Below are 461,373 nucleotides of genomic sequence, written 5' to 3' on the forward strand. Positions count from 1 at the left end.
TCCGGGAGCTCTCCGTCGACCGTCACCGTGTTCCAGTGCCGCTTGTTCATGTGCCACCCGGGGACGATCAGCCCCTCGTGCTCCCCGCGCAGACGCACCGCGTCGTCCGGGTCGCACTTGAGGTTCACCGTCAGGGGCCGCGCGTCCAGGGTCGTCAGGGCGAACAGCTTGCCGCCGACCTTGAAGACCGAGATCTCCGGCCGGAAGGGGAAGTCCTCCACCGCCGCGTTGAAGGAGAGGCACAAGGCGCGCAGTTCCTGAGGGGTCACTCCGTCACTCCGGTTTCGTCTCGTCCTGCGGCCGGTCCGCCGCTTCCAGCGGCTCCACCAGCACCGTGACGATCTTGTTCCGGCGGCCGGCCGCGGCCTCCGCCGTCAGCCGCAGCGCGCGCCCGTCCGGCAGGTCGACCACGCTCGACGCCCCGGCGATGGGCACCCGCCCCAGCGCCTTGGCGAGCAGCCCGCCGACGGTCTCCACGTCCTCGTCGTCGTACTCCTCGAGGCCGTACAGCTCGCCGAGGTCGGTGATGTCGAGGCGGGCGGTGACCCGGTGACGGTCGTCGCCGAGTTCCTCCACCGGCGGGAGTTCACGGTCGTACTCGTCCGTGATCTCGCCGACGATCTCCTCGAGGATGTCCTCGATGGTGACGATGCCGGCCGTGCCGCCGTACTCGTCGATGACGACGGCGACGTGGTTGCGGTCCTGCTGCATCTCCCGCAGCAGGTCACCGGCGTTCTTGGTGTCGGGCACGAAGGCGGCGGGCCGCATCGCCGTCGACACCAGCTCGCCCTCGGCGTCCCGGTTGATGTGCGTCTTGCGGACCAGGTCCTTCAGATACACGATGCCGACGATGTCGTCCTCGTTCTCCCCGGTCACCGGTATGCGGGAGAAACCGGAGCGCAGGGCGAGGGTCAGCGCCTGGCGGATGGTCTTGTACCGCTCGATGACGACGAGGTCGGTCCTCGGGACCATGACCTCGCGTACGAGGGTGTCGCCGAGTTCGAAGACGGAGTGCACCATGCGGCGCTCGTCGTCCTCGATCAGGGACTCCTTCTCGGCGAGGTCGACCAGCGCGCGCAGCTCCGCCTCGGAGGCGAAGGGGCCCCGGCGGAAGCCCTTGCCGGGGGTCAGCGCGTTGCCGATGAGGATCAGCAGCGACGGGATCGGGCCCATGATCCGCGCCAGCGGGAGCAGCACGTACGCGGCCGCCGTCGCGGTGTTCAGCGGGTGCTGGCGGCCGATGGTGCGCGGAGAGACGCCGACGGCGACGTACGAGACGAGGACCATCACGCCGATCGCCGCGAACAGGGCCCCGGTGGTGCCGTCGATCTCCTGGAGGCAGGCGTAGGTGACCAGCGCGGCGGCCGCCATCTCGCAGGCGACGCGGACCAGCAGCGCCACGTTCAGATAGCGGGTGGGGTCGGCGGCGATCTGCGCGAGCTTGGCGCTGCCCCGCCGGCCGGAACGTACGGCCTCCTCGGCGCGGAAGCTGGAGACGCGCGCGAGGCCCGCCTCCGCGCAGGCGGCGAGCCAGGCGACGACGACCAGGGCGATCGCGCCGGCGACGAGGGTGGGGCTCATGAGACGGTCGGGGCCGGGGACGGGCCGGTCAGGCCCTTCTCCGCACGCCAGCCGTCGACGATGGCGGCCTGGAGACCGAACATCTCGGCCTTCTCGTCGGGCTCCTCGTGGTCGTACCCCAGCAGGTGCAGCACCCCGTGGACGGTGAGCAGTTGGAGCTCCTCGTCCATGGAGTGCTGCGTCGGCGCCTCGGTGCCCTGCCGGGCGGCGACCTCGGGGCACAGCACGATGTCGCCGAGGAGGCCCTGCGGGGGCTCGTCGTCGTCCTTCGACGGCGGCCGCAGCTCGTCCATCGGGAAGGACATGACGTCCGTCGGCCCCGGCAGGTCCATCCACTGGATGTGCAGCTGCTCCATGGCATCGGTGTCCACGACGATCACCGAGAGCTCGGAGAGCGGGTGGATGCGCATCCGCGCGAGCGCGTAGCGGGCGATGTCGAGGATCGCCTGCTCGTCGACCTCGGTTCCGGACTCGTTGTTGACGTCGATCGACATGGTGCTGGCTTGTCTACTTCCGCTTGTTACGGCCGCCCTTGTGGGTGCCGTTCTCCGTACCGTTCTCGCTGTCGTACTGCTCGTACGCGTCGACGATACGGCCGACGAGCTTGTGCCGGACGACGTCCTGGGACGACAGGCGGGAGAAGTGGACGTCGTCGAGCCCCTCCAGGATGTCCTGGACCTGCCGCAGACCCGACTTCGTGCCGTTCGGCAGGTCGACCTGGGTCACGTCACCCGTGATCACGATCTTCGAGTCGAAGCCGAGCCGGGTGAGGAACATCTTCATCTGCTCGGGGCTCGTGTTCTGGGCCTCGTCCAGGATGATGAAGGCGTCGTTCAGGGTACGGCCCCGCATGTAGGCCAGCGGCGCGACCTCGATCGTGCCCGAGGCCATCAGCTTCGGGATCGAGTCCGGGTCCAGCATGTCGTGCAGCGCGTCGTACAGCGGGCGCAGGTAGGGGTCGATCTTCTCGTACAGCGTGCCCGGGAGGAAGCCGAGCCGCTCCCCCGCCTCGACCGCCGGGCGGGTCAGGATGATGCGGTTGACCTGCTTGGACTGGAGGGCCTGGACCGCCTTGGCCATGGCCAGGTAGGTCTTGCCGGTACCGGCCGGGCCGATGCCGAAGACGATCGTGTGCTTGTCGATCGCGTCGACGTACCGCTTCTGGTTGAGGGTCTTGGGTCTGATGGTGCGACCGCGCGAGGACAGGATGTTCTGGGTCAGAACCTCGGCCGGGGTCTCCTGGCCGTCACTCGTCCCGTTCTCACTCGCCCGCAGCATGGCGATCGAGCGTTCCACTGCGTCCTCCGTCATCGGCTGTCCGGTGCGGAGCACCAGCATCATCTCGTCGAACAGGCGCTGGACGAGAGCGACTTCCCGTGGGTCGCCGACCGCGCTGATCTCATTGCCCCGGACATGGATGTCGGCCGCCGGGAAGGCCGTCTCTATCACGCGCAGGAGGGAGTCTCCGGATCCCAGCACCGTCACCATGGGGTGCTGGGCGGGAACGGTGAACTGTGCTCTCGCCTTGCCCTGCGCGGGCGTGTGAGCTGTGGGTGTCTGAGTCATAGGCCGGCCCGAGGGCCTCTACGTCCTCCCGGATGCGTCTCGCCTGCCACGAGGGCGGCCTGGCGAGTTCAAGGGTACGCCAGGGGACTGACAACGCCGTAGGGCTTTTCCGGGTCGGGTGACGCGTCCGGCGGCGGGTCGGGTGACGGGTCGGGCAACGCGTCCGGCGACTACGCCGAGCGGCCGAAGCCGATCGTCGGCACCGCTCTGCGCAGCGGCCACGGGGTGGCCTCCTCCGCCGCCGGGAGCAGCGTCGGGAGCAGGGCGTCCAGGAACGCGTACCGCAGGAGCGCCTCGGGGTCCTGGCTCTCGACCGACTGGACCCTGCGCCACCACGCCGCGATCTCGGACCAGCCGGGGGCGGAGAGCGAGCCGCCGAACTCCTGCACGGAGAGGGCCGCGGTGAGGCCGGCGAAGGCGAGGCGGTCGGCGAGCGGCCAGTCGGCCAGCGTGCCGGTGACGAAGCCGGCCACGAAGACGTCCCCCGCGCCGGTGGGGTCGAGGGCCTCGACGGCGATGGCCGGGACCTCGGCGGACTCGCCGGTGCGCCGGTCCACGGCGTAGGCGCCCTCCGCACCGAGGGTCACGACCGCGAGCGGTACGTGCTCGGTGAGGGCGTGGGCGGCGGCGCGGGGACAGGTGGCGCCGGTGTAGCGCATGGCCTCCTCCGCGTTCGGCAGGAAGGCCTCGCAGTGCGCCAGGTCGGTGAGGCCGGCCAGGTCCCAGGCACCGGTGTCGTCCCAGCCGACGTCGGCGAAGATGCGGGTGCCGCGACCGGCGGCCCGCTCGATCCAGGGGGCGGGCCTGCCGGGGGTGAGGGAGGCGACGGCGGCGCGGGCGTGCGGCGGGTGCTCAGGCGCCTCTTCCTGCGTCAGCACGGCCTCGACGGGCGGTTCGTGGCCGTGGGAGACCATGGTCCGCTCGCCCTCGTAGGCCATGGAGACGGTGACCGGCGAGTGCCAGCCGGGGACGGAGCGCGAGGCGCTGAGGTCGATGCCCTCGCCCTGTTCGAGGGCGTCCCAGCAGTACTCGCCGTAGTGGTCGTCCCCGAAGGCCGCCGCGAGGGAGGTGCGCAGGCCGAGCCGGGCGAGTGCGGTGGCCATGTTGGCGACGCCGCCGGGGCTCGAGCCCATTCCGCGCGCCCAGGACTCGGTCCCGCGCACCGGGGCGGAGTCGAGCCCGGTGAAGATGATGTCGAGGAAGACGGTGCCGGTGAGGTAGACGTCCCACGGCGGATCGTCGGGGGCGCGCCGGGCTGCCAGAGGGTCGACCCGGGCAGCCCTGCAGATCTGGCCGGCCTTGCCGGTCTGGCGGTGGTGTCCCTCTCCGGTGGACGCGTTGGACGCGGTCACGGTGCGCTCCCTGACGTGGTGCCGATCTGGCCAGTGTGCACCACGCCACCGACAGGACGCTGTCTGTCACACGCGAGCCGGGAAGAACCGTCCCTCGGTACGCAGCAGGTGCGGGAGGTACGGAGGCACCGGGGTACTGAGACTCGGAGATCGCCTCAGCCGCCGCGGGCAGCGCCTTCGGGCCACACCACGTCCACCGGCAGGCTCGCCGCCCGCGCTTCGAGGACGGTGTCGGCGGTGCCGCCGCCCCGGCCGGTGGGCGGTTCGCCGTTCCACACGGCGACGAGCCGGTCGGCGCGTTCGATCAGTACGGTGTTGGCGGCCTCGTACGCCTGACGGCCGGCCTTCTCCCGGGGGAGGACGAGTACCTCCGCGGCGGCTGCGAGCAGGCGGTCGAAGAGGGGTGCGTCGGCGGGCCCGACCTGGCTCAGCCGGTAGTCCCGCGACGGGACGACGACCGTCAGGCGTCCACCGGCCGCGAGGACGGCCTCGGCGAACAGCAGGTCGGCGCCCCTGGCGAGGCAGGAGACGCCGATGAGCCGGCCGTCGTGCGCGTACCGCCCGAGGAGGTCGTCCAGGGCCGAGCGGACCAGAGGGAGGCTGTCCTCGGTCAGGTCCATGTGCCCGGTCACCGCGATGGTCGTCACGTCACGCGTCCCCTTCGCCTCGCCGACCGGTTCGCACCGGACGGCGGCCGGGCCGCGGCGGTCGGGCGCGGATCGTACCGCGCGCCCCGCCGGGTCCGTGACCGCCGCCCGGCGCCGTTCCGTCAGGCCGTGGCCGGGCCCGGGGGCATCGCGCGGGCGGCACCCGGGGTCGCCTCGGGGGCCGGGGACGCCTGGGCGGCCGGGGACTTCGCCGGGCGGGTGCGGACGCGGTCGTTGCGGCCGCCTCCCCGGACCAGCAGAACGCTGAGCGCGGCCAGGAAGCCGACGACCGTCAGGCCCACCAGCCCGCCCTTCGTCGACCCCGTCGTGTCCTCGATGATCCCGAAGGCGGTCGGGGCGACGAAGCCGCCCAGGTTGCCGATGGAGTTGACCAGCGCGATGCCGGGGGCGGCGGCGCGGGCGTCGAGGTAGCTCTGCGGGATGGTCCAGAAGATCGGTGAGGCCGGCTTGAAGCCCATCGCCGCCAGGCACAGCGCGCCCAGGCCCGCCCACGGCGACACGAAGACGGCGAGGAGCGTGCCGCAGCCGCCGAGCACCAGCAACCCGACCAGGATGGGACGCCGTTTGCCGATCCGGTCCGAGATCCGGCCGCTGACGTAGACCGCCACGATGGCGCACAGCCACGGCACCGAGGTCAGCAACCCGACCTGGAAGGCGCTCAGTCCGCCGATGTCTTCCACGATCGACGGCAGCCAGAAGGTGACCGCGTACAGGGCGACGTTGATCGCGAAGTAGATCCACAGGAAGAGCAGGATCTGCGGGTCGGCGAGGAGCTTCCAGCGGGAGACCCGGACGTGGGCGGTGCCGCGCGCCTCCTGCTCCGCCTCGATCACCTCGACGAGCCCCGCCTTCTCCTCCTGGGTCAGCCATGTCGCCTCCTCCACACCGGAGTCGAGGAAGCGGTAGACGACGAAGCCGAGGACGACGGAGAAGACGCCTTCGACGAAGAACATCCACTGCCAGCCGGAGTGGCCCCAGACGCCGTGCATCTCGAGCAGCGCGCCCGAGATCGGTCCGACGACGACCGTCGCCGTTCCCGAACCCATCAGGAAGATCGAGGTGGCGCGGCCCCGGTGGGAGTCGGGCAGCCAGCGGGAGAAGTAGTAGATGACGGCCGGGAAGAACCCGGCCTCCGCGACGCCGAGGAGGAATCGCAGGGCGTAGAACATGCCCGCGCTGTCGACGAACGCCATCGCCGTGGCGACGACACCCCAGCTGATCATGATCCGGGTGAGCCAGACCTTGGCGCCGAAGCGCTCCATCAGCATGTTGGAGGGCACTTCGAAGAGGGCGTAGGCGATGAAGAAGATGCCGGCGCCGAGTCCGAAGGCCGCGGCGGACAGGCCCACGTCGGCGCGGAGTTCGTCCTGCGCGAAGCCCAGGTTGACGCGGTCCATGTAGTTCGCGACGAACATCACGAAGAACAGCGGGACCACTCTGCGGAAGATCTTGTGGATGGCGGACCGGACGGCCGGGGAGTGGGATTCGGGGACTGCTGCTGACACGAGCGGCTCCGATCGTGGGCAGGGGAAGGGGAGTTGCCGGTGCGGGGCCACCGGCACGGAGTCACCAGCGGGGGACGGCCGGGGTGACCCAGTCGGGGTCGGCCAGGCGCATGGCCGCCGCGTCGTCGCGCTCGCGCAGGGCGCCGTCGTCGTCGAGCCAGCGCCGGTGCAGGAACAGGAGCTTGTCCCGGTCGAGTTCGACGCCGAGGCCGGGCGCGTCCGACACGGTGACCTTGCCGTCGTCGAAGGTGAGGCGTTCGGTGAGGACGTCCTCCGACTGCCAGGGGTAGTGGGAGTCGCAGGCGTGGTGGAGGTTCGCCACGGTGGACGCCACGTGGGTCATGGCGGCCAGCGAGATGCCTAGGTGGGTGTTGGAGTGCATGGAGATGCCGACGCCGAACGTCCGGCAGATCTCGGCGAGTTGCCGGGTGTTGCGCAGTCCGCCCCAGTAGTGGTGGTCGGAGAGGACGACCTGGACGGCGTCGCGGGTGAACGCCTCCTTGATCTCGGCGAACGTCGTCACGCACATGTTGGTGGCGAGCGGCACGTCGGTCTTCGCGGCCACCTCGGCCATGGCCGGGGTACCGAGGGCCGGGTCCTCCAGGTATTCGAGGATGCCGCCGATCTCCTCGGCCACCTTGAGTGAGGTCCCAACGGACCAGGCGCCGTTGGGGTCGAGGCGCAAGGGATGGCCGGGGAACGCCTCGGCCAGCGCCCGTACGGCGGCGATCTCCTCGTCCGGCGGGAAGACGCCGCCCTTGAGCTTGAAGGAGGTGAAGCCGTAGCGCTCCTTGAAGCGCCGGGCCTGCTCGACCACCCCGGCCGGGTCGACGGCGGCGCCCCAGTCGTCCTTCTCCGCGGGGACGCCCTCGGGGTGGTCGGCCCACTTGTAGAAGAGGTAGGCGCTGTATTCGACCGCGTCGCGCACCTTGCCGCCGAGCAGGGTGTGCACGGGCAGGCCGAGCGCCTTGCCGAGGGCGTCGAGGCAGGCGACCTCGAAGGCGGAGACGACGGACAGCCGCAGCTTGTCGGCGGTCTGGACGCCGCGCAGCCCGCCGACGTCCACCTGCCCGGAGACCCGGGAGCTGTCGACGGCCACCTCGTCGGCGATGGTGAACAGGCCGTTCAGGTCGCTCACCGGGCGGCCGCGCAGCTTCTCGGCGAACGGGCGGGCCAGTTCGAGGTACTTGGTGTCGCCGTACGTCTCGCCGACGCCCGTGACCCCGTCCGCCGTCTCGACCTCCACGATCAGCCGGGGCGTGTACGGCTGGTGCACGCCCTGGGTGTTGAGCAGCGGCGGGTCGGCGACCAGGATCGGGGTCAGGCGGACGTCGGTGATCGTGAGGTTCACAGCGCGGCTCCTACGAGGTCGAGGCCGGCGCCCAGGAGGGCCCTGAGCTCGGCGAGGTCGGTGGGCGAGGGGTCGGTGAGCGGGGCGCGGACGGGTCCGACGGGGCGGCCGCGCAACCGGGCCGCCGCCTTGACCAACGACACGGCGTATCCCGGTACCCGGTCGCGGAGTTCGACGAGCGGGACGTAGAAGTCGCGCAGCAGCCGGTCCACGGATTTGTCGTCGCCGTCGCGCAGCGCGGTGAAGAAGGCGTTGGCGATCTCGGGGGCGAAGGCGTGGACGGCGGAGGAGTAGGCGGGGACGCCGACGGTGGCGTAGGCGCGGGCCTGGATCTCGGCGGTGGCGGCGCCGTTGAAGAAGAGGAAGCCGTCGGGGGCGGCGAGGGTGAGCCGCTGGAGGCGGTCGAGGTCGCTGTGCCCGTCCTTGAGGCCGATGACGCCCGGGATGGCGGCGACCCGCCGCAGCGCGGCGGCGGTGAAGGTTACCTGGCCGCGCTGGTAGGCGATGAGGGGCAGCCGGGTGCGGGCGGCGAGCTGCTCCAGCTGGGCGACGAGGCCGTCCTGCGGGGCGGCCACGAGGTAGTGCGGCAGGACGAGGAGGGCGTCGGCGCCGGCCTCCTCCGCGATGCGTGCGAACCGGGCGGCCTGGGCCCAGCCGTAGCCGACCCCGGCGACGACGGGCAGGCGGCCGCCCGCCTCCTCGACGGCGATCGTGACCACCCGGCGGTACTCGTCCTCGTCGAGGGAGAAGAACTCTCCGGTGCCGCAGGCGGGGAAGACGGCGCCGGGTGCGGTCGCGATCTGCGCCGCGACATGCGCGCGGAAGCCGTGGGGGTCGAGGGAGCCGTCGTCGTGGAAGCTCGTGAGCGGGAACGACAGCACTCCCTGTGCCATGCCGTCCCGCAGGCGTCGGACCGTTTCCCTGTCGAGGCTCACCCTCGGTCATCTCCCTATGTAGACGTCATCTATGTATGAAGATGGAGGTTAGATACGCGAACGCCGACCGTCAATGGGTCGCGCTCCCCGACCCGCACACCCTTACGATCGGCACATGTCGGAGACAGGCGGCGTCCGCGAGGTGAAGTCCGCGGCGCGCACGGTCGAGCTGCTGGAACTGCTCGCGGCGCGCGGCGACCGGCCGGCGCGGCTCCAGGAGCTGGCGGACGAGCTGGGGGTACCGCGCAGCTCGATGTACGCGCTGCTCCAGACCCTGATCAGCCGGGGCTGGGTACGCACGGACGTGACCGGCTCCCTCTACGGCATCGGCATCCACGCCCTGCTGACCGGCACCAGCTATCTCGACTCCGACCCGCGCGTGCGGCTGGTGCGGCCCTACCTCGACGAGGCGTCCGAGGCGCTGGGCGAGACGATCCACCTGGGCCGGCTGGACGGCCGGGGCGTGGCGTATCTGGCGACGCGCGAGTCGCACGAGTACCTGCGCACGATCAGCCGGGTCGGGCGGCGGCTCCCGGCGCACGTCGGCGCGCTCGGCAAGGCACTGCTTGCGCAGCGGCCGGACAGTGAGCTGCCCGAGGGGCCGTACGAGGCGCTCACCCCGCACTCCCGCACGAGCCGGCAGGCGCTGCTCGACGATCTCGCCGGGGTGCGGGCGCGCGGGTACTCCGTGGACCGCGAGGAGGGCGTCCTCGGCATCGTCGGGTTCGGGTTCGCGCTGCGCTACGACACCCCCGCGCAGGACGCGGTCAGCTGCTCGGTGCCGGTGGCCCGGCTGACGCCGGAGCACGAAGAGCGGATCGTCGCGGTGATGCGGGAGATCAGGGCGAAGATCGAGGCGACGGCACCGGGTTCCGGCGGCGCCGCCGACTGGCGTTAGCGACCGCCGCTACCCGCTCTCCCCCGCCCCAAACGCATGGTGATCCACATCACCCACCCTGCCCTTCATCTCGCACCGCGTGCTTGATACAAATTGCCCGCGCGTTCCTGTCCGTCGACGGTCGGCGCCCCACCCCTCTTTCTGAGCCGTCCCTTTCGCATGCCCTGGAACGCCCGTGTTCGCCCCACGCACCACCCTGCCCTGGCCCGTCGTCGCCCTGTTCACGGCCGGGTACCTCGCCCCCTATCTGCTGCCGACCGTGGTCGGCCGACTGGACGCCGGTCTGCCGCTGTCCGCCACCGAGGCCGGAGCCGTCGGCAGTGCGCTGCTGCTCGGTTCGGCCGCCGCCGGGTTCCTGCTCGCCTCACGCGTGGAGCGGATCGGGGCACGGCCCCTCGCCCGGATCGGACTGACCCTCGCCGTGCTCGGCTACGGCGGTGCCGCCCTCGCCGGTGAGGTGACCGCCGTCATCGCGGGCGCGGTCCTCGGCGGCGTCGGCTCCGGCACGGTCACCACGGTCGCCGCCACCCGGATCGCCGCCCATCCCGACCCGCACCGCGTCTCCACGGCGGGCCTGCTCGGGGTCTCCGCGCTCGCGGGCGCCGTCTACCTGACGGTGCCGCACCTGGGCACGGGGCACGGTCAGCCGCTGGCCGCGATCGCCCTCACCGCGCTCGCCGTATGGCCGCTGACGGGGCGTCTGCCCGGCCGGGCGGCCCCCGTCCGGACCCGCCGCGAGGACCGGCCGCGGCTGCCCCGGATGCGGGCCGGACTCGTCCTGGCCGCCGCCATGCCCTGCTGGTCGCTGGTCCAGAACTCGCTCTGGGGCGTCAGCGGACGCATCGGCCTGACCCAGGCGCATCTCACCGAGGCCGGTGTCGGTGTCGTCTTCGCGGTGGCGCTGGGAGCCGGGCTCACGGGTGTGCTGGGCGCGGGGGCGCTCGGGACGCGGCTCGGGCGGGCGGTGCCCATCGGCGCCGGGACCGTCCTGATCGCCGGCTGTGTCGTCGCCAGCGCCTCCGCGACCGGGCCGGTGAGCTTCGCGGCCGGCGAGATCGCCTGGAACACGCTCTACCCGATCGTGCTGTCGTACCTGATCGGACTGGCCGCCTCGCTCGACCCGCGCGGCCGCTGGGCGGTGCTCGTCGGGTCGGCGTCCTCGCTGGGGACGGCGGCGGGGCCGCTGACCGGGAGCGTGCTGTCGGCGTGGGCCGGGTTCCCGGTGATGGGCCTGCTGCTGGGGGCCGGGCTGCTCGTCGTCGCGGTGCCGATGACCGCCGTCGCCCTGCGCACGGGCGGCGGCCCGCAGGTCGCGGGCTCGGTCCGGCGGCGGGGCGGCACCCTGGAGCCGCAGGTGGTGGAGATCCCGGTGGAGGGCTCGGCGATACCCGTACGGGACGCGTACGGCACGGCCGGACCCCGGCGGGCGGGTGCCGCGCCGGGGGCCGGTGCCTGAGGCCGCCCGACCGGCCTGTCGTCGCCCGCTACCCGGCTCGCGCCGTCCTCGCCCGCCGGTGGACGTACCAGCCGGCCGCGGTGAGCAGCAGTGCCAGGCCGGCCACCGTGCCGACGGTGGCGCCGGTGGAGGCGAGGCTGCCGCCGGAGGTGGCGCCGGTCGCCGAGGTGCCCGTACCGCCCGCGCTGCCGGTGCTGCCCGTGCCGGAGCCGGACGTCGTGCCGCCGGACGTGCCCGAGGTCGAACCGCCGTCCGTGCCGCCGGTGGTGGTGTCGTCGTCGGTGTCCACCGGGTCCTGGCCGACGAACGCGACCGGGACCTTCACGTCCTGGGAGCGGTCGCCGGAGAGGGTGTGGTCGGCACGGGTGGCCAGGACGCACTTCGCCTTGAAGCAGTCGGTGAACTCGTCCTTCGCGTCCACGGTGAGTTCGACCGAGAAGGTGCCGCCGGTGCCGTACGGGGTCGCCAGCTCCTCGCCGTAGTCCGGCGGGTCGGAGGAGATCCATGCCGAGCTGTGCGAACCGCCGGTCATGTCGACGCCGCCGACGCACGGGGTCGGCAGCTCGCCGTCGCCGTTGTCGACGCACAGGGCGACGTAGACGCCCTTGTCGACGTCGTAGCCGGAGCCGGTGACCTTCACGACCTGGCCCTCGGTGGCGAGGTCGTTGACCGGGGTGACGGTGAGCTTCTGGCCCTCGGCACCGGTGCCGGTCTTCGTGCCGGACGGGCCGGAGGGGGTCTCGCCACCGCCGGTGGTACCGCCGTCGCCGCTCGCCTGCGTGACGGTCAGCGTGATCGGTGACGTGCGGGTGGTTCCCACCGCGTTGGCGAACTCGGCACGGTACTCGTAGCCGTCCTGGCCCGCCTTCGCGGTGAAGGTGTACGCGTTCTTCGTCACGCCCTCGATCTTCGACCAGGTCTGACCGCCGTCGGGGCTGACGCTCCAGCTCACGGTGGGCTCGGGGATGCCCTCGGCCGCCGCGACGAAGGTGACCTCGTCACCGGGGGCGACGGACTGGTCGGTGGGCGACTGGACGACCTTGGGCGACATCCGGACGTCGAACCTGAGGACCTTGCTCTCGGCCGCTTTGGTGACGTAGACCGACGTGGCGCCGGGGGCCACGGCGACGCCCGCGTAGGTGCCGACCCGGACGCTGCCCGGCAGGGTGACCGCGGCGGCGGCCGGCTCGAAGGTCGCGCTGTCGAGGATCTCCAGCGAACCGGCGTTGTCCGTGGTGCCGTCGGCGAGGTCCTCGCGCAGCACGAACGCCCGCCCGGTGACCTTGTCGAAGGCCACCGCCATGGCCCGGTCCGCGCCGGTCAGGGTGGTCAGCGGCTTGGCGTCCCGGTCGTAGACGAGCACGGACGTCCCGTTGCCGACCCAGACGTTGCCGGTCGCCGGGTCCGGCTCGACGAAGGTGAGGACGTCGGGGGTGAGTTCGGCCGTGCCGGTGACCTCGAAGGTGCCGGTGTCGACGCGGCGCAGCACGGCCTTGCCGTCGGCGGTGCCGAGGGACCAGGCGGCGCCGTGGGCGGCGTCCACGCCGAGCTCGCCGCCGCCTTCCAGGGCGACGGTGTCCTTCACGGTTCCGGTGGCGATCTCGACGCGGCGCAGCTCGGGTCCGGCCGCGATCAGGACGGTGGAGGTGTCGGCGTCCTGGCCGACGCCGGTGTAGGTCGCGCCGTTGGCCCAGATGCCCTGCGCGGCCGTATCGCCGTTCTTGGCGGTGCCTATGCCGCGCAGCGGGTAGTGGAAGACGACGCCGTCGCCGGGGAGCGGGGCGATGATCCGGCGGACCACGCGGGCGGCCATGGCGCCGTTCGGGCCGGGGGCCTGCGCGATGTGGCCCAGCGCGGTGCCGTTCCCCGCGTCCAGGACGTACAGGCCCTGTTCGGCCACGGTCGAGGTGTCGGGGATGTTGTCGGCACCGACGTACAGCTTTCCGGAGTCGGGGTGCAGCAGCAGGTCCAGGGGGCGGCCGGCGTTGGTGCCGGTGAACTCGCCGGCCTTCGCCTCCACATAGCCGACGGTGCCCGCCGGGACGTCCACGCCGTCTCCGCCGCCGTCTCCGTCGCCCGGGTCCTGGCCCTCGAAGGAGAGCGGGATGCGGACGTCCTGGGAGCGGTTGCCGGAGCCGTTGTGGTCGACCCGGGTGACGACCGAGCAGGCGACCTGGAGGCAGTCGAGGCCCGCGTCCTTGGCCTTGACCTTCAGGTCGACGTCGAAGGTGCCGCCTTCGCCCCACCGGACGGCGACCGTGCCCGCGCCCTCGTCGGAGGCGCCCTCGGGGATGATCCAGATCGAGGAGCCGCTGCCGCCCTCCTGGTCGGCGCCGCCGAGGCAGGGGGTGGGAACGCGGTTGTCGCCGTTGTCCTTGCACACGGCGACGTAGATGCCGAGGGCGTCGTCGTAGCCGGAACCGGTGACGCGCAGGGTCTCGCCGTCCGGGTCGAGGCCCGCGGAAGCGGAGACGGTGAGCTTCTGGCCGTCCTTGCCGAGCGCCGTCTTCGGGGTGTCGGAGGCCTCGGCGGGTGAGCCGAAGGTGACGGCCAGGGCTCCGGCAGCCACCAGGGCGGCGGCTCCCAGCAGCGCCGCGGGACGCCTGAGCCGGGGTCCGGTCGTACCGCCGTGCCGCTGCCGACCGGTTCTGTCGTCTGTCATGAAGGGTTCCTAGGGTGACGGATGGTCACTGGAAGGTGGGACGAGCCGGACGGCCGGAACGGGCCGGCCGGGTGGCCGGCCCGTTCGACGGCCCGGGTGACCGGCCCGGGTGACCGGCCCGGGTGACCGGCCCGGGTGACCGGCCCGGGTGACCGGTCGGGGCCACGAACGCCTACTGGAAGGTGACCGGGACGTGCACGTCGTACTTGCGGTCGTTGGTGTCGAAGTGGTCGGCGCGCGTGACGACGGCACACTCGACGTCCTGACCGCAGACGCTGCCGTCCTCGAGGGTGGCCTGGACGTAGATCTGCACGCTGAAGGTGCCGCCGGTGCCGAACTTGGAGCTGTTGGCGAACAGGCCGCCGAAGACGTTGTTGATCCAGTGCGAGGCGCCGGTGGAGCCGGACTCGTCCTGGCCGCCGAGGCACGGGGTGGGCTTGTTCACGCCCGCGGCGCCGTCCACGACACACAGGCCGACGTAGATGCCCTGGCCGGTGTTGTAGCCGGAGCCGGTGACGGTGATGACCTGGCCGGCCGCGGACGCGGTGTCGGGGGCCGTCAGCGACAGGTTGTAGGTGGTGCTGCCGTCCACGACGCTGCGGGTCGAGGTGGCGGCCGAGGCGGAGGTGGCCAGGCCCAGGGTGAGGGCGGCGGAGGCGGCGACGGCGAGGCCGGCGCGGGCGACGGTGCGGGTGGCGGGGACTCTCATGACGGAAGCCTCTCTTGTCCGATCCTGCGGACGGTGCCACAGGAGGAAACTTAAGTAAGGCGAACCTAAGTACGATCTCCGGTCGTTTGTCAACGGACGGCAAAAAGTCCCAACTGACCTGCGGTTTCAGTGATTTCTGGCATGCCGAGGAGCGGGCCGACCGGCCCGCTCCTCGCTGCGACTGCAAACGGCGTAACACGCCGGTCAGTTCGGGGCTCCGACCCCGAACCGGGCGCTCAGCGCGCCCCGTTCACCGCCCACGACTGTCAGCTCGACCGTGTGCTCGCCCTCGAAGGCGGTGGCGTACACCGGGAAACTCCGCGCGACCCCGCCCCGCGCGTCGGCCACCGCCTGGTAGCGCGTGTCCCCGTCGATGGAGACCAGCACGACCGCGCCGGGCGTGAACCCCGCGCCGCTGACCGTCTGTTCCGCGCCCGCGGTGAGCATGGCACGGGCCACGGCGACGGTGGGTTTCTCCTGCCAGCCGGCCCGCGGTTCCGCCGCGGCGCCCGGGGACGCCTGTGGCGACCCGGCACCCTCCGGGGCCGCGGCCCCGGTCTCGCCGACCTCCTCCGCCTCGCCCGTCCCTCCCGTCCCCGCCGTCACCCCGAGGACGCCGAGCCCGTCCCCCGCCGTGAACTCCGCCCCGCTCCAGGAGGACAGCAGCGCCGCCCCCTCCGCGGTCAGGGACGCCCGCAGCCCGGTCCAGGTCACCGAGGTCGCCCGTACGACGGCGTCGGCGCCGGCCGTCGCGACCTCGGCCAGGGCCAGCTCGCGCGCCCGCCCGTCGACGACCGTACGGCCGTACAGGGCTCCCCCGTCACCGGCGAGCCGCAGCCGCAGCCCGGCGAGAACGAGCGGCTGCGCCGCCGGGCCCTCGAAGCGGGCCGCGCCGCCCAACTCCAGTTCGACGGAGCCGCTTTCGGGGTCGACGGCACCACCGAGAGCCGGGAACGAGGCGCGGTCCGCGCTCGCCCGTACGGCAGGCCGCGTGACGCCGAGCGACACGCCCCGGCCGGCCAGTCCGGAGCCGCCCGTGGCCCAGCTCGCGGAGCCACCGGCCACCTCGCGCGGCAGCGCCTCCCCCTCTGCCCGGACCTGCGCGGCCGCCGCGGCCGGAAAGCACAGCGTGAACAGGGCACCGGCCGCCAGGGCCGCGGCACCGGGTCTCATCGCCATCTTCGTTCGTCCCTCCCGTACATGAGGTGGTGTCAGCTCGGGTTCGGGGCACTTCCGGCACGGCGTCGGCGCGCCCAGAACCAGACGCCGGTCCCGGCGCCGACCAGTCCGGCGGCGGTGAGCCCGACGGGCAGCGCGAGGTCGGACCCGGTACTGGCCATCGACCCGTCGGCAGCCTCGTCGGCCGCCTTGGTGGTGCCGGAACCCCCGGTCGTGCCGGACCCGGCCGTCGCGCCCGCGCTCGGCGTCGCCGACGCACCGGAACCGCCCGTCGCCCCCGACGCCCCGAACGTCACCGGGATCCGGACCGTCTGGGTCTGGTCGCCGCCCCGGGTGTGGTCGTTGCGGGTGATGACGGCGCAGGTCACCCCGGCAGCGGTGCAGTCGGTGTTGGTGTCCTTGGCACGCACCTTGAGCCGCACGCCGAACGTGCCCTTGTGCGCGCTGCCGCCGTACGGTTTCGCCAACCCCTCGCCGTAGGACGGCGGGTTGGAGGAGACCCACACGGAGGCGCCCGACTCGCCGGACATGTCGACGCCGCCGACGCAGGGCGTGGGGGTCTTGCCGGCGCCGTTGTCGACGCAGAAGGCGACGTAGATGCCCTTCTCGGTGTTGTAGCCGGAGCCGGTCACGGTGACCGTCTCGCCCGCCGGATCGAGGCCGGACGACTTGGACACCGTGAGTTTCTGACCCTCGGGACCGGTCGCCGATCCGCCCGCCGCCACGGCCGGTGACGCCGCCGGGAGCAGGAGGGCGGACGCCGAGGCGACCGTCAGGAAACAGCCAACTCCGTGGCCGCGCAGGCCACTTGCCGAGATCATGGAACACCCCCACCACATTCAACTAAGGGAAGGCTAACCTAAACTATTCCTCAACTGTGCACCAGCGGAGCGGAAAGGAATGGCCATGCGCGTAGCCGGGAGACGCCGGTCCGGAAGATGCCTCGCCACCCTCGGGCTGGCCCTCGCCGTACTGACGGGGGCCTGCGCGGGAAGCGGCGCGGGGAGCGGGAACACGGGAGACCCGGACACGACACCCACGTCCGCGAGCGCGCGGGCCGCCGCCGCGCAGAAGCAGCTCGCGAAGAACTCGCTCGTCCCCCTCGAAGGACCGCCCCCCACCCCGAAGTTGCCGGTCACCGTCGGCTCCTCGGACGGACGCCGGGTCACCGTGACGGACGCCTCGCGCATCCTGCCGCTCAACGGGGGCGTGGCGGAGATCGTGTTCACGCTCGGGCTCGGCGACCGGGTCGTCGGCCGGGACATCACGGCCACCTTCGCGGAGGCCAAGAAGCTCCCCCAGGTCACCAAGGCGCACGACGTGAGCGCCGAGAGTGTGCTGTCGCTGCGGCCGACGGTGGTACTGGCCGACACGGACACCGGGCCCGAGGAGGCGGTCGAGCAGATCCGGGACGCCGGGATCCCGGTCGTCGTACTCGATCCGGCGACGAAACTCTCCGACGTCACCACCCGCACCACGCGCATCGCCCAGGCCCTGGGCGTCCCGGCCGCCGGGAAGGCACTCGACGCGCGCATGAGCGCCGAACTCGCCGCGGCCCGCGCGGGCGTGCCCGAGGGCAGCACGCCCAAGGTCGCCTTCCTCTACCTGCGCGGCAGTGCGGCCGTCTATCTGATCGGCGGCAAGGGATCCGGCGCCGACTCGCTGCTGGCCGCGGCGGGCGCGGTGGACGCGGGCACGGCTGCCGGGCTGGACAAGCCCTTCACCCCCATCACCACCGAGGCGCTCGCCCAGGCCCAGCCGGACGTCATCCTGATGATGACCAAGGGCCTGGAGTCGGTCGGCGGCCTCGACGGCCTCCTCCAGATCCCCGGCATCGCCCAGACCCCGGCGGGCATGAACCGCAGGGTCGTCGACCTCGAGGACGGCGTGCTGCTGAGCTTCGGCCCCCGCACCCCCCTGGTCATCGACATCCTGGTCGACCGCATCCACCGGGCCTGAACGGCAATCGGCTGGAACGTGCAGGCCCTGACCAGGAAGGTCCTAGAACGTGTAGGCGTCGACCTCCGCGAGATACCGCGCCCGCCGCTCCTCGTCGTCCTCCAGGAAGGAGGCGACGAAGGAGTTGCGGGCCAGCTCGCGCAGCCGCTCCTCGCCCAGACCCAGGGCGGCGCCCACGGCGTCGAAGTTGTCGCCGGCGTACCCGCCGAAGTAGGCCGGGTCGTCGGAGTTGACCGTGCACAGCAGCCCGGCGTCGAGCATGGCGGGCAGCGGGTGGTCGGCGAGGACGTCGACGGTGCGCAGCCGCACATTGGACAGCGGGCACAGCGTCAGCGGGATCCGCTCCCGCACCAGCCGCTCGACGAGGGCCGGGTCCTCCATGCACCGGAGCCCGTGGTCGACGCGCTCCACGCCGAGCACGTCCAGGGCCTCGGTGATGTACTCCGGCGGCCCCTCCTCACCGGCGTGCGCGACGCGCCGCAGTCCCAGGGCGGCCGCCGCCTCGTACACCTCGCGGAACTTCACCGGCGGATGCCCGACCTCGGCGGAGTCGAGGCCCACACCGGTGATCCGGTCGAGGTACGGCCGCGCCGCCTCCAGGGTCTCCAGCGCCGACTCGGCGGACTCGTCGCGCAGGAAGCACAGGATCAGACGGGTCGAGACGCCGTGCTCGGCCTCACTGCCGCCCAGCGCGCGCCACAGCCCGTCCACGACCGTGCCCATGCTCACCCCGCGGGCGAGGTGGGCCTGCGGGTCGAAGAAGATCTCCGCGTGCCGCACGCCCTGCGCGGCGGCCCGCGCGAGGTAGGCGTTCGCGAGGTCCTCGAAGTCGCGCTCGGTGCGCAGGACCGCCATGAGCTCGTAGTACAGGTTCAGGAAGGACTGGAGGTCCTCGAACTGATACGCCTTGCGGAGCTCGTCCGTGTCGGCGTACGGCAGCGCGACCCCGTTGCGGGCGGCCAGCTCGAAAGCCAGCTCGGGCTCCAGGGTTCCTTCGATGTGCAGGTGCAGTTCAGCTTTGGGGAGGGGCATCAAAGCATCGTACGACCGTTTTACCGCCGTTTCGGAACCGGCACTCGCAGCAGGTCGTGCGCCACGGTCAGCTCGCCCTCGAACCCGGCCGCCCGCGCCTGCCGCTCGAACTCCTCCGGCTCCGCGTAGCGCTGGCTGAAGTGGGTGAGGACGAGATGCCGCACCCCGGCGTCACGGGCCACCCGGGCGGCCTGACCGGCGGTCAGATGACCGTGGTCGACGGCGAGTTGCTCGTCCTCGTCGAGGAAGGTCGACTCGATGACGAGCAGGTCGGCGCCGTCGGCGAGCGCGTGCACGCCCTCGCACAGCCGGGTGTCCATGATGAACGCGAACCGCTGTCCGGTCCGCACCTCGCTGACGTCGTCCAGCGACACCCCGCCGATCGCACCCTCCCGCTGGATCCGGCCGACGTCCGGCCCCTTGATGCCGTGCGCTGCCAGCTGCTCGGGCAGCATGCGGCGACCGTCGGGCTCGACGATCCGGTAGCCGTAGGACTCGACGGGGTGGGAGAGCCTGGCGGCTTCGAGGCGGTAGGACGCGCTGGTGGCGAGTACGCCGTCCGCGTCGACCGGGGCCTCGGTGATGCCGACGGTCTCGCGGTAGGCGGTGGAGTAGCGCAGCCGGTCGAAGAAGTGCTGCCCGGAACGCGGGTAGTGCGCGGTGACCGGGTGCGGGACCTTGTCCAGGTTGATGCGCTGGATGACACCGGCGAGACCGAGGGAGTGGTCGCCGTGGAAATGCGTGACGCAGATCCGGTTGAGGTCGTGCGCGGCGACCCCGGCGCGCAGCATCTGCCGCTGGGTGCCCTCGCCCGGGTCGAAGAGGACACCCTCCCCGTCCCAGCGCAGCAGGTAGCCGTTGTGGTTGCGATGCCGGGTGGGAACCTGGCTGGCGGTGCCGAGAACCACCAGTTCACGTACGGACACGGCGGCCTATCCGGGAGGCCAGTGCAGGCCACGGCCGCCGACGACGTGCGCGTGGGCGTGCCAGACGGTCTGGCCGGCGCCGGCGCCGGTGTTGAAGACGACGCGGTAGCTCTCCAGCTTGTCCTCGTCCGCGACCGCCTGCGTCTCGCGCAGCACGTCGGCGGCGAGCTCCGGCGCGCCGGCGGCCAGCGCGGCGGCGTCCCGGTAGTGCGCCTTCGGGATCACCAGGACGTGGGTGGGCGCCTGCGGGTTGATGTCCCGGAAGGCGATGGTCGTGTCGGTCTCCCGCACGATCGTCGCCGGGATGTTCCCCGCGACGATCTTGCAGAACAGACAGTCGTCCTGCGGTTCCCCTGCCATGCGGGTTCCTCCTCAGACGGTTGATCAGTACGGGGGCATGGTAGCGGTGAGGGTACGTTGTTCCAGCCCGTCCGGGGGTCCCCCTCTGGGGGAGCTTGAGGGCGAGGCTGTTCAGGCCGAAGCGGGGGTCCGGGGGCGGCAGCCCCCGGAGACGGTCACGACGACGCCGGGTGGGCTATGACCCGGGGAGCAGCGGAGGCGTCTTCGCCGGGGTCTCCCGCAGAGCGGCCAGCGCCAGCGAGACCGCCTCGTCCAGCTGGACATCCCGCTCCGCCGCGTAGTCCTGAGGAGCGCAGACCACCTCGACGTCCGGGTCGACGCCGTGGTTCTCCACGCCCCACTCGTACCCCTCCAGCCAGAACGCGTACTTGGGCTGCGTGACGAGCGTCCCGTCGACCAACCGGTACCGGCTGTCGATCCCGATCGTCCCGCCCCACGTGCGCGTGCCCACCACCGGCCCGATCCCGAGCGCCTTGATCGCCGCGTTGACGATGTCCCCGTCGGACCCGGAGAACTCGTTGGCGACGGCGACGACGGGCCCCCGGGGCGCGTCCTCCGGATAGCTGGACGCCCGCATCCCGCGCGGCAGGTCCCAGCCGACGATGCGCCGGGCGAGCTTCTCGACGACCAGCTGCGAGGTGTGCCCGCCCCGGTTCTCCCGGACGTCCACGATCAGCCCCTCCCGCGCCACCTCCACCCGCAGGTCACGGTGGATCTGGGCCCACCCGGGCGCCTGCATGTCGGGCACGTGCAGATACCCCAGCCGCCCGCCGGAGGCCTCGTGCACGTACGCCCGCCGGTCCGAGACCCACGCGTGGTAGCGCAGCGCCTCCTCGTCCGCGACGGGGACGACGACGGCATGCCTCGGCTCGCCCCCGCCGGACGGCGAGATCGTCAGCTCGACGACCTTGCCCGCGGTGCCGACGAGCAGCGGTCCGGGCCCGGCGACCGGGTCCACCGGCTGCCCGCCGACGGCGACGACGGCGTCACCGGCCCGCACCGCGACGCCGGGCGCGGCGAGCGGGGAGCGCGCGTCGGGGTCGGAGGTCTCCGAGGGCAGGACCCGGTCGATGCGCCAACTGCCGTCCTCATGGCGGGAGATGTCGGCGCCCAGCAGGCCCTGCCGGGCGCCGCCGCCGTGGCCGCCGCGCGGCATGACGTAGGCGTGCGAGGTGCCGAGTTCGCCGTGCACCTCCCACAGCAGGTCGACGAGGTCGTCGTGGGTGGCGACCCGTTCCAGCAGGGGCCGGTAGCGGTCCAGGACGCCGTCCCAGTCGACGCCGCCCAGGTCGGGGCGCCAGAAGTTGTCCCGCATGATCCGGCCGGTCTCGTCGTACATCTGCCGCCACTCGGCGGCCGGGTCGACGGTGCGGCGGATCCGGCCGAGGTCGACGGTGATGTTGCTGTCGCTGTCCTCGTCACCGGAGGCGCGCCGGTCGCTCGGGACGACCTTGAGCTTGCCGTCGGTCCACAGCAGCAGCCGCTTGCCGTCGCCGCTGACCTCGAAGCCGTCGGCGTCGGCGGCGAGGTGCTCGATGCGCTGCTGGGCTAGGTCGTAGCGCTCCAGTTCGGTGTGCGGGTCGGGGTCGTCCGGGGTGGCTCGGGAGGCGCCGAGGACACCGCGCACGGGGTGCCGCAGCCACAGCACGCCGTCCTTCGCCGCGGCGAGCCCGGAGTACCGGCCGGCCTCCACCGGGAAGGGGACTATCCGGTCGGCGAGGCCCTCGAGGTCGATACGGGTGGTCGGGGTGCCCTCGCTGTCGGGGGTCTCGTCCTTGTCTGGGGCCTCGAAGGACCTGCCGTGCCGCTGCGGGCCGAAGGGGGACGGGGTCGTCGCCGCGAGGGTGATGAGGTGCGGGCGGGCCCCGGCTACGAAGGAGAGGTCGAAGACGTGCTCGTCGTAGACCGGGTCGAAGGCGCGCGCGGAGAGGAACGCGAGGTGCTTGCCGTCGAGGGTGAATGCGGGCGCGTAGTCCCGGAAGCGCAGGGGGGTCGCCTCGGTGACCGACAGGTCGGTGACGTTGGCGAGCTTGAGCTGGCTGAGCGGGCGCGGCCCGGGGTGCGACCAGGCCAGCCAGGCCGAGTCGGGCGAGAAGACCAGGTCGGACACCTCGCCGTCGGGGCTGCTGTCGACCTCGCGGACCTCACCGGTCTCCCGCTCGACGAGCAGCAGCCGGCCGTCGTGCGCGGCGACGGCGGCCCGGCTGCCGTCGGGCGCCATGGCGAGCTCCAGGACCCGTCCGAGCCGTCCGGCGGCGAGCCGGCGCGGAGTGGCGCCGGGGACCGTGCCGGTGGCCGGGGCGAACTCCAGCGCGTCCTCGCCCTCGGCGTCGGTCACCCACACGACCCACTCCTCGCCCTCCGTGCGGAAGGTGCGCGGCAGCCGGGCCCGGACGCCGGGTTCGGCGGCGAGCGCACGGGCGGGTCCGGAACGGTGGGTCACCCAGTGGACGGCGCCGCGCACCTCCACGGCGCTGCCCCGCGCGGTGTGGTCGGGCGCTGCCCCGCCCAGCCAGCGGGAGGCGGCGACGGGATACGGGCGGCGGTCGGTGCGCTGCCCGCCGAGACGGATGTCGAGCCGGCGCGGTTCGGCCCCGTCGAGGTCGTCGAGCAGCCACAGCTCGCCCGCGGACATGTACACGACCCGGGTACCGTCACCGGCGGCGTGCCGGGCGTAGAAGCCTTCGAGCGGGGTGTGCCGCCGCAGGTCCGACCCGTCGGCGAGGGAGGAGTACAGGGCCCCCGTGCCTTCGTGATCCGACAGGAACGCGAGGCGCTCCCCCGCCCACACGGGGTGTTCGATGTTGCCGTCCAGCTCCTCGTGCAGCCGGACGAACTCCCCGTCGCCCTCCCGGTCGATCCACAACTTGCCCGCCGTACCGCCCCGGTAGCGCTTCCAGTGGGCGGCCTCGCGCCCCATCGGCGCGGACAGCACCACGGTGTGCGGGCCGTGCGCGACCGTGCCGACCGGCCCGTACGGCAGGGTCGTCGCCGGTCCGCCGTCGATCGGGACGGCGCGGGCCCAGCTGCGGCGCAGGGTCGCCTGGTCGTGGGTGCTGACGGCGAGGACCCGGCCGTCCGGGGTCCAGCCCCGCACTCGGGTCTGCCAGCTCCCCCAGTACGTCAGCCGGGTCGACGGGCCGCCGTCCACGGGGGCGATGTGCACCTCGGGGGCGCCGTCGCGGGTGGAGGTCCAGGCCACGGTGGTGCCGTCGGGCGAGATACGCGGCAGGGTGACCGGCACGTTGTCGGCGCTGACCCGCCAGGCGCGGCCGCCGTCGAGGGGGGCCAGCCACACGTCGTCCTCGGCGGCGAAGGCCACCGACTCGCCGTGCAGATGGGGGTATCGGAGGTATGCGGCAGGCGTCGCGGGCTGTGTCACCGAATCACTGTATGCACCGGCGGGACCGCAGGTCAGGGGTTTCGATCACTTCTTTCCGCCGCCGCCCGCGCCGCCGCCCGCGCCTCCGTCCCCGTCCCCGTCCCCGTCCCCCCGCACGGTCTCGGTGACCGTGACGGTCACGGTGACCGTCGGCCGCCCGCCGGGCCGGTCGGATCCGGACGGCGCGACCGGCGACGGGGTCGCGGACTTGCAGTCGCCGAGACCGCTCACCCGGAACAGCTGCTTCTTCCCGACGACGGCGGTGAGATCCCCGCGCACACAGGCCCCGTCGACCGCACGCGCGACCTGCCCCTCGACCGTGATGTCCCGCCCGTCGGCGGTCTTCCCCTGACAGTCCACGGCGGCGACGGTCCCCGCCTTCTCCTGGCCCTCGTACCGAGCCGTGCAGGTCAGCCAGCGCACGTCCACGTCCCGCCGCTGGATCTCGGCCGTCGCGGCCTCGTCGGTGGTGTACGCCACGGACATGCTGCTCAGCCCGCCCGGCTCGCACGCCACGGCGCCCACCGCCGCCAAGGCCACCGACGGGAGAAGCCAAATGCGCCTCAATGCCCCCATGGACGGCAGCGTGCCACTCGGGCGGGCGGTGCGGTAGCCCGTATGCGGTCACGTTCCGCGCGGGTCCTACGGTGGACGCATGAGCGACCAACGCCGCCGGAGAACCCTCGTCGTGGACGAGACGACCACCTATGTGTGGACGGTCCGCCACCGGCACGGGGACGGGGAACCCTGCCAGGAGGTCCTCACCCTCCACCGGGACGGCGTGCGCACCCACCTCGTCTTCCGGGACGGTGAAGGGCGTTACGTGGGCAGCGTCGCCTACGGACACAGCGGCGGGGTGGGCGACCGCCGCCATCACCTCAACCTCCACGAACCCGGTGTGGTGCGCGCCTTCGTCGACGAGGCCGTCAAGCGGGAACTGCTGCCCCTGGACGGCGAGTTGGACGGCTGGGAGCTGTTCACCGCCGTCGCGCTCAGCCGCGCAGCAGCAGCCACTCCTGAAGTTCCACCAGATTGCCCTCCGGGTCCTTGAGGTGGGCCACGCGCATCCGGTCGGCCATCGGGGCGGGGCCGTGGATCAGGGCGGCGCCGCGGGCGGTGATCCGCTCGCACATGGCGTCCAGGTCGTCGACGCGCAGGGCCACCAGGGAGCGGTGACCGTTCGCCGTGTCGCCCAGCTCGCCCAGCACCTCGGCCATCATCTTCCGGTCCTGGATGGCTATCCCGGTCGAACCGGTGGCGGGCGAGAACTTCTCGTACGGCCCCCGCTCGGCCCCCGACTGCGGCTTGAGGCCGAGGACGTCGGCGTAGAAGCGGTAGCAGGCGGCGAAGTCGGTGACCAGCAGCCTTACCTGGACGAATTCCACGATGTCCTCCCGGAGGACGGGCGGGGTCAGGACCAGCGACCGGTCCTGCCCAGGATCAGGGACGCGGCCGCCGTGCCGGCGGTCGAGGTGCGCAGGACGCTCCGCCCGAGCCGGTACGCCTTGGCGCCCGCCTCCGCGAAGAGCGCCAACTCGTCCGGCGAGACGCCCCCTTCGGGGCCCACGACGAGCACGATCTCGCCCGTGCCGGGCAGTGCGGCGGTGGCCAGGGGCTCGCTGCCGTAGTCACGGTCCTCATGCAGGACGGCGGCGAAGTCGGCGCGGGCGAGCACCTCCGCCACCTGCCGGGACGTCGACGCGTCGGCGATCTCGGGGAAGCGGACCCGACGGGACTGCTTGCCGGCCTCGCGGGCGGTGGCCCGCCACTTGGCGAGGGCCTTCGCGCCGCGCTCGCCCTTCCACTGGGTGATGCAGCGCGCGGCGGCCCACGGCACGATCGCGTCGACGCCGGTCTCGGTCATCGTCTCGACGGCCAGCTCGCCCCGGTCGCCCTTCGGCAGCGCCTGGACGACGGTGATCCGGGGCGCCTCGGCGGGCTCCTCGACCACCTCCCCCAGGCTCACCACCAGCCGGTCCCTGCCCTCGGCGGCGACGACCTCGCCCCGCGCCCAGCGCCCGGCGCCGTCGGTGAGAACGACCTCCTCGCCGGTCCGCAGCCGCTTCACGGAGACGGCGTGCCGGCCCTCGGGACCGTCCAGTACGAACTCGGACCGGGAGGCCGGGAGTTCGTCGACGACGAAGACGGGCGCCGTCACGAGGCACCGCCCTCGCGGGCCTGGAACTCCGACAACGCTGTCCGCGCCTCGGCGATTTCGGACACCAGGACCTCCACCAGCTGCCCGGCGGGCAGCTCGCGGGCCAGCCGGTGTCCCTGTCCCGCCCACAGCGCCATGCCCTGCGCGTCGCCCGCCTTGGCGGCCGCCTTGCGCAGCGGCGAGGTGAGGTGGTGGACCTCCGGGTAGGCGGCGGGCGCGTACGGGCCGTGCTCGCGCAGGAAGCGGTTGACCAGGCCGCGGGCCGGGCGGCCGGAGAAGGCACGGGTCAGCTCGGTGCGTACGAAGAGGGGGTTGGTCAGCGCCTGCTTGTGCACGGCGTGCGCGCCGGACTCGGGCGTGACGAGGAACGCGGTCCCCAGCTGGGCCGCGTCGGCACCGGCCGCGAGGGCCGCGGCGATCTGGCTGCCGCGCATGAGCCCGCCCGCGGCGACGATCGGCAGGTTCACGGACTCGCGGACCTGGGCGATCAGCGCGAGCAGCCCGATGCCGGAGCGGTCGTTCTCCGGGTTGTCCTTGTGGGTGCCCTGGTGGCCGCCGGCCTCCACACCCTGCACGATCACCGCGTCCGCGCCGGCCCGCTCCACCGCGCGGGCCTCCGCGGCGGTGGTCGCCGTGACCAGGGTGAACGTTCCCGCGCGCCGCAGGGAGTCGAGCACCTCGGCGCTCGGGATGCCGAAGTGGAACGAGACCACCGCCACCGGGTTGTCCAGCAGCACCGCGAGCTTGGCGTCGTAGCCGTCGTCGCGGCCGCTCTCCGGGTCGCCCAGCTCGGTCTCGTACCAGGCGGCCTCGCCGGCCAGCTGGTGGGCGTAGACCTCGACGGCGCCCGTCTCCGCGTACTCCGGCTGCGGCATGAAGAGGTTCACGCCGAAGGGGCGGGCGGTGAGGCTCCGCAGCTGCTTGATCTCCTGGTACACGCCGTCGGCCGTCTTGTACCCGGCGGCCAGGAACCCGAGCCCGCCGGCCTCGCACACGGCGGCGGCGAGCCGCGGGAGGGAGACACCGCCCGCCATGGGGGCCTGCACGATCGGATACGGGAAGAGATCGGTCAGTGCGGAGGACATGACGGCATGTTGTCACGTCCTCCGAACAAGTCCGAATCGACCCTTCCCATTGACACGTGCTGTCACGTGCCGGCAGATCCAGCCCGTCCGGCGATTGAGGACGAGGCCCGTTCAGGGCCGATACGGGAGTCTGGGGGCGCAGCCCCCAGGGACGGGAAAGGGAAGGGGCGGCGGGGGCGAGAAAGCCCCCGCACACCCACCGTCACCGCCCGTTGAACGCGTCCTTCAGCCGGGAGAACAACCCCTGCTGCCCGGGCTGGAACTGCCCGGTGGGCCGCTCCTCGCCGCGCAGCTTGGCCAGCTCCCGCAGCACCCGCTCCTGCTCGGGGTCGAGCTTGCTCGGCGTCTGCACCTCGACATGCACGATGAGGTCACCACGCCCCCCGCCCCGCAGATGCGTGACACCCCGGCCGTGCAGGGGGATCGACTGGCCGGACTGGGTACCGGGCCGGATGTCGACCTCCTCCAGCCCGTCCAGCGTCTCCAGCGGCACCTTGGTGCCGAGCGCCGCCGCCGTCATCGGCAGGGTCACCGTGCAGTGCAGGTCGTCGCCGCGCCGCTGGAACTGCGCGTGCGGCAGCTCGTGGATCTCCACGTACAGGTCGCCGGCGGGGCCGCCGCCGGGGCCGACCTCGCCCTCGCCCGCGAGCTGGATCCGGGTGCCGTTGTCGACACCGGCCGGGATCTTCACCGTCAGGGTGCGGCGCGAGCGCACGCGCCCGTCGCCCGCGCACTCCGGGCACGGGGTCGGCACGACGGTGCCGAAGCCCTGGCACTGCGGACACGGCCGCGAGGTCATGACCTGCCCGAGGAACGACCGCGTCACCTGCGACACCTCGCCGCGGCCGCGGCACATGTCACACGTCTGCGCGCTGGTGCCGGGGGCCGCGCCCTCGCCACTGCACGTCGTGCAGACGATCGCCGTGTCGACCTGGAGGTCCTTGGTCGTGCCGAAGGCCGCCTCCTCGAGGTCGATCTCCAGCCGGATCATCGCGTCCTGGCCGCGCCGGGTGCGCGAGCGCGGACCGCGCTGCGACGCCGTACCGAAGAACGCGTCCATGATGTCCGAGAAGTTCCCGAAGCCGCCGGCGCCGAAGCCGCCCGCGCCTCCGCCGCCCGACTGCGACAGCGGGTCGCCGCCGAGGTCGTAGACCTGCTTCTTCTGCGGGTCCGACAACACCTCGTAGGCGGCGTTGATCTCCTTGAACCGCTCCTGGGTCTTCGGGTCCGGGTTGACGTCCGGGTGCAGCTCGCGCGCGAGCCGCCGGAAGGCCTTCTTGATCTCTTCCTGCGACGCATCGCGGCGCACGCCGAGAACGGCGTAGTAGTCCGTGGCCACCTACGACTCCGCCAGGATCTGTCCGACGTACCGTGCCACCGCTCGTACCGCTCCCATCGTTCCCGGGTAATCCATGCGGGTCGGTCCGACCACGCCCAGCTTGGCGACTGCCTCGCCGCCCGAACCGTAGCCGACCGACACCACCGAAGTGGAGTTGAGTCCCTCATAGGCGTTCTCGTGACCGATGCGTACGGTCATGCCCGAATCCCCCGCCTCGCCAAGGAGCTTGAGGAGCACGACCTGCTCCTCCAGTGCCTCCAGGACGGGCCGGATGGTGAGGGGAAAGTCATGTCCGAAGCGGGTGAGATTGGCGGTTCCGCCGATCATCAGCCGCTCCTCGTTCTCCTCGACGAGCGTCTCCAGCAGGGTGGAGAGCACCGTCGTGACCGTGCCGCGGTCCTCGGTCTCGAACGCGTCCGGCAGATCCTCCACCAGATGCGGCACGTCCGCGAACCGCCGGCCCGCGACCCGGCTGTTGAGCCGCGCGCGCAGATCCGCCAGCGAGGCCTCCCCGAAGGGTGCCGGGCAGTCCACCATCCGCTGCTCGACCCGCCCGGTGTCCGTGATCAGCACGAGCATCAGGCGTGCGGGCGCGAGCGAGAGAAGCTCCACGTGCCGCACGGTCGAGCGGGTCAGCGACGGGTACTGCACCACGGCGACCTGCCGGGTGAGCTGCGCGAGCAGCCGTACGGTCCGGGCCACCACGTCGTCGAGGTCGACGGCGCCGTCGAGGAAGTTCTGGATGGCCCGCCGCTCGGGACCGGTCATCGGCTTGACGCCGGCCAGCTTGTCGACGAACAGCCGGTAGCCCTTGTCCGTGGGGATCCGCCCGGCACTGGTGTGCGGCTGGGCGATGTACCCCTCGTCCTCCAGGGCGGCCATGTCGTTGCGGACCGTCGCCGGGGACACGCCGAGGCTGTGACGCTCGGTGAGCGCCTTCGACCCCACGGGTTCCTCGGTGCCGACGTAGTCCTGGACGATGGCGCGCAGCACCTGGAGCCTGCGTTCACTCAGCATCGCGCGCACACCTCCAGCAGTCGTCCCCAGTAGTCCCCTGGGAGCCCCGTCTGGCACTCTTCACATCCGAGTGCCAGCGTTCCCCGGCCCAGTGTACGGCTGTGGGGTACACCCGGGGCAAGGTCGGCCCCCGGCGCAGCGTCGTAGGGCTAGCGTCGCGGTATGACGGTGACTTGGGAAGAGCTGGGGTGGGAGCGGGTCGCGGCCGGGGTGGGACGGGTACGGCTGCCGGGCTGGGACTGCACCGCGGGGCTGGTCGTCGGGGCGGGCGCGGTACTGATGATCGACGCGGGATCGAGCCTGGCCGAGGGGGCGCGGCTGCGGACGTGGGCCGAGGAACTCACCGGCTCCCGTGTGACCCATCTCGCGCTCACCCACCCCCACTTCGACCATGTGTTCGGGGCTGCGGCGTTCGCGGGCGCGGAGGTCTTCGGAGCGGTGGGGGTGGACACCGTGCCGGCCGAGGAGCTGCGGGCGGACGCGGTGCGCAACGGTCTCGACGAGACGGCGGCGACGGAGGCCGCGGACGCGCTCGTCCGGCCCCGGCACCTCGTCTCCGGCGAGTGGACCCTCGACCTGGGCGGCGGCCGGCAGGTCCTGCTGGCGAACCTCGGCCCCGGTCACACCGCCCATGATCTGGCGGTCCTGGTCCCCGGCAGCCCCGGGACGGTGTTCTGCGGCGACCTGGTCGAGGAGTCCGGCGCGCCCCAGGCCGGCCCCGACGCCGTACCGTCCCGCTGGCCCGCCGCCCTCGACCGCCTCCTCGAACTCGGCGGCGAGAACGCGCTGTACGTGCCCGGCCACGGGGCGGTGGTGGACGCGGCGTTCGTACGGGCGCAACGCGACGCGCTGGCGGCCCGTTTCGGCGTGTCGCGCTGATCGTGTGTCCCTCGGCCCGGCGCTTCTCCTATCGTCATCCGAATGCGCCAGTACTCCGCCGACCTGACCCCTCCCTGGAAGCGGCCGAAACCGGTCCCCGAGGTCCCGGCGGAGGCCGGGCTGGTGGTGGAGGAGCCCGGCACCGGGTTCTGCGGGGCGGTGATCCGCTGCGAGGCGGGCACGGTGACCCTGGAGGACCGCTTCGGCAAGCACCGGGTGTTCCCGCTGGAGCCGCGCGGCTTCCTGCTGGAGGGCAGGGTCGTGACCCTCGTACGGCCTCCGTCCGGCGGTCCCGTACGTCCCACCCGTACCGCCTCCGGTTCGGTCGCCGTCCCCGGGGCACGCGCGCGTGTGGCCCGCGCCGGCCGTATCTACGTCGAGGGCCGGCACGACGCCGAGCTGGTCGAGAAGGTGTGGGGCGACGATCTGCGCGTCGAGGGCGTGGTCGTGGAGTACCTGGAGGGCGTGGACGACCTGCCGGCGATCGTCGCCGAGTTCGCGCCGGGTCCCGACGCGAAGCTGGGCGTCCTGGTGGACCACCTCGTCCCCGGCACGAAGGAGTGGCGCATCGCGCGGTCGGTCACGAGCGAGCACGCCCTGGTCGTCGGCCACCCGTACATCGACATCTGGGAGGCCGTGAAGCCGTCGGCCGTCGGCATCGAGGCCTGGCCCCGGGTACCGCACGGCCAGGACTGGAAGACGGGCGTGTGCCGGGCCCTGGGCTGGCCGGAGAACACCGGGGCGGTCTGGCAGGCGATCCTGAAGCGGGTGGGCTCCTACAAGGACCTCGAACCGGAACTGCTGGGCCGGGTCGAGGAACTGATCGACTTCGTGACCGCGCCCTGAGCCTCCGGGCTCCGGGCTCCGGGCTCCGGGCTCCGGGCTCCGGGCTCCGGGCTCCGGGGTCAGTCCACCAGGTCCCGTACCACCGCGTCGGCCAGCAGCCGCCCGCGCAGGGTGAGCACGGCACGCCCGTCGTCGTAGGGGCCGCTGTCGAGCAGTCCGTCCGCCAGGGCCCGGCGTGACGCCGCGAGCCCCTCCGGCCGCAGCAGGGCCAGCGGTACGCCCTCCCGCAGCCGCAGCTCCAGCAGGATCCGCTCCACCCGGCGGTCCTCTTCCGGCAGCAGCTCCCGTCCGGCCCCCGGCGACCGTCCGGCCGCCAGCGCCGCCGCGTACGCCCCGGGGTGCTTCACGTTCCACCAGCGGACGCCGCCCACGTGCGAGTGCGCGCCCGGGCCCGCGCCCCACCAGTCGGCGCCGCGCCAGTACAGCTCGTTGTGCAGGCAGCGGGCCGCCTCGGAGGTGGCCCAGTTGGACACCTCGTACCACTCGTAGCCCGCCGCGGCGAGAGTCTCCTCGGCGATCAGGTACCGGTCGGCGTGGACGTCGTCGTCGGTCATCGGGACCTCGCCCCGGCGGATCCGGCGGGCGAGCTGGGTGCCCTCCTCGACGATCAGGGCGTACGCCGAGACGTGGTCGGGGCCGGCGCCCAGAGCGGCGTCGAGCGAGGCCCGCCAGTCGTCGTCCGACTCGCCCGGGGTGCCGTAGATCAGGTCCAGGTTGACGTGGTCGAAGCCCGCCGCCCGGGCCTCCGCCACACAGCGCTCGGGCCTGCCGGGGGTGTGCGTGCGGTCGAGCACCTTCAGCACATGCTGCCGGGCGCTCTGCATGCCGAAGGAGATCCGGTTGAAGCCACCCTCGCGGAGAGTGGCCAGATAGGCGGGGTCGACGGACTCCGGGTTCGCCTCGGTCGTCACCTCCGCGTCCGCCGCCAGCCCGAACTCGTCACGGATCGCGCCCAGCATCCGCACCAGGTCGGAGGCGGCCAGCAGGGTCGGCGTACCGCCGCCGACGAAGACCGTGCGGACCTCGCGCGGGTCGTCGCCGAGCACCTTGCGGGCCAGCCGCACCTCGTCGATCAGGGTGTCGGCGTAGTTGTCTCGGGAGGCGAGCACTCCGCCGGTGCCGCGCAGCTCGGTGGCGGTGTAGGTGTTGAAGTCGCAGTAGCCGCAGCGGGTCGCGCAGTACGGGACGTGCAGATAGAACCCGAGGGGGCGGTCGGCGGCGCCGGCGAGCGCGTGCGCGGGGAGCGCGCCGTCGTCGGGAACCGGCTCACCGTCGGGAAGTGCGGAAGGCATGCAGCCCATTGTCCCGTACGTCCACCCCATCCCGGATGCCCCGCCGACCCGGACCACACCCACCGGACCCGCACACCGGCCGCCGGGCCGGTGCCGGATACCGGGCGAGCGCCGGATACGGGGCCGGTGCCGGACACCGGTGGGCGGTCAGCCCAGCGGCTCCGCGCCCAGTGGCCGTCCCGCTCGTGTGCCCGGCAGGATGTACGCCACCGCCGAGCCCCGCCTCGGCGAATCCGCTCAGCTCGTCCTGGGTCGCCATCCGGCGCGCACCCGTGCGAGCAGCGCGGGGTCCCGCATGAACGCGAGGAACAGCAGGCCCTGGTCGCCCCCTGCCCGCCACCATCACCTTCACGCCCGGGCCTCGCCACCGCCGTACCCGGCCTCGCCTCTGCCGCGACGCCTGGCCCCGCCACCGCCACGCCTGGCCGGCCCCGCCACCATCGCCGACCGCCCGCCCGGCTCCGGCCCCGCCGCGCGCCGCCCCCGCGTACGAGCACGAGCGGCGGCTACTCCGCCTGAAGTACCAGCAGCGCCAGGTCGTCCTCCGGCGGCTGGTCGCCGAACTCGTGCACCAGCCGCCGGATCCGCTCCGCGATCAGCTCCGCGTCGAGTCCGACGCAGCCCGCCAGCGCCGCGGCGAGACCGTCCTCGTCGTCGAACTGCCGCAGGCCCGAGCGCCGTTCCGTGACGCCGTCGGTGACGCACAGCAGGCTGTCGCCGGGCCGCAGCTCCAGACTGTCGCTGGTGTACGTGACGTCCTCGATGACTCCGAGCAGGGTCTGCGGTCGCCCGCCCGTGGCGACCGAACCGTCCGGGCCGAGCAGCAGCGGCAGCGGGTGCCCGGCGGAGGCGAGGGTGCAGCGGACCCCGCCCTCGAAGGGGGCCAGCTCGCCGTAGAGCAGCGACAGGAAGCGGGTCTGCGGGCCGTCCCCCGGCCCGGCGGGGCCGACGAAGGCGCGGGCGGCGGCGTCGGCGGCCTCGGTCGCGTCGTCGAGGAGGAGCTGGTTGAGCCGGTCCAGGACGTCGGCCACGCCATAGCCCTCGCGGGCCAGCAGCCGCAGCCAGGGCCGGGCCAGGCCGATGACGACGGCCGCCTCGGGCCCCTTGCCCTGCACATCGCCCACCGCGAAGCACCAGCGGCCGTCGCCCGCCGGGAACAGGTCGTAGAAGTCGCCGCTCGGCCCGCCCTGCTCGCGCGGCTCGTAGACGAGGGCGCTGCGCACCCCCGGGATCTCGGCGACCGCGCCGGGCAGCAGCCCCCGTTGCAGGACGGCGCTGATGGTGGCCTGGCGGGCGTACTGACGGGCCGCTCCGATGGCGAGCGCCACCCGGCGGCCGAGATCCTCGACGAGCCCGGTGACCTCGTCGACGAAGGCCGGCAGCCCGGCCTGCCCGATGACCAGGGTGCCGAGCGGCCGGCCGCCGGCGATCAGCCGGTAGGCGAGGGCCGTGCCCTGCGGGCCGAGCGCCGCGCCGGGCCACGGAAAGGGCTCGGGCCCGGAACGGGGGCCGCCGTCGGGCGGACACGGCGGATCCTTCTCCAGGGCCCGGCGCAGCTCCTCGACGCGGTTCTCGCAGCCGTGCCAGACCCGGGCCAGCCGTGGTCCGGGCCCGCCGGCCCACTCACCGCGCCCGCTCACCTCGTCCTCGAGCCACACCGCGCACCAGTCGGCGAGCCGCGGCACGAGCAGCTGGCCGGTCAGCGCGGCCACCAGATCCTCGTCGAGCTGCCCGGCGAGCAGATCGGACGCCTCGGCGAGAAAGGAGAGGGCACCGCGGTTGAGCCAGTCCCGGTCCCGCGAACCGACCGGCTGCGGGACCGGGGCCAGGGCTTCGAGGAGACCGGGGCCGGTGTCGAGCGGGCGGTCCGGGTGGGCGGTGAGGCCGGCGTGACTGAAGCAACCCAGGTGCCCCGCGTGGCCGGGGATGTCGTGCTCGGGGCCGGGATACGGCTGGTCGGCACGGCCGGGCCGGTCGGCGTCGTGGGACCCGGCGGCCGTCGGCAGCAGCCGGGCCCAGACCGTCTTCGTCCCCCTGCGGTACGTCACCCCCCAGGCGTCGGCGAGCGCGGCGACCAGGCGCAGGCCGCGGCCGTACTCCGGCGTCCCGTACGACGTTTCGGCGGTGCCGTCGCGCGGGGCGCGGGAGGGGTGGTGGTCGGAGACCTCGACGACGACCGCGCGGCAGCCACCGGGACGCCCGGGGTGTTCGGGATCCTCCTCCAGCCGGCACGCCAGCTCGACGTCGGTGCCGGCGTGCACGACGGCGTTCGTGACCAGCTCACTGACGACGAGGGTGGTGTCCTCCGCGAGGCGCTCTCCGGGTTCCCCGACCTCCCCGACCTCTCCGGTCTGCCCGGTCTGCCCGGCCCCCTTCGCACCGAGCAGGCCGAGACCGGCCCACTCCGCCAGCGCGGCGCGCACCAGTTGGCGGGCGGCGCCGGGCGCGAGGGGGCTGCCGTTCAGGGTCGCGCGGGTGTGCGGGAGCGTGACCGAGTGCGTACTCGGGTGCGCGGGCGCGCCCTGGGCACGGGACGTGGTCTCCCGTTGCGTCGGAATGGCCCCCATGCGCAGCTCCCCGGGCGGTCGGATGCCCACAGGGTGACAGACCGGTCCCGGCCATGAGCGCTGGGTTACCGAAGTGGGCCGTCCTGAGCGAGAACCGTGCCACGCAGCTGTCCGCATGTGCTCGATGAAGCACGGTTGAGGGGCGGAATCCGAGCATTCGGACTCCGCCCCGGCCGCGCGCCGACGCGCTGTGCCCCGCGCCGTCGCGCCCCCGCGCTCGCGTGCTACGCCTCGCGCGATCCGGCGTACATCTCGTCGATGAGGTGCTTGTACTCCCGCTCCACGACGGGCCGCTTCAGCTTCAGGCTGGGCGTGATCTCGCCGTGCTCGACGTCCAGGTCCCGGGGCAGCAGCCGGAACTTCTTGATGGTCTGCCAGCGCTGGAGTCCCTCGTTGAGCTGCTTGACGTAGCCGTCGATGAGCTCCACGGTGACGGGCGAGGCGACGACGTCCGCGTACGACTTTCCGGCCAGCCCGTTGTCCTTCGCCCAGTCGAGGAGCGACGGCTCGTCGAGGGCGATGAGCGCCGTGCAGAAGTTCCGGTCGGCGCCGTGCACGAGGATGTTGGAGACGTACGGGCAGACCGCCTTGAACTGTCCCTCGACCTCGGCGGGCGCGATGTACTTGCCGCCGGACGTCTTGATGAGGTCCTTCTTGCGGTCCGTGATGCGCAGGTACCCGTCGGGCGACAGCTCGCCGATGTCGCCGGTGTGGAACCAGCCGTCGGCCTCCAGGACCTCGGCGGTCTTCTCCGGGAGCCCGTGGTAGCCCTCCATGATGCCGGGGCCGCGCAGCAGGATCTCGCCGTCGTCGGCGATCCGCACCTCCGTGCCGGGCAGCGGCTTGCCGACCGTGCCGGTGCGGTAGGCCTCACCGGGGTTGACGAAGGAGGCCGCGGAGGACTCCGTCAGGCCGTAGCCCTCGAGGATGTGGATGCCGGCGCCGGCGAAGAAGTAGCCGATCTCCGGGGCGAGCGCCGCCGACCCGGAGACACACGCGCGCAGGTTGCCGCCGAAGGCCTCGCGGATCTTGGCGTAGACGAGCGCGTCGGCGACCTTGTGCTTGGCCCCGAGCGCGAAGGGGACGGCGGCGGTGCCGGTGCGCCGGAAGTTGTCCTGGGCGGCCTTGGCGTACTCGCGGGAGACCTCGGCGGCCCACTGGAAGATCTTGAACTTGGCCCCGCCGCCCGCACGGGCCTTGGCGGCGACCCCGTTGTACACCTTCTCGAAGATGCGCGGCACGGCGGCCATGTACGTCGGCTGGACGATCGGCAGGTTCTCGATGATCTTGTCCACGCGGCCGTCGACGGCGGTGACGTGCCCGACCTCGATCTGGCCGGAGGTGAGGACCTTGCCGAAGACGTGCGCGAGCGGCAGCCACAGGTACTGCACGTCGTCGGGGCCGACCAGACCGGTCGCGGCGATGGCCTTCGCCATGTACGACCAGTTGTCGTGCGGCAGCCGGACACCCTTGGGCCGGCCGGTGGTGCCGGAGGTGTAGATCAGGGTGGCGAGCTGGTCCTTCGTGATCGCGCCGACCCGCTCCTTGATCAGCTCGGCTTCCTTCTCCAGCCGGGCGGCGCCGCGCTTCTCCAGCTCGTCGAGGGTGAGGATCCAGTCGGCGGTCTCCACACCGGCCGGGTCGATCACGACCACATGGGTGAGGGCGGGCAGCTCGGCGCGCTTCTCGACCGCCTTGGCGAGCTGGGCCGCGTCCTCGGCGATCAGCACCTTGGACTCGGAGTCCGCGAGGATGAACGCGGACTCGTCGGCGTTGGTCTGCGGGTAGACGGTGGTCGTGGCGGCCCCGGCGCACATGATGCCGAGGTCGGCGAGGATCCACTCGAGCCGGGTCGAGGCGGCCAGCGCGACGCGCTCCTCGGCCCGCACGCCCAGCTCGATCAGGCCGGCCGCGATCGCGTAGACGCGTTCGGCGGCCTGCGCCCAGTTCAGCGACTTCCAGTCGTCAGGGCCCTCGCCGGACGCGGCCGGTACCGGGTACCGGTACGCCTCGGCGTCGGGCGTGGCCGCCACGCGCTCCAGGAAGAGGCCCGCGACGGACGGCGGACGGTTCTCGATCAGTGTCTGTGTGTCGCTCACGACATCCTCCGGGCCCGCGACGATGCGGCTGGCTCATTGCGGCGTCGTTCGACGCGGCGGTTGTTGACAGCGCGGTTGTTGACGGCGGCTGTTGTTTAACTCACGAGTAACTACCGAGCAGGGATCAGAGTAGAGGGCGACTGGCCAGCACGTAAGGGGCTCCGGGCAGTCACTTTCTCCTGAATACAGCCACAGGGCCCGCCGCGCTGTCGCGCGACGGGCCCTGAAAACCTGCGTGGATCGTGACTATTTCTTGCCCTTGCCCGATCCCGGGTTGTCGTCACTGCTCAGAACGGCGATGAAGGCCTCCTGCGGAACCTCCACGGAACCCACCATCTTCATCCGCTTCTTGCCCTCCTTCTGCTTCTCCAGCAGCTTCCGCTTACGGGAGATGTCACCGCCGTAGCACTTGGCGAGGACGTCCTTGCGGATGGCGCGGATGGTCTCGCGGGCGATGACCCGGGAGCCGATGGCCGCCTGGATGGGCACCTCGAAGGCCTGCCGCGGGATGAGCTCGCGCAGCTTGGCGACGAGCCGCACGCCGTACGCGTACGCCGCGTCCTTGTGCGTGACCGCCGAGAAGGCGTCCACCTTGTCGCCGTGCAGCAGGATGTCGACCTTGACCAGGCTGGAGGCCTGCTCGCCGGTGGGCTCGTAGTCCAGCGAGGCGTAGCCGCGCGTCTTGGACTTCAGCTGGTCGAAGAAGTCGAAGACGATCTCCGCGAGCGGGAGCGTGTAGCGGATCTCGACCCGGTCCTCGGAGAGGTAGTCCATGCCGAGCAGGGTGCCGCGCCGGGTCTGGCACAGCTCCATGATCGAGCCGATGAACTCGGAGGGCGCGAGGATCGTGGCGCGTACGACGGGCTCGTACACGTCGTCGATCTTCCCCTCGGGGAACTCGCTCGGGTTGGTGACGGTGTGCTCGGAACCGTCCTCCATGACGACGCGGTAGACCACGTTCGGCGCGGTGGCGATGAGGTCGAGCCCGAACTCGCGCTCCAGCCGCTCGCGGATCACGTCGAGGTGCAGCAGGCCCAGGAAGCCGACGCGGAAACCGAAGCCGAGGGCGGCGGAGGTCTCCGGCTCGTACACCAGCGCGGCGTCGTTGAGCTGGAGCTTGTCGAGGGCGTCGCGCAGCTCGGGGTAGTCGGAGCCGTCCAGCGGATACAGGCCCGAGAAGACCATCGGCTTCGGGTCCTTGTAACCGCCGAGCGCCTCGGTGGCCCCCTTGTGCAGGGTGGTGATCGTGTCACCGACCTTGGACTGGCGGACGTCCTTCACACCGGTGATCAGATAGCCGACCTCACCGACACCGAGGCCGTCGGCCGACTTCATCTCGGGGGCCGAGACGCCGATCTCCAGCAGCTCGTGCGTCGCGCCGGTGGACATCATGCGGATCCGCTCACGCTTGTTGAGCTGACCGTCGATGACACGCACGTACGTCACGACACCGCGGTAGGAGTCGTACACCGAGTCGAAGATCATGGCGCGCGCGGGGGCGTCCTGGACGCCGACCGGTGCGGGCACATCGGCCACGACACGGTCCAGCAGCGCCTCGACGCCCAGACCGGTCTTGGCGGAGACCTTGAGCACGTCCGCGGGGTCGCAGCCGATGAGGTTGGCGAGCTCCTCGGAGAACTTCTCGGGCTGGGCGGCCGGCAGGTCGATCTTGTTCAGTACGGGGATGATCTTGAGGTCGTTCTCCATCGCCAGGTAGAGGTTGGCGAGAGTCTGGGCCTCGATGCCCTGGGCGGCGTCGACCAGGAGGACGGTCCCCTCACAGGCGGCCAGCGACCGGGACACCTCGTACGTGAAGTCCACGTGCCCGGGGGTGTCGATCATGTTGAGGATGTGGGTCTTGCCCGGATCCTCGGTCGGGGCCCAGGGCAGTCGGACCGCCTGGGACTTGATCGTGATGCCGCGCTCACGCTCGATGTCCATGCGGTCGAGGTACTGAGCACGCATCTGGCGCTGATCGACCACTCCGGTCAGCTGGAGCATGCGGTCGGCGAGCGTGGACTTGCCGTGGTCGATGTGCGCGATGATGCAGAAATTGCGGATCAGAGCCGGGTCGGTACGGCTCGGCTCGGGCACATTGTTAGGGGTCGCGGGCACGCAGGGTCCTGTCTCTTGAGGCGCCTTGTGCCTCGGGTCGGATCGATACGTAGGCTCCATGGTCCCACGGGTGGCGACCGGGGACCGGTTTGGGCCACTCGGGGAGCCACTGGTAGTCTGGGCAGCTGTGTCTCTTGCCCTCTCAGCACGAGGCACATCTCCTCGGAGAACTTCTCGGACAACACTTCTCGGGGAACTTCGAGGCATCTCGGAAACTCATCGGTACGGGACCCGTACGGGCCCGTGCCTGAACCTGAAAAGGCTCATTCGTGGCGAACATCAAGTCCCAGATCAAGCGGATCAAGACCAACGAGAAGGCTCGGCTGCGCAACAAGGCCGTCAAGTCCTCCCTGAAGACCGCGATCCGCAAGGCCCGTGAGGCTGCTGCCGCGGGTGACGTCGAGAAGGCCACCGAGTACCAGCGCGCTGCCGCGCGTCAGCTCGACAAGGCCGTCTCGAAGGGCGTCATCCACAAGAACCAGGCCGCCAACAAGAAGTCGGCGCTTGCTTCCAAGGTCGAGACCCTCAAGGGCTGAATCCCTCAGATCTGATCGCCGGAAGGACCAGGGCGGGCCCTCTCTCATCCGCCCCCGACCGGCACCCAACGGATCGCGCACGGCCTGCGTTCGCCACGCGGGCGCGATCCAGCAGCTTGAAGCATGAACCGAAGGCCCCCGCGGCTCGCCCTTCCCCAGGGCGGGTGCGGGGGCCTTCGGTCTGCCGGGGCGCCCCCGGAACAGGGGCCGGGCAGGGGCCGGGATCATCAGAGGTGACCGGAGTGACCGGGGTGGCCGGAGTGACCGGGGCTGCCTGGCCGGAGCGGCACGGGCGACACGGGTGGCAGAGCCCGTCAGGACCAGAAGTCGTTGCTCGTGTCGATGTCCTCGACGCACTCGTCGAGATCGCTGATCTTGTCACCGACGATCCGGAAGACGATGCCCCCGTCGTCGTCCATGTGCTTGCCGTTGCGGTCGGCGGTGATCCGGTGCAGGGAGACGGCGTGCCCCCGGCCGTCGACGAGTACGGTGCGCAGGTCGACGCGCAACGATCCGCCCGTCTCCGAGAACAGCCTGCCGTACATGTCCATGACCGCGTCGAGGCCCTTGAAGTCCCCGGAGAGCATGTGGGAACCGGGCACGTGGTGCGTACAGTCCCCCGTCATCATCCCGCGCAGGGTGTCCATGTCTCCGCGGGTGAAGGCCTCGTATCCCTTGCGGACGAGTGCCGCGTGCGGGTGTTCAGCCATGTCGATCGCCACCTTTCCCATGCGCCGGCGATGTGCGGCTGGTACCCCCGATTCTCCTCCCCGGCAGGCGAACGGCTACTGGATCACCCCGCCGGCTCCCGGGATGTACTGCTACCCCCGTCCCCCGGACCGCGCCGCCCGCGCGACCGCCACGACGGCCTTCTCGAGGGCGTACTCGGGGTCGTCGCCGCCGCCCTTCACTCCCGCGTCCGCCTCGGCGACGGCCCGCAGCGCGACGGACACTCCGTCCGGCGTCCAGCCCCGCATCTGCTGGCGCACCCGGTCGATCTTCCAGGGCGGCATGCCCAGCTCCCGTGCTAGATCCGCCGGCCGGCCGCCCCGCGCCGAGGACAGCTTGCCGATGGCCCGCACTCCCTGGGCCAGCGCACTGGTGATCAGCACCGGCGCGACCCCGGTCGCCAGCGACCAGCGCAGCGCCTCCAGCGCCTCGGCGGCCCGCCCCTCCACCGCCCGGTCGGCGACGGTGAAGCTCGAGGCCTCGGCCCGCCCGGTGTAGTACCGCCCGACGACGGCCTCGTCGATGGTCCCCTCGACATCGGCCACCAGCTGGGACACGGCCGAGGCCAGCTCCCGCAGATCGCTGCCGATGGCGTCGACGAGCGACTGGCACGCCTCGGGCGTGGCCGACCTCCCGGTGGCCCGGAACTCCTGCCGCACGAAGGCCAGCCGGTCCGCCGGCTTGGTCATCTTCGGACAGGCCACCTCCCGCGCCCCCGCCTTGCGCGCGGCGTCCAGCAGCCCCTTGCCCTTGACTCCGCCGGCGTGCAGCAGCACCAGCGTGATCTCCTCGGCGGGCGACCCCAGATACGCCTTGACGTCCTTGACCGTGTCGGCGGAGAGGTCATGCGCGTTGCGTACGACCACGACCTTGCGTTCCGCGAAGAGCGAGGGGCTGGTCAGCTCGGCGAGCGTGCCGGGCTGCACCTGGTCCGGGGTCAGGTCGCGCACGTCCGTGTCGGCGTCGGCGGCCCTGGCGGCGGCCACCACCTCCTGCACGGCACGGTCGAGCAGGAGGTCCTCCTGGCCCACGGCAAGCGTCACCGGGGCGAGAGGGTCGTCATTCGCAGTCTTCCTGGCCATCACCGAAAGCATCCCACGAGCCACTGACAACCCGACCCCCACCGCCGAGGCACCGCCGAGCCGCTGACGAGGCACCGCCGAGCCACTGACGGGTCACGCTCACGGCTCCTCCCGCCAGCCCTCCCACTCCCCCGCGAACTCGTCCAGCGCCGCCGCGTCCAGGCGTTCCTCCTCGTCCCGCAGCAGGACGAGCCACTGCGCGTCCTCCGCGTCGTCCTCCCCCGCCAACGCGTCCCGGACGACCCTCGGCTCCTCGCGCACCCCGAACCGGTCCCCGAGCGCCTGGGCCACCTCCTCCGCGGCATCGCGATCGGGCAGCACCAGCACATGTCTCACATCACTCACCGCACCATCTTCCGGCACGCTCAGGAGACAGTCCCCAACCGGTCACCCCGGACGGTCGCACCAGCCTTCGGCCGAGAGACTCGCCGCCCTCAGTCCCGCGCCACCCGCAGCTCCCCGTCCGTACCGGTGGCGACCGCCAGCGCCCCGTCCCGGTCCGTCCGCAGCACCGCCGCCCCTCCCGCGCGCAGCGCCGCGACCGTGCTGGGCGCGGGATGCCCGTACGGGTTGCCCGTGCCGCACGAGATCAACGCCAGCCGTGGCGCCACGGCGCGTATGAGGTCGGGGTCCTGGTAGGCCGAGCCGTGATGGGCCACCTTGAGCACGTCCACCCCACGCACCAGCGGTGCCGCCGACGATCGCGACAACGCCTGCTGGGCCGGGGGTTCGAGGTCGCCGAGCAGCAGCATCCGCAGCCCGGCCGCCCGCACGAGCAACGTCACGCTCGCGTCGTTCGGTCCGTCCGGACGCGGCGCCGGATGCGGTGGCGGCCAGAGCACCTCCCAGTCGAGAGCACCGACCCGCCGCCGCTCCCCCGCCGCGGCCCGCACCACCGGCACGTCCCTCGCCTCCGCCTCTCTCCGTACGAACTCCACCTGGTCCACGGGCTCCTCGAACCCCGTCGTCTCGATCGCCCCCACCGCCCGGCCCCGCAGCACCCCCGGCAGCCCGGCCACGTGATCCGCGTGGAAGTGGGTCAGCACGACGAGCGGCACCCGGGTGATCCCGAGCTTGCGCAGACACCGGTCGACCAATGCCGGATCCGGCCCGGCGTCCACCACCACGCCGGCGCCCCCGCCCGCCGCCAGGACGGTCGCGTCCCCCTGTCCCACGTCGCACATCGCGAGCCGCCAGCCCGGTGGTGGCCAGCCCGTGAGCACCCGGGTCAGCGGCGGCGGTTGCACCACCACGAGCAGGAGCAGCACCCCGCAGACCGCGCACAGCCACGGATACCGCGACAGCCGCCGCCCGAGCAGCACCACCACGCCCGCGACCAGGGCGAGCAGGAACGCCCCACCCCAGCTCCCCGGCCAGTCCACTCCCCCGCCGGGCAGCGCCGCCCCGGTCCGCGCCACACCCGCGATCCACCCGGCCGGCCAACTCGCGCACCACGCCAGCGCCTCGGCCAACGGCATCGCCACGGGAGCAGTCGCCAGCACCGCGAAGCCCAGTACCGTCGCCGGCGCGACCGCGAACTCCACCAGGAGATTGCAGGGCACCGCCACCAGACTCACCCGCGCCGACAGCACCGCCACGACCGGCGCGCACAGCGCCTGCGCGGCTCCCGCGGCCGCCACCGCCTCAGCGAGCCGCGGGGGCACCCGGCGCCGTCGCAGCGCGGCACTCCAGCGTGGCGCCAGCGTCAACAGGGCCCCGGTGGCCAGGACGGACAGCAGGAACCCGTAACTCCGGGCCAGCCACGGGTCGTACAGCACCAGCAGCAGCACCGCCGTGGCCAGTGCGGGGATCAGGGACCGACGGCGGCCGGTCGCCAGCGCGAGCAGCACGATCGCTCCGCAGGCGGCGGCGCGCAGCACGCTCGGGTCGGGCCGGCACACCACCACGAAGGCGAGGGTGAGCGCGCCGCCGAGCAGCGCGGTCGCCCGGAGCGGGACGCCGAGGCGAGGTGCCAGACCGCGCCGCTCGACGTGCTGGGCCAGCCCGGGCGGACCGAGGAGCAGCGCGAGGACGATCGTGAGGTTGCTCCCGGAAACGGCCAGGGTGTGGGCCAGATCCGTCGCCTTGAACGCCTCGTCCAGTTCGGGCGTGATCCGCGAGGTGTCCCCGACGACCAGTCCCGGCAACAGTGCCCTCGCGTCCGCCGGAAGCCCGTCGGTGGCCGCCCGCAGCCCCGCCCGCAGCCGCCCGGCCGACTGCTGCACGCCCGACGGTTCCCTCACGACCGACGGCACCGCCCTGCCCCGCACCCGCAGCACGGCCGCGAACCGTTCCCCGCCGGCCAGCGCGGGCACCAGCCGCCCGGTCACCCGCACCCGTGTGGACGGCAACAGCCCCAGCCACGAAACCCCGGACCGCGCCCCGGACCACATCCCGGGTCCCCGCACACCGCCGGCACCAGCCCGGCCGGCAGCCCCCTCGGGAACCCCGCCGTACGCCTGACGACCAGGCTCATGAAGGCCGGGCGCCAAACCGCCGGGCACCGGATCGCTGCCGGGGGCCGGGCGGCCAGGCGTCAGACCGCCGGGCATCGGACGGCCCGGCGTCTCGCGGCTCCCGGGGTGCGCCCGTGCCCCACCCTCGCCCCAGCGCGAGCCGACGTCCACCACCACCAGCACCGGGGTCCGCGTCGCCACGGCCGTCCGGGGCGCCCTCTCGACGCTGCGCACCTCGGCGTTGATCAGGACGGAGTCCGGGGTCACGTGGTCCCCTCTGACCCGGGGCCGGGTGAGTCGTGGGTCGGAGGTGATCTCGACCTCGGCGGTGACGGTCGCGTACTCCCGCGCCAACTCCGGCACCGGCCCCCGGCGCAGATCGGCCCCGTGCAACCCGGCCGACGCGGCAGCCGCACCCACGCAGAGCAACGAAGCCGCGACGGTGACCCGAGGCCCCATACGCCTGGCGGCAACAGGTCCTGCAACGGCCCCGGCAACGGGACCCACACCACGCCCCGCCCCACACCGGCTCACGATCAGAAGTGCACCGGCGGCCAGGAGGCAGACGGCCACGACGCCCCCCACCACTCCCGGAGACGCGTCCAACGTCAGCGCCGCCGTCGCCCAGGCCGCCAGCGCGGGTGGTACGAGCCGTAGATCCACCGGCCCTTCCTGACGCGGATGGGCGTCGCCCAGCCGCTTCCCGGAGGCCGCGTGCACGGCTCGGCGGGCAGCGGAGGTCTCCGCACGGGCAGTCGGTCCTGGACCTGCGCGGCCGGGTCCGGCCCGAACGCCGAAGGCCTCGGTGTCTTCGCGCCTCATGGCCGCACGAGATTCCGCAGGTCGGCGAAGCGTCGCTCGCCGATGCCGTTGACCTCGCGCAGTTCGTCCACCGATCGGAAACCGCCGTGCTGCGCCCGGTAGTCGATGATGTGCTGCGCCAGCACGGGGCCGACGCCCGGCAGCGTGTCGAACTGGTCCACGGTGGCCGTGTTGAGGGAGAGGGGCGCCGGGGGCCCGGCTCCCGTGCCGGCACCGGTGGAACCCGCCGCCGCCGGCCCCGCTCCCGTCCCGGCGGCTCCGGTCTGCGGGGCAGGGGCGCCGACGACGACCTGCTCCCCGTCCACGAGAAAACGCGCGCGGTTGAGACCGTCGGTGTCGGCGCCCGGTCGCACACCACCGGCCGCGCCCAGTGCGTCGACCACCCGTGAACCGGCCGGGAGACGGTGGATGCCGGGCTTCCTCACCTTGCCGCTGACGTCCACCACGATCTCGGCCCCGGCCGCGCTGCCGGCGACCGGCGGGCCTGCGGAAGGGGCGGGCCCAGCAGCCGAGTTCAGCTCTCCCGCCTCGTAGGGCGCGGCGGCTCGCACCACCTCCGGTGCCCGCACCGGCTGAGCCCGACCGACCCAGAAGTGCTGCACGGCAAAGGCAGCCGCGACGACGAGCAGCACCGAGAGCGCGAGCACACTCCTGCGTTCCAGTCCACAGCGCGCCAGCAGCCACACCGGCATCCGCTCCCGCAGAGCAAGTCCCACCCGCTCCTGCCACGGCCCCACGACACGAGGAGCACGCCCCTTACGCATCTCATCGCCGTCGATGCCGATGCCGGGGTCGAGGGCGGTGTCGATGTCGGTGTCGGTGTGCTGTACGCCCTCGCCGTCGGGCACATCCACCTGCGGCGCACCCGACCTCTTCAGAACACCCGGGGCAACCGGCACCCCCACCGCCACCGCCACTGCCCCGCCCGCCGACTCCGACGCACCAACCAGGACAGCACCCCCACGCTCCCCGTCATCCCCACCGCCTCCACCCGGCGGCCCCATCCCCATCTCTCCTTGTTCCCGGGGCCGTTCGGCGAAGAGCACGTTCGCCCGGAGGCGGATCTCCTCCGCCGAGGCGTGCCGGGGTCCGGTCCGGCCGCCGCCGGGGGGACGGAGACGGTGGGAGCGGCCGTCGGAGCCGGGGCTCCGGCCGGGGCCGCTGGTCGCGTTCGGGCTGCGTGGACGTGATCGAAGTGCCATGCGACGAGGATCGGACACTTCGCCGCACCGCGATGATCTTGCTCAATTTCCGGGGATGAACGCCCAGTTGTGGATAACTCCACCACTCACACGAGTGAGCCGAGCCTTCAGCGCGGCGAGACCACGACGCCCAGCAGCCCCGGCCCGGTGTGCGCCCCGATCACCGCGCCGACCTCGCTCACATGCAGGTCGGAGAGTCCGGGCACGCGGGACCGCAGACGGTCGGCGAGCGCGGACGCCCGGTCGGGAGCGGCGAGATGGTGCACGGCGATGTCGACCGACCCGCTTCCCGCCCGCTCCGCCCCGAGTTCCTCCAGGCGGGCGATCGCCTTCGACGCCGTCCGTACCTTCTCCAGGAGATCGATGCGCCCCCCGCTCAGCTGGAGCAGCGGCTTCACCGCGAGCGCGGAGCCCAACAGGGCCTGGGCGGCGCCGATCCGGCCGCCGCGGCGCAGGTACTCCAGGGTGTCGACGTAGAAATAGGCGGAGGTGCCGGCGGCCCGTTTCTCCGCCGCGGTGACGGCCTCGTCGACCGTGCCGCCCGCCTCGGCCACCTCGGCCGCCGCGAGCGCGCAGAAGCCGAGCGCCATCGCGACCATGCCGGTGTCCACCACCCGTACCGGTACCGGCGCCTCACGCGCCGCGACCACCGCCGCGTCGTAGGTGCCGGACAGTTCGGCGGAGAGGTGCAGAGAGACGATGCCGGTGGCCCCGGACTCGGCGATCCTGCGATACGTCTCGGCGAAGAGCTGGGGGCTGGGACGCGAGGTGGTGACGGAACGTCGCTTCTGCAGGGCCTGGGCGAGGGAACGGGTGGAGATCTCGTTGCCCTCTTCAAGAGCCTGGTCGCCGAGGACGACGGTCAGGGGCACCGAGGTGATGCCGTGACGCTCCATCGTCCGCTGCGGCAAGTAGGCCGTTGAATCCGTGACGATCGCGACATGGCGGGACATGACCTGGAGGTTACCTGGCGTAGCCCCCGTGCGGCAGCCCGGCCCCTCGCAGCTGGACCGCCCTTGACCGAATCCGGTACCACGCCTGACGGCACCTGATCCGGGACCCCGTCACCTGACGAACCGGGGCCGCGGAGGGCAGGAATCCGGCCCGGGCCTCAGGTGGTGCTCTCGGGGCGCGGCTTCTTCTGCCACGGGTAGGCGGGGCGCGGTCCCGGTGGGGTGATGGCGGGCCGGGTCGGCTCCTGCGCGGCGCGCGCGCCGGGTGTCTCCGGCCAGGTCTGTCCTTCCGCCGCGCTGTCGGCGGCCGGCGCCTCGGGCCACGGGGGCGGCGGCGTCTGCGTGGAGGAGTCCGACGTGGTCCAGTGCCGAAGAGCACCGGACTCGACGTCGATCTGGGCGCTGAGGGAGTCGAGGTCGTCGTCCGCGAAACGGCGGGCCCGGTCGCGGGCCGCCCAGCGCAGCGAGTCCGCCGATCCCGCGACGCGCTCGGTGCGCTCCCGCAGTGAGGGCAGCCGCGCGGCGAGCGCCGCCCGGTCCGGTTCCGATTCCAGGCGCTTGAGCTCGCTGTCCAGTTCGTGTCCGTGCGCGCTGAGCCGGTGGAACAGGGCGAGGGACTCCTTGAGGGACTCGTCCTCGGTGACGCCCGCGTGCAGCACGTCCTGGGTCGCCCGCATCGAGGTGCGCAGCTTGAGCCTCAGCTGGGCGATCTCGCCGGCCGGTCCGAACTGGGCGAAGGACTTGGCCCGCAGAGTGTGGTCCTCGACCGTGCGCCGGGCCTGGTCGATGGTGCGGTCGACGCCCCGCTTGGCGGCTCCGATCACCTTCACCGTGGCGTAGGCGCCGAGCACCACAAAGAGCACGAAGAGCAGGGCGACTACTGCGATCACTGCTTCCACGAGCTCCTCCTCCGGCCTGCCACGACACATCCGGCGCCGCACAGGGCACGCCGCACTTCAAACGGTAAACGAGACGGGCAGGCTCGGAGTTCCAGAAGAACCCCGAACCTGCCCGTAGGGGACTACCCGGAGCCGCACCCACCGGCCCGCGACACCCGGCCCCGCCGTGCGTACGGCCCGGTCGCCCACAGCCCGGTCATGCGCAATCCGGTGATGCGCACAACCCGGTCATGATCGTCCGTGCAGCCCGCTCATGCGTACCGCCCCGTCACGTTCAAGCTCGCACCTGCGCTCACGCTCACGCTCACGCCGGAACGATGTTCACCAGCTTCGGCGCCCGCACGATGACCTTGCGGATACCGGCCCCGCCCAGCGCCTTCACGACACCCTCGTCGGCCAGCGCCACCTTCTCCAGCTCCTCGTCGGAGATCGCCGGGGACACTTCCAGGCGCGCCTTGACCTTGCCCTTGATCTGCACGACGCAGGTCACGCTCTCGTCCACGACGTACGCGGGGTCGGCGACCGGCAGGTCCCGGTGGACGACCGAGTCGGTGTGGCCCAGCCGGCGCCACAGCTCCTCGGCGATGTGCGGGGCCAGCGGGGCGACCAGCAGCACCAGGGCCTCGGCGACGGAACGCGGCACCGCGCCGCCCGCCTTGGTCAGGTGGTTGTTCAGCTCGGTGATCTTGGCGATGGCGGTGTTGAAGCGCAGGCCCTCCAGGTCCTGGCGCACTCCGTCGATCGCCTTGTGCAGGGCCCGCAGGGTGTCCTCGTCGGGCTCGGCCTCGGCGACGCTCAGCTCGCCGGTGGTCTCGTCGACGACGTTGCGCCACAGCCGCTGCAGCAGGCGGTACTGGCCCACCACCGCGCGCGTGTCCCACGGCCGCGACACGTCCAGCGGGCCCATCGCCATCTCGTACAGGCGCAGGGTGTCGGCGCCGTACTCGACGCAGATCTCGTCCGGAGTGACCGCGTTCTTCAGGGACTTGCCCATCTTGCCCAGCAGGCGGCTGACCTTCTCGCCCTGGTAGAAGTACGCGCCGTCGCGCTCCTCCACCTCGGCGGCAGGCACCGGGAAGCCGCGGCTGTCGCGGTAGACGTAGGCCTGGATCATGCCCTGGTTGAACAGCTTGTGGAACGGCTCCGCGGAGGAGACGTGTCCCAGGTCGAACAGGACCTTGGACCAGAAACGCGCGTACAGCAGGTGCAGCACGGCGTGCTCGGCGCCACCGACGTACAGGTCGACACCGCCGTGCGGCTGACCCTCGCGGGGTCCCATCCAGTACTGCTCGATCTCCGGGTCGACCAGCTTCTCGCTGTTGTGCGGGTCCAGGTAGCGCAGCTCGTACCAGCAGGAACCGGCCCAGTTGGGCATGGTGTTGGTCTCGCGGCGGTACCGGCGCGGACCGTTGCCGTCGCCCAGGTCCAGGGTGACGTTCACCCAGTCCTCGTTGCGCGACAGCGGCGTCTCCGGGGAGGTGTTCGCGTCGTCCGGGTCGAAGGTGCGAGGCGAGTAGTCCTCGACCTCCGGCAGCTCCAGGGGCAGCATCGACTCGGGCAGCGAGTGGGCGACGCCGTCCTCGTCGTAGACGATCGGGAAGGGCTCGCCCCAGTAGCGCTGACGGCTGAACAGCCAGTCGCGCAGGCGGAAGTTGACGGTGCCCTCGCCGATGCCCTTGCGGGACAGCCACTCGGTGATGCGGGCCTTGGCGTCGACGACACCCAGGCCGTCCAGCGAGATCTCCTCGTTGGACGAGGCGATGATCTTCGCGTCGTACGACCCGAAGGCGTTCTCCCACGTCGACGTGTCGGTTCCCCGGCCGTCGGTCGGCTCGACGATGCAGTGGATCGGCAGCTCGAAGGCGCGCGCGAACTCGAAGTCGCGCTGGTCGCCCGCCGGGACGGCCATGATCGCGCCGGTGCCGTAGCCCATCAGCACGTAGTCGGCGATGAAGACGGGGACCTGCTCGCCGTTGACCGGGTTGGTGGCGTACACGCCGGTGAAGACGCCGGTCTTGTCCTTGGCTTCGGCCTGGCGCTCGACGTCGGACTTCGACGCGGCCTGCGCCCGGTACGCGGCGACGGCCTCGGCCGGGGTCGCGTGGCCGCCGGTCCAGACGTCGTGCGTGCCCTCGGGCCAGGCGTCCGGGGTGAACTTGTCGACCAGCGGGTGCTCGGGCGCCAGGACCATGTAGGTCGCGCCGAACAGGGTGTCCGGGCGCGTGGTGAAGACCGTGATGCGCTCGCCGTCCACGGGGAAGTCGACGCGGGCGCCCTCGGAGCGGCCGATCCAGTTGCGCTGCTGGAGCTTGATCGCCTCGGGCCAGTCCAGGGCGTCCAGGTCGTCCAGCAGACGGTCCGCGTAGGCGGTGATGCGCATGTTCCACTGGCGCAGCTTGGCCTTGAAGACGGGGAAGTTGCCGCGCTCGGAACGGCCGTCGGCGGTGACCTCCTCGTTGGCCAGCACGGTGCCCAGACCGGGGCACCAGTTGACCGGGGCGTCGGAGGCGTAGGCCAGGCGGTACTCGCTCAGGACGTCGGCGCGCTCGGTGGCGGTCAGCTCGTTCCACGCGCGCGTGTGGCCCGGTACGCCGCGCTCACCGGACTCGAACTGGGCGACCAGTTCGGCGATCGGACGGGCCTTGTCCGCCTCACCGTCGTACCAGGAGTTGAAGATCTGCAGGAAGATCCACTGGGTCCACTTGTAGTAGTCCGGGTCGATCGTGGCGAACGACCGGCGCTTGTCGTGGCCCAGACCCAGCCGGCGCAGCTGGGACTTCATGTTGTTGATCGCCGCTTCGGTGGTGATCCGAGGGTGCTCGCCCGTCTGCACGGCGTGCTGCTCGGCGGGCAGGCCGAAGGCGTCGAAGCCCAGGGTGTGCAGGACGTTGTGGCCGGTCATGCGCTGGAAGCGTGCGAAGACGTCGGTCGCGATGTAGCCGAGAGGGTGGCCGACGTGCAGGCCCGCACCGGAGGGGTACGGGAACATGTCCATGATGAACTTCTTGGGCCGGGCCACCAGCTCGGGGTCACCGGCCAGGTCGCCCTTCGGGTTCGGCGCGGCGTACGTACCCTCGGCGTCCCAGAAGTCCTGCCAGCGTGCCTCGATCTCGGCGGCCATGGCAGCCGTGTAGCGGTGCGGCGCGGCCTCCGCCGGTGCAGCGGCGGCAGCGGGGTTCGTCTCGCTCATGGTCCTCAAAGCTCCATCGATCGTCTCTGCCAGCGGGTTGTCGTCCAGGAAACGAAAAATCCCCTCGCACAGGAGGGGACGCCGCGCCGATTCCGAACCGTCCGTTCACCGGCGGTCGGGACTGATCAGCGCGGCTCGCTAAGCAGAAGGCGTACAGCACGCATGGCGTTAGGGTACCGCAGGCCTTGAGCAAGCCGCGACGCTCGTACGTATGCATGGTCGCGACAACGTTGCTGCGACCAGAATGGCGAGGCCGGAACTGAATCAAGGTCAAGGGTTACTTCGCGTAACAGTAGCTAAGGGACATCACAACAGCCACATTGTCGTTTGATAACAGCGCAATAACTCAAACCTCGTACCCATCGGTATGGAGCCACTTAGAGTTCGGCAGCGGGACCGCTTTCCCGAAACTGCTCGGAGTTGCCCCCATGAACCCTCGTCCTAGTAACAGCTCGCTTCCCAAGCCCGGCCGGTCGGCCTATGGGGTGGCGACGGCTGTCGTCCTGGTCCTCATACCCGTGGTCGTGCTGGTCGGCGGCGACCAGTTCCAGGCATTCCTGAACTTCGGTGCGGGCGTGCTGTCACTGGTATGCCTCACCTGCTCGGTCATCTGGGGCCTCGTCGCCCAGGACCGGCTCATCCTCAACACACGTCAGCGGATCATCGCGCAGGCCATCCACCGCGTGACCGCCGTGGGCTCCATCGCCTTCCTCGTCGTCCACATCTCCGTCAAGCTGGTACTGCAGCACACCGTCCTGATCGCCGCACTGATCCCGTTCAGCCTCGGCATCAAGGGCACCGCCGGACTCATCGGCCTCGGCTCCCTGGCCGCCCTGCTCATGATCTTCGTCGGCATCACCGGCGCACTGCGCAACCGGTTCGCCGCACCCGCCGAGGTGGCCGCCCGCTGGCGCGCGATGCACATGCTGGCCTACCCGGCGCTGTGCGCGGCCCTGATCCACGGCCTGTTCGCAGGGCGCGCGGCCAAGCCGTTCTTCATGGTCTCGTACGAGCTGTGCCTGGCCGGCGTCATGGCCGCCCTCGCCCTGCGTTCCGCCCCGCGCCCGTTCAAGCGCAAGGTCGCCGACCGGATCGCCGCGTTCCTCGGCACCCAGGAACGCTCGGCGATGGACGGCCTGGACGCGTCACGCGCGCGCCGGTCGGAGACCGGATCGTCCGCGCTGCCAGGCTACGAGGGCCGCTCCGGCCGCTCACCGCTGACCGACACGATGAGCTCCACCCGGATGTCCCCGCCGTCGTCGCCGCTGTACGACACTCCCGCGCCCGCCGCCCCGGAGCCGGCGAACGGCTTCGCGGCCGCCTATCGCGCCGTCAACACACCGCAGCGGGGCCAGCAGCAGCCCTACGCGGCCGACCAGACGGCGCGGATGAACCTGCCGTTCGACATCCAGGCCACCGAGGCCATCCCGCGGGTCGACAACGGCGGCAGCACTTCGGGCAGCTGGCCGGTCCCGTCCCCGCCGCCGGTCGGCGAGGCGCCCCCGTCGGCCTACGACCCGCTCCAGGACACGGGATTCAACATCCCGGTCTACGACAATTCGGGCACCGCCGGGTACGGCGGACGTGACGTGTACGACACCGGTGAGACGAATCCCCCTTTCGGGACGTACAACCAGAACGACACGTACAACAGCGGTCCCGCCAATGAACCATCCCCTGGCTCGTCGTTCGACGCACCGGGTTCGGGCGAACCTTGGAACACGCCTTCCGGAGGCTATAGGTGAACGAGGCCCTGCCCGACGTCCCAGAAGTCCGCGTGGTCGGGCTTCCGCAGCTCACGTCGGGCTTCGACCTTGTCGAAAGACTTGATCTACCCATGCACCTGAAGGTGCACGGGCCGCTCGAACCCCTGGGCGGAGAGGCACTCGCGAAGCTCTCCGAGAACATCAACCTGAAGGGCCGCGGCGGCGCGGGCTTCCCCTTCCACAAGAAGCTGCGCTCGGTCGCCGAGGCGGCGATCAAGCGCGGTGTACGGCCGGTCGTCGTCGTCAACGGCAGCGAGGACGAACCGGCCTGCCGCAAGGACACGGTGCTCATCAACCGTGCCCCGCACCTCATCCTGGACGGCGCGCTGCTGGTCGCGGAGGCGCTGGGTGCCCGCACGCTCGTGGTGGGGGTCACCCGCGAATCCACCCAGCGCTCCATGGAGGCCGCGCTCGCCGAGCGCGGCCTCAGCAACGGCCGTAGATCGGCGCTGAAGGCATTCGTCCAGCGCAACCCGATCCGCATGGTCACCGGCGCCGCCGCGTCACTGATCCGCTCCATCGACGGCGGCCCGCCGATCCCGCCCGGCCGCAAGGTCAGCGCCTCGCAGAACGGCGTCGGCGGCGCGCCGACCCTGCTCTCCAATGCCGAGACGTTCGCCCAGCTGGCCATCGCCGCCCGCATCGGCCCGGAGCGCTACGGCAACACCGGCCTGTACGACGAGCCGGGCACCGTCATGCTGACGGTCTCCGGCGCGGTCGCCCGCCCGATGGTGATCGAGGTGCCCACGGGCGTGCCGCTGCGCTACGTCCTTCAGCTCGCCGGCGCCCCGCCGGTGCCCCAGGGCGTGCTGACCGGCGGCTACCACGGCAAGTGGATCGACGCCGCGACGGTCAACGAGGCGATCGTCTCCCGCAACTCCCTCGACGCGGTGGGCGGAGCGCTCGGCGCCGGCGCGATCCTCCCGATCAGCCAGGACACCTGCCCGCTGGGCGAGTCGCTGCGCGTGGCCCAGTGGCTGGCCGACGAGAGCGCGGGACAGTGCGGTCCCTGCTACCTCGGCCTGCCGGCCGCCGCGCGCGGCATGGAGGACATCATCAACGGCGGCGGTCCGGCCGCCCTGGAGGCGCTCAAGCAGGTCGCCAAGAACGTCAAGCGGCGTGGTGCGTGCTCGCACCCGGACGGCTCCGCAATGTTCCTGGAGTCGACCATCAAGGCGTTCACCGACGACCTGGCCGCGCATGTCCTCGGCAACGGGTGCGGACGCCCCGTGGAGGGCGTTCTGCCGCTCTTCGAGGCCGGCATGGCCCCGGCGGCCATCACGAGCGGCAACCCGCCGGAGGACAGCGGCTCGAGCCGTCAGAAGATCTTCGTCGACTGGACGCTGTGCCGCGGGCACGGCCTGTGCGCCGACATCCTCCCGGAGGTCTTCCAGCTCGGCGCCGACGGCTTCCCGACGGTGGCACAGGCGAAGGTGCCGCAGAACGCGGAGGCGAAGGCGCTGCGCGCGGTGCGCCGCTGCCCGGCCCTCGCCCTGCGCGTCGAGGAGGACACGCGCGCGCAGGCGCCCGCCCGCAACCTCCCGGTCCTCTCCCAGGGCCGCGGCCGCCGCGCCCTCGGCCGCTGAGCGCAGGCCGACGACGGTCGGCGGACGACAGACGACAAGGGGCCGCCTCACAAGAGGCGGCCCCGAAGCGTCGGTCCTGACGGAATGTCCGAAGAGGGAATGCCGGACGCCGTCCGAACGCAAAAAGATCCCGCCGGATCGCATCCGATCCGGCGGGATCTGCTGTGGAGCTAAGGAGAATTGAACTCCTGACCTCCTGCATGCCATGCAGGCGCTCTACCAACTGAGCTATAGCCCCTCGTGGCCAAGCGGCGAGGCCGCGTACTGACCGTGTCGCCCGGTTTCCCCGGCGGCGACGCCAACATTACCGGCCCGGGGCGTGGACCACCAAATCGTTTCCGCCCTGTCCGGTTTCAACCGGTATGCGGGTCAAGCGGTGACGAACGAGTAGAACCGCTTGAGCGTGCAGTGCTCCTCGAGGAGCCGTCCGTAGATCGGCTCGCCCTCCAGCTCACGGTACGTCTCGATCGGGTCGCCTTTTATGATCAGCGCCCGCGCGCATTCCTCGCACCAGTACTGGTAGTCGGGGTTGACCGGCTCCATGTCACGGACGATCGGGGTGCCGCTGCCGCACCAGTCGCACTTCCGCCTGTGTGCACCCATCGATCAGCTCCAGCTGTGGCCGCAGGCCGTGCACACGTAGGAAATCCCGCCGTTGTCACCAAGAACCTGGGCCACATGACCGGAACCGCAGGAGGGGCAGCTGAGCCGGGTGGCCTTGTCCGGTGTCACCGCCGCTTCGGAGAGGTCACCGACCTCTCCGAGGATGCTCGCAGGCATCGCTACTCCCTCCCGTCGGGCCGCGCTCCCTTCCGGCCGTTTGATTCTGCCACGGCCAGGCCGATACGGTCAGCGACGCCTCAGTACCAGTCCGGACACGGCACCCAGGGCAGCTGTCGTAGCGAGCGCGAACATGCATGTGAGAAGCGCTTCCGAAGAGGTATACGCCTCTGGGGCCCCAAGTGACTCAAGCCGCTCGAAGAACAGTGTGCCGAAGGCCGCGACACCGATCAGCTGCCCGAGCTGGGTGACCGTGGCGAGCAGTCCGCTGGCGTCCGCCGCGTCCTCGGGCCGCAGCGCCGCCAGCGCCCCGGTGAGCGTCGGGCTGAAGGCGAGGGCGAGCCCGACACCCACGCCGGCGTACGCAGCGTACAGCCAGGCACCGCCGTGGTCGCCGCCCCGGAAGGCCAGCCCCACTCCCAGCACGGACAGCGCGGTGAGCGTGAACCCGGCCGGGGCCAGGGACCGTTGCCAGGACGCGGGCCACCTGCGCCAGGTCAGTCCGACCAGCCCGAAGACCACGGCGGTCGGCGCGAAGGTGAGGCCGGCGCGCAGCGCGCTGTAACCGAGGCCGCCCTGGACGTGAAGGGTCAGCACGAACAGGAACCCCCCGTTGACCGCCATGACGGCCAGCACGCGCACGACGGCGAGACCCATCCCCGGGTGACGCAGCACACGCGGCGCGATCAGCGGGGCGCCGCCCCGCCGGGCGAGCCGGGCCTCGTAGCCACGGAACAGCACCAGCGCGAGGACGCCGACGGCCAGCGACACCCAGGCCCACAGCGGCCAGTCCTCTTCCTGTCCGAGCACGAGCGGCACCGTGATCAGTGACACTGCGGCGCCCAGAAGCACGAGGCCGGGCCAGTCCATTCCGCGCGCCCCTTCCCGCGCCCCCGCGCCCGCTCCCGCGCGTCCCGCTCCCCCACCACGGGGCAGGACGCGCCTGCCGGCGACCAGCAGGACCAGACCCACCGGCACGTTCACGAGGAACACCGGACGCCAGCCGGTGCCCAGCAGATCGGCGGCGACCAGAACGCCGCCCACCACCTGCCCGGCCGCCGCACCGACGGCGAGGACCGCCGCGTAGACGCCCAGTGCCCGCACCCGGGCCTCGCCGGTGAACGTGCGCTGGATCAGGCTGAGCACCTGCGGGATCATCACCGCCGACCCGGCCCCCTGCACCAGCCGGAACACGATCAGTTCGGTACTGCCCTGAGCCAGCCCGCAGGCCAGCGAGGCGGTCGTGAAGAGAGCGAGCCCGACGAGGTGGACGCGGCCGTGCCCGAACCGGTCGCCGAGGCGCGCGCCGGTGATCAGCAGCACCGAGTACGTGATGGCGTATCCGGCGACGACCAGTTGGAGGTCCGCGCCGGAGGCGTTCAGGTCGGAACCGATCGTGGGGGCCGCGACGTTCACGATGAAGACGTCGAGCAGTGCCATGAACTGCGCTGCGAGCACGACCGCCAGGAGCTGCCGAGGCCGATTGTCAGTGCCAGGGTCTTTACTGGCAGCAGGACTTGATGCGGGTGGAACGGGCGCGGGGACCGGGCTCGTCCGGGGTGTCGTCGTCATGCCGTCGAGCGTGACGAGGATCCGGTACGGGTGCCGAGAGCCCGCTGATGCTGGTACTGACGGCACCTGGCAGGGGACGGACGGGGGAGCGACCATGGGGGACGTGGCGATGGGGGACGTGACGACGGTGACGCGAACAGGCACGGAGACAGAGCCGGGACCGGCACCGAGGCCAGCGCCGGGGTCGTCGCATCGACGCCGACCCGAGCTGGCCGCGTTCCTGCGCAGCAGGCGGGCCCGGGTGACACCGGGTGACGTCGGGATGCCACCCGGGCTGCGGCGCCGCACTCCGGGACTGCGGCGCGAGGAGGTCGCGCAGCTCTCGGGCGTGGGCGTGACCTGGTACACCTGGCTGGAGCAGGGCCGGCCGATCAACGCCTCCGCGCAGGTCCTGGACGCCGTGGCGCGCACCCTGCGGCTCGATCCGCCGGAGCGGGAGCATCTGTACCACCTCGCGGAGGTGCCCTACGCGTACATGCCGGAAGCCCTGGTGCAGAGCGTGGGTCCGGAGATCCAGGGCATCATCGACGCCCTGGCGCCCCGACCGGCGGTGGTCTACAACTCGCGCTACGACATCCTGGCCACCAACCCCGTCTACCAAGACCTGTTCATCACGCCGGTGGACGACTGCGCGCCGGGGCCGAACAACGCGCTGTGGCGGCTGTTCACGGTCCGGGAGCAGGACTGCCCGCTGCTGTTCCGGGACAAGGAGCTGCCGGTGATGGTGGCGACCCTGCGGGCGTCGTACGGGCTGCACGCCGGTGAGCCCGGCTGGGAGGACTTCATACGCCGGCTGTCGCAGGCGAGCCCGCTGTTCACGCGGCTGTGGGAGTCCGGTGACGTGGCGGAGCCCGGCCGCCGTGTGAAGGTCTTCCGGCACGAGGCGGTGGGCGAGCTGCGGATGACGTCGATGTCCCTGTCGATCAACGGGATGCCGGAGTGCCGGATCGTCGTGTACACGCCGAACGACGAGGAGACGGAGCGCCGTACGGCCATGTTGCGGAACGGAGCAACGAAAAATCCCGCCCCCTGAGGGGACGGGATCTTCGTGAACAGATCTCAACCGGTCGCTACCGATCTTTGACAACTCAACAGAGTGTCGACCGACAGACCAGGTGATCCGTGGAGCTAAGGAGAATTGAACTCCTGACCTCCTGCATGCCATGCAGGCGCTCTACCAACTGAGCTATAGCCCCTTGTGTTCTTCCCGCTCGGCGGGCGAACAAGAAGAACTTTAGCCTGCGACCTGCCGGAAAGTGAAATCCGGGTCCCGGCGGCCGCACGGCGCTCAGTCGTCGTCGCCGAGCACCGGCTCGGGCAGGGTGCCGGCGTTGTGCTCGAGCAGACGCCAGCCCCGAGCGCCCTCACCGAGGACGGACCAGCAGCAGTTGGAGAGACCGCCGAGGGCCTCCCAGTGGTGGGCGTCCAGGCCGAGGAGTCGGCCGATGGTGGTACGGATGGTGCCGCCGTGACTGACCACGACGAGCGTGCCGTCCTCGGGCAGCTTCTCGGCGTGCCGCAGCACCACGGGAGCGGCACGGTCGGCGACCTCCGACTCCAGTTCGCCGCCGCCTCGACGGACCGGCTCACCGCGCTTCCACGCGGCGTACTCGTCGCCGTGGCCGGCGATGATCTCGTCGTGCGTCAGCCCCTGCCAGAGGCCTGCGTACGTCTCACGCAGGGCCTCGTCGTGGGTCACCTCGAGGCCGGTGAGGGCGACGAGCTCGGCGGCCGTGTTCGCGGCCCGCGACAGGTCCGAGGAGACGATCGCGTCGGGCTGGAGGGAGGCGAGCAGCCGGGCGGCGCGGCGGGCCTGGGCCACACCGGTCTCCGTCAGCTCCACGTCCGTCGTGCCCTGGAAGCGGCGCTCCACGTTCCAGGCGGTCTGGCCGTGCCGCCACAGGATGACCCTGCGGCCACGGCCCGGCTTACGGTCGGTGGCGGTCTCCGCGGCAGCACTCACCGCAGCTCCCCGAACCCGGCCGTGTCGTCCTCCTCGGTTTCGGCCTGCAGCTTGGCGTGCTCCTGGGCCTTGCCGCGGGTCGCCTTGGCGTCGGCGGGCAGATCCAGCTCGGGGCAGTCCTTCCAGAGCCGCTCCAGAGCGTAGAAGACGCGCTCCTCGCTGTGCTGGACGTGGACGACGATGTCGACGTAGTCGAGCAGGATCCAGCGCGCGTCGCGATCGCCCTCACGGCGTACCGGCTTGGCGCCGAGCTCCTTGTTGAGGCGCTCCTCGATCTCGTCGACGATCGACTTGACCTGGCGGTCGTTGGGCGCGGAGGCCAACAGGAAGGCGTCCGTGATCGACAGCACGTCGCTGACGTCGTACGCGATGATGTCGTGCGCGAGCTTGTCGGCAGCCGCCTGGGCGGCGGTCTGGATGAGCTCGATGGAGCGGTCGGTGGCGGTCACTACGTGGCTTTCCGTCGGCGGACACTTGTCCTCAAGGGTCTCACGGTCCGCCGACGGCACCCCACGTGATGGAGGGATCACCCGCGCGGGGGCCGCTTCGGCCGGCTCCCGCGCGTGCTCTCAGTCGGCCGACCCCGCCGAGGAGGGCTGGTAGTCCTCGCCCAGGACGACCGCGACGTCGGCGTTCGCGGAGACCGTGCCCTTCTTCACCGCGTCGGCGTCGAGTCCCAGGGTCTTGGCGACCTCGGTGGCGTTCTCCTTGCCCGCGGCGTCGGCGTAGAGCACCTGGGAGGTGGCCTTCGTCTTCGACGGGGTGCCGGCCTCCGAGAAGGTGAAACCGCCGTTCAGGAGCACCACGCGCGCGTCCTCGGTGTTGGACTTGGTGCCACTGGCGTTCTGGACGGAGACGCTGACGGCGGCGTCCTTGTCGGGGCTCTTCGCGGCGCCGCCGAGGACGTCCTTGACGACGCTCGCGCTGGCCTCCGCGTTGAGGGTGCCGTCGGTCTGCACGGGCAGCAGCGCGGTCTTGTAGTCGCCGCCCTTGGCGAGGTCCGCGAGCTTGGCGAGGAAGGTGCCGAGGTCCTTGTCGGTCAGCGAGGGGTCGAGGATCTGCGCCAGGGTCTGGACGGTGACGGTGGCGCCCTGCGCGTCGGACGACACCTTGCGCAGCACGCCCTGCATGACCTGGCCGAACCGCTCCAGCTGGGCGTTCTGGGCCTCGCCCGGGGCGCGGTAGGTGGCGTAGGCGACGGCCGTCTTGCCGCTGAGGGTCTGCTTCTCGCCCTTGTTGACGAGGGGCGCCCCGCCCTTCTTGGCGGCCGGGTCGGGCACGGTGACGTCGGTGTCGACGTCGATGTTGCCGACGAGGTCGACGAGGTTCTGCAGGTAGGGCGTGTCGAGCCGCCAGGTGCCCTCGATGTCGGTGCCGAGGACGGTGTCCAGCGCGTCGCGCGTACCGGCCGAGCCGTCGTCGTCGACGGACTTGGCGAGGGTCGTCGTGGTGCCGTCCTCGTCCGTGACGACGAGGGAGTTGGGCAGCAGGACCGTGGCGGCCTGCTTGGTGGTGGTGTTGTCGACGAGCAGCACCGTGGAGGTGCCGCCGCCGGTGGTGTTGTGCAGGTGGACGACGACCACGTCACGCTTCTGTGCCTCGGTGGCGGTCGTGGTGCCGGCGCCGGAGTCCGAGGACGACGACAGGCCGGGCAGTTTCCCGGCGTACCAGAGGTAGCCCACTCCGCCGACGGCGACCAGCGCCAGGACCACGGCGAGGGCGACGAGTCGGCTGCGGGCGCGGCGCTTGGCCTCCTCGCGGCGCTCGGTGCGGTTCTCGGTGAAGTTCAGCCAGTCGATGACGTCCTCGGAGTCGCCGTCGGGCTCCTCCACGAACGCGAACTGCTCGGTCTTGTAATCCCGTTGGGGCTCCCCGGGAGCTTCGGACGCGCCGCGCCCGGCCGCCGCCGCACCGGGCCGTCCGTCGGCGTCGATGCCGGTTCCGGCCTCGGCCTCCGCCCCGGTCTCGACCGGACGGCCCTGCTGCGGGATGTAGGCGGTCTGCTCGGCGGCGCGGGGCTGTTCGACGCGGGGCTGCTGCCCGCTGGTGGCGGTCTGCCCGTAGGGGTCGTACGGGGCCTGCGTCACGGTGCCGTAGGGGTCGTAGCCGACGGGAGCCTGGCGGCCGGTGTCGTACGGGTCGTACGCGGGCGTGGCCGGCTGCTGCCCGGTGTCGTACGGGTCGTAGGCAGGCGTCTGCTGCTGCCCGCCCGTGGCGTAGGGGTCGTAGCCGTACCCCTGCTGCCCCTGGGGCTGCTGCGTCTGCTGCCCGTACGGGTCGTAGGACTGCTGCGGAACCTGCTGCGCCGGGACCTGTCGGTAGACGGGCTGCCCGAACTCGTCGTAGCCGACGAGCTCGTACTGGTCGCCCCCGTACCCCGCGTCGTATCGGTCGTTCACCGGTACCCCTCTCGGCTCACTCGCCGCGGTACAGCTCGCGCTTGTCGATGTAGCGCACGACCCCGTCCGGCACCAGATACCAGACGGGGTCGCCCTTGGCGACTCTCGCACGGCAGTCTGTGGAGGAGATGGCGAGCGCGGGCACCTCGACGAGCGAGACACCGCCTTCGGGCAGACCGGGATCCGTCAGGTTGTGTCCCGGCCGGGTGACGCCGATGAAGTGCGAGAGGGAGAACAGTTCCTCGCTGTCCCGCCAGGTCAGGATCTGACCCAGGGCGTCGGCGCCGGTGATGAAGAACAGGTCGCTCTCGGGGTTGAGGGCCCGGAGGTCGCGCAGGGTGTCCACGGTGTACGTGGGGCCACCGCGGTCGATGTCGATACGGCTCACCGAGAACTGCGGGTTCTCTGCGGTCGCGATGACCGTCATCAGGTAGCGGTCCTCGGCCGGGGAGACACTGCGATGGCTCTTCTGCCACGGCTGGCCGGTCGGGACGAACACGACCTCGTCCAGGCGGAACTGCGCGGCGACCTCACTGGCCGCCACGAGGTGTCCGTGGTGGATCGGATCGAACGTTCCGCCCATGACGCCGAGACGGCGCTTTCCCGGGCTCGACGGGCCGGTAGGCATGTCCTGCTCTCCCATGCGTGCAGACCCTACCGGCCCGGTCCCGGCGCCCCGGCCGGCGGATGCCCGGAGCGCCCCGCTATGCCGGACTGCCCGTCGGTGAACACGTCGTGGCTCAGCGGTCGCGGTTGAAGCGGGTGGTGATCCACAGCAGGAGCATCAGGATGAGGAAAGCCGCGCCGCCGGTGATGTACGGGCTGAGGCTCTCGTGGTTGCCACCGTGCTCCTCGCCCTCGGCGGCGAGGGTGACCAGCTGGGCAGCGGTGCTGTGAAGGCTCATCTTCGGCAGGACCTATCCGGTGGGCGGGATAAAGATGTCGGCCCATGGTAAGCGGGCGCCCGCGCGGCGATCACGCCGACTCCGCCATCGGGAACCTTCCCGGCGGCTCAGTCGTCCTTCCGCTTGTAGCCCCGCAGCAGGAACCACGCGGTGAGCACACAGCCCAGGATCATCACGACCAGTACGACGCGGAGCAGATTCCCCGCCCCCTGCTGCTGAGCGGCGCCGGCGGCTTCGGTGAGCCAGGCGGCTGCGGGGTGGTGCTCCATGGGGCGGGACTCCTTCGGTGTAGTGCCCGTCCACGGTAACTCCGCCTAGGCTGGGATCCGCTTCGGGGGCGCAAAGGGCCGCACAAGGGTCCGTAAAGGGTCAGGCAGAGGCCACACAGCAGGTAGCGGCCACACAGACGCACATGGGGGAAGACATGTCCGACGACGGCCACGAGCAGAACGGCACGGGCCACGAGAGCGTGCCCAGCAGGCAGCGCAGGCGCTTCCCGGGAATCTCCTCCCGTGCGTACGAGCACCCGGCAGACCGCTCCGCCCTGGTGGCGCTGCGCAAGCTGAGCGGCTTCGACACCGTGTTCAAGGCGCTCAGCGGGCTGTTGCCCGAGCGGAGCCTGCGGCTGATGTTCCTGTCCGACTCGGTGCGGGTCTCCGACCAGCAGTTCGCGCACCTCAACGACATGCTGCGGGACGCCTGTTACATCCTGGACCTGGAGAAGGTCCCGCCGATGTACGTCACCCAGGACCCGCAGCCCAACGCGATGTGCATCGGTCTGGACGAGCCGATCATCGTGGTCACCACCGGGCTCGTCGAGCTGCTCGACGAGGAGGAGATGCGCGCGGTCGTCGGCCACGAGGTGGGCCACGCCCTGTCCGGGCACGCCGTGTACCGCACGATCCTGCTGTTCCTGACGAGCCTGGCGATCCGGATCGCGTGGATCCCGCTGGGCAACCTCGCGATCATGGCGATCGTCACGGCGCTGCGCGAGTGGTTCCGCAAGTCGGAGCTGTCCGCCGACCGGGCGGGTCTTCTCGTCGGCCAGGACCTGAAGGCCTCGATGCGCGGCCTGATGAAGATCGCCGGCGGCAATCACCTGCACGAGATGAACGTGGACGCGTTCCTGCAGCAGGCCGAGGAGTACGAGGCGGGCGGCGACCTGCGCGACTCCGTGCTGAAGATCCTCAACGTGCTGCCCCGCACGCACCCCTTCACCACCGTGCGCGCGGCCGAGCTGAAGAAGTGGGCCGAGTCCCGCGACCACCAGCGGATCATGGACGGCCACTACCCGCGGCGCACCGAGGACAAGGACACCTCGGTCACGGACTCCTTCCGCGAGTCCGCGAGCCACTACGCGACGAGCGTCAAGAGCTCCAAGGACCCGCTGATGAAGCTGGTCAGCGACATCGCGGGCGGGGCGGGCGACCTGGGCGGCCGGGTGCGGCGCGGCTTCGGCGGGTTCGCGGGCTCGGCTCCGGCGGAGGACCAGCCGCCGAGGAACGGCTCGGCGGGATCGGACGACTCGGACGGAGCGGACGGGCCCACGGACACGCCTCCGCGCGCCGACAACTGATCCGCAGCACGGTCCTGAGCGGACTCACACCTTCGGCTGTGCGCTCGTCGCGAGCGATCCGCACAGGGCCGTCGCGCCGCCCGTCGCGTAGGGGTCCGTGCCGGCCGGGCCGCCCGTCTTCGCGGTCTGGCCGGCCAGCAGCGGACGCAGGTGGTTCGTGGAGTCCTCGGCGCAGGACAGCGGGCCGGCCTGGACGTAGGACACGATCAGCTGGACCTGGTGGGTGCGCAGGTCGGTGCGGTCGAAGCGGAAGTGCAGCTCGCGGCGGACGGTGAAGAGGGAGGCCGAGGTGTCGACGCCCGCGCCGGCCGGCCGCAGCGCGTACACGAAGGTGTGGTCCGCGGTGACCTCGAGGGTCGCGGAGTCGGTCTCGGCGGCCTGGAGCGTGCCCTGGACGCGGATCTTGCTGTCGGCCAGCTGGGCCTGGGCGGGGTCGAAGCGGACCAGCCAGCCGGTCGGCGCGTGCCGGCCGTCGGCGGCCGGGTGGCTGAAGCTCTCGTCGAACTGGTCGAGCTGCTCGGCGGCGACCAGGGCCCGCACGGGCCGCACCTGCTGCCGGGTGAGCACCTCCGGATAGAGGGAGGAGTGCACGATGTACTCCTTGGCCGCGGTCAGGGCGGTGACGACCTGGCTGTCGGAGAAGTGCGCGGTGCGCCGCGAGGCGGGCAGCGGGATCCCCTCGGCGCCGATCCGGAACTGCGCGGCAGGACTGTGCGCGAACAGCGAATCGGGGTCGGCGGCGCCGGGCACGACACCCTGCGGGGAGAGCGGGATGACGGTCATCCGCAGGGGCTCGACGGACCGACGGGCCACGGAGCTCTGGTAGGGGTTGCGCACGCCCATGTAGATGGCGGTCCCGAAGGCGACGGCGATCAGCATGACCAGGATCAGTACCTGCCGCGACAGGCCCCGGCGCCGGGGCGGCCGGCGGCGGACGGCGGGCGCGTGGTCGGCCATGCGCTCCTGCGCGGAGTACTCCTGGATGCGGGCAGCACGGACGAACGATTCGTCGAAGACGACGGATCGGTACTCGTCCTCTCCACCTCCGGGAGTGCCCTCGGGTGTCCCCTCCGGTGGGTCTCCAGGCCCGGCCATACTTTCAGAGTAGGTCGCACGGACCCCAGGTAAACGCCCTGCCGCACGACAACTTCTGACAGACGCTCAGGGCGTGCGCGGAACCGCCGAGACAGGTGGCTGGGAGTAGTCGGCGGACGCCGAGGGAGGCGGCACGCTCCCCTGTTCGAGACCGGTCGTGGCGGGCGAGGGCAGCTGGTCCCGGCTGCCCGACGAGGCGCCCCGGTAGACCGCGGCGAAGGCCAGCGCGACCATGCCGACGCCCATGACGAGGGCGAGCATCCAGGCGACGGGGCGATGCCAGCGGACCTGCCTGCCGTACGCCCCCGGGGCGCCGTAGCGGCGTTCCCACGCTTCGGGGAGGTCGGCGTCGTCCAGCTCGTCGAGATCGGGATCATGGCCGAAATCGCCGGGTCCGTCGGGACCGTAGGCATCGTCGTAGTGGTCGCCTCTGGCGCGGGCCCTGCGGGCCTCGGCCTCGGAGGCCTCGGCTCTCGCCTCCGCGGCGGCCAGGAGGCGCTCCACGGCGGTCGGCTCGTGCACCACGGCCGCCTTGACGAACGCCTCGTCGAAGACCACGGAGGCGAACTCTTCGTCCGACACCCCGCGGTCGTGGTCGTCGTCGGGCTCCCAGCCGTCAGGGAACGGCGTACCCCCCACGTCCTCCGGCACAAATCCAGAGTAGACCTGGGGGGTCAATTTGGGCAGTCGGTAGGGAAATTCATCCGCCGGATGAGACACCTCTCACGACAGCCCCGAAGGGCGTTTCAGCGCCGTACGTGCCCGTCGCCCGTGACGATGTACTTGGTGCTGGTCAGCTCCGGGAGGCCCATCGGGCCCCGGGCGTGCAGCTTCTGGGTGGAGATGCCGATCTCCGCACCGAAGCCGAACTGGCCGCCGTCGGTGAAGCGGGTGGAGGCGTTCACGGCCACCGTGGTGGAGTCCACCAACTGGGTGAAGCGACGGGCGGCCTGCTGCGAGGTGGTGACGATGGCCTCGGTGTGGCCGGAGGTCCACAGCCGGATGTGCTCGACGGCCCGGTCCAGCGAGTCGACGACGGCGGCGGCGATGTCGTAGGAGAGGTATTCCGTCTCCCAGTCCTCGGGCGTGGCCTCGACCACGGTCGCCTTGGAGTCCTTGGCATAGGCCAGCACGCGCTCGTCGGCGTGCACGGTCACGCCCGCCTCCGCGAGGGCGTCGAGGGCGCGCGGCAGGAACCGGGGGGCGATGTCCTGGTGGACCAGGAGGGTCTCGGCGGCGTTGCAGACGCTGACCCGGTGCGCCTTGGAGTTGATCAGGATGTCGATCGCCATGTCGAGGTCGGCGTGGGCGTCGACGTAGACGTGGCAGTTGCCGGTGCCGGTCTCGATGACCGGGACGGTGGACTCCGTGACCACGGTCCGGATGAGCGAGGCGCCGCCGCGCGGGATGAGGACGTCGACCAGGCCGCGGGCCCGCATCAGCTCGCGTACGCTGTCGCGGCCCTCGCCGGGCACCAGCTGTACGGCGTCGGCGGGCAGCCCGGCACCGCCCACGGCGTCGCGGATCACCCGGACGAGGGCGGTGTTCGACTCGTAGGCGGAGGACGAGCCGCGCAGCAGGACCGCGTTGCCGGCCTTCAGGCAGAGGGCGGCGGCGTCCACGGTGACGTTCGGGCGGGCCTCGTAGATGATGCCGACGACGCCGAGCGGGACGCGGACCTGGCGCAGGTCGATGCCGTTGGGGAGGGTGGAACCGCGGACGACCTCACCGACCGGGTCGGGCAGCGCGACGACGTCCCGGACGTCCGCGGCGATGGCCCGCACCCGCTCCGGGGTGAGGGTCAGCCGGTCCACGATCGCCTCGCTGGTGCCCGCCTCCCGGGCCTTGGCGATGTCCCTCGCATTGGCCTCGACGATTTCGCTCGTACGGACCTCCAGCGCGTCCGCGATGGCGAGCAGCGCGTCGTCCTTGGCGGCCCGGGGCAGCGGCGCGAGGTCGGCGGCGGCCGCCTTGGCACGGTAGGCGGCGCGGGTGACCGGGGACATGGAGTCGTACGGCGAGAGCGTGGTCATAAGGGAAGGGTAGTGCGCCGCGCGGGCCGGTCCACCGTTCGTTCCACACCCCGAGATGTGCCGCCGGAACACACCGGGGCCCGTCGGCGAGAGGCTCAGTACGGGTGGACGCCGACCGGGGTCGCCGGGGCCGGTCCGTAGCCCTCCGCGATGCGCTGGTGGTAGGTCTGGCGGTCGATGACCTCCAGGCCGACGATCTCCCAGGGCGGCAGCCCGGCGGTCTGGCGGTGCTCTCCCCACAGCCGCAGGGCGACGGCGGCCGCGTCGTGCAGGTCGCGGGCCTCCTCCCAGTACCGGATCTCGGCGTGGTCGCCCGCGTACCTGCTGGTCAGGAGGAAGGGATGGTCGTGGGCGAGCTGTTCGAGGGCCCGCCGGACCTCCTTCAGCGGGGCCTCCTCACCGGAGACGCTGAGGGTGACATGCCACAGCCGCGGGAGGTCCACGGGCTGTCCGCCCTTCGACTCGGCGCCCTCCTGGGCCAGGTACCGGTCGCCCGCCGCCACGCTGGTCAGGGCGCGCTCCTCACCCGGCGCGCGCGCGGGCGCGGGCGCGGGACTCGCGGTGCGTGACGACACCGGACCGGCCGCACGCGGCGCCGCCGAACCGGTTTCGCCGGTACTCCCACGGGTCGCTGCCACCCCAGGGCGCACTCGTCTCACGACGGCCTCCTTTACGCAGCGCTCGTGCGGAATCTGTCCCTGGAACAAAGTTGAGCAGGCCGCACGGCTCCGCGGGGCGGTTTCACGGAACGTCCCCCACCGGTACGGACCGTTCGAGCGGGTTTACGGGTGCAGGATCACCAGGTCGTCCCGGTGGACGACCTCTCGCTCGTACTCCGCGCCCAGCTCACGCGCCAGTTCCCTGGTCGACCGCCCGATCAGCTGGGGGATCTCCTTGGCGTCGAAGTTGACGAGACCGCGGGCCACCGCGCGGCCCCGGGTGTCGCGCAGTTCGACGGGGTCACCCGCGCTGAACTCGCCCTCGACGGCGGCGATCCCGGCCGGCAGCAGCGAGGTGCGCCGCTCGACGACCGCGCGCACCGCCCCGTCGTCCAGCGTCAGCGAGCCCTGCGGGGTGGAGGCGTGCTGGAGCCACAGCAGCCGGTCGGCGGAACGCTTGCCGGTGGAGTGGAAGTAGGTGCCGGTGTCCCCGCCGGTGAAGGCGTCGGCGGCGTGGACGGCGCTGGTGAGGACCACCGGGATGCCGGCGGCGGCCGCGATCCGGGCGGCCTCGACCTTGGTGACCATGCCGCCGGTGCCGACGCCCGCCTTGCCGGTGCTGCCGATCTCGACGTGCGCGAGGTCCTCGGGGCGCCGCACCTCGGCGATCCGGGAGGTGCCGGGCCTGCCGGGGTCGCCGTCGTACACGCCGTCGACGTCGGACAGGAGGATCAGCAGGTCGGCGTGGACCAGGTGGGCGACGAGGGCGGCGAGCCGGTCGTTGTCGCCGAAGCGGATCTCGTCGGTGGCGACGGTGTCGTTCTCGTTGACGATCGGGAACGCGCCCATCGCGAGCAGCTCGTCGAGGGTGCGGGAGGCGTTGCGGTGGTGGGCCCGTCGGCTCATGTCGTCGCTGGTCAGCAGCACCTGTCCGACACGGACGCCGTAGCGGGCGAAGGAGGCGGTGTAGCGGGCGACGAGCAGGCCCTGGCCGACGCTCGCGGCGGCCTGCTGGCGGGCGAGGTCCCGGGGGCGGCGGCGCAGGCCCAGCGGGGCGAGGCCGGCGGCGATGGCACCCGAGGAGACGAGCACGATCTCCTTCTCTCCCCCGCTGCGGCTCTTGGCGAGGACGTCGACGAGCGCGTCGACCCGGTCGGCGTCGAGCCCGCCGGAGGCGGTGGTCAGCGACGAGGAGCCGACCTTGACGACGATCCTGCGGGCCTCGCTCACGGCCTGCCTTGCCCCTGCCACCTTGTTCTTCGCCCCTCGCGTAGGTCGACGGCTGCCCGCCTGGCAATCTACGCGAACAGGGGCGGAGGCCGCGCAGGAGTTTCACCTCGCGGACAGCGCGCTGCCGTAACCGTTCGCTCACGCTTTGCGTACGGCAAAAAGGTTGTACTGGTTCCCCATGTAATTTGAAGAGAACACAAATTTATTTTGAAGTTTGTGTCACCTACAGTTCGCCCTGTGAAGCGCATACTCCTGAGATCGGGGAAGAGCCCCTTCGACGTCGTCCCCGTCGAGGAAGCCCTCCACCGCGACGTGATCGCCACCAACTCCGGCAACCTGATCTTCAGTGATGCCGCCCACAAGATCCTCACCACGCCGGACTCCGAGGTCTTCTCGAACGGCATGCGCACGGACGTGAGCGCGGCGGCCCGCATCAACGAGGAGTACGACGCCTTCGTCGTGCCCCTCGCCAACGCCTTCCGGCCGACCTTCGAGCAGCCGCTCCAGCGGCTGACCAGGCTCATCGGGAAGCTGAAGATCCCGGTCGTCGTGATGGGTGTCGGCGCGCAGACCGGTGTGACCTACGACCCGGCGCGGCTGAAGCCCATGGAGGCCAGCGTGCGCGCCTTCTGCTCGGCGGTGCTGGAGCACAGCGCCTCCATAGGCGTGCGGGGCGAGTTCACCGAGCAGTACCTGAACGACATGGGCTTCCGGGACGTCGAGGTCATCGGCTGCCCGTCGATGTTCATGCACGGCGACCGGCTGCCCGTCGAGAAGAAGACGCCGACGCTGACCGCGGAGTCGCGGATCGGCATCAACGGTTCGCACACCGCGGTGCGCGGCGGCGGTCTGCACAAGGTCATCACCCGTACCCACGAGCGCTACCCGAACCTGCGCTACATAGGCCAGAACCTCACCGACGCCAAGCAGCTGCACTGGCGGGACGTGGACTCCCCGGCCGGCCGGATCACCGAGATGCCGACCCACCCCGACCACCCGATGTACCGGGAGGACAAGGCCCGGGTCTACATCGACCCGATCACCTGGATCGACGATCTGCGGGACTTCGACTACTCGTTCGGCTCACGCATCCACGGCAACATCGCGGCGCTGCTGGCGGGCACGCCCGCGACCGTGCTGGCCTTCGACTCGCGCACGCTGGAGCTGTGCCGCTACTTCGAGATACCGCACCGGCTGCTCAGCGAGGTGCCCGCGGACCTCGACCCGGCCGACCTCTACGAGGAGGCCGACTTCAGCGGGCTCACCGGCAACCACAAGGAGCGCTTCGACCGGTTCACCGCGTTCCTGGACAAGAACGGGCTGCCGAACACCTTCACCCACGGCGACGGCGGCGTGGCCTTCGAGAAGAAGCTGCGCTCGCTGTCCTTCCCGCCGGGCGTGCGCCCCTGGAACGACGCCGACCTCGCCTCGCTGGCCGGCCGGTTCGGCTGGCTCCAGCAGCGCATCACCGAACTGGACACCCACAACGCCCAGTTGAAGCGGGACCTGGCGAAGAACCGGCCCGGCGCGAAGGCCGCGGCCAAGGCCGCCGCGGTCATCCCCGCCCCGTCGATCTACCGTCGCGCGAAGCGTGCCGTGGGCGGCCCGCTGCGTCGCGCGCTGAAGCCGAGCAAGTAGGCCCCACCGAGCACGACCGGGCGACGCGGCACCACCGCCGGGCGGAACCACGGCCGGACGGCACCACGGCACGGCGGCACCGCACGCGGGCTCACGCCGCCGCCGTGCCGCCCGGTCGCATCGGGCGCCGGAGTCGGCGAAGCCTGCGGCGGACCTTGCGGACGAAGCCGCGGAGGAAGGTCTCGGCCCGGTCCTTGCGCCAGCCGGGGAAGTCCTTCGCCTCGCGCGGCTCGGCCAGGTAGATCCGGTCGGGCAGGCCGGCCGTGCGGGAGCCGTAGTGCGGGTAGGCCAGGTAGAGCTGGGTGTTGCGCTTCTTCAGGACCGGGACCGGCTCGCTCTTGGCCTTGATGAACTCGAGGACGTCCACGAGGAGTTCGGAGCGCTGCCGGGCCACCAGCTCCAGGCGCAGCCGCTCGTGGACCCGGAGTCGCTGGGCGACGCCCTCGTTCCAGTAGGCGTCCATCAGCGGCTTGGCCAGCTCCATCTTGGTGCGCCGGATCTCCTCGTCGTTCCTGAGGAAGACGGGCCCGAACTGCGGCAGCACGGTGACCAGGAAGGGGCGGACCATGAGCACGTCCCGCTTGGCGCCGGGCGGGACGAGGCGCTCCAGCAGGCCCATCAGGGCGCGCGCGGAGTCGAAGCGCAGGGTGTAACTCCCGCTCTTCGTCACATGCTTGCCGTCGGTGCGGCCCACCAGGTAGTAGCAGGTGTAGTCGGCGACCACGGAGACGCCGTCGGCCCGCAGATAGGCCTCCATCGTGAACAGGGCGTCCTCGCCCGTCCACAGCGACTCGTCGAAGCGCATGCCGTGGCGCTCCAGGAACTCCCGACGGAACAGCTTCTGCGCGCTGAGCGTGAACTTGATGTTGGAGGAGTAGACGTCCGTACGGTCGAGGGTCTCGCCCCACATCGACCTCGGCGGCTTGCGGTTTATGCCCTCGACGCGGCCGAGGACCACGTCCGTGCCGTTGCGGTCGGCCATGGCCACCATGCGCTCCAGGGCCTCGGCGCCGAGCCGGTCGTCGGCGTCGAGGAAGAAGACGTAGCGCCCGGTGGCCTTGGAGAGGCCGACGTTGCGCGGGCCGCTGGGGCCGCCGGAGTTCTCCTGGCGGATCACGGTGACGGCCATGGGCACGCGGGCGGCGAACTCCTCCAGGTACTCCCCGGTGCCGTCCCGGGAGCCGTCGTCCACCGCGATGACCTCCAGGCGCGCCGCGTCCAGGGTCTGTGCCTCGACCGATGCCAGGCACTCGACCAGGTACGGCATCGCTTCGTACGCCCCGATGACCACCGTGACGTCAGGCTGCGCAGTGGTCACTTTTCCCTCTCATCACGCACCGGTTCCCCCGCATGAACACTTTGGATACCCGGTAGACGATGGATGAACGGGGTGGGTTGCCTGGGTTTCGGTACGTGTCCCACATCACAGAACGCAACTGAGGCCGGGCCCCCGGAGAGTTCTCTCCGGGGGCCCGGCCTCAGGAAATACGGGCGTCAGCCGGCCGTAACACCCTTGGCATCCTTGGGCAGTTCGGTGGCGTCGTCCGGCGCGGCGCCGACCGCGTTGTCCGCCGCGGCGGCGTGCGACTCCTGGCCGACGTTGCGCGCCTCGGCCTTCAGCGCCAGATCGGTGATCGCGGTGTCGAACTGTTCGAGCGAGGTGGGCTCGTCGGGTCCGAGCAGGTACTCCTTGAGTTCCTTGCGGTCCTTGGCCAGCGGATCGGCGGCCGGGTTGCCGACCGCGTCGAGCAGCTGGTCCAGCTCGGCGGCGCTGTTGGTGAGGATCACCGCCGCGCGCACGGCGGTGTTCTGCCGCCTGAACTCCTCGGCGCCCAGCTCCGCGGAGTCCGCGACCGCATACGGCTTGCCGCTCGCGATGAAGTCGGAGACCACGCTGGAGATGTCCGAGACCATCGCCTCGGAGGCGTTGAAGCAGTCGTACAGGCGGGGTCCGGCGCCGGTGATCACCCGGTGCTCGAAGGAGGGGAAGGAGCGCCAGTAGGCCTCGTTCCACTCGGCGCGCAGCCGGGCGGCCTCCTGGTGCTTGCGGACGTCGACGATGCCGTCACGGCTCGTCACGGCCTCGTCGGCGCGCTCGTCGAACGCGAGGGAGAGGCCGTCCAGCCGGGCCTTGAGGCGGGTCAGTTCCGCCTTGGCCTTGGCCTCGGACGCCGGGTCCGCGGTGAAGCGGGGGTCGCTCGCGCGCTGGGCGGCGGCCTTCTTGATCAGGGCGGTGATCCGCCGGTGCGCGGCGCCCGCCTTGGCGCTGCGGGTGCCGGTGAAGGGGTGCGGCTTGTACAGGACGCGGACCGGGGGATCGGCCGCGACCAGCTTCTTCACGATGTTCTCGCCGGCCAGCAGGAGCGAGGTGTTGCCCGGGTTGTCATCCCAGCCCTCCCAGGTGGGCGCGTACAGGACCGTCGCCATACGACCCGCGGGCGTGCCCTGCGAGGTCCTGATCGGCGCCAGCTGCGGACGGCCGACCTCCACGATGTCCTCGTCGCGGATGCCGACGTCGGCGATGGCGTAGCGGTCGCGGCCCGCGCGGCCGGCGGTCCACACCTCGTCGTAGACCTTGCTGAACGGGTTGACGCTGGCGAGCTTGTCGCTGTCGCCGTGGCCGATGAAGACGTGCTTCATGGTCGGCACCCGCAGCAGGTGGATGTTCTTGCCGACGTTCGCGCAGTACAACGCGACCCGCACCATGGACAGGTCCATGTTCATCAGGTGCACCCCCCCGGGCACGCAGACGACAGGGACCGAGGTGGGCGCCATCTTCTCCAGGACGGTGCGCTCACGCAGGATGACCAGGGGCCGGGACTCCATCTGCTCCATGGTCTCCAGCCACATGTTGACCTGGTAGGCGGAGTCGTCGGAGCCGGAGAAGTACAGCACCGTCTGCGGCCGGTACTCGCGCAGCCAGGCGCTGACCGTGCCGAGCACCTTGTCGGCCTTCGGCGGCAGCCGCTTCGCCCGCAGGTGCGGCACCAGCACCAGCACGTACAGCGCGCCCAGGCCCAGGGTGACGCCGATGCCGGCGAAGCCCGCGGCCTCGGAGTCGGTGACCGCGCTGACGAGGAGACCCACGACGGCCGCGAGGTCGAGGTGGAGCATCTTCACGGTGGCGCGGCTCAGCAGCCGGCGCGGCGGCGCGTCCGGGATGCGCAGCCTGGAGGCCAGGTCGACGTTCCTGGTCACGACCGGCATCTGACGGCGCTTGCCGATCAGGGTGATCAGCGCGCCGTGCGGGGCCTGGAGACCGAAGAACACCGTGAAGCACGCGATCGCCGCGTAGAAGACCGGCTCCTGGGAGAGGTCGAGTCTCGCCAGCAGCAGGATCAGCAGCAGCTCGCGGACCAGGAACCGGGTGGACAGACCGGCCCGCACCTTGCCCAGGAGGGCGATGAGGCGACTGCCTTTGCGGTGGAGGTAAAGGTCCGCCAGGTACGTCACGGCGGCCGCGACGGCGAAGGCGGGGGCGCTCGGAACGAGCGCGGCCGCCATGAGGCCGGGGTAGCCCAGCATCATGAGGACCGCCGCGGCCAGTTCGGCCGCGCTGCCCACCCGGGCTACGCGAATAGCGGTGGATATCACGGAGAAACCTGCTCTGGGAGGGGGCCGGTCAGAGGTACTAAAAGTCCGGAAAATCCTTTGTGAAGGTTTCGGGAGTTTTACGGCTCAGGCCTCTGTGAATTCTCCGTAAACAGGGAGTCACAGAGGCCTGAAAAATCGATGGCTATTTCCGCTGGATTATGCCATGCCATCCTGTCGGTCGAGCACTCCGGCCAGGGCCGCCTCGAAGCCCGACGCCCGGCCGGCGGCCGCCGTCGGGTCCTGCTGGCGGACGTCGATCACATGCCCGGTGAGCTCGGAGAGCAGCACGTCGAGTGAGGTGCGGGCGACGGCCTCGGAGGAGAGCAGGCTGCCCGAAGGCTCCTGTCCGAAGGCCTTGGTACGCATGGGTGTGGCCGTCCGTTCCGGGTTGACGCAATTCACCCGGATGCCGTCACCGGCCCACTCGTCGGAGAGCGCCTGGGTTAGGTTCACCATGGCCGCCTTGGTCGAGGAGTACAGGCTGTACTCGGCACGTCCCCGGGTGTAACTGCTGGAGGTGTACAGCAGCAGCTGACCCTTCGTTTCCGCCAGGTACTTGTACGCCGAACGTGCGATCTGCACCGGTGCCAGGTAGTTGACTTTCAGCGCTTCCTCGATGGTCGCGTTGTCGGTCTCGGCCAGCTTGCCGATGCGCAGGACGCCCGCCGTGTTGACGACGTAGTCGATGCGCCCGGTCTCGCTGTACGCCTTGGACAGGGCGTCGTCGACCTCCTCCGGGTTCTCCACGTGCGTGCCGGTGGTGGAGCGGCCCAGAGCGTAGACCGTGGCGCCGTAGCCCTCGGCGAGCTCGGCGATGTCCTTGCCGATGCCGTAGGAACCGCCGAAGACGACCACGGTCTTGCCGGTGAGGAGCTCGCGGTAGACCTCCTCGCCGTTCTGCTCGGGGGTGGCGGAGGAGGCCAGCTGGAAGAGCTTGTCGGCGATGAAGACGTCGACGGGCTGGGTCACCTTCATGTTGTACTCGTCACCCGCCACGACGTGGATCGGCACGTCGGGCAGGTAGCGCAGCACGACGGTGCAGTCGTCGGTGGCCTGGAAGTTGGGGTCGCCCGCCGCCACCTCGTAGGCCCGGCGGATGGTGGACAGCTTGAACGCCTGCGGGGTCTGACCGCGGCGCAGCCGGGAGCGGTCCGGGATCTCGGTGATGAACTCGCCGTCCTCGCCGTGCGTGCGCGTGACGATGATGGTGTCCGCGGACGGGATGGCGACGTCGACCGCCTGGTAGCGCTCCAGCGCCGTGACGCAGTCGTCGATGACCCGCTGCGAGAGCAGGGGGCGCACGGCGTCGTGGAAGAGGACGTTGAGGTCCTCGCCGTCGGCCAGCCCCTCGCCCAGGGCCGCGATGGCGCGCTCGGTGGTCTCGTTCCGCGTGGAGCCGCCCTCGATGATCTTCCGGACCTTCTTGAAACCGGCCTTGGACACGATCTTCTCGATGTCCGGCACATAGCCCGGTGCCATGAGCACGATGATCTCGTCGACCGAGTCGGCCTTCTCGAAGGTGGTCAGGGTGTGCTCGATGACTGCCTTGCCGGCGATCTTCAGCAGCTGCTTGGGGATCGACAGACCCACCCGCTGACCGGTGCCACCGGCCAGGATCACTGCGGTGGTACGGGGCTTGGCTATGTGCTGGGACACAGAGGACCTACCTTGGGGCGACAGGGAACGGGGAAATGGTCCCACTTGCGGTAACCGCGATGCAAGGTGAGCGCCGTTCGCTGCAAATGTGCACGCAACCCGGCATTCACCTTGCGTCGCCGGTGATTGATTGGACACCGGCGCGGCTTCCCATGGATGGTCCCTGGAAATCCTGTGAGTTACTCCACAAGGAGTATCTCATTGCCGAGAGTGACGGAGCGCCACGGACACGAGTGGCGCCGGACGGCGTCAGTGCCGCCGCAACCGCTTGAGGCAACGGTGCCCGAGAACCCGCACGAGCTCCTTCGACGAGGTCTGGTGCACCGCGCGCGCCGAACCCCCACCGGGGGCCGCGGCCACCGCGGCGAGTGCCCCGTACAGGGCCTGAGCGGCCACCTCGGGAGCGATCCTGGCCTCCCCCGCCCCTTGCCCGGCGGGCTCGGGCACAGCGGACGGAGCGGACAGCAGGGCCGGGTCACCTATCACCCGCACCCCCGTCGACTTGATCCGGTCGGCCATCTCGGCGCCGATCCCGGCGGCCGCCCGGACCGCCCAGTCGGGTGTGGAGATCCTCACGTCCTGTGAGGTGGGACTGCACGTGTTCTTCATATGCATGACCGCGCCGTTACGAACCAGCAGGGAATAGAGCTCGTCAGGGAGACCATTACCGCGGAATTCCTTGTTGAGGTTGCGCAGCATTTCGGTCTCGGCGAGGGTGAGAGATCGATTCGCCGTGTCCGGAACGGGCTGAAGGAGATTGACGGGCAGTCCGAGCAGTCCCTCGAAGACGCGCATGAGCCCGCCCCGGTCCCGGTCGTCCACCACGACGACCGTGAGCCGGTCGGCCCCGACCACCCGCACCCACCGCTCCACCAGCCGGTCGTGCCGGTGCCGGCGCCAGAAGCTGGGGTTGGGCTTCTCGTAGGGGGCCTTGCGGAGCATGTGCTCCAGCCACTCCTCGTAGCCCATGCGCAGGCCGTTCTGCACGTACTGCTGCCACTGCGAGGGCATGATCCGCACCAGCGGGCGCAGGGTGACCAGCACCTGCACCGGCTCCCCGCCGAGCTGCTCGACGATCCGCTCGGCGGTCGCGTCGTCCGGGGCGTCGGCGAAGAACTCGCTGCTGATCACGCAGGTGTGGCGGCCGGTGGCGTGCACCTGGTCCACGAGCCGCGTCCAGTGCCGTTCGGTGGGCGCGGTGTCGCCGATCATCCCGGTCCGCGAGCAGGCCGCCAGCACGGCCTGCATGGGGTGTCTGCTCTGCGCCGGGTATGCGACGCCGTACGCCGGCAGCTTCTCCTTCGCCGCGAAGAGGGCGCCCTGGATCGAGGTGGTCCCGGTCTTGTGCGGCCCTATGTGCAGCAGGCGGGTACCGGCGGGCAGCGGGGTGGGATTCCCGGGGGCCGGGGCGCCGTCGCTCGTACGGTCCGAGGGGTTCGTACAGTCCGTCTCCATGGTCAGAAGACGGTAAGAGGGGTTCCTTAGGGGACGCTGAGAGGAGCCTGGGGCACAGATGAGTCCCGGGCGCCGGTCAGGGTTTCTCCCCCTCGGGGTCTTCACACCCGCCGCACTCCGCTCCTGCCGTCCGCCACCCGCAGCCTCGCGAGCGTACGGGCGGTCGCCTTCGGCTCGAGGACCGTGTCGACGACGCGCACGGTCGCGTCGACGGCGTCGGCCCGGATGTCGAAGAGGTGATAGCCGCGGTGGGCGTCGATCAGCTTCCAGTGCGGGTTGTCGGCCTTCAGCGGGTCCCACTGGGCGTGGAAGGCGGCCTGGTCCTGGTCGCCGTTGCTGGAGACGGAGGTGCCGACGAACTCGGCGCCGACGACGGCGGAGCCCGGGTCGGCGAAGTCCTTCTTCAGGTCGCTGATCATGGTCAGGTGCCGGTCGCCGCTGAGGACGACCGGGTTGCGGACCGAGGCGAACTCCTGGAGGAGGGCGTTGCGTTCGACCTGGTAGCCGTCCCAGGCGTCGTAGTACCACTGCTTGCCGGGGCCGGCCAGCAGATCGGTCTCCGCCAGCATGATCTGCGAGGCGACGAGGTTCCAGCGGGCGCCCGAGCCGTGCAGCGAGTCGAGCAGCCACTGCTTCTGCTCGGCGCCGAGCATGGTGCGCGCGGGGTCCTGGGCGCCCGCCTGACCGGTGGCCTGGTCGGTGCGGTACTGCCGGGTGTCCAGCACGTTCAGCCGGGCCAGCCGGCCGAACTGGAAGCGGCGGTGCATACGGATGTGCGGCCCGTCGGGGATCGCGGTGGCCCGGACCGGCATGTGCTCGTAGTACGCCTGGTAGGCCGCGGTCAGCCGGGCCACGAAGGCGCCGTGGGTCTGCTGGGCAGGATCCTGCGGGATCTCCCCGGCGTAGTCGTTGTCGACCTCGTGGTCGTCGAAGGTGACCACCCAGGGCGCGTGGGCGTGCATGCGCTTCAGGTCGGGGTCGGAGCGGTACTGGGCGTACCGGTTGCGGTACTGCGTGAGCGAGTACGGCTCGCCGCTCCCCTCGTGCCGCCGTACGGCCGTGGCCGAGGGGCCCGACTCGTAGATGTAGTCACCGACGAAGAGGACGAGGTCCGGGTCCTGCGCGAGCATGTCGGCGTACGGCGTGAAGTAGCCGTGCTGCCAGTTCTGGCAGGAGGCGAGCGCGATGCGCAGCGGGCCGCCGGAACCGAGGAGGCCGGGCGCGGTGCGGGTGCGGCCCACGGGCGAGAGCTGACCGCCGGCCCTGAAGCGGTACCAGTACACGCTGCCCGGACGGAGCCCTCGCACATCGACGTGAACGCTGTGCCCGTACGCGGACAGTGCCTGGGCGGTGCCCTTGCGGACGGAGCCGGCGAAGCGCGGGTCGGGCGATATCTCCCACTGCACGGGGACCGTCCGGTCGGGCATGCCGCCGCCGTTCAGCGGGTCCGGGGCGAGCCGGGTCCACAGGACGATGCCGTCGGGCAGGGGGTCTCCGGAGGCGACGCCCAGGCTGAACAGTCCGGCGGGCAGGGGCGCTTCGGCCGCGCGGGCGGTGGCGGGCCGCCACAGCTGGGCGGAGGCGGCGGCACCGACCACGGCGGCACCCGCGGTCAGGAAACGACGACGGTCGGCAGCCATCCGTTGAACTCCCTTGCCTCGCCAGGCCTCTTGGGCGCCAGGTCTTCGGGAGACCGGGCCCTGGGGACCCTCGGCCCCTTTGGACACAGCGAGGCTGTCATGCGATGCGGGTCAGCCTGCTGAACTCAGGAATTCGCGTGCATGACAAGTGGGGAGACAACGAGAGACCCGTGGCGGCCGGCCGACGAACGGCCGGCCACCACGGGTCCGGAGGACGAGGGCCGGAAGGCCCGGTGAGGCTAGAAGGGCTCGAAGCCCTCGAACTCCTGGGTCGCCTCGTCTCGTTCGGCCTGCTTGTCCCGGCGGCGCTGGGTCGCGGGACGCGGCTCCTCGAAGCGGTGGTCCTCACCCCGTCGGCCGAGCATCTCGGCGCCGGCCGTCACGGACGGCTCCCAGTCGAAGACGACCGCGTTGTCCTCGGGGCCGATGGCGACGCCGTCGCCGCCCCGGGCGCCCGCCTTCATCAACGCGGCCTCCACACCGAGGCGGTTGAGCCGGTCGGCGAGGTAGCCGACGGCCTCGTCGTTGTTGAAGTCGGTCTGCCGCACCCAGCGTTCGGGCTTCTCGCCCCGGACGCGGAACAGGCCGTCCTCCTCCAGCGTGACGGTGAAGCCGGTGTCGTCGACCGCCTTCGGACGGATGACGATCCGGGTCGCCTCCTCCTTCGGCCTGGCCGCGCGCGCGGCGCCCACCATCTCGGCGACGGCGAAGGACAGCTCCTTGAGGCCCATGTGGGCGACCGCGGACACCTCGAAGACGCGGTAGCCGCGCGCCTCCAGATCCGGCCGGACCATCTCGGCCAGGTCCTTGCCGTCCGGTACGTCGATCTTGTTCAGCACCACGAGCCGCGGCCGGTTGCCGAGGCCGCCGTACTGCTTGAGCTCCTCCTCGATCATGTCGAGGTCGGAGAGCGGGTCACGCTCGGACTCCAGGGTCGCCGTGTCCAGCACGTGCACGAGGACGCTGCACCGCTCGACGTGGCGCAGGAACTCCAGACCCAGGCCCTTGCCCTGGCTGGCGCCCGGGATCAGGCCCGGCACGTCGGCGATCGTGTAGACCGTGGAGCCGGCCGTCACCACGCCCAGGTTCGGGACCAGGGTCGTGAACGGGTAGTCCGCGATCTTCGGCTTGGCGGCGGACAGGACGGAGATCAGCGACGACTTGCCCGCGCTCGGGTAGCCGACGAGGGCCACGTCCGCGACCGTCTTCAGCTCCAGGACGATGTCCTGGAGGTCACCGGGCTCGCCGAGCAGCGCGAAGCCCGGCGCCTTGCGGCGGGCCGAGGCCAGCGCCGCGTTGCCGAGGCCGCCGCGGCCGCCCTGGGCGGCGACGAACGAGGTGCCGTGGCCGACCAGGTCCGCCAGCACGTTGCCGGCCTTGTCCTGGATCACGGTGCCGTCCGGGACCGGCAGGATCAGGTCCTGGCCGTCCTTGCCGGAGCGGTTGCCGCCCTCGCCGGGCTTGCCGTTGGTGGCGCTGCGGTGGGGCTTGTGGTGGTAGTCGAGGAGCGTGGTGACCGACTGGTCGACGACCAGGATCACATCGCCGCCACGGCCGCCGTTGCCCCCGTCGGGGCCACCGAGCGGCTTGAACTTCTCACGGTGGACGGAGGCACAGCCGTGGCCTCCGTTACCCGCGGCGACATGGAGTTCGACGCGGTCCACGAAGGTGGTCATGGTAGGTGCCTCCAGCACTGCGAAAACGTTCGGGTTTCTTACTGCCTAACACGCGAAAGGCGGACCCGCCTTCCCACACGGGAAGTGAGGTCCGCCTCGCGAAAGCTTCCGATCAGGCGACCGGAACGATGTTCACGACCTTGCGGCCACGGTGGGTACCGAACTCCACCGCACCGGCGTTCAGCGCGAACAGCGTGTCGTCGCCGCCACGGCCGACGCCCGCACCGGGGTGGAAGTGCGTGCCACGCTGGCGGACCAGGATCTCACCCGCGTTGACGACCTGACCGCCGAAGCGCTTCACGCCGAGCCGCTGGGCATTGGAGTCGCGACCGTTCCGGGTGGACGATGCGCCCTTCTTGTGTGCCATGTCTCCTCAGTCCCTTACTTCGCAGCCGCGGGGATCTCAGTGACCTTGATCGCCGTGTACTGCTGGCGGTGGCCCTGACGACGGCGGTAACCGGTCTTGTTCTTGTAGCGAAGGATGTCGATCTTGACGCCCTTGTGGTGGTCCACGACCTCGGCCTGGACCTTGATGCCGGCCAGCACCCACGGGTCGCTGGTCACAGCGTCGCCGTCGACAACGAGCAGGGTCGAGAGCTCGACCGTGTCGCCAACCTTGGCAGTGGAAATCTTGTCAACCTCAACGATGTCGCCGACAGCAACCTTGTGCTGGCGACCACCGCTGCGCACGATGGCGTACACGCGGATCTCACTCTCTCGCTCTGGGACGGCATCCCCGCAGTCCAGCCGCCCGGGAACGAACACGGACGGCCTCTCCCGGCCACCTAGGTACCGGTACCCGGGAGGAAGAGGGTTTACGGAGATGTGGCACGTCAACCGACACGCCGAGGGACAAGGCTACGGGGCCCGGCTTGAGGGGTCAAACCGGGCCCCGTGCCCTCAGGGCAACATGTTCAGCCGGGAAGCTGCAGCTTCTCCGCCTTCACGCCCCTGATCAGGTTCTCCAGTGCCTCGTCCGAGGGTCCCAGTCGGAACACCCAGGCAGCCAGAAGGTACAGAACCCCGTCTTCGTCGATCGCCAGGAAGAACTCCGTCCCGACCTCCCCGAGGGGGAGGAACCGGCGGCCGAAACGCTCCGACAGGTCCTCGAACCTGCCCTCCTCGCCCACGGCCAGTTCCGGATCGATCTCGAACGGCTCCCGGGCGCAGCTGACACCCGGCCCGCTGACGTCGACCGACAGGCCACCGAACTCCGCCAGGAACCCTTCGGCGGCCTCATGCCAGGACAGACCGGGAAGCAGCTCCTTCCAGGACTGGATGTCGGCCCGTCGACCGGGAAACCAGCCGGAGTGACGCAGCACGTCCTCCGCTTCGGATGAAAATCTCGGCATGTTCCCCATCATGTCAAGAACTCGATGTCGAAGTGCTCGACGAGCACCTTGCAGCTGTCGCACGGACCGATGCCCACTTGGAAGTTCTTGTTGGTTCTGGCCCGTCCCCGCACGGCGGCCGCCGAGGCTCCCGTGGGATCCTGGCCGGAGTTCAAGGCCTGCGTGAGGCACTCCACCAAGCCGCATCCACCATGGTTGTTGCCCCGAGCGTCGGCGGGAATGCTGTCGAGGACCGACTGCACCTGAGGATGCACGGCTCGATCCCCGACGCCTCCGTCGCTGTGCGCCAGCAGCGGCTTCTGATCGCCGATCTGCAGTGCCTCGATCACCTCGGGCCGCTTGCTGTTGGACATGTCCGCGACGCGATCCGCCTCGGCCATCACGGCGTCGACCGGATCGCCTTCGGTACCGCAGTTGTGCACCAGCAGCGGAGTCGCCCCCGCGTGCACGTAGTACGTGTGCACATCCTCGACCGTCAGGTCGTGCGTGCGCTGACGCTCGTCGAAGGCTCGGACGGCCGTGAGTTCGACCGTGCCGCCGTTCGCCGCGTGCAGGCGCATGCCCGGCTTCAGGTCGCCGGCCTCGATCCAGGCCTGTGCGGACTCGGACCAGAAGGGGTGGGTCGTGGTGGAGACCAGGGACTCGGTCGCACTCGACCCGCCCTTGATCGTCAGGTCGACGAAGTGCTTGTCGTCCTCGGTGACGATCGTGCCGACGACCTCGCGGACCGTCGTACCGCCCGTCTTCGGGTCGGTAGCAGCGATCTTGTCGCCGAGCTTCACCTTCTCGATCGGCTTGGTCTTGCCGTTGGCGAGCAGGACCTTGGTGCCGGGCAGGAAGCTGTGCTTCCCGTTGACCGGGCAGGAACCGCTCTCCTCGTTCTTCTTCCGTTTCTTGAGGGCCTCGGCCGCCCGCTTCTTGGCGTCCTTGAGTTTGTCCCCGGCCTTGACCAGCCCCGCTTGGGCCTTGCTCACCGCCTTGCCGGCGTTCCACAGGCCCTTGACGCCGCCGATGAGATCGCCGACCAGGCCGGCGACCCGCTTGGCGAGCTTGATGCCCTTGGCCCAGTTCCACGGGGCGCCGTACTTGGCGAGGATCTTGCCCGCCAGGCCGCCCGCGAAGCTGCCTGCGACGTTGAGCAGCGTCTCGCCGCAGGCTCCGACGTCACCGGTGGAGATGCAGTCCAGGGCCGCGTCCACACCGAGGATGTCACGCGCGATCTTGACCAGGGCCTTGCCCGCGGACTTGATGCGCTGCTTGGCCGCGGACTGCTGTCCCTGGGCCTGCGAGACGTTACGGGAAGCCTGGTCGTAGTCCGACTGGGCCTGCTCCTCCTCGGTCTTCGGGAAGTACGGCTGGCCCCCTCTGCACTCGATCAGCCCCTCCCGGCATTCCGGGATGATCATGCCGCTGGGGTCGGCGTGCGTGACCGGCGAGTTGTTCGCGTACGCGTAGCCGTTGATCTGCTGTGGCTGCGTGTAGTCGATGACCGGGTCGGACGAGATGAACTTGCCGATCGTGGAGTCGTACTCCCGTGCGCCCAGGTGGGTCAGACCGGTCGAGGCGTCGATCGTCCCGCCGACATAGCCCTTCTCGCCGGGCCAGACCCCGACCTTCACGCCGCGATCCACACCGTAGGGGTCGAAGCGGCGCTGGGAGATCGCGCCGGTCGCGGCGTCGATCGCCAGTTCGCCCGTGCCGTGGTGGTCGGCGGCCGTGAAGGACACCTTCGCGGCGCTGCGGACCGCGACGGTCTGGCCGACGAACTCGTAGTAGCGGGTGGCCTCCTTCTTGGTGCCGTCGGTCGACAGCTTCAGCTCGGTACCGGGCAGGTAGACGGTCGTGCCTGAGGGGTCCTTGCGCACCAGGCGGTTGCCGGAACCGTCGTAGACGTAGCTCGTCTTCGAACCGTTCGCCTCGGTGACCTCGGTCGGCTTGCCCTGGATGTTCCACTCCAGGGACTGCGCATTGCCGCCGATGGTGCGCTTGGTGGTGTTGCCGGCGTCGTCGTACTCGTAGGTCGACTGCCGGGCGCCGGTCGGGGTCTGCTCGGTGACCTTGGTGACCTGGTGGGGTCCGTCGCCGAGGGTGCCCGCGCCGCCGTACTCGTAGCTGCGGGTGATGTTGTTCGCCGCGTTCAGCGAGGTGTCGTGGTTGATCTCGGAGGTGCGGTTGCCGATGGCGTCGGTCTCGTACGACTTCCAGTACGGGGACGGGCCGCCCAGCGCGCTCGAACCGGCGGCGGAGTCACAGGCCGTCGGTCCGGTGCCGTCCACCGGGGTGGTGGAGCCACGGGTTCCGGAACCGGCCGCGGTCGTCGCGGTGGCCGCCGGCGTCCACGCGTCCTGCAGTCGCTGACGGCTGTCGTACGCGAAACACTGCATGTCCGGCGAAGCGGAGTTCGCGGTGTCCGCGATCGACAGAACGTTGCCGGCCTGGTCGTAGGAGTACCGCGAGTCCTTCGCCGGGGCCGTCGCGCCGTAGACGTCGACCACCGAGCGGGTCAGCCGGTCGGTGCCCTTCTCGTAGTTGTAGGTCTGCCAGACCTTCTTGCCGCTGCCGGTGCTCAGCTCCAGCTGCTGCACAAGGCTCTTGCCGGAGTAGACAGTGTTGGTGACGTACGAGGTGCTGCCCGTCATCGTCGTCGGACGTTGGAGGCTGTCGTACCCGTAGGTGAGTACCTCCGCCGGCAGATCGCCCATGGCCGGCAGGCCCGTGCTCTGCACGGTGCCGTCGCGGTTGTACGCGGCGCTGAACACATAGGTGCCTGCCAGGGATCCCTGGGACGCGGGAACCTGATAGGCGGTCTTCAGCGGGCGGTAGAACTCGTCCATGGACTGGACGGCGCTGGCGAAGTAGTCCGTCGGTGAGAGGTAGCTGAAGTAGCCGTAGGCCTGCCCCAGCCAGCCCGCCTTGTCGTACCGGGTCTCGGTGAGTTTGGTGCCGGTGCCGGAGTCGCCCTGCCAGGTCGTCAGGACCCGGCTGAGGCTGTCGTAGACCGTGGTCACCTTCTGCCCACGGGCGTCGTACGTGACGCTCGGCCGGTCCAGCTCGTCGTACTCGGTGCGCGAGGTGCCCGTGTCCGGGTCGATCGACTTGGTCTTGCGACCCAGCTGGTCGTACTCGTAACGCCACACGTTGCCCTTGGCGTCCGTGACGGTCTCCAGGTTGCCCGCCACGTTGTACGTGTACTTCGTCGAGTCGTAGGGCACGCCCGCGGCCGGTGACGCGCCGCGGTAGCTACGGATCTCGCTGACGTTGCCCTGGCCGTTGGTGACCGTGGTGGTGGGCACGCCGCCGGTCGGCGGGTCGACGCTGGTCAGCTCACCGTTGTACGTGGTCGTGGTCCGCCATTGCTCAGCGCCGGAGACAGCGAAGATCTGCGCGGTCGGCCGGCCCAGGCCGTCGTACTCCATCAGGCTCTGCTGGCCGACCTGGCCATTACTGACGAGGAGCAACTCGTCCGAGGCGGCCGCAGCCGCGTTGTACGTGGCATTGGTCTTTCTGACGTTGCCCGTGCCGTCGTACCAGGTGTCGGCGACCATGCGGGTGCCGTCCGCGCCCTCGGTCTGGATCTGGCGCGGCCTGAGCATGCTGTCGTAGAGCTGGTACTCGGCGCCGTAGCTTCCGTCGTTCTCGATCTTCTCCGTCTTGATCGAGGTGACCTTGTCCTTGCGGACGTTGTACGAGTACTTGATGCTCGGCGTCTGGCTCGGCGCCCGGTCCGCCAGCCACACCGAGGTCAGCCGGCCCAGTGCGTCGTAGGCGAGGTCGGTCCGCTGGCCGTTGGGGTCGGTCTGACCGGCCGACATACCCCATGCCTGGGCGTAGTCGGTGATCGTGTTGTGGCCCAGCGCGTTGGTGACGGTCGTCTTCGACAGCAGGCCGTTGGTCTCGGTGTAGACGGTCTTCGTCTGCTCCGTCGTCGCTACCTGCTTGGCGTCCTTCTGTGTCAGCGGGCGGCCGAAGGCGTCGTAGGTCGTGACGCCGGTGACCTGGTACGTCGCCGTGGTGCCGTTGTGCGACGTCATCCGCTCGGTCTTCGTCGCGTCGCCCTTGGTCGGGGTCGCTCCGAAGGCGCCGCCGTCATAGGAGGTGCGCTCGTCCGCCAGGACCTGCGTCTTGCGGTCGGGCGTCGTCGCGCACTTCACGGACACGGACTCGCTGCGCGCGGGCAGCGCCAGGAAGTTCTTCGCCGTGTTGTCCGCGTACGTGGTACGCGTGCAGGTGTCGTCCTTGGTGGTGGAGATGTCGCCCTGGTCATCGACCGTCAGCACGCGGCCGGTGCCGTTGGACGTGTCGTAGGTGGTGGTGGACTTCGTCTCCAGCCAGGTCCCGTCCGACTGCAGGTTGAAGCCACGTCCCGTCTGGGAGCGCACGATCACCGCATGGGTGGTGCCCCAGCTCGGGGTCTGGGTGGCCGTGTAGTGCTTCCAGGGAGTCTGGATGGACTTGGAGACCAGTTTGGCGCCGTCGTAGGTGGCGACTTCCAGCTGGTGCCCCGTGAACTCCTCCTCGTCGGTGTACGAGGCTCCCGTGGAGTCCTTGACGCTCACCGAACGGGTGTTGCCGTCGGCGTCCTTGTCGCCGTCCATGCCCTGCATGAACGTGTAGTCGACGCGGGTCTTCTGCACGTCGGCGGTGCCGCTGGTGACCTTGACCTTGCCGTAGCCCTGCCAGCCGCCCCAGGTGAGGTACTTGGCGTCGGTGATGCCGTCCGGCTTCGCCTTACGCCAGGCCGCGTCGCCCTGGTAGTCGTAGCGGGTGACCATGCCGTCGCTGCCGCCGGTGCGGTCGGTCTCGATGACCGCCGAGACCACGTACTTGTGGAACCAGTCCGTGATCGGGTCGACGTAACCCGGCGGGGCCCACTTCACCGGATAGCAGCGCTTCGTCGACTCGCCCGGCTTCGGCAGCGAGGCCTTCGCACAGTCGGCCGGCGCGTAGGTGACGTCGAGCTGGGCGCCGGTCTCGCTGAGGACCATCGAGAGGCGGAAGCGGTAGAACGGGGCGATGTTGTCGCCGATCGCGTCGACACGGTTGGCGAGTTGCTCGCCGAACAGGTCCACGGAGGGCAGCTTGATCGCCGTACCGACGCGGCCCTCGTGCTCGATCTTCGACAGCCACAGCGTCTTGGAGTCGTCACCGTTGTCGGTGAACAGGTGCGTCAGCGTCCAGGCGTCCACGTCCTGGTAGGTCGTGGCGTCCTTGCGCATCTGCGTCACTACCGACGTCAGACGCTTGGTGGTGAAGAACGTCGCGACGGGCGAGGTGCATTTGGTGGCGGACTTGCACTCCTGGTCGACCGGGACATCCGGCCAGTGGGAGGCGTTCGCCTTGGTGCGCTTGCTCTCCGCACAGTCGAAGTCGGAGGTCACCAGGCAGCGTTCGGTGGTGTTGAACACGATCCGGGCCGGGGCCTTCGCCGCGTAGACCTGGGTGTCGCGCTGGCCGTAGTCGATGCGCTTCAGGTAGCCGCCGCGGTGGTACGCGGTGCCGTTGACGTCCGTCTTGCCGTTGAGCGCGTAGTAGTTGGTCTCGCGGTCGTAGAAGTAGGACATCACGTTGCCGTGCGTGTCCTTGACGTAGTCCAGGCTCCAGCGCCACGCCTGCTGGCAGTGGGCGCTGGTGAAGGTGGCGTTGTAGCAGGGCTCGCCGGAGTCGTCACCGAAGACCGGGGCGGTCCAGGTGGAGTTGGTCTCCTCGTTGCCCGTGGCCCAGCCCGGCAGACGGTTCTGGCCGAAGTAGTACTCGGTGCCGTCCGAGGTGGTGATGCGCCAGTACTCGCCGTCGTTGTCGCCGTTGGTGGCGCCCGTCAGCTTCTCGACCTTGCTGCCGTCGTCGGACGACATGTGCCACTTGCCGGTGGTGTCGTCCTTGACCAGCTCGCCGGCCGAGCCGTTGAGCATGACCGTGGCGTTCTCGAACGCCCAGCACTGCTCGGCCGAGCTGTCGTGACCGTCCTCGGAGCACGGCTTGTAGCGCCGCTCGATGTAGCCGGGGTCGTAGGAGAAGCCCTCGCCGATCCAGGAACCCTGGTTGTTGGTGGCCGAGGTGCGGCCGTCCGCCGACTGGGAGGAGTAGCCGAGCCCCACGGTGGGCGTCAGGCCGCCCGGGGTCGGAACCGATCGGAAGGGATAGTTCCAGTTGAACGCGCCGGACGAGGTGGCGACGCTCCAGCTCGCGGACGGGGCCAGGGCCGTCGCCTTGTACGTGCCCTGCGCGCTGGAGGGACCTGCGGCGACCGCGACAAGGGACGTCGCGGTGCCCGCCATCGTGGAGACGCCCTCGGCGGCGGCCGGGGCGGCCGTCACGTCGGCGGAGACGGTGCCCGACTTCACGTCGTTCACCGTCGGCAGCGCCTTCGGCTGCTCGGGGCAGGCCTTGCTGCCCGGAACGGCGACCGCGGCACACGCCGGAAGCTGGACCAGCCGGAGGCGGGAGGCGTAGGAGCCGCCGAAGCCCTCGGCGAACTCCGAGTAGTCGACCGTGAGGCGGACCTTGGCGGCCGCCTCCTCGCCGTCGGCACGCTCCACGCCGAGGAGGACGCCGGCGCCGAGCTGCCCGGCGCGCTTCGGGTCGAGGACGTCGACGCGCACCTTCTCGGCGGCCTCGGACGCCGCGACGCCCTTCGCGGCCTTGGACGCCTTGAGCGCCTTGCCGACCTTGACCGGCAGGCCGCCGGCCTCGGTCGAACCGGCCGCGCCGACGGTCACCTCGGTGCCGCCCTGCTTCGGCCACACCGCCTTGTCGAGTCCCTTGACCGCCGCCTCGCGCGCCGGGTCGGAGGGGCGGGACTTCGCTTTCGCGTCGGATCCCTTGGCGGGATCCCCGTCGTCCTGGACGCCGGGGCGGCTGGTGCGGCCCCGGTCGCCGTCGTCGAGCGCCAATGCCTGGACCGACGACGCGGACAGCGCGAGCGTGAGCCCGAGCACCGTCGCGACGACCGTCTGTCTGGGCATGCGGCGGCTCAGTGAGCGGCCACGGAAAAACATTCGGCTACTTCCTGGTCGAAGGAGAACGTCGTGGGAGGACGTCGTGGGAGAACGTCATGAAAGAAAGGGGAAAGAGGGGCACCGGACAGGTGTGCCGGGCCCACGAAGGACCCGGCACACCTCAGCTGTGACGGTCCGTCACATATCGCTGACGGCGGTCAGCGCCGCCATCTGCTGCACCGCGATGTGGTCGGCTGCGCCGCTGTAGACGCGCACCTCGTCGATCGCGCCGGCGAAGTACTCGCTCGCCCCGCGCAGTGAACGGCCCACCTGCAGGCCGCCGGTGGCGGACCACAGGGTGTCGTCGGTGCCGTAGGCGCCGGCGACGAGCTGGCCTTCCACGTACAGGCGGATCGAGTTGGCGAAGGCGTCGTAGACCACCGCCAGGTGCTGACCGGAACCGCCGGTGTCGGGGAGTTCCTGGTCGTCGGTGAAGGTGACGACCGCGGGAGCGGCCACGTCCGACTTCGCGACGGCCAGTTCCCACTGCTGGGTGGTGGCCGAGTAGCGGACCTGGACGCGGTTGGCGTTGGCGCCCGGCAGGGACAGCACCGTCTGCGACTTCTCCGGGTCCAGCGCGGTGAGCTGGGCGCGGGCGGTCACGGTGAAGCTGGTGTTGCCGGTGACCGGGGCGGTGGCGGTGGACGCGTAGTCCCCGTCGCCGTCGAGGACCAGGTTGCCGTCGCCGACCAGGGCGGCCGTGTCGAACAGCGGGTCGGCCGGGCGGTAGATGGAGGCGTTGCCCGCCAGGGTCAGCGCCTGGCCGCCGCCCGTCTCGGCGGAGGCGCCGCCGCTGGCGTCGTCGAGCTGCCAGTAGCCCTTGCGTGCCGGCTTCACCGTCAGCAGCTCGGAGACCTCGGCCGCCGAGACGACACGGTCGAACACGCGGACCTCGGCGAGGTCACCGGTGAAGTTGTCGCGGTACCCGCTCTTGGCGGTGGCCCGGCCGATCTGCAGCGGACCGTACGACTTCCAGGTGGAGCGCCGGCCGGCGGAGGCCTTGAGGTCCTTGTTGATGTAGAGCTGCAGCTGCGGCCCGGTGCTCTTCTGCGCGTCGTAGACGCCGGTCAGCAGCACCCACTGGTCCTTGACGACGGAAATGCCGGTGGAGACGGCCTTCCACTCGCCGAGCGAGTCCACGTCGTTGACCGGGACGGAGAACTTCCAGGTCTGCGCGGACGCGTCGTAGCCGAGGCTGAAGCCGGGCTCGCCGGTGCCGTCCTGGCTGATCACCGTCATGTTCCTGTCCAGCGCCGTGGGCCGGACCCAGGCGCTGACGCTGAAGCTCTTGGCGGAGTCGAGCACGGTCTCGTTGGCGTCGAGGTAGGACTCGGCGGTGCCGTCGAAGTGGGCGGCCTTGTCGGCCTTGCCGCCGGGGCCGTCCACGCCGAAGGTGACGGCGCTGCCCGGGGTCGCCGAGTACTCGCCGCTCTCGTCGTGGGCCTCGCCGCCGACCTCGTCGGCGAGGTTCCACTGGCCGACGACCGGCCGACCCTCGGCGACCAGGAAGTCGTAGGAGTTGCTGGAGGCGTGCGTCGCCTTGTCGATGGCGATCACTTCGAGCACGTGCCGCCCGGCCCGGGTCGGCACCCACTGCGCGGTGACGGAGCCGCCGCCGGTGGCCGGGGTGAGGGTGGTCAGCGCGGCGCCGTCGAAGGAGTACTGGTACTTGACGACGTCGCCGTCCGGGATGGAGTCGTTCGGGTTGGGCGAGAAGGTGAAGGTGCCGTAGGTGCCCACGCCGTCGTGGTAGACGGTGTCGGACGGGTACTGCTTGGACAGCACGTTCGGCTTGCCCGGCCAGGTCTTGTCGTAGATGAACTCACAGCGCTGGGCGGGGTCTCCGTCCGAGCTCCACGGGCCGTTGCCGTCACCGTCGTTGGCGCGTGCGCTCCAGTAGATGACGGTGTTCTGCGGGATCGACGACTTGACGGTGTGCTCGAACTTGGTGTTCGCCGTCGGAGAGAGCGCGTCCTTCGTGATGTAGGTGTACGAGCCCGGGGTGGTCCCGCCCCACTCGATCTTGAACTCGACCTTCACCTTGTCGGTCTGGCCGTTGCCGTGGTCGGGGTCGCTCGCGATGGCGCGCAGCTTCGGCGGGGTGTCGACGTAGGGACGGTTCGCGCCCCACCTGCACACGCCGCCGGGGTCCGTGGACATGTCGGACGTCTTGATCTGGCGCGGCAGGTTGTTGTACGAGACGGACAGGTAGGCGTTGCCGCAGATCCGCTTCCACTCGGCGAAGCGGGACTCGTCGGCCGCGCGCAGGCCCAGCGTCATCGAGTTCCAGCCGCCGGCCGCGGCCGTCTTGATCTCACTGGTCAGCTCACCGGACCCGCCGCTCTCGAAGTGCAGGTTGGCCTGGCTGGAGCAGGACGTCGGGGAGATCGCCTTGTCGACGGTCTGGAGATGGTCGTCCCAGTCGTCCGAGGTGTTGGACCAGTTGCTGGACGACGTGAGCGAGTAGTTCTGGCCGCCGATCCGGTAGAGCTGGATGGGCTCGGCGGTCGGGGAGGCACTGTAGATGTGCTCGACCCGGGCGGAGAACGTCGCGCCCAGGATCTGCTTCCCCTTGTAGAAGGACAACGGCATCGTGAACATCACGCGCCGGGTGCCGACGCCGTTGCAGGAGACCGGGTTGTAGTCGGTCGGGCACTTGCCCACGCCCGCGCTGCCCGAGTACTTCCAGTCCTGCTCGCTCGGCATGCCGGACATGACGCCGGTCCACGAGGTGCGCGAAGTGGTGCGCTGGATCGGGTCGATGACGACCGGGAAGACCGTGCCGGAGCCCTTGAGGAGCTTCTGATCGGGCACGAGACGCAGCTTGCCCTTGCCGACCTCCACGCCCAGCGGGGCGACACGTCCGCCGCCGCCGGGGCCTTCGAGGGCAGGCTCGACGGCGGCCTCGGGGCCAGGGGCGGCCGGGGCGCTGGTCGAAGTGGCGGCAGTGGCGGCGGCGGTCTCGCCCGCGCCGGCCACGGCGGCCGACGCGGCCTTCAGCGCCTTCGCTACAGCCTTCGGCCCCTGCTTCCTGGTGGCGGCCTCCTGCACGGCGGCCGAGTCCCACATCGACGGCTTGCCCGCCTGGAACACCGTGCCACCCACCGCCGCGTCCTCCGCGAGGATGGCTCCGGTTGCGTCCTCGGTGACCTTCAGGCCGTCGGTCGCCATGCCCAGATCGAGCTGCGTCAGCCTCGGATCGGCCGCGGCCTGCGGCGTCTTGACGACGATCAGGTGGCCGAAGCCGTCGGCCTCGGCGCGCACCGTCAGGTCGACGCCGGGCAGGGCGTCCACATAGGTGGCGGTCTCCCCCTCGACCTGCGGCGCGGGCAGCTTGCCGTACGGCCAGGTCAGGGCGAACTCACGCCCCGCACGCTGCATCGTCACGAACGGTCTGCCCGCCTGGCCGGCCGAGAAGCTCAGGTCGACGGTGGCGGCCTTGGGCCCCCAGCTGCCGTCGGCCCGCTTCACCAGCGTGGCGTCGACCTTGACCCACTTGCCGCCCTGCACCGTGCGCACCGGCTCGGTGTATTCACGGGCGGTGAACGTGCCGTCGGGCTCGGCGAAGATCTCGCGGCGCTCGGTGCGAAGGCCCACGACCTCGGTCTTCTTGCCGCTGTCCTTCGCGGCGGCCATGGCCTGCTGCTCGGTCACCATCGGCCGGTCGGCGGCGACCGTCGTCTGGTCGGGGCCACCGCCTCCGCCCGGTAGCACCGCCAGGCCGCCGGCCACCACCGTCGCGGTGACGGCGGCCGCGACGGCGCTGCGCAGCATTACGCCACGCCGTATCGGTCTCTGTGTGTCTGCGGACACGCGTCCACTCTCCCGTTGCGTCAGGACTGTTGCGTCAAAGGGGGTGCCACCGGTGGTGATGCAGCCCGTCGGCCGTCTGGCACGGCCGTTCCCCGCGCGGGTGTCCGCGCGGGGGTCTGCGCCGGTCGTCGCCGTGCCCGAGGTGCGGGCGCGACGAACCGGCCATGGGGCGCGATCAGTTGACGACGGCCCCGAAGGCGACGCCGGTCGCGGGGATGCCACCCTCGCCCGGCTTGATCGTCTGGGTCGCGGCGCCGCCGGAGACGACGTTCCACGGGAATCCGTAGACCGCGCGGGTCTCCGCCGGGCCGTAGGGCACGCCGACGTACAGCAGCGAGGGCGTGGCGGCCAGGGAGATGCCGGCGAGCATGCGCGGCGCGGCGGCCGGCCCGACGCCGTAGCCGGGGTCGAGCCACTGGTCGGAGGCGCCGGGCGCGCCGACCAGGGGGACGATCTGGACGCCGCCCTTCTCCGCGTGCTCCTCGGCCGACTCCTCACCGGGCACGCCGATCGCGAGCCGGGTGGTGGTGGCCGTGGAGGTGGCGTTCGGGGAGGTGTTGACGGCGGCGAGCCGCTTGCCGAAGAAGTCGCCGGCCTCGGCCTCCTGGTCCACGTCGGCCGTGTTCTGGTCGATCCACGCGGTCTCGGTGAAGGTGCCGTTGGCCGCGAGCTTGAAGACCTGGACGGCGCCGGCGTCGACGGTCGTCGACAGGTCCTCGCCGGGGACGCCCACGACGAGCAGCGATTCGGTGGTGGAGGTGGCGCCGGAGGCCCGGTACGGGACCATGGCGAGCGCGGTGCCGAACTGGTCGCCGACCTCCTCCGCTCCGGAGATCACGTCCTGGTCCTGGCCAAGCCCGCCGAGCGGTTTCGGCGAGTTGGAGGTGAGCGCGTGGCTGAAGTAGGCCACGCCGCCCGCGAAGGTCGTGGTGCCGAGCGCCTCGCCGGGGGTGCCGACCGCGAAGTGGGTCGGGGTCGCGGCGAGCGCGGAGCCGAACCGGTCGTCCTGTTCAGCGACTCCGGCCACCGCGCCGGCGGTGTCCGTGTCCTGGTGGACGAAGGCGACCGTCTGGGCGGTGCCGCCGATGTAGTAGAAGCCGCCCGCGTCCTCGACGGCGCCGATCGACTCTCCGGGGTTCCCGATCAGCAGGTAGGGCGTACCGGCCGAGGTCTTGCCGGCGGCCAACGAGTAGCCGACCCAGTCGTCGGTCTCCGGTCCGCCGCCCAGCGGCTTGTCGCCGCCCTGGAGGAACTCCTTGACCGCCTTGGTGCCGCCGTTGAGCCCGCTCGTGGAGCCATAGACGACCTGCACCAGCCCGGAGTCGGGCACGGTGCCGAGATCCTCGTAGGGCGCTCCGACGACCAGGTCGCTGCACCCGTCGAGGTCGGCGTCGTAGACGGCCAGCGCGTCTCCGTAGCGGTCGCCGGCCTCGGGCGCGCCCGGAATGTTCTCGGGAGCCTGCGAGACGGTGAGCACACCCTTGCCGCCGCCGTAGACGACGTGCACCTCACCGGCCTTGGCCACCCCGTCGACGGTGGCTTCCGGGTCGGCGACCGCCGTGTCCCTGATCCCGTCGCCGTTGAAGTCCGACTCGACCCCCGAGGGACAGGCGACGGCGGCCGCGGCCGGTGTTCCACCGCCCCCGCCGATGCCCCAGACCAGCAGCGCCCCCGCCAGGACCGCGACGGAGGCGTGCCGCCGTGCCCTGCCCATAGTTGACTTCTTCATCACGCAGATGCCCCGTAGTTAAAGAGAAGCTAAAGAAAAGTCAAGGAATCGTCCCCCTGAGTGACAGGTGCATGCAATACCCGCCTTCTCCTCGGATGCATGACATGAATCACAGGAAACACATGCCACATTCACAAGCCTTGGCATATGCCACGACCGGCCCACAGTCCAGGCGCGCCACGAAGGAACCCCCACGGAGAGGCGAACATCCAGCTCCGGGTCGAAGGGGGTCCGGATGTGAACGGGTGGCCCCGGAAGGGCGGCCGGTCACGTTCCCATCACGAAAGCCCCTGCCCTCCCGCTGAATCTTCCGCGACACCCCGATATGCCCAACTCCCCCTTCGACCTCCATCAGTTGAACTTCTCCTGGCCGTCACAGAAACCCACAGTTTTCACATACGATCCACACACCGCTGATCAGTGCCATTCATCGATCAGGGCTGATCAACACCCTTGGGGGGGGACCAGAGTCATGGCTGGAAAGAGGCGTGCCGAAATCGGCCGGAGACGGTTCATACGGCTGGCCGGAGGTGGCGCCGCGGGAGTGGCGGTCGTGGGGGGCGGTGCCGTCACCGCGATGGCCACCGGTGTCTTCGAGTCGCCCACGCCGCCCGATCCGTTCGCCAACATGCCGCGGTCGATCGCGCTGAGCCTGCCGTCCGGCTCGGGCACGGAGTCCATACCCGTGCCGCCGCTGCCGGACCCGCTGGAGGGCGGCAGCGTCAGCGCGCCGAGCCCCGGCACGCGCATCCCGTACACGGGCGGCACACCCACCGAGACGGACGTCCCGACCACCCTGCCGTTCGAGTTCAAGAAGGCCGGCTACCAGATCGCTCCCGATCTGCCGGAGGCCATGCGGCCGTGGCGCAACCGGGCCACCACCTGGGCCAACGCCAACCTCTCGTCGGGCGACTACCACCTGAACTCCGACGGCGTGTACATGAAGTTCACGTCCGACGGGAAGTCCTACGACCACCCCGTCGGGCAGATCCAGTTCGGCCTCGGCTGCATCACCAGCTACCGCGTGGAGACCGACCCGACCCGCAAGGCCGTGTTCCTCAAGCGCGCCAAGGCCCAGGCCGACCGGCTGATCGCCAAGCGGGTCGAGACCCGCGGCGCCTGGTACTTCCCGTACCCGTTCGACTTCACCCACGCCGAGCACAGCGGTGTCGTCTACAAGGCGCCCTGGTACTCCGGCATGGCCCAGGGCGAGGCGATCAGCCTCTTCGCCCAGCTCGCCGCTCTGGAGGACGGGCTCAGCGCGGACGACCGCGCCCTGTACCGGTCGGCCGCCGACGGCGCCTTCGCCTCGCTGCTGCGCGCCGACAACACGAACCCGTGGGTGGTGAACAAGGACAAGGCGGGCTACCTCTGGATCCAGGAGTACCCGTTCAAGGCGGCCGGCACGGGCGACTACACGTACAACGGCATGATCTTCGCCATGTTCGGCGTCTGGGACTACTTCCAGCTGACCGGCAACGAACTCGCCGCCCAGCTGTACGACGGCGCGTGCACGACGATCGCCCGGTACTTCACCCTGCTGCGCAACCCGCGCTGGTTCTCCTACTACTGCCAGACGCATCGGATTCCGGCGAACACCTATCACCACCACCACATCACGCTCTGGCAGCAGCTGAACTGGCAGACGAACAGCTCGGTCTTCGCCCACCAGCTGGACATGCTGATCGAGGACGTCCCGCCGGGCGTGAAGACCGGCTCGGTGATCGCCATCGCCGCCGGCACGCACACCCTGTACAAGCTGGACACCAAGGCCGACGGCAGCTGGATCAAGGCCAAGGCCGACAAGATCCTCAGCTCCAAGAAGGTCGTCTTCGCCCGGGCCACCCAGGCGCCGATCGACATGCGGCGACGCATCCAGGGCGCGGGCGTCTGGTACCGGATCAGCGCCGGAGCGTACAAGGGCTACTGGATCGGGGAGGCCTACCCGAAGGCGTTCCTGCGCGGTGAACACGTCACGGTCGCCTACCGGGTGCCGCGCACGCTCACCATCGCCGCGAACGCCTCCGTCGAGGCGATCAGCTTCGGCACCAACGGTGTGGCCGGCACGCTCAAGACGCTGAAGTACTCCTCGTCGCACACCCTCCAGTTCGACCGCAGGGCCATCGTGAACGGCCGGTCGATGGTGCGGGTCACCTCGGAGGAACTCGCCGGGTACTGGATTCCGGGCAACCAGGTCACCACCGACGGACACTGAGCGAACGCGCCTGTCCGGGCAGGGGCCGCCCTCGTCGGAGGCGCGGCCCCTGCCCGTATGCTCGCCAGGCGTAGCCAGACACCGGAAGGCGGAGAAGTGAACTACAGGGTCCAGCCCAGCGCCCAGGTCGACGCGGGTGCCGAGATCGGCGCCGGGAGCAGCGTGTGGGACCTCGCCCAGATCCGGGAGGGCGCGCGGCTCGGCGAGGGCTGCGTGGTCGGCCGTGGGGCGTACGTCGGTTCCGGTGTCCGCATGGGCGACAACTGCAAGCTCCAGAACTACGCGCTGGTCTACGAGCCGGCCGAGCTCGGCGACGGCGTCTTCATCGGCCCCGCCGTCGTCCTCACCAACGACCACAACCCGCGCTCCGTGGATCCCGAGGGCAAGCAGAAGCGCGGCGGCGACTGGGAGGCCGTCGGCGTGCGCATCGCCGACGGGGCGTCCATCGGGGCGCGCGCGGTGTGTGTCGCGCCACTCACGATCGGCCGCTGGGCGATGGTCGCTGCGGGCGCCGTCGTCACCAAGGACGTGCCGGACTTCGCGCTGGTCGTGGGCGTCCCGGCCCGCCGGGTCGGCTGGGTCGGGCGGGCCGGCGTCCGGCTGGTGGAGCGGGACGGGGAGCCCGGGGTGTGGGAGTGCCCGCAGACCGGCTCCCGCTACGACGAGAAGGACGGCACGCTGGTCGAGCGCACCGCGTAGCGACCCGTCCGCGTTGACCCGATTTACGTACCCGTGAACGCAAGGTTCACGAAATCGTTATGCGAGTGGGCCGAAGCCCGAAAGCCGTGTTCTGACCACGGCTTGGACGGACATGGACAGGACACGGCAGGACCCGCTCCCCCGGCAGGGCAACCCACTGCGGATCCGGCGCGTCCAACCCTTTGCCTACCATTTCCCTTGCTCGCCCTCCCCACCTGCCCGCCCCCAGAAGAAGAGTGCTCTGTGAAAGTCATCAGCATCGTCGGCGCCCGTCCCCAATTGGTGAAGCTCGCCCCCATCGCGGCCGCCTTCGCCGAAACCGAGCACGAGCACGTCATCGTGCACACCGGGCAGCACTACGACGCCGACCTCTCGGACGTCTTCTTCTCCGGACTCGGCATCCCGGATCCCGATGTCCACCTCGGGGTCGGCTCGGGCAGCCACGGCGTGCAGACCGGCGCCGTCCTCTCCGCGCTCGACCCGGTCCTCGACCGTGAGCAGCCCGACTGGGTGCTCGTCTACGGCGACACCAACTCCACCATCGCCGGCGCGCTGTCGGCCGTGAAGATGCACCTGCCCGTGGCACACCTGGAGGCGGGCCTGCGCTCCTTCAACCGGCGGATGCCGGAGGAGCACAACCGCGTCCTCACCGACCACAGTGCCGACCTGCTGCTCGCGCCCACCGAGGAGGCCATGCGCCACCTCGCGAACGAGGGCCTCGCCGACCGCGCCCGACTGGCCGGCGACGTGATGGTCGACATCTGCCTGCGCATCCGCGACCAGGTCCGCGCCGGCGAGTTCCCGGCGCCGGAGCTGCCCGAGGGCATCGACCCGGCGCAGCCCTTCCTGCTGGCGACCCTGCACCGCCCGGACAACACCGACGACCCCGAGCGGCTCGCCGCGATCGTCGACTCGCTCGCCAAGCTGCCGGTGCCGGTGGCGCTCGCCGCCCACCCGCGGCTGGTCGCCCGCGCCCACGAGCACGGCATCGACCTGGCCCAGGGCAACCTGCACGTCGGCCGCCCGCTGCCGTACGCGAGCCTGGTCGCCGCCGTGCTGGCCTCCGTGGGTGTGGTGACGGACTCCGGCGGCCTCCAGAAGGAGGCGTTCCTGCTGGAGCGCATCTGCACCACGATCCGCCCGGAGACCGAGTGGGTGGAAACCGTCAACACGGGCTGGAACGTCCTTGTACCCGACCCGCACACGCTGTCGCCCCAGGAATGGGCCGAGACCGTGACCCGCACCGTGCCGACCGACGACCCCGGCATCCCGTACGGCGACGGCCGCGCGGCGCACAACGTCGTCCGTCTCATGGAGGAATGGAAGGGGGGCAGCCGGCCCGCCTGACATGAGGAACGGAACAGGGGAGCGTGGCCGTCCGCCTGCGGACGGCCACATGTGACCCACAGTCCGTGCATGTCAGCGTGCTAGCGTCAACCGCTATGTCATCGTCTCCCCCGTCCGGGCCGCCTGCGGAAGGCAAGCGACCGCACGTCATCTATCTCGCCATCGGGTTCCCCCCGGCCGCCAAGAGCTCCACGTACCGGATGCGCGAGACCGCCAACCAGTTCGTGAAGGTCGGCTGGGACGTCACGGTCGTCAACATCGCCCGGGAGTCCTGGGAACTCGACTCGGGCATCGACCTCTCCCTGCTGGACCAGGTCGACCCCCGGGTGAAGATCGTCGAGCTGCCGCTGGCGCGCGAGGATCTCGAGACGGACATCCGCCTCTTCGACGAGGCGCGTGCCCTCGACCCCAACGGCTGGGTCGCCAAGCTCCGCAAGCGCCAGACCGAGAACTTCCCGGAGCCCAACTTCGGTGAGTGGCGCGACGACCTCGAGCAGGCCGTGCTGCGCATCCACCGGGAGAACCCGGCGGACCTGCTGCTCGCCAGCTGCGTGCCGTACGTGAACCTCGCCGCGGCCTGGAAGCTGTGGGAGGAAGCGAAGGTGCCGTACGCGGTGGACTTCCGCGACGGCTGGTCCATCGACGTCATCGACGGCGTCGAGGCCTTCGCCCGCGACTCCGCCGAGGGCGTCTGGGAACAGAAGATCCTGGACCACGCGGTGTCGCTGTGGGTCGTCAACGACCCCATCGCCGAGCACTACCGGCGGCGCTACCCCGACTTCGCCGACCGCGTGCACGTCGTCCGCAACGGCTACGACGCGGACAGCTCGCCGGGCCGGGCGCACAACCCCGACGCCGAGTCGGGTCTCGTCTTCGGCTACCTCGGCACGGTCAACTTCACCGTCCCGCACCTGGAGACGGTGCTGAACGCCTGGCGCGCCGCCCGCGCCAAGGAGCCGCTGCTGGCGAACGCGCGCTTCGAGCTGCGCGGCCATCTCGGCAACGGCGCCACCCGCGGTGCGAACCGACACGCCGAGGTCTTCAAGGAGGCCGAGGCCGACGGCGTCGTCTTCGGCGGTCCCGCAGCCAAGGCCGAGGTCTCCTCGATCTACGCCAGCTGGGACGCCATGGTGCTGATCCTCATCGGCGGCCGATTCGTCACCTCCGGCAAGGTGTACGAGTACATGGCGACCGGCCTGCCGATCGTGTCGGCGCACGCCGTCGAGCACGACGCCTCGAACGTGCTGAGGGGCCACCCGCTGTGGACCGGCGCCCCCGGCATCGACGAGGCTGGCCTGACCGAGTCCTTCATCAAGGCCGCCCACATGGCGGTGGAGACCACCGACGAGGAGCACGCCGACGCGATGGCCCACGCCGACCAGTTCACTCGTGAGGCGCTGATGTCCGTCGCCGTCAAGAACCTTGTCGAGGAGCTCGCCAAGTGACCGAAGTCCTGCTCGTGGCGTCCGTCCGGCCGAATTTCGGCGTGCTCGCCGACACGGTGCGCAAGTTCAACGCCCAGGGCGCGCGCGTGCACCTGGCGGGCATGTTCCACCTGGAGGCCGAGGGCGTCCCGGAGGAACTCGCCCAGGTCGAGCTGGCCGGTGCGCACCAGCTGCCTCGCACCCTCAAGCACCGCAGCCAGGCCGTGCGCCGCCGGCTCGGCAAGGCCCCGCGCGGCCTGCGCAACTGGACGCAGGTGCGGAGCGACTCGTGGCTGCGCTCCCACGGCCGCAAGGCCGACGTGCTCGTCGCCCTGGACGTGGCCGCCGTGTACACGGTGTGGCGACTCGCCGAGTACAACCGCACCGCCGCGGCCAGGTTCGGGCTGGCGCCCGCGCTGAAGGCCGTCGAGGAACTCAGGGCACAGGGCGGCACCACGGCCCGCCACTCCACCGTCCTGCCGCCGCTGAGCGCCGTCGCCCGTGATGTGAAGCGCTCGGTCGACCGGCTGCCCGCGCAGCTGGTCCGCACCGTGACCCCGCGGCCCGTGATGCGTTCCGGCGTCGGCGCCCGCCTGTGGCGCTCGGCCGTGACCGCGCCCGGCATGCCCATAAAGGTGCGCGCCGCGACCTCGCGGTACGTCGCCGAGGGCATGCAGTGGGCGGGCCGCACCAGCGGTGCGGCGCTCACCCTCGCGGACGCCGCCTCGAAGATCCCGGACCTCCAGCTGCGGGCGGACCTCTACAACGAGGGCGTCATGCAGGAGCTGAAGAAGGGCATCAGCCCCCGCTTCCTGGGCAAGGCGGTCGCGGCCCAGCTCGCGAACGCCGACGCGCTCTTCGCGAAGGGCAGGACCGACGAGGCGGCCGAGGCGCTCAACCGCACCCTGTTCCTGCACTTCCACCGGGTGCTGCACATCGACCAGTTGTCGTCGCCGCTGGCGAAGGACGCCGAGGGCTTCGTCGCCCCGCTGCACCGCTCCAAGGCGTTCCAGGCACTGAGCCGCCCCCGCGGCCGCAAGGTGCCCGCCGCGCCCGCCCCCACCGACCGCCCGCTGCGGCTGCTGGTGACGACGAGCGCCAACGACAACTTCCTGCACCTGATCAAGGAGCACTTCGCCGACCACCCGGGCGTCGAGCTGCGCTACCTCGACCTGGCCGCGAACAAGCACCTGAAGCGGATCTCCTGGGCCGCCCCGCGCATGCTCAAGGACCGGCTCGCGGGCGACACGAGCGACTACCAGGAAGAGGTGGAGCGCCTGATGCGCCCGCACCTCGACTGGGCCGACACCGTGTTCCTGGAGTGGGCGGCCGGTCCGGCCGGCATGCTCACCACGATCGACCCGGGCGACACCCGGATCGTCGTGCGCCTGCACAGCTACGAGGCGTTCACCCGCTGGCCGCACATGACGGACTTCTCCCGGATCGACGACCTCGTCTTCGTCGCCCCGCACGTGAAGGACCTGACGGCCTCGCTGGTGCCGACGCTGCGCGGCGAGCATGCCCCGCGGTTCCACCTCATCGACAACGCCATGGACCTGTCGGGCTTCAACCGCACGAAGCCGGCCGAGGCCCGCTTCAACCTCGGTCTGGTCGGCATCAGCCAGGTCGCCAAGGACCCGAAGTGGGCCCTGGACGTCCTGGAGCGGGTCCGCAGGCACGACGAGCGCTACCGGCTGCTCCTGGTCGGCGGCGACATGGACCCGAAGACCAGCCAGGCCACCAAGGACTACCTGGCCGAGTTCGAGGAGCTGCTGGCCCCGCTGGAGGAGTCCGGCGCGGTGGTCCGGCTCGGCCCGACGGACGACGTCCCGTCGAAGCTCGTCGAGATCGGCACGATCATCAGCTCCTCCGTGCGCGAGGGCTGCCACGTCGGTCTGATGGAGGGCGCGGCCAGCGGTGCCGTCCCCGTCGCCCGCGACTGGCCGTTCTACGCGGGCAAGCCCAACAGCGCCCGCACCCTCTACCCCGAGGGCTGGGTCGTGGCCTCCCCCGCCGAGGCGGCCGAGCGGATCCTGAAGATCACGGCCACGGAGGAGTCCTGGCGCGCGGCAGGCAAGCTCGCCACCGAGCACGCGCTGACCGTGTGGGACTGGCCCGTGGTGCAGAAGCACTTCGAGAAGCTGCTCCTCGAAGAGGGCTGACCGGCTCTCTTCGCCGTATGAGTGAGGGCCCCCGGGATCTTCCCGGGGGCCCTCACTCATGCGCCTGCTCGTGCGCTCACGGGTGCCGCAGCCGCCATCCCGCCCACGCCGACTCCACCATCTCCCGCACGCCACGCTCAGCGCTCCAGCCGAGCTCCTGGTGGATGAGGTCGGCGGAGGCCACGACCCGGGCCGGGTCGCCCGGACGGCGGGCGGACACGTCGGGCCCGGCCTCCGCGCGGCCGGTGACGTCCTGGATGACGCCGATCATCTCGGCGACCGAGACACCCTCGCCGCGGCCGATGTTGAGGACCAGCCTGGCCTCGGGATCGGCGGCCAGCCGTCGGGCGGCCGCGACATGCGCGGCGGCGATGTCCTCGACGTGGATGTAGTCGCGGACGCAGGTCCCGTCGGGCGTCGGATAGTCGTCACCGAAGATCCGCGGCGCCTCACCCGCCTCGAGCCGCTCGAAGACCATCGGGACGAGGTTGTAGACCCCGTCGTCACCCAGCTCGGGCGTGGCCGCGCCCGCCACGTTGAAGTAGCGCAGCGAGGCGGTGGCCATCCCGTGCCGGGCGCCGACCGCCCCGACCAGCCACTCGCCGGCGAGCTTGGTCTCGCCGTAGGGGTTGATCGGCGCGCACGGCGTCTTCTCGGTGACGAGGTCGACGTCGGGCATGCCGTACACGGCGGCGGACGAGGAGAACAGGAACCGGCCGACGCCCGCGGCGACGGCCGCGTCCAGCAGGACCCGCATGCCCTCGACGTTCTCGCGGTAGTAGTACAGCGGCCGGTCCACGGACTCGCCCACCTGCTTCTTGCCCGCGATGTGCACGATGCCGGTGATGCCGTGCTCGCGCAGCACCCGCTCGACGGTGTCGCCGTCGAGCACCGTGCCGACCTCCAGCACCACACCGTCCGGGAGCCGCTCGGCCCGGCCCGTGCTCAGGTCGTCGAGGACGACGACCGGCTCACCGGCGTCCGTCATCGCCTTCACGACATGCGAGCCGATGAAACCGGCACCGCCCGTGATCAGCCAGGACATGGGAAAACCTTCCTGCACCAGGGCCCCGCCCCAGACACGGGACGGGGCCATGAGGTTGTTCTCGTACGAGCGTCAGCCGCCGATGACGACGCGGCGGACGCCCTTCCAGGCCTCCGGGTCCGTCGTACGGCGACCGTCGACCAGGACCGTGACGTCCGGCAGGTCGGCCGGGGTCAGCGTGCGGTACTCGGCGTGGTCGGCCTGGAGGATCGCCGCGGTGACCTTCTCGCCCGCGTGCGGGGTGAGACCGTGGGCGGCGAGCTCCTCGTCCGTGTACATCGGGTCCGAGACGAACGGCACCGCGCCCCGCGCCTTGAGGGCCTCGACGGTCGGGAACACGCCGGAGAAGGCGGTCTCCTTCACGCCACCGCGGTAGGCGGCGCCCAGCACCAGCACGTTCACGCCGGTCAGGTCGCCGTAGGCGGCGGCCAGCAGGTCGACGGCGTAGTCGGGCATCGCGGCGTTCGCCTCACGGGCGGAGCGCACGACGGTCGCGGCCGGGTCGTTCCACAGGTACATCCGCGGGTAGATCGGGATGCAGTGACCGCCGACGGCGATGCCCGGCTGGTGGATGTGGCTGTAGGGCTGCGAGTTGCAGGCCTCGATGACCTTCTTGACGTCGATGCCGTTGCTGTCGGCGAAGCGCGCGAACTGGTTCGCCAGGCCGATGTTGACGTCCCGGTAGGTCGTCTCGGCGAGCTTGGCCAGCTCGGAGGCCTCGGCGGTGCCCAGGTCCCACACGCCGTTCGGCTGGGGCAGGTCGGCGCGCTCGTCGAAGTCCAGGACCTGCTCGTAGAACTCCACACCACGGGCGCTCGACGCCTCGTCGATGCCACCGACCAGCTTGGGGTAGCGGCGCAGGTCGGCGAAGACCCGGCCGGTCAGCACGCGCTCCGGGGAGAAGACCAGGTGGAAGTCCTCGCCCGCGGTCAGCCCCGAGCCCTCGGCCAGCATCGGCGCCCAGCGGGTGCGGGTGGTGCCGACCGGCAGCGTGGTCTCGTAGCTGACGAGCGTGCCGGGCTTGAGGCCCTGGGCGATCGCCTTCGTCGCGGAGTCCATCCAGCCGAAGTCCGGGGTGCCCTCGGCGTCCACGAACAGCGGGACGACCACGACGACGGCCTCGGACTCGGCGACGGCGGACGCGGTGTCCGTGGTCGCGCTCAGCAGCCCGGCGTCGACGGCCTGCTTCAGCTTGACGTCGAGGTCGTGCTCGCCGGGGAACGGCTCGACGCCGGCGTTGACCAGCTCGACGACCTTCTCGTTGACGTCCGCGCCGATGACCCGGTGGCCCTTGGAGGCGAACTGCACGGCCAGCGGCAGGCCGATCTTGCCGAGTGCTACTACACAGATGTTCATGGAGGGTCGCTACTTCCTTTTGGAACCGGTCGGCTTCTTGGAGCCGTTCGGCTTGGACTTCTTGGCGCCGACCGCCCGCTTCAGGCGGCCGGCCCCGGACTTCAGTTTCCGCACGAGTCTCTCGAGCCCCCGGCGGAGCACCGTGATCTTAGGCGGGTACATCTGGGCCGTGTCGATCACTACACGCCCCTTGTCGTTCACCACGGCCGACGCCCGGTAGGGGTCCCCCTCCCGGCCCCACTGGCGCGCCAGCGGCATGGGCAGGTCCTTGCCCCGTACGGGAATCTCGTACGTCGAACCGGCCACGTCCAGGTATACCCGCACGCCCCGCTTCGCGGTGACGTACGCCAGCGGGACCCGGGCGTGCAGCACGGTGGCCGCGCCGTCCTCGGAAGGCTCGAGCGTGACCTCGCCCACCGGCGCCGGCAGCACGTGGTCCGCCTTCAGCCGGCGCGCGCCGGGCTTGTCGGCCGACTTGGGCATGGCCTTGTCGGCGAGCCGCAGCACCGCGCCGTCGACATCCCCGAGCACCGGCACCCGCACGGACAGCGTGTACGTGAGCGCCTCGCCCTGCTGCTCCCAGGCGGAGGCGAGCAGCTCGGTGCCCTGGGCGAGACGGCCCGGCACCGACTCCCCGACCAGCTCGTAGACGCGGTCGGCCAGGCCGATGCGCGGGTCGCGGAAACCGGCGTACCGGGCGTAGGCGCGCTCACCCTCGAGAACGAACGGCGGCGCCCCGTGCTCCTTCTCCGAGCTGATCGCCTCGGCGAGCTCGTCGATCGCGCCGACCCGGGCCAGGGCTATGCGCACCCTGCGCTTGACGTCCATCGCGTCACGGATGCCGTCGGTGAAGTAGACGTCGGCGAGCCGCGCGATGCCCGCGCAGATCTGCCGCTGGAGTTCGCGGTCCAGGCCCGGGAAGTCGTCCTGGACGAGCTTGGCGAGCTCCCAGGTGAAGTGCCGGCGCAGCAGGGCGTCCCGCTCGGGGCCCGCCTCGACGAGACCGGCCGTGAAGTCCATGATCTCGGCGGCGGCCCGCAGCCGCGCCAGGTGGTCGGCACGGTAGGTGATGTTGCTGGCGTCGCCGCGCTTGACCGCGTAGTAGCAGGTGTAGTCGGCCACCACCGAGATCTTCTTCGCGCGGACGCACGCCTCGATGGTGAACGGCTGGTCGCTGCCCACGGGCAGGTGCTCGGGGAAGCGCAGCTTGTACTTCTCGACCAGGTCCCGGCGGAACAGCTTGGTGTTGGCCAGCGTGAAGGGCAGCGCGGAGTGGTACAGGCTGACGTCCGGGTCGTTCTGCTTGTACAGCGCCTGGTGCACGTAACGGCCGTTGGTGCCGACCATCTTGCCGACCACGACGTCGGAGCCGTGCTTGTCGGCGCAGTCCACCATCCGCTCCAGCGCCTCCTCGCCGAGGTAGTCGTCGGAGCCGATGAAGTACACGTAACGGCCGGTGGCCACGTCCAGCGCCCGGTTGCTGGGCGCGGCCGGGCCGCCGGAGTTCGGCTGGTGGAGCACCTTGACGGTGTCCGGGTACAGCGCCGCGAACCGGTCCAGCTCGGGGCCGCTGTCGTCGGTGGAGCCGTCGTCCACGGCGACGATCTCCAGGCGCTCACGGCCGATGCTCTGCCCGACGAGGGAGTTCAGGCACTCCGTCAGGTAGGGCATCGTGTTGTAGACGGCAACGATGACGCTGACGTCAGGCGCAGCAGACATGCTCCGACTCCTGGTCTCCGACAGCCGACGGCCGGCTGGGTCCTGCGGGGAAAGTCTCACAGAACATAGGAGTCCTGCCGAGCACGCACCGTTCCCCCGATGTGTGATGCTCAGCTGCCATCTGCGGCCAGGTCCTCCGGCTGAAGGGACACGCTGCGGTCGGTGTTCGCCGATTCGAGGACCGCGGCCGCCACCTCGACGGTACGCATGCCCTGGCGCAGGGTGCAGATGTCGGCGGGCTTGCCGAGTACCGCGTCCCGGAACAGCTCGTGCTCGACGAGCAGCGGCTCGCGCTTCGGGATGGCGTACCGGATCATGTCGCCCTCGGACACCCCGCGGAACGCCCGCAGGGCCTCCCACTCGGTGGTCACGGCGGCGTTGGAGTGGAACGTCAGGTCGGCGGTCAGGGTGTCGGCGATGAAGCAGCCGCGCTCACCGGTGACCGAGGTGAACCGCTCCTTGAGCGGGCTCAGCCAGTTCACCAGGTGGTTGACCATGGTGCCGTCGTCGAGACGCCCCACCGCGGAGACCATGTCCTCGTGCTCACGGCCGCTCTTGGAGACGGTGTGCGCGGCGATGGACACGTACTGGCGTCCGGTCACCCAGCCGGTGAGGTCGATGTCGTGGGTGGCGAGGTCCTTGACGACACCGACGTCCGCGATGCGGTGCGGGAAGGGGCCCTGGCGGCGGGTGACGACCTGGTAGACGTCACCGAGCTCACCGGCCTCCAGGCGGGCGCGCAGCGACATCAGCGCAGGGTTGCAGCGCTCGATGTGACCCACGCCGGCCACCAGGCCGCGCGACTCGAAGGCCTCGACGAGACGACGGGCGCCCTCGACGGTGTCGGCGACCGGCTTCTCGACCAGCGCGCACACGCCGGCCTCGGCGAGCGCCAGGCCGACCGGCTCGTGCAGGGCGGTGGGGCAGGCCACGACGGCGTAGTCCACGCCGAGCGCGATGAGCTCCTCGACGGTGTTCAGGATCGGCGCGCCCTGGGCGGCACCGAACTTGTCGCCCATCGGGTCGACGACGCCGACGAGGTCGACGCCCTCCAGACCCGACAGGACGCGGGCGTGGTGACGCCCCATGGAACCGAGGCCGACGAGTCCCGCTCGCAGCGACTTCCCGGTACTCACAGTTGCTCCCCCAGAGCATTGACGGCGGTGACGATGCGCTCCAGGTCCTGGGCGGACAGGGCCGGGTGCACGGGCAGGGACACGACCTGGGCGGCCGCACGGTCCGTTTCGGGCAGGTCCCAGTCACGGCCCGCCTTCTGGTCCGGCTCCCAGTACGGCTTCAGCCGGTGGATGGGAGTCGGGTAGTACACGGCGTTGCCGATGCCGGCCTCGGTCAGCTTGGCCATGGCGGCGTCGCGGTCGCCCAGGACGCGCACCGTGTACTGGTGGTAGATGTGCCGGGCGCCCTCGGCGACCTTCGGCGTGATCACGTTCGGCGCGGTGATGTGCTCGGTGAGGTACGCGGCGTTGGCGATGCGCTGCTCGGTCCAGCCGTCCAGCTTGCCGCGCTGGACGCGGCCGATGGCGGCGGACACGTCCGTCATGCGCACGTTGGCGCCGACGATCTCGTTGGCGTAGCGCTTCTCCATGCCCTGGTTGCGCAGCAGGCGCAGGGTGCGGGCGGTCTCCGCGTCGCCGGTGGAGATCATGCCGCCCTCGAGGCTGTGCATGTTCTTCGTCGGGTAGAAGCTGAAGGTGCCCGCGGCACCGAAGGCGCCGACCGGGGTGCCGTTCAGCGCGGCCGCGTGGGCCTGGCAGGCGTCCTCGATCACGGCGAGCCCGTGCTGCTCGGCGATCGCCATGATCTTGTCCATGGCGGCCGGGTGACCGTACAGGTGCACCGGCATGATCGCGGCGGTGCGCGGCGACAGGGCGGCCTCGACGGCGGCCGGGTCGAGGCAGTACGTCTCCGGGTCGATGTCGACGAAGACCACGTCGGCGCCGACCAGCCGCACCGCGTTGGCGGAGGCGGCGAAGGAGAACGACGGCACGATGACCTCGTCGCCCGGGCCGAGACCGAGGGCGAGGAGCGACAGGTGCAGCGCGGAGGTACCGGAGTTGACCGCGACGCAGTGACGCCCGTCGACGAGCTCCGAGAACTCCTCCTCGAAGGCGGCCACTTCGGGTCCCTGGACGACCATGCCGCTGCGCAGTACGCGCACCGCGGCCTCGATCTCCTCCTCGCCGATCACGGGCTTGGCGGCCGGTACGAACTCATGGGCGTCGGTCATCGACATCCCCTCCTCTACGGCGACCTCTAAGCCGCACCACGTCTTGCATGGTCGGGAAGAGACCGTGTCGATGCTCAGCACGGCCGCATCCCTGGTGTTGTCCGCCGATGCCGGTGAGCGGGGCGGACGGGTTGTACACAGGACCCCGCCCCCCTGAGGGCTCCTTGCGGGAAGTCAGCCGTGTCCGGTTGGAAGACCGGATGTGCTCATCGGCCGGGGTCACGGTGTGCATATCTTTGGCCACCGGGACCACAGTGCACGTTACCAGCACGCGGACAGCGATTTTCCCCAGGGTTACCACAGTGAAACTCACGGAGAGCGTGCACTCCATCACAAGCGAGACATAGAGTAACTCGCCGCTGAACGCAATGCGACGCGGGCACCCGGAGGATACCGGGTGCCCGCGTGACGCTCAGCCAGACTCAGCCGCAATCACGAAGAGTCAGACGGAGTCGCAAAGGAACCGGAGTCACTCCTCCGTCGAGGCCGAGACCGTCGGCTGGCCCTGCTGGGCCGCCGCCGTGGTCTTCGACACCGTCTTCGCGGCCTTCTTCGCCGTCGTCTTCTTCGCGACGGTCTTCTTCGCGGCCGTCTTCTTCACCGCCGCCGTCTTCTTGGTGGCGGCCTTCTTCGCCGTGGCCTTCTTCGCCGTCTTGCGCGCGGCCGCCTTCTTCGCCGGAGCGGCCTCCGGCTCCTCGGCGGGCACCTCGGTCTCCTCGGCGGCGGTCTCCACGACCGACGGCACGACCACGACGGCCGTCTCCTCGGACGCGGTCGGCGCGGTGGCCTTGCGCACGGCACGGCGCCGCGGGCGGGCCGGGGCCGCGCTCTCGACGACGGGCTCGGCGACCTGCTCCGCCTCGGGCTGCTCCACCGGAGCGGCCTCGACGGCCGGGGCCGGCGCGACCGACGGCTCGGCGACCGTCAGCACGGCGGCCTCTGCCCCGGCGGGCGAACCGGCCGGCGCGGACACCTTGCGGGTGGCGCGACGACGGGTACGGCCCTTGGGCGCGGCCTCGTCGACGGGGGCCTCGGCGACCGCGGCCTCGACGACCGGGTCCTCGACGGCGACCGGCTCGGCCTGCGCGGTGACCGCCTCGGCCGGCTGCACCGGACGTTCGGCCTCCGCCTCGGCGGTGACGTCCTGCGCGGTGGGCGCCTCGACGGCAGCCTCGGCGGGCTCCTCCGTGGCGCTCTCCTCGAAGCCGCCCGCCCTGCGCGACGCGCCACCCCTCGGCGCACCCGCCGGAGCGGACGCCCGACGGCTCGCCCGACGGCGGCCCCGGCCTCGCGTGGCAGAGGCCTCCGCCTCGGCGATGCTGCTGTACAGCTCCTCGTCCGGCGCGAACTCGGGGGCGGCGAGCGCGACCGGCTCGGCCACCTCGGCGGCGACCTCGGCCTCGCTCTCCGTCTCCTGCCCGGCGCCCACCAGCGACTCGGCGACGTCGACCGTCACCGTGTCGTGCTCGTGGTCGTGACCCTGTCCGTCGCCACCGCGGCCGCGCTTCTTGCGCTTGCCGCCGCCACCGACCGCGGTCGGCTGCTCCATGTGGACGATGACCCCGCGCCCGTTGCAGTGCACACAGGTCTCGGAGAACGACTCCAGCAGTCCCTGGCCGACCCGCTTACGGGTCATCTGCACGAGCCCCAGCGAGGTCACTTCCGCGACCTGGTGCTTCGTACGGTCGCGGCCCAGGCACTCCAGCAGGCGTCGCAGCACCAGGTCCCGGTTGGACTCCAGCACCATGTCGATGAAGTCGATCACGATGATGCCGCCGAGGTCGCGCAGCCGCAGCTGGCGCACGATCTCCTCGGCCGCCTCCAGGTTGTTCCTGGTGACCGTCTCCTCGAGGTTGCCGCCCTGACCGGTGAACTTGCCGGTGTTGACGTCGACGACGACCATCGCCTCGGTCCGGTCGATCACCAGCGAACCGCCGCTGGGCAGCCAGACCTTGCGGTCCAGCGCCTTGGCGAGCTGCTCGTCGATCCGGTACGTCGCGAAGACGTCGACCTCGGAGGTCCACCTGTTCAGGCGGTCGGCCAGGTCGGGCGCGACGTGCGAGACGTACCCGTGGATGGTCGACCAGGCCTCGTCACCGCTGACGATGACCTTGGAGAAGTCCTCGTTGAAGATGTCGCGCACGACCCGGACGGTCATGTCCGGCTCGCCGTACAGCAGCGTCGGCGCGTTGCCGCCGTTCTTCGCCTTCTTCTGGATGTCCTCCCACTGCCCCTGCAGCCGCTCGACATCGCGGCGCAGCTCGTCCTCGCTCGCGCCCTCGGCGGCGGTGCGCACGATGACGCCCGCGTCCTCGGGGACGATCTTCTTGAGGATCGTCTTCAGCCGGGCCCGCTCGGTGTCGGGCAGCTTGCGGCTGATGCCGGTCATCGAGCCCTCGGGCACGTACACGAGGTAGCGGCCCGGGAGGGAGACCTGGCTGGTCAGGCGGGCGCCCTTGTGGCCGATCGGGTCCTTCGTCACCTGGACGAGGACCGACTGACCCGACTTGAGGGCGGCCTCGATGCGGCGCGGCCCGTTGGCCATGCCGAGCGCCTCGAAGTTGACCTCACCGGCGTAGAGCACCGCGTTGCGGCCCTTGCCGATGTCGATGAAGGCGGCCTCCATCGACGGCAGCACGTTCTGGACCTTGCCCAGGTAGACGTTGCCGACGTACGAGGTGGCCTGCTCCTTGTTGACGTAGTGCTCGACGAGCACGTTGTCTTCCAGGACGCCGATCTGGGTGCGCTCGCCGCTCTGGCGGACGACCATCACCCGCTCGACGGCCTCGCGGCGGGCCAGGAACTCGGCCTCGGTGATGATCGGCACCCGTCGGCGGCCCTGCTCACGGCCTTCCCGACGGCGCTGCTTCTTGGCCTCGAGGCGGGTCGAGCCCTTGATGGACTGCACCTCGTCGGACGGCTCGGAGGGCTTGCGCGGCTCACGGACCTTGACGACCGTGCGCTCCGGGTCCCCGTCGGCCTGCTCGGCTTCGGGAGAGGAGTCACCGGCACGACGACGCCGGCGACGGCGACGACGGCTGCCGGCGGTGGAGCCACCGGCGTCCTCCTCGGCGTCCTCCGCGTCCTCGTCCTCCTGCTCGGCGGTGTCCTCGGCGTCCTGCGCGGCCTGCTCGGCGGCGAAGTCGTCGGACTCGGCCTCCCCGGAGTCCCCCTCGCCGTCGGCGGCATCGCCACGACGGCGGCGACGGCCACCACGACGGCGACGGCGACGCGACCCGGTCTCCTCGGTGTCGTCGTCACTGTCGACGACGTCCTCGGCCTCGTCGGCCTCGTCCGGCTCGGTCTCCGACTCGTCCGCGGCGGGGGCCGCGACGGGCGCGGCGGCCTCGGCGGTGCGGCCGGTCTCGGCCTCGTCGCCGAAACCGGCGGCGCGGCGACGACGGCGACGACGCGACCCGGTCGGCTCCTCCGGAGCCTCCTGAGTGACCTCGGCCTCTTCGGGCTCCTCGGCCTCCGGCACCTCGGTCCCGGCGGCGGCGGCCTCGGCCGCGGCCCGCTGCAGGGTCTGGAACTGCGGCTCGGCGAACACGGGCGCCTGGAACACGGCGACCGCGGGCCGCGCCGGACGACGCGGCGCGTCGGCCTCCGCGCTCTCCTGCGAGGGCGCGGAGAAGCCTCCGGCGGCCCGGCGGACCACACGACGGCGCCCACGACGGGAACCGGTGTCCTCGTCGGCCTGAGCGGACTGCGCGGCCTGAGCGGTCTCGGCGGCGGGCGTGGCCTCGGCCGGGGCGGCAGGCGCCTCGGGAGCCTTCGCCTCTTCGACGGGGGCGACGGCCGGCTCGGCAACCTCGGCCTCGGCGGCGGGCGCGGTCACCCGACGCGTGGCGCGACGGCGGGTACGGGGGGCGGGCTCGGCGGGCGCCTCGTCCGCCACGGCCGGAGCCTCTGCCTCGGCGGCGACGGCGGGCGTCTCGGCCTCCGGCGCCCCGGCGGGCGCGGTCGCCCGACGGGTGGCCCGGCGCCGCGTACGGGGCGCGGCCTCGGCGGGCGCCTCGTCCGCCACCTGCGCGACAGGCTCGGACTCGGGTTCGGCGGCGGGTTCGGCGGCGGGCTCGACGACCTCGGCCGGAGCTTCGGAGGGCGTCGCCACGCGACGCGTCGCCCGGCGACGGCTGCGGCGAGGAGCGGCGTCCTCGGCGGCGGCCTCCTCGGCGGGGGCTTCCTCGACGGCGGGCGCGCTCACCTCGGCGGCCACGGGCAGAACGGTCTCGGCGGCCTCGGCGGCGGCCGGAGCCCCGGCGGGCGCGGAGGCACGGCGGGTGGCCCGGCGCCGGGTACGCGGTGCGGCCTCGGCGGCTTCCTCGGCCTTGGTGTCGGCCGTGCCGTCGGTCTGAGCGGCCTCGGTGACCTCGTCTTCGAGGTCCTCCTCGGCCAACTGCTCGGCGGATTCCACGGCCGGTATGGCCGGCGTGGTGATCTCGGCCGAGGTGTCGGCGCCGGCGACCGGCGGACCCGCCGGTCGGGAAGCGGCACGACGCCGACGACGCGGCGGCAGGGTGTCGCTGGGGCTGTTCGCTTCGGAGTCCGTGGCGGACTCTGCGGATTCGGTTGGCTCGAGCATGCGGGCGTTTCTCCCGTCAGGCTCCCGGGCGCCGCGCCTGGTCCGGCGTCGATCACGAGGGATCGATCGCCGTTGACGTCCGCGGCTCGCGCGATGCGCGGTGCCGCCGTCCGGGGCGCGGGCGCCGCACGGGAGCTCTCTGTGTCCTGTCTCGCCGGTTCCGTACGCCGAATGCGTACGGCCTGGCGAAAGTCTTCTGGTCGGTTGCCGCCCGACCCAGGTGGCTCCCGAGTACGAGGGCGGCGCTACGACGTCCGTCCCTTCGCGGAACTTCCCTACGCGGGCGCCTTCGCGGCGGCAGCGGGTTCGGCCGTTGTGGGGGCCTGAGCTGCCTCGCGGTCGGGCGCGAGCGGGTCGGTCACCGTGCCGGTCTCTTCATCGAACAGCCCCTGCGCCAGCCTGGTCACCGCAGCGGGGACCGGCGGCGCCAGGTCGGCCACGGCGCGAAGACCGGACAGGACGTCGTCGGGTCGTACGGCAGGCGTCACGTGCCGAACAACCAGCCGCAGTATCGCACAGGGCTGGTCCGTCGGCCTATCAGCAGGTTCACTGTGCGTCTCAAGTTGTACGACGGCGGCGCGGGCGTCGAAGGTTCGGACGCCGTTCTTGGCCATCCGCTGGACCTCGACGGCGTCGGCCTTGTTGAAGGCCTCCACCGCGCGATCGGCGTCGGCCGGGTCCACCCCGTCCAGTCGCAGCTCCCATACGGAGGCCGTCAGCCGGTCGGCGAGCCCCGAGGTCCGGGCCTCGACCGCGTCGACGACGTCGAGCCCGGTGGGGAGCGACTCGTCGAGGAGGATTCTCAGCTTCTCCGGGTCACGCGCCGCGGTGAGCGCGATCTCCAGATACTCCGCCTCACTGCCCGTGCCGGTGGGTGCGGCATTGGCGTACGACACCTTCGGATGCGGCGTGAACCCCGCCGAGTACGCCATCGGCACCTCGGCACGGCGCAGCGCACGCTCGAAGGCGCGCTGGAAGTCACGGTGGCTGGTGAACCGGAGGCGGCCGCGCTTGGTGTAGCGCAGTCGGATGCGCTGCACCGCGGGTGCGGGCGGCGGGCCTTCGGGCTGTCGCTTGCCCAGTGTCGTTCAGTCCTTCGTGAGAGCGGTCGTACTCCTACCAAGAGTACGTGTCTCGGCCCCCGATGGTTCCCGTCGGCCGACCGCCTCCCGCTCCCGCGACTCCCCGAAGAGCATCCGGCGCACGTCCGCGCGGGCCTGCCGGGCGGTCTCCCGGGCGGAGGCCAGGGTCTGCCGGGTGGCCCGGCCCACGCTGCGCGCGGCGCGGGCGGCGGGACGCAGCACGGCGTCGCGGACGACATGCCCGACCGGCGTGAGGACGGTCCGGTACACCCAGCGCACGGGCTCCACGAAGATCCACCGGAAGAGGGTCCCGAGGAACCGTCCGACGGCCCGCGAGATCCGTCCGGCGATCCGCCAGGCGTGCCCGAGGGCCTCCCCCACCTCCCGCGCGACGACCGCCAGGAAACGGCCGACGGGGGCGAGCACCCAGCGCCACAGCGCGAGGACCGGCAGCACGACCAGGAGCCGGGCGGTCCAGTACAGGACCAGGCCGATCCCGGTGACGAGCAGCGTCAGGAGCTGCCACACCCCTCGTGCGCACCAGGTGATCGCCCGCCCGACCGGCGCGAGGATCCACCGGTGGACCCAGCCGGCCGGAACGACGACGAGGTACCGCACCAGCCACGCCACGACGGTGTACGCCCCGACGCCGACGGCGGCGAGAACGGCCCCGATCCCCTGCAGCAGCCACCGGCCCGCGTGCCCGATCGGCGTCAGAACGCGCGCGTACACCCACGCCAGCCCGGCCCCGATCCCGCGCGCCAGCCACGCGATGCCGTGCCCGACCGGAGTCAGGACGTACCGGTAGGACCACACCACCGGCACCACGAGCAACACCTTGACGAGCCATCCGAGCGCCCTGCCCACCGGGACGACGGCATACCGCCACAGCCCGATCAACGGCCAGACGAACAGCGCCTTCCCGAGCCACAGCAGGGCCCGTCCCAGCGGCCGGAGCACCGTGTCCCGGAGCAGCCGCGCCACGACGACGAGCGCGTCCCACACCATCCGCACCGGCACGACCAGCACGAGCACGACGATCCGCACGGGCAGCCGGATCGCCACCACGAGGCACCCCTCGGGCGCCCGCACGGGCGGCTGCGCGGGCTGTCCGGCGGGCTGTCCGGCGCGCGGTTTCTCCAGGTCCATAACGACGTAGACGCTACAACCACCCCGGTGGATGCGCTGTTGAGGGTGCGTCAGGGGCGGGTTACTTCTTCCGGGGCCGTGCCGCCTTCCCCGCCCGGGACGCCATCGGACGGCGTTCCGGGCCGGCCGGCCGGGCGACGGCCTGGACGTGGGGCGCGGAGAACCCGCGGTTGGTCTCCGTCTGGTGGCGGACGGCATCGGGCAGGTCCGGCATCTCCAACAGCGTGTCGCACGCCCGGACGGCGGCCTGGTGGTCGCCGACCCAGTAGGCGCAGATGGAGAACTCGAAGAGCAGACCCCACCGGTACACCCAGGACCTGGTGAACAGCAGGTCGTCGGGCTCGCTCCTGCCGACGACCGCGCCGAGCAGGGCGTACGCGGTGTGGTAGCGGCCCTTGAGGCGCAGCCGCGAGGCCAGTTCGTAGACGGCTTCGAGGCGGGCCGGGCGGGACTCCCAGGCGCGGGAGAACGCGTTCATGGCTCCGGGCCAGTCGTCCGCCTTCTCCGCCCGCAGGACCCCGGCCTCCAGCAGCGCGCAGTAGACCTCCTCGCCCCAGCCGCCGAGCTCGGCACGCCGCTCGTACAGTGCGATCGCCTCGTCCACATGGCCCAGGTCGCGTTCGGTGTTGGCGAGGTAGAAGACCGTGCGCGCGTTGGTGGGGTCACGCTCCAACTCGCCCCGCAGCAGGCGCGCGTCGCGCTCGAACTTGTCGCTGCGGCAGCCACCGTCCGCATGGTCCTCGATGACGAGCGCCTCCAGGTTCTCCTGCTGGTCGGGGCCGTCGGTGCACGGGTACTCGTGGGTGACGCCTTCGTAGCGCCAGGCCCGGTCGCCCCGCATGAGGTGCTTGAAGCGGTGCTGGGTGCCGGGGGTGTCGTAGCGCAGCATGTACGAGCCCGCCGTCAGCCGGGGCAGCGGGGCGTCCTGGCGCATGACGTGGTCGGCGTCGAGAGTGAGCAGGTAGTCGGCCTTGCCGCGGGCGTGCTGGATGTTCAGCGTCCGGTTGTGCCCGAAGTCGACCCAGGGCTCCTCGTGGAGCTCGCCCGGAATGCCGTCGAGCACCTTGCGGATCAGATCTTGTGTGCCGTCGGTCGAACCGGTGTCGGAGATCACCCAGTAGTCGATGAGGGGCCGTACGGACTCCAGGCAACGTTCGATCACGCGCGACTCGTCCTTGACGATCATGCACAGGCACAGGGTCTGGTTCGTCATGGGCGTCAAGGTGACACAAATCCGCCTTCCAGCCGCCCGCTCCACGCGAGGAATACCCCATCAGCACGCATCTATTAGTCCGATACGTCGATAAAAAATATCTTTTGCACCTTGTTCATCGCAGGAACCGGCTCGCTCAGGTCAAGCTCACCCTCAGGTTCGGGGAGCGCCCCGGCCGCTCGACGCAAGGAGCACTTGAATGCGCCCTGAGTTCGGACCGTACTCACTCCTCGGGCCGGTGGCCCGACACCGATGCAAGCGGGCCGGCATGGTGGCCTCGCTCGCCGTGATCCTCGCGGCCGGCGTGATCAGCCCGGCCGCGGCGGCGGCCCGCAGCGTCACCGACCGAGTACAGGCGGAGCTCCCCTCCGCGGGTGGCAAGTGCAAGCCGGGCCACCACAAGCCGGATCACCACAAGCCGAGGGCGATCGAGGCCGGCGGCAGGGACAAGTGCAAGGGCCCGACGGGTCCCACCGGCCCCAAGGGTCCGAAGGGCCCCAAGGGCGACCACGGAGCCACCGGCGCGACCGGCCCCACAGGACCGACGGGCGCCACGGGAGCCACCGGGGCGACGGGCACCCATGGCCGGCAGGGCGTGACCGGTGCCACCGGCGCGACGGGAGCCACGGGCACGGCGGGCGTCGACGGCATCGACGGCATCGACGGCGCGACCGGAGCCACCGGCGCCGCAGGGAACGACGGCGCGACCGGAGCCACCGGCGCCGCGGGCAACGACGGCGCGACGGGCCCCACGGGTGCCACCGGCACGACCGGCGCGACCGGACCCTGTTCCGACATCGACGCCTCGCAGGACGCCGACGGCTTCGAGCTGAGGGTCGCGCTCACCGGCGGAGTGACGTACGCGGGCATCCACGACCTCCGCGGCACTGCGCCCCGCCCCTTCGTGTGGACGGACCTCAGCACCCACCCCAACTACCCGGCGGGCGGCCTTGACCCCGACGGACGCGACGTGGGCTTCGTCTGCGGAGCCGCCGTCAACGGGCACAACGCCAACGCCGGGAACCCCGTGAAGTTCGACGTCATGACCACCACCGGCCAGGTCTGGGAAACCACCTGCGTCGCGGTCGGCGTGACCAACCCGGCCACTTTGAACTGCAACGACGCCAACGGTCTGCCCAACCCCTGGACCAAGGTGACCCTCCAGCCGCTCGCCGGCGCCGTCAACGGCGGCTCGTGACGGACCCGCACCGCGCTGGAAGCGATGCCCGGAGGTCCGCCGACCGACCTCCGGGCATGTGTCGCGAGACCCGCAGGGCCGCCGCGAATCCTCAGTGGCTGTGCGCCGCGCTCCCCGCCGGCTGCTTCACCGTCAGGGGCAGCAGCTTCTTGCCGGTCGGGCCGATCTGGATGTGGGTGTCCATCGCCGGGCACACCCCGCAGTCGAAGCAGGGCGTCCAGCGGCAGTCCTCGACCTCCGTCTCGTCGAGGGCGTCCTGCCAGTCCTCCCAGAGCCAGTCCTTGTCGAGGCCCGAGTCCAGGTGGTCCCAGGGCAGGACCTCCTCGTAGGACTTCTCGCGGGTCGTGTACCAGTCGACGTCCACGCCGAAGGCGGGCAGCGTCTTGTCCGCGCAGGCCATCCAGCGGTCGTAGGAGAAGTGCTCGCGCCAGCCGTCGAAGCGGCCGCCGTCCTCGTAGACGGCGCGGATGACGGCGCCGATACGGCGGTCGCCGCGCGAGAGGAGGCCCTCGACGATGCCCGGCTTGCCGTCGTGGTAGCGGAAGCCGATCGAGCGGCCGTACTTCTTGTCGCCCCGGATCTTGTCCCGGAGCTTCGTGAGACGCGCGTCGGTCTCCTCGGCGGAGAGCTGCGGCGCCCACTGGAACGGGGTGTGCGGCTTCGGCACGAACCCGCCGATCGAGACCGTGCAGCGGATGTCGTTCTGGCCGGAGACCTTGCGGCCCTCGGCGATCACCTTCATCGCCATGTCGGCGATCTGGAGGACGTCCTCGTCCGTCTCCGTCGGCAGACCACACATGAAGTACAGCTTCACCTGACGCCAGCCGTTGCCGTACGCGGTGGAGACCGTCCGGATCAGGTCCTCTTCGGAGACCATCTTGTTGATGACCTTGCGCATGCGCTCCGAGCCGCCCTCGGGGGCGAAGGTCAGGCCGGACCGGCGGCCGTTGCGGGTCAGCTCGTTCGCCAGGTCCACGTTGAAGGCGTCCACGCGGGTGGAGGGGAGGGACAGGCCGATCTTGTCCTCCTCGTAGCGGTCCGCGAGGCCCTTCGCGACCTCGCCGATCTCGCTGTGGTCGGCGCTGGACAGCGAGAGCAGGCCGACCTCCTCGAACCCGGTCGCCTTCAGCCCCTTCTCGACCATGTCGCCGATACCGGTGATCGACCGCTCGCGCACCGGGCGCGTGATCATGCCGGCCTGGCAGAAACGGCAGCCGCGGGTGCAGCCGCGGAAGATCTCCACCGACATGCGCTCGTGCACCGTCTCGGCGAGCGGGACCAGCGGCTGCTTGGGGTAGGGCCACTCGTCCAGGTCCATGACCGTGTGCTTCGACACGCGCCACGGAACGCCCGACTTGTTCGGCACCACACGGGCGATCCGGCCGTCGGGGAGGTACTCGACGTCGTAGAACCGCGGGATGTACACCGCGCCCGTCTTCGCGAGACGGAAGAGGACCTCATCGCGGCCGCCCGGCCGGCCCTCCGCCTTCCACTCGCGGATGATCTTCGTCATGTCCAGCACGGCCTGCTCACCGTCGCCGATGACCGCCGCGTCGATGAAGTCGGCGATCGGCTCGGGGTTGAAGGCCGCGTGGCCGCCCGCCAGCACGATCGGGTCGTCGAGACCGCGGTCCTTGGACTCCAGCGGGATACCCGCGAGATCCAGCGCCGTGAGCATGTTCGTGTAGCCCAGCTCCGTGGAGAAGGACAGTCCGAACACGTCGAATGCCTTCACCGGACGGTGGCCGTCCACGGTGAACTGCGGGACCGCGTGCTCCCGCATCAGCGCCTCCAGGTCCGGCCACACGCTGTACGTGCGCTCGGCCAGGACCCCCTCCTGCTCGTTCAGCACCTCGTAGAGGATCATGACGCCCTGGTTGGGCAGCCCGACCTCGTAGGCGTCCGGGTACATGAGCGCCCAGCGGACGTCGCAGGACTCCCAGGGCTTGACGGTGGAGTTGAGCTCGCCGCCCACGTACTGGATCGGCTTCTGCACATGCGGGAGCAAGGCTTCTAGCTGCGGGAAGACCGACTCGACAGACATCGCGGCATTACCTTCGTGAGCTGACGGGGACAGGGGTGACCATCAAGCGTAACCCGCTCGGAGGACTCCCCCGTCCGCGAAGCTCCCGGCGCTAAACCTCCATCGACCCGCTGGTCTTCTTCCACTCCGCCGGCAGGGCCTCCTCGACCCGCTCCGCACGCCGCTCCTCACGGGCGTACAGCACGCCGTACGTGAAGGCGCTCTCCCCCGCCGCGTGCGCCACGGCGGACAGCTCCCGCAGGGTGGTGCGAGCCATGACGCTGTCCTGGTGGTCGCCGAGCAGGCTCTGCAGCGACTTCATGGACTTGACGAGCGTCTTGGCCGTGCCGCCGAGGGCCGGGCCGGCCGTCTCGGCCGCGTACCTCGTCCGCTTGGCCTTCTTGCGGGCCTCGTGCAGCGCGAGATCGCGGTCGGCGCCGGGCTCCTGTTCCATGGCCTCCTCGACCAGCGCGGACACCTTCCCGAAGTCCTTGCGTACAGCCTTGGCGAGCACCTTGTCCGGCTTCCTGCCGGCCGCCGCGAGCGTCGGCGGGTCGGTGACCACGGCGTCCAGGCTGTCGAGGAGCGTCAGATAGCGCTGGGAGTCGAGTACGCCGAGCAGCCGGCGGCGGGACCCGTGTTCCCCGGCCTTGGCCCAGGTGCGCAGCCGGTCGTGGATCGGGCCGGAGACCAGGGTGGACGGCAGGTCGGCGAGGGCCGTGTCCAGCCGTTCGGCCAGCACCTCGTGGTCGCGGCCCACACCCAGCTCCCCGGCCAGCCATTTCAGTTCGGCGGCGATCGGGTCGGTGACCTCCCGGTCGAGGACCTTGCCGAAGGTGCGGAACGTGCTGCGCAGCCGGCGGGTGGCGACCCGCATGTCGTGGATCGACTCCTCCGCGTCCCGGCGCACGGCCGGGTCCAGCTCGACGATCGCGTCCCGCTGGGCACGGACGTACGCCAGGACGTGGTCACCGGCGGTGACGGGCTCGGCGGGGCCCTTGTCCTTCGGCCGCGGATGCCCGCCCTTCGTCTCCGCCAGGGCCCGCGCCAGCTTCGACGCCGACTTCGACGGCCGTACACCCGCCTTGCGCAGCCGCTTCTCCACCTTGTCGAGCAGGACCGGATCGCCGCCGTCGGCGAGCTCCACCTCGATCTCGGTCCACTGGGCGCTGCCCTCGCCGCCGAACTGCCGGTCCGCGCGTACGGCGTCCACGCTCGCCTCGGCGAGCAGGCGGCCCTGCGCGTCGACGAGTTCACGGATGTCCCGGCTGGAGCGCAGCCGCACCACGGGCACGAGCTGTCCCTCACGGATGCGGGAGCGGACCAGCCCGGCGAGCTCGTCGGGCACGGCGTCGGAGAGCGGGGCCCGGATCTCGTCCCGGACGCCCGGTCCCACCGGCAGCTTCAGGTGCCAGCCGGCGTCGGAGCCCCCGGTGCGGCGACGCAGGGTGATCGAGGCCGAGGCCAGGCGCAGGTCGGACGTGTCGTAATAGGTCGCGTCCAGCTCGGTGACGCCCTTGTCGAGGACGGACGCGACCCCGGCGACACCGGTCAGGTCGGGCAGCCCGCTCTCATCGGATTCGTACTTGCGCTCGATCTCGCGTTTCGTCTCCGTCATGAATCGAACCTAGTCGGAGTCGGGCCCGAACGGCAGTGTGCACCGGACCCGAATCACGACCCGACCAGGGGAAAACAGAAGGTCTGGCGCTTTCTCGTGCCCCTTACGCCGACATGGGCCGTTGCACCCGGATGGACTGGAGCAGCCCCAACGCCACCCAGACCGCGAACATCGACGTGCCGCCGTAGGAGACGAACGGCAGCGGCAGACCCGTCACCGGCATGATCCCCAGGGTCATCCCGATGTTCTCGAAGGACTGGAAGGCGAACCAGGCCACGATGCCCGCGGCGACGATCGTGCCGTACAGCTCCGTGGTCTCACGAGCTATGCGGCTGGCACGCCAGAGGATCACCCCGAGCAGGACGATGATCAGGCCCGCGCCCATGAAGCCCAGTTCCTCGCCCGCGACGGTGAAGACGAAGTCCGTCTGCTGTTCCGGGACGAACTGGCCCGTCGTCTGTGAGCCGTGGAACAGCCCGGCGCCGGTGAGGCCGCCGGAGCCGATCGCGATCCGCGCCTGGTTGGTGTTGTAGCCGACACCCGCGGGATCGAGGCTGGGGTTGGCGAAGGCGGCGAAGCGGGCGATCTGGTAGTCGTCCAGGATGTGCAGCTGCCAGACGGCGATCGCGCCGGCCGCACCCGCGCCGATCAGTCCGAAGACCCAGCGGTTGGAGGCGCCGGAGGCCAGCAGCACGCCCAGCACGATCATCACCATGACCATGACCGACCCGAGGTCGGGCATCAGCATCACGATCAGCATGGGGACGGCCGCGAGCCCGAGGGCCTGGAGCACCGTGCGGTGGTCGGGGTAGAGCTTGTCGCCGGCGTCGACCCGGGCCGCGAGCAGCATCGCCATGCCCAGGATGATGGTGATCTTCACGAACTCCGAGGGCTGGAGCGAGAAACCGCCGCCGACCACGATCCAGGAGTGCGCCCCGTTGACCGTCGAGCCCAGCGGCGTCAGCACCGCCAGGATCCCCATGAGCGAGAGGCCGTAGAGGACCGGCACCGCGTTGCGCAGAGTGCGGTGGCCGAGCCAGATCGTGCCGATCATCAGGCAGATGCCGATGCCGGTGTTCATCAGGTGCCGGACGAAGAAGTAGTACGGGTCGCCCTGGTTGATCTCGGTGCGGTTGCGGGTCGCCGAGTAGACCAGGAGCGAGCCGATCAGTGACAGGGCGATCGCCGACATCAGTATCGGCCAGTCCAGCCGCCGGGCCAGCGAGTCACGGGCGAAGACCCGGTTCCAGCCGGCCCGCTCGGGCCCGTATCCGGAGACGGAGAAACCGTTCGCGCCGGTCATGTGCACATCCTCCGGCTTCCCCTCTTCCGCCGTCGCCTGCGGGTGTCGCGGTTGGTGCTCGTGTTCTGCTGCACGGTGGCCCCCGGCTGCGTCTCGTCCGGCTCCGGCGCGCCCTCCTGGCTGACGCGCTGTTCCTTCGCCGGGTCCTTGGAGACCTTCGGGGCCTTGATCGTGCCGTCCGCCTGGACCTTCGGCAGGGTGGTCTGCGGGGTGGGCAGCAGGGCGTTCTTCTTGTCGATCTTGCCGTCGTCGGCGACGCCGTACATCGCGTTGTAGATGTGCCGCACGGCCTCACCGGAGGCGCCCGAACCGGTACCGGCCTGCGCGATCGTCATCACGACCGTGTAGTCCTTGCTGTACGTGGCGAGCCAGGACGTCGTCTGCTTGCCGTAGACCTCCGCGGTACCGGTCTTGGCGTGCAGCGGGATCTCCTCCTGCGGCCAGCCGCCGAACTTCCAGGCGGCGGTACCGCGCGTGACCACGCCCTCCAGCGCGGCGTCCATGCCCTTGATCGTCGCCTTGTCGACCGGCAGCTTGCCCTGGACCTTGGGCTTGATCTCCTGGACGGTCTTGCCGTCGGCGCTGACGATCGCCTTGCCGATGGTCGGGGTGTACATCGTGCCGCCGTTGGCGAGCGCCCCGTAGATCACGGCCTCCTGGATCGGGGTGACGAGGGTGTCGCCCTGACCGATGGAGTAGTTGATCGAGTCGCCCTCGCGCATCTTGTTGCCCTCGAGGCAGTTCTCGTACGCGATCTTCTCGACGTAACTGCCGTCCTTCTTGCCGTACTTGCACCAGGAGTCCTTGTTGGCCTTCCAGTAGGACTCCTTCCACTGACGGTCCGGGACCCGGCCGGTGACCTCGTTGGGCAGGTCGATGCCGGTCTCCTTGCCGAGACCGAACTGGTGGGCGGCCTTGTAGAAGTAGTCCTTGGGCTCACCCTTGGCCGGGTTGATGCCGCCGTCCTTCTTCCACTCCCGGTCCGCGAGACCGTAGAAGACGGTGTCGCAGGAGACCTCCAGGGCCCGGCCGAGCGAGATCGGGCCGAAGCTCTCGCCCTCGAAGTTCTTGAAGACCTGGCCACCCACCGAGTACGAGCTGGTGCACGGGTAGCCGCCGTCCCACTCGTAGCCCGCCTCGACCGCGGCGGCCGTGGAGACCACCTTGAAGGTCGAACCGGGCGCGGACTGACCCTGTATGGCCCGGTTCAGCAGCGGGTAGTCGGAGTTCTTCCCGGTGAGCTTCTTGTAGTCCTTGGCGGAGATGCCGCCGACCCAGACGTTGGGGTCGTAGGCCGGCGCGGACGCCATCGCGACGACACGGCCGGTCTTGGCCTCCATCACCACGACCGCCCCGGAGTCGGCCTTGTAGTTCTCGCCGGTGATCTTGTCGAACTGGGTGCGGGCGATCTTCATCGCGTTGTTCAGCTCGTACTCGGCGACCCGCTGGACGCGGGCGTCGATGCTGGTGACGAGGTTGGAGCCGGGCTGGGCCGCGTCCGCCTCGGCCTGGCCGATGACACGGCCGAGGTTGTCCACCTCGTAGCGGGTGACGCCGGCCTTGCCACGCAGCATCTTGTCGTACTGGCGCTCCAGGCCGCTGCGGCCGACCTGGTCGGAGCGCAGATAGGGCGAGTCGCTGTCCTGGGCCTTGGTGATCTCGTCGTCCGTCACCGGGGAGAGGTAACCGAGGACCTGGGCCGTGTTGGCGTTCCCGGGGGCCGCGTAGCGGCGCACGGCCTCGGGCTCGGCGGTGATGCCGGGGAAGTCCTCGGCGCGCTCGCGGATCTGGAGGGCCTGCTTGGCGGTGGCCTCGTCGGTGATCGGGATCGGCTGGTAGGGCGAGCCGTTCCAGCAGGGCTGGGGCGTCTTCGCGTCGCACAGCCGGACCTTCTGCGCGACCTCCTCGGCGCTCATGCCGAGGACACCCGCGAGCTTGGCCAGGACCGCCTTGCCGTCGTCCTTCTGCTTCAGCAGGTCGGTGCGGGAGGCGGAGACCACGAGCCGCGTCTCGTTGTCGGCGAGGGCCACCCCGCGCGCGTCCAGGATCGAGCCGCGCACGGCGGGCTCGACGACCTGCTGGACGTGGTTGCCGGAGGCCTCCTTGGCGTACTCCGCGCCTTCCCGGATCTGGAGGTACCACAGGCGGCCGCCGAGGGTGCCGAGCAGGGAGAGGACGAGGATCTGGATCACGACGAGCCTGATCTGGACCCGTGGGGTCCGACCGGTCTCGGGAATGTTGGTCACTGCGGTGCCTCCCCCTCTCCGTACGCGGATTCGGTGCGCGATCGTGTGCGCGCGGACGAATGATGAACGATCAGCCTGTGAGGCCGCGTTCCGTCAGAACCTCCCCGTTCGGGTGATCCATCCCCTGGCGCGCTCCGCGCGCCGGCGCCCGCGCTCACAGCCGCTTGACCCCCTTGATCCGGCCGGCGCGCGCCCCGCGTGAGCGGGCCGCCTTCAGCTTCAGTCCGTTGCGCTGCCCGCCGATCCTGAGACCCGTCCCGGAGGAGAGCCAGCCGGACGAGATGTTGGGGCTCTTGGCGGCGGAGTTGGTGTCCGCGAGGGGATCGTTGTCGGCGCGCCGCGCCAGGAACATGACCACGGGGACGACGAACGGGGCCAGCAGCAGGTCGTACAGGCCGGCCGTGAACAGCAGCCCGGTGAGGCCGACATGGCGGGCGGCCGTGTCACCGACGAGGGCGCCCACCCCGGCGTACAGCAGGGTGGAGCCGATCGCGGCGCCGACGACCACGACCATCGGGCCGGTGGCCGACTTGATCTGCCCGCTCTCGGGCTTGATGAGCCCGGCGAGGTAGCCGATCACGCACAGCACGAGGGCGTACCGCCCGGCCGCGTGGTCGGCGGGCGGCGCGAGGTCGGCGAGCAGACCGGCGCCGAAGCCGATGAGGGCGCCGCCGACATGGCCGTAGACCATGGCCAGGCCCAGCACGGTGAGCAGGAGGAGGTCGGGGACGGCGCCGGGGAGGTGGAGGCGGGCGAGGACGCTCACCTGGACCACCAGGGCGACGACGACCAGCGGGACGGAGAGCAGGATCCGGTTGACGCGCATGGGGTTGTCAGCTCCTACTGCTGCTGGCCGTCTACGGGTGCGTTCGCGTTCGGAGTGACCGTGACGGTCACCGTCGGCGTGGGGACCGGTTTGGGCTTCGAGGGGAGCACAGTGTCGCGCGGATCCTTCTTCGGGGCCTCGACGACCACACCCACGATGTCGAGCTTGGTGAAGCTGACGTACGGCGTGACGTAGAGGGTGCGGGTGAGGTCGCCGCCGGAGGGGTCGACACGGGAGACGACGCCGACGGGGACGCCGGGCACGAAGGGCTTGTCGGCCTGCGAGCCGAAGGTGACCAGCCGGTCGCCCTTCTTCACCTCGGCCTTGCCGTTGAGGAGTTCGACGCGCAGCGGCCGGTCGCCCTGTCCGGAGGCGAAGCCGAGCTCGTCGGACGCCTCCATCCGGGTGCCGACGGTGAAGTCGGGGTCGCTGGCCAGGAGGACGGTCGCGGTGTCGGGCCCCACGGTGGTGACCCGCCCGACCAGGCCGTCCCCGTTGAGGACCGTCATGTCGCGCGTGACGCCGTCGTTCGCGCCGACGTCGATGGTGATGGTCCAGGAGAAGCCCTGGGCCGCTCCTATGGCGATGACCTCGGCGCCCTTGATGCCGTACTGGCCGGTGCCGGCGATCTTCAGCATCTTGTCGAGCTGCGCCAGCCGGCTGCGGTTGCGGTCGTCGCTGCCGAGCTTCGCCTTGAGAGCCGCGTTCTCCTTCTCCAGGTCGGTGAGCCGGTCATGGCGTTCACCGGAGTCCCGGACGGCGGAGACGGCGTTGCCGACGGGATCCACCGCCGACGACACGCCGTTCTCGATCGGACCGAAGGCCGCGGCCGCGGCCTGCCGGGCACCGTCGACCGGGGAATCCTCCCCACCCCGGATGTCCACCGTGATCAGCGCGAACGCTACGGCGATCAGCAGCACCAGGAGCAGCCGGCTCTCTCGTGTGTCCCTCACGTGCGGCGGCCGTGCCCTTCCTCGAGAAAAAACCAAGAACAGGAATCAGGAAGCAGGATCTGGAATTGGGGTAGCCCCGGGCCAAGATGACCAAGGGCGCTTTGTGGGAGCTTATGCCTCAATATCAACGATCCGCCGCACGAGAGGAGATCATCCCGTACGGCGGAATCGAAGCGTTACGTCATCTGCGGGGCGCGGCGTCCAGAACCTGCTGGAGCGCCTCGAACTCCTCGACGCACTTCCCGGAGCCGAGCGCCACGCTGTCCAGCGGGTCCTCGGCGATGTGGATGGGCATGCCGGTCTCCCGGCGCAGCCGCTCGTCCAGACCGCGCAGCAGGGCTCCGCCGCCGGTCAGAACGATTCCTCGGTCCATGATGTCGCCGGACAGCTCCGGCGGGCACTTGTCGAGGGTGGTCTTCACGGCGTCGACGATCGCGTTGACCGGTTCCTCGATCGCCTTGCGCACCTCGGCGGCCGAGATGACCACGGTCTTGGGCAGCCCGGACACGAGGTCCCGGCCTCGGATTTCGGTGTGCTGGTCGTCGTCGAGGTCGTAGGCCGAACCGATCGTGATCTTGATCTGTTCGGCCGTCCGCTCACCGAGGAGGAGGCTGTACTCCTTCTTGATGTGCTGGATGATCGCGTTGTCCAGTTCATCGCCCGCGACGCGGATGGACTGGGCGGTGACGATGCCGCCGAGCGAGATGACCGCGACCTCCGTGGTACCGCCGCCGATGTCCACCACCATGTTGCCCGTGGCCTCGTGGACCGGCAGGCCGGAGCCGATGGCAGCGGCCATGGGCTCCTCGATGATGTGCACCTGACGGGCGCCGGCCTGGGTCGACGCCTCGATGACGGCGCGGCGCTCGACGCCCGTGATGCCCGAGGGCACACAGACGACGACCCGCGGACGAGCCAGATACCGCCGCTTGTGGATCTTCAGGATGAAGTAGCGGAGCATCCGCTCGGTGATCTCGAAGTCGGCGATCACGCCGTCCTTCAGCGGACGCACGGCAACGATGTTGCCGGGCGTGCGCCCGATCATCTTCTTCGCTTCGGCGCCGACCGCGAGGATGCCACCGGTGTTGGTGTTGATCGCGACGACGGACGGCTCGTTGAGTACGATCCCGCGACCCCTGACGTACACCAGCGTGTTGGCGGTCCCGAGGTCGACAGCCATGTCACGGCCGATGAACGACATTGAGTTCCCCATCAGGATTCGACTGGCCTTCCATGAGCTTTGAGGGCTTATCAGGTCGGCGAGGTGGGTGCTGTGACGTGAAGGCTTCCATCGTAAACGCGCCTGCACGAACACTGCGGAGCGGTCTCCGCCATTGTTTGCAGATGCTGTGAGGGTTCGCTTCTGGAGACGGGCGTTCGGGGACTCACGTTCCCTCGATCGCCCGCTCCAGCCGCTCCGGCCGCCGTCGGGTCAGGCTCGGCCGGGGAAGAAGATCTTCACCTCGCGCTCGGCGGACTCCTCGGAGTCGGAGGCGTGGATCAGGTTCTCGCGGACGATCACACCGTAGTCGCCGCGGATGGAGCCGGGGGCCGCGGCGATCGGGTCGGTCGGACCCGCGAGGGCGCGCACGCCTTCGATGACCCGGTCGCCCTCGACGATCAGAGCGACGACCGGACCGGAGGCCATGAACTCCACCAGCGGCTCGTAGAAGGGCTTGCCCTTGTGCTCGCCGTAGTGCTGCTCCAGCGTCTCCTGGTCCAGGGTCCGCAGCTCCAGCGCAGTGATCTGCCAGCCGGCCTTGCGCTCGATACGGCTGATGATCTCGCCGGTCAGGCCACGACGGACGGCGTCGGGCTTGAGCAGGACGAGGGTGCGCTGGCTCACGAGGTGACTCCTTCTACTGCCGGTGTGTTTCTCATGCCGGTGTGTGCGGTGGGATGAGGTTACAGGGCGTGTCCTGCCACCTGTTACGCAGCGTCAGCGGTATCCGCAGAGGCTGCCGCGGCCTGTGCGGCGAAGCGCGCCTTCGCCTCGTCGACCTTCCGCCCGAAGTGCACGGACGCCCACCACAGGGCCCCGAAGAGCACCCCCAGGAAGAACATGATCGGGACGAAGAAGCCGGACGCGACGAGGGCGATCTGGAGCGCCCAGCCGAGGGCGACGCCCCCGGGCCGGGTGACCATGCCGCACAGCAGCACACTGAAGAACATGGCGATGCCGCACACCGTCCACACCGTGGCGGTGGACAGGTCGGCGTCCTTCATGGCGACCAGACCGGCGAAGCCGATGACGAAGAACTCGCCGATCAGGGTCGAGGAGCAGAGCGTACGCATGGTGGGACCTCAGCCCTTTCCTAGGAGCAGCCGGGCCTCGCCGACCGTGATGACGGAACCGGTGACCAGCACCGCGCCGCCCGCGAACTCGCCCTCCTCCTCGGCGAGCGTGACCGCCGCCTCCAGAGCGTCGGGCAGCCTCGGCTCGACCTGGACGCGGTCGTCGCCGAACACCTCGACGGCGATCGCGGCCAGTTCGTCGGCGTCCATCGCGCGATGGCTGGAGTTCTGGGTGACGACGACCTCCGCGAAGATCGGCTCGAAGGCCTCCAGGAGCCCCCGCACGTTCTTGTCGCCGCTGGCCCCGACCACACCGATCAGCCGGCTGAAGTCGAAGGCCTCGCCGACGGCCTCGGCGGTGGCCCGCGCGCCGGCCGGGTTGTGGGCGGCGTCGAGGACCACGGTCGGGGAGCGCCGTACGACTTCGAGGCGGCCCGGCGAGGAGACGGCCGCGAAGGCCTTGCGGACCGTGTCGATGTCGAGCGGCTCGGGACGCTGGGAGCCGACGCCGAAGAACGCCTCGACGGCGGCGAGCGCGACGGCCGCGTTGTGCGCCTGGTAGGGGCCGTGCAGGGGCAGGTACACCTCGGGGTACTCGCCGCCCAGGCCGCGCAGCGTCACCATTTGTCCGCCGACGGCGACCTGGCGGGCGACGACCCCGAACTCCAGCCCTTCCCGGGCCACGGTCGCGTCGACCTCGACGGCCTTCTTCAGCAGCACCTGGGCCGCGTCGACGGGCTGCTGGGCCAGGATGACGGTGGCGTCCTGCTTGATGATCCCGCCCTTCTCGGCGGCGATCTCGGCGGTCGTCTCCCCGAGCCGGTCGGTGTGGTCCAGGTCGATGGGCGTCACGACGGCGACATCACCGTCGATCACGTTGGTCGCGTCCCACGAGCCGCCCATCCCCACCTCCACGACGGCGACGTCGACCGGCGCGTCCGAGAAGGCGGCGTACGCCATGCCGGTGAGCACCTCGAAGAAGGACAGCCGGTACTCCTGCATGCCGTCGACCATCTCGACGTACGCCTTGATGTCGTCGTACGTCTCGATGAACCGCTCGGCGGAGATCGGCGCGCCGTCCAGGCTGATCCGCTCGGTGATCGACTGGACGTGCGGGGAGGTGTACCGGCCCGTGCGCAGGTCGAAGGCGCCCAGCAGGGCCTCGACCATGCGGGCGGTGGAGGTCTTGCCGTTGGTCCCGGTGATGTGGATCGAGGGGTACGACCGCTGCGGGTCCCCCAGCACGTCCATCAGCGCGGCGATGCGGTCGACCGAGGGCTCCAGCTTGGTCTCGCCCCAGCGGGTGGCCAGCTCCGCCTCGACCTCGCGCAGGGCCTTGTCGACCTCGGGGTCCTCGGGACGCGTGGGCACATCGGCCTGCGGCGCGCCGCCCTGGGTGCGGAGGGTGCGGCTGCCGGCTTCGATGACCGCGAGATCGGGGTCGCGGTCGGTCTCCTCCGCGATGATCTCGTCGAAGGGATCGAGGGGGTCGGGCAGGTCGTCTTGGTTGCCGTTCGGGGGGAGCTCGCTCACGGGGCCAGTCTACGGACGGCCGGTGACAGACGTGGGCGAAGGCCCCCGGAACCGAAACGGTCCCGGGGGCCTTCGTCGTCAGGCGTCGTCTGGCGTCGTCAGAGCGCCCCACGGTGCCTAGGCCTGCGGCAGGCGCTCCAGCTGGGTCTGGATGCGGGCGATGTCCTCGTCCGCCTTGGCGAGGCGGCCACGGATCTTCTCGACCACGTTGTCCGGGGCCTTCGCCAGGAACGCCTCGTTGCCGAGCTTGGCGTTGGCCTGGGCCTTCTCCTTCTCGGCGGCCGCCAGATCCTTGGCCAGGCGCTTGCGCTCCGCGACCACGTCGATCGTGCCGGACAGGTCCAGCGCGACCGTGGCGCCCGCGACCGGCAGAGTCGCCGTCGCCGAGAAGGCGTCGCCCTCCGGCTGGAGGCGGAGGAGCTGGCGGATGGCGGTCTCGTGCGGGGCGAGCGCGGTGCCGTCGAGGGTCAGGCGGGCCGGAACCCGCTGGCCGGGCTGGAGGCCCTGGTCGGCACGGAAGCGGCGGACCTCGGTGATCACCGACTGAAGGCTCTCGATCTCCTTCTCGGCGGCCGCGTCCCGGAAGCCGCTGTCCTCGGGCCACTCGGCGATGACGACGGACTCGCCACCGGTGAGGGTGGTCCACAGCGTCTCGGTGACGAACGGGACCACCGGGTGCAGCAGCTTGAGGGTGACGTCCAGGACCTCGCCCAGGACGCGGCCGGAGACCTTCGCGGGCTCACCGCCGGCCATGAACGTCGTCTTGGACAGCTCGACGTACCAGTCGAAGACCTCGTCCCAGGCGAAGTGGAACAGCGCGTCGGAGAGCTTCGCGAACTGGTAGTCCTCGTAGAGCGCGTCCACTTCGGCGACGACCGAGTTGAGACGGGAGAGGATCCAGCGGTCGGTCGCCGACATCTGCGACGCGTCCGGCAGCGGGCCGTCGACCGTGGCGCCGTTCATCAGCGCGAAGCGCGTCGCGTTCCAGATCTTGTTGGCGAAGTTGCGCGATCCCTGGACCCAGTCCTCGCCGATCGGGACGTCGACCCCGGGGTTGGCGCCACGGGCCAGGGTGAACCGGAGCGCGTCGGAGCCGTACTTGTCCATCCAGTCCAGCGGGTTGACCGCGTTCCCGAAGGACTTCGACATCTTCTTGCCGAACTGGTCGCGGACCATGCCGTGCAGGGCGATGGTGTGGAACGGCGGGGTGCCGTCCATCGCGTACAGGCCGAACATCATCATCCGGGCGACCCAGAAGAAGAGGATGTCGTAGCCGGTGACCAGGACGGAGTTCGGGTAGAACTTCGCGAGCGACTCGGTCTGTTCGGGCCAGCCGAGCGTGGAGAACGGCCACAGGCCGGAGGAGAACCAGGTGTCGAGGACGTCGGTGTCCTGACGCCAGCCCTCGCCGGTCGGCGCCTCGTCGTCGGGTCCGACGCAGACGACCTCGCCGTTCGGCCCGTACCAGACCGGGATGCGGTGACCCCACCACAGCTGCCGCGAGATGCACCAGTCGTGGAGGTTGTCGACCCAGTCGAAGTAGCGCTTCTCCATCTCCTGGGGGTGGATCTTGACGCGGCCGTCACGGACGGCGTCACCGGCGGCCTTCGCCAGCGGGCCGACCTTGACCCACCACTGCATGGACAGGCGCGGCTCGATGGTGGTCTTGCAGCGCGAGCAGTGGCCGACGGAGTGGGCGTACGGCCGCTTCTCGGCGACGATCCGGCCCTCGGCGCGCAGGGCGGCGACGATGGCGGAGCGGGCCTCGAGCCGGTCCAGACCCTGGAAGGGGCCGTGGGCCGTGATGACGGCGTGCTCGTCCATGATGGTCAGGGACGGCAGGTCGTGGCGCTGGCCGATCTCGAAGTCGTTCGGGTCGTGGGCCGGGGTCACCTTGACCGCGCCGGTGCCGAACGCCGGGTCGACGTGCGTGTCGGCGACGACCGGGATGGACCGGTCGGTCAGCGGCAGGCGGATCTCCTTGCCGACCAGGTGCCGGTAGCGCTCGTCGTCGGGGTGGACCGCGACGGCCGTGTCGCCGAGCATCGTCTCGGCGCGGGTCGTGGCGACGACGATGGTGTCGTCCCCCTCGCCGTACTTCATGGAGACGAGCTCGCCGTCGTCGTCCTGGTACTCGACCTCGATGTCGGAGATCGCGGTGAGACAGCGCGGACACCAGTTGATGATGCGCTCGGCGCGGTAGATGAGCTCGTCGTCGTAGAGCCGCTTGAAGATGGTCTGGACGGCCTGGGAGAGGCCCTCGTCCATGGTGAAGCGCTCGCGCGACCACGCGACGCCGTCTCCCAGGCGGCGCATCTGGCCGCTGATCTGGCCGCCGGACTCGCCCTTCCACTGCCAGACGCGCTCGACGAACGCCTCCCGGCCGAGGTCATGGCGGGACTTGCCCTCCTTGCCCAGCTCGCGCTCGACGACGTTCTGCGTGGCGATGCCGGCGTGGTCCATGCCGGGCTGCCACAGCGTCTCGAAGCCCTGCATGCGCTTGCGGCGGGTGAGGGCGTCGATGAGCGTGTGCTCGAAGGCGTGCCCGAGGTGCAGGCTGCCCGTGACGTTCGGCGGGGGGATGACGACGGTGTACGGAGGCTTCTCGCTCTTCGCGTCGGCCTCGAAGTACCCCCGCTCCACCCAGCGCTCGTACAGCGGCCCCTCTACATCGGCCGGCGCGTACTGGGTCGGCAGTTCGGTGTGGGGCGCTGATGGCTGCTGCTGAGCGTTCTCGGTCACGCGCCCAGTTTAGGGGTGTCACGGCGCCGTCCCGAAACGTGTTTGCTCTGTAACGGTAGGGGCCCCGCTGCCGTGCGGGTGTTGGCTTTGAGCCAGGATGTGAAAATCACATAAGCATCTGGAGGGGAACCCAGAAATGAGTCACAACCAGCCGGGCCCGTACGGCGGGCCGCCCCAGCAGCCCGGACCGTACGGCCAGCAAGGCCCGTACGGCCAGCCGCCGCAGGCGCCTCAGCCCGGCTACGGCTACCCCCAGCAGCCCCCCGCCCCGCAGCCCGGCTACGGCTACCCGCAGCAGCCCCCGCAGGGCGTCCCCCCGCAGACCCCGCCCTACGGCCAGCAGCCGCCGCCCTATGGCCAGCCCCCCTACGGCCAGCAGCCGCAGTACGGCTTCCCGCAGCCCCCGGCCCCGAGCGGCGGCGGCAAGAAGGCCGGCATCATCATCGGCGCGATCGCGGTCGTCGCCGCGATCGGCGTGGGCGCGTACTTCGTGATCGGCGGAGGCGGCGGTGGCCTCGAGGACGACGGCGCACACACGCTGAACACCCCGGCGACCGTGATCACCGAGTACAAGCAGGTCGGCAAGGGCGGCGAGAGCAGCGACTCGGACACCACCAAGTATCTGACGGCCAGCGGCGTCAAGGGCGGCAAGGCCGTCGTCGGGCAGTGGTCGACGGCGGACTTCGGTGACTACGACCCGCAGAACCCCGACTCCTCCGACCTGCCCAGCGAGGCGGAGCTGCTCACCGCCAAGGGCATCACGCTGGTGGGCGGATACGGCGAGATCGCGGACCCCGAGGCGGCCCTGGACAAGTACTTCGTCGCCATCCAGAAGGAACTCGAGGACAGCAACTCCTCCAGCTCGTCGAGCAGTACCGAGGGCAAGACCGAGCTGATCGGCCAGCCCGAGGAGGCCGACATCGACGGCGCGCTCATGAAGTGCCAGTCGGCGAAGAGCACCAACTCGCTGACCAAGAAGGAGTCGACCGACTGGTTCTGCGTCTGGTCCGACTACAGCACGATCGCCATGGTGTCCCCGGGCGACAACACGAAGAGCATCACCAAGGACGCGGCGATCGACATCACCACGAAGCTGCGTGACGAGGTCCGCGTCAAGGCCTGACGCCCTGGACCGCTGACGCGACGACGAAGGGGCCCCGGTCGGTCGACCGGGGCCCCTTCGTCGTACGGGTGCGGATCAGGCGGTCTTCTGCTCGCCCGGGCCGCGACCGCCGCGCGCGTCGCGCGGGATCAGGGTCGGGTTGACGTTGGAGAGGACCACGTCCGCCGTGATGACCACGCGGGCCACGTCCTTGCGGGACGGGACCTCGTACATGACCGCCTGGAGGACTTCCTCCATGATCGCGCGCAGGCCGCGGGCGCCGGTCTGGCGGAGGATGGCCTGGTCGGCGATGGCCTCCAGGGCCTCCCGCTCGAAGTCCAGCTCCACACCGTCGAGTTCGAAGAGCCGCTGGTACTGCTTCACCAGCGCGTTGCGCGGCTCGATCAGGATCTGCAGGAGCGCCTCGCGGTCCAGGTTGTGGACCGAGGTGATGACCGGGAGACGGCCGATGAACTCCGGGATCATGCCGAACTTGACCAGGTCCTCCGGCATGACGGCCTCGAACTGGTCCTTGGACTCCAGCTCGCGCTTGGAGCGGATCGTCGCGCCGAACCCGATGCCCTTGGCGCCGGCCCGGGTCTCGATGATCTTCTCCAGGCCCGAGAAGGCACCGCCCACGATGAACAGCACGTTCGTCGTGTCGATCTGGATGAACTCCTGGTGCGGGTGCTTGCGGCCGCCCTGCGGCGGGACCGAGGCGGTGGTGCCCTCCAGGATCTTCAGCAGGGCCTGCTGCACGCCCTCGCCCGACACGTCACGGGTGATGGAGGGGTTCTCGCTCTTCCGCGCGACCTTGTCGATCTCATCGATGTAGATGATCCCGGTCTCGGCCTTCTTGACGTCGTAGTCCGCGGCCTGGATCAGCTTCAGCAGGATGTTCTCGACGTCCTCGCCGACGTAGCCCGCCTCGGTCAGCGCCGTGGCGTCGGCGATCGCGAACGGGACGTTCAGCATGCGCGCCAGGGTCTGGGCCAGGAGGGTCTTGCCCGAGCCGGTGGGGCCGAGCAGGAGGATGTTGGACTTCGCCAACTCGATGGCGTCCTCGCGGCTTTGGCCGCCGCCGTTCTCACCGGCCTGGACGCGCTTGTAGTGGTTGTACACCGCTACCGACAGGGCCTTCTTGGCGGGCTCCTGGCCCACCACGTAGCCCTCGAGGAACTCGTAGATCTCGCGCGGCTTCGGGAGTTCCTCCCAGCGGACCTCGCTCGTCTCCGCGAGTTCTTCCTCGATGATCTCGTTGCAGAGATCGATGCACTCGTCGCAGATGTACACACCGGGCCCTGCGATGAGCTTCTTGACCTGCTTCTGGCTCTTGCCGCAGAACGAGCACTTGAGCAGATCGCCGCCGTCACCGATGCGTGCCACGGTGTGCTTCCCCTTCGCCTGGGAGACGACTGGACGCTTACGAATCCAGCGGCTCCTGGTGCTGCCTTATTCCGACGGTACCTTGCCTGGCCCCCCGTTCGGGCCCCCCTTGGCACGGTTCACTGTGACGTGGACCGTGTCACACCGCCCCGAGGGGGCTCGAACGGGACGACCCCGTGCGTCAAACGAGCGAGTTGTTGTTCAGCTTGCGGGTGGAGATGATCTGGTCGATCAGGCCGTACGCCAGCGCGTCCTCGGCCGTGAGGATCTTGTCGCGCTCGATGTCCTCGCGGATCTTCTCGATCGGCGTGGTCGAGTGCTTGGCCAGCATGTCCTCCAGCTGCGCGCGCATCCGGAGGATCTCGTTGGCGGCGATCTCCAGGTCGGAGACCTGACCGCGGCCCGTCTCGCTGTACGGCTGGTGGATCAGCACGCGCGCGTTCGGCAGCGCCATGCGCTTGCCCGGCGTACCGGCGGCCAGCAGGATCGCGGCGGCGGAGGCCGCCTGACCCATGCAGACCGTCTGGATGTCGGGCTTCACGAACTGCATCGTGTCGTAGATCGCGGTCAGCGCCGTGAAGGAGCCGCCCGGACTGTTGATGTAGACCGAGATGTCCCGGTCCGGGTCCATCGACTCCAGGCACAGCAGCTGCGCCATGACGTCGTTGGCGGAGGCGTCGTCGATCTGCACGCCGAGGAAGATCACGCGCTCCTCGAAGAGCTTCGCGTACGGGTCGTACTCGCGGACGCCCTGCGAGGTGCGCTCGACGAAGCGCGGGATGACGTAGCGGGATTCGGCGCGAGGGCCGGTGTATTCGGCCTCGGTGCGGGCGTAGATGCCGCTGCCGGGGAAGTCGTTCACGGTGTCTCCTGGAAAGAGGACTGGGGCGGTGGGCTGGAGGGGCTGGATGGGGCACTGACGGCTTCCGAGGCCTTCGGCGACCCGGGAGGCCTCGCGGGACCCTGAGGGACTCCGAGGGCCACCCAGGGGCTTCCTCGGGACTCCTGGAGCTGCGGAGGCCGCCTAGGAGGCTTCCCGGAAGTCCAGGAGTCCCGAAGGACCTCCGAGGGGCTCCGGACCTCCGGGGCCCCTGGTCGGCCCCGGGGGCTCTCGGAACTCCGGGGGCCTTCGAGGGCTTTCGGAACTCCGCAGGGATCCGGGGGGCTCCCGGAGACTCCGGAAGGGGCTCAGGGAGTCAGGGGGCTCCGCGGAGCGCCCTGCGTGTCCCTGCTGCCGTCAGTGGCCCTCAGGCCGCCCCGGTGCCGCCGCCGCCCGGCATGCCGGCGGCCGTCGGGATGACGTCGTCGATGAGGCCGTACTCCTTGGCCTCGAACGCGTCGAACCAGCGGTCGCGGTCCGAGTCGCGGGTGACCTGCTCGACCGTCTGGCCGGTGTGCTGGGAGGTCAGCTCGGCCATGCGCTTCTTGGTGTGCAGCAGCCGCTCGGCGTGGATCTTGATGTCCGAGGCCGAGCCCGCCAGGCCCGCGGAGGGCTGGTGGATCAGGATCTCGGCGTTCGGCAGCGCGAAGCGCTTGCCGGGCGTGCCCGCGCTGAGCAGGAACTGACCCATGGACGCCGCGAGACCCATGGCGATGGTCACCACGTCGTTCTTGATGAACTGCATCGTGTCGTAGATCGCCATGCCGGCCGTGATCGAACCGCCGGGGCTGTTGATGTACAGGTAGATGTCCTTGTCCGGATCGGCGGCAAGGAGCAGCAGCTGTGCGGTGATCTTGTTGGCGATGTCGTCGTCGACCGCCTGGCCGAGGAAGATGATCCGCTCGCCGAGCAGCCGGTTGTAGACCTGGTCGCCGAGGCCACCACCGATGGGGTCGCCGGCGGCTGTGGGCATCAGATTCGTCACGTATCCACCTGCTCGTCTTACGACGGCGCCGGGCCGTCTCACGTGTACTGCCGGGGGCAACGGAGAGTCCCCTGCCCTCGTACTCATGGACCCTAACGCGCGGGTCCCTTCGGGGAATCCCGGAGAGGAGGGTGTTCGCCGGGGGCGTAGACGTGGGGGTCTCGTCCGTGGGCGGCCACGGGCCGTCCGCGGACGGTCGCACCCCGCAGCGGGACCGCGCCTTCGCCGCCGCGAGGACCGCACCTGCGCTGCCCGGGCCCCCGCGCGGAGCGGCACCCCGGCACCCGGCCCGCGCCCCTGGGCGGTCTGTCGCCTCGGGCGGGCCGCCCGGCCTGCGGCCGGTTGTGCCCTGCGGCAGCCCACGGCGGCTCTGCGCCCGCCCACGCCCCCCATGCCTCCCCTGCCCACCCGCGCCGGCCCTGCCGTCCTATGACAGAGGGACCCCGGAGCGAATACCGCTCCGGGGTCCCTCATGTCTGCGTCAGAGGTGACGCGAGGCCGCTCAGGCCTCGGTGTTCTCCTCGGAGGTCGTCGCCTCGGCGGCGCCCTCCTCGGCCTCTTCCTCGTCGTCCAGGTCGATGACCTCGCCGTTGGTGTCCTTCACCGTGGCGGACTCGACGACCGTGGCCAGAGCCTTGCCGCGGGCGACCTCGCCGACCAGGAGCGGAACCTGGCCGCCCTCGACGACCGCCTGGGCGAACTGGTCGGGGGACATGCCCGAGGAGGCGGCACGGCGCATGAGGTGCTCGGTGAGCTCCTCCTGGTTGACGTTCAGCTTCTCGCGCTTGACGAGCTCGTCGAGCACGAACTGGGTCTTGATGCCCTTGACCGCGGCCTCACGGGTCTCGGTCTCGAACTCCTCGGCGGTCTTGCCCTGGATCTCCAGGTACTTGTCGAGGTCCAGGCCCATCTGGCCGAGCTGGTGGTGCTCCAGGTTGTGCTTGCGGGTGTTGACCTCGTCCTCGAGCAGCTTCTCGGGGACGGGCACCTCGACGAGCTCCAGCAGCTTCTCCAGGACGCGCTCCTGGGCCTGCGTGGCCTGGTCGTACTGCTTCGTGTTCTCGAGGCGCTTGCGGCTGTCCGCCTTGAGCTCCTCGAGGGTGTCGAACTCGGAGGCGAGCTGCGCGAACTCGTCGTCCAGCTCGGGGAGCTCGCGGGCGGCGACCTGGGTGACCTTGACGGTGACCTCGGCCTCCTTGCCGGCCGCCGAGCCGCCCTTGAGCTCGGAGGTGAAGGTGGCCTCGCCACCGGCCTCCAGGCCCTTCACGGCCTCGTCGATGCCTTCCAGCAGCTCGCCCGAGCCGATGGTGTAGGAGACGCCGCTGGCGACGCCGTCCTCGAGGACCTCGCCGTCGACCTTGGCCTCCAGGTCGACGGTCACGACGTCGCCGTCCTCGGCGGCACGCTCGACCGGGGAGGTCGAGGCGAAGCGCTCACGGAGCTGCTCGACCGCCTTGTCGATGTCCTCCTCGGACACCTCGACGGCGTCGACCTCGACCTCGATGGAGGAGAAGTCCTCGGGGAGCTCGAGGGAGGGACGGATGTCGACCTCGGCGGTGAAGTTCAGCGTCTCGCCGTCCTTCAGCTCCGTGATGTCGACCTCGGGCTGGCCGAGGACGTCGATCTCGGCCTCGTTGACCGCCTCCGTGTAGAACTTCGGCAGCGCGTCGTTGACGGCCTCCTCCAGCACGGCGCCACGGCCGAAGCGCTGGTCGATCACCCGGGCGGGGATCTTGCCCTTGCGGAAGCCCTTCACCGTGACCTGCTGGTTGATCTTCTTGTACGCCGCGTCGAGGCTGTCCTTGAGCTCCTCGAAGGGCACCTCGATGCTGAGCCGAACCCGAGTCGGGTTCAGGGTCTCCACGGCGCTCTTCACGGTTCGGTCTCCTTGGGGGCTGACTTCTTGGTTTCTGCAGGAGCCAGACCGGCTCCCGCGGATTCGCCGCCCGGAGGACCTACCAGAGGATGAGGCACACGGGCGTGCAGCTTGCATAGTAACGGCAGCGGCGACACGCCCCAAAGGCGATCAAGCGAGGTGACCGCGCAGATGGCCGCTGACGGCCGGTGATGGCCGTTCGGTGGTCACCGATGGCCGGGTCGGTGGCCGGTGATGGCCGTACCGGGCGGTTCGGTGGCCGCTCACGGCCGGTCGTCGGTCGGGGTGGCGGGATTTGAACCCACGGCCTTCCGCTCCCAAAGCGGACGCGCTACCAAGCTGCGCCACACCCCGTCTGGTGCGACACGTAGGGTACATGCCCGCAGGCCGCCTGACCGCCGCTTTTGCCCAGCCTCGGGGCGCGCCGCGGCGGGCCCGGGAAACGGGGTGTGCACGGCAGGGTGCCGACCCGCTACGATGCCTGCAGTGCCGCGGTCGCTGACCTGCGGCGCGTCGTGTGCGGGCGTAGCTCAATGGTAGAGCACTAGTCTTCCAAACTAGCTACGCGGGTTCGATTCCCGTCGCCCGCTCTGTACGGCCCGGGCCGGGTCGGAGATCACTTCTCCGACCCGGCCCTCGTCATGTCCGGGCACCCGCCCGGACACGCGGGGGCGGGCCTCAGAAGCTGATCGAGTTGATGGTGTCCGCGAGGGAGTCGAGGAAGCGGTTGATCGACGGGGCCATGCCGGTCGAGGCGAGGAAGAAGCCGAACAGGATCGCGACTATCGCCGGCCCCGCCTTGATCGACCCTCCCCGGATGAGCACCACCAGGATGATCGCCAACAGCAGCACCACTGACAGTGAAATGGCCACAACTGATCACACACCCTCGGTCGGTCCGCACTCCCGAGACCATCGTGCCACCAACGGGGCCTCCCTATGCGGCCCGTGACACATCATCGCGCGGGCCCGTCCGGCCGGGGGCGCGCCGCACAGCAATTCGAGCGCGTACCCGCACAGGGAATTGGGGCAGTTCGTTGCCGTGTCCACACAACGCCTGCGCAGGTAATTCGAATTATGGCCGCAGCCCGATCAACTACAGGTGCACAACCGGCGTTATGCACCTTTTAGTCGGGATGAATCGTGACATCAAGGCCGGATGCGTACGGCGACCACCACCCCCCGGGGCCAATGCGGCAGGCAATCCGGAGGGCAATAACAAGGAATGACCTGGGGCGTTTTACGAATACGCGCGCGCGACGCTAGGGTGCCTCAAATGTTCCACGCCGCCTCGTCTCTCGTTCCGAGCTCCCGCTCGCCCCAGAACCAGAACGACCAGCACGACCAGTCCAGGGACAGATCCGTCGGACGACCGTCCCCGCGGCCCGCCGCGAAGCGCGACGCGTTCTTCGACAACGCGAAGTACCTGGCGATCGTGCTGGTGGCCATGGGACACGCCTGGGAGCCGCTGAAGGGCGACAGCCGGGTGCTCACGGCGGCGTACGTGCTGGTGTACACCTTCCACATGCCGGCCTTCATCGTCATCTCCGGCTTCTTCTCCCGCAGTTTCGACGGCAGCCCCGGCAAGCTCAAGCGGCTGGTGACGGGCATCGTCGTGCCGTACGTCGTCTTCGAGACGGCCTACCCGCTCCTGAAGACGTACGTCGACGGCTCACCCCAGGACATCAGTCTGCTCGACCCGTACTACCTGACCTGGTTCCTGTGCGCACTGTTCATCTGGCGGCTGACCACGCCCGTCTGGAAGCTGGTCCGGTATCCGCTGCCGCTCGCGCTGGGCATCGCCATGCTGGCGTCCGCCACCCCGAACATCGGTGGCGATCTGGACCTCCCGCGCGTCCTTCAGTTCCTGCCGTTCTTCGTGCTGGGACTGATCCTCAAGCCGGAGCACTTCGCGCTGGTGCGCCGGCGCTCGTTCCGGATCGCGGCGGTGCCGGTGTTCGCCTTCTCGCTGGCCTTCGCCTGGTGGGCGGTGCCGCGGATGAACAGCGGATGGCTCTACCACCGCAACTCCGCGCAGGAGCTGGGCGTCCCGTGGTGGGTCGGCCCCGTCATGCAGCTCGCCCTGTTCGGCTGCTCCGTGCTGCTGACCGCCTGCTTCCTCTCCTGGGTGCCGGGTCGCACGATGTGGTTCACGGCGCTCGGCGCGGGCACGCTCTACGGCTATCTGACGCACGGCCTGCTGCTCAAGACCGCCGACTACCGCGGCTGGTTCGACCACCCCGCGCTGCACCGCCCGCTCGGGGAGATCGCCGTCACGGTCGCCGCGGCCGCAGCCGTCACCCTGTTGTGCACCGCGCCCGTGCGGCGGGTGCTGCGGTGCGTGATGGAACCGAAGATGGACTGGGCCTTCAAGCGGGACGCCGCCGAGCTCGCCCGCGAGCGTGAAAAGGCCGAGAAGGCCGAGACGGCCGAGCAGCGGCGGAAGCCCGGCGTGCGGGGACAGCAGGAGCAGCCGGCGGACGTCGCGGGTTAGTCGCGGGTCAGACGCTCTCGTCCCGCCGGGCCGTGAGACCGAGGAGCGCGCGCATCCGTGCGTACTTCTCGGCCAGTCGCGCCCGGGTCGGTGCGTCCAGGACCGCGAGCCGCACCGGGTCCGCGTTGTGCGCCAGGTCCGCCTCCTTCACCAGCAACGCGCCCGGCGTGGCCAGGATGCGCCCCGCGTACGCCTCCGGCGTCTCCCCCGCCCGTTTGGTGACCGCCAGGACGACGGCCTTCGTACGGTCGCTCAGCGCCGCCTCGTCCAGCCAGGTCTCGGACAGGGCGTCGTCCTCGACGGCGTCGTGCAGCCAGGCGGCCGCGATCTGATCGGCGTCGCCGCCCCGCGCCCGTACGCCCTCGGCGACCGCCTGGAGGTGCTCGGCGTAGGGCCGGCCCGCCTTGTCGGTCTGTCCCTGGTGGGCGGCACGTGCGAGGCTCTCGACCTCGGACAGGGTGAGCATCGTGGGTGGCCCCCTCGGGCTCGGGGTGTCGGGAGTCCCGGCGGAGTTCAGGACGGTTCGGGAGAGCTCAGGACGGTTCGGGCAGGTTCAGGACGGTTCGGGAGAGCTCAGGCCAGGGGGGCCGACTGGGACGTCGGGCCCTCGCGGCAGACCAGCAGCAGGGCGCGGTCGTCGTTGACGTCCTTCGCCACCGCCTCGATCAGGTGCCAGGCGGCGCCCTGGAAGCCGCCGGCCACGTACCGGTCGGCCTCGCCGGTGAGGCGGTCGATGCCCTCGACGATGTCCCGGTCGGAGGTCTCCACCAGGCCGTCGGTGAAGAGCATCAGCACATCGCCGGGGCGCAGTGAACCCTTCACGGGGTCGAACTGGGCGCCGTCGTACACCCCGAGGAGGGGGCCCTCGGCGGCCTTCTCCTCCCAGCGGCCACTGCCCGCGCTGAGCTGGAGGCCCGGCGGATGGCCGGCCGAGTAGAGCTCGTAGTCGCCGGAGTCGAGGTCGAGGACCAGGTGGATGGAGGTCGCGAAGCCCTCGTCCCAGTCCTGGCGGAGCAGATAGCCGTTGGCGGCCGGGAGGAAGGCGTGCGGTGGCAGTGAGCCCAGCAGGCCGCCGAAGGCGCCCGACAGCAGCAGCGCTCGTGAACCGGCGTCCATCCCCTTGCCGGAGACGTCCGTGAGGACGACCTCCATGGTGCGGCCGCCGTTCGTCCGCGCGGCGACGACGAAGTCACCGGAGAACGACTGGCCCCCTGCCGGCCGCAGCGCCATCTCGCGGTGCCAGCCGTGCGGCAGGCTCGGCAGCTTGCTCTGCACCCGGATGCGTTCACGCAGGTCGAAGAGCATGGTGCCGCCGCGCCGCCAGGGCACGCCGACCCGGCTGCGGAACTGGGCGATGAGCAGTCCGAAGAAACCGCATGCTGCGACGACCAGGACCACGCCGGGGGTGACTCTGGACGGGCCCTCCGTGTACGGGCCCAGTTGCACCGACTCCACGATGAGGGCCGTGGCCGCCGCGGCGTACAGGCCGAGCAGGCTCGACGGGCGCAGCAGCAGTCCGCCGGCGACGATCGGCAGGACGAGGGCGGCCGGTGAGCACCACACCGAGTTGGCGAGTGTGGTGACGGCGATCAGCGGGACCGTGAGCAGCAGGAACGCCAGTGCGATCCAGTCCGAACCGTCGCCGCGGAAGTAGTCCACGGCGCTTCTGCGCAGGCCGGTGCGGACCCGGTGCATCAAGTGCTTCAACCGGGCCGTCAACGTCTCGGCTTCCGCGCGCCGCTGCCGTCCTACTGCCATTAGTTCGGGACCCTATCCATCGAACCCGCCGCTTGGCACGGGAGGTCCCACTTGTCCCCCCTCCGAGGCTCAACTTCACAGTGAACTTCACGGAAAGCGCTCGCGCCCCGAGGAGGGAGAAATTGGCTGGCTCGTCCCGCATTGGACTGCTAGGCATGAGTCCATGACGAGTGAGGCGACGGGCCGTGCGACCTCTTCCGCGGCCGAGCGCCGGGAAAAGCGGAAGGTGCGGGAGATGCGGGAGTCGCGGGAACCACGAGTGCTGCGCCGGGACGAATGGGACGAGTGGTACGACACCCTGCTCCGCGCCTTCGGCGGGATCGGGGAGTCGACCGAGGAACGGGAGCTGTTCAGGTCGCTCACCTCGTACGAGCGCTCCCTGGGCGTGTGGGACGGCGACCAGTGCGTGGCCACGGCGGGGGCGTACGACTTCCGGCTGACCGTACCGGGCGGGGCCTCGGTGCCGGCGGCGGGCGTGACGATGGTCGGCGTGAGCGCGACCCACCGGCGGCGCGGGGTGCTGACGTCGATGATGCGGCGGCAACTGGACGACGTGCGGGCGTGGGGCGAGCCGCTCGCGATCCTCACCGCCTCCGAACCGGACATCTACGGACGGTTCGGGTACGCCGCGGCGACCTTCGGACTGCACGCCGAGATCGACACCAGTCGGGTACGGCTGTCCGTCCCGGCCGGCACGGACGACGTACGGCTGCGGTACGTCGACCCCGGCGCGGAGCTCGAGGTGTGCGAGGCGGTGTACGCGCGGACCGTGCCCGCCCGGGCCGGGATGCTCGCGCGTCGGCCCGGCTGGGAGCGGCTGGGGCTGCTCGATCCGGCGAGCGAGCGGGGCGGGGCGTCGCCGCTGCAGTGCGTGCTCGCCGAGCGGGACGGGGAGGTCACCGGGTACGTCCGCTTCCGGGTGCGGTCCGAGTGGCGGGACAGCGGGCACAACGGGCAGGTCCGGCTCCAGGACCTGGTGGGGGTCGATCCGGTGTCGGAGGCGGCACTGTGGCGGTTCCTGTTCGGGATCGACCTCACGACCTCGCTGAAGGTGCGGGGGCGGCCGATGGACGAGGCGTGGCAGCATCTCGTCTCCGACATCCGGCGGTGCGAGCTGAGGGTGCGGGACTCGTTGTACGTGCGGCCGGTGGACGTGGGCGCGGCGCTCGAGGCGCGGACGTATCAGGCGCCGGTGGACGTGGTGTTGGAGGTCGAGGACGCCTTCTGCCCCTGGAACTCGGGGCGTTGGCGGCTGTCGGGAGACGCCAAGGGCGCGGTGTGCGGGCGCACCTCCGACGCCGCCGATCTCGCGCTGTCCGTACGGGAGTTGGGGGCTGCGTATCTCGGAGGCGTCAGCCTGGCCTCGCTGGCGGGGGCCGGGCGGGTGCGGGAGCTACGGCAGGGCGCGCTGGCGGAGGCCTCTGTCGGCTTCGGGGCGGCCACCGCCCCTTGGCTGCCGCACGGGTTCTGACGGGTCTGCTTCCGACGGGGCCGCGCGGTCGGTTCTGCGGCAGGTCGGGTGCCGGCGGTCAGTTCTTCTGGCAGGTCGGGCACCAGAAGAGGTTGCGGGCGGCGAGGTCGGCGGTGCGGACGGCGTCGCCGCAGAGGTGGCACGGCTGGTGGGTACGGCGGTAGACGTACACCTCGCCGCCGTGGTCGTCGACGCGCGGCGGGCGGCCCATCGCTTCCGGGGTGTGCTGCGGACGCACCGTGTCGATGCGGTTGTTGCGGACGCCCTCGCGCATCAGGGCGACCAGATCGGCCCAGATCGCGTCCCACTCGGTGGGGGTGATGTCCCTGCCCGCGCGGTACGGGTCGATGCGGTGCCGGAAGAGGACCTCGGCCCGGTAGACGTTGCCGACGCCGGAGATGACCTTCTGGTCCATGAGGAGGGCGGCGATCGTCGTACGGCTGCGGGAGACGCGGGTGTACGCGGCCCGGGGGTCGGCGTCGACGCGGAGGGGGTCGGCGCCGAGGCGGGCGTGTATCGCCTGCTTCTCGCCGCCCGTGATCAGGGCGCAGGTGGTGGGGCCTCGGAGGTCCACGTAGGAGGTGGGGTCGGCGAGGCGGAGACGGACGGTGTCCGTGGGCGGCGGGGCGGGCGCCGGGCCGAAGGTGACCTTGCCGAAGAGGCCCAGGTGGATGTGGATCCACCGGTCGCCGGTGAAGCCGAGGAAGAGGTGTTTGCCGTGGGCCTCGGTGCGGGTGAGGGGGGTGCCGGTGAGGAGGGCGGCGGCGTCGGCGAACTTGCCCTGGGGGCTGGTCACTTGGAGGGGGTGGTGGGTGAAGCGGGCGTAGTCCTGCGCCAGTCGGTGAATCGTGTGCCCTTCCGGCACCGGGGTCTCCTTCTCTTTCCCACCCGCCCACCCGACTGTGTCAGGTGAGAGGGTCACCCTCGCCGGGGCTCCGCCCCGACCCCTCGCTCGCCCACCCACCCGACGCGGTCAGGTGACAGGTGGAGGCCCGGGGCTCCGCCCCGAACCCCGCGGGGGCTCCGCCCCCTGCACCCCCAGCAGGGCTTCGCCCCTGCACCCCCGGCGGCGCATCGCCTCTCCGCTCCCGGCTGGGCTCCGCCCCTCCGTCACCGCGGGACTTCGCTCTCCGCCCCCGACGGAGCCTTGCCCCTCCATCACGATGGGGCTTGCCCCTCCAGCACGGCGGGGCTTCGCTCTCCGCCCCGGCGGGGCTTCGCCCTCCATCACGGCTGGGCTTCACTCTCCGCCCCGGCGGAGTCTCGCCTCTCCGCCCCCGGCGGGGCTTAGCCTCCCCGCCCTCGGGGCCTCGCTGAGGCTTCGGCCCGGCGAGGCCTCGCCCCGGCTTACTGCTGCGGGTGGTGGGGCGGGATTGCCGGGAGGTCGCCGGTGGTCTCGTACGACGACAGCATGTCGATGCGACGGATGTGGCGTTCGTCCTCGGAGAACGGGGTGGCGAGGAAGGTCTCGACGAACTTCGTCGCCTCGTCCTGGGTGTGCATGCGGGAGCCGACCGCGACGACGTTGGCGTTGTTGTGCTGGCGGCCGAGGGACGCGGTCTCCTCGCTCCAGGCCAGGGCGGCACGGACGCCCTTCACCTTGTTCGCCGCGATCTGCTCGCCGTTGCCGGAGCCACCGATCACGACGCCGAGGGACTCGGGGTCCGCGGCCGTCCGCTCCGCGGCGCGGAGGCAGAAGGGCGGGTAGTCGTCCTGGGCGTCGTAGATGTGGGGCCCGCAGTCGACCGGGTCGTGACCCGCCGCCTTGAGCCATTCGACGAGGTGGTTCTTGAGTTCGAAGCCGGCATGGTCCGAGCCGAGATACACGCGCATGGGATGAGTGTGACACGAGTGTTGCGGGGTAGCAGCGCCGGGTGCCGCGTCCGAAACCCCTGAGCAATCCCATAGAAGCTCAGGAAAACCTCAAGTAACGATCTGGAATCAAAGGTTCCCGAATTCATTCGCCTCGGATTCACTGGACCGGCTCGTACGCCCCCCACGCACGACGCACCTGATTCCCCTCACGCGGCGCAAAGGAAAACCATCCTCATGACTTCGCAGCCGACCCTCACCAAGGCCGACCACGGCCCCGGAGGTTCCGGAGAACCCGGAAACGGATCCGGGTCCGGACTTCAGGCAGGGCTCAAGAACCGGCACCTTTCGATGATCGCCATCGGCGGGGTCATCGGAGCCGGATTGTTCGTCGGTTCCAGTTCCGGCATCGCCACCGCCGGGCCCGGCATTCTGCTGTCGTACGCTCTCGTCGGCACGCTCGTGGTGCTGGTGATGCGGATGCTCGGCGAGATGTCCGCGGCCAATCCGACCTCCGGTTCGTTCTCCGCGCACGCCGACCGGGCGCTCGGCCGCTGGGCCGGTTTCTCCATCGGCTGGCTGTACTGGTTCTTCTGGGTCGTCGTGCTCGCGGTGGAGGCCACCGCCGGGGCCAAGATCCTCGAAGGTTGGATGCCCGGCGTACCGCAGTGGGGGTGGGCGCTCATCGTGATGGTGGTGCTGACCGCCACCAACCTCGTCTCCGTCGGGTCCTACGGCGAGTTCGAGTTCTGGTTCGCCGGGATCAAGGTCGTCGCGATCGGCGCCTTCATCATCGTCGGCGGGCTTGCCGTCTTCGGCGTGCTGCCCGGTGTCGACAGCGACAAGGCGGGGCTCGGAAACCTCACCGACCACGGCGGCTTCCTGCCCAACGGACCCGGCGCCATCCTCACCGGTGTGCTGCTCGTGGTCTTCTCCTTCATGGGCAGCGAGATCGCCACCCTCGCGGCCGGCGAGTCCGAGAACCCACAGCGGGCCGTGACGAAGTCCACGAACAGCATCATCTGGCGAATCGGCGTCTTCTACCTCGGTTCGATCTTCGTCGTCGTCACGCTGCTGCCCTGGGACGACGCGTCCATCAAGGAGCAGGGCTCCTACGTGGCCGCCCTCGACTCCCTCGGGATCGCGCACGCCGGTCAGATCATGAACTTCATCGTGCTGACATCGGTGCTGTCCTGTCTCAACTCCGGCCTCTACACGGCCTCCCGCATGGCCTTCTCGCTCGGCGAGCGGGGTGACGCGCCGAAGATCTTCGCCCGGACGACGAGCCGTGGTGTTCCGCTCGCCGCGATCGTCGCCTCGGTGACGTTCGGGTTCGTCGCCGTCTTCTTCAACTACAAGTTCCCGGACTCCGTCTTCCTCTTCCTCGTGAACTCCAGCGGCGCCGTGGCCCTGTTCGTCTGGCTCGTGATCTGCTTCTCGCAGCTGCGGATGCGGAAGATCATCCAGGCCGAGTCGCCGGAGAAGCTGGTCGTGAAGATGTGGCTGTACCCGTATCTGACCTGGGCGACGGCCGCGCTGATCGTCTTCGTGCTCGGTTACATGCTGACCGACACCGAGGGGGAGAGCAGCGGGCGGACGACCGTGCTGCTGTCGCTGCTCGTCGCCGCCCTCGTGGTCGCCGTCGCCTTCCTGAAGGAGGGCCGGGTCAAGGCCAGGGCCAAGGCCGGGGCTGCTGCCCCTGCCCCCACCTCTGACTCTGTCACTGGCGCCGGCACTGGCGCCGGCACTGGCACTGGCACTGCCGGGCGCGAAGTCGAGTAGCTCCGCTCGGAGGCCGATGAAAGGGGTCCGCTTCGGCGGGCCCCTTTTCCGTGAGCCCTCCGTTGGGCTCCCTTCCCCTCTCCCACCTCGTCCTCTACTCCCACCTCGTCGTCATCGTCATCGTCGTCGTCACATCACGGTGAAGCTGTCCTTGACCTTCTCGTACGTCTTCAGGGCCGCCGCCTCGGCCGCGGGCTGGTACCAGGTGTTGATCTGGTACGACTTCCCGCTCTCGTTGAAGCCCAGGAGCCGGGCGTGCCAGGGGGTGCCCTGGAGCGTGAAGGTGTACTCCCAGACGACCGCCGGCCGGCCACGGAACGTCGTCTCCTCGAGGCGGATCTTGCTGTAGTCCCGGCCCTGGTGGGCGTTCCGTTCGGAGGTCCGCCAGGTGTCCATCAGGTCGCCACGGGCCAGGGAGGACTTGGCGACGAGCTCCTGGCCGCCGTCGGGTGACGTGTAGTGCACCTCCGCTCCCGTCTTCACATCGCGCCGCCAGCCCTTGGGCGTCGCCCACGCGAAGCCTCCGGCCTCCTGGTGCGTGCCCGGGGGCAGGCTCGGGGGCCTGAACGTTCCCTCGACGGTGGGCGACGCCGAGGGGCTCGACCCGGAGCCGGAACCGGATCCTGAACCGGTGCCGGAGCTCGAGCCGGCGACCGGGGACGACATGGGCGAGGAGCCGTCTGCCTGCTTGTCGCCGTCGTGCGAGCCGGGGGCCGACGCCAGCACGATCGCGAGGACCGTGGCCACGACGACGACACCGACGGCGGCGACCGCGCCGGTCCGGCGCCCCGTCCAGCCGCCCGTACGCTCCGCCCGCCCCGCACGGCGTCCGGCGTCTCCGCGCGAACGGCGTCCGCCGTCACCGGAAGTGGCCGGGACGGCGGGGCCGGGCAGCTCACCGCCGGGTGGCAGGCCCGCTCGGCGGGTCGGCGACGAGTGCGGAGCCGGGTGCGGTGCCGGGTTGCGTTCCGTCACCGCTCGGGAGCGGGCGAGTGAGATGCCGGAGCGCGGGGGTGGGGTTCCCGGCGGGCTGGGGGACGGAGGTTCGGAGCCCGACTCCGAGCGCATCTCCGAGGCCGCTTCGCTGGAGGCGTCGGCGGAGGCACCGATGGAGGCACCGGCGGAAGCATTGGCGACATCAGGGGGGTCGTCGGGCGAGCCGGGTGAATGTGGCGAGTGGGGCGCCTTGACCGGGTTCAGGAGTACGCGGGTCGGCGATTCCCGCGGCGGCAACTCCCCCACGTCCGAGAACGGTTCCGGCCCCCGACCCCCTGTTGGCCCCTTGGCCTCCGCGATCCCCTCGGCCTCCGCGATCCCGTCAGTCCCCGCGATCCCCTCCGCAGTGTCGGCATCGCCGGTCTCCGCTCCCTCCTCTGCCGCCTCCCCTCCCTCCACCTCCGCGACTCGCGTCGGTGTCGGCGGCGGGAACGTTATGGGCTCGAGGGCGGATTCCAGGTCGGTGAGGGTGGGGCGGGCTGTGGGTTCCTTTGCCAGGAGGGCGGTGAGGATGTCGTGCAACGGGCCCGCGTCGGACGGGAGTCGGGGTTCCTCGTAGAGGACCGCGTGCAGGGTCGCCAGGGTGGTGTCCCGGGAGAAGGGGGAGTGGCCGGCCAGGGCGGCGCAGAGCGTCGCGCCCAGGGACCACACGTCGGAGGGCGGGCCCTGCGGGTGACCCGAGATGCGCTCGGGGGCCATGTAGTCCGGGGAGCCGACCAGCATGCCGACCATGGTCAACGCCTTCGTGTCCTGGATGGCGGCGATGCCGAAGTCGGTGAGGACGATCCGTCGGACGCCGGTCCCCCCGTTGCCCGCCGCGCTGCACATGCCTTCCACCAGCACGTTGCCCGGTTTGATGTCGCGGTGCAGCACTCCCCTCGCGTGCACCTGGCGCAGTGCCGTGACCAGGCCCAGGCCGATCCGGGCGGTTTCGTGCGGGCCCAGTGGGCCCTCCTCGGCCATGATCCGTTCGAGGGAGCGGCCGGCCACCAACTCCATGACGATCCAAAGGCGTTCGCCCTCGTCGACGACGTCGTAGACGCGCACCACGTTGGGATGGTCGATGCGGGCGGTGGCCCTGGCCTCGCGCAGGGTGCGTTCGCGGCGGGTCCGGGTGTCCTCCGAGTCGAGGCCGTCGATACGCATTTCCTTCACCGCGACCTGCCGGTCGAGCACCTCGTCGGTGGCTCGCCACACGCGCCCCATTCCCCCCTGGCCGATACTCTCGACCAGCCGATAGCGCCCCGTCACCAGCAACCCGGAGAAACCGCCACTCCCGGAATTCCCCGTGTTCCCCGCACCCCCCGCGTTCCCCGTATTCTCCGGATTCTCTGTGTTTCCCGCATTTCCCGGCAATCCGCTGCACCCCCTCCATTGCCCGGCCCCGGAACACAATAGTCACACTTACTGCCTTACCAGCATAGTGCGGAGAAATCTTGTGGTACCTCTTCCAGTACTGCGAATTCAGGCGCAGCCAAGGGGGGCGAACATGAGTTCTCGTCGTGCGACGACCGTCGCCGGATCGCTGGTCGTGACAACTTTCTCGGCGGTGTTGATCCTTTCCTTCCCTGCCGGGGCGGACGATCAGGGGCCGGGAAGCAGCAAGGGGGGAAAGCCCGTCGACGAGGCGCCCGCGGGCGTGAAGACGACGACGACACTGCCGGAGCGGATCTCGGTCGACAACAGTTCCAGGAAAACGGCGATCACCGCCACGGTGAAGAACGAGGGGACCAAGGACAGCGGACAGATACGGCTTTTGGTCGTCGGCTTCGACGGCCTTGCGGTCAAAAGCGTTCAGGGGTGTGACGCCATCGCGGAGAAAGATCTTCCAGAAGGATCCAACAGCGGTTTCTCCTGCCCCATCGACAATCTCGCGGCCGGGGCCTCGAAGTCGTACGCCGTCGACGCGACCTTCGACCTGAGCAAGACCGGGAAGATCTGTCTGCCCGTCCAGACCGCCGACGGGAAGAAGACGTTCTGGCAGCAGGGCCCGGTGCCGTTCGGCACGACGAACCCGTCGCCGAACGCGCCCGCCACCCCACTGCTCCTCGGCACCGACAACACGCCGGTGGGTCCCGGCGGCGACGAACTGCCCAAGACCGGTGTCGGACGGGACGTGTTGCCGCTCGGCGCGGCGGGAGCCGCGCTGCTCGCGGCGGGCGCGGCCGGACTGTGGTGGTCCCAGCGGCGGCCGGAGCAGCGGGAGAGCTGACCTGGCCCCACGCGAAAGGGGTTCGCCGGGTCGGGTCGCGTGACGCGACCCGACCCGGCGAACCCCTTCGTCATCGCCTGAGGGCGGTTACTCCTTGACGAGCTTCCAGGCGGTCGGGAGCAGGCCCATCGCCAGGGCCGCCTTGACGGCGTCGCCGATCAGGAACGGCGTGAGGCCGGCCGCGATCGCGGCGGAGGCGCTCATGTCGGCGGCGTAGGCCAGGTACGGGACGCCGACGAGGTAGATGATCGCCTCGCCCAGCAGCATCGTGCCGGCCATGCGCAGCACGGAGCGGTCGGCGCCCCGGCGGGCCAGGGCGCCCACGGCGGCGGTCGCAAGGATCATGCCGAGGATGTAGCCGAAGGAGACGGAGACGCCCGAACTGCCGTTCGCGAACCACGGCACACCGGCGAGACCGGCCACCGCGTAGACGGCGAGGGAGGAGACCCCGCGGCGGACGCCGAGCGTGGTGCCGACGAGCAGCGCGGCGAAGGTCTGGCCGGTCACCGGGACCGGGGAACCGGGGACCGGAACCGCGATCTGGGCCGCGAGGCCGGTCAGCGCGGCACCGCCGAGCACGAGCGCGATGTCCCGGACACGGGAAGCGGGGAGGAGGTCGGCGAGGACCTTTCCGGGACGAGCGGGGGTGACGGCGGCGGTGCTCATGGGGACTCCGCGAGATCGGGACGGACGGGACACGGCGACGCTATCCCAGGGCGGTCGAGGCGATCACCGTCCGCGGTCGACAAACGGTCGAACCGGAGGTTGGTGGGCTCCTGACAAAGGTTGGGGGTTACACGCGGTACGAGGTGACCCTGGTCACTGAGGTGGAGTGGTCCGGGATACGAGGGTGCCCCGAGCGGTCTCTGTAGGGTTTCGCCAATCGCACGGCGGGCCGTCTCGCCCGTCGGTCGCCATCTGGGCAGGGCCGAGCCCCTTTGCTAGCTTCGAGCCATGGTTGCCCAGGCCCTGAACTTCTCGTCGCGTCGCCATGTCGACCTGCGACGCGTGAGCGCGGCCGCCTGTCGCCCTCCGGTGTGAGGCGGGCGGAGCCGATCATCCGGCGCGCCGCGCTCCACAGACGGCGCAGTGTCGGACCGGCTCCCGACTTCCGAGGAAGTTCCCCATGCCCCGTACCGCGGCTCCTCCCGCCCCGCCCTCTCCCGTCACCCGGGTCGCCGACAGCGACCGGCGGCGTACCAGTGCCAGTGTGATCCTGCGGTCCGTGCTGGAGCACGGGCCGGTCGCGCGCTCCACGATCGCCCGGCTCACCGGGCTGTCCCCCGCTTCCGTCACCGATCACTGTGCCCGGCTCACCGGGCTCGGGCTGCTTCGGGAGGCGGCGGTGCCCCGGCGCAGCAACGGGGTGGGCAGGCCGCACGTTCCCGTGGATCTGGACGACTCGCGGTTCGTGGTGGGCGGGGTCCATGTGGCGGTGCCTTACACGACCGTGTCGCTGCTGGATCTGCGCGGCCGGGTGGTGGCACGGCGGGAGTTGAAGCATCGGGGCCGGCTCGAACCGTCCGGGGTGCTGGCGCGGGCCGCCGACGGGCTCGGCGCGCTGCTGGCGGAGGCCCCCGGCTGCCGGGCCCTCGGGGTGGGGGTCGCCGTGGGCGGCTGGGTGGATCGCGATTCGGGGACCGTCGTCGAGCATCCGCTGCTGGGGTGGCGGGACGTGCCGGTGCGGGAGACGGTCGGCGCGCACACCGGGCTGCCGGTCCAGGTGGACGGACACGCCCGCGCGTTGGTCAACGCGGAGCGGCTGTTCGGGCAGGCGCGCGGCGACCTGAGCGTGCTCCATCTGTTCGTCGGCAACGTGGTCGACGCGGCGTTCGCCACGAACGACGAGGTGCACCACGGGCCGCGCTCGCAGGCGGGCGCCATCGCGCATCTGCCGTTGGCCGGTGGCACGGAGTCCTGCGCGTGCGGCCGGGTCGGCTGCCTCCAGGTGGAGCTGAGCGAGCGGACGTTGTGCCGGCGGGCCCGGCAGGCCGGGGTGATCGACGGGGTGAACCCGATGCACGTGGTCGCCGCGGCGGACGCCGGGAACCCGGTGGCCGTACGGCTGTTGCGGGAGCGGGCGCGGATGGTGGGCCGGGCCGCCGGGCTGCTGCTGGACGTGCTCAATCCGGAGCGGGTCGTCGTCACCGAGGTGGGCGTGCTGTTCCGGGAGGACTGCCTCGCCGCGCTGCGGGACGAGGTCGGGGCGGGGCGATCCGCCGCCGTGTCGCCGAGCAGCTTCCCCGACTCCGTGCTGGCCGTGGCGGGCGGGGCGGTGGCGCTGGACGTGCTCTACCGGGATCCGCTGGCCTCGCCCTGGCCTCGTCCCGCGGGCGTCCCACCTGAGCCGAGTTAATTCAGAAACTCCGAATGTTGACAGGCCCCACACGTGGACAGGAACATCTTTCTCATGAGCTGTCGCACCTTCTGTTGCTGACGCCCCGGCGCGCCGGGAGCGCGCCCTTCTCCTGCCTTTAGCCGCAGGATTCGTTTCGGTCTTGTTGCAGATTCCTTGCGGATCTCCTGCGGATTTCTTGTGGATTCCTCTCGATTCCCGCAGGCCCTTGCGGCCTCTGCCACACCCGCTTTCCTCCGCCGGCTTCCGCCTGCCTTGTCTCCGTTTTCCCCTGGGGGTTCTCCCGTGCCTGTTTCCCGTACGCCCGGTGTCGACCGGCGTCTCTTCCTCGCCTCCCTGCTGGGCGCCGCCGCCGGTGTCGCCGGGCTCAGCGGCTGCGCCGAGAGCAGTGCCGCCACCGGTGGCGAGGGCGCCTCCACGGCCCCGCTCGCCGACAAGGTGCCCGCCGGCACGAGCCTGAAGATCGCCTCCTTCCAGGGCGCGCAGCAGTTGCAGCTGAAGCTGGCCAAGCTGCCCGAACTGCCCTTCGCGGTGTCGAGCTGGCTGAACATCGGGGCCGGTCCCGACGTCATCAACGCCTTCCGCGCGAAGTCCCTGGACGTCGCCAACAACGCGGGCATTCCGCCGATCCAGGCGCATTACCAGGGCTTCGACGCGAAAATCGTCGCGATCAACATCACCCGCAAGCCGAACTACGTCTTCGCCACCAAGCCGGGCAGCGACATCGAGTCCGTCGACGACTTCCGCGGAAAGAAGCTGGCGTTCTCGCAGGGGCAGGCGCAGGGCGTCGTCCTGCTGCGGGCGCTGAAGAAGGCCGGCCTCAAGTACGACGACGTGAAGCTGGTCCCGCTGACCAGCAACCAGTTCCTCACCGCGCTTCAGTCGGGCCAGGTGGACATCGCCCCGCTCGGCAACACCCAGTCGCCCGCCTACCTCAAGCAGTACGAGTCCAAGGGCGCCCGCATCATCACCACCGACGTCGTCGACCTGCTCAGCCTGCTGTGGGCGCCGGTGTCCGTGCTGAACGACAAGGCGAAGGCCGCCGCCGTCGCCGCGTACATCCCGCAGTGGGCGCAGGGCCTGGTGTGGAGCTACGAGAACCCGGACGTCTGGAACGAGGAGTTCTACGTCAAGACGCAGAACCTGACCCTCGACCAGGCCAAGTCGATCACCGCGCTCGCCAACAAGCCTCTGTTCCCGCCGAGTTGGGACGAGGCCATCAAGTGGGAACAGGAGACCGCGGACCTCCTCGCGGAGGGCGGCTTCGTGAAGAAGTTCGACGTCTCCTCGCTGTTCGACCACCGCTTCGAGGGCATCGCCGCCAAGTCCGTGGCAGCCGAGTACCGGAGTTGACCGCCATGACCACCAGCGCAAGCACGAGCACGACCACCAACGACACGACCACGACCACGGTCCCCGCCGTCGCCGTCGCCGCCGACGACGGGTCTCGGGTCCGCCGCCGACAACGACGCCGCGGCCTGGCTCCCGGCAAACCGTGGCCCGCCTCCCGGCTCGTCGGACCCCTGCTGCTCATCGTCCTGTGGGCCGCCGCCTCGGCCGCCGGGCAGCTGGACACCGGGGCGATCCCCGCACCCTGGACGGTGCTGAGGACCGGCGTGAACCTGTGGACCGACGGGACGCTCACCACCGACGTCCTCACCTCGCTGGAGCGCGCCGCCTACGGCTTCTCGATCGGCCTGACCGCCGGGGTGACACTCGCGCTGGCCTCGGGGCTGACCCGGTCCGGGGAGGCCCTGATCGACGGGACGGTGCAGCTCAACCGGGCGATCCCGACCCTCGGTCTGATCCCGCTGTTCATCCTCTGGCTGGGCATCGGCGAGACCTTCAAGATCGCGATCATCGCCATCGTCGTCTACATCCCGATCTACCTCAACACGCATGCCGCGCTGTCCGGCATCGACCACCGGTTCGTCGAACTCGCCGAGGTGCAGGGCCTGTCGAAGGTCCAGTTCATCCGGCAGATCGTGATCCCCGGCGCCCTGCCCGGATTCTTCGTGGGACTCCGGCTCGGGGTGACCGGCTCCTGGCTGGGACTGGTGGTCCTGGAGCAGATCAACGCCACCAGCGGCCTCGGTTACATGATGTTCCAGGCCCAGAACTACGGCCAGTCGGACGTCATCCTCGTCGGCCTCCTCATCTACGGCGTCTTCGGTCTCCTCTCCGACACCGCGGTCCGTCTCATCGAACGGAGGGTGCTGTCGTGGCGCCGCACACTGAGCAGCTGACCCGCTCCGCCGCCGTCCAACTGCGCGGCCTGACACGGTCGTTCGAGGCCCGCACGGTCCTCGACGGCATCGATCTCGACATCCCCGCCGGCCAGTTCGTGGCCCTCCTCGGGCACAGCGGGTCCGGCAAGAGCACCCTGCTGCGGGCGGTCGCCCACCTCGACCACGAGGTCGTCGGCAGCGGGCAGCTCACGGCCCCGGAGCGGGTGTCGGTGGTCTTCCAGGACTCCCGGCTGCTGCCCTGGCGGCGGGTGCTGGACAACGTACTGCTGGGTCTTGACGGCAAGGAGGCGGAGCAGAAGGGCCGCGAGGCCCTCGCCGAGGTGGGCCTGAAGGGCCGCGAGCGGGCCTGGCCCAACGAGCTGTCCGGCGGTGAGGCACAGCGAGCCGCACTGGCCCGCTCACTGGTCCGCGAACCCGAACTCCTCCTCGCGGACGAGCCGTTCGGGGCGCTGGACGCCCTCACCCGGATCAAGATGCACACCCTGCTGCGCGAGCTGTGGGAGCGCCACCGGCCTTCCGTGCTGCTCGTCACCCACGACGTGGACGAGGCGATCGTGCTCGCCGACCGGGTCCTCGTCCTCGACCACGGCCGTATCGGCCTCGACCTGACCATCGACCGCCCGCACCCGCGCTCGTACCGGGACCCGCTGCTCGGCGAGTACCGCGAACGGCTGCTCGCCGCCCTGGGCGTCACGGAGGACCACAAGTGACCACGGCTCACCCCGGACGACAGCTCCACCTGAACGCGTTCCTGATGAACACCGGCCACCACGAGGCGTCCTGGCGACTCCCGGAGAGCGACCCGTACGCCCACGTGGAGCTGGACCACTACGTCCACCTGGCCCGGATCGCCGAACGCGGCACCTTCGACTCCCTGTTCCTCGCCGACGGCCCGCAGCTCTGGGGCACCATCGCCCAACGCCCGGCCGGCGCCCTGGAACCGCTCACGCTGCTGACCGCGCTGGCGACGGCCACCCGGCACATCGGCCTCATCGCCACCGCCTCCACCTCCTACAACTCCCCCTACAACCTGGCCCGTAAGTTCGCCTCGCTCGACATCATCAGCGGCGGCCGGGCGGGCTGGAACATCGTCACCACCGCCGGCGCCGAGGCCGCCCGCAACTTCGGTCTGGACGCCGAGCCCGCTCACGCCGAGCGCTACGCCCGGGCCGGCGAGTTCCTCGACGTGGCCCTGAAGCTCTGGGACAGCTGGGAGGACGACGCGATCCTCGCCGACAAGGCGGCCGGAGTCTGGGGCGACGACGCGAAGGTCCACCCGCCCCGGCACCGGGGGACGTACTTCAGCGTCGAAGGCGCCCTCAACGTCCCGCGGTCCCCGCAGGGTTACCCGCTGCTGGTGCAGGCCGGGTCGAGCGAGGACGGCAAGGCGTTCGCGGCCCGGTACGCGGAGGCGGTGTTCACCGCCCAGCAGACGCTCGCCGACGCGCAGGCCTTCTACGCCGACCTCAAGTCCCGTACCCGGCAGGCCGGCCGGGATCCCGAGCACATCAAGGTGCTGCCCGGGATCGTCCCGGTGATCGGCTCGACGGAGGCCGAGGCACGCGGATACGAGCAGGTCCTGGAGGACCACATCGTGCACACGCACGGCGTCCAGCGGCTGGAGCAGCTGCTCCAGCTGGAGCCGGGCACTCTGGAGCTGGACGCCGAGCTGCCCGCCGATCTGCCGCCGGAGAGCGCGATCGAGGGCGCCAAGAGCCGCTACACGCTCGTGGTGGAGCTGGCCCGGCGCGAGCGCCTCACCGTGCGGCAGCTGATCGGGCGGCTCGGCGGCGGGCGCGGGCACCTCACCTTCGCGGGCACGCCCGAGCAGGTCGCCGACGCGATCGAGAGCTGGTTCACCCAGGGCGCCGCCGACGGGTTCAACATCATGCCCGCGGTGCTGCCCTCGGGTCTGGACGCCTTCGTGGACCACGTGGTGCCGATCCTGCGCGCCCGCGGCCTGCTGCGCACGGAGTACGGCCCGCGCACGACGCTGCGGGAGAGGTACGGCCTCCCGCGCCCCGCCAACCAGTACGTGAACGCTCCCGCACCCGTCCTCGTCTGACCCTCGCCCGAAAGGAACCTCCCATGAGCATCGAGATCCGCAAGGTCACCGCGCACATCGGCGCCCAGGTCTCCGGCGTCGACATCGCGAAGCCCCTCGACGAGGAGACCTCCACCGCCCTGCGCGAGGCGCTCAACGTCCACAAGGCCCTGGTCTTCGACGACGTGAACCTGGACGACGCGGGCCAGCAGGCCTTCGTCCGTCACTTCGGCGACCTCACCACCGCCCACCCGACCGTGCCGGCGATCGACGGCTCCCCGAACGTGCTGCCGGTCGACAGCGAGCGCGGCCGCGCCGCCAACCACTGGCACACGGACGTCACCTTCGTCCTCAACCCGCCGCAGGCCAGCACCCTGCGCAGCCTGGTCCTCCCGCCGTACGGCGGCGAGACCCTGATCACCAGCTCGGCGGCGGCCTACCGTCAGCTGCCGGAGCCGCTCCGGCAGCTCGCCGACACCCTGTGGGCCGAGCACACCAACGACTACGACTACGCGGTGCCGGAGGAGACGGTCGACGAGGCGCAGGCCGCCGCGCGCGCCCAGTTCACCTCGATCAAGTACCGCACGGTCCACCCGGTGGTCCGCGTGCACCCGCTGACCGGGGAGCGCGGACTGTTCATCGGCGGGTTCGCGCAGCGCATCGTGGGCCTGTCGCCGGCCGAGTCCCGCAAGATCCTCGACCTGCTCCAGTCGTACGTCACCCGGCCGGAGAACATCCTGCGCCACCGCTGGTCGGAGAACCAGCTGGTCCTGTTCGACAACCGGATCACCCAGCACTACGCGGTCGACAACTACGACGGCCGGCCCCGCCGGCTGCACCGCGTGACGGTCGCGGGTGACATCCCGGTCGGCATCGACGGCAAGGAGAGCTACTCGATCGAGGGCGACGCCGCGCACTACACCTCCGTAGCGGCCTAGACACACCGCGTATCCGGTCCGTCCGGATGGTGGGCAGCCCCTCCGCCGGCGCGGAGGGGCTGCCCAGACTGTGGGCGTTTTTGCCCATCTCACGCATTGGACGAGCCGCGCCCATGCCCAGCAGCACCACCGTCGGGACTCCACCGGAGCCGGACGTCACCCTGTCCCACGGCCTCAAACAGCGCCATCTGTCGATGATCGCCCTCGGTGGCGTCATCGGCGCCGGTCTCTTCGTCGGCTCGGGCGCGGGCATCGCCGCCGCCGGTCCGTCGATCGTCCTCGCCTACGCCCTCTCCGGCCTGCTCGTGATGCTGGTGATGCGGATGCTGGGCGAGATGTCGGCCGCGTATCCCTCGTCGGGCTCGTTCTCCGCGCACGCCGAGCGGGCCTTCGGTCCCTGGGCGGGCTTCACCGTGGGGTGGGCCTTCTGGGTCCTGCTGTGCACGGCCGTCGGCCTGGAGGGCATCGGCGCCGCGAAGATCGTCACGGGCTGGCTGCCGGGCACACCCGAGTGGGCCTGGGTGGCGCTGTTCATGCTCCTGTTCTGCGGCGCGAACCTGGCCGCCGTGAAGAACTTCGGCGAGTTCGAGTTCTGGTTCGCGGCCCTGAAGGTCGGCGCGATCACCCTGTTCCTGGTGCTGGGTGTGCTGGCCGTCGCCGGTGTCCTGCCGGGCACGGACTCCCCGGGGACCTCCCATCTGGGCGAACTCCTCCCGCACGGCAGTCAGGGCCTGGTCGTCGGCCTGCTCGCGTCCGTCTTCGCGTACGGCGGCCTGGAGACGGTCACCATCGCCGCCGCCGAGTCGGAGGACCCGGTCCGGGGCGTGGCGAGCGCGGTCCGTACGGCGATGTGGCGCATCGCGCTGTTCTACGTCGGCTCCATGGCGGTCATCGTCACGCTCGTCCCCTGGGACGCGAAGGCGGTCGTCGAGCAGGGCCCCTACGTCGCCGCTCTCGACCGTCTCGGCATCCCGGGGGCCGGCCAGGTCATGAACGTGGTGGTGCTGGCCGCGCTGCTCAGCGCCATGAACGCCAACGTCTACGGCTCCTCGCGCATCGCGTACTCGCTGGTGGAGCGGGGCCACGGCCCGAAGGAGCTGGGCCGGGTGTCGGGCGGCGCGCCCCGGGTCGCGGTGCTCGTCTCCTGCGTCTTCGGCTTCGGCTGCGTGCTGCTCAGCTACTGGCGTCCGGACGACGTGTTCCCCTGGCTGCTGAACATGATCGGTGCGGTGATCCTGGTCGTCTGGATCTTCATCGCGTGCTCCCAGCTGCGGCTGCGCGGGCGTCTGGAGCGGGAGGCGCCCGAGCGGCTGGTCGTCCGGATGTGGGCGTTCCCGGTGCTCACCTGGGTCGCGCTGGCGGGGATGGCGGCGATCTTCGTCCTGATGGCGCGGGAGCCCGGCACCCGGGTGCAGCTGTACTGGTCGGGCGGGATGACGGCTTTCCTGGCGGCCGTCGGGTACGCCTGGCAGCGTCAGCGGGAGCACGGGCGGGCCACGGACTGACCTGCCCACCCCTCACCCTCTCCCCATCGGCCCATCGGCCCTCACGCGAAAGACGCGTGGGGGCCTTTTCGTTGCCGCCACGCCCGACGCGCTTGCCCGAATCCCCCTTCTTGTTGCTAGCCTGCACTTGCAAGTAACTTGCAATAAGAGGTTCGAGGGGACCCCGCATGCCCGTCTACACGCTGCCCGAACTGCCCTACGACTACTCCGCGCTCGCACCCGTGATCAGCCCGGAGATCATCGAGCTGCACCACGACAAGCACCACGCGGCCTATGTGAAGGGCGCCAACGACACGCTGGAGCAGCTGGCGGAGGCGCGGGACAAGGAGCAGTGGGCGGCCCTGAACGGCCTGGAGAAGAATCTGGCCTTCCACCTCTCCGGCCACATCCTGCACAGCATCTACTGGGCCAACATGACCGGTGACGGCGGCGGTGAGCCCCTCGCTGCGGACGGCGTCGGCGACCTCGCGGACGCGATCACCGAGTCCTTCGGCTCGTTCGCCGGCTTCAAGGCCCAGCTGACCAAGGCGTCCGCGACGACGCAGGGTTCCGGCTGGGGCGTCCTCGCCTACGAGCCGCTCAGCGGCCGGCTCATCGTCGAGCAGGTCTACGACCACCAGGGCAACGTCGGCCAGGGTTCCGTGCCGATCCTCGTCTTCGACGCCTGGGAGCACGCCTTCTACCTCCAGTACAAGAACCAGAAGGTCGACTTCATCGAGGCCATGTGGGCCGTCGTGAACTGGCAGGACGTGGCCCGGCGCCTCGACGCCGCGAAGTCCCGCGCGGACGTGCTGCTGCTCGCCCCCTGAGGCAGCGGTGAAGCGTCCTGCCTCGTGATCGTCTTCTCACCCTTCACGACGGCAGGCGGAGTGAAGGACCGGCCCCGCGAGGACATGACTCGCGGGGCCGGTCCCGTGCACGCCGTTCCCGTACGCCCGGGCGGGGGCTTCCCCCAGGGCGGTGTTCCGGGTGACAGTGGCCCGCATGGGTCTTCCGAAGAGGCGTTGCCCCAACTGCGGTGACACCGAACAGCACTTCCGGCACCTGCACGGCGCCGAGCGGGCCTTCGCCCTGACGCAGACGCAGGTGCTGGTGCACCGGGCGGATCTCGACAAGTACCGGCGCTGCACCCGCGAAGGCTGTGTGCGGGTGCAGTCCTACTTCAACTGGCGGTCCGGCTTCGATCTTCCGGAGGAGTTCCGGACGCCGCCGCAGACGGCCGCCTAGGAGATCCCCCGGCCCCGTCGGGGGTTCTCCCCACCCTCCGGGTCCACCGATCGGTGGACGGGAAGTTCAACCGGGCACCTCTGTCCGTCAACTGCCCCGGCCGGACAGGCTTTTGGGCATGAAATCACTCACTGTGCGCATGGCGCGTTCCAGCGCGCGGCACCCCTGGCGGGCGATCGTCGGCTGGCTTCTCTTCGTGGTGCTGTGCCTGGCGGCCGGCAGTGCCGTCGGGATGGACAGCGCGAGGACGGCCGACTACCGGGTCGGCGAGGCCGGCCGGGCCGAGGCCATGGCGGCCGAGGGACATCTGGAACGCAGGTCCGCCGAGCAGGTGCTGATCTCCGCGCGGTCGGGCGCCCTCGGCGCCGAGGCGGCCCGCGCCGCCGTGGACGACCTCACCACCCGGATGGAGCGGCTGCCCGAGGTCGCCGAGGTGGCCGCGCCGGTCCGCTCCGCCGACGGCCGGATCCTCATGGTCGAGGTGGCTCTGCGGGGCGAGGAGCGGGACGCCAAGGACAAGGTCGACGCGCTCACCGCGCAGACCACGGCCGTCCAGCGGGCCCACCCGGAGCTGCTGCTCCAGGAGACCGGCAGCCCCTCCATCAGCAAGGGCGTCGACGAACAGCGCGGTGACGACCTCGCGCTCTCCGAGAAGATCACCCTGCCGGTCACGCTGCTGACCCTGCTGGTCGTGTTCGGCTCGCTCACCATGGCCGCCGTGCCGCTGCTGCTCGCGCTGTCGTCGATCGCGGCGGCCGTCGGCCTGTCGATGGTGGCCTCGCACGTCTCCCCGGACACCGGGGTCGGCACGAACGTCATCCTGATGATCGGCCTCGCCGTCGGCGTCGACTACACGCTCTTCTATCTGAAGCGGGAACGCGAGGAGCGGGCCCGCTCCGGGGGGCGGCTGAGCTCGCAGGCCCTGGTCGAGCTGGCGGCCGCCACCTCGGGCCGGGCGGTGATGGTCTCCGGGTTCGCGGTCGTCGCCTCCACCGCCACGCTGTACCTGGCCTCGGACGTCATCTTCTCCTCGCTCGCCACCGGCACCGTGGTGGTCGTCCTGGTCGCGATGGCCAGCTCCCTGACGGCGCTCCCCGCGCTGCTGACGGTGCTGGGGAAGCGGGCGGAGCGCAGGGCCGCGCGCCGGGCGGAGCGGGGCAGGCCCGTCCGCCGTCCCCGCGGCGGAAGCGGCGGGAGGGGCGGAAGCGGCGAGAGGGAGAGGCGTGAGAGCGGCGGCCGGGTCTGGACCGCGCTGCTGCGCCCCGCCGCCCGGCACCCCCTCGCCACCCTCGGTGTCTCCGTCCTCGCCCTGCTCGCCCTCGTCGTCCCGCTGGCAGGCCTGCACATCACGGAGATGAGCCGGGACACCCACTCCCGCGAGATCCCCGCCATGCGGGTGTACGACCGGCTGAACGAGGCGTTCCCGCAGCACCGGGTCACCCACCAGGTGGTCGTGCGCGCCGAGGCAGCACGGGCCGCCGAGGTCGCCGAGGCACTGGACGCACTGGCCCGGCTCTCGGACGCCGACCCCCTGTTCACCGGCGCACCCCGGCTCCGCACCTCCGCGGACCACCGCGTCAGCACCCTCGAACTGCGCGTGCCGTACCTCGGCGACTCCGACCAGGCCTACGACTCGCTCGACCACCTGCGCCACGACTACCTGCCCGCCACCGTCGGCCGGATCGCCGGCGCCGAGTACGGCGTCAGCGGTGACGTGGCCCGGTACACCGACTATCCGGCGCACCAGAACGGCAGACTGCCGCTCGTCCTCGCGGCGTTGCTGCTGGTGACCTTCCTGATGACGCTGTACGCGTTCCGTTCCGTCGTCCTCGGGCTGATCGGCGTGGTGCTGAACCTGCTGTCGGCGGCGGCCGCGCTCGGGCTGCTGGTCCTCGTCTTCCAGCACACCTGGGCCGAGGGGCTGCTGGACTTCCGCTCCACCGGCTCGATCGGGTCGCGCGTCCCGCTGTTCCTGTTCGTGATCCTCTTCGGACTCTCCATGGACTACCAGGTGTTCGTCGTCAGCAGGATCCGGGAGGCCGTGCTCGCGGGCACCCCGACCCGGCAGGCGGTGCTCGACGGGGTCCGCCGGTCGGCGAGCGTGGTGACCAGCGCGGCGGTCGTGATGACGACGGTGTTCGTGAGCTTCGTCTTCCTCCACATCATCGAGATGAAGCAGATCGGGTTCGTGCTCGCGGCGGCCGTCCTGCTGGACGCCTTCGTCGTACGCGTCCTGATCCTGCCGTCGGCGATGCTGCTGCTGGGCGAGTGGAGCTGGTGGCCGGCGCGGCCGGACCGGGGGACGGCGGGGCCGCGGGCCCAAGTGCCTCCCGGGCGCCCGGTGGTCGACGTACGTTGATCGGTATGACCGCTCTCGCCGGGCCCTCCGCCGACGCCTTCTGGGCCGCCTCCCTGCGCCGCTGGAACGCGGTGTGCTGGGTGCTGTTCGCGGCGATGGCCGTCGGGATCGCCGCCCTGGGCCGGCCAGGCGGGGGCATGTACGAGGCGCTCGCGCTGCTGGGCAGCGTGGTGCTGTGCTACGCGATCCTCGACCGCTTCCCGGACAACCCCGTGGTGCGGCCGCACGGCTATCTCACGGTGCTGGTGCTCGCGCTCGGCGGGCTGGCGTATCTGCGGACCAGCTACGCGGCGCTGTTCATGGTGACGCTGCCCCACTACTGGATGTTCGGGCGGACCCCGAGGATCTCGATGGTGTTCCTGGGGCTCGCCACCGCCTCGACACTGCTGGGCAGCTGGCTTCTGCAGGGCTGGTCGGCGGAGTTCCTCGGCGAGACGGCCGTGTCCACCCTCATCGTCGTCGCGGTGGGGGTGCTGATCGGGCTGTGGGCGCACTCGGTGGTCGCGCAGAGCACCGAACGGGCGCGGCTCATCGAGGAGTTGGAGCGGACCCAGGCGCAGCTCTCCGCGGCGCACCAGCGGCAGGGCGCGGCCGACGAACGGGAGCGGCTGGCGCGCGAGATCCACGACACCCTCGCGCAGGGCTTCGCGTCGATCGTGGTGCTGGCGGAGGCGGCCCGGGCCGGGATGGCGGCCGATCCGGGGCGCAGCGCCCAGCAGTTGCGGTCGATCGAGTCGACGGCCCGCGAGAACCTGGCGGAGGCACGGGAGTTGGTGGGCTCGGGCGGGCAGGCGGGCGCCGCGGTGGCGGCCTCCGCGGCGCCGGCGCTACGGCGGGTCCTGGACCGTTTCGTCGAGGACACCGGGCTCACCGTGGCCGCCGACCTGGCGGACCTCGACTGCGACCAGCGGACCCGTATCGCGCTGCTGCGCTGCACCCAGGAGTCCCTGGCCAATGTGCGCAAGCACGCCCGGGCCTCCACGGTCGGGGTGGTGCTGGCCCGGCGGCCCTACGGGGTGGAGCTGGAGATCACCGACGACGGCGCCGGGTTCGTGGTGGAGGAGTCGAGGGGCTTCGGACTGGACGGGATGCGCAAGCGGGTGTCGGAACTGGGCGGACGGCTGACGGTGACCAGCTCGGTCGGGGACGGGACGCGGATCCTGGCGTCGATCCCCCTGGCCCAGGGCACGGAGGGAACGGCATGAGCGAGGTGACGGCGCTGCGGGTCGTCGTGGTCGACGACCACACCGTGATGCGGGCCGGGGTGGTGGCCCTGCTGGCCGGTGAGGACGGCATCGAGATCGTCGGAGAGGCGGGCGACGGCCGTGCCGCCCTCGACCTCGTCGAGCGGCACGACCCCGACGTGGCTCTGGTCGATCTGCGGATGCCGGTACTCGACGGGGTCACCACGACGACCGAGATCGTCGCCCGCCATCCGCGCACCCGGGTGCTGATCCTGACGACGTACGACACGGACGCGGACATCGAGCGCGGGGTGGAGGCCGGCGCCATCGGCTATCTGCTGAAGGACACCACGCGCGAGCAGCTCGTCGACGCGATCCGTGCGGCGGCGCGCGGGGAGACGGTGCTCGCGCCCCGGGTGGCGGAAAAGCTGGTGGCCCGGCTGCGGCGCCCGGTCCAGGAGGCGCTGACCGCCCGGGAGACGGACGTCCTCGGCGCGGTCGCCGACGGGCTGACCAACGCCGAGATCGGCCGGCGTCTCGTGATCTCGGAGGCGACCGTCAAGACCCATCTGCTGCGCCTGTTCGCCAAGCTCGACGTGAACGACCGGACCCGGGCGGTGGTGGTGGCCATGGAGCGGGGGCTGTTGCGCCGGCCATGACTCAGGGCTTGCGGCCCACGCCGCCCTGACTCAGGGCTTGCGACCCACGCCGCCGTGCTGGCCGATCGGCAGCGGAGGCGTTCCGTCCGGGCGCCACATCGGGACGGACACCACGCCCGGTGGCACCAGTTCGAGCCCTTCGAAGTAGCCCTCGATCTGCTCGATTGGACGCAGGAAGTACGGGACGGCCCCCGTCTCGTTGTAGGCGTCCTGGGCCTGCTCGTAGGCGAGGTCGGTGCCACGGGAGCCGTCGTTGACGCAGAGGAAGCTGCCCGAGGGCAGGCCGGCCAGCAGGGCGCGGACGAGGTCGCGGGCGCGGTCGTAGCCGTCGACGTGGCCGAGGATGCCGCTGAGGATCAGGGCGGTGGGGCGGGTGAGGTCGAGGGTCCGGCTCGCCGCTTCGAGGATGCGCGCGGGCTCGAAGAGGTTCAGGTCCTCGTAGGCGGTGACGCCCTCGGGGGTGGAGGTGAGCAGGGCGCGGGCGTGGGCGAGGACCAGGGGGTCGTTGTCGACGTAGACGATCCGCGACTCGGGGGCGAGGCGCTGGGCGACCTCGTGGGTGTTGTCGACGGTGGGCAGCCCGGTGCCGACGTCCAGGAACTGGCGGATGCCCGCCTCCTCGACCAGGTAACGGATGCTGCGGCCGAGGAAGGCCCGGCTGCTGCGGGCGATGGTGACGATGCCGGGGAAGACGGCGGTGTAGGCGTCGCCGGCCTCCTCGTCCACCGGGTAGTTGTCCTTGCCGCCCAGCCAGTAGTTCCAGATGCGGGCCGAGTGCGGTACCGAGGTGTCGATCTCCGTCATGGGTCCATGGTGCCCCGCGAGTGATGCTCGCGGGGCACCACTGCCGTCACAGGTTGCTGAAGTCCGGGCCCTTGGTCCGGGAGCGCTTGATCTCGTAGAAGCCGGGGACCGAGGCGACGGCGAGGGTGCCGTCCCAGAGGCGGGCGGCTTCCTCGCCCTTCGGCGCGGGGGTGACCACGGGACCGAAGAAGGCGATCTGCTCACCGTCGGGGCCGGGAACGGCGATGACGGGGGTGCCGACGTCCTGGCCGACCTTCCCGATGCCCTCCTTGTGGGAGGCGCGCAGCTGGGCGTCGAACTCGAAGTCCGACTGCTCGGCGTACTCGATCAGGGACGCGGGCAGACCGACGTCCTTGAGCGCGCCGGCGATGGCCTCCACGGTCGGGCCCTCGCCGTTGTTGTGGATGCGGGTGCCGAGCGCGGTGTAAAGGGGGCCGAGGACGTCGGCGCCGTGCAGCTGCCAGGCGGCGGTGACCACGCGCACCGGCTGCCAGGCCTTGACCGCGAGCATCTCGCGGTACTCCTCGGGCAGCTCGTCGAGCTTGTTCTCGTTGAGGACGGCGAGGCTCATGATGTGCCAGCGGACCTCGATGTCACGGACCTTCTCCACTTCCAGCACCCACCGGGAGGTCATCCAGGCCCACGGGCAGAGCGGGTCGAACCAGAAGTCGACGGGGGTCTTCTCCGACATGTCTCTCCTCGAGCAATCCTCATGAGATAAGCCTTTCCCCCCTGAACACCGGCGTCCGTGCCGCACATTCCCTGCTGACCCGCGTCAGGGGCGCGTGGCAGGATCACTCCTGTCCGAAAGCCCATGCTCAAGCACTGAGGGAGTACCGCCGTGCCCGGTGAGAACCTGTCCCGCGACGAGGCCCGGGAGCGGGCCGCCCTGCTGTCCGTCGACGGGTACGACGTGTCCCTCGACATCCGGTCGGCGGTCGGCGACCGGACCGGGGACGAGCCTCGCACCTTCCGGTCGGTCACCACGATCCGCTTCCGCAGCAGCGAGCCCGGCGCGTCGAGCTTCGTGGACCTGATCGCGCCGAGTGTGACGTCCGTCTCCCTCAACGGCCGCGACCTCGACCCCGGTGAGGTCTTCGACGGCGCCCGGATCCTGCTGGAGGACCTTGCCGCGGAGAACGAGCTGGTCGTCGACGCCCGGTGCGCCTACTCCCGCACCGGCGAGGGCCTGCACCGCTTCGTCGACCCGGAGGACGGCGAGGTGTACCTGTACACCCAGTACGAGCCGGCCGACGCCCGCCGGGTCTTCGCGGGCTTCGAGCAGCCCGACCTCAAGGCCCCGTTCCGCTTCGAGGTGCGGGCGCCCGAGGAGTGGGTGGTGTGGAGCAACGGCGTCGGCGAGCGCACCGACGGGGTGTGGCGCTTCGCGGAGACGAAGCCGATCTCGACGTACATCACCTGTGTCGTGGCCGGCCCGTACCACTATGTGACGGACACGTACACGCGCGACCTGGGTGACGGTACGACGCTGGAGATCCCCCTCGGCGCGATGTGCCGCAAGGGTCTGGCGCCCCACTTCGACTCCGCGGACGTCTTCCTCGTCACCAAGCAGGGTCTGGACTTCTTCCACGACCACTTCGACTACCCGTACCCGTTCGGCAAGTACGACCAGGCGTTCGTGCCCGAGTACAACCTCGGCGCGATGGAGAACCCGGGTCTGGTGACCTTCCGCGAGGAGTACATCTTCCGGGGCAAGGTGACGCAGGCGTCGTACGAGGCGCGGGCGAACGTCATCCTGCACGAGATGGCGCACATGTGGTTCGGCGACCTGGTCACCATGGTGTGGTGGGACGACCTGTGGCTGAAGGAGTCCTTCGCCGACTTCATGGGCACGTTCGCGAACGTCGGCGCGACCCGCTTCACCGACGCCTGGATCACCTTCGCCAACCGCCGCAAGGCGTGGGCCTACCGCGCGGACCAGCTGCCCTCCACCCACCCGATCACCGCCGACATCCGCGACCTCCAGGACGCGAAGCTGAACTTCGACGGCATCACGTACGCCAAGGGCGCCTCGGTGCTGAAGCAACTGGTGGCGTACGTCGGCCAGGACGCGTTCCTCGAGGGCGCGCGGCGCTACTTCAAGCGGCACGCGTACGGCAACACGCGCCTCGGTGACCTGCTGTCGGTGCTCGCCGAGACCAGCGGCCGGGACATGGGCGGCTGGGCGCGGTCCTGGCTCCAGACGGCGGGCGTGAACTCGCTGACCCCGCAGGTGCTGCTGGACCCGCAGGGCCGGATCGACGAGCTGGCGGTGGTCCAGGAGGCCGCCGAGGCGTACCCCGAACTGCGGCCGCACCGGGTGGCGATCGGCCTGTACCGCCGCGAGGACGGACACCTCGTGCGGTACGCGCGCGCCGAGACGGACGTCGACGGTCCGCGGACGGTCGTGACGGAGCTGGCGGGCGCCGAGGCCCCGGAGCTGGTGCTGGTCAACGACGACGACCTGACGTACTGCAAGATCCGCTTCGACGAGACCTCGCTGGCCACGCTGCGCGAGCACCTGGGTTCGATGACCGACCCGCTGGCCCGCGCCCTGTGCTGGTCGGCGCTGTGGAACCTGACCCGGGACGCGCTGCTGCCCGCGGCCGACTTCGTGGACCTGGTGACGCGGTTCGGGCACCACGAGTCCGACATCGGCGTCCTGCAGATGCTGCACGCGTGGGCGGAGTCGGCGCTGGTCCACTACGCGCCGCGGTCCTGGCGGCGGACGGGCGAGGAGCTGCTGGCCGACACCGCGCTGCGGAATCTGCGGGCGGCGGGGCCGGGCAGCGAGCACCAGCTGGCCTGGGCGCGCTTCTTCGCGACGGTGGCCTCCTCCGACTCCGACTTCGAGCTGCTCCGGGGCCTGCTGGACGGCACGGCGAAGATCGACGGCCTGGAGGTGGACCAGGAGCTGCGCTGGGTGTTCGTGGAGCCGCTGGTCGCGCACGGGTACGCCGACGAGAAGGCGCTGGCGGCCGAACTGGCCCGTGACGACACGGCGTCCGGCAAGCGGCATCAGGTCCGCTGCCTCGCGGCCCGCCCGTCGGCGGCGGTGAAGGCGCAGGCGTGGGCGCAGCTGGTGGAGTCGGACTCGCTGTCCAACGCGCTGGTGGAGGCGACGATCGCGGGATTCGACCGGCCCTCGCAGCGCGAACTGCTCGTGCCGTACGCGGAGAAGTACTTCGCGTCGATCGAGCGGATCTGGGCCGAGCGGTCGATCCAGATCGCGATGACCGTCGTCAAGGGCCTGTTCCCGTCGCTCCAGGACTCCCCCCGGACGCTGGAGGCGACGGACGCGTGGCTCGCGGCGCACGAGTCGGCCGCCCCGGCGCTGCGCCGGCTGGTGCTGGAGGCGCGCGACGACCTGGCGCGGTCGCTGCGGGCACAGGCGGCCGGCGCGCAGGCCTGAACCGACCGAGCGCTCCGGCCTTGAGCTTTGGCCATGAATTCCGCTGACGGTCACCGTTACGGAATTCAGGCAATCCGACCCGTAACCCCTGGCTCCTTCATTCGGGACCAGGGGTTTTCGGCGCCTCATCGGCATCCGAACACCCGTCCTTTAGGGCGAGCTTGTCCGGATTTGTCGACGGGCGTGTAACAGCGGTTAGGAGACCGGCCGGACGCGGAATCCCCGTTGCATGAACCACCACAACACCCCGCTCCCCCAGGTTCCCTCGGCGTCCCCCCGCCCCGTCCGCCACCTGTCGGACGTACAGCGCCGCGTCACGACGGCGGGCCGGCTCCGCTCGCAGGGCGTCGCCGTGGCCGACGCCAACGAGCAGTGCCGTCCCGGCGGCCCCTGGCAGCAGCTCCTCCCCGGCGTGTACCTGCTCCACCCGGGCCCGCCGACCAGCGAGGAGCGCCTGCACGCGGTGCTGATGTACGCGGGCCGCGACACGGCGACGCCGCCGCCCGCGGTGCCGACCCAACCGGGCGCCGGCGACCCGCACCGGCCGGTGTACAAGGAGGCGATGATCACCGGGCTGGCGGCCCTGAACCTGCACGGGCTCTCGTCCGCTCCCCCGCTGCTGTCCCTGGAGCACATCGACGTCCTGGTCCCGCGGCTGCGCCGGCTGCGCTCGACGGGCTGCGCCCACGTCGTCCGTACGGGCTCGCTGCCGACCCCCGAGCAGGCCACGGGAGTTCCGGTGGCGCCGGTGCCCCGCGCGCTGGCCGACGCGGTGGCCCGGCTGACGGACGCGGGAGTGGTGCAGCGGCTGCTGTCGGAGGCGGTACGCGGGGGCCACTGCGAACCGGCTTCGGTGGTGCGGGAGTTGAACAACGCCAAGCTGCTGGGCCGCCCGCACGTGGTGGACGCGGTGGACTCGCTGCTCGCGGAGGGACGCGCGTTCGCTGAGGACCGGCTGTACACGATGGTGCGCGACTACGGCCTTCCCGACCCGGTGTGGAACGTGGACCTGCGCCTGCCGGGCGGACCCCACCTGGGCGGTCTGGACGCGTACTGGCCGGAGCAGGCGGTGGCGGTCGAACTGGACACCCGGGCGCCGCGGCAGGACGAGGACGCCCTCTGGTCGGAATACGCCCGCAAGCGCGAGCATCTGGAGCGGCTCGGCATCACGGTCGTCTACATCACGCCGAAGAAGCTGAGGAACGCGATGGAACAGCAGGCGGCGGTGGTCCGCACGGCGTTGATGGCGTCGGGCGACAGGGACCCGGCCGCGTATGTCGTGGTACTGCCCCGGTAGGGACGGACCGGGGCGGGCCAGGAGGGGAGAGGAGGGGCCGCCGGGTGTGACCCGGCGGCCCCTCCTCATGCCGTCACGCCGTCATGCCGTCCCGCCGCGCGCAGCGGGCAGCCGGTGCCGACGCGGTCGGCGAGTTCGGCGCGGAGGGCGGCGAGTTCGGCCATGCGGGCGTCGACGACCTGGATCTTCTGCTCGAAGAGGGCGGAGAGGGCGTCCGCGGAGTCGGGAGCCTCGCGCAGTTCCTCGCCGTGCCGGGCGATCTCCGCGAGGGTGAACCCCAGGGTCTGCGCGGTACGGACGTAGGCCAGCCACTCCACGGTCTCCGGCGCGAAGTCGCGGTACCCGTTGGACAGTCGGCGGCCCTCGACGAGGCCGACCCGCTCGTAGAAGCGGATGGTGTCCCGGGTGGTGCCGGTGCGGGCAGCCAGCTCTCCGATTCTCATGCGGGAGCCTCCGTCAGGTAGCGGTCCGACGCTTGACCTTGGAGCGTAGTCCAGTGTCTAGCGTCGGCCGCATGACCACTTCCGCACCTCTCCTCGATCCCGACCGCCCTTCCCGTCTCCGTGTCGTCCGCGCGAGCGCCTGGTACGACCTCGTCGTCACGGCCGGCTTCGCGACGCCGTGGACGTACGCCCTGGTCCATGACGTGCTGTCGTCGTGGAGCCGGGCGTGGGGGCTGGGCACGTTCCCGCAGACCGACCCGATCCAGACGCTGTTCGCGAATCTGATGGGGTCGGTCGTGATCGTCTGGGCCGTTCTGCGCCTGGCCGCACCGCTGCCGGTGCACGGACTGCTCGACGGCCTCGCCCGCGCCCTGTTCACGGCGTGGATGGCGTACGCGCTGGCCCAGGGCGCCCCCGGGGTGCTGTGGCCGTTCCTCTGCGTGGAGGCGGCCTGGGGCGTGGCGCAGTTGCTGCCGTGGCTGCGGTCGATGCCGCGGCCACGGCCGGGAGGACGCCCCGCTCCCGGCCGGGACGCGGCCCTCAGCCGTCCACCGAAGAGGTGACGATCACCTGCGGCCGCCCTTCCGCAGGAGCAGCTCCGTGTTGCGGTCCTTCGCGTCGCCGGCCAGCCGTGCCCCGTCGAAGCGGGCGTTCGCGGACAGCTCCCGGTAGAGGGCCGCAAGGCCGGTCTGGGAGAGGTCGGTGTGGTCCGTGCGGTGGGGGGCGGACGACTCGATGAGGGTGGTGTGGATCGAGAGGGTGCCGTCCCTGTTGTCCACCAGCTCGACGACCCGTGCGAGCTGCGGGAACTCCACATGGGAGGCCGTGGAGATCTCCCAGAAGGTGCCGCCCTCGGCGGATCCCTCGCCGGAACCCCTGTGCGGGGTGATGTCGTTGCGGTGGATGTGGCCGTTGATCCAGGCCAGGACGTTGGGGTGGCGGCCGAGCAACGCGGTCAGCTCGGCTCCGTCGTGGCGGCGCTCGGCCGGGCGGGCCGGGTCGGGACGGGTGTTGGCCATGCTCTTGCCGGTGTGGTGGCTGAAGACGACGGCGTACGCGTCCCGGTGGGCCCGCAGGGTCGCGTCCAGCCAGTTCAGCTGTGCCGTGCCGATGGAGCCCTCGAAGTGGCCGCCGGGGTCGGTGGTGTCGAGGCTGACGCCGATCACGCCGTCGGCGATCGGGAAGGTGTAGTACTGCGTGCCCGCGTCCAGGTTCGCGGCCGTGTAGCCGTGGCCGACCGGTCCGCCCACGCCCTTGTGGGCCGGGTCCAGATGGGCCCTGAGGTGGTCGGCGGGGGTGTAGGGGGCCCGTCGTTCGTCCGGGGTGACCGAGCGTGCCTTGCGGGCGTGCGACTTCAGCAGGTCGCGGATGACCTCGCCCCTGGGGTCCTTGTCCCCGCTGATGCTCTGCTGGAGTCTCGCGGCCTCGACGGTGCTCAGCTCCATCAGTTTGCGGCCGCCCACCGCGTACTCGGCGAGGTACGGGTCGCCGTGCGCGTAGCAGCCCAGCGGCATCGCGTCGTGGTTGCCGACGGTGGAGTACCAGGGCAGGTTCAGGCCGGGGCTGCGCACCTCGCGGATCGCGGCCGCGAGGAAGCCGTCCAGGTGCGGGAAGCCACGTTGTTTGTAGGCGTCACGGGTGGTGGAGCCGGGCTGCCAGTACAGGGGCACGCCGCTGTTCTGGACGCCCTCGTAGTGGCGCGGGTCGCCGGAGTTGGGGGTGATGCGGCCGCCGCTCATCACCTTCAGGTACCACTCCAGCTCGGTGTGGGCGTTGTTGTCGGTGTTGTCGCCGGTGGTGATGACGAAGTCCAGCGGGGCGCCGGTGACGGGAGAGGTCCTGAGGGCGTTGACCCGCTCCACCAGCGCGACCGCGCCCTGCACGGTGAGCGCCTCCTGGGGACGCCACGCGATCTCGTTCGCCGCCCGCAGGTACTCCAGGCGCAGCGGGTGCTGGCTGTCGATCAGGTGCAGGTCGGTGAGCTGGACGAAGGCGGCGAGGGTCGTCCGGCGGCCCGCCCGGCCCGTCACGGGCGCGGCCAGGTCGCCGCGGACGACGCGCCGCCAGCCCGCGGCGCTGCCGAGGCGCCGGTACCCGGAGCCGGCTCGCGGGGCGGCGACGGAGGCGAGGGTGGTGCCCTTGGTGTAGGGGGCGGAGGGCACGGCGGGCACGGCGGGAGCCTGCGCGGCCTCCCTGGCCGGGGCGGCGGGCGCCGGTGCGGCGGCCGGTGGCCCCGCGGGGGCCGCCTCGCTGTCGGTGGGACGCAGGGCGTAGCCGACGCCCGCGGAGACGGAGACGGCCGCGGTGGCGGCGAGGACGGTACGACGGTCGACCCCCAGCACGGAGGACGTGACAGAGCGTGTGCGCGGCATGGCGCGATCTCCCCGAGTACGAACGCGTCGACGATGGGCGCGGGCGGTCGCGGCAGCGAACGTCCCGCTCCCTCGGATGCTCGGCACCGGGAGTGGCCTGCGCGTGAACGCCTTCGCAACGGCCAACGCCGATCGCCTACGTGGATCTCGGGGGCCCCGATCGGACCGGGGCGGACCTCGGCTGCTCCGCGCACCGCCCGGAGCCGGTCACTCCGCGTTCATCTCACGGGGTATCGCGCACGGGTGTCGCGCACGGGGTTCGGCTCATGCTCCGGGGCCGGCCGACGGAGGCGCGAACACCCGTCCGCCCACCGGCCGTTCGCGCCACAGCTTCAGCGCGATGTCGACCAGCCCGACCCGGGTGAGGGCGGGGACCGTGTCCAGGTCGTGCCAGGCGGCCAGGTCGGTGGAGCCGTTCACCTCGTTGCGCAGTTCGCCTCCGACGACCCGGCCCTCGTAGACGACCCGGACGCCGTGGTGGTCCACGGAGCCGCGCAGTCCCGCGCGGCGGAAGGTGCGGTGGGAGGAGTCGATGCCGAGCAGGCCGGTCACCTCGACGCGGTAGCCGGTCTCCTCGTCCAGTTCGCGCACGACGGTGTCGAGGGGGTCTTCGCCGTGCTCCATGCCACCGCCGGGCAGCACCCACTCGGGGGTGCCGTCGGCGGCCGGCGAGCGGGCGAGCAGGAGCTGTCCGTCACGGACGCAGACGGCATAGGCGGCCACCCTCAACTTCTTGCGCATGGGGGGACGTTAGCCGGTCGGGTCCGGGTTCGCAGGGGAGTATTCCGGCGCGGACCAGCGCAGCGGCAGCGCGGCGGGGGTGTCGACCGCCTCCGTGACGGTGAAGAGGACCGTACGTTCGCCGTCGGGGGCGAACCGGGTGCGGGCCTCGCCCGTGAGCTGGAGGGTGCGACCCGTCGTCCAGTCGAGGAACAGCAGGCCGGCGCGGGGGTCCGTGGCGAGGTTGCCCAGGGTGAGGAACATGGAGTTGCCGGGGTGGTCGCGCCAGGAGAGTGTGCGCGGTGAAGTCACGTGCACGAAGCCGGGGTTGCCGCCTCGGTGGCTGAGTTCGGCGCCGGCGCCGTCGGGCTGGAGGGTGGCGAGGAAGAAGGTGTCGGCGGCGGCCAGGAAGTCCCGCTGCTCTGCGGTCAGTTCGGCGCCGCGGAGCGGGCTGCCGGGCGTGCGGTCGACCGTCTCGTAGGTCTCCCTGCGCTGTATGTACTTGGGGCAGTTGGCGAACACCCGGTCGGTGTCGACGGCGAAACCGCGCGGGGTGGGCACCAGTCGGCCGTTCAGCCGCATACGGCGACGGGTGCGCGGATCGAGGACGATCGTGCCCACCGGGGTCCCGGGGGTGGCCAGTGCCGTCGCGAGGGGGTCGGCCGGCGAGGACCCGCCCGCACCGCTCGACGCCCGGATGCCGGTGGCGACCGAGATCCGGCGGGGTCCGGTGGCCCGGACGAAGCCGGGGGCGCCCGTGACCGCCGACGCCCAGACCCGGCCGTCGACCGGGTCGGCGGCGCCCAGCACCAGCAGCGGCTGGAGCTCCAGGAAGGCGGCGACGACCGGCCTGATGCCCTCGCCGATCGCCCGGCCCAGGTGATCGGCGAGGTCACGGACCCCGACACGGTCCTGAACCGCACGCGAGCCGGCGTGGTAGACGCCCATGAGTCGCTCGACCTCCTCGGCTCCGGCGGACCCCTCGGACAGTCCGCGAGCAGCCCACGAGTAATAACCTCTTACATTCAATTTAAAGGTTAGACTCACTCATGCCAACCGGTCACCTACTCTTGAGCGGTTAGCACGGAAGGAGCCCCCCATGTCCGCCACCACCCCCGCCCCCGACCCCCGCCCTCTCACCGGCGAGCCCCTCGCGCTCGACCTGCTCAACACGCGGTGGGTGCGGGACGGCGCCGTGCAGGATCTGCTGCGGGACCCGGAAGGGCTCGCCGTGTGGCTCGCCGCGAACGGGCTGGACGGGCGGTTCGCGGCCGACGCGGCGACCCTGCGGCACACCCTCCGGGCGCGTGACGCGATCGAGGCCGCGGTGGACGGCCCGGCGGACACCGTCGGCGTCGACGCCGTGCTCGGACACGGGCGGATCCGGCCCACCCTCACCGCCGAAGGGCCCGGCGAGCGGGCCGAGTTCGGGGACGACACCTGGGGGCCAGGCTGGCTGGCCGCCCGGAACTACCTGGAGTTGCTCTCCACCGCCCCCGACCGGATCCGCCGCTGCGCGCACGAGGCCTGCGTGCTGCACTTCTTCGACACCTCACGCAACGGCACCCGCCGCTGGTGCTCCATGGCGGCCTGCGGCAACCGCGCGAAGGCCTCCCGGCACTACGCCCGCGCCAAGGACGCCTGACCCCGCCGATCCGCCCGCGGGCCGGCCCGGCCGAAATCCGCACAACCGGCGGACAGCCCTCGCACAGGGGGCTCGTAGAGGGTTTTCCCCATACATCCATATCGATTCGGTCAACTCTCCCCAAACAGCTGCCCCTTAGGTAAAGCTTTGCGGTCATCCGGGACCGCATTCCGGACGACCGTGATCAGGAAGGAACGGCCTGGTCACGTGGTGCTCGTTCCTTTACCTACAAGGGATGCCGATGACCCTCACCCCCCAGCGTGAACCGATATCGGGCGCAAGACGTGTGGCCCGGATAGCCGTGGCCGCGGGCCTCGTGGCCGCGCTGTCCACGGCCGGTCCGATACCCATGGCCTTCTCGGCCGACTCCGGCCAGGCCCCGGCCGCGGCCGACCCGGGCGCGAAGTCCGCCCACGACAAGCTCGGCTCCGACGACGCCGACCTCCTCGCCGAGGCCAAGGCCGCCGGCGACAAGAACGTCACGCTGATGGTCGCGACCGCCCCCGGCCAGACCGAGCAGGTCGCCAAGGAGCTGGACGCGGTCAAGGGCGGCTCCGTGGGCCAGTCCTACGACAAGGTCGGCTACGTCCGCGCCACCGTCCCGACGGGCAAGGCCGACTCGGCGATCGCCGCCGCGGTCAAGCTGTCCTCGGTGCACGCCATCGACCTGCGGCAGGACATCGCCCTCGACGACCCGACGCCGAGCGCGGACACCGCGAAGGGCGCCGGCTCCGCCGCGAAGACGAAGACCTACGCCGCGCCGGACAAGAAGACCCCCGCCGAGAACCCGTACAACCCGTCCTTCGAGACGGGCGCCGTCGACTTCGTGAAGAAGAACCCGAAGGCGGACGGCCGCGGTGTCACCATCGGCATCCTCGACTCCGGTGTGGACCTGGCGCACCCCGCGCTCCAGAAGACCACCACCGGCGAGCGCAAGATCGTCGACTGGGTGACGGCGACCGACCCGATCATCGACAGCGACGCCTCCTGGCGCGCGATGACGACCTCCGTGTCCGGGCCCAGCTTCACCTTCGGCGGCCGGACCTGGACGGCGAAGGCCGGTTCCTACCAGGTCAACCTCTTCCGAGAGTCCGCCACCGCGGGCGGTGACGCCAAGGGCGACGTCAACCGCGACGGCGACACCACCGACGTGTGGGGCGTCCTGTACGACGCGGCCGCCGGCACGGTCACCGTCGACGTGAACAACAACGGCGACTTCACCGACGACACCGCGATGAAGCCGTACAAGGACGGCTACCAGATCGGGTACTTCGGCACCGACAACCCGGCGACCGACGTCGCCGAGCGCCAGCCGTTCGTCGTGCAGATCCGCAAGGACGTGCCGATGGACCCGTACGGCGGCGACTGGGTCGGCAAGAAGGCCGACTTCGCCAACATCGGTCTCATCGCCAGCGAGCACGGCACGCACGTCGCCGGCATCACCGCCGCGAACGGACTGTTCGGCGGCAAGATGAACGGCGCCGCGCCCGGCGCGAAGATCGTCTCCTCCCGCGCCTGCGTCTTCGGCCCGGGCTGCACCAACGTCGCTCTCACCGAGGGCATGATCGACCTGGTCGCCAACCGCGGTGTCGACATCGTCAACATGTCGATCGGCGGTCTGCCGGGTCTGAACGACGGCAACAACGCGCGCGCCGAGCTGTACACGCGCCTCATCGACACCTACGGCGTCCAGCTGGTCATCTCGGCCGGCAACGAGGGCCCCGGCGCCAACACCATCGGCGACCCCGGTCTGGCCGACAAGGTGATCTCGGTCGGCGCGGCCATCTCCAAGGAGACCTGGGCCGCCAACTACGGCTCGCAGGTGACGAAGAAGTACGCGCTGCTGCCCTTCTCCTCGCGCGGCCCGCGTGAGGACGGCGGCTTCACGCCGACGCTCGTCGCCCCCGGCGCCGCGATCAACACCACGCAGACCTGGCTCGAGGGTGCCCCGGTCGCCGAGGCGGGCTACCCGCTGCCGGCCGGCTACTCCATGCTCCAGGGCACCTCGATGGCCTCCCCGCAGGCCGCGGGCGCCTCGGCGCTGCTGATCTCGGCCGCCAAGCAGCAGAAGGTCGCGCTCACCCCGGCGATCCTGCGCACGGCACTGACCTCGACCGCCGACCACATCAAGGGTCTTCAGGCGTACGAGGAGGGCGCGGGCGCCATCAACATCGTGGACGCCTGGAAGTCCATCAGGAAGGGCGCCACCGCCCACGACTACGCCGTCAAGGCGCCGGTCGACACCGCGCTCGACTTCGCGCTGAAGACGCCGGGCTTCGGCACCGGCATCTACGACCGCGAGGGCGGCCTGAAGGCCGGCCAGAAGAAGACGTACGACGTCACCATCACCCGTACGTCCGGCGCCGACAAGGCGATCCGCCACGAGCTGCACCTCGAGAACAACGCGGCCGGCACCTTCAAGATCCTCGGCTCGGACGAGGTGAAGCTGTCGCTGAACAAGCCGGTCACCGTCAAGATCCAGGCGCAGCCGAAGGCCGCGGGCATCGCCAGCGCGATCCTCGAGGTCGACGACCCGAAGACCGAGGGCCTCGACAAGCAGATCCTCAACACGGTCGTCGTCTCGACGCCGGTGAACTACACGTTCCACGCGTCGAGCTCCGTGCAGCGCAACAGCTCGCAGTCCTACTTCCTGACCGTGCCCGAGGGCGCGCAGTCGCTGGAGGTCGCGATCAGCGGGCTGAAGGACAAGAGCCAGACCCGGTTCATCTCGATCCACCCGTACGGTGTCGCGGTCGAGGACAGCTCCACGATCTACTGCTACAACAACTACCTCGACGGCAACGGCTGCAAGCCCGACGCCCGTTCGTACCAGAACCCGCAGCCCGGGGTCTGGGAGATCGAGGTCGAGTCGCGCCGCACCTCGCCGCTGCTCGACAACCCGTACAAGCTGGACGCCACCGTCTACGGCGCGGCCTTCGACCCGGCGACCGTGACCGTGCCCGAGGCGAAGGTCGGCACCCCGGCCCCCGTCTCCTGGAAGGTCAAGAACAACTTCGCCGCCATCGACGGCAAGCTGGCCGGCGGCCCGCTCGGCTCGTCCAAGGCGGCCCGCCCGACCATCGCGAACGGCGCGACCGAGACCACCACGGTCGAGGTCCCGGCCGGCGCCAAGTCGCTGGACGTCTCCATCGGCAACGTCTCCGACGCCTCCGCCGACCTGGACCTGACGGTCTACGACGCGGCCGGCAACCAGGTCGCCCAGCAGGCCGACGGCGACTCGGAGGAGGCGGTCTCCATCCCGTCGCCCGCCGCCGGCACGTACACCATCGAGGTCGCGGGCTACTCGGTCCCGGCCGGCACGACGGCGTACGACTACCTGGACGTGTTCTTCTCGTCCTCGCTCGGCACCGTCGACGTCGACGAGTCGACGCCGGTGAAGCTCGGCACGGGCGCCTCGGCGTCGGTCTCCGCGACCGTCACCGCCGCGGCCGCCGCGCCCGAGGGCCGGGCCTTCTTCGGCCAGGTCCAGCTGGTGAACGCGCGGGGCACCGTCGCGGGCATCGGCAACGTGGCCATCGAGAAGGTCACTCCGTAACCGATATCTGTACCGGTACAGGTACCGGTACAGATCGAACGGTCGACCCGTAGCGGTCGAACAGGGGCGGGCGTCCACCAGGGCGCCCGCCCTTCGCCGTGTCACGGCGCGCCCCGCCTATTCGCAGGTGACGCCGTCCGCCTCGGGCAGGGCCCGGGTGAGCGCCTCTCGTTCGGGGGCGATGTCGGGCTCGCCGACCGCCCAGACGTCGGGGGTGGTGGACCCCTTCGACAGGGCGACCAGGACGTGGTCGCCCTCGCGCAGCAGCGGGTCCATGTCCGACTCCATCACGAAGTCGACCTCGGGCCCGCTCCCGGCCGGCCGGTAGGCGTGGGTGACGTGCAGGGTGACCCGCTCCCGGGTGGTGCCCGCCACCCGGGCGACGGCCGTCACGTCCCCCTCGACGACGAGCCGGGCGCAGGCCAGATAGCCGGGGTCGCCGAGGAGGCCCGCGCCGTCGCCCGCCGACGCGTCGGCCTTCTCGTCGGACCCGGCCGCACTGTCGGCGCTCTTGTCCGACTCGACGTCGGCCACTCCCTGGCCGATCTGGACGACCACCCATCCACCCCCGAGGACCAGCGCACCGGCGGCGGCCACACCGGCCAGCCGCAGGGCGAGGGGACGGGCCCGGCGCGGTGGGCGAAGCTGCCGCACCGGGGCGGTCTCCGGGACCCGCGCCGGCTCCGTCAGGACGTCCGCGAGGACGCCGAGCTGCTCGCGCAGGAGCGCCACGTCGGCGGTAGCCGAGCGGTGGGCGGCCAGGTAGGCGGAGTCGGCGCGGGCTTCCTCGGAGAGGCCGGAGAGCGGCACGCCGAGGACGGCGGCCATCAACGCGTCCATACCGTCCTCACCCTCCTGCCCGTCCCGGCCCTCGTCGTGAGTCTCGTACCGGTTCTCGTCGTGGTTCTCGCCGTGCGGTTCGTATCCGTGTCCGTGCTGTCCGTGCTGTCCGTGCTGTCCGTGCTGTCCGTGGTCTCCGGGTTTTCCGGGTAGGGCGGTCACGTCACACCACCTCGTCTTCGTGCAGGCGGGCACGCAGGGCCCGGACCGCCGTGTGCAGGCGGCTCTTGACCGTGCCCTCCGGGACGCCCAGTTCCACGGCGATCGAGCGCACCGGCAGGTCGGCGTAGAAACGCAGGACGACGACCTGGCGCTGGGCGTCGGGCAGGTCGTCCAGCCCCTGCGCGACGGCGAGGGAGAGCACGCTGGTGTCCTCGCCGGACGGGTGCTCGTGCTGGCGCAGCGAGGCCAGCCGCTCCCCCAGACGCTCCTGGCGGCGCTTGGCACGGTGCCAGTCCATGGCGAGGTTGGAGGCGACGACGGCCGCCCACGCGGAGACGTCACGTGGCGTCTCGTACCCCTTCGCCGCGCGCTCCAGGAGCCGCAGGCGGACCTGCTGTACCCCGTCCGGCAGGTCCGCCTGCGGTACCCCGCCCAGCGCGAGCACCGCCCGCACCCGGCGTTCCTGCGCGGCGTCCAGCGGATCGCCCTGTCCGGCCCCGTCCCCCTGGGCGCGCCGGGCCTTTCTGCGCAGCACAGCCACCCCTCTCTACCGCGTTTCCTCTACGACGCCGTGGCGCGCGAAAACGTTCGGCTCGACCGTGAGGAATCCTCGGGAGGCATACGTCACACCGGCGGGTGTCCCAGTCCTCGGGCATGGTGGGCAAAGAATTGGACAGGTGGGCCGGGGTCGGCCGCATGATGGAAAAGTCCGTACAGAGCCGTGAACAGAGAAGGAGTCGCCGTGAGGGTCGGAATCGTCGGAGCCACCGGTCAGGTCGGCACGGTCATGCGCAGGATCCTCAAGGAGCGTGACTTCCCCGTCACGGAGCTGCGTCTGTTCGCCTCGGCCCGTTCGGCGGGGACGGTCCTGGACGGCGTGACGGTGGAGGACGCGGCGACGGCCGACTACGCGGACCTCGACATCGTCCTGTTCTCCGCCGGTGGCGCGACCTCGCGGGCGCTGGCCGAGAAGGTCGCCGCGCAGGGCCCGGTCGTGATCGACAACTCCTCGGCGTGGCGCAAGGACCCCGAGGTGCCCCTGGTCGTCTCCGAGGTGAACCCGCACGCGATCGTGGACCGGCCCAAGGGCATCATCGCCAACCCGAACTGCACGACGATGGCCGCGATGCCGGTCCTGAAGCCGCTGCACGCGGAGGCCGGTCTGGAGGCGCTGGTCGTCGCGACGTACCAGGCGGTGTCCGGCTCGGGCCTCGCGGGCGTGGCGGAGCTGCACGGGCAGGCGCAGAAGGTCGTGCCCGACGCGGACCGGCTGACCCACGACGGCGAAGCGGTCGAGTTCCCCGAGCCGCAGGTCTACAAGCGCCCCATCGCCTTCAACGTGATCCCGCTCGCGGGCTCGATCGTCGAGGACGGCCTGAACGAGACCGACGAGGAGCAGAAGCTCCGCAACGAGTCCCGCAAGATCCTGGAGATCCCCGGGCTGAAGGTCTCCGGCACCTGTGTGCGCGTCCCGGTCTTCTCCGGCCACTCCCTCCAGGTCAACGCCCGTTTCGCGCGTCCGATCAGCGCCGAGCGCGCGACGGAGCTGCTGGGCGGCGCCCCGGGCGTGGCCCTCAGCGACATCCCGACCCCGCTCCAGGCCGCCGGCAAGGACCCGTCGTTCGTGGGCCGCATCCGGGAGGACGAGACCGTGGAGCACGGCCTCGCCCTGTTCATCTCCAACGACAACCTCCGCAAGGGCGCGGCACTGAACGCCGTACAGATCGCGGAGCTGGTGGCGGCCGAGCTCAGGTCCGCCTGACCTCGTAGAGGAAGCAGCCGTACTCGACGGCCCGGACGTGCACGAACGCCACGTCCGGGTCGTCGAACGCGTTCCGGAACGCCGCGTCGAGCCCGCCGACTCCGACGAGCGCGCCGCCCAGGATGCGGCCCTCGGCCGAGTACCGCCGCACGGTGCGGTGCGCCTGGGCGAAGGGGTGGTCGTCCCCGGCGAACCCCGCGCAGCCGTCGGCGTGGACGAACACGGGCCCCTGCTCGTCATAGGCCCCGGGATCGACCCCCGCCCCGGCCGCCCAGCGCCGCAGCGGCGCGTACGAGACGAGCGCGATCCGCTCCCCCGTGGCACTGCGCCGCAGACAGCACCGCAGCGGGGCGCCGCCCTCCTCGTCGGTGAAGGGTTCCGTCCGCCGTCCGGCGTCGTCGACGACCCGGAGCTCGTCGAGCACGCCGACCGGGATGGCCCGTGGCGCGCAGGCCAGGTCGTTCGCTGTGAAGGTCATACCTCCACCCTGTCGCCGGGCGGCCGCCGAGACCGGCGGCTTCCGGACATCACGCTCGAGAGCGGTCCCGGCAACGTTCGTCGACCGGACCGTCACCTCGGCAGACGGGCGGACGGCCGCCCATAAGGTCGTCGCCCCAGGCAGCCGTCCCGTGGAAGGATGACGCAACCGACACATATCCGAGGAGATGACCGCGTGCCTGGCACAAACCTGACTCGCGAAGAGGCGCAGCAGCGGGCGAAGCTGCTCACCGTTGACTCGTACGAGATCGATCTCGACCTCTCCGGTGCGCAGGAGGGAGGGACCTACCGGTCCGTCACGACGGTGCGCTTCGACGTCGCGGAGGGGGACGCGGAGTCCTTCATCGACCTGGTGGCGCCCACCCTCCACGAGGTCACGCTGAACGGGGACACCCTCGACGCCGCGGGGCTCTTCAAGGACTCGAGGATCGCGCTGCCGGGCCTGCTGCAGGGCCGCAACGTCCTGCGGGTCGTCGCGGAGTGCGCGTACACCAACACCGGTGAGGGTCTGCACCGGTTCGTCGACCCGGTCGACGAGCAGGCCTATCTGTACACGCAGTTCGAGGTGCCGGACGCCCGCCGTGTCTTCGCCTCCTTCGAGCAGCCGGACCTCAAGGCCACCTTCCGGTTCACCGTGAAGGCGCCGACCGGCTGGACCGTCATCTCCAACTCCCCGACGCCCGAGCCCAAGGACGACGTCTGGGCCTTCGAGCCGACCCCGCGGATCTCCAGCTACATCACCGCGCTCATCGTGGGGCCGTACCACAGCGTCCACAGCGTGTACGAGAAGGACGGACAGTCGGTGCCCCTCGGCATCTACTGCCGGCCCTCCCTCGCCGAGCACCTCGACTCGGACGCGATCTTCGAGGTCACGCGGCAGGGCTTCGAGTGGTTCCAGGAGAAGTTCGACTACGCGTACCCGTTCAAGAAGTACGACCAGCTGTTCGTGCCGGAGTTCAACGCGGGCGCGATGGAGAACGCGGGCGCGGTCACCATCCGGGACCAGTACGTGTTCCGGTCGAAGGTGACCGACGCGGCGTACGAGCTGCGCGCGGAGACGATTCTGCACGAGCTGGCCCACATGTGGTTCGGCGACCTGGTCACCATGGAGTGGTGGAACGACCTGTGGCTGAACGAGTCGTTCGCCACGTACACCTCCATCGCCTGCCAGGCGTACTACCCGCAGTCGCGCTGGCCGCACTCGTGGACCACGTTCGCCAACTCCATGAAGACCTGGGCGTACCGGCAGGACCAGCTGCCGTCCACCCACCCGATCATGGCCGAGATCCGCGACCTGGACGACGTCCTCGTCAACTTCGACGGCATCACCTACGCCAAGGGCGCGTCCGTCCTGAAGCAGCTCGTGGCGTACGTCGGCATGGACGAGTTCTTCGCGGGCGTGCAGGCCTACTTCAAGCGCCACGCGTACGGCAACACGCGCCTGTCCGACCTGCTCGGCGCGCTGGAGGAGACCTCCGGCCGTGATCTCGGCACCTGGTCGCAGAAGTGGCTCCAGACCGCCGGCATCAACATCCTCCGTCCCGAGATCGAGACGGACGCCGAGGGTGTCATCACGTCCTTCGCGATCCGCCAGGAGGCCCCGGCGCTCCCGGCCGGCGCCAAGGGCGAGCCGACCCTGCGCCCGCACCGCATCGCCGTCGGCCTGTACGAACTCGACGACGACAGCGGCAAGCTGGTGCGGGACGAGCGCGTCGAGCTGGACATCGACGGCGAGCTGACGGCCGTACCGCAGCTGGTCGGCAAGCGCCGTCCGGACGTCGTCCTGCTCAACGACGACGACCTGTCGTACGCCAAGGTCCGCCTCGACGAGCAGTCGCTCGCCTTCGTCACCGAGCACCTCGGCGACTTCGAGTCGTCCCTGCCGCGCGCCCTGTGCTGGGCGTCCGCCTGGGACATGACCCGGGACGGCGAGCTGCCCACCCGCGACTACCTGTCCCTGGTGCTGTCCGGCATCGGCAAGGAGTCCGACATCGGGGTGGTCCAGTCGCTGCACCGCCAGGTCAAGCTCGCCATCGACCTGTACGCCGCGCCGGCCACCCGCGAGGCCCTGCTCACCCGCTGGACGGACGCCACGCTGGCGCATCTGCGGTCCTCCGCGGCGGGCAGCGACCACCAGCTGGCGTGGGCGCGCGCGTTCGCGGCCACCGCCCGTACGCCGGAGCAGATCGACCTCCTGGAGTCGCTGCTCGACGGAGGCCAGACCATCGAGGGCCTGGCCGTCGACACCGAGCTGCGCTGGGCGTTCGTGCAGCGGCTGGTGGCCGTGGGGACCTTCGACGAGGCGGACATCGCCGCCGAGTACGAGCGGGACAAGACGGCCGCCGGTGAGCGGCACGCGGCGACCGCGCGGGCCGCCCGGCCCACCCCGGAGGCCAAGGCGGAGGCGTGGGCGTCGGTCGTGGACTCCGACGAGCTGCCGAACGCCGTGCAGGAGGCGGTCATCGGCGGCTTCGTCCAGACCGACCAGCGTGAGCTGCTCGCGCCGTACACGGACCGGTACTTCGAGGTCGTCAAGAGCATCTGGGACTCCCGTTCGCACGAGATCGCCCAGCAGATCGCGGTCGGCCTCTACCCGGCGGTCCAGGTCTCCCGCGAGACCCTGGACAAGACGGACGCCTGGCTGGCCTCGGCCGAGCCGAACGCGGCTCTGCGCCGCCTCGTCTCCGAGGCCCGCGCGGGCGTGGAGCGCGCGCTGAAGGCCCAGGCGGCCGACGCGCAGTAGTCCTTCCTGGCAGCCCTACGCGGCGGAGGGCGCCCGATGTCTCATCGGGCGCCCTCCGCCGTGCCCGAGCCGCGTCGCGCCCTCTGCCGTGCCCGAGCCGCGTCGCGCTCACCGCCGGAGCGCCGGACCTGTCACGTCCGGCCGGTCCCGGTCCCGATCCCTGTCCCGGTCCCGGTCCCGGTCCTGGTCCCGGTCCTGGTCCCGATCCACGCGAGCCTTCCCCCCGCCAGCGGGCCCGGACGTGCGTACGACCGTCCCGCCGCCGGCCCTCAGCTGGCCCGCCACCGTCGCGCCGAACGCCAGCGCCATGCCCGTCAGCTGGAGCGGCGTCAGCGCCTGGCCGAGGGCGGCCCAGCCGACGACGGCCGCGGTCAGCGGGGAGAGCGGGCCCAGGAAGGTGACCTGGGTGGCGGTGAGCCGGCCGATGCCGCGGAACCAGAGCCAGTACGAGACCGCCGTGTTCGCCAGGGCCAGGTAGAGGTAGCCGCCGACCGCGCGGCCGTCCAGGGCGGGCGGGGCGCCCTCGACGAGGAAGGCGAGCGGGGCGATCAGCAGGCCGCCCGCGGTGAGCTGCCAGCCGGCGAGGGCGAGCGGGCCGACGCCGTCCGGGCGGCCCCACCGCTTGGTGAGGACCGTACCGGCCGACATCGAGGCGGTGGAGGCGAGCGCCGCGAGGACGCCGAGCGGGTCCAGCGCCCCGGCCGCCTTCAGCACCACCAGGCTGACGCCGAACGCGGCCACGACCCCGGCCAGCACCGTCCGGGCGGTCGGCCGCTGCCCCAGCAGCAGCGCCGAGAGACCGACGACGAACAGCGGTCCGACCGAGCCGACGACCGCCGCCATGCCGCCGGGCAGCCGGTAGGCGGAGAGGAAGAGGAGCGGGAAGAAGGCACCGATGTTCAGCGCGCCGAGTATCGCGGCCTTCCCCCACCAGACACCGCGCGGCAGGACCCGACCGAGGGCGAGCAGCAGCAGCCCGGCGGGCAGAGCCCGCATCAGGCCGGTGAACAGCGGGCGGTCGGCGGGGAGGAACTCGGTGGTGACGGCGTAGGTGGTGCCCCAGGAGACCGGGGCGAGAGCGGTGAGCAGGACGGTCGAGGACCTCTTCATGGAATTAGCTTAGCGCTAAGCGACTTAGCGTCAAGCGGCTTAGCGGAGATCGGCTTAGCAGCGAGCGGCTTAGCAACGAGCTACTTTCTCGTGGGTGACCGGAATCGGGGGGATACTCGTCCCATGAGCAGCCCGCAGCCCCCGCGCAAGGATCCCGTCGACGCGATCATCGAGCAGTGGGCGACGGTCCGGCCCGACCTCGACACCGGCGCCATGGAGGTCTTCGGCCGGATCTCCCGGCTCGCGCGCGCGATGAGCGACCGGATGGAGAAGGCGTACGCGACACTCGGCATCGGACGGGGCGAGTTCGACGTACTCGCCACCCTCCGCCGCTCCGGCGAGCCCTACACCCTCTCGCCCCGCCAGCTGTCGGCGACGCTCATGCTCACCACCGGCGGCATGACCGGCCGCCTCGACAAACTGGAACGGGCCGCACTGCTGCGCCGCTCCCCCGACCCGCACGACCGCCGGGGCCTCCAGGTGACGCTGACCGAGAAGGGGCTCGATCTGGTCGACCGGGCGGTCGGCGCGGGTCTCGCCGCCCAGACCGAGGCCCTGGACGCCGCCCTGGACGCCGAGCGGGCCGGTCAACTGGCCGACCTGCTGCGGGAGTTGCTGTTGACGACGGAGACGTCGAGGAGCTGAGTCCGGCACTGCGGCCAGGCACTGCGACCGGGCACTCGACGAGCCGACCGGGAGTCGGCCAGGGATCCGGCCCGAAAGCCGACCGGGGAGTCGACCCGGGAGCCGACCGGAGCCGGCCGGGGCCGGTCAGTCGCCGAAGGGCCAGGTGTAGCCGAGCTCTTCGGCGCGCTGGCGGGTGCCGCCGCTGACCCGGCTGTAGTTCTTCGGATCCTCCTCGGCCAGCCGGCGCAGGGCGGCGGCGGCCTGCGCCTCGGGCGGGGTGCCGTCGTCCGGGACGGTCCAGCGGAACACGAGCGGATCACCTTCCGGGCACCCCGCGCCGAGCCCCGGCTGGTACCAGAAGTGCACCTGGGCGGTGTCCGGCTCCTCGTGGCCGGTGCTGATCCAGCCCCGGCGCGCGTCCCAGCGGCTCAGCAGCTCCGGTCGTTCGACCAGCCCCGCCTTGATCAGCCGGGCCACGGTGCGGGCCGGCCAGGCCCAGGCCCGGTCCGCCTCCGCGCGGGCGATCTCCGCGTCGTAGGCGGTGGCGTCGAACCGCAGGACCGGGAGTCCGGGCGCGGGACCGCTGCTGCCCGGCGGGGGCGGCCGCCGCCAGTCCTCCCACACGACCCGGTCGCCGTCGCGGCGGATGGTGACGTGGAGCGCGCCGCAGCACCCCTCGCTGCACCAGGCCTCCGCCAGCCGCACCCTGCGGGGCTCCGGGCCGGCCCGCAGCAGACCCTCGTCGAGGAGCTCCTCCGGACTGTGCGCGGGCCCGTGTGCGAAGACCGCCGGGACGAGGGGCCGCCCGTCGACGAGGATGCGGGTCTCGACGGGCGCCCGGTCCACGGGATCTCCGGCCACGATCTCGACGCACAGCCCGCTGTCGGGCACGGCAGGACGCGTGAACGGCCGCCGTCCGGTACGCCGGATCCAGCCGGCCCGGAGCCGCCGGGCCACGTCGGCCGGGCCCTGCGGGTCTAGGTCGGCCGGGCCCTGCGGGTCGAGGTCGGCAGTGGCGGGGGCGGTAGCGGTGGCGGTGGCGGTCCAGGAAGGCTCCGCCAGCAGCCGGTCGAGGGATCCGAGGAGCCTCTCGCGGCAGCCGGAGGGCCAGTCCAGCAGCGCTCCGGAGCCACTGCTCAGATCGAGGGCGAGCGAGAGGAGCGTGGCGTGCTGTTCGACGGTCGGCGGCAGGAGGCCGGCCCGGGTGACAACGGTTTCGTACACGGCGGGTGCCTCGCGGTAGGTGAGAAGTTCGGTCGTGTTGTCGCTCGCGCACCCCATCCGGACGAGCAGCCGGGCCGCCCGGGCGAGCAGGGCCGGGTCGGCGGGATGCTCGGCGAGCAGGTCGGGCAACCGGGCGGCTTCCGCGATACGGCGGGCGGTCGTGGCGCCGAGGAAACGGGGTTCGGCGCGGAAGGCCACCAGCTCCGAGCGGACGGCCCGGTCGTCCCCCGTCCCCAACGCGTGGACGAGGGGCCGCAGTTCGCCGCGACTGACGGAGGTCACGAGCCACAGGACGGCGGCGGACCGACGGTCGAGGGCGTCGAGGGCCTGGACGGCCGGCCCCGTGAGCGACCGGAGCAGGCCGAGGGTGGAGAGATACGGGACGTCCTCGGGCTCGCCGAGGCGGGTGAGAAGGGCGAGGCCAGCGGTGACGGCGGGCACGGTACTGCCGGTCCGGGTCAGTTGCCTGGCCAGTGCGCGCGCGGTGGCGTGCTCGTCGGCCGGCAGCGGCAGGGCGGCGACGGCCGACCGGATCAGATTCCGGTGGCGGCCCCGGACGCCGAGTTCGGCGAAGCGACGGTGCAGGGTGGCCGGATCATCCGGCAGCGGGTTCAGTGCCTCCCGGACGGCACCCGCCATCTCCCTGCGGGACAACCGCGTCTCAGGGGGCTCAGAAGCAGCGGGATCCGAAGGACGGGGCTCCGAAAGGCGGGGCTCCGAAAGGCGGGGCTCCGAAAGGAGGTCGGCGGGAGAGTCGGTGCCGAGGTCGGCGGGGAGGTCGAACCCGCGGCCGGGCGGGAGCCCGTCCGGCGACCCCTGCCGCAGACGCCGTACCTGGTCGTACAGGGCGGGCGGCGGCACAGCCGGGGCGCTCACCGAGCGGTGTGGAACTCGATTCGGTAGGTCATGCGCAGGAGCCTGTCAGCCCGGCCCACGGCCTGTCGACGGAATTACCGGCGCCGCTGCGCACGGATGCTCTCCGGCGCACTCTCAGCCGACGTGCGTCGCGAGCGCGGCCTCCACGGCGTCCGGCTCGGCGGTGTCGGACGCCCAGGCGGCATAGCCGTCGGGACGCACGAGGAGTGCCGTACGGCGGTCGCTCGCCCAGTGCGCCACGGCGAGCCGGTCCTTGCGGGCGCCGACGCCCCGGTCGCCGCACGCCTGCGGGATGATCAGGACGAAGCGGCCGCCCCGCAGTTCCTCGTAGAGGCGGCCGCCGTCGGCGAGGGCGACGTCCGGGACGCGGGTGCCGGTGAGCCGGTGGGCGCCCCGGGGAGCGGGGTAGCGGTAGCCGATGCCCGTGAGCCGGCCGACGGCCCTGCGGCGGGCGGGAGCCGCGGCGCCGAGGAAGCCGGTCACCGCGGCACGCAGGGCCAGCGTCCAGGGGCGCTTGGCCATGGCGAGGCGGACGATGCCACCGCTGCTGCGCAGAACGGACCTGCCGACGGGGTGGCGTTCGGCCTGATAGGTGTCGAGGAGGTCGGCGGGCGCGTGACCGTTGACCACCTGGGCGAGCTTCCAGCTCAGGTTGGCCGCGTCCTGGAGCCCGGTGTTCATGCCCTGGCCGCCGGCCGGGGTGTGCACGTGCGCGGCGTCGCCGGCCAGGAACACACGGCCGACGCGGTAGGCGGGCGCCTGACGTTCGTCGCTGTGGAAGCGGGACATCCAGCGGGCGTCGTACATCCCGAAGTCACGGCCGAGGGCGAGCCGGGTGACCTCCTTGACCTCGTCGAGGTCGAGCGGCTCGCTGTCGGGGACGTCACGGGCGCGGTTCCAGCCGATCAGCCGGTAGTAGCCGTCGCCGAACGGCGCGAGGAAGGCGAAGGCGTCGCCGACGGCGTTGACGGTGAGCAGCGTCCCGGGCTCCTCCGCGAGCCTGACGTCCGCGAGTACGACGGAGCGGATGACGGAGCGGCCCGGGAAGGGCAGTCCGATCGCGTCCCGCACGACACTGCGCATGCCGTCGGTGCCCACGACGTACGCGGCGCGCAGTTCTTCCCCCGGCACCACACCGGTCGCGGTCGCGGCGGCGCCGGTGGCGGCGGTATCGGTGGCGGCGACGGCGGTATCGGTGGCGGCGGTGCGGACCTGCACGGTCACGCCGTCCGCGTCCTGGCTCAGGCCGGTCACCTCGGTCTCGTACCGGAACTCCACGCCCGCCTCGACGGCGCGCCGCCGCAGCGCCTTCTCCACCTCGTACTGCGGGAGGACGAGGAGGTGGTTGAAGCGGGAGGGGAGCGTGTCGAGGGCGACGGTGAGGCGGCCGAAGAGGCGGAGCCGGTCGAGAGGCCGCCCGGCCTGCTCGAGTTCGTCGGCGAGTCCACGGGCGTCGAGCTGTTCGAGGGTGCGGGCGTGCAGCACGAAGGCGCGGGAGAGGTTGCTGACGCGGTGAGGGCGCTTCTCGACGAGGGTGACCGGGACACCGGCGGTGGCGAGGTCACCGGCCAGTAGCAGCCCGGTGGGGCCGGACCCGACGACGATCACGGGACGGGGAGTGGTGCCGGTGGTGCCAGTGGTGCCAGTGGTGCCAGTGGTGCCGGTCATCGTGGCCTCCTGGGTGCCAACACTTGTTGGCCAACGACTGTCGACGTATCAGTCAACGCTTGTTGGTCAACACTTGTTGGCAAACATAGAGCCGTAGCGAAGTGAATGTCAACGCTTGTTGGCCTACGCACGTTGGCCTACGCTTGTTGGCATGCCAGACAGCAAGCCCCCCGGCTCCCCCCGCCGCTCCGACGCCACCCGCACCGCCATCCTCGACGCCGCCCGCGAACGCTTCGCCGCCGACGGCTACGAGCGGGCGACCATCCGCGCCATCGCGCGGGACGCGAGCATCGACCCGTCGATGGTGATGCGCTACTACGGCAGCAAGGAGGGCCTCTTCGCGGCGGCCGTCGCCGTGGACCTGAAGCTGCCCGACCTCACCGCGCTTCCCCGTGAGGAGATCGGCCGGGCCCTCGTGACCCACTTCCTCGACATGTGGGAGGAGAACGAGGTGCTCACCGCGCTGCTCCGGGTCGGCGTGACCAACGAGGCCGGGGCCGAGCGGATGCAGGGCATCTTCCGCGACCAGCTCCTGCCGGTGGCCCGTACGGTCTGCCCCGACCCCGAGCAGGTCCCGGCCCGGGCGGCGCTCTGCTCGACCCAGTTGCTCGGGCTCGCCCTCACCCGCTACGTCCTGCGCTTCCCTCCCGTCGTGACGCTGCCCCGGGAGGAGGCCGTGGCGTGGCTGGCGCCCACGGTGCAGCGGTATCTGACGGCACCCCACCCCTAAGGCCCGGCCGGCCGGGCCCAGGTCCCGGCCGCGAGGGGCGCGGGCCCGCAAACGCGTCGAGGGCGTCGGCTTCCTCCGCGTACGGCATGCGCGTACGCGGAGGGAGTCGACGCCCTCGGGCCCGAATCCGGGCCGGGAGTCAGGGGGCCGGCGAGCTAGGCCTTGGCCTTCGCCCGGCCCTTGACGGTGATGTTGGAGCTGGTGGTGTCGTCCCTGTCCTTCGACTTGTCCAGGACCCACACCAGGCCGGCGATGAGCAGGAACAGCGCGATGGGGGCCACCACATAGAGGCCCAGCGTCTCGCCGACGCTCAGACCCGGGCCGGGGTCGTCACCGTCGTCGCGGGTCAGCGCGAGCGCGGGGGACGACATGAGCAGCATCATCAGCGTCGTACCGGCAGCCAGGGCGCCGGCGCGCAGGGCGTTCTTCTTGTCCACGGTGCCAAGTTAGCGAACGGTGTCGGGGAGCGCGCGCCCGGGGTGCCGTATGAGGCGCGGGGCGCTCGTACGGCCGCCCGCGGGACTGCCGCCGCCGCACCCCGGTCGCACCCCCGTCGCGGCTCCGTTGCGCTCCGTCGCGGCCTCGAAAGGCCCCGTCCGCCGCACCCTCGGGCTCCCGCTCAGGCTTGGGCGGTGGGGCCGCTGCCAGCCGGGTCGTGCTCTTCCTCTTCCCTCAACACCTCGATCAGCGCCCGCAGCCTCGGCGAGGCCGCCAACTCCTCCAGGGTCACCGGGCGGCCCGTCGCGTCCGCGATCGGCAGCCGCCAGTTCGGATACTGGTCCCAGGTGCCGGGGAGGTTCTGCGGGCGGCGGTCGCCGACGCCGTCCGGGAGCCAGACGCCGATCATGCGGGCGGGGGTGCGCAGCAGGAAGCGGTGGACGGCCTGGACCTCGGCCTCCTCGGAGGAGCGGTCGCTGCCGCCGCCGACGCCGGCCAGCAGTCCGAGGCGGGTGAGCAGGCCCAGCCACTCCGCCGTGTCGTTGGCCGCCTCGGCGCGCTCCTCCTCCACGGGCCGGGTCAACAGGCCGAGCCGGTCCCGGAGTTCGACGTGCTCGCCGGTGAGCCGGGCGGCAGTGGAGGGCAGGTCGTGCGTGGTGGCGGTGGCCAGACAGTCGTCGCGCCAGCGGTCGGGCGGCAGAGGGCGCCCGTCGCCGTCCCAGTCCCGTTCGAACCACAGCACGGAGGTACCCAGCACCCCCCGTTCGCGCAGCGTCTCGCGTACGCCCGGCTCGACGGTGCCGAGATCCTCGCCGATCACCACCGAACCGGCCAGGGAGGCCTCCAGGACCAGGACGGCGAGCATGGCCTCCGCGTCGTAGCGGACGTAGGCGCCCTCGGTCGGCGGCTCGCCCTGCGGGACCCACCAGAGGCGGAACAGGCCCATGACGTGGTCGATGCGCAGGGCGCCGGCGTACCGGAAGAGAGCCTTGAGGAGCCGCCGGTAGGGGGCGTAGCCGGAGGCGGCCAGCCGGTCGGGGCGCCAGGGCGGCAGGCCCCAGTCCTGGCCACGCGCGTTGAAGGCGTCCGGCGGTGCGCCCACCGACATGCCGGCGGCGAAGTACTCCTGCTGCGCCCACGCGTCGGCGCCCTCGGGGTGCACGCCGACCGCCAGGTCGTGCACGATCCCGACCGGCATGCCCGCCTCGCGGGCGGCACGCTGGGCGGCGGTGAGCTGAGTATCGGTGAGCCAGGCGAGGCGGGAGTGGAAGTCGACGCGGTCCATCAACTCGCCGCGGGCGCGGGTGGTCTCGGCGGAGCGCGGGTCCCGGAGTCCGGCCGGCCACCGCCGCCACTGCGACCCGTGCACCTCGGCGAGCGCGCACCAGGTGGCGTGGTCCTCCAGGGCCTGGCCCTGCTCGGCGAGGAAGTCGCAGTAGGCGGCGCGCCGGCCGGGCCCGAGCGGCACCCGGGCGACCAGCTCCAGCGCCTCCCGCTTCAGCTCCCACACGGCGTCCCGGTCGATCAACTCGCCCTTTTCCAGGACGGCTTCGCGCAGGCGCCCGGCGCGCTCGAGCAACCCGGCCCGCGGATCGTCGTCGTCCCGGACGTACGCGAACTCGGGGACGTCCTCGACCCGCAGATGCACCGGGTCCGGAAAGCGGCGCGAGGAGGGCCGGTACGGGGAGGGGTCGGTCGGGGTGCCGGGCACGGCCGCGTGCAAGGGGTTGACCTGCACGAACCCGGCGCCGAGCGCCCGCCCCGCCCAGGAGGTCAGCTCGCCCAGGTCGCCGAGGTCGCCCATGCCCCAGGAGCGCCCGGAGAGGAGGGAGTACAGCTGGACGAGGAGCCCGTACGAACGTCCCGCGGGCGTGGGCAGACGGGGCGGGGCGACGACGAGATGGGCGCGGCCGGTCCGCCCGTCGGGCGCGGTGACCGTCAGCTGATGCACCCCGAGCGGGACTTGGTCGACGGAGTCGCGGCACTCGCCCTGCTCGGTCTCCACCCGCAGGGCGGTGCCCTCGGGGAGGGCGGCGAGCGCTTCGCAGGGGCTCCCGCGCCAGCACACCACCGTCGGCGGAAGCAGCCGCTCGCGCAGCTCCCGTTCCCGGGCGGCGAGCGCGGCGCGTACGGCCTTCGGGGTGCCCGCGTCGACGCCGAGGGCGGCCAGCGCGCGGGTGACGGCACCGGCCGAGGCCGTGACCGTGCGGTCCGGGGAGGGCTGGTAGGAGGTGGCGACGCCGTGCAGCGCGGCGAGCCGGGCGAGCTCCTCTCCGGGGGGCACGGTCATCTAGGGCCTCGTGGAGTCGGAGTCCGCGACGGCGAGCGGCGGCTCGCTGGTCAGGGGCTCGGCGTCGGGCAACGGAGGTTCGCTGGTCAGCGGGGGTTCGGCGCAGGTCCCCTCGGCGCTGTAGGTACCGAGGTAGGGGTCCTGGAGCTCGACGGGGGTGGCGGCGGACGGCTCCGCCAGGCGTTTGGAGCGGGCCGGTGCGATCACGGTGGCCTCCTCATCAGTACGGCATCGGATACCCCAGCCCTACCCAGCGGACGCGGGGACAGACGTCCTCACGTCATTACACGCCGCCATCCCCTCCCGCGGCCCGCGCCGACACGGCGGACCGGCGCGTCGAAACGACGACGCCCCGACTGCGCACGACGAACAAGCCCGCCACGCGGGAGCCGACCTCACCCCCTCCAGCCCTCCGAGCGCCCTCCGACCTCCTCCGAGCGCCCCCAGGCCGCCCCGGATCGCCTTCCGGCCGCCCTCCGTCGGCCCCCGGGTCGCCTCCGAGCGCCCCTAGGTGTCGCCCTTCACCCGCCCTGAGTCCGCCCCGACCACCCCTGAGTCGCTCCCCAACCGCCCCGAGTCCGCCTCCGACAGCCCTCAGGTCGCCCTCAAGCGCGCAGAGCGGCGTCGAGATCGCGCATGAGCTCTCCCACGCGTCCACCCCCGGGAGGCGCGGACGGCAGCCGGCCGAGCACCGCGGTGACCGCCGGCGGCGCGTGATGACACGCCCATTCCAGGGTCCCCGCACCGGCAGTGGGGCTCCTCACCGCGGCCGGGTCCGCCATGGTGCCAGACCGGCCCGCCTCCACTGCCGAGTGCCCCGCTGCCAGCTCCTCCGCTCGCGCCGCGTGTGCCGCCGCACCGAGAACGTGCTTCACCTGATGCGCGTTCGCCAGGGGATGCAGATACGCGGAGGCGGCCGCATGGCTCGCCGCTCGTGCCGCGTCGGCCGCGGCGGCCGAGGCGGCTGGATCAGGTGAGGCGGCTTCCTGCGCCGCCCGGTACGCCGCCCACGCGCTCTGCCGCAGGGCGCCCGTGCGCCGGCCGCCCCCGGCGAAGGCCTCCGCCGCTTCGACGGCGTCGCGAGGGCGCGGGTCCGCGGGAAGGCTCTGTTCGAATATCGGGAGCGCTCTGCGCGCGCAGCGGGCCGCGTAGCCCGCGATCTCACGCAGTTCGTGTTCGTTCAGCTCGATCTTGTCCGACTCGGTGGGCACGGCCCCATCCTGCCTCCGCCCGAACCCCGCCCACCAGACCGTACGGCTCAGACCGGCGCCCACCGCATCGGTCCTGCGCAAACCGGCGCCCTCCGAAGCAGCGCCCTCCGGACCAGCACCGTCCGGACCAGCCCGTTCAGGCCGGAGCCGCGCCCTGCGCGACGACGATTCGGCTCCGGGGGCACAGGGGACCCCCGGAGCCGGTCACGCCCGGCTCGGAGGCCGTGGTGACGCGGTGCGAGGACGCGGGCGACGCAATACGAAGACCCGGATCGTCAGGCGGAGATGCCGTCGATCCGGGCCAGAGCGTCGTCCGCGCCGTACGGCTGCAAGTACGGCAGCCAGCGCGGGTCCCTATGCCCGGTGCCGATGATGCGCCAGGCGAGTCCGGAAGGTGGAGCGGGTTTGTGGCGCAGCCGCCAGCCGATCTCGACGAGATGCCGGTCGGCCTTGACGTGGTTGCAGCGACGGCAGGACGCCACGACGTTGTCCCACACGTGTTTGCCTCCGCGACTGCGCGGGATGACGTGGTCGACGCTGGTTGCGACGCCACCGCAGTACATGCACCGGCCCCCGTCCCGGGCGAAGAGCGCCCGACGGGTCAGAGGAACGGGCCCCCGATAGGGAACCCGGACGAATCGCTTGAGCCGGACCACGCTGGGTGCGGGGACTGTGACGGTCGCACTGTGCAGGAAGGCGCCGGATTCCTCGAGGGAGATCGCCTTGTTCTCCAGGACGAGGACGAGCGCGCGGCGGAGCGGTACGACGCCGAGCGGCTCGTACGACGCGTTGAGGACCAGGACATGCGGCACGGATGCCTCCTTGGGCGTCGGCGGCGCGTGGCTCGCGCCGGGACGATCTGTGGTCAGTCTCCCCTCTTGCCTGGTGGACGCGCCACCATGTGCCGGTAACGGGCTGGGAGTGTTTTCGACCACACCCTGTTGTCTCCCCAGGATCATGGCCGGTTCAAGCGCAGGTGAGGACCGTCTCTCCTTCACGGAACACGCCGGACCACACACAATGCCCCGTTAGTGTGGTGGTTCTGCCCGTCCGGTGACCTTTCCGTGACCTCGCAGCGCGTGTCGCCCTTGACCGCCGCACCGAATGGAGCAGTGCAGCACCTGGAGGTACCTGCCGTGTCCTTGCCCGCCGTCCTACCGGCCGCCGACGTGTCACCGTCGCCGACTCCCTCGGAGTCGCCGACCGCGGTGACCGTCCCGTCCCTCCAGGACGCCCAGGAGAGCGCGACGAACGCGGCCAGCTGGGTCGAGCAGAACTGGTCGACCTGGCTGGCGATCGGTCTGCGCGTCCTGCTGATCCTGGTGATCGCGGTGGTGCTGAGAGTGGTGGTGCAGCGGGCGATCACCAAGCTGATCGACCGGATGAACCGCACCGTCTCCTCGGTCGACGGCACGGCGCTGGGCGGGCTGCTGGTCAACAACGAGCGGCGGCGTCAGCGCTCGCAGGCGATCGGCTCGGTGCTGCGTTCGGTGGCGAGTTTCGTGATCCTCGGCACGGCCGCCCTGATGGTGCTGGGCACCTTCGAGATCAATCTGGCCCCGCTGCTGGCCTCCGCCGGTGTCGCGGGCGTGGCGATCGGTTTCGGTGCGCGCAACCTGGTCACGGACTTCCTCTCCGGTGTCTTCATGATCCTGGAGGACCAGTACGGCGTCGGTGACCAGATCGACGCGGGCGTGGCCACCGGCGAGGTCATCGAGGTGGGGCTGCGCGTGACGAAGCTGCGTGGTGCCAACGGTGAGATCTGGTACGTCCGCAACGGCGAGGTCAAGCGGATCGGCAACCTCTCGCAGGGCTGGGCGACGGCCGGCGTCGACGTGACCGTCAAGGCGTCCGAGGACCTCGACCTGGTCAAGGCCACCCTGGACGAGGTCGCCGAGAAGATGAGCAAGGAGGAGCCCTGGAACGAGCTCCTGTGGAGCCCGATCGAGGTGCTCGGCCTGGACAGCGTCCTGCTCGACTCGATGGTCGTCCGCGTCTCCGCGAAGACGATGCCCGGCAAGGCCCTGGCCGTCGAGCGGGAGCTGCGCTGGCGCGTCAAGCGTGCCTTCGACGCGGCCGACATCCGCATCGTGGGCGGCGCGACCGCCCCCGTCACGGAGGACCCGGCCGACCCGACGGCCTCGGTGGCGGCCCCGTCGGTGTTCTCCAACGCGGACTCGCCCCAGTCGGCGGCGGCGACACCGATCGCACAGCCCCGGCCGGTGACCCCGGCGAAGTAGCCCGCACGCCGGAAGGCCGCACCCGGAAGGATCCGGGTGCGGCCTTCCGGCCTTCGCGGGGCCCTGCCGACCTTTCCGCCCCCGAAGTAACGACTCCGTTGCCTCGGGGGCGTTTCCCCTTTCACTCCTTGACGTCCCCTTCGTGACGGGTCTACGTTCCTGCCAGCCGATAGGAAACTTTCCTAACAGTGACCGGATGTGGACTTGCGTCCGGCGTACTTGAGAAGCTGGGCAGTTCAGAAAGGCAGGTGTCGACCCCATGGCAGGAATCGCCGGTACGCCGGGCACCCCGCGCGTCCTGCGCGCCATGAACGACCGCGCCGCCCTCGACCTCCTGCTGGCGCACGGCCCCCTGTCCCGCACCCGCATCGGCAAGCTCACCGGCCTGTCGAAGCCCACCGCCTCACAGCTGCTGGCCCGGCTGGAGGCGGCGGGACTGGTGCTCGCGACCGGCACCACCGAGGGGCGCCCCGGTCCCAACGCCCAGCTGTACGAGGTGAATCCGGCCGCCGCGTACGCCGCGGGGCTCGATGTCACCCCCGAACGCGTCCTGGCCGCCGTCGCCGACGCCACCGGCCGCACCGTGGGCACGTTCGAGGTGCCCACACCCGGCCGGAAGACCGCCGACGCCGTCGTACGGCAGGTCACCGACGCCCTCGACGGCGCCGTGAAGGCCGCGGGCCTCACCCGTGACGAGGTACGGCGGCTGGTCGTCGCCACCCCCGGCGCCTTCGACCCCACCACCGGTCGTCTGCGCTACGCCTCCCACCTGCCCGGCTGGCACTCCCCCGCGCTGCTCGACGATCTCGCCGCGGCCCTGCCGATGCCGGTCGAGTACGAGAACGACGTCAATCTCGCCGCCGTCGCCGAGCAGCGCCTGGGCGCGGCACGCGGCCACGAGGACTTCGTCCTGCTGTGGAACGAGGGCGGTCTCGGCGCCGCCCTCGTCCTCGGCGGACGGCTGCACCGCGGCTGGACCGGCGGCGCCGGCGAGGTCGGCTTCCTGCCGGTTCCGGGCGCACCCCTGGTCCGGCAGGTCACCAAGGCCAACAGCGGTGGCTTCCAGGAGCTGGCCGGCTCACAGGCCGTCCCCCGGCTGGCCCGGGAGCTCGGCATCACCGACCTCCCGTCCGGACCGTACGCCGAGGTCGCCGCCGCGCTCGTCGAGCGGGCAGCCGCCGAGGACACCGCCCTGCACCGGCAGCTGCTCCAGACGTACGCGACCCGGCTCGCGACCGGTCTCGCCTCGCTGGTCTCCGTACTCGACCCCGAACTCGTCGTCCTCAGCGGCGCCTCCCTGACCGCCGGCGGCGAGGTGCTGCGCGCCCTCGTCCAGGACGAGCTGGAGGAACTGGCCGCGTCCCGGCCGAAGCTGGTCATGGGCGACGTCACCGAACGACCCGTGCTGCGCGGCGCGCTGGAGAGCGCGCTGGCGGCCACCCGCGACGAGGTCTTCGACACCTCGCGCTAGCCGCACCACCGCCCCCCTCCCCGGACCGCACCTCACCCCGCTCCACCCTGCTCCACCTCACCTCACCGCATTCCACTCACCCTGCCCTGTCCCTGGAAGGCTCCGCCATGCCCACACGCATACCCGTAGTCGTCCGAAAGGCGGCTTTTGCCCTCACCGCCTCCACGGCCCTCCTGCTCAGCACCACCGCCTGTACCGGCCAGTCCGCGACCGGCTCCGACGACGACGCGTCGAAGGAGACGACCCTCACCTTCTGGCACGCCTGGAGCGCGCCGAACGAGGTGAAGGCCGTGAAGTCGCTGGTCGCGGGCTTCGAGAAGACGCACCCCAACATCCATGTGAACGTCGTCGGCAACATGACCGACGACAAGATCAACCAGGCGCTGCGCGCGGGCGGCACCAAGGCGCCGGACGTGATCTCGTCGTTCACCACCAACAACGTCGGCAAGTTCTGCTCGTCGGGCGCCCTGGTCGACCTCAACCCCTTCTTCGAGAAGGCGGACATCGACCCGTCCACGACCTTCCCGAAGGCCATGAACGAGTACACCCAGTTCGACGGCAACCGCTGCGCCGTCCCGCTGCTGGGCGACGCGTACGGCCTCTACTACAACAAGACGGCGTTCGAGAAGGCCGGCATCACCGCTCCCCCCAAGACCTGGTCCGAGTTCGAGGCCGACGCCAAGAAGCTGACGATCACCCAGGGGAACACGTTCAAGCAGCTCGGCTTCATGCCGAACTACCACGGCTGGGAGACGACCACCGAGCACTATCTCGGCCAGTTCTCCCCGACGTACTTCGACACGGCCGGCAAGTCGACCATCGCCACGGACCCGGCCGTCGCCTCCGCCTTCACCCTCCAGAAGAAGCTCGTCGACGGCCTCGGCGGCTTCAAGAAGCTGGAGACCTTCCGCTCCACGCTCGGCGACGAGTGGGGCCCCAAGCACCCCTTCCAGACCGGTCAGGTCGCCATGCAGCTCGACGGCGAGTGGCGGCTGGGCATGGCTCTGGAGGCCAAGCCGGACTTCGAGATCGGCGTCGCCCCGCTTCCCGTCCCGGACGACCAGGCGGCCCAGTACGGCAAGGGCTACATCACCGGCACCATCGCCGGTATCGCCGCCACCAGCAAGAAGCAGAACGCGGCCTGGGAGCTGGTGAAGTACATGACCACGGACACGGACGCGGTCGTCGCCTTCTCCAACGCCATCCACAACGTGCCGTCCACGCTGGCGGCCCTGAAGTCCCCGGACCTGAAGTACGACGCGCGTTTCAAGACGTTCCTGGACATCGCCGCGAACCCGAACTCGACCACCTCCCCGGCGTCGCTCAACGGCGGCGTCTACCTCACCACCGTGCAGCAGCTCGGCTACGACTACGAGAGCGGCAAGCTCACCGACCTGAAGGCCGGCCTGAAGAAGGCGGCGGCGCAGATCGACACGGACATCGCGCAGGCGAAGTAGCGATGACCACCCACACGTTGAGGGCGAAGCACCGGCGCTCGGCGCTGCGCACCCTCGCCTTCCTCTCCCCCTGGCTGATCGGATTCGCGGTCTTCTTCGCGTACCCGATGATCTCGACGGTCTACTTCTCGTTCATGCACTACGACGGCTTCAAGCCGCCGACGTGGAGCGGCACGAAGAACTGGACGTACGTCTTCGAGCACTATCCGTTCTTCTGGCCGGCCCTGCGCAACACGCTCTGGCTCGTCGTGATCATGGTGACCCTGCGCGTCCTGTTCGGACTCGGGATCGGCATGCTCATCACGAAGATCAAGACCGGTACGGGGGTCTTCCGCACCCTCTTCTACCTGCCCTACCTGGCCCCGCCGGTGGCGGCCACCATGGCCTTCGCCTTCCTCCTCAACCCCGGCACCGGCCCGGTCAACTCGATCCTGGAGAAGATCGGCATCCCGGCGCCGGGCTGGTTCAACGACCCGAGCTGGTCCAAGCCAGCCCTCACCCTGATGTTCCTGTGGGGGGTCGGCGACCTGATGGTCATCTTCATGGCCGCGCTGCTCGACGTACCGAAGGAGCAGTACGAGGCCGCGGAACTGGACGGCGCCTCGGCGTGGCAGCGGTTCCGGTTCGTCACCCTCCCCAACATCTCGCCGATCATCATGTTCGCGGTCGTCACCGGAGTGATCGCGGCGATGCAGTGCTACACACAGCCCCTGGTCGCCGGAAAGGTCGCCTCGGGTGTGATCCAGGGCGCGGGCACCATGTTCGAGCCCGGCTATCCGGAGCACTCCACGCTCACCCTTCCCCAACTCGTCTACAACCTCGGCTTCCAGCGCTTCGACTACGGCTCGGCCTGTGTCGTGGCCCTGGTGCTGTTCGCCCTTTCGATGGCGTTCACCGCGCTGTTGATGCGGCGCCGGGGCGGTCTCATCCAGGCAGGTGACTGACCCCCATGACCCAAGTACTGGACCGTCCGACGGAGTTGCGGACACCCGCCTCCCCCGCCGAGCGCACCGCCCGCCGCAAGGCCCTGCTGGAATGGATCGCGGTCCACTCCCTCGGCCTGGCCGCGGCCCTCTTCTTCACCCTCCCCTTCGTGTTCGTGTTCCTGACGTCCCTGATGAGCGACTCCCAGGCACTCAGCCGGGACCTGATCCCGCACACCTGGGAGTGGGCCAACTACAAGAAGGTCTTCGACACCCCGGGCTTCCTCACCTGGTGGCGGAACACGCTGATCTACGCCGGACTGGGCACGGTCCTGACCGTCGTCTCGTCCGTCCCCGTGGCGTACGCGCTGGCCAAGTTCCGCTTCCGGGGCCGGAACCTGACGCTCATGCTGGTGATCTCGATGATGATGCTGCCCCCGCAGGTGGTCGTCATCCCGATGTACCTGTTCTGGGCGAAGCAGCTGGACCTGTCGGGCACCCTGTGGCCGATGATCATCCCGCTGGCGTTCGGCGACGCGTTCTCGATCTTCCTGCTGCGCCAGTTCCTGCTGACCATCCCGAACGAGTACCTGGACGCGGCGAAGGTGGACGGCTGCGGCGACCTGCGCACCCTGCTCAAGGTCGTGCTGCCGATGGCGAAGCCCGGCATCGCCGCCGTCGCCCTCTTCCAGTTCTTCGCCGCCTGGAACGACTACTTCGGCCCGCAGATCTACGCCTCCGAAAATCCGAACGCATGGACCCTCTCCTATGCCCTGGAGTCCTTCAAAGGCGCGCACCACACCGACTGGAACCTCACCATGGCGGCCACCGTGCTGGTCATGGCCCCCGTGATCCTCGTGTTCTTCTTCGCCCAGAAGGCGTTCGTCGAAGGTGTCACCCTCACCGGAGTAAAGGGTTAACAAGCCATGAAACTCACCGTGGTCGGCGGCGGCTCGACCTACACACCCGAACTCATCGACGGCTTCGCACGCCTGCGGGACACCCTTCCCGTGGAGGAACTGGTCCTCGTCGACCCGGCGGCCGACCGCCTCGACCTCGTCGGCGGCCTGGCCCGCCGCATCTTCGCCCGGCAGGACCACCCGGGGCGCATCGTGACGACGTCCGACCTGGACGCGGCCGTCGAGGGCGCCGACGCGGTGCTGCTCCAGCTCCGCGTCGGCGGCCAGGCCGCGCGCGAGCAGGACGAGACGTGGCCGCTGGAGTGCGGCTGCGTCGGGCAGGAGACGACGGGAGCGGGCGGCCTCGCGAAGGCGCTGCGCACCGTCCCGGTGGTCCTGGACATCGCCGAACGGGTCCGCCGGACCAACCCGCACGCCTGGATCATCGACTTCACCAACCCGGTCGGCATCGTCACCCGCGCCCTGCTCCAGGCCGGCCACAAGGCGGTCGGCCTGTGCAACGTGGCGATCGGCCTCCAGCGGAAGTTCGCCGCCCTGCTCGACGTCACCCCGGCCGACGTCCACCTGGACCACGTCGGCCTCAACCACCTCACCTGGGAGACCGGGGTACGGCTGGGCGGTCCCGAGGGCGAGGACATGCTGCCGGGCCTCCTGGCCGCCCACGCCGACACGATCGCCGCCGACCTGCGCCTGCCCCGCGTACTTCTGGACCGGCTGGGCACGATCCCCTCCTACTACCTGCGCTACTACTACGCGCACGACGAGGTCGTCCGGGAGCTGCGCACGAAGCCGTCCAGGGCGGCGGAAGTGGCCGCGATGGAGCGCCGGTTGCTGTCGCTGTACGCGGACCCGGCCCTGGACGAGAAGCCGGAGCTGCTGGCGAAGCGCGGCGGCGCCTACTACTCGGAGGCCGCGGTGGACCTGGCGGCGGCACTGCTGACCGGCTCCGGCAGCCCGTACCAGGTGGTGAACACGCTCAACAACGGCACGCTGCCCTTCCTCCCCGACGACGCGGTGATCGAGGTCCAGGCGGCGGTGGGCCCCAAGGGTCCGTCCCCGCTCCCCGTGCCGCCCCTCGACCCGCTCTACAGCGGCCTGACGGCGAACGTGACGGCGTACGAGGAACTGGCCCTGCGGGCGGCCCTGCACGGCGGCCGCGACAGGGTCTTCAAGGCCCTGCTGTCCCACCCCCTGGTCGCCCAGTACGAGTACGCCGAGCGGCTGACCGACCAGCTGATCGCACACAACCGGGAGCATCTCGCGTGGGCCTGACGGCAAGCGTGCTCGCCATCGACGCGGGCAACAGCAAGACGGACGTCGCGGTCGTGGCGGCCGACGGAAGGGTCCTCGCCACGGCCCGTGGCGACGGCTTCCGCCCGCCCGCCGTGGGCGTGACGGCGGCGGTGGACGCCCTGGCCGACACCGTCACGCGCGCGTACACCGCGGCCGGCGTCGACTCGGCGGTCCATGTCTCGGCCTGTCTGGCCAACGCCGACCTGCCGGTGGAGGAGGAGCAGCTGGCGGCGGCCCTGCACGCACGCGCGTGGGGCACCTCCGTGGACGTCCGCAACGACACGTTCGCCATCCTGCGGGCGGGCGTCGCCGACCCCCGGGGGGTGGCCGTCGTCTGCGGTGCCGGCATCAACTGCGTCGGCATGCGCCCCGACGGCCGCACCGCCCGCTTCCCGGCCCTCGGCCGCCTCTCCGGCGACTGGGGCGGCGGCTGGGGCCTGGCCGAGGAGGCGATATGGCACGCGGCGAGGGCGGAGGACGGCCGGGGAGGACCGACCGTCCTCACCGACGCGCTCCCGTCCCACTTCGGTCTGCCGTCCATGTACGCCCTGATCGAGGCCCTCCACCTGGAGCACATCGCCCCGTCCCGCCGCCACGAACTGACCCCGGTGCTCTTCGGGACGGCGCGGGACGGGGACGCGGTGGCGCGCACGATCGTCGACCGGCTGGCGCAGGAGGTGGTGTCCATGGCGACGGTGGCCCTGACCCGGCTGGACCTCCTGGAGGAGGAGACGCCGGTCCTCCTGGGGGGAGGCGTTCTCACCGCGGGCCACGGGCAACTGGACGACGGGGTACGGGAGCTCCTGGCCGCGCGGGCGCCGAAGGCGGTGGCGAGCGTCGTGCGGGAGCGCCCGGTACTGGGGGCCGCGCTGCTGGGCCTGGACCGGCTGGGGGCGGACGCCGACGTGCAGCGGAGGGTGCGCAGGCACTTCCACGCGGGGTGAGTGACCGCATGCGCCCCCGAACACAACACGGGCCCCCACGAAGGAACCGAACACCCACCCGACGCGTATTCATGGACAGGGGTGACTGCGATCTGATCAAGATCCAGTGAAGGCCGGTGCACATGACCGGCCCCGCCAGCGATACTGGCGGCGGTAGATGACCATGGGGGAGGTCAAACGTGGCAAACCCGGCACCAGGCAGCACCGTAGCGCCACTTGCGCCGGCCTCGGCGCCACCGCCGACGCGCCGTACGGCGTTCGCCGAGGGCGTCGACAAGGCGCGCGCGGCGGCGACCACGGAGCCGGGCCGGCTCCGCATCATCGGCGCCTTCCTCGCCCTGCTCGTCCTCGCCTTCGGCGCCGTGACGGCCTGGCAGACGACCGACCGCGCGGCCGCCGCCGACGACGTGCTGCACAAGAGCCAGCCGCTCAGCACGGCCGCGGCCGACATCTACCGTGCGCTGGCCGACGCCAACACGGCGGCCTCCAGCGGATTCCTGGCGGGGGGCCAGGAGACGGCGGAGTCCCGGTCGCGCTACGAGGAGGACATCGACGAGGCCGCCTCCAAGCTCGTCACGGCGGCCAACAACGCCGACCCCGATTCGCCCTCCACGGCGTTCATCACCAAGCTGAACAAACTGCTGCCCGAGTACAAGGGCCTGGTGGAGCGCGCGCGGACGTACAACCGGCAGGGTTTCCCGGTCGGCGGCGCCTATCTGCGGTACGCGAACCAGAAGATGCAGGGGGAGATGCTCCCGGCGGCCCAGGATCTCTACACGAAGGAGAACCAGCGCCTCCAGGACGACTACGGCGACGCCACCCCCTACCCGTGGGCGGCGATCGGCCTGGGCGTCCTCGCGCTGGCCGGTCTCGCCTGGGCGCAGCACCGCAACTACCGCCGTACGAACCGGGTCCTGAACCACGGCCTGGTCGCGGCGACGGCGACCACCACGGTCGTCCTGCTCTGGCTGGTCGTCGGCCACAGCGTGGCCCGCGCGGGGCTCGACGACTCCTACGACCACGGCGTCCGCTCGCTGAACGTCCTGCACGACGCCCGGATCGCCTCCCTGAAGGCACGCGGCAACGAGAACCTGACGCTGGTGGCGCGCGGCGCCGAAACGGTGAAGGTGGCCGCCGACGGCGAGGAGGTGACGCTCGACAAGTACGACCACGAGTTCACCACCGAGATCACCACCCTCGGCAAGGGCCTCACCCTCGCGGCGAAGCTCGCCGACGACCAGGCGGGCGAGAAGCCGGTCGCGTCGGCCGAGAGCAACATGGCGGAGTGGAAGAAGCGCCACACCGCGGCCCGCGCGCAGGACGACAACGGCAACTACGAGCAGGCGCTGGCCCTGGTGATCGGCGGCAAGGACGCGACCGGCGCGTGCTTCGACAACGTCGACCAGAACCTCGCGGACGCGCTGGCGCACGAGCAGACCGAGTTCCGGCAGGCGGCCGGGGACGGTCTGGGCGCGATGACCGGCCTGCCGATCGGCGCCGCCGTGCTCGCCGTGCTGGGCGCCGCGGGCGCGGTCGTCGGCATCGGCCGCAGACTGTCGGAGTACCGGTGAACAGGCGTGTGCCGGTGAACGGGCGCGGATCGGTGAACAGGCGTCTGCCGGTGGGCAGGAGCGTGTCGGTGGGCGGGGGCGAACCGGCGGAAGGAGGCGTACCGGTGGAAGGGGGCGTGACGATGCGTGTGCGACGAGTGCGGGCCGGCCTGAAGGGCTGGGGCGGAGTGGGTGCGATGGCGGCCCTGTGCGCCCTCGCGCTGTCCTTCGTCCTGCTGCTGCCGTGGACGACCCGGTCGCCCGGCGACGGGAGCACCGCCCAGGCCGGCCAAGGCATCGCCGCGGGCACCCAGGCGGCCGACGCCGACTGCACCGACCCGGAGAAGCGGACGCCGACGCCGTCGAGCGCGGACGGTCCGACGATCGCGGCCATCAAGGCCCGGACGGGCGAGAAGCGCAAGCTGATCGTCGGCGTCGACCAGAACAGCTACCGCTGGGGCTACCGCGACCCCAACAACACGGGCGCGGAGCTGGAGGGCTTCGACATCGACCTGGTCCACCGGATCGCCCAGGACATCCTCGGCGACCCGAACGCGGTCCAGTTCAAGGCCATCCCGACCAACCAGCGCATTCCGGCCATCCAGGAGGGCCGGGTCGACATGGTCGTACGCACCATGACGATCTCCTGCACCCGCCTCGACGAGGTCGCCTTCTCCGCGCCCTACTTCAAGACGGGACAGCAGGTCCTCGCGCCCAAGTCCTCGACGATCAAGGGCTACGACGACACGCTGGCGAAGAACAAGGTCTGCACGGCGACCGGTTCGACGGCCAACACCAAGCTGGTCGACGACAAGAAGGCCGGCAAGATCGCCTCCAGCGTCGTGATCGCCACCCCCGTGCCCAACCAGCTCGACTGCCTGGTCCGGTTGCAGCTCGGCGAGGTCGACGCGGTGGTCACCGACGGCGCGCTCGCGGCCAGTCAGGCCGCCCAGGACCCCACGGTCGAACTGAAGGGCGCCCCCTTCACGACCGAGTACTACGGCGTGGCCATGAAGAAGAACGCGACGGATCTGGTACGCCGGGTCAACCAGATCCTGGTGGAGTACCGCGCGAGCGGCTGGCAGGCCTCGTACGACAAGTGGCTGTCGGCGACACTGGGCAGTGACGCGACGAAGTCGAAGCCGCCCGCCCCCCAGTACCTGAGCACGAGCTGACGACCGGCGGGCAGGACGGCAGGGCAGGCGGCGGACAGAGCCGAGAAGACCGACAGCAGCGAGAGGTGATCGATGGGCGTCACGGGACCCCCCGGGCCGGTGATGGACCGGGACGAGGTCGACCGTGCGCTGGCGCGGCTCGGCGCGGAGCACGAGGCGATCGAGACCTCGCTCCTCGCCCTCCAGGACCACGCGGGCCGCAGACTCCTCGAAGGCGCCGAACTCACCGGTGTCACCAAGGAGCGCTGGGCGTCCGCGGAGGCGTCGATCACGCTGCTGTGGACGTACTTCGACGCGTACACGGACGCGCTGCGCGGCGCCCGTGACATCCGCTCACGCCGCCGCTGGTCCAGCCGCGAGGACCTGGCGGAGCTGACGGAGCTGCTGCGCGGCGAGTCGGTCACGGTGGCCGGCTCGGCCGCCGCTACGGCCGCCACCGCCAACGCGCCAACGCTGCACGGCGCCGGCCGGCTCAGCCACAGCTTCTCCCTCACCACCCTCGTCGACCGGATGAACGAGCTCTACGCGTCCTCGCTCGACATGGTCGTGACCGCCGACGCGGTGTGGTCGGCGCTGCCCGCGCGGATAGATTTACTGGCCGCGGAGCTCCAGCGCACCCGCCGGCTCGCCCACTCCGTCGGCGTCCGCCCGGGCGAGCACCCGGCAGGAGACGACCTGGAGCGCATCACCCACACCCTGACCTCCCTGCGCGAGCAGGTGGTGTCGGACCCGCTCGCCTTCTGGGTACGCGCGCAGGGCAGTTCGGCGCCCGGCGGCGGCCGTCCGGACACCACGGTGTACGACCGTGAGGCACGCGCCCTGGAGGATGTGCGCCGGGAGATCGACGCGGTGCTGACGGTCCGCCAGGACGCCGAGCAGCGGCTGGTGAAGCTGCGGGACATCCTCAGCCGGGCCGACCGGACGCTCGCCGAGGCGCGCACCGCGCGCGGCGAGGTGCTCGCGAAGATCGCCGCGACGGAGGTGCCGGTGGTCAGCGGCCCGCCGACCGTGCTCCAGGAGCAGCTCGCGACGGCCGCCGAGTACCGCAGGCACGCCCAGTGGCACCGCCTGTCCCCGCTCCTGGAGTCCCTGGAGCAGAAGGCGGAGGACGAACTGCTGCGTGCTCGTGAGTCGTTGACCGCGGTCACCCAGCCACTGGCGGTCCGCGCGGAGCTGCGCGGCCGTCTCGACGCGTACAAGGCGAAGGTCGCCCGGCACGGGCTCGCCGAGGACCCGTTCCTCATCGAGCGCTACGACGCGGCGCGCCGCATGCTGTGGAGCGCGCCCTGTGATCTGCGCGTGGCCGGACAGGCCGTCCTGCGCTACCAGCAGGCGGCCGCCGAACTGCTCACGGCACCGCGCGTGCCGGAGCAGGGCGGACCTCAGGACCGTAGGGGGGAGCAGTAGCCATGAGTCAGGCAGGGCAGGCGTGTCAGCGGCCGGGCTGCGAGGGGTCGTACGAGGATGTGGGCGGCGGCGAGCTGTACTGCGACACCTGCGGTCTGGCCCCGGTCGTCTCGTCCGGGGGTCCCTCCTCCGGGGGAGGCTTGATCGGCTCACCGCCGACCGGGGTGACCGGGGGCGGCAAGGGCTCGGCGGGCAGCGCCAGTTCACGTTCCAGCGGGCGCAGCGCCCGCAGTACCCGTACGTCGTCGCAGTCGTCGAAGTCGCGCCGCTCGGTGTCCGGGCGGCTGTCCCGGTCGCTGTCGGGCAAGTCGACGGGCCGTTCGGTGTCCGTGCGCAGCTCCGGCTCGACGGCCGGCTCCTCCGGGCGGGCCCGGCTCGGCGCCGGCCTGGTCACGGTGCCGCAGGTGCCGAGGCCCGACCCGCGCGGGATGGTGCAGGAAAACCCCGAGGTGCCGGAGCGCAAGCGGTTCTGCTCGCGCTCCGACTGCGGTGCCCCGGTGGGCCGTTCGCGCGGGGAGCGGGAGGGACGCACGGAGGGCTTCTGCACCAAGTGCGGCCACCCGTACTCCTTCGTGCCGAAGCTGAAGGCCGGCGACGTCGTGCACGGCCAGTACGAGGTCGTGGGCTGTCTGGCGCACGGCGGGCTCGGCTGGGTCTACCTGGCGGTCGACCGCGCGGTCTCCGACCGGTGGGTGGTGCTCAAGGGCCTCCTGGACACCGGTGACCAGGACGCGATGGCCGCGGCCATCTCGGAGCGGCGCTTCCTCGCCGAGATCGAGCACGCCAACATCGTGCGGATCTACAACTTCGTCGAACACCTCGACCAGCGCACCGGTTCACTCGACGGCTACATCGTCATGGAGTACGTCGGCGGCAAGTCCCTCAAGGAGATCGCCAACGACCGCCGCACCCCGCAGGGCAAGCGGGATCCGCTCCCCGTGGAGCAGGCGTGCGCGTTCGGCATCGAGGCGCTCGAGGCGCTCGGCCATCTGCACAGCCGCAACCTGCTGTACTGCGACTTCAAGGTCGACAACGCGATCCAGACCGAGGACCAGCTCAAGCTGATCGACATGGGCGCGGTCCGGAGAATGGACGACGACGAGTCGGCCATCTACGGCACGGTCGGCTACCAGGGCCCGGAGGTCGCGGAGGTCGGGCCGTCGGTCGCCTCCGACCTGTACACGGTGGGCCGTACGCTCGCCGTCCTGACCTTCGACTTCCAGGGCTACACGACCGTCTTCGTCGACTCGCTGCCCGACCCCGACAACATCGAGGTCTTCCGCCAGTACGAGTCGTTCTACCGGCTGCTGGTCCGCGCCACCGACCCCGACCCGGCCCGCAGGTTCGCCTCCGCGCAGGAGATGGCGGAGCAGCTGACGGGCGTGCTCCGCGAGGTCGTCTCGCTGCAGAGCGGCCGGGCGCGGCCCGCGCTGTCGACCCTGTTCGGGCCGGAGGTCAAGGTCACGGACACGGAGCTGTTCCCGAAGCCGACCGGCGAGGTGTCACGGCTGGGGGCACGGGTCGCCGTCAAGTCGTCGCGTCTGTTCGGCGGTTCGGGCGCCGCGCCGGCCCTCACCCGCGGCCCGGGCAACGGGACCGCGGCGCCCGGCGGCACGGCTCCGGTCCTGCCGGGCGCCGCCGCTCCCGCCTTCGCCGGCGCGGCTCCCGCACTGTCCGTCGCCGCTCCCGCCTTCGTCGGCGGCTCCGGGCCGGCGGGTGCCGGCGGTGTCGCGTCGCCCGGCGCAGGCAGGGCCGGCGCCGGAAGCACCGTCGCCCCGAGCACTGTCGCCCCCGGCCTCGTGAAGACCGTCCCCGCGCCCGCCGCCGCGCTCGCGCTGCCCGTTCCGCACGTCGACGCCACCGACCCCAACGCGGGCTTCCTGGCCGGCCTGCTGGCGTCCGCGCCGGCCGAGCTGATCACGGCTCTCGCGGCCGCGCCGGCGCCGTCGGTCGAGACCCGGCTGCGGCAGATCCGCGCCTGGCTGGAGAACGGCGACCACCAGGCCGCCCTCATGTCCCTCCAGAAACTGGAGGGCGAACGGCCCGACGACTGGCGGGTGGTCTGGTACCGGGGCGTGACCTCGCTGGTCACCGGCGACCACGAGGGCGCCGCGCTTGCCTTCGACGCGATCTACGACGCCTTCCCGGGCGAGCCCACGCCCAAGCTGGCGCTCGGCCTGTGCGCGGAGGTGCTGGGGCAGCTGGACAACGCCGCCGAGTACTACCGCCTGGTGTGGTCGACCGACCCGAGCTATGTGAGCTCCGCGTTCGGCCTGGCTCGCGTACAGCTCGCGGCCGGGGACCGCCGCAGTGCCGTACGGACGCTGGAATCGGTGCCGGAGTCCTCCATCCACTACACGGCGGCCCGGGTGGCGGCCGTGCGGGCCCGGCTCCGGGAGCGGACCGCCCTCGCCTCCGACGTACCCTTCCTGGAGGACCTCACCGCCGCCGCGGCCCAGGTCGAGGCGCTGGACGCGTACGGTCTGGATCCGACGCGGCGCGAGCAGTTGTCCGCGGAAGTCCTCGGCTGTGCCCTCGACTGGATACTCTCCGGTGGCCAGGGCGCGGGCTCGACCGCCCCGGTGCTGCTCGGCAGCGAACTGGACGAGCGGGGGCTGCGCTTCGGCCTGGAGCGCTCGTACCGCACGCTGGCCCGGCTGGCGACCGGCGGCGAGGAAAGGATCGACCTGGTGGAACGTGCCAATCGTTACCGCCCCCGGACGTGGGTGTAGTTGATGTCCCAGATGCCCCGGCAGGCCGCCCTGCCGACGTGTCCGAGCTGCGCGGAGCCGCTCGACGCGGGTGACCGTTTCTGCGGCGCGTGCGGATACGACCTGTCCGCCGTACCGCCGCGCCCGGACGACCATCCGACCCTCACGATGAACGGCTCGGCCCAGCCGGCTCCCGCGCAGGCGGCGGCAGGGCCGACGGGCCCGACCGTGAGCGGTACGGCCGTGCCGGGTGCCGGCCCGATCGGCGCGAGGGCGAGCGGTGCCGGTTTCAACGGTGCCACCGCGGGCGGTGTCGCCGCTGCGGCACTGCCGCCGCAGTCGGCCTCGGGAGTACCGGTGCCGCAGGGTTCCGGTGCGCCGGTACCGCATGCCTCCGGTGCGTCGGTGCCGCAGGGTCCCGGTGTGCCGCCGCCGTCGGGTCCCGGAGCACCGGTGCCGCCGGCCCCCGGCGCCCCGCTCCCGTCGGCTCCCGCCGCCTCCCCCGCTTCCGGGGAGTCCGATGTCACCGGCGGCGCCGGTGTCTCGGGTGTCCGGTTCGACCGGCCCTCGGAGCCCGACGAGTACGCCCTGCAGGCGCCGGACCCCCGGGTGGCCGCCGAGGCCGCCGTGGTGGCCGAGACCGCCCAGGTGTGCGTGGCCTGCCGGGCGGGCCGGGTCGACGACGACGGGTACTGCGAGAACTGCGGGCACGCCCAGCCGCGTGAACGCGACCACATGGAGCTGGAGTCGGGGCCCATGGCCGCCGTCAGCGACCGCGGTCTGCGCCACCACCGCAACGAGGACGCCTTCGGCCTCGGCCGCACCGCCCTGCCCGACGGCTCGCCCGCGCTCGTGGCGATCGTCTGCGACGGCGTGTCCTCCGCGACCCGCCCCGACGACGCCTCCCTCGCCGCGTCGAAGACGGCAAGGGAGGCACTGCTCGCCGCCCTGCCGCAGGGCACGCACCCGCAGCAGGCGATGCACGAGGCGATCGTCGCCGCCTCGTACGCGGTCAACGCGCTGGCCGACGAGCCGGCCACGGCCCGTGAGCACGCCCCGCACCAGAACGCACCGGCCTGCACCCTCGTGGGGTCGATCGTCACACCCGGGCTGCTCGTCGTCGGCTGGGTGGGCGACAGCCGCGCCTACTGGGTCCCGACGGACCGCAGTTCACCCCCGGCCCGGCTCACCGAGGACGACTCGTGGGCCGCGCAGATGGTCGCCGCGGGCCTGATGAGCGAGGCGGAGGCCTACGCCGACGAGCGCGCCCACGCGATCACCGGCTGGCTCGGCGCCGACGCCTACGAACTGGAGCCGCACACCGCCTCCTTCAAGCCGGACCGGCCCGGTGTGGTGGTGGTGTGCACGGACGGCCTGTGGAACTACGCCGAGGCGGCCGAGGAGATGGCCGAGGTCCTTCCGCCGGACGCCTCGGCCCGGCCGCTGCACAGCGCACGCGTCCTGGTCGGCCACGCCTTGGACGGCGGGGGCCACGACAACGTAACAGTGGCCGTCGTGCCGTTCCCCGCACCCGCGCAGGGGGCAGGATCGGCCTGAGGCCGCAAAAAGGGAAACACCGGAACACACGGGGAAACACGGGAAGCACGGGGAAGCACGCGTACGGACCGGTGGGGACCGGTCCGTATTCAGACATCACCCCGCGAGCGTGGGGTTTCCGAGGGGGATTTGAGTAGGCATGGCCAATTTCTCGAAGTCGAACGTGCCGCAGTTCTCGGTGGACGTCTACCAGAACGAGTACCTGCCGGAGGGCGGTCGCGAGGTCAACGCGATCGTCACGGTGACCGCCACCGGCGGCGGCACGGTGGGCAGCGCCGCGGCCGCGCCGCACCTGTACTCGCCGAGCCAGGGCCCGTCCGCCGCCGTGGCGATCATGGTGGACTGTTCCGGCTCGATGGACTACCCGCCGACCAAGATGCGCAACGCCCGCGACGCCACCGCCGCCGCCATCGACACGCTGCGCGACGGCGTGCACTTCTCGGTGATCGGCGGCACCCATGTCGCCAAGGAGGTCTATCCGGGCGGGGGCCGGCTCGCGGTCGCCGACGCGACCACCCGCGAGCAGGCCAAGCAGGCGCTGCGCCGGCTGAGCGCGGGCGGCGGCACGGCGATCGGCACCTGGCTGCGGCTGGCCGACCGGCTGCTGTCGACGGCGGACGTCGCCATCCGGCACGGCATCCTGCTCACCGACGGCCGCAACGAGCACGAGTCGCCGCAGGACCTCAAGGCCGCCCTCGACGACTGCGCCGGCCGTTTCACCTGTGACGCCCGCGGCGTGGGCACCGACTGGGAAGTGAAAGAAGTCACAGGGATCGCCTCCGCCCTGCTCGGCACCGCCGACATCGTCGCCGACCCGGCCGGCCTCGCCGCCGACTTCACGCAGATGATGGAGACGGCGATGGGCAAGGAGGTCGCGGACGTCGCGCTGCGCCTGTGGACCCCGGTCGGCACCGCCATCAAGTTCGTCAAGCAGGTCGCGCCGACGGTCGAGGAGCTGACCGAACGCCGTACGGAGGCGGGCCCGCGCGCGGGCGACTACCCCACCGGTTCCTGGGGCGACGAGTCCCGCGACTACCACGTGTGCGTCGAGGTCCCGGCCGCGAACGTCGGCCAGGAGATGCTCGCCGCCCGGGTCTCCCTGGTCATTCCGCAACCGGACGGGACGGTCCAGAACCTCGGCGCGCAGGGTCTCGTGCGGGCCGTGTGGACCGACGACATGTCCGCCTCCACGTCGATCAACCCTCAGGTCGCGCACTACACGGGGCAGGCCGAACTGGCGCAGGTCATCCAGCAAGGGCTCGACCTTCGCAAAGCGGGCGATATGGATGGAGCAACGGCCAAACTGGGCCGGGCCGTTCAGCTCGCGAGCGCCTCGGGGAACGGTGATACTGCGAAACTGCTTGCGAAGGTGGTGGACGTGGTCGATGCCACGACAGGTACTGTGCGACTGAAGGCGAAGGTCACGGACGCCGACGAGATGACGCTCGAGACCCGGTCCACAAAGACTGTTCGTGTAAAGAAGTGACCTGAACGCGCTTTTGGGACACCGAAGGAGAGAGGGGGACGCGCCGACATGCCGACCTGCCCGAACGGACACCAGTCGGGTTCCGACGACTGGTGCGAGGTCTGCGGTCACCGCATGGCCGGTGCCGTACCTCCGCCCCCTCCCCCACCGCCCCCGACCGCCGGCGGCTACGGCTTCCCGCCGCCCGGCCAGGGTCAGGGCGGCCAGCCCGGCGGACGGCACCTGTCCTCCGTACCGGACCACGAGCCGGAGCTCTGCCCGCAGTGCCGTACGCCCCGTGAGGGCGGTGCGCCGTTCTGCGAGGAGTGCCGGTGGAACTTCCTGACCAACACGGCCACCTCGTACACCCCGGCCGCCCCACGCCCACCGGCGCCGGGTCCCGGCGCCGGTCCGGGCGGCCCCGGCCAGGGTGGTCCCGGCGGTCCTGGTGGCCCCGGCGGGCGTTTCCAGCCGCCGCCTCCCTCCTACGGGGGCAGTGACTCGTTCGATTACCAGAGCTCCCGCCCGTCCCAGATGAACCGTCCCGCCGAGCCGATCCCGCCGTTCGGCGGCGAGCCCTCGGGCCCGGGCGGTCAGGGCAGGCCCGGTGGCCAGGGTGGTCCGGGCGGTCCTGCCGGCGGTCCGCCTCCGGGCGCCTTCGGACGGGATCCCTCCGGCCAGGGCGGCGACCCCTTCGGACGCGAGCCTTCGGGTCCGCCCTCGGACCCCTACCGGCGTGAGCAGAGCGGACAGGCCTCCGATCCCTTCGGGCGCGAGCCCGGCGGTCCCGGCGGCGACCCCTTCGGCCGCGAGCCCGGCGGTCCCGGTGGCCGTCCTCCGGGTCCGCCCGGCCCCGGCGGGCCGTCCGCCTTCGGCGCCGACCCCTCGCGACCGGTTCCACCGCCGCCCGGGCCCACACCCACGGCCGGTCCCGGCATACCGGGCCAGGGCGGCTTCGGTGGCGGCCAGCACGACCCCAGGAACCAGAACGACCCCAGGAACCAGGGCGGCCCGGGGGCTCCGCAGGCCTTCCAGCCGTCCGGCCCGACGGCCCCGTCCGGCTTCCCGCAGGAGACCGGTCGCCCGCAGCAGCCCGGCGGCCGGCCCTTCGGCGGCGCCGACGACGACTGGGTGATCTCCCCGCCGTCGCACACCGGCCCCGGTCAGGGCGCGCCCGGTGGCCCCGGTGGCCCCGGCCCGGCTCAGGGCGGCGGTGGCTACGGCTACCCGCAGCCCGGCGCCACCCAGGCACCGCCCCCGCCCGGCCCCGCCTACCAGCAGCAGCCGGCGACCTGGTCGGTGACCATCGGCCCGGACCGCGCGTACTTCATGGCGATGATGCACCGCTCGGGCCCCGAGGCCGCGGGGCTCAACCTGCCCGCGTACTCGCCCGAGCAGCAGCGCATGCTCACCGGCAACCAGTTCACCATCGGCCGCCGCCGCCACTCCACCGGGGAGACCCCCGACCTGGACCTGTCGGTGCCGCCGGAGGACCCGGGCGTCTCGCACCAGCACGCGGTGCTGGTCCAGCAGCCGGACGGCAGCTGGGCCGTCGTCGACCAGAACTCGACGAACGGCACCACGGTCAACGGCTCGGAAGAACCGATCCAGCCGTTCGTCCCGGTGCCGCTCCAGGACGGCGACCAGGTGCACGTCGGCGCCTGGACGACGCTCACGATCCGCCGCGGCTAGTCCTCGACGAGGCCCGGCCCCGACGTACCCGACGAACCCGGAAGGGGCCACGCGTACGGCCCCTCCGGTTCGTCGAGCCACGCCCACGCGTGCTCGACGCCGACCGTGATGCCGTACCGCTCCCGCCCCGGCATGCCCTCGCGCTCCCACAGGACGGACGCCTCCTGCGGGTCGAGGGTGCCCCGGGTCAGGGCCAGCAGGAAGCGGAACGTGTCGCTCTCCCTGGCCCGGTGCGGCACTCCGGCGAGTGCCACCTGCTCCGGCTCGGGCCGCTCCGACCCGCGCAACGGCACGAAGTAGGCCGGGGTCTCCAGGAAGTGGCCCTCGGCGTGTCCGGCGTCCCGCACGGTCAGCGCGATCAGCCCGGTGGCCAGCGGCGCCAGGATCAGGGCTCCGGGGGCGCACTGGGTGAGCCAGGCCCGCGGGACCGACGCCAGCGTGCACGTCGCGATGATCCGGTCGAAGGGGGCGCGTTCGGGCACTCCGCGCGCCCCGTCCCCGGTGACGACCGTCGGCCGGTACCCGGCGTCGTCGAGGTGCCGACGGGCGGACTCGGTGATCTCCGGGTCCAGGTCGACGGTGGTGACGTTCCCGTCGCCGAGCCGGTACGACAGCAGCGCCGCGTTGTATCCGGTGCCCGCGCCGATCTCCAGCACCCGGTCGCCGTCCTCGACCCGCAGCTCGGCCAGCATCAGCGCCATCAACGAGGGCTGGCTGCTGGAGGAGAGCAGCACGCCGTCGCGCAGCCTGGTGGCCAGCGGGACGTCCTCGTACGCACCCCGCACCCAGCGCTCCCGGGTCCGCGGGTCGGGGCTCCCGCCCCAGCGCCGTTCGTAGCCGCCGACACCGCCGACGTAGTAGTACGGCACGAAGAGGTGGCGCGGGACCGTCGCGAAGGCCTCCGCCCAGCGCGGATCGGCGCCGAAGGCCCCGCTCGCCTCGATCTCGCGCAGCAACATCGCCCGCGCCGATGCGGCGAGGTCCGCCAGCTCCTTGTCGAGTGCGTCCGCGCTCATGACTCCACTGTGCGGTGCGCGGCCCCGGGAAGCGAGCCGCTGGGAGTGACCGGAGGGGGCGGTCCTAAGCCTCGAGTCCTCCGTCTCCCGGTCTGAGACCATGGGAGACGTGAAAGAGATTCGGCGCGGCACGCTTCAGGAGCAGACCTTCTACGAGCAGGTCGGTGGGGAGGGGACCTTCCGCCGGCTGGTCCACCGTTTCTACGAGGGAGTCGCCGAGGACCCGATCCTGCGGCCCATGTACCCGGAGGAGGACCTGGGCCCGGCCGAGGAGCGCTTCGCGCTGTTCCTCATGCAGTACTGGGGCGGTCCGACGACCTACAGCGAGCACCGCGGCCACCCGCGTCTGCGCATGCGGCACGCCCCCTTCGTCGTGGACCGGGCCGCGCACGACGCCTGGCTGAAGCACATGCGGGTCGCGGTCGACGAACTCGGTCTGTCCGAGGAGCACGAACACACCCTGTGGAACTACCTGACGTACGCGGCGGCGTCGATGGTGAACACCCCGGAGTAGACCGTGACGGGGGACGCGCCGGAGACATGACGGGGGTCGAACGAACCGGGAACGCGGCGGGGGCGTGAAGCGGGAACGCGCCGGGGCGTGACGGGGGTCGAACCGCGGGCATGACGGCGGACCCGGCGCCGCGGACGGCGCGCGTCAGCGCACGCTGACGTCGAGCATCCCCAGCCGCCCCGCCCGCCGCACGGCGATCGACCCGTACGGTGTGCGCAGCCGCAGCCACGCGCCGAGGGAGACCAGTTTCAGCTCCTCCGAACCCGTGGAGGGCCGAAGGAATCCGAGCGACTGGGCCGCGTGCACGGCGCGCACGGGAAGTCCGGTGTCCCCGACCGTCCGGGACCAGATCTCCCGCCCGATCCGGTCGAGTTCGGCCCGCGTCCGCAGCTCGGCCGTCAACTCCTCGGTACGGGAACGGAATTCGGCGACGGCCGCGCCGACCATCGCGCGCAGCGCGTCCGCGGCGGGCAGCCCCGCCTCGGGCCGCCAGCCACCGCGTGGCGGCAGCACACCGGCCCACGGCGGCCCGGTGACGGCCTCGGGAACGGCGGCCGTCGCAGCGCTCTCGTCGACGGACTCCAGCAGCTCCCCCGCCGACACGGTCACGTCCAGCGTGACGTCGAGGCCGTTCTCGTACGGCTTGGCCAGCCGGACCGCGCGGATCGCGAGCACCTCGAAGGAGGGCGGCCTGCCGAAGACGGCCAGCGCGGTGCCGGCCGCCTGGAGCCGGACCGCTGCTCCACGGTCGTAGTGGAGCAGCCGGGAGAGGAAGGCCGCGACATCCGCCGCCTCCCCCTCGTCGGCGAGGTGGAGCACCGTCATGCGGCGACGGCCTCCTCGTCGTCGTCCCGGTACTCGGCGAGGAAGTCACGCTCCTCGGCGGTGAGCCGGCGCGGCCGCTGCGCCTCGAAGTCGAACGGCACGATCACCGTGGAGGCGGTGACATAGATCTGGTCGCCGTCCTTCACCTCGTAGGCGATGGTGAAGGACGCCGCCCTGATCTGGGTGATCCACAGTTCGATGTCGACCGGGGAGTGCCGGTGGACGAGCTGCCGCTTGTAGTCGATCTCGTGGCGGGCCACCACGGACCCCTGCTTGAAGTCCTTCTCCGGGCGGAACAGGAAGTCGATACGGGCTTCCTCCAGATAGCGGAGGAAGACCACGTTGTTGACGTGGCCGTACGCGTCCATGTCCGCCCAGCGCAGTGGGCAGCGGTAGATGTGCCGCAAGATCGATCAGCCCCGGGTCAGCTTCTTGTAGGTGGCGCGGTGCGGACGAGCGGCGTCCGCACCCAGCCGCTCGATCTTGTTCTTCTCGTACGACTCGAAGTTGCCCTCGAACCAGAACCACTTGGACTCACCCTCGTAGGCGAGGATGTGCGTGGCGACCCGGTCGAGGAACCACCGGTCGTGGGAGACGACCACGGCCGCACCCGGGAACTCCAGCAGCGCGTTCTCGAGGGAGGACAGCGTCTCGACGTCGAGGTCGTTCGTCGGCTCGTCGAGGAGGAGCAGGTTGCCGCCCTGCTTGAGGGTGAGCGCGAGGTTGAGGCGGTTGCGCTCACCACCGGAGAGCACACCGGCCGGCTTCTGCTGGTCGGGACCCTTGAAGCCGAACGCGGAGACGTACGCGCGGGACGGCATCTCCACCTGCCCGACGTTGATGTAGTCGAGCTCGTCGGAGACCACGGCCCACAGCGACTTCTTCGGGTCGATGTTCTCGCGGCTCTGGTCGACGTACGAGATCTTGACGGTGTCGCCGACCTTGATGGACCCGGAGTCCGGCTCCTCGAGTCCCTGGATCATCTTGAAGAGCGTGGTCTTGCCGGCGCCGTTCGGGCCGATGATCCCGACGATGCCGTTACGCGGCAGCGTGAAGCTGAGGTCGTCGATGAGCACCTTCTCGCCGAAGGCCTTGGAGAGGTTGTTGACCTCGACGACGATGGAGCCCAGACGCGGGCCCGGCGGGATCTGGATCTCCTCGAAGTCCAGCTTCCGCATCTTGTCGGCCTCGGCCGCCATCTCCTCGTACCGGGCGAGACGCGCCTTGGACTTGGCCTGACGCCCCTTGGCGTTGGACCGCACCCACTCGAGTTCTTCCTTCAGACGCTTCGCACGCTTGGCGTCCTTCTGCCCCTCGACCTTGAGGCGGCTCGCCTTGGTGTCGAGGTAGGTGGAGTAGTTGCCCTCGTAGGGGTGGGCGCGACCGCGGTCGAGCTCCAGGATCCACTCGGCGACGTTGTCGAGGAAGTACCGGTCGTGGGTGACGGCGACGACGGTGCCGGGGTACTTCGCGAGGTGCTGCTCCAGCCACTGCACGGACTCGGCGTCCAGGTGGTTGGTGGGCTCGTCGAGCAGCAGAAGGTCGGGGGCCTCGAGCAGCAGCTTGCACAGCGCGACACGGCGGCGCTCACCACCGGAGAGGTTGGTGACGGGCCAGTCGCCGGGCGGGCAGCCCAGGGCGTCCATGGCCTGCTCCAGCTGGGTGTCCAGGTCCCACGCGTTGGCGTGGTCCAGGTCCTCCTGGAGCTTGCCCATCTCGTCCAGCAGCGCGTCGGAGTAGTCGGTCGCCATCAGCTCGGCGACCTCGTTGAAGCGCTTGAGCTTGCCCATGACCTCGGCCGCGCCGTCCTGCACGTTCTCCAGAACGGTCTTGGACTCGTCGAGCGGCGGCTCCTGGAGCAGCATCCCGACGCTGTACCCGGGCGACAGGAACGCGTCACCGTTGGAGGGCTGCTCGAGCCCCGCCATGATCTTCAGAACGGTGGACTTACCGGCACCGTTAGGCCCGACCACACCGATCTTCGCGCCGGGCAGGAAGCTCAGCGTTACGTCGTCAAGGATGACCTTGTCGCCGTGTGCCTTGCGCGTCTTGCGCATGGTGTAGATGTACTCAGCCAAGAGAAACCGTCCGGCAGCTTGAGATCTGGCAGTGGGCAGGTGGGCAGATACACCCCATCTTGCCTGAGGTCCAGCCCTGGGTGTTAACCCATTCGGCCGGGGGGCTGTGAGCTGGGCTTTCCCCGCTGACGGCGGCGACCCGCCCATCACTGTCGGTCACCGTCGAGCCCCCTGGGGAATCCCGGGACGGTCCGGCGACGGCTTGTTCAGTGTTCGCGGAGGCCGCACTCGGCCGGGTGGAGGACAGAACCCGGCGGGACGCCTTCGAGCGGCGCCGCCCCGAGTCGGACGCACGCGGCGCCGGTCGCGTCGACTGTCAGGCTCTCGATGACTGACGTCGGAGCAGGCCGTGCGGGCGACGATGGGTGCACCTCGGCCGCAACGGGTGTGTCCTGAAGCGAACCCTCGAGAACGGCGAGGGCGATCAGGGTGCCGTCGGCTTGAGGCTCGGTCTCTTCGATGATCAGCCGCCAGTGCCGGTCGGCCTCTGTCAGGAGCCGGCCGCCACCGCGTCCGTGGGCCAGAAGGGCCTCTCGGCGGCTGCGGATGTGCCGTGCCACGGCGCAGCACAACGGGACGTCGGTGCCATAGGGCGTGTCCACCCGGTTGTGGCCGGCGGCCGGGAGGCAGTCGAGCGCCTCGGACAGCAGCCCGAGGGCCGCGGATTTCACCCGAGGCCTCGGGCCGTGTTCGACCAGGTCCAGCAGGATCGGGGCGGCCGCGCAGGCAGCGGGGAACACCATGCCGGCGTGAGCGCAGACGAAGCCCCCGCCGGCCAGAAGCGCTGCCGCGTCGCCCGTCCGGTTCGCGGTGGTGGACAGCGCCAGTTGTCTGAGCGCCTGCCCGACGCGTTCGGGTTCGTCGCACGCATGCCGGGTCGGACGAGGTATCTCCGACCAGTTCACCGCGTCGATGGCTCCGAGGACGTCGAAGGCACCAAGGGCGTCGGAGGCACCGAGTGCGTCGGGGCCACCGAGTGCGTCGGAGGCATCAAGGGCGTCGGGGGGCACCTCAGCATTGTGTCCTCGGTGCCGCTGCCCTGCTGCTGCCCCCGCCCGCCCCCTCCGCTCAGTGACGGGTCTCGTTCTCCTTGCGGCCCACGAGCAGGAGGGCCGCTCCGCCGATGACCACCAGGCCGATGGCGGTGCCGGCGATCAGCGGGGTGGCGCTGGTGCCGCCCGTCGCGGCGAGGTTGGTGTCGTCGGTGGTGGAGGTGCCGCCCACGGTGGCCGGGCTCGGTTCGCTGAGGGTCTGGGTGGTCAGGCCGGCGGTCTCGTCGGCCTGGGTCTCGCAGTCCAGGACGCCGGTGAAGCGGCTCTCGACGCCTTGCGGGCCGTTGATCGTGAAGGCGTAGGCCTGGTCCTCCTGGAGCGGGATCGTCACCGTCCGGGACGCACCGGCCGGGATGGTGTACTCGGTCTCCATCAGCTCGAAGGTGAAGACCTGGTCGCCCTGGTTGACGGCCGTGATGTCCACGCCGGTCCTCGCGCAGTTCTTCGCCGCGGACAGTGCCGGTATGGCGCCCTGCTTCGCCCAGGTGGCGCTCGCCGTCGCCGACACCGTCGACTCGCTGGAACCGGCCAGGATCTGGGTCTGGCTGCGGCTCTCGGAGGTGAAGGCACGGCCGACGGGGACGGTGGTCGAGGCCTGTACGGTCAGCTCGGCCGAGCCGTCGGCCGAGTCGGCCGGCACGTCGAAGAACAGCTGGCTGCCGTCCGTCACCGACGTGACCACCTTGCCGTCCTTGCCGACGATCCGTACGCCGCTGGTGGCGGCGTCCAGCGGAGGTGTCACCGTCACGCCGCCCGCGTTGGTGTGCACGGTCACCGGGCCGAGGAGTTCGCCGGGGTGACCGGAGACGGCGGGCGCCTCGAGGGTGAGCGACGCCTCGGGCTCCGCCACGGTGCGGGCGGCCTTCTGGAGGTAGTCAGCGAGCCGCTCGGCCTGCGTGTCGACCGCGTCGACGTCCGCGCCGTCCGAGTAGCGCCAGATCGCCACCTGGGTGCCGGTGGCAGCGTCCTGTTCGGTGAGACCCCCGTCGATGCCGGCCTTGTCCGCGAGCGAGGCCAGGTCGTTCACCTGGGGGTAGGAGTGCTGAAGGATCCAACGGATGCGGCCCGCGTCCTTGTTGGCGCCCAGCGAGGTGCCGCTCCAGGGTGTCTCCTGGTACTTGGCGTCCTTCTGCGTGGGGTTGTAGAGGTCGACGCAGTAGGTCTGCAAGGTGCCGCCGCCCTCGACGGACATCTCGAACAGGCCTGCCGAGACCTCCTGGTCGCCGCCGTCGGCGTGGATCACCGCGGCGCCGTAGGTCTTGAGGCCGCCTATCGTCGCGGTGGCCCCGCCCTGACTCTGCGTCACCTCGGCGGCGGCGGCCGTGCCCGCGCCGGCGATCGCACCGACGACGAAGAGGCCGGATGCCAGCGCCGCCGCGGCGAGGCGGACCGCCCCTCGCCCGCGTGCGAGCGGCGCGGAGAACGAACAAATCACACAATTCCCCTTCGAGCAGGACCCGTTGATGTGGGGGGTACGGGTCCCACCAGCAGAATCAGAAGCCCCGTGAGCCACGTCCGGCATCCTAGAGACGTCGCGCAGCGCGCTTCCCGGTCATCTCATCGGATCGCCGATCCGACTCGGAATCGTTATCCCCAAGATCGCCCAGAGGTCCTGCTTATCGACAAATCCACTTTGTTGCTCGAACCGCATGCGCCGATAAGCCGCACTTCGGTCGGCGTCGGCGCGGCACGGGCGTTGACGGTCCGTCACCACTCCGTCGCATGACACCGCATCCCCACTCCCTCCCGCACCGCACCACACCGCCCCGTCCTGCCCCTCAGCTCACGTCACCGCCACCGGCTCGCGCCGTCGGCGCTGCGGTGTGTCGGGCTCCGGCTCGGCGGCATCGGCGGCCGGTGTCTCCCAGCCGGGCTCGGGCCGCGCCGGTGCGCCGACGGCCATCGGCTCGGGCCGGCCCGACCGCCGGAAGGCGGAGGTGCCCCGCGAGATGTCGTGACCGATCGCCACGGCGTCGATGTCCGCCGACGTCCGGCTCTGCTGTCCCTCGCGCGACTCCGTACGCACCCTCAGCCTGCCCTGCACCATCACCGGGTCGCCGACGTTCAGCGAGGCCGCCGCGTTGGTGGCGAGTTGCCGATTGGCCCACACCGTGAAGAAGTTGGTGTGCCCGTCGGTCCAGGTGCCCTTCTCGCGGTCCCAGTAGCGCGAGGTCACCGCCAGCCGGAACCTCGCCGACGCCCCCGCCGCCAGGTCCCGGTAGACCGGCTGCGTCGCCACGTTGCCGACCGCGCAGACCATCGTCTCGTTCATCGTGAACCCCTCCTCGCCGGACGGTCGCCCCGCCCGGATACACGTACGGGCCCGTCCCGCACGGCTGCGTCCGCCGTGACAGCCGCGGGTCTTCGCACCGCGTACCGTCACCGCCCTCACGGCGACCGCATCCGTCGCGATCACCGCGAAGCCAGACTGCCTCCGTCGGACCGGGCCCGCCGAGCGCTGTGGACCACCCACCGCCTGTGGAAAACCCCACCACCCGGACGAGTGATCCACGCGCCGCGCCCTGTGGATCACCCAACTCGGATCACCTCTCGTGGATCACCCTTCGCTGGTCACCCTTCGCTGGTCACCCCTCGCGGGTCACCCACGGCACCTCACCGAGCCGCGGCCCCCACCCCCGTGACCCGCCCGTACTGCTCCCGGACCTCCCGGTACCGCAGCAGTTCCGCGGCGACGGGATCCAGCACTCGGGCCCGGCCGCACCCGGCCGCCGCCTCCCGCAACCGGCGCTCCGCGTCCTGCCCGTACCGCCGGGCCGGCCCCCGTGCCGCCAGCCGGCAGCTCCACTCGACGAGCGGGCCGCCGATGATGCCGGTCACCATCAGCAGCACCGGAACCCCCAGGTTCGGCGCCATCACCCCGACGATCTGTCCGAGCAGCCACAGCCCGCCGACCACCTGGAGCAGGGTCATGCACGCCTGTGCCAGCACGGCCACCGGCCACCAGCCCGGCCGTGGTGGCCGCCCCGTCGGCAGCCCGGCCCGCGCCGCCAACTGGTCCAACGCCTCGGGCAGCCCCTGGGCGCCGCGTACGGCCGCCTCCCGCACGGCCTGCGCCCACGGCATGGGCAGCCCCGCCGAGGCCCGCTCGGACACCGTGCGCACCGCCTGCTCGACGCGTTGCCGTGCCGTGGCCTCCTCGTCGGCCGGGGCACGGACCGGCAGCCGCCCGGTGGGAGGGTCGCGCCGGTCCTGTTGCCACCGCCACAGCCGTAGCCACGGCGTCCCGCACGCCCGGCCCGCGTTGCGCAGCCAGGCGCGTTCGGCGGCCTCGCCTGCGGCGGTGGCGCCCACGGCGTCCGCCAGGCGGTCCGCGAACTCGTCCCGCGCCTCCTCGCTGAGCCCGGTGCGCCGCCCGGTGGCGTAGACGGGCCGCAGCCGCCACGCGGCGGCGTCCACATCGGCGGCGATCCGCCGTGCCGCGGCGCCGCGCTCCGTGACGAACTGGCCGAGAACTTCGCGCAGTTCTCCGATGCCGTCGCCGGTGAGCGCGGACAGGGCGAGCACGGTGGCGCCCGGTTCGCCGTACTCGCCGAGGGCGACGCCGTCCTCGTCGAGCAGGCGTCGCAGGTCGTCCAGGACCAGCTCGGCGGCCTCGCCGGGGAGCCGGTCGACCTGGTTGAGGACGATGAACATGATCTCCGCGTGGCCCGCCATGGGCCGCAGGTAGCGCTCGTGGAGGATGGCGTCGGCGTACTTCTCGGGGTCGACGACCCAGATGACGGCGTCGACGAGCGCCAGAACGCGGTCGACCTGCTCGCGGTGCTGCACGGCCGCCGAGTCGTGGTCGGGCAGGTCGATCAGGATGAGCCCGCGCAGCTGCGCCTCGGCGTCCTGGCTCTGCACCGGCCGCCTGCGCAGCCGGCCCGGGATGCCCAGCCGGTCGATGAGGGTCGACGCGCCGTCGTTCCAACTGCACGCGATGGGTGCGGAGGTGGTCGGGCGGCGTACGCCCGTCTCCGAGATGTTCACTCCGGCGAGGGCGTTGAACAGCTGCGACTTGCCACTCCCCGTGGCGCCCGCGATGGCGACGACGGTGTGCTGACCGGAGAGCCTGCGCCGGGCCGCCGCCTCGTCGAGCACCCGGCCGGCCTCGGCGAGGGTCCGGCTGTCGAGCCGGGTGCGGGAGAGCCCCACGAGTTCACGCAGTGCGTCGAGCCGGGACCGCAGGGGCGCGTCGTACGTGAGCGGGGTCGACGGCAGGGCGCTCCCGCCGCCACCGCCGACCCGGGTCTCCATGACGGCGGCCTGCTCGGCGGCGGTGGCCTCGTTCACGCGGCGGGCGATGAGCCCGTCGTCCCAGGCCTCGGCGGAGTCCGTACCCGGATCGGCACCCGGATCGGCACCCGCTTCCGCGCCCGGGTCCGTACCGGGTTCCGGACGGGGTTCCCTGCGGGAGGGCGCGTGCGGGCCGGTGCCGGGGGCCGTGCGAGGGGCGGTGACCCCGTCGGTTTCGGACACGCGCGCGTGGACGGCCGCCTCCTGCGCACGGGGTTCGTTCGCGGAGTCCCTCACGGGCGACTTCGCGGGATTCTCCGCCGTACCGCCGTCCTCCGCGCCCGCGCGGTCCTGCGCCCGCGCCTGTGCCCGCTCCCCGGCTTCCGGGTTCTCCCCCGACCCCGGGCTGCCGTCCTTGCCGTCCATGCCGTTCTCGTGGTCGTTGTCGTTGTCGTTGTGATCGTTGTCCGTGTGGTCGTTGTCCGTGTGGTCCTGGTCAGTGACGGCGGTCACCGGTCACCTCTCCTTCTGAAGTACGGACAGCGCGGCGATGAGTTCGGCCTGGGGTTCGGGGTGGACTTCGAGCCCGTCGAGGGGCGCGAGGCGCCGCTCGCGTTCGGTGTGCAGCACGCGGTCGAGGTGTTCGGTGAGCAGCCGTCCGGCGCGGTCGCGCAGCCGCAGCGCGCCGTGGGCGCCGATCCGTTCGGCGAGCCCCTCTCCGGCCGAGCGCGCCCTGCGGCCGCCCAGCAGGGCGGTGGCGACGAGGGCGGCGACCGACTCCGGATCGGGCGCGACACCGCGTTCGAGGCCGCGGACCTCGTCCTCGGCGTACTCCTCGATCTCGCGCCGCCACCGTCGTACGGCCAGGCCGATCCGGTGCTCGGTGCTCTCCGACGAGGCGTCCCGGTCCGTCAGCTCAGGTGCGTCCGAGGCCGGTTCGCGCCGCCAGGCATCGTCGACGCGCTCGTCGGCGGCGGTGACGGCGCACAGCAGGAGGGCACCGAGGCTCTCCACCAGGGCGTCGAGAAGTTCACCGGCGGTGCAGTCCAGCGGGAAGGCCCGCCAGCGTTTGAGCGCGTCGCCGGCGAGCACGGCACCGCTCTGCAGACGGCCCCGCACGCGCGTGTACTCGGTGTCGTACGCCGCGTCGACGGCCGAGGTGAGACGCAGCGCGGCGGCGTACTGCGAGGCGGCGGCGCCCGCCAGTTCGGGCATCCGGGCCTTGAGGGAGTCGAGGACGCCCCGGGCCGTGCGGGCCATGGCATGGCGCCGGGAGCCGGGGTCCTGGACATGGTGGACGAGCCAGTTCCGCAGCGGCGCCACGGCGGTGGCCGGGAGGAGCCCGCCGCCCCACGCGGACTCGGGCAGTTCGGGCACCGTGAAGCGCGGTACGTCGCCCAGCCCGGCCTTGGTGAGCAGCGCGCCGTACTGCCGGGACACCTCGGAGACGACCTGGTGGGGTACGCGGTCGAGGACCGTCACGAGCATGGCGTCGTACTCCTTGGCGGTGCGGAGCAGATGCCAGGGCACGGCGTCGGCGTATCGGGCGGCGGTCGTGACCATCACCCAGACGTCGGCGGCGCAGATCAGTTCGGCGGCGAGCACGCGGTTGTCGGCCACGAGGGAGTCGATGTCGGGTGCGTCCAGGAGGGCGAGGCCCGGCGGGAGAGTGTCGGCGGTCTCGATCCGCAACACGTGTCTGCCGTCCTCGCCGGGCAGCAACAGGTCGTCCGCGGAATCCTGATGGGGCGCCCACACGCGTGTGAGCCGCGGCAGTACCCGCATGCCGCTGAACCAGTGATGGTCCTCCGGATGGCACACGAGGACCGGAGTCCGTGTCGTCGGCCGCAGCACGCCCGCTTCACTGACGCGCTGGCCCACCAGTGAGTTGACGAGGGTCGACTTACCGGCGCCGGTGGAGCCGCCCACGACGACCAGCATCGGCGCGTCGGGCTGCTTGAGCCGGGGCACCAGATAGTCGTCGAGCTGGGCGAGCAGTTCGTCGCGGTTGGCACGCGCGCGTGGGGCCCCCGCCAGGGGAAGCGGGAAGCGTGCGGCGGCGACACGGTCGCGCAGGGCGGAAAGTGCGTCGAGCAGCTGAGGCCGTACGTCCAAGGTCACCACATGCGAAGAATGCCCAATTTTAGGGGATTTATGAAGCATATAGGCATGTCTGCGCGCCGATAGGACACAAGGGACGGAAGGTACGACTGGGACAGAGGCACAGCGCAGGCATAACGAGTGCACAACACCCGTGGCCCGGGACGCGAAAAGCGATGCACGATTCGCACCTGCCTGCGATTATCAGGACCGCTTCACCGAACCTCCACATTGAGCCACGGAGGCGAAGCAACCGGGACAAGGAACCGGGAGCCCTATCCTTGTCCCCGGCAACGTCACGGATCAGCCCACACCCGGGCAGCACGTACGAGGCCACCACACCCGGCCCCCGTAGCTCAGTGGATAGAGCAGGCGCCTTCTAAGCGCTTGGCCGCAGGTTCGAGTCCTGCCGGGGGCGCAAGTCTCCGCCCTCCCATCGGGAGGGCATTTTTGCTGTTCAGAGCACGTTTCGGGCGATACGGCACAGCCCCGGACCCTCCCCCGACGATCATGAGGAGGGTCCGGGGCTGTCCGGCTGTCACCGGGATTTCGCGGGTGGCCCTGTCGAATACGTGTCGAAATTCTTGGCCGGGAGCCTCAGCCCGCGCCGGCCGGCCCGGGGAGATCCCCGGCAGCCTCCAGGCGCCGTTTCAAGTCAGGCAGCTGCCCCTCGACGGACCGCGCGCAGGCGGCCGGAGGGACCGGCACGCGACGGTGCCGAAGGGTTCATGCCGGCGCCGCCCGGCCCGCCTCCTCCTCCAGCAGCAGCAGCAGCTTGCCAGTGCCCTTCCCCGCACTCCGCGTCCGTAGCCCGAGGCGGCCGCCTCCTGGCGATCCGCCGAACCGACAACGGCACCCCTGAGACCTCCCGGGCGGCATGCTCGAACTCGACGAGAGGCTTCCGTTCGGCCGCATGGTTCGGTTCCTCCTTCTCAGCGCAGTTGCTCGGCCAGTCCGACGATGATGCCCTCCGGGCCGCGGAGGTAGCAGAGCAGATAGCTGTCCTCGAACCGGGCGATCTCACCGACGAGTTCGGCGCCGTGAGGGCGCAGGCGGGCAACGGTGTCCTCGATGTCGTCGACGGCGAACATGACGCGGTGCGTGCCCAGAATGTTGTGCGGCCGGTTGCGCGGCCCGGCGCCGATCACCGCGGGGCTGCGGTACCTCGCCAGCTCGAGCCGGCTGTGACCGTCCGGGGTCCGGACCATCGCGATGTCACAGCGGACGCCGTCGAGTCCGGTGCACCGGTCTGCGACGAGGCCCTCGATCTCCGCCCTGCCCTCCAGCTCCATACCGAGTTCCACGAAGAACGCGATGGCGGCATCCAGGTCCTCGACGACGATGCCGACGTTGTCCATCCGCTGAATCGCCATGCCGGTTTCTCCTTCTTCCTCGTGCGGCCGCTGGTGACCGCTGATGCCCCTGGGACGGAGCCGGCGGCACGTTCTCGACATCCCCGGACCGCCGAACTCCGAAAAACCTGGATCGCACCTCGGGTGAGATTCATCCGGATGCACCAACCACCGCCAGCACGACGAGAACGGCTCCCACGAAGGCCCACACCGTGGCTGCCGCGCGGTACGAGGCAGGGATCAGAGCAAGCGTGCTCAGCGGTTCCGCGCGGGAAGTCCGGCCGGTTCTCCGCCACGCCGAGGACGCGGACGGACGCAGATGGATGCAGACGGACGCAGAAGGCCACCAGAGGACGGCCGAACGCCCGGCCACCGAGGACCGGAAGCGACCGGGTGCTCAACAGCCGCACGCGGCCAGCGCCTCCGAGCCGTCGTGCACGGTCACCCGCACCCCACCGGCCTCCACCCGCACCCCACCGGCCTCCGCTTCCTCCTCCCCCGCCCCGAACCCGGCGACCGCCACCGCCGCGGGATGCATGCCGTCGACGACCACGTCCGCCATGCTCATCTGCGGCCGGGTGGCGAGTCGGGCGGGCCAGGCGAGGACGGCCGGTGGTTGCTCGGGTCCGGATACCTCCAGCTCGCGCAGCGGCACCCCCAGCCCCACGCCAAGCGCTTTGAGCACGGCTTCCTTGCGCGTCCACGTGCGCAGGAAGGCGGGCTGCCGTTCGGCTGTCGGGCGGGCGTACAGCGCGGCGAGTTCCGCGTCGGACAGGGCTACGCGGGCGGCGGAGTCGACGTCCATGTCACCGTGGGACTCCTCGACGTCGAGGCCCACCTCCCCGCCCCGGCAGACAGCCACGCCGACGAGCGTGCCGCTGTGGGTGACGGAGAAGGTGACGCAGTGGCCGTAGGCCGCAGGGGTGCCCGCAGGGCCGTCCGGCGGTGGTGCCAGGTGGACCTTGCCGTGCGGTCCGCCGCAGCGTGGACACACGCGGCGCAGGGGGACGTCCGCCGGGGGCAGCCCGAGCAGTTCGCCGAGGACCAGGCGGCTGAGGGCGCAGCCGACCAGGAACCGTCCCCTGCCCGCGGGGTCGACGGTCGACTCGTACCGGACGCGTTCCACGGGATCGAGGAGTGCCCGCAGACCCGTCCGGGCGTCCTCCAGACGGGCCCACCACACCTGCACCGGGTGTCCTGTCACAGCGCCTCGTCCTGGTTCGATGATCAGCCCACGCCACTACACTCCTGCTCACACCACACCACACGAGGGGCAGCCGCATGCGACTGCACACACAGGAGTGGGGAACGGGCGAGCGCGTCGCCGTCCTCGTCCACGGCATCATGTCCGACCACCGCACGTGGCACGAGCTGGTCCCGGTCCTGACCGGACGGGGCTACCGCGTCCTCGCCGTGGATCTGCGCGGGCACGGCGTCAGCGCGCGCGGGGAGTACGAGCCCCGGCTCTTCGCGGAGGATCTCCTCGAGACGCTGCCGCACGCCCCGGAAGTGGCGCTGGGTCATTCGCTGGGCGCGCTGGCGCTGGCCCTAGCGGTGGCGGAGCTGCAGCCGGGCCGCGCCGTCTACTCGGAACCGGCCTGGCAACTCGCCGGGGCCCACGGGTCCCTGGACCCGGCCCTCTTCACGCTCTTCAAGCGCTCGTCCCGCGCTCTGGCCGCCCTGGCCCGCCCGCCGCGCAACGGGGAACCGGACGAGCGACTCGAGAAGCGGGCCGCGGCCGAGCAGCAGGCCCTCGACCACTGGGACGAGAAGACGGCGCTCGCGCTCTCCTCCCACCGGCACATCGACCACACGCCGGAGAAGGCTCTGGTGCCCTCTCTCGTCCAGACCTCGGACCCGAGCATGCTCGTCAGCGCGGAGATGCGGGCGGAACTGGTGCGGCGCGGTTTCGAGGTGCGTACGGTGCCCGACGCACCGCACGCGATCCACCGGGACCGGTTCGACGCTTTCGTCGAGTCGCTGTCGGGGTGGCTGTGAGACCTGCGGCTGAGCAGGTCACGAGCAGGTCGGAAAACAGTTCAGTGAAGCGGTCGAACCGGTCGAGTCACTTGAACCGCTCGACGAATCAGTTGAACCACTCGACCCGGTCGAACGAGTCGAGCCAGGTCAGTGAACCGCGCGCAGCATGCGCGTCACGTTGATCCGCGTCGGCGAAAGGCCGACCTCCACGCTCTGCATCATCCGTTCGCCGTTGAGCCGGCCATAGGCGAGCAGGTCGACATTGGCCAGGCTGAATTCGGGCCAGGTGTGAATGCTCAGGTGCGAGGCGGAAAGCAGGAGAATCGCGGTGACGGCGCCGTTCGGGAAAACGTGCGACGCCTCGCCGAGAACCGTGGCGTTTCCCTTTTCGGCGGCCGTGCGCAGCACCTGGAGGAGGCGCTCCTCGTCGGTGAGGATGCTGTGATCGCTCACCCATACATCGACGGCATAAGAGCACAGATCGTCGACGTTTATACCCTCGGTGGCGAGGTTGGCGGAGTTGGTCATGGGGAACCGGGGGTGACGAACCGCTGCCCCCGTCTCCTTTCACATAGATCTGCGCTGGTCCGCGCGGCCAAAGGGGAAGGTTGCGAGGCCGGTAAGCGGCGCTCGATGGTACCCAGCGTAGCATCCGGGGCGCTCCAGGGCTCGCGCGTGCACCGCGTCAAGGGGAGAGGAGGGGGTACGGAGGATTCACCCGAAAATCCACCGCGCCCCTTCCGGAAACCCTTTTCCAAACCTTCCTGTAAACATCACGGCAGCGCAGCGAACGGAATTCCGTACGAAATATGCGCCGCCGTCACGGAATTCTCCTTCACCCGCTCGGATTCCGCTTGAATTCCGCATCGTTTCCCCGCCGATTCCCGACCGTCCGAGTGGGTCCGGAGGCCTGCGTACCAGCCCGTATACTCGATAGTCCCGGAATCCATCAATCAGCTTGCCTGGAGCAGCATTGTGACGAACGCGCGTCGGCACCCTCGGAGCACCACCGCGGATTCCGTGCTCACGGAAGTCGCGGAAGCCGTCCGGCTCCAGGAGGGCCCGCCCGGAGTTCGGTCCGTCCTGCGTGCGCTGCGCCGTCTGGCGCCCGCGTCCACGAAGGACCTCAGCCGCGCGACCGGGCTGCCCGTCCCGATCGTGGCCGCCCTGGGGAACGAACTGCGCCGCCGCGGATTCGTCACCACCCAGCGTCCGTCCCGGCTGACCGAGGCCGGTCTGGACCTCGTCGCCCAGCTCGGCATGGACCTGACCCTGGACGCCACCTGCACCACCTGTGACGGGCGCGAGCTCGTGATCCCCGACGTCCTGGACGAAGCCGTACGGCGGCTGCGTGCCCTCATGGAGTCGGGTCCCGCCGCGGACATGGCGATCGACCAGTCGCACTGCACGGCCGAGACCAAGGTGCGCCGGGTGCTCGCGCTGCTCACGGCGGGCGCGCTGCCCGGCGGCTCCCTGCTGCTGATCGGCGACGACGACCTGGTGTCCCTCGCCGTCGCCGTGGTGGGCGACGTGCTCGGCGGTCCGATCGTCGAGCAGGTGACCGTCGTGGACATCTCCCCGGAGATCCTCGACTACATCCAGAAGGTGTCGGCCGGCCTCGGCACCCGTGTCGAGACCGTCCAGCACGACCTGCGCCTGCCGCTGCCCGCCGAGCTCCACGAGCAGCACGACGTGGCCATGACGGACCCGCCGTACACCGCCGAAGGCGCCCGTCTCTTCCTCTCCCGTGCCGTGGAGGGGCTGCGGCCCGGCCCCTCGCACAGCATCTTCTTCTCGTTCGGCGGCAAGAGCCCGGACGAGATGCTGGAGGTGCAGCGGGAGATCATGGGGCTGGGCCTGGTCACCAACGGTTTCGTCCGCAACTTCAACGAGTACGAGGGCAGCGGCATCCTCGGCGGTGTCGGCTTCTTCCAGCACCTGCTCACGACCACCTCGACGGCCCCCTCCCACGCGGGCGAGTTCAGCGGTCCCCTCTATACGGGCGACAAGCGGACCCGGCAGCGCGAGTACACGTGCGTGGCGTGCGACGCACGGCTCCGTGTCGGGCCCGGCGCCCGCTGGACCGCGGTCGCCGCCCTGCGCGAGGAGGGCTGCCCGAACTGCGGCAAGGGCCCCTTCCGCCCCGGCCGACTGGTCCCGGCGGAGGATCCGGCGCCCCCGGCCGAGCAGCCCCCGGCCCCGGTCCGGGCCCCCGTCCAGACCCCGGCACAGCCCCCCGTCCGGCAGGCAGCCCCGGCTCCGGCTCCGGCCACTCCCGTCGGCCGCACCTACGGCTGGCGTCCGCCGGCCGAGCAGGACCGTGCCGCCCTCGCCGAGCGGGCCCGGCCGTACGTCACCCGCCAGGCCGACGAGCGCGATCTGCCGGCCATCGGGAGGTTCGAGGCCGAGATCGCCCGGGTCTCCTTCGGCGAGGACGCCATCGACGACCCCGCGCGGTGGGCGTCCCGCCTCGGCCGTGCCATGGAGAAGTCGAAGGAGGGCATGATCGTCGCCCACGGCCCGGGCGAGGAGCCCGTCGGCTGGTGCTGGGTGAGCATCAACCAGAACGCGATGACCGGCGACCGCTACGCCAACTTCCGTTCCCTGGCGGTGTCCCCGGTGGACAACCGCAGCGACGTCGCCGAACTCCTCCTCACCGCCGGCCTGGAGTTCTGCCTGGCCCGCGGCATCACCGAGGTCGTCGGCCGGGTGCACGTGGGCAACGTCCCGATGCGCACGGTGTACCGCAAGTTCGGCTTCGACCCCACCAGCCTGTCGATGAAACTGTTCCTCCCTGAGGGCGAGCCGGAGGGAGACAGCGCCCGATGAGCGTCACGGACGACTTCGGTCCCGACGGCGTCAAGTGCGTCGTGTGGGATCTCGACGGCACCCTGTGGGACGAGATCGCCGTCGAGTCGGCCACCGACGACCTGCCCACGCCCCGCCCCGCGGCGCTCGCCGCGATCGACGCCCTGGCGGCCCGCGGTGTGCTCAGCAGCATCGCGAGCCGCAGCGCGCCCTCGGTGCTCGACCGGCTGGACGCCGTGCCGGAGGTGCGGGCGCGCTTCCTGGCCCCGCAGGTGTCCTGGCAGGACAAGAGCGAGTCGCTGCGCAGGATCGCGAAGGACCTCGGCATCGCGGTGGACGCCCTGGTCCTGGTCGACGACTCCCCGTACGAGCGCGCCGAGGTCGAGGCCCTCCTGCCGGGCGTACGCACGCTCGCGCCCGAGGACGTGCCCGCGCTGCTGGCCGCGTTCGAGGGCCGGGAGGTCACCGCCGAGTCCCGCGAACGCGTGCGCCGCTACCGCACGGAGGAGGCCCGCAGGGCCGAGGGTGAGCGCTTCGAGGGCTCACGCGAGGAGTTCCTGCGCTGGTGCGACATGCGCCTCACCGTCGGCGCGGCCACGGCCGACGAGATCCCGCGCGCGCTGGAGCTCGCCGCCCGTACCCACCGGCTGAACTCCTCCGGGCTCACCCCCGACCGCCTGCGCGAGCTGGCCTCCTCGGACGGACACGAGCTGTACACCGCCCGCATGACGGACCGTTTCGGCGAGTACGGCATCATCGGCGCCGCCCTCGTCGACCGCACCCACCGCGCCGACGGCGGCACCCCCGCCACCTGGTCCGTCCCGCTGCTCGCGCTCTCCTGCCGGGTGGCCGGCCGGGGCGCGGCGGCGGCCTTCCTGTTCCGGCTGATGGAGCGGGCCCGCGAGGCCGGCGCCGAGGAGTTCCGGGTGACCCTGCGCCCGACGGACGCCAACCTGGAGATGCGCATCCTGCTCCGCCAGGCGGGCCTGCGCCGCACGGACGCCACCGGCACCCCCACCAGCACCACCCCCACCGCCACTGCCACCGCCGCGGATTCGGCGGTCCTGGGCAGGACACTTCAGGGCGACCTGCCCGGGTCACCCGCGTGGCTGCACGTATCCGACCGAGAGGACGCCGAAGCGTGACGGACATCCAAGAGCGGGCCGCGGTGGAACGGGAGCTCCGTTCGCTGATCGCCGAGGCGGCCCGTCTGGACGAGGCGGTGGTCGCGGAACTCCCCGCGGACACCGACCTGTTCGGACCGGAGATCGGCCTCACCTCACTGGCCGGCGTGACCCTGCTGGGCACGGTCGACAAGCGCTACGGCGTCGATGTGGCCGCGCTGGACCTGAGCCTGGACAGCCTCCAGTCCATCGCCACCCTGACCGACTTCGTCACGACACATCTCCAGTCGCACTAGCCACCCGACTGTACGACCGTCCTGTTCAAAAAGGGTGATCCGTCCGAACGCACCGTGACCCGCTCACGGTGTCGGCGTTGAACGGGGAGTGCGGCGGCGCCCCCTGCCACCGCACGAACCGATTCCCTAAGGAGAACGTGATGTCTCGCATCGCGAAGGTGGCCGCTGTTGCCCTCGGCACCAGCGCCGTGGTGGTCAGCGGAGCCGGCCTGGCCATGGCGGACGCGGGTGCGCAGGGCGCGGCCGTGGGTTCGCCGGGTGTCCTGTCGGGCAACGTCGTCCAGGTTCCGGTCAACATCCCGGTCAACGTCTGCGGCAACAGCATCAGCGTCATCGGCCTGCTGAACCCGGCCTTCGGCAACACGTGCGCCAACGTCAGCGACCACGGCAAGGGTGGCGACAAGCACCACGACAAGCACCACGACAAGCACGGTGACAAGCACGGCGGCTACGGCGGCTGAGCTTCACCCCGTACGTCCCGGACGTACACCCCGGTCGTACCCCGCGTACGTACCACCAGGAGAGCCCCGGCACCTCGAGCGCCGGGGCTCTCCCCCTGTCCACGGACGGTTCACCACGACGGGCTCACCACGTCGGGGTCACCGCCACCGGCTCACGCGTACCGGTAGATCCGGGACGCGTCCTCCAGCTGGTCCGGGGTCACGTCCCACGGGGGCAGCTTCTCCTGCCGGGCGACGACCCGGCGGTACTGGCGGCTGGTCGGCCCCGGCGGCTGGGCGGGCAGGTAGCGGTGTTCGCGGTGCCTGCTCTGCCAGCGGGTCCACAGCAGGTCGACGAAGGCGTGGTGCAGCCAGAAGACGGGGTCGTTGACCGACGCGCCGCCGAGCATGACCCCGCCGACCCACCGGTGCACCCGGTTGTGGTTGCGCCAGGCGGCGCTGCCCGAGCCGGTGCCCCAACCCTCCAGCTTGTTGCGGAAACCCCGGGTGACCGTCGAGTCCCAGGGCTCGGTGTCGTAGACGGGGTCCTGGAGTGCCCGGTCCACGTCGCCCTCGGTGGGCAGGCCGATCGGGGCGGCGGCGCGGCCGAGGTCTCGGGTGAGGAACTCCCCGTCGGTCACGTTCTCCTTGATGGTCCAGTCGCCGGTGGCGTAGGCGAACGGCCCGGTCGTCACCTGGTGGTCGGAGCGCCGTCCGTTGCCGCCGAGGAGATCCTTGGTCCAGGGCGCGGCGGTCGCGGTGCGGTCGCGCGTCCAGTCCCAGTAGGGCACCGTCACCGAGGAGTCGACCCGGCGCAGTGCCTGCTCGAGGTCCAGCAGGAACCTGCGGTGCCACGGCAGGAAGGAGGGCGCCATGTGGGCCGTCCGCAACCCTCCGTCGCCGTCGGACACGTAGTAGTCGATGTGCATGCGGACGAACTCGTCGTACTCGCCCCTCCGTTTGATCTCCAGCAGCGCCTTCACGAAACGCCGTCGTTCGGCGCTGGTGAGTGTGCTGACGTCCTTACGGGTGTAGGCCATGGTGTCCCCCCATGTGCGGGTGTCGGTGTACTGGATCCGCCGCGCGCAGCCGCTCCCCCGGGCCGAGCCCGTCCACGGCGGCACGGACCGCCGCCAGCGGGGTGGCGTACGAGCTGTAGTGGTCGACCATGCTCAGCCAGGTGCCGTCGGCGCGGCGCATGAGGTGCAGAGGGCGGCCGTCGACCGTGATGTCCCACCGGACGTCCGCCGCGGCCGCGGTTCGCGCCGAGGTGAGGACGCCCTGGATGTGCCGGCCCCGGTAGATCTCGTCGAAGGCGTCCGTGGGGCCGTCCTCCGCCGGGCGCGAGGGCCGGGAGGCGGTGACGACGGGGACGATCGCGAGGGCCGCGGCGGCGCCGAGCAGCCCGCGCAACAGGTCCCGACGCCGTGCGCCGTGCGCCTTGCCCGGTCTGCCCGCGACCACCGGCACTGCGGTCACGGGTACTCCGTCGACGCTGACGACCATGGTGTGCTCCTCGTCCGGTGCACCGGCCCGGTTCGCTGATCCGGTCCGGCTGTCCACAGCGGGTCTCTGTAGCGGGTCTGAATAGAGGGTTTCCGCAGCGGCTTTCCGCAGCGTTTCCATGGGAGTAACCGCCTGGCGGCCCTCCTGGTCACCGCCCGGCGCCCGAACGGTCCGACAGGGGAGCCGATCCGGACACGGCGACGGGCCCGGACGACGGCGTCCGGGCCCGTGGTTCGTGGTGGTTCGCCCGCCGGAGGGGTCAGAGACCCTCGCCCACACCGAGGTCCGCGCCGGGCACCGCCTGGAGGACCGGGGTGATCACTCCCGCCCGGGGCAGCTGGAGGTCCGGCAGACCGAAGCGGTCGGGGTTGGGCGCGGTCAGCGGGGCGTCCAGGGTCAGGCCCGGGCTCAGCGTGCGCAGGTCGGCGGCGGGGGCGTCGAGGCCGAGGTGGTTGAAGTCGCTCCCCAGGACCTCCGGCAGGGGCGCGCGCAGGCCCACCCCGGGCAGCCCCGCGGCGACGGGCAGCTGCGGAACGACCCGGTCGGGGATGAGCCGGCCCTCGACGAAACGCGGTCCCTCGGGCGCACCGGGCGTCGGCAGGGGGATCTCGCCGCCGATCGTGGGCAGTTCCACGTTGAGGGACTTCTCGACGCCGTCGAGCGGTACGGGAACGGGTACCGTGCCGATCGCGGCGGCGGGGGTCACGGAGGCGGCGGCACCGGCGGCGGCCGCCACACACGTGATGACTGCGGCGAGGGTTCCTCGGGTGGTCGACTTCATCTCGGGTACGGGCCCTTTCGGAAGGGTTCGGGGGGCGTTTGCGTCCGTACCGGGTAACGAGCCGGAAAACGACATCAGTTCACAATTCCCCCGAGTGCCGTAATAGTGCTCATGCCATATAGAGCTAAGGCCACACCGGCTTGACGGACGGATGGTCAGCTCGTCCAGAAATCCCACCATCGGGTCAGGATCAGCATGCCGATCACCCCGATGTGCAGCAGCGGCAGTACCCAGGTGAATTCGGCGAGGAAGTTCCGCACTCCGGCCGGGGCCGGCAGGAACGCGTGGCGTACGTCGAACGCGACGGTGTACCAGAACATCAGGATCGTGGCGACCCAGGCCAGACAGCACCACAGACACAGTGCGTTGATCCGGTACAGGGACTCGAACTGCAACCAGGACACGAACGCGACGCCGAAGAGGCAGCCGCCGGTGAAGGTCAGCCAGTACCAGCGCGGGAAGGCGGCACCGGCCAGCAGGCTCACTCCGACGCACACGACGATCCCGTAGGCGACCAGGCCCAGCATCGGATTGGGGAACCCGAACGCCGAGGCCTGGTCGCTCGTCATGACGCTGCCGCAGGAGACGACCGGGTTGAGGCTGCACCCGGGGGTGAAGCCGGGGTCCTCCAGCAGCTTGAACTTGTCGAGGGTGATGACCCAGGCGGCCAGCAGTCCGGCCGCACCGGTGAGGACGAGCAGCAGGGCGTACGCGCGGCCGCCGCCCGCGGGCGCCGGGTGCGGCCGGCGCATCAGCCGCGCAGACTGCGCGCGGGCAGGACGATGTGCGCGGCGGCCGTCAGGGTCTCGTGGGCGCCCGCGAACGCGGCCAGCTGGTCGGGTGTGACGGCCCGGCCGGGCACGGCCTCCGGCCAGGCGCGGGTGGTGAGGACGAGGTAGGCGTAACCGCGCTGCTCGACGGCCGCGAGCCACTCCTGCGGCGGGAGGCACTGGGCGTTGAGGCCCGGCATGTTCAGTACGGCCGCACCTGACTGGACGAGCAGGGTGAACGGCAGGCTGGGCCGCTCGGTGCCGTCGACGACGTCCCCGCCGACGGGCATGCCGTTGTCGGTGAGCAGACGCGCGACGGCGACGGCGGTCCCCTCGGGGCCTTCCTCGGTGTCACCGAGGGAGTAGGCGAGGAGGTAGGGCATGTCGCTGCCGTCGGGGGCCTCGCCGCTCCACGGCATCACGACGAGGGTGCCAAGATCGGCCACGCGGAAGGGGCGGGTTGCGCTCGGGATTGAGGTCACCGCGCGACCCTATCGGCGCACAGGCGGGCGTTCGGGCGTGTTCTCACCCGACCGGAGGACGCCGGTCCGTTGCTCCACACGAACGAGGGACGCGCCGCTCGACCCGCCTCGAACAGCACCGAGGGCCGGTCCCGTCGGTGACCGGACCGGCCCTTTCGGCAAAGCGACTCAGCCCTGCAGCGGCAGCCCGCCGAGGAGGGCGTTGTGGTTGTTGAGGGCACCCGTCGCGCCCTTGACGGTGCTGAGCACGGAGTCCTTGTTCTCGGTGTCGAGCGCGTCCGACTGGTGCTGGACCGGCATCGCGTCCTCCAGGTTGATGGGCCCCCTGACAAGGGTGTCCACGGCACCGTTGAGGCTGGTGGGCGTGAGGTCGGCGGGGGTCGCGAACGCGGGCGCGGCGGCACCGGCGAGGACCATGGATCCGGCAACGACAGCGGCAGCCTTCAGGGACTTCATCGGATTCCTTTCTTCGGCGACTCGGCGACTCGACCACTTGGCGAATCGGCGACTCGAGTCACCAGGGAAATTCTGACGTCGTGCCTAACGAGCCCCGCCGAGAGCGGAAACCGTGTGCGAAGAAATTTCCGCACCCCGGCGGAATGCCGGGGTGCGGAAATCAGGGAGCGACCGTCAGCTGGTGGGCAGCGCCGGCACGGCCGCGGCCGGAGCCTCGACGGGCAGGGTCGGCAGGGTCAGACCGGCGCCTGCCAGCGTCGCGCTGAGCAGGTCGAGCAGGCTGGACACCACCCCGGTCACCGCCGGGGCGACCTGGCTGACGTCGAGGGACGTCGCGGCCGCGAGAAGAGCGGCCACCGCCTTGTCCAGCGCGGCGACGGCGTCGGACACCGGGTCGGCGGCGGCCTTCGCCTTGGCGTCGTCACCGCCCTTGCTGAGCACGGGCTTGGCCGGCAGAGCGGCGGCCGCGTCGGCGGAGACCGCGGGCTTGGCCGGCAGCACGACAGCCGAGTCCGCGGGCGCCGCGGGCTTCGCCGGCAGCACGACGGCCGGGGCGGCGGGCACCGCGGGCTTGGCCGGGACCGCGACAGCCGGGTCGGCCGGCTTGGCCGGTACCTCGGCGGCCGGGTCGGCCGGGATCTCGGGCTTCGCCGGGACCTCGGCGGCCGGGTCGGCCGGCTCCGCCTCGGGGTCGGCCGGAGTCGCCGGGGTGGCCGGAGTCGCCGGGGTCTCCGGAGTGGCCGGGGTCTCCGGAGCGGTCGGGGTCGTCGCCGTGATCTTGGCGACGGCGGCCTTGACGGCGTCGCCGAGTTCGGTCGCCTGGTCGGCGGTGAGCTGGCCGTCGTCGGCCTTGAGGACGGTGTTGAGGAGGTTGGCTACCGGAGTGATGACAGTGCCGAGCTCACCGAGGCCCTGGGCCTGGGCGAGCAGCGCGTCGGTGCCGGCGACGGGCGTATTCGACGCCGCCGCGTTGCGCTCACGGGCAGCGACTCCGTCGGCCGCCATGGCGGCGGGGCCGGCGATGCCGAGGACGAGGGTGGCGCAAAGTGCGGTGGAAGCAATACGCCGTACGGGCAGACCACGCATGGGGAAGTCCTTTCGATTACGTCGGGTCTCCTCCCCACCGTGCAAACGCCCGTCGCTCTCCGCAACAGCTCAGTCGCTTTGCGTGACGGTCGTTCGTCCAGCTCACTCGCATCACCCCTGGTGAGAGGGCCTGTCAAGGTTCACCGAGCGTGTCGGGGCGGCGTCCCCCCATTCGGGGCAAGGCCGCCGGCAGCTCCCCCGCCAACGCGAACGGCCGCCCTCCTGGCGGGAGGGCGGCCGTTCGGCGAATGACGTGTCGTGACCTCGAAGCGGAAGAGAGGAGACGTCAGTCGTTGATGCAGGTGTTGCCGAACGCCGGGTTCAGCAGGCCGATCACGTTGATCGTGTTGCCACAGACGTTGACCGGGATGTGCACGGGAACCTGGACGACGTTGCCCGACAGCACGCCCGGGGAGTGCTCGGCGACGCCGTTCGCGCCACTGTCGGCGGCGGCGATGCCGGAGGCGCCGGCGACGGCCGCGGCGGCAACGGAGGTCAGGACCAGGCCCTTCGCGATACGCGACATGGAGAGGTGCTCCTTGGGGTTTTGACACAAACACCCGGGCGGGGATGCCCGGCGCTGAAGTCAACGCGCGGGACTCACGGGGGTTGTGCCGCCAAACGAGTGATGTCACCCCAGCCCGGCTTCACCATTCCGACACACTTGTCCGGTTTCTGTGGATTAATCCGGACAGCGGTTAGAGTTGCGCCCCATCCGACGCACGCCTATAGCAAGCAAATCGCACGAAAGGGCACCGCCGGTCATGCGTAATTCCCTGGGTCCGCTGCTACGCCGCGCCACAGTCGGCGTTCTCGCCCTCACCGCCCTCTGGGCACCCGGCGGCGCCCGGGCGGCCGGCGCGCCGCCCGCCACGGAGGCACAGCAACTCGCCTTCGCACAGCGCTACCACGCGACTCAGCACGGCGGGATCGTCCGCGCGGCCAACGCGGCCATCAGCTGCCGCACCACCACCACGCCCACGGGCAGGGCGGCGCCCGCCTGTCCTTCCGTGCGCGCAGGCGGGGCGGCCGTCAACAACGCCTTCAACATGTTCTACGTCGACGTGGACCGCGACCCGAACACCTACAACTCCTCCCGCGCCGAGGTCCGGCTCCCGCGGGGCGCGCGGGTGTCGTACGCGCGGCTGTACTGGGGCGGCAACCTGCGCGTCGGCGAGCAGAAGCCGCCGAAGGACAACGGGCGCGTGCTGATCGCCGAGCCCGGCGGGGAGTACAAGGCGGTGCTCGCGGACACGGTCGTCGGCCACCGGGTGGCCCAGGGCGCCGACGCCTTCCAGGCCTCCGCGGACGTCACCGAGCTGGTGCGCGCGAGCGGTCAGGGCCTCTACACGGTCGCCCAGATCAATGTGGCCATGGGCCGTTCGGCGGCCGGCGCGTGGGGCGGCTGGACGCTGGTCGTGGCCTACGAGAACCCGGCGGAGCCACTGCGTGACCTGTCCGTCTGGGACGGCTTCGACACCCTCGGCTCCCCCGCGGGCAAGGAGATCCGGCTGCGCGGGCTCGCCGTTCCGCCGGGCGCGGGCGGCCGGGCCGGGCTCGTCGCCTACGACGGCGACCGCGGCCGAACGGGTGATTCGCTCATGTTCTCGACCGGTGGCCGGACGGCCGTCCCGCTCACGGACGCGGTCAACCCATCTGACGATGTGTTGAACTCCACGATCAGCGAGCCGGGGGAGGCTCCGGCGGCGCGTGTACCGGCGTACGTCAACACCCTCGGCTACGACTCCGATGTGTTCGATCTGAGCGGCGGTTTGCGGCACGGCGGTGACCAGCTGGCCGTTCGGCTCGTTTCCCACCGGGACGCGGCGTGGGCCGGGGCGCTCTTCGTCGCCGTCGACACGCGGAAGAAGCAGTAGGCGCGTTCCCGCCCGTCCCGAGCGCCACCGTGAGCGAGGAAACCGCGCAATGCACCAGCCAGAACCCGACGCCAGACCCCGGGTCCTGCATCTCACCCAGCCCGTGGACGGCGGTGTCGCCCGGGTCGTGACGGATCTGACGCGGGCCCAGCTCGCGGACGGCCTGCACGTCACCGTGGCCTGCCCGGCCGGCCGGCTCGCCGGGGACCTGCGGTCCCTGGGCGCGGACGTGCGGCACTGGGCGGCGAGCCGGTCGCCGGGTCCCTCACTCCCCGGAGAGGTACGACGGCTCGTACGCCTGCTCGCCGAGGTACGCCCCCACCTGGTGCACGCGCACAGCGCGAAGGCCGGACTGGCCGGGCGGCTCGCGGTGCGCGGGCGGATCCCGACCGTGTTCCAGCCGCACGCCTGGTCCTTCGAGGCGGTGGGCGGGACCACCGCGGCCCTGGCACTCAAGTGGGAGCGGTTCGGCGCCCGTTGGGCGGACCGGCTGGTGTGTGTGAGCGAGGCGGAGCGCACCACCGGCCTGCGTGCCCGGATCGGCGGGCAGGTCAGCGTCATCCCCAACGGCATCGATCCCGAGCGCTTCCACCCGGCCTCCGTCGACACCGTACGGGCCTCCCTCCTGCCCGAACTCAACCCGGCCGCACCGCTGGTGGTGTGCGTGGGACGGCTGTGCCGGCAGAAGGGGCAGGACGTCCTGCTGACGGCGTGGGCGGACATCGCACGGAAGGTGCCCGGCGCCCGGCTGGTCCTGGTCGGCGACGGCCCGGACGGGGAACTGCTCCGGTCCCGGGCGCCGGAGTCGGTGCTGTTCGCCGGGGCCGTCGCCGACGCCGTGCCCTGGTACCAAGCCGCCGACCTGGTCGTACTGCCCTCGCGCTGGGAGGGCATGGCACTGGCCCCGCTGGAGGCGCTGGCCTGCGGGCGGCCCGTGGTGGTGACCGACGTGGACGGCGCCCGGGAGAGCCTGCCCGCCGCGCTCGCGCCCCGCTGTCTGGTGCCCGCCGAGAACCCGGCGGCGCTGGCCGGTGCCGTCGCCGGACTGCTGCTCGACCCGCTGCTGCGCGAGTCGCTCGGCCACCAGGGACGCCGGCACGTCCTGACCACGCACGACGTGCGGCGCACGGCCGGGGCGGTCGCGGGCGTGTACCGCGAACTGCTCACGACCACACAAGGGGCGCGCGTCGCGCCCACCGAGCGCAGGGAGTCCATCCACTCGTGACTGCGGAAAGCACCGTCCCCTCTCCCGGCGCGCAGCCCGGGTACTCGCCCGTCTCGGTCATTCCGCGACGGGAGAGCGGAGCGGGATTCCGGTTCCCCACCCGGCGGCCCCCGTCGCGCCCCGCGTCGCCGCTGCCGCTGCTGTTCGCCGACGGCCTCGCCACGTTCGTGGGCGCGCTGGCGCTGACCGGGGCGCAGCGCCGCCCCCTGCTGGTGGCCCTGCTGGTGGCGGCGACCATATTGCTGCGCCCGCAGCGACCACGTCCGGTGGTGGGGGTACTGGACGAACTGCCCACCGTCTGCGGCCGGATCGCGGTGGCCTGGCTGACGCTGGGCACGCTCGTCGCGGCGTGGAACCCGGCCCACGCGCTGTCGGTCCGCACGCTGGCCCTCGGGTTCGCGGCGCAGGCCGCGGCCGGCTGCGCGGGCCGCGCGCTGGTGCACCTGCGGCACCGCCGGGCGCTGCGGCGCCGTCCGCACGCCGCGCTCGTCATCGGCCCCGCCGCGACCGCGCAGCGGGTGGCCGCCGCCGTGCTGCGGCACCCCAGGTCCGGGGTCCAGCCGGTGGGCATCGTGGCCGAACGGCCGGACGGAGCCGACGGGCTGCCCGTGCTGACCACGGGTCAGGAGGTGCAGCGGGCCCTCATCCAGAACGGCGTCCGGGACGTGCTGTGCGTCCACCCCGCCGTACGCACCGTGCAGGGCCCGCTGCTGCGGGCGCTCGCCGAGTCGGGCTGCGCGGTGTGGGAGGTCGACGCCGACACCCCCTCGTACTCGACCCGCGAACAGCTCGCCGGGTTCTCCTGCCGGCGTCTCGACATGGGCGCTCGGCGCCGGGGCAGCCTCGGCAAGCGGCTGCTGGACATCGCGGTCTCCGGGACGCTGCTCCTGCTGCTGAGCCCGCTGCTGGCGGTGTGCGCGGTGGTGCTGCGGCTGACCGACGGGCCCGGGGTCGTCTTCCGGCAGGAGCGCATCGGCAAGGACGGCCGGCCCTTCACGCTGCTGAAGTTCCGCACCCACCGCCCGGTCGACGAGCACGAGGCCGCGACCCGGTGGAGCGTGGCCGGCGAGCGGGAGATGAGCCGCTTCTGCCGCTTCCTGCGCCAGACCTCGCTGGACGAGCTGCTCCAGCTGTGGAACGTGCTGTGCGGCGACATGAGCCTGGTCGGCCCGCGCCCCGAACGCCCCTACTTCGTCGGTCAGTTCAGCCAGACCTACCCCGGCTACGCGGCCCGCCACCGGATGCAGACCGGCATCACCGGCCTCGCCCAGGTCCAGGGGCTGCGCGGCGACACCTCGATCGAGGACCGGGCCCGCTTCGACAACGCGTACATCGACAACTGGTCGCTGTGGCAGGACATCTGCATCCTGCTGCGCACCGCGGCCGCCCTCGTGCGACCGACCGGGAGCTGAATCGCCGATGACCCTCGCCCTGCCCCTGCCCCGCGCCCGGACACTGTCACCGGTCCTGCCCGTGGTCGCCGTGGTCGCCCTGCTCGCCCTGCCCATCGGCCCCGGCGGCGAGGGCGGCGCCGGACCGGCCGACGCGCTGTCCGCGCTGGTCGTGCTGTTCTGCGCGGTCCGGCTGCTGCGGCAGCGGCGGCGCCCGCTGTCCCGTACGGCCGCCCTGGTGCTCGGACTGCCGGTGGTCGGGCTCGCGCTCGCCGCGATGGGCGCGTCCTCGCCGGGGGCGGGGCTCTCCGGTATGGGCCGCTACCTCCAGATCTTCGTGCTCGTCCCGGCGGCGGTCGTCCTCCTCGTCCGCGACCGGGCCGACTTCCGGGTGCTGGCCTGGTCGTTCGTCGGGCTCGCGGGGTGGCAGGGGGCGGTCGGCGTCCACCAGTTCGTCACCGGGACCGGCGCCTCCTACCAGGGCGAGAACATCCGGGCGGTCGGCACCTTCGGGCCGCAGGACGTGATGGGCATGGCGACCGTCGTGGCGTTCGGCCTGATCTGCGCCGTCGGGCTGGCACTCGGCCGGACACCGGTACGGCAGCGGGCCATCGCCGCCTGCTCGGCGCTCGCCCTGCTGGTGCCGCTCGCGCTCTCCTTCAGCCGGGGCGCGTGGATCGCGACCGTGCTGACCTGCGCGATCCAGCTGGCGCTCGCCGGGCCTCGGCGGGCGCTGAAGGTGGGCGCGGTGACGGCCGCGGCCGGGGTGATCCTGGTGGGCGGCTTCGGGGTCGGCTCGGCGATGCTCCAGGAGCGCGTCAGCAGCATCACGCAGGTCAGGGACGCGCCCGACCAGTCGGTCACCGACCGGTACACGATGTGGGCGGCCGCGGTCGGCATGTGGAACGACCAGCCGTTGACCGGCGTCGGGCTGAAGGGCTTCCCCGAGCACCGCGACGGCCACGCCTCGCTCGCGCTGTCCTCCGGCAGCGACACCGACGGGGCGGGCGGCGAATTCGTCAAGCAGCCGCTGCTCTCCCCGCACAACATGTACCTGCTGATCCTCAGCGAGCAGGGCCTGATCGGGCTGCTCACCCTCGCGGGCGGCTGGCTGGCGATGCTGGCGTGCGGGCTGCGCGGGTGGTTCCGGGTCCGGCGCTCCGGACCCGGCCTCGACTGTGCGCTCGTCGCCTGCGGCCTGCTGATCTGGCAGCTCGTGGACTTCACGTACGCCGACATCGGCGGTCCGTCGACCGTGCTGACCGCCGTCGTGTTCGGGGCCGTGGCCTGGTGGGCGCTGGTCGGCGGCAGCGGCCGCGAGGAGGCGCGCGCCCGATGACGGTCACACCTCCCCGGACGCCTCGCACGGACGGTCCCGCCTCCGTGCCGTCGGCGCGGTCCGCCGACCGGTCCGGGGAGACGGCCGACGGGGCCGCCGCAGCGGCCGACGCCGCAGCCGACGCGGCGGCCGACGAGCAGGAGGGCGGCGGGCAGAAGTGCGGCGAACTCCCCCCGGCCTCCCGTCGGTTCCTCGCCAAGGCCACGCTCGTCACCGCCGTCCTCTCCGTCGCCGGGGCCCTGCTCGGGCTGGTGCGGGACCAGGCACTGGCCCGGCTGTTCGGGGCGGGCAGCGACACCGACGCCTTCCTCGTGGCGTGGACCGTGCCCGAGTTCGCGGCCACGCTGCTCATCGAGGACGGGCTCGCGTTCGCCCTGATCCCCGCGTTCAGCATGGCGCTGGCCCGCCGTTCCCAGGGCGCCCCCGGCGACCCGGTCCGCGCCCTGGTCGCCGGCACGCTGCCCCGTCTGTCGCTGGCCTTCGTCGCGGTGGGCGCCCTGTTCATCGGCCTGGCACCGCAGCTGGTCGAGGTCCTCGCCCCGGGCCTGCCCGACCCCGCGCTCGCCGTCGACTGCACCCGGCTCACCGCCACCTGCGTGGTGAGCTTCGGGCTCGCCGGGTACTGCAGCGCCGCCCTGCGCGCGCACCGGCGGTACGGAGCTCCCGCGGCGATCTACGTCGCCTACAACGTCGGCATCATCACCGGGATGTTCGTGCTCGGCGGACGCTGGGGGGTGCGCTCGGCGGCGGCCGGGGTCGCGGTCGGCGGGCTGCTGATGGTCCTCGTCCAGCTGCCCTCCCTGCTGGGCCGGCTGAGGAGGCGCGGGGTGGCCGAGGAGGCCTCCGCACAGGAGGAGGCCCGGCCCCTCGACACCCTGCTCCTCACGACCGTGCTCCTGTTCGCGCTGTGCCGGCAGTCCCAGGTCCTCATCGAGCGCTTCCTCGCCTCGCAGCTGCCGGCCGGGGCGATCTCGCACCTGAACTACGCGCAGAAGGTCGCGCAGATGCCGATGATCCTGTCGGTGATGGTGTGCACGGTCACCTTCCCGGTGGTCGCGCGGGCGCTGGCCGAGGGGGACATCGAGCGGGCCCGCTCCCGGGTGGAGCGGGATCTGGCGCTGGCCGCGTGTGTCGTGCTGCTGGGCACGGCCGCCGTGCTGGCCTGCTCGCCGCAGATCATCGAGCTTCTCTTCCAGCGGGGCGCGTTCACCGCGAGGGACACGGCGGCGACGGCGGGCGTGATGCGGGTGTACGCGCTCGGGCTGCTCGGCCAGACCCTGGTGGGCGTGCTGGTCCGCTCGTACTTCTCGGCGGGCCGCGGCTCCTGGTACCCGGTCGGCGCGATGGCCTCCGGGATCGTCGTGACCTCCTGGATCGGCGCGCTGAGCGTCGGTGCCTGGGGCGTGTACGGGATCGCCGCCGCCAACGCGATCGGCATCACCGTCACCGCCCTCGTCCTGCTGGCCGGGATGGGTCCGCGCAGCGTTCCGGTCGAGGTCCGGGGCGTGCTGCGCGAACTGAGCCGGCCGGTGCGGGCGGCCCTGGTGGCCACCCTGGCGGGTTCCCTCGCCGCCGGGCGGTTCACCGACCCCCTGTCCGGCCTGGCCGCCGGTGGACTCACCGTGACCGTCGTCTTCCTGCTGCTCGGCCGTGCCCTGGGCTCCCAGGGCGTCGTCTCCGCACTCCGTTCCGTACGTTCCGCGACCCGAAGGTTCTCCCATGTCCGCTCCTGACAACAGCAGACGCACTCCCGTCCCGTGGGTGGCGATGTACCACTCCGTGGGGGACTGCTCCGAGGATCCGTACCGCATCACCGTCACCCCCGAGCGGCTGGAGAAGCAGCTGATGTGGCTGCGCCGGCGCGGGCTGCGCGGCGTATCCATGGCGAAACTGCTCGCCGCCCGCGCCCGGGGCGAAGGCCGCAACCTGGTCGGTCTCACCTTCGACGACGGGTACGCGGACTTCCTCACCGAGGCGCTGCCCGTGCTGCGCCGCCACCGCTGCACGGCGACCCTGTTCGTGCTGCCCGGCCGGTTCGGCGGCGACAACGCCTGGGACCCACTGGGCCCTCGCAAGCCGCTGCTGACCGCCGACGGCATCTGCCGCGCGGCCTACGAGGGCGTCGAGATCGGCTCGCACGGCCTCACCCACGTCGATCTGACCAAGGCCGACGACCTCACCCTCAAGGCGGAGACCGTCGAGAGCCGCGCGGCCCTCACCGCGTTGCTCGGCACCGAGATCGACGGCTTCTGCTACCCGTACGGGACGATCGACCAGCGCGCCATGGACGCCGTGCGCGAAGCCGGATACAGCTACGCCTGCGCGATCGACCCCGGCTCGCTGAACGGGCTCCACGCCCTTCCCCGCCTGCACATCGGGCAGGGCGACAACTTCCTCCGCATGCATCTGAAGTACCGGCTGCACCGGTTGCGCCGGCAGCCCGTCGAGGGGCTGCGGTGAAGGCACTGCACATCATCACGGGGCTCGGCGTCGGCGGTGCCGAGCAGCAACTGCGGCTGCTGCTGCGGCACCTGCCGGTCGAGTGCGAGGTGGTGACGCTGACGAATCCGGGGACGGTGGCCGACGGGCTGGCGAGCGACGGGGTCCGGGTCGTCCACCTCGGCATGGCCGGCAACCGCGATCTGGCCGCGCTGCCCCGCCTGGTCCGGATCATCCGCTCCGGCGGCTACGACCTCGTCCACACCCACCTCTACCGGGCCTGCGTGTACGGCCGGCTGGCCGCGCGGCTCGCCGGGGTCCGCGCGGTCGTCGCCACCGAACACTCCCTGGGCGACTCGCAGATGGAGGGGCGGAAACTGACCTCCGGGGTCCGCGCGCTCTACCTGGCCAGCGAGCGGCTGGGACGCACCACGGTCGCCGTCTCCCCCACGGTCGCCGACCGGCTGCGCGGCTGGGGGGTCCCCGCCCCCCGGATCGAGGTCGTCCCCAACGGCATCGACCTGGCCCGCTTCCGCTTCGACCCGGACGCCCGCCGGCACACCCGGCGCCGCCTCGGCCTGCCCGACCACGCCTACGTCGTCGGCGGCGTCGGACGGCTCACGGCGGGCAAGCGCTTCGACGTCCTCATCCACGCCCTCGCCCGGCTCCCGACCGACCACTGGCTGCTGCTGGTCGGCGGCGGTCCCGAGGAGAACGTGCTGCGCCGCACCGCGCACGAGGCGGGGGTCGCCGACCGGGTCCTGTTCACCGGCGAGCGCCCCTGCGTCCCCGACGGCACCCCCGGCCCCGATCTGCCCTCCCTCACCTCCGCGATGGACCTGTTCGTCTCCCCCTCCCCCGAGGAGACCTTCGGTCTGGCCGTCGTCGAGGCGCTGGCCTGCGGCCTGCCCGTGCTCTACGCCTCCTGTCCCGCGATCGAGCAGCTGCCCGCCCGGGCGAGGGGCGCCCGCCGGGTGACCGGCGGCACCGAGGCGTTCGTCCGCGCGCTGACCGAGACACGCGCGCAGCCCCCCGGCCCGCGCACCGCCTCCGAAGCCGCCCGCCACTACGACATCACCCGCAGCGCCGCCCAGCTCATGGACGTGTACGCGGCCACCGTTTCCGGACCACCCCTGCTCTCCCCCGCCACCCCGACACCCCAGGGAGTCAGTTCCCCATGACCGAGACCCCTCGCCGCCCCGCCGCCCTGCGCCGCGCCAAGGCACTCCCGCCCTGGTCCCTGCTCGCGGTCGGCGCCGTCGCCGGCGGGCTGCTCGGCGGCACGTACGGCGTCCTCAAGCCGCCCGCCTACACGGCCACCGCCTATGTCGTCGCCGTCCCCACCGAGAAGTCCGACCCGGCGTCCGCACTCGGCTTCGCGCAGGCCTACGGCCGGGTCGCCACGCAGCTGGCGGTGCTCGGGGACGCGCAGGTGTGGGCCGGCGTGCCGGTGAAGACGCTCCAGCAGAGCGTGCAGACGGCGACCTCGCCGGACGCGCCGATGGTCTCGATCACGGCGACCTCCTCCCGGGCCGACCTGGCCGCCGACATGGCCAACGCGGTCTCCCGCTCGCTGACCCAGCACGCCAAGAGTTCCAAGTCCGCCACCAACGTCGAGCTCCAGCAGTTCGCCCGCGCGGTCCGGCCGACCGGCCCCTCCTCGGTGTCGCCTGCGGTGACGGGCCTGGTGGGGGCGAGCGCGGGCGGTCTGCTCGGCGGGCTGCTGCTGCTGGTGCGGCCGAAGCGGGGCCGGGAGGACGAGGCCGCGCGCCCCGCCGCCGTCCCCGGCCCGGCCTTCGCCGCCGACGCCCACGGAGCGCTGTGAAGCCGACGTTCACCACCGAACTCGTCACCGACGAGCGGGCCTTCGCCGCCCTGGCCCCCGCCTGGGGCCGGTTGTACCAGCGGTGCGCGAGTGCCACCCCGTTCCAGAGCCACGCCTGGCTCCACTCGTGGTGGCTGTCGTACGGCAGGCGCGGCCGGCTGCGTCTGCTGCTGGTCCGCGACGGCGGTGAACTCGTCGCCGCGGCACCGCTGATGGCCGTGCGCCGACCGCTGCCGGCGCTCGTGCCGCTCGGCGGGGCGATCTCCGACTACGGGGACGTCCTCGTCGACGACGAACAGGGCGAGCATGCCGTCGCCGCGCTCACCGAGGGCCTGGCGGCGGCCGCCCGCACCGCGCTGATCGACTTCCGCGAGGTGCGGCCGGGCGGCGCGGTGGAGCAGGTCTACGAGCGCTGGCACGGCCCCCGGCGACGGGTGAGCGACTCGGTGTGCCTGGAGCTGCCCGCCGTGCCCATGGACGAGCTGGTGGCCCGGCTGCCGTCGGCGAAGGCCCAACGGGTTCGCGCCAAGCTGCGCAAGCTGACCGCGCTGGGCGTCGAGCGTCAGGTCGTGTGTCCGGAAGAGGTCGACTCGGCGCTGCGCCGGCTGCTGGAACTGCACCAGTTGCAGTGGCAGGGGCGGAAGGTGACGGGCGAGCACCTGCGGACACGGTTCTGCGAGCACCTGGTGCGGTCGGTCGGGCCGATGGTGCGCTCCGGGGACGCGGTGGTCACCGAGTTCCGGCTCGACGACGACGTGGTGGCCGTCGATCTGACCCTGCTGTCGCGCCGGCTGGCCGGTGGCTACCTCTACGGCGCCCATCCCCGGCTGCGCGAACGCAAGGCGGACGTGGCGGTGATGCTGCTCGACGCGTGCGCCGAGCACTCCCGGAGCGGGGGCCGCGCCGCGCTCAGCCTGCTGCGCGGCAACGAGCCCTACAAGCACCACTGGCGACCCGAACCGGTCGTCAACCAGCGACTGCTGCTGGCCCGTCGGCGTACCGCGCCACTGCTGTCGGCGGTCGTGTGCGACGTGGCCGCGCGACGGCGGGGCAAGGAGTTGCTGCTCCGGCTGGAGCAGCGGAGGGAGCGTGACGGTGGCGGCAGGTCCTGACGCGGGCCTGCCGCCACCGCGCAACGGTTCACTCGTCGTCCGACCACCAGTCCAGCCGGAAGCACAGCTTGCCGCCGATCCAGTACTCGACCCAGTCGCCCAGGTCCATCGGAGTGCAGTTCACCGTGGGTGCGACGGGAGGCTCGGTCGTGGGATCCGTCGAGGGCGCCGGGGGCGACGGCTCGACGGAGGGCGCCGGACTCGTCGGCGGCGTGCTCGGCTCGTCGGTGCGGCCGGACAGCAACGAGCGGTAGACGACGGACGACTGCGGGTTCTGTCCGCACTGCCACACACCGTGCGGACAGTAGTCCGTCACCGTGTTGTACACCGGTTTGTGCTCGTCCATCCAGGCGAGCATGCGCCGCATGTATTCGGTGTTGTCGCCGTTGCGGAAGAGTCCCCATTCGGGATAGGAAATGGGCTTGCCATGGCTTCTGGCGAAGTCCACGTGTGCCTGGAGCCCGTAGGGTTCTTTCACCTGCTCGTCGAAGGACAGGCCGGTCGGCTGGTCGTAGGAGTCCATTCCGAGGATGTCGACCGTGTCGTCCCCCGGATAGCAATCGGTCCACGGAACGGCGTCCTTGCCGCGGGTCGGCGTGAAGTCGAACCTGAATTCCTGGCCCGGCACCGAGCGCATGGTGGAGACGATCCTGTTCCAGTACTTCTTCCAGGCCTCCGGGTCCGGCCCACACCGATGGGTGTACGTGATGCCGTTCATCTCCCAGCCGAGCACGATCACCGTGTCCGGCACCTTCAGCGCGACCAACCGCTCGGCGAGAGCCCTGAAGTGGTGATCGAACTCCCCGGCCGCACCCTGCCGCAGGAGCCCGCGCACCTCCTCGTCGGACACCCCCTCCTCGTTGCGCTCCATCATGGGCACGTTGAGGACGAGCATGCGGTCGTCCTTCTCCAGCCTCCAGTCCGCCCACACGTCGAGGAAGCCGGGCGGACCTTCGATGTTGTGCCACAGGTCGCCCGGCAGGTAGGTGTGGCCGACGCGCAGCTCCGCGCCGTCCAGCCACTCGCTGAGCTGGGCGATCCGGGCCACGCCCCGGGCGCCGTAGTCGAGGTAGGCGCCGAACGCGGGGGCGCTCGTCGCGGGCGGGACGGCCGGGGTGGACGGCGTGACGGTATCCGTCGGGGTCACCGGCGCCTCGGGGGTCACCGGTGTTGCGGGGGTCACCGGTACCTCGGGGGTCGCCGGTACCTCCGGGGTGACCGGTGCTTCGGGGGTGACCGGTGCGGCCGGTGTCGCGTCCGGGACGGGTACGACCGGGCCGGGCCCGGCGGGTGCGGGGAGGGTCGCCGCGGCCGTCGGGACGGTCGGGGTGGGAGCGGGAGGATCAGCGACCCGCACCACCCCCGCGCCCGCGGCGAATCCAGGTCCGGACGCCAGGGCGGCCGACGCCGCGACCGCTGCCGCGACGACGGCCAGGCGTCGGGACCGCGCGCGTCGCTGCTGTGGAGCCATGCCTGCTCCTTTCTCCACTCTCACGTAACGCGCAAGGACCGCGCGTTACTGACACTCAGTCATATGAAAGTCACACGAAAAGGAATTACGCCACCGCCGTTACGGCTTTCGAGTGCCTCGATCGCCCATACCGGTGAACTGAAGCGAAGGACCCGGAAAAAATGCCCGAGTCGCTGCTCGACACCCGCGTCCCCGCCGTTCTTCTGCGGATCGACCGGAATCCCTTTCACCACGGAACGCTGGGTGCCGTGCGCTCTCTCGGCAGAGCCGGAATCGACGTGCACGTGGTCGCCGACTCCACGGGAAGTCCCGTACGCAAGTCCCGTTTCGTACGCCAGTTGCATCCCCCGCCGCCACCAGGCGCCACGCTCGCCGACATCGCCGCCACGCTGTTGCGGGTGGCCGCCCGCGTCGAGCGGCCCGCCGTGCTGATCCCGATGGACGACGCAGGCGCGGTCGCGGTGAGCCGCCTGCGCGAGGAGCTGGCGCCCGCCTACCTGCTGCCGCAACAGCCCGGCTCGGTGCCCGAACGGGTCGCCGACAAGGCGGAACTGACCAGGCTGTGTGCGGCGGCGGACGTGCCGCACCCGCTCACCGTGATCCCGGACAGCGCGGCGCAGGCCGCCTCCGCCGCCTGGCGGCTCGGTCTGCCGGTGGTGGCCAAGTGGAGCCGGCCCTGGCTGCTGCCCGCCGATTCGGGGCTGCGCAGCACGGTCGTGGTGCGCTCCACCCAGGAGGCCCGCGACCTGTACCTGCGCACCCCCGAGGCCGGCAGCCAACTCCTGCTCCAGGCCTTCCTGTCGCCGGGCCCGGACCGCGACTGGTTCTTCCACGGATACGCCGACCGATCCGGCGCGGTCGGTGGCGGCGGCCCCGGCCGCAAGCTGTGCGCCTGGCCCCGCGGCGCGGGGCTCACGGCGGTGGGTGAGTGGACCGAGAACCCGCAGGTGCGGACGCTGGCCCAGCGGCTCACCGACGAACTCGGCTACCGGGGCATCTTCGACCTCGACTTCCGACGCTGCGGCACGACGGGCGACTACCACCTGCTCGACTTCAACCCGCGCCCCGGCGCGCAGTTCCGGCTCTTCGCCGACGGCGCCGGACTCGACGTCGTCCGTGCCCAGCACCTCGATCTGACCCACCGTCCGCTGCCGGCCGGGGTGCCGCTGCCGGGCCGGGCGTTCGTGGTGGAGAACTACGCGCCGCTGGTCGCGCTGCGACCGGCCCGCCGTGGCCGCGAGCTGGCCTGGCACGCGGGCGACGACACCGCTCCCGGGCGGGCCATGTGGGGCCTGTGGGGTGCCCATGTCGCCCGTCGGCTGCTCGACCGGCTGCGCCGGGCCGGTGCCTCGGGCGCGGCCGGGGTCCGGCCCCACGTGGTCCGCCAGGCGACGCCGCCGACGCCGTCCCTGACGGATCTGACCGAACCGCCGCCGGGCACACCGGCCCCGACCGCGCCTGCCCCGGCCACACCGACCGACGACGAGAAAGCGAGCAGTTGCTGATGTACGACCTGCTGGTGGTGGGCGCGGGCCCGTACGGCCTGTCCATCGCGGCGCACGCCGCGGCCGCCGGGCTGAAGCTGCGCGTCTTCGGCCGGCCGATGGCTTCCTGGCGCGACAACATGCCGGGCGGGATGTTCCTGAAGTCCGAGCCGTGGGCCTCCAACCTGTCCGACCCCGCGGCCCGCTGGCGCCTCGACGCGTACTGCGCGACCCAGGGCGTGACGGCCCGTCACGGGGAGCCGATCCCGGTGGAGATGTTCGCTCGGTACGGACTGTGGTTCGCCCGCAACGCCGTCCCCGAGGTCGACGAGCGCATGGTGACCCGGATCGTGTCCCGGACGAGCGGCTTCGAGGCGGTCACCGCGGACGGCGAGACCGTGCGGGCCCGGACGGTCGCGCTCGCCGTGGGCGTCATGCCGTTCGTCGAGATCCCGGCCGCCCTGCGCGGACTCTCCTGCGACCTGGTCTCGCACAGCAGCCACCACGGTGACCTCGACCGCTTCCGCGACCGGGACGTCACGGTGATCGGCGGCGGCCAGGCGGCTCTGGAGACGGCCGCCCTCCTCGCCGAACAGGGCTCGCGGGTACGGGTGTTGGCCCGCGCCGATCGGCTGCGCTGGAACGATGTGCCGGCGCCGTGGGAACGCCCGTGGTGGCAGTCGGTCCGCTCCCCGCAGAGCGGTCTCGGCCGCGGCTGGCGCAACTGGTTCTACGCCGAACGCCCCGGCCTCTACCGCCGACTCCCGGAACCGACCCGGGCGCGCATCGCGGCGACGGCACTCGGGCCGGCCGGCGCCTGGTGGGTCCGGGACCGGGTGGAGGGCTCCGTGCGGGTACGTCTCGACCACGAGGTGACGGCGGCTCGAGCGGTCCCGGGCGGGGTACGGCTCGAGGTGGCCGGAGGGGACTCCTTCGAGACCGAGCACGTGATCGCGGCCACCGGCTTCAAGGCGACCCGTGACCGGCTCGGACTGCTCTCCGGCGACCTGCGCGGGGCGCTGGCCGCGGTGTCCGACGGTTCCCCCGAGGTGGGCCGGGACTTCGAGTCGTCCCACCCCGGCCTGTTCCTGGCCGGACTGGTGACGGCGGCCGGCTTCGGCCCGGCGATGCGCTTCGTGTACGGCGCGACCTTCACGGCGGGGACCCTCGTCCGGGGCGTACGGCGCCGGCTGCACACGGGCGTGCCGAGCGGGGCGATCCCGGCACCGGGTCGGCACGGGGCGGCGGAGACCGTACGGCGGTGAGCCGGGTGGGGCGTGGGTGCCGGGCGCGAGAGCGTCCGGCACCCACTGCTTTTACCTACGGGACGCGGCTCGGCCTCGCCGGTACAGGACGGCGCCGCCCGCGATGAGCACCGCGCTGACGCCGGAGGCGGCCAGCAGACCGGCGCGCTCACTGCCGGTGTGCGGCAGCTGCGGCGGCGAGCTGTGCCCCCCGCCACCCTCCGGAGGCGCGGTGTGGCCGCCCTGCGGAGGCTGACCGCCGCCGCCACCGTGCGGGGGCGGGGTGGAGTGGCCGCCGTGCGGAGGCGGAGTGGAGTGACCGCCGTGCGGGGGCGGGGTCGAGTGGCCACCGTGCGGAGGCGGAGTGGAGTGACCCCCACCGGGCGGAGTACTGCCACCGCCATGCGGAGGCGGGGTGGAGTGGCCCCCACCGGGCGGAGTGCTCCCGCCACCGTGCGGAGGCGGAGTCGTGTGACCCCCACCCGGCGGCGTCGAGTGACCCCCTCCCGGAGGCGGCGTCGTGTGACCGCCACCGCCGCAGGTGTCGCCGTAGCCCCCGCAGTCGTCCCCGGGGCCATGGTCCTCGTGCCCGGTGTCGCCGTGTCCGGAGTCGCCGTAGCCCGAATTCCCCTGGCCGGAGTCACCGTGGTCGGAGTCCCCGTAGCCGGAACTCCCCTGGCCGGAGTCACCGTGGTCGGAGTCCCCGTAGCCGGAACCCCCATGGCCGGAGCCACCGTGGTCGGAGTCACCCTGGCCGGCATCGCCGTAACCAGAATCCCCGTGGCCGGAGCCACCCTGGCCGGCATCGCCGTAGCCCGAATCCCCATGTCCGGAGTCACCATGTCCGGAGTCACCATGTCCGGAGTCACCGTGGCCGGAGTCACCGTGGCCGGAGTCCCCGTGGCCGGAGTCCCCGTAACCGGAATCCCCGTGGCCGGAGCCACCCTGGCCGGAGTCCCCGTAACCAGAATCCCCGTGGCCGGAGTCACCCTGGCAGGAGTCCCCGTAACCAGAATCCTCGTAGCCCGAATCCCCGTGGCCGGAGCCACCCTGGCCGGAGTCCCCGTAACCAGAATCCCCGTGGCCGGAGTCACCCTGGCAGGAGTCCCCGTAACCAGAATCCTCGTAGCCCGAATCCCCGTATCCGGAGTCCCCGTAGTCGGAGTCCCCGGAGCCGGAGTCCCCGTAACTGGAGTCCCCGTAACTGGAGTCCCCGTCACCGGGCGGTGCGTCGTGTGAGCGGTGTCCTTGCGTGTCCGAGAGGTTGGCACAGGAGTTGCCGAACACCGGGTTGAGCACGGCGATGACGTCGACCGAGTTGCCGCATGCGTTCACCGGGACGTGCAGTGGGGCCTGGACGGCGTTGCCCGACAGAACCCCGGGCGAACCCTTGGCGGCTCCTTGGGCTGTTGAGTCGGCGAGGGCGTTGCCGCCCGCGCACAGGGACAGAATGCCCGTCGCGGCGGCGGCCGCGACCATTCCCCTGCTCAGGGTCTGTCGCAATCTCGTTGTCTTCCTGCTGGTAGAAGTGGGAAAAGCCGACCCTGGACCACAGGTGTGTCGTCCAAGGCCGGCCTCGATCCAGCGGTACGGCTGGCGTGTCGCGTCGTCAGTCGTTGATGCAGACGTTGCCGCCGGCCGGGTTGAGCGCGGCGATGATGTTGATCGAGTTGCCGCACACGTTGATCGGGATGTGGATCGGAACCTGGACGACGTTGCCCGACAGGACACCCGGCGAGCCGATGGCCGCACCGTTGGCACCGGCGTCGGCGAAGGCGGGGGCAGCCCCGCCGAGGGCCAGGATCAGACCCGCGACAACAGCAGCGCTCTTCTTCATGAGTTTCCCTTCTCTGCGGTCATGCCCAGATGACGGTCGAAACCGAGCGAGCGCAACTGGAACGGCTCGCACCATGACCCGCAAGCTGCAAACGAGAGATAGACAGCCGAAGAAACTAACGAACGCGCGTCGCCCGGGAATTCACTCGAACGCCTTCGGGCAATTAACACGAACGGTCCACCGAAGAGGAAACGATTCGCCTGAACTGTGCAGAAAATGACAGGACATCAGCGGGGGAAAATGCTCCGGCCGGACGGCCCGCCGGGAACGGAACGGGCCGCCCGGCGGGCGGTGCCGGGGACGTCAGCGGTTGGCCACGCCGTTGCCCGAGAGCGCGGAGATGTCGTCCAGGATGTGCGACAGCGGCTCGTCACCCTTGGCCTGGGTGGAGTTCTCGGCGCACTGCTGGTCCTGCGGGGACGCCAGGACGTTGACGTCCTGGACGTCGATCGGGACAGCGCCGGCGATGCTCTGCACGCCCACCTTGAGGGGCAGACCGATGCACAGCTTGTTCAGCGAGCTCTGGACCAGCGTGGCCTGCGGGCTCATGTCGCCCTTGGTCACCGAGTTCCCGAACGCCTCGTGCGCACCGTTGCCACTGGCGGAGGTGGTCCCGGCGTCGTCCCCGATGGCAAGCGCCTGGGGGGCGACCGCCGCGGACATACCGACGACGGAAGCGGCGACCGCCGCCGCGGCCATTGCCTTCTTGAGCATTTCGCTATTCCTTTCCCTGCCCTGACACCCGGCCAGGACCATGTGCCTGCCCCCGAACCAACCGGGTGCGCCAGGTTTGGTTGCGGCCCTTCACCCGATCGGTTTTTCCGACCCGACGACCCGATTTCCCTCCAATAGCCCATCGGAGTGAAGGGAGACAACCAAACAGGGCCGGGGGCGTTAATCAGAACGCTCCGGTGGACGGGGTTTCTCACGAAGGGACTTACAAGTGATCAAGAAGGTACTGGCCACCGCCGCGGTCGCCGCCTCCGTCGCCGGCGTCTCCGCCGCCGCAGCCGCCCCGGCACTCGCCATCGGCAACGACAGTGGCACCACGTCCGCCAGCGGCAACGGCGCGAGCCAGTCGTTCGGCAACTCGGCCACCTTCGGCAACATGAGCCCCCAGATGGCGCTCATCCAGGGCTCTTTCAACAAGCCGTGCATCGGCCTGCCTGCCAAGATCGGCGCGCAGGGACTCCTCGGCGCTGTCCCGATCAACGTCCAGGACGTCAACGTCCTGTCCTCCCCGCAGAACCAGCAGTGCGTCGAGAACAGCACCCAGGCCAAGGGCGACGAACCGCTGTCGCACATCCTGGACGACATCTCCGCGCTCTCGGGCAACGGTGCCGCCAACCACTGAGTCCGACGTGGTGAACGGGTTCATTTCCTGAGCCCCTGGGTGGTTTCTCCGCCCGGACAGCGGGCCGCCGGATCATCGGCGGCCCGCTGTTCTAGCGTGCGGCGCGTGACGATGAAGAGAAACCTTTGGCCACGCCGCCTGGCGATTCCCGGAATCGTCCTGGCCGCCACGGGCGCGCTGCTCGGCAGTTCCGCCCTCCCCTCACCGGGCGGACTCCTCGGCCGGGAACCCGCCCCGCGCGGGCTGAACATCCTGCTGATGGGCACCGACGAACGGGACACCCTCACCGCCGCCCAGAAGCAGAAGTTCCACGCCGGCGGAAAGCCCTGCGGCTGCTCGGACGTCCTGATGCTGATCCATGTCTCGGCCCACCTGGACCGGGTCAGCGTGATCGGCATGCCCCGCGACTCCGCCGCGGAGATCCCGCCGTACCGGGAGAAGCCCGGCGCCAGGGAACGCCCGCCGCATCCGGCGAAGCTCAACGCCGCCTACCAGGAGGGCGGTCCGGAGCTCATGATCCGGACCGTGGAATCGATGGCCAAGCTGAACATCGACCGGTTCCTCCAGGTGGACTTCCGGCGCTTCGTGAACAGCGTGGACGAGGTCGGCGGCGTCGAGGTGTGCACACCGCGGCGGCTGAAGGACTCCGCGACCAGGCTCGACCTCAAGCCCGGCAAGCACCGGCTCGGCGGCGGACAGGCGTTGCAGTACGTCCGTTCACGCCATGTCGACGGCAGCGCCGATCTCGGCCGGATCCAGCGTCAGCAACGCTTCCTCGTCCAGGCGTGGCGCGAGCTGAGGGAGCGGAAGCTGCTCACCAGTCCGAGGCGGATGACGCAGCTGGCGGAGATGCTGCTCGGGTCCCGGCGGCAGGGCTTCTCGGCCGGCGAGCTCGTCGATCTGGCGGCCGCACTGCACCGGCTGCCGGACTCGGCGACGGAGTTCACGACCGTGCCGATCGCCGGGTTCGCCCCGGCCCGCCTGGGCATCGGCGCGGCGCTGGCCTGGGACCCGAAGGAGGCGGACACACTCTTCACCAAGGTGCGCGACGACCGGCCACTGGTCGAGCGGGATGCGAAGCCGAAGGACCCGCCGGACATCCTCGGCAGGACGGTTCCGGTGCGGGGGAGCGCGTACGCGTGCCACTGAGGGGCGCACGGTTGTCGTGCGCGATGCGCTACGCCGATCGGGGCACAGCGCGCAACCCCGAGCGGGGACAGAGCGTTGTTGATCACGCAGCTCCTCCCCCGGAGTCCGCGTTTTCGAAGGGAACGAACATGAAGAAGCTGTGGGCGACCGCGGCCCTCGCCGCCTCCGCCGCCGGTCTCGCCGGGCTGAGCGCCCCGCAGGCCCTCGCCATCGGTGACGACAGCGGCACCACGTCCGCCAGCGGCAACGGCGCCTCGTCGGAGTTCGGCAACTCGGCCACCTTCGGCGACCAGAGCCCGCAGCTCTCGCTGGTCCAGGGTTCGCTGAACAAGCCGTGCATCGGCTTGCCTGCCAAGTTGGGGCTGCAGGGCCTCGTCGGCGCTGTCCCGATCAACGTCCAGGACATCAACGTCCTGTCCTCCCCGCAGAACCAGCAGTGCGTCGAGAACAGCACCCAGGCCAAGGGCGACGAACCGCTGTCGCACATCCTGGACGACATCTCGGTCCTGGCCGGCAACGGCGCGGGCAACGGCTGAGCGGCAGCCTGACGTACCGCTGCGGCGGGTCACCGGTTCTCCGGTGACCCGCCGTTTCGTGTGTTCACCCGCGGACGTATCGCGGTGTCACTTGCGGTACAGGTGCTCGATCTCGTCGGCGTATCTGGCCGTCACCGCGTGCCGTTTGACCTTCAGGGACGGGGTGAGCAGTCCGTTGGTCTCGTTGAACTCGCCCTCGACCAGGGTGAAGGCACGGATCGACTCGGCCCGGGAGACGGCCTCGTTGGCGTAGTCGACGGCCTTCTGGACGTCCGCGCGCAGGCGTGGATCGCCCAGTACCTCGGTGAGCGGGGTGTCGGCGGGAAGCCCGCGTACGGTCAGCCAGTGGGCGATCGCGTCGGGGTCGAGGGTGACGAGGGCGGCGACGAAGGGGCGGTTGTCGCCGACGACCAGGCACTGGCCGACCGGGGTGCGGCTGCGCAGCCGGTCCTCCAGGACGGCCGGGGAGACGTTCTTGCCGCCGGAGGTGACCAGGATGTCCTTCTTGCGGCCGGTGATGGTGAGGTAGCCGTCGTCGTCGAGGGAGCCGAGGTCGCCGGTGGCGAACCAGCCGTCGGTGCGGACCTCGGCGGTGGCCGCCGGGTTGTTCCAGTAGGAGTCGAAGACCACCGCGCCCTCGATGAGGATCTCGCCGTCGTCGGCGATCCGGACGGCCGTGCCGGGGACGGGCCGGCCGACGGTTCCGGGCCGGGGCTTCAGGGGCGGGACGAGGGTGGCGGCGGCGGTGGTCTCGGTCAGGCCGTAGCCCTCGTAGACGATGATGCCGGCCGCGTAGAAGAAGAGGCTGAGGGTGCGGTCGAGGGGGGAGCCGCCGCTGATGGCGTAGCGCATGCGGCCGCCGAGTTCCTTGCGGATGCGGCGGTAGACCAGCAGGTCGTAGAGGGCCCAGGCGGCGTAGAGGCCCGGCCCGGGGCCCTTGGTCCTCCCCTTGCCCCCACCGCCGTGTCCGCCGCCGTCTCCGGCCCCGCCTTCGCCTTCGCCTTCGTTCAGGAACTTGTCGAGGTAGGCCTGGGCGAAGCGTACGGCGATGCGTTCGGCGCGGTCGAAGGAGGCGCCGCGGCCGATCTTCTCGGCGGTGGCGCGGCCGGTGTCGTGGATGCGCTCGAAGAGATAGGGGACGCCGACCAGGAAGGTGGGCCGGAACTCCTTGAGGGCGGGACGGAGTTCGTCGGGCTTGACGCTCGGGAAGTGGCCGGTCTCGATGCGGGCCATCAGACAGGCGATCTGCAGGGTGCGGCCCATGATGTGGGCGAGCGGGAGGAAGAGGAGGGTGGAGGCGGTCTGGCCGGTGACCTCCTTGAAGATCGGGTGGAGCAGTTCGAGGGTGTTGGCGGCCTCGGCGTGCAGGTTGGCGTGGGTGAGGACGCAGCCCTTGGGGCGGCCGGTGGTGCCGGAGGTGTAGCAGAGGGTCGCGGTGGTGCCGGGGGTGAGGGCGGCTCGGCGCGCGGTCACCTCCTCGTCGGGGAGGTCGCGGCCGAGGGCGTTCAGTTCGGCGACCGCGCCCGCGTCGAGTTCCAGGATGCGCGGGGGCAGCGGGTGGTGTGCCGTACCGGTCGTCGCCGTACGGGCGTTGTCGGCGTTCTCGACGACGATCAGGGTGGCGCCCGAGTCCCGGACGATCCAGTCGACCTGCTCGGCCGACGAGGTGGCGTAGATGGGGACGGTCCGGCCGCCGGCCGCCCAGATCGCGAAGTCCAGGAGGGTCCACTCGTAGCGGGTGCGGGACATCACGGCGACCCGGCCGCCCTGCGCGAGGCCGTGCGCGATCAGGCCCTTGGCCGTCGCGGTGACCTCGGCGGCGAACGCGGCGGCGGTGACCGGGTGCCAGCCGGCGGGCGTCCGGCGGCGCAGCACCACCGCGTCGGGGGCCTCGGCCGCGTTGGTGAAGGGGAGGTCGGCCGTGCTGCCCGTGGTGGGCGGCGCCACCAGGGGCGCGGTGCGGGCCTCCCGTACGGCGCCGGTGTCGTCCCTGAGCAGGTCGACCCGGGTGCGGGAGGCCAGGTCGGTGCGATTCCTCGCCCGCTTCAGATCCTTGCGTACGCCCATGACGGCTCCCCGGTCGCGGTGCGGCTGCATGTGCCGGGTGAGTAACTTACTCACGCGTAAGGTTCTGCACTAGAGGTCGAGACGGCTTGCGTCGTCGATCGCGTCGGCGAGGCCTCGGACGTCCTTGTCCTCCGTCTTGTTCGCCAACCTCTCGGCGGTTTCCCGGAGTTCGCCCAGGCTGGGGGCGTCCGGCAGGGGGCTCTCCGGTCGGCGCAGGGCGTCGGCGAAGTAGGCGGCGGTCGTCGTGACCTGGAAGCGGACGGGTGCGTCGGTGAGCCGGTCGTGCAGGGCGCCGGTCTCCAGTCGGCCGGATTCCTCGTGCGGGGTGCGGGTGTCGGGGTCGAGCCAGCGGACGGTGGCGGTGGCGAGCCGGCCGTCGGCGCCGGGCTCGGTGCGGACGGCGTAGAGGGCGGTGACGGTGTGGCCGGGGCCGACCTCGCCGCCGTCGACGCGGTCGTCGCGGAAGTCGTCGTCGGCGACCCGGCGGTCGTCGTAGCCGATCAGACGGAACTCGGCGACGGTCTCGGGGTCGAAGGCGACCTGGGCCTTGGCGTCGCGGGCGGTCAGGTCGATGTTCTGCGGGAGGTCGGCGGAGAAGACCTCGCGGGCTTCGTCCTCGGTCGAGACGTAGGTGGTGTGGCCGTCGCCCTTGTCGGCGAGGCGTTCCATCAGGGCGTCGCCGTAGTCGCTGCCGACGCCGACGCCGAAGAGGGTGATGCCGTGTTCGCGGCGGGCGGTGGAGACGCGTTCCAGGATGGAGTCGGCGTCCGTGTCCCCGGTGTTGGCGAGGGCGTCGGAGACCAGGACGACCCGGTTCGTGGCGCCCTCGCGCAGGCCCTCGACGGCGGTGGCGTAGCCGGTCTCGACACCGGCGCCGAGGTTGGTGGAGTCGGCGGGTTCCAGGCCGCTGATGGCCTGGTGGACGCGATCGCGGTGGTCGCCGAGGCGGGTCATCGGCAGTACGGTCTCGGCCTCGCCGCTGAAGGTGACGAGGGCGACGGAGTCGTCGTCACGGAGGCGGTCGGTCATCGTGCCGAGGGCGGACCTGGCCAGGTCCAGGCGGCCGGGTTCGGCCATCGAGCCGGAGACGTCGATGACGAAGGTGAGGGCGACGGGCGGGCGTTCGCCCTGCTGCTCGGCCGTGCGGGTGGCGAGGCCCACACGGACCAGGGACCAGTCGTCGTCGCCGGTGCGGGCGCCGTCCACGGTGACCGAGAAGCCGTTGCCGTCGGGGCGTTCGTAGTCCTGGCGGAAGCTGTTGACGAACTCCTCGGGGCGGATCGTCGAGGGGTCCGGGCGCTGTCCCTCCGTGAGGGTGCGGCGGGCGTAGCCGTACGACGCGGTGTCGACGTCGAGGGCGAAGGTGGAGAGGTGGTCGGGGGCGGCCGTCCTGCCGTCCTCGTCCGTCTCCTTGTCCGTGTCACTGTCCGTGTCCCCGCGGGGTGCGCTCGGCGCGGGGAAGGCCTCGCTGCCGCGGGCCGCTCCGTCCGAGGCCTCGCCGCTGTCGGAGGCGTCCGCGCCGCAGCCTGTGAGCAGCAGTGCGGTGGCCGCCGCGATGGCGAACAGTCGTGGTGTCCGGTGTGCCCGGTGTGTCTTCATGTGCCGTGCCCCCTGTGTCCGTCGACGTCTGTGACTGTGACGGGACAGGGGGCCGGAACGTGCGACACGGGGGGTTGCGGATCCGTCTCGAACCGGGCACGAGCGCGGCCCTTCGAGACCGGTGGGTGACCCTCCGGTGACCTAGGACACCACGTCCTTGCGGGCGAAACCCCGGAAGGCCAGGGCGAACAGGACCAGGGCGTACGTCACGGAGACGGCGGTGCCCTGGATCATGCCGGACCACTCCGGGGTGGGCTGGACGGCGTCGGCCCAGGCGAACTGCCAGTGCGCGGGCAGGAAGTCGCGCCAGTCGCCGAGGGCGGTGACGGCGTCCAGGACGTTGCCGACGATGGTCAGGCCGACCGCGCCGCCGACCGCGCCGAGCGGGGCGTCGGTCTTCGTCGAGAGCCAGAACGCGAGCCCGGCGGTGACCAGTTGGGAGACGAAGACGTACCCGACCACGATCACCAGCCGCTGGGCCGCCGTGCCGGAGTCGAGCGCACCGCCCGTGGGCAGCTCCAGGGGGCCCCAGCCGTAGGCCGCGGAGCCGACGGCGAGGGCGACGACGGGCAGCAGGACCATCGCGGCCAGGCTGAGGCCGAGGCCGACGACGAGCTTCGACCACAGCAGGCGGGCCCGGGGCACGGGGGCGGCCAGGAGGTAGCGCAGCGAGGACCAGCCGGCCTCCGAGGCGACCGTGTCCCCGCAGAACAGGGCGACCGGGATGACCAGGAGGAAGCCCGCGGACACGAACAGGTTGACGGCGGCGAAGTTGGCGCCGGACGCCGTCGCCGTGTCCATCAGGGTCACCTGGTTGTTGCGGCCGCCGGGCTCGCCGCCGATCGCGAAGGCGATGAGCAGGACGAACGGCAGGGCAGCGAGGATGCCGCCCATGACCAGCGTGCGGCGGCGCTTGAGCTGGCGGACCAGCTCGACGCGCAGCGGCAGCGTGCGGCCCGCCCGGTAGCCGGAGGCGACCTCGGTGAGCGTGCTCATGCGGAACCTCCGATCAGGGTGAGGAAGGCGTCCTCCAGGCGGCGGTGCGGGCCGACGGCCTGGACGGGCACGTCGAGCCGGACGAGTTCGGCGACCAGGCGCTGGGCGCTGCCGTCGGCGTCCAGCCGGACCAGCAGGCCCTCGGCGGTGGGGGCCGCGGAGGCCACCCCCGGCAGCGCGGCGATCTTCTCCACGACCGGCTCCTCCACGGGGGTGGCGGTGCCCACGAGGAGGGTGTCGCCGGAGCCGACGATCTCGGCGACCGGTCCCGCCTGGACCAGCCGGCCCCGGTCCATGACCACGAGGTGAGTGCAGGACTGCTCGACCTCGGACAGGAGGTGGCTGGAGACGATGACCGTCCGGCCTGCCGCCGCGTACCGGATCATCACCTCGCGCATCTCGCGGATCTGCGGCGGGTCGAGACCGTTGGTCGGCTCGTCGAGGATGAGCAGGTCCGGGAGGCCGAGCATGGCCTGGGCGATGGCGAGGCGCTGGCGCATGCCCTGCGAGTACGTGCGTACGGCTCGGGCTAGGGCGTCGCCGAGGCCGGCGATCTCCAGGGCCTCCGCCAGGTGGGCGTCCCCGGCGGGGCGGCCGGTGGCCTGCCAGTACAGCTCCAGGTTCTCCCGGCCGGACAGGTGCGGGAGGAAGCCGGCGCCCTCGACGAAGGAGCCGACGCGGGAGAGGACGGGCGCGCCCGGGCGGATGGCGTGGCCGAAGACCCGGATCTCGCCGCCGTCGGGGCTGATCAGGCCCATCAGCATGCGCAGGGTCGTCGTCTTGCCCGCGCCGTTCGGGCCGAGGAGACCGAGGACCTGGCCCTTCTCGACGCGGAAGGACAGGTCGCGGACGCTGTAGCGGTCGCCGTTCGCGTACTTCTTGCTCAGGTCGGTGATCTGGAGCGGGACCTCGGCGAGCGCGGGGTCGGGGGCGGGACCCGCGGTGCGGCGGCGGGCCGTCAGCAGCAGCGCGAGCGCGAGCGCCGCGCCCGCGAGGGGCAGCCACCAGACCCAGGACGGGAGGGGGGCCGCCGCGGTCGTCACGGCGGGGGCGGTCGGGACCTTCAGGTCGCCCTTCATCGAGACGGTGTACGTCGCCGGGGTCATCGGGGAGGCGTAGCCGAGGTCCGTGGAGGCAAGGACCAGGCGCAGCCGGTGGCCCTCCTCTACCTTGTGGTCGATCGCCGGGAGCGTGATCGTGACGTCCTTGCCTGCCTTGGCGCCCTCGACGCGGACCGGGGTGACGAGCTGGGAGGGCAGCACCTGGCTGCCGCTTCCGCTGCCGCTGACGTCGTAGACCTTGGCGAAGAGGACGGCGGTGTCGGACGTCGACTTCACGTGGACGGTGACCGTCGGGGAACCGGTGACGCGCAGGTCGCCGGTGATCGGGGCGGAGTCGAAGGCGGCGTACTGGCCGGGGAAGTCGAGGGAGACGCCGACGCCGAGGGAGGAGAGCTGGGAGAGGCCTCCGCCGCCGAGTCCCGGCAGGGCCGAGACGGCGGGCGGGCTGGCGCCCGGCGGGTTGGCGAAGGACTGCTCCTCGCGGCGGCCGGTCAGGGGGAACGAGCGTTCGCCGTTCTCCAGGCCGGGGTAGCTGTCCGCGCTCGCGCCCCTGAGCTGGGCGGCGCCGTCGGTGGAGTCGACGCCTCCGGTGCGGGTGACGCGGAAGGCGGGGCCGGTGTCGGCCGCCTTGTCGTCCTTGAGGTAGCGGTCGAACCAGGCACGCACGCGTGCCTGGACACGATCGCCCTCCATGTCGCCGCCGTCGTGGCCGCCCGCGATCCAGTCGACATCGACGGGGGCGCCGTTGGCGCGGATCGCCTTCTCGGCCGCGTCGGACTGGGCGAGGGTGAAGAGGGAGTCGGTCTGGCCCTGGACGAGGAGCGTGGGGACCTTGATGCGGTCGGCGACGGCGGACGGCGAGCGCTGCTCGAGGAGCTCGCGGGCGGCGGTGTCGGGGGTGCCGGACTCGGCGACGCGGTCGTACATCGCGGCCAGCGCGGGTTCGAAGCGGGCGGAGCCGCCGCCCGTGTTGAAGAAGATGCCGGCCCACAGCTTCTTGAACACGCCGTCGGGGAACAGGGCGTCCGCGAGGTTCCAGTAGGTGATCGCGGGGGCGATGGCGTCGACGCGGTCGTCGTGGCCCGCGGCGAGCAGGGAGATCGCGCCGCCGTAGGAGGCGCCGGCCACGCCCACCCGGGGGTCGCCTGTCTTGTCGAGCTGCACCTGGGGCTGCTTCGCGAGCCAGTCGATCAGCCGGGAGACGTCGGCGACCTCGCCCTCGGGGTCGTTCAGCCCGATCTTGCCGGTGGACTTGCCGAAGCCGCGCGCCGACCACGTGAGCACCGCGTATCCGTCGCGGGCCAGCTTCTCCGCCTGCTGACGTACGTCGTCCTTGCTACCGCCGAAGCCGTGCCCGAGGAGGACGGCGGGGCGGCGGCCGGCGGCGCCGGAGGTGAAGTAGGAGGTGTCCAGGCGTACCCCGTCCACCGCCATGACCCGGTCGGTGTGGTGCACCGCGGGCGTGTCGTCGTCGGAGGCGACGGCCGTCCAGGTACCGGCACCGGCGAGTACGACCACGGCGGCCACGGCGGAGACGATCCGTCGTGGCCGCCGTGGTCCTCGCAGACCGGGCAGTCGAAGATCCATGCTTCAACCGTACGGGGTCAACCTGTCGTGGAGTTGTCGACCGGAGACCGAACTCGTCGCCATCCCGGCGGCGTACGCGGCCGTCGCGCCCTACACCAGACGCGGTACTCAGACCGGCGTGTCCTGGGCGTCCTCCGGGATCGACACCAGCCAGCGGGTGTCGCGGTGGGGGCGGAGGTAGAAGGCCCAGTAGAGGGTGGCGGCGGCGGTGATGCCGCCGGTCCACACGAGGTAGGCCGTCTCCTGCTGGGTGAGGATGTAGCCGAGGACGACGATCAGCAGGACCGGCAGCACCGGCCACAGGGGCATGCGCCAGGCGTGGGTGTCCTTGTGCCGGCCGCGGCGGGAGAGCAGGGCGGCGACCGCGACGAGCAGGTACATGCCGGTCACGGAGACGCCGGTGACGCCGTACAGGGTGTCCAGGTTCACGAAGCAGAGCAGCGCGCCGGGGACACCGACCGCGAGGGTGGCGACCCAGGGGGAGCCGAACCGGCCGAGCTTGGCGAAGAGGTCGTTGACCGGCCGGGGCCAGGCCTTGTCGCGGGCGGAGGCGAACAGGACGCGGGAGTTCTGGATGACCATCACGATGCCGGCGTTGATGATCGCGAGCGCCACGCAGAGGCTGACGAAGGTGCCGACGGCCGAGTTGGACCAGGCGGTGACCATGGCGCCGATGTCGCCGCCGGTGAGCTCGGTGAGGTCGGAGGCGCCGAAGGTGATGGCGACGACCGGGACCAGGATGATCACGGAGGAGATCGCGAGGGTGGCGAGGACCGTGCGGGCGACGTTGCGGCGCGGGTTCTCCAGCTCCTCGGAGAGGTAGACGGCGGTGGAGAAGCCCTGGGTGACGAAGAGGGCGATGGCGAGGCCGGAGACGACCAGCATGGCGGTGACGGTGTCGGTGCGGCCTTCGGCGCCGGCGACCTGCATCGAGACGAGGCTGCCCGCCCCGCGGTGGCCGTGGGCGAAGCCCAGCACCGCGACGACGGCCGCCGCGATGACCTCCAGGACCAGGAAGACGCCGGTGATCCAGGCGTTGGCGCGCAGGTCGAGCAGGCCGGCGAGGGTGGCGAGCAGCATGACGGCGGCGCCCGCGAGCGAGGGGTCGAGGTGGACGACCGGGGCCAGGTAGTCGGCCGTGCCCATCGCGATCACCGGCGGGACGATCATGACGACGAGCAGGGAGAGGACGAAGACCAGCCAGCCGGCGAGCCGCCCGGCCAGCGTCGACACCATGGCGTACTCGCCGCCCGCGCTGGGGATGAGGGTGCCCAGCTCCGAGTAGCAGAACGCCACCGCGATACAGAGCAGCGAGCCGATCGCGATCGTGAGGGCGGTCGCGGTGCCGAGCGAGCCGAAGAGGTCCGGGACCACGACGAAGAGGGTGGAGGCGGGGGTGACGCAGGAGAGGGTGAGGAGGGTGCCGCCGACGACTCCGATGGAGCGCTTGAGCTTCTGGGGACCGTCGGGTGCCTGCGCCTCGGAGGCGGCGGTGGCTACGGGGCGGAGCGTGTCGGTCATGCGGCGGGTCCGATCGACTCGTGCGGATGCCTCCGGCGGCTGTGGTGGTGCTGCATGGAACCCCGACGAAAACCGGCACGTCAATAGGTGTTCACCTACGAAATCCGTAGGTGAAGCGCGGGTTGTGCTGCGTTTACGGTCGTCTGCCGTAAGCAACTACGGCGGCTCGGGTCGTGCGGGAACCGCAGACCGGAAGCCGAAAAAAACGTGAAGCCGTCCGGAGTCCGGACGGCTTCACGAGGAAAACGGTGTCGATCAGTGGTTGCGCGGGAAGCCCAGGTCCACGCCGCCCGGACCGTCGGCCGGGTCCGGCCAGCGGGTCGTGACGACCTTGCCGCGGGTGTAGAAGTGGGTGCCGTCGTTGCCGTAGATGTGGTGGTCGCCGAAGAGCGAGTCCTTCCAGCCGCCGAAGCTGTGGTAGCCCACGGGGACCGGGATCGGGACGTTCACGCCGACCATGCCGGCCTCGATCTCCAGCTGGAAGCGACGGGCCGCGCCGCCGTCCCGGGTGAAGATCGCCGTGCCGTTGCCGAACGGCGAGCTGTTGATGAGGGCCACGCCCTCGTCGTAGGTGTCCACGCGCAGCACGCACAGCACCGGGCCGAAGATCTCGTCCTGGTAGGCCTTCGCGGTCGTCGGGACCTTGTCCAGCAGCGAGATGCCGATCCAGTGACCGTCCTCGAAGCCCTCGACCGTGTAGCCGGAGCCGTCCAGGACGACCTCCGCGCCCTCGGCCGCCGCGCCCGTGACGTAGGACGCCACCTTGTCGCGGTGGACCTTCGTGATGAGCGGGCCCATCTCGGAGGTGGGGTCGTTGCCGGGACCGATCTTGATCTTCTCGGCGCGCTCGCGGATCTTCTGCACCAGCTCGTCGCCGATCGCGCCGACGGCCACGACCGCGGAGATCGCCATGCAGCGCTCGCCCGCCGAGCCGTAGGCCGCCGAGACGGCAGCGTCCGCCGCCGCGTCGAGGTCGGCGTCCGGGAGGACCAGCATGTGGTTCTTCGCGCCGCCCAGGGCCTGGACCCGCTTGTGGTTCGCGGCGGCGGTGGTGTGGATGTACCGGGCGATCGGGGTCGAGCCGACGAAGGACACGGCCTTGACGTCCGGGTGCTCCAGGAGGCGGTCGACCGCGACCTTGTCACCGTTGACGACGTTGAAGACGCCGTCCGGCAGCCCGGCCTCGGCCAGCAGCTCGGCGAGCTTCAGGGACGCCGACGGGTCCTTCTCGGACGGCTTCAGCACGAAGGTGTTGCCGGTCGCGATGGCGATCGGGAACATCCACATCGGGACCATCGCCGGGAAGTTGAACGGCGTGATGCCCGCGACGACACCCAGCGGCTGGCGGATGGACGACACGTCCACCCGGCTGGCCACCTCGGTCGACAGCTCGCCCTTCAGCTGCACGGTGATCCCGCACGCCAGGTCCACGATCTCCAGACCGCGCGCGACCTCGCCCAGCGCGTCGCTGTGCACCTTGCCGTGCTCGGCGGTGATCAGCTCGGCGATCTCGTCCCGGTGCGCGTCCAGCAGCGCCCGGAACTTGAACAGGATCGTGGTCCGCTTGGCCAGCGAGGACGTGCCCCAGGTGGCGTAGGCGTCCTTCGCGGCGGCCACCGCGGCGTCGACCTCGTCGACGGTCGCGAACGCGACCTTGGTGGTGACGGCGCCGGTCGCCGGGTCGGTGACCGGCCCGTACGTACCCGACGCGCCTTCGACGGTCTTGCCGCCGATCCAGTGGTTGACGATCTTCGTCATGACCGAGTACTCCTTCACAGATGGCGGCGACGGGTGGAGACGTGCCGTTCGTACAGCTCACGTGCCTTCACCGCGGACGGTCGGGTCGCGGTCTCGGCCACAGGTACATCCCACCAGGCCTGCGCGGGCGGCGGGCCCGACACAGTGTCGGCCGTTTCCGTCTCGACGTAGACACATGTGGGAGTGTCGGCGCGGCGCGCCTCGGCGAGGGCCTCGCGCAGTTCGCGGACGGTCTTCGCGCGCAGCACGCGCATGCCGAGGCTGGCCACGTTGGCGGCCAGGTCGACGGGCAGCGGGGCCCCGGTGAAGGTGCCGTCGTCCGAGGTGTAGCGGTACGCGGTGCCGAACCGCTCGCCGCCCACCGACTCCGACAGACCGCCGATCGAGGCGTAGCCGTGGTTCTGCACGAGCAGGATCTTGATCGCGATCCCCTCCTGCACGGCCGTCACGATCTCCGTCGGCATCATCAGATAGGTGCCGTCGCCGACCAGTGCCCAGACGTTGCGCTCGGGAGCGGCCAGCTTCACGCCGATCGCGGCCGGGATCTCGTATCCCATGCAGGAGTAGCCGTACTCCAGGTGGTACTGGTCACGGGAGCGCGCCCGCCACAGTTTGTGCAGGTCGCCGGGGAGTGAACCGGCCGCGTTGATGATCACGTCCGACTCGTCGGCGAGGGCGTCCAGGGCGCCGAGCACCTGCGGCTGGGTCGGCCGTACGTCCGGCTCCTCGGCCTCGTAGCAGGCGTCGACGCGCTGCTCCCAGCGCTCCTTGTCCTCCGAGTACTCGGTGACATAGGCGTCGGTGACCCGGTGGCCGTGCGTCTGGAGGGCCGCGGTCAGCTCGCCGAGGCCGCTGCGGGCGTCGGCCACGAGCGGCAGACCGGCGAGCTTGTGGCCGTCGTAGGGTGCGATGTTGAGGTTGAGGAAGCGGACGCCTTCGGCGGCGAACAGGGTGTTGGAGGCGGTGGTGAAGTCCGTGTACCGGGTGCCCACACCGATCACCAGGTCGGCGGTGCGGGCGAGTTCGTCCGCCGTCGCCGTGCCGGTGTGGCCCACGCCGCCCACGTCCTGGGGGTGGTCGTAGCGGAGCGAGCCCTTGCCGGCCTGGGTGGAGGCGACCGGGATGCCGGTGGTCTCGGCGAACTCGGCGAGCGCCTCCTCGGCGCGGCTGTGGTGGACCCCGCCGCCGGCGACGATCAGCGGGCGGCGGGCGGCACGGATCGCGCGGACCGCCTCCGCGAGTTCGGTCGGGTCGGCGCCCGGACGGCGTACGACCCAGGTGCGCTCGGCGAAGAACTCGTCGGGCCAGTCGTAGGCCTCGGCCTGGACGTCCTGGGGCAGCGCGAGGGTGACCGCGCCGGTCTCCACCGGGTCGGTGAGGACGCGCATCGCCTGGAGGGCCGCCGGGATCAGGGCCTCGGGGCGGGTGACGCGGTCGAAGTACCTCGACACCGGGCGCAGCGTGTCGTTGACCGACACGTCGCCGGCGTAGGGGACCTCGAGCTGCTGGAGCACCGGGTCGGCGACGCGGGTCGCGAAGATGTCGCCGGGCAGCAGGAGGACCGGGATGTGGTTGACGGTCGCCAGGGCGGCGCCGGTGACCAGGTTGGTCGCGCCGGGGCCGATCGAAGTCGTCACCGCGTGGGTGGACAGCCGGTTCGACTGGCGGGCGTAGCCGACGGCCGCGTGCACCATCGACTGCTCGTTGCGGCCCTGGTGGAACGGCATGTCGTCGCCGTACTCGACCAGCGCCTGGCCGAGGCCGGCGACGTTGCCGTGGCCGAAGATGCCCCAGGTCGCACCGATCAGCCGCTGCCGTACGCCGTCGCGCTCCGTGTACTGGGCGGCGAGGAAGCGGACGAGTGCCTGGGCGACCGTCAGCCTCGTCGTCGAGGTCTGCGCCGTCATCGGTAACCCCCTGTGCTCTCTACGTGGTCCGGGTGGAAGCAGATCCGCCACTCCCGTGTCTCACCCGGTCCCGCCATGACGTTCAGGTAGTACATGGCGTGGCCGGGCTGGGCGATGGCCGGGCCGTGCCAGCCGTCGGGGACGAGCACGGCGTCGCCGGAGCGGACCTCCGCGAGGACGTCGGATCCGCCTTCGCGTGAAGGGGATACGCGCTGATAGCCGAAACCGTTCGGGCCGTCGATCTCGAAGTAGTAGATCTCCTCGAGTTCGGCCTCCTCGCCCGGCCGGTGCTCGTCGTGCTTGTGCGGCGGGTACGAGGACCAGTTGCCGCCCGGGGTGATCACCTCGACGGCGATCAGCTTGTCGCAGTCGAAGGCGTCGGCGGAGGCGAAGTTGCGCACCAGACGGGCGCAGTTGCCGCTGCCGCGCTCTTCGACGGGGACCTCCGGCGCGGGGCCGTAGCGGGCGGGGAGTTGTCGCTCGCACTTCGCTCCTGCCAGGGCGAAGCGGCCTCCCGCGCCGGAGGCGATCTGGACCCGGGCGTCACGGGGAACGTACGCGAAGTCGGTTACCGACGCGAAAACGCTCTCCCTGCCCAGGAGTTGGAACTCTTCACCGGCTGTTTGCACGGTACATCCGCCTTTCAGCGGAAGCACGATCCACTCACTGTCACCCGTGGTGAAGAGGTGCGTGCCACCCGGCTCCAGCTCGACGATCCGCAGACTGCAGTAACCCCAGCCGGCTCGTTTCGGATCGATGTCGAGCGTGTAGTCGGCACCGGCCGTGGTGCCGTGCGGGAGGTACAGGTCGTGGTGCGGCTCTGTGTGTGTCATGCGGCCCTCACAGCAGTCCTACGGCGGTGTCCACGGCGGCGGCGACATCCCCGTCCGCCGGGTAGAGCAGCGAACGGCCGACCACCAGGCCCCGGACGGTGGGGAGCTGGAGCGCCCCGCGCCACTTCTCGTACGCGCCGTCCTGGTCCTCGCCGACCTCGCCGCCCAGCAGGACGGCGGGCAGCGTGGACGTCTGCATGACCTCGGCCATGTCGTCGGGGTTGTCGGTGACCGGGAGCTTCAGCCAGGTGTAGGCCGAGGTGCCGCCCAGGCCCGAGGCGATGGCGATCGACTTGGTGACGGCCTCGGCGGAGAGGTCGTTGCCCACCTTGCCGTCCGGGGTGCGACGGCTGATGAACGGCTCGACGAAGAGGGGGAGCTCACGGGCGGCCATGTCGTCGATGGCGCGGGCCGTGGACTCCAGGGTGGTGAGCGAGCCCGGGTCGTCGTAGTCGATGCGCACCAGCAGCTTGCCCGCGTCGAAGTTCAGCCGCTCGATGTCCTCGGGGCGGTGACCGGTGAAGCGGTCGTCGAGCTCGAAGACGGATCCCTGGAGGCCGCCACGGTTCAGCGAGCCCATGACGACCTTGCCGTCGAGGGCGCCGAGGAGGAGCAGGTCGTCCAGGATGTCGGCGGTCGCGAGGACGCCGTCGACGCCGGGCCGGGAGAGGGCCAGGCACAGGCGCTCGAGCAGCCCGGCCCGGTTGGCCATGGCCAGCCGGTCGCCGCCGACGCCGAGGGCGCCACGGGCCGGGTGGTCGGCGGCGACGATCATCAGCCGGCCGGAGTCGCCCAGCAGCGGTCTGCGCGGGCGGCGGGCGGCCGCCTCGGCGATCGCCTCGGGGTGCTGCGTGCGCAGGCGGACGAGTTCGGAGATGTCCACGGTCGTCACAGGACGGCCCCCGCCTTGAGCGCGGCGTCCACTTCGTCCGGTGTCGGCATCGCGGAGGAGCACTCCAGCCGGGAGGCGACGATGGCGCCCGCGGCGTTGGCGTGACGCATGATCTTCTCCAGGTCCCAGCCCGCGAGCAGACCGTGGCAGAGGGAGCCGCCGAAGGCGTCACCGGCGCCGAGGCCGTTCAGGACGTTCACCGGGAGCGGCGGGACCTCGGCGGACTCGCCCTTGCTGTTGACGGCGAGGACACCCTTGGGGCCCTGCTTGACCACCGCGAGTTCGACACCGGCGTCCAGCAGCGCCTGGGCCGCGGCCCGGGGCTCGCGCACTCCGGTGGCGACCTCCACCTCGTCGAGGTTTCCCACGGCGACGGTTGTGTGCTTGAGGGCCTCGACGTAGAACGGGCGGGCGGTGTCGGGGTGGCTCCAGAACATCGGGCGCCAGTCGAGGTCGAAGACCGTGGTGCCGGCCTTGGCCCGGTGGGCCAGGGCGGCGAGGGTCGCCGTACGGCTGGGTTCCTCGCTCAGGCCGGTGCCGGTGACCCAGAAGATGCGGGTCTCCCGGACGGCGTCGAGGTCGAGTTCGTGGGCGTCGATCTCCAGGTCCGGCGCCTTGGGCTGCCGGTAGAAGTACAGCGGGAAGTCGTCCGGCGGGAAGATCTCGCAGAAGGTGACGGGCGTCGGCAGTCCGGGCACGGCGGTGACCCAGCGGTCGTCGACGCCGAAGCCGCGCAGGGCCTCGTGCAGATAGGTGCCGAAGGGGTCGTCACCGGTGCGGGAGATCACCGCCGTCTCGCGGCCGAGGCGGGCTGCGGCGACCGCGACGTTGGTCGCCGATCCCCCCAGGAACTTCCCGAAGGACGTGACCTGCGGGAGTGGGACGCCCGTCTGTAGCGGATAGAGGTCCACCCCTATCCGCCCCATGGTGATCAGGTCGTACGCCATCGAGTTCCCTTCGTATCGGCTCGTCCCCGTGAGACCGCTCGTGGCACGTCCCCGGCACGTCCCCGTATCGGCTCTCACGGCTTTGTAGCCCCGCGCGGCGGGCCCTGTCAATGTTTTGTCCAGACATTCGGACCAGCCCTTGACACCCCCTTCGGTGAGACAGCACGCTGACGCCCATGACGTCGTTGTCACCTCAGTCACCAGTTTCCGGTGTTTCCCGCATCCGTGTCGGATCCGCCCCCGACAGCTGGGGCGTCTGGTTCCCGGACGATCCCGCCCAGGTCCCCTGGCAGCGCTTCCTCGACGAGGTCGCGCAGTCCGGCTACGAATGGATCGAGCTCGGCCCCTACGGGTACCTGCCGACCGATCCCGCACTCCTCACCGAGGAGACGGCCAAGCGTGGCCTGAAGGTGTCGGCGGGCACGGTCTTCACCGGCCTGCACCACGGCGAGGCCGTCTGGGAGAAGACCTGGGCGCACGTCGCGGACAACGCGGTGCTCGCCCAGGCGATGGGCGCGAAGCACCTGGTCGTCATCCCGTCCTTCTGGCGGGACGACAAGACCGGCGAGGTACTGGAGCCGGACACCCTCACGCCCGAGCAGTGGCGCAACCTCACCTCGCTGACCGAGCGGCTCGGCAAGGAGGTGCGGGAGCGGTACGGCCTGCAGATCGTCGTCCACCCGCACGCCGACACGCACATCGACAGCGAGGAGAACGTGGTCCGCTTCCTGGACGGCACCGACTCCGACCTGGTGTCGCTGTGCCTGGACACCGGGCACTACGCGTACTGCGGCGGCGACAGCGTCAAGCTGATCGAGACCTACGGCGAGCGGATCGGGTACCTGCACCTCAAGCAGGTCGACCCGGAGATCCTGGCGGACGTGCGGGCCAACCAGGTGCCGTTCGGGCCGGCCGTCGCGCGCGGCGTGATGTGCGAGCCGCCCGCCGGTGTGCCCGCGCTGGGGCCGGTGCTGGAGGCCGCGCAGAAGCTGGATGTCGATCTGTTCGCGATCGTCGAGCAGGACATGTATCCGTGCGAGCCTGACGCTCCGCTGCCCATCGCGCAACGTACGCGGGCGTTTTTGAGGTCGTGCGGGGCGTAGACGCGTCCACCGGGGTGCCGGGTTCCGTGTCCGCGCGAGTGCAGGTTGTGTGTGGCTTGTCGCGCAGTTCCCCGCACCCCTTAACGGCGTTGCCCCTGCCGTAGCACCATAAGGGCCCATGGCTGGGAGTGCCGTACGCACCCGATCCGGTGAAGGACCCGATGGCTCCTGGGAGTTCGCCGCGTCTCGGCCCCATCCGCGGCTGCGGCCCGGGGTGATGAGCTACCGCGGGATCCGGCTCGCCATGAACCGGCCGCGGCGGCGGCTCGAGACGCCCATCGGCGCCTCGACCCTGCTGCTGGGGTTCGAGCAGCCCGTGCGGATCTCGCGGGCGGGGCGGACGCCGGACACGCTCGTGTCCGTGTACTGCGGGCCCACGACCACGCCCGCCGTCGGGGAGCACGGGGGGCGGTTCTCGGGCATCGAGGTGCTCATGACGCCCTGGGCCGCGTTCACCCTCTTCGGCACGCCCCAGCACGAGCTGGTCAACCGCACCGTCGACCCCGACACGCTGCCGCACTCCCTGGGGTCGCCCCTCGGTGAACTCGCCGCCGCGCTGGCCGCGTTACCCGGCTGGGCGGACCGGTTCGGGCTGCTGGACGAGGTTCTCACCCGGTGGCGGGAGGCCGGTACGCCGAGTTCGGACCGGGTGGCGCGGGCCTGGTCGCTGCTCGTGCGGACGGGCGGCGCGATACCGGTGCCCCGGCTGGCCGAGGAGGTCGGCTGGAGCGTACGGCACCTGGAGAACCGGTTCCGTGAGCAGATCGGGCTCGGCCCCAAGGCGGCGGCCCGCGTGCTGCGGCTGCAACGGGCCCGTCGGCTGCTGGCGCAGGGGCAGAGCGCGGCAGAGACCGCCGCCCTCTGCGGCTTCTACGACCAGGCCCACCTCAGCGGTGAGTTCAAGGCGATGACGGGGTGCACGCCGAGGGAGTTCACGCAGGCCAGGCGGCTTCCGGCGCAGGTGTCGCCGGCCGCGGACCGGCTGAGCGGGGAGGCGACGAGCCTGGTCCTGCCGGCCCGCCCGGACGATTGGTCCGGACCGGGTGCGCATTTTTCCAAGACCCGCCGCATTGGCTGAATACAGGCTGGGGGTCTGCCAGTTGATCCGGCGATTTCCGGCCGTTCCGGGCGCTTCGAGCTTTCCGGTGCTTCGAGTGATCCGGGCTCTTCGGTCGTTCTGATCGTTCCGGGGGGATGGCGGGGAGCGGGAACGGGTCGGGCCTGTCGCAGCGGGCCCGGCCCGCCTCCTGTCGGCGGCCTCGGGGCAGTTGTCAATACGCCCCTCCCAGCGGCCCCGCACACTTCTCTGCTTCATCTGTGTCACAAACTCCCCTTTTCCGTCACGCATGTCGCGCGTACGCGGGTCTTGTGTCACACGAGGTCAACAGCCGCACTCCCACAGTCACCGAGCGTCGTTCACCGGGCACAGGCTTGGTGATCGCCAGCGCAGTGCCGGGCTCCCCCGGGCGGCCTCCCGGCCGCCGACCCCCGCGCGCGCAGGGAGGTGCAGCTCATGACCGACCGAAGGCTCTGGTCCTACAAAGAGATCGCGGCGCACATCAAGGTGCAGCCGGACACCGTACGGTCCTACCGCAAGCACGGGCTGCTGCCCCCGCCCGACCATGTCGAGGGCGGCAAGCCCTTCTGGTACGCCGACACCGTGCGTGCCTGGGTCGCCTCCCGGCCGGGCAACCGGGGACGCGCTCTGGACTGACCCTCGGCGGAGAAAGAACCAGCTGTGCCTCACGGACGCGTGGGGCACAGTGCTGCGGGCGGACTTCTCCGTCAAGCCCCTGCTCTCCGGCCCGAAGACCGTGCTGCGGCCCTTCACCGAGGCCGACGCCGACAGCATGTGGGAGATCATCGGCGACCCCGAGGTCGTCCGCTTCACCTTCCCGCCGCACAGCGACCTCACCGGCGAGCGGGTGCGTTCCTGGTACGGCTCCCGCGCCGAGCAGCCCGCCCGGCTGGACCTCGCCGTCACCGTCCGTGACACCGGCGAACTGGTCGGCGAGGTCGTGCTGCACATGGGGATCCCCCGCCTTGAGCGAAGTCGAGAGGTGGGGGAGGGATCCGGACGCCCGCAGCTGCACCTTCCGCACCCTGATCGGACCCCGGGGCCGCGACCGCGGGCTCGGCACCGAGGCGACCCGGCCCATCGTCGGCCACGGCTTCGAGCAACTGGGCCTGCACCGCGTCCAGCTGGAGCTTTACGGCGACAACGAACGGGCCCGGCGCGTCTACGAGAAGGTCGGGTTCGTGGTCGAGGGGGTGCGGCGGGAGGCCGCGCTGTGGAACGGGGTGTGGGTGGACGAGGTGCTCATGGCGATCCTGGACCGGGAGTGGGCCGCGCTCAGGCCCACGGATCGATGACCGTCACCCCTGCGCCCGGGGCGGTGCCCAGCGCGGACAGGGCGGCCGGGGTCTCGTCCAGTGTGATCGTCGACGTCACCAGCAGATCGGGGCGCACCACTCCCGCACGGACCAGCTCCAGCATCTGCGGGTAGGTGTGCGCGGCCATGCCGTGACTGCCCAGGATCTCCAGTTCCAGGGCGATGGCACGGGCCAGCGGGACGGGGGTCGTGCCGTCCGCCGAGGGAAGCAGGCCGACCTGGACGTGCCGACCCCGGCGGCGCAGCCCGTTCACCGAGGCGGCGCAGGTGGCGGGGGAACCGAGCGCGTCGAGGGAGAGGTGAGCGCCGCCACCGGTCAGCTCACGGACCGCCTCCGCCGTGTCCGGCACCCCCCGCGCGTCCACGCACTCCGCCGCGCCGAACTTCCGCGCCAGGTCCAGGGCCTTCGGGGAGACGTCCACCGCCACCACCCGTGCCCCGCTCGCCGCCGCGATCATCACCGCCGAGAGACCCACGCCTCCGCAGCCGTGCACCGCCGCCCACTCCCCCGCCGCGACCCGGCCCTGCTGCACCACCGCCCGGAACGCCGTGGCGAACCGGCAGCCGAGGGAGGCGGCGGTGGCGTACGACAGGCCGTCGGGGATCGCGACCAGGTTCACATCGGCGTGGTCCAGGGCCACGTACTGGGCGAAGGAGCCCCAGTGCGTGAAGCCGGGCTGGGTCTGCCGCTCGCACACCTGGTGGTCGCCGGCCGCGTAGGACGGGCAGCTGCCGCAGCCGCACACGAAGGGGACGGTCACCCGGTCGCCCGCCCGCCACCTGGTGACCCGGGCACCGACCTCCTGTACGACACCGGCGAGTTCATGGCCGGGCACGTGCGGCAGGGTGATGTCCGGGTCGTGGCCCATCCAGCCGTGCCAGTCGCTGCGGCACAGGCCGGTGGCCTCGACGCGCACGGTGACTCCGTGGGGGGCCGGCCGGGGGTCGGCCAGTTCACGTACCTCGGCCGGCTCCCCGTACCGCTCGAACACCACAGCGCGCATGTGCCTTCACCCTCGCCTTCGCCCGCGGAGACCCACGGTGACCCGCGGGGACCCACGGTGACCCGCGGACCTCCGTCCACCTTGGATCTCCGCGAACGCTAACCGTGCGCGTCGACCTTGTCCCGCCCGGGCCCGTCGGGCGCGGATTCGTCCGGCGCCGGTTCCGGCGCGGCGGCCGGTGCCTGCCGCGTCGGCTCCCCCTCGCTCAGTCCGAACCGCTGGTGGAACCTGCGCAGCGGTGCGGGTGCCCACCAGGTGGCCCTGCCGGTGAGGCGCATGATGGCCGGGACCAGGAGGCTGCGCACCACCATCGCGTCCATCAGGACCGCCAGGGCGATGCCCAGGCCGAGCATCTTGGTGTTGGTGACGCGCGAGGTACCGATCGCGACCATCACCACCGCCAGGATGACCGCGGCCGCCGTGATCAGGCCGCCGGTGCGCCGCAGGCCCAGAGCGACCGCCCCTTCGTGGTCGCCGGTGCGGTCGTACTCCTCCTTGATGCGGGAGAGCAGGAAGACGCCGTAGTCCATCGAGAGGCCGAAGGCCACGCAGAACATCAGGACCGGGAGGGTGGTCTCTATGGATCCGGGGCTGGTGAAGCCGAGCAGGCCGGAGAGATGGCCGTCCTGGAAGACCCAGACCACCGCGCCGAACATGGCCGTCAGGCTGAGCGCGTTGAGCAGGACCGCCTGGAGCGGGATCAGCACACTGCCGGTCAGCAGGAAGACCAGGAGCAGGGTGACTACGGCTATGAAGACCACCGCCCAGGGCAGCTGGGCGCCGATCGCGTGCTTGGAGTCGACCAGGACGGCGGCCGTGCCGGTCACGGCGGTATCGAAGGGAGCGGCCGTGGCGCGCAGCTCACCGACCAGGTTCTGGGCCGCGTCGTCGACGGCCTCGCCCTTGGGCAGCACCGTGAAGTACGCCGCGTCGCCGTTCACCAACGGGCCGTCCACCCGGGCCACTTCCGGCAGCGCAGCCACGCGCTCCTTGTAGGCCGCGTACTGGGCCTGGGTAGCCCTGCCCTCGGCGAGTACCTCGAGGCCGCCGCCGGGACTGCCCGGGAAGCCGTCCCTGATGTGCTGCTGCACGACGTGGGACTCGGCCGAGGAGGGCAGCTGGCGGTCGTCGGCCGTGCCGAACCTGACGCCGAGGAAGGGCAGTCCGAGGAGGACGAGGGCGGCCGTGGTGGCCAGGGCGAAGAAGGGGGCGCGGCGCATGACCAGGCTCGCCGTGCGGCCCCAGGCCCTGCCGCCCTCGTCGCCGGGCGCCGGCGCGGGCCGGCCCCTGCGGAACAGGCGGCGCAGATCGAGGGAGTTGACCCGGTCGCCCAGCAGGATCAGTGCCGCCGGGAGCAGGATCAGGGCGGCCGCGGCGGCCAGCAGGACCACGGCCATGCCTGCGTAGGCGAAGGAGCGCAGGAAGTACTGGGGGAAGAGGAGCATCGCGGCCAGGGACACCGCGACCGTGAGCGCGGAGAACAGGACCGTGCGGCCCGCCGTGCGCAGGGTGGTGCCGATGGCCGTCGACGGGTCGGCGCCGGCGGCGAGTTCCTCGCGGAAGCGGCGGACGATGAACAGGGCGTAGTCGATGGCGAGGCCGAGGCCCAGGGCCGTGGTGAGGTTCATCGCGAAGATGGAGACGTCGGTGAACCGCGTGAGGCCGCTGAGGACGGCGTTCGTGCCGAGGATCGCGACGATGCCGATGCCGAGCGGCAGCAGGGCGGCGATCGCGCTGCCGAAGACCATCACCAGCAGCACCAGTGTGATCGGCAGGGCGATCATCTCGGCGCGGGTCAGGTCCTCCTGGATGATGGTCTGCATCTCGTGCCGCACGGCGACGCCGCCGCCGATCTTCACCTCCACCGGCCCGTGCGTGCCGCGCAGGGCGGGGGCGATGCGGTCGAGGGTCTCCCCCATCGCCTTCTCGTCGCCCGTGATGCGGGCGGCTATCAGCGCTTCGTGGCCGTCCTGCGCGCGCAGGGCGGGGGCCGTCCCCGCGTCGGCCTGCCAGTAGGAGCCGACGCCGACGATGCCCTTCTCGGCGGCCAGGCTCGCGGTGAGCCGGTTCGCCTCGGCGACGACCGCCGGGTCGTCCACGGAGGCCTCGCCCGCGTCGACCAGCAGCAGAAGGTTGGGCTGGGAGCCGGGGAACTCACGCTCCAGGGCCTTCGTCGCGTACGTGGACTGCGCACCCGGATCCTCCCAGCCGCCGCTGCCCAGCCGCTCGGCGACCCCGCTGCCGGCCAGCACCGCGAGCACGGTGAGCACCAGGGCCGCGAGCAGCGACAGCCTGGGCCGGGCGGTCACGAAGCGGGTCCAGCCTCCGGGACGGGGTGGGCTGTTGACTTCGGTCATCGTGCGGTGTCCCCTTCACCCTGCAAGCAGTCGTGCAAGCCGTAAAATGGCAAACACGAGAGAGCGCTCGCGTTTCTGGATCCCAGAATGCGAGCGACCGCTCGCGTTTGTCAATCGGGTCCGGGAAAGCTGGGGAAGACGCGTGGCCGAGAGCCAGGAGAAGGAACAGCCGCGCCGGCGCCAGGCGCGCGGCGAGCGGCGTATCGCGCAGCTGCTCGAGGCAGCGGCCAGCGTGTTCTGCACGACCGGCTACACCGCCGCCAGCACCAACGCCATCGCCCGCGAGGCCGGCGTCTCACCGGGCACGCTCTACCAGTTCTTCCCGAACAAGGAAGCGATCGCGATCGAGCTGGGCGACCGCCTCATGCACGAGATGCGCGACGCCTTCGGCGAGGCTCTCGCCCCGGTCGACCCCGCGACCCCGCTGGAGGAGGCCGTCGGTGCGGCCGTGGACCGGTTCATCGCCTTCAACTGCGACCATCCGGTGTTCTTCGCCCTGATGCACGGGCCCGACATCCCCGGCCACATCGCCGAGGAGCACGACGCGCTGCACGCCACCCTGCTCGCCCGCATCGAGGGCCTGCTCTCCTCCCTGCTGCCGGACTCGCCGCCCACCGACCTCACCCGCACGGCGCACATGTGCCTGGGGCTGTACAAGGCGGGCCTGGAGCTGGTCCTGGGCCACGAGGGCGCCGAGCGCGACGCGTATGTGCAGGAGCTCAAGCACGTGCTGATCCGCTATCTGGAGCCGCTGGTGGGCGACCGGCTGGGCCGTGTCGAGGGCAGCGGCGCCGGGGCCACCACGGCCCGGTAGTCCGGGTACCCGCCGCCTCCTCTGCCGGAAGCATCCGCACCCCCTCCGCGCGGCGGGTCCTGTTCTTTGATTCATACCCCCTAGGGGTATAGTCTCAGTTGACGGGAGACCTCTCGCGGCCCCGCCCGCCCCACCTGCCTCCATGAGGAGAACGACATGACCGCTCAAACCGACACCCCGGGCTCCGTCACCACCGTCTACAAGGTGAGCGGCATGAGCTGCGGCCACTGCGAGGGCGCCGTCTCCGGCGAGCTCTCCGAGCTCGCCGGTGTCACCTCGGTGAAGGCCGTCGCCTCGACCGGTGAGGTCACGGTCGTCTCCGCCGCCGCGCTCGACGAGGAGGCCGTACGCGCCGCCGTCGACGAGGCGGGCTTCGAGCTGGTCCGCCAGGCCTGAGGCACCCGCACCTGCGCACCTCCCCTCGACACCCCTCCTCCACCCACCGGGCCGTGCCGACCAGCTGATACTGGTTCCGTACGGCCCGGTCCGCTTCCTGGAGCACGGACATGACCAGCACCACCACGGAAACGCCGATAGCCGAACCGCCCGCGCCGACCGCCGAGGTCGAACTGCTCATCGGCGGAATGACCTGCGCCTCCTGCGCGGCCCGCGTCGAGAAGAAACTCAACCGCATGGACGGCGTCGTCGCGACGGTCAACTACGCGACGGAGAAGGCCAAGGTCAGCTATCCGGCCGGGACCGAGGTCGCCGACCTGATCGCGACCGTGGTGAAGACCGGGTACACGGCCGAGGAACCCGTGCCCGTCCCGGAGCCGGCCCAGGAGGACGCCCCCCAGGACCCCGAGCTTGCGGACCTGCGGCACCGGCTCCTCGTCTCCGTGCTGCTCGCCGCGCCCGTCGTCCTGCTCGCGATGGTCCCGTCGCTCCAGTTCGACAACTGGCAGTGGCTCTCGCTGACGCTCGCCGCGCCCGTGGTCGTCTGGGGCGGCGGCCCGCTGCACAAGGCCGCCTGGACGAACCTGCGGCACGGCGCGGCCACCATGGACACGCTGGTCTCGGTCGGCACGCTGGCCGCGCTCGGCTGGTCACTGTGGGCGCTGTTCTTCGGCGACGCGGGCATGCCCGGCATGCGGCACCCCTTCGAACTCACCGTCTCCCGTACGGACGGCGCCTCCACGATCTATCTGGAGGTCGCCGCCGGCGTCACCGCCTTCATCCTGCTCGGCCGCTACCTGGAGGCCCGCTCCAAGCGGCGCGCGGGGGCGGCGCTGCGGGCGCTCATGGAGCTCGGCGCGAAGGACGTGGCCGTGCTGCGGGGCGGCAGGGAAGTGCGGATCCCGGTGGACCTGCTGGCCGTCGGGGACCGGTTCGTCGTACGGCCCGGGGAGAAGGTCGCCACCGACGGGACGGTCGTGGAGGGCACGTCCGCCGTGGACGCCTCGATGCTGACCGGCGAGTCGGTCCCCGTGGACGTCGGGCCCGGCGACGCCGTCACCGGCGCGACCGTGAACGCCGGCGGTCGGCTGGTCGTCGAGGCCACCCGGATCGGCGCGGACACCCGGCTCGCGCGCATGGCGCAGCTGGTCGAGGCCGCGCAGACCGGCAAGGCCGAGGTGCAGCGGCTGGCCGACCGGATCTCCGGCGTCTTCGTACCGGTGGTGCTGCTGATCGCGGTCGCCACCTTCGGCGGCTGGCTCGGCGCGACGGGTGACACGGTCGCCGCGTTCACGGCGGCCGTCGCGGTCCTGATCATCGCCTGCCCGTGCGCGCTCGGGCTCGCCACGCCGACCGCGCTCATGGTCGGCACCGGGCGCGGCGCCCAGCTCGGCATCCTCATCAAGGGCCCGGAGGTCCTGGAGTCCACGCGCCGTGTCGACACCGTCGTACTCGACAAGACCGGGACCGTCACCACCGGCCGGATGACCCTTCAGGACGTGTACGTCGTCGACGGCACCGACGAGCGGCAGCTGCTGCGGCTCGCGGGCGCCCTGGAGCACGCCTCCGAGCACCCGGTCGCCCGGGCGGTGGCCGCGGGCGCCGAGGAAAGGGCCGGGGAGCTGCCCGCGACCGAGCGGTTCGAGAACGTGCCCGGGCGTGGCGTGCGCGGGCGGGTGGAGGGCCACGAGGTGGCCGTGGGGCGCCTCTTCGAGACCGTCCCGGACGAGGTGGCCCGGGCGAAGGAGGAGGCCGAGCGGGGCGGCCGCACGGCCGTCGTCGTGGGGTGGGACGGCGCGGCACGCGGGGTGCTCGCGGTCGCGGACGCGGTCAAGGAGACCAGCGCCGAGGCGGTGCGGCAGCTGCGGGCGCTGGGGCTCGCCCCGGTGCTGCTGACCGGGGACAACCAGGCGGTCGCGGAGTCGGTCGCGGAAGCCGTCGGGATCGACCGGGTGATCGCCGAGGTGCTGCCCGAGGACAAGGTCGACGTCGTACGGCGGCTGCAGGACGAGGGGCGGGTCGTCGCCATGGTCGGGGACGGTGTCAACGACGCGGCCGCGCTCGCCACCGCCGATCTGGGGCTGGCCATGGGGACGGGCACGGACGCCGCGATCGAGGCGAGCGACCTGACGCTGGTACGCGGGGATCTGCGGGTGGCCGCGGACGCCATCCGGCTGTCCCGGCGGACCCTGGCGACGATCAAGGGCAACCTGGTGTGGGCCTTCGGCTACAACGTGGCCGCGCTGCCGCTGGCCGCCGCCGGGCTGCTGAACCCGATGATCGCGGGGGCGGCGATGGCGTTCTCGTCGGTGTTCGTCGTGACGAACAGCCTGCGGCTGCGCGCCTTCAAGTAATACCGCCGAGTAGGTCGTTGCCGATCAGGGAGACCCCTGGAGTCCTGCGCGAGCCTCACATAAGCTCTTCACAAGGCTCGCGCATCATCCTTACGCTTGGGCCTCGATCGCCGTATCCGGTCTCTTGCGCATCTAACGGACATATGCAAGAGACACAGATCACAGTGATGTGAACGTAACCATCGAAGGGGTTCGAAGGTCTAAGTTGACGATGTCAGGAAGCGTCTTGGGGGGCGTGACCTGACATCTGAGGATGTCTTGGGGGACTTCCTCAGAGATGCGTTGCCGGGGCACGTACACCGGGAAGCTTTGAGCGGCCCTCCCAGCGTGCGCTGTCCCGGCAGATCGCACACGGTGGTGGTGGGGCGAGTTCTGCTCGTTCTGCTCAACCGCAGGCACGACAACCGAAGATGGTTACAAACAGCGAATTCAGGCGCTGTTCTCACAACGCCCGGCCGGATCCCGTGGGGGGAATCCGCACCGGGACATGGGAAGGCGCCCTGGTCGTCGGCCCGTGGGGGGACTGGCGCCGGGGCGCCTTCCGTATGCCCTGCGCACAGGACCGTCAGGCCCGGGACCGCCGGGGGCGCACACACCACTGCCCGGGACATCGGGCCCGGGCAGTCAGGAAATTCACCGGTGGCGGGGCACCCGATCAGGCGGCGCCCCCACCGGCAGGGTCAGCGCTCCTCGACAGGGACGAAGTCGCGCTCGACGACACCCGTGGCCGTGCCACCCGGGGGCAACCCCCGGACCCCCGGCCGCAACTCCGAGGCCACCCGCGATCCCCTGCTCAGCGGACCCGGACCACGCCCCGGGCAAGCCAGGAAAACACGACCCAGTGACGGGGCGCCCCCAAGCAGCGGCGCCCCCACCGGCAGGTGTCAGCGCTCCTCGACAGGGACGAAGTCGCGCTCGACGACACCCGTGTAGATCTGGCGCGGGCGGCCGATGCGGGAGCCGGGCTCCTTGATCATCTCGTGCCACTGGGCGATCCAGCCCGGGAGGCGGCCCAGGGCGAACAGGACCGTGAACATCTCGGTCGGGAAGCCCATGGCCCGGTAGATCAGGCCGGTGTAGAAGTCGACGTTCGGGTAGAGGTTGCGCGAGACGAAGTAGTCGTCGGAGAGCGCGTGCTCCTCCAGCTTCAGCGCGATGTCCAGCAGCTCGTCGGACTTGCCGAGGGCCGAGAGGACGTCGTGCGCCGCCGCCTTGATGATCTTCGCGCGCGGGTCGAAGGACTTGTACACCCGGTGGCCGAAGCCCATCAGGCGGACGCCGTCCTCCTTGTTCTTCACCTTGCGGATGAAGGAGTCGACGTCGCCGCCGTTGGCCTGGATACCCTCGAGCATCTCCAGCACGGACTGGTTGGCGCCGCCGTGCAACGGGCCCCACAGCGCGGAGATGCCGGCCGAGATCGAGGCGAACATGTTCGCCTGCGAGGAGCCGACCAGGCGGACCGTGGACGTCGAACAGTTCTGCTCGTGGTCCGCGTGCAGGATCAGCAGCTTGTCGAGCGCGGAGACGACGACCGGGTCGAGCTCGTACTCCTGAGCCGGCACCGAGAACGTCATGCGCAGGAAGTTCTCGACGTAGCCGAGGTCGTTGCGCGGGTAGACGAACGGGTGACCGATCGACTTCTTGTAGGCGTACGCCGCGATCGTCGGAAGCTTGGCGAGCAGCCGGATCGTGGAGAGGTTGCGCTGCTTCTCGTCGAACGGGTTGTGGCTGTCCTGGTAGAACGTGGACAGCGCCGAGACCACCGACGACAGCATGGCCATCGGGTGGGCGTCGCGCGGGAAGCCGCGGTAGAAGTTCTTGACGTCCTCGTGCAGCAGCGTGTGCTGGGTGATGTCGCTCTTGAAGACGGACAGCTCGTCGACGGTCGGCAGTTCGCCATTGATCAACAGGTACGCGACCTCGAGGAAGGTCGACCGCTCGGCCAGCTGCTCGATCGGGTAGCCCCGGTACCGGAGGATGCCCTGCTCGCCGTCAAGGTAGGTGATGGCGGATTTATAGGCGGCGGTGTTGCCGTAGCCGCTGTCCAGGGTCACCAGACCGGTCTGGGCGCGAAGCTTCCCGATGTCGAAGCCCTTGTCGCCGACGGTGCTGTCGATCACCGGGTAGGTGTACTCGCCATCGCCGAACCGCAGTACTACAGCGTTGTTGGTGTGCTCGCTCACGTCATCCCTCACCGACGTTGTGCCTCTTCTTCGAGGTTGCCCTGACTGTCTCTAACCATCCCCCATTTGGCGCACGAGAGTGCACTCGGGGTCGACCATTGGGCTTATCGGCGGCACTCAGTGCCGCCAACCAGCTCATCCTGCCGCCTTCGTCACGCTTGGGGAAGTGCTCTGTGACCTTCACGACTCATTTGATCGATCATTTTTTGTGATGTCCCGACGATCCCGCACGAACCGCCCGTCAGCGGCCCGCCAGCCGGTGGTCCAGGGCCGTGCAGCGACGGCCCGCCGACACCGTGCGCACCGCCTGACCGATCGCCTTGCGGGAGCCGACGAGGACGACCAGCCTCTTGGCGCGCGTCACGGCCGTATACAAGAGGTTCCGTTGAAGCATCATCCATGCTCCCGTGGTGACGGGGATCACCACGGCGGGATATTCACTTCCCTGTGAACGGTGAATGGTGACCGCGTACGCGTGGGCCAGTTCGTCCAGTTCGTCGAACTCGTAGGGAACCTCCTCGTCCTCGTCGGTCAGCACCGTGAGGCGCTGGTCGACCGGATCGAGCGAGGTCACCACGCCCACGGTGCCGTTGAAGACACCGTTCTTCCCCTTGTCGTAATTGTTGCGGATCTGGGTGACCTTGTCGCCGACGCGGAAGACCCGGCCGCCGAACCGCTTCTCGGGCACGTCGGGGCGACCGGGGGTGACGGCCTGCTGGAGCAGGCCGTTGAGGGTGCCCGCGCCGGCCGGGCCACGGTGCATGGGCGCGAGCACCTGCACGTCCCGGCGCGGATCCAGGCCGAACTTCGCCGGAATGCGCCGGGCGGCCACGTCCACCGTGAGGCGGCCTGCCTCCTCCGTGTCGTCCTCGACGAAGAGGAAGAAGTCCTTCATGCCGTCGGTGACCGGGTGCTGTCCGGCGTTGATCCGGTGCGCGTTGGTCACCACGCCGGACTGCTGGGCCTGGCGGAACACGCGCGTGAGGCGCACGGCGGGCACCGGGCTGTCGTCGGCCAGCAGATCGCGCAGCACCTCGCCCGCGCCGACGCTGGGCAACTGGTCGACGTCCCCCACGAAGAGCAGGTGCGCACCCGGGGGCACGGCCTTGACCAGCTTGTTGGCGAGGAGCAGATCCAGCATCGACGCCTCGTCGACCACCACCAGGTCCGCGTCCAGCGGGCGGTCCCGGTCGTAGGCCGCGTCACCGCCGGGCTTGAGCTCCAGCAGACGGTGGACGGTGGAGGCCTCGGCGCCGGTCAGCTCGGCCAGGCGCTTGGCGGCGCGGCCGGTGGGGGCGGCCAGCACGACCTTGGCCTTCCTGGCGCGGGCCAGCTCCACGATCGAGCGGACGGTGAAGGACTTGCCGCAGCCGGGGCCGCCGGTGAGCACGGCGACCTTCTCGGTCAGCGCGAGCCTGACGGCCGCCTCCTGCTCGGGCGCGAGTGCGGCCTCGGTACGGGACTTCAGCCAGGCCAACGCCTTGTCCCAGGCCACGTCACGGAAGGCCGGCATCCGGTCCTCGTCGGTGCGCAGCAGGCGCAACAGCTGGGCGGAGAGGGAGAGTTCGGCGCGGTGGAAGGGAACCAGATAGACGGCGGTGACCGGCTCCCCTCCGTCGGGCGCCGGGACCTTCTCGCGTACGACTCCGGGGTCCTCACCCTCCTCCGGCGGCGCCGCGAGTTCGGCGAGGCACTCGATGACCAGGCCGGTGTCGACCTGGAGCAGCTTCACCGCGTCGGCGATCAGCCGCTCCTCGGGGAGGTAGCAGTGGCCCTGGTCGGTGGCCTGGGACAGCGCGTACTGGAGGCCCGCCTTGACGCGCTCCGGACTGTCGTGCGGGATGCCGACGGACTGGGCGATCTTGTCGGCGGTGAGGAAGCCGATGCCCCAGACGTCCGCGGCGAGCCGGTAGGGCCGGTTCTTCACGACCGAGATGGAGGCGTCGCCGTACTTCTTGTAGATGCGGACCGCGATGGAGGTGGAGACCTCGACGGTCTGGAGGAAGAGCATGACCTCCTTGATCGCCTTCTGCTCCTCCCAGGCGTCGGCGATCTTCTTCGTGCGTTTCGGGCCGAGGCCGGGGACCTCGATGAGCCGCTTCGGCTCCTCCTCGATGATCTGCAGGGTGTCCATGCCGAAGTGCTGGGTGATGCGGTCGGCGAACACCGGGCCGATGCCCTTGACCAGTCCTGAGCCGAGGTAGCGGCGGATGCCCTGGACCGTGGCGGGCAGGACGGTCGTGTAGTTCTCGACGGTGAACTGCTTGCCGTACTGCGGGTGGGAGCCCCAGCGGCCCTCCATGCGCAGGGACTCGCCGACCTGGGCGCCGAGCAGCGCGCCGACGACCGTGAGGAGGTCGCCGCCGCCTCTGCCGGTGTCGACACGGGCGACCGTGTAGCCGTTCTCCTCGTTCGCGTACGTGATGCGCTCGAGCACGCCTTCCAGCGTGGCCGTACGCCGCTCACCCGCTTGGGCGGCCCCCGCCTGATCGGTCATGATCCGACGTTACCGCCCGCCACCGACAGGCCCCGGTGGGCGACCGTCGGCCGCCCGCCGGGCGCCGTTCATCACGATCCGGTTTCGGGATGTGGTCGAGGGCTTGATTAACCCCCGTGTAATCGATTCCAATCCTTCGTACACGTCGATGTAATCGATTCCACGACCTCGACGTCCATGAACCGAGTCCACAAGGAGGTGGGGCGGCGATGGCGAGCATCAAGGACGTCGCGGCCGAGGCGGGGGTCTCCGTCGCCACGGTGTCGCGCGTCCTGAACGACCATCCGTCGGTCAGCGAGGACGCACGCACGCGTGTGCTGGCCGCCGTCGAGGCGCTGGGCTACCGCCCGAACGCCGTCGCCCGGTCGCTGCGCACCGATCAGACCCGCACCCTGGGTCTGGTCATCAGCGACGTGCTCAACCCGTACTTCACCGAGCTGGCCCGCTCCGTCGAGGAGGAGGCCCGCGCGCTCGGCTACAGCGTCATCATCGGCAACGCCGACGAGCGGCCCGACCTCCAGGACCACCACGTGCGGACCCTGCTGGACCGCCGGATCGACGGCCTCCTCGTCTCCCCGACCGACGGCGGCTCGCCGCTGATCCTCGACGCCGCGCGCGCGGGGACGCCGATGGTGTTCGTCGACCGGTGGATCCCGGGCGTCGACGTGCCGGTGGTGCGGTCGGACGGCCGCGCGGCCGTGCGGGACCTCGTCGCGCATCTGCACGGGCTGGGGCACCGCAGGCTCGCCATCATCGCGGGCCCCGCCGCCACCACCACCGGCAGCGAGCGCGTCGAGGCCTTCCGGGCCGCCATGGCCGAGTACGGGCTCCCCCTCCCGGACGCCTACATCGGCCAGGGCGACTTCCAGGCCGAGAGCGGCCGGCGGGTCACCGAGGGCTTCCTCGACCTGCCCGAACCGCCCGAGGTCGTGTTCGCCGCCGACAACCTCATGGCACTGGGCGCCCTGGACGCCGTACGCGCGCGTGGGCTGCGGGTGCCGCAGGACATCGCGCTGGCCGCGTTCGACGACATCCGCTGGTTCGTGCACACCGACCCGCCGATCACCGCGATCGCCCAGCCGACGGGTGAGCTGGGACGGGCCGCCGTGCGCGCGCTCGTCGACCGCATCGAGGGACGGCCCCCGCAGTCCGTCACCCTCCCGGCCCGGCTCGTCGTCCGCCGTTCGTGCGGCGAGCCGGCCCACCGAGAGCCACCCGCTCCCGAGGAGTTCCCCACCTCTGTGGAGCCGTCCCCCGCAATGAACAGGAGCCAGACGTGAGCAACGCGGACGAGTTGCTGCGCATCGAAGGCATACGCAAGACCTTCCCCGGTGTGGTCGCGCTGGACAGCGTCGACTTCGACCTGCGCCGGGGCGAGGTGCATGTGCTGCTCGGTGAGAACGGCGCGGGCAAGAGCACCCTCATCAAGATGCTCTCCGGTGCCTACCGGCCCGACGCCGGGCGGATCCTGGCCGGCGGCGAGGAGGTGCGCATCCATGGTGCGCAGGACTCCGAGCGCCTCGGGATCGCCACCATCTACCAGGAGTTCAACCTCGTTCCCGATCTCACCGTCGCCGAGAACATCTTCCTGGGACGGCAGCCGCGCCGCTTCGGGATGATCGACCGGAAGCGGATGGAGACCGAGGCGGCCGCCCTGCTGGAGCGGGTGGGAGTGAACGTCTCGCCCCGCACGCGCGTGCGTGAACTCGGCATCGCCCGCCTTCAGATGGTCGAGATCGCCAAGGCGCTCAGCCTGAACGCGCGCGTGCTGATCATGGACGAGCCGACCGCCGTGCTGACCTCCGAGGAGGTCGAGAAGCTCTTCGCCATCGTGCGCAGGCTGCGCGAGGACGGCGTCGGCATCGTGTTCATCACGCACCACCTCGAGGAGATCGCCGCCCTCGGCGACCGGGTCACGGTCATCCGGGACGGCAGGAGCGTCGGGCAGGTCCCGGCCACCACGCCCGAGGACGAGCTGGTGCGGCTCATGGTGGGCCGCTCCATCGAGCAGCAGTACCCCAGGGAGCGCGCCGAGACGGGCGCCGCGCTGCTGTCCGTCGAGGGACTCACGCGGGACGGCGTCTTCCACGACGTCAGCTTCGAGGTGCACGCCGGTGAGGTCGTCGGTGTCGCCGGGCTCGTCGGCGCCGGTCGTACCGAGGTCGTACGGGCCGTCTTCGGGGCGGACCCGTACGACCGCGGAGCCGTCCGGGGCGGCGGCGCGCACCTCCCCCGGTACGACGTGAACGCCGCGATGGCGGCCGGGATCGGGCTCGTGCCCGAGGACCGCAAGGGCCAGGGGCTGGTGCTCGACCAGTCGGTCGAGGAGAACCTCGGGCTCGTCACCATGCGGGCCGCGACCCGTGGTGGGCTGGTGGACCTGAAGAGCCAGCACGAGGCGGCGGCGCGGATCGCAGGGCAGCTGGGCGTGCGGATGGCGGGCCTCGGCCAGCAGGTGCGCACGCTCTCCGGCGGCAACCAGCAGAAGGTCGTCATCGGCAAATGGCTGCTGGCCGACACCAAGGTGCTGATCCTCGACGAGCCGACACGCGGGATCGACGTCGGCGCCAAGGTCGAGATCTACCAGCTCATCAACGAGCTGACGGCCGCCGGTGCCGCCGTCCTGATGATCTCCAGCGATCTGCCCGAGGTGCTCGGCATGAGCGACCGGGTGCTGGTGATGGCCCAGGGCCGGATCGCCGGTGAGCTGTCGGCGGACGAGGCGACCCAGGACTCCGTCATGGCGCTCGCCGTCGGCACCACCCTTCACGACGAAGACCACGAAGACCACGAAAACGAAGAAAACGAAGAACTGGAGGCCGGCCGTGGCCGCTGAGACGCTCAAGAGCGGGGCGGGCGCCGGGGGCGCCGCGGCGGTCCGCCGTCTGCTCCTCGACAACGGCGCGCTGACCGCGCTGATCGTCCTCGTCATCGCCATGTCGGCGCTGTCGGGTGACTTCCTGACCACGGACAACCTGCTCAACGTGGGTGTCCAGGCGGCCGTGACCGCCATTCTCGCCTTCGGCGTGACCTTCGTGATCGTCTCGGCGGGCATCGACCTGTCGGTCGGCTCGGTGGCGGCCCTGTCGGCCACCGTGCTGGCCTGGAGCGCCACGCAACACGGTGTGCCGGTGGTGCTCGCGGTGGTCCTGGCCGTCGCGACCGGTATCGCGGCCGGCCTGGTGAACGGTTTCCTCATCGCCTACGGCAAGCTGCCGCCGTTCATCGCGACGCTCGCGATGCTGTCGGTCGCACGCGGTCTGTCGCTGGTGATCTCCGAGGGCTCACCGATCGCCTTCCCCGACTCGGTCTCGCACCTCGGTGACACGCTCGGCGGCTGGCTGCCGGTGCCGGTGCTCGTGATGGTCGTGATGGGGCTGATCGCCGCGTTCGTGCTCGGCCGGACGTACATCGGCCGTTCGATGTACGCCATCGGCGGCAACGAGGAGGCGGCGCGCCTCTCCGGTCTGCGGGTGAAGAAGCAGAAGCTCGCGATCTACGCGCTGTCCGGCGTGTTCGCGGCCGCGGCGGGTGTCGTGCTCGCCTCCCGGCTGTCCTCCGCGCAGCCGCAGGCCGCCGACGGCTACGAGCTGGACGCGATCGCCGCGGTCGTCATCGGCGGCGCCTCCCTCGCCGGTGGTACGGGCAAGGCCTCGGGCACCCTGATCGGCGCGCTGATCCTGGCGGTGCTGAGGAACGGTCTGAACCTGCTGTCCGTCTCCGCCTTCTGGCAGCAGGTCGTCATCGGTGTCGTCATCGCGCTGGCGGTGCTCCTCGACACGGTGCGCCGCAAGGCGGGGGCGACCCCGATGACGGCCGGGACGGGCAGCGGCGGCGGCAAGGGCCGGCAGGCGGCGACGTACGGTCTCGCGGCCGTGGTCACCGTGGCGATCGTCGGCGCGACCTCCTTCCTGCACGGCGGCAACTCGTCGAGCGCGAACCCGAAGGTCGGTCTGGCGCTGTCCACGCTCAACAACCCGTTCTTCGTGCAGATCCAGTCGGGCGCGAAGGCCGAGGCGAAGAAGCTGGGCGTGGACCTGACGGTCACCGACGCGCAGAACGACGCCTCGCAGCAGGCCAACCAGCTCCAGAACTTCACCAGTTCCGGCCTCGACTCGATCATCGTCAACCCGGTGGACTCGGACGCGGCGAGCAACTCGGTGAAGGCCGCCGACAAGGCGAAGATCCCGGTGATCGCGGTCGACCGGGGCGTCAACAAGGCCACGGTGGACGCGCTGGTCGCCTCCGACAACGTGGCCGGCGGCGAGCTGGCGGCCAGGACGGTCGCCGAGAAGCTGGGCGGCACCGGCAAGATCGTGATCCTCCAGGGCCAGGCGGGCACCTCCGCGGCACGGGAGCGGGCGGAAGGTTTCGCCAAGGGTCTGAAGGCCTACCCCGGCATCAAGGTGCTGGCCCAGCAGCCGGCCGACTTCGACCGCACCAAGGGCCTCGACGTGATGTCGAACCTGCTCCAGGCGCACCCGGACGTCCAGGGCGTCATCGCCGCCAACGACGAGATGGCGCTCGGCGCGATCAAGGCACTGGGTTCCAAGGCCGGCAAGTCGGTCCAGGTCGTCGGCTTCGACGGCACCCCGGACGGGCTGACCGCGGTCAAGAACGGCACGCTGTACGCGTCCGTGGCGCAGCAGCCGTCCCAGCTGGGCAAAATCGCGGTGGACAACGCGCTGAAGGCGCTCCAGGGCAAGAAGGTCGAGAAGACGGTGAAGGTGCCGGTGAAGGTGGTCACGAAGGAGAACGTGGCCGGCTTCAGCGGCTGACATTCGGCGAGCGGGCGGACGGTCACCCGGGGGAACACCTCCGGGGGCCGTCCGCCCCGAGTCACGTATCAGGGGAGTCACTTCATGTACGACTACGACCTTCTGGTCGTAGGGTCGGCCAACGCCGACCTGGTGATCGACGTCGAGCGCAGGCCCGCCGCCGGTGAGACGGTGCTCGGTTCGGACCTGGCGGTCCACCCCGGCGGCAAGGGCGCGAACCAGGCCGTGGCGGCCGCCCGGCTCGGGGCCCGTACGGCCCTGCTGGCCCGGGTCGGCGACGACGCGTACGGGCGGCTGCTGCTCGACTCGCAGCGGGCGGCCGGGGTCGACACGACCGGTGTCCTGGTGGGCGGGGCGCCCACGGGCGTCGCGCTGATCACCGTGGACCCGTCGGGCGACAACAGCATCGTGGTGTCACCGGGGGCGAACGGGCGGCTGACCCCGGCGGACGTCCGCGCGGCCGTCGGCCTCTTCCGCACCTCCCGGGTGGTGTCGGCCCAGCTGGAGATCCCGCTGGAGACGGTCGTGGAGGTCGTGCGGAACCTGGCGCCGGGCAGCCGCTTCGTGCTGAACCCGTCACCGCCGCGCCCGTTGCCCGCCGAGGTGCTGGCGGCCTGCGACCCGCTGATCGTCAACGAGCACGAGGCGAAGGTGATCCTCGGCGAGGACTGTGGCGGCGAGGAGCCCGAGGACTGGGCACGGACCCTGCTCGCGAAGGGGCCGAAGTCGGTGGTCGTGACACTGGGTTCGGCAGGCGCGCTGGTGGCGTCCTCGGAGGGCGTCGCCCGGATCGCCTCCGTGCGGGTGGACGCCGTGGACACGACGGGCGCGGGCGACTCCTTCACGGCGGCGCTGGCCTGGCGGCTGGGCACGGGTTCCATCCTGGCCGAGGCTGCTGCTCACGCGGCGCGGGTCGGGGCGGTGGCGGTGACCCGGCGGGGGGCGCAGGAGTCGTTCCCGACGGCTCAGGAGGTCGAGGCCCTGTGCCGCGCCGACCCGGGGGACGACCCCCGGACCCCCTGCCGAGGGTCGGACAGCGTGCCCGAGGACGCTCGGCGAGGTGACTCCCTGTGAGGAAGGCCGGGATCCTCAACCGTCATCTCTGCGGGGCGCTGGCCGAGTTGGGGCACGGGGACGGGGTGCTGGTGTGCGACGCCGGTATGCCGATACCGGACGGGCCCCGGGTGGTCGACCTCGCGTTCCTGGCGGGGGTGCCGTCGTTCGCGGAGGTGGTCGACGGGCTGCTCGCCGAGCTGGTCGTCGAGGGCGCCACGGCGGCGACGGAGGTCCGGGAGGCGAATCCCGCGGCGGCCGGGCTGCTCGACGGGCACTTTCCCGGGCTGGCCCTGGTCCCGCACGAGGAGCTGAAGAGGCTGTCGGCCGGGGCCCGGCTGGTGGTCCGCACGGGCGAGGCACGGCCGTACGCGAACGTCCTGCTCCGGTGCGGGGTGTTCTTCTGAGGTCCGCCGATGTTCTTCCGAGGTCCACCGACCGCGGCGGAAAAGCTTCGAGGGGGTCCGGTCCGTCGACCGGGCCCCCTCGGCTTTTCCCCTCCGTATCAGAACCCCCGCGATCCCCCCGGATCCCCCTCCAGAAGCCCTGATGCCACGTACGACCCGCGAAGGTGCGGAAGGGTTGCATGGCTTCGGAAAATTTCTGACAGCCCGTTCGATGCGAACGGCGGAGCGAACGAAACAGGCCATTGGCACATGCCAGGCGCATCAAACACCTCGCGCGCGCATTGCATCACTTGTAATGAACCGCGCAGGTCAAACGGGTGATGCGGGCAAATCGCCCCCCATGATGTGGTCGTTCCCCACCCCTCCCACAAGGAGCACGACCATGCCCGAGAACACCGAGCCCGAGGTCGGTCCGTTCACGATCGGCGATCCGCTCGCCTCGCCGAGCAACTCTGTCGAGGTACCGGACCGCGACGAGGAGTGGACCGTCACCAAGGGCTTCACCTGGGTCTTCCGTGGTGAAGGCAACAGTCACCTCACCCGTCCGGTGATCATCGCCGACGGTTTCAACCACGGCAAGAGCGACCTCAAGAAGCTCTACGAGTTCCTCGAGGGCGAGGAGTACGGCTTCCTCAGCGCACTCCGTGAGCGCGGCATGGACGTGATCCTGCTGGGCTTCGACAACCGCACGGCGTCCATCCTGGAGAACGCGAAGGCCGCCGAGGCGACCGTCCGGGAGGCCATCGCGCGCCGCGTCGGCGACCATCGGCTGGTCGTGGGCGGCTTCAGCATGGGCGGCCTGATCACCCGCTACGCCCTCGCCAAAATGGAGACGGAGAGCGAACCCGTCGACCACCAGACCGGGGTGTATTTCTCCTACGACACCCCGCACCGCGGCGCCTCGATCCCCATCGGCGTCCAGGCGTTCTCCTACCTGCTCCCCCGGGGCCTGGACCTCAAGCCCCACCCCTTCACCCAGCAGATGAACAGCGCGGCCGCGCGGCAGATGCTGTGGCAGCACTACGACAACAAGACCGGCAAGACCGGCGTCGCCCCCGAGCGCGAGGCACTGCTGACCGCACTCGACGAGGTCGGCCAGTGGCCGCAGATCCCGCTCAAGGTGGCCGTCGCCAACGGCCGCGGCGACGGCGTGGGACTCCCCGAGGTGAAGGCCGGCGAGGTCGCGCTGCGGCTGGACGTCCGCTATCCCGGCACCACCTTCTACACCCAGGCCCAGGGTGACGACGTGACGGTCGCCTACCTGAAGCGGGCCTTCCCGGCGACCGAGAAGACCATCACGACCAGCGGCTTCCCCGAGCTGGACGGTGCGCCGGGCGGCACGCTCCCGACGTACGGGATCCTCGCCGCGTCGATGGAGGAGGCCGGCGGGGACGCGGATCTGCGGCACGCCGAGGTGTGCTTCGTCCCCTCGGTCAGCGCGGTCGACATCCTGGACTTCGAGAAGCAGGAAGACCTGTACGCCAAGGTCGACGACCTGGACCCCGACAAGAGCAGCCTGGACGCGTTCCTCTGCTCGCCCACGACGACGGCGCACACCCTCCCGACCGAGGAGCTGTGCACCTGGCTGATGGACCACTTCGAGCGGTGACCGGCATGCTCCGTCGCCCGCCTCGCACCGGGCGGGCGACGGACACCGTCATTGCGTCACCGCACCACGTGCTCCACGAACCGTGCCGCCGTCTCCGCCAGGACCTCGCGGCCGTCGCGGGCCCACAGGGCGTCGTTGAACAGTTCGACCTCGATCGCGCCGGCGTATCCGGCCGCCGTCACGTGTCCCAGCCACTCGCGCATGTCGATCGCGCCGTCGCCGATCTGGCCGCGGCCGTTGAGGACGCCCTCCGGGAGGGGGGTCGTCCAGTCGGCGAGCTGGAAGGTGTGGATACGGCCGCCCGCGCCCGCCCGGGCGATCTGGGCGGGAGCCTGGTCGTCCCACCAGATGTGGTACGTGTCGACGGTGACGCCGACCTGGTGGGCGGGGAAGCGTTCCGCGAGGTCCAGGGCCTGGGTGAGGGTGGAGACCACGCAGCGGTCGGAGGCGTACATGGGGTGCAGGGGCTCGATGGCCAGCTTCACCCCGTGGTCCTCGGCGTAGGGGCCCAGCACCGTCAGCGCGTCCGCGATGCGCTCCCGCGCGCCGTGCAGGTCCTTCGAGCCGGCCGGGAGACCGCCGGAGACCAGGACCAGGGTGTCCGTGCCGAGGGTGGCCGCCTCGTCGACGGCCCGGCGGTTGTCGGCCAGGGCGGCGGCCCGTTCGTCCGGGTCGAGCGCCGTGAAGAAGCCGCCGCGGCACAGCGTCGTCACCGTCAGGCCCGCGTCGCGGACCAGCTCGGCGGTCCGCTCCACGCCGTACGTCTGCACCGGTTCGCGCCACAGGCCGACGTTGGTCACGCCCGACTCCCGGCAGGCGTCCACCAGTTCGGGCAGCGACAGGTGCTTCACCGTCATCTGGTTGATGGAGAAGCGGGTCAGGTCCGGGTTGCTCACTGGGTCACTCCGTACAGGGCGAGCAGGCTCTTCATCCGTTCCTCGGCCAGCTTGGGGTCGGGGAACAGGCCGAGGCCGTCGGCGAGTTCGTAGGCGCGGGCGAAGTGCGGGAGGGAACGGGCCGACTGCAGGCCGCCGACCATCGTGAAGTGCGACTGGTGGCCGGCCAGCCAGGCCAGGAACACCACGCCCGTCTTGTAGAAGCGGGTGGGGGTCTGGAACAGGTGGCGCGAGAGGTCGACCGTCGGGTCGAGCAGCGCCCGGAAGCCGGCCGTGTTCCCCGTGTCGAGGACCCGGACCGCCTCCGCCGCCAGCGGGCCCAGCGGGTCGAAGATGCCGAGGAGGGCGTGGCTGAAGCCCTTCTCGTCGCCCGCGATCAGCTCGGGGTAGTTGAAGTCGTCGCCCGTGTAACAGCGCACACCCTGCGGCAGCCTGCGGCGGATGTCGATCTCCCGCCCGGCGTCCAGCAGCGAGACCTTGATGCCCTCGACCTTGTCGGGGTGGGCGGCGATGACCTCCAGGAAGGTGTCCGTCGCCGTGTCCAGGTCCGACGAGCCCCAGTAGCCCTCCAGCGCCGGGTCGAACATCGGGCCCAGCCAGTGCAGGACCACCGGTTCCGAGGACTGGCGCAGGAGGTGACCGTAGACGTCGAGGTAGTCCTCGGGGCCCGACGCGGCCGCCGCCAGGGCACGGGACGCCATCAGGATGGCCCGGGCGCCGGAGGCCTCGACGAGGGCGAGCTGCTCCTCGTAGGCCGCGCGGACCTCGGCGAGGGCCGCCGGGCCGGTGAGCTGGTCGGTGCCGACGCCGCAGGCGATGAGGCCGCCCACCGACTTCGCCTCGGCGGCGGACCGGCGGATCAGCTCGGCCGCGCCCGCCCAGTCCAGGCCCATGCCGCGCTGGGCGGTGTCCATCGCCTCGGCGACGCCGAGCCCGTGGGACCACAGATGACGGCGGAAGGCGAGGGTGGCGTCCCAGTCGATCGCGGCGGGCGAGTCGGGCGTGGTGTCCGCGAACGGGTCCGCGACGACGTGCGCCGCCGAGAAGACCGTACGGGAGGTGAAGGGCGCGCCGGTGGTGAGCGCGAGGGGCTCGGTGCGGGGCTCGTAGGTCCGCAGGGTCCCGTCGGCGCCGGGGAGCTGGATCGTCACAGCGTGACCTCCGGGACGTCCAGACGCAGGCCCTCCGAGGAGGACTTCAGGCCCAGTTCGGCGAGCTGGACGCCACGGGCGCCGGCCAGCAGGTCCCAGTGGTAGGGGGCGTCGGCGTAGACGTGCTTGAGGAACAGCTCCCACTGGGCCTTGAAGCCGTTGTCGAACTCGCCGTTGTCGGGCACCTCCTGCCACTGGTCGCGGAAGACCTCGGTGGCGGGGATGTCCGGGTTCCAGACCGGCTTGGGGGTCGCGCTGCGGTGCTGGACACGGCAGTTGCGCAGGCCGGCGACCGCCGAGCCCTCCGTGCCGTCGACCTGGAACTCCACGAGCTCGTCCCGGTTGACCCGGACGGCCCAGGAGGAGTTGATCTGGGCGATGGCGCCGCCGTCGAGTTCGAAGATGCCGTAGGCGGCGTCGTCGGCCGTGGCGTCGTAGGGCTTGCCGTTCTCGTCCCAGCGCTGCGGGATGTGGGTGGTGGCGATGGCCTGGACGGACTTCACCCGGCCGAACAGCTCGTGCAGGACGTACTCCCAGTGCGGGAACATGTCGACGACGATGCCGCCGCCGTCCTCGGCGCGGTAGTTCCAGGACGGGCGCTGGGCGGCCTGCCAGTCGCCCTCGAAGACCCAGTAGCCGAACTCGCCGCGGACGGAGAGGATCCGGCCGAAGAAGCCGCCGTCGATGAGGCGCTTGAGCTTGAGCAGGCCCGGCAGGAACAGCTTGTCCTGGACGACGCCGTGCTTGATGCCCGCGGCGCTGGCGAGGCGGGCGAGTTCGAGGGCTCCGTCGAGGCCCGTGGCCGTCGGCTTCTCGGTGTAGATGTGCTTGCCGGCGGCGATCGCCTTCTTGATGGCCTCCTCGCGCGCGGAGGTGACCTGGGCGTCGAAGTAGATGTCGACGGTGGGGTCGGCGAGGACCTCGTCGACGTCCGTCGAGACGTGCTCCAGGCCGTGCCGCTCGGCGAGCGCCCGCAGGGCGTGCTCGCGGCGGCCGACGAGGATCGGTTCCGGCCACAGCACGGTGCCGTCGCCGAGGTCGAGCCCGCCCTGCTCGCGCAGGGCCAGGATGGAGCGGACGAGGTGCTGGCGGTAGCCCATGCGCCCCGTCACGCCGTTCATGGCGATACGCACCGTCTTGCGTGTCACGTCGGTCCCTTCGTAGGCGTAGTACGCGGTTGTGCGCGCCGCGTACGCCTCTTCCTGATCAGCGTGACAGCAAGCGCTTTCTATACAAGGAGAAGCTAGCCTCTGACCAGCGGTCCGGACAAGACCGTGTCCATCTCGAGTTGTTCGAGGGGGCGAACAGCGGGGGTCCTGGGCCGTAAGGTCTGCTCGACACGCCCGGAACCAAGCCCTCGAGGCAGCTGTCTACCAGGGCGTACGACGACGTACGACGAGATGCGTGACCGGAGGACAGACGAGATGACGGTGACCCTGGCGGACGTGGCGGCCCGCGCGCAGGTCTCGCCCGCGACGGTGTCGCGCGTGCTGAACGGGAACTACCCCGTCGCCGCTACCACCAGGGAGCGGGTGCTGCGGGCGGTCGACGAGCTGGACTACGTACTGAACGGGCCGGCGAGCGCACTCGCCGCGGCCACGTCCGACCTGGTCGGCATTCTGGTGAACGACATCGCGGACCCCTTCTTCGGGATCATGGCGAGTGCGATCCAGTCGGAGATCGGGGGGCCCGGCGGGCGGGCCGGCGGCGAACGGCTGGCGGTGGTCTGCAACACCGGGGGCTCGCCGGAGCGGGAGCTGACCTACCTGACCCTCCTTCAGCGGCAGCGGGCCGCGGCCGTGGTGCTGACCGGCGGAGCCATGGAGAACGAGCCGCACGCGGCGGCGGTGGCGGCGAAGCTGCGCCGACTCGGCGAGGCCGGGACGCGGATCGTGCTGTGCGGTCGGCCGCCGGCCCCGGAGACCGCGGCGATCGCGCTGACCTTCGACAACCGCGGGGGCGGGCGGGAACTGACCGAGCATCTGATCGGGCTCGGGCACCGGCGGCTCGGCTACATCGCGGGCCCGGAGGAGCGGACGACCACCCGGCACCGGCTGGAGGGCCACCGGGCGGCGCTGGCCGCGGCCGGCATCGAGGAGGACCCCCGCTGGACCGTGCACGGACGGTACGACCGCCGGGCCGGCTACGAGGCGACGCTGGAACTGCTGCGCCGGGATCCCTCCCTGACGGCGGTCGTCGCCGCCAACGACTCCGTCGCCCTGGGCGCCTGCGCGGCGCTGCGCGACTCCGGCCTGCGGATCCCGGACGACGTCTCGGTCGCCGGCTTCGACGACCTCCCCTTCAGCATCGACGTGGTGCCCTCCCTCACGACGGTGCGGCTGCCGCTGGCCGAGGCGGGAGCCCGGGCGGGGCGCATCGCCATGGGCCGCGAGGAACCGCCGCCCGGCGGGATCGCCACGGTACGGGGCGAGTTGATGGTGCGGGGGTCCTCCGGAGCTCCGCGGGAGTGAGGCTGCCCCTCGCCCACGACCGGGCCGAGCTGATCGAGGTCGTCCGGATCGGCGATCCCGCCAGGCACCTCACCTCGCGGGATCTGGCCGGTGACGTGGTCGAGGTCTGGGCAGGGGAGGAGGTGCGGCAGCTCCTGCGCCTGGTCGGCGAACTCCCGGACAGCCAGAAGTACCGCTGCTTCCTCCCCGGCTGGGGCATCCGCGCCTACGACGACACCGATCCCGAGCCGCTCTTCGAGATCGCGTTCTGCTTCCGGTGCAACGGAGCCCGCGTCTGGGGGCGTGACGTCACGGAGGAGCAGCGGCACCAGGACTTCGAAGCGGAGAGCCCGGCCGGACGGGAGCTGCTGCGCCGGTTCCGCGCCTGTGCCCCCGGGTGAGGCGTCGGCGGCCCCCACTGGACCCGAACCCCGTACCGGGGTGACAGTGGTGACCATGAAGCTCGCCTTCTCCACCCTCGGTGTTCCCGGTCTTCCCCTGCCCGAGGTGCTGCGGCTCGCGGTCGCGCACGGGTATCACGGCGTGGAGCTGCGCGCCCATCCGGAGGAACCGGTTCATCCGGGGCTGAGTCCGGACGAACGGTCCGACGCCGCCGCCGCGTTCAAGGCGGCGGGCGTCGAGATCCTGGGGCTCGCGGGCTACCCCCGGGTCGCCGCGCCGGGCGACGACGAGCCCGTGATCCAGGAGATCCGAGGGCTCGTCGATCTCGCCCGCGACCTCGGGGCGCCCTTCGTCCGGGTCTTTCCCGGCGGCGAGGACGAGCACGCCGACGCCATCGCCGCCCGGCGGCTCGGCACCGCCGCCGAGCACGCCGCCGACCTCGGCGTACGCATCCTGCTGGAGACCCACGACTCGCACCGCACCGGCGCGGACGCCATCCGTGTGCTGGGCCTGGTCGGGCATCGGCAGGTCGGTGCGCTGTGGGACGTCATGCACACCTGGCTGGGCGGCGAGCAGCCGCAGGAGACCTACGCGGCGCTCTCGCCCTACCTCGGATACGTGCAGGTCAAGGACATCGCCTCGGCCGAGGACAGCACCCCGCTGGCGCTCGGCGCCGGGGTGCTGCCGCTCGCCGACTGCGTCGAGGTCCTGACCCGGCACGGCTGGGACGGATGGCTGTGCTGGGAGTACGAGCGGCGCTGGTACGAGAACGCCGAGCCCCTGCCCGGACTGCTGAACGCCGGGCGCGAACATCTCGCACGCCTGCTGAACGACTCCGCGTGAGAGCGTGGCGTTCGGCCTGAGGCCCGGCAGGGCATGCGGCAGGGCGTACGGGCCGACGTCGAGTTCAGCCGCCGGCCCGGCACGCCGCAGGGTATGCGGGGCCGGGTAATCGAGTGGCACCTCGGGTGGTGTGCGGGTTAGCCTCCGCGCCGTGTATCAGCAGCCAGCGGCGTGTGGCGCCGTCGTTCCGTCATGAATCTTCTGTCCAGGGCCCTGGTAGACGTTCGTCCTCTGCGTTCCTCCCCCGTCTTCCGGCGGCTGCTGATCGGGCGCACGGTGTCCACGCTCGGTGGCTTCATGACCATGGTCACCGTCATGTACCAGGTCTGGGACACGACCCACAGCTCGGTCTGGAGCGGCGCGGTCGGGCTGGCGCAGGCGCTGCCGCTGATCGGCGTCGGACTGTTCGCGGGGGCCTGGGTGGACCGGGCCGACCGGCGCCGCGCGTATCTCCTGAGCACCGTCGGTTCGGCGGTCTGCTCCGTCCTGCTGGCCGTACAGGGCTTCACCGGGCAGGTACCGGTGGCCGTCGTACTGGCCCTGGTGGCGGTGCAGTCGTCGTTCGGGGCGATCGGCGCGCCCGCGGCGGGCGTGTTCCTGCCCCGGCTGCTGCCCAAGGACCAGGTCGCCGCCGGTCTCGCCCTGAACCAGGTCACCGGCCAGGCGATGATGCTGCTCGGCCCTGCCGTCGCGGGTGTCGTGCTCGGCTGGTGGGGCGTCGGCGTCTGCTACCTGGTGGACGCCCTCACCTTCGGCATGGCCTTCTACGGCGCCTACGGACTGCCCGCGCTGCCGCCCGAGGGCGAGAAGTCCCGCCCCGGTGTCCAGGGCGTCCTGGACGGCCTGCGCTTCCTGACCGGGCACCGGGCGGTGCGCGGCGCGCTGCTGGTCGACCTGGCCGCCACCGTGCTGGCCATGCCGGCCAGCCTGTTCCCGCTCGTCAACGAGGAGCGTTTCGGCGGCGACCCGCGCACGCTCGGTCTGTTCCTGTCCGCGCTCGCCGTGGGAGGGGTGGCGGCGACCGCCCTCTCCGGACCGGTCACCCGGCTCGCCCGCCCCGGCCCGGTGATGCTCTGCTCCGCGGGCGTCTGGGGCGCGGCCCTCGCCCTCTTCGGCCTGACGACCAGTGCCTGGGCGGGCCTGGGGATGCTGGCGGTGGCCGGTGCCGCGGACTCGGTGGCCGTGCTGTCCCGGGCCACGATCGTGCAGACCCGCACCCCGGACGCCCTGCTGGGCCGCGTGACGGCGGCCGAGGCGATCGTCGGCCAGGCGGGGCCCAACCTCGGCAACCTGCGCGGCGGTGTGGTGGCCGGCTGGAGCTCGGGCACGACCGCGCTGATCACCGGCGGCCTGATGTGCCTGGCGGCGGTCACCGCGGTGGGGACGACGACTCCGGAGCTGCGGGGCGGCCGCGCGGGCGGCACCGGTCCACAGCCCCCTGGCCCGCGGGCCGCCGCCGATCCCGCCGCGCCACCGGTCACCGCAGCGCCTCCCACCTCGCCACCTGCCACCGCGCCGCCTGCTACCGCACCGTGAGCTTTGCCTCCCCGTCCAGGCACCACTCCAGCACCGACGGCCAGGAGCCGTAGCCGGCGTCCAGGTCGAGGTGGGCGGCGCCCGGGAGGAGTTCGGCGGTGAGGCCCAGCAAGTCGCCGTAGGCCGCCTGCACGCCTTCCGGGAGGTAGGGGTCGTCGTCCCCGGCGACGAGCCGGGTGGGGTGCGGGAGCGTGCGGCCGTCGAGCCGTCCGAGGAGGTCCCCGGCGAACCCGAAGCCCTCGACCTCCGGATGACGCGCGAGGACAGAGCCGGACGGCGGAGCCACCAGCAGCACCCGGTCGACGCCCGCGAGTCCCGGCAGGTCGCGGGCGACGGCGTGCAGCCAGAGCAGGACCGAGAGGCTGTGGGCGACGACCACACGCTCGGAGCCGGCGGCGAGCCCGTCGAGGTGGCGGGCCAGCTCGGTCAGCCACACCTCGAGGTCGGGGTCGTCCGGGTCGGGCAGCTGCGGGTAGACGACCTCGTGGCCGAGCTCGGTGAGGCGGTCCGCGAGCCAGTGCTGCCAGTGGCCCTCGGGACGGTGGTTCTGCCAGCCGTGGAGGATGAGACAGGAGCGCGTGGTCATGGGTCCGATGATTTCCGATCCCGTCACGCAAGGTCCAGTTAATCTTTTCCGGTGGAACCCGTAAGCCAGCCCTTAATCCAGCCTTCGCGTCCGCCGTCGAGCCCGCCGTCGAGCCAGCCGTCGAGCCAGCCCTCGGGCCCGCCCGCGAGTCAGCCGCTGGGCCGGCCCCTGGACGCGGCCTTCTCCATCGACCTGCGCCGTCTGACCGTCCTGCGCGAGCTGGAGCGCCGGGGCAGCCTCGCGCGGACGGCCGAGGCCCTGCACCTCACACCCTCGGCGGTCTCCCAGCAGCTCGCCGCCCTCGCCCGCGAGCTGGGCGTACCGCTCACGGAACGGGACGGCAGGGGCGTACGCCTCACCGGCCAGGCCCGGGTCCTGCTCGCGCATGCCGAGGTCATCGCCGCTCAACTGGAGCGGGCCCGCGCCGACCTGGCGGTGTACGGGGAGGGCGGGCGGGGATCGGTCACCGTCGGCTGTTTCTCCAGCGGCATCCTGGGGCTGCTGCCGACCGCGCTGCGGGCGTTGCGGACCCGGCTTCCGCACCTGCGCGTGGACGTCGTGGAGGCAGAGCCGCCGGATCTGTTCACCGCGCTCGACGGCGGGCAGGTCGATGTGGCCGTCGCCGTCGACTTCGCCGCCGCTCCCCCGCACACCGACCGCCGTTACACCCGCGAGGACCTGCTGACGGACGTCCTGGACATCGCCCTCCCGCCCGACCACCCCCTCGCGGAGCGCGCCGAGGTGCCGTTGCGGGAGCTGGCCACGGACGTCTGGATCGTCGGTGACGCCCTCAGCTGCTGCGGGGCGGTGACCCGTTCGGTGTGTGCGGCGGCCGGGTTCACGCCCGACATCCGGCACGACGTGAACGACTGGGCCGCGCTGGCGGGTCTGGTGGAGGCGGGGCAGGGGGTGGCGCTGGTGCCCCGGCTGGTGCGGTCGCTGTACGCCCACCGGGAACTGATGCTGCGCCCGGCCGGGGGCGAGCCGCCGTCCCGGAACGTCTTCGTCGCCGTACGGGCCGGGGCGGAGCGGGATCCGGTCGTCGCGGCGGTGCGGGAGGAACTGCGTACGGCTGCCGCCCGCCCAGCGGCATGACCCGGGGGCTCGGGTCAGGTGACGAGGGCGATGACGACCAGCGTCACCCAGACCACGGCCACCGCGGCCCCCCGGGCCAGGGCCACCCGGTCGAGCACGCCGCCCAGCCGACCGGTGCGGCCGGTCGGCAGGGCGCGCAGCGCCCAGGTGAGCAGCAGCGACGCGCCGGCCACGGAGGCCGGCAGGAAGACGAGGCCCTCGCGGGGAAGTTCCGGGTCCCAGGGCTCCCGCGCCTGGTTCTCCAGGTACAGGAGCAGGGCGAGGGCGTACCAGAGGAGCGTGCTGCCGGCCGTGACGACGGTTTCCAGCGCCGAGGACAGCACCTCCCCGGGCCGGACGAACCGCCGTGCCGCGTTCCTGACGGCGCTCATCGCGCGCGCGTCAGGAATCCCGCCACCCGTTCCGCCAGCCGCCGCTCGCACGGCGGCCATTCCTCCGCCGTGATCGAGAAGATCGCGGAGTCGCGCAGGCGGTCGTCCTCCCCCGGCGCCCAGGAGCGGGACCAGTTGCGCAGGACGCCCTCGAAGCGGGCGCCGACGCTCGCGATGGCCGCGCGGGAGCGGGTGTTGCGGGCGTCCGTCTTCAGATCCACCCGGGAGACGCGCCACTGCGCGAAGGCGTGCCGGAAGAGGAGCAGCTTGGCCTCGGCGTTGATGCCGGTGCCCTGGGCGGAACCGGCCAGCCAGGTGAAACCGACCTCGACGGCGTCCAGCTGCTCGTCGCTCCGCCAGGAACGCGGCTCCCAGAACGAGGTCGCGCCGACCGCCCGGCCGGAGGCGAGGGAGATCTGGGCGTAGGGCGCGAGTCTGCCGGTCGCCGCGCGGGCGAGCTGGGCGTCGACGTAGTCACCGACCTCGTGTGCTCTCGGCACCCAGGTGAAGTCGTACGTCTGCCGGTTCTCCTCCGCCGCCACCGCCAGCTCGGCCGTGTGCCGTTGCTCCAGCGGCTCCAGGCGCACCAGCGCGCCTTCGAGGACCGGTCCCTCCAGCTTGAAACTCACCCGTCGCTGTCCTTCCGCAGTACCTTCGCCAGTTCCGCGAACGCCTCGTGGAATCCGGGGAAAGTCTTGCGGACACAGCCGGGGTCGTCGAACGAGATTCCGGGGACGCGCAGTCCGGTCACCGCGAAGGACATGACGATGCGGTGGTCGCCGTAGGTCTTGATGTCGGCGCCCGTGAGGGAACCGCCCGCACGAGAACCGGCCGCGCCGGGCCTGATCTCGATCCAGTCGGGGCCGGTCGCCACCTCGGCGCCCAGCCGCCGGAGGTTCTCCGCGCAGGCCTCCAGGCGGTCGCACTCCTTGACCCGCGTGTTCGCCACGTCCTCGATGCGTACGGGGCCGGAGGCGAAGGGGGCGATCGCGGCGAGGGTCGGCATGGTGTCGGAGATGTCCCGCATGTTGACCGTGACGCCGTGGAGTTCGCCGGTCCCGGACACGGTCGTACGGTCCGCGCCGACGTCCACCCGGGCGCCCATCCGCCGCAGTACGTCCACGAATCCCAGGTCGCCCTGGAGCGCGCGCTCGCCGAGGCCCGGCACGGTGACCTCGCCGCCGGTCAGCGCGGCCGCCGCGAAGAAGTAGCTCGCGGTGGAGGCGTCGGGTTCGATCGCGCAGGTCGTGGCCCGGTAGCCGCCCGGCGGGACGACGTAGGTGTTCCCCTCGCGCCCCACCTCCACCCCGAACGCCCGCATCATCGCGATCGTGATCTCGACGTACGGCACCGAGACCAGGTCGGTGACGGTGATGCGCAGGCCGGTGCGGGTGAGCGGGCCGAGCAGGAGGAGGGCGGTCAGGTACTGGGAGGACTGGCCGGCGTCCAGCACCACGTCCCCGCCCTCGACGCCTGCCGCCCGCACGGTCAGCGGGTGGTGGCCCTCCGCCTCCTCGTGCCGCAGGTCCACGCCCAGATCGCGCAGGGCGCGGGTGAGCGGGAGGAGGGGACGACGGCGCATCTGCGGGGAGGCGTCGAAGCGGTAGGTGCCGTGGCCGGCGGCGGCGAGGGTCGGCAGGAAGCGGGCCGTGGTCGCGCCGTCCCGGCAGTAGACGTCTGCCTCGGCGAGCGCCGGGCCCTGCGGGCGGCCGTCGACCTGCCAGGCGTCCGGTGTCCGTCCCACCCGGTAGCCGAGCCGGGTCAGGCCCTCGGCGAACCCCTCGGTGTCGTCGGAGCGGAGGGGGCGCTGGAGGGTGGTGACGCCGTCGGCTGCCGCCGCCAGGAACAGGGCGCGGGCGGTGAGGGACTTGGAACCGGGGATGTCGACGAGGGCCATGCCCCTCATGATCCCGCGCCGGTCCGCTCCGGCGCCGGTACGTCCACGGGATGGACTGAGGTCCGGGCGGTTCCCTCCGGCTGAACAACAGGTGGAACAGCGGGCTGGTCAGCGGGTTGAACCTCGGGTTGAGCAGGGGCCCGGTCAGCGGTTTGAGCAACAGACGGAACAGCCGACGGGTCGGCCGGTGGGACGGCCGGTGCGAGCGAGGTCAGTGCCACGCCGCCCACCAGCAGCGCCGCCGCGCACCAGCGCAGGCCGCTCACCGGCTCGCCGAGGAACAGGGCGGCCGACGTCATGCCGAAGACCGGGACCAGGAGGGAGAAGGGGGCCACCGTGGACGCCGGGTGGCGGTGCAGCAGCCAGCCCCAGGCGCCGAAGCCGAAGACCGTGGTGACCCAGGCGACATAGCCGACCGTGGCGGCGCCCTGCCAGTCCAGCGCGCGCAGCGCGGCCAGGTCCCGCGACGGGCCCTCGGTCAGCAGGGAGAGGGCGAGCAGGGGCAGCACCGGGACCGTGCTCACCCAGACCATGAAGTTCAGCGCGTCCGGCGGGGAGGCCTTGCGGGTGAGGACGTTCGACGCGCCCCAGCAGGCCGCCGCCGCGATGACCAGCCCGAACGCGCCGAGCGAACCGGAGGCGCCCTCGTCGGCCGCGGCCACCCCGATCCCGGCGAGGGCCACGCCCATGCCCAGCAGCCGGACCCGGGTCGGGCGTTCGCCGAGCACCGCGAACGCGATGACGGCCGTGAACACCGACTGGATCTGGAGGACCAGCGACGACAGGCCGGCCGGCATGCCCGCGTCCATACCGACGAACAGCAGCCCGAACTTCGCCACCCCCAGCACCAGGCCCACCGCCACGATCCACTTCCAGCCCACCTTCGGGCGGCCCACGAAGAACACCGCGGGCAGTGCCGCCACCAGGAAACGCAGGGCCGAGAAGAGCAGCGGCGGGAAGTGACCGAGGCCGATCTCGACGACGGTGAAGTTCACACCCCAGACGGCGGCGACGAGGACGGCGAGGGCGAGGTGAGCGGGGCGCATGCGCCGAGGATCACCCTCCCGGACCGTGAAGCACCAGCGATGATTACTGCATGGTGGGATGAAGGAACGCTACCGATTGGACTCACGGTGCTCGATCTCCAGCGACTGCGCGCCCTGCACGCCGTCTCCGTCCACGGCACCGTGGGCGCCGCGGCCGCCGCCCTCGGCTACACCCCGTCGGCGGTCTCCCAGCAGATCACCAAGCTGGAACGGGAGACCCGGACGGTTCTGCTGGAGCGGGCGGGGCGTGGCATCCGACTCACCGACGAGGCACTCCAACTCGCGGCCACGGCGAAGGAGTTGCTGGCGATCGTCGAGCGGGCCGAGACCGAGCTCGAGGAGCGGCGCGGGGTGCCGGCCGGGCGGCTGACCATCGCCGCGTTCGCCTCGGCGGCGCGCGGACTGCTGCCGTCCGTCCTCGCCGACCTGGCCCGTCGGCACCCGGCCCTGGACGCCCGGCTCACCGAGGTCGACCCGCACCTGTCCGTGGACCTGGTGGCGAAGGGGGCCGTCGACCTCGCCGTCGCGCACGACTGGGACATCGCGCCGCTGCCCGCCCCGGCGGGTGTCGAGCACGCGGTGATCGGTGACGACGCGTGCGATCTGCTGGTGCCCGAGGGGCACCCCTTCGCGGGGCGGACGGGCGTACGGCGGGAGGAGCTGGGCGGCGAGCGGTGGATCTGCCAGCCGCCGGGCCGGGTCTGTCACGACTGGCTGGTGCGCACGCTGCGGGCGGCGGGGCACGAGCCCGACCTCGTCCACACGGCCGAGGAGAATCCGACCCTCGTCGCCCTGGTGGCCGCCGGTCTCGGGGTCGCGCTCATCCCCCGCCTCGGGCGCGGCCCGCTGCCGGCCGGGGTCGTGGAGGTCCCGCTCGCCCCGACGCCCGTACGACGGCTGTACGCGCTGTGGCGCACGGGGGCGGCCCGGCGTCCGGCGATCGCGGAGGCGGTGCGGGCACTGCGGGAGGAGTGGCCGAGGGCGTCGGCGCACTGACCACACCGGGCGTCCGGGCCTCCGGACCCGGCCTCGCGCCCCCGGCCCCGGCCCCGCGCACCGGGTCGCACGCCGTACTCGGCGTGGCCACGCGCCGGACCGTCGCAGCCAGGCAGCCGTGCGCCGGGGGCCGCCCGCCGGATGGCCCGGACCGGGGGCCACGCACCGGGCGACCGCACGCCGGACGACCGCGCACCCGATGGCCTGGGCCGGGTGGCCCCGCCCCGGACGGCCCGGCGTCAACGGCCCGGCGTCACAGGTCGGGCGCCGAAGGTCCGGCCCCGGACGGCCGTCCCGACGGTCCCTCCTGTCGCACCCGTACCGACTTCCGCGAAAGGGGGTGCGACCGGGAACCCCGCCCGAACTCCACTCGTCCAACTTCCAAGCTGTCGGACGAGTCACCTCGGTGCGGTGTCGGCCCTCGCTGCTGGCTGCGATCGCTGACCCACCCTCTCCGCCGCACCGCGGCCCGGCAGCCGAGCCGTCATCGGCGCGCCCCCCTCCAATGCGCCGATGGCGGCGCCTTCCGCAGGTAGCGTGCGCCACCGGCCCCCACCGGAAGGAGCGCACATGCCCTCCAGACGCACCGTCCTCGCCGCCGGCGCGGGCGTCACCGCCGCCCTCGCCGTCGGCGGTCCGACGCACGCGGACGACCGTCGTCCCGACGAACTCCTCGCCCGTATGACCCTGGAGGAGAAGGTCGGCCAGGTCTTCGTCTCGCGGGTGTACGGCCACTCGGCGACCGCGCCCGACCGGGCCGACATCGACGCCAACCTCGGCGAACTCGGCGTACGCACGGCCGCCGAGCTGCTCGCCCGCTACCGGCTCGGCGGGATCATCTACTTCGCCTGGGCGCACAACACCCGGGACCCGCAGCAGATCGCGGACCTGTCCGACGGTATCCAGCGGGCCTCTCTCCAGCAGCCGCGCGGCCTGCCGGTGCTGATCTCCACCGACCAGGAGCACGGTGCCGTCTGCCGGGTGGGCCGCCCCGCCACCCTCTTCCCGGGCGCCATGGCGATCGGCGCCGGGGGCAGCCGCGCCGACGCCCGTACCCTCGGCCGCCTCGCCGGCCGTGAGCTGCGGGCGATGGGCATCCGGCAGGACTACTCCCCCGTCGCCGACGTCAACGTGAACCCGGCCAATCCGGTCATCGGCGTCCGCTCCTTCGGCGCCGACCCGGCCGCGGTGGCCGCCCTGGTCGCGGCGGAGGCCGAGGGCTACCGGGCGGCGGGAGTGGCGGCGACCGCCAAGCACTTTCCCGGGCACGGCGACACCGCCGTCGACAGCCACACGGGCTTTCCCGTCATCACCCACTCGCGCGAGCAGTGGGAGACGCTGGACGCGGTGCCCTTCCGGGCGGCGATCGCGGCCGGCGTCGACTCCCTCATGACCGCGCACATCCTGGTGCCGTCCCTCGACGGATCCGGTGACCCCGCCACCCTCTCCCGGCCGATCGTCACCGGCATCCTGCGCGAGAAGCTCGGCTACGACGGGGTCGTGGTCACCGACGCCCTCGACATGGCGGGCGTGCGCACCGAGTACGGCGACGACCGGGTGCCGGTGCTCGCGCTGAAGGCCGGTGTCGACCAGCTCCTCAACCCGCCGGACCTGGACGTCGCCTGGAACGCCGTCCTGAAGGCCGTCCGGGACGGGGAGCTCTCGGAGCAACGGCTCGACACGTCGGTCCTGCGGATCCTGCGGCTGAAGGCACGGCTGGGGCTGTTCGACGATCCGTACACCAGCCCGGCCGACGTGGGGCGGACGGTCGGGGCGCCGGGACACCTCACCGCGGCCGACCGGATCGCCGAGCGGACCACGACGCTGCTGGTCAACGAGGGACCGCTGCTGCCGCTCTCGCCCCGGACCCACCCCCGGATCCTGGTGGTCGGTGCCGACCCGGCCTCCCCCACCGGCACCACGGGCCCGCCCACCGGCGTCCTGGCCGCCGCCCTCACCGCACTGGGGTTCAGGGCGACGGCCCTGGCCACGGGCACGGCCCCGTCCGCCGAGACGATCGCCGGGGCGGTGACGGCCGCGGGCGGGGCGGACGCCGTGGTGGTCGCGACCTACAACGTCACGGCGGCCGACGCGCAGCGGACGCTGGTACGACAACTGGCGGCGACCGGACGGCCGGTGGTGGCGGTGGCCGTCCGTAACCCCTACGACGTGGCCCAGCTCCCGTTCGTCCGAGCCTGCTTGGCCGCCTACTGCTGGACCGACGTCGAACTGCGGGCCGCCGCCCGGGTGATCGCCGGGGCGGTCGGGCCGCGCGGGAAGCTGCCGGTGCCCGTGCGGCGGGCGGACGATCCGACGCAGGTGCTGTATCCGATCGGGCACGGCCTGACGTACTAGGCGTACGCCGACCGCCGGGCTTGTCCCCCGCACCACGCGCAAAGCGTCCCGCGCGGCTGGCGTGTGCCCGGCGTCGCGGGTCACGCTGGTCAGGCCCTGTTCGTCGGGGCGGGCGGGGGAAGCCGATGCGCGGGAGACGGTCCGTGGGGGCGGTGTGCTGGACACTGACCACCGCCCTCGCCCTGGGAGGGTGTCAGCTCCTGTCGCCGGACGGAGCCGGAACCGGGGCCGGGGCCGGAGCCGGCGCACCGACGGCGGCGCGGACGCCGTCCTCCCCGGCCCCCGGCCCGGGCTTCGGCAGGGAGTTCCTCGCGATCGGCGAGTGCAGCTCCTTCGGGACGACCAGCTTCACCGAGGTGCCCTGCGCCGGCGAACGGGCCGCGGCGAGGGTCGTCGCCCGGTTCGACGGGAAGATCGGCGAGGGCCCGCTCTGCCCGCCGGCCACCGACTTCGTCCTGCACTTCGGTGAGCAGCCCGCGCACGGCGGCACCAGCACCATCGAGCGGGGCCATGCCTGTATGCGCAACCTCCAGCCGCCCCATCCCGGCGACCCGGGCGCCGGCGGCGGTCCGCGCACGGTCGTCGGCGACTGCGTCCACGGCGCGGGCGGCGGGCAGGTCCGCGAGACGGCGTGCGACGGCTCGGGCGCCCGGAAACCGCAGTACCGGGTGACCGATGCGGTACCCACGCGCGCCGACTGCCCGGCGTCGACGGCCCTCTACGTCCAGCTCGGCGGCGGCGCGGATCCGGTGGGGTGCGCGCGGCCGGTGTGAACGGCTGATGTCGGCCGCCCCGAGAACCCGATCGGCCCCCGTGTCCACGGCCCTATGGTGGGCCGATGCGCGCAGGGATCGGGCTCAGGGAGGTGGCCGAGCGGGCCGGCGTGTCCATGCGGACCGTGTCCAACGTGGTCGCCGCCCGGGAGACTGCGCGCGGGTCAGCTACACAGCGCGGAGGGACGGGGCGGGACTGCACATCACCGGTGAACGGCCCGACGGCCGACCGGCATGTGAGCCGGCCGGCCGTCGGGGCCGCTGTGCGCGGCGAGTTGACGAGTGTCACGGACGCAGCGCGGGCTCCCGCTCCACGTCCCGCACGTCCAGCCTCGCGTCGAACTTCGCCAGCGGCCGGGCCTGCGATACGGCGGTCGGCGCGACGCCGGCCCAGGCCAGGATCCGGGCCGTGGCCAGCGCCTTCTGGTCGGCGACCAGGCCGGCGACGTTCGCGCCGTGGTTCAGGCCGGGGGCCGTGAGGACATAGCTGTCCTTCGCGCCCTTGCCGAGCCGGAAGCGTTCCGCGCCCCACGGGTCGTTCTGGCCGTAGACGAAGAGCATGTGACGGGCGTTGTGCTTCACCCAGGTGTCGACGTCGCGCATCGCCGAGGGCTGGAACTTCATGGTGATGTCACGCGGGACGAAGTTCCGCGGGGGCTGGTAGCCGTAGCGGATGTACTTCTTCTCGATGGACGGGAAGTGGATGGTGGGGGCGCCCAGTTGGGTGCCCGCCTGGTAGTAGTACGGGGTGTACGGGGACAGGCCCTGGTCCGTGTAGAACGAGAAGCCCGAGATGGTGTCGATGGACGTCCAGATCTCGTCGTCCGTCGCCGTGGCCGCGTCGGCCGGGATCGACTCGCAGTCGGACAGCAGGCTGTACTGCCAGAAGCCCCAGACGTAGTCGAGGACGACGGCCTCGTAGGCGCGGTCCAGGCTGCCGATGGTGGTGAAGGTGAAGCCCTCCGCCGCCGCGTAGTCCGCGTACTTCTTCTCCAGCGGCTCCCGGCGCACCAGCGCCTCGCGCTGTACGGCGTTCAGGCGGTCACGGCACTCCTTGGTGCCGACGCCCGCGAAGAAGCGGTCGTAGGCGGAGTCCTCGTCGTTGACGACGTCGTTCGGGGCCACGTAGGCCACCACGCCGTCCATGTCCTTGGGGTAGAAGCGCTCGTAGTACGTCGCCGTCATGCCGCCCTTGGAGCCGCCGGTGGAGATCCAGTTCTTGGTGTAGATCTTCTTCAGCGCCTTGAAGATGCGGTGCTGGTCGCTCGCCGCCTGCCAGATGTCCAGCTTGGACCAGTCGGCCGGGTCGGGGCGGGAAGGCGTGAAGAAGCGGTACTCCATGGAGACCTGGTTGCCGTCCACGATCTGGGTGGGCTCGCGGCGGCTGGGGGTGGTGGAGACGTTGTAGCCGCCGGTGTAGAAGACCGTGGGGCGCGCGGTGTCCTTGTGCAGCACGGTGATCCGCTGCTGGAACGTGCCCTTGGCGGGGTGCCGGTGGTCCACCGGCTGGGTGTAGGTCAGGACGAAGTAGCGGTAGCCGGGGTACGGCTTCTCCTCGACCAGGCTCATGCCGGGTACGGCGAGGAGCCGGTCCTTGATGTCCGTGCCGGCGGTGGCCTTGGGCTCGGCGGCGGTGGCCGCCCCTGCCGTGGCCGCCGTGCTCAAGGTGCCTATGAGCACCGTGAGCGCCAGCAGCCATCTGAGCGCCTTGCGCATGCGCGTGCACCCTCCCTGTGAGACAGATGTGCGTCGCCGGAAGCTATCGGAGCAACACCCGTCACACCAGAGGGGGTTGACCTACCGTGCGGTCACGTCGCGGGTCGACTCAGCAGAGAATCCAGCCCGAGCGGTACGAACCGCCGGCCACCGCGCCCGTCACCCGCACACACCGGTGCCCCGCGTAGACCCTGGCCGGCGGGGAACTGCGCGTATGCTTCCGCGACTTCGACACGGCGACATGGCCGCGCGCCTGCACACTCACCGAGATCAGCCGCTTGGTGCCGGGGTTCTTCTGGACGGTGACGGCACAGACGTAGCCGCTGCCCTTGTAGACCAGCACGGAGCCGGTGGAGAAGGGCAGGGTGCGTACCTTCCGGCCCGGGCAGGACTCGGCGGACGTCGCGGCATGGGCGCTGCCCGGCGCGACGACGGCGAGCAGCGCGGACACGATCATCACGACCAGCCCGAGCACCAGCCGCCGGACCGTCACGCTTCTCGCACCTGTGTCCACGGTCCCCGCCCCTCCCACGTCCGTCGTACTCACGATCGCCGTACTCACGATCGCCGTACTGATGTACGGACGCACGACAGGCGCCGGATGGTTGCCCTCACACCGCCGCGGGCTCGTCCTCGCCGACGAAGGTGCGCCAGAGGCGGGCGTACCTGCCGTCCAGGGCCAGGAGGGCGTCATGGGTGCCGTCCTCGACGACCCGGCCGTGATCCATCACCACGACGCGGTCCGCTCGGGCGGCGGTGGTCAGGCGGTGGGCCACGACCAGTGTGGTGCGACGGCCGGTCAGGCGGTCCGTGGCCTGGTTGACCTGGGCTTCCGTGGCCAGGTCGAGGGCGGCCGTCGCCTCGTCGAGGAGCAGGACGTCCGGGTCGACGAGCTCGGCACGGGCCAGCGCGATCAGCTGGCGCTGACCGGCGGAGAGGTTGCGGCCGCGCTCCGCGACCTCGTGGAGGTAGCCGCCGTCGAGGGTGGCGATCATCTCGTGCGCGCCGACCGCCCTGGCCGCCGCCTCCACCTCGGCGTCGGTGGCGTCGGGCCGGCCGTAGGCGATGGCGTCGCGGACGGTGCCGGGGAAGAGATACGCCTCCTGCGGGACGACGCCCAGCCGGTGGCGGTACGAGGTGAGGTCGAGGGCGCGCAGGTCCGTGCCGTCGACGGTGACCCGGCCGCCGGTGGGGTCGTAGAAGCGGGCCACCAGCTTGACCAGGGTCGACTTGCCCGCGCCGGTCTCGCCGACGAAGGCGACGGTCTGGCCGGCCGGGATGCGCAGCTCGATGCCGGTCAGGGCCTCTTCGGGTTCGTCGGCGGAGCCGTACTGGAAGTGCACGTCCTCGAAGGCGATCTCGCCGCGCAGCGAGAGGACCTCCTCCGGCTCGTCGGCGGACTTCGTGGACGTCGGCTCCCGCAGCAGCTCCTGGATCCGGCCCAGGGAGACGGTCGCCTGCTGGTAGCCGTCGAAGACCTGGGAGAGCTGCTGGACGGGGGCGAAGAACAGGTCGATGTAGAGGAGGTACGCGACCAGCGCACCGGTGGTGAGGGTCGCCGCGTCCACCCGGCCGGCGCCCGCGATCAGGACCGCCGCCGCCGCGACCGACGACAGCAGCTGCACGAACGGGAAGTAGATCGAGATCAGCCACTGACCCCGGATGCGCGCCTGGCGGTAGCTGTCGCTGCGCTCCGCGAACCGTGCCGCGCCGTCCCGCTCACGCCGGAAGGCCTGCACGATCCTGAGCCCGGACACGGACTCCTGGAGGTCGGCGTTGACCGTCGACACCCGCTCGCGGGCCAGCTCGTACGCCTTCACGCTGGCCCGGCGGAAGAAGTACGTGGCGACGACCAGCGGCGGGAGCGTCGCGAAGACGACCAGCGCGAGCTGTACGTCGATGACCAGCAGGGCGCCCATGATGCCGAAGAAGGTGACGATCGCGACGAAGGCCGTGACCAGGCCGGTCTGCAGGAAGGTGGAGAGGGCGTCGACGTCCGTCGTCATCCTCGTCATGATGCGGCCGGTCAGCTCCCGCTCGTAGTAGTCGAGTCCGAGCCGCTGGAGCTGGGCGAAGATCTTCAGCCGGAGGGTGTAGAGGACGCGTTCGCCGGTGCGGCCGGTCATCCGGATCTCGCCGGTCTGCGCGACCCACTGCACCAGTACGGAGAGCAGCGCGAGCAGCGAGGCCGCCCACACGGCCCCCAGCGCCGCCCGGGTCACGCCCTGGTCGATGCCGTGCCGGATCATCACCGGCAGCAGCAGGCTGGTCCCGGCGTCGACGGCGACCAGACCGAGGCTGACGAGAAGGGGCGCGCCGAAGCCGCGCAGCAGCCTGCGCAGGCCGTACGACGCCTCCGGCCGGACCGCCTGCCGCTCGTCGACGTCGGGGGTGTCGACGAGCGGCGGCAGCGCCTCGATCTGGGCGAGCAGCTCGGGGGTGGCCGGCATCCCGGAGAGGGCGGTGTCCTTCGGCTCCCGGTCGCCGGTCCACAGCCGGGGGGTCACCCCGCGCTCGGCGTCGAACTCGGCGTCCAGTTCGTCGCGGACGGACGTGTCCTCGCCGGGCGACGGGGGTCCCCCCGCTCGAGCGAAGCCGAGAGTGGGGGAGGGCTGGGCGTGGCCGGGCGAGACCCCGCCGAGCTCGTCGGGGTCGGTGAGCAGCCGGCGGTAGAGCGCGGAGCGCTCCTGGAGCTCCTCGTGGGTGCCGAGGTCGGCGAGGCGTCCGGCGTCCAGGACGGCGATGCGGTCGGCGAGGTTGAGGGTGGAGCGGCGGTGCGCGATGAGCAGGGTCGTGCGTCCCTGCATGACCTGTTTCAGGGCCTCGTGGATCTCGTGCTCGACCGCCGCGTCCACGGCGGAGGTCGCGTCGTCGAGGACCAGCAGGCGCGGGTCGGTGAGGATCGCCCGGGCGAGCGCGACCCGCTGGCGCTGGCCGCCGGAGAGGGTGAGACCGTGCTCGCCGACCGTCGTGTCGTAGCCGTGGGGCAGCTCGGCGATGAACCGGTCGGCCTGGGCGGCGCGGGCGGCCGCCTCGATCTGCTCCTGGGTGGCCTCGGGACGGCCGTACGCGATGTTGGCTCGGACGGTGTCGGAGAAGAGGAACGAGTCCTCGGGGACCAGGCCGATCGCGGCCCGCAGCGAGTCGAGGGTGAGCTCGCGGACGTCGTGGCCGCCGATGAGGACGGCGCCCCCGCTGACGTCGTAGAAGCGGGGCAGCAGGAGGGAGACGGTGGACTTGCCGGAGCCGGAGGAGCCCACCACCGCGAGGGTCTCGCCGGGGCGGATCTCGAAGGTGAGACCGTCGAGGACCGGCCGGTCGGGGTCGTAGCCGAAGGTCACGTCGTCGAACTCGACGGCGGCGGGGGCGTCGGCGGGCAGTGCCTTGGTGCCGTCCTTCATCGACGGCTCGGTGTCGATCAGCTCCAGAACGCGTTCGGTGCCCGCGCGGGCCTGCTGGCCGACGGTGAGGACCACGGCGAGCATCCGTACCGGGCCGACGAGCTGGGCGAGGTAGGTGGAGAACGCGACGAAGGTGCCGAGGGTGATGTGGCCGCGCACGGCGAGCCAGCCGCCGAGCGCCAGCATGGCGACCTGGCCGAGGGCGGGTACGGCCTGGAGGGCGGGGGTGTAGGCCGAGTTCAGGCGGATCGTGCGCAGTCGGCCGGCGAAGAGCCGGCGGCCGACCTCGCGCAGTTTGCCGGTCTCCTGGTCCTCCTGGCCGAAGCCCTTCACGACCCGGACGCCGCTGACGGCTCCGTCGACCACCCCCGCGACGCCCGCCGCCTGGGCCTGGGCGTACCAGGTGGCGGGGTGCAGCTTGGTACGGCTGCGCCTGGCGATGTACGCGAGGGCGGGTGCCACGGCGAGGGCGACCAGGGTGAGCGGGAGGGACAGCCAGGCCATGACGACCAGGGAGATCAGGAAGAGGAGCAGGTTCCCGATCGTCATCGGGAGCATGAAGAGCAGACCCTGGATGAGCTGGAGGTCGCTGGTGGCGCGGCCCACGACCTGGCCGGTGGACAGCTCGTCCTGACGCCGGCCGTCGAGGCGGGTGATCGTCTCGAACATCTCGGTCCGCAGGTCGTGCTGGACGTCGAGGGCGAGGCGCCCGCCGTAGTAGCGGCGGACGTAGGTGAGGACGTAGACGAGGACGGCTGCGGCGATCAGGGCTCCGGCCCAGGGGCCCATGTCCCGGCTGTGGTCGCCGATCACATCGTCGATGATCACCTTGGTGACCAGCGGGACCAGTGCCAGGACGGCCATGCCGGCGAGCGAGGAGCCGAGCGCGAGCACGACGTTCGCCGGGTGGCGCCAGGCGTACCCGGCAAGTCTGCGCGCCCAGCCTCGCCGCTGCTCCCCCTGCTGTACTGCCACGCCGGTGCCTTCCTGTCGTCCTGGCCGTCCCGGTCGTCCCGGTCGGCCTGGTCTGCCGGAAGGCACCAACGCCGAAGGAAGCGGATTTCATCCCTCCGCAACAATCGGGGACACACGGTCACAGGGGGTCAGCGGCGGCCGGACACGGTCAGACGCGTACGCGCAGCCGGTAGAAGCGGGTCGTCTGGGCCGCGTTCTGGTTGTCGTCGCTGACCAGGAGCACCTCCAGGCGGCCCTTGGCGCGGCCGGTGATCACCATGCCCTCGATGTTGTCGAGCAGCGGGTTCGGCTGGGGCTGCTCGGCGGTCGCTCCCCGTGACGGGCAGTTCACGATGTCGGCGAGGAGCGTCTTCTTCACCAGGCGCACGCCGTCCTGGCCGGTGAGGTTCGCTGTGCCGCCGGTGTCCGTGGCGTGGCGGGGGTCGGCCAGGTAGAGGCGGACCGTGTTGCCGACGCCGCTGGTGAAGCCGCGCTCCAGGACGAGGAGCCGGCCGTCGGGCAGAGCCTGGACCTCGGGGACGCCGAGGCCGGAGTCGGCGCGGTAGGCGTACTGGGCCGAGAGCGCGAACCGGCCGTGCTGCCGCCGCCAGGTCTGGAAGCGGACGATGCCCGTGCTGTCGCCGGAGAGCGCGTACTCCATCGACGCGAGGAGGGTGCGCCCGCCGGGCAGCAGTGTCAGGCCCTCGAACGTCTGGTTGGACGTGGCGCGGCCGGCCGGGGCGACGAGGAGCGAGGACGGGACCGGAAGACGGTCGAGGATCCTGCCGTCACGGCTGTAGCGGCGGATGGACGGCTCGGTCTCGGAGGTGATCAGACGGGTGCCGTCACCGTCGATGGCGAGACCCTCGCTGTCGAGTGCGGCGCCGCTCTCGTCGGCGAGCGGAACGACCGACCTCGGGGCGAGGGTCTTCGCGTCCAGGCCGAAGAGCGAGGAGCGGTCGGAGAGGGCCGCGAGGGAGCCGTCCCGGTCCAGGGCGAGCGCGGAGAAGTTGCCGACGAAGGTGCCCTCGAAGGTCGTCTTGTCGAGGGCGTCCGAGAAGCCGTCGAGGGAGACCGCCGGTGAACAGGCGTTGCTCGTGGCCGTGTTGGTGGCCGTGTTGGTGGCTGTGCTCGTGGCCGTGCTGGTGGCCGGGTGGGCGTTCGCGGGCCCGGCGGCGGTGAGAGTGGTGGCCGCCGCCAGGCCGGCGGTGAGGGTGGCGAGTACGGTTCGCAGGCGCATGGTCGTCACCGTAGGTCGGGTCGGTGACGTGCGGTGGGACACCGCGTAAAGGCTCGTTCAGGAGGCGGCAAGGTCCTTGTGGATGACCTTGGCGACGCCCTGAATGGTCGTGATGCCGTAGTTCATGGTGCTGTTGCCGTGGGTCAGGACGGTCATGACGTAGTCGTGGCCGCCGCCCTTGAAGGTGCCGACGCTGTGCACCCGCCAGCCGTTCGTGGCGCGCGACAGCCACCCGTTCTTGACGTGCCAGCTGACCCCGGCGGGCCTCCCGTAGGGGGTGCCCCAGCGCTGCGCCGAGACGACCTTGCCCATCAGCGTGTTGACGTAGGCGCGCGAGGCGTCGGTCAGGACCGTGTTCTTGGCGGTGAGCAGCTTCAGCAGCTTCTGCTGGTCGGTGACGGTGATCTGGGTCAGGCCCCAGTAGCCGTTCGCGCCCGGCTTGGTCTGCGTCATCTTCGCGGCCGTCAGAAAGTTCTTGATCTTCGTCGTGCCGAGCTGCTTCCACAGGGTGGAGGTGGAGGCGTTGTCCGACTTGGTGATCATGGCCGTGGCGAGGGTCTTCTCGCGGCTGGTCAGCGCCCGGCCGGTCTTCTGCGCGTCCCACAGCAGCGCGGACAGGACGGTGACCTTGACGACACTGGCCGAGTCGAAGGCGGTGGAGGCACGCAGGGTGCAGGTGGTGTTGGTGGTGCGGTCGTAGAGGCCGACGGCGACCGTGCCCTTGCGGTTCGCCAGCGCGGCGGTGATGTCCTTCTTCAGCTTGGCCGCGAGCCCGGCCTCGGCCGACGTACAGCTGACGGTGGGGGTGGCGGCCGCGGCGGGCGCGGCGGCCGCCACGCCGGATATGAGGACGCCGGCGGTGAGCCCGGCGCCGAGCAGCCTTCTGCTTCTTCGTGTCCGGTGAGTCATGACCTGTTGACACACAAGTTCGTACGAAAGGTTGTACGCATCGCCAAGGTTGTATGCGTCACCAACGTTGTGTGTGCGTCACCTCAAGTATTGGGGAAAGCCTGGGCAAAGCGTTACCGCGGCCTGTGCGTTCTCACAGGCGGCGGCCAGCTCGACCACAGCGACCACCCACAACGGCCGTACAGCATGCGCAGGGTGACATCTGCCACCGATCCACTCCCCCAGCCGCCCGTGCCCCCCGCCGTGTCCCCGGACCGGTCACCGCCGACGACCTCCGATACGGCCCCCGCGGCACCCCCGCCGGACAGGGCGCCGCGCTGGTCGCTGCCCGCGCTGATCGCGATCATGATCCTGGCGGGCGTGCTGTACTCCTGGAACCTGTCCGGGTCGAGCCTCAACAGCTTCTACAGCTCCGCGATCTACAGCGGTACGCAGAGCTGGAAGGCGTGGTTCTTCGGCTCGCTGGACGCCGGGAACTTCATCACCGTCGACAAGCCGCCGTTCGCGCTCATGATCATGGGCCTGTCCTGCCGGATCTTCGGGTTCGGCACCTGGCAGATGATGCTGCCGGAGGTAGCGGCGGCGCTGGGCACGATCTGGATCCTGCACTCCTCGGTGAAGCGGGTCTTCGGACACGCGGCCGCCGCCGTCGCGGCCCTCGTGCTCGCGCTGACGCCGATCACCGTCGCCATCAACCGCGACAACAACCCGGACACCGTCCTCGTCCTGCTGATGGTGGCCGGCGCTGCTCTCGCCCTGCGCGCCACCCGCGACGACCGGCTGCTGCCGCTCCTCGGCTCCGCGGTCTGCTTCGGGCTCGCCTTCAACACCAAGATGCTCCAGGGCTACATCGCCCTGCCCGCCGTCTTCGCCGTGTACCTGTACGCGTCGAGGCTGGGCTGGAAGAAGAAGGCCGTGAACCTGGCGCTGGCCGCCGTGGCACTGGCCGTCGCCAGCTTCTGGTGGGCAACCGCCGTGTCCCTGGTGCCCGCCGACGACCGGCCGTACATCGGCGGTTCGACCGACGGCAGCGCCTGGGACCTGATCATGGGCTACAACGGCCTGGGCCGGGTGCTCGGCGGCGAGGGCAACGGCGGGGGCGGCGGAGGCGGCGGATCCTTCGCCGGGACCGCGGGCATCGGCCGGATGTTCAACGACGTCCTCGGCGGCCAGATCTCCTGGCTGATCCCCTTCGCGGCCATCGCGCTCGTCGCGGGCCTGGTGCTGCGCGGCCGGGCCCCGCGCACCGACCCCACCCGCGCCGCGCTGGTGCTGTGGGGCGGCTGGCTGGTGCTGCACTACCTGACCTTCGCCATGGCCGAGGGCACCATGCACCCCTACTACACGACCGCGCTCGCCCCGGGCATCGCGGCGCTGTGCGGTGGCGGCGGGGTCATGCTGTGGCGTGCCCTGCGCGGCGGTGACGCCCGCTGGTCGTGGGTGCTGCCCGTGGGGCTCGCGGTCACCGGTGTCTGGGCGATCGTGCTGCTGCGGCGCGCCACCGGCTGGAACACCTGGCTGTGGCCGGTCGTCGGCGTGGTCATGGTCCTCGCGATCGTGGGCCTGTTCGTCCTGCGGTCCGCGCGCTCCGGCGTCAGGGTCCGGCTGCTCGGCGCGTCCGTCGCCGCGGCGATCGTGGCGGCCCTCGCCGGTCCGACGGCGTACGCCGCCTCACCGGCCTTCGGCTCCTCCGGCGGGATGATGGGCGGCACCAACCCGACCGCGGGTCCGTCCACCGGTGGCGGCATGGGCGGTCCCGGCGGCGGCGGTGGCCGGGGCGGCTTCGGCGGCGGCAACGGCGGTCCCGGCGGCCAGGCGCCCGGCGGCACCCAGCAGGGCGGCCAGGCGGGCGGCGAGTTCCCCGGCGGTGGCAACGGCCAGATGACGCCGGGTGGCGGCAACGGCGAACTCCCGCAGGGCGGCGGCGCACCCAGCGGCGCGCCGAGCGGCGGCCAGGGCGGCCAACAGGGCGGCACGAACGGCGAGTTGCCCGGCGGGGCCCAGGGCGGCGGCGAGAGCGGCACGGCTCCGGGCGGCGGCACCGGTGGTGGCCCCGGCGGCGGTACGGGTGGCGGCGGGATGGGCGGTGGTGGCGGCATGGGCGGCGCCGACAGCGAGCTCGTCTCGTACCTGGAGAAGCACCAGGACGGCGCCACCTGGCTGATCGCGGTCTCCAACTCGCAGAGCGCGGGCCAGCTGATCCTCAGCAGCGGCAAGCCCGTCATCTCCATGTGGGGCTTCACCGGCAGCGACCAGGCGATGACCCTCGCCAAGCTCGAGGAACTGGTGAAGAAGGGCGAGCTGCACTACATCCAGCTCGGCGGCGGCGGTATGGGCGGCAACAGCAGCCTGAGCCAGGAGATCACCGCCTGGGTGCAGAAGAACGGCACGGCGGTGCCGGAGAGCGCCTACAGCTCGACGTCGAGCTCCGCGTCCGGCTCCGGTTCCACGTCCGCGTCCGGCTCGGAGACCTCCGGCTCGGACGCCTCGGGCACCGACACCTCGTCGCAGAGCAACCAGTCGACGGTCTACCGACTGGACGCCTCGGACGTGAGCTGACCGGCACGGCCCAACGGTCCGCAACGGCCCCTGACATGACGGTCAGGGGCCGTTTCGTCGTGAGAAAGCGCGTTCAACTCGCGTAGACAAGGGGCAGTTTGCCGGTCCCCGTCACCTGATGGACATGTCAGATTCATTGCCATGACCGCATGTGCATGTCACTCTCCCGATTGCCGCCTCCAATCAACCCGCGTAGATCGGACACCCCACATGCTGGCGACACGCATACGCCGATGGAAGTCGGTGGCGCTTGCCACCACTGCCGTCCTGGTCGGTCTCACCGCGCCCGCGCTCACCGCGACCCCCGCCGCGGCGACCACGACGGCCTACGACGCGACGTACTACAAGAACGCGGTCGGCAAGACGGGTACGAGCCTGAAGTCCTCGCTGCACACGATCATCAGCAGCCAGACGAAGATCTCGTACTCCGCGGTCTGGGACGCTCTGAAGGCCACCGACCAGGACCCGAACAACAGCAGCAACGTGATCCTGCTGTACAGCGGTGTCTCGCGAGCCAAGTCCCTCAACGGCGGTGACGTCGGCGACTGGAACCGCGAGCACACCTGGGCCAAGTCCCACGGCGACTTCGGCGAGGTGACCGGCCCGGGAACGGACCTGCACCACCTGCGCCCCGCGGACGTACAGGTCAACAGCATCCGCGGCAACCTGGACTTCGACAACGGCGGCAGCGCGGTCACCAACGGCGGCGGCAGCACCGTCGACTCCGACTCGTTCGCGCCGCGCGCCGCGGACCGGGGCGACGTGGCTCGCATGATCCTCTACATGGCCGTGCGCTACGAGGGTGACGACGGCTTCGCCAACCTGGAGCCCAACGAGAAGGTCGGCAACGGCAGCAACCCGTACATGGGCAAGCTCTCCGTCCTCAAGGCGTGGAACGAGGCGGACCCGCCGAGCGCCTTCGAGGAGAAGCGCAACCAGGTCATCTACGACACCTACCAGCACAACCGCAACCCGTTCATCGACCACCCCGAGTGGGTCGAGGCGATCTGGTAGGACCCGCAGCGCGACCGCGAAGGGGCTGAACTTGCCGTGACGACACGGAAGTTCAGCCCCTTTTGGTGCGCACGGGCAGACCCGCAGGAGGCGTTGGTGTGATGGAACGACTAGTTCCCTCACACCGGTGAAGTCGGATCTTCGTCCCGGGCATGTCGCCCGGCCCGGACGCGAGGCTGGGGGCGCCTCGGCAGATCCGCCGGAGCGATCCCGACTCCCTTTCCCGGAGACGTTCATGAAGCTTCGCGCCTGGTCCTTCGCCGCCGCTCTCGCCCTGACCGCCCTCGCCCTGCCCGCCCAGAGCGCCTCGGCGGCGGCCGCGGCGCCGTCCTGTCCCGACGGATCGATCTGTTTCTACAGCGGCGAGAACTTCCGCGGCAGCAGCTGGGAGTGGACCGCCCGCAGCGGCTACCGCGACATGCCGCCCGCCCTCCACGACCACGTGGGTTCCTTCGTCTCCGGTACCCGCGCCTGTTTCATCAACTGGGGCCCGGTGGAGAAGCGGAACGTCTTCAACGCCGACTACCGCACCCGCTACCTGGGCGACTTCGGCGGCCGGATCGACGCGGTGGGCCCCGGCGCCTGCTGACCCCGGCTCCCGCCTTCCGCTCGCCTTCCTGCTCGCCCCTACCGCTCGCCCTCACCGCGGGGAGCGCCGTACCAACGCCACCGGGTGAGACGGGCGTGACCCGGGATCTCTCCCCGGCCGGTGGCCCACAGCAGGGTGGGCCACCGGTCGGTGCCGGCCGGGGCGTCCGGGAAGAGCCTCGCCAGCACCCGGTCGCACAGTCCGGCGTCCGGCTCCCACCGGACACCGAGCCCCTCGGCGACGTCGTGCAGATGGACCAGCGTCTCGACGACCCCCATGGCGGCGAAGCCCTCGGGGTCCGAGGCCCCGAAGACGTGATGCGACCTGACGTCCGCCGGCGTCGTCCGCACCATCGCGGTCAGCAACGCCCCGCAGGCCTCCAGCACCTGCGCGAGTCCGGCCGCCCCGGCCGTCCGGTCGGCGAAGACGACGTTCGCCGGCGCACCGGGCCGCTCCGCGCGCCACACGAAGGGCACCTCGGTGTCCGACGGGGCGCCCCTCGGGCCCAGTTGGGCGGCATAGGCGAACAGGTCGTCGGCCAGATGCTCGACGGTCTCCCAGCAACTCCAGTCCAGGGAACCGGCCTTGGCGTCCCAGTCGGCCTCCCCCGCCCCTCGCAGGGCGGCCACCGCCAGCCGGACCGCCTCCTGCACGTCGTCGGCGGTGACGGGGCCGGGTGATCCGTGTGCTTCAGACATGGCGGGACCGTATCAACGGTCTCCCCTAGGACAGGTGCGTGGGCGCGAACATCCGCAGCACCGCCGGGAGGAGGACCACCGAGGGACCGGGCGTGGACAAGGCCTTCGCCAGGTCCGCCTCCAAGGTCTGCGGAGACGTGCGCACCCCCGGTACCCCGAAGGACTCCGCCAGGGCCACGTAGTCCGGGCGGGACAGTTCGGTGGCCGTGGGCTCGCCGAAGGCGTCGGTCATGTACTCGCGCAGGATGCCGTAACCGCCGTCGTCGACGATCAGCCAGGTGACGTTCAGGTCGTACTGCCTGGCCGTCGCCAGTTCCGCGATCGAGTACAGGGCGCCGCCGTCCCCCGACACCGCCAGCACCGGGCGGGTCGGGTCGGCCGCCGCCGCGCCCAGCGCCGCCGGGAAGCCGTAGCCCAGGCCGCCCGCGCCCTGGGCCGAGTGCATGTGGTTGGGGCCCTTCGCGTCGAAGGCCGACCAGGCCCAGTAGGCGAGGATCGTCATGTCCCAGAAGGACGGGGAGTCGGCCGGCAGCGCCTTGCGGACCGACGCCAACACCTCCTGCTCCAGGGTGAGTTCCTGGGCGGCGATACGGTCGGAGACCTTCGCGAGGACCTCATGGACGCGCTCGGCGGCCTCCGGCCGGGCCCGCTCCACCACCGGCTCCACCGTCTCGAGCAGCGCCTGCAACGCCAGTCGCGCGTCCGCGTGGATGCCGAGCGCCGGATGGTTCGCCTCCAGCTTCCCCAGGTCCGCCTCGATCTGGACGACCCGGCCCCGCGGCTTGAACGTGTGGTAGTTGGAGGAGAGTTCGCCGAGCCCCGAGCCGACGACCAGGAGGACGTCCGCGTCCTCGAGGAAGTCCGTGGTGTGCCGGTCCTCGATCCAGGACTGGAGCGAGAGGGGGTGCGTCCAGGGGAACGCCCCCTTGCCGCCGGGCGTGGTGACCACCGGGGCCTGCAGGACCTCCGCCAGCTGCTTCAGCTTGCCCGAGGCGTCCGACCGTACGACTCCGCCGCCCGCGATGATCGCCGGACGGGCCGCCTTCGACAGCAGGTCGGCTGCCACGGCGGTCAGTTCGGGGCGCGGCGGCAGCTCTTCGGGGAAGGCGTCGCCGCCGGTGACCACCGGGATCCGCGTCTGCGCGAGGAGCACGTCCTGCGGGATCTCCACCCACACCGGGCCGTGCGGCACGCTCAGCGCGGACTTCCAGGCCGCCTCGATCGCGGACGGGATCTGCGACTGGGTGCGGACGGTGTGGACCGACTTCACCACGCCACGGAACGAGGCCGCCTGGTCGGGCAGTTCGTGCAGATAGCCGTGGCGGCCGCCGCCCAGGCCGGGGGTCGGGACCTGGCTGCTGATCGCCAGCACCGGTGCCGAGGCGGCCGCCGCCTCCTGGAGCGCCGCGAGCGAGGTCAGCGCGCCCGGACCCGTCGACAGCAGCAGCGGGGCCGCCTCGCCGGTGATCCGGCCGTACGCGTCCGCCGCGAACCCCGCGTTGTTCTCCACCCGCAGGCCGATGTACCGCAGCGAGGAGCGGCGCAGCGCGTCGAACATGCCGAGCGCGTGCTGGCCGGGCAGCCCGAAGACGGTGGTCGCACCGAGCCCGGCCAGGGTCTCCACGACCAGGTCTCCGCCGTTGCGGCCGGCGGGAGGGTTCAGAGCAGCGGCGGTCTGCGCCTCCGTCGGGCGGAGCACCAGGTCGTGGTCGTGAGTCACTTCGCGCGAGCCTCGGCAATCTGTCGGGACATGATCGTGGTCAGTTCGTACGCCGTGTGGGACGCGGCCACCGACGTGATCTCCGCGTGATCGTACGCGGGGGCCACCTCGACGACGTCCGCCGAGACCAGGTTGCACGACGCCAGGCCGCGCAGGATCTCCAGGAGCTCGCGCGAGGTCATGCCGCCCGCCTCCGGGGTCCCGGTGCCGGGGGCGTGCGCCGGGTCGAGGCAGTCGATGTCGATGGAGATGTAGAGGGGTCGGTCGCCGATGCGCTGGCGCAGCTGGTCGGCGACCTCGTCGGCGCCGCGCCGGTACACGTCAGCCGAGGTGACGATGCCGAAGCCGAGCTTCTCGTCGTCGGTCAGGTCCTGCTTGCCGTACAGCGGGCCGCGGGTGCCGACGTGGGAGAGCGCCTCGGTGTCGAGGATGCCCTCCTCCACGGCCCGGCGGAACGGCGTGCCGTGGGTGTACTCCGCGCCGAAGTAGGTGTCCCAGGTGTCGAGGTGCGCGTCGAAGTGGAGCAGGGCCACGGGTCCGTGCTTCTTCGCGACCGAGCGCAGCAGCGGCAGCGCGATGGTGTGGTCACCGCCCAGGGTCATCAGGCGGGCTCCGGTGCCGAGCAGGTCGTCGGCCGCCGCCTCGATCGTCTCCACGGCCTCGTGGATGTTGAACGGGTTCACCGCGATGTCGCCGCCGTCCGCCACCTGGGCGAGGGCGAAGGGGGAGGCGTCCTGCGCCGGGTTGTACGGCCGCAGCAGCCGGGACGCCTCGCGGATCGCGTTGCCGCCGAAGCGGGCGCCCGGCCGGTAGGAGACGCCCGAGTCGAACGGCACACCCACCACGGCGACGTCGGCGCGGCCGACCTCGTCGAGGCGGGGCAGCCGGGCGAAGGTCGCGGGGCCGGCGTACCGCGGGACACGGGAGGAGTCGACGGGGCCGCGGGGCGTCTCGTTGCCACTCATGGAAATGCTCTCTTTCTTACGCTTCGTCGCGTATGTACTACTACTCGTACGACTCTACTGGGACGTCTACCGGGACACCGGGACGGGTGAGGTTCCGGCTGTCTCGGGGGTCCGTCCGGCCAGTCGCTCGCGCCAGGCGGCCAGCACGGCGGGGTCGGTGGCCGGGGTCGCCAGGGACACGGCGAGGTAGGCGGCCAGGGAGGCGAGGAGGCCGTAGTAGACCGGCTCGTTGGCGAGGATGCCGTAACCGGCCATCAGGCCGATCACCGCGACGCCGCCGGCCACGACGGAGGCGAGGGCGCCCTGGACCGTGCCGCGCTTCCAGAGCAGTCCGCCGAGGATGGGCACCAGCAGTCCGCCGACGAGCAGGTTGTACGCCACCGTCAGCGCCTCGACGACGTTGTTCAGGGCGATCGCCGTGACGATCACCGCGACGCCCATCAGGAGGATGAACAGGCGGTTGCCCCTGACCTCGTCGCGCTCCTCGCCGTCGGCGCCGGCGACGCCCCGCAGCCGGGACCAGATGTCGTTGTTGGCGACGGTCGCGCAGGCGATCAGCGCGCCGGACGAGGTGGACATCACCGCGGCGAGCGCGGCGGCCAGCACCAGTCCCCGCACGCCGACCGGGAGTTCGTCCTTGACGATCGTGGCGAAGGCGGCGTCCGCGGAGGCGAGGTTCGGGTAGAGCACCTTGGCCGCCGTGCCGATGACGGCGCCGGCGAGGGCGTACACCAGGCAGTAGGTACCCGCGACCGTGCCGCCCCACTTCGCCGTCCGGTCGCCGCGGGCGGTGAACACACGCTGCCAGATGTCCTGGCCGATGAGCATGCCGAAGGTGTAGATCAGCACGTAGGTGAAGATGGTCTCGCCGCCGATGCCCAGCGGGTCGAAGTAGCCGGTCGGCAGCTTCGCCTTCATCTCGCCGAAGCCACCCGCCCTGACGACCGCGATCGGCAGCAGCAGCAGGAGGACGCCGATCGTCTTCACCACGAACTGCACCATGTCGGTGAGGGTGATCGACCACATGCCGCCGAGCGTCGAGTACGCGACGACGATCGAGCCGCCGAGGACGATCGCGACGGTCCTGTTCATGTCGAAGAGGACGTCGAAGATGGTGGCGTACGCGATGGTCGACGTCACGGCGAGCATCAGGGTGTACGCCCACATCACCACGCCCGAGATCACACCGGCCCGGCCGCCGTAGCGCAGGTCCAGCATCTCGGAGACGGTGTAGACCTTGAGGCGGGCGATGCGGGCCGAGAAGAAGACGGAGAGGGCGAGCAGGCCCAGGCCGATGGTGAACACCATCCAGGCGCCGGACAGCCCGTACTGGTATCCCAGACCCACGCCGCCGATGGTGGACGCGCCGCCGAGGACGATCGCCGCCATGGTGCCGGAGTACATGACGGGCCCGAGGCGGCGCCCGGCGACGAGGAACTCGCTCTTCGAGCGGGCGCGGCGCATGCCCCACCAGCCCATGGCCAGCATGCCGGCCAGATAGACGGCGATCACGGTGTAGTCGACGGCCATGGGGCCCACCCTTCTCGATGGCTGAGGTGGTTCGGGAGTTGACCCTAGGTGGCCGAAAAGTGCCCTGGAAGTGTACGTTTCATCCACTCGATCCGTGCTCAGTGGAGGGAACGTCCATAGTGTCGGAGCCCGCCGTACCCCCCGCCGTACCTCCCACCCCACCGGTCCCTCTCGCCGCTCTGCTGGCCCGCGAGGACCTCGCCCTGCGGCAGATCGCCGGGCCCGCCGATCCCGGCACCGTGCTGCACGGGGCACACACCTCGGAGATGGCCGACCCGTACCCGTATCTGCTGGGCGGCGAGCTGCTGCTGACGGCGGGCGTGCACATCCCTGAGGCGGCCGGGTCGGGGACGTACTTCGCGGACTATGTCTCGCGGATCGTCGCGGCGGGCGGCGCGGCGCTCGGGTTCGGGGTCGCGCCGGTGCACGACACCGTGCCGAGGGCGCTGGTCGCCGCCTGCGAGGCGTACGAGCTGCCGCTCCTGGAGGTGCCCCCGCAGACGACGTTCTCGGCCGTGGCCCGCGCGGTCTGGCAACTGATGGAGCGGGCCCGCACCGCCGAGCTGCGCCGGGTGACGGAGGCCCAGCAGAGCCTCGCGGCCGCCGCCTCCCGCCCGGATCCGGTCCCGTCCGTCCTGCGGCAGCTCGCCCAGCGGGTCGGGGGGCGCGCGGTGCTGTACGGGCCGGAGGGGACGGAGATCGCGGGGGCGGGCCGGACGTCCGCGGACGCCGCCCTCGCCGGGCTCGCCCGCCTCCTCCTCTCCCGCGCCTCCGTCACCGCCGGCGACACCGCCCCCGACGGGACCCGTCTCGCCGCCTACGCGCTCGGGGCGGGCCGCGGGTTCGTGCTCGGGGTGGCGGCGCCCCGGCGTGACCCCGGCGACCACACCATCGCCTCCGTCGCCGCCGTCCTGCTCTCGCTCCTCACCGGCGAGCACCAGAGCGGCTCGGGGGCGGCCCGCTCGTCGGCGCTCGTACGGCTGCTGCTGGGGGCCGCGCCCGCCGAGGTGGCCCCGCTGCTGGGGGGCGAGCGGTGGCTCGTCGTGCACGCCCGTCCGGACACGCAGGCCCTCGACCCGGTGGCGGCCTCCGCGCTGGGCGCCGGCCTCGGATCACCGCTGGTCGACCTCGCGCACGACGTCGTACGGGTCCTCGTCCCGGCCGACGGCCCGCCGCAGCCGCAGCCGGGCTGGACCCTCGGCGTCAGCGCGGACGCGGCCCCCGCCGACTGGCCGGCCGCCGACGCGCAGGCGGCCCGCGCGCTGGCCCGGGCGCGCGCCACCCGTACGGCACTCGTCCGGCACGGCTCCGGGGCCGGGCTTCTGGATCTGGTGCCCGACGAGGAGGCCCGGGCCCACGCCCGGGCGCTCCTCGCCCCGATCCGGGCGAGCGCAGCGAGCGCCGCGCTGCTCGAGACGCTGCGCACCTGGCTCTCCCTGCACGGCAGTTGGGACCGTACTGCGGTGGCGCTGGCCGTGCACCGCAACACCGTGCGGCAGCGGATCGCCCGCTGCGCGGCTCTGTTGGGGGCCGACCTGGACGATCCGGACGTCCGGATGGAGCTGTGGTTCTCGCTGAAACAACAGTGAGTGACGCGTGTCCCAGCGTCCGGAACTGCACAGACGCGCACCGCCCGCTGCCTCACAATGGAGACCATGCCGATACCCGGGACGCCCAGCCGCGCCGAACTCGTCGACCACCTCGTCAGAACCCGTATCGCCGGGGACGTCGCCACGCCCCGCGAGAACAACCTCTCCCACTACCGCCAGCTCGCGAACGGTGTCCGCAACTTCTGGCTCGGTCTGGAACTCGGCGACCGCTGGACCGACGAGCAGGACGTGCTCGCGGTGATGGCGGAGCGGGTCGGCGTGAACGACGATCCCGAGTACCGCTACGGCCAGGACACCATCGACCCCGAGCTGACGGTCGACGGCCTGGACCGGCTCGCGGCCCGGCTGCGCAAGGCGGCCGAAGGACGGCAGCGGGTCCTCTTCGCCACCGGCCACCCCGGTGGTCTCCTCGACGTGCACCGCGCCACCGCCGCAGCCCTGCGCGCGGCCGGCTGCGAGATCGTCGTCATCCCGGAGGGGCTCCAGACCGACGAGGGGTACGTCTGGCAGCTGGCCGACGTGGCGGTCCTCGAACACGGCGCCACGCTCTGGCACACCCACTCGGGCGAGCCGATGAAGGCCATCCTCACCGCGCTCGAACGCGAGGACCGGCCGCTGCCCGACCTGGTCGTCGCCGACCACGGCTGGGCGGGCTACGCCGGGCAGCACGGCGTCGACTCCGTCGGTTACGCCGACTGCAACGACCCGGCGCTGTTCATCGCCGAGTCGGAGGGCACCGTCCAGGTGGCGGTCCCCCTCGACGACCACGTCGTCAGCCCGCGTCACTACGACGTGATGACGGCGTACCTGCTGGCGGAGGCGGGGCTGACCGACTAGGGCCGCTCCGGCCGGGGAGGAATCCCCCGGAGGAGCCGGGGAGGGTCCCGGGGGCGCCGCACGCGCGGGTGCGGCGCCGGGTGGTCAGCCGCCCCGGGGGGCGCGGACCACACCTTCCTGGATCACCGAGACGGCGAGCCGCCCGTCCTGGGTGTAGATGCGGGCCTGGCCGAGGCCCCGGCCGCCGTGCGCGGAGGGCGACTCCTGGTCGTAGAGGAGCCACTCGTCGGCGCGGAACGGGCGGTGGAACCACATCGCGTGGTCCAGGGACGCTCCCACCACGTCACCGACCGCCCAGCCGCCGCGCCCGTGCGCGAGGAGGACCGAGTCGAGGAGCGTCATGTCGGAGACGTAGGTGGCGAGGACGACGTGCAGGAGCGGGTCGTCGGCCAGCTTGCCGTTGGCGCGGAACCAGACCTGGGAGTGCGGCTCGCGCGGTGCGCCGAACCGGCCGTACGGCGGCTCGTCGACATAGCGCAGGTCGACCGCCTCGCGGGCCTCCAGAAAACGCTCGACGACCTCGGGATCGAGGTGGGCGTAGCCGCGCAGCCGTTCCTCGGAGGTCGGCAGGGTGGCCGGGTCCGGGGCGGGCGGCATGGGGGTCTGGTGGTCGAAGCCCTCCTCGTGCCGCTGGAAGGAGGCGGACAGCGCGAAGATCGGCTGTCCGTGCTGGACGGCGACGACGCGGCGCGCGGTGAAGGACCGGCCGTCGTTCATCCGGTCGACCGTGTAGACGATGGGCGCGCCCGGGTCGCCCATGCGCAGGAAGTACGCGTGCAGGGAGTGGGCGAGCCGGTCCTCGGGGACCGTCCGCCCGGCGGCGACCAGTGCCTGCGCCGCCACCTGCCCGCCGAAGACGCGCGGGACGACGGCGGAGCGGGACCGGCCGCGGAAGATGTTCTCCTCGATCTGCTCGATGTCGAGCAGATCGAGCAGATCCTGTAGTGCCTGGCTCATGGCGTCTAGTTGTAGCGGCCCGTGGTTGCGGGCTGCTTACAGACCCATGTCCTTCGCGATGATCGACTTCATGATCTCGCTGGTGCCGCCGTAGATGCGGTTGACGCGGTTGTCCGCGTACAGGCGGGCGATCGGGTACTCGTTCATGAAGCCGTAGCCGCCGTGCAGCTGGAGGCAGCGGTCGATCACCCGGTGGGCGACCTCGGTGCAGAACAGCTTGGCGCTGGCGGCCTCGGCCGGGGTCAGCTCGCCCGCGTCCAGGGCCTCCGTGGCGCGGTCGGCGACGGCCTCGGCCGCGTCCACCTCGGCCTGGCAGGCGGCCAGCTCGAACTTGGTGTTCTGGAAGTGCGCGACCGGCTTGCCGAAGACCACGCGCTCCTGCACGTACTGCTTGGCGAACCGGACGGCGGCCTTGGCCTGCGCGTACGCGCCGTAGGCGATGCCCCAGCGCTCGGAGGCGAGGTTGTGGCCGAGGTAGTAGAAGCCCTTGTTCTCCTCGCCGAGCAGGTCCTCGACGGGCACCTTGACGTCGACGAACGCCAGCTCGGCGGTGTCGGAGGTCTTCAGGCCGAGCTTGTCCAGCTTGCGGCCGACCGAGTAGCCCTCGGCCTTGGTGTCCACCACGAAGAGGGAGATGCCGTGGCGGCGGTCCTCGGCGGTGGGCGCGGAGGTACGGGCGCAGACGATCATGCGGTCGGCGTGCACGCCACCGGTGATGAAGGTCTTGGAGCCGTTGAGGACGTAGTGGGTGCCGTCCTCGGAGAGCTTGGCGGTGCTCTTCATGCCCGCGAGGTCGGAGCCGGTGCCCGGCTCGGTCATCGCGATCGCCCACATCTCCTCGCCGGAGACGAACTTCGGCAGGAAACGCTTCTTCTGCTCGTCGGTGGCGAGCAGCTTGAGGTAGGGCAGACCGAGCAGCACGTGCACACCGGAGCCGCCGAAGGAGACACCCGCGCGGGCGGTCTCCTCGTACAGCACGGCCTCGAACTTGTACGAGTCGATGCCGGCGCCGCCGTACTCCTCGTCGACGCGGATGCCGAAGACGCCGAGCTCGGCGAGCTTGTAGTAGAAGTCGCGCGGCGCCTGACCGGCCGCGAACCACTCGTCGTAGACGGGAACGACCTCGGCCTCGATGAACGCCCGGAGGGTCTCCCGGAACGCCTCGTGATCCTCGTTGAACACCGTACGGCGCACCGCCGCCACCCTTCCTTGCGCCTAAACCGGCGCCGCTCTCGCGTACCTGGTTGCTCGCCGTCGGGGTGCTCAATTGATGGTTGCGGCCCTCATTGGCTAAGCGCTTGCTCAGAGAACAACCGTACCGGCGAGTACGAAGAGCGTCCAGGGTGGGGCGGGGGTAACGCTCGTCACTCCGCGGCCGCCGCGAAGGCCCCCCTCGCCATCCGGTGCAGGAGGGCCGCGGTGGCCGCGCGCCCCGGCAGGGAACCCGGCCGGCCGAGATGCGGGGTGGAGTTCAGCAGACCGAAGACGGAGTGCACCGCGGAGCGGGCGGTCGGCTCGGCGAGGCCCGGATACACGGCACGCAGGGCCTCCACCCACAGTTCGACGTACTGCCGTTGGAGCTGGCGGACCAGCTTGCGGTCGCTGTCACGGAGGCGGTCCAGCTCACGGTCGTGCAGGGTGATCAGAGGACGGTCGTCGAGGGCGAAGTCGATGTGGCCCTCGACGAGCGAGTCGAGGAACGCCTCGGGCGACACGCCGTCGGCCTCCTGGAGGCGCAGCTTCGCGCCGGTCAGCAGCCGGCCGCTGATGCCGACCAGCAGCTCGGCGAGCATCGCGTCCTTGCCCGGGAAGTGCCGGTAGAGCCCCGGCCCGCTGATGCCGACGGCGGCGCCTATCTCGTCCACCCCCACGCCGTGGAACCCGCGCTCGGCGAACAGCCGCGCGGCCTCCCTGAGGATCTGCTCGCGACGGGTGGGGGCGTCGGTTCTCGTGGCCATGAAGGCAATTCTAGACAGGGAGGTTAGCGGTCGTTAACCTGAAGGAAATGGTTAACGCTCATTAACAGTCGATCACTGGGTGAGGGGACCGCAAGGATGGAGCAGGCACCGGAGCTGACGAGCGCGGCAGACCCCGCGTCGGAGGCCTGGCGGGCCAACGAGGCGGCGCACCGCGCACTCGTCGACGAGCTGCGCGGCAAGCTGGCCGCGGCCCGGCTGGGGGGTGGGGAGAAGGCGAGGGCACGCCATACCGCGCGCGGGAAGCTGTTGCCCCGGGACCGGGTCGACACCCTCCTGGACCCGGGTTCGCCCTTCCTGGAGCTCGCCCCCCTCGCCGCCGACGGCATGTACGAGGGGCAGGCCCCGGCGGCCGGGGTCATCGCCGGGATCGGGCGGGTCGGCGGGCGCGCGTGCGTGATCGTCGCCAACGACGCCACCGTCAAGGGCGGCACGTACTACCCGATGACGGTGAAGAAGCATCTGCGCGCCCAGGAGGTCGCCCTCGAGAACCGGCTGCCCTGCCTGTATCTCGTGGACTCGGGCGGGGCCTTCCTGCCCATGCAGGACGAGGTGTTCCCGGACCGGGAGCACTTCGGGCGGATCTTCTACAACCAGGCCCGGATGTCCGGGGCCGGGATCCCGCAGATCGCCGCGGTGCTGGGCTCGTGCACGGCCGGCGGGGCCTACGTCCCGGCCATGAGCGACGAGGCCGTCATCGTCCGCGGCCAGGGCACGATCTTCCTGGGCGGGCCCCCGCTGGTGAAGGCCGCCACCGGCGAGGTCGTCACCGCGGAGGAGCTGGGCGGCGGCGAGGTGCACGCGCGGGTGTCCGGCGTGACCGACCACCTCGCGGAGGACGACGCGCACGCGCTGCGGATCGTCCGCAACATCGTCGGCACACTCCCCGCGCGCGGGCCCCTGCCCTGGGAGGTGCGGCCGTCCGTCGAACCCAAGGTCGACCCCTACGGACTGTACGGCGCGGTGCCCGTCGACTCCCGCACCCCCTACGACGCGCGCGAGGTCATCGCGCGCGTGGTCGACGGCTCCCGCTTCGCGGAGTTCAAGTCCGAGTTCGGGCAGACCCTGGTCACCGGCTTCGCCCGGATCCACGGCCACCCGGTCGGCATCGTCGCCAACAACGGCATCCTGTTCTCCGAGTCCGCCCAGAAGGGCGCCCACTTCATCGAGCTGTGCGACCAGCGCGGGATCCCGCTGGTGTTCCTCCAGAACATCTCCGGGTTCATGGTCGGCCGGGACTACGAGGCCGGCGGCATCGCCAAGCACGGCGCCAAGATGGTGACGGCCGTGGCGTGCACGCGCGTGCCGAAGCTGACGGTCGTCGTCGGCGGGTCGTACGGCGCCGGGAACTACTCCATGTGCGGCCGGGCCTACTCGCCCCGCTTCCTGTGGATGTGGCCGGGCGCCAAGATCTCCGTCATGGGCGGTGAGCAGGCCGCCTCGGTCCTCGCGACCGTCAAGCGGGACCAGCTCGAGGCGCGGGGCCAGGAGTGGCCCGCGGACGAGGAAGAGGCCTTCAAGGCACCGGTCCGGCAGCAGTACGAGCGGCAGGGCAACGCCTACTACGCCACCGCCCGCCTCTGGGACGACGGCGTCATCGACCCGCTGGAGACCCGGCAGGTGCTGGGCCTCGCCCTGACCGCCTGTGCCCATGCGCCGCTGGGTGACCCCCAGTTCGGCGTCTTCCGGATGTGAGGAGGGGAGCAATGATGTTCGACACCGTGGTTGTGGCCAACCGGGGCGAGATCGCCGTCCGCGTCATCCGCACCCTGCGCGCGCTGGGCGTGCGCTCGGTGGCCGTCTTCTCCGACGCCGACGCGGACGCCCGGCACGTCCGGGAGGCCGACACCGCCGTACGCATCGGTCCGGCGCCGGCGGCCGAGAGCTATCTGTCGGTGGAGCGGCTGCTCGCGGCGGCCGCCCGCACCGGCGCGCAGGCGGTGCATCCCGGCTACGGCTTCCTCGCGGAGAACGCGGGCTTCGCGCGCGCCTGCGCCGACGCCGGGCTGGTCTTCATCGGACCGTCCGCGGACGCCATCTCCCTGATGGGCGACAAGATCCGGGCCAAGGAGACCGTGCAGGCGGCCGGGGTGCCGGTGGTGCCCGGGTCCAGCGGCAGCGGACTCACCGACGCCGAACTCGCCGACTCGGCCCGCGAGATCGGCACTCCCGTGCTGCTCAAGCCGTCGGCCGGCGGCGGCGGCAAGGGCATGCGCCTGGTACGGGACCTGGCCGTGCTGGACGAGGAGATCGCCGCCGCCCGCCGCGAGGCCCGCGCCTCCTTCGGGGACGACACGCTCCTCGTCGAGCGGTGGGTGGACCGGCCCCGGCACATCGAGATCCAGGTGCTGGCCGACGGCCACGGGAAGGTGGTGCACCTGGGCGAGCGCGAGTGCTCCCTCCAGCGCCGGCACCAGAAGATCATCGAGGAGGCGCCCTCGGTCCTGCTGGACGAGAAGACCCGCGCGGCCATGGGCGAGGCGGCGGTCCAGGCGGCGCGTTCGTGCGGCTACCGGGGCGCGGGCACGGTGGAGTTCATCGTGCCGGGCAACGACCCGTCCTCGTACTACTTCATGGAGATGAACACCCGGCTCCAGGTGGAGCACCCGGTCACCGAACTGGTCACGGGTCTGGACCTGGTGGAGTGGCAGCTGCGGGTGGCCGCCGGTGAGCCGTTGTCCTTCGGCCAGGACGACGTCCGGCTGACCGGGCACGCGGTCGAGGCGCGGATCTGCGCCGAGGACCCCGCGCGCGGGTTCCTGCCCTCCGGCGGGACGGTGCTCCGGCTGCGCGAACCCCAGGGCGACGGCGTACGCACCGACTCCGGGCTCAGCGAGGGCACCGAGGTCGGCAGCCTCTACGACCCGATGCTGTCCAAGGTGATCGCCCACGGCCCGGACCGGGAGACCGCGCTGCGCAGGCTCCGGGCGGCCCTCGCGGAGACGGTCACGCTGGGCGTGCAGACCAACGCCGGGTTCCTGCGGCGGCTGCTGGCCCATCCGGCGGTGGTGGCCGGCGAGCTGGACACGGGCCTGGTGGAGCGGGAGGCCGCGACGCTCGTCGCGGCCGACGTACCGCAGGACGTCTACGCGGCGGCGGCGCTGCTGCGCCAGACCGCGCTCTCGCCCACGCCCGGCCCGGGCTGGGTGGACCCCTTCGCCGTCGCGGACGGCTGGCGGCTGGGCGGCGAGCCCGCCTGGACGGCACACCACCTGCACGTGCCGGGGCACGACCCGGTGACCGTCCGCGTGCGCGGCGCGGCGGACGGCACGGCCGAGGTGCTGCCGGACGGGGCGGACACCCCGCTGCGGGGCGCCGGGGGCCCGCTCCCGGCGCCGGGAGGGGATCCCCGGTTCACCTGCCGGCTCGACGGCGTCGCCCGGTCCTTCGCCGCACTGCCGGACGGCACCTGGCTCGGCCGGGACGGCGACGCCTGGAACGTGCGCGACCACGATCCGGTCGCCGACTCCCTCTCCCGAGGGGCCCACGCGGGCGCCGACTCGCTCACCGCGCCCATGCCCGGCACGGTCACGGTGGTGAAGGTCGCCGTCGGCGACGAGGTGACCGCGGGCCAGAGCCTGCTGGTCGTCGAGGCGATGAAGATGGAGCACGTCATCTCCGCCCCGCACGCCGGCACGGTCGCCGAACTGGACGTGACGCCGGGCACGACGGTCGCCATGGACCAGGTGCTGGCCGTCATCGCCCCGGCAGAGGCACAGCCAGAGGCACAGGAGGAACAGTGACGCTTCCCATGGCCGTACCGGCCGAGGGCCTGCCCGCGCGGGTGCGCATCCACGAGGTGGGCGCGCGGGACGGCCTCCAGAACGAGAAGTCGGCCGTTCCGACGGCCGTCAAGGCGGAGTTCGTCCACCGTCTCGCCGACGCGGGCCTCACCACCATCGAGGCCACCAGCTTCGTCCACCCCGACTGGGTGCCCCAACTCGCCGACGCCGAGCAGCTGTTCCCGCTGGTGCGGGACCTCGGGGTGGATCTTCCGGTCCTCGTGCCGAACGAGCGCGGCCTGGACCGGGCCCTCTCCCTGGGCGCCCGCCGGGTCGCCGTCTTCGCCAGCGCCACGGAGTCCTTCGCCAAGGCCAACCTCAACCGCTCGGTGGACGAGGTGCTGGCGATGTCCGAGCCGGTGGTGGCCCGGGCCAAGGCGCAGGACGTGCATGTGCGCGGCTACCTCTCCATGTGCTTCGGCGACCCGTGGGAGGGCGCGGTCCCGGTGGACCATGTCGTCCGGGTCTGCCGGGCCCTGCTCGACCTGGGCTGCGACGAGCTGAGCCTGGGCGACACGATCGGCGTGGCCACCCCGGGTCACGTCCGGGCCCTGCTGACCGCGCTGAACGAACACGGCGTGCCCACGGGCGCGCTGGGCGTGCACTTCCACGACACGTACGGCCAGGCGCTCGCCAACACCCTCGCCGCGCTCCAGCACGGCGTCACCACCGTCGACTCCTCGGCGGGCGGACTCGGCGGCTGCCCGTACGCCAAGTCCGCCACCGGCAATCTCGCCACCGAAGACCTTGTGTGGATGCTGCGTGGCCTCGGCATCGACACGGGGGTGGACCTCGGCCGTCTCGTCGCCACGAGCGAGTGGATGGCCGGCCGACTGGGCCGACCCAGCCCTTCCCGCACCGTCCGAGCACTCGGCGGCACAACGACACAGCCCCACAAGGAGCAGTGACCCGAAATGGACCACCGTCTCTCCCCCGAACTGGAAGAACTCCGTCGCACCGTCGAGGAGTTCGCGCACGACGTGATCGCGCCCAAGATCGGTGACTTCTACGAGCGGCACGAGTTCCCGTACGAGATCGTCCGTGAGATGGGCCGCATGGGCCTGTTCGGGCTGCCGTTCCCCGAGGAGCACGGCGGCATGGGCGGCGACTACCTCGCGCTCGGCATCGTGCTGGAGGAACTCGCGCGCGTCGACTCGTCCGTGGCGATCACCCTGGAGGCGGGCGTCTCGCTGGGCGCCATGCCGATCCATCTCTTCGGTACGCCGGAGCAGAAGCGGGAGTGGCTGCCGCGGCTGTGCTCCGGCGAGATGCTCGGCGCCTTCGGGCTGACCGAGCCGGACGGCGGCTCCGACGCGGGCGCGACGCGTACGACGGCCCGGCTCGACCCCGAGACGGACGAGTGGGTGATCAACGGCACCAAGTGCTTCATCACCAACTCGGGCACGGACATCACGGGGCTGGTCACGGTCACGGCGGTGACCGGCCGGAAGCCGGACGGCCGGCCGCTGATCTCGGCGATCATCGTCCCGTCCGGTACGCCGGGCTTCACGGTCGCGAGCCCGTACTCGAAGGTCGGCTGGAACGCCTCCGACACCCGTGAGCTGTCCTTCTCGGACGTACGTGTCCCGGCGGCGAACCTGCTGGGCGAGGAGGGCCGCGGGTACGCGCAGTTCCTGCGGATCCTCGACGAGGGGCGTATCGCCATCGCGGCGCTGGCCACCGGCCTCGCACAGGGCTGTGTGGACGAGTCGGTGAAGTACGCGAAGGAACGGCACGCGTTCGGCCGTCCGATCGGTGCCAACCAGGCCATCCAGTTCAAGATCGCCGACATGGAGATGAAGGCCCACACGGCCCGCCTCGCCTGGCGGGACGCGGCCTCGCGGCTGGTGGCCGGCGAACCCTTCAAGAAGGAGGCCGCCGTCGCCAAGCTCTACTCGTCGACGATCGCCGTCGACAACGCCCGCGACGCCACCCAGGTGCACGGCGGCTACGGCTTCATGAACGAGTACCCGGTGGCCCGGATGTGGCGCGACTCCAAGATCCTGGAGATCGGCGAGGGCACGAGCGAGGTGCAACGAATGCTGATCGCCCGCGAGTTGGGGCTGCCCGGCTGAGCCCCGAGGGCCCAGGGCGCGATGGAGCGCGCTGGGCCGCGGCGGCCGTCGGGGGTGCGTTCGCGCAATGGCCGGAAGTCGACCTGGCACCGCTGACCTGATGCGCACAGGAGGTCGCCGCAGCGCTCGATCCGGGCCGGTACGGAGGCCTCCTCGGCATGCCCCGAGGCCGCCCGACCGCTCTTCACATCCTCGGAGCGAGTGACAAAGCCAGCCCCGTTCCAGTCTCCTGACACCCCGTACACCTTTGATCCACAGGATGGACACAGCGAACGGGCATGCGCCGAGGCGGGCGTTCCGCGATCCGGAACCACCCTCTGGACACGAGCTGAGGTTAGGCTAACCTACGTTCGAACCGTCCTCGGGTGATCCGCCCCGTCCGAAAGTAGCCAGAGACATGCCCAACGCCAGAGCCGCTCGTCCCACCCGCCGTGGCATCCTCGCCGTCGGTGGCGCACTGGGCCTCGGTGCCGCCCTCGCCGCCTGCGGGGACGACGACGCGAGCAGCAGTGGCTCCGAGTCGTCGGCGAGTGCCTCGGCCAAGTCCGGTCCCTGGACCTTCAAGGACGACCGCGGCACCACGGTGAAGCTCGACAAGATCCCCGCGAACATCGTCGCCTTCACCGGCGTCGGCGCCGCCCTGTACGACTACGGCATCCAGGTCAAGGGCGTCTTCGGCCCGACCAAGACCGCCGCGGGCAAGGCCGACGTCCAGGCCGGCGACATGGACGTCACCAAGGTGACGGTCCTCGGCAACGTCTGGGACGAGTTCAACGTCGAGAAGTACGCGGCCCTCGCGCCCGAGGTGCTCATCTCCACGATGTTCGACAACGCCGGCACCCTCTGGTACGTCCCCGAGGCCTCCAAGGACAAGATCGCCAAGCTCGCCCCGAGCGTCGGCATCTCCGTCTACGACCGTCAGCTGACCGCTCCGCTGCAGCGCATGTGGGAGCTGGCCGAGTCGCTCGGCGCCGACATGACGGCGGCCGCGGTCACCGACGCCAAGAAGAAGTTCGAGGACGCGGCCGCCCGGCTGCGCGCCGCCGCCAAGGCCAAGCCCGAGATCAAGGTGCTGGCCGGTTCCGCGAGCGAGGCGCTCTTCTACGTCTCCGGCACCAACCTCTCCATCGACCTGGAGTACTTCAAGGCCCTCGGCGTGAACTTCGTCGAGCCGCCGGAGAGCGCGAAGGCGGAGGGTGGCGGCTGGTACGAGTCGCTGAGCTGGGAGAACGTCGACAAGTACGCGGCCGACATCATCATGATGGACGACCGCTCCTCGACGATCCAGCCTGCCGACATCACCGAGGCGACCTGGAAGAAGCTGCCCGCGGTGAAGGCCGGTCAGGTCATCGCGCGGTCGCCGGAGCCGATCCTCTCGTACGCGAAGTGTGTGCCGCTGCTCGAGAACCTCGCCGAGGCGCTCGAGAACGCGAAGAAGGTCGCCTGACAAGGGCGGCTCGATGTCGCGGGTGAGCTGTGGGCCCGGCTGTGGCCGGTCGGGCCCACGCGGCGCGGCCGCGTACAGGCGCAGCCCCGCGTCCCTGGAAAGCAAGGCCGGTTCTCCCTCCCCACGTCTACAGGAGCACCCCCGTGACCACCGCCGTTGTCGCGCCCTTCCGGTTCTTCTCGCTTCGGGTCGTGCGGGCTCGGCGGGTCGGGTCGTCCCTCGTCCGGGTCACCTTCGCCGGGCAGGACCTCGAGCACTTCTTCTCCGACGGGCACGACCAGTCGCTGTCGCTGTTCCTGCCCCAGCCGGGTCAGAGCGAGCCGCAGGTGCCCTTCGAGCTCGGCGACGGCTGGTGGCAGGCGTGGCGTGAACTGCCGGACGATGTGCGGGCGGTGATGCGTTCGTACACGCTGCGGGCCCTTCGCCGGGACGCGCTCGGGCGCACCACCGAGATCGACATCGACTTCGTGCTGCACACCCCGGCCGGGCCCGCCTCCGCGTGGGCCTCGGGTGCCGGCGCCGGGGACCGGGTCGTCCTGCTGGGCCCGGCCCTGGCCGACAACCGGGCGATCCGGTTCCGGCCGCCCGGGGACACCGACCTGATCGTGCTGTGGGGTGACGAGAGCGCCCTGCCGGCCGTCGCGTCGATCCTGGAGTCCCTGCCGGCCGGACAGCGCGTCCGGGTCTGGCTGGAGGCGCACGACGCCGGAAACGTACGGGAGTTGGTGACCGCGGCTGACGCCGAGGTCACCTGGGTGGTCGGGGAGAGCTCCGTGGACGCCCTCCGGGAGGCCCGGTTCCCGGCCGCCGAGCACCCTTACGTCTGGATCGCGGGCGAGTCGGGATGCGTGAAGGCGTTGCGCCGCCACTTCGTCCAGGAGCGCGGGATCGACCGGCGCCGCATCACCTTCGTCGGGTACTGGCGCCAGGGCATGAACGAGGAACAGCTCCGCGCGGCGGAGTAGCCACCACCCTTGCCCCCGCAGGGAGTTGTGCGGGGGCATCGACGTGATCACAGTCACGGCAGAGGCAAGGCTTCCTCGCTGTTACTTAGGTTAGGCTAACCTAAGTTGAACCAGAGGCTCCGTCCCCGAGCCCGTCCCGCAGCAGACCTCGTCCCCACCCCCCGGAGGACCTCCACCATGCGCTCGCACCTGCTCAATGACACGACCGCGGAGCAGTACCGCCGCTCCGTGACCGAAGGAGTAGAGCGGGTGGCCGCCAAAATCGCCGCCACCGACCGTCCGTTCACCGGCGTCTCGGTCGACGCCCTCGCGCCCCGCATCGACGGGATCGACCTGGACAAGCCGCTGCACGACACCACGGCCGTCCTGGACGAGCTGGAGGAGGTCTACCTCCGCGACGCGATCTACTTCCACCACCCCCGCTACCTCGCCCACCTCAACTGCCCGGTCGTCATCCCCGCCGTGCTGGGCGAGGCGGTCCTGTCGGCCGTCAACTCCTCCCTCGACACCTGGGACCAGTCGGCCGGCGGCACCCTCATCGAGCGCAAACTGATCGACTGGACGACGGCCCGGATCGGCTTCGGCCCGGCCGCCGACGGCGTGTTCACCTCCGGCGGCACCCAGTCCAACCTCCAGGCACTGCTGCTCGCCCGCGAGGAGGCCAAAGCCGAGTCCCTCGCCGACCTGCGCATCTTCGCCTCCGAGGTCAGCCACTTCAGCGTGAAGAAGTCCGCGAAACTGCTGGGTCTCGGACCCGACGCGGTGGTGTCCATCCCGGTCGACAACGACAAGCGGATGCAGACCCTCGCGCTCGCCCGCGAGCTGGAGCGGTGCAGGGAAGCCGGTCTGACGCCCATGGCCGTGGTCGCCACCGCCGGCACCACCGACTTCGGCTCCATCGACCCGCTGCACGGGATAGCCGAGCTGTGCGACCGGTACGAGACCTGGATGCACGTCGACGCGGCCTACGGCTGCGGTCTGCTCGCCTCCGTGAAGTACCGGGACCGGATCGACGGCATCGAACGCGCCGACTCCGTCACCGTCGACTACCACAAGTCCTTCTTCCAGCCCGTGAGTTCGTCGGCCGTACTGGTCCGCGACGCGGCGACGCTCCGCCACGCCACCTATCACGCCGAGTACCTCAACCCGCGCCGCGCGGTGCAGGAGCGCATCCCCAACCAGGTGGACAAGTCCCTGCAGACCACGCGCCGCTTCGACGCGCTCAAACTGTGGATGACCCTGCGGACCATGGGCGCCGACGGCATCGGGCAGCTCTTCGACGAGGTCTGCGACCTGGCCGTCGAGGGCTGGCACCTACTGGCCGCCGACCCGCGCTTCGACGTCGTCGTCCAGCCGTCGCTCTCCACCCTCGTCTTCCGCTACATCCCCGCCGCCGTCACCGACCCGGCCGAGATCGACCGCGCCAACCTCTACGCCCGCAAGGCCCTGTTCGCGTCCGGTGACGCGGTGGTCGCGGGCACGAAGGTCGGCGCCCGCCACTACCTGAAGTTCACCCTGCTGAACCCCGAGACGACGACCGACGACATCGCCGCCGTCCTCGACCTGATCGCCGGCCACGCCGAGCAGTACCTGGGAGAGTCCCTTGACCGCGCTTCCTGAAGCCAGCCACACCTATGACTTCGTGGGGATCGGGCTCGGCCCCTTCAACCTCGGCCTCGCCTGCCTCACCGAGCCCATCGACACGCTCGACGGCGTCTTCCTGGAGTCCAAGCCGGACTTCGAGTGGCACGCCGGCATGTTCCTCGACGGCGCCCACCTCCAGACGCCGTTCATGTCGGACCTGGTCACCCTGGCCGACCCGACCTCGCCGTACTCCTTCCTCAACTACCTGAAGGAGAAAGGCCGGCTGTACTCGTTCTACATCCGCGAGAACTTCTACCCGCTGCGCGTCGAGTACGACGACTACTGCCGCTGGGCCGCGAACAAGCTGAGCAGCGTGCGCTTCTCGACGACGGTCGCGGAAGTGACGTACGAGGACGACGTGTACGTCGTGCGGACCACCGCCGGCGAGCGGTACCGCGGTCGTCACCTGGTCCTCGGCACCGGCACGCCCCCCTACGTCCCGGAGGCCTGCGCGGACCTGGGCGGCGACTTCCTGCACAACTCCCGCTATCTGCGGCACAAGGCGGAACTCCAGAAGAAGGAGTCGATCACGCTGGTCGGCTCCGGGCAGTCGGCCGCCGAGATCTACTACGACCTGCTCAGCGAGATCGACGTCCACGGCTACCGGCTGAACTGGGTCACCCGCTCCCCGCGCTTCTTCCCGCTGGAGTACACCAAGCTCACGCTGGAGATGACCTCCCCGGAGTACATCGACTACTTCCGTGAGCTGCCGGAGCAGACCCGCTACCGCCTCACGGCCGAGCAGAAGAACCTCTTCAAGGGCATCGACGGCGATCTCATCAACGAGATCTTCGACCTGCTCTACCAGAAGAACCTCGGCGGCCCGGTGCCCACCCGACTGCTCACCAACTCCTCGCTGACGAGCGCGCGTTACGCCGACGGCACCTACACCCTCGCCTTCCGCCAGGACGAGCAGGAGAAGGACTTCGAGCTGAGCTCCCAGGGGCTCGTCCTGGCCACCGGCTACAAGTACACCGAGCCGGAGTTCCTCGCGCCCGTCCGGGACAGACTGCGCTACGACTCCCACGGCAACTTCGACGTCGCCCGCAACTACTCCATCGACACCACGGGCCGGGGCGTGTTCCTGCAGAACGCGGGCGCGCACACCCACAGCATCACCTCCCCCGACCTCGGCATGGGGGCGTACCGCAACAGCTCGATCATCCGTGACCTGCTCGGCAGCGAGTACTACCCGGTCGAGAAGACCATCGCGTTCCAGGAGTTCGCCGTATGAGCACGACCACGGCCGCCGTCGGCCGCCTCACCCTGCGCCCGCTCGACCCCGTCGAGGACGCCGAGCTGCTGCACGGCTGGGTCACCCACCCCAAAGCCGCGTACTGGATGATGCAGAGCGCGAAACTGGTGGACGTCGAGCGCGCCTACATGGACATCGCGGCCGACGAGCACAGCCACGCCCTCATCGGCCTGCACGACGGCGAGCCCGCGTTCCTCATGGAGTACTACGACCCGGCCCACCGTGAGCTGGTCGGCCTGTACGAGCCGCAGCCCGGCGACGTCGGCATGCACTTCCTGGTCGCCCCCACCGACCGGCCCGTGCACGGGTTCACGCGGGCCGTGATCACCACCGTGATGGCGCGCCTCTTCGACGACCCGACCACCTCCCGGGTCGTCGTCGAGCCGGACGTCTCCAACACGGCGGTGCACGCCCTCAACGAGGCCGTCGGGTTCGTGCCCGAGCGGGAGATCCAGAAGCCGGAGAAGCGGGCGTTGCTGAGCTTCTGCACCCGCGAGCAGTTCGTCGCGGCGACGGAGGTGCCGGCATGAGCCTCGCCGACGCCGTCGCCCACCTCTCCCCCGAGCGCTGGGAGAAGGCCAACCGTCTGCTCGTCCGCAAGGCCCTCGCGGAGTTCGCGCACGAGCGCCTGATCACCCCCGAGGAGAAGGACGGCCGCTTCGTCGTCCGCAGCGACGACGGGCTGACCTACTACCGCTTCACCGCCGCCCGCCACGCCCTCGACCACTGGCAGGTGGACGCCGACTCGATCACCCGCACCCGCGACGAGGCCGAACTCCCGGTCACCGCGCTGGACTTCTTCATCGAGCTGAAGAAGACGCTGGGCCTGAGCGAGGAGATCCTGCCGGTCTACCTGGAGGAGATCTCCTCCACCCTCTCCGGCACCTGCTACAAACTCACCAAACCGCAGATCACGTCCGCCGAGCTGGTCAGGAGCGGCTTCCAGGCCATCGAGACCGGGATGACCGAGGGCCACCCCTGCTTCGTCGCCAACAACGGGCGGCTCGGCTTCGGCATCCACGAGTACCTGTCGTACGCCCCGGAGACGGCGAGCCCGGTCCGGCTGGTGTGGCTGGCCGCGCACCGCTCGCGGGCCGCGTTCACGGCGGGCGTGGGGATCGACTACGAGTCCTTCCTGCGGGAGGAACTGGGCGAGAAGACGGTCGAGCGGTTCGACGGGATCCTGCGTGAGCAGGACCGGGACCCGGACGACTACCTCCTCATCCCCGTCCACCCCTGGCAGTGGTGGAACAAGCTCACCGTCACCTTCGCCGCCGAGATCGCCCGCGGGAACCTGGTCTGCCTGGGCGAGGGCGACGACGAGTACCTGGCGCAGCAGTCCATCCGGACCTTCTTCAACTCCTCGCACCCCGAGAAGCACTATGTGAAGACGGCCCTGTCCGTCCTCAACATGGGCTTCATGCGCGGGCTCTCGGCCGCCTACATGGAGGCCACCCCGGCCATCAACGACTGGCTGGCCCAGCTCATCGACAACGACCCGGTGCTGCGCTCGACGGGCCTGTCGATCATCCGGGAGCGGGCGGCCGTCGGCTACCGGCACCTGGAGTACGAGGCCGCGACGGACCGCTACTCGCCGTACCGCAAGATGCTGGCCGCGCTGTGGCGGGAGAGCCCGGTGCCGACGCTCCGGGACGGCGAGTCGCTGGCGACCATGGCCTCCCTGGTCCATGTGGACCACGAGGGCAGCTCGGTGGCCGGCGCGCTGATCGAGCAGTCCGGCCTGGCGCCGACGGAGTGGCTGCGCGGCTACCTCCAGGCGTACTACACCCCGCTCCTGCACAGCTTCTACGCCTATGACCTGGTGTTCATGCCGCACGGCGAGAACACCGTCCTGGTCCTGAAGGACGGGGCGGTGCAGCGGGCGATCTACAAGGACATCGCCGAGGAGATCGCGGTCATGGACCCGGACGCGGTGCTGCCGCCCGAGGTCCGGCGCATCCGCGTCGAGGTGCCCGAGGACAAAAAGCTCCTGTCCATCTTCACGGACGTCTTCGACTGCTTCTTCCGCTTCCTCGCGGCCGGCCTCGCCACCGAGGGGATCCTCGGGGAGGACGACTTCTGGCGCACGGTCGCCGAGGTCACCCGCGCCTACCAGGAGGCGAACCCCGAACTGGCCGACAGGTTCCGCCAGTACGACATGTTCGCCCCCGAGTTCGCCCTGTCCTGCCTCAACCGGCTCCAGCTGCGCAACAACAAGCAGATGGTGGACCTGGCGGACCCGTCGGGCGCCCTCCAGCTGATCGGAACCCTGAAGAATCCCGTCACGGGGTTCTGATCCGGACAGACGGGCGCCCCCGAGTACGGTCCTCGGGGGCGCCCGTCGCCATGTTTGGAAGAATCTCCTCCCATGGCGGAAATCATCCAGAAGGACGGCACCTGGGTCTTCGACGGCGATGCCCTGCGGCTGACCCCCGGCCGGGACAAGAACGTCAGCCCGCTCCGCAGGGAACTGGGTGAACTGATCGTCCCCCTGGGCGCGTTGGCCGGGCTGTCGTTCGAGCAGGGAAGGAAGACCGGGCGGCTGCGGCTACGGCTGCGGGACGGCGCCGATCCCCTGCTCCAGGCGACCGGCGGACGGCTGACCGAGCCGCACGATCCGTACCAGCTGCTCGTCGAATCCGACCGGTACGGGGTCGCCGAGTACCTCGTGGACGAGGTGCGCCAGGCACTGCTCCTCGACGAGGTGCCGACCGACCCGGTGGACGCGTATCTGCTGCCCGGCCCGTCGGTGCCCCTGTCCGCCTCCGCCGGGGACGGCACGGCGAGCTTCGACGGTGAGCGGGTACGTCTGGAGTGGAACTGGAAGACCGAGGAGTCCAAGGCCTCCGCCGGCGCCCGCAGTATCGGCATCGCGGAGATCGAGGCGGTGGAGTGGCAGCCCGCGGTCGGCCTCGAGAACGGCTGTCTGCGCTTCCGGCTGCGTCACGCGCCGACGAAGGCACCGGCCAAGTACGACCCCAACGCCGTGGAGCTGTGGGGGTTCAGGAAGGACCCGTTGATGGCGCTCGTCGCGGCGGCCGTGCAGGCCAGGCTGCCCCACCCGGCGGCCGGACCCCGGGAGGTCGTACCCGCGCAGCGCGAGGCGGACTCCGCCGGCGGGGACGACCATGACGCGCTGCTGCGCCGTCTGCGCGAACTGGGTGAGCTGCGCCGTGACGGCGTCCTGACGGACGAGGAGTTCGCGATGGCCAAACAGGCGGTCCTCAGGCGCTTGTAGCGCGTCGAGGACCGCCTGTGACGTGGTGCTACTTCGCCTTGCGGGCCACCGTGAAGTGGTCGACCTGGTCACCGGTCTCGGCGATGCCGCGCACGGTCAGCGTGGCCGTACGGCCCTTCGCGGCCGGGGTCACGTCCACCCGCAGGAACGAGTAGTCGAGGTAGCGCACGCGCGACCAGGTGACGGTCTCGTTCACCTTGCCGTCCTTGGTGTTGATGAAGGACGCGACGGAGTCGACCTCGTTCTCGTGGCCCTCGTAGGAGAGCGGGGCGCTGAACGCGTACAGGCTGCGGCCGGCCGCGCCCGCCGTGACGTACACGACACCGTCGGTCTCGGGGTACGCCGTGCCGCCGATCGGGAGCTTCCTGGTGACGGCGCCCTTCTTGAGGACGTCGGTGCGCTCGTACTGGTGGTTGTGGCCGTTGATGACCAGGTCCACCGTGTACTTCTCGAACAGCGGCACCCACTCCTGGCGCACGCCCCCCTCCGAGGCGTGCGCGGTGGAGGTGCAGTAGGCGCAGTGGTGGAAGAAGATCACGATGAAGTCGACGTCCTTCGACGCCCGGTACTTCTTGAGCTGCGTCTCCAGCCACTTGGTCTGGGTGCCGCCCGAGATGCCGAGGTTGGCCGGGATCTCGAAGGAGATGTCGTTGGCGTCGAGCGAGATCACCGCCGTGTTGCCGTAGACGAAGGTGTAGACGCCCGGGAGGTTCTTCGCGTCGGGGCCGTTGTCCGGGAGGTTCCAGCGGGCCTCCTCGCCGCCGTAGCCGTTGGGCGAGTACCAGGCCTCCATGTCGTGGTTGCCGTAGGCCGGCATCCACGGGACGGACTTGGCGACGGACTCGGTCTGGGCGAGGAACTGGTCCCAGACGCGGGAGTCGAAGCCGGTGTCGGCGGTCTTGCCCTGGCCGGCCGGGTCGGCGTAGGCGATGTCGCCGGCGTGCAGGTGGAAGGCAGGGTTCTGGCCGAGGAGAAGGCTGTTGTTGGCGAGGCCGTGGTAGCCGACGCCCTCGTCGCCGAAGGCGGTGAAGGTGAACGGCGCCTTGTGGTCGGGGGCGGTGGTGAAGGTGCCGAGGGTGCCGAGGAGGTGGGCGGCGGCCGGGTCGAAGCCCGCGTGGCCGACGCCGTAGTAGTACGTCCTGCCGGGCTTGAGGTGGGTGAGTTCGGCGTGCAGGTAGTACTGGGTGTGGTCGCCGCTGGCGCCGACACCGGCCGGGGTGTACAGGGTGCGCACCTCGGCCTCGATCTTGCGGGAGAGGTCCCAGGGGTGGGCGCCGATCCGGATGAAGGGCTTCTTCACCGCGACCGGGACCTGCCAGGAGACCGTGATCTCGGTGCGCGGGTCCTTGCCGTAGGCGAGGTGGCGCCCGAAGGGGGCGACGAGGGCGCCGTCGACGTGCTCGGCGGCCGGCGTGGTCTTCGGGGTCTGCGCCGGCACAGCCGCCTGTGCCGTGGCGCCGGTCACGAACGCGCCACCCGTGACGGTGCCCAGGGTGACGGCGCCGCCTCTGATCATCGTGCGCCGGGAGAACTTGGCGCGCAGGTACTCGTGCTGCTCGGCCATGCTCATGCGGTCGGCGAGCTGCTCGGGTACGCCCATGCGAGGAGTGTCCATGACGTCTGAAACTCGTCGCCTCGGGCGACGGGCCGCAAGCCGCCAAATGGACGGCCGGGGAACAGCGGCTCATAACACATTCAAGGTTCCCCCAAGGCTCCTTAACAGGTGCCTGCCCGAAATCGGGCACGATTCTTGCGAAACCGGCTCGCGTACCCCAGGATCTACCGGGTGCACGACGAACTCGTTGATCACCTGACGCGCTCCACGCCCCTCCAGCGGGGCGAGGCGCTACGGGTGATCCAGGACGTGCTCGCCTACTTCGACGAGACGACCGAGAACTACGTCCGTCGCCGCCACCGCGAGCTCCAGGCCCAGGGTCTGGTCAACGCGGAGATCTTCGAACGGGTCGAGGCGGACCTGAAATACCGTGCGGTGGCGCCGCCCGAGCTCACGCTCAGGCAACTGCGGCGCATCGTCTACGGGTGATCGAAAGCTTGGGGATACCTATATATGTGCGGAATCGTCGGATACATCGGCAGGCGTGACGTGGCCCCGCTGCTGCTCGAAGGCCTTCAGCGGCTCGAGTACCGCGGCTACGACTCGGCGGGCATCGTCGTCACCTCGCCGAAGACGGCCGGCCTGAAGATGGTCAAGGCCAAGGGCCGGGTCCGCGACCTGGAGGCCAAGGTCCCGGCGCGCTTCAAGGGCACCACCGGCATCGCCCACACCCGCTGGGCCACCCACGGCGCCCCCTCCGACGTGAACGCCCACCCGCACATGTCGGCCGACCTCAAGGTCGCCGTCGTCCACAACGGCATCATCGACAACGCCTCCGACCTGCGGAAGAAGCTCGAGGCCGACGGCGTCGAGTTCCTCTCCGAGACGGACACCGAGGTCCTCGTCCACCTCGTCGCCCGCGCCCAGGCCGAGAAGCTCGAGGACAAGGTCCGCGAGGCGCTGCGGGTGGTCGAGGGCACCTACGGCATCGCCGTGATGCACGCCGACTTCAACGACCGGATCGTCGTCGCCCGCAACGGCTCCCCGGTCGTCCTCGGCATCGGCGAGAAGGAGATGTTCGTCGCCTCGGACATCGCCGCACTGGTCGCCCACACCCGCCAGATCGTCACCCTCGACGACGGCGAGATGGCCACCCTGAAGGCCGACGACTTCCGCACCTACACGACCGAGGGCACCCGCACCACGGCCGAGCCGACCACCGTCGAGTGGGAGGCCGCCTCCTACGACATGGGCGGCCACGACACCTACATGCACAAGGAGATCCACGAGCAGGCCGACGCCGTGGACCGCGTGCTGCGCGGCCGCATCGACGACCGCTTCTCCACCGTGCACCTCGGCGGCCTCAACCTGGACGCCCGCGAGGCGCGCCAGATCCGCCGGGTGAAGATCCTCGGCTGCGGAACCTCGTACCACGCGGGCATGATCGGCGCCCAGATGATCGAGGAGCTCGCCCGCATCCCCGCGGACGCCGAGCCCGCCTCGGAGTTCCGCTACCGCAACGCGGTCGTGGACCCCGACACCCTGTACATCGCCGTCTCGCAGTCCGGTGAGACGTACGACGTGCTGGCGGCCGTCCAGGAGCTGAAGCGCAAGGGCGCCCGGGTGCTGGGCGTCGTCAACGTGGTCGGCTCGGCGATCGCCCGCGAGGCGGACGGCGGCGTGTACGTGCACGCGGGTCCCGAGGTCTGCGTCGTCTCGACGAAGTGCTTCACCAACACCACGGTCGCCTTCGCGCTGCTCGCCCTGCACCTGGGCCGCACCCGTGACCTCTCCGTGCGCGACGGCAAGCGGATCATCGAGGGCCTGCGCAAGCTGCCCGCGCAGATCGCCGAGATCATGGAGCAGGAGGCGGAGATCGAGAAGCTGGCCGAGACGCTCGCCGAGGCCCGCTCGATGCTCTTCATCGGCCGTGTCCGGGGCTACCCGGTCGCCCGTGAGGCCTCGCTGAAGCTCAAGGAGGTCTCGTACATCCACGCCGAGGCCTACCCGGCCTCCGAGCTCAAGCACGGTCCGCTGGCCCTCATCGAGCCGGCGCTCCCGACGGTCGCGATCGTCCCCGACGACGACCTGCTGGAGAAGAACCGCGCCGCCCTGGAGGAGATCAAGGCCCGCAGCGGAAAGATCATCGCGGTCGCCCACCGGGAGCAGGAGAAGGCCGACCAGACGGTCGTCGTCCCCAAGAACGAGGACGAGCTCGACCCGATCCTGATGGGCATCCCGCTCCAGCTCCTCGCCTACTACACGGCGAAGGCGCTCGGCCGCGACATCGACAAGCCGCGCAACCTGGCGAAGTCGGTGACGGTGGAGTAGTCCTCCCCGCTCGCACGGAACGGCCCCCCACGCGTGCCACCTGCGCGTGGGGGGCCGTTCTCCTGCCGGGGACGCCCAACTCCCCGGCGCCGGCTGCCGATCAGCCCGTGGCCGTCACGCCGGGGCGGGCAGCACGTCGGGGAACTGCCGTGGGCCAGTGGGCCAGCGCCGCGGTCGCCGCGTACCAGGCCACCGCGCCCGCCGCGACGGCGAACCAGCCGCCGACCTTGGTGAGCCCGTCGCTGTCGGCGAACCGGGCGACGGCCATCAGCACCAGCCCGACGCAGAACAACCCGTAGGCGCCCTGGCCGAGTTGGTCCCCACCCGCGAGGGTCAGGGAGAGCGCCACGAGGGCGAACAGGAGCAGGAAGAGCCCTGCGGCGTTGTCGGAGACCTGAGTACCGGCGGAGACCGCCCAGGTGAACCAGAAGGCGCCGAGGACGGTGTAGGCGGTGCCGGCGGCCGCGTCGCGGTCGCGGAGGGCGAGCAGGCCGGCGACGAACAGTGCGACGCCGCCGACGTAGTGGGCGATGGATACGGCGTCCGCAGCCGTCACGCCGTCGATGAGGTCGGTGTAACCGAGCCCGAAGGCCAACAGGGTGACACCCAGGGCGAGTCGGCCGGCGATCGTGGTGGTGCTGCTTCCCGCAGAGACGTCGTTGTCCACGGCGGGCTCCCTTCATGCATGTGCAGTTGTGTGAGCGGTATATGCCCTTCACAAAGGCACAAACACCCCTACGCGCCAGTAGATTTATGCTGCGCGACAAGGGGAGCGGGGCGTACCCAGATCTCATCTCACCTGGGAGAACGGCGAGTTACGGAATGACAACGACGGGCCGCTTGGCCCGCTTGGCGAGTCGCCCCGCGACCGAGCCGAAGATCCGGCCGACGATCCCGTGGGTCGAGCCGACGACGATCGCGTCGGCCTCGTACTCCCGCCCCACCTCTTCGAGTTCGTGGCAGATGTCGCCGCCGCGCTCGACCAGGATCCAGGGCACCTCGGCGAGGTACTCCGCGCACGCGAGCTCCAGACCGAGCACCTCGGTGCGGTGATCCGGCACGTCGACGAAGACGGGCGGCTCGCAGCCGGCCCACACCGTGGTGGGCAGCCGGTTGGCGACATGGACGATGATCAGGCCCGAGCCGGAGCGGTGGGCCATGCCGATGGCGTACGCGAGCGCGCGTTCACTGGACGTGGAGCCGTCGAAGCCGACGACCACGCCGTGCTTGAAGGCTGGATCGCACGAGTGGCGTGCGTCTTCCGCCGCCTGGGGCTCGGCCGCCGTAGGGTCGGCGACGGGCCGCTTGCGGTCCGCGGGTTCGAAGAATTCGTGACCGGCCATGGCTGTCTCGGCGTATTGATCCTTATACGGGTGGGACGCGGCGGTGTGAGCAACGGAGCTGTCCGGGAATCATCTTCCCAACCCCATACCCCCAAGGGTACGGCGGCACGCCTCCGAGGCCCAGTTCCCGCACGCCCCCGGTGGGGGTTCCAGGGAGCATGCACGAGCGGACGCCCGTAACGCAATGGTTGCTGCCCCGTACAGGCGGTTTGCACAGGGTTCACCTACGCGGGACCGCCGCCGACAGTGACCGACCGCTCGAACAGGCGTTGAACCCCGTGCACCGCCGCCCCACCACCGCTCCACCACTGCTCCACCGCCGCCGTCCGACCGCCCCCGCACCCCGCACCCCGTACCCCGCCCCTCGCACCGCCGCCCCGCACCGCCGCCCCAGGAAGGAGCCCGCCCCGTGCCTTCGCCCCGCGCGACCCCCGACCCCCGCCCCGGCGACGACCGGTCGACCGACCTGATCCGCTGGGGGGCCTTCAGTTGCTTCCTGGTCCCGGTGGTCCTCCTCTGGTACGGCACCTCGCTGGCCGGCGCCACCGGCACCGCCCTCGGCCTCGCCGCCGTCACGGCCGTCTGCCGGGTGCTGCTGCGCCGGTCCGAGCGGTGCGCGGCCCGGTTGCTCGACGAGGAGCCCACGCCCCAGGCGCACCCCCGGGGGCGCCATCAGCGCACCGGGACGGGGTCGCACCGTGGCGGTCGTCACTCCGGGGGAAACTCACCGGCCGGTTGACCGGTTTTCACGCACGGACCCGCTTCTTTTCAGCCAACTTCCGGTGATGGCGCATCCCTTGCCCCAACCACCCCCCACCCCCCGTTCCACCTGCACGGAAAGGGCCTCAGGGGGCCTGCGCACCCTACGGGGATTGGCCACCGCACCGAGGCGCACTTCCCTGCACGGCCCACGAGTGCAACGCTTCGTGATCGAATGCTTCACGCCAAGTTGCCATGTCGACAATCTGCCGGGTGGCGAAGTGGCCACGCCGGCATTGTGCGACACGTTAGATTCGATCTTGACTGTCTACGGCGGGGGACTCGTGCAGGACCGAGGGGAAACGTGCAGGAGCGACACAACCGAGGAGCCGCGACCACCGAGGGGGGCTTAGCAGGATGAGCCACGACTCCACTGCCGCGCCGGAAGCCGCGGCCCGGAAACTCTCCGGGCGACGCCGCAAGGAGATCGTCGCGGTGCTGCTGTTCAGCGGCGGCCCCATTTTCGAGAGTTCCATTCCACTGTCGGTGTTCGGGATTGACCGCCAGGACGCCGGCGTACCGCGCTACCGCTTGCTGGTGTGCGGTGGTGAAGAAGGCCCGCTGCGGACCACAGGGGGCCTGGAACTCACCGCGCCACACGGCCTGGAGGCGATCGCACGGGCGGGCACGGTCGTCGTGCCGGCCTGGCGTTCGATCACCTCGCCGCCGCCGGAGGAGGCGCTCGACGCGCTGCGCCGGGCGCACGAGGAGGGTGCCCGCATCGTGGGCCTGTGCACCGGCGCGTTCGTGCTGGCCGCCGCGGGTCTGCTGGACGGCCGCCCGGCCACCACCCACTGGATGTACGCGCCGACGCTGGCCAAGCGCTATCCGTCGGTACACGTGGATCCGCGCGAACTGTTCGTCGACGACGGCGATGTGCTGACGTCGGCGGGTACGGCGGCCGGAATCGATCTCTGTCTGCACATCGTGCGGACGGATCACGGTAACGAGGCCGCGGGCGCGCTGGCCCGGCGGCTGGTCGTCCCACCACGCCGGTCGGGCGGCCAGGAGCGCTACCTCGACCGGTCTTTACCGGAGGAGATCGGCGCCGACCCGCTCGCCGAGGTCGTCGCCTGGGCGCTGGAGCATCTCCACGAGCAGTTCGACGTGGAGACGCTGGCGGCACGCGCCTACATGAGCCGCCGCACGTTCGACCGCCGCTTCCGGTCCCTGACCGGCAGCGCACCGCTCCAGTGGCTGATCACCCAGCGGGTGCTCCAGGCGCAGCGCCTGCTGGAGACGTCGGACTACTCGGTGGACGAGGTCGCGGGGCGCTGCGGCTTCCGTTCGCCGGTGGCCCTCCGCGGCCACTTCCGCCGACAGCTCGGCTCGTCCCCGGCGGCGTACCGGGCGGCCTACCGGGCCCGCAGGCCACAGGGCGAACGGCAGACGGACAACGAACCGTCGCCGCCGCCACCGTCACAGGCGCTGCACCCGGACGCTCCGGGACCGGTACCGCCGCAGCTGCGGCGTACGGCCTCGGCGACGGCCGGTGCGATGGGCTCGTCGGCGTCCCTGCCGTCCGAGCACGCGCGGGACGCGTACGCGACCTCGCGGGCGAGTCTGCCGGGGCAGCGCAGCAGTACCTGAGCGGGTGACGGAAGCTCTCGAGCGCCGGCCGGGCCCACCGGCCCGGCCGGCGCTCGGGCACGAGAGCGTCCACGCGGGGCACCGCAAAAGCCGACGTCAGCTTTAGGGTGGTCGCATGAACGATCGCATGGTCTGGATCGACTGCGAGATGACCGGCCTCTCGCTGTCGGACGACGCTCTCATCGAGGTTGCCGCCCTGGTCACCGACTCCGAGCTGAACGTGCTCGGCGACGGTGTCGACATCGTCATCCGCCCGCCGGCCCGGGCGCTGGAGACGATGCCGGAGGTGGTGCGCGAGATGCACACCGCGTCCGGACTGCTCGACGAGCTGGCGGGCGGGACGACCCTCGCCGAGGCCGAGGCCCAGGTGCTGGCGTATGTACGGGAGCACGTGAAGGAGCCGGGCAAGGCGCCGCTGTGCGGCAACTCCGTCGGCACGGACCGCGGCTTCCTGGCGCGGGACATGACCTCCCTCGAGGGCTACCTCCACTACCGGATCGTCGACGTGTCGTCGATCAAGGAGCTCGCCCGGCGCTGGTACCCGCGGGCGTACTTCAACAGCCCCCCGAAGAACGGCAACCACCGCGCCCTCGCCGACATCCGCGAGTCCATCGCGGAACTGCGCTACTACCGCGAGGCGGTCTTCGTGCCGCAGCCCGGGCCGGACTCCGACACCGCCAGGACCATCGCCGCGAAGCACGTGCTGCCCAGCAGCTGACAGGGCCCCGGAAAAGGCGTGCGCGAGCACCCCTCCGGACCCTGTACACTTTTTCTCGGCCGGTAGGGAGACCGCAAAGTCCAACTGCCGGGCGTGGTGGGTGTAGCTCAGCTGGTAGAGCACCTGGTTGTGGTCCAGGATGCCGCGGGTTCAAGTCCCGTCACTCACCCTGAGTCATCAGCCGGTGGCTTCCCGCAAGGGAGGTCACCGGCTGATGTGTTTCCCGGGAGGGGTCATGCGCTCGAGTGTCCGTGCCGAGCCGTTCGCGACCGCCCGGCTCGACGTCGTCCCGCTGCGCGTCGACCACGCGGCGGAGATGGCGGTCGTCCTGGGCGATCCCGCGCTGCACACCTTCATCGGCGGCGCCCCCGGCACACCCGAGGCGCTGCGGGCCCGCTACGAACGGCTCGTCGCCGGTTCGCCGGACCCGTCCGTCTCCTGGTGCAACTGGGTGCTGCGGATGCGGGACGCCGACCGGCCGGCCGGGACCCTGCAGGCCACCGTGACCGGGCGGGACCACGCCGAGATCGCCTGGGTCGTGGGCACCCCCTGGCAGGGCCGCGGCCTCGCCTCCGAGGCGGCCGCGGGACTCGTCGGCCTGCTACGGGATCAGGGCGTGCGCACGATCGTCGCCCACATCCACCCCGACCACCACGCGTCCGCCGCCGTGGCCCGCGCCGCCGGGCTGTCGGCCACCGCGGAGCAGCAGGACGGCGAGGTGCGGTGGCGGCTGGCCGTCGCGCCGTGAACCGTGCCCCGCTCAGGAGGAGGAGCGCCCCACCAGCTCCGTCGCCAGCACGACCTGGCGTCGCTCCAGGCCCCGCGACACCGCGGGACGGCGGTCCGCGATCTCCGTGAGGAGCAGGTCCAGCATCCTGCGGCCCATCTCCTCGATGGGCTGGCGGACGCTCGTCAGCGGCGGGTCCATGTGCCGGGCGATCGCCGAGTCGTCGTAGCCGACCATCGCCACGTCCTCCGGGAGCCGGCGGCCCGCCTCGCGCAGTGCCCGGCGGGCGCCGGCCGCCATGACGTCGGAGCCCGCGAAGACCGCGTCGAGGGAGGGGTTGCGGGCGAGGAGCTCCCCCATCGCACGGTGTCCGCCCTCCTCGGTGAAGTCGCCCGGGGCGATCAGGCCCTCGTCCGGCGGGTACCCCGCGTCGCGCAGGGCGTCCCGGTAGCCGTCGACACGCCGTTGGGCGCCGTAGACGTCCAGGCGGCCCGTGATGTGGGCGATGTGGGTGCGGCCCCGGGAGAGCAGGTGGTCCACCGCCGAGCGGGCGCCGCCGTAGTTGTCGGAGTCCACGGACGGGAGGGTCTCCGCGGCGGAGCGCGGGCCGCTGATCACGGCCGGGATCTCCAGCTGGGCCAGCAGATCGGGCAGCGGGTCGTCGGCGTGGACCGAGACCAGGAGAACCCCGTCGACGCGGTGCGCCGCCAGGTACTGGGCGAGCCGGCGTCGTTCGCGATCGCTACCCGCGAAGATCAGCAGCAGCTGCATCTCGGTGTCGGAGAGCTCCGCCCCCACACCGCGCAGCATGTCCGAGAAGTACGGCTCGGCGAAGAAGCGGGTCTCCGGCTCGGGGACCACCAGCGCGATCGCGTCCGTGCGGTTGGCGGCCAGGGCACGGGCCGCGGTGTTGGGGACGTAGCCGAGCTCGGCGACGGCCGCCTCGACGGCCGCGCGGGTCGCGTCGCTGACTCTCGGCGAGCCGTTGATCACCCGGGAGACCGTGCCGCGGCCGACACCGGCGCGCGCGGCCACCTCTTCGAGAGTCGGCCGCCCTCCGCTCCGGCTCCGCGCTCCGTGGCTTGCCATGGGCCCCGCCTTCCCGCCGTCGTACACGCTGGCCTGGAATCTAACAGCCCCGTCCGTTCAGCCCATCTTCGCCGACGGCCACCGCCCCCGGGGACCCGCTTCGGCCCCACGCGGGCCCCGCCCCGTACGCCGGACGGGCCTCGGCCCAGGACGCCGGGCGCACCCAACTCGCCGCCGCCGGACGGCTCGTCCGTTGCCGCTCACGGCCGGAAAGCGCTGTCCGCGCGAGTTAGCTAACAGGCAGATAACTGAACGCATCTCTCCGCGCTCCCACCCTTGACACCCCCGCCCGAACCGACGACTCTTCAACACATCACCTGTGGGAGCGCTCCCACGGTACCTGACACATACACATCCCGCACGTTCCCCGCCCGAGCCGCAGCGAGTAACTAACGGGCCCAACAATGCAGTTGGCCGGGGGGTCGGCACGTCAGGGCAACAGGAGGACGCAATGCGAGCACGTACCCGAACCACCCGCCGGGTGGTGGTCCTCGCGGCCGTAGCGTCGCTGGGCGCCGGGCTGCTGGCCGGCTGTGCCGACGACGGCAACGACGACGCTTCCGACGGCTCGTCGTCGGGCAGCGGCAAGGGCAAGACGACGATCACGCTGGGTCTGTTCGGCACGATGGGCTTCAAGGAGGCCGGTCTCTACGCCGAGTACGAGAAGCTCCACCCCGACATCAAGATCGCCGAGAACGTCACGGAGCGGAACGAGAACTACTACCCGGCGCTCGTCAACCACCTCACCACCAACAGCGGCCTGATGGACATCCAGGCCATCGAAGTGGGCAACATAGCCGAGGTCGTCGCCACCCAGGCGGCCAAGTTCGAGGACATGTCGAAGGTCTCGGGCGTCGACAAGAGCAAGTGGCTGGACTGGAAGTGGTCGCAGGGCACCACCAAGGACGGCCAGACGATCGCGCTCGGCACCGACGTCGGCCCGATGGCCCTCTGCTACCGCAAGGACCTCTTCCAGGCGGCCGGTCTGCCCACCGACCGCGAGGCGGTCGGCAAGCTGTGGGCCGGTGACTGGAACAAGTTCGTCGCCACCGGCGAGCAGTACAAGAGGAAGGCCAAGGCGGGCACCTTCTTCATGGACTCCCCCGGCGGCCTGATCAACGCCATTCTCAGCAGTGAGAAGGAGAAGTTCTACGACTCCTCCGGCGAGATCATCTACAAGACGAACCCGGCCGTGAAGGCCGCCTTCGACCTGACCGCGAAGGCCGCCGAGGAGGGCCTGGTCCAGGCCCAGACGCAGTTCCAGCAGTCGTGGGACACCACGATCGCGAACAGCAAGTTCGCCACCATCGCCTGCCCGCCGTGGATGCTCGGCACCATCAAGGGCAAGGCGAAGGCCGAGGACGCCGGCAAGTGGGACGTGGCCGTCGCGCCCAAGTCCGGCAACTGGGGCGGGTCCTTCCTGGGCGTCCCGAAGAGCGGCAAGCACGTGAAGGAGGCCGAGGCGTTCATCACCTGGCTGACCGCGCCCGAGCAGCAGGCGAAGCTGTTCAAGGTGCAGGGCTCCTTCCCGAGCGCGCCGAGCGCGTACACGATGCCCGAGGTGACCGGCGCGAAGAACGACATGACCGGTGACTCGCCGATCGGTACGGTCTTCTCCGAGGCCGCCAAGACCGCTCCGGTGCAGGTGATCGGCCCGAAGGACCAGATCATCCAGCAGGGCCTGACCGACAACGGCGTCATCCTCGTGACGAAGGGCAAGTCGGCGGCGGAGGCCTGGGAGACGGCCACCAAGACCATCGACAACAACCTGGACAAGTGACCCGAATGGCCACCCGCCACGACACCGCCGCGCCCCCCACCAAGGAGGGGGGCGCGGCCCCGGGCCGCCCGGCCGCCGTTCCCACGGAGGCGGAGCAGCGGCATCGGGCCCGGCTCTCCCGCCGCTGGCAGCGGGACAAGCGCTGGAGCCCGTACGCCTTCGTCTCACCGTTCTTCCTGCTGTTCCTCGCGTTCGGCCTGTTCCCGCTGGTCTACACCGGCTGGGCGTCGCTGCACCAGGTGGAGCTGACCGCGCCCACCGACATGGAGTGGGTGGGGATGCGCAACTACACGCGCATCTTCGACGACGACTTCTTCTGGAACGCGGCGAAGAACACCCTGACGATCGGGATCATCTCGACCGTTCCGCAGCTGCTGATGGCGATGGGCCTCGCCCACATCCTCAACTACAAGCTGCGCGCCTCGACCTTCTACCGGGTCGCGATGCTCGCGCCGTACGCGACCTCGATCGCGGCCGCCTCGCTGGTCTTCGTGCTGCTCTTCGGGCGCGACTACGGCATGATCAACTGGGCGCTGCACTTCGTCGGGATCGACGCGATCGACTGGCAGAACGACAAGTGGCCGTCGCAGATCGCCGTCTCGTCGATCGTCATCTGGCGGTGGACCGGCTACAACGCGCTGATCTACCTGGCCGCGATGCAGGCGATCCCGCAGGACCTGTACGAGTCGGCGGCGCTGGACGGCGCCAGCCGCTGGAAGCAGTTCCTGCACGTGACGCTGCCGTCGCTGCGCCCGACGATCCTGTTCACGGTCGTCGTCTCGACGATCGGCGCCAGTCAGGTCTTCGGCGAACCTCTGCTGTTCGACGCCAACAAGGGCGCGTCGGGCGGCGCGGAGCACCAGTTCCAGACGCTGGGTCTGTACCTGTACGAGCAGGGCTGGGTGAACCAGCACCTGGGCCGGGCCTCGGCGATCGCCTGGACGATGTTCCTGATCCTGATCGTGATCGGCATCGTCAACTACGTCATCTCGCGCCGGCTGCGCGCCAGTAGTTAGGAGTACCGGCCGTGACGACGACGACAACGACCGCGAAGTCCGTGGAAACCGAGGACGCCGTGCCGACGGCCCGGAAGGTGCGCCGGCCGAAGTCCGCGCGGGCCGGCGGGCAGATGCACGGCGGCCCGATCGCCTACATCATCCTGGGCGTGTTCACCATCGTTTCGCTGTTCCCCCTGGTGTGGACGGCGATCGCGGCGTCCCGCGACAACAACCGACTGGCGCAGAACCCGCCGCCGTTCGTGTTCGGCTCCAACCTCTTCCACAACCTGGACGTGGCCTGGAACGACGCGAACCTGGGCAAGGCGTTCGTCAACACGACGATCGTGGCGGGGACTTCGGCGGCGACGATCGTCTTCCTGTCGACGATCGCCGGGTTCGCCTTCGCCAAGCTCCGGTTCCGGGGCCGGGGCGCGCTGATGCTGATCGTGATCGGCACGATGATGGTGCCGCCGCAGCTGAGCATCATCCCGCTGTACATGATGGTCGCCAAGCTGGAGTGGACGGACCAGCTCCAGGCGGTGATCCTGCCGTCGCTGGTGAGCGCGTTCGGTGTGTTCTTCATGCGGCAGTACCTCATCCAGGCGCTGCCCGACGAGATCATCGAGGCGGCCCGGGTGGACGGCGCGAGCAGCTGGCGCGTGGTGTGGCACGTGGTGTTCCCCGCGGCGCGCCCGGCGATGGCGGTGCTCGGCATGCTGATGTTCGTGCAGACGTGGAACGACTTCCTGTGGCCGTTCCTGGTGCTGAGCCAGACCGGCAACCCGACCGTGCAGGTCGCGGTCGCGGGCCTCGGCCGCGGGTACACCCCGGACCAGTCCCTGATCATGGCGGGCGCGCTGCTGGGCACGCTGCCGCTGCTGCTGGTCTTCGCGATCTTCGGCAAGCAGATCGTGGGCGGCATCATGCAGGGCGCCGTGAAGGGCTGAGGACGCGTCGCGACTGCGTACGACGCCTCACGACGCCCTCCCGTCCGTGACTTCACGGGGGCCGGGTCACCGCCGCCCCGGCCCCCTCCGCACCACTTCCCCCCCGACCTCGTCGGTCTCGACGACCACCCATGGGAGCGCTTCCATGCCTGAGCCCATTACTCCGGTGACCTTTCCGCCCGCCTTCCTCTGGGGTGCCGCGACCTCCGCGTACCAGATCGAGGGGGCGGTGCGCGAGGGCGGCCGTACCCCCTCGATCTGGGACACCTTCAGCCATACGCCGGGCAAGACGGCCGGTGGCGAAACCGGTGACATCGCTGTCGACCACTACCACCGCTACCGCGACGACGTGGCGCTGATGGCGGAGCTGGGCCTGTCCACGTACCGCTTCTCCATCTCCTGGTCCCGGGTCCAGCCGACCGGGCGCGGCCCCGCGGTGCAGGTGGGCCTGGACTTCTACCGCCGTCTGGTGGACGAGCTGCTGGCGGCGGGCATCAAGCCGGCCGTCACCCTCTACCACTGGGACCTCCCCCAGGAGCTGGAGGACGCGGGCGGCTGGCCGGAGCGGGACACGGCGTTCCGGTTCGCGGAGTACGCGCAGATCGTCGGCGAGGCGCTCGGCGACCGCGTGGAGAACTGGATCACGCTGAACGAGCCGTGGTGCAGCGCGTTCCTGGGCTACGCGTCCGGAGTGCACGCGCCGGGCCGTACCGAGCCGGTGGCGTCGCTGAAGGCGGCGCACCACCTGAACCTGGCGCACGGGCTGGGCACTTCGGCGCTGCGCGTGGCCATGCCGGCCCGCAACTCGGTGGCGATCAGTCTCAACTCCTCGGTGGTGCGCCCGCTCTCCCCGGGTGACCCGGCGGACCTGGCCGCGGTGCAGAAGATCGACGACCTGGCCAACGGCGTCTTCCACGGCCCGATCCTGCGGGGTGCCTATCCGGAGACGCTGCTGGCGGCGACCTCGTCGCTGACGGACTGGTCGTACGTCCAGGAGGGCGATCTGCGCGCCATCCACCAGCCGTTGGACGCGCTGGGCCTGAACTACTACACGCCCACGCTGGTCTCGGGAGCGGACGCGTCGGTGCGCGGTCCCCGCTCGGACGGTCACGGTGCGAGCGACCACTCGCCGTGGCCGGGCGCGGACGACGTGGCCTTCCACCTGACGCCCGGTGACCGCACGGAGATGGGCTGGTCCATCGACCCGACCGGCCTGCACGAGCTGATCATGCGCTACACGGCGGAGGCGCCGGGACTGCCCCTCTACATCACGGAGAACGGCGCGGCCTACGACGACAAGCCCGACTCGGACGGCCGCGTCCACGACCCGGAGCGCATCTCCTACCTGCACGGCCACCTCGCGGCGGTCCGGCGGGCGATCGCGGACGGCGCGGACGTGCGGGGCTACTACCTCTGGTCCCTCCTGGACAACTTCGAGTGGGCGTACGGCTACGAGAAGCGGTTCGGCGCGGTGTACGTCGACTACGCGACGCTGACCCGTACGCCGAAGTCGAGCGCGCTGTGGTACAGCCAGGCGGCCCGTACGGGCACCCTGGCGCCGACCGAGACCAACTGACCCGGGGAGCGGGGAGAGGGCGCGGCAGGCTGGGGGGCCTGCCGCGCCCTTCGCCGATGATCGCTCTTGTCCGGTTTCCGTCCGGGTCGGCGGGATCTGTGGCACGCTCGTTGCGCCCACGACCTCCTGTCGCCGGAGGTGTCGGCGCGTCGGCAGGGGCGTACGGGGAGGAGCGACATGAGCTCGGGCGAGCGTGTCCCGTTGGAGGCGGCGCTGGTCCGGGTCTGGCGCGGGGACTTTCTCGTGGGGGCCGGTTTCCTGGCGGGTCCTGCGCATGTCCTGACCGCCGCGCATGTGGTGACCGACGCACTGGGGCTCCCGCCCGCGGACGCGTCCGCGGCGGCCCCCGAACAGGCGCCGCCGGTCGGCTCGTCGGTCACCGTCGACTTCCCGTTACTGGCGCCGGGTCTGCACCGTGCCGCCGAGGTCGTCGCGTGGCACTCGCCCGTACCGGGCCGGGGCACGGACGTCGCCGGTCTGCGGCTGCTCGACCCGGCACCGGACGGCGCCCGTCCGCTCGTGCTGCGCCGACGGCGCGGCGGTCTGAACGGCCTGCTGGTGATGGTGGGTTTCCCGCGCGGCCTGGAGCTCGGCACCTGGGTGTACGGCCGCGAAGGGGGCCCGGTCGCGACGGGCTGGGTGGAGATCGAGAGCGATCCCGCCCGGCATGCGGTGCTCGCGCCCGGCTTCTCCGGGACGCCCGTTTGGAGCCCGGACGCCGACGCCGTCGTGGGCATGGTGGGCTACAAGGTCTCCGGGGCCGGGTCGAAGATCGGCTACATGATGCCGGTGGACACGCTGCTGGCCGCCTGGCCGGAGCTGACGGGAGTGATCGAGCAGCGGTCGCCGTTCCGGGCGCTGCGCTCGTTCACCGAACAAGACGCCGAACTGTTCTACGGGCGCGACGAGTCGGCCGCGCAGATCGCCGACCGGATCGATGACGGCGTACCGGTGATCTGCGTCATCGGCGGCTCCGGTGCCGGCAAGTCCTCCCTGTGGCACGCCGGTGTGGTCCCCCGGCTGCGCGCCCGGCAGGAGCGACTGGTGGTGGTGACGCTGCGCCCCTCCGACGCCGGTACGCCGCTGAACGCCCTGGCCTTCGCGCTGGACACGCTGCTGGAGCCGGACCGGGAGGCCTCGGCCCGGCTGGCGTCCGTGGAGGGGCTCGCCGCGAGGCTGGCCCGGGGCGCCATGGCCGATGTGGTGGCCGCGGTCCTGGAGCGCCGCGGGGGCGAGCGCATGCTGATCTGCGTCGATCAGTTGGAGGAGGTCTTCGGCCGGCCCGTGGACGACCGGGCCGCGTTCGCCGGGGCGCTGGGCGCCTGCCTCACCGACGGGTCCCGGCTGTCCGTGCTGGTCAATCTCAGGGACACCTTCCTCGGCGCCGTCCTGAGCGACCGGCCCGCGGCCGAGCTCGCGCGGCGCTGGCTGCCGGTCACCGTGGGCGAGATGACCAGGGCGGAGCTGCGGCAGGTGATGACCGGGCCGCTGCGGCGGCTGGGCACGGTCGAGTTCGCCGACGGGCTCGTCGAACGGATCCTGGAGGATCTGAAGCGGACCCCGAACCCGTTGCCGTTGCTGGAGTTCACGCTCGCCGAGTTGTGGGAGCGACGTTCGGCGGGCCTGCTGACCCACGAGGCCTACGAGCAGGTGGGCGGGGTCTCCCGGGCGCTGGCGGGCTACGCGGACCGGGTCTGGTCGGGACTGGATCCCGGGACCCGGACCACCGCCGAGCGGCTGCTGGTGCAACTGGCCCGCCCCCTGCACCGCGATGAACTGACCGTGCGCAGCACGGCCCTGCGCGACGAGTGCGACGACGCGCAGTGGGCCGTCGCGCAGCGTCTCGCCACCACGAGACTGCTGGTGCTGCACGAGGTCAACGCCGGTCCGGCGGGCCAGGAGCCGGTGCCCGGAGTCGAGTTGGCGCACGACTCGCTGCTGACGCAGTGGGACCGGCTGCGTGAGCTGACCGAGAGGTTTCGCGACTTCCGGGTCTGGCAGGACGGTCTGCGGCAGCGGATCGACATCTGGTCGAGCCGGAAGTCGCCCAGCCGTCTGCTGTCCGGCGCCGATCTGCGGGACGCCCGGCGGTGGGAGGCCAGCCACGGTGAGCATCTCAGCACGCGGGAGCACACCTTCATCGGGGCGAGCCGGAGGCGCCGGCGTTGGCTGGGCTCGGGCATCGCCGGGGTGCTGGCGGTGGCCCTCCTCATCGCCACGGCCGTCTACCAGCACCGCAGCGGGCAGGTGGCCGAATCCCTCGCGCGGGATCTGGCCGTGAAGGCGCGGCAGCTGAAACAGGCCGATTCCTACGGGGCGGTGCAACTGGCGATGCGCGCCTACCGGACCGACTCCTCGGTCGGGCTCGACGCGGCGAAGCCGGGCGCCTACGACGTGGCCGACAAGCTGCTGCCGCACCACGACGTCGCCCAGGACCTGAACTCGACCGGTCCGAGCCGTTCCGCCGCGCCCCCGACCGGCCCGACAGGCGACCCGACCCCGACGTCGGACTCGGCCGCCGAGGCTCTGGAGAACAGCGCCCGGGTGGAGAACGAGGACCTGACGCAGATGGCGAGCGCCGACGGCGGAACCCTGGTCACCACGGACGCGTCGAGCCGCGTCGCGGTGTGGCGCCTTTCCGGCGAGGGGGTGGCGGAGGAGTCGCTGTCCTCGCTGTTCGGCCCGAACGACTACGCCGGATCACCCGTGATCAGCCGCAGCGGACGGTATGTGGTGTTCCGGCAGCTGGTCGGGCTCGCCGCCGGCGAACTGGATGTCGACGACCCGGTCGACGAGAACGGCCTGCCGAAGATCGACCCGGACGGATACGCCACCTGCGCCCCCGAGGACCTGCTCAGCCTCACGTACTGTCTGGTCGTCTACGACACGGTGGAGCACAAGGTCGCCTCCGCCCGGGAGGTCCCGCAGATACCCGTGATCGGCAACGTGACCATGAGCGTCGACCCGACGGACCGGGTGCTGGGCATGGTCGTCTCGGACACTCTGCTGCCGACCCTCCAGAGCGGACTGCACAACACCCTGTACCTGTTCGACCTGCACACCGGCCGGCTGCTGCGGAAGACGAAGCTGCCATGGCCGAGCATGGTCACCGAGCTGTGGCTGGGGCCCGGAGGCGGTACCGCGACGGTGTCGGAGGTGCTGGCCGACGACGTCAAGGCACGGGCCGACCTGTCGCTGTCGTGGGTGGGCCTCGGCCGGGACACCGTGACCCGGCACCAGTTGGTCGCCGACCCGACCACCCTCAGCGCCTCGACGATGAGCCTGGACGGGCGCACGGTCGCCGCCCTCGTACGGGAACCCGGGACCGGCACCCGCGGCCTCGTCACCTGGTCCACGGCCACCGGCAAGGTCGTCTCGCGCATCCCCCGGCTCGTCGAGAGCGGCGACTTCGGCACGCTCGCGCTGGACGCGACGGGCACCACGGCCTGGGTCTCGACACTGGCCCAGGAGTACGGATCGCTGACCGGGACCACCCCCTCCGCCACCGGCATTCAGGTGGAACCGATCATTGGGCCCACCCTGGCCCAGCGGGTGTCCGTCCGGTCGCTGTCGAACGGCAAGGAGACGGGACGGTTCAACTACTCGGGGGGCTGGATATGGCCGTTGGGCAGCGGCACCGGCGCCCCGCTCGCCCTGGTGGACGGCAGCACGCTCGGCATCGTGCTCGACCGTCCGGGCGAGCCCGCGCCCCTGCGCCGGCTGGCCGCCGCCAAGGCCGATCCACCGTCCGCCGAGCGGAAACTCACCCTGTCGGGACTCTGCGCCCTGCTCGGCGAACCGAACCACGACAAGGCGACCCGGGACCTGGTGCCTCCCGGCGCCTACCAGGGCGCCCTCTGCCCCTGAAAGCGCCACCCAACGACGAACGAGGAGACTGCATGACCGAGCTGGTGCGGTGGACGCTGGACAGCGGCGGCGAGGTGATCGTGGAGGTGCCGCCGGACGGCCCGGCCATCAGCCCGGTCTCCCGGACGGCCGGCCTCGTCGAGTCGGCCGGCACCTCGCTGAGCTCCGCGCTCGGCAATGTCCGCCAGGCCGCGTCGGACGTGCTCGGCCAGTTCCGCGCGATGGAGGTCCGGCCGGGCACGATCGAGGTCGAGTTCGGTGTGAAGCTGACCGCGGAGGCCGGCGCCATCATCGCGAAGACGAGCGCCGAAGGCCATCTGAACGTCAGGCTGACCTGGGAGAACGACGGTTCGCAGGAGCCGCGGCCGACAGCCCCCGCCCCGCCCGACTGACCGGCTCCTGCTCCCCTGTCGGTGGGCAGTGCCCCGGATCGGACGGACCTCCCGTTGGACGGGCTCTCCCCCGGTTGCCTGGACCCTGGCCCCGGGTCCCACCCCTCCGGCCGGCCGGGCCCCAGCTCACCGGTGCCCGCGTGGCTCCCGCGGCTCCCGTGGCTCCCGTGGCTCCCGTGGCTCCCGTGGCTCCCGCGCGATCGCGGCCCCGTTCGGCGGGAGCCGGGCCGCAGCGGGTTGTCGGTGTCACCCGGTGGTGGGCGTCACCGCATGTGACGCATCAGCGGTCGCCTCCCGACAGCAGACGGCGGGTGGTGTCCACGCCCCAGATGTCGAGCGACAGCAGCCGGTCGCTGGACGCCATCAGGCCGCCGGTCGCCTCCACATGCGCGGCCCACCGCTCCCGGGTCTCCACCGCCGGGCGGGCCATCAGGCAGTCGGGGTCGTTGGTCCAGAGCCGGCCGTGCTGCCACTGGCGGCCGACGCCGGTGAACTCGGCCGGGTCCTGGCCGGGCTGGCTGTAGTCGTCGGCCTCGGGACGGCGGTGCGGGGCCGTGTCGGGGCTGACCCGCATCGCGTCGAAGAGGCCGAGGGAGGGCAGGATCGGCGCGCCGCAGCCCAGGAGGTACGCGTCCGGGCCGATCGCCGCACGGATCAGCTCGACGCCCGAGCGGTACGCCGTCAGCGCGTCCACGGTGTCGTCGTGCCGTACGCCGTCCAGCGCGCCCGCGTACAGGAAGTCGACCTTGAAGTAGTCGTAGCCCTCGGCGCGCAGCGTCCGGAAGACGTCCGTCAGGTACGCCGCAGCCTCGGGGTGGGTGGTGTCGAGGACCCGCAGGTCGTGGCCCCAGTTGTGGCCGGCGTGCGCGAAGCCGCCGTCGGCGGAGCGGACCAGCCAGTCGGGGTGCCGGGCGGCCAGCTCGCTGCTCGGATCGACCAGGAAGGGTGCCGTCCAGATGCCCGCGCGGCGGCCCCGGGCGCGGATGGCGTCGGCGATGCCGGAACGGGAGCGGAAGCGGCCCGAGAGGACGAGCCAGTCGCCCAGGGCGCGCTGGTAGCCGTCGTCGATCTGGACGACGTCGACGGGCAGGTCGAGGGTGTCCATCGCGCGGAGGTTCTCGTGGATGTCGTCCTCGGTGACGTTGGTGAAGTACTCGTACCAGGAGCACCAGACGGTCGGCGCGGGGCGCGGGGCCGGGAGGCCGAGCCCGGCGGCCCAGTCGGACAGGAGCGCCTGGATGTCGGTACCCGTGTACTCCTTCACCGGGCCGTCGGCGCTGATCTCCGCCACGGATCCGGCCCGGGTGAGGCGGATGGACGGCACCTCCCGCACCGGGTCCGGCGCCGCCCACAGCCGTACCGGTGAGCCGTCGCCCGGGTCGAGGGCCAGCAGCCCCTCCCCCTGGAAGGCTCCTGCGGGGACGGTGGCCCCGGGGCGGTAGCAGACCGTCGCCCAGTTGTCGTTCGTCGGGCGGTACGGGGTGTCGCGCAGGGCGTAGGCGCCGCTCGGGCTCCAGGACTGCCAGCCCTCCTCGTGGACGCGGGCACGACGCGGGTCCACGGGGACGGCGGCCACCGGGGTGAAGGGGTGGTGCACGGGGTTCTCTTTCACGGGAGGGGCGCGGGGTGGGGCGCGCCGGGGAGGGGGCGCGCCGGGAGGGGCGTGCCCAGACGGAGGGGCGGGCGTCAGCCCTTGTTGGCGCCCAGGGTCAGGCCGCTGACGAACTGGCGCTGGAGCACGAAGTACACGATCAGCGTGGGGATCGCGGTCAGCAGGGCACCGGCGGCGACCAGGTTGGGGTCGGTGAAGTACTGGCCGGAGAGGTTGTTCAGGGCCGAGGTGATCGGCATGTTCTCGCCGGTGGAGATCAGCACGATCGCCCAGAAGAAGTCGTTGTAGATCCAGATGGAGAGCAGGGTCGCCAGGGCGGCCATAGCGGGCTTGCACAGCGGCAGCACGATCTGCCAGTACAGCCGCCACACGGACGCGCCGTCGACCAGCGCGGCCTCGGTCAGCTCGTGCGGCAGCGAGCGCATGTAGTTGCTCAGCACGAAGGCGCAGAAGCCGGACTGGAACGCCACGTGGATCAGGACCAGGCCGAGCGCGGAGTCGTAGAGCTTGCCGCTGACCGTGATGCCCGGCAGGTCGACCAGGAGGTACAGGCGGTACAGCGGGGTGATGATCACCTGCTGCGGAAGCAGGTTGCCGGCCGTGAACACCAGGAGCAGGAACAGGTTGACCCGGAAGTCGAAGCGGCTGACGTAGAACGCCACGCACGACGACAGGAAGAGGGTCACGAGCACGGCCGGGACCGCGATCAGCAGCGTGTTCCCGAAGTAGTGCAGCATGTCCGACTGCTGGAACGCGTCGGTGAAGTTGTCGAGGCTCAGTTTGTCGGGCCAGGAGACATAGCCCTTCTCGCTGGTCTCCGCGTAGGGGCGCAGGGCCGCGAACAGGGCCCACAGCAGGGGCGCCAGCCAGGCCAGGGACGTCACGACGAGGAACGTGTGCAGCAGGATCCGAGCGGGGCGGACGGGGGTGCGCTGCCTGGACGCGAGGGTCGCGCTCATGCTCGCCGCTCCTTCCGGAAGGTCGCGATCAGGTACGGGACGATCACGGCGAGGGAGATCACCAGCAGGACGACGGCGATCGCCGATCCGTATCCGATGCGGCTGGACTCGCCGATGATGTTGTTGGTGACCAGGATCGACAGCAGTTCGGTCCCCTGAGCGCCCTTGTTGAAGACGAAGACCAGGTCGAAGGCGCGCAGGGCCTCGATGATCGTCACCACGAGTACGACGGTGTTCGTGGGCCGCAGGGTCGGGAAGACGACGTTCTTGAACGTCTGCCACTCGTTCGCGCCGTCCAGTGCGGACGCCTCGCGCAGGGCCGGGTCGACGCTCTTCAGGCCGGCCAGGTAGAGGATCATCATGTAGCCGGCGTGCCGCCAGGAGGCGGCGATGAGGATGGCCCAGAGGTTGAGGTCCGGGTCGCCGATCCAGTCGATGTAGTGGCCCGGCTCGTTGGCGCCGATCAGGCTGTTGATCAGGCCCGTGTCCGGGTTGTAGACGAGCTGCCAGACGAAGCCGATGACGGCCATGGAGACCACGACCGGCAGGAAGAAGGCCGTCTGGTAGACCCGGCTGAACCGGATCCTCTTGTCGAGCTGGACCGCCAGGAAGAGCCCGAACGGGGTCGGGATCAGGATGAGCACGACGAACCAGACGACGTTGTGCTGGACGGCGGGCCAGAACTGCGGGTTGTTGCTGAACAGCTCCCTGAAGTTGTCCAGCCCCACCCACTTGATCGAGTCGAAGCCGATGCCGTCCCAGGTGGTGAAGGCGAGGGCGACGGAGGCTAGGGCGGTGACCCAGACGAGGGCCACGTGCAGGATCGTCGGCACGCCGGCCATCAGGCCGAGCGTGAGCCGGTCGCGGCGGGTCAGCAGGCGCCGGTGGCCCTGCGGAGCGCGCTTCTTCGGGGTCGCGGTGCCCGGAGGCGGCTCGGCGGCCGCCTCCGGGATCTTCGTGGTCGTCTCGGAGCTCATGTGTCGGTGCTCATCCGCCTCGGCTCGAGCGTCTCAGCCGGACGCGAAGATCGTCTTCTTCTGACGCTCGATCGAGGTCAGCAGGCTGTCGATCCCCTTGGGGTCGCGGACGAACTTCTGGAGCGCGGGCTGCATCACCGTTGAGGTGAAGTCGGGCCGGCTGTCACGGTCCATGAACTGCGTCAGGTGCTTGGCGCCGCTGATCATCGCGTACGCCTTCTTCTGCAGGGCCGTGTACGAGGAGGTGTCGGCCTTGGAGGAGGCGGCGACGACGCTCGGGTCCGCCTTGAGGTAGATCGCCTCGGCCTCCGGGGTGCCGAGGTACTCCAGGAGCTTGACGGCGGACGCCTTGCTCTTCGGGGCCTTGGAGAGCATGAAGCCGTCGGTGGGCGCCTCGACGGTGTCCTGGCCGTAGGCCGGGTCGATCTCCGGGAAGGCGAAGAAGTCGAGGTCGTCGGCGTCGGCCTGGTTCGTGAACTGCTGCGCCACGAAGGTGCCCAGCAGATACATGCCGGCCTTCTTGGAGACGAGGGTCTGGGCTGCGTCCTGCCAGGTGCGGCCGACGGCGCCGTCCTGGTGGTAGGGGAGGATCTCGGCCCAGTGGTCGAAGGTCTTGCGGACCTTCGCGTCGGTCCAGGAGGCCTTGCCCGCCATCAGCTCGACGTGGAAGTCGTAGCCGTTGGTGCGGAAGTTGATCTGGTCGAAGGTGCCGAGCGCGGGCCAGGCGTCCTTGTCGCCGAAGGCTATGGGGACGAGCCCGTCCTTCTTCATCTGCTTGCACAGGGCGACGAGCTGGTCCCAGGTGGTGGGGACGGTGTAGCCGTGCTGCTGGAAGACGCTCTTGCGGTAGAAGAGCGCCCAGGGGTACGTGTACAGCGGCACGAAGTAGTACTTGCCGTCCGCACCCTTGCTGAGCGCCTTCATGGCGTCGGGGAAGTTGCCGCCGATCTTGTCCCAGACCTCGTCGATCGGGGTGGCGAGCTTCTTGGCCGCGAAGAACTGCATGCGGTAGCCGGCGAACCAGTTGAACACGTCGTCCGGGGTGCCCTGGAGGTAGGAGTTGATCTGCTCCTGGAACGTGTTGTGGTCCTTGGTGTTCACGTCGACCGTGATCCCGGACTGCTTCTCGAAGGCCGAGTAGATCTCCGCGAAGGCCTTCTTCGGGACGGCGTCGGAGGCGTTGGAGCCGAGGGTGACGGTCTTCGGGTCGGCCGCGGTGCCGCTGCCGCCGCAGGCGGAGAGCAGGGGTATGCCGGCGCCGAGCACGGCCGCGCCGCCCATACCGCGCAGAAGGGTACGACGGCTCGGGGAGGGGAGAGCGGGGCGGCCGGAGGGGGAGAGGTGGTGCATGAGCGGCTCCTGACGCGAGGTTCGGCCACAGAGTGTGGCTGAAAGCCGGTCGCAATCGACCAGAAATCAACTTGACCGAACACGGGGTGGCGCAATAACAGCCGTATGTCCGGTCATGCGTCAAGAGCCGCTGGCTTCATTTGTCGAAACGTAATCGACACACCTTGATCACTTACGTGATCAATTCCCGCTCTCCCTCTTGATCATTTGATTGATCACCCGTAGGTGCCGATCACGTGTGGACATTGATCATTTGTAGGCGGCGAACGCCTTCGAGAACGCGGAGTCGGTCTGGACGATCGAACTGCACGTGGCGTCCGCGTAGTTCTTGGCCCCGCCCGCGCACTGCTTGTCCCGGGTGGCCGACCACATCGACAGCGGGCCGAGTCCCTTGGCCTTGGCGAAGGCGACGAGCTGGGTGGCGTCGTCGACCTTGAAGATCTCGGACGTGACGTCGTTCACACCGATCATCGGGGTTACCCCGACCGTCTTCCAGGCCGCGCTGTCACTGAGCCCGAGGACGCTCTTGACCTGCGCCTGGGTGGCGGTGGCGGCCTGCTCGGCGTAGGTCCCCATGTCGCCGCTGTACGCCGGCCCGTAATCCATCGCCATGATGTTGACGGTGGCGATCCCGACGCCGGCGGACTTGGCGCCGGCCAGCAGGTTCACCCCGTCCTGCGTCAGTCCCTCGGGCATGACGGGGAGGGTGAACGACACGTTCAGGTCCGGGTGCTGCTGCTGGAGCTTCGCGATCGCCTGGGCGCGACGGGCGTTGGCCGCCGTATCGGGCAGCGCGCCGCCCTCGATGTCGAAGTCCACCTTGGTGAGCCGGTAGGCGTCCACCGCCTTTCCGTACGCCGCCGCCAGCGCGTCCGCCGAGGAGCAGGTCGTCGCCAGCTCGGAGCCGGAGGCGCCGCCGAAGGAGACCCGGACGTCACCGCCCTTGGCCCGCAGCGCCCCGATCTGGGCGGCCACGCCGTCGCTCGCGAGGTCGGTCACGCCACCCCACTTGGGCGTGCAGCCGCCGCCGTCGGTGACGAACGCCAGGTTGTAGTCCTTCACCCCGGTCGCGCTCTCGCTCGCCAGGAGGTCGAAGGCGGGGTACAGGGAGGTGTCGACGTAGGGAGCGAACCCGGCGGAGGCGGTGGTGCCGGTACCGGTGCTCGCGCTGGTGCTCGGGGCGGGCGAGGAGGTCGCCGGAGAGGAGGGCGAGGAGGTGGCGGTCGGGCTCGGGACCGCCGTGGGACTCACGGTCGCGGTCGGTCGGCCGCTCGGCTCGGGCGTGGCGCCGCCGTCGGCGGAGCACTTGGCGCCGTCGACGAGACAACCCACGGGATCCGCGCTGCCGTTGACGACGAAGCCGACGGCGACGGACTCCCCGACGGCGAGCCCGTCGGTGTCCCACTTCGGCGGCGAGACGGTGACGTGCTGCCCGCTGACGGCGGACTCGCCGTTCCACAGGGAGCTCAGCTTCGCCCCGGCCGGCAGATCGAACTCGAGCTTCCAGGCCGCCTTCGCCTGACCGCTGTTGTTCGTCACGACGTACTGCGCGGTGTACCCGGTCGACCAGTCGCTGGTCCTGGTGTAGGCCGCCCCGACGCCGGCCGCCTGCGCGGTGCCGCCGAGCAGCACGGCCCCGCCGCCCACCACGGCCGCGGCGACCGCGCCGCCGATCAACTTGTTCCTGCCACTGATCCTGCGCCGATGCGTGCTCATCACGTGCCTGCTTTCACTGCTCACGGGGATCCCGAGGGGGTGCGGCAGCACGCTAGCGAGCCCGAACCGGGCAAAACGCCTGACAGGGACGGCTGTTGAGGTTCTTAGGGAGCGCTTAAGGAACACATCGGGGGCGGTTAAAGGTCGAGACCAATTCGCCCTTCAGGAGCGGCCGACGAGCGCCCGCCGCCGTCTGCGGACAGCTCCCCGGTGGCCTCTGCGCACCGGCTCCCGCCCGTCCAGCTGGATCCAGAGCCGCACCTCGGTGCCGCCCAGCACCGAGGAGCCGATGCGGACGTCACCGCCCGTCGACTCGGCGAGCCGGCGCACGATGTCCAGGCCGAGGCCGGTCGAACCCGCGGCGCCCGAGCCCCGGCCGCGCGCCATCGCCGCCTCGGGGTCGGCGATGCCCGGGCCCGCGTCCGAGACGAGGACGATCACCGCGTCCTCGCCGTTGTGGACGTCGACCGCCAAGGCCGTGCCCTCCGGGGTGTGCCGGAACACGTTGCCGAGCAGGGCGTCCAGGGCGGCGGCGAGGTCGGTCCGGGCCACGGGTATGCGGACCGGGCGGTCCACACCGGCCGTGCGCACCTTGCGGCCCTCGTCCTCCGCGAGTGCCGACCAGAACGCCATCCGCTCCCGGACCACCTCCGCCGCGTCGCAGCCCGCGCCCGGACCGGCGGCCGCCGTCTGCGGCTTGGCCTCCCGCGCCGTCCGGATGATCGTGTCCACCTCGCGCTCCAGCTGGGCGACGGCGGTCCTCGTCTGCTCGGCGGCCGGAGACTCGCCCAGGGAGGCCGCGTTGAGCCGCAGCACGGTCAGCGGGGTCCGCAGCCGGTGCGACAGATCCGCCGCCAGCTCCCGCTCGTTGGCCAGCAGTTGGACCACCTGGTCCGCCATCGAGTTGAACGCCACCGCAGCGAGCCGCAGTTCGTTCGGCCCCTCCTCGGGCACTCTCGCCCCGAGCTTGCCCTCCCCCAGCTCGTGCGCCCCCTCGACCAGCCGCCTGGCCGGCTGCACCATCCGTACGCCCAGCCGGTCGGCGACGGCGACCGAGCCGACGACCAGCGCGGCCCCGACCGCCGCCAGCACCGCCCAGGCCGTGCCGACGCCGTTGCTCACCTCGGACTCGGGGACGTACACCTCGATCACCACGGTCCCCAGGCTCAACGCGACCGGCTGGAGCAGAGCGGAACCCCCCGCAACCTCGGTGGTGGAGGCGCGGCCCAGCTTCCGTACGGCCGCGATGTCCGCGTCCGCGGCGCGCTGCCGGCCGAGGTCGACGGCGGCCCGGCCGTCGCTCGCCGGCAGGTGCACCGCCATGCCGTCGTCGGAGCCCGCCGAGGCGACGACCCGCTCCAACTGGTCGCGGTCGGTCGTGATGGACAAGGCCGGGACCACGACCGCGGCCTCCCGCTCGGCGTTGGAGAACGCGCGGTCGCGGGCCATCTCCTTGATGACGAGACCGAGCGGGACGGCGAAGGCGACCACGACCATCGTGGTGACCGCCAGACAGACCTTGACCAGTGCCCATCTCATCGGATCGGTCCCGTCCCCCCGGAGTCGCAGACGGGCGGCTCGAGCTTCACGCCGACACCCCGCAGGGTGTGCAGATAGCGCGGCCGCGCCGCCGTCTCGCCCAGCTTGCGGCGCAGCCAGGACAGATGGACGTCGATGGTCTGGTCGTCGCCGTAGGACTGCTGCCACACCTCGGCCAGCAGTTCCCGGCGCGGGACCACGACCCCCGGCCGGCCCGCGAGAAAGGCCAGCAGGTCGAACTCACGGCGGGTGAGGTCGAGCCGTACGCCGTCCAGTTCGGCCTGGCGGCGCAGCGGGTCGACGGTCAGACCGCCGACCCGGATGACGCTGGAGGGCGAGGGCTCCGCTGGACCGGACCGGGCCCGCCGCAGCACGGCCGCCATCCGCGCCGACAGGTGCTCGACGGAGAACGGCTTGGTCAGGTAGTCGTCCGCGCCCGCGTTCAGCAGCCGGACGATCTCCGTCTCGTCGTCGCGCGCGGTGGCGATGATGACCGGCACGTCCGTGATGCCGCGCAGCATCTTCAGGGCCTCGGAGCCGTCCAGATCGGGCAGGCCGAGGTCGAGGATGACCACGTCGAAGCGGAAATGGGCGACCTCGCGCAGCGCCTCCAGTGCCGTACCGACGCTGCGCACGAGGTGCGAGGCGTCGGTCAGCTGCCGGATGAGCGCCGAGCGTACGAACTGGTCGTCCTCGACCACGAGCACACTTGCCATGCGCCGCAACCTACGCCATGCGGGCGAGGGGCATTCGGGCCTGTGGACAACTCGGCACCTGTGGACGACCGGTGAGGCGACCGTGCGCGGCCGAGGACATCCGTGCGACACGGGTGAGGCGCGTGGGGCAAGATGGCCCGCGATGCGCAGAGGACTCGTACACGTACTGGCCTGGTCGCTCGCCACCGGCGCGGCGGTCACGCTGTCGTGGTGGGGTGTCCACACGGTGATGGCGGGCACGGCCTACGACCCGCCGCGCGCCCTGCCGCTCACCGCGGGCGACGCGATCACGCAGGAGCCGAAGCCGCCGGCCTCGCCGACGAGCGGCCCGTCCGTGTCGCGGAGCCCGTCCCCGGCCCCGAGCCGGACCCCGGCGTCCCCGTCCCCCTCCCGGACGGCAGCGACCCCCGGTCCCTCCCCCAGCGCCTCCGGAACGCCCCGGGGCACGTCCCAGGGCACGGTCAAGAGCTACGACACCGACGGCGGGCTGGTCGTCTTCGACCTGGGCAGGACCTCCGCGTCGCTGGTCTCGGCGACGCCGGGCGCGGGCTGGTCGATGCAGGTGTGGAAGACGGAGTCGTGGATCCGGGTGGAGTTCAGCTCCGGCGCGGACCGGGTGTCGGTGTTCTGCACCTGGCACGACGGGCCGCCCCGGGTGGAGGTGGGCACGTACTGACGCCCGGAGCGCCGGGCGCCGGGCCTAACGGAAGACCGAGGGCGGCGGGGCCGGTGAGGCCACCGCCGACGCGTCCACGACCGGTACCGCGCCGCCGGTGAAGTCGGTGAGCGCCCTGCCGTGCTCGACCCGGCCGGGGTGGGGGTCGGAGGCGGCCCTGCGGGTCAGTTCGGCGGTGGGCAGCGCCAGGTCGGAGGCGACGAGCACGGCGTTGCCGAACCGTTTGCCGCGCAGCACGGTCGGGTCCGCGACCAGCGCGAGTTCCGCGAACCGGGCGGCGGCGGTGGCGATCTGGCCGCGCAGGTGCGCGAGCGGCGGGCCGTCGGCGAGGTTGGCGGCGTAGGCCCCGCCGGGCTTGAGCGCCCTGCGGACCTCGTCGAGGAACTCGGTCGAGGTGAGGTGCGCGGGGGTCCGGGCGCCGCTGAACACGTCGGCCAGGACGAGATCCGCCCACCCGTCGGGCACCTTGGCGAGACCTTCGCGTGCGTCGACCGACCTCACCCTGATGCGCGCCCCCGGGTCCAGCGGCAGCTCCCGGCGGACCAGTCGGACGAGGGCCGCGTCCCGTTCGACGACCTGCTGGGTGGAGCGGGGGCGGGTTGCGGCGACGTACCGGGCGAGGGTGAACGCGCCGCCGCCGAGATGCACCACGTGCAGGGGCTTGCCGGGCGGTGCCACGAGGTCGATGACATGACCGAGGCGCCGCTGGTACTCGAAGGAGAGATGGGCGGGGTCGTCGAGGTCGACGTGCGACTGGGGGGCTCCGTCGATGAGCAGCGTCCAGGCCCGCGCCCGGTCCCGGTCGGGTACGAGCTGGGCGAGCCCGCCGTCGACGGGCTCGACGACGGCGTCGGCGTCCCGCTCGCGCCGGGTGTTCCTGGACTTTGCCATGACAGCATTTTCGCAGGCCGCGGTCGCTCCCCGCGCGCCCGCCCGAACAGCGGCCGGACGGCGGCCGGACAGGGACCGGACGGCGGCCGGACGGCGGCCGGACAGGGACCGGACGGCGGCCGGGAACGGGCCGGACGAGTGGGCAAGCACGGGCCGGACGAGCGGGTGGGCAGGAGCCGGGGAGCGGTCACGGAGCTCACGGGCACACGCGCGCGTTTCGGGGCCCACGCACGGCCGGGCGCCTCGCCTGTCACGTCGGAGGCGTCCTCACCGGCAGCTGTCCGCCGCCTCGATCAGCCGGGCCGCCTCACCCAACGCCCGCCGCAGCACCGCCGGATCCGTCGCGAGGTCCGCCTCACCGGGGGGCACCAGCCAGTCCGAGCCCTGGACCGGCGACTCGGGGGCGATTCGCAGTCCCCTGCCGTCGGTGTTCGTACAGGTACTGCCCGGCATGTCCCATGCCGCCGCCGTCCCGGCCGGCACCACGAAGCCGAGCGTGTCGTCGCCGTCGTCGTGCAGGACGGGCCCCACCCCGTCTCCCGTCGACCCCCTTCGCAGGATGTCGACCGCCTCCAACCCCTGACGGGTCGGCACCGTCACCAGGTCGCACGTCGCCACCGACGTCATAGAAGGAACGTTGCTCTGGCTGGTCTCCATCCCGGCCTCCACCGCGCAGCCCGCCTGTAGTCCGCAAGGTTCAACGCCTCACGGCGTCAAGGGCTACGGCGGAAGTCCGCCGCAAAGGATGGCAGTTCATGGCAGATCACGGATGAGATATCCGGTTTGTAGCCAAACACCGCATGGCGGCCCGACCACAGCAGGTACGTTCTTGCCCGCCGGGAACAAGGGTGCCACACGGACAACTCATCCCTATTCCGGCATGGTTCGACGGTTCGCACGAGAGGACCCGGCCATGGCGTCGTCAACGGTGACCCCACCTCGGCCCGACCGGCCGGCACGGCCCAACCTCGCCTTCCGCCACCTGCGCGGACATCGCTCACCCGCCGAGTTCGCCGCACTCGTGCGGCGGGCCGCGCGTGAGATCGGCGAGTGCGTCAGCTGTGACGCGCGCTACATCGGGCGCGTCGAGGCGGGCGAGATCCGCTGCCCCAACTACGCGTACGAGCGGGTGTTCCTGCACATGTTTCCCGGCCGCACGCTCACCGATCTGGGGTTCGCGCCCCGCGCGTCCGTGCGCGGACGAGGGGCGCGCACCCCTGAGGACGCGCCCTGCGCGCACACCACAAGACCGGAGCGCACTACCAGTGACGAGCAGAACACGGCTGAGACGGGTGGGGCGCACCAGCCGTATGACACGCAGGACCCGTACGACAAGTACCACGACCACGAGGAGAGCGACGTGCTGCGTCGCGCATTCATGACCGGCGGAGGTGCCACGATGGCCGCCGCCACGCTGGGCCCCCTCGGGCTCGCCCACGACGCGTCGACGGCGCGTCCCGTGCGCCGCGCGGGAGCGAGCGAGGCCGGCGCCCTCGAAGAAGCGGTCCGCAGAATCCGGCTGCTGGACGACCGGCACGGGGCCGACGGCCTCTACCGGCGCGCGGCCGCCCCGCTACGCGCCGCCTACGCGCTGCTGGACGCCGGGACGACCCGGCAGACGACCGCCGACCGGCTCCACTCGGGCGCCGGGGAGCTCGCCATCTCGGTGGGCTGGCTGGCACACGACTCGGGCCGGTTCGACGACGCGCGCTCGCACTACGCGGAGGCGCTGGCGACCGCCCGGGTGACCGGGGACGAGGGACTGGAGGCGCACGCCTTCTGCAACACGGCGTTCCTGGCGCGGGACGCGGGCCGGCCCCGCGAGGCCGTCCGTGCCGCCCAGGCCGCCCAGCGCGTCGCCCGTCCCCTGGGCTCGCCCCGCCTGATGTCGCTGCTGGCGCTGCGCGAGGCGGGCGGCTGGGCGGGGCTCGCCGACCGCACCGGCTGCGAACAGGCCCTCGTCCGCGCGCAGGCCCTGTACGACCGGGGTCCCTGCGACAGCGACCCCGAGTGGATGAGCTTCTACGGCGAGGCCGAGCTCGAGGGGCTCGAGGCGCAGTGCTGGTCGACGCTGGGCGACTGGCCGCGCGCGGCCCGGCACGCGAAGCGGGCGGCTGACCTCCAGGACCCGCACTTCTCCCGGAACATCGCGCTGTACACGGCCGAACTGGCGGACGACCTCGCGCGCGGGGGGCTTCCCGACGAGGCGGCGGTGGCCGGGATGCGGGTCCTGGACCTGCTGGACCAGGTCCAGTCCTCCCGGATCCAGACGATGCTGGCGGGTACGGCCAGAGTGCTGCTGCCGCACCGGCGGGCGGGGGGCGTGTCCACGTTCCTGGAGCGGCACGCCTCGACACCGCGGATGGTGTGAGACCCGGCCTCCGAAGCCGCCCGCGACCACCCGCGGTTACCCGAGGTGCCCGAGGTCGTTCCAGCTCTCGATCGCCGGTTCGCCGTAGGCCCAGCCCAGGACCGACAGGGACGTCGGGTTCAGCCGGATCCGGGCCGCGAAGTCCAGCGGCAGACCCAGCCAGCGTGCCCCGATGGAGCGGAGAATGTGCCCGTGGGCGAAGACCAGCACGTCCCGGTCGGCCGAGCGGGCCCAGGCGACGGCCTCGTCCGCGCGGGCGGTCACCTCGGCGAGCGTCTCCCCCTCGGGGACGCCGTCGCGCCAGATGAGCCAGCCGGGCCGGACGGCCTGGATCTCGGCGGGGGTCATGCCCTCGTAGGCGCCGTAGTGCCACTCCATCAGGGTGTCCCAGGTGGTGGCCCGCTCACCGAAGCCGGCGAGCTCGCACGTCTCACGCGCGCGTGCCAGCGGGCTGGTGCGTATCTCCACGTCCTTCAGGCCGTCGTACGGGGCCCGGTGCAGCCGCTCGCCGAGCAGCTCGGCACCCCGGCGGCCCTCCTCCAGGAGCGGCACATCGGTCCTGCCGGTGTGCTTGCCGGACAGCGACCACTCCGTCTGTCCGTGCCGGGCCAGCAGGATGCGCGGTGCCATGGGGGACCTTTCCGGGGAGACCCTGAGAGGGATCAGGGGAGAAACCAGGGGCGGAGCCCTTCCATCATCGCTCACCCTGAACAGGGGCAACCCGGTGGGCGATCTCAGCGTCTTTGAGAGCCGGGGGGCCCACGAGGGCCGCGCACACGCGCCGTAAAGTGGCCCGTCCCGAGCCACTGGCACACCAGCGACGAGACAGCGACACGAAGGGGGAGGCAATCGGATGCCGCAGACCGAGACACCAGGCACCGAGGCGGCCCCGCGGACACGGCTGCGCTGGTGGACCGAGCTGCCCCTGCTCCTGCTGGTGTACGCCTGCTACTCCGCGGGCCGGCTGCTCGCGCGCGGCGATGTGACCACCGCCGTCGACCACGGCCTGGCGATCCTGCGCGTCGAGAAGTTCCTGCACATCAACGCCGAGCATCCGCTGAACCGGCTGTTCAGGACCGAGGCGTGGATCGGCGTACCGGCCGACTTCTGGTACGCGTCACTGCACTACGTGGTGACGCCGGTGATCCTGGTCTGGCTGTTCCGGTCCCGGACCCAGCTCTACCGGGCGGCCCGCACCTGGCTGATGACGTCCACGTTCATGGGCCTCATCGGCTTCACGCTGATGCCCACCTGCCCGCCCCGGCTGCTGTCGGCCGGCCACGGCTTCGTGGACACCATGGCCCAGTACAGCTCGTACGGCTGGTGGGGCGGCGAGGCGAGCGCGCCGCGCGGCATGGGCGGCATGACCAACCAGTACGCGGCGATGCCGAGTCTGCACGTCGGCTGGGCCCTGTGGTGCGGCGTCATGCTGTGGCGGCACGGCGGCACGCGTACGGCGAAGACGGCCGGTGTCGTCTACCCGCTGGTGACGACGCTCGTGGTGATGGGCACCGCCAACCACTACTTCCTCGACGCGGTCGCGGGCGCGGCCGTGATGGGCGTCGGACTGCTGCTGACGCCGTTGGTGATGCGCGGCGCGGACCGTGCCCGGGTGTGGTTCGCGGCCCGTGTCCCGCTGGTCGCGGCAGCCTCTCCGACCGCATCGGCCTCGATTGTCAGTGGCGGATGCCAGACTTCGACGGGTGAGCGAATTCCACGGCAGCGCGAGTCACGGTTCGGCCCCGGAGCCGAGCCGGGTGCCACCCCCTCGGACGCGGGGGACGGCGCTCCGGCAGCGGCTCGCTGAGCTGCGCGGCCCCGACGTTGCGGCCAAGGCGCTGGACGCCCGTGCCCTCGCGGCGCTGGCGGCGAACCCGGGCTGCGAGCGGCGCGCGATCCTCGACGGCGCCGGGGTGGACAAGGCGACGCTGGCGGACGCGCTGGGCTCGCCCTCGGCCTTCGGGCAGTCCCAGTTCGCCCTGACCCGCGGCAACGCGTTCGAGGCGAAGGTGAAGGCGGACGGCGGCGCGGAACTGCTGCGGCTGGTGCACGAGCGGCTGGACCCCGGCGCCGCGCCACCCGTCGGCGCGGCCCTGCCCGACCTGTCCGCGATCGGACCCGAGGGCCGCACCGCGCGCACCGCGCTGGCGCTGCGCGAGGCCACGGAGGCGGCCGGCACCTGGACGCTCCTGGACCATCCGATGATCGCGCTCGACGTCGCGGGCTCCCCCGCCTTCCTGGAGCCGGACGCGGTGGTGGTGCACCCGGACGGCAGCTGGACGGTCGTGGAGATCAAGTCCTTCCCGATGCTGGACGGCTCGGCGGACCCGGCGAAGGTCGGTGCGGCGGCCCGGCAGGCCGCCGTGTACGTGCTCGCCCTCGAGGCGGTCGCCGCCCGTCTCGACCCGGTCCCGCGCGTGCGCCACCGGGTGCTCCTGGTCTGCCCCAAGGACTTCTCCAACCTGCCCACCGCCTCCGCCGTGGACGTGCGCAAGCAGCGCGCGGTCACCAGCCGCCAACTGGCCCGCCTCACCCGCATCGAGGACATCGCCGACGCCCTCCCCGAGGGCACCTGCTTCTCCCCCGAGCTGCCCGCCGACCAGCTCACGGCGGCCGTCGAGGCGGTCCCGGCGGCGTACGCGCCCGAGTGCCTGGCCGCCTGCGAGCTCGCGTTCCACTGCCGTGAGCGGTCCCGCGCGGCCGGCGCGGTCACCTCCCTGGGCCGTTCCGTGCGGGCCGAACTGGGTGGGCTGACGACCGTCGAGGACGTCCTGGCGGCGGCGCGCGGCGAGAGCGGCGACCCGCGGGATCCCGCGGTGGCCGCCCTGCGCCGGGCCGCACTGCTGCGCACCGAGGCCCTGGGGGCGATGTGTCACTGATCACCACCCTCGCCCGCCTCGAGGCCGTCACCACCGGCCGCGCCCAGCCCACGGCCACCGTCCGGCACCGGCACCTGTCCGAGCGGCCGCTGGTCTTCGTGCCGCTGACCACCGCCGGTGAGGCCGGCGCCCCGCTGGGCGCGCTGGTCGGCACCGACCGGGACGCGCCGCGGCTGCTCGTCGTGCCGCAGCCGCGCGACCGCGAGCTGAGGTTCGCGTTCCTCGCCGAACTGGCCGACGTCGTCCTGCCGTACCTCGACTCCTACGCCGACGTCGTCGAGGCCGCCGAGCGCAGCGAGACCGACCCGGAGACCGGCAAACGCGTCAAGGTCGAGGTCGAGCTGTGCGCCGACGCGCCCCAGCTGATCGTCCCGAGCCGCGCGGGCGTCGACTTCGTGCGCCTCCTGGGCCGCTCCATGCGCTTCCGGCGGACGGCGGAACAGGACCCGGAGACGCCGTATCCCGCGCCTGCGCGCGTGCCGCTGCTCGGCCGGTGGCTGACCCACTTCGGGGAGCGGTCCCGGGTGCCCGGCTCCTCGCTGCTGACGGCGATGACGGAGGTCCTGGGCCGGCACTGGGCGACCGGGCAGTCCAGCCTGGAGGACCAGCACCTGGGGGCACAGCTCGCCTGGATCGCCCCGCCGCCGGGTGAGACGGGCGCGGAGGCGGCGCTGCGCGCGGAACTGGCGCGGGACGCCGCCGGACAGCTGCGGTGCCCGCCGGCCGGACCGGCGACCGATCCGGCGTTCGACAACAAGCTGCTCGCTCCGGCCATCGAGCGCTACGACCGCGCGCGTACCGCCCTGGCCGCCGCCGAGGACGGTCTCCAGGCCGACGACCGGCTGGGCGCCCTCACCGCGGCCGAGCAGGAGATCCGCGAGCTGGTCACAAGCCGGACGCTGCCCACCTGGAACAAGGTGTGGGAGGGCCTGGACCTGCTGCGGGCGCTGCCGGAGGGCGCGCACGTCGAGGAGCGGTGGACGCGCGACCGCTGGTCGTTCACCGGCCACCGCGACCGGGTCGTCGCCGGTGAGCCCCCGCAGCCGCGCCGCGACGACGCGGTCACCGCCGCCAACAAGCTCGCCACCCGCGAGCGCGAACAGGCCCGGCTGGAGGCGCAGGAGGCGCTCGACGACCCGCTGGTGATGGCGGGACGGCGGCTGGCCGGGGAGGCGTTCGCGGGCGAGGTCGTCGACGTGGTCATGGCGTACAGCGAGAGCAAGCGGCCGAGCCCGCGGCCGCTGGTCACCGTACGGACGGACGACCGGCCGCATCTCGGGGAGCGGGCGAAGGTGTTCCGCTCGCTGGGCGGCAAGCCGCAGGCGGCCGAGTTCGTGGGACGGGAAGGCGAGGAGGAGGACGGCCTGCTGGTGCTCCGGATCGTCGACAAGATGGGCCGCGGCAAGGAGCCCGAGGCGGGGTCCGTGCCCGAGAAGGGCGACCGGCTCTGCTTCACGCTCTTCGAACACGAGCAGCGCGGCGGCGCGAAGCTGCCCGATCCGGAGGACACGCCGTGGACGCACGGCGGTCCGCCGGGCGAGCAGGCGCCCGAGGTCCCCGATTCCGTCACCCAGGAGGATGTGCTGTGACCACCGAGGCCGCCTTCGACCCCGGTACCGCCGCCACCCGCGCCACCGACGCGATCCTGCGCGACACGCTGCACGGCACCGCGCGCGGGGTGGTCGTAGACTCCCCGCCCGGCGCCGGCAAGTCCACGCTCGTCGTCCGTGCGGCGCTGGAACTGGCCGACGCGGGGCGGCCGTTGATGGTGGTCGCGCAGACCAACGCGCAGGTCGACGACCTGGTCGTGCGGCTCGCGGTGAAGAACCCCGAGCTGCCGGTGGGCCGGCTGCACAGCAGCGACGCCGACCCGTACGACAAGGTGCTCGACGAGCTGGCGAACGTACGGAAGTCGGCGAAGGCGGCGGAGCTGGCGGGACTGCCGGTGGTGATCTCCACCGCCGCCAAGTGGGCGCATGTGAAGGTCGACGAGCCGTGGCGGCACGCCATCGTGGACGAGGCGTACCAGATGCGGTCGGACGGGCTGCTGGCCGTGGCCGGGCTGTTCGAACGGGCGCTGTTCGTGGGCGACCCGGGGCAGCTGGACCCGTTCTCGATCGTGGGCGGCGAGCAGTGGGCGGGTCTGTCCTACGATCCGTCGGCCTCGGCGGTGAGCACCCTGCTCGCCCACAACCCCGAGCTGCCGCAGCACCGGCTGCCGGTGTCCTGGCGGCTTCCGGCGTCGGCGGCGCCCCTGGTCTCCGACGCGTTCTACCCGTACACGCCGTTCCGCAGCGGCACCGGGCACGGCGACCGGCGGCTGTCCTTCGCGGTGCCGCCGGACGGCTCCGGCACCGACCGGGTGATCGACGAGGCGGGGGAGTCGGGCTGGGGCCTGCTGGAGCTGCCCGCCCGGCACACCCCCCGGACCGACCCGGAGGCGGTGCGGGCCGTCGCGACGGTCGTCCGGCGGCTGCTGGACCGGGGCGGCGCGGCCACCTCGGAGCTCTCCCCCGACCCGACCCCGCTGACCGCCGACCGGATCGCGGTGGGCACCGCCCATCGCGACCAGGCGGCGGCGGTGCGGGCGGCGCTGGCGGAGCTGGGCGTCCCGGACGTGACCGTGGACACGGCGAACCGGCTCCAGGGCATGGAGTTCGACGTCACGGTGATCCTCCACCCGCTCTCCGGCCGCCCCGACGCCACCGCCTTCCACCTGGAGACGGGCCGCCTGTGCGTCCTGGCCTCCCGCCACCGGCACGCGTGCGTGGTGGTGTGCCGGGCAGGCGTGGGCGACCTCCTGGACGCCTACCCGTCGACGGAACCGGTCCAGCTGGGAACCCTCGTGAAGTTCCCGGACGGCTGGGAGGCGAACCACGCGGTACTGGCGCACCTCGCGGAACACCGCGTGGCCTGGAGACCTTGACCTCGCCACCCACCCGCCTGCCGGCGGGAACATCGGGGCGGGCGGGAGCCTTGAGACTGCGGGGCCGAGGGCCTCTTGCGCGACCGGGGGACAATGGAGGGTGGTCCACTCCACCGGTGCTGTCCACCCGTGGAGCCATCCGAACCGTACGAGGAGGAGAAGACATGGCGGAGCCCACGCCGCGTCGGAACGAACCGCGGCTACGCCCCGCGCCCCTGCTCTTCGAGCCCGCCGAGGCGGCCGGTGATCCGGAGCACTTCTTCGACCTGGAGTCGATAGACGATCCGGCCGCGTTGCTCGCGCGGGCGACGGAGCTGACGCTCGCGTTCCGGGCGGCCGCCGACCGGGCGGTGGAGTTCCAGGCGATGGCGGCGGCACAGCTCGCCGATCCGCGCCGCTTCGACCGGCTGACGCCGGCGGACATCGGCGAACGGGCCGAGTGGACCGAGGACTACGCGAAGAAGATGGTCGAGTTCGGCCGGGATCTGCTGCGGGGCGACACCGAGGGGCGGGGACACGCCGACCCCGTCTGAGCGCCGCGTCCGCCCTGCCCGCCTGGCATATGCCGGGCGGGCAAGATACTCCTCCTCGTCCCCTCCCGTCCCGGTTTCCGGCAACCCTGTGAATTCGTCCGCTCACCCCCGGTAGACCTGGGGGTATGAGCAGCGCATGCGACGAACCCATCGGCGTCACCCCGGACGGCGCCGCCTGGCTGGCCTCCGCCGGGACATATCCGCGCAGCACGCTCGCCTTCTGGGAGGAGCGGCCGCAGGCCCCGGTGGTGCTGCCCTGCGGCTCGGCGTTCGACATCGTCAGCGCGCCGGCGATGTTCGGGCGGCTGATGCTCGACCGGCTGTGGGGCGAGGGGCCGGGTTCCGGGCCGGTGGCCGCGTTCCGCGGGCGGACGCTGCTGTTCGCGGCGCCGGGCACGGCCCAGCGGCTGCCCTCGCTGCTGGAGTGGGAGGAGTGGGGCGCCGAAGGCCGCCGGGACGGCCGTGCGGCGACGGTGCCTCCGCTGCTGTGTCACGGCACGGGCGACGCGGTGACCGTGCCCGCGCTCACCCCCGCCGGGGACGGCGCGTCGACGCGCTGGATGGTCGCCCCGGACACCCGTCATCCCTGGCTGCCGGGCCCGGAGATCCTGCTGTGGGCGGCCGTCCGGGCCGCCCGTTCGGCCGTGCGGATTTCGATTTCTCCTCCCCAGGACCAGGATGCTAAGGTCTACGACGTCAGCAGGCGCCGCTAGCTCAGTTGGTTAGAGCAGCTGACTCTTAATCAGCGGGTCCGGGGTTCGAGTCCCTGGCGGCGCACGACGTCGACGGCGGGGCTTGTTCGCAGAAAGTGCGAACCAGCCCCGCCGTCGTCATTCCTGCGCGGCTGCGCCGCGCATTGCGGGGGCTACGCCACCCACACCCCCTCCGGCAAAGGCCCCTCGCGAGAGCGAGGGGCCTTTCGCGTGTCCGAAGCGGGTCACCTCCGGGACGCCGCGGGAGGGGTCACAGCTTCGTCCCCGGCGTGATCTTCACCGTCCACTCCCCCGACACCGTGCGCCCCTCCACGTCCACCCGTACGCCGTTGCCCGGCACCGTGAAGCTCTCGCCGAAGGCGACCGGGGCGTCCGCGAGGGGCGGGTAGACGGAGTTCTCCCAGCAGGCCTCGGTGCGCGGGTGGGCGTCGACCACCTCGACCGGGCCCCGGCCGGACCGGGCGCCGCTGCTGACGCGGTAGACGAGGATGCCGGTGCGGCAGGCCGCCCGGTCGTTGCCCGCCGGGCCGCGCGCCTCGAAGGCGAGCGCGCTGTCGGGTCCGGTGCGCACCACCGCCAGCTTGGGCCCGTTGCCGAGCCCGAAGGACGGCGCCCCGGAGGCGCCGGCGACCTGCACGCCCGGCCCGGCGCCGAGCGGTTCCAGGGTCAGCCGGGTCGGACCCGGCCCCCGTACGCACACCACCTGGCGCTCGTCCAGCCAGCCCAGTTTCCACTTGTGCCAGGCGAAGAGGTCGGGGGCGAGGCCGAACTGGCTGCCCATCAGGTCCCAGTCGCCGACGTAGGTGTCCCAGTCGCCCTTGCCGTCGACGGGGCGGTGGTAGAGGTCGGGCAGGTCGAAGACGTGGCCGGTCTCGTGGGCGAGGACGAGACGGTCCGGGGGGTGCTGCTCGAAGACGGTGACGACCCGGCGGATGTCCGTGCCGTCGGCGTTCAGCGGGGTGTCCAGGTTGACGACCTTCGTGGCGTCCGAGTCGACGCCCGGCGCGTCCGGGTCGGCCACGAAGTAGACGACGTCGTAGCGGGAGAAGTCCACGTGGGGGTCGGCGGCGGCCAGCGCGTCGTGCAGGTAGGCGGCCCGGCTGTCGGTGTCCCAGTCGCGCTGTATGGCGTACGCGGTGGACGGCTTCGGCATGCTGATCCAGCGCTTCAGGGGATGCGCGCGCAGGGCGAACTTCCCGTAGGACGCCTGCCGGAAGAAGCGGCTGGTGGCCGGGAAGTGGTCGGCGGCCAGTTCGTCGGGGGAGGTCGTCGGGAACCGGTCCGGGAAGGACAGGAAGACCATCACCGCGTCGAGGGAACGGGCCGGCCGGGGGTAGGCGCTGTTCCAGGTGTCCACGCCCTCCGAGTGGTGGGCCGCGGTGCGGGTCAGGGCACACGGGGCGGGGGAGAACGGCTCGGCGACCGAGGGACCGCCGACGAGCGAGTTCGCGACCAGCGCCGAGAGGGTGGTGAACACGGCCGCAGTACTGCGCACTCGGGGGCGCGGAAGCAGTCGCACACGTCGCGGCACTCGCGGCACAGAGACCTCCGGAAGGCGGTTCACGGGACACCGCCACCCAGCCTGTGTGAAATTGTCGTATTACGCCCTGTTTGTCTGCCCCAGACGAGTGAGGAGGCGGAAAGCGGGCATCACCTCGACACCCCCGGAATTCTCACGGAACGTCACAAGCGGTCGTCCCCCCACAGAACCGGGCCAGGTGCGGGCAGAAACGATCTGTCAGAAAGGCCGGTTGTTCGGGGACACTGGGCAGTGGCTGCGCGGGTCCGGGGGCAGCCTCTATGATCGGCAGACTTTCCTGCACGGACAGCGATCGAGTGCACTGCGGGAGCGAGCGGTGAGCGGAACGTCCGAAGGGCCGACGCCCGCGGCAGACCTCGACCGGTCAGCCGTCACAGAGAGTGACATCGACAGTACGGAAAGCGGGCTCCTGGTCAACCGACCACCGGCCTATCGTTCCGTCTTCGCGGCGGCACCCCTCGCCATGGCCGTGGTCGACGGCGAGGGTCGCATCGTCGACGCCAACGACGCGCTCGGCGCGCTGCTCGGCGGCGGGAGCACCGGCCTGGTCGGGCGGGTCGCCTCCGACCTGCTGGACCTGACCTCCGACGCGCGCACCTGGCACGCCTACCGCGAGGTGCTGCGCGGCCGCCAGGCGAGACTGCGCTGCACCCGGCGCCTGAAGCAGCCCGACGGCCGCTCACTGTGGGCGCAGGTCACCGTGTCCCCCCTCGACGCGGACATGCCCGGGATACTGCTGTCGGTCGCGGACGTGAGCGCGCACCGTGACCTCCAGGCGAGACTGCGGCATCTCCAGATGCACGACCCGGTCACCCGGCTGCCCAACCGGACCCTGTTCTTCGAGCGGGTGTCCGCCGCGCTGGAGGCGGAGGCGTACGAGCAGAGCGGGACCGGCCGGATCGGCCTGTGCTACCTGGACCTGGACGGCTTCAAGGCGGTCAACGACACCCTCGGTCACCGGGTCGGCGACCTGCTGCTGGCCGCCGTCGCCGAACGGCTGACGGAGAGCGCCGAGCAGGCCGGGCAGACTCGGCCGAGCGTGCCGCTGGTGGCCCGGCTGGGCGGCGACGAGTTCGCCCTGCTGGTCGAGGACTCCACCGGCACCGAGCAGCTGGCCGACCTCGCCGAGTCCGTGCTCAAGGCACTCCAGGCCCCCTTCGACCTGGCCGGGCACCGGCTGAACGTCTCCGCGTCGATCGGGGTGGTGGAGCGGCACGCGGCCGGCACCACGGCGACCGGTCTGATGCAGGCCGCCGACACGACCCTGTACTGGGCGAAGGTGGACGGCAAGGACCGCTGGACGCTGTTCGACCCCGAGCGCAACGCCCATCTGATGACCCGGCAGGCGCTGGCCTCCACGCTGCGTCCGGCCATCGAGCGCGGCGAGTTCCGTCTCGACTACCAGCCGCTGGTCGGCATGTCGGACGGCCGGCTGCGCGGGGTGGAGGCGCTGGTCCGCTGGGATCACCCCCGGTTCGGGCTGCTGTCGCCGAATCGGTTCGTCGCGCTGGCCGAGGAGGACGGTTCGATCGTGCCGCTCGGCCGATGGGTTCTGGCCACCGCCTGCCGCCAGGCACGGCAGTGGCAGCTGGACAATCCGGACGATCCGCCGCTGTTCGTCAGCGTCAATGTGGCGGTGCGTCAGGTGTGGGACTCCGACCTGGTGGCGGATGTGGCGGAGATCCTCGCCGAGACCGGGCTGGCGCCGCACCTGCTCCAGCTGGAACTCACCGAGTCGGCCGTGATGGGCTCGGCGGGGCGGCCGCTCCAGGCGCTCCAGGCCCTCAGCGACATGGGCGTCGGCATCGCCATCGACGACTTCGGCACCGGCTACTCCAACCTCGCCTACCTGAGCCGGCTGCCGGTGTCGGTGCTGAAGCTCGACGGGTCCTTCGTACGCGGCTTCCAGTACGAGGGCGCGGGCTCCCCGCCGAACCCGGCCGACCAGGTCGTCGTCGAGGCGATGATCGACCTCGCCCACCGGCTGGGGCTGACCGTCACCGCCGAGTGCGTGGAGACCTCCGCGCAGGCGACCCGGCTGCGCAGCATCGGCTGCGACACCGGACAGGGGTGGCTGTACTCCCGCCCGGTGTCGCCGGATCGTATCTCCGAGCTGCTGGGGACCGAGACCTACGCCGTCGGCAACCCGTAGGCGTCCGCGACGAGTTCGTAGGAGCGCAGGCGCAGCTCACCGCGGTGGGCGTGGCTGGTGAGCATCAACTCGTCGGCACCCGTGCGCTTGTGGAGGTCGTCGAGGCCGGAGCGGACCTCGTCGGCCGTGCCGTGGATGATGTTCGCGCCCCAGGAGTCGACGAACTCCCTTTCCAGCGGGCTGAATTCGTGCGCCTCCGCCTCCTCGGGGGAGGGGAACAGGCCGGGGCGGCCGCCGCGCAGCCGGATCATGTTGAGGCCGGTTGCCAGGACCTGGCGGCGGGCCTCCCGCTCGTCGTCGACGGCGAGCACGGAGACGCCGATCAGCGCGTAGGGCTCGGCGAGCACCTCGGACGGCCGGAAGGACTCCCGGTACAGGTCGAGGGCCGGGACGGTGTTCTGCGCCGAGAAGTGGTGCGCGAAGGCGAAGGGCAGACCGAGCACACCGGCCAGCCGGGCGCTGAAGCCGGAGGAGCCGAGCAGCCAGACGGGCGGCCGGTGCGGCGACTGCACCCCGCCGGGGGACGTGCCCTGGACTGGGCCGGGGATCGCGTGGATACGGCGGTAGCGGTGACCGTCGGGAAAGTCGTCGTCCAGGAAGCGGGTGAGCTCGGCGAGCTGCTCGGGGAAGTCGTCGGCGCCCTCGTGCAGGGTGGCGGTGCGGCGCAGGGCGGCGGCGGTGGCGCCGTCGGTGCCCGGGGCACGGCCGAGGCCGAGGTCGATGCGGCGGGGGGCCAGCGCCTCCAGGGTGCCGAACTGCTCGGCGATGACGAGAGGCGCGTGGTTGGGCAGCATCACGCCGCCCGAGCCGAGCCGGATGCGGTCGGTGTGGGCGGCGAGGTGGGCAAGAATCACCGCGGGCGAGGAGGAGGCGACTCCCGGCATCGAGTGGTGCTCTGCGACCCAGTAGCGGTGGAAGCCGCGCGACTCGGTGAACCGCGCGAGGTCGACGCTGGTGCGCAGGGCGTCGGTGGCGGTGCGACCGGAGCCGACGGTGACCAGGTCCAGCACGGAGAGGGGCACCGGCGCGCCGCCCCGGGCCACCCCTCGGATCTCGTCCGCCTCCGTCACATCGCTCACCGTCTCGTCCGCCGCCACGGGGGTCCTCCTGTTGTCGACCGTGCACTGTCCTCGGGCGGTTAACAGGAGGGTGTCCCCGTTTATTCCCGGTCGGCCTGCCGGTCCGACCCGGGCGACCGGCCGGTCACACCTGCACGATCGGCTCCCGGGTGAACAGCACGCCCAGGCCCGGGGCGTTCACCCGGCGGTCGGTGAGGCGCAGGGCCTCCCAGACCGTGACCTGGTTGGCGGTGAGGACCGGCTTGCCGAACTCCTTCTCCAGGGCGGGGAGGAACGCGGCCGTGTGCAGGGCGGTGTCGGGCAGCAGGATCGCCCCGGCGTCGGGCGCGTCGGCCGCCCGCGCGAGGGCGAACACCTCCGCCTCGCCCCAGGTCCCGACCTCGGCCGCCGTGACGATCCCGGCGCTGTGGACGCCGGTCACCTCCACGCCGCCCGCCCGCAGGAAGCCGGCGAACAGTGCCGCCACGTCGTCCGGGTACGTCGCCCCGACGGCGACCCGACCGGCGCCGACCTCCCGGGCCGCGTGCACGAAGGCGAAGGAGGTGGAGGAGGCCGGCATCCCGGCGGTCGTGGCCAGGGCGCGCACCTGCTCCTGGGCGCCCTCCCAGCCGTGCACGAAGCCGCCGCTGGTGCAGGCCCACACGACCGCCTCGGCGCCGGCCAGCCGCAGCTGCTCGACGCCCTTGGCCAGCCGGTGCGGCGCGCCCATCTCGCGCAGCGCGTCGACCCTGTGCGCGTCCTCGCCGATGTCCGTGTGGACCAGGTCCAACCGGATGTCACTGCCCAGGAGCTGCTCGATACGGGGGTAGTCGTCCTCGGCCGAGTGGCCCGGATAGAGGAAACCGAGTGCGGTCATGTCCAGCCTTCCTGCTGCTCTTCGTCCGGCAGGACCGGGGGTTCCTGCGGCACGGGAAGTTCCCGCGGTACCCGGGTGTCCGGCAGCCCGGGGGGCCACACGCGTGCCGAAGTGTCCAGCAGCGCTTGATACGGTCCCACCGCTCGGGTACCCAGTCGGCGCAGCGCCGCCCACATGGTCACCTGGTTGGCCGAGATCACCGGTATCCGCAGTTCGGCCTCCAGTTGGGGGATGACGTCGTAGGTCGGCAGGTTGGTGCAGGAGATGAACAGCACGTCGGCGGTAGCGGGCGCGGGCACCGCCCGGTGGGCCATCTCCACCACCTCCCGGTACGGAACCTTCCAGATGTGCCGGGTCAGGCCCATGAACGCGCGTCCGGTGACCGTGCCGCCCGCCTCGGCCACGTACTCCTCCAGCGACCGCGTCACCGACTCCGTGTACGGCGTCACCAGGGCCACCCGGCGGGCGCCCAGCTCCGTCAGGGCCTCGATCAGCGCGCCCGAGGTGGTCACGGACGGTGTCGCACCGGCCCTTGTCATCGCCTCGCACATGGCCCGCTCCCCCGCGAGCCCGCCGACGAAGCTGCCCGAGGCGCAGGCGTAGGCCACGGTCTCGGGGGCGACCGCGATCAGGGTGCGGACGGCGTCCCTGAGGGTCTCGTGCTCGCTCACCCGGCGGGCGAGGTCCAGGCTGACCTCGACGGGGACGTACGGCGTGCGCGTCAGGTGGAGCGAGACGTCGTCCGGCGTCCAGCGCCACAGCTCGCGATCCAGCGCGAAGTCGAAGGGGGCGACGACACCGAGGCCGCGCTGCGCGCGGGGGCCGCCGAGAAAGGTGACGTCCATTGCGGGCACCGCCCTCACCGGGAGACAGGATGCGCAACGAGCCGTACGAACGGCCGTGTTGACGACGGTAGGTTCGGGTGCGAACGTGGTCAATCCGCGCACGTCAGACACTTGGTCACGGACGGAGGGGGCATCGGATGGCCGTCGTCCCCGCAGCTCTGCCCACGGTTCTCGTGCTGGACGCCGATCCCCTGCCCCGGCTCGGGCGCCTCACCGGGCGGGCCCGGGTGCTGCACACCGACGAGGCCTCCCTCGCCGCGCGACTGCCCACGGCGGACGTCCTGCTGGTCTGGGACTTCACCTCGCACGCGGTGCGCGCCGCCTGGCCCGGCGAGGGACCGCGGCCGGGCTGGGTGCACACGGCGAGCGCCGGCGTGGACCACCTGCTGTGCCCCGAACTGGCCGCCTCGGACACGGTGGTGACCAACGCCCGCGGGATCTTCGACGAGCCGATCGCCGAGTACGTCGCCGCGCTGGTCCTGGCGATGGCGAAGGATCTGCCGCGGAGCTGGGAGCTTCAGCAGCGGGGCGAGTGGCGGCACCGGGAGGGCGGGCGGGTCGCCGGGACCCGGGCCGTCGTCGTCGGGTCGGGGCCGATCGGACGGGCGATCGCCCGCACCCTGAAGGCGCTCGGCATGACCACGGCCGTCGTCGGCCGCGTCCCGCGCACCGGCATCCACGGGCCCCAGGACCTGGACCGGCTCCTCGCCCGCGCCGACTGGGTGATCGCGGCCGCCCCGCTCACCGAGCAGACGCACGGCATGTTCGACACCCGGCGGTTCGGCGTGATGCAGCCCTCCGCCCGCTTCGTGAACGTCGGCCGCGGACCGCTGGTCGTCGAGGACGCGCTGGTGCGGGCACTGGAGCGGCGGTGGATCGCGGGCGCCGCCCTGGACGTCCTCACCGCCGAACCCCTCCCCGCCGACAGCCCGTTGTGGCACGTCCCGGGGCTGCTGATCTCGCCCCACATGAGTGGCGACACGGTCGGCTGGCGGGACGAACTCGGCGCGCAGTTCGTGGAGTTGTTCGAGCGGTGGGCGGCGGGCCGACCGCTGAGGAACGTGGTCGACAAGCAGCGCGGATACGTGCCCGGACACTGACGTCACCGGCCTCGGGAGGGTGCATGACCGACCTCACCACACTCACGGCGACCGAGCTCCTCGACGGTTACCGCAAGGGCGAGTTCAGCCCCGTGGACGCGACCCGCGCGGCCCTGGACCGCGCCGAGCGGATCCAGCCGGAGGTGAACGCGTTCGTACGGATCCTCGCCGACGAGGCACTGGCGCAGGCGGAAGCCTCGCGGGAGCGGTGGCGGCGCGGGGAGCCGGCCGGGCCGGTCGACGGGGTGCCGGTGACGGTCAAGGACATCCTGCTGCTGAAGGGACATCCGACCCTGCGCGGCTCGAAGTCCGTCGACCCGTCCGGCTCCTGGGACGAGGACGCCCCCTCCGTCGCCCGGCTGCGCGAGGCCGGCGCGGTCTTCGTCGGCAAGACGACCACCCCCGAGTACGGCTGGAAGGGGGTGACGGACTCCCCGCTGACCGGTGTGACCCGCAATCCGCACGATCCGTCGCGCACGGCGGGCGGTTCCAGCGGCGGGAGCGCGGCCGCGGTGGCGCTCGGCGCGGGGCCGCTGTCGCTGGGGACCGACGGCGGGGGCAGCGTCCGTATCCCGGCCGCGTTCTGCGGGATCTTCGCGCTGAAACCGACGTACGGCCGCGTGCCGCTGTACCCGGCGAGCGCCTTCGGCACGCTGGCGCACGTGGGTCCGATGACCCGGGACGCGGCGGACGCGGCGCTGCTGCTCGACGTGATCGGCGTGCCGGACGCACGGGACTGGTCGGCGCTGGGTCCGGCGGACGGGTCGTTCCGGGCGGGGCTCGACCGGGGCGTGCGCGGACTGCGGGTGGCGTACTCGCCGTCGCTCGGTGGACAGGTCGCGGTACGGCCGGGGGTCGCGGCGGCGGTGCGGCGGGCCGTGGAGCGGCTGGCGGAGCTCGGCGCGTACGTCGAGGAGGCCGACCCGGACCTCACCGACCCGGCCGACGCCTTCCACACCCTGTGGTTCGCCGGGGCGGCCCAGGTGACCCGACGGCTGCGGGCGGACCTGCGGGAGACGCTCGATCCGGGGCTGCGGGAGATCTGCGCCGAGGGCGCGCGGTACTCCGCCCTCGACTATCTGTCCGCGGTGGACGTCCGGATGGAACTGGGCCGCCGCATGGGCCGTTTCCACGACACCTACGACCTGCTCCTCACCCCGACGCTGCCGATCACGGCGTTCGAGGCGGGAGTCGAGGTGCCGGCCGGGTCCGGGTATCGCCGCTGGACGGGGTGGACGCCCTTCACCTACCCCTTCAACCTCACCCAGCAGCCCGCGGCCACCGTCCCGGTGGGCACGGACGGCGACGGGCTGCCGGTGGGGATGCAGATCGTGGCCGCCCGCCACCGGGACGACCTGGTGCTACGGGCGGGGCACGCGTTGCGCGGCTGGTCGTAGGCCTCGCCCGCGCCCCTCGCCCGCACGCTCGCCCTCACCCCGGCTCTCGCCCTCACCCGGCGGGGGCGCCCCCCGGCGGGCCGGAGCGCCGGAACCGCAGCGTCTCTCCCGCCGCGCCCGTTCGCCACAGGTCGTTGCACCCTTCCGCCATCTCCTCCAGGCCTTGCACGATCCGCCCCCAGACGATGCCGGGGACCCAGCCGACGTCACCGTTGAGGAGCAGGTTGTTGCGTTCGTAGAAGAGGGCCAGGTCGACGACCGTGGTGCCGGGGCGGACCTCGCGGTCGTAGCCGTAGGCCCGGGTGCCGAGTTCCGCTCCCGCGAAGGAGAAATAGCAGAGATCTCCCGGGATGGGAGTGACGGTCGGGTTTTCCAGCGGTGGTTCAGATGTCGCGAAAGGCGGAAAAAGGGCATAGATCTCGTTACGGGCGTACTTGGCGTGGTAGACGTCTCCGGCGAGCGGAAGGGAATCCCAGACGGCCGCGCAGGTGATCGGCGCACGATCGTCGAGCAGCTGCGCCGTGGCGGTGATTCCGCGCTTGACCAGCGAGACTTCGATGTATCGGTCAGCCATGCGTTCCATGGTCCACCCGCGGTCAAGGCGGCCTCGGTGACGAGCGGGGCCGAAAGCAGTCCGTGTAACTCGCATGAAGTCGGGTAGCCGCGCGCCCATGGCTCGACCACACGCACATCGATCAGGAACCGACAACGGCCGCCACGGAAGACTCAGCCGTCGCTCGCTGCTCGCCGGGGCGGCGCTGAGCGCGGCGGGGGGTCTCGGGGTGGTCGGCTGCAGCCGCGTCCCGGGAGACGGAAAGGTGTTGGGAGGCAGCCTCCTGGACACCTTGCGGGATCAGGGATCCGTGAAGATCGGCATCGCCAGTGAACCCCCCTTCGGCTATGTCGGAGACGACGGACAGGCCACCGGAGAAGCACCCGCGATCGCGAAGGTGATCTTCAAGAAGCTCGGCATCGACGAGGTCAAGCCGGTGCCGGTGGACTTCGGTGCCCTCATACCCGGGCTGAAGGCCCGGCAGTTCGATGTGGTGTCGGCCGGGATGTACATCAATCCCCTGCGGTGCGAACAGGTACTGTTCGCCGACCCGGACTACCTGATGCTGGACGCCTTCATCGTCAAGAAGGGCAATCCGCACGGCATCAAGACGTACGAGGACGTCAAGAAGAAGGGCCTCAAGCTCGCCTCCGGCAAGGCCTACGCCCAGATCGACTACGCCAAGGCCGCGGGCATCGCCGATGTGCTGATCCTGCCGGACCAGGTGGCCGGGCTCGACGCGGTGGCCCAGGGCCGGGTGGACGCCTTCGCGGGCACCCGCATCACGGTCAAGTCGGCGGTGGCGGGTTCCGGACGCGTGTCGGCCACCGAGCCGTTCCAGCCGGTGGTCGACGGCAAGCCCGCCTATGGCGCCGGCGGCTTCGCCTTCCGGCAGTCCGAGAAGAACTTCCGTGACGCGTTCAACAAGGAGCTGCTGAAGCTCAAGGAGGACGACTACCGGGAACTCCTGCGGATCGTCGGCCCCTTCGGCTTCGCCAAGGCCGACATGACGGACCTCACGGCGAAGGAGCTGTGCGGCTGATGATGACTTCCGAGTTCTTCACCACCTGGTTCCTGCCGGGGGTCTGGGTCACGGTCCAGGTGACGGTGCTCTCCGCGGCCCTCGGCGCCGCCATCTCGTTCGGCATCGGTCTCGCCCGCGGGTCGCAGTACTGGATCGTCCGCTTCCTCGCCGGTGCCTACTTCGAGGTCTTCCGTGGCATGTCGGCGCTGGTGCTGATGTTCTGGATGTTCTTCGCGCTGCCCCTCTTCGGCTGGCAGTTGGTACCCATGTGGGCCGGTGTCAGCGCGCTCGGCCTGACCTACGGCGCCTACGGCTCCGAGATCGTGCGCGGTTCCCTGGCCGCCGTCACACCGGCTCAGAAGGAAGCGGGCATCGCGCTCAACTTCACCCGCCTGCAGCGGCTGCGCCTGATCGAACTGCCGCAGGCGTGGCCCGAGATGGTGCCACCGTTCAACAACCTGCTGATCGAGCTGCTGAAGGGCACCGCCCTGGTCTCGGTCATCACGGTGGCCGACATGACGTTCGCCGGCAATCTGCTCCGGCTGGGCACCAACGAGACCACCCCGGTCTACACCCTGCTGCTGGTCCTCTACTTCGTTCTCGCCTTCCTCATCACCCGCGGTATGCGGCTGCTGGAGCGCAGGGCGAAGGCCGGTATCGGGCAACTGCCGGCGAAGAACGGCGGGACGAGCAGGAAGCTCGGCGCCCGCGGCGAAAGCCTTCAGGCCGGTTCGCAGTCCGCAGGAGGTATGGGATGAGCTGGGACTGGAACGTCGTGGACGACTTCATGCCGCGGTTCTGGGACGGCGTGCTCGTCACGCTGCAAGCCCTGGCCATCGGCACCCTGATCGCCTTCGCGCTGGGTCTGGTGTGGGCGCTGGCACAGCGGTCCGCGCAGGCCTGGGTGCGCTGGCCGGTCGTCGCCGTCACGGAGTTCATCCGCAACACACCGCTGCTGGTGCAACTCTTCTTCCTCTTTTACGTGGTCCCCAACTTCGGCCCGTCGATGTCGCCGCTCACCACCGGCATCGTCGGCCTCGGACTGCACTACTCCACCTACACCGCGGAGGTCTACCGCGCGGGCATCGACGGCGTCCCCGCCGGCCAGTGGGAGGCGGCCACGGCGCTGAGCCTGTCCAAGGGCCGCACCTGGCGGGCGGTGATCCTTCCGCAGGCGATCCGCCGCGTCGTCCCGCCGCTGGGCAACTATGTCGTCGCCATGCTCAAGGACTCCCCGATGATCGCGACCATCGGAGCCTTCGACATGCTCGGCGAGGCCCAGGCCTTCAGCAACGAGACCTTCACCACCGAGGCGCTCACCGTCGTGGGCGTGGCCTTCATCGTCATCGCCTACCCCGCCTCCCTCCTGATCCGAGCCCTGGAGCGACGCCTTGTCCGCTGACACCAATCCCGCAGAGAACACCGAACTCCTCGCCAATCCGCCGGTGGACGGCAGTGAACTGATCCGGTTCGACAAGGTCACCAAGCGCTTCGGCGACAACACCGTCCTCGACCGGCTCGACTTCTCCGTCGACTCCGGCAAGCACGTCACGCTGATCGGCCCGTCGGGCTCCGGCAAGACGACGATCCTGCGGCTGCTGATGACCCTGACCGAGCCCGACGAGGGCACGATCAGGGTGGGTGGCGACTACCTGACCCACGAGGAGCGGAACGGGAAGCTGGTCCGGGCCGGCGAGAAGCACGTCCGTGAGGTCCGCAAGAACATCGGGATGGTCTTCCAGCAGTTCAATCTCTTCCCGAACATGAAGGTGCTGCGCAACATCACCGAGGCCCCGGTCACCGTCCTCGGCCTGTCCAAGGACGAGGCCGAGGAGCGGGCCCGCGACCTGCTCGAACTGGTCGGCCTGACCGAGCACATCGACAAGTACCCGACCCAGCTGTCCGGCGGCCAGCAGCAGCGGGTGGCGATCGCCCGGGCGCTGGCGATGCGACCGCAGGTCCTCCTGCTGGACGAGGTGACCTCCGCGCTGGACCCGGAGCTGGTGGTCGGCGTCCTGGACGTGCTGCGGGACATCGCCCGCACCACCGACATCACGATGCTCTGCGTGACCCACGAGATGAGCTTCGCCCGGGACATCTCGGACCAGGTGCTGATGTTCGACTCGGGTCGTGTCATCGAGTCGGGCCCGCCGGAGAAGATCTTCAGCGAGCCGGAGCAGGAGCGGACGCGGGAGTTCCTCAGCGCCGTGCTGTGAGCTCAGGGAGGGGCGCCACCCCGAGTGGCGCCCCTCCTGTCCCACCGGCGACCCGCATCAGGATCACTCGGCATGCATAAGCCCCCGCCCGGACGCAGGCATGCTTTTGGCATATGCCAAAGGAGTAACCCCCTCGTTGTTGAGGGGGTAATCCCCTCAACACCCCTCCCCACAAGCCGGTTGCCGGATATCGTGGAGGGTGATTCGCTGCCAGGATCAGGAATCACGGCCATGAGGCGACCAGGGGGGAAACCGTGGCGCTGAAGCACGAGCCGACCGTGCCGTACCACTCGGCCCAGGAAGCGTTGCGCGTCCTGGAGACGGTGGCGCGGCACTCCACCGGTGTCACCGACGCCGAACTCGCCCGTCAGACCGGACTCACCGCGGAGCGGCTGACCGCACTCCTGCGCATGCTGCGCCGCGAGGGCTACGTCGAGCAGATCGCGGACGGGGCGTACGTCACGGGCGACGCCCTGACCCGCCTGGGCTCCGCGCACCATCGCGAGCAGGCCCTGCGCGACCAGCTCCAGCGCACCCTCGACCGGCTCCGTGACTCCGTCGGCGCCGCCGTCTACATCAGCCGGTACGTCGACGGCGAGGTCACGATCACCCAGTACGCCGACGGCCCGGCCACGCCGTCCGTCAACGAATGGGTCGACTTCCGCTCCTCCGCGCACGCCACCGCGCTCGGCAAGAGCCTGCTGGGCCAGCTCGACCACAACGGCCGGCGCGACCACCTCTCCCGACACAAGATGGCCCGGCTCACCTCGCGCACCATCACCAGCGACAAGCTGCTGCTCTCCCGCCTGGAGGCCCAGCCGCCCACCGTCCCGACGCTCGACCTCCAGGAGTACGCGATCGGCACGGTCTGCGCGGCCGTCCCGATCACCGCCGGCTCCATGGCGGGCTGCCTCGCCCTCTCCCTGCCCGTCGAGCACGCCCACCGGCTCCGCCAGGCCGCCGAGACCCTCAACAGGAACGCGGCACCGGTACTGCTGTCGCTCGCGATCTGACCCCCGTCCGACCGGTGGCCCGGCGGGTGCCCCGGCATGGTCAGGAGCACCCCCGCGGACCGGGTAGTATTTTCTCCGTCGTCAGCCGCCGAAGGCGGAGGACGGGAGTCATGCGCCGCTAGCTCAGTTGGTTAGAGCAGCTGACTCTTAATCAGCGGGTCCGGGGTTCGAGTCCCTGGCGGCGCACCGATGAAGGGCCTCTCGTGGACACGAGGGGCCCTTCGGCGTTCCCCCCGGTCCCCATGCTGTCGACGTCCGCGGTCGTCAGCCGCCGGTACGTCGCCCGGCCCGGTGGCCGCCACCACACCGGATCGGCGCACCGGATCCCCTCCCGCCGCAGCAGCGCCCGGTGGATCTTGTTCGTGGCGGTGACGGGCATCCGCTCCAGGACCCGTACGAACCGGGGTGCCATCTTCGTCCCCAGGTCGGGCTGGGCGAGCAGGAACTCGGCGAAACCGAGTGGCTCGAATGACCCGGCCAGCGCCGCCATCACCTGATCCCCGGTCACCGGATCCGGCACCGCGTAGACGGCCACGGCGGCCGCTCCCTCGTACCGGGCGAGGATGTTCTCGATCATCGCGGCGGCCAGGTTCTCGCTGTCGACGCGGAGCCGGTCGTCGGTGCGGCCCGCGAAGTAGAGGAAGCCTCCGCGGTCGCGGTAGAAGAGGTCGCCGGTCCAGTACTCCCCGTCGTCCCGGCGCCGCTCCGCCTCGGCCGCCGGGTTGCGCCAGTAGCCCTCGAAGGGGTTGGGTCCCCGGTTGACCAGTTCGCCGATCGCCTCGTCGCCGTTCAGCAGCCGACCGGCCGGGTCGAGAACGGCCGGCGGACACTCGGCGCGTGTCTCCCGGTCGAGGACGACGAGACCGGGCGCCGCCCGCCCGACCGCCCCCGCCGGAGTCCCCGGCGACCACTGCACGGCCGCCCCGCCCTCCGAGGAGCCGTACCCCTCCACCAGCCGCACCCCGAACCGCCGCTCGAAGGCGGCCGCGTCCACCGCTCCCGCCTCGGTGCCGAAGCCGAGCCGCAGCGTGTGGTCCCGGTCGTCGGGGCGCGGTTCGGTGGCCAGGACGTACTGGATCGCCCGGCCCACGTAGGTGAAGTACGTCGCCCGGTAGCGCCGTACGTCCGCCAGGAACCCGGACGCCGAGAACCGCCGCCGCAGCGCGACCCCGGCCCCGGCCACCAGCGCGGGCGCCCAGTCGGCGATCACCGCGTTGCCGTGGAACATCGGCATGCAGACGTAGTGCACGTCGTCCCGCCGCACGGAGAACTGTCCGGCCAGGGAGCGCCCCGCGGCGGCCAGCCGGCCCTGGGTGCAGATCGCGGCCTTGGGCGCGCCGGTCGAGCCGGAGGTGAAGTAGAGGAGGAGCCGGTCGGCGGGGCCTGCTCGCGACGGGTCGGGGCGGGCGTCCGCGTACGGGGCGAGCAGGTCGTCGTACTCCGGGGTGCCGGTGATCAGCAGGCGGACCCCGGGCAGGTCGAGGCCCCTGAGGAGGGGGAGGTGGGCGTGCTCGGTGATCAGCAGCCCGCACTCGGTGTGCAGGATGTCCCGGGCCAGTTCGGGGCCCCGCCGGGTGGGGTTGATCCCGGCGACGGCCGCGCCGGCGAGGGCGGCGGCCGACAGCCAGAGCGGGAACTCCGGGGTGTTGTCCAGCAGGACCCCCAGATGGGGCGGACCGCCCGACGGCAGCAGGTCGGCCAGCAGCGCCGCACGGGCGGCGGCACCGGCGGCGACCTGGTGGTGGGTGAGGACGGTGCTCCCGGCGTCCTCTGGGTTCTCGGCGTCCTCTGGGTTCTCTGGGTTCTCTGGACTCTCGGGGTTCTGGCACCACAGCCCGGGACGGTGGTCGCCCCACCGGGCCGCTACGAGTTCGGCGACGGACTCCATGGCGGCGCACGGTAGTTGACGTATCGTCAGATGTGGAGGGCTACGGCATGAAGTCGTCGGCCTCGGCGAACATCCAGTGGGCGGTGACCATGAAGAAGACGCAGAAGGCGATGGCCACGCCGAGGAAGAGCAGCAGACAGCCCGACTCGGCGAGGAGCCTGCCGCGGGCGGGTGCCTTGGCCGTGGCCTCCTCGGGGTGGTCGGCCGCGTAGTGGACGGTGACGATGTCGCCCTCGACGATCGTCCCCGGGCCGTTCGCCTCCTCGAAGCGGACGGCCCGGCCCTCGCGGGTGGTGAACTCGTAGACGTGGTGCAGGGTCGTGCTGACCATGGTGTCGCCGCCGCCGCTGGTCGTCGTGTACGACCGCAGACAGCGCGCCTCGGCGGTGAGGCCGCCGTCCCAGGCCCGGGCGACCCGCCGGGAGCGACGGATCAGCCCGAACACGCCGAACAGCAGGCCGGCGATCATGATCGACGGCACGAGATAGAAGAAGGCTTCCATGAGCTCCCCCGAGGTCCAGGCGCCGACCTGGTCGTGCCGGCGTGCAGGGAACGTACCCGCGCGCGGACCCGGGGGAGCTCAAGCCATGCTCAGAACGTGACGTCGGAGCAGGCGTAGAACGCGTTGGTCGTGTCGGCGACCGTCCACACCGCGACGATCACGTGACGTCCGCTGAGCCCGGACGGCAGCGTGCCGCTGTGCGAGAGGGTGGACGGGGGCCGCTGACCGCCGTAGGGCACGGTCAGGAACGGGGTGAGGTTGAGGTCGGAGCGGGCCAGGTTGTGGTTCTGGTTCCAGCCCTGCTTGGTGACGTAGTACTTGAAGTCGCTCGTGGCGTGCATGGCGGTGAACTGCCACCGGAAGGTGTAGCTCTGACCGCCGGTCACCTTGGTGGCCGGCCACGCCGAGCCCGACGGGGTCTTCGGGCTGTCGAGCTGGGCGAAGCGGGTGTTGTTCGCGGAGCAGATCCTTCCGTCGGCCGCGCCGGACGCCGGGAAGCCCTTCGGGCCCTCGACGCTCTGCGGCTCCCACTGGATGTCACCGCAGTTGGTGACGGAGCCGTTCTGGCAGAGCTTCTGCCGGCTGATGGGGAGGTCGGTGTAGCCGTGGCCGCTCGCACCCCCGGCGGTGAGCACGAAGGCTCCCGCCGTGGTGAGTCCGAGCGCGGCGGCGTACCACTTGGTCTTTTTGCGCATGCTGCCGCTCCTGGAGAACGTGGGGAGTTCGGTGAGGAGTTCAGTGAGCTCATGCGTGCAGGTCTAGACCAAGTTCGAGATTATTGCCGTTTCTTGGCTGTGTCCATATCAAAGACGTGTCCGGCCCCCGTCACAGCCGCGCGTCACGGCCCCCGTCACCACCACCCCTCACAGCCGCCCGTCACGGCCCCTGTTCCCCGCGCCCCGAGCAGAAGGCGACGGTCAGGTCCTTCACCAGCGCCTTGCGTTCGTAGTCGTCGAGTTCCACGAGTCCGCGCATGGTCAGCCGGGTCACCGTGTCCTCCACCGAGTCCACGACCGAGGTCAGCACGCTCGCCCGGTGCTGGGCGTCCAGCGCGGCGATCCGACGGCGGTGCATCGCGGCGGCGACCTCGGGGGCGTACTCGATCCGCAGCGGCCGCACCGAGAACACCTCCAGTCCGATCGCGCCCGCGTCCTGCGCGACCCGCCGGGTCAGCACCTCCCCCGCCGCCTCCACCGAACCGCGACCCGCGCCCGGCGTCTCCACCGGGATCCGGGCCAGGGCCGCCTCGACGCACTCGCGCAGATATGTCTCGTGGTCCTCTACGCCGAGCGTGGCCCGCGCGGTGTCCCGCACCCGCCACACCACGAGCGTCACCACCCGCAGCGCGACCCCGCTGCCGTCGGCGGCGGGCAGCGGCTCGCTGCGCCAGTGCCGCAGCCGTACGTCCACCCGGCGGCGCAGCAGCAGCGGGTTGACCCACAGCAGGCCGGTGCGCCGCACGGTCCCCCGGTAGCGGCCGAACAGACCGAGCACCCAGGCCCGTCCGGTCCGCCCGCGGGCCAGACCGCCGAAGCCGAACAGCCCCAGGACGCCCGCCCCCGCGTACGCCGCCCACTGCTCCGGACCGAGCCCGGCGCCCGCGAACTCCGGCAGCCGCAGCGCCTGCGCCGCGTGCGACGGCAGCACCCCGGCCCACCAGGAGGCGGCCACACAGCCGGCCGCCCCGCACATCCCGGCGAACACGCCCGCCGCGCCGGGCAGCACCCGGGCCGGCCGTTCCACCAGGTCCGGGTCGACCTGCGCGACCGGACGGGGCTTGGCCGGCGTCGGCCGGCGCAGTCGCGGCTGCTCGCCGGTGCCCGCCCGGCTGCCCACCACGGCCGGCCCGAGCGGCACGGGCCGCGGCTCGGGCTCGTCCCGGAACAGCAGATGGACGGGGATCTCGGTGGTCACCTCGTTCTGAATGAGCCGAGTGGGTCTGGACGGTCCCTCGGACTCGGGTGTCGGTGAAGTGGTCGTGTTCATTGCGTGCCTCCAGCCTCCGCGCCAGATACGCCATGACAGTGAGATGGGATCAGGGGATCAAGGGAGTGAGCGGGCCCCGGCAGGTCCCGAGCGGGTTTCGTGCGGCTCCCGCGCCGGGCTACGAGAAGAGCCGCCGCCAGGTCTCCGGGCCCGGGTAGCCGTCCGCCGCGCCGCCCCGCCAGCCCTGGGCGCGCTGGAAGGCCTCGACCCCTCGCCGGTCCGCCTCGCCCCAGTGCGGTCCGGGCCCCGTCGTGTAGTACTTGCCGAACCCCCTCTTCACCAGCTGCCTCCCCAGCCGGGTGACGTACGCGTTCTGCGCGCCGGGCCGGAACATGCCCCGCCCGGGGTACGCGGGGACGCGCGGCGCCGAGGGCGCGCCGGCCGCCCCGGTCGCGGGATACCCGCCGATCGCGCCACCGGAGCCCTGTCCGGTGCCGGTCGTCGGGGGCTGCCCTGAGGCGATGTCCCTGCCCTGGCCGGAGATCAGCAGGGCCCAGGTGCTCGGGCCGGGGATGCCGTCGGCGTCGGCGCCGCGCCAGCCCTGGGCCTGCTGGAAGGCCACGGTGGCCCAGCCGTCGGACGCCGACCACCTCGGGCCCGGACCCGAGGCGTAGAAGCGTGCGCCGCCACGCTCGACGAGGAGCCGGCCGAGCTGGGTGACGTACGGGTTGTTCGCGCCGGGCCCGAAGGCCGACCGCCCCGGGAACGGCATCGTCGTCCCGGTACCCCCGGCGCCGGGCCTGTTCCCGCCGTCGGCGCTCGTGCCGACCTGTTCCGCGGCGCCGGGAGTGACCGCCGTGAGGCCCTTGTAGCGGTAGGGCACGTAGCGGCCGGAATTGCTCCAGTAGGCGTAGGGAGTGGTCTGCCGGCGCGTGGTCGGGCGGGTCTGCTCGTAGACGAGGTAGTAGCTGTGCGTGTAGTCCGTCCAGCCGCCGAAAATAACGACGTGCGAGCCTTTCTCGGGGTCGGACGGATTGTGGAACAGCAGAATGTCGCCGGGCTGGAGCTCCTCCTTGGTAATCCGTGTCCCGTACTGGTGGAGACTGCCCGTCCACTCGTTCCCGGGCAGGTTCCAGGCCTTGGACACGAAGCCGGAGCAGTCCTGCCGGTAACCGTCGTACCAGTAGCTGCTCATGCTGTACGGAACCTCTGCCGAGACCCATTCCTTGGCCCGTCTGATGATGTCCGCCCGGGTCGTCGGGGGCGTTTTCACCGGTCCCGCCAGTCCCCCCGGCCGGGCCGGCTGCCCGGCCGGACCGTGCAGCGGCGCCTTGCCGCCCTGCGGGGTCTCGGGCTCGTCACCTGCGGGTACGCCGGGCCGGTCGGGGGTCTGCGGGGCCGCGAAGGCGGGCACCGCGTGGGCGGCACCGAGCGCCGCGGCCGCCGCCGTGGCGACGACCACGACGCGATGGGCGGCCGGGCGACCGCTGAACCCGGCGGGCGGGGAATTCGCCCCCACCCGCCGCCGGGATACGCATCCGGGGCACTCGCAGTCGCTCTCGGGATCGAATTCCTCGAATACCGGAGAGCCCATGCGATTCCCCTCACACTCCAGCTGGAAATGTCCGCGACTGTGCACGTTCGCCAGTTTCTCAACTGTCTTCCCGACGCGCATGCTGACGGTCCGAATGATGTACGCGGCACCCGCCCGGCCCAGTGCCGCGGCGGACCGGCGGCCGGGTGGTCCGGGGCACCCCCGGAGGTCCTGTAGAGTTGTCCCGTCAGCAGGCGCCGCTAGCTCAGTTGGTTAGAGCAGCTGACTCTTAATCAGCGGGTCCGGGGTTCGAGTCCCTGGCGGCGCACAGACACCGAAGGCCCTTCGCGAAAGCGAGGGGCCTTCGTTCGTGTGCGCACACACGAGGGGCGCACACACGGCGGCATGTCGCATTTGTGTGCGAATACGTCGACGACGGCCGGGACCCCCAGCAGGGCCCGATGGGTGACACCGCGCCGGGCGAATCGACTACTCGAACAGGTGCCGGTGCGCCTTGCTCCAGGCGATGCGGCGGTCGAGTTCGGTCGGGAGCCCGTCGGCGACCCAGGTGGCCTGGGGCTCGTGGCCCTGCTCGGCCAGCCGGCGCACGAGGTCGGCATTGCCCCGCTGTCCGGCGATGACGGCGTCGACGACGCCCACGGTCGAGTCGAGGCCGTACGCACTGCAGAACTGCTCCAGCCGCCGCCGACGGTCGGGCGGCGCCGGGTAGCTCAACCAGCGCAGGCACTCGACATCGTCGCGGAACGGGGCGACGTACTCCAGCGCGTAGGCCACGTCGTGCAAGCGTGGCGCCGGGCGGGCGAAGTCCCAGTCGATGATTCCCACGGGCCGGTCACCCCGCCAGACGACGTTCCAGGGACCGAAGTCTCCATGACAGACGACCTCGTCGTCGCCCGGGCTGCCTGCGTCCACGGCCCAGGTCGCGCCCGGCGGAGGAGCGAAGCCCTTGCAGGCATCGTGAAAGTCGCGCAACAACAGTGCGAAGTTCCTCAGACCCTGATGGTCCACGACCTTGGCCCAACCGCGAGGACCGGACTCACCCTCGATGTGAGTAAGGACCTCACGCCCCTCGTCGTCGATTCCCAGCGGCCGCGGAGCACAGGCAAAGCCCACCTTCTCCAGGTGCGACAGCAACGCGTGGATGGTGGGCGTCCACGGCTGGACGGGCCTGCGGACGGTGTCGCCGATCCGCACCACCCGCCGATGGGCACCATCCTGCAGCACTTCCTCACTCGACACACGCCGCACGCTACGCGGCAACCCGGCCGTGCGGCACCTCGATCGGCCCGGCGCGGAGGCCTCAGGGGGCGGCGCCCCCGTCCGTCGCGGGCGCACTCCGGGCCACCACCCGCCGCCCTCGAGCCCCCCTCGCACTCGCCGTCGGGCTCGCTCGGCCCCTACTGACGTACATTCACCTTCCCTTTGAGTGAACGGAATTGACCCGTCTGTCCCGGAACTCCCCATGTTCGATCGTGACATGGGACCCGCAACTCCCATGAGAGTGCCCGAAAGCGGTCGTCATCGCCGTCCACGGGGTAGATGAACCCCACAGCCTCCCGCGCCGGTCGCCGGGCTACTCCCGCAGCCCGGGCGCGCGCGGTCGAGGACCGGCCCGGTCGGCGGTTTCGGGGGAGCGGGCCGTCGACCGGGCCAGGTGACGTCGGATCAGACGCCCGTGCCCGTCAGATACGCCGACACGATCACGTTCGCCGTGTAGCTGCGGCTCACCCGGTCGAAGGTGCCGCCGCAGGTGATCAGGCGCAGTTCGGCGCGGTCCGGCTGCCGGGGGCCATAGGCCTGGCGGGCGTCGAAGCGGTCGCGCTGGACCACCTCGACGTCGTCGACGGTGAACTCGGCGACCTTCCCGTCGTCGCGGACCACCCGTACCGTCTCGCCGGCCTTGAGCGTGCTGAGCTTGTAGAAGACGGCGGGCCTGGTCTCGGTGTCGACGTGGCCGACCAGCAGGGCCGTGCCCCGGGCGCCGGGTTTCGCGCCGGCGGCGTACCAGCCGACGACGCCCGCCTGGTCGAAGGGCGGCGGGTCGATGCCCCCCTCGGTGTCCAGCCCGCGGGCGACGACCGGGGCCTGCACACCCAGGTGGGGGATGTCGATGCGTTGCGGCAGCGCCTGCCCCAACGGCTTCGCGGCGGGCGGCAGTTCGGCGTCCGGCGGGCGGCCCACCGCGGCCATGTCACCGGTGGCCGGGGCGGATATGCCGTGCCGTACGTCGGTCACCTCGCGCCCCCACAGCCACAGCCCGAGCAGCAGTACCGCCCAGGCCAGACCGGTGAGGAAGCGGCCGGAAGAGCGTTCGCGGTCGGACATGCTCAATCCGTCCTGCGTCTCCGGTGCACCCCGCGGAACACGACGGCGGCCGCGGCGACACCCGCGAGCACCAGCCCGACGACCGCCTGCGCGGTACCGGGACCATGGCCCTGCGCCTGCGCCTCGTCGGCGGCGGCGAGCGGGGCGAGGGCGGCGGTACCGCCGCCGCCGGCGTGCACCGGTGCGACGGGAGAGGCGGGCGTGGACGGCCCGTACGGCTCCGACGACTCGAAGTCCGACGACTCCGACGTCTCCGAGGACTCGGCGGACGACACGGCGACGACCTTGACACGGCCCTTCACCTTGAAGTCGACGCAGGTGATCTGGACGTCGTAGGTGCCCGTCCCGATCGAGGAGCGGACCCGGGTGTCGCCGACGAGCGTGCCGCCCGTGCCGGCGAGCTGCGCGTCCGCGACGAAGGCGGCCGAGGCCGCGGTGGCCGTTCTGCCGCCGCAGCCGCTGACCTTCAGGGTGACCTCGGCGCCGGGTGCGGGCGTGGACGGGGTGATCGAGACGCTGCCGCCTCTGTCCCCGCTGCCTTCGCCCGAGGCGTACGCCGTCGGGATGAGCACCGCGGCGACGGCCGCGACTCCCGCACAGAGAGTGATTTTCAATGAACCCATCGTGAACCTCCAGCTAGTTGGAGACTCCCCCGCCGGGACCCGGCGCGCATCCCCGGGCGGGGTTTCACTGCTCCGTACGAGTGGCTCACACCGTGTTACGGGTTTCGGAGCTACGGGTTTCAGATCCGGTCGACGAGATCCGCGATCGAGTCCACGACCTTCGACGGGCGGTACGGGAAGTTCTCGACCTGCTCGGGCCGGGTCAGCCCGGTGAGCACCAGGAACGTCTGCATACCGGCCTCCATGCCCGCGAGGACGTCCGTGTCCATGCGGTCGCCGATCATCGCGCTGTTCTCGGAGTGGGCGCCGATGGCGTTCAGACCGGTGCGCATCATCAGCGGGTTCGGCTTGCCCGCGAAGTACGGGTGTTTGCCGGTCGCCTTGGTGATCAGCGCGGCGACGGCTCCGGTGGCCGGGAGCGCGCCCTCGGCGGAGGGGCCGGTCTCGTCCGGGTTGGTGCAGATGAAACGGGCGCCGTCGTTGATGAGCCGGACGGCCTTCGTCATCGCCTCGAACGAGTAGGTGCGGGTCTCGCCGAGGACGACGTAGTCGGGTTCGTGGTCGGTGAGGATGTACCCGATGTCGTGCAGCGCGGTGGTCAGACCGGCCTCGCCGATGACGTACGCCGTGCCCTCGGGCCGCTGGTCGTCCAGGAACTGGGCGGTGGCCAGCGCGGAGGTCCAGATGTTCTCGATCGGCACGTCCAGGCCCATGCGCCGCAGCCGGGCGTGCAGGTCGCGCGGGGTGTAGATCGAGTTGTTGGTCAGGACCAGGAACGGCTTGCCCGAATCGCGGAGCTTCTTCAGGAAGGCGTCAGCGCCGGGGATCGGGACGCCCTCGTGGATGAGCACACCGTCCATGTCGGTGAGCCACGACTCGATGGGCTTGCGGTCTGCCATGTGCGGGATCTCCCTGCCGTACGCGAACGCGAGTACGCGGTGGCCGCGCCTGTACGCGGTGCTGCGCCAGCACGCGGTTGCCGCGTGCGCCCCAGCCTAAGCACAGGCCCGATCTTGAGGGAATGGCCGGTGGTGAGGCGTCCACCGGCTGGGACGGGGCCGCGGTTCAACGGCGCCGCCGGGCGAGTCGGCGGGCCAGCAGCAGGGCCGTCCCGGCGGCGAGGAGACAGGCGGTGGCGCCGACGAGAACGGCGGGTGAGGTGAGGCCGGTGCGGGCGAGCTCCTCGGCCTCGTCGGCGAGGGAGAGCCGGCCGGTGTCCGCGGCGGAGGTCTCCGGGGCGGGAGTGGCGGAGGAGATCGCGGTGGCGGTGGCGGTGGGGGCGTGAGTCGGATCGGTGGTGGGGGCGGCCGGGTCCAGGCCGGGGGCGGTTTCGGGGTCGGCATCGGGAGCGGTGCCTGGGCCGGAGCCTGCCTCGACGGCGAAGCGGTAGTCGTTCGACTGTCCGATCCAGTCGCCGTCGTCACCGTGCCGCTGGACGACCGCCGCGTTGGCGGTGACGTCGTTGGGCGCGGTGTCCGAGGTGAGGGCGAGGCGCAGCTTGACGGTGAGGGTCCGGCCGGGGCCCACGGTGAAACCGGGAAAGCCGTCGGCGCCGTCGGCCTGCCCCTCCGCCTGCCCCTCCGCCTGCCCCTCCGCCTCTCCGGCGGTGGGGCCGTCGGTGAAGGCTCCGACCAGTTCGTCCTCGTCGGTGGGTTCGAAGCGGACCGGGTGCGGTTGTCCGTCGGCGTAGAACTCCAGGCGCGCCTGGGACGGCTTCAGGGTGCGTCCGGCGTCGACCAGGACGACGACCGGATGGATCCCGTCGCAGGTGAGGCGGGTGGTGTTGGTGAGGTCGAGATACCAGATGCCGTAACCACCCCCGGCCCGGTAGGAATCCGGACCCCCGTGCAGCCGGGTGGTGAGGGGGAAGTCCGCGCCGTCGGGACCGGCGCAACTCGGGCCGGCCACCGCCTGGGCGGGCGCGGGGAGGAGGGCGGCGGCCACGGCGAGGCAGAGGGAGACAGGCGGGCACAGTCGCATGAACACGTGAGCCTGCACGAGGGAACGCCCCGAGCGGGAACGGCACACCGTACGACCGTACGAATCCCCTCATTCGGCGGAGGCGGCTCCGATCGGTCTGCTCAGCCGTCCCGCCGTCCGAACACCGGACCCAGCAGCAGCTGTGCCGCGCCCTCCGCGACGGCACGGGCCCCGCCGGGGGCGAGACGTACCGGCACGGCGCCCTCCCGCGATCCCTCGCGGCGCGCATGGGCGTCGAGGACGACGGCGACCCCCCGGACGAAGGGCTCCGGTGCGGCCATGATGGTGCGCCCGCCGAGCAGGACGGCGTCGATGTCGAGCAGGCCGGCCAGGTTCGCGGCGCCCTCGCCGAGCACCCGCGCCGCCTCGGCCAGGTCCCCCCGGCCGATGGCCGCGAGGCACAGCGCCTCGACGCAGCCCCGGTTGCCGCAGGGGCAGGGCGGCCCGTCCAGCTGGATGACCTGGTGTCCGAACTCCCCCGCGCCGGTGCGCGCCCCCCGGTGCACGGTCCCGCCGATCACCAGACCGGCGCCGAGGCCCGTCCCGAGGTACAGACAGGCGAAGGAGCCGCGTTCGCCGCCGACGGCGAGGCCGAGCGCGGCGGCGTTGGTGTCCTTGTCGACCACCACCGGCACGCCGAGCCGGGCCGCCAGCACGTCCCGCAACGGGAAACCGTCCCACTCGGGAAAGCCCGTGACCCGGTGCAGCACCCCGCGCGTATGATCGAGCGGACCCGGGAGCGCCACCCCGACGCCGAGCGGAGCCGCGAGGGCGCCGCTCCCGAGGGCCTCCGACAGGACCTCCGCCACCTCGCCGAGCAGCGCGTCCAGGACCGCCTCCGCCCCCGCGCCCAGGGACAGCGGGGCACGCCGCTCGCCCACCACTCGTCCGTCGAGGTCGACCAGCACCACCCTCAGTTCGTCCCGGTCGAGGTGGACGCCGACCGCGTGACCGGCCTCGGGGACCAGCCGCAGGACCGTGCGCGGCTTGCCGCCGGTGGACGCGCGCCGGCCGGCGTCCGTCGCCAGTCCCTCCTCCCGCAGCCGGGCGGTGATCTTGCTGACCGCCTGTGGGGTGAGACCGGCGCGTTCGGCGAGCTCCAGCCGGCTGATGCCCTCGGGCCCGGCTGTGCGCAGCAGGTCGAGCACGAGCGCGGCGTTGTGGCTGCGCAGGGCCAGCAGGTTCACGCCCGCGGCCCGGCGCGTCACGGCATCCGCCGGACGCTCCGGCGCGCGGCCGGTTTCCGGACCCGGCTCATGGTCCGGCGGGAGTCCCCATGCGGACCCCGCGCCGGACCCCGTCGCGGGCTCCGCCCCGGACTCCGGCGGGCGGTCCGTGTCGCCTCCGTCGTTCGTCCTCTTCACCATGCCATTGTCCCTCGCGCTTGCACTTTGGCAACAGCGTTGCCAAAGTGGTTCGCATGACTGGACGCACGACTGACGACACCGGCTCCGAAACAGGCCTCGACACCGGCACCGGATCCGGCACCCACCCGGCCGTCGCCCCGCTCCGCGTGGGCCTGATCGGCTACGGCCTCGCGGGCTCCGTGTTCCACGCCCCGCTGATCGCCGCGACCGAGGGCCTCGCCCTCGACACGGTGGTCACCTCGAACCCCGAGCGGCAGGAGCAGGCCCGCGCCGAGTTCCCTGACGTACGCGTCGCCGCCACCCCCGACGAACTCCTCGCCCGGGCCGACGAGCTGGACCTGGTCGTCATCGCGTCCCCGAACAAGACGCACGTCCCGCTCGCGACCGCCGCCCTGAAGGCCGGGCTGCCGGTCGTCGTCGACAAGCCGGTCGCCGGCACCGCGGCCGAGGCGCGCGAGCTGGCCGCCCTCGCCGAGGAGCGCGGCCTGCTGCTCTCCGTCTTCCAGAACCGCCGCTGGGACAACGACTTCCTGACCCTCCGCAAGCTGCTCGCCGAAGGCGAACTGGGCGACGTCTGGCGCTTCGAGTCCCGCTTCGAGCGGTGGCGGCCGCTGCCGAAGGGCGGCTGGCGGGAGTCCGGCGACCCCGCAGAGATCGGAGGTCTCCTCTACGACCTCGGCAGTCACCTCGTCGATCAGGCGCTGGTGCTGTTCGGCCCGGTGGTCTCCGTCTACGCCGAGGCGGACGTCCGCCGGCCCGGCGCGGAGACCGACGACGACACCTTCATCGCGCTGACGCACGCGAGCGGCGTCCGCTCCCACCTCTACGCCTCCGCGACGACGTCCCAGCTCGGCCCGCGTTTCCGGGTGCTGGGCTCGAAGGCGGGCTATGTGAAGTACGGCCTGGATCCGCAGGAGGCTGCCCTGCGGGAGGGCGAGCGGCCGGACGGCACCCCGGGCTGGGGCACCGAGCCGGCGGAGCTGTGGGGCCGCGTCGGCGCCGGGGAGTCCCCGCTGACCGGCGGCGGACGACCCGAACAGACCCTCCCCGGCGACTACCCGGCCTACTACGCTGCGGTGGCCAGGGCACTGATCGACGGCGGACCCAATCCGGTGACCGCCGCCGAGGCGGCCGCCGCCCTGGACGTACTGGAGGCGGCCCGCCGTTCGGCACGAGACAAGGTGGCGGTGACGCTGTAATGGGAACCCACCAGATGACCCCGAAGTTCACTCCGGAGATCACCCCGACCCTGGAGGAGCTCCAGGCCCAGGAACGCCGGCTGGTCTTCCGCCAGTTCACGAACGACGACGCGTGGGAACTCGGCTCGCTGCTGGTGGAGCTGGCCCGCGAGCGCCAGGCGCCGGTCGCCGTCGACATCCACCGGGCCGGCCAGCAGCTCTTCCACGCGGCCCTGCCCGGTTCGACGCCCGACAACGACGCCTGGATCGCCCGCAAGCGCCGGGTGGTGGAACGCTTCGGCGCCTCCTCCTACCTGGTGGGCTCCCGCTTCCGCGCCAAGGGCACGACGTTCGAGGACTCCTCCCGGCTCGACCCCGACGAGTACGCGGCGCACGGCGGCTCCTTCCCCGTCAACGTGGAGGGCGTGGGCATCATCGGCGCGGTGACGGTGTCGGGCCTGCCCCAGCTGGAGGACCACCGGTTCGTGGTCGAGGTGCTGGAACAGTTCCTGGAGAAGTACCTGGACTGAAACGCGCCCGCAGGGGCGCGGGGAACTGCGCGACCAGCCACGGACCGGCCCGCAGCCGACAACCGACCCCAGTTCCCCGCCCCCCCCAGCGGAGCGCTTACGCGTCCTTGAACTCCTGGCGCTGGCGTCCGAGCCCGGCGATCTCCAGTTCCACCACGTCCCCGGCCCGCAGGTACGGCTTGGGCTCCGGCTCGCCCAGGGCGACCCCGGCGGGCGTCCCGGTGTTGATGACGTCCCCGGGGTACAGGGTCATGAACTGGCTGACGTACCGGACGACCTCCCCCACCGGGAAGATCTGCTCAGCCGTGGTCCCGTCCTGCTTCAACTCCCCGTTGACCCAGAGCTTCAGGGAGAGGTCCTGCGGGTCGGCGACCTCGTCGGCCGTCACCAGCCACGGGCCCAGCGGATTGAACGTCTCGCAGTTCTTCCCCTTGTCCCAGGTCCCGCCCCGCTCGATCTGGAACTCCCGCTCCGACACGTCGTGCGCGACGGCGTATCCCGCGACATGCGCGAGCCCGTCCTCCGCCGACTCCAGGTAGCGGGCCGTGCGCCCGATGACGACCGCCAGCTCCACCTCCCAGTCGGTCTTGAGGGACCGGCGCGGCACGAGGACGGTGTCGTGGGGCCCCACGACCGTGTCCGCCGCCTTGAAGAAGACGACGGGCTCGGCGGGCGGCTCGGCCCCGGTCTCCCGGGCGTGGTCGTGGTAGTTGAGCCCGATGCACACGATCTTGCCGATCCGGGCCAGCGGCGGCCCGATCCGCAGCCCGGTCGCGTCCAGCGCCGGCAGTTCCCCGGACGCGGCGGCCTCCCGGACCCGGCCGAGCGCCTCGTCGTCGGCGAGCAGCGCCCCGTCGATGTCCGGGACGACCCCGGAGAGGTCCCGCAGGGCCCCTTCGGGGTCGAGCAGCGCGGGCCGCTCCGTTCCCGCCGTACCGACTCGCAGCAGCTTCATGGTCACTATCTCCCTCGATCGCGGGGCACCCGCCCGATGGGTGCAGCCATCGGAGGACTGGTCGATCCTCCAAGCTCGTGATTCGGTCCGCAAGCCCCCGTTCACGGACTGGACCGTCACCTGCTCAGGACCGTCGTCCGTTCAGGACCCCCACCTGTTCAGGACCCTCACCTGTACAGGACCGCCCGTTCGAGCGCGCTCCACGTCGTGCTCGTGATCACGTACAGCGCGGCGGCCAGCGGTACGACGGCCACGGTGACCAGCGTGAAGAAGGACAGGAACGGCATGACCTTGGCGATCGTGCCGACCCCGGGCAGCTCCTCACCACCACCGACCTGGGGCAGCGGCACCCGCTTCGCCCGGACGAAGTTGAAGGAGGCGACGGCCGCGACGACGGCGAACAGCCCGAGGTAGACCAGTCCGGCCGCGCCGAACACCCCGCCCCCGGCCAGGGCGTCCGCCCAGCGGTCGCCGAGGGGTGCGGCGAACAGCTGATGACCGAGCAGGCCGTTGTCCTCACCGCCGATCGAGGAGCTGGAGAAGAGGTGGTAGAGCAGGAAGAAGGCCGGTATCTGGCAGAGACTGGGCAGCAGTCCGGACAGCGGCGACACCTTCTCCTCGGCGTGCAGTTCCAGCACCGCCCGCTGGAGCCTCTCGGGGTTCTTGGCGTGCTTCCTGCGCAGTTCGGCGATCCTCGGCTGCAGCGCCGTGCGGGCCTTCTGGCCGCGGGCGGCCGCGCGGGACAAGGGGTGCACGAGGAGTCGTACGAATGCGGTGAACAGGACGATCGCGGCGGCCGCTGCGGTGGCGCCGAACAGGGGGTCGAGCAGGTCGGCGAGTCGCTCGACCAGGCTGGCGAAAACGGACATGAGTGGGGAGCCCTCCGGGGGTCTCGTCGTGCCGGAAAACGGGATGACGGCATGACGACCCGCGCGGGTCACCCACGTGACGGTGGAGAGCGGCCCTACGCGACGGTCGTCGGGAGGGCGTGGCCGGGCGCCCTGGGGCGGCGGCGGCCGGAGGCGTCGGGGTCGCGTTGCGGCAGGAAGGCCGTACGGCGGGCCCGGTCCCTGATGGCCGTACGCACCCGGGTGGGCGGGACGGCGGGAGCGCTGCGCGCGGCGACGAGGGTGCAGACGGCCAGGGCTGAGCCGGCCGCGGCGGTCGCGGCGAGCGCGACGGCGGCGGAGAGGCTGCCGGCGTCGAGGAGCACGACGTCGAGGAAGAGCAGGAACAGGACGAGGGCGGGACGCGGGACGAACCGACTACGGATCACTCTCTCCCCCTCCTCTCTCCCCGGCGCTCGCCGACGCTCTCCGGCTGCCTCCGGCGCTCGTCGGCGCTCTTCGGCTGATTCCGGCGCTCTTCGGCGCTGGTCTCTGTCCGTGTGTCTGGTGTCGGTTATACCTGACCGGCCTCGATCGGCTCCAGCAGCCTTTTCGGCTTCAGCAGCGCCCGGCTGACCGGATCCGCCGGATCGGGGTCGAGCCCCGGCCCCGGCACCATGAGGACGTCCGGGACCGGTACGACAGTTCCGCAGGTGGGACATTCGCCGTACGGGCCGAGTTCGGTGCCGCAGTCCGCGTGCCGGAAGATCCGCAGCTGGGCCTCGCCGAAGTGCTCGCGGCCCCAGCGGCCGAGCGAGCGCAGTGTCGGCCACAGGGCGACGGCGCGGTCGGTGACGACGTACTCGTCACGTGGCGGGGACTCCTGGTAGCGGCGCTTCTCGAGGATGCCTTCGGCGGTCAGCGCCTGGAGACGGGCGGCCAGGACGGCGCGCGGGATGCCGAGGTGGACGAGGAAGTCGTTGTAGCGCCGGACGCCGTAGAGCGCGTCGCGGACGACGAGGAGCGTCCAGCGCTCACCGACGACCTCCAGCGCCCGAGCGATCGAGCACTCCTGTGTCGCGTAGTCCTTGCCGAGTGCCATGACGCCCACTGTAGCCATTTACCCGGGGTTGGTTCAATGACCGAACCAAGGGTGCTAGCGTACGGAGGCATGAGTAGGTTCATTGAACGAACTGACGCGCGCGCCGAGCCGGTCCCCGCTTCCACCCCCACCCCGGCTCCCGCTCCCGTTTCCGCCCCCGCTTCCGTCCCCGTCCTCGACGCGGAGCCGGTGGCGCCGGTCCGTGCTCGCGCCACCCTCGCCGTGACCAGCGCGGCCACCGCCCTCGCCCTCATGACGTACACCGCGCCGGCGGTCACGCTCGTGGACACCGCCGCGGCTCTGCACACCGCGCCCTCCGCGCAGGCCTGGCTGCTCAACGGCACCCCGCTCGGTCTGGCCGCGGTGCTGCTGGTGGCCGGCAGCCTGGCCGACGACCACGGCCGCCGCCGGCTCTTCGTGTCGGGCACCCTGGCCCTCGCCCTCACCACCCTGCTCGGCGCCCTGGCGACGACGACCTGGCAGTTCACCCTGGCCCGGGTCGCACAGGGCGCGGCCAGCGCGGCGCTGCTGGCGAGCAGCCTGGGCCTGCTGGTGCACGCCTTCCCCACCCCGCGCGGCCGGCTGCACGCCACCGGGGTGTGGGGCGCGTTCGTCAGCGCGGGCATCGCCGCGAGCCCGGTGCTCAGCGGCGCGCTGCCCGGCTGGCGCCTGGTCTACGTCCTGCTCGGCGCCGCGACCCTGCTGGTCGCCGCCGTCGCGCCGCGCGTACTGACGGAGTCCCGCTCACCGCGCGGCGGGCGTCCGGACCTGCCCGGCGCGGCGGCCTTCGGCGCGGCGACCGTCGCCCTGATCGCGGCCCTGACGCTGGGCCGGGACGGCTGGCTGCGGGCGCCGGTGGGACTGCTGCTCCTGGCGTCGGCGGCGCTGCTCGGGCTCTTCGTGGTCATCGAACGCAGGGCGGCCACCCCGATGATCGACCTCTCCCTGCTCCGCAAACCGGCCTTCCTGGCCTCCTCCACCGGCGGGCTGGTGACCGGCCTCGCGGTGATCGGCCTGTTCAGCTTCCTGCCGACGGTGCTCCAGAAGTCACTGGGCATGTCCCCGATGGCCACCGCCTGGCTGTTCCTCCTCTGGTCCGGCCTGTCCTTCGTGGTCGCTCTCCAAGCCCGCCGGCTGGCCGGCCGCGTCCCGACCCGGGTCCAGCTCGCCCTCGGCTTCGCCCTGCACGCGGCGGGTGTCCTGACCATGCTCGGCGCGGTGAACGCGGGCTCCTGGCACCGGATGCTGCCGGGTCTCGTCCTCGCCGGTGTCGGCAGCGGCCTCCTGAACGCGGCGCTGCCCCTGCTGGCGGTCGAGTCGGTACCGGCGGCGCGCGCGGCGATGGGATCGGGCGCGCAGCAGACACTGCGCTACGTCGGCTCGTGCGCCGGCGTGGCCCTGACGATCGCCATCGCCACCGGAACGGGCGGCGGGCTCGCCCAGGGGACGGACGTGGCGATGACGGTGTCGGCGGGACTGGCGATCCTCGGAGCCGTGGGCGTGCTGGGCGCACTGGGCGTGGCGCGAGCGGCGGCCGCGACGAGGGGCTTGGCCACGTCGGGTTCGGAATCCCGGGGGCGGAACTGACGGATCCCACGGACCCCACGGACGGGCTGACGCGACTGACGCGACTGACGCGACTGACGACCGGCGGAACCGACGGCCGGTCACCCCGGTGGTACTTGTATCAACTGATTGACACAAGATCCGGCTCCCGGCATCTTGTACTCACCACTTGATACAAGCACTCACCGGGGGACCCGACATGCTGGACACCGTTCCACCTGAGCGACTGCTCGCCCGCGCCGACCTCTGCGCCCGCTGGGCCGGGCTGACCCTCGGTGCCGTCGTCGCACAGCAACTGGCGGTGCGGGACAGCGACGACGGCGCCATGACCTTCCTCAGCGCGGTCACCGCGTTCGGACTGTGCGCGGTCGGTGGCGTGCTGCTCGGTGACTCCCTCACCCCCGCTCCCCTCGAAGCGGTCCGCACCGCGAGCCTCGCCCCGCGCCGGGTCCGCGACCACGTGCCGCCCCGGATGGCCCCCCTGCTGCTCTTCCAGACGGCGTGCCTCGTCGTCCTCCTGGCGATCGGAGCCGCCGCGGCCTCTCCCGACACCATGGGCCGGGCGGGCCGGGCCGTCACCGTGACCTGCCGGGGCGTGACCAGACCCCTCGGCCCCTGGCCCGGCATCTTCTACGCCACCCCGATCCTCGTCTCCCTCGCCCTCGGAACCGCCGCCTGCGTGTGGGCCCTGCGCCGCATCGCCCACCGTCCGGGCGAGAACCAGCGGCGCCACGACCGCTCGTGGGCCATCACCGCGGCCTGGGGACTGCTGGTCTCCAGCCAACTGCTGCTCGTCCTCGGCATGATCGGCAGGGTGCTGTCCCGCACGACCTGCGCCGGCATGCTGGGCAACGTCACCGCCCTGGTGATCTACCCCCTGGGCCTGCTCAGCCTGTTCACGCTGGGATGGTGCCTGTTCACCATCGTGATCCCCCGGGCCGTCGGCGATGAGTGAACCCGCGGTCCGCGTCGACACCACGAGCCAGGTACCGCCGTTCGAGCAGATCCGCGCCCAGCTCGCCGCCCTGATCGTCACCGGTCGGCTGACGGAGGGCGAACGCCTGCCGACCGTGCGCCAGCTGGCCTCCGACCTGGGTCTGGCGCCGGGAACCGTGGCCCGCGCCTACCGCGAGCTGGAGGCCGCCGAGCTGATCCGCACCCGCCGGGGCGCGGGCACCCGGGTGGCAGCGCCCCCTTCCGAACCCGCCCGTCCCGACCCGGACCAACTCGCCACTCTGGCCCGCGACTTCACCTCCTCCGCCCGCGCCCTCGGTGCGGACACCGAGGCCGTCCTGACCGCCGTCCGAGAGGCTCTGGAGGAAGGGTCGTAGGCGGAGGCGGCAGCTGAGGCCGCGCTGCCCGGGCGGAGACCCGCGACGCGCCGCGCAACCGCCGCCCCCGCCGGAGCGCTCTACATGACCATGCACAAGACGACCACGCACGGAGTGACGACGGACGCGGCGACCGCACACGGAGTGACGACGGACGCGGCGACCGCACACGGGATCAGGCAGCGTGCAGAAACGTTCGCCCGGCAGCTGGTGCGCTTCGGCCTGCTCCAGGCGCGCTGCTGCGCGTTCGCGGTCGCGCTGCTCGGCGGCATGGCCGTCTCGACACTGCTCCCGTCCCTGCCGGTGACCCGCTACGACCTGCTGCTCGCCTACGGTGTGCTGCTGACCGCCGTGGGATTCCTGCTCGGCTGGGAGACCCGGCGGGAGGTCGCGGTCGTCGCCGCCTGCCATGTGCTGGGGCTCGCCTTCGAGATGGTCAAGGTGCGGGTGGGGTCGTGGAGTTACCCCGAGCCGGGACTCGCGAAGCTCGCCGGGGTGCCGCTGTACGGAGGCTTCATGTACGCGGCCGTCGGCAGCTACGTCTGCCGGGCCCGGCGACTGCTCGACCTGGCCGTCACCGGCTACCGCGCCCGCGCCACCGCCGCGCTGGCCGTGTTGCTGTACCTCAACTTCCTGACACATCACTGGCTGCCGGACCTGCGTCTGCCCCTCGGCGCCCTGCTGCTGGCCGCGACCACGGGGACCTGGGTGCACTACACGGTCGTCGAGCACCGGCACCGGATGCCGCTCGCGGTGGGCTTCGCGCTGATCGGCTTCTTCCTCTGGCTGGCGGAGAACATCGCCACGTACCTCGGGGCCTGGAGATACCCGTACCAGCTCCACGGCTGGGAACCCGTTTCCGTGTCCAAGTGGGTCTCCTGGGCCCTGCTGATCAGCGTCACCTTCGTCATCTGCGGGACCGGGCGGAGCGTCGACGCGCTAGCCCCGGGGCTGGGTCGCGACGAGCCTGCCCCAGACGACCAGGCGGTACCGGGAGGTGTACTCGGGCGTGCAGGTGGTGAGGGTGAGGTAGCGGCCGGGGGCGTCGTAGCCGTAGGCGGGCTCGGTGAGGGAACGGGGGACGGGCCGGATGACGCCCGAGTCGCGGGGTGAGGTCTGCGGCAGGATCTTGTCGACGAGGTAGGTGTAGGTCGCGTTCCGGGTCGCCACCTCCACCTTGTCGCCCTTCCGGAGGCGGTTGAGATACCGGAAGGGCTCGCCGTGGGTGTTGCGGTGTCCGGCGACCGCGAAGTTGCCCTCCTGGCCCGGCTGTTCGGTGCCGGAGTAGTGGCCGACGTACCCCTTGTTCAGCACGTTCTGCTTGCTGGTGCCCTCGGCGACGGGGACGCGGAGACCGAGCCGCGGGATGCGGAGCACGGCGTAGGCCTGGGAGGAGCGCGGTTCGACGGAGGACGCGTTCGTCCCGCCCTGCCCGGTGCCGCCGTCGGATGCCGAGGGCGCGTCCCGGGCCTCGTCCCCGGTGGCGGGGCCGGTCCCGGGTTCGCCGCCGGTACCGGCGGGATCACCGCCGCCCGTGACGGCCCCCCACTCCCGCTCCAGCGCCTCCACCCTCCGCTCGGCGCCGTCCTTCGCCTCCCGGTTGGTCCACCACAGCTGATGCGCGACGAGGAGCAGCACCAACACCCCTACGGTGACGAGGACTTCGGCACCGCTCCAGAGCACCCGCCGGTAGCGGGCGCGCCGCCGCCGGGTGCTGTGCTGCACGAGGGGGATCCGCTGCCCGAGGAAACTCCGCTGTACGAGGGGAATCCGCACGCGGGCACGATAAGGGGAGGGAGACGAGGTCTCCAGACCGTTGAGCCTGTTCGCCCCCTCGAACCCTTCCCCGCCCTTTCTCCACAGGTTTGAGAAAGGGCTGTCAGAACTCTCGACAACACCACGGACCGCACCCGATGCTTCGTGACGCACTGAGCACTGAGCACTGACGTGCAGACGTGCAGACGTGCCGAGCATTGCCGTACGTACCAACGCACTGACGCACTGACGCACTGACGCACTGACGCACGCAACGGTGCACTGCCGCAGAGACACCAGTGCACCGACGCACCCGACGACGCCGGTTGGGACGACCGGCGGTCGATCGCTGTCATCGAAGCGGAGAAGTCATGATCCGACGCAGGACACTGCTGGCGGCCACGGGCGGCGCGCTCTTCGGAAGCGCCCTCGCTACGGGCACCGCCCACGCCGACGCGACGATTTCCGTCAACCCGTCGACGACGTACGGAACCTGGGAGGGCTGGGGCACCTCCCTCGCCTGGTGGGCGAACGTCTTCGGCGCCCGGGACGACTTCGCCGACATCTTCTTCACGACCAAGTCGGTGTCCTACAACGGCAGGACACTCCCCGGTCTCGGCCTCAACATCGCCCGCTACAACCTGGGCGCGTGCAGCTGGAACACGGTCGGCGGCTCGAGCATGGTGGCCTCCGCCAACATCCCCGCGTTCAAGCAGATCGAGGGCTACTGGCAGGACTGGAACAACGAGGACCCCACCTCCTCGGCCTGGGACTGGACGGCGGACGCGGCCCAGCGCGCGATGCTCCAGAAGGCGGTGTCGCGCGGCGCGACGACCGAGCTCTTCGCCAACTCCCCCATGTGGTGGATGTGCTCGAACCACAACCCCTCCGGCGCCACGGGCGGCGGCAACAACCTCCAGACCTGGAACTACCGACAGCACGCCTCCCACCTGGCGGCGGTCGCGCTGTACGCGAAGTCGAACTGGGGCGTGAACTTCGCGACGGTCGACCCCTTCAACGAGCCGTCGTCGTCCTGGTGGACCGCGACCGGCACGCAGGAGGGCTGCCACATGGACGCGACCGTCCAGTCGGCCGTACTCCCCTACATGCGCAGCGAGTTGGACAAACGCGGCCTGACCGCGACGAAGATCTCGGCGTCGGACGAGACGAGCTACGACCTCGCCCGCACGACGTGGAACTCCTTCTCGTCGACGACGAAGGGGTACGTGAACCGGGTCAACGTGCACGGCTACCAGGGCTCGGGCGGCCGCCGCGACCTGCTCTACACCGACGTGGTGACCACGGCCGGCAAGGCGTTGTGGAACTCGGAAACGGGCGACAACGACGGCACCGGTCTGTCGATGGCGAGCAACCTGCTCTACGACTTCCGCTGGCTGCACCCGACGGCCTGGGTCTACTGGCAGGTCATGGACCCGTCGACGAACTGGGCGATGATCGCGTACGACGCGAGCACCCTGGCGGCGGGCGCGGTCACCACGAAGTACTACGTGATGGCCCAGTTCAGCCGGCACATCCGCCCCGGCATGACGATCCTCGACACGGGCGTGAGCTACGCGGCGGCGGCGATCGACAAGACGGCGAAGCGGCTGGTGATCGTGGCCGCGAACACCTCCACCTCGGCCCAGACCCTGACCTTCGACCTCTCCCGCTTCACGACGGTGACGGGCGGCTCGTCGGGCCTGGTCCCCCGCTGGAACACCGTGACCAGCGGGTCGGGCGACCTCTACACGGCCCGCTCGGACACCTACCTGAGCGGCAAGACGATCAGCGTGCCGTTCGCGGCGGGCGCGGTGCAGACGCTTCAGGTGGACGGGGTGACGATCTAGGGAGCGCGAGCCGGAGGTCGGCCCCTGGCCTGCACCTATCTCCTTTTTGTCAGCGGCGGGCAGTACGGTGTCGTGCATGCGCCCCGACACGCCTGCCGAGAACGTCGACCACACCGCCGAAGCGGCACGCCTGGAGCGGACCGCCGGTCTGTACCCCGAGGACGCGGAAGCCCTGCTGCTGCAGGCCGCGGCCCACCTGGAGCTGGCCGGCGACCGCCCCGCCGCGACGACCTTGTACGACCGTCTCCTGTCCTCCTCGGAGGGCCCGGAGAACCTGGAAGCCCCCCACCTGGTCCGCGCCCTGAAGGCCGCCAACCTGTGGGAGTACGGCCACGAGGCCGAGGCCCGAGCCATCATCGACGGCATCCGGGCCGCGGCCCCCCGCGACCCGGCCCCCTGGGTGATCGTCGCGGAGTCGCTGGAAGCCCACGACGAGCTGGAGGCGGCGCAGAAGACGTTCACGGAGGGGGCCACCCTGCTCCTGGCGGACGTGCCGGAACCCCCGCACGCCGCCCACCCGCTGCTCTTCGGCCGCCACCGGGTACGCCGGATGCTGGGCGCGGCGCACGACGAGTGGGACCTGCTGGCGGACACCCTCCACTCGCTGCCCGTCTCCCTGGACGAGCTCCACGACCCCAAGCGCGTCTGGTCCCTGGGCTCGGACAACCCGGCGGAACTGGAAGCGGAGATCTCCCGCCTCCGCGCGGAGCTCGGCGCGTACCGGGAGGAACTGTCCCGCCCGTTCCCGGTCGCCGTCCTCCACTGGCCGGCGAGCGAACTGGCGGAACTGGTCGCCGCGTACCCGTCCCTGGCGGAGGAGTACCCGTCACACGAGGAGCACCTGACCGGCATAGAGGCGTCCCTGACCGAACTGGCCGCCTCGGGCACGGCCAACCTCGGCATCGTCACCGGCACGGTTCCGTCCTACGAGGCCTTCGCAGCCTCGGAGGGCACATCCCCGGCCGACACGGACCTGCTGCCGCAGTACGCCACGACACTGGCGGCCCGGGGCCGGGCCGCGGGGTGGCCGCCGGAGCGGGGGGCTGGGTGTTGGTGCGGGTCGGGGCGGAGGTACCAGGAGTGCCACGGCACGGAGTAGCACCTGAGGGGCGACGGTGATCAACCAGGGTTGCCCTCGCCCTCCGCAGCCACTGCGCCTTCGGCCTACTCGGCTCCGAAGGCACGTGCGCGGAGGGCGAGGTCGTCCAGGCACCCCGGCGTGAGTGGGCGGCAGCGCATCGGACACGGTGAGGTATTCGGCAGGCCTGACCAAACCAGTCCGAGCGCTGGTCTCATGCCCCCGCTGTGAGATCCCAGGAAGCTGCCAAGGGCGATCCCGCCCAATCCTCATCGCCGGTGCGCCAGATCGAGGCAATGCCATGGTCTTCGAGGTACTGCGCGTAGTGCCCTACATCCTCAGTGAAGAGAGCGATGAGGTGGGGCTTCGGCTCGCCGAGCTTCTCGTGCCAGTAGTAGCTGTACTCCAGTAGTTGTCCGACAGCCTCGCGGACAGCCTTGGTCGCATTGCCCTTTTTCACGACCTTGCCCTCCACTAGCCACGCTCGATGGCCCTCCGCAAGAGGACGACGCAAGACCAAGTCTCTCGGGTACATGCCTTGTGTTATCGGCGTGTACCCGCATGTGATCACGTGCAGGCCGAAGTCCTTGATGAGCTCCTCGTGCCAGCGTTCCCGCCGGTGCGTGCCACCCTTGATGTGGACGTAGTAGTCGCTGCTGTCGTTTGGATGGAAGCCGTCCAGAGGGTCGGCAACAGGCCCATGCCCCTCATTCACGTACACGAAGGGCTCATCCGACTCTGGTCTCTGAAGCCAGATGCGCTGACTTGCCGCAGCGTCCCGGAGCAGCAGGGCCGCGACCTGCAGGTCTTCGGTCAAGACCTTCTCAGCAGGCAGGCTCGCGATCTCATAGCGCCGAGCTGCCACGCTCCCTGCTTCGTATGCGCGTGGTCGGTCTTGCTTCGAACCGAAGACCGGTACATACCTCCACTGCCGGGCCAACTCCGGCTGCATTCCCGCCCGAAGATGCTTCACTCGCCCCTGCAACTCACGCCGCAACTTGGCTGGCGTGTACTCCTCGGAGAGCTTGGTCACCCCCTGCTGCAACGTGAGCGTCACGGAGGTCAGCTGCGCATCGAAGATGTAAGCGAGGTATAGCCCCTCCTGTGGCTCCTTGTTGATCTCCGGGTCAAACACCCCGATCCACGGAGTGCTGGCCGCCGTGCCTTGACCACCATGTCCTGAGGCTACGAAGTCGACTGGCAGCGGGAGGTCGGTCAAGTCCTTCACCTCCCGAAGGAGGACCTGGGCAGGCACTTCGTTGGAGGTACCAAGCTTGGAGTCGTAAGTCTTCGCTATGCGTATGAGCAAGTCACGTAAAGGCACACGCAAAACGTAGCCCGATCCGATCAACATCTCCTCTAAATAGACAGCTTCCACGCGTGCTTCGTGATCAGATCTGACCGTTCCCGGGTCGTGTCAGTGCCTCCTGATACAACATCTGCATCACCCATCAGCATGCTCAACGGGGGTAGACACCCATGTCTCAGAGCCACCGCAACACGCCTGCCCCCTCCGGTGGACTGTACGAACAGCTCATCACGCTGCGCTTCGAGCAGCAGCTGAAGGAACTCGCCAGCCTCGGATGGCATCCCATGAGCGAAGCAGTGGGCCCTGAGTCGATGCCTCACGTCTTGGCTAGGCATGTCGCAGACATCGTCCGGCACGTCCTCCAAAACCTTCCGGCCGAGGAGCGCGTCTACGCCGCGAATCACATCTTGGAGTCCATCAGCACGCTGGAAGGCGCACAGGAGTGGGTGGACCTCGTAGCCGACGGCCCGCGGCAACTCCTCGCACTCACCCGGCAGGAGGCCCCGGGAGTATTTGCGGTGAGGCCAGGCATCCCACTCTCCGACACCGCGCTCATCACCAACTCCCCTGAGGATCCGAGCCTCGGCTTCGAGTTGCGTGCCGAACTCGCCACCGCTGACCGTGTCGACCTACTCTGCGCCTTCGTCAAGTGGCATGGCTTGCGTATCCTCGAGCAGTCACTGAGGGCCGCACGCGAACGAGACGTGCCGATACGGGTCATCACGACCACCTACATCGGCGCAACCGAGCGACGTGCTCTGGATCGGTTGGTAGAGGACTTCAGCGCCGAGGTCAAAGTCAATTACGAAACGCGATCAACGCGACTCCATGCCAAGGCTTGGCTGTTCCGGCGCAAAAGCGGCTATGACACGGCCTATGTCGGCAGCTCCAACCTGTCGAAGGCCGCACTGCTCGACGGCCTGGAGTGGAATGTACGGCTGTCGTCTATCGCCACACCTGACGTACTGCGCAAATTCGAGGCCACCTTTGAGGCCTACTGGAGTGATCCGTCTTTCGAGTCATACGACCCTCAAGCTGACGGTGGCCGTCTCCAAGAGGCGTTGGCGACCGCAGGCGGCACATCTTCGACCGTCAACGCCAACCGCGGAATCACACTGTCTGGCCTTGAAGTACGGCCGTATCCGCACCAGCGCGACATGTTGGAGCGACTAGAAGTCGAGCGCCAGGTGCATGGTAGGCGCCGAAATCTCCTCGTAGCAGCTACCGGTACAGGCAAGACGGTCATGGCTGCGCTCGACTACAAGCAACTCCGCAAGAAGCACGGTGGTCGTGACCTGCGTCTGCTGTTTGTCGCTCACCGCAAAGAGATCCTTCAGCAGTCTCTTCGCACATACCAGGACGTCCTGGTAGACCCCAACTTTGGCGAGTCCTTCCACAGCGGCGAGCTCCCGGAACGTTGGAATCATGTGTTCGCTAGCGTGCAGTCACTGAACGCGCGGGCTCTCGATCGCCTCTCTCCTGATCACTTCGATGTCATCGTGATCGATGAGTTCCATCACGGGACCTCGCCGACATATCGAAAAATCCTCGATCACTTCGAGCCACTGGAGCTTCTGGGTCTCACCGCGACACCGGAGCGCATGGATGGCAAGAACATCCAGGACGAGTTCTTCGAGGGGCGTATCGCTGCCGAAATGCGACTATGGGAGGCACTCGAGAACGATCTACTCAGCCCCTTCCATTACTTCGGGATCAGCGACAACACCGACCTGAGCACAGTGGAGTGGAAGCGCGGGAAATACGACCCCAGCGCGTTGAGCAACAAGCTGTCGAGTGATGTAAGGCGCGCAGGACTTGTCGTAAAGGCTGTTAAAGAGAAGGTCGCCGATCCGGGCACTATGCGGGCACTGGGGTTCTGCGTATCGGTACTACACGCCAACTTCATGGCGGAATCCTTCCGCACAGCCGGCCTCAACGCCATCGCGCTGTCTGGCGAGACCCCCGTCGGCGAACGCAAGCAAGCGCTCGCCGACCTGAGGTCGGGGACGCTACAGGTGATCTTCTCGGTCGACCTCTTCAACGAAGGGCTCGACATCCCCGACGTAGACACGCTCCTCCTGCTACGCCCCACCTCCAGCGCCACCGTGTTCCTGCAACAGCTTGGCCGCGGTCTCCGTCGCACCGAGGACAAGGCAGTGCTCACGGTGCTCGACTTTATCGGGCAACACCGCAAGGAATTCCGCTTCGAGAACCAGTTCCGAGCACTCACGAACCTGACCCGCAAACGTCTCCTGGACAACATCGAGCACGACTTTCCTCAGCTACCGTCCGGCTGCCAGATCATCCTTGAGGAGAAGGCGAAGAAGACCATCATCGCCAATATCAAGGAACAAATGGGCGTCAATGTAACGGCCCTGGCCCGCGAAGTCTCTGACTATAGAGAGTCAGCACTGATTCGCTATCTGGAAGAGAGCGGTCGTGAGCTTAAGGAGATCTATCGGGGCAACGGCAACTCCTGGACTGGACTACTCCGCCGGTCGGGTCTACTCAAGGGAGAAGCGCCTGAAGGCGAAGCAGCCCTCCTCAAGCGTGTCTCTTCCTTCCTCCACGTGGATGACCCGCTGAGGGTGTCCGCCTACAGTCGCATGCTGGAAGACGACGCACCCTCCTACGACAAGCTCGACGAGCAAGGGCAGGCCTACGCCCGCATGCTCTTCTTCCAGCTGTGGCCACTCGGCGGCTTGACACGGAAGGGGTTCGCGCACTACGACGCCGGGTTCGCGACACTGCGCAAGCAATCAGCGGTGCGTTGCGAGCTGCGGCAAGTACTGGCATACAACCTTGCCCACACCGAACACGTACCAATCTCACTCTTGGGAGTTGGCGGCCCATCGGGGATCCCGCTGACCGTGCACGCTTCCTACACTCGCGAGGAGATCCTTCCGGCTCTTGGACAGTCGTTTATCGGCGGCTTCATGCCGGCGGACTTTCGCGAGGGGGTGAAGTGGTGCGAGTCGATCAAGACCGATGCCCTGCTGATCACCCTGGATAAGGACGAGAGAGACTTCTCACCACAGACCCGCTACCACGACTACGCGCTGAGTGAGACGCTTTTCCACTGGGAGTCCCAGAACCAGACATCAGAGACCTCTCCCACCGGCCTGCGCTATCAGAATCACGCTGCGGGTGGCAGCCACGTGCTGCTGTTCGTACGCCGATACAAGAACACGGACATCGGCAGTGCTCAGCCTTGGATGCTGCTGGGCCCTGCTAATTACGTGGAGCACGCGGGAGGCAAGCCGATGGCCATCACCTGGCGACTCAAGGAGCCAATCCCGGCTGACGTCTGGACATACTCAGCGATCGCAGCCGGGTGATGTGTCACGGCGACTCGTTCACGCCATCAAACTCTGCTTCGAAGCGCATCTGTGCTCGATCCAGGGCCTCATCCGCGTCACGGCCATGCGCTCGGAGCCAGCGCAGGAGGTCGGCAATGGCATCAACCACCATGGATTCCGCCACAGCCGCTCCAAGTAGACTTGACCCGTTGGCGCTCGAGCACGGTGCCATTTCGTACACGACAGACACCTTCTGGGCTCTCGCGACTCGAGGGCTCGCGCAGCGGCTGTCTGCTGCGCTCAGGCCAGTAACGAGCTCACACCACGTCACCTTATGGTCAGCATGTAGCTGAACGCCCCACCGGTCGGCGAGCGCGCCGACCATTGCCATACCTCGCCCACCCTCCGCGTCGACGTTCGCGTCGAGGAGGGTGGGCAACGCCCGTGTGTCGGGGTCGTGGACTTCGATGCGCAGGCGATCACCCCTCATCGACACCGCAAGCGTGGCCGGGGTTCCGGGGCCGACGTGGGTGATGACGTTGGACACGAGCTCGCTCATGCAGAGCTGGGCGTCGTCGACTACTTCCGGCAGGCCCCAGATGCCCAGATGCAGACGCATGATCCGGCGCAGGGCGGCCACCTCCGTCGGCTCGGCGGTGAAGGCAAGGTCCCACGGCTTGCGCGTCATGCATGCGTGCTGACCCATGAGAGGCCCTTTCGTCGCAGGTGAAACCCCACGGAGACACACAGCGTCACAGGGGATCACGATGAGTTTCGTTGCCTCAGAGTGCAGCCGGCGAATCCCTTCGTGCAATGTGCACGGCGAGAATCCCACTTCCGAGTGATTGGCAAGCGTGTCCCTTGGCCTGAGACTGAACGTCCGCTATCCAAAACGGGGTTGATATGGCCGGATCACCGACGGCACGCCGTCGTCGTCTCTCGATCGAGCTGAAGAAGCTCCGGGAGCAGTCGACTCTCACCTGCGCCCAGGTGGGCGCAGGCCTCGACTGGAGCGGTTCCAAGGTCAACCGCATGGAGACAGGCAACGGCCGCGTCCAGCCGTCCGACATCGACGCCCTCTGCCGCTTCTACGGCACCAGCGACGAACTGCGCGAGTTCCTCAAGTCACTCGCCCGGCAGGCGAAGATGCGCGGTTGGTGGCAGGTCCACGGGGCGGGCGTGCCGGAGTGGTTCAACATCTACATCGGTCTGGAGCAAGACGCTTCGACCTTCCGGCAGTACCAGTGCGAGTTGCTGCCTGGCCTCATGCAGACCCACGCGTACATCTCCGAGCTGCACAAGACCAGTGGGTACATGTCCGCCGAGGACATCGACAAGGCCGTACGGGTTCGCATGGAGCGTCAGGACATGCTGAGGCGGTCGGACGCTCCCGACGCCTGGTTCATCGTGAACGAGGGGGCGCTGCGCAATGTCATCGGGGACCGTGCGTTGATGCGCGAGCAGATCGAACGGGTTCTGGATGTCGCCCAGTTGCCCGCCGTCACGCTTCAGGTCCTCCCCTTCGACTCCGGCACCTACCCGGTGACCGGCTCATTCACCATGCTGGGCTTCCCCGCACCGGAAGACCCCGACATCGTCTACCGCGACGGAATCACCGATGCCGTCTACTTGGAGGGCGAGCATCATGTTCGTGAATACACCCGAGCGTTCGACGGTCTGCGAGCCGCGGCTCTGAGTCCCCATCGCTCGGCCCGGTTGATCGAGACGATCTTGAAGGGATACGCCACGTGAGTGTTGCTGTGACCAGCGAGAAGAGCCGTTCGGCGTGGTTCACGTCGTCGTACAGCAACGGGGCCGGAGGAGAGTGCGTCGAGTGCGCGCTGACGGATGACGGCGCGCTGGTGCGCGACTCGAAGAATGCGGGAGGGCCCGAGATCGCCGTACGAAGCGGCGCCTGGTTCTCCTTTCTGCGTGCCGTCAAGCGCGACGCCGAGGGCTGACGGCACCTGAGGCGACGCCGGTTGCCGGACTACTCTGCAGCTCCTCGATCGCCCGCGGTGTCAGAGCCCCGACATCCGCGCCGTAGACGGCCATGCGGAGCATCAAGGGCGATCCCCGACGGCCGGGTGAGCGATCACGAATCCTTGATGGCCGGCCGGTTCGCCATGCGGGCGGCAGGCGGTCGGGTCCGGCGTGTCAGTGGCAGCCCGTAGGGTGCGCGGAACGTCTCGAAGGGAGCCGGTGTCCCGGCCGGGGTGGGGCAAGGCCGGATCGAGGAGCTTCTGCGCTCCCACGAGACCTTTGTCGAGGACCTCTTCAGCGTCCTGCTGGACGAGTTGGGCTTTCCCCCGGCGCCCGACGCGTCGCCAGAGCCGTAGGAGACTTCGACGGCGACGTCCTTTCCATGGGGCCGGGTTCTCTCGGGTGCGGGTCGGCGGTGAACGGCTGAGGGCCCAACACCGCCAGGAGTTCCAGGCGTTCCGCGTCCTCCGTGTCCGGTTCGGCGGTGTAGATCATGATGCGGAGGTCGGTGCCGGCGACGGTGAGGACGTCGCAGTCCAGGGTGAGGGGGCCCACCTGGGGGTGGTCGATCGTCTTGCGGGAGGCCTCGTGGTGGCCCACGGCTCCGGAGTCCCAGAGTTCGGCGAAGCGGGCACTGTTCGCTCGGAGATCCGCGATGAGTTGACGCAGGCGCCGGTCCGCCGGGTAGCGGCTCGCCGCCGTGCGCAGGTCGGCGGTGACCGCGGCCTCCAGGGCCCGGCGGGACTCCGGGGTGTGGCGGACGCGGCCGCCCGGGCCGAGGAACGCGCGCCAGGCGCCGTTGCGATCGCGGCCGTGCCGTTCGCCCATGAGGGCCGTGTAGAGCGGATTGGTGAGGAGGAGCGTCCAGGACGCGTCCGAGACCGCCACCGGTGTGCCCGTCAGCCGGTCCAGCATTCGGTGGACGCTCGGCGCGATGTACGCCGGTACCGTGCCCCGGCCGGGCGGTACGAGGCCGGCGGTGTGGAACAGGTGCTCACGCTCGGCCGGGGAGACGCGCAGCGCCCGCCCGAGGGCCTCGACCACCTGCTCCGACGGGTTCTCCGCCCGGCCCTGTTCCAGGCGGGTGACGTAGTCGACCGAGATGCCCGCCAGCATCGCCAGTTCCTCGCGGCGCAGTCCGGGGGCGCGCCGGTGGCCGCCCGAGGGCAGCCCCGCCGCCTCCGGCGCGACCCGGTCCCGCCACCGTCGTACCGTACGTCCGAAGTCCGTGCTCGCCATGTCTCCACTGTGCACCGGCCCGTCCGGGTCTTCCTGGTACCGGCAGTCCCAGGAAGACGGGGCTCCTGGCTGCTCCCCCGCCGTCGGTCGCAGCCTGGAGCCATGACGACAACGAACAGGACCACGACACTCATCACCGGGGGCAACAAGGGGCTCGGGTTCGAGACCGCTCGTCGGCTCGTCGGCGCGGGGCACATCGTCTACGTCGGCAGCCGCGACGCCGAGCGCGGGCGGCGGGCCGCCGAACGGCTGGGCGCGCGATGGGTCCGGCTCGACGTCACCGACGACGACTCCGTCGAGGCCGCGGCCGAGGCCGTCGAGGCCGACGGCCGCCTGGACGTGCTGATCAACAACGCGGGCATCGAGAGCCGGAGCGCCGACAACGGCATCGTCGGTGCCGCGGAGGTGACCGCCGAGCACATGCGCCAGGTGTTCGAGACGAACGTCTTCGGCATCGTGCGGGTCACCCACGCGTTCCTGCCGTTGCTGCGGCGCTCCCCCGCGCCGGTCGTCGTCAACGTCGGCAGCGGTCTGGGATCCCTGAGCCGCGTCACCGACGCGGGCACCCCGGCGTACGCCTATCCGGGGGTCGCCTACCCGGCCTCGAAGACCGCGGTCAACATGATCACCGTGCAGTACGCGAAGGCGTTTCCGGCCATGCGGATCAACGCGGTGGAGCCCGGCTTCACCAAGACCGACCTCAACGGGAACACCGGCGTCCAGAGCGTCGAGGAGGGCGCCGAGATCATCGTCCGGATGGCGCGGGTGGGTCCCGACGGTCCGACCGGCGGGTATTTCGACACGGCAGGGACACTGCCCTGGTAGCGGCCGCCTTCCCCGGTTCGGAGGAGTGTGATCCACGGCACTGGAACTGACCCCGCGGGCCGGAGAGGTAGAGGTGTGAGTTCCCACGATGGCGATGACGATGGCGGCGGCGAGAGCCGTGACGGTCAGGGCCGTGACGACGACGGGCGTCTGCGGGCGCGGGTGCGGGGCGGGGAGCGGGCGGCGTTCGCCGAGCTCTACGAGTTGTACGCGGCGGCCGTGTACCACCACGCCCTCCGGCTGACCGGCGACTGGTCCGTCGCCGAGGAGGTCATGTCGGAGACGTTCCTCGCCGCCTGGCGGGGGCGCGGGGCCGTGGAGGTCCAGGGCGGGTCGTTGCGGCCCTGGCTGTTCGGGATCGCCACCAACAAGGCGCGCAACGCCGACCGCAGTCTTCGACGGCGGCTCGCCTTCCTCGCCCGGCGGGCCGAGGCCGGAGCCGGTGCCGGCGGTGATGACGCGGTCGGCGACTTCGCCGAGGACGTCGTCGGACGGATCGACGACGCCCGACGGCTCGCCGAAGTGCGGCGGGTGCTCGGGCGGTTGCGGCGCCACGAGCGGGAGGTCATCGCCCTGTGCGTGTGGGGCGGGCTCGACTACGCGCAGGCCGCGGAGGCGCTCGGCGTGCCCGTCGGAACCGTTCGGTCCCGGTTGTCCCGGGCTCGTGCCCGGCTTCGGGAGATCGTCGAGCGGGAGACACGGCAGTCCGGGCGTACGGAGCGACGTACAGAACGGCGTACGGAACCCCGCTCCCGTCGCGGAGAGGTAGAGAGTGAGACCGCGTTCGCGGTCCTGCCCATTCAGGAGGAAGCCCGATGAACGCCACTCCCGCCGGGTCCGAGCAGGAGGAGCGCGCGGAACTCGAGGAACTGCGGCGGCTGTTGCCGGCCGGTCCCGTCGAGCGGCAGGTGCTGCCTCCCGGGCGTCGCTCCCATCACAAGGACGTTCTGATGCAGCTCATCGACCGCGACCACGACCACGGGAGAAACAACGCCGATTCGGCGGTCCGGCCCCGCCCGCGGCTTCCGCGGCCCGCTCTCGTCGCCGGATCCGTAGCCGTCGCCGTCGCGCTGGCCGCCGGGCTCACCGTCGGGATCGGTGCGGGGCGGGGCGACGGTGGTGCGGCGGCCCGGCCCGGTGCGAGCAGTACGGCGGGCGGGGGCGGGAGCCGGGGCGCCGTCGTGACCCTCGACCGTATCGCCGCCGTCGCCCTGCGGACGGACGTCGAGCCCGTGGGCGACGGCCAGTTCGTGTACGTACGCAGCAGGGGCGCCGGGAACGAGGGCGTCTTCGACGGACCCGTCGATCTCGGGAAGATGCACGAGCGGCAGGTGTGGTTCTCGCAGCGGCAGGGGCCCGTGATCGACGTCGGGTTGATCCGCGAGTACGGGCAGGACTGGCCGATCGAGATCGGCGTGCCTGACGGTACGGATCCGAAGGACGCCGCGGTACCGGCCGGGCTCGACCGGCCCACCTATGCCTGGCTCGCCTCGCTGCCCACCGATCCCGACGCCCTGCTCAAGCTGCTCTACGCCGGCACCCGCGTCGAGCAGGGGGAGGACAAGGATCAGGAGGTCTTCGACCGGATCGGCGATCTCGTCGGGGAGCAGATCATGCCGTCCGCGACCGCTGCCGCGTTCTACAAGGCCACCGCCCGGATCCCCGGTGTGACCGAGGTGGCCGACGCGGTGGACGCCGTCGGCCGGCACGGCATCGCCATCGCCCGGGAGGACACCCGGCACGGCACCCGCACCGAGTGGATCTTCGACCCCGGCACCCTCGACTACCTCGGCGTACGCACCGTCTTCAGCCGGGACACCGAGCGGGCGAAGGCGGGGACGGTCTACAACACCAGCGCGGTGCTGGAGCGGGGCGTCGTGGACAAGAGCGGGCAGGAGCCGGGTGAGCGGCGTCGGGCCGGGCGAGGCTAGCCGACGCCCCACTCCGCCCTCGACGCTGCCCTGCGCTCCGCCCCGCACCCACCCCGCGCCCCGCGCCCGTTTCGCCTGCGCGTTAGCCTCGCGGCAGCAGACAGGGACGGACGAGAAGGCAGGCAGGCAGACATGGCGAAGGTTCCCAGTGCGGTGATCGCCGCGGGCGGGCTGGTCGGCGGGTACGGCGTGGCCAGGTGGACGAGGAAGCGGCCGCTGGGCGGGGCCGTCCTCGCCGTCGCGGGGGCCGCGGCCGCGCAGCAGTGGCGGCAGCAGGCGGGCGGGAAGGCGGCGGGGGCGCTGACCGTCGCGTACGTCGCCGCCTTCGCGGGGTCGCATCCGCTGGCGAAGAAGGTCGGCGCCTGGCCGTCGGTGTTCGGGGTGGCCGGCGCGGTCGCCCTCGCGTCGTGGGCGGTCGCCGACCGGAAGGGGTGACCGGCGATCGGTGACCGGAACGGGTGACGGCCATCGCGGACCGGAACGGGTGACCGGCGGTCGGCCGCCTCACCCGGCCACTGCCTCCGAAGCGAGCGCTACGAGGAGTGCGGCTGGTTCGGAGCGTACGACGGGTACTGCGGATCCGGCGCGTACGTCGGCTCGGGCGCGTACGTCGGATCCGGCCCGTACGTCGGCTCGGGCCCGTACGTCGGCTCGGGCGCGTGCGGCGGCGCGTGCGTCGGCGCGTGCGTGGACTCCGGTGCCCCGCCCCGTCCCAGCGCCGACCGCATCGTCACCCCGTACCGGAGCCTCAGGCGCCGTATCTCCCATGCCGACAGGGCCGTCACGGAGAGCGGGCCGCTCAGCAGGAAGGTGTAGAGGACCAGTGGTGGGGCGGCCACGTCGGGGCCGTCGAAGTAGCTCAGCACGAGCAGGGACCACACCAGGAAGGGCGAGATCAGCGCCGGCAGCAGTTCGTGGACGTCACCGACCCGGAAGCAGGAATTGAGCGCGAACACCGCGGCGGCCAGCGTGAAGAGCAGCACCACGGCCAGGCAGAGCGCGCCGATGAGCATCACGATCACGAACAGCAGAAAGGACCCGAGCCAGGCCAGGTTGCCCGCCGCCCGGATGTCCTCCCACGGGATGATCTCCGCCCGCAGCAGCTTCACACCGAGCAGGGTGCCACCGGCGCACACGGCCACGCCGAGCAGGATCACGCCGAGCGCGGTACCCGGGCCGGTGAGGCGCCGGGCGTAGACGCCACGGAGCGAGGGGCGCGCCATGCCGATGAAGACGCTCAGGGTGATCAGTCCGGCGACGAAGGCGATCCCGCAGCCGACGACCACGTCCATCACCTTGCCCAGCAGGATGTCCTCGCCGCTCTCGGCCAGCGGATAGGCGAACAGCATCCACACCGACGCCAGGACGCCGGCCCAGGTGCGACCGGACTGGAGCCGCTGCACGATCGGGTCCCCGACGCGGTCGGGACGGGACGCGGTCGCCATCGCGGCGGCGGCGGCGAGCGGGCTGGGCGCCGAACGCAGCGTGGCCGACAGACTTGAGCGACGGGTCTGCACTGTGACGTCTCCCCCGAGTACGTGACGGTGGTTCACGTGTTCGCACGTGCCACGGCGGGAACCTTATCCGATCTTCGGCCGCCCCCGCGGTCGGTCACGCCTCCGTGAGCCTCGACCTGAACGCCCGCCGATACCCCTGGGGGCTGGTGCCGACCACCTTGCGGAAGCGTTCGCGGAAGGCCGTCGGGGAACCGAAACCCGCCTGGGTGGCGATGCGTTCCACCGGGTACGCCGTCGACTCCAGCAGGTACTGCGCGCGCCGCACCCGCGCCCGGTGCAGCCAGCGCAGCGGTGTCGTGCCGGTCTGTTCGCGGAAGCGGCGGTTGAGGGTGCGGGTGCTCATGCCGGCCCGCCCGGCGATCTGCTCCAGGGTCACCTCCCGGCCGCAGTTGTCCTCCAGCCAGGCCAGCACGGGTTCGAGGGTCGCCCCGGCGGGCGCGGGTGGCAGGTCGTGGACGATGAACTGGGCCTGGCCGCCCTCCCGTTCGAGCGGCATGACCGACATCCGGGCCGCCTGCGCGGCGACCGCCGAACCGTAGTCGCCGCGGATCATGTGCAGGCACATGTCGAGGGCCGCGGCGGCGCCCGCCGAGGTGAGGAACTGGCCGTTGTCGACGTAGAGGACGTTCGGGTCGACCGTCACCTTCGGGTAGCGCTCGGCCAGCTCCCGCGCCGCGATCCAGTGCGTCGTCGCGCGCAGTCCGTCCAGCAGGCCCGTCGCGGCGAACAGGAACGCGCCGACGCAGACCGAGGCGATCCGGGTGCCGCCCGCCGCCGCGTCCCGCAGGGCCTCCGCGACGCCGATCGGCAGCTCGTCCGGCGGGTCCGCCACCCCCGGCAGGATGATCGTGTCCGCCTCGGCCAGCGCCTCGAGCCCGTACGGCGCCCGCACGGTGAACGCCCCCGCGCTCACCTCCCCGGTGGGGGACGGCGAGCAGACCCTGACCCGGTACGCCGGGCGCCCGTCGGGCAGCCGGGGCCAGCCGAAGGCGTCGATCGGGGCGGACAGGTCGAACGGGACGACCCCGTCCAGGACCAGTACGACAACGGTGTGCATGGCAAGAGCGTAGGTGTACGACGGATTACGGCCACTCCGGCCCCCCGGTTGCGGACAGCCGCCGACCACGGGCCCGGTAGCCGACCGGCCCCGGCTCGGCTCCCGGTAGCCCACCGGCCGCCGGCCCGGCCCCTGATCGCTGACGGCCACCGCCCCCGGTCCCTGATCGCCGCACCTCGCACCTCCACGCCCTCCCCTCCGCCCCCGCCCCGCCCCCTGGCGAGAACCCGTCGCCCTCTGGCATTTCCGCCGCTTCTGCGGGACGCGCGCGCCGCCTAGCGTCGGTGCGTGACCAAGTTCCTCCTCGCCGTGCACGTCCTCGCCGCGATCGTCGCGATCGGGCCCGTCACCGTCGCCGCCAGCATGTTCCCGCCCGCCGCGCGCCGCGCCCTGGCCGCGCCCGACGACGCCCGCGCGGGCGAGACCGTGCGGCTGCTGCACCGCATCTGCCAGGTGTACGCGGCCGTCGGTCTCGCCGTCCCCGTCTTCGGGTTCGCCACGGCGGGCGCGATGGGCGTGATGGGCGACCCCTGGCTGATCACGTCGATCGTGCTGACCGTGCTGGCCGCGGGTGTGCTGCTGGTCCTCGTGCTGCCCCGGCAGGAGGTGCTCGTCGAGGGCGCGGGAGCGCGGGAGACGACGGTCCGACTCGCCATGTTCACCGGGGTGTTCAACCTGCTGTGGGCGACCGTGACGATCCTGATGATCGTCCGGCCGGGGTCGACGACAGGCGCCTGACCCGGGGCCGGCTGCCGACCGCCGACCAGGTTTTCGTTATCGGCCCGGCCCCTCGTCCGTCTCCCCGGCATGCATCTGCAACCGCACCTGACCCGACCCGGACAGACCGGCCTCGGTCGGCTCAGCCGCTACGAGACCGGCAGCCATCAGATCAGCCGCCGCGGCCTGCTGAAGGCCGCGGGCACGGCGGCCGGAGCCGTCGGTGTGGCCGCGGCCCTCCCCGCGGCCCCCGCCGCCGCCGTCGGATACGCGCACCCGGGCCTGCTGCACACCGGCGCCGACCTGGCCCGCATGGCCGCCAAGGTGAAGGCCGGCGCGGCGCCCTACACCGCCGGATACGCCCGGCTCGCCGCCAACCGGCATGCGCAGAGCGGCTGGACGGCCAACCCGCAGGCGACCGTGTACCGGGGTTCGGGCTCGCCGCAGAACTACACGATCCTCTACAACGACCTCCACGCCGCCTACCAGAACGGCCTGCGGTTCCACGTCAGCGGTGAGAGCGCGTACGCCGACACGGCCGTAGCGATCCTCAACGCCTGGTCGGCGAAGCTCACTTCGCTCGCGGGCTCGGCCGACCGGTTCCTCGCGGCCGGGCTCTACGGCTACCAGGCCGCCAACGCCGCCGAACTCGTCCGCGACCACGCCGGCTTCGAGCTCGAACGCTTCCGGAAGATGCTGACCACCGTCTTCTCGCCGCTCAGCGAGAGCTTCCTCGTCGGGCACAACGGCGCCGTGATCACCAACTACTGGCCCAACTGGGACCTGACCGCCATGGCCTGTGTCCTCGCCACCGGCATCTTCTGCGACGACGGTGCCAAGGTGGAACAGGCCGTCGAGTACTTCAAGAACGGCTCCGGGCTCGGCGCCGTCAGGAAGGCCATCCCCGTGGTGCACGACGACGGTCTCGCCGAGTGGCTGGAGGCGGGCCGGGACCAGGGGCACGCGCTGCTCGGCGTCGGCCTCATGGGCACCTTGTGCGAGATGGCCTGGAACCAGGGCATCGACCTCTACGGCTACGACGACAGCCGTTTCCTCAAGGGCGCCCAGTACGTGGCCAAGTGGAGCCTCGGCGGCGACGTCGCCTACACGGCCAACACCCGGGCGAAGGGTGCCGTGGGCGGCTGGTCGGGCAGCGAGACCGCCTCCGGCGCGGCCGGCGCCGACCCGGCGATGACCCGGCCGATCTGGGCGATGATCGCCAACCACTACACCAAGCGCCGGGGGCTGTCCGCGCCCTACCTCACCCGCATCGCCGCCAAGGCGTCACCCGAGGGCGGCGGCGGGGACTACGGGCCCAACAGCGGCGGCTACGACCAACTCGGCTTCGGGACGCTGGCGTTCACCCGGGACAGATCGACGACGAGTGCGGGCGGCTCCTCGACCGGTCCGTCCCCGTCGGTGTCCTCCTCCCCCTCCTCTTCCCCGTCCGTGTCCGCGTCCGGTGCCGCGGCATCGGACGGATCGGGGGCGCCCTCCGTCTCGGCGGCGCCGGCCGGGACGGAGGCCGCCGCCGCGAAGAGCGGCGGCCTCGCCTCCACCGGCTCCACCGACCTCGTCGCGTGGACCGCGGCCGCCGGCCTCACCGCCCTGGCCGGCGGCCTGCTGTTGCTGCGCCGACGGGGCCGGACCAGGGACGGCGCCGAGGGCAGGGCCGCGGGCGGGACCGAGTAGGAGGCGCCGAGGGCACCCGCGTGGGGCACCCGTGTGCGCGACCGCGTGCCCTCAGGCGGTGGCCTTCACCGGCCCGCCCGGCATCGACCCGCCCGGTGTAGACCCGCCCGGTGTCGTCGCCTCACGTGCCCTCAGGCGGTGGCCTTCCGCGACCCGCCCGGGGTCGGCCCGCCCGGTGTCGTCGCCTCGCGTGCCTTCGTCGCCGCCGCCGTCAGCGGCCGGGCGATGTCCTCCAGGGAGCGTCGCTCGGCCTTGACCGCCAGGAACACCGCCACCACACCCGCCGCGCACATCAGCGCCGCGCCGATGCAGAAGGCGAGGACCGTGTCGCCGACCTTGCCCGTGTCGGTGAGCTCCGCGAACAGCAGGGGGCCGCTGATACCGCCCGCTGCGGTGCCGAGGGCGTAGAAGAAGGCGATGGACATCGCGCGGGTCTCCATGGGGAAGACCTCGGACACCGTCAGATAGGCACTCGACGCACCCGCCGACGCGAAGAACAGCACCGCGCACCAGCAGGCCGTCATCGTCGTCGCGGTCAGCGAGCCCTGGTCGAACAGCCATGCCGTGCCGAACAGCAGCACACCGGAGAGCAGATACGTCGAGGAGATCATCACCCGCCGGCCCACCGTGTCGAACAGCTTGCCCAGCAGCAGCGGACCGCAGAAGTTGCCGATGGCGATGACGGCGAAGTAGTAGCCGGTGTTGCCGCTCGGCACGTCGAAGAACTTGGTCAGGATCGCGCCGAAGCCGAAGGTGATCGCGTTGTAGAGGAAGGCCTGCCCGATGAAGAGGGAGAAGCCGAGGACCGCGCGGCGCCGGTAGGAGGAGAACACCGTGCGGGCGATCTCGACGAAGGAGACGCTGCGGCGCTGGTGGATGGTGAGCTCCCCCTCGGCCCGGGGCAGCCGCTCCCCGTTCTCCTCCTCGATCTGCCGTTCGATCGAGGTGACGATCTCCTCGGCCTCCCGGTCCCGGCCGTGGATCAGCAGCCAGCGCGGGCTCTCCGGGACGTGCCGTCGTACGAGCAGGATCACCAGGGCGAGGACGGCGCCCAGCGCGAACGTCAGCCGCCAGCCCACGTCCGCCGCGAAGATGTCCGTGTTCAGCGCGACGATCGACAGCAGCGAACCGGCGACCGCGCCCAGCCAGAAGCTGCCGTTGATGATCAGGTCGACGCGGCCCCGGTACTGCGCGGGGATCAGCTCGTCGATCGCGGAGTTGATGGCCGCGTACTCGCCGCCGATGCCGAAGCCGGTGAGGAACCGGAAAAGCAGGAACCACCAGGTGTCGAAGGAGATCGCGGTCAGGGCGGTGGCCGCCAGATACACCGCGAGGGTGATCATGAACAGCTTCTTGCGGCCCCACTTGTCGGTCAGCCGGCCCCAGAACAGGGCGCCGACACAGGCGCCCGCCACGTACAGCGCGGCCGCGATACCGGTGACCTGCCCGGAGGTGATCGGCAGGCCGCTTCCCGGCTCCGACAGCCGGCTCGCGATGTTCCCGACGACCGTGACCTCCAGGCCGTCCAGGATCCACACGGTGCCGAGTCCGAAGACGATGGTCCAGTGCCAGCGCGACCAGGGCAGCCGGTCGAGGCGGGCGGGGATGTCGGTGGTGATCGTGCGGTCCTTCTCGGCCGGCACGGCGGCGTCTGCGCTGGTCATGGGCTCCCTCCTCGGCACGCTCCCCATCGGGCGGCACGCGGATCAGGTTCCCGCGACCGGCCGATTCACGCCCCGAGCGCGCGCGCCACCGTGTAGATCAGCAACCCGGCCAGCGAGCCCACCACCGTGCCGTTGATCCGGATGAACTGGAGGTCGCGGCCGATGTTGGCCTCGATCTTGCGGGTCGTGTGCTCCGCGTCCCAGCCCGCGACCGTGTCGGTGATCAGGGAGGTGATCTCCTTCCGGTACGTCGTCACCACGTGCACCGCCGCACCCTCGACCCAGCTGTCCACCTTCTCCTGGACCTTGCGCTCGGTGGCCATCCGGGCCCCCAGGGACAGGAGCGAGGCCCGCACCCGCAGCCGCAGCTCACTGCGCTCGTCCTCGGCCGCCGCGACGATCATGGAGCGCACGGCGGTCCAGGCGGACGCGATCAGGTCCTGCACCTCGCCCCGGCCCAGCACCTCGCCCTTGAGCCGCTCCACCCGCGCCCGCGTGTCCGTGTCGGACTGGAGGTCGGAGGCGAAGTCGGTGAGGAACCGGTCGAGGGCACCCCGGGCCGGATGGGACGGCATGTCCCGCATCTCCCCGCAGAACCGCAGCAGCTCCTTGTAGACGCGCTCACCGATCCGCTTGTCGACGAAACGGGGGGTCCAGCCGGGCGCACCTCCCTCCACCGCGCCCATCACCGAGTCGCCGTGCAGCACCAGCCAGTCGTACGCCCGGGTCACCACCAGGTCCACGGCCCGCCGGTGACCGCCGTCCACGACGACCTTCTCCAGCATCTTCCCGATGCCCGGCGCGATCTCCTGCGCGTCCGCACGACGCGTGATCGCCTCCCCCACCACCGCCTGCACATCCGAGTCGCGCAGCACCGTCAGCGCGCCCCGCAGCGCCGTCGCCAGCTCGGCCGTCACCCGGTCGGCGTGCTCCGGATCGGCCAGCCATGCGCCCAGCCGGGTGCCGATGCCGACCGCGCGCAGCCGCTGCCGTACGACGTCCTCGGAGAGGAAGTTCTCCCCGACGAACTCACCCAGCGAGACACCCAGTTGGTCCTTCTTGTTCGGGATGATCGCGGTGTGCGGGATGGGCAGTCCGAGCGGGTGGCGGAAGAGCGCCGTGACCGCGAACCAGTCGGCGAGCGCACCGACCATGCCCGCCTCCGCGGCGGCAGCCACATAGCCCGCCCAGGGGCCCGCGCCCCGATGGGAGGCCCACTCGGCGAGCACGTACACCACGGCCACGAACAGCAGCAGCCCGGCCGCGGTGAGCTTCATCCGGCGCACCCCGCGCCGCTTCTCCTCGTCGGCGGCGCTGAAGACGGCCATCGTGCGCGCCGCCCTGGTGCCGGCCGGCCGCTCCGCTTCCGTACGATCCATCCGTTCCATCCGTTCCGGTCGACGCCCCGTGCCACCCGTGTCCCGCACGCAGATATTGTCCCTGCTTGACCGACTCCTGGAACGGAACAAGAGTTCCCGGCGTCTCTCAGGCGGGGAGCTCAACGGCGAACTCCTGCGTGAACGCATCACCGTATGAACGCATCCACGCACGACCGTATGACCCGGAGCCGCGCCGCTCCCTTCACCGAGGAGAACCCCCAGCATGACCAGGCCACACGTTGGGGCTGTGGGGGTGTCCCCCACAAGACACGGCGCCCTCCTGTCGGCGATCATCGCCCTGGTCGTGGGCCTGTCCGCCGCCATATACGTCTCCGCCGCCTCCGACCACGGTCCCGGACTCGACCCCCGGGCCGTCACCCGCGCCGCGGCACCCGGCCCCGGCAGCGCCGCCCCCATCTCGACGGGCGTCTGGGTCGGCACCTGGGCGGCCTCCCCGGTCAGCGGCGAACCCGGCACCGAGACCGACGGCATGGCCGGCCGCACGCTCCGCAACGTCGTACACACCAGCGTCGGCGGAACGAGTGCCCGCGTCACGCTGTCCAACCTCTACGGCACCGGACCGCTCACCGTGACACACGCCACCCTCGCCGTCGCGGCCGGCGACGGGAGCGCGGCGGCGGTCCCCGACACGCTGCGCCGGCTCACCTTCGGCGGCGCCACCACCGTCGTCGTCCCGGCCGGCGGGCAGACGGTCAGCGACGCCGTCACCGTCGCCGTCCCGCACGACTCAGACGTCCTGGTCAGCACCTACTCCCCCACCTCCGCCGGACCGGTCACCTACCACCCGCACGCCCGGCAGACCAACTACGTCGCCGAGGGCGAGTCCACCGAGGACGTCAGCGGCGCCGCGTTCACCGGGGCCGGCGACCGCTGGCGCTACCTGACCGCCCTCGACGTGCTCAGCAACGAGGCCGACGGCACCCTCGTCGCCCTCGGCGACTCCATCACCGACGGCGTCACCTCCACCGCGGGCGCGAACCGCCGCTGGCCCGACGTCCTCGCCGACCGGCTGCGGGCGAGCGTCGCCACCGACGGGGACACGCCCCGCTACGGCATCGTCAACGAGGGCATCAGCGGCAACCGGGTCCTCGCCGACGACTCCCGCCGCGGCGCCGCCGCCGTCAACCGCTTCGAACGGGACGTCCTCGGCCGCACCGGCGTCAAGGTCGTCGTCATCGACCTCGGCATCAACGACATCCTGCGCGACCCGGGGCTCGCCGACCCGCAGACGGTCGTGGACGGCCTGCGGACCCTCGTCGACCGGGCCCACGCCCACGGCATCAGGGTCGTCGGCACCACCCTCACGCCGTTCCGCGGCCACCGCGGCTACAACGACGGCCGCGAGGACGTACGGCAACAGGTCAACCAGGCGATCCGCGCGGACGGGGTGTTCGACACGGTCGTCGACCTCGACCGGGCGCTGCGCGACCCGTACGACCCGCGCAGCCTGCGCCCGGAGTACGACTCGGGCGACCATCTGCACCCCAGCGACCGGGGCTACCGCAAGATGGCGGAGACCATCGACCTGGCGAAGCTGGCAGGAGCGGCACCCGCCCGACTGTGACATCCCCCGAGCCCCGCACCGGGCTCAGCCCGAGCGAGCGGATCCCGGGGCGGGCTCAGTCCTCGTAGCGGCGCTCCCGCTGTTCCTCGCGGGGCCCGGACCCTGCGCCGTGGCCCCGGCCGAGACCGTGCCCGTGCAGGAGGTCCTTGTGGCCCTCGAGTATCCGGCGGTGGGCCTCACCCTCGTCGTCCCGGGACGACGACTGCAGCTCGCGCTTCGCCGCCTTGCGGTCCAGCTTCTCCTGCCGCCGGACGGCCCGCGTCTTCTTGCGCTCGATGCCGACCCCACCCCAGAAGGCGAACCCGCCGACGACCACCCGCGGCGCGCCCGGGTCACCGGGAACACCGGTCTCCCGTTGGTCGAAGCCGCCCATCACACCGATCCCGCGGACCACGACCTCGACCCCCGGCGGCACCGTGATCTGCACCCCGCCCATGATCGCGACACAGTTGATCTCGATCTCACCGGCGGCGAAGTTCGCCTCACGCAGGTCGATCTCCCCGCCGCCCCAGAAGGCGAAGCAGTTGAAGCGCCGGGGGGCCGTCCAGCGGCCCCTGCGCTGGAAGCCGGACATCACGGCCACCGCCCAGGCCGACGAACCCTCGCCGCCCACGATCCGCCCGGCCCAACCCCCCTCCGCCAGCGGCTCCTTGTGCAGCGACACCAGGGGCGGCGGCGTGACCCCGGCGACCGGCAGATCCCGGGTGATCGGCGCCAACTCCCCGTACGTGCGCGCCTTGTACGTCTCCTCCAGCCGCTCCTCGAACTCCGTCATGTCGAGCCGGCCCTCCGCGAGGGCGTCCCGCAGGACCTCGGCGACCCGCTCACGATCGGCGTCGGAGGCACGGAGATCCGGCAGGCCCGGGGCTGCGTCGTCGGTCATATCAGCAGCCTACGAGTTCCCGGGCGCCGGCACTACGGTCTCCCTCGCGGTCTCCCGGTCCTGGTACATCCTGGCGATCACGGCCTCGATGTCCGGCTCCCGCACCGACAGGTCCACCAGCGGATACTCCGCCGCGATCCGGGCGACGAGCGGAGCCGCCGACTCCGACGCCGGGAACGCCAGCCACTGCCTCGGCCCGTCCACCTTCACCACCCGCGCCGCCTCCCCCACCTCGACCGGCGGCAGCTCCCGCTCCAGGTCCACCACCAGCGTCCGCTCGCTCTCCCCCGCCTCGTGCAGCCCGGCCAGCGCACCGTCGTAGACCAGACGACCGTGGTCGATGACCATCACCCGCGAGCAGAGCTGCTCGATGTCCTGGAGGTCGTGCGTGGTGAGCAGGACCGTCGTACCGCGCTCGGTGTTCAACTCGCGCAGGAACTCCCGCACCCGCGCCTTGGAGACCACGTCCAGACCGATCGTCGGCTCGTCCAGATACAACACCTCGGGATCGTGCAGCAGCGCCGCCGCGATGTCCCCGCGCATCCGCTGGCCGAGCGACAGCTGACGCACCGGCACCTCCAACAGCGCCGACAGGTCCAGGAGTTCGACCAGCCGGTCGAGGTTCTCCCGGTAACGGCCGTCCGGGATCCGGTACATGCGATGCATCAGCCGGTAGGAGTCGATCAGCGGAAGGTCCCACCACAGCGTCGTACGCTGCCCGAACACCACCCCTATGCGATGCGCCAGCCGCGTCCGCTCACGGGACGGGTCGATCCCGGCGACCCGCAGCCGGCCCCCGCTCGGCGTCAGGATTCCCGTCAGCATCTTGATCGTCGTCGACTTCCCCGCGCCGTTCGGCCCGATGTAACCGACCATCTCACCGCGCGCCACGGTGAACGAGATCGCGTCCACCGCCCGCACCCGCCGCAGCTCCCGCTTCAGAAAACCGGTCCTCCTGCGCACGTCGAAGACCTTCTCGACCCGGTCCACCTCGATGAACGCGCTCTCCGACACCGTCGCACCCTCTGACACGCTCGCCCTCAACTCCCCGTACTCCGATACGTCCGCAGCCCCGCCCGCCACGCCAGCCCCGCCACCGCACAGCACGCCACCGCCACCAGCGGCGGAGCGAACGCCGCCCACTCCGGCAGCCCCAACGGATACGGCCGCCCCAACACATGAGCCGCCGGAACCCAGTTGACGAACGCCAACGGCAGCACGAACGTCACCCCGCGCACCAGCTCCGTACCGAACACGGTCGGCGGATACTGCAACAGCGTCTGACCGCCGTACGTGAACGCGGCCTGCACCTCGGACGCGTCCTGCGCCACGAACTGGAACGCCGCGCCCGCCACGAACACCGCCGCGAAGATCAATCCGCCGCACACCAGCATCACCGGCACCAGCGCCACCTTCACCGGCGTCCAGGCGACGTCCAGCGCCACACACGCGTAGCCCAGCACCAGCGCGCCCTGGATCAGCCGGGCCACCCGACGCAGCGCGAACCGGTCCGCGGCGACCTGGGCCAGCACCGGCGCGGGCCGCACCAGCAACGTGTCGAGCGTGCCGTCCCGCACCCGCGAGCCCAGCCGGCCCGCCGAACCGATCGACAGGTCAGCGAGCCCGAACGACGTCGCCGACAACCCGTACAGAAACGCGACCTCCGGCAGCGTGTACCCGCCCAGCACATCCACCTGCGAGAACATCAGCAAGATCGCGACAAAGTCCAGCCCCGTCACCAGCAGACCACCGACCACGGTCAGCACGAACGACACCCGGTAGGCCAGCGTCGAACGGATCCACATCCCGGCGATCAGCCGATAGGCCCGCAACCCCTCCACCAGCCGGCCACCCTCACCCACCCTGCACCACCACCCGCCGCGTCGCCGCCCCCTGCACCAGCCGGCCCACCGCCAGCAGCACCACCGCCCAACCCGCCTGGAACGCGAACGCCAACAGCGGATCCGTCCGCCCCATCAGCACGTCCGCGGGCATCTGCAACAACGCCGACCACGGCAGCAGCGTCACGATGTCACCCAGCGGCTGAGGAAACGCGTTGAGCGGCAGCGCCATCCCCGAGAAGAACATCCCGGTGACCATCAGCACCTGCACCGCGCCCGTGCCGTCCATCAACCAGAACCCGCTCAACGCCACCAGGAACCGGATCCCGTAACTGACCACCATCGCCAGCACGATCGTCACCGCGAAGGCCAGCCAGATCACCGGATCGTGGGGCAGCGCCGTCGGAAAGAACAACGCCCCGAAGACGAACGGCAGCACCCCGCGGCCCAGCAGCTGGAACAACGCCCGCCCCAGATCACCCGCCAGCCACCACGCCTGGAGATCGGCCGGCCGGTACAGGTCGATGGCGACCTCACCCGTACGGATCCGCTCCATCAACTCGGTCTCGAATCCGCCGCCCTGGATCGCGAGCGTCGCGAACAGCGCCTGCCCCAGCCACACATAGGTGACCGCCTGCGCCTGGTCATAGCCCCCCAGGTGCGGCCGCTCGTCCCACAACGCCAGATATGTGTAGACGAGGATCAGGCCGAAAACGGTATTGGTGAACACGCCCGCGGCCGTCGCCACCCGATAGGTCGCGTACCTTCTGAAACCCCCCGCCGCGACGGTCGCGTACAACCGCGCCGATCCCAAGGCAACCGTCCTCCTCGCCCGCTAGTCATCCTTGGTGCCCTCTTCGACACCGAAACGCAGGAGCCTAGTGCGCCGCTCCGGCCACGTGCCACGCGTTTTCCGGGCACGAGGTGTGACCGAACGCGCGCCGATTGTCGGGAACGGAACGCTTGGTGCGAGAGTCTTCAACAGGGGACGCAGAAGGCGTACGAGGCTTACGAGGCGTACGGGAACGTACGACGCGAAACAGGAGTCCAGCAACACATGAGTGACGAGCCACAGCCGCAGCAGCCCACCGAGGGCTCGGCACCCGGAGCCCCCGAGGCGGGTGACGGAGGAAGTGGCGAGGGAGGCAAGAAGATGAAGCGACCCAAGCGCACCGGACTGCGCCGGCTCCTGCCCACCTGGCGGATGGTGCTCGGCACGTTCGTCCTCGGCGTCCTGGTGCTCGCCGGGCTCTTCTTCCTCGGCTACTCCATGGTCAAGATCCCGCCCGCCAACGCGCTCGCCACCAAGCAGTCCAACGTCTACCTCTACGCCGACGGCACCGAGATCGCCCGCGACGGCACCGTCAACCGCGAGAACGTCGACCTCTCCCAGATCTCCAAGGACGCCCAGCACGCCGTCCTCGCCGCCGAGGACCGCGACTTCTACACCGAGTCCGCCATCGACCCCAAGGCGATGCTCCGGGCCGGCTGGAACACCGCCACCGGCAAGGGCAAGCAGTCCGGCTCCACGATCACCCAGCAGTACGTGAAGAACTACTACCTCGCACAGGAACAGACCGTCACCCGCAAGGTGAAGGAGTTCTTCATCTCCATCAAGCTGGACCGCGAGACCTCCAAGGACGACATCCTCGAGGGCTACCTCAACACCAGCTACTTCGGCCGCAACGCCTACGGCATGCAGGCCGCCGCCAAGGCGTACTTCGGCGTCGAGGCAGCCAAGCTCACCCCCGCCCAGGGCGCCTACCTCGCCGCCCTGGTCAACGCGCCCAGCGAGTACGACATCATCGCCCACCCCGAGAACAAGGCCGCCGCCGAGGCCCGCTGGAACTACGTCCTCGACGGCATGGTCACCAAGGGCTGGCTCAGCGAGACCGCCCGCACCGGCATGAAGTTCCCCGCGGTCAAGGAGACCTCCGGCGCCGACACCGGCATGTCCGGACAGCGCGGCTACCTCGTCAACGCGATCAAGGACTACCTGCGCGACAACAAGATCGTCACCCAGGACGAGCTCGACGCCGGCGGCTACCGCATCACCACCACCATCGACAAGAAGAAGCAGGACGCCTTCGTCGACGCCGTCAACGACAAGCTGATGAAGAAGCTCGACAAGAAGAACCGCAAGGTCGACACCTACGTCCGCGCGGGCGGCGCCGCCGTCGAGCCCAAGACCGGCAAGGTCCTCGCCCTGTACGGCGGCATCGACTACGTCAAGCAGTACACCAACAACGCCACCCGCCAGGACTTCCAGGTCGGCTCCACCTTCAAGCCGTTCGTCTTCACCTCGGCCGTCGAGAACGACTCCGAGACCCAGGACGGCCGCCCGATCACCCCCAACACGATCTACGACGGCACCAACAAGCGCCCCATCCAGGGCTGGTCCGGCGGCACCTACGCCCCCGAGAACGAGGACTACGTCAACTACGGCAACATCGACGTGCGCACCGCCACCGACAAGTCGGTGAACTCGGTGTACGCGCAGATGGCCGTCGACGTCGGCCCCGCCAAGGTCAAGCAGACCGCGATCGAGCTCGGCCTGCCCACCGACACCCCCGACCTGCAGCCCTACCCCTCCATCGCCCTCGGCACGGCCAACGCCAGCGTCCTGGACATGGCGGAGGCCTACGCCACCCTCGCCAACCACGGCAAGCACGGCACGTACACCCTGATCGAGAAGGTCACCAAGGACGGCTCCGACGTGGTGGACCTGCCCGAGCAGAAGTCCTCCCAGGTCGTCAGCCGCGAGGCCGCCGACACCACCACCTCGGTCCTGCGCAGCGTCGTCCAGAACGGCACCGCCACCGCGGCCCTCGCCGCCGACCGGCCCGCCGCGGGCAAGACCGGCACCGCCGAGGAGGACACCGCGGCCTGGTTCGCCGGCTACACCCCCGACCTCGCCACCGTGGTCGCGGTCATGGGCCAGGACCCGCAGACCGCCGCCCACAAGTCCCTCAAGGGCGCGATGGGCCTGCCCCGCATCAACGGCGGCGGCGCACCCACCGAGATCTGGGCCCAGTTCACCAAGAACGCCCTGAAGGGCGAACCGGCCACGGACTTCAACCTCCAGATCCAGGAGGGCGGCGAGCAGTCCGCCTACCCCTCGACCCCGCCCTCCGAGGACGAGCCCACCGACGACGAGTCCGACGGCAGCTCGCCGGACACCGACGCCACCAAGGGCCAGACGCAGGGCCAGACCCAGGGACAGACGAACGGCGGCACGACCAACGGCGGCACCACCGGAGGCACCACCTCCGGCAGCACCACCGAGGGCGGCACGACCACCGGCAACACGTCGGCCGGCACCACCGACGGCGGCACGGCGACCAGCGGAACGAGCTCGGGAACCAACTCCGGCACCACCGACGGCAACACGTCCACCGGCACGTCGGACGGCGCGACCGGAGACACCGGCACCACGGTGGGCACGACGACCGGCCCCCAGCTGACGGCCACGGGCTGGGACTGACGTCCCTCAGTGACCGCTGGTCGCCTTCAGCCCCACCACGGCGACCAGCAGCAGACACACGAAGAAGATCCGGGCCGCGGTCGCCGGCTCCCCCAGCACCACCATGCCGACCACCGCGGCCCCCGCCGCCCCGATCCCGACCCACACGCCATAGGCGGTACCGATGGGGAGGGAACGGGCGGCGTACGACAGCAGCAGCATGCTGGCGACGATGCCGGCGCCGGTGAACAGACTCGGGACGAGCCGGGTGAACCCGTCCGTGTACTTCATCCCGATCGACCAGCCGACTTCCAGCAGACCGGCGACGACGAGCAGAACCCAGGCCATGTGGGCCACCTCCGAGACGCGAACGCGAACGCACTGACACAGCGATGCGTCGTCTTTTCCTGCGTTCCCCCAGGCATCCCTGCCTGCGGCATCCCGGTACGGCGCGTCTCGTCGGGCTCCTTCCAAACGTAGCAAAGAAACAACAAAAGGGCTGGTGACCATGGTCACCAGCCCTTTTCGCCGACTAAATCAGAGGCACAGGCGGCACAGGCCGATCAGAGATACAAGCCGGTCGAGTCCTCCGAGCCCTCGAACCGGTCGGCCGCCACGGCATGCAGATCGCGCTCCCGCATCAGCACATACGCGACACCCCGTACCTCGACCTCCGCACGGTCCTCGGGGTCGTACAGCACCCGGTCCCCCGGCTCCACGGTCCGCACGTTCTGCCCCACGGCGACGACCTGGGCCCACGCCAGCCGACGACCGACGGCCGCGGTGGCGGGAATCAGGATGCCGCCACCCGAACGCCGCTCACCCTCACCGGTCTCCTGCTTCACGAGCACACGGTCGTGCAGCATCCGGATGGGCAGCTTGTCGTGCGTGGTACTCAGGTCGTCTCTCTTGGCGCTCACACCACTGAACCTACCCCGCGCGGATACCCGGGGAGCGCAGGGGATCAGCCCTTGCGGCGCCGCCCGCTGAACGCGAGCAGCCCCACCACGCCGACGACCACGAGCGCCACCGGCACGACCCGCTCCAGCCGGGGCGCGCCCTCCTCGTTCACGAACTGCGCCCGTACCTCGCTCACGGCGCGGTTGACCTGGACGTAGGCCTTCCCGAGCGTGTGATCGACGTTGGCGACGACCTTGGCTTTGGCGTCCCCGACGATGGTCTTCGGATGCACCCGCACCCCGATCTCGTCCAGCGTCTCCGCCAGCACCTCGCGGCGGGCCCTGATGTCCGCCTCGATCTGCGCCGGGGTTCTGGTGTCCGACGTCTCCGCCACGGTAAGGCCTCCGAAGTCAGCTGTGTCTTGTTCTGGACAGTCTGTCAGCTCTGCCCGCCGCCGCACTGTCAGGACCCCCGGTTACGCTGGCCCGATGAGCGAGCGACTCCAGCCCGGGGACGTGGCCCCCGCCTTCACCCTCCCCGACGCCGACGGCAACCAGGTGTCCCTGTCGGACCACAAGGGCCGCAAGGTCATCGTCTACTTCTACCCGGCCGCGCTTACCCCCGGCTGCACGAAGCAGGCATGCGACTTCACGGACAACCTGGAACTGCTGACCGGCGCCGGGTACGACGTCATCGGCATCTCCCCCGACAGCCCCGAGAAGCTGGGCAGGTTCCGCGACAAGGAGTCCCTGAAGGTCACCCTCCTGGCCGACCCCGAGAAGACCGTCACCGAGGCCTACGCGGCGTACGGCGAGAAGAAGAACTACGGCAAGACCTACATGGGCGTCATCCGCTCCACCATCGTGGTCGACGAGGAGGGCAAGGTCGAACGAGCCCTGTACAACGTCCGAGCCACCGGCCACGTCGCCAAGATCATCAAGGACCTGGGCATCTGAGCCCCCTCACTCCCCCAGGCGGCCCGCGTCGGAACCCCGACCCGGGCCGCTTCACTTTTCGGGCGTGACTGTCCGATAAACGGTTCGTTACTCCGTACGAGACCACGAACGGGTGGTCGGGGACGGAGGGGGTTTGGATGGGAGCGAGGTACACCCTGGAGTTGCTGCATGAGGCAGCTCGTGCGACAACGAACTGGGACGACGCCGTGCGGTGGTGCGGCGGGACGCCGACTCCGGGCAGCAGACGCTATCTGCGCCAGAAGATGGCGGACGCAGGTGTCGATGTATCGCACTTCCCGACCGGATGGGCACGCCACGGCGAAGCGCTGCTTCGAGAAGTGGTGGCCGAATCGAGCAGCATCAAGGAAGTAGTTCGCCGCCTGGGCATCAACCCGGTGGGCGGCAACCACGCCCACATCAGCCGTCGCATCACGACGCTGGCCATCGACACGTCTCACTTCACAGTGCGACGAGGAGGGCCGAAGGGGTCGCGAGGTAATCCACTGACCCTGGGATCACCGGACACCGGCAGAATCCCCGGCAGCCGCCTACGGCGCCAACTACTGCGGCGCGGGATCGAGGAAGTCTGCACGACATGCGGGACAGGCTCCGAATGGAACGGCAAGCCCCTCCGGCTGGAAGTCGACCACATCAACGGCGACTGGTGGGACAACCGTCCGGAAAACCTACAGCTGCTCTGCCCCAACTGCCATGCGGTGACGGACACATACCGAGGACGCAAGCGGAGGACGATCGCGTGAGCAAGCCGGAATTCACGTGCGCCGTGCTGACTCGGGCGGCCGCCGACGCCACGAGCATGGTCGACCTGATGCGCAAGCTGGGCACGCCGATGGGCAGCGGTCCACGCCGCTATCTGAGGCAGCGCCTCCAGCACTACGACATCGACACCTCTCACTTCCACGAGGAAGCTCTGCCGGACCGCGAGCGGCGCAGTTACTCGGAGGACCTTCTCCGGGAGACAGCTGCCCGTTCACACAGCATCAAGGAGATGCTGGAGCACATGGGGTTCCCGCCGCGCGACAGCCCGTACGGCCACATCAGAAAGCAGCTGGACAAGTTCGGGATCGACACCTCGCACTTCACCGGAGGACGCAGATACGGTCCCGGCGTCCCTCCCCGCGACGAACTGGCGCCGTTGGTCGAGGCGGCAACAAGTCTGGCCGGAGTTCTGACCGCCCTCGGCCGGAGCGACACCGCCGCCGCCCGGGCACTCGTGAAGCGCGGCATCGAGTTCCACGGATTGTCGACCGCCCACTTCACGGGTCAGGGCCACTTTCGGGGCACCCGTTCCCCGCATCGCAAACC

The 461,373-nt window shown here is 71.3% G+C and carries 381 protein-coding genes, 9 tRNA genes, 2 pseudogenes and 1 riboswitch (2 of these 393 cut by a window edge); of the genes and pseudogenes, 172 read left to right on the top strand and 220 right to left on the bottom strand.

The features are described from left to right. The 9 genes from OG736_RS15695 to OG736_RS15735 all read right to left on the bottom strand — a co-directional run. Window positions 1-269, bottom strand: the 5' portion of a protein-coding gene (locus OG736_RS15695) for an MmcQ/YjbR family DNA-binding protein (RefSeq protein ID WP_327183003.1). 91 nt of this gene lie to the left of the window's left edge; only the first 269 of its 360 coding nucleotides appear in the window; the start codon lies at window positions 267-269; its stop codon lies off the left edge, out of view. A gap of 4 nt (window positions 270-273) precedes the next feature. After that, window positions 274-1,581, bottom strand: coding sequence for a hemolysin family protein (locus OG736_RS15700; RefSeq protein ID WP_020127736.1), 1,308 nt, complete (start codon window positions 1,579-1,581; stop codon window positions 274-276). After that, the gene (gene ybeY / locus OG736_RS15705; RefSeq protein ID WP_020127737.1) at window positions 1,578-2,075 is read right to left on the bottom strand and encodes an rRNA maturation RNase YbeY; all 498 of its coding nucleotides are present in this window, start codon (window positions 2,073-2,075) and stop codon (window positions 1,578-1,580) included. The genes OG736_RS15700 and ybeY overlap by 4 nt, the downstream gene beginning before the upstream one ends. Before the next feature lie 13 nt (window positions 2,076-2,088). Then, complete coding sequence (locus tag OG736_RS15710; protein ID WP_028806498.1) at window positions 2,089-3,147, bottom strand: PhoH family protein; 1,059 nt, start codon at window positions 3,145-3,147, stop codon at window positions 2,089-2,091. Window positions 3,148-3,317: 170 nt separating this feature from the next. Next, the gene (locus tag OG736_RS15715; protein ID WP_442817034.1) at window positions 3,318-4,499 is read right to left on the bottom strand and encodes a carbohydrate kinase family protein; all 1,182 of its coding nucleotides are present in this window, start codon (window positions 4,497-4,499) and stop codon (window positions 3,318-3,320) included. A 155-nt stretch (window positions 4,500-4,654) separates the two neighbouring features. Further along, window positions 4,655-5,146 (bottom strand): hypothetical protein, encoded by a 492-nt coding sequence (locus OG736_RS15720; RefSeq protein ID WP_327183004.1) that lies wholly within the window; start codon window positions 5,144-5,146, stop codon window positions 4,655-4,657. Window positions 5,147-5,268: 122 nt separating this feature from the next. Beyond that, window positions 5,269-6,672: an MFS transporter gene (locus OG736_RS15725; protein ID WP_327183005.1), complete on the bottom strand. Its 1,404-nt coding sequence runs from the start codon at window positions 6,670-6,672 to the stop codon at window positions 5,269-5,271. A gap of 61 nt (window positions 6,673-6,733) precedes the next feature. Continuing rightward, a complete protein-coding gene (locus OG736_RS15730; RefSeq protein WP_327183006.1) occupies window positions 6,734-8,023 on the bottom strand; it encodes a glucarate dehydratase family protein in 1,290 nt (429 codons plus the stop codon). Beyond that, complete coding sequence (locus OG736_RS15735) at window positions 8,020-8,958, bottom strand: 5-dehydro-4-deoxyglucarate dehydratase (protein WP_327183007.1); 939 nt, start codon at window positions 8,956-8,958, stop codon at window positions 8,020-8,022. Before OG736_RS15735 ends, OG736_RS15730 begins: the two co-directional genes overlap by 4 nt. A gap of 115 nt (window positions 8,959-9,073) precedes the next feature. Here OG736_RS15735 and OG736_RS15740 point away from each other — a divergent pair, with 115 nt between their 5' ends. Then, window positions 9,074-9,856: an IclR family transcriptional regulator gene (locus OG736_RS15740; RefSeq protein ID WP_327183008.1), complete on the top strand. Its 783-nt coding sequence runs from the start codon at window positions 9,074-9,076 to the stop codon at window positions 9,854-9,856. Window positions 9,857-10,031: 175 nt separating this feature from the next. Next, entirely contained in the window at window positions 10,032-11,312 is a 1,281-nt protein-coding gene (locus tag OG736_RS15745) for an MFS transporter (protein ID WP_327183009.1), read from the top strand. Window positions 11,313-11,340: 28 nt separating this feature from the next. Here OG736_RS15745 and OG736_RS15750 read toward each other — a convergent pair whose 3' ends face one another. The 4 genes from OG736_RS15750 to OG736_RS15765 all read right to left on the bottom strand — a co-directional run bounded on the left by OG736_RS15750 (window position 11,341) and on the right by OG736_RS15765 (window position 16,683). Next, window positions 11,341-13,974: an immunoglobulin domain-containing protein gene (locus OG736_RS15750; protein ID WP_327183010.1), complete on the bottom strand. Its 2,634-nt coding sequence runs from the start codon at window positions 13,972-13,974 to the stop codon at window positions 11,341-11,343. Between the two features lie 172 nt (window positions 13,975-14,146). Beyond that, on the bottom strand, window positions 14,147-14,683 hold the full coding sequence (locus tag OG736_RS15755) for a hypothetical protein (protein ID WP_267019972.1): 537 nt from the start codon (window positions 14,681-14,683) through the stop codon (window positions 14,147-14,149). 204 nt (window positions 14,684-14,887) lie between these two features. Further along, window positions 14,888-15,862, bottom strand: coding sequence for an HtaA domain-containing protein (locus tag OG736_RS15760; protein ID WP_327183011.1), 975 nt, complete (start codon window positions 15,860-15,862; stop codon window positions 14,888-14,890). Window positions 15,863-15,894: 32 nt separating this feature from the next. After that, on the bottom strand, window positions 15,895-16,683 hold the full coding sequence (locus OG736_RS15765; protein ID WP_327183012.1) for a hypothetical protein: 789 nt from the start codon (window positions 16,681-16,683) through the stop codon (window positions 15,895-15,897). Between the two features lie 85 nt (window positions 16,684-16,768). Here OG736_RS15765 and OG736_RS15770 point away from each other — a divergent pair, with 85 nt between their 5' ends. Further along, a complete protein-coding gene (locus OG736_RS15770) occupies window positions 16,769-17,821 on the top strand; it encodes a heme/hemin ABC transporter substrate-binding protein (protein ID WP_327183013.1) in 1,053 nt (350 codons plus the stop codon). A gap of 42 nt (window positions 17,822-17,863) precedes the next feature. Here OG736_RS15770 and OG736_RS15775 read toward each other — a convergent pair whose 3' ends face one another. The 5 genes from OG736_RS15775 to OG736_RS15795 form a co-directional block, all read right to left on the bottom strand. Beyond that, window positions 17,864-18,853, bottom strand: coding sequence for an adenosine deaminase (locus tag OG736_RS15775; protein ID WP_327183014.1), 990 nt, complete (start codon window positions 18,851-18,853; stop codon window positions 17,864-17,866). A 20-nt stretch (window positions 18,854-18,873) separates the two neighbouring features. After that, a complete protein-coding gene (locus OG736_RS15780) occupies window positions 18,874-19,779 on the bottom strand; it encodes a ribonuclease Z (RefSeq protein WP_327183015.1) in 906 nt (301 codons plus the stop codon). 6 nt (window positions 19,780-19,785) lie between these two features. Next, the gene (locus OG736_RS15785) at window positions 19,786-20,139 is read right to left on the bottom strand and encodes a histidine triad nucleotide-binding protein (protein WP_327183016.1); all 354 of its coding nucleotides are present in this window, start codon (window positions 20,137-20,139) and stop codon (window positions 19,786-19,788) included. Between the two features lie 175 nt (window positions 20,140-20,314). After that, window positions 20,315-23,521 carry a S41 family peptidase gene (locus OG736_RS15790; protein ID WP_327183017.1) on the bottom strand — a complete coding sequence of 1,069 codons (3,207 nt, stop codon included), beginning with the start codon at window positions 23,519-23,521 and terminating at the stop codon, window positions 20,315-20,317. A gap of 45 nt (window positions 23,522-23,566) precedes the next feature. Continuing rightward, window positions 23,567-24,097: a hypothetical protein gene (locus tag OG736_RS15795; RefSeq protein ID WP_327183018.1), complete on the bottom strand. Its 531-nt coding sequence runs from the start codon at window positions 24,095-24,097 to the stop codon at window positions 23,567-23,569. Between the two features lie 79 nt (window positions 24,098-24,176). On the opposite strand from OG736_RS15795, the gene OG736_RS15800 reads away from it, so the two are divergent. Next, complete coding sequence (locus OG736_RS15800) at window positions 24,177-24,572, top strand: hypothetical protein (protein WP_327183019.1); 396 nt, start codon at window positions 24,177-24,179, stop codon at window positions 24,570-24,572. Here OG736_RS15800 and OG736_RS15805 read toward each other — a convergent pair. The 5 genes from OG736_RS15805 to hrcA all read right to left on the bottom strand — a co-directional run bounded on the left by OG736_RS15805 (window position 24,514) and on the right by hrcA (window position 29,120). Continuing rightward, complete coding sequence (locus OG736_RS15805) at window positions 24,514-24,906, bottom strand: VOC family protein (RefSeq protein ID WP_327183020.1); 393 nt, start codon at window positions 24,904-24,906, stop codon at window positions 24,514-24,516. The genes OG736_RS15800 and OG736_RS15805 overlap by 59 nt on opposite strands. A 26-nt stretch (window positions 24,907-24,932) precedes the next feature. Further along, window positions 24,933-25,679 (bottom strand): 16S rRNA (uracil(1498)-N(3))-methyltransferase, encoded by a 747-nt coding sequence (locus tag OG736_RS15810; RefSeq protein WP_327183021.1) that lies wholly within the window; start codon window positions 25,677-25,679, stop codon window positions 24,933-24,935. Beyond that, window positions 25,676-26,764, bottom strand: a complete 1,089-nt coding sequence (locus OG736_RS15815) for a nitronate monooxygenase (protein WP_327183022.1) — start codon at window positions 26,762-26,764, stop codon at window positions 25,676-25,678. The genes OG736_RS15810 and OG736_RS15815 overlap by 4 nt, the downstream gene beginning before the upstream one ends. A 202-nt stretch (window positions 26,765-26,966) precedes the next feature. Next, window positions 26,967-28,103: a molecular chaperone DnaJ gene (gene dnaJ / locus OG736_RS15820; RefSeq protein WP_020127760.1), complete on the bottom strand. Its 1,137-nt coding sequence runs from the start codon at window positions 28,101-28,103 to the stop codon at window positions 26,967-26,969. Further along, on the bottom strand, window positions 28,104-29,120 hold the full coding sequence (gene hrcA / locus OG736_RS15825) for a heat-inducible transcriptional repressor HrcA (RefSeq protein ID WP_020127761.1): 1,017 nt from the start codon (window positions 29,118-29,120) through the stop codon (window positions 28,104-28,106). It lies immediately after the preceding gene. Window positions 29,121-29,282: 162 nt separating this feature from the next. Here hrcA and OG736_RS15830 point away from each other — a divergent pair, with 162 nt between their 5' ends. Together OG736_RS15830 and OG736_RS15835 are read left to right on the top strand one after the other, a co-directional pair. Next, entirely contained in the window at window positions 29,283-29,999 is a 717-nt protein-coding gene (locus OG736_RS15830) for an MBL fold metallo-hydrolase (RefSeq protein WP_327183023.1), read from the top strand. A gap of 42 nt (window positions 30,000-30,041) precedes the next feature. Continuing rightward, window positions 30,042-30,845: a DUF3097 domain-containing protein gene (locus OG736_RS15835; RefSeq protein ID WP_327183024.1), complete on the top strand. Its 804-nt coding sequence runs from the start codon at window positions 30,042-30,044 to the stop codon at window positions 30,843-30,845. A 59-nt stretch (window positions 30,846-30,904) separates the two neighbouring features. Here OG736_RS15835 and hemW read toward each other — a convergent pair whose 3' ends face one another. The 4 genes from hemW to lepA form a co-directional block, all read right to left on the bottom strand. After that, the gene (gene hemW / locus OG736_RS15840) at window positions 30,905-32,137 is read right to left on the bottom strand and encodes a radical SAM family heme chaperone HemW (protein WP_327183025.1); all 1,233 of its coding nucleotides are present in this window, start codon (window positions 32,135-32,137) and stop codon (window positions 30,905-30,907) included. Window positions 32,138-32,643: 506 nt separating this feature from the next. Then, the gene (locus tag OG736_RS15845; protein WP_327183026.1) at window positions 32,644-34,704 is read right to left on the bottom strand and encodes a SpoIIE family protein phosphatase; all 2,061 of its coding nucleotides are present in this window, start codon (window positions 34,702-34,704) and stop codon (window positions 32,644-32,646) included. A gap of 224 nt (window positions 34,705-34,928) precedes the next feature. Further along, on the bottom strand, window positions 34,929-36,803 hold the full coding sequence (locus OG736_RS15850; protein ID WP_327183027.1) for an AMP-dependent synthetase/ligase: 1,875 nt from the start codon (window positions 36,801-36,803) through the stop codon (window positions 34,929-34,931). A gap of 246 nt (window positions 36,804-37,049) precedes the next feature. After that, a complete protein-coding gene (lepA, locus tag OG736_RS15855; RefSeq protein ID WP_327183028.1) occupies window positions 37,050-38,918 on the bottom strand; it encodes a translation elongation factor 4 in 1,869 nt (622 codons plus the stop codon). 269 nt (window positions 38,919-39,187) lie between these two features. On the opposite strand from lepA, the gene rpsT reads away from it, so the two are divergent. Then, the gene (gene rpsT, locus OG736_RS15860) at window positions 39,188-39,454 is read left to right on the top strand and encodes a 30S ribosomal protein S20 (protein ID WP_020127768.1); all 267 of its coding nucleotides are present in this window, start codon (window positions 39,188-39,190) and stop codon (window positions 39,452-39,454) included. Between the two features lie 314 nt (window positions 39,455-39,768). Here the strand turns inward: rpsT and OG736_RS15865 are convergent, their stop codons facing one another. The 8 genes from OG736_RS15865 to leuS all read right to left on the bottom strand — a co-directional run bounded on the left by OG736_RS15865 (window position 39,769) and on the right by leuS (window position 50,787). After that, window positions 39,769-40,164, bottom strand: a complete 396-nt coding sequence (locus OG736_RS15865; RefSeq protein WP_327183029.1) for a nuclear transport factor 2 family protein — start codon at window positions 40,162-40,164, stop codon at window positions 39,769-39,771. Between the two features lie 111 nt (window positions 40,165-40,275). Further along, the gene (gene holA / locus OG736_RS15870; RefSeq protein ID WP_442817035.1) at window positions 40,276-41,265 is read right to left on the bottom strand and encodes a DNA polymerase III subunit delta; all 990 of its coding nucleotides are present in this window, start codon (window positions 41,263-41,265) and stop codon (window positions 40,276-40,278) included. A gap of 99 nt (window positions 41,266-41,364) precedes the next feature. Continuing rightward, the gene (locus OG736_RS15875; protein ID WP_057600029.1) at window positions 41,365-41,610 is read right to left on the bottom strand and encodes a hypothetical protein; all 246 of its coding nucleotides are present in this window, start codon (window positions 41,608-41,610) and stop codon (window positions 41,365-41,367) included. 89 nt (window positions 41,611-41,699) lie between these two features. Further along, on the bottom strand, window positions 41,700-44,441 hold the full coding sequence (locus OG736_RS15880) for a ComEC/Rec2 family competence protein (protein ID WP_442817171.1): 2,742 nt from the start codon (window positions 44,439-44,441) through the stop codon (window positions 41,700-41,702). 98 nt (window positions 44,442-44,539) lie between these two features. After that, entirely contained in the window at window positions 44,540-45,745 is a 1,206-nt protein-coding gene (locus OG736_RS15885; protein WP_442817036.1) for a ComEA family DNA-binding protein, read from the bottom strand. Window positions 45,746-45,852: 107 nt separating this feature from the next. Continuing rightward, window positions 45,853-46,698 (bottom strand): DegV family protein, encoded by an 846-nt coding sequence (locus OG736_RS15890; RefSeq protein ID WP_327183032.1) that lies wholly within the window; start codon window positions 46,696-46,698, stop codon window positions 45,853-45,855. Between the two features lie 158 nt (window positions 46,699-46,856). Further along, entirely contained in the window at window positions 46,857-47,597 is a 741-nt protein-coding gene (locus OG736_RS15895) for a hypothetical protein (RefSeq protein WP_327183033.1), read from the bottom strand. Between the two features lie 304 nt (window positions 47,598-47,901). Continuing rightward, the gene (gene leuS, locus OG736_RS15900; protein ID WP_327183034.1) at window positions 47,902-50,787 is read right to left on the bottom strand and encodes a leucine--tRNA ligase; all 2,886 of its coding nucleotides are present in this window, start codon (window positions 50,785-50,787) and stop codon (window positions 47,902-47,904) included. A 428-nt stretch (window positions 50,788-51,215) separates the two neighbouring features. Here leuS and OG736_RS15905 point away from each other — a divergent pair, with 428 nt between their 5' ends. Continuing rightward, on the top strand, window positions 51,216-52,532 hold the full coding sequence (locus OG736_RS15905; protein ID WP_327183035.1) for a ferric reductase-like transmembrane domain-containing protein: 1,317 nt from the start codon (window positions 51,216-51,218) through the stop codon (window positions 52,530-52,532). Continuing rightward, window positions 52,529-54,139, top strand: coding sequence for an NADH-quinone oxidoreductase subunit NuoF family protein (locus tag OG736_RS15910; RefSeq protein ID WP_028806510.1), 1,611 nt, complete (start codon window positions 52,529-52,531; stop codon window positions 54,137-54,139). Before OG736_RS15905 ends, OG736_RS15910 begins: the two co-directional genes overlap by 4 nt. A gap of 165 nt (window positions 54,140-54,304) precedes the next feature. On the opposite strand, the gene OG736_RS15915 is transcribed toward OG736_RS15910, so the two are convergent. From OG736_RS15915 to OG736_RS15930, 4 genes are all read right to left on the bottom strand, one after another. Next, window positions 54,305-54,377 (bottom strand) — tRNA-Ala (locus tag OG736_RS15915). Window positions 54,378-54,508: 131 nt separating this feature from the next. Continuing rightward, a complete protein-coding gene (locus OG736_RS15920; protein ID WP_003976229.1) occupies window positions 54,509-54,742 on the bottom strand; it encodes a hypothetical protein in 234 nt (77 codons plus the stop codon). Window positions 54,743-54,745: 3 nt separating this feature from the next. Next, entirely contained in the window at window positions 54,746-54,919 is a 174-nt protein-coding gene (locus OG736_RS15925; RefSeq protein WP_199920286.1) for a hypothetical protein, read from the bottom strand. Window positions 54,920-54,988: 69 nt separating this feature from the next. Further along, window positions 54,989-56,377 carry an MFS transporter gene (locus OG736_RS15930; protein ID WP_327183036.1) on the bottom strand — a complete coding sequence of 463 codons (1,389 nt, stop codon included), beginning with the start codon at window positions 56,375-56,377 and terminating at the stop codon, window positions 54,989-54,991. A gap of 223 nt (window positions 56,378-56,600) precedes the next feature. Here OG736_RS15930 and OG736_RS15935 point away from each other — a divergent pair, with 223 nt between their 5' ends. Next, the gene (locus OG736_RS15935; protein WP_442817172.1) at window positions 56,601-57,524 is read left to right on the top strand and encodes a helix-turn-helix transcriptional regulator; all 924 of its coding nucleotides are present in this window, start codon (window positions 56,601-56,603) and stop codon (window positions 57,522-57,524) included. A 90-nt stretch (window positions 57,525-57,614) separates the two neighbouring features. Here the strand turns inward: OG736_RS15935 and OG736_RS15940 are convergent. The 7 genes from OG736_RS15940 to OG736_RS15970 form a co-directional block, all read right to left on the bottom strand. Next, a tRNA-Ala gene (locus tag OG736_RS15940) sits at window positions 57,615-57,687 on the bottom strand. A gap of 92 nt (window positions 57,688-57,779) precedes the next feature. After that, entirely contained in the window at window positions 57,780-58,454 is a 675-nt protein-coding gene (locus OG736_RS15945; protein ID WP_327183038.1) for a histidine phosphatase family protein, read from the bottom strand. Next, window positions 58,451-58,903 (bottom strand): ribosome silencing factor, encoded by a 453-nt coding sequence (gene rsfS / locus OG736_RS15950; protein ID WP_327183039.1) that lies wholly within the window; start codon window positions 58,901-58,903, stop codon window positions 58,451-58,453. Before rsfS ends, OG736_RS15945 begins: the two co-directional genes overlap by 4 nt. A 120-nt stretch (window positions 58,904-59,023) precedes the next feature. Next, window positions 59,024-60,853 (bottom strand): LCP family protein, encoded by a 1,830-nt coding sequence (locus tag OG736_RS15955; protein WP_327183040.1) that lies wholly within the window; start codon window positions 60,851-60,853, stop codon window positions 59,024-59,026. Between the two features lie 16 nt (window positions 60,854-60,869). Beyond that, window positions 60,870-61,496, bottom strand: a complete 627-nt coding sequence (nadD, locus tag OG736_RS15960) for a nicotinate-nucleotide adenylyltransferase (RefSeq protein ID WP_020127784.1) — start codon at window positions 61,494-61,496, stop codon at window positions 60,870-60,872. 97 nt (window positions 61,497-61,593) lie between these two features. Then, the gene (locus OG736_RS15965) at window positions 61,594-61,758 is read right to left on the bottom strand and encodes a hypothetical protein (protein WP_199825131.1); all 165 of its coding nucleotides are present in this window, start codon (window positions 61,756-61,758) and stop codon (window positions 61,594-61,596) included. 107 nt (window positions 61,759-61,865) lie between these two features. After that, on the bottom strand, window positions 61,866-62,027 hold the full coding sequence (locus tag OG736_RS15970; RefSeq protein WP_020127786.1) for a hypothetical protein: 162 nt from the start codon (window positions 62,025-62,027) through the stop codon (window positions 61,866-61,868). A 155-nt stretch (window positions 62,028-62,182) separates the two neighbouring features. On the opposite strand from OG736_RS15970, the gene OG736_RS15975 reads away from it, so the two are divergent. Further along, on the top strand, window positions 62,183-63,334 hold the full coding sequence (locus tag OG736_RS15975) for a M48 family metallopeptidase (protein ID WP_327187618.1): 1,152 nt from the start codon (window positions 62,183-62,185) through the stop codon (window positions 63,332-63,334). 24 nt (window positions 63,335-63,358) lie between these two features. On the opposite strand, the gene OG736_RS15980 is transcribed toward OG736_RS15975, so the two are convergent. The 5 genes from OG736_RS15980 to proB all read right to left on the bottom strand — a co-directional run bounded on the left by OG736_RS15980 (window position 63,359) and on the right by proB (window position 68,351). Next, the gene (locus tag OG736_RS15980) at window positions 63,359-64,429 is read right to left on the bottom strand and encodes an SCO2583 family membrane protein (protein ID WP_327183041.1); all 1,071 of its coding nucleotides are present in this window, start codon (window positions 64,427-64,429) and stop codon (window positions 63,359-63,361) included. Between the two features lie 66 nt (window positions 64,430-64,495). Then, window positions 64,496-65,080: an SCO2584 family spore wall biosynthesis protein gene (locus OG736_RS15985; protein WP_442817037.1), complete on the bottom strand. Its 585-nt coding sequence runs from the start codon at window positions 65,078-65,080 to the stop codon at window positions 64,496-64,498. Between the two features lie 95 nt (window positions 65,081-65,175). Beyond that, the gene (locus OG736_RS15990) at window positions 65,176-66,462 is read right to left on the bottom strand and encodes a glutamate-5-semialdehyde dehydrogenase (RefSeq protein WP_327183043.1); all 1,287 of its coding nucleotides are present in this window, start codon (window positions 66,460-66,462) and stop codon (window positions 65,176-65,178) included. Between the two features lie 95 nt (window positions 66,463-66,557). Continuing rightward, a complete protein-coding gene (locus OG736_RS15995; RefSeq protein WP_327183044.1) occupies window positions 66,558-67,037 on the bottom strand; it encodes a DUF8830 family protein in 480 nt (159 codons plus the stop codon). A gap of 207 nt (window positions 67,038-67,244) precedes the next feature. After that, the gene (gene proB, locus OG736_RS16000) at window positions 67,245-68,351 is read right to left on the bottom strand and encodes a glutamate 5-kinase (RefSeq protein WP_327183045.1); all 1,107 of its coding nucleotides are present in this window, start codon (window positions 68,349-68,351) and stop codon (window positions 67,245-67,247) included. Between the two features lie 237 nt (window positions 68,352-68,588). Here proB and OG736_RS16005 point away from each other — a divergent pair, with 237 nt between their 5' ends. Further along, the gene (locus tag OG736_RS16005; protein WP_327183046.1) at window positions 68,589-69,989 is read left to right on the top strand and encodes a polysaccharide pyruvyl transferase family protein; all 1,401 of its coding nucleotides are present in this window, start codon (window positions 68,589-68,591) and stop codon (window positions 69,987-69,989) included. Window positions 69,990-70,080: 91 nt separating this feature from the next. On the opposite strand, the gene OG736_RS16010 is transcribed toward OG736_RS16005, so the two are convergent. The 12 genes from OG736_RS16010 to OG736_RS16065 all read right to left on the bottom strand — a co-directional run bounded on the left by OG736_RS16010 (window position 70,081) and on the right by OG736_RS16065 (window position 93,884). Next, a complete protein-coding gene (locus OG736_RS16010; protein ID WP_327183047.1) occupies window positions 70,081-71,307 on the bottom strand; it encodes a glycosyltransferase family 2 protein in 1,227 nt (408 codons plus the stop codon). A gap of 176 nt (window positions 71,308-71,483) precedes the next feature. Next, complete coding sequence (locus OG736_RS16015) at window positions 71,484-73,583, bottom strand: CDP-glycerol glycerophosphotransferase family protein (protein WP_327183048.1); 2,100 nt, start codon at window positions 73,581-73,583, stop codon at window positions 71,484-71,486. Between the two features lie 156 nt (window positions 73,584-73,739). Continuing rightward, on the bottom strand, window positions 73,740-75,239 hold the full coding sequence (locus OG736_RS16020) for a D-ribitol-5-phosphate cytidylyltransferase (RefSeq protein ID WP_327183049.1): 1,500 nt from the start codon (window positions 75,237-75,239) through the stop codon (window positions 73,740-73,742). Between the two features lie 249 nt (window positions 75,240-75,488). Then, complete coding sequence (locus OG736_RS16025) at window positions 75,489-76,694, bottom strand: hypothetical protein (protein ID WP_327183050.1); 1,206 nt, start codon at window positions 76,692-76,694, stop codon at window positions 75,489-75,491. Window positions 76,695-76,795: 101 nt separating this feature from the next. Next, entirely contained in the window at window positions 76,796-78,334 is a 1,539-nt protein-coding gene (locus OG736_RS16030; protein WP_327183051.1) for an alkaline phosphatase D family protein, read from the bottom strand. Between the two features lie 239 nt (window positions 78,335-78,573). Then, the gene (gene obgE, locus OG736_RS16035) at window positions 78,574-80,010 is read right to left on the bottom strand and encodes a GTPase ObgE (protein WP_054244906.1); all 1,437 of its coding nucleotides are present in this window, start codon (window positions 80,008-80,010) and stop codon (window positions 78,574-78,576) included. A 112-nt stretch (window positions 80,011-80,122) separates the two neighbouring features. Continuing rightward, window positions 80,123-80,377 (bottom strand): 50S ribosomal protein L27, encoded by a 255-nt coding sequence (gene rpmA / locus OG736_RS16040; protein ID WP_007381992.1) that lies wholly within the window; start codon window positions 80,375-80,377, stop codon window positions 80,123-80,125. Window positions 80,378-80,391: 14 nt separating this feature from the next. After that, a complete protein-coding gene (gene rplU / locus OG736_RS16045) occupies window positions 80,392-80,712 on the bottom strand; it encodes a 50S ribosomal protein L21 (RefSeq protein WP_007381993.1) in 321 nt (106 codons plus the stop codon). A 212-nt stretch (window positions 80,713-80,924) separates the two neighbouring features. Continuing rightward, complete coding sequence (locus tag OG736_RS16050) at window positions 80,925-81,362, bottom strand: SUKH-3 domain-containing protein (RefSeq protein ID WP_327183052.1); 438 nt, start codon at window positions 81,360-81,362, stop codon at window positions 80,925-80,927. An 8-nt stretch (window positions 81,363-81,370) separates the two neighbouring features. Beyond that, window positions 81,371-88,324, bottom strand: coding sequence for a polymorphic toxin-type HINT domain-containing protein (locus OG736_RS16055; protein WP_327183053.1), 6,954 nt, complete (start codon window positions 88,322-88,324; stop codon window positions 81,371-81,373). A gap of 171 nt (window positions 88,325-88,495) precedes the next feature. Next, on the bottom strand, window positions 88,496-92,131 hold the full coding sequence (locus OG736_RS16060; protein ID WP_327183054.1) for a LamG domain-containing protein: 3,636 nt from the start codon (window positions 92,129-92,131) through the stop codon (window positions 88,496-88,498). Window positions 92,132-92,345: 214 nt separating this feature from the next. Further along, entirely contained in the window at window positions 92,346-93,884 is a 1,539-nt protein-coding gene (locus OG736_RS16065; RefSeq protein ID WP_327183055.1) for a VCBS repeat-containing protein, read from the bottom strand. Window positions 93,885-94,443: 559 nt separating this feature from the next. On the opposite strand from OG736_RS16065, the gene OG736_RS16070 reads away from it, so the two are divergent. From OG736_RS16070 to OG736_RS16090, 5 genes are all read left to right on the top strand, one after another. Beyond that, window positions 94,444-96,114, top strand: coding sequence for a D-glucuronyl C5-epimerase family protein (locus OG736_RS16070; protein ID WP_327183056.1), 1,671 nt, complete (start codon window positions 94,444-94,446; stop codon window positions 96,112-96,114). Between the two features lie 96 nt (window positions 96,115-96,210). Further along, window positions 96,211-96,813 (top strand): acyltransferase, encoded by a 603-nt coding sequence (locus OG736_RS16075; protein ID WP_327183057.1) that lies wholly within the window; start codon window positions 96,211-96,213, stop codon window positions 96,811-96,813. 243 nt (window positions 96,814-97,056) lie between these two features. Next, the gene (gene wecB, locus OG736_RS16080; protein ID WP_327183058.1) at window positions 97,057-98,160 is read left to right on the top strand and encodes a non-hydrolyzing UDP-N-acetylglucosamine 2-epimerase; all 1,104 of its coding nucleotides are present in this window, start codon (window positions 97,057-97,059) and stop codon (window positions 98,158-98,160) included. Window positions 98,161-98,360: 200 nt separating this feature from the next. Continuing rightward, window positions 98,361-99,605 (top strand): glycosyltransferase, encoded by a 1,245-nt coding sequence (locus tag OG736_RS16085; protein ID WP_020127803.1) that lies wholly within the window; start codon window positions 98,361-98,363, stop codon window positions 99,603-99,605. After that, window positions 99,602-101,746 (top strand): glycosyltransferase, encoded by a 2,145-nt coding sequence (locus OG736_RS16090; protein ID WP_327183059.1) that lies wholly within the window; start codon window positions 99,602-99,604, stop codon window positions 101,744-101,746. The genes OG736_RS16085 and OG736_RS16090 overlap by 4 nt, the downstream gene beginning before the upstream one ends. 76 nt (window positions 101,747-101,822) lie before the next feature. Here OG736_RS16090 and galE read toward each other — a convergent pair whose 3' ends face one another. The 9 genes from galE to OG736_RS16135 all read right to left on the bottom strand — a co-directional run bounded on the left by galE (window position 101,823) and on the right by OG736_RS16135 (window position 116,143). Further along, entirely contained in the window at window positions 101,823-102,791 is a 969-nt protein-coding gene (gene galE, locus OG736_RS16095; RefSeq protein WP_327183060.1) for a UDP-glucose 4-epimerase GalE, read from the bottom strand. A 72-nt stretch (window positions 102,792-102,863) separates the two neighbouring features. Next, complete coding sequence (locus OG736_RS16100) at window positions 102,864-104,147, bottom strand: nucleotide sugar dehydrogenase (RefSeq protein WP_327183061.1); 1,284 nt, start codon at window positions 104,145-104,147, stop codon at window positions 102,864-102,866. A gap of 9 nt (window positions 104,148-104,156) precedes the next feature. Next, window positions 104,157-105,866 carry a glycosyltransferase family 2 protein gene (locus OG736_RS16105; RefSeq protein WP_327183062.1) on the bottom strand — a complete coding sequence of 570 codons (1,710 nt, stop codon included), beginning with the start codon at window positions 105,864-105,866 and terminating at the stop codon, window positions 104,157-104,159. 110 nt (window positions 105,867-105,976) lie between these two features. Next, complete coding sequence (locus tag OG736_RS16110; RefSeq protein WP_327183063.1) at window positions 105,977-107,002, bottom strand: Gfo/Idh/MocA family protein; 1,026 nt, start codon at window positions 107,000-107,002, stop codon at window positions 105,977-105,979. Beyond that, on the bottom strand, window positions 106,999-108,114 hold the full coding sequence (locus OG736_RS16115; RefSeq protein WP_327183064.1) for a DegT/DnrJ/EryC1/StrS family aminotransferase: 1,116 nt from the start codon (window positions 108,112-108,114) through the stop codon (window positions 106,999-107,001). The genes OG736_RS16110 and OG736_RS16115 overlap by 4 nt, the downstream gene beginning before the upstream one ends. A gap of 469 nt (window positions 108,115-108,583) precedes the next feature. Next, the gene (locus OG736_RS16120; protein ID WP_327183065.1) at window positions 108,584-112,699 is read right to left on the bottom strand and encodes an Rne/Rng family ribonuclease; all 4,116 of its coding nucleotides are present in this window, start codon (window positions 112,697-112,699) and stop codon (window positions 108,584-108,586) included. A gap of 275 nt (window positions 112,700-112,974) precedes the next feature. Further along, window positions 112,975-113,739: a TIGR03936 family radical SAM-associated protein gene (locus OG736_RS16125; protein WP_314221433.1), complete on the bottom strand. Its 765-nt coding sequence runs from the start codon at window positions 113,737-113,739 to the stop codon at window positions 112,975-112,977. Between the two features lie 48 nt (window positions 113,740-113,787). Beyond that, the gene (locus OG736_RS16130; protein ID WP_327183066.1) at window positions 113,788-114,930 is read right to left on the bottom strand and encodes a hypothetical protein; all 1,143 of its coding nucleotides are present in this window, start codon (window positions 114,928-114,930) and stop codon (window positions 113,788-113,790) included. Between the two features lie 61 nt (window positions 114,931-114,991). Continuing rightward, window positions 114,992-116,143 carry a glycosyltransferase gene (locus OG736_RS16135; RefSeq protein WP_327183067.1) on the bottom strand — a complete coding sequence of 384 codons (1,152 nt, stop codon included), beginning with the start codon at window positions 116,141-116,143 and terminating at the stop codon, window positions 114,992-114,994. 199 nt (window positions 116,144-116,342) lie between these two features. On the opposite strand from OG736_RS16135, the gene OG736_RS16140 reads away from it, so the two are divergent. Beyond that, entirely contained in the window at window positions 116,343-117,341 is a 999-nt protein-coding gene (locus tag OG736_RS16140; protein WP_327183068.1) for a hypothetical protein, read from the top strand. Window positions 117,342-117,432: 91 nt separating this feature from the next. Here OG736_RS16140 and OG736_RS16145 read toward each other — a convergent pair whose 3' ends face one another. From OG736_RS16145 to OG736_RS16195, 11 genes are all read right to left on the bottom strand, one after another. Further along, a complete protein-coding gene (locus OG736_RS16145) occupies window positions 117,433-119,385 on the bottom strand; it encodes a TIGR03960 family B12-binding radical SAM protein (protein WP_327183069.1) in 1,953 nt (650 codons plus the stop codon). A gap of 91 nt (window positions 119,386-119,476) precedes the next feature. Next, window positions 119,477-120,982 carry a CYTH and CHAD domain-containing protein gene (locus tag OG736_RS16150; protein WP_327183070.1) on the bottom strand — a complete coding sequence of 502 codons (1,506 nt, stop codon included), beginning with the start codon at window positions 120,980-120,982 and terminating at the stop codon, window positions 119,477-119,479. Window positions 120,983-121,085: 103 nt separating this feature from the next. Then, window positions 121,086-122,285, bottom strand: coding sequence for a rod shape-determining protein RodA (rodA, locus tag OG736_RS16155; RefSeq protein WP_327183071.1), 1,200 nt, complete (start codon window positions 122,283-122,285; stop codon window positions 121,086-121,088). Next, window positions 122,282-124,531 carry a penicillin-binding protein 2 gene (gene mrdA / locus OG736_RS16160; RefSeq protein ID WP_327183072.1) on the bottom strand — a complete coding sequence of 750 codons (2,250 nt, stop codon included), beginning with the start codon at window positions 124,529-124,531 and terminating at the stop codon, window positions 122,282-122,284. The genes rodA and mrdA overlap by 4 nt, the downstream gene beginning before the upstream one ends. Window positions 124,532-124,685: 154 nt before the next feature. Further along, on the bottom strand, window positions 124,686-125,357 hold the full coding sequence (gene mreD, locus OG736_RS16165) for a rod shape-determining protein MreD (RefSeq protein ID WP_327183073.1): 672 nt from the start codon (window positions 125,355-125,357) through the stop codon (window positions 124,686-124,688). A 14-nt stretch (window positions 125,358-125,371) separates the two neighbouring features. Next, a complete protein-coding gene (gene mreC / locus OG736_RS16170; RefSeq protein WP_327183074.1) occupies window positions 125,372-126,310 on the bottom strand; it encodes a rod shape-determining protein MreC in 939 nt (312 codons plus the stop codon). A 181-nt stretch (window positions 126,311-126,491) separates the two neighbouring features. Then, window positions 126,492-127,511, bottom strand: coding sequence for a rod shape-determining protein (locus OG736_RS16175; RefSeq protein WP_020127820.1), 1,020 nt, complete (start codon window positions 127,509-127,511; stop codon window positions 126,492-126,494). Window positions 127,512-127,742: 231 nt separating this feature from the next. Beyond that, a complete protein-coding gene (ndk, locus tag OG736_RS16180; protein ID WP_267019923.1) occupies window positions 127,743-128,156 on the bottom strand; it encodes a nucleoside-diphosphate kinase in 414 nt (137 codons plus the stop codon). A gap of 83 nt (window positions 128,157-128,239) precedes the next feature. Further along, the gene (locus tag OG736_RS16185) at window positions 128,240-128,605 is read right to left on the bottom strand and encodes a DUF4233 domain-containing protein (RefSeq protein WP_327183075.1); all 366 of its coding nucleotides are present in this window, start codon (window positions 128,603-128,605) and stop codon (window positions 128,240-128,242) included. A 9-nt stretch (window positions 128,606-128,614) separates the two neighbouring features. After that, complete coding sequence (folC, locus tag OG736_RS16190; RefSeq protein WP_142264310.1) at window positions 128,615-130,138, bottom strand: bifunctional tetrahydrofolate synthase/dihydrofolate synthase; 1,524 nt, start codon at window positions 130,136-130,138, stop codon at window positions 128,615-128,617. A 117-nt stretch (window positions 130,139-130,255) separates the two neighbouring features. Then, a complete protein-coding gene (locus tag OG736_RS16195; protein ID WP_327183076.1) occupies window positions 130,256-132,880 on the bottom strand; it encodes a valine--tRNA ligase in 2,625 nt (874 codons plus the stop codon). A gap of 136 nt (window positions 132,881-133,016) precedes the next feature. Between OG736_RS16195 and OG736_RS16200 the strand changes: the two genes are divergently transcribed. Next, the gene (locus OG736_RS16200; RefSeq protein ID WP_327183077.1) at window positions 133,017-134,003 is read left to right on the top strand and encodes a hypothetical protein; all 987 of its coding nucleotides are present in this window, start codon (window positions 133,017-133,019) and stop codon (window positions 134,001-134,003) included. Window positions 134,004-134,078: 75 nt separating this feature from the next. Here the strand turns inward: OG736_RS16200 and clpX are convergent, their stop codons facing one another. The 5 genes from clpX to OG736_RS16225 form a co-directional block, all read right to left on the bottom strand. Further along, entirely contained in the window at window positions 134,079-135,368 is a 1,290-nt protein-coding gene (gene clpX / locus OG736_RS16205; RefSeq protein ID WP_020127826.1) for an ATP-dependent Clp protease ATP-binding subunit ClpX, read from the bottom strand. A 181-nt stretch (window positions 135,369-135,549) separates the two neighbouring features. Beyond that, complete coding sequence (locus OG736_RS16210; RefSeq protein WP_020127827.1) at window positions 135,550-136,230, bottom strand: ATP-dependent Clp protease proteolytic subunit; 681 nt, start codon at window positions 136,228-136,230, stop codon at window positions 135,550-135,552. Window positions 136,231-136,615: 385 nt separating this feature from the next. Then, window positions 136,616-137,221 (bottom strand): ATP-dependent Clp protease proteolytic subunit, encoded by a 606-nt coding sequence (locus OG736_RS16215; RefSeq protein WP_028806515.1) that lies wholly within the window; start codon window positions 137,219-137,221, stop codon window positions 136,616-136,618. 514 nt (window positions 137,222-137,735) lie between these two features. Further along, entirely contained in the window at window positions 137,736-139,109 is a 1,374-nt protein-coding gene (gene tig / locus OG736_RS16220) for a trigger factor (protein ID WP_327183078.1), read from the bottom strand. 280 nt (window positions 139,110-139,389) lie between these two features. Next, window positions 139,390-139,463, bottom strand: a tRNA-Pro gene (locus tag OG736_RS16225). A 165-nt stretch (window positions 139,464-139,628) separates the two neighbouring features. Between OG736_RS16225 and OG736_RS16230 the strand changes: the two genes are divergently transcribed. Then, a tRNA-Gly gene (locus OG736_RS16230) sits at window positions 139,629-139,699 on the top strand. A gap of 88 nt (window positions 139,700-139,787) precedes the next feature. On the opposite strand, the gene OG736_RS16235 is transcribed toward OG736_RS16230, so the two are convergent. After that, window positions 139,788-139,982 (bottom strand): hypothetical protein, encoded by a 195-nt coding sequence (locus tag OG736_RS16235; RefSeq protein WP_030779494.1) that lies wholly within the window; start codon window positions 139,980-139,982, stop codon window positions 139,788-139,790. 403 nt (window positions 139,983-140,385) lie between these two features. Here OG736_RS16235 and OG736_RS16240 point away from each other — a divergent pair, with 403 nt between their 5' ends. Beyond that, the gene (locus OG736_RS16240; RefSeq protein WP_327183079.1) at window positions 140,386-141,603 is read left to right on the top strand and encodes an acyltransferase family protein; all 1,218 of its coding nucleotides are present in this window, start codon (window positions 140,386-140,388) and stop codon (window positions 141,601-141,603) included. 7 nt (window positions 141,604-141,610) lie between these two features. Here OG736_RS16240 and OG736_RS16245 read toward each other — a convergent pair whose 3' ends face one another. Together OG736_RS16245 and OG736_RS16250 are read right to left on the bottom strand one after the other, a co-directional pair. Next, window positions 141,611-142,069, bottom strand: a complete 459-nt coding sequence (locus OG736_RS16245; RefSeq protein ID WP_327183080.1) for an HD domain-containing protein — start codon at window positions 142,067-142,069, stop codon at window positions 141,611-141,613. A 107-nt stretch (window positions 142,070-142,176) separates the two neighbouring features. Further along, the gene (locus OG736_RS16250; protein WP_327183081.1) at window positions 142,177-143,361 is read right to left on the bottom strand and encodes a SpoIIE family protein phosphatase; all 1,185 of its coding nucleotides are present in this window, start codon (window positions 143,359-143,361) and stop codon (window positions 142,177-142,179) included. 235 nt (window positions 143,362-143,596) lie between these two features. Between OG736_RS16250 and OG736_RS16255 the strand changes: the two genes are divergently transcribed. Further along, a complete protein-coding gene (locus OG736_RS16255; RefSeq protein ID WP_442817173.1) occupies window positions 143,597-144,832 on the top strand; it encodes a GNAT family N-acetyltransferase in 1,236 nt (411 codons plus the stop codon). Window positions 144,833-144,890: 58 nt separating this feature from the next. Here the strand turns inward: OG736_RS16255 and OG736_RS16260 are convergent, their stop codons facing one another. Next, the gene (locus OG736_RS16260; protein ID WP_327183082.1) at window positions 144,891-145,697 is read right to left on the bottom strand and encodes an Fpg/Nei family DNA glycosylase; all 807 of its coding nucleotides are present in this window, start codon (window positions 145,695-145,697) and stop codon (window positions 144,891-144,893) included. A 482-nt stretch (window positions 145,698-146,179) separates the two neighbouring features. After that, entirely contained in the window at window positions 146,180-146,665 is a 486-nt protein-coding gene (locus OG736_RS16265; RefSeq protein ID WP_314221415.1) for a ribose-5-phosphate isomerase, read from the bottom strand. A gap of 216 nt (window positions 146,666-146,881) precedes the next feature. Here OG736_RS16265 and OG736_RS16270 point away from each other — a divergent pair, with 216 nt between their 5' ends. Further along, entirely contained in the window at window positions 146,882-148,426 is a 1,545-nt protein-coding gene (locus OG736_RS16270; protein ID WP_327183083.1) for an amino acid permease, read from the top strand. A gap of 129 nt (window positions 148,427-148,555) precedes the next feature. On the opposite strand, the gene OG736_RS16275 is transcribed toward OG736_RS16270, so the two are convergent. Continuing rightward, the gene (locus OG736_RS16275) at window positions 148,556-150,628 is read right to left on the bottom strand and encodes a serine/threonine-protein kinase (protein WP_442817038.1); all 2,073 of its coding nucleotides are present in this window, start codon (window positions 150,626-150,628) and stop codon (window positions 148,556-148,558) included. Between the two features lie 283 nt (window positions 150,629-150,911). Here OG736_RS16275 and OG736_RS16280 point away from each other — a divergent pair, with 283 nt between their 5' ends. After that, entirely contained in the window at window positions 150,912-151,634 is a 723-nt protein-coding gene (locus OG736_RS16280; protein ID WP_327183085.1) for an LPXTG cell wall anchor domain-containing protein, read from the top strand. Window positions 151,635-151,721: 87 nt separating this feature from the next. On the opposite strand, the gene OG736_RS16285 is transcribed toward OG736_RS16280, so the two are convergent. Continuing rightward, on the bottom strand, window positions 151,722-152,300 hold the full coding sequence (locus tag OG736_RS16285) for a biotin transporter BioY (protein ID WP_142264321.1): 579 nt from the start codon (window positions 152,298-152,300) through the stop codon (window positions 151,722-151,724). A gap of 288 nt (window positions 152,301-152,588) precedes the next feature. Here OG736_RS16285 and OG736_RS47275 point away from each other — a divergent pair, with 288 nt between their 5' ends. From OG736_RS47275 to OG736_RS16345, 13 genes are all read left to right on the top strand, one after another. Beyond that, window positions 152,589-152,675, top strand: a complete 87-nt coding sequence (locus tag OG736_RS47275) for a putative leader peptide (RefSeq protein ID WP_351008479.1) — start codon at window positions 152,589-152,591, stop codon at window positions 152,673-152,675. 85 nt (window positions 152,676-152,760) lie between these two features. Then, the gene (locus OG736_RS16290) at window positions 152,761-153,990 is read left to right on the top strand and encodes an ROK family transcriptional regulator (protein WP_327183086.1); all 1,230 of its coding nucleotides are present in this window, start codon (window positions 152,761-152,763) and stop codon (window positions 153,988-153,990) included. 285 nt (window positions 153,991-154,275) lie between these two features. Continuing rightward, window positions 154,276-155,343 (top strand): ABC transporter substrate-binding protein, encoded by a 1,068-nt coding sequence (locus OG736_RS16295; protein WP_327183087.1) that lies wholly within the window; start codon window positions 154,276-154,278, stop codon window positions 155,341-155,343. Window positions 155,344-155,348: 5 nt separating this feature from the next. Next, a complete protein-coding gene (locus OG736_RS16300; RefSeq protein WP_327183088.1) occupies window positions 155,349-156,236 on the top strand; it encodes an ABC transporter permease in 888 nt (295 codons plus the stop codon). Beyond that, window positions 156,212-156,949: an ABC transporter ATP-binding protein gene (locus OG736_RS16305; protein WP_020127844.1), complete on the top strand. Its 738-nt coding sequence runs from the start codon at window positions 156,212-156,214 to the stop codon at window positions 156,947-156,949. The genes OG736_RS16300 and OG736_RS16305 overlap by 25 nt, the downstream gene beginning before the upstream one ends. Continuing rightward, window positions 156,946-158,304 carry an LLM class flavin-dependent oxidoreductase gene (locus OG736_RS16310; protein ID WP_327183089.1) on the top strand — a complete coding sequence of 453 codons (1,359 nt, stop codon included), beginning with the start codon at window positions 156,946-156,948 and terminating at the stop codon, window positions 158,302-158,304. The genes OG736_RS16305 and OG736_RS16310 overlap by 4 nt, the downstream gene beginning before the upstream one ends. A gap of 23 nt (window positions 158,305-158,327) precedes the next feature. After that, entirely contained in the window at window positions 158,328-159,221 is an 894-nt protein-coding gene (locus OG736_RS16315) for a TauD/TfdA dioxygenase family protein (protein WP_327183090.1), read from the top strand. A gap of 113 nt (window positions 159,222-159,334) precedes the next feature. Further along, on the top strand, window positions 159,335-160,726 hold the full coding sequence (locus tag OG736_RS16320; protein WP_327183091.1) for an amino acid permease: 1,392 nt from the start codon (window positions 159,335-159,337) through the stop codon (window positions 160,724-160,726). Window positions 160,727-160,893: 167 nt separating this feature from the next. Next, a complete protein-coding gene (locus OG736_RS16325; RefSeq protein ID WP_327183092.1) occupies window positions 160,894-161,535 on the top strand; it encodes a superoxide dismutase in 642 nt (213 codons plus the stop codon). A 175-nt stretch (window positions 161,536-161,710) separates the two neighbouring features. Further along, window positions 161,711-161,953 (top strand): hypothetical protein, encoded by a 243-nt coding sequence (locus OG736_RS16330; protein WP_327183093.1) that lies wholly within the window; start codon window positions 161,711-161,713, stop codon window positions 161,951-161,953. A gap of 118 nt (window positions 161,954-162,071) precedes the next feature. Continuing rightward, complete coding sequence (locus OG736_RS16335; RefSeq protein ID WP_327183094.1) at window positions 162,072-164,312, top strand: MMPL family transporter; 2,241 nt, start codon at window positions 162,072-162,074, stop codon at window positions 164,310-164,312. 5 nt (window positions 164,313-164,317) lie between these two features. Next, window positions 164,318-165,517, top strand: coding sequence for a sensor histidine kinase (locus OG736_RS16340; protein WP_327183095.1), 1,200 nt, complete (start codon window positions 164,318-164,320; stop codon window positions 165,515-165,517). Then, window positions 165,514-166,155: a response regulator gene (locus OG736_RS16345; protein WP_327183096.1), complete on the top strand. Its 642-nt coding sequence runs from the start codon at window positions 165,514-165,516 to the stop codon at window positions 166,153-166,155. The genes OG736_RS16340 and OG736_RS16345 overlap by 4 nt, the downstream gene beginning before the upstream one ends. A gap of 30 nt (window positions 166,156-166,185) precedes the next feature. Here the strand turns inward: OG736_RS16345 and OG736_RS16350 are convergent, their stop codons facing one another. Together OG736_RS16350 and OG736_RS16355 are read right to left on the bottom strand one after the other, a co-directional pair. Beyond that, a complete protein-coding gene (locus OG736_RS16350) occupies window positions 166,186-166,959 on the bottom strand; it encodes an SAM-dependent methyltransferase (protein ID WP_327183097.1) in 774 nt (257 codons plus the stop codon). A gap of 46 nt (window positions 166,960-167,005) precedes the next feature. Further along, a complete protein-coding gene (locus OG736_RS16355; RefSeq protein ID WP_327183098.1) occupies window positions 167,006-167,650 on the bottom strand; it encodes a mycothiol-dependent nitroreductase Rv2466c family protein in 645 nt (214 codons plus the stop codon). Between the two features lie 150 nt (window positions 167,651-167,800). Here OG736_RS16355 and pepN (OG736_RS16360) point away from each other — a divergent pair, with 150 nt between their 5' ends. Beyond that, window positions 167,801-170,371, top strand: coding sequence for an aminopeptidase N (pepN, locus tag OG736_RS16360; RefSeq protein WP_327183099.1), 2,571 nt, complete (start codon window positions 167,801-167,803; stop codon window positions 170,369-170,371). Window positions 170,372-170,600: 229 nt separating this feature from the next. After that, window positions 170,601-171,668, top strand: a complete 1,068-nt coding sequence (locus tag OG736_RS16365; RefSeq protein ID WP_327183100.1) for a hypothetical protein — start codon at window positions 170,601-170,603, stop codon at window positions 171,666-171,668. A 65-nt stretch (window positions 171,669-171,733) separates the two neighbouring features. Here the strand turns inward: OG736_RS16365 and OG736_RS16370 are convergent, their stop codons facing one another. Continuing rightward, window positions 171,734-172,111 carry a MerR family transcriptional regulator gene (locus tag OG736_RS16370; protein WP_327183101.1) on the bottom strand — a complete coding sequence of 126 codons (378 nt, stop codon included), beginning with the start codon at window positions 172,109-172,111 and terminating at the stop codon, window positions 171,734-171,736. 71 nt (window positions 172,112-172,182) lie between these two features. Here OG736_RS16370 and OG736_RS16375 point away from each other — a divergent pair, with 71 nt between their 5' ends. Continuing rightward, window positions 172,183-172,674 carry a hypothetical protein gene (locus OG736_RS16375; RefSeq protein WP_327183102.1) on the top strand — a complete coding sequence of 164 codons (492 nt, stop codon included), beginning with the start codon at window positions 172,183-172,185 and terminating at the stop codon, window positions 172,672-172,674. A 3-nt stretch (window positions 172,675-172,677) separates the two neighbouring features. On the opposite strand, the gene OG736_RS16380 is transcribed toward OG736_RS16375, so the two are convergent. The 3 genes from OG736_RS16380 to OG736_RS16390 form a co-directional block, all read right to left on the bottom strand. After that, window positions 172,678-174,483, bottom strand: a complete 1,806-nt coding sequence (locus OG736_RS16380; protein WP_327183103.1) for a TIGR03767 family metallophosphoesterase — start codon at window positions 174,481-174,483, stop codon at window positions 172,678-172,680. A gap of 264 nt (window positions 174,484-174,747) precedes the next feature. Then, window positions 174,748-175,224 carry an NUDIX hydrolase gene (locus tag OG736_RS16385; protein WP_327183104.1) on the bottom strand — a complete coding sequence of 159 codons (477 nt, stop codon included), beginning with the start codon at window positions 175,222-175,224 and terminating at the stop codon, window positions 174,748-174,750. Between the two features lie 9 nt (window positions 175,225-175,233). Continuing rightward, window positions 175,234-176,151, bottom strand: a complete 918-nt coding sequence (locus tag OG736_RS16390) for a pyridoxamine 5'-phosphate oxidase family protein (RefSeq protein WP_327183105.1) — start codon at window positions 176,149-176,151, stop codon at window positions 175,234-175,236. Between the two features lie 151 nt (window positions 176,152-176,302). On the opposite strand from OG736_RS16390, the gene OG736_RS16395 reads away from it, so the two are divergent. Then, on the top strand, window positions 176,303-176,848 hold the full coding sequence (locus tag OG736_RS16395; RefSeq protein ID WP_327183106.1) for a CGNR zinc finger domain-containing protein: 546 nt from the start codon (window positions 176,303-176,305) through the stop codon (window positions 176,846-176,848). Between the two features lie 241 nt (window positions 176,849-177,089). Continuing rightward, window positions 177,090-180,404, top strand: a complete 3,315-nt coding sequence (locus tag OG736_RS16400; protein ID WP_327183107.1) for a S8 family serine peptidase — start codon at window positions 177,090-177,092, stop codon at window positions 180,402-180,404. A 117-nt stretch (window positions 180,405-180,521) separates the two neighbouring features. Here OG736_RS16400 and OG736_RS16405 read toward each other — a convergent pair whose 3' ends face one another. Both OG736_RS16405 and OG736_RS16410 read right to left on the bottom strand, forming a co-directional pair. Next, the gene (locus tag OG736_RS16405; protein WP_327183108.1) at window positions 180,522-181,406 is read right to left on the bottom strand and encodes a hypothetical protein; all 885 of its coding nucleotides are present in this window, start codon (window positions 181,404-181,406) and stop codon (window positions 180,522-180,524) included. Between the two features lies 1 nt (window position 181,407). Further along, on the bottom strand, window positions 181,408-181,947 hold the full coding sequence (locus OG736_RS16410) for a sigma-70 family RNA polymerase sigma factor (protein ID WP_327183109.1): 540 nt from the start codon (window positions 181,945-181,947) through the stop codon (window positions 181,408-181,410). A 201-nt stretch (window positions 181,948-182,148) separates the two neighbouring features. On the opposite strand from OG736_RS16410, the gene OG736_RS16415 reads away from it, so the two are divergent. Then, on the top strand, window positions 182,149-183,168 hold the full coding sequence (locus OG736_RS16415; RefSeq protein WP_327183110.1) for an aspartate-semialdehyde dehydrogenase: 1,020 nt from the start codon (window positions 182,149-182,151) through the stop codon (window positions 183,166-183,168). On the opposite strand, the gene OG736_RS16420 is transcribed toward OG736_RS16415, so the two are convergent. Next, entirely contained in the window at window positions 183,155-183,646 is a 492-nt protein-coding gene (locus OG736_RS16420; RefSeq protein ID WP_327183111.1) for a DUF1203 domain-containing protein, read from the bottom strand. The two genes, OG736_RS16415 and OG736_RS16420, sit on opposite strands and share 14 nt — an antisense overlap. Window positions 183,647-183,841: 195 nt before the next feature. Here OG736_RS16420 and pepN (OG736_RS16425) point away from each other — a divergent pair, with 195 nt between their 5' ends. Further along, complete coding sequence (pepN, locus tag OG736_RS16425) at window positions 183,842-186,409, top strand: aminopeptidase N (RefSeq protein ID WP_327183112.1); 2,568 nt, start codon at window positions 183,842-183,844, stop codon at window positions 186,407-186,409. Window positions 186,410-186,517: 108 nt separating this feature from the next. Here the strand turns inward: pepN (OG736_RS16425) and OG736_RS16430 are convergent, their stop codons facing one another. After that, window positions 186,518-187,519, bottom strand: a complete 1,002-nt coding sequence (locus tag OG736_RS16430; RefSeq protein ID WP_327183113.1) for an EamA family transporter — start codon at window positions 187,517-187,519, stop codon at window positions 186,518-186,520. A 123-nt stretch (window positions 187,520-187,642) separates the two neighbouring features. Between OG736_RS16430 and OG736_RS16435 the strand changes: the two genes are divergently transcribed. Beyond that, entirely contained in the window at window positions 187,643-188,164 is a 522-nt protein-coding gene (locus OG736_RS16435) for a MarR family winged helix-turn-helix transcriptional regulator (protein WP_327183114.1), read from the top strand. A gap of 126 nt (window positions 188,165-188,290) precedes the next feature. Here the strand turns inward: OG736_RS16435 and OG736_RS16440 are convergent, their stop codons facing one another. Together OG736_RS16440 and OG736_RS16445 are read right to left on the bottom strand one after the other, a co-directional pair. After that, window positions 188,291-190,009, bottom strand: a complete 1,719-nt coding sequence (locus tag OG736_RS16440; RefSeq protein ID WP_327183115.1) for a hypothetical protein — start codon at window positions 190,007-190,009, stop codon at window positions 188,291-188,293. Window positions 190,010-190,360: 351 nt separating this feature from the next. Continuing rightward, window positions 190,361-191,914: an FAD-dependent monooxygenase gene (locus OG736_RS16445; protein WP_327183116.1), complete on the bottom strand. Its 1,554-nt coding sequence runs from the start codon at window positions 191,912-191,914 to the stop codon at window positions 190,361-190,363. Window positions 191,915-192,065: 151 nt separating this feature from the next. Here OG736_RS16445 and OG736_RS16450 point away from each other — a divergent pair, with 151 nt between their 5' ends. Further along, the gene (locus OG736_RS16450) at window positions 192,066-192,644 is read left to right on the top strand and encodes a TetR/AcrR family transcriptional regulator (RefSeq protein ID WP_327183117.1); all 579 of its coding nucleotides are present in this window, start codon (window positions 192,066-192,068) and stop codon (window positions 192,642-192,644) included. 155 nt (window positions 192,645-192,799) lie between these two features. Here the strand turns inward: OG736_RS16450 and OG736_RS16455 are convergent, their stop codons facing one another. From OG736_RS16455 to OG736_RS16475, 5 genes are all read right to left on the bottom strand, one after another. After that, a complete protein-coding gene (locus tag OG736_RS16455; protein ID WP_327183118.1) occupies window positions 192,800-193,081 on the bottom strand; it encodes a hypothetical protein in 282 nt (93 codons plus the stop codon). 182 nt (window positions 193,082-193,263) lie between these two features. After that, on the bottom strand, window positions 193,264-195,372 hold the full coding sequence (gene malQ / locus OG736_RS16460; protein WP_327183119.1) for a 4-alpha-glucanotransferase: 2,109 nt from the start codon (window positions 195,370-195,372) through the stop codon (window positions 193,264-193,266). Continuing rightward, window positions 195,373-195,579 carry a hypothetical protein gene (locus OG736_RS16465; RefSeq protein WP_442817039.1) on the bottom strand — a complete coding sequence of 69 codons (207 nt, stop codon included), beginning with the start codon at window positions 195,577-195,579 and terminating at the stop codon, window positions 195,373-195,375. Between the two features lie 398 nt (window positions 195,580-195,977). Continuing rightward, complete coding sequence (locus OG736_RS16470; protein ID WP_327183121.1) at window positions 195,978-196,583, bottom strand: putative immunity protein; 606 nt, start codon at window positions 196,581-196,583, stop codon at window positions 195,978-195,980. A 275-nt stretch (window positions 196,584-196,858) separates the two neighbouring features. After that, window positions 196,859-197,395, bottom strand: a complete 537-nt coding sequence (locus OG736_RS16475; RefSeq protein ID WP_057600138.1) for an HNH endonuclease — start codon at window positions 197,393-197,395, stop codon at window positions 196,859-196,861. 324 nt (window positions 197,396-197,719) lie between these two features. On the opposite strand from OG736_RS16475, the gene OG736_RS16480 reads away from it, so the two are divergent. From OG736_RS16480 to OG736_RS16525, 10 genes are all read left to right on the top strand, one after another. Then, window positions 197,720-198,823 (top strand): mechanosensitive ion channel family protein, encoded by a 1,104-nt coding sequence (locus OG736_RS16480; protein ID WP_327183122.1) that lies wholly within the window; start codon window positions 197,720-197,722, stop codon window positions 198,821-198,823. A 259-nt stretch (window positions 198,824-199,082) separates the two neighbouring features. Next, window positions 199,083-200,294, top strand: coding sequence for an ROK family transcriptional regulator (locus OG736_RS16485; protein ID WP_327183123.1), 1,212 nt, complete (start codon window positions 199,083-199,085; stop codon window positions 200,292-200,294). Window positions 200,295-200,401: 107 nt separating this feature from the next. After that, on the top strand, window positions 200,402-201,751 hold the full coding sequence (locus OG736_RS16490; RefSeq protein ID WP_327183124.1) for an ABC transporter substrate-binding protein: 1,350 nt from the start codon (window positions 200,402-200,404) through the stop codon (window positions 201,749-201,751). Window positions 201,752-201,753: 2 nt separating this feature from the next. Next, window positions 201,754-202,695 (top strand): carbohydrate ABC transporter permease, encoded by a 942-nt coding sequence (locus tag OG736_RS16495; RefSeq protein ID WP_054240031.1) that lies wholly within the window; start codon window positions 201,754-201,756, stop codon window positions 202,693-202,695. 5 nt (window positions 202,696-202,700) lie between these two features. Further along, a complete protein-coding gene (locus tag OG736_RS16500) occupies window positions 202,701-203,594 on the top strand; it encodes a carbohydrate ABC transporter permease (RefSeq protein ID WP_327183125.1) in 894 nt (297 codons plus the stop codon). A 6-nt stretch (window positions 203,595-203,600) separates the two neighbouring features. Next, a complete protein-coding gene (locus OG736_RS16505; RefSeq protein WP_327183126.1) occupies window positions 203,601-204,866 on the top strand; it encodes a 6-phospho-beta-glucosidase in 1,266 nt (421 codons plus the stop codon). Next, window positions 204,857-205,831 (top strand): N-acetylglucosamine kinase, encoded by a 975-nt coding sequence (locus OG736_RS16510; RefSeq protein WP_327183127.1) that lies wholly within the window; start codon window positions 204,857-204,859, stop codon window positions 205,829-205,831. Before OG736_RS16505 ends, OG736_RS16510 begins: the two co-directional genes overlap by 10 nt. Window positions 205,832-206,010: 179 nt before the next feature. Next, window positions 206,011-207,402, top strand: a complete 1,392-nt coding sequence (locus OG736_RS16515) for a GlnX family signal transduction membrane protein (protein ID WP_327183128.1) — start codon at window positions 206,011-206,013, stop codon at window positions 207,400-207,402. A 122-nt stretch (window positions 207,403-207,524) separates the two neighbouring features. Further along, window positions 207,525-208,556 carry a glutamate ABC transporter substrate-binding protein gene (locus tag OG736_RS16520; protein WP_327183129.1) on the top strand — a complete coding sequence of 344 codons (1,032 nt, stop codon included), beginning with the start codon at window positions 207,525-207,527 and terminating at the stop codon, window positions 208,554-208,556. Window positions 208,557-208,628: 72 nt separating this feature from the next. Then, window positions 208,629-209,963, top strand: coding sequence for a hypothetical protein (locus OG736_RS16525; RefSeq protein WP_327183130.1), 1,335 nt, complete (start codon window positions 208,629-208,631; stop codon window positions 209,961-209,963). 25 nt (window positions 209,964-209,988) lie between these two features. On the opposite strand, the gene OG736_RS47280 is transcribed toward OG736_RS16525, so the two are convergent. Continuing rightward, complete coding sequence (locus tag OG736_RS47280) at window positions 209,989-210,357, bottom strand: hypothetical protein (RefSeq protein ID WP_442817040.1); 369 nt, start codon at window positions 210,355-210,357, stop codon at window positions 209,989-209,991. A gap of 10 nt (window positions 210,358-210,367) precedes the next feature. Between OG736_RS47280 and OG736_RS16530 the strand changes: the two genes are divergently transcribed. The 4 genes from OG736_RS16530 to OG736_RS16545 all read left to right on the top strand — a co-directional run bounded on the left by OG736_RS16530 (window position 210,368) and on the right by OG736_RS16545 (window position 217,388). Continuing rightward, a complete protein-coding gene (locus tag OG736_RS16530) occupies window positions 210,368-212,695 on the top strand; it encodes a serine/threonine-protein kinase (protein ID WP_442817041.1) in 2,328 nt (775 codons plus the stop codon). Between the two features lie 3 nt (window positions 212,696-212,698). Then, window positions 212,699-214,231 carry a PP2C family protein-serine/threonine phosphatase gene (locus OG736_RS16535; RefSeq protein ID WP_327183132.1) on the top strand — a complete coding sequence of 511 codons (1,533 nt, stop codon included), beginning with the start codon at window positions 212,699-212,701 and terminating at the stop codon, window positions 214,229-214,231. Between the two features lie 139 nt (window positions 214,232-214,370). Further along, window positions 214,371-215,717: a vWA domain-containing protein gene (locus OG736_RS16540; RefSeq protein WP_171397301.1), complete on the top strand. Its 1,347-nt coding sequence runs from the start codon at window positions 214,371-214,373 to the stop codon at window positions 215,715-215,717. Between the two features lie 48 nt (window positions 215,718-215,765). Then, window positions 215,766-217,388, top strand: coding sequence for an FHA domain-containing protein (locus OG736_RS16545; RefSeq protein WP_327183133.1), 1,623 nt, complete (start codon window positions 215,766-215,768; stop codon window positions 217,386-217,388). On the opposite strand, the gene OG736_RS16550 is transcribed toward OG736_RS16545, so the two are convergent. After that, a complete protein-coding gene (locus tag OG736_RS16550) occupies window positions 217,385-218,404 on the bottom strand; it encodes a methyltransferase domain-containing protein (RefSeq protein WP_327183134.1) in 1,020 nt (339 codons plus the stop codon). The genes OG736_RS16545 and OG736_RS16550 overlap by 4 nt on opposite strands. 100 nt (window positions 218,405-218,504) lie before the next feature. Here OG736_RS16550 and OG736_RS16555 point away from each other — a divergent pair, with 100 nt between their 5' ends. Then, the gene (locus OG736_RS16555) at window positions 218,505-218,918 is read left to right on the top strand and encodes a globin (protein WP_327183135.1); all 414 of its coding nucleotides are present in this window, start codon (window positions 218,505-218,507) and stop codon (window positions 218,916-218,918) included. A 144-nt stretch (window positions 218,919-219,062) separates the two neighbouring features. Here the strand turns inward: OG736_RS16555 and OG736_RS16560 are convergent, their stop codons facing one another. From OG736_RS16560 to OG736_RS16595, 8 genes are all read right to left on the bottom strand, one after another. Continuing rightward, complete coding sequence (locus tag OG736_RS16560) at window positions 219,063-219,743, bottom strand: DUF8185 domain-containing protein (RefSeq protein WP_327183136.1); 681 nt, start codon at window positions 219,741-219,743, stop codon at window positions 219,063-219,065. Further along, window positions 219,740-220,150 carry an acyl-CoA thioesterase gene (locus OG736_RS16565; protein ID WP_142264361.1) on the bottom strand — a complete coding sequence of 137 codons (411 nt, stop codon included), beginning with the start codon at window positions 220,148-220,150 and terminating at the stop codon, window positions 219,740-219,742. The genes OG736_RS16560 and OG736_RS16565 overlap by 4 nt, the downstream gene beginning before the upstream one ends. A gap of 6 nt (window positions 220,151-220,156) precedes the next feature. Next, entirely contained in the window at window positions 220,157-221,821 is a 1,665-nt protein-coding gene (gene ettA, locus OG736_RS16570; protein WP_020127897.1) for an energy-dependent translational throttle protein EttA, read from the bottom strand. Window positions 221,822-222,027: 206 nt separating this feature from the next. After that, a complete protein-coding gene (locus OG736_RS16575) occupies window positions 222,028-222,831 on the bottom strand; it encodes a hypothetical protein (protein ID WP_327183137.1) in 804 nt (267 codons plus the stop codon). Window positions 222,832-222,889: 58 nt separating this feature from the next. Beyond that, window positions 222,890-224,308, bottom strand: coding sequence for a Cys-Gln thioester bond-forming surface protein (locus OG736_RS16580; RefSeq protein WP_327183138.1), 1,419 nt, complete (start codon window positions 224,306-224,308; stop codon window positions 222,890-222,892). A 348-nt stretch (window positions 224,309-224,656) separates the two neighbouring features. After that, window positions 224,657-225,145, bottom strand: a complete 489-nt coding sequence (locus tag OG736_RS16585) for a single-stranded DNA-binding protein (protein ID WP_327183139.1) — start codon at window positions 225,143-225,145, stop codon at window positions 224,657-224,659. 341 nt (window positions 225,146-225,486) lie between these two features. Then, the gene (locus OG736_RS16590) at window positions 225,487-227,622 is read right to left on the bottom strand and encodes a YfjP family GTPase (RefSeq protein ID WP_327183140.1); all 2,136 of its coding nucleotides are present in this window, start codon (window positions 227,620-227,622) and stop codon (window positions 225,487-225,489) included. Between the two features lie 3 nt (window positions 227,623-227,625). Continuing rightward, complete coding sequence (locus OG736_RS16595; protein ID WP_327183141.1) at window positions 227,626-229,233, bottom strand: dynamin family protein; 1,608 nt, start codon at window positions 229,231-229,233, stop codon at window positions 227,626-227,628. Window positions 229,234-229,554: 321 nt separating this feature from the next. Here OG736_RS16595 and OG736_RS16600 point away from each other — a divergent pair. Beyond that, a tRNA-Arg gene (locus tag OG736_RS16600) sits at window positions 229,555-229,627 on the top strand. Between the two features lie 514 nt (window positions 229,628-230,141). Here OG736_RS16600 and OG736_RS16605 read toward each other — a convergent pair. Next, window positions 230,142-230,582, bottom strand: coding sequence for a VOC family protein (locus OG736_RS16605; protein ID WP_327183142.1), 441 nt, complete (start codon window positions 230,580-230,582; stop codon window positions 230,142-230,144). A gap of 376 nt (window positions 230,583-230,958) precedes the next feature. Further along, window positions 230,959-231,765, bottom strand: coding sequence for a 4'-phosphopantetheinyl transferase family protein (locus OG736_RS16610; RefSeq protein ID WP_327183143.1), 807 nt, complete (start codon window positions 231,763-231,765; stop codon window positions 230,959-230,961). Window positions 231,766-231,842: 77 nt separating this feature from the next. Here OG736_RS16610 and OG736_RS16615 point away from each other — a divergent pair, with 77 nt between their 5' ends. After that, on the top strand, window positions 231,843-232,559 hold the full coding sequence (locus tag OG736_RS16615; protein ID WP_327183144.1) for an alpha/beta fold hydrolase: 717 nt from the start codon (window positions 231,843-231,845) through the stop codon (window positions 232,557-232,559). Between the two features lie 129 nt (window positions 232,560-232,688). On the opposite strand, the gene OG736_RS16620 is transcribed toward OG736_RS16615, so the two are convergent. Then, on the bottom strand, window positions 232,689-233,069 hold the full coding sequence (locus tag OG736_RS16620) for an S-adenosylmethionine decarboxylase family protein (protein ID WP_020132946.1): 381 nt from the start codon (window positions 233,067-233,069) through the stop codon (window positions 232,689-232,691). 492 nt (window positions 233,070-233,561) lie between these two features. On the opposite strand from OG736_RS16620, the gene OG736_RS16625 reads away from it, so the two are divergent. The 4 genes from OG736_RS16625 (at window position 233,562) to OG736_RS16640 (ending at window position 237,230) form a co-directional block, all read left to right on the top strand. Continuing rightward, complete coding sequence (locus tag OG736_RS16625) at window positions 233,562-235,370, top strand: GNAT family N-acetyltransferase (RefSeq protein WP_327183145.1); 1,809 nt, start codon at window positions 233,562-233,564, stop codon at window positions 235,368-235,370. After that, window positions 235,367-236,494, top strand: coding sequence for an HAD-IIIC family phosphatase (locus OG736_RS16630; protein ID WP_327183146.1), 1,128 nt, complete (start codon window positions 235,367-235,369; stop codon window positions 236,492-236,494). Before OG736_RS16625 ends, OG736_RS16630 begins: the two co-directional genes overlap by 4 nt. Beyond that, window positions 236,491-236,769 carry an acyl carrier protein gene (locus OG736_RS16635; protein ID WP_327183147.1) on the top strand — a complete coding sequence of 93 codons (279 nt, stop codon included), beginning with the start codon at window positions 236,491-236,493 and terminating at the stop codon, window positions 236,767-236,769. Before OG736_RS16630 ends, OG736_RS16635 begins: the two co-directional genes overlap by 4 nt. 140 nt (window positions 236,770-236,909) lie before the next feature. After that, window positions 236,910-237,230: a chaplin gene (locus OG736_RS16640; protein ID WP_327183148.1), complete on the top strand. Its 321-nt coding sequence runs from the start codon at window positions 236,910-236,912 to the stop codon at window positions 237,228-237,230. Window positions 237,231-237,382: 152 nt separating this feature from the next. On the opposite strand, the gene OG736_RS16645 is transcribed toward OG736_RS16640, so the two are convergent. From OG736_RS16645 to chpG, 8 genes are all read right to left on the bottom strand, one after another. Next, window positions 237,383-238,249, bottom strand: coding sequence for a tyrosinase family protein (locus OG736_RS16645; protein ID WP_327183149.1), 867 nt, complete (start codon window positions 238,247-238,249; stop codon window positions 237,383-237,385). Next, entirely contained in the window at window positions 238,233-238,715 is a 483-nt protein-coding gene (locus OG736_RS16650; protein ID WP_327183150.1) for a tyrosinase family oxidase copper chaperone, read from the bottom strand. Before OG736_RS16650 ends, OG736_RS16645 begins: the two co-directional genes overlap by 17 nt. Window positions 238,716-238,974: 259 nt before the next feature. Further along, window positions 238,975-239,496 (bottom strand): hypothetical protein, encoded by a 522-nt coding sequence (locus OG736_RS16655; RefSeq protein ID WP_327183151.1) that lies wholly within the window; start codon window positions 239,494-239,496, stop codon window positions 238,975-238,977. Between the two features lie 155 nt (window positions 239,497-239,651). Continuing rightward, a complete protein-coding gene (locus OG736_RS16660; protein ID WP_327183152.1) occupies window positions 239,652-240,248 on the bottom strand; it encodes a vitamin K epoxide reductase family protein in 597 nt (198 codons plus the stop codon). Beyond that, window positions 240,248-240,748 (bottom strand): DUF5949 family protein, encoded by a 501-nt coding sequence (locus OG736_RS16665; RefSeq protein WP_327183153.1) that lies wholly within the window; start codon window positions 240,746-240,748, stop codon window positions 240,248-240,250. The genes OG736_RS16660 and OG736_RS16665 overlap by 1 nt, the downstream gene beginning before the upstream one ends. A gap of 168 nt (window positions 240,749-240,916) precedes the next feature. Beyond that, the gene (locus OG736_RS16670; RefSeq protein ID WP_327183154.1) at window positions 240,917-241,204 is read right to left on the bottom strand and encodes a hypothetical protein; all 288 of its coding nucleotides are present in this window, start codon (window positions 241,202-241,204) and stop codon (window positions 240,917-240,919) included. Window positions 241,205-241,378: 174 nt separating this feature from the next. Continuing rightward, window positions 241,379-242,290, bottom strand: coding sequence for a hypothetical protein (locus OG736_RS16675; protein WP_327183155.1), 912 nt, complete (start codon window positions 242,288-242,290; stop codon window positions 241,379-241,381). A gap of 286 nt (window positions 242,291-242,576) precedes the next feature. Next, the gene (gene chpG, locus OG736_RS16680; protein WP_020132935.1) at window positions 242,577-242,816 is read right to left on the bottom strand and encodes a chaplin ChpG; all 240 of its coding nucleotides are present in this window, start codon (window positions 242,814-242,816) and stop codon (window positions 242,577-242,579) included. A gap of 238 nt (window positions 242,817-243,054) precedes the next feature. On the opposite strand from chpG, the gene OG736_RS16685 reads away from it, so the two are divergent. The 9 genes from OG736_RS16685 to OG736_RS16725 are packed head-to-tail and all read left to right on the top strand — an operon-like array spanning window position 243,055 to window position 253,498. After that, window positions 243,055-244,167 carry a DUF3344 domain-containing protein gene (locus OG736_RS16685; RefSeq protein ID WP_327183156.1) on the top strand — a complete coding sequence of 371 codons (1,113 nt, stop codon included), beginning with the start codon at window positions 243,055-243,057 and terminating at the stop codon, window positions 244,165-244,167. Window positions 244,168-244,216: 49 nt separating this feature from the next. Next, window positions 244,217-245,392: a glycosyltransferase gene (locus OG736_RS16690; protein WP_327183157.1), complete on the top strand. Its 1,176-nt coding sequence runs from the start codon at window positions 244,217-244,219 to the stop codon at window positions 245,390-245,392. Continuing rightward, entirely contained in the window at window positions 245,389-246,804 is a 1,416-nt protein-coding gene (locus OG736_RS16695; protein WP_327183158.1) for an exopolysaccharide biosynthesis polyprenyl glycosylphosphotransferase, read from the top strand. The genes OG736_RS16690 and OG736_RS16695 overlap by 4 nt, the downstream gene beginning before the upstream one ends. 7 nt (window positions 246,805-246,811) lie before the next feature. Beyond that, window positions 246,812-248,122: an O-antigen ligase family protein gene (locus OG736_RS16700; protein WP_327183159.1), complete on the top strand. Its 1,311-nt coding sequence runs from the start codon at window positions 246,812-246,814 to the stop codon at window positions 248,120-248,122. After that, the gene (gene murJ, locus OG736_RS16705; protein ID WP_327183160.1) at window positions 248,119-249,855 is read left to right on the top strand and encodes a murein biosynthesis integral membrane protein MurJ; all 1,737 of its coding nucleotides are present in this window, start codon (window positions 248,119-248,121) and stop codon (window positions 249,853-249,855) included. Before OG736_RS16700 ends, murJ begins: the two co-directional genes overlap by 4 nt. After that, a complete protein-coding gene (locus OG736_RS16710; RefSeq protein ID WP_327183161.1) occupies window positions 249,842-250,582 on the top strand; it encodes a polysaccharide deacetylase family protein in 741 nt (246 codons plus the stop codon). Before murJ ends, OG736_RS16710 begins: the two co-directional genes overlap by 14 nt. After that, window positions 250,579-251,742, top strand: a complete 1,164-nt coding sequence (locus tag OG736_RS16715) for a glycosyltransferase (RefSeq protein ID WP_327183162.1) — start codon at window positions 250,579-250,581, stop codon at window positions 251,740-251,742. Before OG736_RS16710 ends, OG736_RS16715 begins: the two co-directional genes overlap by 4 nt. Further along, window positions 251,739-252,386, top strand: a complete 648-nt coding sequence (locus OG736_RS16720) for a YveK family protein (protein WP_327183163.1) — start codon at window positions 251,739-251,741, stop codon at window positions 252,384-252,386. The genes OG736_RS16715 and OG736_RS16720 overlap by 4 nt, the downstream gene beginning before the upstream one ends. Continuing rightward, window positions 252,383-253,498 carry a GNAT family N-acetyltransferase gene (locus OG736_RS16725; RefSeq protein WP_327183164.1) on the top strand — a complete coding sequence of 372 codons (1,116 nt, stop codon included), beginning with the start codon at window positions 252,383-252,385 and terminating at the stop codon, window positions 253,496-253,498. Before OG736_RS16720 ends, OG736_RS16725 begins: the two co-directional genes overlap by 4 nt. Window positions 253,499-253,526: 28 nt before the next feature. On the opposite strand, the gene OG736_RS16730 is transcribed toward OG736_RS16725, so the two are convergent. Further along, entirely contained in the window at window positions 253,527-254,969 is a 1,443-nt protein-coding gene (locus tag OG736_RS16730; protein WP_327183165.1) for a glycoside hydrolase family 26 protein, read from the bottom strand. A 161-nt stretch (window positions 254,970-255,130) separates the two neighbouring features. Here OG736_RS16730 and OG736_RS16735 point away from each other — a divergent pair, with 161 nt between their 5' ends. Both OG736_RS16735 and OG736_RS16740 read left to right on the top strand, forming a co-directional pair. Next, the gene (locus tag OG736_RS16735; RefSeq protein ID WP_327183166.1) at window positions 255,131-256,474 is read left to right on the top strand and encodes a carboxylate--amine ligase; all 1,344 of its coding nucleotides are present in this window, start codon (window positions 255,131-255,133) and stop codon (window positions 256,472-256,474) included. Continuing rightward, on the top strand, window positions 256,474-257,718 hold the full coding sequence (locus tag OG736_RS16740; protein ID WP_327183167.1) for an FAD-dependent oxidoreductase: 1,245 nt from the start codon (window positions 256,474-256,476) through the stop codon (window positions 257,716-257,718). Before OG736_RS16735 ends, OG736_RS16740 begins: the two co-directional genes overlap by 1 nt. 51 nt (window positions 257,719-257,769) lie before the next feature. On the opposite strand, the gene OG736_RS16745 is transcribed toward OG736_RS16740, so the two are convergent. The 3 genes from OG736_RS16745 to OG736_RS16755 all read right to left on the bottom strand — a co-directional run bounded on the left by OG736_RS16745 (window position 257,770) and on the right by OG736_RS16755 (window position 260,248). Continuing rightward, the gene (locus OG736_RS16745; RefSeq protein WP_327183168.1) at window positions 257,770-259,200 is read right to left on the bottom strand and encodes a chaplin; all 1,431 of its coding nucleotides are present in this window, start codon (window positions 259,198-259,200) and stop codon (window positions 257,770-257,772) included. 106 nt (window positions 259,201-259,306) lie between these two features. After that, window positions 259,307-259,534, bottom strand: coding sequence for a chaplin (locus OG736_RS16750; RefSeq protein ID WP_062648335.1), 228 nt, complete (start codon window positions 259,532-259,534; stop codon window positions 259,307-259,309). A gap of 303 nt (window positions 259,535-259,837) precedes the next feature. Continuing rightward, entirely contained in the window at window positions 259,838-260,248 is a 411-nt protein-coding gene (locus OG736_RS16755; protein ID WP_327183169.1) for a rodlin, read from the bottom strand. 229 nt (window positions 260,249-260,477) lie between these two features. Here OG736_RS16755 and OG736_RS16760 point away from each other — a divergent pair, with 229 nt between their 5' ends. From OG736_RS16760 to OG736_RS16770, 3 genes are all read left to right on the top strand, one after another. Further along, the gene (locus OG736_RS16760) at window positions 260,478-260,888 is read left to right on the top strand and encodes a rodlin (protein ID WP_327183170.1); all 411 of its coding nucleotides are present in this window, start codon (window positions 260,478-260,480) and stop codon (window positions 260,886-260,888) included. Between the two features lie 111 nt (window positions 260,889-260,999). After that, window positions 261,000-262,037 (top strand): LCP family protein, encoded by a 1,038-nt coding sequence (locus OG736_RS16765; RefSeq protein WP_327187621.1) that lies wholly within the window; start codon window positions 261,000-261,002, stop codon window positions 262,035-262,037. 128 nt (window positions 262,038-262,165) lie between these two features. After that, complete coding sequence (locus OG736_RS16770) at window positions 262,166-262,573, top strand: rodlin (RefSeq protein WP_327183171.1); 408 nt, start codon at window positions 262,166-262,168, stop codon at window positions 262,571-262,573. Window positions 262,574-262,660: 87 nt separating this feature from the next. On the opposite strand, the gene OG736_RS16775 is transcribed toward OG736_RS16770, so the two are convergent. The 10 genes from OG736_RS16775 to iolC all read right to left on the bottom strand — a co-directional run bounded on the left by OG736_RS16775 (window position 262,661) and on the right by iolC (window position 277,741). Continuing rightward, entirely contained in the window at window positions 262,661-264,640 is a 1,980-nt protein-coding gene (locus tag OG736_RS16775; RefSeq protein WP_327187622.1) for an AMP-dependent synthetase/ligase, read from the bottom strand. Between the two features lie 69 nt (window positions 264,641-264,709). Next, window positions 264,710-266,239 carry a vWA domain-containing protein gene (locus OG736_RS16780; RefSeq protein WP_327183172.1) on the bottom strand — a complete coding sequence of 510 codons (1,530 nt, stop codon included), beginning with the start codon at window positions 266,237-266,239 and terminating at the stop codon, window positions 264,710-264,712. Between the two features lie 141 nt (window positions 266,240-266,380). Further along, window positions 266,381-267,235: an ABC transporter permease gene (locus OG736_RS16785; protein ID WP_327183173.1), complete on the bottom strand. Its 855-nt coding sequence runs from the start codon at window positions 267,233-267,235 to the stop codon at window positions 266,381-266,383. Beyond that, on the bottom strand, window positions 267,232-269,883 hold the full coding sequence (locus tag OG736_RS16790; protein ID WP_327183174.1) for a CocE/NonD family hydrolase: 2,652 nt from the start codon (window positions 269,881-269,883) through the stop codon (window positions 267,232-267,234). The genes OG736_RS16785 and OG736_RS16790 overlap by 4 nt, the downstream gene beginning before the upstream one ends. A gap of 108 nt (window positions 269,884-269,991) precedes the next feature. Next, window positions 269,992-271,404, bottom strand: coding sequence for an APC family permease (locus OG736_RS16795; RefSeq protein WP_327183175.1), 1,413 nt, complete (start codon window positions 271,402-271,404; stop codon window positions 269,992-269,994). Between the two features lie 255 nt (window positions 271,405-271,659). Then, window positions 271,660-273,162: a CoA-acylating methylmalonate-semialdehyde dehydrogenase gene (mmsA, locus tag OG736_RS16800; RefSeq protein WP_057600240.1), complete on the bottom strand. Its 1,503-nt coding sequence runs from the start codon at window positions 273,160-273,162 to the stop codon at window positions 271,660-271,662. Window positions 273,163-273,176: 14 nt separating this feature from the next. Then, entirely contained in the window at window positions 273,177-275,069 is a 1,893-nt protein-coding gene (gene iolD, locus OG736_RS16805; RefSeq protein WP_327183176.1) for a 3D-(3,5/4)-trihydroxycyclohexane-1,2-dione acylhydrolase (decyclizing), read from the bottom strand. Then, window positions 275,066-275,902: a 5-deoxy-glucuronate isomerase gene (iolB, locus tag OG736_RS16810; protein ID WP_327183177.1), complete on the bottom strand. Its 837-nt coding sequence runs from the start codon at window positions 275,900-275,902 to the stop codon at window positions 275,066-275,068. Before iolB ends, iolD begins: the two co-directional genes overlap by 4 nt. Before the next feature lie 7 nt (window positions 275,903-275,909). Continuing rightward, entirely contained in the window at window positions 275,910-276,785 is an 876-nt protein-coding gene (locus OG736_RS16815; RefSeq protein ID WP_327187623.1) for a Cgl0159 family (beta/alpha)8-fold protein, read from the bottom strand. Window positions 276,786-276,790: 5 nt separating this feature from the next. After that, window positions 276,791-277,741: a 5-dehydro-2-deoxygluconokinase gene (iolC, locus tag OG736_RS16820; RefSeq protein ID WP_327183178.1), complete on the bottom strand. Its 951-nt coding sequence runs from the start codon at window positions 277,739-277,741 to the stop codon at window positions 276,791-276,793. 176 nt (window positions 277,742-277,917) lie between these two features. Here iolC and OG736_RS16825 point away from each other — a divergent pair, with 176 nt between their 5' ends. From OG736_RS16825 to OG736_RS16840, 4 genes and pseudogenes are all read left to right on the top strand, one after another. Then, complete coding sequence (locus OG736_RS16825; protein WP_267019821.1) at window positions 277,918-278,844, top strand: sugar phosphate isomerase/epimerase family protein; 927 nt, start codon at window positions 277,918-277,920, stop codon at window positions 278,842-278,844. Between the two features lie 217 nt (window positions 278,845-279,061). Then, on the top strand, window positions 279,062-279,922 hold the full coding sequence (locus OG736_RS16830) for a helix-turn-helix domain-containing protein (protein WP_327183179.1): 861 nt from the start codon (window positions 279,062-279,064) through the stop codon (window positions 279,920-279,922). 435 nt (window positions 279,923-280,357) lie between these two features. After that, window positions 280,358-280,558 carry a helix-turn-helix transcriptional regulator gene (locus OG736_RS16835; RefSeq protein WP_314223138.1) on the top strand — a complete coding sequence of 67 codons (201 nt, stop codon included), beginning with the start codon at window positions 280,358-280,360 and terminating at the stop codon, window positions 280,556-280,558. Between the two features lie 52 nt (window positions 280,559-280,610). Beyond that, a pseudogene (locus tag OG736_RS16840) lies at window positions 280,611-281,217 on the top strand (GNAT family N-acetyltransferase). Here OG736_RS16840 and OG736_RS16845 read toward each other — a convergent pair. Continuing rightward, window positions 281,198-282,241, bottom strand: a complete 1,044-nt coding sequence (locus tag OG736_RS16845; RefSeq protein WP_327183180.1) for a zinc-dependent alcohol dehydrogenase family protein — start codon at window positions 282,239-282,241, stop codon at window positions 281,198-281,200. The pseudogene OG736_RS16840 and the gene OG736_RS16845 overlap by 20 nt on opposite strands. A 98-nt stretch (window positions 282,242-282,339) precedes the next feature. Continuing rightward, entirely contained in the window at window positions 282,340-284,598 is a 2,259-nt protein-coding gene (locus OG736_RS16850) for an MMPL family transporter (RefSeq protein ID WP_327183181.1), read from the bottom strand. A 142-nt stretch (window positions 284,599-284,740) separates the two neighbouring features. Here OG736_RS16850 and OG736_RS16855 point away from each other — a divergent pair, with 142 nt between their 5' ends. The 3 genes from OG736_RS16855 (at window position 284,741) to OG736_RS16865 (ending at window position 288,162) form a co-directional block, all read left to right on the top strand. Next, window positions 284,741-285,412: a TetR/AcrR family transcriptional regulator gene (locus OG736_RS16855; protein WP_327183182.1), complete on the top strand. Its 672-nt coding sequence runs from the start codon at window positions 284,741-284,743 to the stop codon at window positions 285,410-285,412. 156 nt (window positions 285,413-285,568) lie between these two features. Continuing rightward, a complete protein-coding gene (locus OG736_RS16860; RefSeq protein WP_327183183.1) occupies window positions 285,569-285,808 on the top strand; it encodes a heavy-metal-associated domain-containing protein in 240 nt (79 codons plus the stop codon). A gap of 110 nt (window positions 285,809-285,918) precedes the next feature. Further along, window positions 285,919-288,162, top strand: coding sequence for a heavy metal translocating P-type ATPase (locus OG736_RS16865; protein ID WP_327183184.1), 2,244 nt, complete (start codon window positions 285,919-285,921; stop codon window positions 288,160-288,162). Window positions 288,163-289,046: 884 nt separating this feature from the next. Here OG736_RS16865 and OG736_RS16870 read toward each other — a convergent pair. Together OG736_RS16870 and recD2 are read right to left on the bottom strand one after the other, a co-directional pair. Beyond that, window positions 289,047-290,345: a citrate synthase gene (locus OG736_RS16870; RefSeq protein ID WP_020131734.1), complete on the bottom strand. Its 1,299-nt coding sequence runs from the start codon at window positions 290,343-290,345 to the stop codon at window positions 289,047-289,049. A gap of 241 nt (window positions 290,346-290,586) precedes the next feature. After that, the gene (recD2, locus tag OG736_RS16875) at window positions 290,587-292,842 is read right to left on the bottom strand and encodes an SF1B family DNA helicase RecD2 (protein ID WP_327183185.1); all 2,256 of its coding nucleotides are present in this window, start codon (window positions 292,840-292,842) and stop codon (window positions 290,587-290,589) included. A gap of 209 nt (window positions 292,843-293,051) precedes the next feature. Here recD2 and OG736_RS16880 point away from each other — a divergent pair, with 209 nt between their 5' ends. The 6 genes from OG736_RS16880 to OG736_RS16905 all read left to right on the top strand — a co-directional run bounded on the left by OG736_RS16880 (window position 293,052) and on the right by OG736_RS16905 (window position 300,689). After that, window positions 293,052-294,122: a LacI family DNA-binding transcriptional regulator gene (locus OG736_RS16880; RefSeq protein ID WP_327183186.1), complete on the top strand. Its 1,071-nt coding sequence runs from the start codon at window positions 293,052-293,054 to the stop codon at window positions 294,120-294,122. Continuing rightward, window positions 294,119-295,678, top strand: coding sequence for a sugar ABC transporter ATP-binding protein (locus OG736_RS16885; RefSeq protein WP_327183187.1), 1,560 nt, complete (start codon window positions 294,119-294,121; stop codon window positions 295,676-295,678). Before OG736_RS16880 ends, OG736_RS16885 begins: the two co-directional genes overlap by 4 nt. Continuing rightward, window positions 295,668-297,620 (top strand): ABC transporter permease/substrate-binding protein, encoded by a 1,953-nt coding sequence (locus OG736_RS16890; protein ID WP_327183188.1) that lies wholly within the window; start codon window positions 295,668-295,670, stop codon window positions 297,618-297,620. Before OG736_RS16885 ends, OG736_RS16890 begins: the two co-directional genes overlap by 11 nt. Window positions 297,621-297,704: 84 nt before the next feature. Continuing rightward, the gene (locus tag OG736_RS16895; protein WP_327183189.1) at window positions 297,705-298,694 is read left to right on the top strand and encodes a ribokinase; all 990 of its coding nucleotides are present in this window, start codon (window positions 297,705-297,707) and stop codon (window positions 298,692-298,694) included. Next, the gene (gene rbsD / locus OG736_RS16900) at window positions 298,691-299,080 is read left to right on the top strand and encodes a D-ribose pyranase (RefSeq protein WP_327183190.1); all 390 of its coding nucleotides are present in this window, start codon (window positions 298,691-298,693) and stop codon (window positions 299,078-299,080) included. Before OG736_RS16895 ends, rbsD begins: the two co-directional genes overlap by 4 nt. A 382-nt stretch (window positions 299,081-299,462) precedes the next feature. Further along, window positions 299,463-300,689, top strand: coding sequence for an esterase/lipase family protein (locus OG736_RS16905; protein ID WP_327183191.1), 1,227 nt, complete (start codon window positions 299,463-299,465; stop codon window positions 300,687-300,689). A gap of 56 nt (window positions 300,690-300,745) precedes the next feature. On the opposite strand, the gene OG736_RS16910 is transcribed toward OG736_RS16905, so the two are convergent. From OG736_RS16910 to OG736_RS16920, 3 genes are read right to left on the bottom strand one after another with little or no spacing between them, the layout of a single operon-like run. Next, window positions 300,746-301,546 (bottom strand): sugar phosphate isomerase/epimerase family protein, encoded by an 801-nt coding sequence (locus tag OG736_RS16910; RefSeq protein ID WP_442817174.1) that lies wholly within the window; start codon window positions 301,544-301,546, stop codon window positions 300,746-300,748. Between the two features lie 35 nt (window positions 301,547-301,581). Further along, the gene (locus tag OG736_RS16915) at window positions 301,582-302,736 is read right to left on the bottom strand and encodes a dihydrodipicolinate synthase family protein (RefSeq protein WP_327183193.1); all 1,155 of its coding nucleotides are present in this window, start codon (window positions 302,734-302,736) and stop codon (window positions 301,582-301,584) included. Further along, window positions 302,733-303,884: a Gfo/Idh/MocA family protein gene (locus OG736_RS16920; RefSeq protein ID WP_327183194.1), complete on the bottom strand. Its 1,152-nt coding sequence runs from the start codon at window positions 303,882-303,884 to the stop codon at window positions 302,733-302,735. The genes OG736_RS16915 and OG736_RS16920 overlap by 4 nt, the downstream gene beginning before the upstream one ends. A 276-nt stretch (window positions 303,885-304,160) precedes the next feature. Between OG736_RS16920 and OG736_RS16925 the strand changes: the two genes are divergently transcribed. The 4 genes from OG736_RS16925 to OG736_RS16940 all read left to right on the top strand — a co-directional run bounded on the left by OG736_RS16925 (window position 304,161) and on the right by OG736_RS16940 (window position 307,967). Continuing rightward, window positions 304,161-305,207 (top strand): LacI family DNA-binding transcriptional regulator, encoded by a 1,047-nt coding sequence (locus tag OG736_RS16925; RefSeq protein WP_054240106.1) that lies wholly within the window; start codon window positions 304,161-304,163, stop codon window positions 305,205-305,207. Beyond that, window positions 305,204-305,587: a hypothetical protein gene (locus OG736_RS16930; protein ID WP_327183195.1), complete on the top strand. Its 384-nt coding sequence runs from the start codon at window positions 305,204-305,206 to the stop codon at window positions 305,585-305,587. The genes OG736_RS16925 and OG736_RS16930 overlap by 4 nt, the downstream gene beginning before the upstream one ends. 55 nt (window positions 305,588-305,642) lie before the next feature. Continuing rightward, window positions 305,643-306,431 (top strand): sugar phosphate isomerase/epimerase family protein, encoded by a 789-nt coding sequence (locus OG736_RS16935; protein ID WP_327183196.1) that lies wholly within the window; start codon window positions 305,643-305,645, stop codon window positions 306,429-306,431. A gap of 192 nt (window positions 306,432-306,623) precedes the next feature. Then, window positions 306,624-307,967, top strand: a complete 1,344-nt coding sequence (locus OG736_RS16940; protein ID WP_327183197.1) for an MFS transporter — start codon at window positions 306,624-306,626, stop codon at window positions 307,965-307,967. On the opposite strand, the gene OG736_RS16945 is transcribed toward OG736_RS16940, so the two are convergent. Next, the gene (locus OG736_RS16945) at window positions 307,954-308,553 is read right to left on the bottom strand and encodes an RBBP9/YdeN family alpha/beta hydrolase (RefSeq protein WP_327183198.1); all 600 of its coding nucleotides are present in this window, start codon (window positions 308,551-308,553) and stop codon (window positions 307,954-307,956) included. The two genes, OG736_RS16940 and OG736_RS16945, sit on opposite strands and share 14 nt — an antisense overlap. A gap of 51 nt (window positions 308,554-308,604) precedes the next feature. On the opposite strand from OG736_RS16945, the gene OG736_RS16950 reads away from it, so the two are divergent. Continuing rightward, window positions 308,605-309,648, top strand: a complete 1,044-nt coding sequence (locus OG736_RS16950) for a LysR family transcriptional regulator (protein WP_327183199.1) — start codon at window positions 308,605-308,607, stop codon at window positions 309,646-309,648. 14 nt (window positions 309,649-309,662) lie between these two features. Here the strand turns inward: OG736_RS16950 and OG736_RS16955 are convergent, their stop codons facing one another. The 4 genes from OG736_RS16955 to OG736_RS16970 are packed head-to-tail and all read right to left on the bottom strand — an operon-like array spanning window position 309,663 to window position 312,962. Beyond that, window positions 309,663-310,019 (bottom strand): hypothetical protein, encoded by a 357-nt coding sequence (locus OG736_RS16955; protein WP_327183200.1) that lies wholly within the window; start codon window positions 310,017-310,019, stop codon window positions 309,663-309,665. Then, window positions 310,016-310,648 carry a GNAT family N-acetyltransferase gene (locus OG736_RS16960; protein WP_327183201.1) on the bottom strand — a complete coding sequence of 211 codons (633 nt, stop codon included), beginning with the start codon at window positions 310,646-310,648 and terminating at the stop codon, window positions 310,016-310,018. Before OG736_RS16960 ends, OG736_RS16955 begins: the two co-directional genes overlap by 4 nt. Then, window positions 310,645-311,916: a 3-phosphoshikimate 1-carboxyvinyltransferase gene (gene aroA / locus OG736_RS16965; protein ID WP_327183202.1), complete on the bottom strand. Its 1,272-nt coding sequence runs from the start codon at window positions 311,914-311,916 to the stop codon at window positions 310,645-310,647. Before aroA ends, OG736_RS16960 begins: the two co-directional genes overlap by 4 nt. Window positions 311,917-311,921: 5 nt before the next feature. Next, on the bottom strand, window positions 311,922-312,962 hold the full coding sequence (locus tag OG736_RS16970; RefSeq protein WP_327183203.1) for an EamA family transporter: 1,041 nt from the start codon (window positions 312,960-312,962) through the stop codon (window positions 311,922-311,924). 87 nt (window positions 312,963-313,049) lie between these two features. On the opposite strand from OG736_RS16970, the gene OG736_RS16975 reads away from it, so the two are divergent. The 3 genes from OG736_RS16975 (at window position 313,050) to OG736_RS16985 (ending at window position 317,086) form a co-directional block, all read left to right on the top strand. After that, window positions 313,050-313,958: a LysR family transcriptional regulator gene (locus OG736_RS16975; RefSeq protein WP_327183204.1), complete on the top strand. Its 909-nt coding sequence runs from the start codon at window positions 313,050-313,052 to the stop codon at window positions 313,956-313,958. Window positions 313,959-314,528: 570 nt separating this feature from the next. Continuing rightward, complete coding sequence (locus OG736_RS16980; protein ID WP_327183205.1) at window positions 314,529-316,313, top strand: glycoside hydrolase family 3 protein; 1,785 nt, start codon at window positions 314,529-314,531, stop codon at window positions 316,311-316,313. A gap of 125 nt (window positions 316,314-316,438) precedes the next feature. Continuing rightward, a complete protein-coding gene (locus OG736_RS16985) occupies window positions 316,439-317,086 on the top strand; it encodes a hypothetical protein (RefSeq protein WP_327183206.1) in 648 nt (215 codons plus the stop codon). 285 nt (window positions 317,087-317,371) lie between these two features. Here OG736_RS16985 and OG736_RS16990 read toward each other — a convergent pair whose 3' ends face one another. The 5 genes from OG736_RS16990 to OG736_RS17010 form a co-directional block, all read right to left on the bottom strand. Further along, complete coding sequence (locus OG736_RS16990) at window positions 317,372-318,802, bottom strand: S28 family serine protease (RefSeq protein WP_327183207.1); 1,431 nt, start codon at window positions 318,800-318,802, stop codon at window positions 317,372-317,374. A 109-nt stretch (window positions 318,803-318,911) separates the two neighbouring features. Then, complete coding sequence (locus OG736_RS16995) at window positions 318,912-319,259, bottom strand: hypothetical protein (protein ID WP_327187624.1); 348 nt, start codon at window positions 319,257-319,259, stop codon at window positions 318,912-318,914. 154 nt (window positions 319,260-319,413) lie between these two features. Next, the gene (locus OG736_RS17000; protein WP_327183208.1) at window positions 319,414-323,178 is read right to left on the bottom strand and encodes an ABC transporter ATP-binding protein; all 3,765 of its coding nucleotides are present in this window, start codon (window positions 323,176-323,178) and stop codon (window positions 319,414-319,416) included. 148 nt (window positions 323,179-323,326) lie between these two features. Further along, window positions 323,327-324,397: an esterase-like activity of phytase family protein gene (locus tag OG736_RS17005; protein WP_327183209.1), complete on the bottom strand. Its 1,071-nt coding sequence runs from the start codon at window positions 324,395-324,397 to the stop codon at window positions 323,327-323,329. Between the two features lie 57 nt (window positions 324,398-324,454). Further along, entirely contained in the window at window positions 324,455-325,306 is an 852-nt protein-coding gene (locus OG736_RS17010) for a serine hydrolase (protein WP_327183210.1), read from the bottom strand. 195 nt (window positions 325,307-325,501) lie between these two features. Here OG736_RS17010 and OG736_RS17015 point away from each other — a divergent pair, with 195 nt between their 5' ends. From OG736_RS17015 to OG736_RS17025, 3 genes are all read left to right on the top strand, one after another. After that, window positions 325,502-327,865, top strand: coding sequence for a mannosyltransferase YkcB-related protein (locus tag OG736_RS17015; RefSeq protein ID WP_442817042.1), 2,364 nt, complete (start codon window positions 325,502-325,504; stop codon window positions 327,863-327,865). A gap of 210 nt (window positions 327,866-328,075) precedes the next feature. Beyond that, on the top strand, window positions 328,076-328,879 hold the full coding sequence (locus tag OG736_RS17020) for an endonuclease I family protein (RefSeq protein WP_028807161.1): 804 nt from the start codon (window positions 328,076-328,078) through the stop codon (window positions 328,877-328,879). Window positions 328,880-329,114: 235 nt separating this feature from the next. After that, window positions 329,115-329,468, top strand: coding sequence for a peptidase inhibitor family I36 protein (locus tag OG736_RS17025; protein ID WP_327183211.1), 354 nt, complete (start codon window positions 329,115-329,117; stop codon window positions 329,466-329,468). 38 nt (window positions 329,469-329,506) lie between these two features. Here OG736_RS17025 and OG736_RS17030 read toward each other — a convergent pair whose 3' ends face one another. The 4 genes from OG736_RS17030 to OG736_RS17045 all read right to left on the bottom strand — a co-directional run bounded on the left by OG736_RS17030 (window position 329,507) and on the right by OG736_RS17045 (window position 334,381). After that, on the bottom strand, window positions 329,507-330,166 hold the full coding sequence (locus OG736_RS17030) for a DinB family protein (protein WP_327183212.1): 660 nt from the start codon (window positions 330,164-330,166) through the stop codon (window positions 329,507-329,509). A gap of 25 nt (window positions 330,167-330,191) precedes the next feature. Further along, a complete protein-coding gene (locus OG736_RS17035) occupies window positions 330,192-331,886 on the bottom strand; it encodes a thiamine pyrophosphate-binding protein (RefSeq protein ID WP_327183213.1) in 1,695 nt (564 codons plus the stop codon). Continuing rightward, window positions 331,883-332,851 carry an agmatinase gene (gene speB, locus OG736_RS17040; RefSeq protein ID WP_054240122.1) on the bottom strand — a complete coding sequence of 323 codons (969 nt, stop codon included), beginning with the start codon at window positions 332,849-332,851 and terminating at the stop codon, window positions 331,883-331,885. Before speB ends, OG736_RS17035 begins: the two co-directional genes overlap by 4 nt. A 66-nt stretch (window positions 332,852-332,917) precedes the next feature. Next, a complete protein-coding gene (locus tag OG736_RS17045) occupies window positions 332,918-334,381 on the bottom strand; it encodes a sodium:solute symporter family protein (protein ID WP_327183214.1) in 1,464 nt (487 codons plus the stop codon). A gap of 101 nt (window positions 334,382-334,482) precedes the next feature. Here OG736_RS17045 and OG736_RS17050 point away from each other — a divergent pair, with 101 nt between their 5' ends. Continuing rightward, the gene (locus tag OG736_RS17050; protein ID WP_442817043.1) at window positions 334,483-335,970 is read left to right on the top strand and encodes a PucR family transcriptional regulator; all 1,488 of its coding nucleotides are present in this window, start codon (window positions 334,483-334,485) and stop codon (window positions 335,968-335,970) included. A gap of 66 nt (window positions 335,971-336,036) precedes the next feature. After that, window positions 336,037-336,828 carry a phosphatase gene (locus tag OG736_RS17055; RefSeq protein WP_327183216.1) on the top strand — a complete coding sequence of 264 codons (792 nt, stop codon included), beginning with the start codon at window positions 336,037-336,039 and terminating at the stop codon, window positions 336,826-336,828. Between the two features lie 84 nt (window positions 336,829-336,912). On the opposite strand, the gene OG736_RS17060 is transcribed toward OG736_RS17055, so the two are convergent. From OG736_RS17060 to OG736_RS17070, 3 genes are all read right to left on the bottom strand, one after another. Beyond that, window positions 336,913-337,785 carry an acyl-CoA thioesterase gene (locus tag OG736_RS17060; protein ID WP_327183217.1) on the bottom strand — a complete coding sequence of 291 codons (873 nt, stop codon included), beginning with the start codon at window positions 337,783-337,785 and terminating at the stop codon, window positions 336,913-336,915. 36 nt (window positions 337,786-337,821) lie between these two features. Beyond that, entirely contained in the window at window positions 337,822-338,979 is a 1,158-nt protein-coding gene (locus tag OG736_RS17065; protein WP_171397439.1) for an acyl-CoA dehydrogenase family protein, read from the bottom strand. Between the two features lie 170 nt (window positions 338,980-339,149). Further along, the gene (locus OG736_RS17070) at window positions 339,150-339,743 is read right to left on the bottom strand and encodes an SACE_7040 family transcriptional regulator (protein WP_327183218.1); all 594 of its coding nucleotides are present in this window, start codon (window positions 339,741-339,743) and stop codon (window positions 339,150-339,152) included. A 96-nt stretch (window positions 339,744-339,839) separates the two neighbouring features. On the opposite strand from OG736_RS17070, the gene OG736_RS17075 reads away from it, so the two are divergent. The 11 genes from OG736_RS17075 (at window position 339,840) to OG736_RS17125 (ending at window position 354,167) form a co-directional block, all read left to right on the top strand. Further along, window positions 339,840-341,456, top strand: coding sequence for a carboxyl transferase domain-containing protein (locus tag OG736_RS17075; protein ID WP_020131776.1), 1,617 nt, complete (start codon window positions 339,840-339,842; stop codon window positions 341,454-341,456). A 14-nt stretch (window positions 341,457-341,470) separates the two neighbouring features. Further along, the gene (locus OG736_RS17080) at window positions 341,471-343,504 is read left to right on the top strand and encodes an acetyl/propionyl/methylcrotonyl-CoA carboxylase subunit alpha (RefSeq protein WP_327187626.1); all 2,034 of its coding nucleotides are present in this window, start codon (window positions 341,471-341,473) and stop codon (window positions 343,502-343,504) included. Window positions 343,505-343,512: 8 nt separating this feature from the next. Further along, complete coding sequence (locus tag OG736_RS17085) at window positions 343,513-344,451, top strand: hydroxymethylglutaryl-CoA lyase (protein ID WP_327187627.1); 939 nt, start codon at window positions 343,513-343,515, stop codon at window positions 344,449-344,451. A 6-nt stretch (window positions 344,452-344,457) separates the two neighbouring features. Next, window positions 344,458-345,618 carry an acyl-CoA dehydrogenase family protein gene (locus OG736_RS17090; protein WP_327183219.1) on the top strand — a complete coding sequence of 387 codons (1,161 nt, stop codon included), beginning with the start codon at window positions 344,458-344,460 and terminating at the stop codon, window positions 345,616-345,618. 397 nt (window positions 345,619-346,015) lie between these two features. Continuing rightward, a complete protein-coding gene (locus OG736_RS17095; RefSeq protein WP_327183220.1) occupies window positions 346,016-347,065 on the top strand; it encodes an ABC transporter substrate-binding protein in 1,050 nt (349 codons plus the stop codon). Between the two features lie 143 nt (window positions 347,066-347,208). Next, window positions 347,209-348,030 (top strand): siderophore-interacting protein, encoded by an 822-nt coding sequence (locus OG736_RS17100; protein WP_327183221.1) that lies wholly within the window; start codon window positions 347,209-347,211, stop codon window positions 348,028-348,030. 177 nt (window positions 348,031-348,207) lie between these two features. Next, window positions 348,208-349,650, top strand: coding sequence for a lysine decarboxylase DesA (gene desA, locus OG736_RS17105; protein ID WP_327183222.1), 1,443 nt, complete (start codon window positions 348,208-348,210; stop codon window positions 349,648-349,650). After that, window positions 349,634-350,908, top strand: a complete 1,275-nt coding sequence (locus tag OG736_RS17110) for a lysine N(6)-hydroxylase/L-ornithine N(5)-oxygenase family protein (protein ID WP_327183223.1) — start codon at window positions 349,634-349,636, stop codon at window positions 350,906-350,908. The genes desA and OG736_RS17110 overlap by 17 nt, the downstream gene beginning before the upstream one ends. Then, window positions 350,905-351,459, top strand: coding sequence for a GNAT family N-acetyltransferase (locus OG736_RS17115; protein ID WP_327183224.1), 555 nt, complete (start codon window positions 350,905-350,907; stop codon window positions 351,457-351,459). The genes OG736_RS17110 and OG736_RS17115 overlap by 4 nt, the downstream gene beginning before the upstream one ends. Beyond that, entirely contained in the window at window positions 351,456-353,225 is a 1,770-nt protein-coding gene (locus tag OG736_RS17120; RefSeq protein ID WP_327183225.1) for an IucA/IucC family protein, read from the top strand. The genes OG736_RS17115 and OG736_RS17120 overlap by 4 nt, the downstream gene beginning before the upstream one ends. Window positions 353,226-353,297: 72 nt before the next feature. Then, on the top strand, window positions 353,298-354,167 hold the full coding sequence (locus tag OG736_RS17125) for a DUF4429 domain-containing protein (RefSeq protein ID WP_327183226.1): 870 nt from the start codon (window positions 353,298-353,300) through the stop codon (window positions 354,165-354,167). A 28-nt stretch (window positions 354,168-354,195) separates the two neighbouring features. Here OG736_RS17125 and OG736_RS17130 read toward each other — a convergent pair whose 3' ends face one another. Beyond that, window positions 354,196-355,767: a purple acid phosphatase family protein gene (locus OG736_RS17130; RefSeq protein WP_327183227.1), complete on the bottom strand. Its 1,572-nt coding sequence runs from the start codon at window positions 355,765-355,767 to the stop codon at window positions 354,196-354,198. 186 nt (window positions 355,768-355,953) lie between these two features. Between OG736_RS17130 and OG736_RS17135 the strand changes: the two genes are divergently transcribed. Together OG736_RS17135 and glmS are read left to right on the top strand one after the other, a co-directional pair. Then, window positions 355,954-356,211 carry a hypothetical protein gene (locus tag OG736_RS17135; RefSeq protein WP_020131788.1) on the top strand — a complete coding sequence of 86 codons (258 nt, stop codon included), beginning with the start codon at window positions 355,954-355,956 and terminating at the stop codon, window positions 356,209-356,211. A gap of 24 nt (window positions 356,212-356,235) precedes the next feature. Next, window positions 356,236-358,053, top strand: a complete 1,818-nt coding sequence (gene glmS, locus OG736_RS17140; protein WP_142264461.1) for a glutamine--fructose-6-phosphate transaminase (isomerizing) — start codon at window positions 356,236-356,238, stop codon at window positions 358,051-358,053. 100 nt (window positions 358,054-358,153) lie between these two features. Here glmS and OG736_RS17145 read toward each other — a convergent pair whose 3' ends face one another. Together OG736_RS17145 and OG736_RS17150 are read right to left on the bottom strand one after the other, a co-directional pair. Further along, on the bottom strand, window positions 358,154-358,720 hold the full coding sequence (locus OG736_RS17145) for a GPR1/FUN34/YaaH family transporter (RefSeq protein WP_327183228.1): 567 nt from the start codon (window positions 358,718-358,720) through the stop codon (window positions 358,154-358,156). Between the two features lie 148 nt (window positions 358,721-358,868). Next, window positions 358,869-359,396: a universal stress protein gene (locus OG736_RS17150; protein ID WP_057600310.1), complete on the bottom strand. Its 528-nt coding sequence runs from the start codon at window positions 359,394-359,396 to the stop codon at window positions 358,869-358,871. Window positions 359,397-359,805: 409 nt separating this feature from the next. Between OG736_RS17150 and OG736_RS17155 the strand changes: the two genes are divergently transcribed. From OG736_RS17155 to OG736_RS17175, 5 genes are all read left to right on the top strand, one after another. Continuing rightward, the gene (locus OG736_RS17155) at window positions 359,806-360,135 is read left to right on the top strand and encodes a hypothetical protein (protein WP_327183229.1); all 330 of its coding nucleotides are present in this window, start codon (window positions 359,806-359,808) and stop codon (window positions 360,133-360,135) included. 377 nt (window positions 360,136-360,512) lie between these two features. After that, a complete protein-coding gene (locus tag OG736_RS17160) occupies window positions 360,513-361,745 on the top strand; it encodes a helix-turn-helix domain-containing protein (protein ID WP_327183230.1) in 1,233 nt (410 codons plus the stop codon). Window positions 361,746-361,860: 115 nt separating this feature from the next. Next, complete coding sequence (gene orn / locus OG736_RS17165; protein ID WP_142264464.1) at window positions 361,861-362,463, top strand: oligoribonuclease; 603 nt, start codon at window positions 361,861-361,863, stop codon at window positions 362,461-362,463. A gap of 96 nt (window positions 362,464-362,559) precedes the next feature. Beyond that, window positions 362,560-362,632: transfer RNA gene (locus tag OG736_RS17170), tRNA-His, on the top strand. Between the two features lie 66 nt (window positions 362,633-362,698). Beyond that, a complete protein-coding gene (locus tag OG736_RS17175; protein ID WP_327183231.1) occupies window positions 362,699-363,211 on the top strand; it encodes a GNAT family N-acetyltransferase in 513 nt (170 codons plus the stop codon). A 12-nt stretch (window positions 363,212-363,223) separates the two neighbouring features. Here the strand turns inward: OG736_RS17175 and OG736_RS17180 are convergent, their stop codons facing one another. Continuing rightward, window positions 363,224-364,279: a LacI family DNA-binding transcriptional regulator gene (locus OG736_RS17180; protein ID WP_062648188.1), complete on the bottom strand. Its 1,056-nt coding sequence runs from the start codon at window positions 364,277-364,279 to the stop codon at window positions 363,224-363,226. 451 nt (window positions 364,280-364,730) lie between these two features. Here OG736_RS17180 and OG736_RS17185 point away from each other — a divergent pair, with 451 nt between their 5' ends. From OG736_RS17185 to OG736_RS17210, 6 genes are all read left to right on the top strand, one after another. Continuing rightward, the gene (locus OG736_RS17185; RefSeq protein ID WP_327183232.1) at window positions 364,731-366,059 is read left to right on the top strand and encodes an ABC transporter substrate-binding protein; all 1,329 of its coding nucleotides are present in this window, start codon (window positions 364,731-364,733) and stop codon (window positions 366,057-366,059) included. A 5-nt stretch (window positions 366,060-366,064) separates the two neighbouring features. Then, on the top strand, window positions 366,065-367,075 hold the full coding sequence (locus tag OG736_RS17190) for a carbohydrate ABC transporter permease (RefSeq protein ID WP_142267850.1): 1,011 nt from the start codon (window positions 366,065-366,067) through the stop codon (window positions 367,073-367,075). A 41-nt stretch (window positions 367,076-367,116) separates the two neighbouring features. Beyond that, entirely contained in the window at window positions 367,117-368,004 is an 888-nt protein-coding gene (locus OG736_RS17195; protein ID WP_028807166.1) for a carbohydrate ABC transporter permease, read from the top strand. 145 nt (window positions 368,005-368,149) lie between these two features. Beyond that, window positions 368,150-369,580, top strand: coding sequence for a GH1 family beta-glucosidase (locus tag OG736_RS17200; RefSeq protein ID WP_327183233.1), 1,431 nt, complete (start codon window positions 368,150-368,152; stop codon window positions 369,578-369,580). Window positions 369,581-369,757: 177 nt separating this feature from the next. After that, window positions 369,758-373,447: an nSTAND1 domain-containing NTPase gene (locus tag OG736_RS17205; RefSeq protein WP_327183234.1), complete on the top strand. Its 3,690-nt coding sequence runs from the start codon at window positions 369,758-369,760 to the stop codon at window positions 373,445-373,447. A gap of 32 nt (window positions 373,448-373,479) precedes the next feature. Then, window positions 373,480-373,839 carry a CU044_2847 family protein gene (locus tag OG736_RS17210; protein WP_327183235.1) on the top strand — a complete coding sequence of 120 codons (360 nt, stop codon included), beginning with the start codon at window positions 373,480-373,482 and terminating at the stop codon, window positions 373,837-373,839. Window positions 373,840-374,119: 280 nt separating this feature from the next. Here OG736_RS17210 and OG736_RS17215 read toward each other — a convergent pair whose 3' ends face one another. The 7 genes from OG736_RS17215 to OG736_RS17245 all read right to left on the bottom strand — a co-directional run bounded on the left by OG736_RS17215 (window position 374,120) and on the right by OG736_RS17245 (window position 382,708). Further along, window positions 374,120-375,436 (bottom strand): glycoside hydrolase family 36 protein, encoded by a 1,317-nt coding sequence (locus tag OG736_RS17215; RefSeq protein WP_327183236.1) that lies wholly within the window; start codon window positions 375,434-375,436, stop codon window positions 374,120-374,122. 89 nt (window positions 375,437-375,525) lie between these two features. Then, window positions 375,526-376,410 (bottom strand): carbohydrate ABC transporter permease, encoded by an 885-nt coding sequence (locus tag OG736_RS17220; RefSeq protein ID WP_327183237.1) that lies wholly within the window; start codon window positions 376,408-376,410, stop codon window positions 375,526-375,528. Beyond that, on the bottom strand, window positions 376,407-377,387 hold the full coding sequence (locus OG736_RS17225; protein WP_327183238.1) for a carbohydrate ABC transporter permease: 981 nt from the start codon (window positions 377,385-377,387) through the stop codon (window positions 376,407-376,409). The genes OG736_RS17220 and OG736_RS17225 overlap by 4 nt, the downstream gene beginning before the upstream one ends. 33 nt (window positions 377,388-377,420) lie before the next feature. Beyond that, entirely contained in the window at window positions 377,421-378,737 is a 1,317-nt protein-coding gene (locus tag OG736_RS17230) for an ABC transporter substrate-binding protein (protein ID WP_327183239.1), read from the bottom strand. 249 nt (window positions 378,738-378,986) lie between these two features. Then, a complete protein-coding gene (locus OG736_RS17235) occupies window positions 378,987-380,453 on the bottom strand; it encodes a glycoside hydrolase family 18 protein (RefSeq protein ID WP_327183240.1) in 1,467 nt (488 codons plus the stop codon). A gap of 162 nt (window positions 380,454-380,615) precedes the next feature. After that, window positions 380,616-381,992: a sensor histidine kinase gene (locus tag OG736_RS17240; RefSeq protein ID WP_327183241.1), complete on the bottom strand. Its 1,377-nt coding sequence runs from the start codon at window positions 381,990-381,992 to the stop codon at window positions 380,616-380,618. Continuing rightward, complete coding sequence (locus OG736_RS17245) at window positions 381,989-382,708, bottom strand: response regulator transcription factor (protein ID WP_327183242.1); 720 nt, start codon at window positions 382,706-382,708, stop codon at window positions 381,989-381,991. The genes OG736_RS17240 and OG736_RS17245 overlap by 4 nt, the downstream gene beginning before the upstream one ends. A 142-nt stretch (window positions 382,709-382,850) precedes the next feature. Between OG736_RS17245 and OG736_RS17250 the strand changes: the two genes are divergently transcribed. Continuing rightward, a complete protein-coding gene (locus OG736_RS17250) occupies window positions 382,851-383,384 on the top strand; it encodes a hypothetical protein (protein WP_327183243.1) in 534 nt (177 codons plus the stop codon). Between the two features lie 24 nt (window positions 383,385-383,408). Here OG736_RS17250 and OG736_RS17255 read toward each other — a convergent pair whose 3' ends face one another. Both OG736_RS17255 and OG736_RS17260 read right to left on the bottom strand, forming a co-directional pair. Further along, the gene (locus OG736_RS17255) at window positions 383,409-384,275 is read right to left on the bottom strand and encodes a spermidine synthase (protein WP_142264476.1); all 867 of its coding nucleotides are present in this window, start codon (window positions 384,273-384,275) and stop codon (window positions 383,409-383,411) included. Window positions 384,276-384,542: 267 nt separating this feature from the next. Beyond that, window positions 384,543-384,932: a hypothetical protein gene (locus OG736_RS17260; protein WP_327183244.1), complete on the bottom strand. Its 390-nt coding sequence runs from the start codon at window positions 384,930-384,932 to the stop codon at window positions 384,543-384,545. Window positions 384,933-385,188: 256 nt separating this feature from the next. On the opposite strand from OG736_RS17260, the gene OG736_RS17265 reads away from it, so the two are divergent. After that, window positions 385,189-386,646 carry an NsdA family TPR-like regulatory protein gene (locus OG736_RS17265; protein WP_327183245.1) on the top strand — a complete coding sequence of 486 codons (1,458 nt, stop codon included), beginning with the start codon at window positions 385,189-385,191 and terminating at the stop codon, window positions 386,644-386,646. A 36-nt stretch (window positions 386,647-386,682) separates the two neighbouring features. Here OG736_RS17265 and OG736_RS17270 read toward each other — a convergent pair whose 3' ends face one another. Next, window positions 386,683-387,276 carry a histidine phosphatase family protein gene (locus OG736_RS17270; protein WP_327183246.1) on the bottom strand — a complete coding sequence of 198 codons (594 nt, stop codon included), beginning with the start codon at window positions 387,274-387,276 and terminating at the stop codon, window positions 386,683-386,685. Window positions 387,277-387,499: 223 nt separating this feature from the next. Here OG736_RS17270 and OG736_RS17275 point away from each other — a divergent pair, with 223 nt between their 5' ends. The 7 genes from OG736_RS17275 to OG736_RS17305 all read left to right on the top strand — a co-directional run bounded on the left by OG736_RS17275 (window position 387,500) and on the right by OG736_RS17305 (window position 393,761). Continuing rightward, window positions 387,500-388,453, top strand: coding sequence for a phosphatase PAP2 family protein (locus OG736_RS17275; RefSeq protein ID WP_020132293.1), 954 nt, complete (start codon window positions 387,500-387,502; stop codon window positions 388,451-388,453). Then, a complete protein-coding gene (locus OG736_RS17280; protein WP_327183247.1) occupies window positions 388,404-389,525 on the top strand; it encodes a hypothetical protein in 1,122 nt (373 codons plus the stop codon). The genes OG736_RS17275 and OG736_RS17280 overlap by 50 nt, the downstream gene beginning before the upstream one ends. Beyond that, window positions 389,516-391,114 carry a hypothetical protein gene (locus OG736_RS17285; protein WP_327183248.1) on the top strand — a complete coding sequence of 533 codons (1,599 nt, stop codon included), beginning with the start codon at window positions 389,516-389,518 and terminating at the stop codon, window positions 391,112-391,114. Before OG736_RS17280 ends, OG736_RS17285 begins: the two co-directional genes overlap by 10 nt. Next, the gene (locus OG736_RS17290) at window positions 391,111-392,451 is read left to right on the top strand and encodes an AAA family ATPase (protein ID WP_327183249.1); all 1,341 of its coding nucleotides are present in this window, start codon (window positions 391,111-391,113) and stop codon (window positions 392,449-392,451) included. The genes OG736_RS17285 and OG736_RS17290 overlap by 4 nt, the downstream gene beginning before the upstream one ends. Before the next feature lie 164 nt (window positions 392,452-392,615). Continuing rightward, window positions 392,616-392,984, top strand: a complete 369-nt coding sequence (locus tag OG736_RS17295) for a DUF8844 domain-containing protein (protein WP_020132289.1) — start codon at window positions 392,616-392,618, stop codon at window positions 392,982-392,984. 125 nt (window positions 392,985-393,109) lie between these two features. Next, on the top strand, window positions 393,110-393,697 hold the full coding sequence (locus OG736_RS17300) for a bifunctional DNA primase/polymerase (RefSeq protein WP_327183250.1): 588 nt from the start codon (window positions 393,110-393,112) through the stop codon (window positions 393,695-393,697). Next, window positions 393,688-393,761 (top strand) — tRNA-Lys (locus OG736_RS17305). Before OG736_RS17300 ends, OG736_RS17305 begins: the two co-directional genes overlap by 10 nt. A 186-nt stretch (window positions 393,762-393,947) precedes the next feature. Here the strand turns inward: OG736_RS17305 and OG736_RS17310 are convergent. Continuing rightward, complete coding sequence (locus OG736_RS17310) at window positions 393,948-395,216, bottom strand: M6 family metalloprotease domain-containing protein (protein ID WP_327183251.1); 1,269 nt, start codon at window positions 395,214-395,216, stop codon at window positions 393,948-393,950. A gap of 337 nt (window positions 395,217-395,553) precedes the next feature. On the opposite strand from OG736_RS17310, the gene OG736_RS17315 reads away from it, so the two are divergent. Next, window positions 395,554-397,389 carry a putative bifunctional diguanylate cyclase/phosphodiesterase gene (locus OG736_RS17315; RefSeq protein ID WP_327183252.1) on the top strand — a complete coding sequence of 612 codons (1,836 nt, stop codon included), beginning with the start codon at window positions 395,554-395,556 and terminating at the stop codon, window positions 397,387-397,389. On the opposite strand, the gene OG736_RS17320 is transcribed toward OG736_RS17315, so the two are convergent. From OG736_RS17320 to OG736_RS17330, 3 genes are all read right to left on the bottom strand, one after another. Further along, a complete protein-coding gene (locus OG736_RS17320) occupies window positions 397,368-398,486 on the bottom strand; it encodes an LLM class flavin-dependent oxidoreductase (RefSeq protein ID WP_327183253.1) in 1,119 nt (372 codons plus the stop codon). The two genes, OG736_RS17315 and OG736_RS17320, sit on opposite strands and share 22 nt — an antisense overlap. A 106-nt stretch (window positions 398,487-398,592) precedes the next feature. After that, window positions 398,593-399,324: a maleate cis-trans isomerase family protein gene (locus OG736_RS17325; RefSeq protein ID WP_327183254.1), complete on the bottom strand. Its 732-nt coding sequence runs from the start codon at window positions 399,322-399,324 to the stop codon at window positions 398,593-398,595. Further along, window positions 399,321-400,169, bottom strand: a complete 849-nt coding sequence (locus tag OG736_RS17330; RefSeq protein ID WP_327183255.1) for a maleate cis-trans isomerase family protein — start codon at window positions 400,167-400,169, stop codon at window positions 399,321-399,323. The genes OG736_RS17325 and OG736_RS17330 overlap by 4 nt, the downstream gene beginning before the upstream one ends. A 137-nt stretch (window positions 400,170-400,306) precedes the next feature. Between OG736_RS17330 and OG736_RS17335 the strand changes: the two genes are divergently transcribed. After that, window positions 400,307-401,269, top strand: a complete 963-nt coding sequence (locus OG736_RS17335; RefSeq protein WP_327183256.1) for a D-2-hydroxyacid dehydrogenase — start codon at window positions 400,307-400,309, stop codon at window positions 401,267-401,269. Between the two features lie 23 nt (window positions 401,270-401,292). Next, window positions 401,293-402,666, top strand: coding sequence for an amidase (locus OG736_RS17340; protein ID WP_327183257.1), 1,374 nt, complete (start codon window positions 401,293-401,295; stop codon window positions 402,664-402,666). A 52-nt stretch (window positions 402,667-402,718) separates the two neighbouring features. On the opposite strand, the gene OG736_RS17345 is transcribed toward OG736_RS17340, so the two are convergent. Beyond that, on the bottom strand, window positions 402,719-403,240 hold the full coding sequence (locus tag OG736_RS17345) for a DUF3830 family protein (RefSeq protein WP_327183258.1): 522 nt from the start codon (window positions 403,238-403,240) through the stop codon (window positions 402,719-402,721). A 97-nt stretch (window positions 403,241-403,337) separates the two neighbouring features. On the opposite strand from OG736_RS17345, the gene ehuB reads away from it, so the two are divergent. From ehuB to OG736_RS17375, 6 genes are all read left to right on the top strand, one after another. Then, window positions 403,338-404,261, top strand: a complete 924-nt coding sequence (ehuB, locus tag OG736_RS17350; protein ID WP_327183259.1) for an ectoine/hydroxyectoine ABC transporter substrate-binding protein EhuB — start codon at window positions 403,338-403,340, stop codon at window positions 404,259-404,261. Continuing rightward, window positions 404,261-405,001, top strand: a complete 741-nt coding sequence (ehuC, locus tag OG736_RS17355; protein WP_327183260.1) for an ectoine/hydroxyectoine ABC transporter permease subunit EhuC — start codon at window positions 404,261-404,263, stop codon at window positions 404,999-405,001. Before ehuB ends, ehuC begins: the two co-directional genes overlap by 1 nt. Further along, window positions 404,998-405,645 carry an ectoine/hydroxyectoine ABC transporter permease subunit EhuD gene (gene ehuD, locus OG736_RS17360; protein ID WP_020132278.1) on the top strand — a complete coding sequence of 216 codons (648 nt, stop codon included), beginning with the start codon at window positions 404,998-405,000 and terminating at the stop codon, window positions 405,643-405,645. The genes ehuC and ehuD overlap by 4 nt, the downstream gene beginning before the upstream one ends. Continuing rightward, a complete protein-coding gene (gene ehuA, locus OG736_RS17365; RefSeq protein ID WP_327183261.1) occupies window positions 405,635-406,459 on the top strand; it encodes an ectoine/hydroxyectoine ABC transporter ATP-binding protein EhuA in 825 nt (274 codons plus the stop codon). The genes ehuD and ehuA overlap by 11 nt, the downstream gene beginning before the upstream one ends. Before the next feature lie 254 nt (window positions 406,460-406,713). Further along, window positions 406,714-407,472 (top strand): IclR family transcriptional regulator, encoded by a 759-nt coding sequence (locus tag OG736_RS17370; protein ID WP_327183262.1) that lies wholly within the window; start codon window positions 406,714-406,716, stop codon window positions 407,470-407,472. Between the two features lie 112 nt (window positions 407,473-407,584). After that, a tRNA-Lys gene (locus tag OG736_RS17375) sits at window positions 407,585-407,658 on the top strand. On the opposite strand, the gene OG736_RS17380 is transcribed toward OG736_RS17375, so the two are convergent. From OG736_RS17380 to OG736_RS17400, 5 genes are all read right to left on the bottom strand, one after another. Next, complete coding sequence (locus tag OG736_RS17380; RefSeq protein WP_327183263.1) at window positions 407,624-409,360, bottom strand: AMP-binding protein; 1,737 nt, start codon at window positions 409,358-409,360, stop codon at window positions 407,624-407,626. The two genes, OG736_RS17375 and OG736_RS17380, sit on opposite strands and share 35 nt — an antisense overlap. A 40-nt stretch (window positions 409,361-409,400) precedes the next feature. Continuing rightward, on the bottom strand, window positions 409,401-409,862 hold the full coding sequence (locus tag OG736_RS17385; protein WP_327183264.1) for a DUF3592 domain-containing protein: 462 nt from the start codon (window positions 409,860-409,862) through the stop codon (window positions 409,401-409,403). An 89-nt stretch (window positions 409,863-409,951) separates the two neighbouring features. After that, entirely contained in the window at window positions 409,952-410,557 is a 606-nt protein-coding gene (locus tag OG736_RS17390; protein ID WP_327183265.1) for a lytic polysaccharide monooxygenase auxiliary activity family 9 protein, read from the bottom strand. A 181-nt stretch (window positions 410,558-410,738) separates the two neighbouring features. Further along, complete coding sequence (locus OG736_RS17395) at window positions 410,739-411,848, bottom strand: SPFH domain-containing protein (protein ID WP_327183266.1); 1,110 nt, start codon at window positions 411,846-411,848, stop codon at window positions 410,739-410,741. A 118-nt stretch (window positions 411,849-411,966) separates the two neighbouring features. Continuing rightward, window positions 411,967-413,382 (bottom strand): peptidoglycan-binding protein, encoded by a 1,416-nt coding sequence (locus OG736_RS17400; protein ID WP_327183267.1) that lies wholly within the window; start codon window positions 413,380-413,382, stop codon window positions 411,967-411,969. A 194-nt stretch (window positions 413,383-413,576) separates the two neighbouring features. On the opposite strand from OG736_RS17400, the gene OG736_RS17405 reads away from it, so the two are divergent. Then, a tRNA-Lys gene (locus tag OG736_RS17405) sits at window positions 413,577-413,650 on the top strand. Between the two features lie 161 nt (window positions 413,651-413,811). Here the strand turns inward: OG736_RS17405 and OG736_RS17410 are convergent. The 6 genes from OG736_RS17410 to OG736_RS17435 all read right to left on the bottom strand — a co-directional run bounded on the left by OG736_RS17410 (window position 413,812) and on the right by OG736_RS17435 (window position 419,638). Continuing rightward, entirely contained in the window at window positions 413,812-414,582 is a 771-nt protein-coding gene (locus OG736_RS17410) for an aminoglycoside phosphotransferase family protein (RefSeq protein ID WP_327183268.1), read from the bottom strand. 426 nt (window positions 414,583-415,008) lie between these two features. Further along, window positions 415,009-415,668 (bottom strand): class F sortase, encoded by a 660-nt coding sequence (locus tag OG736_RS17415; RefSeq protein ID WP_327183269.1) that lies wholly within the window; start codon window positions 415,666-415,668, stop codon window positions 415,009-415,011. Between the two features lie 2 nt (window positions 415,669-415,670). Next, a complete protein-coding gene (locus OG736_RS17420; RefSeq protein ID WP_327183270.1) occupies window positions 415,671-416,291 on the bottom strand; it encodes a hypothetical protein in 621 nt (206 codons plus the stop codon). Window positions 416,292-416,410: 119 nt separating this feature from the next. Then, entirely contained in the window at window positions 416,411-417,190 is a 780-nt protein-coding gene (locus OG736_RS17425; protein WP_054240181.1) for an HAD-IIA family hydrolase, read from the bottom strand. Window positions 417,191-417,356: 166 nt separating this feature from the next. Continuing rightward, complete coding sequence (locus OG736_RS17430) at window positions 417,357-418,271, bottom strand: hypothetical protein (protein WP_442817175.1); 915 nt, start codon at window positions 418,269-418,271, stop codon at window positions 417,357-417,359. Between the two features lie 101 nt (window positions 418,272-418,372). Further along, the gene (locus OG736_RS17435) at window positions 418,373-419,638 is read right to left on the bottom strand and encodes an ROK family transcriptional regulator (protein WP_442817044.1); all 1,266 of its coding nucleotides are present in this window, start codon (window positions 419,636-419,638) and stop codon (window positions 418,373-418,375) included. A gap of 53 nt (window positions 419,639-419,691) precedes the next feature. On the opposite strand from OG736_RS17435, the gene OG736_RS17440 reads away from it, so the two are divergent. Together OG736_RS17440 and OG736_RS17445 are read left to right on the top strand one after the other, a co-directional pair. Next, complete coding sequence (locus OG736_RS17440; RefSeq protein WP_327183272.1) at window positions 419,692-420,837, top strand: Gfo/Idh/MocA family protein; 1,146 nt, start codon at window positions 419,692-419,694, stop codon at window positions 420,835-420,837. A 14-nt stretch (window positions 420,838-420,851) separates the two neighbouring features. Beyond that, window positions 420,852-421,346: a heme-degrading domain-containing protein gene (locus tag OG736_RS17445; RefSeq protein ID WP_442817045.1), complete on the top strand. Its 495-nt coding sequence runs from the start codon at window positions 420,852-420,854 to the stop codon at window positions 421,344-421,346. A 97-nt stretch (window positions 421,347-421,443) separates the two neighbouring features. Here OG736_RS17445 and OG736_RS17450 read toward each other — a convergent pair whose 3' ends face one another. The 4 genes from OG736_RS17450 to OG736_RS17465 form a co-directional block, all read right to left on the bottom strand. After that, complete coding sequence (locus tag OG736_RS17450; RefSeq protein ID WP_327183274.1) at window positions 421,444-422,301, bottom strand: fumarylacetoacetate hydrolase family protein; 858 nt, start codon at window positions 422,299-422,301, stop codon at window positions 421,444-421,446. Between the two features lie 167 nt (window positions 422,302-422,468). Next, on the bottom strand, window positions 422,469-423,170 hold the full coding sequence (locus OG736_RS17455) for a YidC/Oxa1 family membrane protein insertase (protein ID WP_327183275.1): 702 nt from the start codon (window positions 423,168-423,170) through the stop codon (window positions 422,469-422,471). A gap of 95 nt (window positions 423,171-423,265) precedes the next feature. Next, window positions 423,266-423,577 carry a DUF6412 domain-containing protein gene (locus OG736_RS17460; protein WP_020132262.1) on the bottom strand — a complete coding sequence of 104 codons (312 nt, stop codon included), beginning with the start codon at window positions 423,575-423,577 and terminating at the stop codon, window positions 423,266-423,268. Between the two features lie 125 nt (window positions 423,578-423,702). Continuing rightward, window positions 423,703-424,230: a winged helix-turn-helix transcriptional regulator gene (locus tag OG736_RS17465; protein WP_327183276.1), complete on the bottom strand. Its 528-nt coding sequence runs from the start codon at window positions 424,228-424,230 to the stop codon at window positions 423,703-423,705. A 69-nt stretch (window positions 424,231-424,299) separates the two neighbouring features. On the opposite strand from OG736_RS17465, the gene OG736_RS17470 reads away from it, so the two are divergent. From OG736_RS17470 to OG736_RS17485, 4 genes and pseudogenes are all read left to right on the top strand, one after another. Continuing rightward, window positions 424,300-425,817 (top strand): MFS transporter, encoded by a 1,518-nt coding sequence (locus tag OG736_RS17470; RefSeq protein WP_327183277.1) that lies wholly within the window; start codon window positions 424,300-424,302, stop codon window positions 425,815-425,817. A gap of 178 nt (window positions 425,818-425,995) precedes the next feature. Further along, window positions 425,996-426,751, top strand: coding sequence for a hypothetical protein (locus OG736_RS17475; RefSeq protein ID WP_327183278.1), 756 nt, complete (start codon window positions 425,996-425,998; stop codon window positions 426,749-426,751). Next, complete coding sequence (locus OG736_RS17480; RefSeq protein ID WP_020132258.1) at window positions 426,744-427,127, top strand: GntR family transcriptional regulator; 384 nt, start codon at window positions 426,744-426,746, stop codon at window positions 427,125-427,127. Before OG736_RS17475 ends, OG736_RS17480 begins: the two co-directional genes overlap by 8 nt. Before the next feature lie 90 nt (window positions 427,128-427,217). Further along, a pseudogene (locus OG736_RS17485) lies at window positions 427,218-428,021 on the top strand (DUF817 domain-containing protein); the annotation flags it as partial. 45 nt (window positions 428,022-428,066) lie between these two features. On the opposite strand, the gene OG736_RS17490 reads toward OG736_RS17485, so the two are convergent. Then, on the bottom strand, window positions 428,067-428,903 hold the full coding sequence (locus OG736_RS17490) for a class E sortase (protein ID WP_442817046.1): 837 nt from the start codon (window positions 428,901-428,903) through the stop codon (window positions 428,067-428,069). Between the two features lie 350 nt (window positions 428,904-429,253). Here OG736_RS17490 and OG736_RS17495 point away from each other — a divergent pair, with 350 nt between their 5' ends. Together OG736_RS17495 and OG736_RS17500 are read left to right on the top strand one after the other, a co-directional pair. After that, the gene (locus OG736_RS17495) at window positions 429,254-430,729 is read left to right on the top strand and encodes a glycoside hydrolase (RefSeq protein WP_327183279.1); all 1,476 of its coding nucleotides are present in this window, start codon (window positions 429,254-429,256) and stop codon (window positions 430,727-430,729) included. 76 nt (window positions 430,730-430,805) lie between these two features. Beyond that, the gene (locus OG736_RS17500) at window positions 430,806-431,828 is read left to right on the top strand and encodes an SEC-C metal-binding domain-containing protein (protein ID WP_327183280.1); all 1,023 of its coding nucleotides are present in this window, start codon (window positions 430,806-430,808) and stop codon (window positions 431,826-431,828) included. A 193-nt stretch (window positions 431,829-432,021) separates the two neighbouring features. On the opposite strand, the gene OG736_RS17505 is transcribed toward OG736_RS17500, so the two are convergent. Further along, on the bottom strand, window positions 432,022-433,185 hold the full coding sequence (locus OG736_RS17505; RefSeq protein WP_327183281.1) for an MrcB family domain-containing protein: 1,164 nt from the start codon (window positions 433,183-433,185) through the stop codon (window positions 432,022-432,024). 101 nt (window positions 433,186-433,286) lie between these two features. On the opposite strand from OG736_RS17505, the gene OG736_RS17510 reads away from it, so the two are divergent. Continuing rightward, window positions 433,287-436,454: a DEAD/DEAH box helicase gene (locus tag OG736_RS17510; protein ID WP_327183282.1), complete on the top strand. Its 3,168-nt coding sequence runs from the start codon at window positions 433,287-433,289 to the stop codon at window positions 436,452-436,454. Between the two features lie 4 nt (window positions 436,455-436,458). Here OG736_RS17510 and OG736_RS17515 read toward each other — a convergent pair whose 3' ends face one another. Further along, entirely contained in the window at window positions 436,459-437,121 is a 663-nt protein-coding gene (locus OG736_RS17515; protein ID WP_327183283.1) for an ATP-binding protein, read from the bottom strand. Between the two features lie 197 nt (window positions 437,122-437,318). Between OG736_RS17515 and OG736_RS17520 the strand changes: the two genes are divergently transcribed. Then, on the top strand, window positions 437,319-438,167 hold the full coding sequence (locus tag OG736_RS17520; protein ID WP_327183284.1) for a helix-turn-helix domain-containing protein: 849 nt from the start codon (window positions 437,319-437,321) through the stop codon (window positions 438,165-438,167). Beyond that, window positions 438,164-438,376: a DUF397 domain-containing protein gene (locus OG736_RS17525; RefSeq protein WP_327183285.1), complete on the top strand. Its 213-nt coding sequence runs from the start codon at window positions 438,164-438,166 to the stop codon at window positions 438,374-438,376. Before OG736_RS17520 ends, OG736_RS17525 begins: the two co-directional genes overlap by 4 nt. A gap of 316 nt (window positions 438,377-438,692) precedes the next feature. On the opposite strand, the gene OG736_RS17530 is transcribed toward OG736_RS17525, so the two are convergent. Then, window positions 438,693-439,637, bottom strand: a complete 945-nt coding sequence (locus OG736_RS17530; RefSeq protein WP_327183286.1) for a helix-turn-helix transcriptional regulator — start codon at window positions 439,635-439,637, stop codon at window positions 438,693-438,695. 102 nt (window positions 439,638-439,739) lie between these two features. On the opposite strand from OG736_RS17530, the gene OG736_RS17535 reads away from it, so the two are divergent. The 4 genes from OG736_RS17535 (at window position 439,740) to OG736_RS17550 (ending at window position 442,828) form a co-directional block, all read left to right on the top strand. Continuing rightward, the gene (locus OG736_RS17535; protein ID WP_327183287.1) at window positions 439,740-440,462 is read left to right on the top strand and encodes an SDR family NAD(P)-dependent oxidoreductase; all 723 of its coding nucleotides are present in this window, start codon (window positions 439,740-439,742) and stop codon (window positions 440,460-440,462) included. Between the two features lie 150 nt (window positions 440,463-440,612). Next, window positions 440,613-441,281, top strand: coding sequence for an RNA polymerase sigma factor (locus tag OG736_RS17540; protein ID WP_327187630.1), 669 nt, complete (start codon window positions 440,613-440,615; stop codon window positions 441,279-441,281). Continuing rightward, on the top strand, window positions 441,278-442,393 hold the full coding sequence (locus OG736_RS17545; protein ID WP_327183288.1) for a CU044_5270 family protein: 1,116 nt from the start codon (window positions 441,278-441,280) through the stop codon (window positions 442,391-442,393). Before OG736_RS17540 ends, OG736_RS17545 begins: the two co-directional genes overlap by 4 nt. 132 nt (window positions 442,394-442,525) lie before the next feature. Further along, on the top strand, window positions 442,526-442,828 hold the full coding sequence (locus OG736_RS17550) for a hypothetical protein (protein ID WP_327183289.1): 303 nt from the start codon (window positions 442,526-442,528) through the stop codon (window positions 442,826-442,828). Between the two features lie 98 nt (window positions 442,829-442,926). Here the strand turns inward: OG736_RS17550 and OG736_RS17555 are convergent, their stop codons facing one another. Then, window positions 442,927-443,910, bottom strand: coding sequence for a hypothetical protein (locus OG736_RS17555; RefSeq protein ID WP_327183290.1), 984 nt, complete (start codon window positions 443,908-443,910; stop codon window positions 442,927-442,929). A 94-nt stretch (window positions 443,911-444,004) separates the two neighbouring features. After that, window positions 444,005-444,967, bottom strand: a complete 963-nt coding sequence (locus OG736_RS17560; RefSeq protein ID WP_327183291.1) for a GlxA family transcriptional regulator — start codon at window positions 444,965-444,967, stop codon at window positions 444,005-444,007. A 288-nt stretch (window positions 444,968-445,255) separates the two neighbouring features. On the opposite strand from OG736_RS17560, the gene OG736_RS17565 reads away from it, so the two are divergent. Together OG736_RS17565 and OG736_RS17570 are read left to right on the top strand one after the other, a co-directional pair. Then, the gene (locus OG736_RS17565; protein WP_327183292.1) at window positions 445,256-445,705 is read left to right on the top strand and encodes a hypothetical protein; all 450 of its coding nucleotides are present in this window, start codon (window positions 445,256-445,258) and stop codon (window positions 445,703-445,705) included. Between the two features lie 69 nt (window positions 445,706-445,774). After that, entirely contained in the window at window positions 445,775-447,376 is a 1,602-nt protein-coding gene (locus tag OG736_RS17570) for an alginate lyase family protein (protein ID WP_327183293.1), read from the top strand. 131 nt (window positions 447,377-447,507) lie between these two features. Here the strand turns inward: OG736_RS17570 and OG736_RS17575 are convergent, their stop codons facing one another. Together OG736_RS17575 and OG736_RS17580 are read right to left on the bottom strand one after the other, a co-directional pair. After that, window positions 447,508-449,040: an MFS transporter gene (locus tag OG736_RS17575; RefSeq protein WP_327183294.1), complete on the bottom strand. Its 1,533-nt coding sequence runs from the start codon at window positions 449,038-449,040 to the stop codon at window positions 447,508-447,510. A gap of 65 nt (window positions 449,041-449,105) precedes the next feature. Continuing rightward, entirely contained in the window at window positions 449,106-450,428 is a 1,323-nt protein-coding gene (locus tag OG736_RS17580; protein ID WP_442817047.1) for a DUF445 domain-containing protein, read from the bottom strand. A gap of 214 nt (window positions 450,429-450,642) precedes the next feature. Here OG736_RS17580 and OG736_RS17585 point away from each other — a divergent pair, with 214 nt between their 5' ends. Further along, window positions 450,643-452,004 carry an SGNH/GDSL hydrolase family protein gene (locus tag OG736_RS17585; RefSeq protein WP_327183296.1) on the top strand — a complete coding sequence of 454 codons (1,362 nt, stop codon included), beginning with the start codon at window positions 450,643-450,645 and terminating at the stop codon, window positions 452,002-452,004. Between the two features lie 55 nt (window positions 452,005-452,059). Here OG736_RS17585 and OG736_RS17590 read toward each other — a convergent pair whose 3' ends face one another. From OG736_RS17590 to OG736_RS17605, 4 genes are read right to left on the bottom strand one after another with little or no spacing between them, the layout of a single operon-like run. Continuing rightward, a complete protein-coding gene (locus OG736_RS17590) occupies window positions 452,060-452,887 on the bottom strand; it encodes a DUF1707 SHOCT-like domain-containing protein (RefSeq protein WP_327183297.1) in 828 nt (275 codons plus the stop codon). A 9-nt stretch (window positions 452,888-452,896) separates the two neighbouring features. Next, the gene (locus OG736_RS17595; RefSeq protein WP_327183298.1) at window positions 452,897-453,901 is read right to left on the bottom strand and encodes an ABC transporter ATP-binding protein; all 1,005 of its coding nucleotides are present in this window, start codon (window positions 453,899-453,901) and stop codon (window positions 452,897-452,899) included. Window positions 453,902-453,927: 26 nt separating this feature from the next. Beyond that, window positions 453,928-454,692 (bottom strand): ABC transporter permease, encoded by a 765-nt coding sequence (locus OG736_RS17600; RefSeq protein ID WP_327187631.1) that lies wholly within the window; start codon window positions 454,690-454,692, stop codon window positions 453,928-453,930. 49 nt (window positions 454,693-454,741) lie between these two features. Next, window positions 454,742-455,542: an ABC transporter permease gene (locus OG736_RS17605; RefSeq protein WP_327183299.1), complete on the bottom strand. Its 801-nt coding sequence runs from the start codon at window positions 455,540-455,542 to the stop codon at window positions 454,742-454,744. 243 nt (window positions 455,543-455,785) lie between these two features. On the opposite strand from OG736_RS17605, the gene OG736_RS17610 reads away from it, so the two are divergent. After that, on the top strand, window positions 455,786-458,212 hold the full coding sequence (locus tag OG736_RS17610; RefSeq protein ID WP_327183300.1) for a transglycosylase domain-containing protein: 2,427 nt from the start codon (window positions 455,786-455,788) through the stop codon (window positions 458,210-458,212). Window positions 458,213-458,218: 6 nt separating this feature from the next. Here OG736_RS17610 and sugE read toward each other — a convergent pair whose 3' ends face one another. The 3 genes from sugE to OG736_RS17625 all read right to left on the bottom strand — a co-directional run bounded on the left by sugE (window position 458,219) and on the right by OG736_RS17625 (window position 459,485). Continuing rightward, a complete protein-coding gene (sugE, locus tag OG736_RS17615) occupies window positions 458,219-458,539 on the bottom strand; it encodes a quaternary ammonium compound efflux SMR transporter SugE (RefSeq protein WP_020132220.1) in 321 nt (106 codons plus the stop codon). 43 nt (window positions 458,540-458,582) lie between these two features. Further along, window positions 458,583-458,677, bottom strand: a riboswitch (guanidine-III (ykkC-III) riboswitch). A 77-nt stretch (window positions 458,678-458,754) separates the two neighbouring features. Further along, a complete protein-coding gene (locus OG736_RS17620; RefSeq protein WP_372481747.1) occupies window positions 458,755-459,057 on the bottom strand; it encodes a GroES family chaperonin in 303 nt (100 codons plus the stop codon). A 98-nt stretch (window positions 459,058-459,155) separates the two neighbouring features. Then, on the bottom strand, window positions 459,156-459,485 hold the full coding sequence (locus OG736_RS17625) for a DUF3618 domain-containing protein (protein WP_267019696.1): 330 nt from the start codon (window positions 459,483-459,485) through the stop codon (window positions 459,156-459,158). Window positions 459,486-459,579: 94 nt separating this feature from the next. Here OG736_RS17625 and bcp point away from each other — a divergent pair, with 94 nt between their 5' ends. From bcp to OG736_RS17640, 3 genes are all read left to right on the top strand, one after another. Next, entirely contained in the window at window positions 459,580-460,047 is a 468-nt protein-coding gene (bcp, locus tag OG736_RS17630; protein ID WP_314223287.1) for a thioredoxin-dependent thiol peroxidase, read from the top strand. A 137-nt stretch (window positions 460,048-460,184) separates the two neighbouring features. Further along, window positions 460,185-460,808, top strand: coding sequence for an HNH endonuclease (locus tag OG736_RS17635; protein WP_327183301.1), 624 nt, complete (start codon window positions 460,185-460,187; stop codon window positions 460,806-460,808). 56 nt (window positions 460,809-460,864) lie between these two features. Beyond that, window positions 460,865-461,373: the 5' portion of an HNH endonuclease signature motif containing protein gene (locus tag OG736_RS17640; protein ID WP_327183302.1), read on the top strand. The gene runs 274 nt beyond the window's last position; only the first 509 of its 783 coding nucleotides appear in the window; its start codon is at window positions 460,865-460,867; its stop codon lies beyond the right edge, outside the window.

Origin of the sequence: Streptomyces sp. NBC_01334, from assembly GCF_035983595.1 — a bacterium.
Classification (GTDB): Bacteria; Actinomycetota; Actinomycetes; order Streptomycetales; family Streptomycetaceae; genus Streptomyces; species Streptomyces coriariae.

Coding starts and splice junctions, on each gene's coding strand:
- OG736_RS15700 (WP_020127736.1), bottom strand. CDS start 1,581: ATGAGCCCCACCCTCGTCGCCGGCGCGATCGCCCTGGTCGTCGTCGCC.
- ybeY (WP_020127737.1), bottom strand. CDS start 2,075: ATGTCGATCGACGTCAACAACGAGTCCGGAACCGAGGTCGACGAGCAG.
- OG736_RS15710 (WP_028806498.1), bottom strand. CDS start 3,147: ATGACTCAGACACCCACAGCTCACACGCCCGCGCAGGGCAAGGCGAGA.
- OG736_RS15740 (WP_327183008.1), top strand. CDS start 9,074: ATGTCGGAGACAGGCGGCGTCCGCGAGGTGAAGTCCGCGGCGCGCACG.
- OG736_RS15750 (WP_327183010.1), bottom strand. CDS start 13,974: ATGACAGACGACAGAACCGGTCGGCAGCGGCACGGCGGTACGACCGGA.
- OG736_RS15755 (WP_267019972.1), bottom strand. CDS start 14,683: ATGAGAGTCCCCGCCACCCGCACCGTCGCCCGCGCCGGCCTCGCCGTC.
- OG736_RS15760 (WP_327183011.1), bottom strand. CDS start 15,862: ATGGCGATGAGACCCGGTGCCGCGGCCCTGGCGGCCGGTGCCCTGTTC.
- OG736_RS15765 (WP_327183012.1), bottom strand. CDS start 16,683: ATGATCTCGGCAAGTGGCCTGCGCGGCCACGGAGTTGGCTGTTTCCTG.
- OG736_RS15770 (WP_327183013.1), top strand. CDS start 16,769: ATGCGCGTAGCCGGGAGACGCCGGTCCGGAAGATGCCTCGCCACCCTC.
- OG736_RS15775 (WP_327183014.1), bottom strand. CDS start 18,853: ATGCCCCTCCCCAAAGCTGAACTGCACCTGCACATCGAAGGAACCCTG.
- OG736_RS15785 (WP_327183016.1), bottom strand. CDS start 20,139: ATGGCAGGGGAACCGCAGGACGACTGTCTGTTCTGCAAGATCGTCGCG.
- OG736_RS15795 (WP_327183018.1), bottom strand. CDS start 24,097: ATGGGGGCATTGAGGCGCATTTGGCTTCTCCCGTCGGTGGCCTTGGCG.
- OG736_RS15800 (WP_327183019.1), top strand. CDS start 24,177: ATGAGCGACCAACGCCGCCGGAGAACCCTCGTCGTGGACGAGACGACC.
- OG736_RS15815 (WP_327183022.1), bottom strand. CDS start 26,764: ATGTCCTCCGCACTGACCGATCTCTTCCCGTATCCGATCGTGCAGGCC.
- hrcA (WP_020127761.1), bottom strand. CDS start 29,120: ATGCTGAGTGAACGCAGGCTCCAGGTGCTGCGCGCCATCGTCCAGGAC.
- OG736_RS15830 (WP_327183023.1), top strand. CDS start 29,283: ATGACGGTGACTTGGGAAGAGCTGGGGTGGGAGCGGGTCGCGGCCGGG.
- OG736_RS15835 (WP_327183024.1), top strand. CDS start 30,042: ATGCGCCAGTACTCCGCCGACCTGACCCCTCCCTGGAAGCGGCCGAAA.
- hemW (WP_327183025.1), bottom strand. CDS start 32,137: ATGCCTTCCGCACTTCCCGACGGTGAGCCGGTTCCCGACGACGGCGCG.
- OG736_RS15845 (WP_327183026.1), bottom strand. CDS start 34,704: ATGGGGGCCATTCCGACGCAACGGGAGACCACGTCCCGTGCCCAGGGC.
- OG736_RS15865 (WP_327183029.1), bottom strand. CDS start 40,164: ATGGCTGAACACCCGCACGCGGCACTCGTCCGCAAGGGATACGAGGCC.
- holA (WP_442817035.1), bottom strand. CDS start 41,265: ATGGCCAGGAAGACTGCGAATGACGACCCTCTCGCCCCGGTGACGCTT.
- OG736_RS15885 (WP_442817036.1), bottom strand. CDS start 45,745: ATGGCACTTCGATCACGTCCACGCAGCCCGAACGCGACCAGCGGCCCC.
- OG736_RS15890 (WP_327183032.1), bottom strand. CDS start 46,698: ATGTCCCGCCATGTCGCGATCGTCACGGATTCAACGGCCTACTTGCCG.
- leuS (WP_327183034.1), bottom strand. CDS start 50,787: ATGAGCGAGACGAACCCCGCTGCCGCCGCTGCACCGGCGGAGGCCGCG.
- OG736_RS15905 (WP_327183035.1), top strand. CDS start 51,216: ATGAACCCTCGTCCTAGTAACAGCTCGCTTCCCAAGCCCGGCCGGTCG.
- OG736_RS15920 (WP_003976229.1), bottom strand. CDS start 54,742: ATGGGTGCACACAGGCGGAAGTGCGACTGGTGCGGCAGCGGCACCCCG.
- OG736_RS15925 (WP_199920286.1), bottom strand. CDS start 54,919: ATGCCTGCGAGCATCCTCGGAGAGGTCGGTGACCTCTCCGAAGCGGCG.
- OG736_RS15935 (WP_442817172.1), top strand. CDS start 56,601: ATGGGGGACGTGACGACGGTGACGCGAACAGGCACGGAGACAGAGCCG.
- nadD (WP_020127784.1), bottom strand. CDS start 61,496: ATGGGAGAGCAGGACATGCCTACCGGCCCGTCGAGCCCGGGAAAGCGC.
- OG736_RS15965 (WP_199825131.1), bottom strand. CDS start 61,758: ATGAGCCTTCACAGCACCGCTGCCCAGCTGGTCACCCTCGCCGCCGAG.
- OG736_RS15970 (WP_020127786.1), bottom strand. CDS start 62,027: ATGGAGCACCACCCCGCAGCCGCCTGGCTCACCGAAGCCGCCGGCGCC.
- OG736_RS15975 (WP_327187618.1), top strand. CDS start 62,183: ATGTCCGACGACGGCCACGAGCAGAACGGCACGGGCCACGAGAGCGTG.
- OG736_RS15980 (WP_327183041.1), bottom strand. CDS start 64,429: ATGGCCGGGCCTGGAGACCCACCGGAGGGGACACCCGAGGGCACTCCC.
- OG736_RS15990 (WP_327183043.1), bottom strand. CDS start 66,462: ATGACCACGCTCTCGCCGTACGACTCCATGTCCCCGGTCACCCGCGCC.
- OG736_RS16025 (WP_327183050.1), bottom strand. CDS start 76,694: ATGGAGACGGACTGTACGAACCCCTCGGACCGTACGAGCGACGGCGCC.
- OG736_RS16030 (WP_327183051.1), bottom strand. CDS start 78,334: ATGGCTGCCGACCGTCGTCGTTTCCTGACCGCGGGTGCCGCCGTGGTC.
- obgE (WP_054244906.1), bottom strand. CDS start 80,010: ATGACCACCTTCGTGGACCGCGTCGAACTCCATGTCGCCGCGGGTAAC.
- rpmA (WP_007381992.1), bottom strand. CDS start 80,377: ATGGCACACAAGAAGGGCGCATCGTCCACCCGGAACGGTCGCGACTCC.
- OG736_RS16050 (WP_327183052.1), bottom strand. CDS start 81,362: ATGCCGAGATTTTCATCCGAAGCGGAGGACGTGCTGCGTCACTCCGGC.
- OG736_RS16055 (WP_327183053.1), bottom strand. CDS start 88,324: ATGCCCAGACAGACGGTCGTCGCGACGGTGCTCGGGCTCACGCTCGCG.
- OG736_RS16060 (WP_327183054.1), bottom strand. CDS start 92,131: ATGCTGCGCAGCGCCGTCGCGGCCGCCGTCACCGCGACGGTGGTGGCC.
- OG736_RS16065 (WP_327183055.1), bottom strand. CDS start 93,884: ATGGGCAGGGCACGGCGGCACGCCTCCGTCGCGGTCCTGGCGGGGGCG.
- OG736_RS16085 (WP_020127803.1), top strand. CDS start 98,361: ATGCGCGAGACCGCCAACCAGTTCGTGAAGGTCGGCTGGGACGTCACG.
- galE (WP_327183060.1), bottom strand. CDS start 102,791: ATGTCCTGGCTGATCACGGGCGGTGCCGGTTTCATCGGCTCGCATGTC.
- OG736_RS16100 (WP_327183061.1), bottom strand. CDS start 104,147: ATGAACATCTGTGTAGTAGCACTCGGCAAGATCGGCCTGCCGCTGGCC.
- OG736_RS16105 (WP_327183062.1), bottom strand. CDS start 105,866: ATGTCTGCTGCGCCTGACGTCAGCGTCATCGTTGCCGTCTACAACACG.
- OG736_RS16115 (WP_327183064.1), bottom strand. CDS start 108,114: ATGACCGACGCCCATGAGTTCGTACCGGCCGCCAAGCCCGTGATCGGC.
- OG736_RS16120 (WP_327183065.1), bottom strand. CDS start 112,699: ATGCTCGAGCCAACCGAATCCGCAGAGTCCGCCACGGACTCCGAAGCG.
- OG736_RS16130 (WP_327183066.1), bottom strand. CDS start 114,930: ATGGACCTGGAGAAACCGCGCGCCGGACAGCCCGCCGGACAGCCCGCG.
- OG736_RS16135 (WP_327183067.1), bottom strand. CDS start 116,143: ATGACGAACCAGACCCTGTGCCTGTGCATGATCGTCAAGGACGAGTCG.
- OG736_RS16140 (WP_327183068.1), top strand. CDS start 116,343: ATGCGCCCTGAGTTCGGACCGTACTCACTCCTCGGGCCGGTGGCCCGA.
- OG736_RS16145 (WP_327183069.1), bottom strand. CDS start 119,385: ATGTCTGTCGAGTCGGTCTTCCCGCAGCTAGAAGCCTTGCTCCCGCAT.
- OG736_RS16150 (WP_327183070.1), bottom strand. CDS start 120,982: ATGACGGAGACGAAACGCGAGATCGAGCGCAAGTACGAATCCGATGAG.
- rodA (WP_327183071.1), bottom strand. CDS start 122,285: ATGACCGGCGCGAACGGTTTCTCCGTCTCCGGATACGGGCCCGAGCGG.
- mreD (WP_327183073.1), bottom strand. CDS start 125,357: ATGCGCGTCAACCGGATCCTGCTCTCCGTCCCGCTGGTCGTCGTCGCC.
- OG736_RS16175 (WP_020127820.1), bottom strand. CDS start 127,511: ATGTCGTTCATCGGCCGTGACATGGCTGTCGACCTCGGGACCGCCAAC.
- OG736_RS16185 (WP_327183075.1), bottom strand. CDS start 128,605: ATGCGTACGCTCTGCTCCTCGACCCTGATCGGCGAGTTCTTCGTCATC.
- OG736_RS16200 (WP_327183077.1), top strand. CDS start 133,017: ATGAGTCACAACCAGCCGGGCCCGTACGGCGGGCCGCCCCAGCAGCCC.
- OG736_RS16215 (WP_028806515.1), bottom strand. CDS start 137,221: ATGCCCACAGCCGCCGGCGACCCCATCGGTGGTGGCCTCGGCGACCAG.
- OG736_RS16240 (WP_327183079.1), top strand. CDS start 140,386: ATGTTCCACGCCGCCTCGTCTCTCGTTCCGAGCTCCCGCTCGCCCCAG.
- OG736_RS16245 (WP_327183080.1), bottom strand. CDS start 142,069: ATGCTCACCCTGTCCGAGGTCGAGAGCCTCGCACGTGCCGCCCACCAG.
- OG736_RS16250 (WP_327183081.1), bottom strand. CDS start 143,361: ATGGCAGTAGGACGGCAGCGGCGCGCGGAAGCCGAGACGTTGACGGCC.
- OG736_RS16255 (WP_442817173.1), top strand. CDS start 143,597: ATGCGGGAGTCGCGGGAACCACGAGTGCTGCGCCGGGACGAATGGGAC.
- OG736_RS16265 (WP_314221415.1), bottom strand. CDS start 146,665: ATGCGCGTGTATCTCGGCTCGGACCATGCCGGCTTCGAACTCAAGAAC.
- OG736_RS16270 (WP_327183083.1), top strand. CDS start 146,882: ATGACTTCGCAGCCGACCCTCACCAAGGCCGACCACGGCCCCGGAGGT.
- OG736_RS16275 (WP_442817038.1), bottom strand. CDS start 150,628: ATGGGGCGCGTGTGGCGAGCCACCGACGAGGTGCTCGACCGGCAGGTC.
- OG736_RS16280 (WP_327183085.1), top strand. CDS start 150,912: ATGAGTTCTCGTCGTGCGACGACCGTCGCCGGATCGCTGGTCGTGACA.
- OG736_RS16285 (WP_142264321.1), bottom strand. CDS start 152,300: ATGAGCACCGCCGCCGTCACCCCCGCTCGTCCCGGAAAGGTCCTCGCC.
- OG736_RS47275 (WP_351008479.1), top strand. CDS start 152,589: ATGGTTGCCCAGGCCCTGAACTTCTCGTCGCGTCGCCATGTCGACCTG.
- OG736_RS16290 (WP_327183086.1), top strand. CDS start 152,761: ATGCCCCGTACCGCGGCTCCTCCCGCCCCGCCCTCTCCCGTCACCCGG.
- OG736_RS16300 (WP_327183088.1), top strand. CDS start 155,349: ATGACCACCAGCGCAAGCACGAGCACGACCACCAACGACACGACCACG.
- OG736_RS16315 (WP_327183090.1), top strand. CDS start 158,328: ATGAGCATCGAGATCCGCAAGGTCACCGCGCACATCGGCGCCCAGGTC.
- OG736_RS16320 (WP_327183091.1), top strand. CDS start 159,335: ATGCCCAGCAGCACCACCGTCGGGACTCCACCGGAGCCGGACGTCACC.
- OG736_RS16325 (WP_327183092.1), top strand. CDS start 160,894: ATGCCCGTCTACACGCTGCCCGAACTGCCCTACGACTACTCCGCGCTC.
- OG736_RS16330 (WP_327183093.1), top strand. CDS start 161,711: ATGGGTCTTCCGAAGAGGCGTTGCCCCAACTGCGGTGACACCGAACAG.
- OG736_RS16335 (WP_327183094.1), top strand. CDS start 162,072: ATGAAATCACTCACTGTGCGCATGGCGCGTTCCAGCGCGCGGCACCCC.
- OG736_RS16340 (WP_327183095.1), top strand. CDS start 164,318: ATGACCGCTCTCGCCGGGCCCTCCGCCGACGCCTTCTGGGCCGCCTCC.
- OG736_RS16345 (WP_327183096.1), top strand. CDS start 165,514: ATGAGCGAGGTGACGGCGCTGCGGGTCGTCGTGGTCGACGACCACACC.
- OG736_RS16350 (WP_327183097.1), bottom strand. CDS start 166,959: ATGACGGAGATCGACACCTCGGTACCGCACTCGGCCCGCATCTGGAAC.
- OG736_RS16355 (WP_327183098.1), bottom strand. CDS start 167,650: ATGTCGGAGAAGACCCCCGTCGACTTCTGGTTCGACCCGCTCTGCCCG.
- OG736_RS16365 (WP_327183100.1), top strand. CDS start 170,601: ATGAACCACCACAACACCCCGCTCCCCCAGGTTCCCTCGGCGTCCCCC.
- OG736_RS16370 (WP_327183101.1), bottom strand. CDS start 172,111: ATGAGAATCGGAGAGCTGGCTGCCCGCACCGGCACCACCCGGGACACC.
- OG736_RS16375 (WP_327183102.1), top strand. CDS start 172,183: ATGACCACTTCCGCACCTCTCCTCGATCCCGACCGCCCTTCCCGTCTC.
- OG736_RS16380 (WP_327183103.1), bottom strand. CDS start 174,483: ATGCCGCGCACACGCTCTGTCACGTCCTCCGTGCTGGGGGTCGACCGT.
- OG736_RS16385 (WP_327183104.1), bottom strand. CDS start 175,224: ATGCGCAAGAAGTTGAGGGTGGCCGCCTATGCCGTCTGCGTCCGTGAC.
- OG736_RS16390 (WP_327183105.1), bottom strand. CDS start 176,151: ATGGGCGTCTACCACGCCGGCTCGCGTGCGGTTCAGGACCGTGTCGGG.
- OG736_RS16395 (WP_327183106.1), top strand. CDS start 176,303: ATGTCCGCCACCACCCCCGCCCCCGACCCCCGCCCTCTCACCGGCGAG.
- OG736_RS16400 (WP_327183107.1), top strand. CDS start 177,090: ATGACCCTCACCCCCCAGCGTGAACCGATATCGGGCGCAAGACGTGTG.
- OG736_RS16420 (WP_327183111.1), bottom strand. CDS start 183,646: ATGACCTTCACAGCGAACGACCTGGCCTGCGCGCCACGGGCCATCCCG.
- OG736_RS16430 (WP_327183113.1), bottom strand. CDS start 187,519: ATGAAGAGGTCCTCGACCGTCCTGCTCACCGCTCTCGCCCCGGTCTCC.
- OG736_RS16435 (WP_327183114.1), top strand. CDS start 187,643: ATGAGCAGCCCGCAGCCCCCGCGCAAGGATCCCGTCGACGCGATCATC.
- OG736_RS16440 (WP_327183115.1), bottom strand. CDS start 190,009: ATGGCGGGTGCCGTCCGGGAGGCACTGAACCCGCTGCCGGATGATCCG.
- OG736_RS16445 (WP_327183116.1), bottom strand. CDS start 191,914: ATGACCGGCACCACTGGCACCACTGGCACCACTGGCACCACCGGCACC.
- OG736_RS16450 (WP_327183117.1), top strand. CDS start 192,066: ATGCCAGACAGCAAGCCCCCCGGCTCCCCCCGCCGCTCCGACGCCACC.
- malQ (WP_327183119.1), bottom strand. CDS start 195,372: ATGACCGTGCCCCCCGGAGAGGAGCTCGCCCGGCTCGCCGCGCTGCAC.
- OG736_RS16485 (WP_327183123.1), top strand. CDS start 199,083: ATGGCAGGAATCGCCGGTACGCCGGGCACCCCGCGCGTCCTGCGCGCC.
- OG736_RS16490 (WP_327183124.1), top strand. CDS start 200,402: ATGCCCACACGCATACCCGTAGTCGTCCGAAAGGCGGCTTTTGCCCTC.
- OG736_RS16495 (WP_054240031.1), top strand. CDS start 201,754: ATGACCACCCACACGTTGAGGGCGAAGCACCGGCGCTCGGCGCTGCGC.
- OG736_RS16500 (WP_327183125.1), top strand. CDS start 202,701: ATGACCCAAGTACTGGACCGTCCGACGGAGTTGCGGACACCCGCCTCC.
- OG736_RS16505 (WP_327183126.1), top strand. CDS start 203,601: ATGAAACTCACCGTGGTCGGCGGCGGCTCGACCTACACACCCGAACTC.
- OG736_RS16520 (WP_327183129.1), top strand. CDS start 207,525: ATGCGTGTGCGACGAGTGCGGGCCGGCCTGAAGGGCTGGGGCGGAGTG.
- OG736_RS16525 (WP_327183130.1), top strand. CDS start 208,629: ATGGGCGTCACGGGACCCCCCGGGCCGGTGATGGACCGGGACGAGGTC.
- OG736_RS16535 (WP_327183132.1), top strand. CDS start 212,699: ATGTCCCAGATGCCCCGGCAGGCCGCCCTGCCGACGTGTCCGAGCTGC.
- OG736_RS16540 (WP_171397301.1), top strand. CDS start 214,371: ATGGCCAATTTCTCGAAGTCGAACGTGCCGCAGTTCTCGGTGGACGTC.
- OG736_RS16545 (WP_327183133.1), top strand. CDS start 215,766: ATGCCGACCTGCCCGAACGGACACCAGTCGGGTTCCGACGACTGGTGC.
- OG736_RS16550 (WP_327183134.1), bottom strand. CDS start 218,404: ATGAGCGCGGACGCACTCGACAAGGAGCTGGCGGACCTCGCCGCATCG.
- OG736_RS16555 (WP_327183135.1), top strand. CDS start 218,505: ATGGGAGACGTGAAAGAGATTCGGCGCGGCACGCTTCAGGAGCAGACC.
- OG736_RS16560 (WP_327183136.1), bottom strand. CDS start 219,743: ATGACGGTGCTCCACCTCGCCGACGAGGGGGAGGCGGCGGATGTCGCG.
- OG736_RS16585 (WP_327183139.1), bottom strand. CDS start 225,145: ATGAACGAGACGATGGTCTGCGCGGTCGGCAACGTGGCGACGCAGCCG.
- OG736_RS16605 (WP_327183142.1), bottom strand. CDS start 230,582: ATGGCGATTCAGCGGATGGACAACGTCGGCATCGTCGTCGAGGACCTG.
- OG736_RS16615 (WP_327183144.1), top strand. CDS start 231,843: ATGCGACTGCACACACAGGAGTGGGGAACGGGCGAGCGCGTCGCCGTC.
- OG736_RS16620 (WP_020132946.1), bottom strand. CDS start 233,069: ATGACCAACTCCGCCAACCTCGCCACCGAGGGTATAAACGTCGACGAT.
- OG736_RS16630 (WP_327183146.1), top strand. CDS start 235,367: ATGAGCGTCACGGACGACTTCGGTCCCGACGGCGTCAAGTGCGTCGTG.
- OG736_RS16640 (WP_327183148.1), top strand. CDS start 236,910: ATGTCTCGCATCGCGAAGGTGGCCGCTGTTGCCCTCGGCACCAGCGCC.
- OG736_RS16645 (WP_327183149.1), bottom strand. CDS start 238,249: ATGGCCTACACCCGTAAGGACGTCAGCACACTCACCAGCGCCGAACGA.
- OG736_RS16650 (WP_327183150.1), bottom strand. CDS start 238,715: ATGGTCGTCAGCGTCGACGGAGTACCCGTGACCGCAGTGCCGGTGGTC.
- OG736_RS16655 (WP_327183151.1), bottom strand. CDS start 239,496: ATGAAGTCGACCACCCGAGGAACCCTCGCCGCAGTCATCACGTGTGTG.
- OG736_RS16660 (WP_327183152.1), bottom strand. CDS start 240,248: ATGCGCCGGCCGCACCCGGCGCCCGCGGGCGGCGGCCGCGCGTACGCC.
- OG736_RS16670 (WP_327183154.1), bottom strand. CDS start 241,204: ATGAAGTCCCTGAAGGCTGCCGCTGTCGTTGCCGGATCCATGGTCCTC.
- OG736_RS16675 (WP_327183155.1), bottom strand. CDS start 242,290: ATGCGTGGTCTGCCCGTACGGCGTATTGCTTCCACCGCACTTTGCGCC.
- chpG (WP_020132935.1), bottom strand. CDS start 242,816: ATGTCGCGTATCGCGAAGGGCCTGGTCCTGACCTCCGTTGCCGCCGCG.
- OG736_RS16685 (WP_327183156.1), top strand. CDS start 243,055: ATGCGTAATTCCCTGGGTCCGCTGCTACGCCGCGCCACAGTCGGCGTT.
- OG736_RS16690 (WP_327183157.1), top strand. CDS start 244,217: ATGCACCAGCCAGAACCCGACGCCAGACCCCGGGTCCTGCATCTCACC.
- OG736_RS16700 (WP_327183159.1), top strand. CDS start 246,812: ATGACCCTCGCCCTGCCCCTGCCCCGCGCCCGGACACTGTCACCGGTC.
- murJ (WP_327183160.1), top strand. CDS start 248,119: ATGACGGTCACACCTCCCCGGACGCCTCGCACGGACGGTCCCGCCTCC.
- OG736_RS16710 (WP_327183161.1), top strand. CDS start 249,842: ATGTCCGCTCCTGACAACAGCAGACGCACTCCCGTCCCGTGGGTGGCG.
- OG736_RS16720 (WP_327183163.1), top strand. CDS start 251,739: ATGACCGAGACCCCTCGCCGCCCCGCCGCCCTGCGCCGCGCCAAGGCA.
- OG736_RS16730 (WP_327183165.1), bottom strand. CDS start 254,969: ATGGCTCCACAGCAGCGACGCGCGCGGTCCCGACGCCTGGCCGTCGTC.
- OG736_RS16735 (WP_327183166.1), top strand. CDS start 255,131: ATGCCCGAGTCGCTGCTCGACACCCGCGTCCCCGCCGTTCTTCTGCGG.
- OG736_RS16740 (WP_327183167.1), top strand. CDS start 256,474: ATGTACGACCTGCTGGTGGTGGGCGCGGGCCCGTACGGCCTGTCCATC.
- OG736_RS16750 (WP_062648335.1), bottom strand. CDS start 259,534: ATGAAGAAGAGCGCTGCTGTTGTCGCGGGTCTGATCCTGGCCCTCGGC.
- OG736_RS16755 (WP_327183169.1), bottom strand. CDS start 260,248: ATGCTCAAGAAGGCAATGGCCGCGGCGGCGGTCGCCGCTTCCGTCGTC.
- OG736_RS16765 (WP_327187621.1), top strand. CDS start 261,000: ATGAAGAGAAACCTTTGGCCACGCCGCCTGGCGATTCCCGGAATCGTC.
- OG736_RS16770 (WP_327183171.1), top strand. CDS start 262,166: ATGAAGAAGCTGTGGGCGACCGCGGCCCTCGCCGCCTCCGCCGCCGGT.
- OG736_RS16775 (WP_327187622.1), bottom strand. CDS start 264,640: ATGGGCGTACGCAAGGATCTGAAGCGGGCGAGGAATCGCACCGACCTG.
- OG736_RS16780 (WP_327183172.1), bottom strand. CDS start 266,239: ATGAAGACACACCGGGCACACCGGACACCACGACTGTTCGCCATCGCG.
- OG736_RS16785 (WP_327183173.1), bottom strand. CDS start 267,235: ATGAGCACGCTCACCGAGGTCGCCTCCGGCTACCGGGCGGGCCGCACG.
- OG736_RS16790 (WP_327183174.1), bottom strand. CDS start 269,883: ATGGATCTTCGACTGCCCGGTCTGCGAGGACCACGGCGGCCACGACGG.
- OG736_RS16795 (WP_327183175.1), bottom strand. CDS start 271,404: ATGACCGACACGCTCCGCCCCGTAGCCACCGCCGCCTCCGAGGCGCAG.
- mmsA (WP_057600240.1), bottom strand. CDS start 273,162: ATGACGAAGATCGTCAACCACTGGATCGGCGGCAAGACCGTCGAAGGC.
- iolD (WP_327183176.1), bottom strand. CDS start 275,069: ATGACGGCGCAGACCTCGACGACGAGGCTGACGGTCGCCCAGGCACTC.
- iolB (WP_327183177.1), bottom strand. CDS start 275,902: ATGACACACACAGAGCCGCACCACGACCTGTACCTCCCGCACGGCACC.
- iolC (WP_327183178.1), bottom strand. CDS start 277,741: ATGGCGTACGACCTGATCACCATGGGGCGGATAGGGGTGGACCTCTAT.
- OG736_RS16825 (WP_267019821.1), top strand. CDS start 277,918: ATGACGTCGTTGTCACCTCAGTCACCAGTTTCCGGTGTTTCCCGCATC.
- OG736_RS16830 (WP_327183179.1), top strand. CDS start 279,062: ATGAGCTACCGCGGGATCCGGCTCGCCATGAACCGGCCGCGGCGGCGG.
- OG736_RS16835 (WP_314223138.1), top strand. CDS start 280,358: ATGACCGACCGAAGGCTCTGGTCCTACAAAGAGATCGCGGCGCACATC.
- OG736_RS16845 (WP_327183180.1), bottom strand. CDS start 282,241: ATGCGCGCTGTGGTGTTCGAGCGGTACGGGGAGCCGGCCGAGGTACGT.
- OG736_RS16850 (WP_327183181.1), bottom strand. CDS start 284,598: ATGACCGAAGTCAACAGCCCACCCCGTCCCGGAGGCTGGACCCGCTTC.
- OG736_RS16860 (WP_327183183.1), top strand. CDS start 285,569: ATGACCGCTCAAACCGACACCCCGGGCTCCGTCACCACCGTCTACAAG.
- OG736_RS16865 (WP_327183184.1), top strand. CDS start 285,919: ATGACCAGCACCACCACGGAAACGCCGATAGCCGAACCGCCCGCGCCG.
- recD2 (WP_327183185.1), bottom strand. CDS start 292,842: ATGACCGATCAGGCGGGGGCCGCCCAAGCGGGTGAGCGGCGTACGGCC.
- OG736_RS16880 (WP_327183186.1), top strand. CDS start 293,052: ATGGCGAGCATCAAGGACGTCGCGGCCGAGGCGGGGGTCTCCGTCGCC.
- OG736_RS16895 (WP_327183189.1), top strand. CDS start 297,705: ATGTACGACTACGACCTTCTGGTCGTAGGGTCGGCCAACGCCGACCTG.
- OG736_RS16905 (WP_327183191.1), top strand. CDS start 299,463: ATGCCCGAGAACACCGAGCCCGAGGTCGGTCCGTTCACGATCGGCGAT.
- OG736_RS16910 (WP_442817174.1), bottom strand. CDS start 301,546: ATGACGGTGAAGCACCTGTCGCTGCCCGAACTGGTGGACGCCTGCCGG.
- OG736_RS16925 (WP_054240106.1), top strand. CDS start 304,161: ATGACGGTGACCCTGGCGGACGTGGCGGCCCGCGCGCAGGTCTCGCCC.
- OG736_RS16935 (WP_327183196.1), top strand. CDS start 305,643: ATGAAGCTCGCCTTCTCCACCCTCGGTGTTCCCGGTCTTCCCCTGCCC.
- OG736_RS16940 (WP_327183197.1), top strand. CDS start 306,624: ATGAATCTTCTGTCCAGGGCCCTGGTAGACGTTCGTCCTCTGCGTTCC.
- OG736_RS16945 (WP_327183198.1), bottom strand. CDS start 308,553: ATGACCACGCGCTCCTGTCTCATCCTCCACGGCTGGCAGAACCACCGT.
- OG736_RS16955 (WP_327183200.1), bottom strand. CDS start 310,019: ATGAGCGCCGTCAGGAACGCGGCACGGCGGTTCGTCCGGCCCGGGGAG.
- aroA (WP_327183202.1), bottom strand. CDS start 311,916: ATGGCCCTCGTCGACATCCCCGGTTCCAAGTCCCTCACCGCCCGCGCC.
- OG736_RS16970 (WP_327183203.1), bottom strand. CDS start 312,962: ATGCGCCCCGCTCACCTCGCCCTCGCCGTCCTCGTCGCCGCCGTCTGG.
- OG736_RS16980 (WP_327183205.1), top strand. CDS start 314,529: ATGCCCTCCAGACGCACCGTCCTCGCCGCCGGCGCGGGCGTCACCGCC.
- OG736_RS16985 (WP_327183206.1), top strand. CDS start 316,439: ATGCGCGGGAGACGGTCCGTGGGGGCGGTGTGCTGGACACTGACCACC.
- OG736_RS16990 (WP_327183207.1), bottom strand. CDS start 318,802: ATGCGCAAGGCGCTCAGATGGCTGCTGGCGCTCACGGTGCTCATAGGC.
- OG736_RS16995 (WP_327187624.1), bottom strand. CDS start 319,259: ATGATCGTGTCCGCGCTGCTCGCCGTCGTCGCGCCGGGCAGCGCCCAT.
- OG736_RS17005 (WP_327183209.1), bottom strand. CDS start 324,397: ATGCGCCTGCGAACCGTACTCGCCACCCTCACCGCCGGCCTGGCGGCG.
- OG736_RS17010 (WP_327183210.1), bottom strand. CDS start 325,306: ATGACTCACCGGACACGAAGAAGCAGAAGGCTGCTCGGCGCCGGGCTC.
- OG736_RS17020 (WP_028807161.1), top strand. CDS start 328,076: ATGCTGGCGACACGCATACGCCGATGGAAGTCGGTGGCGCTTGCCACC.
- OG736_RS17025 (WP_327183211.1), top strand. CDS start 329,115: ATGAAGCTTCGCGCCTGGTCCTTCGCCGCCGCTCTCGCCCTGACCGCC.
- OG736_RS17030 (WP_327183212.1), bottom strand. CDS start 330,166: ATGTCTGAAGCACACGGATCACCCGGCCCCGTCACCGCCGACGACGTG.
- speB (WP_054240122.1), bottom strand. CDS start 332,851: ATGAGTGGCAACGAGACGCCCCGCGGCCCCGTCGACTCCTCCCGTGTC.
- OG736_RS17045 (WP_327183214.1), bottom strand. CDS start 334,381: ATGGCCGTCGACTACACCGTGATCGCCGTCTATCTGGCCGGCATGCTG.
- OG736_RS17055 (WP_327183216.1), top strand. CDS start 336,037: ATGCCGATACCCGGGACGCCCAGCCGCGCCGAACTCGTCGACCACCTC.
- OG736_RS17060 (WP_327183217.1), bottom strand. CDS start 337,785: ATGAGCCAGGCACTACAGGATCTGCTCGATCTGCTCGACATCGAGCAG.
- OG736_RS17070 (WP_327183218.1), bottom strand. CDS start 339,743: ATGGCCACGAGAACCGACGCCCCCACCCGTCGCGAGCAGATCCTCAGG.
- OG736_RS17075 (WP_020131776.1), top strand. CDS start 339,840: ATGGAGCAGGCACCGGAGCTGACGAGCGCGGCAGACCCCGCGTCGGAG.
- OG736_RS17080 (WP_327187626.1), top strand. CDS start 341,471: ATGTTCGACACCGTGGTTGTGGCCAACCGGGGCGAGATCGCCGTCCGC.
- OG736_RS17085 (WP_327187627.1), top strand. CDS start 343,513: ATGGCCGTACCGGCCGAGGGCCTGCCCGCGCGGGTGCGCATCCACGAG.
- OG736_RS17090 (WP_327183219.1), top strand. CDS start 344,458: ATGGACCACCGTCTCTCCCCCGAACTGGAAGAACTCCGTCGCACCGTC.
- OG736_RS17095 (WP_327183220.1), top strand. CDS start 346,016: ATGCCCAACGCCAGAGCCGCTCGTCCCACCCGCCGTGGCATCCTCGCC.
- desA (WP_327183222.1), top strand. CDS start 348,208: ATGCGCTCGCACCTGCTCAATGACACGACCGCGGAGCAGTACCGCCGC.
- OG736_RS17115 (WP_327183224.1), top strand. CDS start 350,905: ATGAGCACGACCACGGCCGCCGTCGGCCGCCTCACCCTGCGCCCGCTC.
- OG736_RS17120 (WP_327183225.1), top strand. CDS start 351,456: ATGAGCCTCGCCGACGCCGTCGCCCACCTCTCCCCCGAGCGCTGGGAG.
- OG736_RS17125 (WP_327183226.1), top strand. CDS start 353,298: ATGGCGGAAATCATCCAGAAGGACGGCACCTGGGTCTTCGACGGCGAT.
- OG736_RS17130 (WP_327183227.1), bottom strand. CDS start 355,767: ATGGGCGTACCCGAGCAGCTCGCCGACCGCATGAGCATGGCCGAGCAG.
- glmS (WP_142264461.1), top strand. CDS start 356,236: ATGTGCGGAATCGTCGGATACATCGGCAGGCGTGACGTGGCCCCGCTG.
- OG736_RS17150 (WP_057600310.1), bottom strand. CDS start 359,396: ATGGCCGGTCACGAATTCTTCGAACCCGCGGACCGCAAGCGGCCCGTC.
- OG736_RS17160 (WP_327183230.1), top strand. CDS start 360,513: ATGAGCCACGACTCCACTGCCGCGCCGGAAGCCGCGGCCCGGAAACTC.
- orn (WP_142264464.1), top strand. CDS start 361,861: ATGAACGATCGCATGGTCTGGATCGACTGCGAGATGACCGGCCTCTCG.
- OG736_RS17175 (WP_327183231.1), top strand. CDS start 362,699: ATGCGCTCGAGTGTCCGTGCCGAGCCGTTCGCGACCGCCCGGCTCGAC.
- OG736_RS17180 (WP_062648188.1), bottom strand. CDS start 364,279: ATGGCAAGCCACGGAGCGCGGAGCCGGAGCGGAGGGCGGCCGACTCTC.
- OG736_RS17185 (WP_327183232.1), top strand. CDS start 364,731: ATGCGAGCACGTACCCGAACCACCCGCCGGGTGGTGGTCCTCGCGGCC.
- OG736_RS17190 (WP_142267850.1), top strand. CDS start 366,065: ATGGCCACCCGCCACGACACCGCCGCGCCCCCCACCAAGGAGGGGGGC.
- OG736_RS17200 (WP_327183233.1), top strand. CDS start 368,150: ATGCCTGAGCCCATTACTCCGGTGACCTTTCCGCCCGCCTTCCTCTGG.
- OG736_RS17205 (WP_327183234.1), top strand. CDS start 369,758: ATGAGCTCGGGCGAGCGTGTCCCGTTGGAGGCGGCGCTGGTCCGGGTC.
- OG736_RS17210 (WP_327183235.1), top strand. CDS start 373,480: ATGACCGAGCTGGTGCGGTGGACGCTGGACAGCGGCGGCGAGGTGATC.
- OG736_RS17220 (WP_327183237.1), bottom strand. CDS start 376,410: ATGAGCGCGACCCTCGCGTCCAGGCAGCGCACCCCCGTCCGCCCCGCT.
- OG736_RS17225 (WP_327183238.1), bottom strand. CDS start 377,387: ATGAGCTCCGAGACGACCACGAAGATCCCGGAGGCGGCCGCCGAGCCG.
- OG736_RS17230 (WP_327183239.1), bottom strand. CDS start 378,737: ATGCACCACCTCTCCCCCTCCGGCCGCCCCGCTCTCCCCTCCCCGAGC.
- OG736_RS17235 (WP_327183240.1), bottom strand. CDS start 380,453: ATGAGCACGCATCGGCGCAGGATCAGTGGCAGGAACAAGTTGATCGGC.
- OG736_RS17240 (WP_327183241.1), bottom strand. CDS start 381,992: ATGAGATGGGCACTGGTCAAGGTCTGTCTGGCGGTCACCACGATGGTC.
- OG736_RS17245 (WP_327183242.1), bottom strand. CDS start 382,708: ATGGCAAGTGTGCTCGTGGTCGAGGACGACCAGTTCGTACGCTCGGCG.
- OG736_RS17250 (WP_327183243.1), top strand. CDS start 382,851: ATGCGCAGAGGACTCGTACACGTACTGGCCTGGTCGCTCGCCACCGGC.
- OG736_RS17255 (WP_142264476.1), bottom strand. CDS start 384,275: ATGGCAAAGTCCAGGAACACCCGGCGCGAGCGGGACGCCGACGCCGTC.
- OG736_RS17260 (WP_327183244.1), bottom strand. CDS start 384,932: ATGGAGACCAGCCAGAGCAACGTTCCTTCTATGACGTCGGTGGCGACG.
- OG736_RS17265 (WP_327183245.1), top strand. CDS start 385,189: ATGGCGTCGTCAACGGTGACCCCACCTCGGCCCGACCGGCCGGCACGG.
- OG736_RS17270 (WP_327183246.1), bottom strand. CDS start 387,276: ATGGCACCGCGCATCCTGCTGGCCCGGCACGGACAGACGGAGTGGTCG.
- OG736_RS17275 (WP_020132293.1), top strand. CDS start 387,500: ATGCCGCAGACCGAGACACCAGGCACCGAGGCGGCCCCGCGGACACGG.
- OG736_RS17295 (WP_020132289.1), top strand. CDS start 392,616: ATGGCGGAGCCCACGCCGCGTCGGAACGAACCGCGGCTACGCCCCGCG.
- OG736_RS17300 (WP_327183250.1), top strand. CDS start 393,110: ATGAGCAGCGCATGCGACGAACCCATCGGCGTCACCCCGGACGGCGCC.
- OG736_RS17325 (WP_327183254.1), bottom strand. CDS start 399,324: ATGACCGCACTCGGTTTCCTCTATCCGGGCCACTCGGCCGAGGACGAC.
- OG736_RS17330 (WP_327183255.1), bottom strand. CDS start 400,169: ATGGACGTCACCTTTCTCGGCGGCCCCCGCGCGCAGCGCGGCCTCGGT.
- OG736_RS17335 (WP_327183256.1), top strand. CDS start 400,307: ATGGCCGTCGTCCCCGCAGCTCTGCCCACGGTTCTCGTGCTGGACGCC.
- OG736_RS17340 (WP_327183257.1), top strand. CDS start 401,293: ATGACCGACCTCACCACACTCACGGCGACCGAGCTCCTCGACGGTTAC.
- OG736_RS17345 (WP_327183258.1), bottom strand. CDS start 403,240: ATGGCTGACCGATACATCGAAGTCTCGCTGGTCAAGCGCGGAATCACC.
- ehuB (WP_327183259.1), top strand. CDS start 403,338: ATGGCTCGACCACACGCACATCGATCAGGAACCGACAACGGCCGCCAC.
- ehuC (WP_327183260.1), top strand. CDS start 404,261: ATGATGACTTCCGAGTTCTTCACCACCTGGTTCCTGCCGGGGGTCTGG.
- ehuD (WP_020132278.1), top strand. CDS start 404,998: ATGAGCTGGGACTGGAACGTCGTGGACGACTTCATGCCGCGGTTCTGG.
- OG736_RS17380 (WP_327183263.1), bottom strand. CDS start 409,360: ATGGAGTCCGTCGCCGAACTCGTAGCGGCCCGGTGGGGCGACCACCGT.
- OG736_RS17385 (WP_327183264.1), bottom strand. CDS start 409,862: ATGGAAGCCTTCTTCTATCTCGTGCCGTCGATCATGATCGCCGGCCTG.
- OG736_RS17390 (WP_327183265.1), bottom strand. CDS start 410,557: ATGCGCAAAAAGACCAAGTGGTACGCCGCCGCGCTCGGACTCACCACG.
- OG736_RS17395 (WP_327183266.1), bottom strand. CDS start 411,848: ATGAACACGACCACTTCACCGACACCCGAGTCCGAGGGACCGTCCAGA.
- OG736_RS17400 (WP_327183267.1), bottom strand. CDS start 413,382: ATGGGCTCTCCGGTATTCGAGGAATTCGATCCCGAGAGCGACTGCGAG.
- OG736_RS17415 (WP_327183269.1), bottom strand. CDS start 415,668: ATGTCCGACCGCGAACGCTCTTCCGGCCGCTTCCTCACCGGTCTGGCC.
- OG736_RS17420 (WP_327183270.1), bottom strand. CDS start 416,291: ATGGGTTCATTGAAAATCACTCTCTGTGCGGGAGTCGCGGCCGTCGCC.
- OG736_RS17425 (WP_054240181.1), bottom strand. CDS start 417,190: ATGGCAGACCGCAAGCCCATCGAGTCGTGGCTCACCGACATGGACGGT.
- OG736_RS17430 (WP_442817175.1), bottom strand. CDS start 418,271: ATGCGACTGTGCCCGCCTGTCTCCCTCTGCCTCGCCGTGGCCGCCGCC.
- OG736_RS17435 (WP_442817044.1), bottom strand. CDS start 419,638: ATGGTGAAGAGGACGAACGACGGAGGCGACACGGACCGCCCGCCGGAG.
- OG736_RS17440 (WP_327183272.1), top strand. CDS start 419,692: ATGACTGGACGCACGACTGACGACACCGGCTCCGAAACAGGCCTCGAC.
- OG736_RS17445 (WP_442817045.1), top strand. CDS start 420,852: ATGACCCCGAAGTTCACTCCGGAGATCACCCCGACCCTGGAGGAGCTC.
- OG736_RS17450 (WP_327183274.1), bottom strand. CDS start 422,301: ATGAAGCTGCTGCGAGTCGGTACGGCGGGAACGGAGCGGCCCGCGCTG.
- OG736_RS17455 (WP_327183275.1), bottom strand. CDS start 423,170: ATGTCCGTTTTCGCCAGCCTGGTCGAGCGACTCGCCGACCTGCTCGAC.
- OG736_RS17465 (WP_327183276.1), bottom strand. CDS start 424,230: ATGGCACTCGGCAAGGACTACGCGACACAGGAGTGCTCGATCGCTCGG.
- OG736_RS17470 (WP_327183277.1), top strand. CDS start 424,300: ATGAGTAGGTTCATTGAACGAACTGACGCGCGCGCCGAGCCGGTCCCC.
- OG736_RS17475 (WP_327183278.1), top strand. CDS start 425,996: ATGCTGGACACCGTTCCACCTGAGCGACTGCTCGCCCGCGCCGACCTC.
- OG736_RS17480 (WP_020132258.1), top strand. CDS start 426,744: ATGAGTGAACCCGCGGTCCGCGTCGACACCACGAGCCAGGTACCGCCG.
- OG736_RS17495 (WP_327183279.1), top strand. CDS start 429,254: ATGATCCGACGCAGGACACTGCTGGCGGCCACGGGCGGCGCGCTCTTC.
- OG736_RS17500 (WP_327183280.1), top strand. CDS start 430,806: ATGCGCCCCGACACGCCTGCCGAGAACGTCGACCACACCGCCGAAGCG.
- OG736_RS17510 (WP_327183282.1), top strand. CDS start 433,287: ATGTCTCAGAGCCACCGCAACACGCCTGCCCCCTCCGGTGGACTGTAC.
- OG736_RS17515 (WP_327183283.1), bottom strand. CDS start 437,121: ATGGGTCAGCACGCATGCATGACGCGCAAGCCGTGGGACCTTGCCTTC.
- OG736_RS17520 (WP_327183284.1), top strand. CDS start 437,319: ATGGCCGGATCACCGACGGCACGCCGTCGTCGTCTCTCGATCGAGCTG.
- OG736_RS17530 (WP_327183286.1), bottom strand. CDS start 439,637: ATGGCGAGCACGGACTTCGGACGTACGGTACGACGGTGGCGGGACCGG.
- OG736_RS17535 (WP_327183287.1), top strand. CDS start 439,740: ATGACGACAACGAACAGGACCACGACACTCATCACCGGGGGCAACAAG.
- OG736_RS17545 (WP_327183288.1), top strand. CDS start 441,278: ATGAACGCCACTCCCGCCGGGTCCGAGCAGGAGGAGCGCGCGGAACTC.
- OG736_RS17550 (WP_327183289.1), top strand. CDS start 442,526: ATGGCGAAGGTTCCCAGTGCGGTGATCGCCGCGGGCGGGCTGGTCGGC.
- OG736_RS17560 (WP_327183291.1), bottom strand. CDS start 444,967: ATGCACACCGTTGTCGTACTGGTCCTGGACGGGGTCGTCCCGTTCGAC.
- OG736_RS17570 (WP_327183293.1), top strand. CDS start 445,775: ATGCATCTGCAACCGCACCTGACCCGACCCGGACAGACCGGCCTCGGT.
- OG736_RS17575 (WP_327183294.1), bottom strand. CDS start 449,040: ATGACCAGCGCAGACGCCGCCGTGCCGGCCGAGAAGGACCGCACGATC.
- OG736_RS17580 (WP_442817047.1), bottom strand. CDS start 450,428: ATGGAACGGATGGATCGTACGGAAGCGGAGCGGCCGGCCGGCACCAGG.
- OG736_RS17585 (WP_327183296.1), top strand. CDS start 450,643: ATGACCAGGCCACACGTTGGGGCTGTGGGGGTGTCCCCCACAAGACAC.
- OG736_RS17590 (WP_327183297.1), bottom strand. CDS start 452,887: ATGACCGACGACGCAGCCCCGGGCCTGCCGGATCTCCGTGCCTCCGAC.
- OG736_RS17600 (WP_327187631.1), bottom strand. CDS start 454,692: ATGTGGATCCGTTCGACGCTGGCCTACCGGGTGTCGTTCGTGCTGACC.
- OG736_RS17610 (WP_327183300.1), top strand. CDS start 455,786: ATGAGTGACGAGCCACAGCCGCAGCAGCCCACCGAGGGCTCGGCACCC.
- sugE (WP_020132220.1), bottom strand. CDS start 458,539: ATGGCCTGGGTTCTGCTCGTCGTCGCCGGTCTGCTGGAAGTCGGCTGG.
- OG736_RS17620 (WP_372481747.1), bottom strand. CDS start 459,057: ATGCTGCACGACCGTGTGCTCGTGAAGCAGGAGACCGGTGAGGGTGAG.
- bcp (WP_314223287.1), top strand. CDS start 459,580: ATGAGCGAGCGACTCCAGCCCGGGGACGTGGCCCCCGCCTTCACCCTC.
- OG736_RS17635 (WP_327183301.1), top strand. CDS start 460,185: ATGGGAGCGAGGTACACCCTGGAGTTGCTGCATGAGGCAGCTCGTGCG.